Origin of the sequence: Frankia casuarinae, from assembly GCF_000013345.1 — a bacterium.
In the GTDB taxonomy this organism is placed as follows: Bacteria; Actinomycetota; Actinomycetes; order Frankiales; family Frankiaceae; genus Frankia; species Frankia casuarinae.
Window position 1 is genome coordinate 4,877,930 of the sequence record NC_007777.1, and the last position, 461,373, is coordinate 5,339,302.

375 protein-coding genes, 7 tRNA genes, 25 pseudogenes and 4 riboswitches (1 of these 411 running past the window's edge) are annotated in these 461,373 nt (G+C 69.8%); of the genes and pseudogenes, 228 read left to right on the forward strand and 179 right to left on the reverse strand.

Features of this window, described 5'->3' with window-relative positions:
• The first annotated feature begins 407 nt into the window (after positions 1–407).
• Entirely contained in the window at positions 408–3,077 is a 2,670-nt protein-coding gene (locus FRANCCI3_RS20580; protein WP_011438441.1) for an FUSC family protein, read from the forward strand.
• A 76-nt stretch (positions 3,078–3,153) separates the two neighbouring features.
• On the opposite strand, the gene FRANCCI3_RS20585 is transcribed toward FRANCCI3_RS20580, so the two are convergent.
• Entirely contained in the window at positions 3,154–3,807 is a 654-nt protein-coding gene (locus FRANCCI3_RS20585) for a hypothetical protein (protein WP_235608997.1), read from the reverse strand.
• Positions 3,808–4,211: 404 nt separating this feature from the next.
• Positions 4,212–4,424 carry a hypothetical protein gene (locus FRANCCI3_RS28430; RefSeq protein WP_011438443.1) on the reverse strand — a complete coding sequence of 71 codons (213 nt, stop codon included), beginning with the start codon at positions 4,422–4,424 and terminating at the stop codon, positions 4,212–4,214.
• 196 nt (positions 4,425–4,620) lie between these two features.
• Here FRANCCI3_RS28430 and FRANCCI3_RS20590 point away from each other — a divergent pair, with 196 nt between their 5' ends.
• Positions 4,621–5,436: an SAM-dependent methyltransferase gene (locus FRANCCI3_RS20590; RefSeq protein WP_011438444.1), complete on the forward strand. Its 816-nt coding sequence runs from the start codon at positions 4,621–4,623 to the stop codon at positions 5,434–5,436.
• Between the two features lie 85 nt (positions 5,437–5,521).
• Here FRANCCI3_RS20590 and FRANCCI3_RS20595 read toward each other — a convergent pair whose 3' ends face one another.
• Positions 5,522–7,771: an MMPL family transporter gene (locus FRANCCI3_RS20595; protein ID WP_011438445.1), complete on the reverse strand. Its 2,250-nt coding sequence runs from the start codon at positions 7,769–7,771 to the stop codon at positions 5,522–5,524.
• A gap of 514 nt (positions 7,772–8,285) precedes the next feature.
• On the opposite strand from FRANCCI3_RS20595, the gene FRANCCI3_RS20600 reads away from it, so the two are divergent.
• A tRNA-Thr gene (locus tag FRANCCI3_RS20600) sits at positions 8,286–8,361 on the forward strand.
• Between the two features lie 440 nt (positions 8,362–8,801).
• Here the strand turns inward: FRANCCI3_RS20600 and FRANCCI3_RS27185 are convergent.
• The 3 genes and pseudogenes from FRANCCI3_RS27185 to FRANCCI3_RS20610 all read right to left on the reverse strand — a co-directional run bounded on the left by FRANCCI3_RS27185 (position 8,802) and on the right by FRANCCI3_RS20610 (position 10,195).
• Positions 8,802–8,948, reverse strand: a complete 147-nt coding sequence (locus FRANCCI3_RS27185; protein ID WP_011438446.1) for a hypothetical protein — start codon at positions 8,946–8,948, stop codon at positions 8,802–8,804.
• An 87-nt stretch (positions 8,949–9,035) separates the two neighbouring features.
• On the reverse strand, positions 9,036–9,443 hold the full coding sequence (locus FRANCCI3_RS20605; RefSeq protein ID WP_011438447.1) for a hypothetical protein: 408 nt from the start codon (positions 9,441–9,443) through the stop codon (positions 9,036–9,038).
• Positions 9,444–9,485: 42 nt separating this feature from the next.
• Positions 9,486–10,195: pseudogene (locus FRANCCI3_RS20610) on the reverse strand (IS6 family transposase).
• Between the two features lie 278 nt (positions 10,196–10,473).
• Here FRANCCI3_RS20610 and dnaE (FRANCCI3_RS20615) point away from each other — a divergent pair.
• Positions 10,474–14,025: a DNA polymerase III subunit alpha gene (gene dnaE, locus FRANCCI3_RS20615; protein ID WP_011438449.1), complete on the forward strand. Its 3,552-nt coding sequence runs from the start codon at positions 10,474–10,476 to the stop codon at positions 14,023–14,025.
• A gap of 195 nt (positions 14,026–14,220) precedes the next feature.
• Here the strand turns inward: dnaE (FRANCCI3_RS20615) and FRANCCI3_RS20620 are convergent, their stop codons facing one another.
• The gene (locus tag FRANCCI3_RS20620; RefSeq protein WP_011438450.1) at positions 14,221–14,931 is read right to left on the reverse strand and encodes an IS6 family transposase; all 711 of its coding nucleotides are present in this window, start codon (positions 14,929–14,931) and stop codon (positions 14,221–14,223) included.
• 270 nt (positions 14,932–15,201) lie between these two features.
• Between FRANCCI3_RS20620 and FRANCCI3_RS20625 the strand changes: the two genes are divergently transcribed.
• The 5 genes and pseudogenes from FRANCCI3_RS20625 to FRANCCI3_RS20640 all read left to right on the forward strand — a co-directional run bounded on the left by FRANCCI3_RS20625 (position 15,202) and on the right by FRANCCI3_RS20640 (position 17,626).
• A complete protein-coding gene (locus FRANCCI3_RS20625; protein ID WP_023842258.1) occupies positions 15,202–15,429 on the forward strand; it encodes a DUF433 domain-containing protein in 228 nt (75 codons plus the stop codon).
• Entirely contained in the window at positions 15,426–15,794 is a 369-nt protein-coding gene (locus FRANCCI3_RS20630) for a DUF5615 family PIN-like protein (protein WP_011438451.1), read from the forward strand. The genes FRANCCI3_RS20625 and FRANCCI3_RS20630 overlap by 4 nt, the downstream gene beginning before the upstream one ends.
• A gap of 111 nt (positions 15,795–15,905) precedes the next feature.
• A pseudogene (locus FRANCCI3_RS25730) lies at positions 15,906–16,097 on the forward strand (IS6 family transposase); the annotation flags it as partial.
• Positions 16,098–16,119: 22 nt separating this feature from the next.
• Complete coding sequence (locus FRANCCI3_RS20635) at positions 16,120–16,437, forward strand: recombinase family protein (protein WP_035912346.1); 318 nt, start codon at positions 16,120–16,122, stop codon at positions 16,435–16,437.
• A gap of 181 nt (positions 16,438–16,618) precedes the next feature.
• On the forward strand, positions 16,619–17,626 hold the full coding sequence (locus tag FRANCCI3_RS20640) for a recombinase family protein (protein WP_011438453.1): 1,008 nt from the start codon (positions 16,619–16,621) through the stop codon (positions 17,624–17,626).
• Here the strand turns inward: FRANCCI3_RS20640 and FRANCCI3_RS20645 are convergent.
• The 4 genes from FRANCCI3_RS20645 to FRANCCI3_RS20660 all read right to left on the reverse strand — a co-directional run bounded on the left by FRANCCI3_RS20645 (position 17,623) and on the right by FRANCCI3_RS20660 (position 21,854).
• Positions 17,623–18,000, reverse strand: a complete 378-nt coding sequence (locus tag FRANCCI3_RS20645; RefSeq protein ID WP_011438454.1) for a hypothetical protein — start codon at positions 17,998–18,000, stop codon at positions 17,623–17,625. The genes FRANCCI3_RS20640 and FRANCCI3_RS20645 overlap by 4 nt on opposite strands.
• Complete coding sequence (locus FRANCCI3_RS20650; RefSeq protein WP_023841925.1) at positions 17,997–19,415, reverse strand: replication initiator; 1,419 nt, start codon at positions 19,413–19,415, stop codon at positions 17,997–17,999. Before FRANCCI3_RS20650 ends, FRANCCI3_RS20645 begins: the two co-directional genes overlap by 4 nt.
• Before the next feature lie 588 nt (positions 19,416–20,003).
• Positions 20,004–20,327, reverse strand: a complete 324-nt coding sequence (locus FRANCCI3_RS20655; protein WP_011438456.1) for a 4a-hydroxytetrahydrobiopterin dehydratase — start codon at positions 20,325–20,327, stop codon at positions 20,004–20,006.
• Between the two features lie 15 nt (positions 20,328–20,342).
• Positions 20,343–21,854 carry a helix-turn-helix domain-containing protein gene (locus FRANCCI3_RS20660; protein ID WP_011438457.1) on the reverse strand — a complete coding sequence of 504 codons (1,512 nt, stop codon included), beginning with the start codon at positions 21,852–21,854 and terminating at the stop codon, positions 20,343–20,345.
• Positions 21,855–22,179: 325 nt separating this feature from the next.
• Between FRANCCI3_RS20660 and FRANCCI3_RS27190 the strand changes: the two genes are divergently transcribed.
• From FRANCCI3_RS27190 to FRANCCI3_RS20675, 4 genes are read left to right on the forward strand one after another with little or no spacing between them, the layout of a single operon-like run.
• On the forward strand, positions 22,180–22,377 hold the full coding sequence (locus tag FRANCCI3_RS27190; RefSeq protein WP_162492186.1) for a hypothetical protein: 198 nt from the start codon (positions 22,180–22,182) through the stop codon (positions 22,375–22,377).
• Positions 22,374–22,658 carry a hypothetical protein gene (locus tag FRANCCI3_RS20665; protein ID WP_235463305.1) on the forward strand — a complete coding sequence of 95 codons (285 nt, stop codon included), beginning with the start codon at positions 22,374–22,376 and terminating at the stop codon, positions 22,656–22,658. Before FRANCCI3_RS27190 ends, FRANCCI3_RS20665 begins: the two co-directional genes overlap by 4 nt.
• A gap of 52 nt (positions 22,659–22,710) precedes the next feature.
• Positions 22,711–23,895: an adenosylhomocysteinase gene (locus FRANCCI3_RS20670; protein WP_011438459.1), complete on the forward strand. Its 1,185-nt coding sequence runs from the start codon at positions 22,711–22,713 to the stop codon at positions 23,893–23,895.
• A 6-nt stretch (positions 23,896–23,901) separates the two neighbouring features.
• A complete protein-coding gene (locus FRANCCI3_RS20675; RefSeq protein ID WP_011438460.1) occupies positions 23,902–24,465 on the forward strand; it encodes an NUDIX hydrolase in 564 nt (187 codons plus the stop codon).
• Positions 24,466–25,413: 948 nt separating this feature from the next.
• Here FRANCCI3_RS20675 and FRANCCI3_RS28625 read toward each other — a convergent pair.
• The gene (locus tag FRANCCI3_RS28625) at positions 25,414–25,542 is read right to left on the reverse strand and encodes a hypothetical protein (RefSeq protein ID WP_255353912.1); all 129 of its coding nucleotides are present in this window, start codon (positions 25,540–25,542) and stop codon (positions 25,414–25,416) included.
• A 74-nt stretch (positions 25,543–25,616) separates the two neighbouring features.
• A complete protein-coding gene (locus FRANCCI3_RS20685) occupies positions 25,617–25,883 on the reverse strand; it encodes a hypothetical protein (protein ID WP_011438461.1) in 267 nt (88 codons plus the stop codon).
• A gap of 580 nt (positions 25,884–26,463) precedes the next feature.
• On the opposite strand from FRANCCI3_RS20685, the pseudogene FRANCCI3_RS20695 reads away from it, so the two are divergent.
• A pseudogene (locus FRANCCI3_RS20695) lies at positions 26,464–26,991 on the forward strand (IS6 family transposase); the annotation flags it as partial.
• 88 nt (positions 26,992–27,079) lie between these two features.
• On the opposite strand, the gene FRANCCI3_RS20700 reads toward FRANCCI3_RS20695, so the two are convergent.
• The 7 genes from FRANCCI3_RS20700 to FRANCCI3_RS20730 all read right to left on the reverse strand — a co-directional run bounded on the left by FRANCCI3_RS20700 (position 27,080) and on the right by FRANCCI3_RS20730 (position 33,779).
• Entirely contained in the window at positions 27,080–28,012 is a 933-nt protein-coding gene (locus tag FRANCCI3_RS20700; RefSeq protein ID WP_011438464.1) for an MBL fold metallo-hydrolase, read from the reverse strand.
• A complete protein-coding gene (locus FRANCCI3_RS20705; protein WP_308726833.1) occupies positions 28,009–28,986 on the reverse strand; it encodes an aromatase/cyclase in 978 nt (325 codons plus the stop codon). Before FRANCCI3_RS20705 ends, FRANCCI3_RS20700 begins: the two co-directional genes overlap by 4 nt.
• Positions 28,983–29,246, reverse strand: coding sequence for an acyl carrier protein (locus FRANCCI3_RS20710; protein WP_011438466.1), 264 nt, complete (start codon positions 29,244–29,246; stop codon positions 28,983–28,985). Before FRANCCI3_RS20710 ends, FRANCCI3_RS20705 begins: the two co-directional genes overlap by 4 nt.
• A gap of 75 nt (positions 29,247–29,321) precedes the next feature.
• A complete protein-coding gene (locus FRANCCI3_RS20715; protein WP_011438467.1) occupies positions 29,322–30,524 on the reverse strand; it encodes a ketosynthase chain-length factor in 1,203 nt (400 codons plus the stop codon).
• Positions 30,521–31,795 carry a beta-ketoacyl-[acyl-carrier-protein] synthase family protein gene (locus FRANCCI3_RS20720; protein ID WP_011438468.1) on the reverse strand — a complete coding sequence of 425 codons (1,275 nt, stop codon included), beginning with the start codon at positions 31,793–31,795 and terminating at the stop codon, positions 30,521–30,523. The genes FRANCCI3_RS20715 and FRANCCI3_RS20720 overlap by 4 nt, the downstream gene beginning before the upstream one ends.
• A 23-nt stretch (positions 31,796–31,818) precedes the next feature.
• A complete protein-coding gene (locus tag FRANCCI3_RS20725) occupies positions 31,819–32,964 on the reverse strand; it encodes an acyl-CoA dehydrogenase family protein (protein WP_011438469.1) in 1,146 nt (381 codons plus the stop codon).
• 29 nt (positions 32,965–32,993) lie between these two features.
• Positions 32,994–33,779 carry an SDR family NAD(P)-dependent oxidoreductase gene (locus FRANCCI3_RS20730; RefSeq protein WP_023841932.1) on the reverse strand — a complete coding sequence of 262 codons (786 nt, stop codon included), beginning with the start codon at positions 33,777–33,779 and terminating at the stop codon, positions 32,994–32,996.
• A 192-nt stretch (positions 33,780–33,971) separates the two neighbouring features.
• Here FRANCCI3_RS20730 and FRANCCI3_RS20735 point away from each other — a divergent pair, with 192 nt between their 5' ends.
• From FRANCCI3_RS20735 to FRANCCI3_RS20760, 6 genes are all read left to right on the forward strand, one after another.
• Positions 33,972–34,421, forward strand: coding sequence for a nuclear transport factor 2 family protein (locus FRANCCI3_RS20735; RefSeq protein WP_011438471.1), 450 nt, complete (start codon positions 33,972–33,974; stop codon positions 34,419–34,421).
• A 68-nt stretch (positions 34,422–34,489) separates the two neighbouring features.
• On the forward strand, positions 34,490–35,404 hold the full coding sequence (locus tag FRANCCI3_RS20740; RefSeq protein ID WP_011438472.1) for an NADP-dependent oxidoreductase: 915 nt from the start codon (positions 34,490–34,492) through the stop codon (positions 35,402–35,404).
• A 5-nt stretch (positions 35,405–35,409) separates the two neighbouring features.
• Positions 35,410–36,099 (forward strand): DsbA family oxidoreductase, encoded by a 690-nt coding sequence (locus tag FRANCCI3_RS20745; RefSeq protein WP_011438473.1) that lies wholly within the window; start codon positions 35,410–35,412, stop codon positions 36,097–36,099.
• A gap of 32 nt (positions 36,100–36,131) precedes the next feature.
• Complete coding sequence (locus FRANCCI3_RS20750) at positions 36,132–36,809, forward strand: IS6 family transposase (protein WP_035912354.1); 678 nt, start codon at positions 36,132–36,134, stop codon at positions 36,807–36,809.
• Positions 36,810–36,942: 133 nt separating this feature from the next.
• Entirely contained in the window at positions 36,943–37,191 is a 249-nt protein-coding gene (locus FRANCCI3_RS20755; protein ID WP_011438475.1) for a type II toxin-antitoxin system Phd/YefM family antitoxin, read from the forward strand.
• Positions 37,188–37,571 (forward strand): type II toxin-antitoxin system VapC family toxin, encoded by a 384-nt coding sequence (locus tag FRANCCI3_RS20760; RefSeq protein WP_011438476.1) that lies wholly within the window; start codon positions 37,188–37,190, stop codon positions 37,569–37,571. The genes FRANCCI3_RS20755 and FRANCCI3_RS20760 overlap by 4 nt, the downstream gene beginning before the upstream one ends.
• Before the next feature lie 58 nt (positions 37,572–37,629).
• Here the strand turns inward: FRANCCI3_RS20760 and FRANCCI3_RS20765 are convergent, their stop codons facing one another.
• Positions 37,630–38,307, reverse strand: a complete 678-nt coding sequence (locus FRANCCI3_RS20765; RefSeq protein ID WP_023841936.1) for an IS6 family transposase — start codon at positions 38,305–38,307, stop codon at positions 37,630–37,632.
• Positions 38,308–38,387: 80 nt separating this feature from the next.
• Here FRANCCI3_RS20765 and FRANCCI3_RS20770 point away from each other — a divergent pair, with 80 nt between their 5' ends.
• Positions 38,388–38,915: a cytochrome P450 gene (locus FRANCCI3_RS20770; protein ID WP_011438478.1), complete on the forward strand. Its 528-nt coding sequence runs from the start codon at positions 38,388–38,390 to the stop codon at positions 38,913–38,915.
• A gap of 15 nt (positions 38,916–38,930) precedes the next feature.
• On the opposite strand, the gene FRANCCI3_RS20775 is transcribed toward FRANCCI3_RS20770, so the two are convergent.
• Together FRANCCI3_RS20775 and FRANCCI3_RS20780 are read right to left on the reverse strand one after the other, a co-directional pair.
• Positions 38,931–39,554: an IS630 family transposase gene (locus FRANCCI3_RS20775; protein ID WP_011434592.1), complete on the reverse strand. Its 624-nt coding sequence runs from the start codon at positions 39,552–39,554 to the stop codon at positions 38,931–38,933.
• Complete coding sequence (locus FRANCCI3_RS20780; RefSeq protein ID WP_049761030.1) at positions 39,518–40,006, reverse strand: winged helix-turn-helix domain-containing protein; 489 nt, start codon at positions 40,004–40,006, stop codon at positions 39,518–39,520. Before FRANCCI3_RS20780 ends, FRANCCI3_RS20775 begins: the two co-directional genes overlap by 37 nt.
• Before the next feature lie 50 nt (positions 40,007–40,056).
• On the opposite strand from FRANCCI3_RS20780, the gene FRANCCI3_RS20785 reads away from it, so the two are divergent.
• Positions 40,057–40,251 (forward strand): hypothetical protein, encoded by a 195-nt coding sequence (locus tag FRANCCI3_RS20785; protein ID WP_041258026.1) that lies wholly within the window; start codon positions 40,057–40,059, stop codon positions 40,249–40,251.
• 36 nt (positions 40,252–40,287) lie between these two features.
• Here the strand turns inward: FRANCCI3_RS20785 and FRANCCI3_RS23700 are convergent, their stop codons facing one another.
• Positions 40,288–40,563 carry a hypothetical protein gene (locus tag FRANCCI3_RS23700; protein WP_049761007.1) on the reverse strand — a complete coding sequence of 92 codons (276 nt, stop codon included), beginning with the start codon at positions 40,561–40,563 and terminating at the stop codon, positions 40,288–40,290.
• 353 nt (positions 40,564–40,916) lie between these two features.
• Here FRANCCI3_RS23700 and FRANCCI3_RS20795 point away from each other — a divergent pair, with 353 nt between their 5' ends.
• From FRANCCI3_RS20795 to FRANCCI3_RS20805, 3 genes are all read left to right on the forward strand, one after another.
• The gene (locus tag FRANCCI3_RS20795; protein WP_049760812.1) at positions 40,917–42,200 is read left to right on the forward strand and encodes an ISAs1 family transposase; all 1,284 of its coding nucleotides are present in this window, start codon (positions 40,917–40,919) and stop codon (positions 42,198–42,200) included.
• Positions 42,201–42,539: 339 nt separating this feature from the next.
• Positions 42,540–42,968 (forward strand): 50S ribosomal protein L11, encoded by a 429-nt coding sequence (locus tag FRANCCI3_RS20800; protein WP_023842267.1) that lies wholly within the window; start codon positions 42,540–42,542, stop codon positions 42,966–42,968.
• A 39-nt stretch (positions 42,969–43,007) separates the two neighbouring features.
• Complete coding sequence (locus tag FRANCCI3_RS20805; protein WP_011438481.1) at positions 43,008–43,268, forward strand: hypothetical protein; 261 nt, start codon at positions 43,008–43,010, stop codon at positions 43,266–43,268.
• A gap of 31 nt (positions 43,269–43,299) precedes the next feature.
• Here the strand turns inward: FRANCCI3_RS20805 and FRANCCI3_RS20810 are convergent, their stop codons facing one another.
• The gene (locus FRANCCI3_RS20810; RefSeq protein ID WP_011438482.1) at positions 43,300–43,821 is read right to left on the reverse strand and encodes a DUF5946 family protein; all 522 of its coding nucleotides are present in this window, start codon (positions 43,819–43,821) and stop codon (positions 43,300–43,302) included.
• 7 nt (positions 43,822–43,828) lie between these two features.
• The gene (locus FRANCCI3_RS20815) at positions 43,829–44,341 is read right to left on the reverse strand and encodes a DUF5946 family protein (RefSeq protein WP_011438483.1); all 513 of its coding nucleotides are present in this window, start codon (positions 44,339–44,341) and stop codon (positions 43,829–43,831) included.
• 435 nt (positions 44,342–44,776) lie between these two features.
• On the opposite strand from FRANCCI3_RS20815, the gene FRANCCI3_RS20820 reads away from it, so the two are divergent.
• Positions 44,777–46,051: an ISAs1 family transposase gene (locus tag FRANCCI3_RS20820; protein ID WP_232235313.1), complete on the forward strand. Its 1,275-nt coding sequence runs from the start codon at positions 44,777–44,779 to the stop codon at positions 46,049–46,051.
• On the opposite strand, the pseudogene FRANCCI3_RS25095 reads toward FRANCCI3_RS20820, so the two are convergent.
• Positions 46,040–46,333 (reverse strand): annotated as a pseudogene (locus FRANCCI3_RS25095) (transposase); the annotation flags it as partial. The gene FRANCCI3_RS20820 and the pseudogene FRANCCI3_RS25095 overlap by 12 nt on opposite strands.
• A 297-nt stretch (positions 46,334–46,630) precedes the next feature.
• Positions 46,631–47,869, reverse strand: coding sequence for an IS110 family transposase (locus tag FRANCCI3_RS20830; protein ID WP_011437816.1), 1,239 nt, complete (start codon positions 47,867–47,869; stop codon positions 46,631–46,633).
• Between the two features lie 308 nt (positions 47,870–48,177).
• On the opposite strand from FRANCCI3_RS20830, the gene FRANCCI3_RS20835 reads away from it, so the two are divergent.
• Entirely contained in the window at positions 48,178–49,476 is a 1,299-nt protein-coding gene (locus FRANCCI3_RS20835; RefSeq protein WP_011438487.1) for a recombinase family protein, read from the forward strand.
• On the opposite strand, the gene FRANCCI3_RS20840 is transcribed toward FRANCCI3_RS20835, so the two are convergent.
• From FRANCCI3_RS20840 to FRANCCI3_RS20885, 10 genes are all read right to left on the reverse strand, one after another.
• Positions 49,473–49,847: a hypothetical protein gene (locus FRANCCI3_RS20840; protein WP_011438488.1), complete on the reverse strand. Its 375-nt coding sequence runs from the start codon at positions 49,845–49,847 to the stop codon at positions 49,473–49,475. The genes FRANCCI3_RS20835 and FRANCCI3_RS20840 overlap by 4 nt on opposite strands.
• Positions 49,844–51,289 carry a replication initiator gene (locus tag FRANCCI3_RS20845; RefSeq protein WP_011438489.1) on the reverse strand — a complete coding sequence of 482 codons (1,446 nt, stop codon included), beginning with the start codon at positions 51,287–51,289 and terminating at the stop codon, positions 49,844–49,846. Before FRANCCI3_RS20845 ends, FRANCCI3_RS20840 begins: the two co-directional genes overlap by 4 nt.
• 493 nt (positions 51,290–51,782) lie before the next feature.
• Positions 51,783–52,274, reverse strand: a complete 492-nt coding sequence (locus tag FRANCCI3_RS20850) for a hypothetical protein (protein WP_232235243.1) — start codon at positions 52,272–52,274, stop codon at positions 51,783–51,785.
• 43 nt (positions 52,275–52,317) lie between these two features.
• Positions 52,318–52,566, reverse strand: a complete 249-nt coding sequence (locus tag FRANCCI3_RS20855; RefSeq protein ID WP_011438491.1) for a hypothetical protein — start codon at positions 52,564–52,566, stop codon at positions 52,318–52,320.
• A gap of 155 nt (positions 52,567–52,721) precedes the next feature.
• Positions 52,722–53,291 carry a hypothetical protein gene (locus FRANCCI3_RS20860; RefSeq protein ID WP_131728954.1) on the reverse strand — a complete coding sequence of 190 codons (570 nt, stop codon included), beginning with the start codon at positions 53,289–53,291 and terminating at the stop codon, positions 52,722–52,724.
• Between the two features lie 230 nt (positions 53,292–53,521).
• Positions 53,522–54,358 carry a hypothetical protein gene (locus FRANCCI3_RS26470; RefSeq protein WP_131728953.1) on the reverse strand — a complete coding sequence of 279 codons (837 nt, stop codon included), beginning with the start codon at positions 54,356–54,358 and terminating at the stop codon, positions 53,522–53,524.
• 50 nt (positions 54,359–54,408) lie between these two features.
• Complete coding sequence (locus FRANCCI3_RS20870) at positions 54,409–54,744, reverse strand: hypothetical protein (protein ID WP_131728952.1); 336 nt, start codon at positions 54,742–54,744, stop codon at positions 54,409–54,411.
• 324 nt (positions 54,745–55,068) lie between these two features.
• On the reverse strand, positions 55,069–56,319 hold the full coding sequence (locus FRANCCI3_RS20875; RefSeq protein WP_011438495.1) for a helix-turn-helix domain-containing protein: 1,251 nt from the start codon (positions 56,317–56,319) through the stop codon (positions 55,069–55,071).
• An 816-nt stretch (positions 56,320–57,135) separates the two neighbouring features.
• On the reverse strand, positions 57,136–57,552 hold the full coding sequence (locus tag FRANCCI3_RS20880) for a flavin reductase family protein (RefSeq protein WP_023842034.1): 417 nt from the start codon (positions 57,550–57,552) through the stop codon (positions 57,136–57,138).
• The gene (locus FRANCCI3_RS20885; protein WP_011438497.1) at positions 57,549–58,862 is read right to left on the reverse strand and encodes an NDP-hexose 2,3-dehydratase family protein; all 1,314 of its coding nucleotides are present in this window, start codon (positions 58,860–58,862) and stop codon (positions 57,549–57,551) included. Before FRANCCI3_RS20885 ends, FRANCCI3_RS20880 begins: the two co-directional genes overlap by 4 nt.
• Before the next feature lie 294 nt (positions 58,863–59,156).
• On the opposite strand from FRANCCI3_RS20885, the gene FRANCCI3_RS20890 reads away from it, so the two are divergent.
• From FRANCCI3_RS20890 to FRANCCI3_RS20905, 4 genes are all read left to right on the forward strand, one after another.
• Positions 59,157–59,888, forward strand: coding sequence for a class I SAM-dependent DNA methyltransferase (locus FRANCCI3_RS20890; protein ID WP_011438498.1), 732 nt, complete (start codon positions 59,157–59,159; stop codon positions 59,886–59,888).
• Positions 59,889–59,936: 48 nt separating this feature from the next.
• Positions 59,937–60,389: a nuclear transport factor 2 family protein gene (locus tag FRANCCI3_RS20895; protein ID WP_051569490.1), complete on the forward strand. Its 453-nt coding sequence runs from the start codon at positions 59,937–59,939 to the stop codon at positions 60,387–60,389.
• Positions 60,390–60,582: 193 nt separating this feature from the next.
• Positions 60,583–61,290, forward strand: coding sequence for a TetR/AcrR family transcriptional regulator (locus FRANCCI3_RS20900; protein ID WP_011438500.1), 708 nt, complete (start codon positions 60,583–60,585; stop codon positions 61,288–61,290).
• Between the two features lie 238 nt (positions 61,291–61,528).
• Positions 61,529–62,440, forward strand: coding sequence for an SDR family oxidoreductase (locus FRANCCI3_RS20905; RefSeq protein ID WP_011438501.1), 912 nt, complete (start codon positions 61,529–61,531; stop codon positions 62,438–62,440).
• A gap of 109 nt (positions 62,441–62,549) precedes the next feature.
• Here FRANCCI3_RS20905 and FRANCCI3_RS20910 read toward each other — a convergent pair whose 3' ends face one another.
• From FRANCCI3_RS20910 to FRANCCI3_RS20935, 6 genes and pseudogenes are all read right to left on the reverse strand, one after another.
• Positions 62,550–63,521: a 3-hydroxyacyl-CoA dehydrogenase NAD-binding domain-containing protein gene (locus tag FRANCCI3_RS20910; RefSeq protein ID WP_011438502.1), complete on the reverse strand. Its 972-nt coding sequence runs from the start codon at positions 63,519–63,521 to the stop codon at positions 62,550–62,552.
• A gap of 88 nt (positions 63,522–63,609) precedes the next feature.
• Positions 63,610–64,674, reverse strand: coding sequence for an LLM class flavin-dependent oxidoreductase (locus FRANCCI3_RS20915; RefSeq protein WP_011438503.1), 1,065 nt, complete (start codon positions 64,672–64,674; stop codon positions 63,610–63,612).
• 49 nt (positions 64,675–64,723) lie between these two features.
• Positions 64,724–65,176, reverse strand: coding sequence for a nuclear transport factor 2 family protein (locus tag FRANCCI3_RS20920; RefSeq protein ID WP_011438504.1), 453 nt, complete (start codon positions 65,174–65,176; stop codon positions 64,724–64,726).
• Between the two features lie 44 nt (positions 65,177–65,220).
• Positions 65,221–66,354: an acyl-CoA dehydrogenase gene (locus tag FRANCCI3_RS20925; protein ID WP_011438505.1), complete on the reverse strand. Its 1,134-nt coding sequence runs from the start codon at positions 66,352–66,354 to the stop codon at positions 65,221–65,223.
• A 67-nt stretch (positions 66,355–66,421) separates the two neighbouring features.
• Entirely contained in the window at positions 66,422–67,378 is a 957-nt protein-coding gene (locus tag FRANCCI3_RS20930; protein WP_011438506.1) for an aromatase/cyclase, read from the reverse strand.
• Between the two features lie 52 nt (positions 67,379–67,430).
• Positions 67,431–67,682, reverse strand: a pseudogene (locus FRANCCI3_RS20935) (SDR family oxidoreductase); the annotation flags it as partial.
• Positions 67,683–67,818: 136 nt separating this feature from the next.
• Here FRANCCI3_RS20935 and FRANCCI3_RS20940 point away from each other — a divergent pair.
• Positions 67,819–69,273, forward strand: coding sequence for an IS66-like element ISFsp10 family transposase (locus tag FRANCCI3_RS20940; RefSeq protein WP_011438508.1), 1,455 nt, complete (start codon positions 67,819–67,821; stop codon positions 69,271–69,273).
• A gap of 121 nt (positions 69,274–69,394) precedes the next feature.
• Here FRANCCI3_RS20940 and FRANCCI3_RS20945 read toward each other — a convergent pair.
• The 7 genes and pseudogenes from FRANCCI3_RS20945 to FRANCCI3_RS20975 all read right to left on the reverse strand — a co-directional run.
• A pseudogene (locus FRANCCI3_RS20945) lies at positions 69,395–69,952 on the reverse strand (SDR family NAD(P)-dependent oxidoreductase); the annotation flags it as partial.
• A gap of 89 nt (positions 69,953–70,041) precedes the next feature.
• Complete coding sequence (locus tag FRANCCI3_RS20950; protein WP_011438510.1) at positions 70,042–70,338, reverse strand: acyl carrier protein; 297 nt, start codon at positions 70,336–70,338, stop codon at positions 70,042–70,044.
• 24 nt (positions 70,339–70,362) lie between these two features.
• Positions 70,363–71,253, reverse strand: a pseudogene (locus tag FRANCCI3_RS20955) (beta-ketoacyl synthase N-terminal-like domain-containing protein); the annotation flags it as partial.
• Between the two features lie 47 nt (positions 71,254–71,300).
• On the reverse strand, positions 71,301–72,011 hold the full coding sequence (locus FRANCCI3_RS20960) for an IS6 family transposase (protein ID WP_041258031.1): 711 nt from the start codon (positions 72,009–72,011) through the stop codon (positions 71,301–71,303).
• Positions 71,939–72,562, reverse strand: a complete 624-nt coding sequence (locus FRANCCI3_RS20965; RefSeq protein WP_035942187.1) for a nucleotide disphospho-sugar-binding domain-containing protein — start codon at positions 72,560–72,562, stop codon at positions 71,939–71,941. Before FRANCCI3_RS20965 ends, FRANCCI3_RS20960 begins: the two co-directional genes overlap by 73 nt.
• 115 nt (positions 72,563–72,677) lie before the next feature.
• Positions 72,678–73,625 carry an aromatase/cyclase gene (locus FRANCCI3_RS20970; RefSeq protein WP_011438514.1) on the reverse strand — a complete coding sequence of 316 codons (948 nt, stop codon included), beginning with the start codon at positions 73,623–73,625 and terminating at the stop codon, positions 72,678–72,680.
• An 84-nt stretch (positions 73,626–73,709) separates the two neighbouring features.
• Positions 73,710–74,801, reverse strand: a complete 1,092-nt coding sequence (locus tag FRANCCI3_RS20975) for a hypothetical protein (RefSeq protein WP_011438515.1) — start codon at positions 74,799–74,801, stop codon at positions 73,710–73,712.
• A 628-nt stretch (positions 74,802–75,429) separates the two neighbouring features.
• Here FRANCCI3_RS20975 and FRANCCI3_RS20980 point away from each other — a divergent pair.
• Positions 75,430–76,380 carry a zinc-binding dehydrogenase gene (locus tag FRANCCI3_RS20980; protein WP_011438516.1) on the forward strand — a complete coding sequence of 317 codons (951 nt, stop codon included), beginning with the start codon at positions 75,430–75,432 and terminating at the stop codon, positions 76,378–76,380.
• Complete coding sequence (locus FRANCCI3_RS20985; RefSeq protein ID WP_011438517.1) at positions 76,377–77,828, forward strand: DHA2 family efflux MFS transporter permease subunit; 1,452 nt, start codon at positions 76,377–76,379, stop codon at positions 77,826–77,828. Before FRANCCI3_RS20980 ends, FRANCCI3_RS20985 begins: the two co-directional genes overlap by 4 nt.
• A gap of 249 nt (positions 77,829–78,077) precedes the next feature.
• On the opposite strand, the gene FRANCCI3_RS20990 is transcribed toward FRANCCI3_RS20985, so the two are convergent.
• Positions 78,078–79,268, reverse strand: coding sequence for an ISAs1 family transposase (locus FRANCCI3_RS20990; protein WP_011434597.1), 1,191 nt, complete (start codon positions 79,266–79,268; stop codon positions 78,078–78,080).
• A gap of 266 nt (positions 79,269–79,534) precedes the next feature.
• Here FRANCCI3_RS20990 and FRANCCI3_RS29230 point away from each other — a divergent pair.
• The 3 genes and pseudogenes from FRANCCI3_RS29230 to FRANCCI3_RS21005 all read left to right on the forward strand — a co-directional run.
• Positions 79,535–79,774 (forward strand): annotated as a pseudogene (locus tag FRANCCI3_RS29230) (NADPH-dependent FMN reductase); the annotation flags it as partial.
• Positions 79,775–80,353: 579 nt separating this feature from the next.
• Positions 80,354–80,560 (forward strand): hypothetical protein, encoded by a 207-nt coding sequence (locus FRANCCI3_RS21000; RefSeq protein WP_237704550.1) that lies wholly within the window; start codon positions 80,354–80,356, stop codon positions 80,558–80,560.
• On the forward strand, positions 80,560–80,952 hold the full coding sequence (locus FRANCCI3_RS21005; protein WP_011438519.1) for a hypothetical protein: 393 nt from the start codon (positions 80,560–80,562) through the stop codon (positions 80,950–80,952). Before FRANCCI3_RS21000 ends, FRANCCI3_RS21005 begins: the two co-directional genes overlap by 1 nt.
• Positions 80,953–81,653: 701 nt before the next feature.
• Here the strand turns inward: FRANCCI3_RS21005 and FRANCCI3_RS21010 are convergent.
• Positions 81,654–82,865: a helix-turn-helix domain-containing protein gene (locus FRANCCI3_RS21010; RefSeq protein WP_011438520.1), complete on the reverse strand. Its 1,212-nt coding sequence runs from the start codon at positions 82,863–82,865 to the stop codon at positions 81,654–81,656.
• 185 nt (positions 82,866–83,050) lie between these two features.
• Between FRANCCI3_RS21010 and FRANCCI3_RS21015 the strand changes: the two genes are divergently transcribed.
• The 7 genes from FRANCCI3_RS21015 (at position 83,051) to FRANCCI3_RS21045 (ending at position 87,652) form a co-directional block, all read left to right on the forward strand.
• Positions 83,051–83,470: a DUF397 domain-containing protein gene (locus tag FRANCCI3_RS21015; protein WP_236701561.1), complete on the forward strand. Its 420-nt coding sequence runs from the start codon at positions 83,051–83,053 to the stop codon at positions 83,468–83,470.
• Positions 83,463–83,735, forward strand: coding sequence for a hypothetical protein (locus FRANCCI3_RS21020; protein ID WP_167534321.1), 273 nt, complete (start codon positions 83,463–83,465; stop codon positions 83,733–83,735). Before FRANCCI3_RS21015 ends, FRANCCI3_RS21020 begins: the two co-directional genes overlap by 8 nt.
• Positions 83,732–84,013 carry a hypothetical protein gene (locus FRANCCI3_RS28435; protein WP_041258037.1) on the forward strand — a complete coding sequence of 94 codons (282 nt, stop codon included), beginning with the start codon at positions 83,732–83,734 and terminating at the stop codon, positions 84,011–84,013. Before FRANCCI3_RS21020 ends, FRANCCI3_RS28435 begins: the two co-directional genes overlap by 4 nt.
• A complete protein-coding gene (locus FRANCCI3_RS21030) occupies positions 84,010–84,483 on the forward strand; it encodes a hypothetical protein (protein WP_041258039.1) in 474 nt (157 codons plus the stop codon). The genes FRANCCI3_RS28435 and FRANCCI3_RS21030 overlap by 4 nt, the downstream gene beginning before the upstream one ends.
• Positions 84,480–85,007: a hypothetical protein gene (locus FRANCCI3_RS21035; RefSeq protein WP_011438523.1), complete on the forward strand. Its 528-nt coding sequence runs from the start codon at positions 84,480–84,482 to the stop codon at positions 85,005–85,007. The genes FRANCCI3_RS21030 and FRANCCI3_RS21035 overlap by 4 nt, the downstream gene beginning before the upstream one ends.
• Positions 85,008–85,670: 663 nt before the next feature.
• Positions 85,671–87,149, forward strand: a complete 1,479-nt coding sequence (locus tag FRANCCI3_RS21040) for a replication initiator (protein ID WP_011438524.1) — start codon at positions 85,671–85,673, stop codon at positions 87,147–87,149.
• On the forward strand, positions 87,146–87,652 hold the full coding sequence (locus tag FRANCCI3_RS21045) for a hypothetical protein (protein ID WP_011438525.1): 507 nt from the start codon (positions 87,146–87,148) through the stop codon (positions 87,650–87,652). The genes FRANCCI3_RS21040 and FRANCCI3_RS21045 overlap by 4 nt, the downstream gene beginning before the upstream one ends.
• Here FRANCCI3_RS21045 and FRANCCI3_RS21050 read toward each other — a convergent pair.
• A complete protein-coding gene (locus FRANCCI3_RS21050; protein WP_011438526.1) occupies positions 87,649–89,154 on the reverse strand; it encodes a recombinase family protein in 1,506 nt (501 codons plus the stop codon). The two genes, FRANCCI3_RS21045 and FRANCCI3_RS21050, sit on opposite strands and share 4 nt — an antisense overlap.
• A 28-nt stretch (positions 89,155–89,182) precedes the next feature.
• Here FRANCCI3_RS21050 and FRANCCI3_RS21055 point away from each other — a divergent pair.
• Positions 89,183–89,527, forward strand: a pseudogene (locus FRANCCI3_RS21055) (NADPH-dependent FMN reductase); the annotation flags it as partial.
• A 166-nt stretch (positions 89,528–89,693) separates the two neighbouring features.
• A pseudogene (locus tag FRANCCI3_RS21060) lies at positions 89,694–89,867 on the forward strand (IS6 family transposase); the annotation flags it as partial.
• Positions 89,868–89,921: 54 nt separating this feature from the next.
• On the opposite strand, the pseudogene FRANCCI3_RS21065 reads toward FRANCCI3_RS21060, so the two are convergent.
• Positions 89,922–90,467: pseudogene (locus tag FRANCCI3_RS21065) on the reverse strand (IS6 family transposase); the annotation flags it as partial.
• Positions 90,468–90,705: 238 nt separating this feature from the next.
• Here FRANCCI3_RS21065 and FRANCCI3_RS21070 point away from each other — a divergent pair.
• Positions 90,706–91,416, forward strand: coding sequence for an IS6 family transposase (locus FRANCCI3_RS21070; protein ID WP_041258044.1), 711 nt, complete (start codon positions 90,706–90,708; stop codon positions 91,414–91,416).
• 54 nt (positions 91,417–91,470) lie between these two features.
• On the opposite strand, the pseudogene dnaE (FRANCCI3_RS21075) reads toward FRANCCI3_RS21070, so the two are convergent.
• Positions 91,471–95,001: pseudogene (gene dnaE / locus FRANCCI3_RS21075) on the reverse strand (DNA polymerase III subunit alpha); the annotation flags it as partial.
• Between the two features lie 222 nt (positions 95,002–95,223).
• Here dnaE (FRANCCI3_RS21075) and FRANCCI3_RS25105 point away from each other — a divergent pair.
• Positions 95,224–95,658: pseudogene (locus tag FRANCCI3_RS25105) on the forward strand (DDE-type integrase/transposase/recombinase); the annotation flags it as partial.
• Between the two features lie 104 nt (positions 95,659–95,762).
• On the opposite strand, the gene FRANCCI3_RS21080 reads toward FRANCCI3_RS25105, so the two are convergent.
• The 8 genes from FRANCCI3_RS21080 to FRANCCI3_RS21115 all read right to left on the reverse strand — a co-directional run bounded on the left by FRANCCI3_RS21080 (position 95,763) and on the right by FRANCCI3_RS21115 (position 103,116).
• Entirely contained in the window at positions 95,763–96,701 is a 939-nt protein-coding gene (locus FRANCCI3_RS21080) for an acyl-ACP desaturase (RefSeq protein ID WP_011438532.1), read from the reverse strand.
• Between the two features lie 16 nt (positions 96,702–96,717).
• Positions 96,718–96,975 carry an acyl carrier protein gene (locus FRANCCI3_RS21085; protein ID WP_011438533.1) on the reverse strand — a complete coding sequence of 86 codons (258 nt, stop codon included), beginning with the start codon at positions 96,973–96,975 and terminating at the stop codon, positions 96,718–96,720.
• 53 nt (positions 96,976–97,028) lie between these two features.
• Positions 97,029–97,709, reverse strand: a complete 681-nt coding sequence (locus tag FRANCCI3_RS21090; protein ID WP_011438534.1) for a PaaI family thioesterase — start codon at positions 97,707–97,709, stop codon at positions 97,029–97,031.
• Positions 97,710–97,815: 106 nt separating this feature from the next.
• Positions 97,816–98,628, reverse strand: a complete 813-nt coding sequence (locus FRANCCI3_RS21095) for a ferritin-like domain-containing protein (protein ID WP_011438535.1) — start codon at positions 98,626–98,628, stop codon at positions 97,816–97,818.
• A 219-nt stretch (positions 98,629–98,847) separates the two neighbouring features.
• A complete protein-coding gene (locus tag FRANCCI3_RS21100; RefSeq protein WP_108913837.1) occupies positions 98,848–100,488 on the reverse strand; it encodes a CopD family protein in 1,641 nt (546 codons plus the stop codon).
• Between the two features lie 44 nt (positions 100,489–100,532).
• Positions 100,533–101,219 carry a YcnI family copper-binding membrane protein gene (locus tag FRANCCI3_RS21105; protein WP_236701525.1) on the reverse strand — a complete coding sequence of 229 codons (687 nt, stop codon included), beginning with the start codon at positions 101,217–101,219 and terminating at the stop codon, positions 100,533–100,535.
• Positions 101,220–101,352: 133 nt separating this feature from the next.
• Positions 101,353–101,958 carry a hypothetical protein gene (locus FRANCCI3_RS21110; RefSeq protein ID WP_148214925.1) on the reverse strand — a complete coding sequence of 202 codons (606 nt, stop codon included), beginning with the start codon at positions 101,956–101,958 and terminating at the stop codon, positions 101,353–101,355.
• 261 nt (positions 101,959–102,219) lie between these two features.
• Positions 102,220–103,116: a COG4705 family protein gene (locus FRANCCI3_RS21115; protein ID WP_035734193.1), complete on the reverse strand. Its 897-nt coding sequence runs from the start codon at positions 103,114–103,116 to the stop codon at positions 102,220–102,222.
• Positions 103,117–103,601: 485 nt separating this feature from the next.
• Here FRANCCI3_RS21115 and FRANCCI3_RS23705 point away from each other — a divergent pair, with 485 nt between their 5' ends.
• Complete coding sequence (locus tag FRANCCI3_RS23705; protein ID WP_011438540.1) at positions 103,602–105,278, forward strand: FAD-dependent oxidoreductase; 1,677 nt, start codon at positions 103,602–103,604, stop codon at positions 105,276–105,278.
• On the opposite strand, the gene FRANCCI3_RS28815 is transcribed toward FRANCCI3_RS23705, so the two are convergent.
• Together FRANCCI3_RS28815 and FRANCCI3_RS21130 are read right to left on the reverse strand one after the other, a co-directional pair.
• Positions 105,196–105,684 (reverse strand): hypothetical protein, encoded by a 489-nt coding sequence (locus FRANCCI3_RS28815; protein ID WP_193359373.1) that lies wholly within the window; start codon positions 105,682–105,684, stop codon positions 105,196–105,198. The two genes, FRANCCI3_RS23705 and FRANCCI3_RS28815, sit on opposite strands and share 83 nt — an antisense overlap.
• 207 nt (positions 105,685–105,891) lie before the next feature.
• The gene (locus tag FRANCCI3_RS21130; RefSeq protein WP_011438542.1) at positions 105,892–107,865 is read right to left on the reverse strand and encodes a hybrid sensor histidine kinase/response regulator; all 1,974 of its coding nucleotides are present in this window, start codon (positions 107,863–107,865) and stop codon (positions 105,892–105,894) included.
• Between the two features lie 455 nt (positions 107,866–108,320).
• On the opposite strand from FRANCCI3_RS21130, the gene FRANCCI3_RS27590 reads away from it, so the two are divergent.
• Entirely contained in the window at positions 108,321–108,551 is a 231-nt protein-coding gene (locus FRANCCI3_RS27590; RefSeq protein ID WP_023841564.1) for a hypothetical protein, read from the forward strand.
• A gap of 104 nt (positions 108,552–108,655) precedes the next feature.
• Here FRANCCI3_RS27590 and FRANCCI3_RS21145 read toward each other — a convergent pair whose 3' ends face one another.
• Positions 108,656–109,621, reverse strand: a complete 966-nt coding sequence (locus tag FRANCCI3_RS21145) for a hypothetical protein (RefSeq protein WP_011438544.1) — start codon at positions 109,619–109,621, stop codon at positions 108,656–108,658.
• A gap of 87 nt (positions 109,622–109,708) precedes the next feature.
• A complete protein-coding gene (locus tag FRANCCI3_RS21150) occupies positions 109,709–110,299 on the reverse strand; it encodes an RNA polymerase sigma factor (protein WP_035734204.1) in 591 nt (196 codons plus the stop codon).
• 517 nt (positions 110,300–110,816) lie between these two features.
• Here FRANCCI3_RS21150 and FRANCCI3_RS21155 point away from each other — a divergent pair.
• Positions 110,817–115,484: an AAA family ATPase gene (locus FRANCCI3_RS21155; protein WP_049761011.1), complete on the forward strand. Its 4,668-nt coding sequence runs from the start codon at positions 110,817–110,819 to the stop codon at positions 115,482–115,484.
• Positions 115,475–117,634 carry a serine/threonine-protein kinase gene (locus tag FRANCCI3_RS21160; protein WP_011438547.1) on the forward strand — a complete coding sequence of 720 codons (2,160 nt, stop codon included), beginning with the start codon at positions 115,475–115,477 and terminating at the stop codon, positions 117,632–117,634. The genes FRANCCI3_RS21155 and FRANCCI3_RS21160 overlap by 10 nt, the downstream gene beginning before the upstream one ends.
• A 39-nt stretch (positions 117,635–117,673) precedes the next feature.
• Here FRANCCI3_RS21160 and FRANCCI3_RS21165 read toward each other — a convergent pair whose 3' ends face one another.
• Together FRANCCI3_RS21165 and bioB are read right to left on the reverse strand one after the other, a co-directional pair.
• Positions 117,674–120,565 (reverse strand): tetratricopeptide repeat protein, encoded by a 2,892-nt coding sequence (locus tag FRANCCI3_RS21165; RefSeq protein ID WP_011438548.1) that lies wholly within the window; start codon positions 120,563–120,565, stop codon positions 117,674–117,676.
• A gap of 47 nt (positions 120,566–120,612) precedes the next feature.
• Positions 120,613–121,695: a biotin synthase BioB gene (bioB, locus tag FRANCCI3_RS21170; protein ID WP_035734200.1), complete on the reverse strand. Its 1,083-nt coding sequence runs from the start codon at positions 121,693–121,695 to the stop codon at positions 120,613–120,615.
• A 417-nt stretch (positions 121,696–122,112) separates the two neighbouring features.
• On the opposite strand from bioB, the gene idi reads away from it, so the two are divergent.
• Positions 122,113–122,706, forward strand: coding sequence for an isopentenyl-diphosphate Delta-isomerase (idi, locus tag FRANCCI3_RS21175; protein ID WP_035734199.1), 594 nt, complete (start codon positions 122,113–122,115; stop codon positions 122,704–122,706).
• Between the two features lie 375 nt (positions 122,707–123,081).
• Here idi and FRANCCI3_RS25110 read toward each other — a convergent pair.
• A pseudogene (locus FRANCCI3_RS25110) lies at positions 123,082–124,071 on the reverse strand (IS5 family transposase).
• Between the two features lie 1,154 nt (positions 124,072–125,225).
• On the opposite strand from FRANCCI3_RS25110, the gene FRANCCI3_RS27595 reads away from it, so the two are divergent.
• The 3 genes from FRANCCI3_RS27595 to FRANCCI3_RS27605 are packed head-to-tail and all read left to right on the forward strand — an operon-like array spanning position 125,226 to position 126,688.
• Positions 125,226–125,708, forward strand: a complete 483-nt coding sequence (locus tag FRANCCI3_RS27595; RefSeq protein WP_023841534.1) for an ISL3 family transposase — start codon at positions 125,226–125,228, stop codon at positions 125,706–125,708.
• Positions 125,705–126,301 carry an ISL3 family transposase gene (locus FRANCCI3_RS27600; protein ID WP_011438554.1) on the forward strand — a complete coding sequence of 199 codons (597 nt, stop codon included), beginning with the start codon at positions 125,705–125,707 and terminating at the stop codon, positions 126,299–126,301. The genes FRANCCI3_RS27595 and FRANCCI3_RS27600 overlap by 4 nt, the downstream gene beginning before the upstream one ends.
• A gap of 18 nt (positions 126,302–126,319) precedes the next feature.
• Positions 126,320–126,688, forward strand: a complete 369-nt coding sequence (locus tag FRANCCI3_RS27605) for an ISL3 family transposase (protein WP_011438555.1) — start codon at positions 126,320–126,322, stop codon at positions 126,686–126,688.
• A gap of 240 nt (positions 126,689–126,928) precedes the next feature.
• Here FRANCCI3_RS27605 and FRANCCI3_RS21205 read toward each other — a convergent pair whose 3' ends face one another.
• Positions 126,929–127,564 (reverse strand): class I SAM-dependent methyltransferase, encoded by a 636-nt coding sequence (locus FRANCCI3_RS21205; protein WP_011438556.1) that lies wholly within the window; start codon positions 127,562–127,564, stop codon positions 126,929–126,931.
• Positions 127,565–127,819: 255 nt separating this feature from the next.
• On the opposite strand from FRANCCI3_RS21205, the gene FRANCCI3_RS21210 reads away from it, so the two are divergent.
• Genes FRANCCI3_RS21210 through FRANCCI3_RS21245 form a run of 8 tightly spaced genes read left to right on the forward strand, consistent with a single transcriptional unit; the run spans position 127,820 to position 139,447 of the window.
• On the forward strand, positions 127,820–128,944 hold the full coding sequence (locus tag FRANCCI3_RS21210) for a hypothetical protein (RefSeq protein ID WP_011438557.1): 1,125 nt from the start codon (positions 127,820–127,822) through the stop codon (positions 128,942–128,944).
• Positions 128,941–131,502, forward strand: coding sequence for a lantibiotic dehydratase (locus tag FRANCCI3_RS21215; protein ID WP_011438558.1), 2,562 nt, complete (start codon positions 128,941–128,943; stop codon positions 131,500–131,502). Before FRANCCI3_RS21210 ends, FRANCCI3_RS21215 begins: the two co-directional genes overlap by 4 nt.
• Positions 131,499–133,238, forward strand: coding sequence for a hypothetical protein (locus tag FRANCCI3_RS21220; protein ID WP_011438559.1), 1,740 nt, complete (start codon positions 131,499–131,501; stop codon positions 133,236–133,238). Before FRANCCI3_RS21215 ends, FRANCCI3_RS21220 begins: the two co-directional genes overlap by 4 nt.
• Positions 133,231–135,165 (forward strand): TOMM precursor leader peptide-binding protein, encoded by a 1,935-nt coding sequence (locus FRANCCI3_RS21225; protein WP_011438560.1) that lies wholly within the window; start codon positions 133,231–133,233, stop codon positions 135,163–135,165. The genes FRANCCI3_RS21220 and FRANCCI3_RS21225 overlap by 8 nt, the downstream gene beginning before the upstream one ends.
• A 16-nt stretch (positions 135,166–135,181) precedes the next feature.
• Entirely contained in the window at positions 135,182–136,717 is a 1,536-nt protein-coding gene (locus FRANCCI3_RS21230) for a hypothetical protein (protein WP_035958941.1), read from the forward strand.
• 11 nt (positions 136,718–136,728) lie between these two features.
• Positions 136,729–137,739 carry a thiopeptide-type bacteriocin biosynthesis protein gene (locus tag FRANCCI3_RS21235; protein ID WP_011438562.1) on the forward strand — a complete coding sequence of 337 codons (1,011 nt, stop codon included), beginning with the start codon at positions 136,729–136,731 and terminating at the stop codon, positions 137,737–137,739.
• Positions 137,740–137,741: 2 nt separating this feature from the next.
• Entirely contained in the window at positions 137,742–138,659 is a 918-nt protein-coding gene (locus FRANCCI3_RS21240) for an ABC transporter ATP-binding protein (protein WP_011438563.1), read from the forward strand.
• A gap of 50 nt (positions 138,660–138,709) precedes the next feature.
• Positions 138,710–139,447, forward strand: a complete 738-nt coding sequence (locus FRANCCI3_RS21245) for an ABC transporter permease (protein ID WP_011438564.1) — start codon at positions 138,710–138,712, stop codon at positions 139,445–139,447.
• A gap of 69 nt (positions 139,448–139,516) precedes the next feature.
• Here the strand turns inward: FRANCCI3_RS21245 and FRANCCI3_RS21250 are convergent, their stop codons facing one another.
• A complete protein-coding gene (locus FRANCCI3_RS21250) occupies positions 139,517–141,184 on the reverse strand; it encodes a bifunctional 3-(3-hydroxy-phenyl)propionate/3-hydroxycinnamic acid hydroxylase (RefSeq protein WP_011438565.1) in 1,668 nt (555 codons plus the stop codon).
• Positions 141,185–141,417: 233 nt separating this feature from the next.
• On the opposite strand from FRANCCI3_RS21250, the gene FRANCCI3_RS21255 reads away from it, so the two are divergent.
• The 6 genes and pseudogenes from FRANCCI3_RS21255 to FRANCCI3_RS26480 all read left to right on the forward strand — a co-directional run.
• Positions 141,418–141,597, forward strand: a complete 180-nt coding sequence (locus FRANCCI3_RS21255; protein WP_023841539.1) for a thiazolylpeptide-type bacteriocin — start codon at positions 141,418–141,420, stop codon at positions 141,595–141,597.
• 80 nt (positions 141,598–141,677) lie between these two features.
• Positions 141,678–143,303 (forward strand): class I adenylate-forming enzyme family protein, encoded by a 1,626-nt coding sequence (locus FRANCCI3_RS21260; protein WP_011438566.1) that lies wholly within the window; start codon positions 141,678–141,680, stop codon positions 143,301–143,303.
• Positions 143,300–144,136 carry a 2-amino-3,7-dideoxy-D-threo-hept-6-ulosonate synthase gene (locus tag FRANCCI3_RS21265; protein WP_011438567.1) on the forward strand — a complete coding sequence of 279 codons (837 nt, stop codon included), beginning with the start codon at positions 143,300–143,302 and terminating at the stop codon, positions 144,134–144,136. The genes FRANCCI3_RS21260 and FRANCCI3_RS21265 overlap by 4 nt, the downstream gene beginning before the upstream one ends.
• Complete coding sequence (locus FRANCCI3_RS21270; RefSeq protein ID WP_011438568.1) at positions 144,108–145,229, forward strand: 3-dehydroquinate synthase II; 1,122 nt, start codon at positions 144,108–144,110, stop codon at positions 145,227–145,229. The genes FRANCCI3_RS21265 and FRANCCI3_RS21270 overlap by 29 nt, the downstream gene beginning before the upstream one ends.
• 22 nt (positions 145,230–145,251) lie before the next feature.
• A complete protein-coding gene (locus tag FRANCCI3_RS21275) occupies positions 145,252–146,472 on the forward strand; it encodes an FAD-dependent monooxygenase (protein ID WP_011438569.1) in 1,221 nt (406 codons plus the stop codon).
• Positions 146,473–146,503: 31 nt separating this feature from the next.
• Positions 146,504–147,516 (forward strand): annotated as a pseudogene (locus FRANCCI3_RS26480) (ISKra4 family transposase); the annotation flags it as partial.
• Between the two features lie 110 nt (positions 147,517–147,626).
• Here FRANCCI3_RS26480 and FRANCCI3_RS25115 read toward each other — a convergent pair.
• From FRANCCI3_RS25115 to FRANCCI3_RS21290, 3 genes are all read right to left on the reverse strand, one after another.
• Positions 147,627–148,232, reverse strand: a complete 606-nt coding sequence (locus FRANCCI3_RS25115; RefSeq protein WP_011438570.1) for a response regulator transcription factor — start codon at positions 148,230–148,232, stop codon at positions 147,627–147,629.
• Positions 148,233–148,754: 522 nt separating this feature from the next.
• Positions 148,755–149,753 (reverse strand): IS30 family transposase, encoded by a 999-nt coding sequence (locus tag FRANCCI3_RS21285; protein ID WP_035958930.1) that lies wholly within the window; start codon positions 149,751–149,753, stop codon positions 148,755–148,757.
• Between the two features lie 315 nt (positions 149,754–150,068).
• Positions 150,069–150,896 carry an ISAs1 family transposase gene (locus FRANCCI3_RS21290; protein WP_049761017.1) on the reverse strand — a complete coding sequence of 276 codons (828 nt, stop codon included), beginning with the start codon at positions 150,894–150,896 and terminating at the stop codon, positions 150,069–150,071.
• 103 nt (positions 150,897–150,999) lie between these two features.
• On the opposite strand from FRANCCI3_RS21290, the pseudogene FRANCCI3_RS21295 reads away from it, so the two are divergent.
• A pseudogene (locus FRANCCI3_RS21295) lies at positions 151,000–151,725 on the forward strand (ISL3 family transposase); the annotation flags it as partial.
• Between the two features lie 156 nt (positions 151,726–151,881).
• On the opposite strand, the pseudogene FRANCCI3_RS21300 reads toward FRANCCI3_RS21295, so the two are convergent.
• Positions 151,882–152,705, reverse strand: a pseudogene (locus FRANCCI3_RS21300) (IS5 family transposase).
• Positions 152,706–152,842: 137 nt separating this feature from the next.
• On the opposite strand from FRANCCI3_RS21300, the gene FRANCCI3_RS21305 reads away from it, so the two are divergent.
• The 4 genes and pseudogenes from FRANCCI3_RS21305 to FRANCCI3_RS21320 all read left to right on the forward strand — a co-directional run.
• Positions 152,843–154,090, forward strand: coding sequence for an IS4 family transposase (locus FRANCCI3_RS21305; protein WP_011438575.1), 1,248 nt, complete (start codon positions 152,843–152,845; stop codon positions 154,088–154,090).
• Positions 154,091–154,421: 331 nt separating this feature from the next.
• Positions 154,422–154,721: pseudogene (locus FRANCCI3_RS21310) on the forward strand (IS5/IS1182 family transposase); the annotation flags it as partial.
• A 206-nt stretch (positions 154,722–154,927) separates the two neighbouring features.
• A complete protein-coding gene (locus tag FRANCCI3_RS21315) occupies positions 154,928–156,151 on the forward strand; it encodes an IS110 family transposase (RefSeq protein WP_011435467.1) in 1,224 nt (407 codons plus the stop codon).
• 22 nt (positions 156,152–156,173) lie between these two features.
• Positions 156,174–156,734, forward strand: a pseudogene (locus FRANCCI3_RS21320) (transposase family protein); the annotation flags it as partial.
• A 136-nt stretch (positions 156,735–156,870) separates the two neighbouring features.
• Here FRANCCI3_RS21320 and FRANCCI3_RS21325 read toward each other — a convergent pair.
• Together FRANCCI3_RS21325 and FRANCCI3_RS28445 are read right to left on the reverse strand one after the other, a co-directional pair.
• Positions 156,871–158,154 (reverse strand): ISAs1 family transposase, encoded by a 1,284-nt coding sequence (locus FRANCCI3_RS21325; RefSeq protein WP_049760812.1) that lies wholly within the window; start codon positions 158,152–158,154, stop codon positions 156,871–156,873.
• Positions 158,155–158,374: 220 nt separating this feature from the next.
• The gene (locus FRANCCI3_RS28445; RefSeq protein WP_041258047.1) at positions 158,375–158,608 is read right to left on the reverse strand and encodes a hypothetical protein; all 234 of its coding nucleotides are present in this window, start codon (positions 158,606–158,608) and stop codon (positions 158,375–158,377) included.
• 425 nt (positions 158,609–159,033) lie between these two features.
• Between FRANCCI3_RS28445 and FRANCCI3_RS21335 the strand changes: the two genes are divergently transcribed.
• From FRANCCI3_RS21335 to FRANCCI3_RS25120, 3 genes and pseudogenes are all read left to right on the forward strand, one after another.
• Entirely contained in the window at positions 159,034–159,486 is a 453-nt protein-coding gene (locus FRANCCI3_RS21335) for a group II intron maturase-specific domain-containing protein (protein ID WP_011438578.1), read from the forward strand.
• A gap of 220 nt (positions 159,487–159,706) precedes the next feature.
• Positions 159,707–160,990, forward strand: a complete 1,284-nt coding sequence (locus tag FRANCCI3_RS21340) for an ISAs1 family transposase (protein ID WP_049760812.1) — start codon at positions 159,707–159,709, stop codon at positions 160,988–160,990.
• A gap of 382 nt (positions 160,991–161,372) precedes the next feature.
• Positions 161,373–162,194: pseudogene (locus FRANCCI3_RS25120) on the forward strand (transposase); the annotation flags it as partial.
• A gap of 12 nt (positions 162,195–162,206) precedes the next feature.
• On the opposite strand, the gene FRANCCI3_RS28820 reads toward FRANCCI3_RS25120, so the two are convergent.
• The 4 genes and pseudogenes from FRANCCI3_RS28820 to FRANCCI3_RS21390 all read right to left on the reverse strand — a co-directional run bounded on the left by FRANCCI3_RS28820 (position 162,207) and on the right by FRANCCI3_RS21390 (position 166,146).
• Positions 162,207–162,545, reverse strand: a complete 339-nt coding sequence (locus FRANCCI3_RS28820) for a transposase family protein (protein WP_083503475.1) — start codon at positions 162,543–162,545, stop codon at positions 162,207–162,209.
• 174 nt (positions 162,546–162,719) lie between these two features.
• Positions 162,720–163,709 (reverse strand): annotated as a pseudogene (locus tag FRANCCI3_RS25125) (IS5 family transposase).
• 229 nt (positions 163,710–163,938) lie between these two features.
• Entirely contained in the window at positions 163,939–165,192 is a 1,254-nt protein-coding gene (locus FRANCCI3_RS21385; RefSeq protein WP_041258262.1) for an IS701 family transposase, read from the reverse strand.
• A 363-nt stretch (positions 165,193–165,555) separates the two neighbouring features.
• Entirely contained in the window at positions 165,556–166,146 is a 591-nt protein-coding gene (locus FRANCCI3_RS21390) for a hemerythrin domain-containing protein (protein ID WP_011438583.1), read from the reverse strand.
• A 1,717-nt stretch (positions 166,147–167,863) separates the two neighbouring features.
• On the opposite strand from FRANCCI3_RS21390, the gene FRANCCI3_RS21395 reads away from it, so the two are divergent.
• Both FRANCCI3_RS21395 and FRANCCI3_RS21400 read left to right on the forward strand, forming a co-directional pair.
• Positions 167,864–169,267 carry a family 2B encapsulin nanocompartment shell protein gene (locus FRANCCI3_RS21395; RefSeq protein WP_011438585.1) on the forward strand — a complete coding sequence of 468 codons (1,404 nt, stop codon included), beginning with the start codon at positions 167,864–167,866 and terminating at the stop codon, positions 169,265–169,267.
• A 329-nt stretch (positions 169,268–169,596) separates the two neighbouring features.
• On the forward strand, positions 169,597–171,852 hold the full coding sequence (locus tag FRANCCI3_RS21400; RefSeq protein ID WP_011438586.1) for a family 2 encapsulin nanocompartment cargo protein terpene cyclase: 2,256 nt from the start codon (positions 169,597–169,599) through the stop codon (positions 171,850–171,852).
• Here FRANCCI3_RS21400 and FRANCCI3_RS21405 read toward each other — a convergent pair whose 3' ends face one another.
• The 11 genes from FRANCCI3_RS21405 to FRANCCI3_RS21450 all read right to left on the reverse strand — a co-directional run bounded on the left by FRANCCI3_RS21405 (position 171,853) and on the right by FRANCCI3_RS21450 (position 184,839).
• The gene (locus tag FRANCCI3_RS21405; RefSeq protein WP_011438587.1) at positions 171,853–172,605 is read right to left on the reverse strand and encodes a SagB/ThcOx family dehydrogenase; all 753 of its coding nucleotides are present in this window, start codon (positions 172,603–172,605) and stop codon (positions 171,853–171,855) included.
• Between the two features lie 30 nt (positions 172,606–172,635).
• Complete coding sequence (locus tag FRANCCI3_RS21410; RefSeq protein WP_011438588.1) at positions 172,636–173,973, reverse strand: YcaO-like family protein; 1,338 nt, start codon at positions 173,971–173,973, stop codon at positions 172,636–172,638.
• Between the two features lie 9 nt (positions 173,974–173,982).
• Positions 173,983–175,383 (reverse strand): YcaO-like family protein, encoded by a 1,401-nt coding sequence (locus FRANCCI3_RS21415; RefSeq protein ID WP_011438589.1) that lies wholly within the window; start codon positions 175,381–175,383, stop codon positions 173,983–173,985.
• Positions 175,380–176,993, reverse strand: a complete 1,614-nt coding sequence (locus FRANCCI3_RS21420) for a CocE/NonD family hydrolase (RefSeq protein WP_011438590.1) — start codon at positions 176,991–176,993, stop codon at positions 175,380–175,382. Before FRANCCI3_RS21420 ends, FRANCCI3_RS21415 begins: the two co-directional genes overlap by 4 nt.
• A 10-nt stretch (positions 176,994–177,003) precedes the next feature.
• On the reverse strand, positions 177,004–177,813 hold the full coding sequence (locus FRANCCI3_RS21425; protein ID WP_011438591.1) for a TOMM precursor leader peptide-binding protein: 810 nt from the start codon (positions 177,811–177,813) through the stop codon (positions 177,004–177,006).
• Positions 177,814–178,062: 249 nt separating this feature from the next.
• Positions 178,063–178,176: a streptamidine-related RiPP repeat protein gene (locus tag FRANCCI3_RS28630; protein WP_023840694.1), complete on the reverse strand. Its 114-nt coding sequence runs from the start codon at positions 178,174–178,176 to the stop codon at positions 178,063–178,065.
• 111 nt (positions 178,177–178,287) lie between these two features.
• On the reverse strand, positions 178,288–179,616 hold the full coding sequence (locus FRANCCI3_RS21430) for an MFS transporter (RefSeq protein ID WP_083282201.1): 1,329 nt from the start codon (positions 179,614–179,616) through the stop codon (positions 178,288–178,290).
• Positions 179,617–179,672: 56 nt separating this feature from the next.
• A complete protein-coding gene (locus tag FRANCCI3_RS21435; RefSeq protein WP_011438594.1) occupies positions 179,673–180,674 on the reverse strand; it encodes an ABC transporter substrate-binding protein in 1,002 nt (333 codons plus the stop codon).
• Positions 180,675–180,706: 32 nt separating this feature from the next.
• Positions 180,707–181,564, reverse strand: coding sequence for an ABC transporter ATP-binding protein (locus FRANCCI3_RS21440; RefSeq protein ID WP_011438595.1), 858 nt, complete (start codon positions 181,562–181,564; stop codon positions 180,707–180,709).
• Entirely contained in the window at positions 181,561–182,706 is a 1,146-nt protein-coding gene (locus FRANCCI3_RS21445) for a FecCD family ABC transporter permease (RefSeq protein ID WP_011438596.1), read from the reverse strand. The genes FRANCCI3_RS21440 and FRANCCI3_RS21445 overlap by 4 nt, the downstream gene beginning before the upstream one ends.
• 198 nt (positions 182,707–182,904) lie before the next feature.
• Positions 182,905–184,839, reverse strand: a complete 1,935-nt coding sequence (locus FRANCCI3_RS21450) for an ABC transporter ATP-binding protein (protein ID WP_011438597.1) — start codon at positions 184,837–184,839, stop codon at positions 182,905–182,907.
• Between the two features lie 257 nt (positions 184,840–185,096).
• Between FRANCCI3_RS21450 and FRANCCI3_RS21455 the strand changes: the two genes are divergently transcribed.
• The 3 genes from FRANCCI3_RS21455 (at position 185,097) to FRANCCI3_RS21465 (ending at position 190,063) form a co-directional block, all read left to right on the forward strand.
• Positions 185,097–186,470, forward strand: coding sequence for a lipase (locus tag FRANCCI3_RS21455; protein ID WP_035941453.1), 1,374 nt, complete (start codon positions 185,097–185,099; stop codon positions 186,468–186,470).
• A gap of 887 nt (positions 186,471–187,357) precedes the next feature.
• Entirely contained in the window at positions 187,358–189,007 is a 1,650-nt protein-coding gene (locus tag FRANCCI3_RS21460) for a peptide deformylase (RefSeq protein WP_011438599.1), read from the forward strand.
• A gap of 497 nt (positions 189,008–189,504) precedes the next feature.
• Positions 189,505–189,680, forward strand: a riboswitch (cyclic di-AMP (ydaO/yuaA leader).
• 2 nt (positions 189,681–189,682) lie between these two features.
• Positions 189,683–190,063 carry a transglycosylase family protein gene (locus FRANCCI3_RS21465; protein WP_011438600.1) on the forward strand — a complete coding sequence of 127 codons (381 nt, stop codon included), beginning with the start codon at positions 189,683–189,685 and terminating at the stop codon, positions 190,061–190,063.
• A gap of 205 nt (positions 190,064–190,268) precedes the next feature.
• Here FRANCCI3_RS21465 and rlmB read toward each other — a convergent pair whose 3' ends face one another.
• Positions 190,269–191,360: a 23S rRNA (guanosine(2251)-2'-O)-methyltransferase RlmB gene (gene rlmB, locus FRANCCI3_RS21470; RefSeq protein WP_011438601.1), complete on the reverse strand. Its 1,092-nt coding sequence runs from the start codon at positions 191,358–191,360 to the stop codon at positions 190,269–190,271.
• 242 nt (positions 191,361–191,602) lie between these two features.
• On the opposite strand from rlmB, the gene FRANCCI3_RS21475 reads away from it, so the two are divergent.
• The 4 genes and pseudogenes from FRANCCI3_RS21475 to FRANCCI3_RS21490 all read left to right on the forward strand — a co-directional run bounded on the left by FRANCCI3_RS21475 (position 191,603) and on the right by FRANCCI3_RS21490 (position 195,650).
• Positions 191,603–191,926: a hypothetical protein gene (locus FRANCCI3_RS21475; protein ID WP_011438602.1), complete on the forward strand. Its 324-nt coding sequence runs from the start codon at positions 191,603–191,605 to the stop codon at positions 191,924–191,926.
• Between the two features lie 424 nt (positions 191,927–192,350).
• The gene (locus FRANCCI3_RS21480) at positions 192,351–193,466 is read left to right on the forward strand and encodes a PP2C family protein-serine/threonine phosphatase (protein ID WP_023840700.1); all 1,116 of its coding nucleotides are present in this window, start codon (positions 192,351–192,353) and stop codon (positions 193,464–193,466) included.
• Positions 193,467–193,511: 45 nt separating this feature from the next.
• A pseudogene (locus FRANCCI3_RS21485) lies at positions 193,512–193,991 on the forward strand (hypothetical protein); the annotation flags it as partial.
• 75 nt (positions 193,992–194,066) lie between these two features.
• A complete protein-coding gene (locus tag FRANCCI3_RS21490; protein ID WP_235608249.1) occupies positions 194,067–195,650 on the forward strand; it encodes an FHA domain-containing protein in 1,584 nt (527 codons plus the stop codon).
• Positions 195,651–195,702: 52 nt separating this feature from the next.
• Here FRANCCI3_RS21490 and FRANCCI3_RS21495 read toward each other — a convergent pair whose 3' ends face one another.
• The 5 genes from FRANCCI3_RS21495 to FRANCCI3_RS21515 all read right to left on the reverse strand — a co-directional run bounded on the left by FRANCCI3_RS21495 (position 195,703) and on the right by FRANCCI3_RS21515 (position 199,907).
• Positions 195,703–197,277, reverse strand: a complete 1,575-nt coding sequence (locus FRANCCI3_RS21495) for a cysteine--tRNA ligase (protein ID WP_011438606.1) — start codon at positions 197,275–197,277, stop codon at positions 195,703–195,705.
• A gap of 48 nt (positions 197,278–197,325) precedes the next feature.
• Positions 197,326–197,718, reverse strand: coding sequence for a PPOX class F420-dependent oxidoreductase (locus FRANCCI3_RS21500; protein WP_011438607.1), 393 nt, complete (start codon positions 197,716–197,718; stop codon positions 197,326–197,328).
• Between the two features lie 105 nt (positions 197,719–197,823).
• On the reverse strand, positions 197,824–198,306 hold the full coding sequence (ispF, locus tag FRANCCI3_RS21505) for a 2-C-methyl-D-erythritol 2,4-cyclodiphosphate synthase (RefSeq protein WP_035729408.1): 483 nt from the start codon (positions 198,304–198,306) through the stop codon (positions 197,824–197,826).
• A gap of 74 nt (positions 198,307–198,380) precedes the next feature.
• Positions 198,381–199,181 (reverse strand): 2-C-methyl-D-erythritol 4-phosphate cytidylyltransferase, encoded by an 801-nt coding sequence (gene ispD, locus FRANCCI3_RS21510; RefSeq protein WP_011438609.1) that lies wholly within the window; start codon positions 199,179–199,181, stop codon positions 198,381–198,383.
• A 243-nt stretch (positions 199,182–199,424) separates the two neighbouring features.
• Entirely contained in the window at positions 199,425–199,907 is a 483-nt protein-coding gene (locus FRANCCI3_RS21515) for a CarD family transcriptional regulator (protein ID WP_006545253.1), read from the reverse strand.
• A gap of 822 nt (positions 199,908–200,729) precedes the next feature.
• Here FRANCCI3_RS21515 and FRANCCI3_RS21520 point away from each other — a divergent pair.
• From FRANCCI3_RS21520 to FRANCCI3_RS21535, 4 genes are all read left to right on the forward strand, one after another.
• Positions 200,730–201,479, forward strand: a complete 750-nt coding sequence (locus FRANCCI3_RS21520; protein ID WP_011438611.1) for a hypothetical protein — start codon at positions 200,730–200,732, stop codon at positions 201,477–201,479.
• A 101-nt stretch (positions 201,480–201,580) separates the two neighbouring features.
• Complete coding sequence (gene radA / locus FRANCCI3_RS21525; protein WP_011438612.1) at positions 201,581–203,038, forward strand: DNA repair protein RadA; 1,458 nt, start codon at positions 201,581–201,583, stop codon at positions 203,036–203,038.
• Positions 203,039–203,169: 131 nt separating this feature from the next.
• The gene (gene disA / locus FRANCCI3_RS21530; protein WP_011438613.1) at positions 203,170–204,249 is read left to right on the forward strand and encodes a DNA integrity scanning diadenylate cyclase DisA; all 1,080 of its coding nucleotides are present in this window, start codon (positions 203,170–203,172) and stop codon (positions 204,247–204,249) included.
• A gap of 88 nt (positions 204,250–204,337) precedes the next feature.
• Positions 204,338–205,300 carry an A/G-specific adenine glycosylase gene (locus tag FRANCCI3_RS21535; RefSeq protein ID WP_011438614.1) on the forward strand — a complete coding sequence of 321 codons (963 nt, stop codon included), beginning with the start codon at positions 204,338–204,340 and terminating at the stop codon, positions 205,298–205,300.
• A 17-nt stretch (positions 205,301–205,317) separates the two neighbouring features.
• Here FRANCCI3_RS21535 and FRANCCI3_RS21540 read toward each other — a convergent pair whose 3' ends face one another.
• From FRANCCI3_RS21540 to pstS, 5 genes are all read right to left on the reverse strand, one after another.
• Complete coding sequence (locus FRANCCI3_RS21540) at positions 205,318–206,010, reverse strand: response regulator transcription factor (protein WP_308726834.1); 693 nt, start codon at positions 206,008–206,010, stop codon at positions 205,318–205,320.
• A gap of 227 nt (positions 206,011–206,237) precedes the next feature.
• Complete coding sequence (pstB, locus tag FRANCCI3_RS21545; protein ID WP_011438616.1) at positions 206,238–207,014, reverse strand: phosphate ABC transporter ATP-binding protein PstB; 777 nt, start codon at positions 207,012–207,014, stop codon at positions 206,238–206,240.
• Between the two features lie 124 nt (positions 207,015–207,138).
• A complete protein-coding gene (gene pstA / locus FRANCCI3_RS21550) occupies positions 207,139–208,203 on the reverse strand; it encodes a phosphate ABC transporter permease PstA (protein WP_011438617.1) in 1,065 nt (354 codons plus the stop codon).
• Positions 208,200–209,243 carry a phosphate ABC transporter permease subunit PstC gene (gene pstC / locus FRANCCI3_RS21555; RefSeq protein ID WP_011438618.1) on the reverse strand — a complete coding sequence of 348 codons (1,044 nt, stop codon included), beginning with the start codon at positions 209,241–209,243 and terminating at the stop codon, positions 208,200–208,202. Before pstC ends, pstA begins: the two co-directional genes overlap by 4 nt.
• A 232-nt stretch (positions 209,244–209,475) precedes the next feature.
• On the reverse strand, positions 209,476–210,585 hold the full coding sequence (pstS, locus tag FRANCCI3_RS21560) for a phosphate ABC transporter substrate-binding protein PstS (protein WP_011438619.1): 1,110 nt from the start codon (positions 210,583–210,585) through the stop codon (positions 209,476–209,478).
• 1,049 nt (positions 210,586–211,634) lie between these two features.
• Here pstS and FRANCCI3_RS21565 point away from each other — a divergent pair.
• Both FRANCCI3_RS21565 and proS read left to right on the forward strand, forming a co-directional pair.
• The gene (locus tag FRANCCI3_RS21565; RefSeq protein ID WP_023840709.1) at positions 211,635–211,943 is read left to right on the forward strand and encodes a hypothetical protein; all 309 of its coding nucleotides are present in this window, start codon (positions 211,635–211,637) and stop codon (positions 211,941–211,943) included.
• 162 nt (positions 211,944–212,105) lie between these two features.
• Positions 212,106–213,512, forward strand: a complete 1,407-nt coding sequence (gene proS, locus FRANCCI3_RS21570) for a proline--tRNA ligase (RefSeq protein ID WP_011438621.1) — start codon at positions 212,106–212,108, stop codon at positions 213,510–213,512.
• A 321-nt stretch (positions 213,513–213,833) separates the two neighbouring features.
• Here the strand turns inward: proS and pyrH are convergent, their stop codons facing one another.
• Positions 213,834–214,637, reverse strand: a complete 804-nt coding sequence (gene pyrH, locus FRANCCI3_RS21575) for a UMP kinase (RefSeq protein ID WP_023840711.1) — start codon at positions 214,635–214,637, stop codon at positions 213,834–213,836.
• A 425-nt stretch (positions 214,638–215,062) separates the two neighbouring features.
• Between pyrH and FRANCCI3_RS21580 the strand changes: the two genes are divergently transcribed.
• Positions 215,063–216,379 carry an ABC transporter substrate-binding protein gene (locus FRANCCI3_RS21580; protein ID WP_011438623.1) on the forward strand — a complete coding sequence of 439 codons (1,317 nt, stop codon included), beginning with the start codon at positions 215,063–215,065 and terminating at the stop codon, positions 216,377–216,379.
• A gap of 649 nt (positions 216,380–217,028) precedes the next feature.
• On the opposite strand, the gene FRANCCI3_RS21585 is transcribed toward FRANCCI3_RS21580, so the two are convergent.
• On the reverse strand, positions 217,029–217,793 hold the full coding sequence (locus tag FRANCCI3_RS21585) for a GntR family transcriptional regulator (protein ID WP_011438624.1): 765 nt from the start codon (positions 217,791–217,793) through the stop codon (positions 217,029–217,031).
• A gap of 179 nt (positions 217,794–217,972) precedes the next feature.
• On the opposite strand from FRANCCI3_RS21585, the gene FRANCCI3_RS21590 reads away from it, so the two are divergent.
• The 6 genes from FRANCCI3_RS21590 (at position 217,973) to xerC (ending at position 226,092) form a co-directional block, all read left to right on the forward strand.
• Entirely contained in the window at positions 217,973–218,389 is a 417-nt protein-coding gene (locus FRANCCI3_RS21590) for a hypothetical protein (RefSeq protein ID WP_011438625.1), read from the forward strand.
• 893 nt (positions 218,390–219,282) lie between these two features.
• Complete coding sequence (locus FRANCCI3_RS27195) at positions 219,283–219,450, forward strand: hypothetical protein (protein WP_157858547.1); 168 nt, start codon at positions 219,283–219,285, stop codon at positions 219,448–219,450.
• Positions 219,451–220,837: 1,387 nt separating this feature from the next.
• Positions 220,838–222,361, forward strand: coding sequence for an FtsK/SpoIIIE domain-containing protein (locus tag FRANCCI3_RS21595; RefSeq protein ID WP_148214926.1), 1,524 nt, complete (start codon positions 220,838–220,840; stop codon positions 222,359–222,361).
• Positions 222,362–223,138: 777 nt separating this feature from the next.
• Positions 223,139–224,659 carry a replication initiator gene (locus FRANCCI3_RS21600; protein ID WP_011438627.1) on the forward strand — a complete coding sequence of 507 codons (1,521 nt, stop codon included), beginning with the start codon at positions 223,139–223,141 and terminating at the stop codon, positions 224,657–224,659.
• Positions 224,660–224,689: 30 nt separating this feature from the next.
• Positions 224,690–224,872: an excisionase family DNA-binding protein gene (locus FRANCCI3_RS21605; RefSeq protein ID WP_368671092.1), complete on the forward strand. Its 183-nt coding sequence runs from the start codon at positions 224,690–224,692 to the stop codon at positions 224,870–224,872.
• Positions 224,869–226,092 carry a site-specific integrase gene (gene xerC / locus FRANCCI3_RS21610; RefSeq protein ID WP_011438628.1) on the forward strand — a complete coding sequence of 408 codons (1,224 nt, stop codon included), beginning with the start codon at positions 224,869–224,871 and terminating at the stop codon, positions 226,090–226,092. The genes FRANCCI3_RS21605 and xerC overlap by 4 nt, the downstream gene beginning before the upstream one ends.
• Positions 226,093–226,168: 76 nt before the next feature.
• On the opposite strand, the gene FRANCCI3_RS21615 is transcribed toward xerC, so the two are convergent.
• Positions 226,169–226,242: transfer RNA gene (locus FRANCCI3_RS21615), tRNA-Pro, on the reverse strand.
• Positions 226,243–226,269: 27 nt separating this feature from the next.
• Entirely contained in the window at positions 226,270–227,202 is a 933-nt protein-coding gene (locus tag FRANCCI3_RS21620) for a metallophosphoesterase (RefSeq protein WP_011438629.1), read from the reverse strand.
• Between the two features lie 155 nt (positions 227,203–227,357).
• Here FRANCCI3_RS21620 and FRANCCI3_RS21625 point away from each other — a divergent pair, with 155 nt between their 5' ends.
• A complete protein-coding gene (locus tag FRANCCI3_RS21625; RefSeq protein ID WP_011438630.1) occupies positions 227,358–227,816 on the forward strand; it encodes a GatB/YqeY domain-containing protein in 459 nt (152 codons plus the stop codon).
• Positions 227,817–227,843: 27 nt separating this feature from the next.
• Here FRANCCI3_RS21625 and FRANCCI3_RS21630 read toward each other — a convergent pair whose 3' ends face one another.
• Entirely contained in the window at positions 227,844–230,477 is a 2,634-nt protein-coding gene (locus tag FRANCCI3_RS21630) for a penicillin-binding protein (protein ID WP_011438631.1), read from the reverse strand.
• Between the two features lie 553 nt (positions 230,478–231,030).
• Between FRANCCI3_RS21630 and FRANCCI3_RS21635 the strand changes: the two genes are divergently transcribed.
• Complete coding sequence (locus tag FRANCCI3_RS21635; protein ID WP_011438632.1) at positions 231,031–231,387, forward strand: WhiB family transcriptional regulator; 357 nt, start codon at positions 231,031–231,033, stop codon at positions 231,385–231,387.
• A gap of 153 nt (positions 231,388–231,540) precedes the next feature.
• Here FRANCCI3_RS21635 and FRANCCI3_RS21640 read toward each other — a convergent pair whose 3' ends face one another.
• Both FRANCCI3_RS21640 and FRANCCI3_RS21645 read right to left on the reverse strand, forming a co-directional pair.
• Positions 231,541–232,833: an ArsA family ATPase gene (locus tag FRANCCI3_RS21640; RefSeq protein WP_011438633.1), complete on the reverse strand. Its 1,293-nt coding sequence runs from the start codon at positions 232,831–232,833 to the stop codon at positions 231,541–231,543.
• Positions 232,830–233,861, reverse strand: a complete 1,032-nt coding sequence (locus FRANCCI3_RS21645; protein WP_369807779.1) for an ArsA-related P-loop ATPase — start codon at positions 233,859–233,861, stop codon at positions 232,830–232,832. Before FRANCCI3_RS21645 ends, FRANCCI3_RS21640 begins: the two co-directional genes overlap by 4 nt.
• A 232-nt stretch (positions 233,862–234,093) precedes the next feature.
• On the opposite strand from FRANCCI3_RS21645, the gene FRANCCI3_RS25440 reads away from it, so the two are divergent.
• The 5 genes from FRANCCI3_RS25440 (at position 234,094) to FRANCCI3_RS21665 (ending at position 240,574) form a co-directional block, all read left to right on the forward strand.
• Entirely contained in the window at positions 234,094–234,258 is a 165-nt protein-coding gene (locus FRANCCI3_RS25440) for a DUF4177 domain-containing protein (RefSeq protein WP_023840716.1), read from the forward strand.
• Position 234,259: 1 nt separating this feature from the next.
• Positions 234,260–234,724, forward strand: a complete 465-nt coding sequence (locus FRANCCI3_RS21650) for a RidA family protein (protein ID WP_011438636.1) — start codon at positions 234,260–234,262, stop codon at positions 234,722–234,724.
• A gap of 100 nt (positions 234,725–234,824) precedes the next feature.
• Positions 234,825–235,772 carry an NUDIX hydrolase gene (locus FRANCCI3_RS21655; protein WP_011438637.1) on the forward strand — a complete coding sequence of 316 codons (948 nt, stop codon included), beginning with the start codon at positions 234,825–234,827 and terminating at the stop codon, positions 235,770–235,772.
• Positions 235,773–235,774: 2 nt separating this feature from the next.
• Positions 235,775–236,644 carry an MBL fold metallo-hydrolase gene (locus FRANCCI3_RS21660; RefSeq protein ID WP_011438638.1) on the forward strand — a complete coding sequence of 290 codons (870 nt, stop codon included), beginning with the start codon at positions 235,775–235,777 and terminating at the stop codon, positions 236,642–236,644.
• Positions 236,645–237,082: 438 nt separating this feature from the next.
• Positions 237,083–240,574 carry a tetratricopeptide repeat protein gene (locus FRANCCI3_RS21665; protein WP_373420607.1) on the forward strand — a complete coding sequence of 1,164 codons (3,492 nt, stop codon included), beginning with the start codon at positions 237,083–237,085 and terminating at the stop codon, positions 240,572–240,574.
• Between the two features lie 104 nt (positions 240,575–240,678).
• Here the strand turns inward: FRANCCI3_RS21665 and FRANCCI3_RS21670 are convergent, their stop codons facing one another.
• Positions 240,679–241,368 (reverse strand): Crp/Fnr family transcriptional regulator, encoded by a 690-nt coding sequence (locus tag FRANCCI3_RS21670; RefSeq protein WP_035729396.1) that lies wholly within the window; start codon positions 241,366–241,368, stop codon positions 240,679–240,681.
• Positions 241,369–241,518: 150 nt separating this feature from the next.
• Complete coding sequence (locus tag FRANCCI3_RS21675) at positions 241,519–241,755, reverse strand: hypothetical protein (RefSeq protein ID WP_023840719.1); 237 nt, start codon at positions 241,753–241,755, stop codon at positions 241,519–241,521.
• A gap of 144 nt (positions 241,756–241,899) precedes the next feature.
• Between FRANCCI3_RS21675 and nth the strand changes: the two are divergent.
• From nth to FRANCCI3_RS21695, 4 genes and pseudogenes are all read left to right on the forward strand, one after another.
• Positions 241,900–242,634, forward strand: a pseudogene (nth, locus tag FRANCCI3_RS21680) (endonuclease III).
• Positions 242,631–243,533 (forward strand): NUDIX hydrolase, encoded by a 903-nt coding sequence (locus FRANCCI3_RS23720; protein WP_011438644.1) that lies wholly within the window; start codon positions 242,631–242,633, stop codon positions 243,531–243,533. Before nth ends, FRANCCI3_RS23720 begins: the two are co-directional and overlap by 4 nt.
• Entirely contained in the window at positions 243,533–244,084 is a 552-nt protein-coding gene (locus FRANCCI3_RS21690; RefSeq protein WP_023840722.1) for a hypothetical protein, read from the forward strand. Before FRANCCI3_RS23720 ends, FRANCCI3_RS21690 begins: the two co-directional genes overlap by 1 nt.
• Positions 244,085–244,102: 18 nt before the next feature.
• Positions 244,103–245,287: a MarP family serine protease gene (locus FRANCCI3_RS21695; RefSeq protein WP_011438646.1), complete on the forward strand. Its 1,185-nt coding sequence runs from the start codon at positions 244,103–244,105 to the stop codon at positions 245,285–245,287.
• A gap of 35 nt (positions 245,288–245,322) precedes the next feature.
• Here the strand turns inward: FRANCCI3_RS21695 and FRANCCI3_RS21700 are convergent, their stop codons facing one another.
• Together FRANCCI3_RS21700 and FRANCCI3_RS21705 are read right to left on the reverse strand one after the other, a co-directional pair.
• The gene (locus tag FRANCCI3_RS21700) at positions 245,323–246,237 is read right to left on the reverse strand and encodes an alpha/beta fold hydrolase (protein WP_011438647.1); all 915 of its coding nucleotides are present in this window, start codon (positions 246,235–246,237) and stop codon (positions 245,323–245,325) included.
• Positions 246,238–246,404: 167 nt separating this feature from the next.
• Positions 246,405–246,902, reverse strand: coding sequence for a phage holin family protein (locus FRANCCI3_RS21705; RefSeq protein ID WP_023840723.1), 498 nt, complete (start codon positions 246,900–246,902; stop codon positions 246,405–246,407).
• Positions 246,903–247,333: 431 nt separating this feature from the next.
• Between FRANCCI3_RS21705 and FRANCCI3_RS21710 the strand changes: the two genes are divergently transcribed.
• The 7 genes and pseudogenes from FRANCCI3_RS21710 to FRANCCI3_RS28460 all read left to right on the forward strand — a co-directional run.
• Entirely contained in the window at positions 247,334–248,392 is a 1,059-nt protein-coding gene (locus FRANCCI3_RS21710; protein WP_035729189.1) for a hypothetical protein, read from the forward strand.
• Positions 248,393–248,680: 288 nt separating this feature from the next.
• The gene (gene ssd / locus FRANCCI3_RS21715) at positions 248,681–249,889 is read left to right on the forward strand and encodes a septum site-determining protein Ssd (RefSeq protein ID WP_011438650.1); all 1,209 of its coding nucleotides are present in this window, start codon (positions 248,681–248,683) and stop codon (positions 249,887–249,889) included.
• Positions 249,886–251,154, forward strand: coding sequence for a TadA family conjugal transfer-associated ATPase (locus FRANCCI3_RS21720; RefSeq protein ID WP_011438651.1), 1,269 nt, complete (start codon positions 249,886–249,888; stop codon positions 251,152–251,154). The genes ssd and FRANCCI3_RS21720 overlap by 4 nt, the downstream gene beginning before the upstream one ends.
• Before the next feature lie 65 nt (positions 251,155–251,219).
• On the forward strand, positions 251,220–252,497 hold the full coding sequence (locus FRANCCI3_RS21725; protein ID WP_236701450.1) for a type II secretion system F family protein: 1,278 nt from the start codon (positions 251,220–251,222) through the stop codon (positions 252,495–252,497).
• A gap of 93 nt (positions 252,498–252,590) precedes the next feature.
• The gene (locus tag FRANCCI3_RS21730) at positions 252,591–252,833 is read left to right on the forward strand and encodes a DUF4244 domain-containing protein (protein ID WP_023840725.1); all 243 of its coding nucleotides are present in this window, start codon (positions 252,591–252,593) and stop codon (positions 252,831–252,833) included.
• 11 nt (positions 252,834–252,844) lie between these two features.
• On the forward strand, positions 252,845–253,306 hold the full coding sequence (locus FRANCCI3_RS21735) for a TadE family protein (protein ID WP_023840726.1): 462 nt from the start codon (positions 252,845–252,847) through the stop codon (positions 253,304–253,306).
• Positions 253,282–253,689 (forward strand): annotated as a pseudogene (locus FRANCCI3_RS28460) (Rv3654c family TadE-like protein); the annotation flags it as partial. The gene FRANCCI3_RS21735 and the pseudogene FRANCCI3_RS28460, both read left to right, overlap by 25 nt.
• 32 nt (positions 253,690–253,721) lie before the next feature.
• Here the strand turns inward: FRANCCI3_RS28460 and FRANCCI3_RS28465 are convergent.
• Positions 253,722–254,318 (reverse strand): hypothetical protein, encoded by a 597-nt coding sequence (locus FRANCCI3_RS28465; protein ID WP_035908651.1) that lies wholly within the window; start codon positions 254,316–254,318, stop codon positions 253,722–253,724.
• A gap of 94 nt (positions 254,319–254,412) precedes the next feature.
• The gene (locus FRANCCI3_RS21745; protein WP_011438655.1) at positions 254,413–256,827 is read right to left on the reverse strand and encodes a DEAD/DEAH box helicase; all 2,415 of its coding nucleotides are present in this window, start codon (positions 256,825–256,827) and stop codon (positions 254,413–254,415) included.
• A gap of 327 nt (positions 256,828–257,154) precedes the next feature.
• Between FRANCCI3_RS21745 and FRANCCI3_RS21750 the strand changes: the two genes are divergently transcribed.
• The 7 genes from FRANCCI3_RS21750 to FRANCCI3_RS21780 all read left to right on the forward strand — a co-directional run bounded on the left by FRANCCI3_RS21750 (position 257,155) and on the right by FRANCCI3_RS21780 (position 269,285).
• Positions 257,155–257,496, forward strand: a complete 342-nt coding sequence (locus FRANCCI3_RS21750; RefSeq protein ID WP_011438656.1) for an STAS domain-containing protein — start codon at positions 257,155–257,157, stop codon at positions 257,494–257,496.
• 38 nt (positions 257,497–257,534) lie between these two features.
• Entirely contained in the window at positions 257,535–258,065 is a 531-nt protein-coding gene (locus tag FRANCCI3_RS21755) for an ATP-binding protein (protein WP_011438657.1), read from the forward strand.
• 517 nt (positions 258,066–258,582) lie between these two features.
• Positions 258,583–260,922, forward strand: coding sequence for a sodium-translocating pyrophosphatase (locus FRANCCI3_RS21760; RefSeq protein ID WP_011438658.1), 2,340 nt, complete (start codon positions 258,583–258,585; stop codon positions 260,920–260,922).
• A gap of 457 nt (positions 260,923–261,379) precedes the next feature.
• Positions 261,380–264,529, forward strand: coding sequence for a type I DNA topoisomerase (gene topA / locus FRANCCI3_RS21765; RefSeq protein WP_011438659.1), 3,150 nt, complete (start codon positions 261,380–261,382; stop codon positions 264,527–264,529).
• A 299-nt stretch (positions 264,530–264,828) separates the two neighbouring features.
• Positions 264,829–266,898, forward strand: coding sequence for a dTMP kinase (gene tmk / locus FRANCCI3_RS21770; RefSeq protein ID WP_308726856.1), 2,070 nt, complete (start codon positions 264,829–264,831; stop codon positions 266,896–266,898).
• 42 nt (positions 266,899–266,940) lie between these two features.
• Positions 266,941–268,185 carry a DNA polymerase III subunit delta' gene (locus FRANCCI3_RS21775; RefSeq protein WP_011438661.1) on the forward strand — a complete coding sequence of 415 codons (1,245 nt, stop codon included), beginning with the start codon at positions 266,941–266,943 and terminating at the stop codon, positions 268,183–268,185.
• A gap of 152 nt (positions 268,186–268,337) precedes the next feature.
• Positions 268,338–269,285, forward strand: a complete 948-nt coding sequence (locus tag FRANCCI3_RS21780) for a PSP1 domain-containing protein (protein ID WP_011438662.1) — start codon at positions 268,338–268,340, stop codon at positions 269,283–269,285.
• Here FRANCCI3_RS21780 and FRANCCI3_RS21785 read toward each other — a convergent pair.
• Entirely contained in the window at positions 269,267–270,001 is a 735-nt protein-coding gene (locus FRANCCI3_RS21785; RefSeq protein WP_011438663.1) for a response regulator transcription factor, read from the reverse strand. The genes FRANCCI3_RS21780 and FRANCCI3_RS21785 overlap by 19 nt on opposite strands.
• A gap of 331 nt (positions 270,002–270,332) precedes the next feature.
• On the opposite strand from FRANCCI3_RS21785, the gene FRANCCI3_RS21790 reads away from it, so the two are divergent.
• Positions 270,333–270,404: transfer RNA gene (locus tag FRANCCI3_RS21790), tRNA-Thr, on the forward strand.
• Positions 270,405–270,582: 178 nt separating this feature from the next.
• Here FRANCCI3_RS21790 and FRANCCI3_RS21795 read toward each other — a convergent pair.
• Positions 270,583–271,122 carry an inorganic diphosphatase gene (locus FRANCCI3_RS21795; RefSeq protein ID WP_011438664.1) on the reverse strand — a complete coding sequence of 180 codons (540 nt, stop codon included), beginning with the start codon at positions 271,120–271,122 and terminating at the stop codon, positions 270,583–270,585.
• An 83-nt stretch (positions 271,123–271,205) separates the two neighbouring features.
• Between FRANCCI3_RS21795 and FRANCCI3_RS25445 the strand changes: the two genes are divergently transcribed.
• From FRANCCI3_RS25445 to folE, 6 genes are all read left to right on the forward strand, one after another.
• Entirely contained in the window at positions 271,206–271,658 is a 453-nt protein-coding gene (locus FRANCCI3_RS25445) for a hypothetical protein (RefSeq protein WP_023840733.1), read from the forward strand.
• A gap of 9 nt (positions 271,659–271,667) precedes the next feature.
• Complete coding sequence (gene dacB / locus FRANCCI3_RS21805; RefSeq protein ID WP_011438665.1) at positions 271,668–273,119, forward strand: D-alanyl-D-alanine carboxypeptidase/D-alanyl-D-alanine endopeptidase; 1,452 nt, start codon at positions 271,668–271,670, stop codon at positions 273,117–273,119.
• 94 nt (positions 273,120–273,213) lie between these two features.
• Positions 273,214–274,335 carry a zinc-dependent metalloprotease gene (locus tag FRANCCI3_RS21810; RefSeq protein ID WP_011438666.1) on the forward strand — a complete coding sequence of 374 codons (1,122 nt, stop codon included), beginning with the start codon at positions 273,214–273,216 and terminating at the stop codon, positions 274,333–274,335.
• Positions 274,336–274,417: 82 nt separating this feature from the next.
• Positions 274,418–276,205 carry a hypoxanthine phosphoribosyltransferase gene (hpt, locus tag FRANCCI3_RS21815; protein ID WP_011438667.1) on the forward strand — a complete coding sequence of 596 codons (1,788 nt, stop codon included), beginning with the start codon at positions 274,418–274,420 and terminating at the stop codon, positions 276,203–276,205.
• 235 nt (positions 276,206–276,440) lie between these two features.
• Positions 276,441–278,702, forward strand: coding sequence for an ATP-dependent zinc metalloprotease FtsH (gene ftsH, locus FRANCCI3_RS21820; RefSeq protein ID WP_011438668.1), 2,262 nt, complete (start codon positions 276,441–276,443; stop codon positions 278,700–278,702).
• On the forward strand, positions 278,699–279,433 hold the full coding sequence (folE, locus tag FRANCCI3_RS21825) for a GTP cyclohydrolase I FolE (RefSeq protein WP_035729386.1): 735 nt from the start codon (positions 278,699–278,701) through the stop codon (positions 279,431–279,433). Before ftsH ends, folE begins: the two co-directional genes overlap by 4 nt.
• Before the next feature lie 16 nt (positions 279,434–279,449).
• Here the strand turns inward: folE and hisG are convergent, their stop codons facing one another.
• Together hisG and FRANCCI3_RS21835 are read right to left on the reverse strand one after the other, a co-directional pair.
• A complete protein-coding gene (hisG, locus tag FRANCCI3_RS21830) occupies positions 279,450–280,298 on the reverse strand; it encodes an ATP phosphoribosyltransferase (RefSeq protein ID WP_035729385.1) in 849 nt (282 codons plus the stop codon).
• Positions 280,299–280,338: 40 nt separating this feature from the next.
• A complete protein-coding gene (locus tag FRANCCI3_RS21835) occupies positions 280,339–280,668 on the reverse strand; it encodes a phosphoribosyl-ATP diphosphatase (RefSeq protein ID WP_241882770.1) in 330 nt (109 codons plus the stop codon).
• A 170-nt stretch (positions 280,669–280,838) separates the two neighbouring features.
• On the opposite strand from FRANCCI3_RS21835, the gene FRANCCI3_RS21840 reads away from it, so the two are divergent.
• The 3 genes from FRANCCI3_RS21840 to FRANCCI3_RS21850 all read left to right on the forward strand — a co-directional run bounded on the left by FRANCCI3_RS21840 (position 280,839) and on the right by FRANCCI3_RS21850 (position 285,026).
• Positions 280,839–281,633 carry a Cof-type HAD-IIB family hydrolase gene (locus tag FRANCCI3_RS21840; protein WP_011438672.1) on the forward strand — a complete coding sequence of 265 codons (795 nt, stop codon included), beginning with the start codon at positions 280,839–280,841 and terminating at the stop codon, positions 281,631–281,633.
• A 292-nt stretch (positions 281,634–281,925) separates the two neighbouring features.
• A complete protein-coding gene (locus FRANCCI3_RS21845) occupies positions 281,926–283,494 on the forward strand; it encodes a TldD/PmbA family protein (RefSeq protein WP_011438673.1) in 1,569 nt (522 codons plus the stop codon).
• Complete coding sequence (locus FRANCCI3_RS21850) at positions 283,491–285,026, forward strand: metallopeptidase TldD-related protein (protein WP_011438674.1); 1,536 nt, start codon at positions 283,491–283,493, stop codon at positions 285,024–285,026. Before FRANCCI3_RS21845 ends, FRANCCI3_RS21850 begins: the two co-directional genes overlap by 4 nt.
• Positions 285,027–285,154: 128 nt before the next feature.
• On the opposite strand, the gene FRANCCI3_RS21855 is transcribed toward FRANCCI3_RS21850, so the two are convergent.
• Both FRANCCI3_RS21855 and FRANCCI3_RS21860 read right to left on the reverse strand, forming a co-directional pair.
• Positions 285,155–285,727, reverse strand: a complete 573-nt coding sequence (locus FRANCCI3_RS21855; protein ID WP_011438675.1) for a bacterial proteasome activator family protein — start codon at positions 285,725–285,727, stop codon at positions 285,155–285,157.
• A gap of 81 nt (positions 285,728–285,808) precedes the next feature.
• A complete protein-coding gene (locus FRANCCI3_RS21860; protein WP_082456674.1) occupies positions 285,809–286,801 on the reverse strand; it encodes an NAD(P)H-quinone oxidoreductase in 993 nt (330 codons plus the stop codon).
• Between the two features lie 914 nt (positions 286,802–287,715).
• On the opposite strand from FRANCCI3_RS21860, the gene FRANCCI3_RS21870 reads away from it, so the two are divergent.
• The 4 genes from FRANCCI3_RS21870 to FRANCCI3_RS21885 all read left to right on the forward strand — a co-directional run bounded on the left by FRANCCI3_RS21870 (position 287,716) and on the right by FRANCCI3_RS21885 (position 291,345).
• A complete protein-coding gene (locus FRANCCI3_RS21870; protein ID WP_235463006.1) occupies positions 287,716–288,495 on the forward strand; it encodes a SigE family RNA polymerase sigma factor in 780 nt (259 codons plus the stop codon).
• Positions 288,496–289,153: 658 nt separating this feature from the next.
• Positions 289,154–290,086: a hypothetical protein gene (locus FRANCCI3_RS21875; protein WP_023840741.1), complete on the forward strand. Its 933-nt coding sequence runs from the start codon at positions 289,154–289,156 to the stop codon at positions 290,084–290,086.
• 333 nt (positions 290,087–290,419) lie between these two features.
• Positions 290,420–290,923: a hypothetical protein gene (locus FRANCCI3_RS21880; RefSeq protein WP_232234822.1), complete on the forward strand. Its 504-nt coding sequence runs from the start codon at positions 290,420–290,422 to the stop codon at positions 290,921–290,923.
• Positions 290,923–291,345 carry a DUF3817 domain-containing protein gene (locus FRANCCI3_RS21885; RefSeq protein WP_011438681.1) on the forward strand — a complete coding sequence of 141 codons (423 nt, stop codon included), beginning with the start codon at positions 290,923–290,925 and terminating at the stop codon, positions 291,343–291,345. The genes FRANCCI3_RS21880 and FRANCCI3_RS21885 overlap by 1 nt, the downstream gene beginning before the upstream one ends.
• 46 nt (positions 291,346–291,391) lie before the next feature.
• On the opposite strand, the gene FRANCCI3_RS21890 is transcribed toward FRANCCI3_RS21885, so the two are convergent.
• Both FRANCCI3_RS21890 and FRANCCI3_RS21895 read right to left on the reverse strand, forming a co-directional pair.
• A complete protein-coding gene (locus FRANCCI3_RS21890; protein ID WP_023840742.1) occupies positions 291,392–291,982 on the reverse strand; it encodes a hypothetical protein in 591 nt (196 codons plus the stop codon).
• Positions 291,983–293,684: 1,702 nt separating this feature from the next.
• Positions 293,685–293,773: transfer RNA gene (locus FRANCCI3_RS21895), tRNA-Ser, on the reverse strand.
• A gap of 560 nt (positions 293,774–294,333) precedes the next feature.
• Between FRANCCI3_RS21895 and FRANCCI3_RS21900 the strand changes: the two genes are divergently transcribed.
• The 5 genes from FRANCCI3_RS21900 to FRANCCI3_RS21920 are packed head-to-tail and all read left to right on the forward strand — an operon-like array spanning position 294,334 to position 298,751.
• The gene (locus FRANCCI3_RS21900) at positions 294,334–295,884 is read left to right on the forward strand and encodes an ATP-binding protein (RefSeq protein ID WP_011438684.1); all 1,551 of its coding nucleotides are present in this window, start codon (positions 294,334–294,336) and stop codon (positions 295,882–295,884) included.
• A 3-nt stretch (positions 295,885–295,887) separates the two neighbouring features.
• Positions 295,888–296,298, forward strand: coding sequence for a roadblock/LC7 domain-containing protein (locus tag FRANCCI3_RS21905; protein ID WP_023840687.1), 411 nt, complete (start codon positions 295,888–295,890; stop codon positions 296,296–296,298).
• Entirely contained in the window at positions 296,295–296,669 is a 375-nt protein-coding gene (locus tag FRANCCI3_RS21910) for a DUF742 domain-containing protein (protein WP_011438686.1), read from the forward strand. Before FRANCCI3_RS21905 ends, FRANCCI3_RS21910 begins: the two co-directional genes overlap by 4 nt.
• Complete coding sequence (locus FRANCCI3_RS21915) at positions 296,650–297,294, forward strand: GTP-binding protein (protein WP_011438687.1); 645 nt, start codon at positions 296,650–296,652, stop codon at positions 297,292–297,294. The genes FRANCCI3_RS21910 and FRANCCI3_RS21915 overlap by 20 nt, the downstream gene beginning before the upstream one ends.
• A 2-nt stretch (positions 297,295–297,296) precedes the next feature.
• Positions 297,297–298,751: a cytochrome P450 gene (locus tag FRANCCI3_RS21920; protein ID WP_011438688.1), complete on the forward strand. Its 1,455-nt coding sequence runs from the start codon at positions 297,297–297,299 to the stop codon at positions 298,749–298,751.
• A gap of 81 nt (positions 298,752–298,832) precedes the next feature.
• On the opposite strand, the gene FRANCCI3_RS21925 is transcribed toward FRANCCI3_RS21920, so the two are convergent.
• The 3 genes from FRANCCI3_RS21925 to FRANCCI3_RS21935 form a co-directional block, all read right to left on the reverse strand.
• The gene (locus FRANCCI3_RS21925) at positions 298,833–299,789 is read right to left on the reverse strand and encodes a terpene synthase family protein (protein WP_235463004.1); all 957 of its coding nucleotides are present in this window, start codon (positions 299,787–299,789) and stop codon (positions 298,833–298,835) included.
• 322 nt (positions 299,790–300,111) lie between these two features.
• Positions 300,112–300,537, reverse strand: coding sequence for a type II toxin-antitoxin system VapC family toxin (locus FRANCCI3_RS21930; RefSeq protein WP_011438690.1), 426 nt, complete (start codon positions 300,535–300,537; stop codon positions 300,112–300,114).
• Complete coding sequence (locus tag FRANCCI3_RS21935) at positions 300,534–300,767, reverse strand: type II toxin-antitoxin system Phd/YefM family antitoxin (protein ID WP_011438691.1); 234 nt, start codon at positions 300,765–300,767, stop codon at positions 300,534–300,536. Before FRANCCI3_RS21935 ends, FRANCCI3_RS21930 begins: the two co-directional genes overlap by 4 nt.
• 298 nt (positions 300,768–301,065) lie before the next feature.
• Between FRANCCI3_RS21935 and FRANCCI3_RS21940 the strand changes: the two genes are divergently transcribed.
• From FRANCCI3_RS21940 to FRANCCI3_RS21955, 4 genes are all read left to right on the forward strand, one after another.
• Positions 301,066–301,275 carry a hypothetical protein gene (locus FRANCCI3_RS21940; protein WP_035958299.1) on the forward strand — a complete coding sequence of 70 codons (210 nt, stop codon included), beginning with the start codon at positions 301,066–301,068 and terminating at the stop codon, positions 301,273–301,275.
• 505 nt (positions 301,276–301,780) lie between these two features.
• Entirely contained in the window at positions 301,781–301,912 is a 132-nt protein-coding gene (locus FRANCCI3_RS28635) for a hypothetical protein (RefSeq protein WP_023840682.1), read from the forward strand.
• 160 nt (positions 301,913–302,072) lie between these two features.
• Positions 302,073–302,145, forward strand: a tRNA-Lys gene (locus FRANCCI3_RS21950).
• Positions 302,146–302,527: 382 nt separating this feature from the next.
• Entirely contained in the window at positions 302,528–302,974 is a 447-nt protein-coding gene (locus tag FRANCCI3_RS21955; RefSeq protein ID WP_023840681.1) for a hypothetical protein, read from the forward strand.
• A 159-nt stretch (positions 302,975–303,133) separates the two neighbouring features.
• Here the strand turns inward: FRANCCI3_RS21955 and FRANCCI3_RS21960 are convergent, their stop codons facing one another.
• The 4 genes from FRANCCI3_RS21960 to FRANCCI3_RS21980 form a co-directional block, all read right to left on the reverse strand.
• The gene (locus FRANCCI3_RS21960) at positions 303,134–303,895 is read right to left on the reverse strand and encodes an ABC transporter permease (RefSeq protein WP_011438694.1); all 762 of its coding nucleotides are present in this window, start codon (positions 303,893–303,895) and stop codon (positions 303,134–303,136) included.
• Positions 303,892–304,998, reverse strand: a complete 1,107-nt coding sequence (locus FRANCCI3_RS21965) for an ABC transporter ATP-binding protein (protein ID WP_011438695.1) — start codon at positions 304,996–304,998, stop codon at positions 303,892–303,894. Before FRANCCI3_RS21965 ends, FRANCCI3_RS21960 begins: the two co-directional genes overlap by 4 nt.
• Before the next feature lie 439 nt (positions 304,999–305,437).
• Positions 305,438–306,304: an LLM class F420-dependent oxidoreductase gene (locus FRANCCI3_RS21975; protein ID WP_011438697.1), complete on the reverse strand. Its 867-nt coding sequence runs from the start codon at positions 306,302–306,304 to the stop codon at positions 305,438–305,440.
• Between the two features lie 167 nt (positions 306,305–306,471).
• Complete coding sequence (locus FRANCCI3_RS21980; RefSeq protein WP_011438698.1) at positions 306,472–307,362, reverse strand: class II glutamine amidotransferase; 891 nt, start codon at positions 307,360–307,362, stop codon at positions 306,472–306,474.
• Between the two features lie 746 nt (positions 307,363–308,108).
• Here FRANCCI3_RS21980 and FRANCCI3_RS21985 point away from each other — a divergent pair.
• On the forward strand, positions 308,109–309,452 hold the full coding sequence (locus tag FRANCCI3_RS21985; protein WP_011438699.1) for a glycosyltransferase family 4 protein: 1,344 nt from the start codon (positions 308,109–308,111) through the stop codon (positions 309,450–309,452).
• A 37-nt stretch (positions 309,453–309,489) separates the two neighbouring features.
• Here the strand turns inward: FRANCCI3_RS21985 and FRANCCI3_RS21990 are convergent, their stop codons facing one another.
• The 4 genes from FRANCCI3_RS21990 to FRANCCI3_RS22005 form a co-directional block, all read right to left on the reverse strand.
• Positions 309,490–310,473 (reverse strand): PIG-L deacetylase family protein, encoded by a 984-nt coding sequence (locus FRANCCI3_RS21990; protein ID WP_237704551.1) that lies wholly within the window; start codon positions 310,471–310,473, stop codon positions 309,490–309,492.
• Positions 310,474–310,641: 168 nt separating this feature from the next.
• A tRNA-Gly gene (locus FRANCCI3_RS21995) sits at positions 310,642–310,715 on the reverse strand.
• An 87-nt stretch (positions 310,716–310,802) separates the two neighbouring features.
• The gene (locus FRANCCI3_RS22000; RefSeq protein WP_011438701.1) at positions 310,803–313,217 is read right to left on the reverse strand and encodes a glycoside hydrolase family 65 protein; all 2,415 of its coding nucleotides are present in this window, start codon (positions 313,215–313,217) and stop codon (positions 310,803–310,805) included.
• A complete protein-coding gene (locus FRANCCI3_RS22005) occupies positions 313,214–313,975 on the reverse strand; it encodes a beta-phosphoglucomutase family hydrolase (RefSeq protein ID WP_011438702.1) in 762 nt (253 codons plus the stop codon). Before FRANCCI3_RS22005 ends, FRANCCI3_RS22000 begins: the two co-directional genes overlap by 4 nt.
• A gap of 177 nt (positions 313,976–314,152) precedes the next feature.
• On the opposite strand from FRANCCI3_RS22005, the gene dcd reads away from it, so the two are divergent.
• A complete protein-coding gene (gene dcd, locus FRANCCI3_RS22010) occupies positions 314,153–314,752 on the forward strand; it encodes a dCTP deaminase (RefSeq protein ID WP_011438703.1) in 600 nt (199 codons plus the stop codon).
• Between the two features lie 79 nt (positions 314,753–314,831).
• On the opposite strand, the gene FRANCCI3_RS22015 is transcribed toward dcd, so the two are convergent.
• A complete protein-coding gene (locus tag FRANCCI3_RS22015; protein WP_023840678.1) occupies positions 314,832–317,051 on the reverse strand; it encodes a (Fe-S)-binding protein in 2,220 nt (739 codons plus the stop codon).
• Between the two features lie 660 nt (positions 317,052–317,711).
• Here FRANCCI3_RS22015 and FRANCCI3_RS22020 point away from each other — a divergent pair.
• From FRANCCI3_RS22020 to FRANCCI3_RS22055, 8 genes are all read left to right on the forward strand, one after another.
• Positions 317,712–318,941 (forward strand): nuclease-related domain-containing protein, encoded by a 1,230-nt coding sequence (locus tag FRANCCI3_RS22020; RefSeq protein WP_035729369.1) that lies wholly within the window; start codon positions 317,712–317,714, stop codon positions 318,939–318,941.
• Between the two features lie 318 nt (positions 318,942–319,259).
• Positions 319,260–321,089: a molecular chaperone DnaK gene (gene dnaK / locus FRANCCI3_RS22025; RefSeq protein ID WP_023840676.1), complete on the forward strand. Its 1,830-nt coding sequence runs from the start codon at positions 319,260–319,262 to the stop codon at positions 321,087–321,089.
• Positions 321,086–321,901, forward strand: a complete 816-nt coding sequence (gene grpE, locus FRANCCI3_RS22030) for a nucleotide exchange factor GrpE (RefSeq protein ID WP_011438707.1) — start codon at positions 321,086–321,088, stop codon at positions 321,899–321,901. Before dnaK ends, grpE begins: the two co-directional genes overlap by 4 nt.
• Positions 321,902–322,003: 102 nt before the next feature.
• Positions 322,004–323,194, forward strand: a complete 1,191-nt coding sequence (gene dnaJ, locus FRANCCI3_RS22035) for a molecular chaperone DnaJ (protein ID WP_011438708.1) — start codon at positions 322,004–322,006, stop codon at positions 323,192–323,194.
• Positions 323,191–323,796: a heat shock protein transcriptional repressor HspR gene (locus tag FRANCCI3_RS22040; protein ID WP_011438709.1), complete on the forward strand. Its 606-nt coding sequence runs from the start codon at positions 323,191–323,193 to the stop codon at positions 323,794–323,796. Before dnaJ ends, FRANCCI3_RS22040 begins: the two co-directional genes overlap by 4 nt.
• Positions 323,797–323,931: 135 nt before the next feature.
• On the forward strand, positions 323,932–326,541 hold the full coding sequence (gene clpB, locus FRANCCI3_RS22045; RefSeq protein WP_011438710.1) for an ATP-dependent chaperone ClpB: 2,610 nt from the start codon (positions 323,932–323,934) through the stop codon (positions 326,539–326,541).
• Between the two features lie 116 nt (positions 326,542–326,657).
• Positions 326,658–327,143: a PH domain-containing protein gene (locus tag FRANCCI3_RS22050; RefSeq protein WP_011438711.1), complete on the forward strand. Its 486-nt coding sequence runs from the start codon at positions 326,658–326,660 to the stop codon at positions 327,141–327,143.
• On the forward strand, positions 327,140–328,471 hold the full coding sequence (locus FRANCCI3_RS22055; protein ID WP_011438712.1) for a PH domain-containing protein: 1,332 nt from the start codon (positions 327,140–327,142) through the stop codon (positions 328,469–328,471). The genes FRANCCI3_RS22050 and FRANCCI3_RS22055 overlap by 4 nt, the downstream gene beginning before the upstream one ends.
• A 32-nt stretch (positions 328,472–328,503) precedes the next feature.
• On the opposite strand, the gene FRANCCI3_RS22060 is transcribed toward FRANCCI3_RS22055, so the two are convergent.
• The 5 genes from FRANCCI3_RS22060 to FRANCCI3_RS22080 form a co-directional block, all read right to left on the reverse strand.
• Positions 328,504–329,601 (reverse strand): nucleotidyltransferase domain-containing protein, encoded by a 1,098-nt coding sequence (locus tag FRANCCI3_RS22060; RefSeq protein WP_011438713.1) that lies wholly within the window; start codon positions 329,599–329,601, stop codon positions 328,504–328,506.
• 438 nt (positions 329,602–330,039) lie between these two features.
• Positions 330,040–330,639 (reverse strand): hypothetical protein, encoded by a 600-nt coding sequence (locus tag FRANCCI3_RS22065; RefSeq protein ID WP_011438714.1) that lies wholly within the window; start codon positions 330,637–330,639, stop codon positions 330,040–330,042.
• Positions 330,632–331,927, reverse strand: a complete 1,296-nt coding sequence (locus tag FRANCCI3_RS22070) for an NAD-dependent epimerase/dehydratase family protein (protein ID WP_011438715.1) — start codon at positions 331,925–331,927, stop codon at positions 330,632–330,634. Before FRANCCI3_RS22070 ends, FRANCCI3_RS22065 begins: the two co-directional genes overlap by 8 nt.
• A gap of 258 nt (positions 331,928–332,185) precedes the next feature.
• A complete protein-coding gene (locus FRANCCI3_RS23730; RefSeq protein WP_049761024.1) occupies positions 332,186–332,905 on the reverse strand; it encodes a CAP domain-containing protein in 720 nt (239 codons plus the stop codon).
• Positions 332,906–333,214: 309 nt separating this feature from the next.
• The gene (locus tag FRANCCI3_RS22080) at positions 333,215–333,814 is read right to left on the reverse strand and encodes a DedA family protein (RefSeq protein ID WP_023840672.1); all 600 of its coding nucleotides are present in this window, start codon (positions 333,812–333,814) and stop codon (positions 333,215–333,217) included.
• A 233-nt stretch (positions 333,815–334,047) separates the two neighbouring features.
• On the opposite strand from FRANCCI3_RS22080, the gene fbaA reads away from it, so the two are divergent.
• The 22 genes from fbaA (at position 334,048) to FRANCCI3_RS22195 (ending at position 364,943) form a co-directional block, all read left to right on the forward strand.
• Positions 334,048–335,085, forward strand: coding sequence for a class II fructose-bisphosphate aldolase (gene fbaA / locus FRANCCI3_RS22085; RefSeq protein WP_011438718.1), 1,038 nt, complete (start codon positions 334,048–334,050; stop codon positions 335,083–335,085).
• 905 nt (positions 335,086–335,990) lie between these two features.
• A riboswitch (cyclic di-AMP (ydaO/yuaA leader) is annotated at positions 335,991–336,225 on the forward strand.
• A gap of 6 nt (positions 336,226–336,231) precedes the next feature.
• The gene (locus tag FRANCCI3_RS22090; RefSeq protein WP_011438719.1) at positions 336,232–336,909 is read left to right on the forward strand and encodes a transglycosylase family protein; all 678 of its coding nucleotides are present in this window, start codon (positions 336,232–336,234) and stop codon (positions 336,907–336,909) included.
• Between the two features lie 473 nt (positions 336,910–337,382).
• Positions 337,383–337,572: riboswitch (cyclic di-AMP (ydaO/yuaA leader) on the forward strand.
• A gap of 2 nt (positions 337,573–337,574) precedes the next feature.
• Positions 337,575–338,294, forward strand: a complete 720-nt coding sequence (locus FRANCCI3_RS22095) for a transglycosylase family protein (RefSeq protein ID WP_011438720.1) — start codon at positions 337,575–337,577, stop codon at positions 338,292–338,294.
• A gap of 85 nt (positions 338,295–338,379) precedes the next feature.
• The gene (locus tag FRANCCI3_RS22100; RefSeq protein WP_023840671.1) at positions 338,380–338,814 is read left to right on the forward strand and encodes a DUF3151 domain-containing protein; all 435 of its coding nucleotides are present in this window, start codon (positions 338,380–338,382) and stop codon (positions 338,812–338,814) included.
• 91 nt (positions 338,815–338,905) lie between these two features.
• On the forward strand, positions 338,906–340,189 hold the full coding sequence (locus FRANCCI3_RS22105; RefSeq protein WP_011438722.1) for an adenylosuccinate synthase: 1,284 nt from the start codon (positions 338,906–338,908) through the stop codon (positions 340,187–340,189).
• Positions 340,190–340,368: 179 nt separating this feature from the next.
• Positions 340,369–341,208 (forward strand): hypothetical protein, encoded by an 840-nt coding sequence (locus tag FRANCCI3_RS22110; RefSeq protein WP_369808115.1) that lies wholly within the window; start codon positions 340,369–340,371, stop codon positions 341,206–341,208.
• Between the two features lie 338 nt (positions 341,209–341,546).
• Positions 341,547–342,857, forward strand: coding sequence for a phosphoribosylamine--glycine ligase (gene purD, locus FRANCCI3_RS22120; RefSeq protein WP_011438724.1), 1,311 nt, complete (start codon positions 341,547–341,549; stop codon positions 342,855–342,857).
• A gap of 3 nt (positions 342,858–342,860) precedes the next feature.
• Positions 342,861–343,385, forward strand: coding sequence for a 5-(carboxyamino)imidazole ribonucleotide mutase (purE, locus tag FRANCCI3_RS22125; RefSeq protein ID WP_011438725.1), 525 nt, complete (start codon positions 342,861–342,863; stop codon positions 343,383–343,385).
• A complete protein-coding gene (gene purB / locus FRANCCI3_RS22130; RefSeq protein WP_011438726.1) occupies positions 343,382–344,689 on the forward strand; it encodes an adenylosuccinate lyase in 1,308 nt (435 codons plus the stop codon). The genes purE and purB overlap by 4 nt, the downstream gene beginning before the upstream one ends.
• Before the next feature lie 97 nt (positions 344,690–344,786).
• Positions 344,787–345,698 carry a phosphoribosylaminoimidazolesuccinocarboxamide synthase gene (locus FRANCCI3_RS22135; RefSeq protein WP_011438727.1) on the forward strand — a complete coding sequence of 304 codons (912 nt, stop codon included), beginning with the start codon at positions 344,787–344,789 and terminating at the stop codon, positions 345,696–345,698.
• A gap of 302 nt (positions 345,699–346,000) precedes the next feature.
• On the forward strand, positions 346,001–346,207 hold the full coding sequence (locus tag FRANCCI3_RS28470; protein ID WP_133056995.1) for a hypothetical protein: 207 nt from the start codon (positions 346,001–346,003) through the stop codon (positions 346,205–346,207).
• Between the two features lie 200 nt (positions 346,208–346,407).
• Positions 346,408–347,553 (forward strand): pantoate--beta-alanine ligase, encoded by a 1,146-nt coding sequence (gene panC, locus FRANCCI3_RS22145; protein ID WP_011438729.1) that lies wholly within the window; start codon positions 346,408–346,410, stop codon positions 347,551–347,553.
• A gap of 2 nt (positions 347,554–347,555) precedes the next feature.
• Positions 347,556–348,038 (forward strand): aspartate 1-decarboxylase, encoded by a 483-nt coding sequence (gene panD / locus FRANCCI3_RS22150; protein ID WP_011438730.1) that lies wholly within the window; start codon positions 347,556–347,558, stop codon positions 348,036–348,038.
• A complete protein-coding gene (locus FRANCCI3_RS22155) occupies positions 348,035–349,735 on the forward strand; it encodes an L-aspartate oxidase (protein ID WP_011438731.1) in 1,701 nt (566 codons plus the stop codon). Before panD ends, FRANCCI3_RS22155 begins: the two co-directional genes overlap by 4 nt.
• On the forward strand, positions 349,732–350,775 hold the full coding sequence (nadC, locus tag FRANCCI3_RS22160) for a carboxylating nicotinate-nucleotide diphosphorylase (RefSeq protein ID WP_011438732.1): 1,044 nt from the start codon (positions 349,732–349,734) through the stop codon (positions 350,773–350,775). The genes FRANCCI3_RS22155 and nadC overlap by 4 nt, the downstream gene beginning before the upstream one ends.
• Positions 350,775–351,527, forward strand: a complete 753-nt coding sequence (locus FRANCCI3_RS22165; protein WP_011438733.1) for a type III pantothenate kinase — start codon at positions 350,775–350,777, stop codon at positions 351,525–351,527. The genes nadC and FRANCCI3_RS22165 overlap by 1 nt, the downstream gene beginning before the upstream one ends.
• A 289-nt stretch (positions 351,528–351,816) precedes the next feature.
• On the forward strand, positions 351,817–352,647 hold the full coding sequence (locus FRANCCI3_RS22170; protein WP_023840667.1) for an SGNH/GDSL hydrolase family protein: 831 nt from the start codon (positions 351,817–351,819) through the stop codon (positions 352,645–352,647).
• A gap of 235 nt (positions 352,648–352,882) precedes the next feature.
• On the forward strand, positions 352,883–353,830 hold the full coding sequence (locus FRANCCI3_RS22175) for a (2Fe-2S)-binding protein (protein WP_011438735.1): 948 nt from the start codon (positions 352,883–352,885) through the stop codon (positions 353,828–353,830).
• Positions 353,831–354,379: 549 nt separating this feature from the next.
• A complete protein-coding gene (locus FRANCCI3_RS22180; protein WP_011438737.1) occupies positions 354,380–356,884 on the forward strand; it encodes an ATP-dependent Clp protease ATP-binding subunit in 2,505 nt (834 codons plus the stop codon).
• A 68-nt stretch (positions 356,885–356,952) separates the two neighbouring features.
• Positions 356,953–358,713, forward strand: a complete 1,761-nt coding sequence (locus tag FRANCCI3_RS22185; RefSeq protein WP_011438738.1) for a purple acid phosphatase family protein — start codon at positions 356,953–356,955, stop codon at positions 358,711–358,713.
• A gap of 914 nt (positions 358,714–359,627) precedes the next feature.
• Complete coding sequence (locus FRANCCI3_RS22190; RefSeq protein WP_131728906.1) at positions 359,628–363,314, forward strand: hypothetical protein; 3,687 nt, start codon at positions 359,628–359,630, stop codon at positions 363,312–363,314.
• 270 nt (positions 363,315–363,584) lie between these two features.
• On the forward strand, positions 363,585–364,943 hold the full coding sequence (locus FRANCCI3_RS22195) for a PP2C family protein-serine/threonine phosphatase (RefSeq protein ID WP_011438740.1): 1,359 nt from the start codon (positions 363,585–363,587) through the stop codon (positions 364,941–364,943).
• 94 nt (positions 364,944–365,037) lie between these two features.
• Here the strand turns inward: FRANCCI3_RS22195 and FRANCCI3_RS22200 are convergent, their stop codons facing one another.
• Positions 365,038–366,687, reverse strand: a complete 1,650-nt coding sequence (locus tag FRANCCI3_RS22200) for a hypothetical protein (RefSeq protein ID WP_011438741.1) — start codon at positions 366,685–366,687, stop codon at positions 365,038–365,040.
• A 176-nt stretch (positions 366,688–366,863) separates the two neighbouring features.
• Here FRANCCI3_RS22200 and mptB point away from each other — a divergent pair, with 176 nt between their 5' ends.
• Positions 366,864–368,642 (forward strand): polyprenol phosphomannose-dependent alpha 1,6 mannosyltransferase MptB, encoded by a 1,779-nt coding sequence (gene mptB, locus FRANCCI3_RS22205; protein ID WP_011438742.1) that lies wholly within the window; start codon positions 366,864–366,866, stop codon positions 368,640–368,642.
• On the opposite strand, the gene FRANCCI3_RS22210 is transcribed toward mptB, so the two are convergent.
• Positions 368,590–370,125 (reverse strand): glycosyltransferase 87 family protein, encoded by a 1,536-nt coding sequence (locus tag FRANCCI3_RS22210; RefSeq protein ID WP_236701441.1) that lies wholly within the window; start codon positions 370,123–370,125, stop codon positions 368,590–368,592. The two genes, mptB and FRANCCI3_RS22210, sit on opposite strands and share 53 nt — an antisense overlap.
• Positions 370,126–370,244: 119 nt before the next feature.
• Between FRANCCI3_RS22210 and FRANCCI3_RS22215 the strand changes: the two genes are divergently transcribed.
• Positions 370,245–371,501 carry a Glu/Leu/Phe/Val family dehydrogenase gene (locus FRANCCI3_RS22215; RefSeq protein ID WP_011438744.1) on the forward strand — a complete coding sequence of 419 codons (1,257 nt, stop codon included), beginning with the start codon at positions 370,245–370,247 and terminating at the stop codon, positions 371,499–371,501.
• A 20-nt stretch (positions 371,502–371,521) separates the two neighbouring features.
• On the opposite strand, the gene FRANCCI3_RS22220 is transcribed toward FRANCCI3_RS22215, so the two are convergent.
• Positions 371,522–371,920: an RNHCP domain-containing protein gene (locus FRANCCI3_RS22220; protein WP_011438745.1), complete on the reverse strand. Its 399-nt coding sequence runs from the start codon at positions 371,918–371,920 to the stop codon at positions 371,522–371,524.
• A 287-nt stretch (positions 371,921–372,207) separates the two neighbouring features.
• Between FRANCCI3_RS22220 and FRANCCI3_RS22225 the strand changes: the two genes are divergently transcribed.
• The 3 genes from FRANCCI3_RS22225 to otsB all read left to right on the forward strand — a co-directional run bounded on the left by FRANCCI3_RS22225 (position 372,208) and on the right by otsB (position 374,153).
• Entirely contained in the window at positions 372,208–372,561 is a 354-nt protein-coding gene (locus FRANCCI3_RS22225; RefSeq protein ID WP_011438746.1) for a DUF3263 domain-containing protein, read from the forward strand.
• A gap of 8 nt (positions 372,562–372,569) precedes the next feature.
• Entirely contained in the window at positions 372,570–373,235 is a 666-nt protein-coding gene (locus FRANCCI3_RS22230) for a LytR C-terminal domain-containing protein (RefSeq protein ID WP_011438747.1), read from the forward strand.
• A gap of 69 nt (positions 373,236–373,304) precedes the next feature.
• The gene (gene otsB / locus FRANCCI3_RS22235; protein ID WP_011438748.1) at positions 373,305–374,153 is read left to right on the forward strand and encodes a trehalose-phosphatase; all 849 of its coding nucleotides are present in this window, start codon (positions 373,305–373,307) and stop codon (positions 374,151–374,153) included.
• A gap of 54 nt (positions 374,154–374,207) precedes the next feature.
• Here otsB and FRANCCI3_RS27210 read toward each other — a convergent pair whose 3' ends face one another.
• Positions 374,208–374,369 carry a hypothetical protein gene (locus FRANCCI3_RS27210; RefSeq protein WP_023840657.1) on the reverse strand — a complete coding sequence of 54 codons (162 nt, stop codon included), beginning with the start codon at positions 374,367–374,369 and terminating at the stop codon, positions 374,208–374,210.
• A 173-nt stretch (positions 374,370–374,542) separates the two neighbouring features.
• On the opposite strand from FRANCCI3_RS27210, the gene FRANCCI3_RS25455 reads away from it, so the two are divergent.
• Positions 374,543–376,174 carry an alpha,alpha-trehalose-phosphate synthase (UDP-forming) gene (locus FRANCCI3_RS25455; protein ID WP_085949884.1) on the forward strand — a complete coding sequence of 544 codons (1,632 nt, stop codon included), beginning with the start codon at positions 374,543–374,545 and terminating at the stop codon, positions 376,172–376,174.
• Positions 376,175–376,236: 62 nt separating this feature from the next.
• On the opposite strand, the gene FRANCCI3_RS22245 is transcribed toward FRANCCI3_RS25455, so the two are convergent.
• Positions 376,237–377,034, reverse strand: coding sequence for an HAD family hydrolase (locus tag FRANCCI3_RS22245; protein WP_011438750.1), 798 nt, complete (start codon positions 377,032–377,034; stop codon positions 376,237–376,239).
• Positions 377,035–377,241: 207 nt separating this feature from the next.
• Positions 377,242–377,358: riboswitch (SAM riboswitch) on the forward strand.
• Between the two features lie 8 nt (positions 377,359–377,366).
• Here FRANCCI3_RS22245 and thrC point away from each other — a divergent pair.
• The 3 genes from thrC to FRANCCI3_RS22260 all read left to right on the forward strand — a co-directional run bounded on the left by thrC (position 377,367) and on the right by FRANCCI3_RS22260 (position 381,611).
• On the forward strand, positions 377,367–378,644 hold the full coding sequence (gene thrC / locus FRANCCI3_RS22250) for a threonine synthase (RefSeq protein WP_011438751.1): 1,278 nt from the start codon (positions 377,367–377,369) through the stop codon (positions 378,642–378,644).
• A 328-nt stretch (positions 378,645–378,972) separates the two neighbouring features.
• A complete protein-coding gene (gene groL / locus FRANCCI3_RS22255) occupies positions 378,973–380,595 on the forward strand; it encodes a chaperonin GroEL (RefSeq protein WP_011438752.1) in 1,623 nt (540 codons plus the stop codon).
• Positions 380,596–381,062: 467 nt separating this feature from the next.
• Positions 381,063–381,611, forward strand: a complete 549-nt coding sequence (locus tag FRANCCI3_RS22260; protein ID WP_011438753.1) for a Uma2 family endonuclease — start codon at positions 381,063–381,065, stop codon at positions 381,609–381,611.
• A gap of 52 nt (positions 381,612–381,663) precedes the next feature.
• Here the strand turns inward: FRANCCI3_RS22260 and FRANCCI3_RS22265 are convergent, their stop codons facing one another.
• The 9 genes from FRANCCI3_RS22265 to FRANCCI3_RS22300 form a co-directional block, all read right to left on the reverse strand.
• Positions 381,664–383,301 (reverse strand): DNA repair helicase XPB, encoded by a 1,638-nt coding sequence (locus FRANCCI3_RS22265; RefSeq protein WP_011438754.1) that lies wholly within the window; start codon positions 383,299–383,301, stop codon positions 381,664–381,666.
• A 297-nt stretch (positions 383,302–383,598) separates the two neighbouring features.
• The gene (locus tag FRANCCI3_RS22270) at positions 383,599–386,112 is read right to left on the reverse strand and encodes a helicase-associated domain-containing protein (protein WP_011438755.1); all 2,514 of its coding nucleotides are present in this window, start codon (positions 386,110–386,112) and stop codon (positions 383,599–383,601) included.
• Positions 386,113–386,198: 86 nt separating this feature from the next.
• Positions 386,199–386,714: a hypothetical protein gene (locus FRANCCI3_RS22275; protein WP_011438756.1), complete on the reverse strand. Its 516-nt coding sequence runs from the start codon at positions 386,712–386,714 to the stop codon at positions 386,199–386,201.
• A gap of 421 nt (positions 386,715–387,135) precedes the next feature.
• On the reverse strand, positions 387,136–387,282 hold the full coding sequence (locus tag FRANCCI3_RS28475; protein WP_023840655.1) for a hypothetical protein: 147 nt from the start codon (positions 387,280–387,282) through the stop codon (positions 387,136–387,138).
• A 1,300-nt stretch (positions 387,283–388,582) separates the two neighbouring features.
• Positions 388,583–389,020 carry a DUF3180 domain-containing protein gene (locus FRANCCI3_RS22280; RefSeq protein ID WP_011438758.1) on the reverse strand — a complete coding sequence of 146 codons (438 nt, stop codon included), beginning with the start codon at positions 389,018–389,020 and terminating at the stop codon, positions 388,583–388,585.
• On the reverse strand, positions 389,017–389,622 hold the full coding sequence (gene folK, locus FRANCCI3_RS22285) for a 2-amino-4-hydroxy-6-hydroxymethyldihydropteridine diphosphokinase (protein WP_011438759.1): 606 nt from the start codon (positions 389,620–389,622) through the stop codon (positions 389,017–389,019). The genes FRANCCI3_RS22280 and folK overlap by 4 nt, the downstream gene beginning before the upstream one ends.
• The gene (folB, locus tag FRANCCI3_RS22290) at positions 389,612–390,079 is read right to left on the reverse strand and encodes a dihydroneopterin aldolase (protein WP_011438760.1); all 468 of its coding nucleotides are present in this window, start codon (positions 390,077–390,079) and stop codon (positions 389,612–389,614) included. Before folB ends, folK begins: the two co-directional genes overlap by 11 nt.
• 11 nt (positions 390,080–390,090) lie before the next feature.
• Positions 390,091–391,026 (reverse strand): dihydropteroate synthase, encoded by a 936-nt coding sequence (gene folP, locus FRANCCI3_RS22295; RefSeq protein ID WP_011438761.1) that lies wholly within the window; start codon positions 391,024–391,026, stop codon positions 390,091–390,093.
• Positions 391,023–391,889 (reverse strand): GNAT family N-acetyltransferase, encoded by an 867-nt coding sequence (locus tag FRANCCI3_RS22300; protein WP_035729351.1) that lies wholly within the window; start codon positions 391,887–391,889, stop codon positions 391,023–391,025. The genes folP and FRANCCI3_RS22300 overlap by 4 nt, the downstream gene beginning before the upstream one ends.
• A gap of 845 nt (positions 391,890–392,734) precedes the next feature.
• Between FRANCCI3_RS22300 and FRANCCI3_RS22305 the strand changes: the two genes are divergently transcribed.
• The 3 genes from FRANCCI3_RS22305 to FRANCCI3_RS25155 all read left to right on the forward strand — a co-directional run bounded on the left by FRANCCI3_RS22305 (position 392,735) and on the right by FRANCCI3_RS25155 (position 397,756).
• Positions 392,735–394,156 carry a hypothetical protein gene (locus FRANCCI3_RS22305; protein ID WP_011438763.1) on the forward strand — a complete coding sequence of 474 codons (1,422 nt, stop codon included), beginning with the start codon at positions 392,735–392,737 and terminating at the stop codon, positions 394,154–394,156.
• A gap of 35 nt (positions 394,157–394,191) precedes the next feature.
• Positions 394,192–395,136: an aminoglycoside phosphotransferase family protein gene (locus tag FRANCCI3_RS22310; RefSeq protein WP_011438764.1), complete on the forward strand. Its 945-nt coding sequence runs from the start codon at positions 394,192–394,194 to the stop codon at positions 395,134–395,136.
• A 340-nt stretch (positions 395,137–395,476) separates the two neighbouring features.
• On the forward strand, positions 395,477–397,756 hold the full coding sequence (locus tag FRANCCI3_RS25155) for a MinD/ParA family ATP-binding protein (protein WP_011438765.1): 2,280 nt from the start codon (positions 395,477–395,479) through the stop codon (positions 397,754–397,756).
• Between the two features lie 71 nt (positions 397,757–397,827).
• Here FRANCCI3_RS25155 and FRANCCI3_RS22320 read toward each other — a convergent pair whose 3' ends face one another.
• Positions 397,828–399,108: a geranylgeranyl reductase family protein gene (locus tag FRANCCI3_RS22320; RefSeq protein ID WP_011438766.1), complete on the reverse strand. Its 1,281-nt coding sequence runs from the start codon at positions 399,106–399,108 to the stop codon at positions 397,828–397,830.
• A 95-nt stretch (positions 399,109–399,203) separates the two neighbouring features.
• On the reverse strand, positions 399,204–400,376 hold the full coding sequence (locus tag FRANCCI3_RS22325; RefSeq protein WP_011438767.1) for a DUF5926 family protein: 1,173 nt from the start codon (positions 400,374–400,376) through the stop codon (positions 399,204–399,206).
• 509 nt (positions 400,377–400,885) lie between these two features.
• On the opposite strand from FRANCCI3_RS22325, the gene FRANCCI3_RS22330 reads away from it, so the two are divergent.
• From FRANCCI3_RS22330 to purL, 4 genes are all read left to right on the forward strand, one after another.
• Positions 400,886–401,845: an NAD(P)/FAD-dependent oxidoreductase gene (locus FRANCCI3_RS22330; protein ID WP_023840646.1), complete on the forward strand. Its 960-nt coding sequence runs from the start codon at positions 400,886–400,888 to the stop codon at positions 401,843–401,845.
• Between the two features lie 120 nt (positions 401,846–401,965).
• Positions 401,966–402,493 (forward strand): ATP-binding protein, encoded by a 528-nt coding sequence (locus FRANCCI3_RS22335; protein ID WP_011438769.1) that lies wholly within the window; start codon positions 401,966–401,968, stop codon positions 402,491–402,493.
• 105 nt (positions 402,494–402,598) lie between these two features.
• Positions 402,599–403,312, forward strand: coding sequence for a phosphoribosylformylglycinamidine synthase subunit PurQ (purQ, locus tag FRANCCI3_RS22340; protein WP_011438770.1), 714 nt, complete (start codon positions 402,599–402,601; stop codon positions 403,310–403,312).
• Positions 403,313–403,390: 78 nt separating this feature from the next.
• Positions 403,391–405,676, forward strand: coding sequence for a phosphoribosylformylglycinamidine synthase subunit PurL (gene purL / locus FRANCCI3_RS22345; protein ID WP_011438771.1), 2,286 nt, complete (start codon positions 403,391–403,393; stop codon positions 405,674–405,676).
• A 50-nt stretch (positions 405,677–405,726) separates the two neighbouring features.
• On the opposite strand, the gene FRANCCI3_RS22350 is transcribed toward purL, so the two are convergent.
• A complete protein-coding gene (locus FRANCCI3_RS22350; protein ID WP_023840643.1) occupies positions 405,727–406,716 on the reverse strand; it encodes a DUF3027 domain-containing protein in 990 nt (329 codons plus the stop codon).
• Positions 406,717–406,724: 8 nt separating this feature from the next.
• On the opposite strand from FRANCCI3_RS22350, the gene FRANCCI3_RS22355 reads away from it, so the two are divergent.
• From FRANCCI3_RS22355 to FRANCCI3_RS22375, 5 genes are all read left to right on the forward strand, one after another.
• Positions 406,725–408,326 (forward strand): MFS transporter, encoded by a 1,602-nt coding sequence (locus FRANCCI3_RS22355; protein WP_011438773.1) that lies wholly within the window; start codon positions 406,725–406,727, stop codon positions 408,324–408,326.
• Between the two features lie 105 nt (positions 408,327–408,431).
• Positions 408,432–408,881: a hypothetical protein gene (locus FRANCCI3_RS22360; RefSeq protein ID WP_011438774.1), complete on the forward strand. Its 450-nt coding sequence runs from the start codon at positions 408,432–408,434 to the stop codon at positions 408,879–408,881.
• Between the two features lie 276 nt (positions 408,882–409,157).
• Complete coding sequence (gene mqnB, locus FRANCCI3_RS22365) at positions 409,158–410,171, forward strand: futalosine hydrolase (protein WP_023840640.1); 1,014 nt, start codon at positions 409,158–409,160, stop codon at positions 410,169–410,171.
• 1 nt (position 410,172) lies between these two features.
• On the forward strand, positions 410,173–411,018 hold the full coding sequence (locus FRANCCI3_RS22370; RefSeq protein ID WP_011438776.1) for a 1,4-dihydroxy-6-naphthoate synthase: 846 nt from the start codon (positions 410,173–410,175) through the stop codon (positions 411,016–411,018).
• A gap of 42 nt (positions 411,019–411,060) precedes the next feature.
• Positions 411,061–411,411 carry a rhodanese-like domain-containing protein gene (locus FRANCCI3_RS22375; RefSeq protein WP_011438777.1) on the forward strand — a complete coding sequence of 117 codons (351 nt, stop codon included), beginning with the start codon at positions 411,061–411,063 and terminating at the stop codon, positions 411,409–411,411.
• 86 nt (positions 411,412–411,497) lie between these two features.
• On the opposite strand, the gene FRANCCI3_RS22380 is transcribed toward FRANCCI3_RS22375, so the two are convergent.
• Complete coding sequence (locus tag FRANCCI3_RS22380; protein WP_011438778.1) at positions 411,498–412,256, reverse strand: HNH endonuclease family protein; 759 nt, start codon at positions 412,254–412,256, stop codon at positions 411,498–411,500.
• 116 nt (positions 412,257–412,372) lie between these two features.
• The gene (locus FRANCCI3_RS22385; protein WP_049761147.1) at positions 412,373–414,154 is read right to left on the reverse strand and encodes a protein kinase domain-containing protein; all 1,782 of its coding nucleotides are present in this window, start codon (positions 414,152–414,154) and stop codon (positions 412,373–412,375) included.
• 367 nt (positions 414,155–414,521) lie between these two features.
• Here FRANCCI3_RS22385 and FRANCCI3_RS27220 point away from each other — a divergent pair, with 367 nt between their 5' ends.
• The gene (locus FRANCCI3_RS27220) at positions 414,522–414,677 is read left to right on the forward strand and encodes a hypothetical protein (RefSeq protein ID WP_237704552.1); all 156 of its coding nucleotides are present in this window, start codon (positions 414,522–414,524) and stop codon (positions 414,675–414,677) included.
• A gap of 172 nt (positions 414,678–414,849) precedes the next feature.
• Here FRANCCI3_RS27220 and FRANCCI3_RS22395 read toward each other — a convergent pair whose 3' ends face one another.
• The gene (locus tag FRANCCI3_RS22395; RefSeq protein ID WP_011438780.1) at positions 414,850–415,245 is read right to left on the reverse strand and encodes a cold-shock protein; all 396 of its coding nucleotides are present in this window, start codon (positions 415,243–415,245) and stop codon (positions 414,850–414,852) included.
• 181 nt (positions 415,246–415,426) lie between these two features.
• Here FRANCCI3_RS22395 and FRANCCI3_RS27370 point away from each other — a divergent pair, with 181 nt between their 5' ends.
• A complete protein-coding gene (locus FRANCCI3_RS27370; protein WP_023840636.1) occupies positions 415,427–415,864 on the forward strand; it encodes a hypothetical protein in 438 nt (145 codons plus the stop codon).
• 57 nt (positions 415,865–415,921) lie between these two features.
• Here the strand turns inward: FRANCCI3_RS27370 and FRANCCI3_RS22405 are convergent, their stop codons facing one another.
• Positions 415,922–416,563: an HAD family hydrolase gene (locus tag FRANCCI3_RS22405; protein ID WP_011438782.1), complete on the reverse strand. Its 642-nt coding sequence runs from the start codon at positions 416,561–416,563 to the stop codon at positions 415,922–415,924.
• A gap of 134 nt (positions 416,564–416,697) precedes the next feature.
• Between FRANCCI3_RS22405 and purS the strand changes: the two genes are divergently transcribed.
• Positions 416,698–416,982, forward strand: a complete 285-nt coding sequence (gene purS / locus FRANCCI3_RS22410) for a phosphoribosylformylglycinamidine synthase subunit PurS (protein WP_011438783.1) — start codon at positions 416,698–416,700, stop codon at positions 416,980–416,982.
• A 222-nt stretch (positions 416,983–417,204) separates the two neighbouring features.
• On the opposite strand, the gene FRANCCI3_RS22415 is transcribed toward purS, so the two are convergent.
• Positions 417,205–417,287, reverse strand: a tRNA-Leu gene (locus FRANCCI3_RS22415).
• A 159-nt stretch (positions 417,288–417,446) separates the two neighbouring features.
• Between FRANCCI3_RS22415 and FRANCCI3_RS22420 the strand changes: the two genes are divergently transcribed.
• The 8 genes from FRANCCI3_RS22420 to FRANCCI3_RS22455 all read left to right on the forward strand — a co-directional run bounded on the left by FRANCCI3_RS22420 (position 417,447) and on the right by FRANCCI3_RS22455 (position 428,074).
• A complete protein-coding gene (locus FRANCCI3_RS22420) occupies positions 417,447–418,769 on the forward strand; it encodes an FhaA domain-containing protein (protein WP_011438784.1) in 1,323 nt (440 codons plus the stop codon).
• 6 nt (positions 418,770–418,775) lie between these two features.
• A complete protein-coding gene (locus FRANCCI3_RS22425; RefSeq protein ID WP_011438785.1) occupies positions 418,776–419,273 on the forward strand; it encodes an FHA domain-containing protein FhaB/FipA in 498 nt (165 codons plus the stop codon).
• Positions 419,270–420,679, forward strand: a complete 1,410-nt coding sequence (locus tag FRANCCI3_RS22430; protein ID WP_011438786.1) for a PP2C family protein-serine/threonine phosphatase — start codon at positions 419,270–419,272, stop codon at positions 420,677–420,679. The genes FRANCCI3_RS22425 and FRANCCI3_RS22430 overlap by 4 nt, the downstream gene beginning before the upstream one ends.
• Positions 420,680–420,692: 13 nt before the next feature.
• Positions 420,693–422,189, forward strand: a complete 1,497-nt coding sequence (locus FRANCCI3_RS22435; RefSeq protein ID WP_011438787.1) for an FtsW/RodA/SpoVE family cell cycle protein — start codon at positions 420,693–420,695, stop codon at positions 422,187–422,189.
• Positions 422,186–423,628 carry a peptidoglycan D,D-transpeptidase FtsI family protein gene (locus FRANCCI3_RS22440; protein WP_011438788.1) on the forward strand — a complete coding sequence of 481 codons (1,443 nt, stop codon included), beginning with the start codon at positions 422,186–422,188 and terminating at the stop codon, positions 423,626–423,628. Before FRANCCI3_RS22435 ends, FRANCCI3_RS22440 begins: the two co-directional genes overlap by 4 nt.
• The gene (locus FRANCCI3_RS22445) at positions 423,625–425,253 is read left to right on the forward strand and encodes a serine/threonine-protein kinase (RefSeq protein ID WP_011438789.1); all 1,629 of its coding nucleotides are present in this window, start codon (positions 423,625–423,627) and stop codon (positions 425,251–425,253) included. Before FRANCCI3_RS22440 ends, FRANCCI3_RS22445 begins: the two co-directional genes overlap by 4 nt.
• On the forward strand, positions 425,250–427,325 hold the full coding sequence (pknB, locus tag FRANCCI3_RS22450) for a Stk1 family PASTA domain-containing Ser/Thr kinase (RefSeq protein ID WP_011438790.1): 2,076 nt from the start codon (positions 425,250–425,252) through the stop codon (positions 427,323–427,325). Before FRANCCI3_RS22445 ends, pknB begins: the two co-directional genes overlap by 4 nt.
• A 98-nt stretch (positions 427,326–427,423) precedes the next feature.
• On the forward strand, positions 427,424–428,074 hold the full coding sequence (locus tag FRANCCI3_RS22455; RefSeq protein WP_011438791.1) for an aminodeoxychorismate/anthranilate synthase component II: 651 nt from the start codon (positions 427,424–427,426) through the stop codon (positions 428,072–428,074).
• Here FRANCCI3_RS22455 and FRANCCI3_RS22460 read toward each other — a convergent pair.
• Positions 428,071–428,925 (reverse strand): DUF881 domain-containing protein, encoded by an 855-nt coding sequence (locus FRANCCI3_RS22460; protein ID WP_235462856.1) that lies wholly within the window; start codon positions 428,923–428,925, stop codon positions 428,071–428,073. The genes FRANCCI3_RS22455 and FRANCCI3_RS22460 overlap by 4 nt on opposite strands.
• Before the next feature lie 338 nt (positions 428,926–429,263).
• Between FRANCCI3_RS22460 and FRANCCI3_RS22465 the strand changes: the two genes are divergently transcribed.
• Both FRANCCI3_RS22465 and FRANCCI3_RS22470 read left to right on the forward strand, forming a co-directional pair.
• Entirely contained in the window at positions 429,264–429,527 is a 264-nt protein-coding gene (locus tag FRANCCI3_RS22465) for a cell division protein CrgA (RefSeq protein WP_011438793.1), read from the forward strand.
• A 135-nt stretch (positions 429,528–429,662) separates the two neighbouring features.
• Positions 429,663–430,091, forward strand: a complete 429-nt coding sequence (locus FRANCCI3_RS22470; protein WP_011438794.1) for a RidA family protein — start codon at positions 429,663–429,665, stop codon at positions 430,089–430,091.
• Between the two features lie 36 nt (positions 430,092–430,127).
• Here FRANCCI3_RS22470 and FRANCCI3_RS22475 read toward each other — a convergent pair whose 3' ends face one another.
• The 4 genes from FRANCCI3_RS22475 to FRANCCI3_RS22490 form a co-directional block, all read right to left on the reverse strand.
• A complete protein-coding gene (locus tag FRANCCI3_RS22475) occupies positions 430,128–430,487 on the reverse strand; it encodes a hypothetical protein (RefSeq protein WP_023840019.1) in 360 nt (119 codons plus the stop codon).
• A 78-nt stretch (positions 430,488–430,565) separates the two neighbouring features.
• Complete coding sequence (locus FRANCCI3_RS22480; RefSeq protein WP_011438796.1) at positions 430,566–432,473, reverse strand: glycoside hydrolase family 15 protein; 1,908 nt, start codon at positions 432,471–432,473, stop codon at positions 430,566–430,568.
• A 173-nt stretch (positions 432,474–432,646) separates the two neighbouring features.
• Positions 432,647–433,726 carry a rhomboid family intramembrane serine protease gene (locus tag FRANCCI3_RS22485; protein WP_235186869.1) on the reverse strand — a complete coding sequence of 360 codons (1,080 nt, stop codon included), beginning with the start codon at positions 433,724–433,726 and terminating at the stop codon, positions 432,647–432,649.
• A gap of 156 nt (positions 433,727–433,882) precedes the next feature.
• Positions 433,883–434,410 carry a peptidylprolyl isomerase gene (locus tag FRANCCI3_RS22490; protein WP_011438798.1) on the reverse strand — a complete coding sequence of 176 codons (528 nt, stop codon included), beginning with the start codon at positions 434,408–434,410 and terminating at the stop codon, positions 433,883–433,885.
• Positions 434,411–434,719: 309 nt separating this feature from the next.
• On the opposite strand from FRANCCI3_RS22490, the gene FRANCCI3_RS22495 reads away from it, so the two are divergent.
• On the forward strand, positions 434,720–435,514 hold the full coding sequence (locus FRANCCI3_RS22495) for a hypothetical protein (protein ID WP_011438799.1): 795 nt from the start codon (positions 434,720–434,722) through the stop codon (positions 435,512–435,514).
• Between the two features lie 106 nt (positions 435,515–435,620).
• On the opposite strand, the gene FRANCCI3_RS22500 is transcribed toward FRANCCI3_RS22495, so the two are convergent.
• Complete coding sequence (locus tag FRANCCI3_RS22500) at positions 435,621–437,372, reverse strand: FAD-dependent oxidoreductase (protein ID WP_011438800.1); 1,752 nt, start codon at positions 437,370–437,372, stop codon at positions 435,621–435,623.
• A gap of 142 nt (positions 437,373–437,514) precedes the next feature.
• Positions 437,515–439,005, reverse strand: coding sequence for a hypothetical protein (locus tag FRANCCI3_RS25460; protein WP_023840017.1), 1,491 nt, complete (start codon positions 439,003–439,005; stop codon positions 437,515–437,517).
• 1,120 nt (positions 439,006–440,125) lie between these two features.
• Here FRANCCI3_RS25460 and FRANCCI3_RS22515 point away from each other — a divergent pair.
• Complete coding sequence (locus tag FRANCCI3_RS22515) at positions 440,126–441,061, forward strand: universal stress protein (RefSeq protein WP_011438803.1); 936 nt, start codon at positions 440,126–440,128, stop codon at positions 441,059–441,061.
• Positions 441,062–441,082: 21 nt separating this feature from the next.
• On the opposite strand, the gene FRANCCI3_RS22520 is transcribed toward FRANCCI3_RS22515, so the two are convergent.
• On the reverse strand, positions 441,083–443,032 hold the full coding sequence (locus tag FRANCCI3_RS22520; protein WP_023840015.1) for a C2 family cysteine protease: 1,950 nt from the start codon (positions 443,030–443,032) through the stop codon (positions 441,083–441,085).
• A gap of 214 nt (positions 443,033–443,246) precedes the next feature.
• On the opposite strand from FRANCCI3_RS22520, the gene FRANCCI3_RS22530 reads away from it, so the two are divergent.
• The 4 genes from FRANCCI3_RS22530 (at position 443,247) to ahcY (ending at position 449,182) form a co-directional block, all read left to right on the forward strand.
• Positions 443,247–444,467, forward strand: a complete 1,221-nt coding sequence (locus FRANCCI3_RS22530; protein WP_011438805.1) for an acetyl-CoA C-acetyltransferase — start codon at positions 443,247–443,249, stop codon at positions 444,465–444,467.
• A gap of 144 nt (positions 444,468–444,611) precedes the next feature.
• Complete coding sequence (locus tag FRANCCI3_RS22535; protein WP_035729341.1) at positions 444,612–444,818, forward strand: DUF1918 domain-containing protein; 207 nt, start codon at positions 444,612–444,614, stop codon at positions 444,816–444,818.
• Positions 444,819–445,185: 367 nt separating this feature from the next.
• On the forward strand, positions 445,186–447,711 hold the full coding sequence (locus FRANCCI3_RS22540) for an efflux RND transporter permease subunit (protein WP_108913675.1): 2,526 nt from the start codon (positions 445,186–445,188) through the stop codon (positions 447,709–447,711).
• A gap of 34 nt (positions 447,712–447,745) precedes the next feature.
• Entirely contained in the window at positions 447,746–449,182 is a 1,437-nt protein-coding gene (ahcY, locus tag FRANCCI3_RS22545; protein WP_011438808.1) for an adenosylhomocysteinase, read from the forward strand.
• Between the two features lie 100 nt (positions 449,183–449,282).
• Here ahcY and FRANCCI3_RS22550 read toward each other — a convergent pair whose 3' ends face one another.
• Entirely contained in the window at positions 449,283–449,720 is a 438-nt protein-coding gene (locus tag FRANCCI3_RS22550) for a hypothetical protein (protein WP_232234815.1), read from the reverse strand.
• A gap of 685 nt (positions 449,721–450,405) precedes the next feature.
• Here FRANCCI3_RS22550 and FRANCCI3_RS22555 point away from each other — a divergent pair.
• Complete coding sequence (locus tag FRANCCI3_RS22555; protein ID WP_011438810.1) at positions 450,406–451,206, forward strand: peptidoglycan recognition protein family protein; 801 nt, start codon at positions 450,406–450,408, stop codon at positions 451,204–451,206.
• Between the two features lie 45 nt (positions 451,207–451,251).
• On the opposite strand, the gene FRANCCI3_RS22560 is transcribed toward FRANCCI3_RS22555, so the two are convergent.
• From FRANCCI3_RS22560 to FRANCCI3_RS22575, 4 genes are all read right to left on the reverse strand, one after another.
• Positions 451,252–452,379, reverse strand: a complete 1,128-nt coding sequence (locus FRANCCI3_RS22560) for a glycerate kinase (protein ID WP_011438811.1) — start codon at positions 452,377–452,379, stop codon at positions 451,252–451,254.
• Between the two features lie 43 nt (positions 452,380–452,422).
• Positions 452,423–453,424, reverse strand: coding sequence for an adenosine deaminase (gene add, locus FRANCCI3_RS22565; RefSeq protein ID WP_011438812.1), 1,002 nt, complete (start codon positions 453,422–453,424; stop codon positions 452,423–452,425).
• A gap of 148 nt (positions 453,425–453,572) precedes the next feature.
• Positions 453,573–454,409 carry an undecaprenyl-diphosphate phosphatase gene (locus tag FRANCCI3_RS22570; protein ID WP_011438813.1) on the reverse strand — a complete coding sequence of 279 codons (837 nt, stop codon included), beginning with the start codon at positions 454,407–454,409 and terminating at the stop codon, positions 453,573–453,575.
• Between the two features lie 255 nt (positions 454,410–454,664).
• Positions 454,665–455,633, reverse strand: coding sequence for an extracellular catalytic domain type 1 short-chain-length polyhydroxyalkanoate depolymerase (locus tag FRANCCI3_RS22575; protein ID WP_011438814.1), 969 nt, complete (start codon positions 455,631–455,633; stop codon positions 454,665–454,667).
• 393 nt (positions 455,634–456,026) lie between these two features.
• Between FRANCCI3_RS22575 and FRANCCI3_RS29235 the strand changes: the two are divergent.
• The 5 genes and pseudogenes from FRANCCI3_RS29235 to FRANCCI3_RS22590 form a co-directional block, all read left to right on the forward strand.
• Positions 456,027–456,260, forward strand: a pseudogene (locus tag FRANCCI3_RS29235) (HAMP domain-containing protein); the annotation flags it as partial.
• A 41-nt stretch (positions 456,261–456,301) separates the two neighbouring features.
• On the forward strand, positions 456,302–456,448 hold the full coding sequence (locus tag FRANCCI3_RS29240; protein ID WP_083503372.1) for a hypothetical protein: 147 nt from the start codon (positions 456,302–456,304) through the stop codon (positions 456,446–456,448).
• 266 nt (positions 456,449–456,714) lie between these two features.
• Complete coding sequence (locus FRANCCI3_RS22580; protein ID WP_011438816.1) at positions 456,715–457,287, forward strand: hypothetical protein; 573 nt, start codon at positions 456,715–456,717, stop codon at positions 457,285–457,287.
• A 36-nt stretch (positions 457,288–457,323) separates the two neighbouring features.
• Complete coding sequence (locus FRANCCI3_RS22585) at positions 457,324–457,872, forward strand: hypothetical protein (RefSeq protein ID WP_011438817.1); 549 nt, start codon at positions 457,324–457,326, stop codon at positions 457,870–457,872.
• Positions 457,873–457,965: 93 nt separating this feature from the next.
• Positions 457,966–459,435, forward strand: a complete 1,470-nt coding sequence (locus FRANCCI3_RS22590) for a cytochrome P450 (protein WP_011438818.1) — start codon at positions 457,966–457,968, stop codon at positions 459,433–459,435.
• A gap of 9 nt (positions 459,436–459,444) precedes the next feature.
• Here the strand turns inward: FRANCCI3_RS22590 and FRANCCI3_RS22595 are convergent, their stop codons facing one another.
• Positions 459,445–460,161: an OsmC family protein gene (locus FRANCCI3_RS22595; protein WP_023840006.1), complete on the reverse strand. Its 717-nt coding sequence runs from the start codon at positions 460,159–460,161 to the stop codon at positions 459,445–459,447.
• 314 nt (positions 460,162–460,475) lie between these two features.
• On the opposite strand from FRANCCI3_RS22595, the gene FRANCCI3_RS22600 reads away from it, so the two are divergent.
• Both FRANCCI3_RS22600 and fxlM read left to right on the forward strand, forming a co-directional pair.
• Positions 460,476–461,258, forward strand: a complete 783-nt coding sequence (locus FRANCCI3_RS22600; protein WP_011438820.1) for a thiopeptide-type bacteriocin biosynthesis protein — start codon at positions 460,476–460,478, stop codon at positions 461,256–461,258.
• 5 nt (positions 461,259–461,263) lie between these two features.
• On the forward strand, positions 461,264–461,373 hold the start of the coding sequence (gene fxlM / locus FRANCCI3_RS22605) for a methyltransferase, FxLD system (protein ID WP_011438821.1). Its footprint extends 1,093 nt past the window's final position; only the first 110 of its 1,203 coding nucleotides appear in the window; the start codon lies at positions 461,264–461,266; its stop codon lies beyond the right edge, outside the window.

Here is a 461,373-nt window from a genome sequence, read left to right on the forward strand (position 1 = left end):
GATTCTCATCGACGGAGGCAATGACGTCGACCGGTGCCGCCGCGCGGACCGGAGATCCTCCACATAGATCAGGAGGACTATTCAGAACCCTTCAATCAAGATCCTTAGCGGCGCCCTGCCCTACGACAATGCATGATCTAGATCATCTGAGCTGAGAGGCCTGGATAAGCCTCCTCGTAGGTGCCCCTGATCGAGGACAGCACGGCCGGCGAGCGCGGTGACCACCAACGTTCACGAGGTCGGATCCGCATGATCGCGCAGCGGCCGAACTGTGGGAAGCCAGGCACGGTTCAGGGACCGCAGACCGTACTCAGGTCCCCCAAATTCACCGGCCGTCGGCTAGGACAGTTCGGCTAGGACGGTTTAAGTAGGTACGGCGATGGTCCAGGGCAGAGGTGGAGGGGCCGATGCAGGACGGATGGCTGGGACGGCTCACCAGAGCGTTCCCCGACGACCCCGGGCTGATCAACCTCAAGGCGGCCGTCCGGGTTGCCTTCATCGCCCCCACGCTGCTGGCCGTCACCTATCTGGCTGGTGGGGACGTGCGGCTGAGCCTGTTCGCCTGGTTCGGCGCCTACACCCTGCTGGAGTTCATCGACTTCACCGGGCCGACCAAGACCAGGCTGTTGGCCTACGTCGCGTTCGTGCTTATCACCGTCTCGCTCATCGTCATCGGCGCGTTGTGCTCCCGGACACCTTGGCTGGCGGCACCGGTGACCGCGCTGGTCGCCCTGGTCGTGCTGTTTTCCGGGGTCCTCAACGCGTATTTCGCCGCCGCCGGACGGGCCACGCTGATGGCCTTCGTCCTGTCGGTGATGACGCCTGGCCCGGTGTCCGCCATTCCGGAACGGCTCGCCGGCTGGGGGGCCGCCATGGTGGTGGCCGTCACCGCGGCCATGGTGCTGTGGACGGAGCGGCCCCCAACACGGCTGCGTGCCGCGCTGGCCCAGGCGTGTCGGTCGATGGCCGCCGGGGTGGCGTGGACGACCATGCCTTTTCCGCAGTCTGACGGGACCGGGGCGGACGGGACCGGGGCGGACGAAGTTCCCCGGATCTGGACCGACGTGTTCCACCTGCGCCGCAGGTTCGCCGAGACCGCGCACCGGCCCAGCGGTGTCGGCGGGCGCACCGCGGCGCTGGGGTATCTCGTCGTGGACGTCAACTGGCTGGTCCCGTTCGCCGAACCGCGTGCGGACCGGAATCGGATCGCGGCGGCATGCTTCCCCCGCGAAGCTGCCGAGATCCACACCGCCGCCGCTGCCACGCTCGCCGCCGCGGCCGATCGACTCGACCGCGGTCCACGGCCGAGCGAGAGGCTCGGCCTGGACCGTTTGGAGCGGGCTGAGCGGAGGATGCGCACGGCCCTGCTGGACTACCTGGAGGGGCAAGTCAGCCGGCCGGCGCCGGACGCTGACGGGTGGAGCGCCCGATCGGCCCAGAAGATGGATGATCTCGTGGTCGCCGAGTCGGAGCAGCCGCCGGCGGACCTCGCGATCGCCGAGGCGTTCCGGCTGCGCAGGCTGGCCCGGGGGACCCGGGAGCTGGCGACGAACGTGCTGCAGGTGACCGCGCCGGCACCGGCGCTGCGCTCCTGGGTGCGGCCGCGTGGCTGGCCCGCCAGGCTAAGGCGGCTCACCCGGCGAGGCGCCGCCGCCACCGATCTGGCCGCCGGATATGCCAGCATCCGGTCGGTGTGGTTCCGCAACAGCGTCCGCGGCGCCGTGGGGCTCGCCCTCGCTGTCGCCCTGGCCCAGAACACCGAGGTGCAGCACGGCTTCTGGGTCGTGCTGGGTACCCTGTCGGTGCTGCGGTCGAACGTGGTGGCGACCAGCTCGACGATCCTGCGGGACCTGCTGGGCACCGGGATCGGCATTGTGGTGGGTGGCCTGTTCGTCGCCCTGATCGGTACCCACACCGTAGTATCGTGGCCGCTGCTGCCGCTGGCTGTGTTCGTCGCCGGCTACATGCGACGGAAGTCGTTCTTCGCGCTGGGCCAGGCAGGCTTCACCGTTGCCATCCTCATCCTTTTCAACATCGTTGAACCATTAGGCTGGCGGGTGGGGCTGGTCCGCATTCAGGACGTTATGATCGGCTTCGGGGTTAGCCTGGCCGTGGGAGCGCTGCTGTGGCCGCGAGGAGCGGCGGCGGTAATCCGGCACCGTGCCGCCGCGGCCTATCGGATGGGCGCGGCTTTCCTCGCCCTGGTCGTCATGCGGGCACCCGGTGATGACGATCCGCCCAGCGCCCGGCCGCGAACCTCGCCCTGGCTGGACCCGGCCTATACCGACATGTCGGGCCATCCGGACGGCCCCGCGGACACCATCGGTGTGCTCGTGAGCCGGGTCGGCGCCTCCCGAACAGCCGGCGCATCCCAAACAGCCGGCGCATCCCGAACAGAGGACGCCGACACCGCGGGCTCGGACGATGCGGCCCTCCGCCGTCCCAGCCGGGACCAGCAGGTGGCCGCCGCGGCCCGCGATGCCATCCGCGCCGGGCGGCTGCTCGACGACGCGGTCCGTCAGTACCTGTCGGAGCAGCCTGACGGCCGGCTCGACGTCGACGCGCTCATGACCGTCGTCGGCGGGGCGCTGCGGCTGCGCCGGACCGCGCAGCTGCTGCACGCCGGCGACGTGCCCTGGCCGGCCGACATCCTGCGGGCCGGGGGCGGCGTCAACATGATCGCCTCGACCATAGAGATCTCCGCCGCGCTGCCCGATCTGGCCGCAGCCCAGGAAGCGGTCACGGTGGAGACGACCGAGCTGTGCGACTGGTATCTGCGGTTCGCCGAGGCACTCGGCGGCGGCAAGCCTCCGCCGCCGGCAGACCCGAACCCCACTCCTGGCCCGGCCAGCATGGCGGCGCTGGCCGTGGTGCGCCATGGCGCCGCCGCGCACCGACGCCCGGAACTACGCGCCGGCGTGGCGCTCGCAGCACGCGCGACCTATCTCGACATCCTGCGTGGTCTGCAACCGATGCTCACTGACGCGGGCCTGGCGCTCGTTCACCAGGGCCCCGCTGGACGCCGCGGCTGGGCGGCCGACGTACGACCCCGGCGGACTCGCCGGATGCCACGCTGATGAACCCATCCGTTCGCTGACTTCGTTACGGTCGCCCGTCGTGGCGCAGGTGCCCCACCTGCGCCACGACGGCCGATCAGTTCACCTGGGCGTGCCGCCGGCCATCGGGCGCCGGGACGAGCCGGCCGCAGGCCGCCGGGTCGGTCGCCTCCTCGGGCAGGGCCGGATTGAGCTCGCTGCGGCCGGGGCCGTCGTAGCGGCCGTTGTGGCTGAAGTCGACACCGTGCTGTTCGATCACGCCCTCACCGGCCCGCAACTGCGCGGCGACCGCCGGGGTGACCGTGAACGTGCGGTGGTAGGTCGCATTCCCAACCGGGAACCTCGCCACCGCCAGCTCGCTGGCCGGGCTGGTGTCGCCGGACGTGGTCAGCGACACCGCGACCGGGCCACGCCACGGGTTGCCGTCAACGGTCCGGAAGTGGCCGTGGACGCCGGTGCCGGTCACGTTCGGCGGTGGACAGACGTGGCGGCCACCGATATGGATGTGCTGCGCGTGCGGCAGAGCCGGCGCCAGCCCGCGACTGAAGATCGAGATGGTGAGTTGGTCGCCCCGCAGGATCGCGGTAGCGGTGCTGCGGGCGCCGGAATGGTTCAACGGCATGAGTGTCGCTTGAAGGAAGGTCTCCGCGGCGCCGGAGCCGGGCGTCGGCCCGCCGCGGCCACCGTCGGCGGCCGCGGGTGTCGCGGCAAGCGCCGACAAGACCCCCAGCCCGACGGCAGGCAGCAGCACCTTTCGAATCAACTGACTACTCACAGTCATGAAGTCATAGAAGGACGTGGGCCCGGACGCGTCAAATCGACCGACCGAAACCTGCGGGGTGCCAGAACTGGGTCATCGGCGTTGATCTAGGCTTTTAGGCGGCCCGTTCGTATTCGTTGATCAAGCCGCCGAGGGCGGGGCGACGTGTGGTCCTTTTCTTGGTCAGATCAGCAACGGGCTGGTCGGGCCGTGGTGGCTGAAGATCGCGGCTACGGTGGGGCGTCGTTCGCTGTAGCGGGCCGCGTAGGCGTCCGCCTGGGAGTTCGGGGCGGGATCGCGACCGCGGTGATGCCGGCGTCGGCGAGGACCGCGTCGGCGAGGACCGCGTCGAACGATGCGGTGAGTCGAACGATGCGGTGAACTGTCCCGCCCGGTCACGGATCAGGAACGGACTTCGGGTGGATGCGGCGCAGCACTGCGACCTCGTGCCGCAGCACGAGCAACTCGATGTCCTTGGATGCCGACGACCGGCCGAGCAGCACCAGCCAGCCCCACACACCCGAACGAAGATCAGACAGAACAGATAGAACAGATAGAACAGCCACACCGACGCAGGTGACCATGATGCCGGCAGCCGCGCCGCACATCGTCCCAGCTCACAGGCCCAAGCCGACTTCTGGCGCCCCACAGGCCGGCCGAGAGTACATGTCCCAGCAGTTGATCCGCCGCTATTTGCGATGATATACCCTAAAATCGGTAGCCGAGGTTGGCCCACAGGCCACACTCCGACTGGATCTTCCTGCTTCGCCGGGTTCGCCCGGCCGAGCCAGCGTAAGGAGAGACGTGGCTGAGCAGCACAATGGCACCGGGAACCCGACGGGCCATTCGAAGATCGACACGACGACGCCGCATTCAGCTCGGATCTGGAACTACTGGATGGGCGGCAAGGACAACTACCCGGTGGACCGCGAGGCCGGCGACGCCTACATCAAGGTGTTCCCGGGGATCGTCACCCTGGCCAAGGAGTCCCGGCGGTTCCTCATCCGGGCTGTGGCCCACCTCGCCGGCGAGAGGGGCGTCCACCAGTTCCTCGACATCGGCACTGGCCTGCCGACGATGCAGAACACCCATGAAGTCGCCCAGCGCATCGCACCCGATTCCCGCATCGTGTACGTCGACAATGACCCGCTGGTACTAGTACACGCCCGCGCCCTGCTGGTCAACACCACACCGGAAGGTGTGACAACCTATCTCGACGCTGATCTCCACGATCCGGACCGGATCATTGCTGGTGCCAAGAACGTACTGAACTTCAACGAGCCGATCGTCGTCATGTTCATGGGGATCCTGGGGCACGTCGCCGACTTTGATGAGGCACGGGCGATCGTGGCGCGGGTGGTGGCCGCCGTCCCGTCCGGCAGCTATCTACTGCTGTGGGACAGCACCAACACCAGCGAGGGCTTCGACGAAGCCCAGCAGGGCTATGACGACACGGGCGCGGTCCCCTACATCCTGCGCAGTCCGGATCAGGTTGCCCGTTTCTTCGACGGTCTGGACCTTCTAGAGCCGGGTGTGGTGTCGATCTCGCAGTGGCAGCCGGACGGCGCCGAGGGCTTTGCCGCAGTGGATGGATACGGCGCCGTGGCCCGTAAGCCGTAGAATTGGATGATCTAACTTTTGAAGGTTTCGCGCGGCCCTACCTACCGATAACGGGGAAGTAACGCAACACGCCCGGGCCCCATCCCTATGTACTCCTCCGGGAGAAACGGCCGCCGCGCGTGCCGTTGCCCGCGTGGGATGGCGCCGACGGCGGGTCGTACGACCTCGTGGCCGCCCTCGCCGGCCGGCGCTGCGCGGGTACGCCGCCAGCGGTTTCACGGCGCCGATCCAGGTGCACCAGCGCAGGGAGGACGACCGCTCGCACCACGAATGCGTCGAGCGCCACACCGACCGCCAGACCCACCCCGAGCAGCTTCAGCGTGCGGGACGGCTGCGCCACGACCACCGACAACGCCAGGATCATGATGAGGTTCATGGTGAGGACGACGTGCCCCACGTCGGCGTGGCCGCGGCTGACCGCGTCGCCTTCGAGCGCCCGCCAGCCTGGCGCATCGGTTTCGCGCAGTCTGCTCAGCAGGCTCAGGTTCATGCCCGGGGATAGGCCGAACCCGACGACCAGCACGAAGACCAGGATGAACGGTTCGATCGGACCGGCCTGGAGGCCCAGTTTCCCGGCGAAACGGTCCTGCTGGAAGACCGTCGCCAGGACACCGACCGTCGCAAGGCCGCACGACAGCTCCGAAACGGCGAGCACGGCGGCGGTGACGCGCGAGGACGCCGTGAGGAAGGTCAGCGCGCCCACCGCGAGCAGGACCACGAACGCGAACATCGGCAGCGCGTCGCGGAAGTCCGCGGCCATGTCGGCGAACAACGCCGCCTGCCCGCCCACGTAAGCGCGGCTCACGGTGGGCCGCAGTACCGCCGGCAGGACGTCGTTGCGCAGTCGGTGCACCAGATCGTAGGAGTCCGTCGACCGGGGCCCCGCCTGCGGCAGTACCTGGATCAGGGCCAGGCCCGACTCGGGACTGTCGAACGAAACGTATGCGTGTTTGACCCCCGGCGTCGTGTTGAGGGCGGCGACGACGTCGGTCACGGCGACGGTCCGGCTGCCCTCCCCCCGGTCGACGACGACGAGCATCGGCCCGTTGAGACCGCTGAAGAAGTCGCGGCTGACCACGTCATACGCGCGTCGCGCGGTGGCCGACGTGGGCTCCGCGCCCGCGTCGGCGCCACCGAGCCGCAGGGTTACCACCGGTGCCGCCATGGCGACAAGCAGCACACACGCCACGGCCACGGCGACAGCCGGGTGGCGCCCCACCTGCCTGGCCCACCACGATCGCACGCCCGGCCGGTGCGGTAGGCCACGACCCGTCGTGGTCAGGGAATGCCGTCCGACCCAGCCCAGCATCCGGGTGCCGCCGAGGACGAGCAGCGCTGGCAACAGCGTGAGGGTGACCAGGGCGCTGAGCACCCCGGCCACCCCGGCCGCGAGGGCGACTCCCGTGAATGGGCCCAGGTCCAGCAGGAGCACGCCGGTCATCGCCACGCTCAGGCACACGCCACCGGAGGCCAGGGCGGCGACCGACTTCACCATCGCCTCGGTGGCCGCGTCGACCGGGCCCACACCCCGTGCCAACGCGGTCTGCGCCCGGTACACGACCAGGACGGACCCGCCCAGGCTGACCCCGAGGGCGATCATGCCGCCAAGCAGAGCGGCGAAGGGAGTAGTCAGGACATGGTGGGACAGTACTGTCGTGACGGCCACGGTGGTGACGGTGGCCATGGCCGCGACGACAGCGGCGATCATGGCGGCCACCCTCGAACGCAGGGTCAGGCACAAGACCGCCAGCGCGACGGCGAGAGCGGCCAGCAGCGGTCGGATCGGGACGCCGGCCGAGGTGAGCGCGGTCGCGCCCGGTCCGCCCAGCTCCACCTGAAGCTCGGGACCGCCGTAGGACCGGGCCGTGGCCGAGACCCGTTTGATCGCGCCGAGGTCGAGTTCGAGCGCCGACGCTTTCATGATTACCGGAGCCACCGCCGTGCGCCCGTCGGCACTGACCGGTGACACACCCAGCACCATCCTGCCTAGTGGTCCGAACGGGTCGGCGACGGTGAGTACCCCCGGCAGCTTCCCGACATCGGCGAGCAGCTCCTCGACCTGTCGGTGCACCAGCGGGTCCGCCAGCGTGCCGCGCCTGGCGTGCAGCACGATCTGTTCGGTGTCCGGCAGGACGCCGCCCGGAATCACCTTGCGCGCCAGATTCATTGCCCGCTGCGACTCGGAACCGGGAACCGTCACATCGTGGCTGTATTGCGCGTGACCCGCGATCACGAAGAACACCGCGGGCAGGAGGAGCACCGCCCACATGCCGACCGCGATCCAGCGACGGCGGGCACACAGACGTGCGACGCCTGTCAACGCAACGATCAGCATGGTTGGCCCTTCGCTATTTTGGACAACCTATCTCGCGGACAAGCAACGTCAATCACTCTTTGGTGGGGCTCTTTGGTGGAGCTCGTCGTCCGATAATTCTGGAGACGATTCACGGGAGACGGCACTTTACGGCGTTCCCGCACGCCTGGCCTCGTGCTCGACCGTACCGCCACGAACTGCCCGACAACCGCTGTGACAAAATTTGTTCACCGATTCCGGCACCACATTTTTCGGTGGCAAGAATGTGGACGGCGGTATCGGTGCCGCTCGGGGTACCCCGATGGCGGCGCTGACCGGGTCGACTGGGTCGACCGGGCCGAGCTGGAGCTCCTCGCCCGCTTCACGATCGAGGAGCGGGTGCCGACACGTCGACCGGTTGTAGGTGCTCGCCGGGTTCGCGCCGGGCAACCGGCGGGGCACGCCACGGGTACCCTTTTGATCTTGCCGGGCCGGCGGCGAACCGGCCGGTGGCCTCAGCGTCTCAGTGCGGCGGTCGGGTATCGTGAGATCGCCCGCCGGCGTGGCGCAATTGGTAGCGCACTCGACTTGTAATCGAGCGGTTAGGGGTTCGAGTCCCCTCGCCGGCTCCAGACAGATGGTCTCTGACCTGCGGTTTTGCGAAATCGAAGATCATCTATTCAAGATCGAAATGGGTTTGTGTGCGCATTGTGTGCGCATTCGGCAATTGTGTGCAGGGAACGATCATGAACGGGGTGTCCTCTCCGGGCGCCTGGGCCGGGACCTGCGGTCGCGACACCGCCCCGACGACGGTTACGTTCCGTTATCGCCTGCCGTTCTGAGGGCGGGTGGGATCGGCGAGAACGATGCGTGGCGGCTGACGGTAGCCGGTCCGCCATCCCACCCCACGCCACCGCGGCACGGGGATCGGACGTTCACGGCGCCGCCAGGGTCGATGGCGGCGCCGTGGACGTGAACATGGCGACGGAGCAAGCAACCCGGTGTTAGCACCGGGGATCGCCGCAGCGTGGAACGGGATCCGCCGTGCCCCCACGGGTCCGCCCCGGTCAGGTCACCCCCGACCCGCACCGGCGACATCGACGCCATGGCCGACGCTATGGGCCTCGACGCGGGTCGCGGCCAGGTACGCCAGATCCGGATAGTCGAGATTCTTCGCGGTGAACGCCGCCGCGACGCATGCTTCGACGAGCGTGTCCAACGCCAGCCGGTGGGCCTGCTCGTCGGCCGCCAGACGGGGCCAGGCGGCGCAGGTGGTGAGCTGAGCTGACCGAGATCCAGCAGGCGGCTACCTCGGCTTACGGCGGCGCCGGTCAAGGGCCGCTATGCCGACCGCGGCCACGGCGACGACGAGCAGGCTGCCACCAAGCTGGACCTCCTGCCAGAGGCGGTCATGCAGCGATGCGCTGGCGCTCACCTTCCGCAGCTCTCTGACCAAGATCAGTGCGATGACGGCGAAAAGACCCGCCTGCTGGGCCAGCATGGACAGCGGCGGACGCACGAGCCGGCGCAACTCCTGGTTTGTTGCTTCCTGGGCGTCCCACCGTTTCTGCTCCGCGGCGGCTCGCTCCGCTTCCCCGATACCGTCGATGATCAGGTTTCGTTCCCGTAGATACTGGTCCTGCAACAGGCCGTGGCTGCCACGGCTGCCGGTCGCGGGCAGGAGCCGCAGCGCGTTGTCGAGGCGCTGTTGCATTGGGCAGAGGCGGGGCGTGGTGGAGCCGTCTCGGGCGGGCGGTCAGATGGCCAGGGTAAGCTCGGTGAAGGCAGCCGTCAGCCGGTTCCGGGGTCGGCATCGACGCCCAGTTCGTAGTGGCCGCGGCGGATGTTCTGCACGAACGCGTGCCCGGAGCCGATGATCTGTACGTAGCGGAGGCGTTTCAGGCCGCGCATCGGCCGTAGTCGTGCCGTGAACCGGCCGTGGTCGGCCTCGAGCGGATTGTTCGCGTACTGGTCGTCGACGTGATGAGCGGCGGGGAGCTGTTCGTCGAGGACTCGTGGGTAGAAGGCTGCCCGGTCGGTGGTCACCTCGACGGGCCGCCGGCCGTGGGACAGGGCGCGGGTGAAGAACCGGCGGGCTGCGGCGAGGTCCCGCTTCTCGGAGGCCAGCACGTCGATGACCTGGCCGGACTGGTCGACGGCCCGGTACAGATAGGTCCATCGTCCAGCGACCTTCACATACGTTTCGTCAACGAACCAACGATCACCCGGTGTGTGCCGGTATGGCCGGGCCGCGTCGACCAGCAAGGGCGTGAAGCGCCGCACCCACCGGTAGACCGTGACGTGGTCGACCTCAAGGCCGCGGTCGGCGAGCGGCTCCTCGACGTCCCGGTACGACAGGGCGTACCGCAGGTACCAGCGGACAGCGAGGACGATCACCTCGGGTGGGAACCGGAACCCCGCGAACTCCGATGTCGGGACCGGTGGACAGGCACGACGTCGACGCATCACACGATCATGACCGGTCGGGAACTGCGAGACAACGGGCTCTGCCGATGCAACAGACCCGGCGCGCTCGCGCGGCACGTGGCTGACCACGACGCAGGGCGCGCCTCATCGCGTCGCTGCGTTCTCGGGTATGTCGACGGGTCCACCATTGATCTCAACGAATTGTCTTTGGAGGATCAACGCGCTTAGGGGCTGTTGTGTCGCGTGCCTCTCCGGTGGCTCTGGGTGGCGGGGTTAGACTCCGACCGGCGGGCCGTTGTGGGCGAGAGGGGACTGGGATGCCGACGGATTCTTTTGTTCACCTCCATGTGCACACTGAGTATTCGATGCTGGACGGTGCGGCGAAAACGGGCCTGCTTTTCAAGGAAGCGGCGAAGTTGGGGATGCCGGCTGTCGGGATGACCGACCACGGTAACATGTTCGGTGCCTACGAATTTTATCAGGGTGCGAAGTCCGCGGGTGTCAAGCCGATCATCGGGATCGAGGCGTACCTGGCGCCCGAGTCGCGCCACCACAAGCGGCCTGTCCTGTGGGGGGAACGCTCGCAGCGCGACGTCGACCCTGCGGGTGAGGGCGGTGACGTGTCCGGTGGCGGCGCCTACACCCACATGACGATGCTCGCAGCCAACGCCGCCGGGCTGCGCAACCTGTTCCGGCTGTCGTCGATCGCGTCGATCGAGGGCTACTACCGCAAGCCGCGGATGGACCACGAGCTGGTCTCCCAGTACTCCGAAGGGATCATCGCGACCACGGGCTGTCCGTCAGGTGAGGTGCAGACCCGGCTTCGTCTGGGCCAGTTCGACAAGGCGCTCGCGGCAGCGGCCACCTACCAGGAGGTCTTCGGCGCGGACAACTTCTTCCTGGAGTTGATGGATCACGGTTTGCCGATCGAGCGCAGCGTCCGCCAGGGGCTGCTCGACATCGGCGACAAGCTGGGGCTTCGCCCGCTGGCCACGAACGATTCGCACTATGTGACCCAGGATCAGGCGGGAAGCCACGAGGTGCTGCTGTGCGTCGGCACCGGTAAAAAACTCGACGATCCGACCCGTTTCAAATTCGACGGATCGGGATATTATCTCAAGTCTTCGGAGGAAATGCGCAACTTGTGGGACAGTGAGGTCCCCGGGGCCTGCGACAGCTCTCTGCTTATCGCCGAGCGCGTCGAGTCCTACGACGATGTTTTCAAGTTTGTGGACCGGATGCCGCGGTACCCTGTCCCCGCGGGTGAGACGCAGCTGTCCTGGCTGCGCAAGGAAATCGACCGCGGACTGACGTGGCGCTTCCCTGCGGGCGTGCCCGCCGATGTGGTCGAGCGCGTCGACTACGAGGTCGGCGTGATCGACAAGATGGGTTTCCCGGCTTACTTCCTGGTCGTCGCCGACATCTGCAAGTTCGCGAGAGATCGGGGCATCGGGCTGGGTCCGGGGCGTGGATCGGCGACCGGGTCGATGATCGCCTACATCCTGGGTATAACCGAGCTGAACCCGATCGAGCACGCGCTGATCTTCGAGCGGTTCCTCAACCCGGAGCGGATCAGCCCGCCGGATATCGACCTGGACTTCGACGAACGTCGACGCGGTGAGGTGATCCGCTACATCACCGAGCAGTACGGCGAGGACCGCGTCGCGCAGATCAACACCTTCGGCACGATCAAGGCCAAGGCCGCGATCAAGGACTCGTGCCGGGTGCTGGGTTACGACTACGCCCTCGGCGACAAGATCTCGAAGGCGATGCCGCCGGATGTGATGGGCCAGGGCATCCCGCTGGCCGGGATCTTCGACCCGAACCATGAGCGGTACGGTGAGGCCGCCGAGGTCCGGGCCCAGTACGAGACCGACACCAAGGTTCGGAAGGTCATCGACACCGCGCGGGGGCTGGAGGGGCTCACCCGCGGCACTGGTGTCCACGCCGCCGGGGTCATCCTGTGCTCGGAGCCGCTGCTGGATGTCCTGCCGATCCATCGCCGCGACAATGACGGCGCGATCATCACCGGGTTCCCGTTTCCTCAGTGCGAGGAGATGGGCCTGCTCAAGATGGACTGCCTCGGGCTGCGGAACCTCACCGTCATCGGTGACGCGATCGAGGCCGTCAAGCGTAACCGCAACGTCGACATCGACCTGTCCACCCTCCCCTTGGAGGACGCCAAGGCCTTCGAGTTGCTCGCCCGCGGCGACACGCTCGGGGTGTTCCAGCTCGACGGCGGACCGATGCGTAACCTGCTGCGCCTGATGGCACCGACGAAGTTCGGCGACATCGCCGCCGTGCTCGCGCTCTACCGGCCCGGCCCGATGGCGGCCAACAGCCACATCGAGTACGCAGACCGCAAGAACGGCCGCAAGGAGATCCTCCCGATCCATCCCGAGCTCGCCGAGGCGCTGGAGCCCATCCTCGGCGAGACCTACCACCTGGTGGTCTACCAGGAGCAGGTCATGGCCATCGCCCGGGAGCTGGCCGGCTACAGCCTCGGCGGCGCCGACCTGCTGCGCCGCGCGATGGGTAAGAAGAAGAAGGAGATCCTGGACAAGGAGTTCGCTCGGTTCTCCGCCGGGATGAAGGAGAGGGGCTACACCGACGCGGCGGTCCAGGCGCTGTGGGACGTGCTTGTCCCGTTCTCCGGCTACGGGTTCAACAAGTCCCACACCGCTGGGTACGGTGTCGTGTCGTTCTGGACGGCCTACCTCAAGGCCAACTACCCGGCCGAGTTCATGGCGGCGCTGCTGACGTCCGTCGGTGACGACAAGGACAAGATGGCGGTGTACCTGGCGGAGACCCGCCGGATGGGTATCCAGGTCCTGCCCCCCGACGTCAACGAGTCGGACCTGCGGTTCGGTGCGGTCGGGGACTCGATCCGCTTCGGCCTGGGGGCCGTCCGTAATGTGGGGGAGAACGTCGTCGCCTCGATAGCCGCCGCCCGGCGGAGGAAGGGCGCGTATGAGTCGTTCGCCGACTTCCTGCAGAAGGTCGACATCGGGGTGTGCAACAAGCGCACCATCGACTCGCTGATCAAGGCCGGGGCGTTCGACTCGCTGGGCCATCACCGCCGGGTGCTGGTCAACGTACACGAGAACGCGATCGACGCGGTGATCATCACGAAGCGGGCCGAGGCCATCGGCCAGTTCGACCTGTTCGGCGACGGGGGCGCCGGCGAGGAGGAGGAGAGCCCGGGGCTAGGACTCGACCTGGACCTGTCCGGCCCCGAATGGCCGAAGAAGGAGCTGCTGGCTCAGGAACGCGACATGCTCGGCCTGTACGTGTCCTCGCATCCGCTCGAAGGCGCCGAGCGGGCGCTGGATCGCCACCGCGACACCCGGATCGTCGACCTCGCCGAGGCCAACGACGGGACGACCGTACAGATCGCCGGTATCATCAGCAAGATCGACCGGCGGATCAACAAGAACACCGCCAAGGCGTGGGCGATCGTGACCGTCGAGGATCTCGATGCCTCCGTCGAGGTGCTGTTCTTCCCCCAGTCCTACGAGGTCCATTCGTACGCGCTCGCGACCGACGCGGTCATCTCGGTGCGGGGCAGGATCAACGAGCGGGAGGGGTCGGTCTCGCTGTTCGCCCAGGACCTGACGGTGGTCGATGTCGCGACGCACGTGAACGGGCCGCCGGTCGTCATCACTCTGCCGTCACACAAGATCACACCACCGCTGGTCGATGACCTCAAACTCGTCCTGACGACCCATCCCGGGACAACTCCGGTGCACCTGCGTCTCGAAGGCCCGCAGAACACGCATCTGCTCCTGCTCGAACTCCAGGTGCAGGCGAGTAGTTCGCTGCTCGGGGACCTCAAGGCCCTGCTGGGTGCCCGAGCGGTCACCGTATGAGCGACCCGTCGCCGGAGGCGGGACAGCCTGCCGAGGTTGTGGGGTGCCAGAAGTCGGCTTGGGCCCGTGAGCTGGGCTGACGCGCTGACGCGCTGACGCGGTGGAGCGGGCTGCCGGCATGATGGTCAGCTGTGTCCATCGGCGCTGTTGCATTGGGCGGAGGCGGGGCGTGGTGGAGCCGTCTCGGGTGGGCGGTCAGATGGCCAGGGTGAGTTCGGTGAAGGCAGCCGTCAGCCGGTTCCGGAGGTCGGCATCGACGCCCAGTTCGTAGTGGCCGCGGCGGATGTTCTGCACGAACGTGTGCCCGGAGCCGATGGTCTGTGCGGAGCGGAGGCGTTTCAGGCCGCGCATCGGCCGTAGTCGTGCCGTGAACCGGCCGTGGTCGGCTTCGATCGGATTGTTCGCGTACTGGTCGTCGACGTGATGAGCGGCGGGGAGCTGTTCGTCGAGGACTCGTGGGTAGAAGGCTGCCCGGTCGGTGGTCACCTCGACGGGCCGCCGGCCGTGGGACAGGGCGCGGGTGAAGAACCGGCGGGCCGCGGCGAGGTCCCGCTTCTCGGAGGCCAGCACGTCGATGACCTGGCCGGACTGGTCGACGGCCCGGTACAGATAGGTCCATCGTCCAGCGACCTTCACATACGTTTCGTCGACGAACCAACGATCACCCGGTGTGTGCCGGCATGGCCGGGCCGCGTCGATAAGCAGCGGGGTGAACCGGCGCACCCACCGGTAGACCGTGACGTGGTCAACGTCGATGCCGCGTTCGGCGAGGAGTTCCTCGACGTCACGGTACGACAAGGCGTACCGCAGGTACCAGCGGACTGCCAGGATGATCACCTCGGGTGGGAACCGGAACCCGGCGAACTCCGATGTCGGGACCGGTGGACAGGCACGACGTCGACGCATCACTCGATCATGACCGGTCGGGAGCTGCGGGACAACGGACTCTGCTGATGCGACAGAGCCGTCCCGGCTGCGTCGGGTGCCCTGGAGTTCGGACTGCGTGAGAAGCCGGATGCGGAGAGCACTGATCGGGTATCCTGACGGCGGTTCCGGCGACTTTCCTCGGCCGATGTGTCTGGCCACATGCTGCGGGAGGCGCGGTGCCCAACCCTGGGGGAGCCTCCGCCGGACGCAACAGCGTCCCTGTTGAGGGTCCGCCGTAGACTCGTGGTTATGACCACCGCCAGCCGCATCACGGCTGACCCGGCCATCATGGCGGGCGCGCCGGCGATTCGCGGTACCCGGGTTACTGTGTCCGCGGTGCTGGGCCAGCTTGCGGCTGGCTCGACGGTCGAGGAACTGCTCGCCGACTACCCGTCGCTCACCCGCGACGACGTGCTCGCAGCTCTCGCGTTCGCCGCGGAGACGATGCCGCAAGAGCGCCCGTTCATCGCCGCATGAGGTTTCTCGTCGACGAGAACCTCTCGCCGCGGGTCGCCGAACTGCTGTGCGACAAAGGCATCGACACGACACACGTCCTCGATCACGGGCTCGGTGGTTCCCCTGACACCGAGGTCAGCACGTTCGCCGTCACCGAGAGACGTTCGATCATCTCCGCCGACAGCGACTTCACTACTTTGCTCGCGCTCAGCCGCGGCACCGCTCCCTCGCTCGTCCTGCTCCGCTCCGGCGACCAGCTCAAGCCCGACGCGCAAGCCGCCCTGTTGCTGGCAAACCTGCCCGCGCTGGAAGACGATCTCGAACAGGGCGTGGTCGTTTCGCTCAGCACCACCCACGTGCGGGTCCGTCGACTCCCGCTCCGCTGAGCACTGCTGCGCCCGATCCGGCCCGTAGTCTGCCTGCAGATCCCGCACCAGGGGTCTGTTGCATCGGCGGAGTCCGCTGTCCCGCGGCCGCCGATCGGTCATGATCGAGTGATGCGTCGACGTCGTGCCTGTCCACCGGTCCCAGTGTCGGAGTTCGCCGGCTTCCGGTTCCCACCCGAGGTGATCGTCCTCGCCGTCCGCTGGTATCTGCGGTACGCGCTGTCCTACCGGGATGTCGAGGAGCTTCTGGCTGAGCGCGGCATCGACGTTGACCACGTCACGGTGTACCGGTGGGTGCAACGATCGCACGAACTACACTTTTTGTATGGCAAAGTTGAACGGTTTGCGACTTGGTCTGTACACCCGGTACTCGGAACTGGTCGGTGGGGATGACGCGCTAGAACGCCAGGACGAAGACGGGTACGAGTTCGCCGAGGAGAACGGCGCGACGATCGAGAAGGTCTACCAGGAGAAGAAGTCCGCCTGGAAGAAGAAGACGATCGTGTTGGAAGACGGCACGATGATCTCTCGTGTGATCCGCCCGGACTACGCTGAATTGTTGGCCGATCTGCGGTCCGGGTTTCTGGACGGGGCGATCGTGTGGGACCTGGACCGTCTCACCCGGGACCTACGCGATCTGTGAAGACGCGATCGAAGTCGTCGAGCTGTACGGCCGCCCGATCGTCGGGCCCGGAGTCGATCTGACCACCGAGTACGGGAAGGCGAACGCCCGCGCGCAGGCGGTCGCGGCGAACAAGGCCAGCGCGGACACCTCCCGCCGGGTCCGCCGGTCCCACAAGCAGCGCGCCGAACGAGGAGTGCCGGTGGGGGGCAGCCGTCCGTTCGGCTGGAAGGACGACAAACGCACGTTGGATCTCACCGAGGCCAGGATTCTGCGGGAAGGGGCCCGCAGAATCCTGGCCGGGGTGCCGGTCATTGACCTGGTGAACGAGTGGAACGCCGCCGGTGTCCGCGGGACCCGGGGGAAGAAGTGGACCAAGAGCAGCGTGTTGAAGGTCTACCGCAACCCCCGGATCTGCGGCCTACGCGGCCGGGGGGTCGAGGAACCCAACGTCAACGGCCATGTTGCGAAGTACATGCAGGTCGTCACCCGCAAGGAACGCACCCCGGACGGGCGGACCATCGAAGTCCCGGTGAAGGGCCAGTGGAAAGCGATCATCGGTGTACGCCGGTGGGAACAGGTGATCGCCAAGATCGGGGGCCGGACCTATGCCCAGCAGGGGCATAACTCCCGCCGCTACCTGCTCAGCGGCGTGGTGGCGTGCGGCCGGTGTGGCCGGTCGATGTTCGGGTCACCGCCGTACCGGGAACGCAAGCACGCGATCTACCGGTGCCCCGCGCCGACGCAGGGAGGGTGCGGGAAGGTCTCCCGCCACGGCCCCCACACCGATGATCATATTCTGGCGGCGCTGTTCAACAAGATCGAGTTGGAGACCGCGAGCGCCGTGGTGGAGGTTGCCCCGTGGGAGGGGGAAGCCGCGCTGGCCGAGGTGCAGGAGAGCATCACCGCGACCCGGGCCGCGTGGACGTCGGTGCCCCGGCGGATCTCCCCGAAGGACTACTTCCCGACCATGGAAGAGCTCAGGGAGCAGGAAGAAGCCCTTCTCAAGGGACGGAACGATCATTTGGTGGCCACGGCGAACGCGCACGCCCGCCCCGCCGATGTCCGCGCCGAGTGGGACACCTACTCGCTTGCCCGCCAACGCGCGATCATCAAAGAGCATCTGATCGCCGTGGTCGTTCACCCCGCCGGCAGGGGCCGCAGGTTCGACCCCGACCTGTTGGACCCGGTCTGGCGAGAAGAGACCTAACCGCCGGGATCGTCGGCCAGGACCAGCCCGAGCAGCGCCGCGACCCGGCGCCGTTTCTCCCGCGACCACACCGGAGCCGCCAACGCCTGACGCCGCCCCCATTCCTCCGCCGCATCGGAGAACACCCGCCGAGACCGCGCCGAACCCGGCACCGGTACCGGTCGGGTGCCGGCCCGCCCACCCACCCGCACCGTGGTCACGTTCCGCGGCGCACCCCCGGTAGCCATCGGGGCAGAAACAGTCGAGGAGCTACCGGAACCTTCGGTGCTCGCCTGCTGGCCAGCCACGGCAGAGGCCGCCTCATCGGCGCCGGTGTCGGCATCGTCGGGGGTGTCGTCGAACAGCGAGAGCTGAACAGAAGCTTCGCTGCTCATAGCCCGGCCAGCCACACGTCGGAACCCGATCCAGCCGCCGGCACCGACATCCCGTCAGGTGGATCATCACCGTGATCCCCGGCATATAGACCACGCCCCGCGTAGGTCCATGCCCCGAGGGCCAACGTGTCGGGATCGCCGTCCGGACGGCCGAACGCATCCACCGGCACCCGGCCCGACATCGCCGCACCGATCGTGCGCGACCAGACTCGCCGCACCGTCCGCAGCGCACCAAACGTGGTCGAGTACCGCCGCGACTTTGACAGCCAGTGACCACCAAAGCCCATTTGGTGAGACCAGCGGACCAGTCGCGGGACATCGCCGGAGTCCCGGCCGAGTGCCGCATCCAACGCCGCCGTGAACGTGGCGTCGTGGCCGAGCCGCCAGCAGGTCTCCACCAACCGGCGCACATGCGGAACCAGGACCAGCCGGCCGAGTGCGGCCAGCGACCGCACCGGATGATCCAACGCCCCACCGGCCGCCGCAGACTTCGTGATGTACTTCGCCAGGTAGTTACTGACCCGCCCGACGTCGGTGGGCCCATCCAGCGCGATACGCCGGATATCGACCTGCACACCCCAGCGCACCGCCCACCCATCCCCGGCACCAGCGCCGGCGTCGAGGGTGGCCGCGTCCGGATCGGGAGCAGGCACCGAAACCGACCCGACCACGCCCCGCAGAGCGTCCGCGACCAGCTCACCAGCCGCCCACGCCGGAGGAGCCGAGCCGGGACCGTCCGGACCGTCCACCCGGACCACCACATGCAGATGCACGACCCCGCGTTGTTGCATTTCCGCGACCTTGACGAAGCTCAACCGCGCCGCACGGCGCAGCCCCGCCACCGTCAGACCGGCCGCCGCCGCCACCGCCGATTCCGTCGCGTCCCGCGTGGCCTTCCACAACCGGGGAACAAGCGCGTTCCAGACCACCGACCGGCCGTAGCCGTAGCAGTCCGGGCAGATCGGGGAACCGAGCCGGGAATCATCCTCGCGGTGCCGCTCATGACAACCCGCCGGTTTCCCGTGCGGGCACAGTCCCCGCCGGGGGTGACATGCCTGCACTGGACCGGTTTTCCCGCCGTACTGGCGGCGGGAATGCACCGGCCCGAACGACGGCGCGGTCAGGGTGACGAACCACGCCGGATGCCCGGTCACCGTCTCCGGCACGCCCTTGCCGCCCGCGAGCCCAGCCAGGACCAGCCGCCAGGCGTCCCGCTTGTAGACCGCCGAGCACGCCGGGCACGCCGACTCACGCCGGTTGTTGCACCGCACATGCAACACGCCGCCCGGCTCACCCGCCGAGGTGAACGCGCGGCGGACCTCACCGGTACCAACATCCACATGATCGACATGGCCGGAGAGGCGGATCGGCCGGGAACAGCCACCCGCGACCGGCCGGTTTTCGGGCAAGCTCACGCCCACGTCCACGGAAATTCACCGCGTCCTTTCACCGCACAGGCGCAGCCCGACCCGGACGAACCCACAGGCCGGCCGCAGCGCCACACGGAAACGAGAACGAGACAGAAAAAGACCGGAAGATCAACAGCGGCGGACCTCAGCCGCCAGCCGGAGCTACCCGGTCAACCCGTGAACGAGAGAGAACCTGATCACCGACAGGACACGCCACATGCGGCACATCTGCACCCCAGACGGAACGTCAACACGACTGGACGCGAACCACGAGGACACGTGGCCCACGGTGCAGCAGCCCGAGCCCGGTCCTGCCGCTCCCAGGCGGCTCAACGCGGACAGCTCGTCTATGTGGCGTACTGCCTTACATGGCGCAGGGACCGGAGCCCCTCGAATGCCTACATCTACTATACCTATGTCCGTACGAAGATTCTACCTTTTTGAATGAATCGGCGAGCCGTCGAACCTATCCCGGAGGATCAAGATCTGTCCCTACGGCCCCGGCGACCGATCAGGCAGACGCCCAGGCCAACGGGTGCTGTAGGGGAGCCCAGCGGGCCGGAGAGTCTCGGCCCGCTGGGTCGGCCTCTTCGGCTATCCCGCCGCTTCCGCCTGGACGTAGCGGGCCAGCACGGCTTCGATGCGGTCGACTAGCCGGAAGTCCAGGTCGGTGATCCGCTGTCCGGCGCTGTAGGTGGTGAGACTGAACGTCAGTTCTCCCCAGTGCAGTTCGACGTCCGGGTGGTGCTCCAGTTCCTTCGCGGCCTCGGCCACCGTGCCCAGAGCCTCGATCGCGGCGTAGTACTCCACGGGGAACGTCTTGTGGATCTCCTCGCGGTCGGTGGCCTTCACCCATCCGTCCAGCGCGGCCAGACGTCGAGTGACTTCCTCGGCCGGTAGCGGGTCGCGTAGTCCCATGCCCGTTGTTCCTTCCTACAGCGTCGCCAGTTGAGCTTTGACCTGTCGTCCGGTCTCATGGTCATGCCACGGCGTGAGGTGGTGCCAAACTCCGTGGAGCTCCTGCCGTAGCCGCGCCGAACTGGTCTCCCGGGCGACGGTGACCGCGTGCGTCACGGCGTCGGCGGCGGCCTCCGGGTTCCCGGCCTGAGCATGCGAGGTGGCTTGCCGTGCCTGGTACACGCCCTTGTCCCGGCGGGCCGTGGCGGGCAGGGCGGAGATGACCTGCTCCCACAGTGGCAGGGCCTCGCGGCCGAGGCCGAGACGGTTGTAGCAGGTGGCCCGCTGCACCTCGATGTAGCCGGGGGTGCGCCGGCAGGCGTTGAACCACGGGTAGTCGTCATCGACGCGGACCAGCAGGGCCGCGGCCTTGTCCAGGGCGTAGTCTGCGCCGCGCCGGTCGCCGATGAGGGCGTAGCCGTGGGCGGTCTGCTGCATCGCCTGTACCCGGACCTTTGCGCACAGGCCGTTCCCGTCCGTCAGGGCCGCGCTGGTCAGATCGAGGGTGCCGGGTCCATCCTGCTGGTCGGTACAGATCATCGCCTTGTTCGTCAGGGCGTGTCGGACGAGTTGGGTGTCTCCCACCCGGTGGGCGAGTTCGAGAGCCTGGTTCGCCCAGTGCGACGCGCTCACGAGGTCCCCGGCATCCTGGTAGAGCCAGGTCATCAGGCCCGCGTAGGCGACGCTCGTGCGCAACAGGGCGTGCCGTTCGGGGCCCCGGGCCACACGCAGGAACTGCCGGATGAGTTCCTGCTGCACCAGCACCGACGGAATCACGGTGTGCGGCCCCAACGCGGCCTCGGCCCGGTAGTAGCCGTCAAGCTGAGCCGCCAGATACTCGATGGCCTCAGGTGCAACCTGCTGATACGACGCCAAGGGCATGACCGCGCCCCCGACCAGGAACCCGGCACCGCTTCCCGCGAGAAACGTGCGCCGGTCGATGGCCACGATGACCACCTCCCCTACGTGTGCGATCACCCGGTACGGGTCAGCCGGCGGACCCGCGCTGTCTGTGAGCGGTACCCCGAGGATGCCGGGAACCGCCGATGCGGTGGGAGAGCCAACCGGGGCAGGGGGTGCCTCGCTGGGGCGCGGCCGTGGGAGCTTGAACCACAGCAGGTCTTCCGGGATGCACAGGACCTCGGCCCACCGGATGAGCTTCGTAAGGTCGGTCACCGGCTCACCCGACTCGATGCGGCTCAACTGGGTCTGAGTGATGCCCATCCACCCGGCCACCATCTCCTGAGACAGGAGAACAGTGTGATGAGGGTGGTTGCGGTAGGCCGCGATCACCCGGCCCATGTGCCGCTCATCAAGGGCGTCCCGAAGCTGATCGGAGGCGGTCCAGAACCCGGCCGGCACCTCCGGCGCAGCCGTGCCCCGTTCCCGAGCCCGGCGCTGGCAGGGCCCACACGATCCCCGGTCGTTGTCCCGGGCAAGGCGCGTGCCACACCGGCAGTAGCGAGAATCGTCTACCTGGTCACTCATCGCAGTGACGCCCCTTCGTGACCTCCCAGGCCCGGATCGTGCTTACGCAGTCTATCCAGCGCCGCGGGCCGCTCATACCTACGACGCATGGCGCCTATGCGTGCCACGTCTAGTGATCACGAATCGTTGATTTCACACTTGCCCCAGGCCCCGGGGCCGGGTCGAGGAAAGCCGTTCTTCAGATGACGGCGGTGGGCTCCTCGGCCTCGGGTGCCGCTCCAGGCGGAACGTCGAACGAGGGAGAAGACGGACAGTGGAAAGGATGAGTGGAGGCTGGCCGGGTATCCCGCAACTGTCGGGCGATCTTCCTTTAAGGATTCTGCGATTGCAGAGCGATGTTGCCGTCACCGCGATAGAAGAGCTGGAAAGCAAGCTCATCGACTACGAGAGCCGTGCCCCAGTCGACCCCCTTGAATACGCCGCGCTACTGGAACGAATCGAGAACATCACGGAGGAGGCTCAATGGATCAAGAACCAAATAATCAAGATCACGGATGGAGGGGGATCCAGCTCGGGGAGGTGATCGCCCGGCACATCCGGCCCTACGCCGTCCTGAACGGCTACGGTGTGCAGATCGCCACCTTCGCCACCTGGAACGACGCACACGTCTGGGCACACAAGAAAATACAGGACCCCGACGTCATTCTCCCCTTGGAGGTGGAGGACCGGACGCAGCGGATCACGCGGCGCATCACGCGAGAGACGTGTGAACTCATCGCTTGGACGATCTTCACGAAGGTCGGTGGCTGCGAGCCGATGAACGGGGAGGACGGCCCATCGCCTCGCACCCTCGACGAGAGTTAGCGCTACAGCAACCCCCTGTGTAATTCCCTCCTGATCTGGGAGTCGACCGAACGTGGACGAGATGGACGGCAGTCTGACCCTCGACCGGGCCGCGCCCGCGACGATCGTCGCCGAGCCTTCGGCGAGGAGACGCATTGAGCAGTACTTCCTGGCAGTCAACAACGCATTCCCATCGGTGCACGAAGTGGCGACCATCGTCATCACTCACATGCTGCCCGACCGGCCCTTCTTCCTGGACGCGGTGGCGCGAGGGAACGATCTTATATCGATTCTTCCCAAGCCGAAGTCCTGTGACCCGACGACGCGGGCCGCCATCAGCGGCCGGTACCACTGCGATGACCTGGACCGCGACCGCTTCACCCATCCTGCGAAAGTTCTCGCGTACATCGAAGAGCGGGCCGCAGGTCGAGACCTTGTCCTGCTGGATATCGGCGGCTACTTCGCGCCCGCGCTAACCTCCCTGTGTCGACAGTTCAGCGGGCGAATCGTGGGAGTCGTCGAGGACACGGAGAACGGGTACCGCAAGTACCTTTCGTGTGGGAAACCACCCTGCCCGGTTTTCTCGGTAGCCCGCAGTCCGCTGAAGCAGCCGGAAGACTATCTGGTGGGTCAGTCCATCGTGTTCTCCACCGAATCGCTTCTCCGAGAGCACGGGAACATCCTGCACGGCCGCGAGACCTGCGTCATCGGCTACGGCAAGATAGGCCGAAGCGTGGCGAACACCCTCCGAGCCAAATCGGTCCGCACCACCGTGTACGAGACAGACCCGGTGCGCGCCGTCGAAGCCATGTCGCACGGATTCGCAGTGAAATGGTCAAAGTCCGAGGCGCTGGGCCGCGCCGATGTCATCGTGTGCGCCACCGGCAACCGGGCGCTGGAGGGTGAAGACTTCACTTACCTACGGCCCGGCTCCTACGTGGCGTCCGTGACATCGTCGGACGACGAACTGAACCTCGCCTCGCTCCGCGGAACCTACCGCGTCGACCGGCTCGGCCCACACCTCAGCCGCATGACCTCATGGAACCATCATTTCTATCTGCTCAACGATGGAAATGCGGTCAACTTCGTCCACGGCGCTGCGGTCGGCCCGTTCATCTTCCTTGTCCAAGGCGAGATCCTCGCGGCCCTCGCGCTGCTGTCGTCGGGACAGACCATGGAGCCGGGCCTACACGAGGTCGGCAACCGGGAGCGTGAAATCATCGCCCGGTCCTGGCTGCGATGCTTCAACGAGGAGTGAACCCCCATGCCCGTCACGAACGACGACATCGCCAAGACCATCCGTGCGCATCTCGACGCACACCCGGAGGACGCCGAGTCTCTGGCCCCTCTGCTGGAAGCGGCCCGAGGAAGCGACGCGCCCCTGGCCTCCAGGACGACCACACCCGGCCACGTGACCTGCGGAGTGGTCGCAGTCACCTCTGATCGCCAAGTCCTCCAGATCCGCCACCGCAGCCTGAACCGATGGCTCCTTCCCGGCGGGCACATCGAGCCGGACGACGCCTCGCTCCTGGACGCAGCCCTACGTGAGCTGGCCGAAGAGACAGGGATTCCCCGGGCCTGGGCGAACCCTGCCCTCGAACGGCCCGTGGACGTGGACGCACACGTGATCCCACCGAACCCCGCAAAGCGGGAGCCGGAGCACATCCACTACGATCTTCGCTTCCTCCTGGCCATCGATCCGCCAGCCGGCAACGCCAATGTGGCGCTGCAACTGGAGGAGGTCGCTGACTACCGCTGGGCCCCGTTGACCGAACTGCCCGGCCGTCTGAGCGACCGTACCCGAGCTAACCTCCTCGCTCGACCCTGAATTGATCATCCGGGACCGACTTCTTAGGAACACAGAGATCAAAACGGCGGCCACGACGTCCCCTGATGCAGAGGGCATGATCGCCATCGCTAATGTTCTGTACGGTTTCAAGGCCGCCCCTTCGGGGCGGCAACCCCAGTTGGCCAGCCAGAACGAGGCAGGGGCGCCGCACGCGCCGCGCCGAACAGGACCCCGTCCGCCCCGCCGCGCGCCCGGGGCGGGGCCCCGCCTCCCTCCGGTCGGCACCCCACCCCGGGCGCGTCGGACCGGCCGCCCGTTCGGCGCGTCGGAGCGTCGTTGCGTTCCTGTGCTGTGCCATGCGCCTTGAGAGGGACAGGCGAGATGCGTGTCGGGATGTGACGGGGCTCTGCCCCGAACCCCGGCCCTTTCTCCGGAGGAGGGAGACCGCCGGCGGTGCCGGAGGGCAGCGGCGCGGCACGTCCGCTGGTTCCCCCGCCGGACGGACACCACAGGCAACCCCAGAACCCTCCGACCGCGCAAGGGCACACGCCTTCCGGTGGGGTCGAGCGCCGTCGGTGCCCTTGCACGGCCGAAGGAACCTGGGGTAGGGCTACGCCTGCCCGCCCGACGGAGGACCAGCTCAAGCCCCCGGCATGTCGAGGGTCGACGACCACCCAACCGGAGCGCCGCAAGGCCGACGAGCGGCCCTGTGCCCGTCGGATCGCCTGCCCCCACGGGTGTATGGTCCTGAGACCGGCCGATAGACACCGGAACGATCACGCTTCCTATCCTTCCGTTTCGTCTCGATTAGGATGGATGAAACGGAACGATACGTTATGTGTCCGGTGGGGTTCGTGTCCGTGGCCGCCGCCGAGCGCAGCCGTTCCGGTGCTCTTGGCCGCCGAGTCAGCCCCGCCGCCCAGTGGGAGCAGGCACGCCGCACAGCGCAGCCCTCAAGAACGCCGAAGTGCTCTCAGAGCGCCGCAGCTACACCCGCACCGGCCGACGGTCGCGGACCATGTCCGCCAACGCCACGACGCTTCGAGGATCGAGCCGAACCAGCTCACCACGCAGCCGCACGCCAGTCGGACCCACCGGAGCAGCCAACAGCAGCACGTGAAGCGCCTCTTGGTAGGGAGTCCACGCCGCCGGACCCACCTGGACGCACGGCGGTACCCATCCGGCCGCCATCAGAGGCCGCCGAGCAGGGAACCAAGGTCCGGCAAGGTCCGGAACCGCAGGATCACCGCAGAATCGCCGGGACTCACCCGCCAATGATCGATAAAGAGAACCGGCGGAAGCGTCGCCGTAACGTCCACCAAGTCGCGCAGGCTCGCGCCCGGCGTCATCGCCAGGTCGTACAGACCGTGATCGTCATGCGGATTGATCGTGACGAACGGACGCCCTTCGTACGGGTTGCGCCAGCCACCCCGACCGGACGGCGGAATACTAGACACGGGTCACCCCTGTTCACCCAGGTTGTGATCAAGGTTCCGGTGGGTGGTGCAACACCCGCCGGAACCGCCAACATCACCAACTATAGGGCATGGCGTCCCATAGTTCCGAAGAACAGGTAGGTACGTGGCGGAAGACCCGTTGATCGGTTACCGCGAGATGGCGGAACGGGCCGGCATTAGACCGGGCACGCTGCGTAACTATCGCGCCAAAGGACTACTTCCTGAGCCAGACGACATCTCGGTACCCGACCGACCCAGGTGGAAGACGTCCACCTTCGATGCATGGATGGCCAGCCGCCCCGGAAGGGGTGCGCGTACGGACCTCCGGCCGCCGGACGCTGCCGACTAATCGATCATCCCGCGAAGCGGCGAGCGGCACGGCCACGTCGGTAGAGCTGGACTACTTGCGGTAGCAAGCAACCGAGTGTGGGCAGGTCAAGCGTTGCTGCGACTACTTGCGTACCTGATTCCGTGTGTTGGAAGTGACGGACATCACGGTGTAATTTCGGTTCCTAGACGACCCGCGCCGCTTCTGCCTCGTCCACCGCCGCGCAAAAAGTGAAGTTCGCCAACCTGTTGCGTGCAGCGCTTCACGCCCCTGCTCGTCGACGCGGCGAGGCCGTGCCGGCACCTGCCCGGGGACAGGTGGTTCGTCGACGAGACGTATGTCAAGGTCGCCGGCCGGTGGACGTACCTGTACAGGGCGGTTGACCAGCACGGGCAGGTCATCGACGTCCTCGCCAGCGCACGACGCGACCAGGCTGCGGCACGCCGGTTCTTCACCGCGGCGCTGTCTCACGGCCGCCGGCCGGTCGAGGTCACCACCGACAAGGCCGCCGTTTACCCGCGGATCCTCGACGAGCTGGTACCCGAGGCCTGTCACGTGGATGCCGCGCGGGAGAACAACCGGATCGAATCCGATCACAGCCGGTTGAAAGCCAGGCTCCGCCCGATGCGCGGACTGAAACGGCTGCGCTCTGTCCAGACGATCAGCGCAGGGCATGCCTTCGTCCAGAACATCCGCCGCGGCCACTACGAACTCGGGATCGACACCGACTCGCACGCACGGCTGACAGCCGCGTTCACCGAGCTCACCCTCGCGATCTGATCACCCGTTCGGCAGGGTCAACCATGCCCTGCCTTCCCCCAATGCAACAGACCCGCTGCGGTCGGTCGAGGACCTTCTGGCACGCCGGTCAGGCGTGGCACTCCGGGAGGTGCCCACCGTTGAATTCCACCATTTCCGCGAAGAGCGGCTCGACCGGCAGCGCGGCTGCCGGCGGTGCCCCCTGATGCTCGGCGATCGCGCGGTGCAGGTTGGGGACCAGCCGCTCCGGGTCCTTCCAGCCGGCGAATCGGCCTGCCGAGCATTGGCGGGCCGCCTGGATCGGTGTCAGCCCCTTACGCATCGCGTCTCCGGCGGCGTCCCGCAGCCACAGTAGGTACGCCTCCGTCTCGTCGAAGGCCTCGGGGCCGGCGATCGTTCCGTGCCCGCCGACCACGACTTGGGCACCCGTCTCGCGCATCCGGCGGACAGCGGTCAGCGACCCCGCGACCGTGCCCATCAACAGGAAGGGCGTACACCCCGGCAGCACCACGTCGCCGGTGAACAGCACCTTCTCGCCGGGGAGCCACACCACGGTGTCGTGCCCGGTGTGCGCGGGCCCCACGTTGAAAAGCTCGGCCCGGCAGCGGCCCAGGTGCAGCGTCAGTGCGTCGTGGTAGGTCACCGTCGGTAGCACCGGATCGACATTGCCCCAATTCACCTCCGGCCAGAGGCCGGTCAGTGCCAGCCCCGTCTCCGCCATCTCGGCCCGGGTGCCGTGCTGGGCGATGATCGTCGCCGTGTCGGCGAAAAGGTGATTGCCGAAGGTGTGGTCGCCATGGAAATGAGTGTTGACCAAGTACTTCACCCCGCCACGACTGAGGCCGTCCACTGCGGTGCGCAGCAAGGTCGCGCGCCGCTCGGTGGCCGCGGTGTCGACGAGCAGGATGCCGTCGTCACCCACCACCACGCCAGCGTTGTTGAGACACCAGCCTCCGTCCGGCTGGACATAGGCGAACACGCCGTCCGCCACCTCCGTCATACGTGCCGCCACCGCGCTGGCGGCGGCGCGAGTCGCTGTCACCGGACTTCCCGCTCCTCGGTGGAGGATACGGGCGCCGCCGCGCCGGCCAGCGTCCGGCGGCTATTGGCCCCCAACGCGTCCCGGAGGTAGCGGCGTCCCTCGGCGAGAGAACTGCTCGGGCCGAGCACCGTGCGCAGCGCGTCCGGGTCCAACACGACGGTGTGTCTCGCCGTGACCGAGTCGGGCCCGTCCGGCACCCGATGGAAGATCCACACCCCGCTGTGCCCGAGAAGCGTCGAGGGTGGCCGGGTCTGCTTGTAGGCGATTCTGTCGTTCGCCAGGCACACCCGCACCGACCGGGTGGTGTGCGTCGACCCGTCATCGCCGCTGACCGTGTCCATCTCCAACTGTTGGATGCCCGGCATCTCCTCGGTGAGCACCACACGGCGAACGTGCGGGAGCTGATCCGGCCAGCGGTCCGCCCGGTCGATGAAGTCGTACGCCTCCTCGGCCGACCCGGTGAGCTCGACGGTGTCCTCGAAGGTGAAGACGACTTCCGCGACCGGATGACCGAGCTCCGCCACCCGGCGCAACGCCGCCAACTCTTCGACGCTGTTGCGTTCCAGGGCCGCACTGATCCACTGGACGGCAGCGGCGTCGTCGTCCACCGCGGTGAACTCGTGGTCCAGGATCACCTCGGTGCGGCCACCGGGCAAGGGCAGGACCTGCCAGCGTCCGCTCATCGCCGCCACCGGTGGCTGGCTCCGTTCCTGGCGGAAGCCGATCGTCCGCAGGTGCCGGTCGACCTCACGCCGCGACGTCCACGTCTTGACCTCGCCGCCGACCAGGGCCCAGAGCTGGAAGTGTTCCTCGCTCTCCGTACGCTCGAGGTAGCGCAAGAAGATGTTCGGACCGAAGATCGCCGGCCACCGTTCAGCCTCGGTGAGCAGTTCGAAGACCAGGTCCGCCGGGGCCGCCACCACTTCTCGATGCGATGTCCGGTGCTTCGTAGGCACAGTAGGCGCACCCTTCACGACGTCTGCCGCAGCCGCTCGGCGCTGTTGACGGCGGCGAGCACGGCCTCCGGCGTACGCAGCTCCATGACCTGCTCGTCCGGCAACACGATGCCGTAGCGGCGCTGGATCTCGGCGGCGAGCTCCAGCAGGGCGAGCGAGTCGTAGCCGAGTTCGGTGAACTCCTGGACGGCGAAGTCGCCGTCCAGGGTTCCGCTGTCGTCGGCGCCGGAGTTCTCGACCAGAATCTTTTTCAGGTCCTCGAGGGTTATCAGAGACATGTCTTTCCCTTCGTGAGAGTGCGCGCGCTTGACCTGATCGGTGACTGGCGTGTGCCGGTGTCCGCGAGGATCTGGTCAGGCACGGACGACGACGGCGGAATTGAAGCCCCACCGGCCACGGGCCAGCACCAGCGCGACGGTCATGTTCCGCTCGCGCGGGGCGTTCTGAACGAGATCGATCCGATGTCCAGCGGCGACCTGCGCGTCGTGTGGGGTCGGCGGGATCACGCCCTCGCGCAGGGCCAGACAGGCGGTGACGACGTCGAGGGGGCCGCCGCCCGAGAAGAGCCGCCCGGTCCCGGCCTTGGGGGCGGTAACGGGCACCCCGTAGGGGCCGAACAGCCCGGTCACCGCCTCGGCCTCCGCACGGTCGAGCTCGGCGGTGCCGGCGGCGTCGGCGAAGACGACCCCCACGTCGGCGGTCGTGACCCCGGCGTCCTCGAGGGCCAGTTCCGCGGTCCTGCGCAAGCCCGGCGGTCGGCCCGACCCCGGGGCGGGGTCGAAGGTCGCCGCATACCCGGCGATCTCGCCGTACCGGGAGCGGTCCCCGCGCCCGTCCAGGCTCTCGCCGCCCTCCAGGACGAGGATCGCACCGCCCTCACCCGGGACGTGCCCGGAGGCCGCCGCGGCGAACGGCAGATACGCCTGCCCCGGATCATCCGTGGTGCTCACCGTGCCGCTGGAGAGATGCGCGCCCCGGCCCCACGGGCCGAGTGCGGAGTCGACGCCGCCGGAGATCACCAGGGGCGTGCCCCGTCGGATCGCCCGGCGGGCGTAGCCGATGGCGTCCAGCCCGCCTGCCTGCTCGCCGACGAGCGCCGTGCCCGGTCCGCGCAGGCCGTGCCGAATGGACACCTGTCCCGTCGTCACGGCGTAGAACCAGGCGAACGACTCGTAGACGCTGACGTGCTGGGGTCCGTCGTGCCACAACTTGTCGAACTCGCGGTGGGTGAAGTCGAAGCCGCCGCAGGCATTCGACGTCATGACGCCCATGTCGTACTCGTCCCGATCGTCGGGGCGCACACCCGCGTCGTTGATTGCCCAGTCGGCCGCGGTGAGCGCCAGCCGGGTAGAGACGTCGGTCTGGGGCAGCAACCGGCCCGGAAGGTGCCGGGCGGCATCGAAGCCGGTGATCCGGCCGGCGAGCGCCCCGACATGCCGGTCGTCGAATCTCGAGATGCCGGAGCGCCCCGCTAGCGTCGCCGCCCAGTACTCCGCGATACCCAGCCCGGTCGGCGCGACCACGCCGACTCCGGTGACGAAGACCCGCTGCGTCATGCTGCCCGTCCTCCGGGCTGACGAAGCACCATTGCGCTCTGAAACCCGCCGAACCCGCTGCCGATCGTCAGCACCGTGTCGAGGGTGGCCTCCCGGGCCACGCGCGGCACGTAGTCTAGGTCGCATTGGGGGTCCGGCAGCCGTAGGTTCGCGGTCGGGGGGATGACGCTGTACCGCAAGGCGAGAGCGCAGGCGGCCACCTCGATGGACCCGATCGCGCCCAGGGAATGGCCCACCATCGACTTGATCGAGCTGATCGGCACCCGACGCGCGTGCTCACCGAGGCTGGCCTTGACCGCCGCTGTCTCGTGTAGATCGTTCTGTCTGGTACCCGAGCCGTGCGCGTTGACGTAGTCCACGTCCGACGGATCGAGCCGGGACTGGGCGAGCGCGGTGCGGATCGCCTCGGCCATCTCCCTGCCGTCCGGCTTCAGACCGGTCATGTGGAAGGCGTTCAACCGGGTGGCGTACCCGGTGACCTCAGCGTAGATCTCGGCGTTGCGACGCCGGGCGTGCTCGTACTCCTCGAGCACGAACATGGCGCAGCCCTCGGCGAGGACAAAGCCGTTGCGCGATCGGTCGAACGGGCGCGAGGCCGTCGCCGGTTCGTCGTTGTACGACGTGGTGGCTTTGATGGCGTCGAAGCACGCCAGCACGATGGGTGAGATCGGAGTGTCTGTCGCGCCCGCTGCCATCACATCCACTACGCCGTCCTCGATGAGGTGCAGCGCGTGGCCGATCGCGTCCAATCCGGAGGTGCACCCGTCGGAGACCATGGTGACCGGGCCCTCCGCGCCGACGGTCCAGGCCACCTCGGCCGCCATCACGCTGGGCACCATGTGATCGAACATGTGCGGCGTCAGGTGCCGGGTGTCCATCTCGCGGGTTCGGCCGCTGTCGAACAGCACGAGGTACTCGGCTTCCAGAGAGGTAGCCGCCGCGACAGCGCTGCCGAGGCTCACCCCGATCCGGTGGGGTTCCACCCGGTCCAGCTCCAGACCGCTGTCCTCGACCGCGTCGCGGGTGCAGACCACCGCGAACTGGGCCGCCCGGTCCATCCGGCGGATCTGCCGTGGGGTCAGCCCTTCGGCCTGGGCATCGAAGTCGACCTCACCGGCCACCTGGCTGCGGAACGGCCCCGCATCGAAGAAGGAAATCCGCCGGGTCGCGGTCCGGCCGGCCGTCAGAAGGTTCCAGAAGTTCTTGGCTCCTCCGCCACCGGGTGCGCGTACTCCGATCCCGGTGATCACCACGCGCCGGTTCGGTTTCATGAATTCCTTTCCCCGTGGAGTAGTCACCTGTCGTTCACCGCCTCCGCCGCATGGCGGGCGAAGCCACCCGCCCGCGCGGCGAACTGGAGACCGCTGTGGCCCGCCCCGCAGACGACGTCCCGCCAGAACCGTCCGAGATCCTCGCCGTCGGCCTGCCCTCGGCTACCCGAGCCACGCATCAGCCGGTCCACCGCAGCGGAGAGATACTCCGCGGCCAGCGCGCAGTCCCGACCGTTACGGGACTCCTCGTAGGGCGTCACCGCGCCCTCGTCGAGCACCTGCGCCACCCGTTCCAGGAGCAGGCCCGCCGTGTCGATCTCCCCGCCGGAACGGGCCAGCACCATGTCGTACGCCAGCCGGTCCACCGGGCCGGATATGGCCGGGCCGGGCCGCTGCAACTTCGGTCCGATCAGCGACCACCACCGGTGCAGGGCGCCGCGGGCCGCCCCGAGCAGTGGACCGGTGAGAGTAAGGCCGTTGGCCGCCTTCATCGGTACCTGATGGCAGGGCGCGTCCTCCCCGGGAGCTGGCCCGTCGGCGAGCACCCGCAGGGACACCGAGTGGGACGCCGGAACCCGCACGTCGTCAAGAACGAGCGTGTTGCTGCCGGTGGCACGCATGCCCACGTTGAACCACGTCGGTTCGATCCGGTACGCCGGCCGCGGCACCGCGAAGAACCGGTACTCGTCCCGGCCGTCACGGACCGCCCGGGCGCACACCAGGGCCCAGTCCGAGTGGTCGACGCCGCTCACGTACGGCCACTGCCCGTTGAGCCGCCACGAGTCGCCCCCCGCAGCCGCCTCTCCCCCGGGCATCAGCCCCGCGACGATCAAGGCGTCCGGGCCGCCGGCCCAGACGGCAGCGCGGCCCGCTTCCGGAAGATAGGCTGCCATCCGGGCGGCCGCGGCGATCAGTGACGCCACCCAGGCCGTCGAGGCGCAGGACGCGCCGATGGTGGCCACGGCGGGCAGCAGAGCACCGAAGGTGCCACTGTCCCCCCCGTACCGCGTGGGCACGAAGTGCCGGGCGAACCCCGCGGCGAGCACGGAGTCGATCGACGCACGCGGGAGTCGCCGGTCGGTCTCCGCCTCACGCACGTGCTTGGCGGCCGACACCGCCGCCACCTCCGCCGCCGCCTGCAGAGTGGAACCGGCCGTGGTCAGCTTCATGTCTGCCTCCGGTGGTACGGCACTGGACCTCAGTAGTTGCCGAGACCGCCGCAGACGTTGATTGCCTGGGCGGTCACGGCGGCAGCCTCGTCACTGACGAGGTACTCGACCATCGCGGCGACCTCGTCCGGCCGGACATAGCGGCCGATCGGGACACGCGCGGTCACCCGGTCGTGCGCCTCGGCCTCGGTGACGCCCCAGAGCTTGGCGTAGGTCCCACGGACGGTCTGTGCCATGGGCGTCTCGACGAAGCCGGGGCAGACCGCGTTCATGGTGACGCCGGTCTTGGCCAGTTCCAGGCCCCATGCCTTGGTCAGGCCCACCACACCGTGCTTCGCGGCCGAATATGGTGCGCCGTTCTGCACTCCCTGCTTGCCCCCTGTGGAGGCGATGTTGATGATTCGCCCGCCCGCCCGGCCGGCCAGGCCACCGGCGCGCAGCGCTTCCCGGGTGACGATGAAGACGCTGTTGAGGTTGGTGTTGATGACGTCAAGCCACAGCTCGTCGGCGATCTCCGCGGTGACGCCGCCGCCGCTGCGTCCGGCATTGTTGACCAGAATGTCCAGCGGCCCGAACCGGTCGACGACCGCGCAGATCAGATCGGTGACCTGCGTCCCGTCCGTGACGTCGCAGGCCCGGCCGTCCACGGCGAGGTTCTGTTCCTGTAGTGACTTCACCGTCGCGGCCACATTGTCAGCCGATCGCGCGCAGAGGTACACCCGGGCGCCGCGACGCGCGAGCCGGGTGGCAATCTCCAGTCCGATACCGCTGGTGGCACCGGTGACCAATGCCACCGGCTGGCTCTGCTGGCTCATGTTTCCTCCGATGACTCCGCCATGGTCGGCCGACCCCGACATTGCGGCAGCCCTCTCGAAACGCGGTCGAGCCGTCGTGGAGCACCGGATGGGCCGCCGGGCGGCCGTTTCGAGTGCCTCTCAACCCACTCGCATTAGTTTCGCCGCAGCCCGGACCGCGGCCCGGCCGCGGGTCATCAGGAGAGGAAGCCAATGTCCGCCACCGCGATCAGCACCGATGTCTACACGCAGGTCCAGCAGTTCTACGCCCGGCAGATGCACGCGCTCGATGCCTGCCGCTTCGACGAGTACGCGGCCACCTTCACCGAGGACGGCGAGTTCAGCCACACGCCGGGGCGGCCCGCGGCCCACACCCGGGACGGCATCGCACGCGAGCTGCGGGCTTTCCACGAGGAGCGTTTCGCCACCGAGCCGGTGCAGCGCCGCCACTGGTTCAACATGATCCACCTGATCGAGGCCCCGGACGGGAGCCTGCGGTCCACCTTCTACGTGCTCGTGGTGACCAGCCGTCCCGGTGAGCGCCAGCCCGAGATCGCGCCCAGTTGCGTTGTCCACGACGTGCTGATCCGCGCGGACGGGGGGCTACTCAACCGGTCCCGGCGGGTCGAGCACGACTACCTGCTTGACCTCAAGCGCACTTGAGATTGCAGGCTGTTTCTGACGTCCCCGGCCCTGATGGGCCGGCGTCGGAACATCCGGAGAGGAGATCCATGCGGGCCGCGGCATTCTACACCTTCGGTGGTCCGGAGGTGCTACAGGTGGTCGAGGTTGCCACACCCGAAGCTGGGCCGGGAGAGGTTCGGGTCCGAGTCGAGGCGGCGGGCGTGCAAGCGTACGACTCGTCGGTACGGTCCGGCTGGACACCGCCGGGGCAGACCCTGCGGTTCCCGCAGATAGTCGGCAACGACTTCGCCGGTGTCGTCGACGAGATCGGCACCGGCGTCACAGACTTCCGGATCGGCGACGAGGTGCTCGGCTGGGCCATGCTCGCCAGCTGCGCCGAGTACGTCGTCGTCCCTCCAGAGCAGGTCGTCTCCAAGCCGTCCGGGATGACCTGGCCGCAGGCGGGCACCCTGTCGGCGTCGGCGCAGACCGCACACACCGCGCTGGACGAACTGAAGGTCAGCGTCGGCGACACTCTGCTGATCCACGGCGCCTCCGGCGGCGTCGGAACGGTCGCGGTGCAGCTGGCCCTGGCCGCGGGCGCGACGGTGATCGGAACGGCCGGCCCGGCGAACCAGGACTACCTGCGCTCGCTGGGGGCCACACCGACCACCTACGGCGACGGACTGGTCGACCGCGTGCGAGCCCTGGCACCCGGTGGTGTCGACGTCGCCCTGGACGCCGCGGGCGGCGCGGCCCTGGATGCCTGCCTCGAGGTGGTCGCCGACCGGAGCCGGATCGGCACCCTGGTGGATTTCGCCCGGGCGGACGAGCTCGGCGTACGATTCCTGCGCAGCCAGCGCTCGGGTCAGCGGCTACGGGCGATCACCGACCTGTACCGCGCCGGGCGACTGACGCTGACCGTGTCGGAGGTCTTCCCACTGGACCGGATCGCCGACGCGCACCGTCGGATCGACACCGGCCATGCCCGCGGCAAGACCGCCGTCCTGCTCCGGGGGTGAGCGGCGTGCTGATCGAGGTCTTCTACGACGTGCTGTGCCCCTGGTGCTACATCGGTAAGCACCGGCTGCGGCGGGTCCTGACGGATTTTCCCGGCCGCGACGAGGTTCGACTGCGGTGGCGCAGCTATCAGTTGTCACCGGACGAGGGGCGCATCCCTGGCCCGACCGCCGCCGAGGCGATGGCCACATGGACCGCACCGGACCAGCTGCCCGTGCGGCTGGCCCTGATCGAGCAGCTCGGCACGGACCTGGGCTTGGCTATCGACCTCGACAAAGCGCGTCCCGTCAACACTTTCGACGCGCATCGGCTGACCCATTTCGCGGCCGACCATGAGCGGGCCGATGCGCTCGTCGAGGCGCTGCTGCGGGCCTACCAGGCGGAGGGGCGGAACGTCGCCGACCACCTCGTCCTGCTGGAGTTGGCGCACGAGGTGGGCCTGCCCGAGGAGGAGACGGGCGCGGTGCTCGCCGGTGACCGCTACGCCGACGCCGTCATCGCCGATCAGCGCCGCGCCGCCGAGTTGCGGGTGAGCGGCGTGCCGACGCTCGTCGTCGACGGCGGCCGGCCGTTCTCGGGCATGCAGCCGCCGGAGATGGTCCGCGCCGAGTTGGACCGTGCCGCAGCGGCCTCCAGGGCACTGTTGCATCGGCGGAGTCCGTTGTCCCACGGCCGCCGTCCGGTCATGATCGAGTGATGCGTCGGCGTCGTGCCTGTCCACCGGTCCCAGTGTCGGAGTTCGCCGGCTTCCGGTTCCCACCCGAGGTGATCGTCCTCGCCGTCCGCTGGTATCTGCGGTACGCGCTGTCCTACCGGGATGTCGAGGAGCTCCTCGCGGAACGCGGCCTCGAGGTTGATCACGTCACGGTGTACCGGTGGGTGCGGCGCTTCACGCCCCTGCTGGTCGACGCGGCCCGGCCGTGCCGGCACCGGCCCGGTGACAGGTGGTTCGTGGATGAAACCTACGTCAAGGTCTCCGGCCGGTGGACGTACGTGTACCGGGCTGTTGACCAGCACGGGCAGGTCATCGACGTCCTGGCCAGCACCCACCGCGACCAGGCCGCCGCCCGACGCTTCTTCGCCCGGGCGCTGACGCACGGGCGCCGCCCGGTCGAGGTCACTACGGACAAGGCCGCGGTCTACCCGCGGGTCCTCGACGAGCTACTCCCTGGGGCCTGTCATGTCGACGCCGCCCGGGAGAACAACCGGATCGAAACCGACCACGGCCGGTTGAAAGCACGGATCCGGCCGATGCGCGGACTGAAACGCCTCCGCTCCGTCCAGACCGTCAGCGCCGGACACGCCTTGGTCCAGAACATCCGCCGCGGCCACTACGAACTCGGAATCGACAGCAGCCCGCACCTGAGGTTGGCAGCCGCGTTCACCGAACTCGCCGCAGCCCTCTGACCAGCAGACATCCGGCCCGTTGGCATACCCAGCTTCCCCATAATGCAACAGCGCCTGTAACAGTGCCGATGCCGCGCCGTACCGGAGCATCCGCGCACCGACACGCAGGTAGCACAAGTGCTACCCTCGGAGGGTGGACGAGATAGGGCTTCGAGAGGTCCGGCAGAACGCCAGCGACCTGGTGCGCCGCGCCCAGGCCGGTGAACGGCTCACCATCACCGTGGCCGGCCGGCCAGCAGCCGTCCTCGGCCCGGTGAGTCCGCGTACGTGGCGGCGCTGGGACGATCTGGCTGATCTCTTCGCGCAGCCGGAGGACACCGACTGGCCGCAGGACCGCACCCTCGTCGACAATTCCCTCACGGATCCCTGGGGGCGCCGATGACGCGCGGCGTCCTCGACACCAGTGTCCTGGTCGCCACAGACGTCACCCCCCTCCCCGGCGAGCTGGCCGTCAGCGTCATCAGCATCGCCGAACTCCAGTTCGGCATCCTCGTCGCCAGGACGCCCCAGGCCCGCGCGACCCGGCTCGCCCGCCTCAGCGCGATCCAACGACGGTTCGACCCGCTGCCCGTCGACGACGCCGTCGCCGACAGCTACGGACGTCTCGCCGCCCGTGTCGTCGAAGTCGGGCGCCAGCCACGCGCACGCACCATGGACCTGCTGATTGCGGCCACCGCCCACGCCCACGGAGCCAGCATCTACACCCGCAACGCCGCCGACCTCGCCGGCCTGGAAGACCTCCTGAGGATCGTCACGATCTAGGCTGGCGCTGTTGCATTATGGGGAAGCTGGGCATGCCAGCGGCCGGGACGACCGTCGGTCAGACAGCGGCGGCGAGTTCGGTGAACGCGGCTGCCAGCCGTATCTGCGGCCTGGTGTCGATCCCGAGTTCGTAGTGGCCGCGGCGGATGTTCTGGACCAGCGCGTGGCCGGCGCTGATCGTCTGGACGGACCGCAGTCGTTTCAGTCCGCGCATCGGTCGGAGCCGTGCTGTCAACCGGCCGTGGTCGGCTTCGATCCGGTTGTTCTCCCGGGCGGCGTCGATGTGGCAGGCCTCGGGTACCAGCTCGTCGAGGACCCGCGGGTAGACCGCGGCCTTGTCGGTGGTGACCTCGTCCGGGCGGCGCCCATACGTCAGCGCTCGAACGAAGAATCGCCGGGCGGTTGCCTGGTCGCGCCGTGTGCTGGCGAGGACGTCGATGACCTGCCCGTATTGGTCGACCGCCCGGTACACGTAGGTCCAGCGGCCGGAGACCTTGACGTAGGTCTCGTCGACGAACCACCTTCCGCCAGGACGGTGCCGGCACGGCCGGGCCGCCTCCACCAGCAAGGGCGTGAAGCGCTGCACCCACCGATAGACCGTGACGTGGTCGACCTCGAGGCCGCGTTCAGCGAGCAGCTCCTCGACGTCCCGGTAGGACAGTACGTACCGCAGGTACCAGCGGACAGCGAGGACAATCACCTCAGGTGGGAACCGGAACCCCGCGAACTCCGACACCGGAACCGGTGGACAGGCACGACGTCGACGCATCACTCGATCATGACTGATCGACAGCCGCAGGACAGCGGACTCCGCCGATGCAACAGTGCCTCGGCGAGGCGATGCGTTCGCTGCACGACTGCGCGGTGGAGATGGTCCTCCGTGAGCGTGAGGAGCCGGGCAACGGCGCTCTGGGTGCCCTGACCGTGGTTCGGGACGAGGACGGCACAGGGTTCTCCGACGAGGAACTGGTGTCGACCGTCCTGCTGACCGCGATCGCCGGTTACGAGAGCACGGTCGTCCAGATCGGCAACGGGTTCCTGGCGATGTTCCGGCATCCGGAGCAGATGGAGCATCTGAAGCGGGGCAGGACGGACATCGCGGCGGCGGTCGAGGAGATCCTCCGTTATGCCCAGTCCAGCACTGGCTTCGCCGGCATGACGTACGCGATGGCCGACGTGGAACTGGGCTCGGTCACCGTCCCCGCGGGTGCCACGGTGTTCGTCTCGCTGGACTCCGCTGCCAGGGACGAGGCCCATGTCGACAGCCCGCAGCGGTTCGAGCTCTCCCGCGGTTCGGCCCGGCATCATGTGACGTTCGGCAGCGGACACCACTACAGAGCTTGAATGGTCAGGGTCTGGCTACGGCGGTTCCGGGTCGATGATCAGTTCGGTCTGGCCGAGGAAGCCGGCGATCAGGTCGGGCCGGTACTGGACGCGTTTGAGCAGGGTCTTGATCGTGGCGGTGAGCTGGTCGACGGTGACCCGGACGTGGTTGCCCAGGTCGCGTTTGACGTGGGCCCACACGCCTTCGACGGGGTTGAGGTCGGGGGCGTAGGCGGGCAGGGGGATCACGGTCAGCCAGTGGGCGTGGCGGGTGAGGAACCTGCGCATCGCGGCGCTGCGGTGGGTGTTGAGGTTGTCCCAACACAGGATGATCGGAGCACGGGGCTGGTGGTGCGCGGCGACGAGCAGGGTGGCGTAGTCGTCCTCGGAGAAGCTACGACGCTCGCCCTTACGGCCGTGGTGGGTCAGGACCCGGTAGAACAGCCGGGGCCGCTGGCCGGGCCGGTAGCAGACCAGGGCTGCCATCGAGACCCGCCCGGAGCCCTTCCCGGACACTCGCACGGTCGGGGTGTGTCCCCGTGGGGCCCAGGTCCGGGCCTTCGGGGGTCGCAGGCTCTGCCCGGCTTCGTCCTCGAAGACGATCCACGCGCCGGTCGTCGCCGCTAGCCTCGTACCTTCGCCCAGGTCTCGGCCCGCCACGCGGTGATCTTCTCCTCGTCGCGTTCGGTGGCCCGGCGGGCGGGGACCTGAGGGCTGTAACCCATGCGGTGCAGCAGGTACGACGTACCGCGCAGGGTGTAGCGGGTGCGGAACAGCCGGCCGATCAGCAGGGTCACCCGGGCCAGGGTCCAGCGCTGGTCGGGCCAGCCGTGCGCGGCCGGACCGCGGTCCAGTTCGACCCGTAGCCGGTCACGCTGACTGTCCGACAGGCGGCATGACGCACCACTGGGTCCTCGTGAGGCCAGCGCCGCCGTGCCACCGGCCTGCCAGAGCCGTTTCCACTGGTAGGCCGACTTCGTACTCACCCGCAGCCGCCCGGCGACCTCGACCGGATCGACCCCGGCGGCGAACAGGTCCGCCGCCTGCACCCGGACCACTTCCCGACGGGCACGACCCTGCGCGGTAAGCCCGCCACCATCCGCATACCTCATGCCCGATACAAGCGTCGGACACGGCCGGGTCATACCCGGACAGACCGGATGTGATCAAACAGACCCCGACCATTCAAGATCTGTACTGCCTCGGGGCCTCGCTGGCCCGTGTGGAGCTCCAAGAGGGAATCAGCCGGCTGCTGCGGCGATTCCCCGGGCTACAACTGGTGGGGGCGCCCGAGGAAGTGGTGATGACCCGTAACCTTCTCCACCATTATCCGCGCGAACTGACGGTCACCTGGTGAAGCGGCCGGGATGACGCCGGGGGTGGCCGATGATCGTCATTCAGTCACCGGTCGCGCCGGCGGCGGGCCTACGACGAACTTTCCCGCCCCGGGCGGTATGAATTCCGTCGGACGCCGCATCGGCTCGGCGAGCGGATTCTCGTAGGCCAGCCCGAGACCTGCGGCCAGCGCTCCCACCCGGCTGAGTCCTTCGGTCGCAGCCTCCACGGTGAAGTAGGTGCGACTGGTCGGCGGATAGCCGATCAGCGCCACCACCTTCGACACCCCGGGCGGACGGCCGTAGGCCGAGTCCTTGTCCTCCCAGAGGTACACCGCGCCCCAGGACTCTCCCCAGGGTGACCCGCAAAGTCTGTTTGTGCAGGTAGACGGTGTGAGACGGGGTGCGGGGGGCTGGGGCCGGTGGTGGTGTGAGGATCCGGGCCCGGCTGCTGTTTCGTCGCTGTGAGTAGCGCGTGTGAGGGTGGGTTCCGGCGCCGGCGGAAACGCCACCGATGACGTTCTGTGACAGCCGGTGGGGTGGGTGGGGCGGTGGGGCCGTGGGGTCCGGGGGAACAACGGCGGGCCACCACGGTGAGGGTGGCTGCGGTGAGGCAACGGGGTCCCGGTAGGACGGGGATTGCCTAGATCACCAGCCGTAGGGAGCCCCGTTGCCGGTCCAGTCTCGCATGCCCGTCACTCCCACCGATCTCGGACAGGCCGGGTCGGGGCAGCTGGTCCGGATGCGGCGGTCGCTGCGGGTCCTGGGGGCGCACGGCGGTGAGGTGCAGGGGCTCGCCGACGTACTCGCCGGGGTGCCTGACCCGCGGGACCCGCGAGGGATACGTCACCGGCTCCCGGTGATCCTGGGACTGTCCGCCGCAGCGGTCGCCGCGGGGGAGAAGTCGGTGGAGGAGATCGCGGCCTGGGCTGCGCACGCCCCGACGCAGGTCCTGACCGCTCTCGGGGCGCGGGTCCATCCGGTGACCGGGCAGCCGCAGGCACCGTCGGTGGACACGATGATCCGGGTCCTGTCCGCGGTGGACAGCTCGGCGCTGGCGAGGGCGGTCGGGATGTTCGCCGCGGCCCGCGCCCGCCAGGCCCGTGGTGGTGGGCGGCGGGTGGTCGCGGTCGACGGGAAGACCCTGCGTGGCGCGGCTGGGCCTGAGGGGCGGGCACCGCACCTGCTCGCGGTCGCCGAACACGGCACGGGTGTGGTGCTCGCCGAGCATGAGGTCGGCGCGAAGACGAACGAGGTCACCGCGTTCGCACCGCTGCTCCGCGAACTGCATTCCCATGATCCGCTGGATGGGGTGGTGGTGACCGCTGATGCGTTGCACACGACCCGCGCCCACGCCGACCTGATCGTCACCGAGCTGGGAGCGCACTTCGTGTTCACGGTGAAGGCGAACACCCCGGCGTTGTCGGTCGACTGCCACCAGGCGACCGACTGGACGAAGATCCCGATCGGGCACAGCGCCGAGGGCAGGGCCCATGGACGGTTCGAACGACGCACCATCCAGCTGGCCCAGGCCAGCGAGGCGATCCGTGCCCGCTATCCCCACGCCCGCACCGTGGCGCGGATCCGCCGTCATGTCCGGCGGACCGTGACCACCGGCACGGGCCGGGCCCGGGTCACCCGGACGATCCCGAGCACTGTCACGGTCCACGTCCTGACGAGCCTCACCCTCGACGCGGTCACACCCGCTGATCTCGCGGGCTACGCCCGAGGGCATTGGACGATCGAGAACAAGGTCCACTGGGTGCGCGATGTGACGTTCCGTGAGGATGCCTCGCGGGTTCGGACCGGCCCACTGCCCCGCATCATGACCACACTCCGTAACCTGATCATCGGGCTGATTCGCCTCGCTGGCCATAACCGCATCGCCCCGACCATCCGCAGAATCCGACACGACAACGCCCTGCTCCTGGCCATCCTCACTCTCGACAACCCCGCTGACCTGCATCAATGACTTTGCGGGTCACCCTGGGACTCTCCCTCCGGACCCGTGTTGGAGATCCACAACTTCTGACGCAGCCCCTTGACCTGGGAATACGCCTCAACGGCATAGTCGCGGAGGTAGTCCCGGAGGGAAGCAACCGTCTGATCGGATCTGGACAGGTCCCACAGAATAATCGAACAGTACATCTGACTCCTTGGTGGAACGGCTTTTCTTCACTCTTTCCTCAGACACTTTCAAGTGATCCTTGAGTTGAACTCGACTTCCTTGCGCACGGCCGGGATGAGTCATATAGTCCCCGATGGATCGCCATTAGTTTACGATAAGAGACTCGCCGAGAAGGAACTTGGGATGCCCGCTAAGAAGAAACTCTCCGCCGTCGTGCGAATCCAGCAGGAGGGTGGAAACGCCAACGTCGCCAAGATTGGCCAGGCTCTCGGTACCTATGGCGTCAACATCGTCGGGGTGATGAAGGAGTTCAACGAAGCCTCGGCGATCCACCACGGGCTGCAGGTCTCGGCAGATGTTTCGATCTTCGAGGACCGCTCCTTCGAGCTCTCCGTCAAGTCGCCCGCCACGACCAGTCTGCTGCTCCAGGCCGCGGGTGTCCGCAAGGGCAGTCCGAGGCCGCATGCCGAGCACGCTGGTGCGGTCACCGTCAGCCAGCTCCGTGAAATCGCCAAGGTCAAACTGCCCGACCTCAACGTCGATTCGATGGAAGCGGCGGAAAAGATAGTGGCTGGAACGGCGCGCTCCATGGGAATAAAGGTCACCGGTTGAAGTGGGCCGCGGCCGGCGGAACCAACGCGGGGAGACAGGATGGCATTGGGTATCGAAGACCGGCTCGAGCGCAATCGACTCGCGACTCAGCTGGCTGGCGCGGCCCTGACGCATTTTCTGGCGGATGACGAGAAAAGCGTGGCGGCGTGCATCCGGCAGATACCGGATCCGCCCGGACCCTGGGTCGGCATGCTGCGCTTCGCGGCCTTGGCGGTCGCGGTCATCGCCGAGGACAGTGGCGTGGAGCAGCGGGACGTCGCCCAGCAGCTCCTACTCAGGGTCGCTGAGCTCCAGGAGTGAGTGGTACGGGGGGGTCGAGGACTCGTTGTCTTCAGGGGAGGGCCTCCTCGATCCAGCCCCTGATTGTGGTGTGGTGGGCAGCCCAGGCGCCCCACACCTGCGCCGCCCAAGCTCTGAGCAGGGTCTCGTACTCGCCGGCATCATCGGCGGGGGCGAGGTCGGCGATTGTCATCCGGCCGTGGAGCAGTACGGGGTCGAGGTCCAAGGGGTGGAACACCGGTCGGGCGACCATGCGCCGGTGCAGGCGCGGTCCTTCCCTCGGGTCGGCCCCGTCCTCCAGGAACAGACACAGCGTCATCAGGCAGATGGACAGGCCCTGCACCCGACGCGGCTGCGACCAGTCGACGTGCTGCGCGGTGTAACTGTCGACCAGCAGCTGGTGGGAGGAGTAGCGGGCGGGGTCGTTGTAGGACCGGCCGAGCATCTCCGTGTACAGCAACCAGCACCCGGCCGAAGCCGCCGCCGCCTGGCCGGGTATCTGCTCCGGTGGCTCCGGCAACATGAGCCCGCAGCCGGGGCAGTCCCGCGCCGGCCCCGCCGAAAAGCCCATCATTCGGCTTTCACCTGCCTTTCAGTGCCAGTCGCGCCCAGCCACGCACTGTCTCGTGTTGGGCCGACCAGGACCGCCACACGGCCTCGGCCCAGTCGCCGAGGCAGGCGGCGCGCTGTTCAGGGGCCACGGAACGGACATCGGCTACGGTCATGTCGCCCATTCGCTCCGGCGGAGGCAGATAGGGCCAGGCACTCGCGCCCAGAAGCGGCAGGACAGTACGGCTCATCCTGTTTAACCGCGTCATCAGCTGCGCCGCCGGCAGCCGCTCCTCGATATGCAGACACAGCGACGTCAGGTGCACTGCCACGGACTGGCGCTGCCGCAGCTCGTGCTCCGCCCCTCCGGGGTGCTGTGCCGCATAGCAGTCCAAGGCCAGCCTCAGCTCCGCTTGGGCCAGGTTCTGAGCGGTCACCTCGCCGTACAGCTGCCAGCACCCCGGGGAGGAACACATGTAGGCATGGACAGGCCCGGATACGTCCGACACTTCGGCGCCGCATCCGACGCAGACCACCGTCGGCATGTCGCTGACCGCCCGTTCTCTTCGACCGAAGACTGACAGCCCCTCCGTGGACCTTATGCCAAGCCGGGCGGCACGCCCGCTCGTTCCGGGTCTGTAAAGTTACCGGTGCAACTGTGGCGAATCGGACTACCTGCGGCCTGCGGTGAGCCGGCCGTCGAACGCGACGTCGAAGGCGTTGAGCGCGCCCTTCCAGCGGATCACCCAGCGCTTACGGCCAGGGCTCCGGCGAGGTAGCGCAGCGTCATAGTTGGTAGCTGTTGGTAGCCTGCCTGGTGATCACTTCTGGGCATCCGATGGGCGATTGATTGTCGCTAAAGCTCGTCGTGGATTCGTGCCATAGCAACTTGACCTGGCGCCGACCGTGATTCGACGGCGCATTTGGCGTCACTGGGCACGCGATTATCTGGAAATGCTTGACGGGATGCAGGCTCCCCGTTGAGAAAGAAGTGGCCTTCCGCTTGGGACAATGTAAGTACCACCAAACAAACCCCCAAGACAGAAGGCCACCACGTGACATCATGCCAGCCTGACCCCTGCATGTCCAACGAGCCTGTCGATTGCGAGCAGCTCGACATCTCCAGCCTGCTCGCGATGCTCGGCGAAATTCCCGACCCACGTAAGGCGAAGGGAGCGATCTACAGCCTGCGGTACATCCTGTCGACCTCGCTTGTCTCGACGATGACCGGCGCAAAGCGCCTCAGTGAGATCGGCCGCTGGGCGGCGAGAATCCCTCAGCCCCTACTGGCCCGGCTGGGAGCACCTTACGATCACTTCCTCGGACGGTACCGAGTACCCAGCGAGAAGACGATCCGCAGGGTCCTCCAGGTCATCGACGTCGCGGCACTGGACGCCCGCATCGGTTGCTGGCTGTTCGCGCAGACCACCTGGGAGAACGGGGAGCATATCACCATCGCGGTCGATGGCAAGGTCATGCGTGGCGCCTGGGTAGATGAGAAGACACAGGTCAAGCTACTCGCCGCGATGATCCACGGCAGGGGTCTCGTCATCGGACAGATCCGTATCCCCGACGACACCAACGAGATCACCCAGGTCGAAAATCTGCTCGACCAGCTTCCGGAAATGCCAGGACATCCGACCGTGACCCTCGACGCGGCGCATACGCAGGACGACACCGCAAAGGACATCGTCAAGCACGGAATGGACTACGTGATGACGGTGAAGGGGAATCGCCCGACCCTCAAAAGGCAGACATTCGAACGGGTCCTTCCGCTTCTCCAGGAACCAGCCCACCACGAGGTCCAGGAACGCGGACACGGCCGGATCAAAAACTGGCAGACCTGGACTACGAAAGCCGACGGCATCGAGTTCCCACATGTCAACAAGGCGGCCATCATCCGGCGAGACGAGTTCGACCTCACCGGAGTTCGCCTCACCCGCGAATACGCCCTCGCCCTCACCAGCGCTACGGGCACGCACGCCACAGCGTCATACTTCCACTCCCACGTCCGCGGCCAATGGGGCATCGAGAACGAGATCCACTACATTCGCGACACTGCCTGGCGTGAGGACGACGATCCGATCTATACCGGGAACACGAATCAGGCTTTCGCGAGCCTCCGGAACCTGACCATCGGAATCCTCCGCCTCAACGGCAGGAGGAAAATCAAGGAAACCCTGGAGGACGTCGCCGCCGATCGCCACGCGGCACTCGACCTGCTCGTCACAGCCTGTAGCGGATCAAAGCGGTGAGCTACCTCGCCGGAGCCCTGGCTTACGGCCCTGACCAGTCGGGTCGAGGCTCATGACCGCCATGTAGATGCACTTCAGCGCGGCGGTCTCGTTCGGGAAGTGCCCACGGGCCCGGACCGCGCGGCGGCGGATCCGGGCGTTGACGCTCTCGATCGCGTTGGTCGAGCAGAACACCCTGCGGATCTCCGCGTCGAAGGCCAGAAACGGCGTGAACTCGGCCCAGGCGTTCTCTCACAACCTGACGATCGCCGGATAACGGGCGCCCCAGGCCTCGGCGAACTCCGCCGGGTAGCCCGGGGGGATCTCACCCCCGGGCCCCCACAGAACGCAGCGTGACAGTCTCCCGTCACTGCGCTCGTCTCATCCAGTCCGTCAGAAACTGGTGATCCACGCCCAGTGGGCGAACAGGCGGGGCTTCCTGCGTAGGAGCCCCTTCCACCATCTGAGGAGTGAATTGCTGGACCGCGGAGGGGCTGGTTCCGGGCATGCGGGAAGGCGCTGGGAGCCGGGCTTCCAACGCTGGTCTTATCGGTATTCGGTGCGCGTGCTGCGGGTGTTCCTTTCTGTCTGGGGTAGCGGCTATGCCGCTGGTGTGATGGTGACGGTGTAGCCGAGTTTCTCCAGTTCGCCGACGAGGTTCTTCCGGCGGCGTTCAGGGTCCCGGCGTCGGCGGGCATGCCAGTCTCCGCCGAGGTCCTGGTAGACGGTCTTGTTCGCGATGATGTGCCAGTAGGCGATGAGAATGTCGTGGCGGGTCGCGCCGATCGCTTTCAGGACACCGCGGCGGCCACGGACCTGGGCGTGGTGGGACGCCAGGTAGGTGTCCTTGCTCCGGGCGGCGGCGTGCGCGGCCTCGGTCAACGCGGTACGTAACCACTTGTTACCGTGTCGGGTCCGCCCGGACAGGCGTTTCCCTCCCGAGGTGTTGTTCCCCGGACAGATACCCGCCCAGGACGCGAGATGGCCGGCGGTGGGGAACCGGCTCATGTCCAGGCCGACCTCGGCGAGCAGCACGGTCGCGGTGACCTCACCGACCCCGGTGATCGTGCGGATCCGGTCGACCGTCTCCCGAAAAGGGGCGATCATCACCTCGATCCGGTGGTCGAGCTCGTCGATCTGCTCGTCACACAGGTCGATCCGGGCCAGGAGCTGCGCGGCGAGGAACCCGTGATGCCCGGAGCGGAACGTTCCCGCGCGTGCCTCCTGCAACTGTGGGATCTTGCTGCGGAGTCGGCCACGGGCCTGATCAGCGAGATATTCCAGGGACTGCTCTCCCTCGATCATCTTCTCCAGGATCGCACGGCCCGAGACCCCGAGTAGCTTGGAGGCGACGCTGGTGAGTTTCACGCCGGCGTCCTGCATCAGTTTCTCCAGCCGCTGGATCTCCCGGGTCTTCTCCTCGACCACGATCCGCCGGGCCCGGGTCAGGTCACGCAGGTCCCGCTGGGGTTTCGGCGGCACGAACGAGGCGCGTACCAGGCCGTGCGCGACGAGGTCCGAGATCCACGCCGCGTCCGCGACGTCTGTTTTTCGGCCTGGTACGTTGCGGACGTGGGTGGCGTTGAGGAGCCAGCACTCGAACCGGTCTTCCAGCAGGTGGAACACCGGCTTCCAGTAGACGCCTGTCGATTCCATCCCGACGATCGTCACCCGGCACTCGGTGAGCCAGTCCGCGAGTAGTCCGAGCGAGCCCCCGGTCGTGGTGAACGTCCGGACCTCGGTGACGGCTTTACCCGAACCGGTTTGGATGCGCACCGCCGCGGCGACCGTGTCCCGGTGCACGTCAAGGCCCGCGCACCGTGGGAATAACACCTGCATCTGCCAGCCCTCCATGGTCAGCAACCTGTAGGTGCTGTCCGGAGAGGCCCTGACCACAGGAAACTGAGGAACGCGCTCGTAGCAGCAGGAAAGAGTACCCCAGGACCTCCACCGCCATACTCTTGGACGGGCTCTGAGCACCAGAGAACGCCGACGTCGATCCGGACAGCATCGGAGATGCTGCACGGGACTCGGCGATACCGGGCCGAAACGGCCCACCGGCCAACATCAGGACCACAGGCGTCCCGCGGCCGGACTCAAATTCTCATACGAAAGGGTGGCGGCCACGCCGCCCTGGCTGCTCTCGGGTGATCCGCCCGGACTACGCGGAACTGTTGGCGGACCTGCGGTCAGGGTTTCTGGACGGGGCGATCGTGTGGGACCTGGACCGTCTCACCCGGGACCTCCGCGACCTGGAAGACGCCATCGAAGTCGTCGAGCTGTACGGCCGCCCGATCGTCGGGCCCGGTGTCGACCTGACCACCGAGTACGGGAAGGCGAACGCCCGCGCGCAGGCGGTCGCGGCGAACAAGGCCAGCGCGGACACCTCCCGCCGGGTCCGCCGGTCCCACAAGCAGCGCGCCGAACGCGGGGTGCCGGTCGGGGGCAGCCGTCCGTTCGGCTGGAAGGACGACAAGCGGACGTTGGATCTCACCGAGGCCGCGATCCTGCGGGAAGGGGCCCGCCGGATCCTCGCCGGGGTGCCGGTCGTCGATCTGGTGAACGAGTGGAACGCCGCCGGTGTCCGGGGGACCCGGGGGAAGAAGTGGACCAAGAGCAGTGTGTTGAAGGTCTACCGCAACCCGCGGATCTGCGGCCTCCGCAGCCGGGGTGTGGAGGAACCGAACATCAACGGCCAGGTCGCGAAGTACATGCAGGTCGTCACCCGCAAGGAACGCACCCCGGACGGGCGGACGATCGAGGTGCCGGTGAAGGGCCAGTGGAAAGCGATCATCGGTGTGCGCCGGTGGGACCAGGTGATCGCGAAGATCGGGGACCGGACCTATGCCCAGCAGGGGCATAACTCTCGCCGCTACCTGCTCAGCGGTGTGGTGGCGTGTGGCCGGTGTGGCCGGTCAATGTTCGGGTCACCGCCGTACCGGGAACGTAAGCACGCGATCTACCGGTGTCCCGCTCCGACACAGGGCGGATGCGGGAAAGTCTCCCGCCACGGACCCCACACCGATGATCATATTCTGGCGGCGTTGTTCCACAAGATCGAGCTGGAGACCGCGAGCGCTGTCGTCGACGTCGCCCCCTGGACGGGAGAAGCCGCGTTGGCCGAGGTCCAGGAGAGCATCACCGAGACACGCGCCGCGTGGACGTCGGTGCCCCGGCGGATTTCCCCGAAGGACTACTTCCCGACCATGGAAGACCTCCGAGCCCAGGAAGAAATCCTGCTGAGGGAACGCAACGATCATCTGGTGGCCACGGCGAACGCGCACGCCCGCCCCGCCGACGTCCGCGCCGAGTGGGACGGCTACTCGTTGGCCCGCCAGCGCGCGATCATCAAAGAGCATCTGATTGCCGTGGTCGTTCACCCTGCCGGCCGGGGCCGCCGGTTCGACCCCGACCTGTTGGACCCGGTCTGGCGGGAGGAGACCTAACCACCCCGATCGTCGGCCAGGACCAGCCCGAGCAGCGCCGCGACCCGGCGCCGTTTCTCCCGCGACCACACCGGAGCCGCCAACGCCTGACGTCGCCCCCATTCCTCCGCCGTAGCGGAGAACACCCGCCGAGACCGCGCCGCACCCGGCACCGGTACCGGTCGGGTGCCAGCCCGCCCACCCGCCCGCACCGTGGTCGGTTTCCCCGGCAGACCCCCGGCAGCGACCGGGGTGGGAACAGTCGAGGAGCTTACGGAACCTGCGGTGCCCATCTGCTGGCCGGCCGTGACCGGAGCCGCCTTGCGGGTGCCCGTGACAGGGTCGTGGAGATCGTCGAACAGCGATGGCTGCACAGCAGCGTCGGTGCTCACCGTTCGGCCCGCCAGGGGCCCACCGGGCTCCCAGCCGCCCGCGACGCTGGCAGATCAGGCGGACCCGAGCCCCCACCATGGCCCCCGAGGTGCAGCCCCCGGCCGGCATAGGACCACGTACCCAGGACGATCGTGTTTGGGTCGCCGTCAGCTCGGCCGAACGCATCCACCGGTGCCCGGCCTGCCATGGCCGCGCCGATCGTGCGGGACCAGACCCGCCGTACCGTCCGCAGCGCGGTGAACGTCGTCGAGTACGCCCGACTTTTCGTCAACCAGTGGCCGCCGAACCCAAAGGTGTGGGCCCAGCGGATCAGCCGGGGGACGTCGCCGGAGTCCCGGCCCAGCGTCGCATCCAACGCCGTCGTGAATACCGGGTCGTGGCCGAGGCGCCAGCAGGTCTCCACCAGCCGGCGCACATGCGGGGGCAGCGTCAGCCGGCCGAGTGCGGCCAGCGACCGCACCGGATGATCCAACTCACCACCCGCCGCCGCGGACTTGGTGATGTACTTCGCCAGGTAGTTACTGACCCGGGACACATCCGCCGGCCCCTCCAACGCGATCCGGCGGATATCGACCTGTGCGCCCCAGCGCACCGCCCAGCCGTCATCCGCAACGGCGGTGGTGTCAAGGGTGAGCGCGTCCGGATCCGGAGCCGGTACTGCCACCACGCTCAGGACCCCGCGCAGCGCGTCTGCGACCAGCTCACCGGCCGCCCAGGCCGGAGGAGCCGAGCCCGGCCCGTCGGGACCGTCCACCCGGATCACTACGTGCAGGTGGACGACGCCCCGCGCCTGCATCTCCGCGACTTTCACGAACGACAGCCGCGCCGCGCGGCGCAGCCCTGCCACGGTCAGCCCGGCTGCCGCCGCCACCGCCGATTCCGTGCCGTCGCGGGTGGCCTTCCACAACCGGGGGACGAGCGCGTTCCAGACCACCGACCGGCCGTAGGCGTAACAGTCCGCGCACAACGGCGACCCGAGCCGGGAATCCGCCTCATGGTGCCGCTCATGACAGCCCGCCGGTTTCCCATGCGGACACAGACCGCGCCGGGGATGACACGCCCGCACCGGACCCGTCTTCCCGCCCCGCTGGCGCCGTGAGTGCACCGGCCCGAAGCTCGGCGCGGTCAACGTCACGAACCACGCCGGATGATCCGACACCGATGCCGGCACACCCTTGCCACCCGCCAGCCCGGCCAGGACCAGCCGCCGCGCGTCCCGCTTGTACACCGCCGAACAGGCAGGACACGCCGACTCCCGCCGGTTCCCGCACCGCACATGCAGCACCCCGCCCGGCTCACCGGCACTGGTAAACGCCCGCCGGACCTCACCAGTACCGACATCCACATGATCAATATGGCCGGACAGGCGGATCGGGCGGGAACACCCACCCGCGACCGGCCGGTTTTCGGGCAGGCTCACGCCCACATCCACGGAAACCACCGCGTCCTTTCACCGCACAGGCCCAGCCCGACCCGGAAAAACCCACAGGACGGCCGCAGCCCACACGGACAACGAGAACGGGAACAGAAAAAGACCGGAAGATCAGCAGCGGCGGACCTCAACCGCCAGCCGGACCTACCCGGTCAACCCGTGAACGCACGAAAACCTGAACATCGACAGGACACGCCACATGCGGCACATCTGCACCCCAGACGGAAACGTCAACACGACTGGACACAGACCACAGTCGCGGTCTGTGGTGCAGCAGCCCGAGCCCGGTCCTGCCGCTCCCAGGCGGCTCTACGTGGACAGCCCGTCTATATGGCGTACTGCCTTACATGGCGCAGGGACCGTAGCCCCTCGAATGCCAATACCTACTATACCCGACCTGTCCGGGCTGAAACCAGCAAACACGACAACGGCGACCCCGAACGTCGGCCACGAGGGGAAGGGCCGGACACGTTCAGGGCCGCCAGCTCGACACGGTCACCGCCTACAGCAGCACGGAGTCCTCTCCCGCCGCCAGGACCAGCGCGGGAAAGTGCACCTCCCACACCTCGATCAGCGAGACCACCTCATGGTCACACACCCGCACCCGATGCAGCGTGAACGTCACCCCATCCGGAGTCACATCCGGGTTCGGCTTCGACCCCGCCATCACGACCCGAGGCGACTCGCCGGCGGCAAGCCTCGCCCGCCGAAGCCGGATGCCCACCGCCCACGCGACCCGCGACGCCATCAGCGACGTGAACCGGCGATGCAGCACCACCAGCCCCACCGGGCCGAGCTGTGCAATCCCGATGCTCGCCCCCACCATGATGTCCTCGTCCACCGCCATCTGATCGGACAGCAGCATCTGCTGAGCCTCGCTGTCCGCCTCCACCGCCTCCGGGAAGGAACCAACGATCAGACCGTCACACGGCAGGAGCAGGAACTCCGGAAGTTGCCCGGTGTGAAACTCCCACCCCGCGGCCCCTACCGCCACCGACCCTCTCACGACTCCTCCCAGCCCGGACGACCCAGGCCGGTCACAGGACCGCCACCACCCGGCGTCCCAGAAACGGCAGAGCCCAATACTCCGTCGCCGGAATCCCCCGCATCCGTGCGTAGTCCGCCATCCAACGCAGATCCACGAACGGCGCCACCACCTGAACCCCCGGCACCACCAACGCCCACGCCCCCAACGGGGTCACCAGGCCACCAGGGCCGATCACGCTCCCTGGCCCCGGACCGATACCCGTCGTCGTCATCCCACCCCCAGCCGTCATCATCGTCATCTACCAAGTCCTCCCTGCCCTCGTCCCTCATCGCCACCTCCCGAATTTGTCAGTCGTCGAACTCCCCGACATGGGCACCGGCGACGAAAACCCGCCACTCGACGCCCGAAAAAAGCAACGCCGGACCAAAACACGAAAATTCGTGCGTGGATCCGTCAGTTGGTGAGGGTCGGCAAAATCCCGTCAATCAGCTTGCGGAGTGGATCGCCGAGATCACCGTGATCGGCGTGACGGAGAAGCTGAACTGCGACACAGAGCTGAGAAAGGCGACCGTCACGGCTCGTCAGTACGTCGCCGAACTGGTCGTATACCTGATCTGCGACCGTCGGGACTAGGAGGCTTGTGCAGTACAGGGTGGCCGCATCCGCCCCCGCAGGCGCAGCGCCCCAGAACTCCCAATCGAGCAGGTAAGGAGTCCGCCGAGTGATGTTGGACCACCGCAGGTCACCATGCGCGGTGACCCAGGTTCCCACCGTGGGATCGATCGAGGGGCCGAACAGCCGGACGAGGACACGGCGCAACTGCTCTTGAGTTCGCGGAACACGCTCGGTCGGCTGTGCGGCGAGAGCGTCCAGGGATGCACGCAGAGAACGCCACCAGCCCGCCGTCAGATCGAGTTCGGTACGAAGGACCTCGGTATCAGAGCAGACCTTTTCCTCGATATAGTCGATGACCTCAGCGCGGATTCGTGTCCCGCCCGTATACCATTCGGTTCCCCCCTGCATGGCTGGACGCCGCACACTCCGAGGAAGGGCGTGAGCGGTCGCGGTGCCCGTCCAGACCAGCGGATGTACGTCAGATTCGGGTACAGCCACCACCCGAAGCCAGCGGCGTACGCCGTCGACGTCGGCCACACATCCGATAGAACGGCCACCGATCCCGAGGCGGATGGGCCCGGCCGGGGCAGCGCGGAGACGTCGCGCCGCCTCATCGAGATGGTCAGTCGCGTTGCCCATCACGGCTCCGCCCCCGCGTGGATCGTCAGGTGTTCGTAACGTAGGACTATACGGTGTGGCACACCATCGAAGTGGACCGTGGGAAGCGGAGCTGCCGAGATTCGGTCACCAGGCTTGAGGAGTGCGCAGTGACCGAGCCGGTAGCTCAGCAACACGGAGCCGTCTTCGAGTTGGTACCGCGCCGGATAGTAGAAGGCGTCGCGAGCCGCAGTCACCGCGAGACGATCCAGGGCTGCACCGGGACTGATCATAGATCGTGCGCGGACGAGGGCAACGGTATCGGCATCAGAGCGGATAAGACGCGGATCAAGGTAGACCGAGCCGTCCAAATGCGGAAAATGCAGATGATAAGGTCTTCCGGCTTTACGTCGGGGCACCGGGGGGAGCCTTGACTGAATCCTCTCCCACGCCTGCCGCCCTTGCTCTTCTCCGTAGACCACGAAATCGATATCGCCACGTTCCGTGGCCGGCTTGTACATCGCGGACCCGTAAATTCCCAGCGCGGCAGTGGAAACGCCAAGAATAGCTGCCAGATATTCTAATGTCTCCCGGTGCTCGTCGATCAACTGTGGATCCCGAGTGGAGAGCACACCCATAATCGCCCCCGATTCCACCCGTACCATTTTACCCAAGTTCGGCTGAAGTACTTCCGGTGCGATCCGTCCGACGATGTCGTCATGCTCTTTCCCGGGCAGGCTCAGAACGCGGCTCCACCGTCTACCCCAGAGGCTGAACCCGGTGCCATAGCCGACTTCGGCGGCATAAGCGACGAGGCCGTAGAGGTCCTTATCGATGCTGGCGATCTTCGCGATGAGTAAACCAGCGTCGGTGACCACGATCGAGCAGGCCGGAAGGGTCCGATGATCTATCGGAGCGCGAAGCGGTATCACCGTGTCTCAACCGACGAGAGGATCGGTCGGGTTGGTCGCCGCCATCCCGCCAGCCAGCTCGACACCTGATCAGCCTCAATGACCTGGTAGACGATCTCGCAGAGAACGTCACCGTCGGTCTCTACCCGCACCTCATGCGGGACCCCGACCTTGCCGACCCCCAACGTCGGGCGTGCCGCGCACGTCACCACCGCAGCCGGCGGCGTGCACCGCTCCCGCAGCAGTCCCGCCACCACGAACGCCAACGCCATACGACCCGGCGGCGCTCCCGGCGGGCAGACCACCACAGAACCCACACGCGGCAGGCCGGCCATGCCCAGCGCAACCCGCACCAGTTCTGCCCGGGGCCTTTCGACGAACTCCACGTCCGCCCGAAGCCCGCCGCCCGCCACTGGCCGAGGCCGGGATCCGACCAACACCCCTGCCACACCCGGCAGCGGTACGCGAGGGAACTCCACCATCACTGAGCGGTCAGGACTCGCTTCGCCGTCCGAGTCGACGGTCACAGCCGTGACGATCCCCCCAGGGCCAGCGGCCAACGTGACTGCCGCACCTGGCAACCGGACCGGCCTACAGGGTCGCGCCGCCTGAACGGCGCCGGTCGTATCTGCCATGCAGTGAAGGTAGAGCCACGGAGCGCATCCGGAGGGTACTGTCTATACCCCCAACAGACCCACCTTCCGGGCCAGCTCGCTTGCCTGCTCCCGACGCCGTCCATCCCGCGCGTCCAGCTCTTCCAGAATGATCCGCCGCGCGTGGCCGTTGTACCGGATCGTCTCCGGCGCCGAGTCGTAGGCGTGATCGAGGAGACGAAGCGCTTCGTCGTACTTCCTGTCGATCTGGTAAGCCCGTGCTTGCTCGATCCAATGCCGCGCCTGCCGCGGATGGGACGGGATCACCGCCGCGCGCCACCGTTCCGCCTGTCGTACGCCCTCACCACTCTGTCGCAGCTCGACCGCAACCGTCACGGCGTGCGCGTGCATGACCGTCTGCGAAAACGACGTGACAGGATGAAAGTAGTCGTCCGGCAGTCGCCGCGCGACGGCGTCCGCCGCGTCCCAGTACCTCCAAGCGTTCCCGATCTCGCCACGCCGCGCCGCCGTGTAGCCGCTCTCGAACTGCAACGCTCCCCACAGCGCCGCCACGTCGTCAGTGGCGTCATCGCTGGACAGGCTGTCCCGCAGTAGCGCCGTCGCCTGACTGGCCACGACGTCCGCTGCATCCCAGTCCCCGGCCTCACGATGCGCCTGTGTCATCAGCCAGGCTGCCACCCCGACCGCATGCAGGTCGTCCGAGTCCAGCGCGGTCGAGACACCACGTTCCGCCACCCGCCAGACTAGATCCTGTGCGGGCTGGTAGGACACGAAAAACTGCGTCAGCGCGTACACCTCCGCCAACACGGCCAGCGCCGCACGGCGCTGCGGACCGTCCGCCTCCGCGCGGGCAGTGCGTTGCGCGTCATCCAGAAGCCCGGGCAACAGCCCCCCGAGAACCTCCCGATGATTCGGCGCCGCATGCCTCGCCCTCCAGGCCCAGGTCACCCGCCCCCGTAGATCTGCAACCGAGGGCGCAGGCTGATCGGCGGCTGAGACCGGCAACCTGTTGACAGCAGCCCGCACAGCAGTGAGCCGATCATGCCCTGGGCCGGAGAACAACACCACCGGGATCGACTGACCACCCGTCAGTTCCGCAAGGTCACGCACCCTGAGTGCTTCCGCCAACCGAAGCAACATCGACAACTTCGGAGCAGCCAACCGACCCGTCTCCACCGCCTTCACCCACGACGCCGAGCGACCGACCAGCCCGCCCAGAACCTCCCGCGTCATCCCCCGCCGCGTGCGCAGAACCTTCAGCCGTCGACCGACGGACAGCGCGTCATCCGAACCCGTCCCGCCAACGATCGCCATACCAACTCCCTTCGCACGCAGCGAAAAACCCTTTGATGATGATCCTCGCTAATTATCTCTACGGTTTCAAGGCCGCCCCTCCGGGGCGGCAACCCCCACATCCTGACCAAGCCGGACGTCGAGGCCGAGGGCGCCGCACACGCCACGCCGAACAGGACCCCGGCCGGCCCGGCCGCGCACCGGGATGGGGCCCCGCCTCCCTCCGGTCGGCACCCCACCCGGGCGCGTCGGACCGGCCGCCCGTTCGTCGCGTCGGAGCGTCGCGGGTCCATTACCCCCGCGAGCGTGGGGACGAAAATACGCAACAGAGCGTGCGAATTTCAGGCTTTTTTTGAAGGGCGCCAGCGGCCGGCAGATCCACAGCCGCCGCACCAGTAAACGCAGCAGCCAGCACAAGACAGATCGCTTGAAAGATCGTCGGAGGCGCATCGTAGCCCGCGCATCCGGCCATAAGCGTGGCCAGAACGGCTAGAAAGCACCTTGCGACCGCACTTCGCGGAACGCGATCCCAAGGGCGCCGATACACCGGCTCATACTACAAGGCGCGAGCATCTGTCAGGCAAGAGCAACGGGGCGCCGCCCCGGACCCCGGCCCTTCCTCTGGAGGAGGGGGAGCCGCCGCCGGTCACCAGGAGCCGGGCGCGCGGGACCGCTGATCTCCTCCGCCGGGCGGACACCCGAGGGGTTACCCCAGAACCTCCCGACCGTGCAAGAGCGCACGGCACCCAGCAGGCACGGCCGGAACGTCGGCGCTCTTGCACAGCCAGGAGAACCCGGGGTAAGGCGCAGCCTGCCCGCCCGACGGAGGAGATCAGCTCAGCCAGAAGTCCGTGAAAAATGAAGTTCGCCAGCCTGTTGCGTGCACCGGAACGATCCGTCCTCGAACTTGTCGCCGGTACTGCGCGCGAACCGCCTCGCCAGTTCGACGTGCCCTGGCCGGAGCATGTTGACGGTGAACCGGTCGCCGCCGCCGAACGCCGGATGGCAGCGTGCCGCCCGGGCCAGGCACACCGACACCAGCGGCGGCTCCAGGGACACCGCGCAGAACGAGCTCGCGGTGAACCCGTGCGGCGTGCGGGTTTCGCTCCGGGTGGTGACGATGACGACTCCGCTGGGGAAATGGGCCAGCGCCTCCCGGAGCTGGTCGGGGTCGGGGCCGGCGCCCCGAGCCACCGTCCCTGTCGCCGTGCGGGTGAGCGCTGGCATGCCTGTGCCGCCACCCGGGACGGTCACGCCGCCTCCTCCAGGTCCGGGCGCCGCGTGATGCAGGTCAGCAGGGAACGCGCGCCGACGTTGACATGGTTGCCGTACGGCACGAAGCTCGTGAGCTGCGACACCGTCATCCAGACGAAGTCCGGCGGTACCTCGAGCGGGAAGTCCTCGTCGGCCTCGACGAGCTGGTACCGGTTCTCGGCGTGGTAGAAGCGTCCGCCCTCCTCCGAGTGCACCACGTCGACGAGGATCCGCTCGGGTGGCGCGGCGAGCACGAAGTCGAGGAACGGCGGCTGCTGGTCGCGACCGAGGCCGCGGTAGTTTTCTGGTGAGCAGTTGACGGTGGGCGACATCTCCACGACGTCGCCCGTTCCGGGCTCAGTCCGGGCGTGCACCAGCAGGTGCCGGACGCCCTTGATCCACCTGGTCACGAAGGCGATGACGCCCTGGCAGGTCGGCTGGAACATCGGCTGCGACCAGCTCATGACCTCACGGTTGCTGGCGCGGACGCTGACGCCGATGACGTTGAAGAACAGCTCCAGCTCGTGGGAGATCCGATCACTCGACCGGATCCAGTCCTTGACCTCCGACAGCCGGATGACCTGACGGTCGAGCCGATACCGCGCCTTGACCTCCGTGAACCAGCTCAGCAGCTCGTGGGTGGTGTGCAACGCCTCGCCCCCACCGGTGTCGCCGGTGAGGAATGACATGCCGGACAGCACCGTCCGGGAGTCCATGTTGACGATGTTCTCCGCGTGCACCAGCTCCCGCAGCTGGGGTACGCTCAGCCAGCAGAAGTCGTCACGGACCTCGACATCGTCGTCCACCGCGACGATCATGTTCCGGTTTCGCTTGTTGAGGAACCACGAGCCCTGCTCGGACTGCAGGGAGTCGAAGACGACCCGTCCGGCCCGCGGCGCGAGGAAGTGCTCCAGGTAGGGCACCGAGCTTCCGCCGTGCACCCGGGTGTAATTGCTGCGGGTGGCCTGGACGGTGGGTGAGATCTGCAGCCCGTTGATGTTGCCCGGCTCCATCTTCGCCTGCATCAGGCAGTGCGGCACCCCGGCGAAGCTCTTGACCAGGATTCCGAGTATGCCGATCTCTGGCTGCAGGATGATCGGCTGGCTCCAGGTCGGCACCTCGCGGTGGTCCGTGGCGACCTCTATCCCCTCGATCGAGAAGAACTTCCCCGAACGATGCGAGAGATTCCCTGAATCACCGTCGAAGCCCCATCCGTCAAGCTGGTCGAGCGCGACGACGGATATCTGGTAGGTGTTCGCTTCAGCTCTCTGCTTGAACCATTCGTGGAAATCTGACAGCTGCTGGAACACGGGTCTTTCTCCCATCGTCGACTTGATGCCTACGGATGGCAGGGCACATGTCGGGCGCTCGTCAGTCGAGGCCCAGTCTGGCCGGAGCGGCTTGAAGAGCCGCGGAGACCCGCTCAAGAACCACTAAACCCGGTGCGTCGGGTGGCTGCGTGCGCCGGTGCGCGGCGGTGGGTGATGCCGCCGCGGGGCCGTCCCGGTGGTTCCGGCGTGCTGCCCAATCAAACGTCAAGCGTTCCTCCAGCGGTGTTTCGCAGAATACGGCAGAGCGGGCCGCGCCAGGAGCGGCCGGCGCCTGTGAATCCAGCGGATGGGGTCGCCGTGTACGAGGACAACCGAGCTGTCGAGATGTATGACGTCCTTTACCGCAGCCGGAAGGACTACGCGGCGGAGGCCCGGCGGGTCGCCGAGCTGGTCCGGACCCGCACGCCCGACGCACGCAGCCTGCTCGATGTGGCCTGCGGCACCGGAAACCACCTGGAGCACTTCGCGACGCTCTTCGCCGACGTAGCGGGGACCGACCTGTCGAAGCCGATGCTCTCGGTCGCCGGCCGGCGGCTCCCCGGCCGGCCGCTGCTGCAGGCCGACATGCGTAGCCTGTGGGTTGGCCGGACCTTCGACGCGGTCGTCTGCATGTTCAGCTCCATCGGCTATCTGCGCACTTTCGAGGACCTGGCGGCCGCGCTGCGCTGCATGGCCTCGCACCTGTCGCCGGACGGCACCGTCGTCATCGAGCCGTGGTATTTTCCGGACACGTTTCTGGATGGTTATGTCGCGGCGCACGCGGTGTCCGAGGGAAACCGGGCGATAACCCGTGTCTCCCACTCGACCCGCGTGGGTGACCAGACCCGCATGGAACTGCACTACCTGCTGGCCGGCGCCGACGGTGTCAGCCATATCAAGGAGATCGACCTGCTGACCCTGTTCACCCGGGGCCAGTACGAGGAGGCGTTCGCCCAGGCGGACCTCAAGGCGGAGCTCATCGCCGTCGACGGTGGACCCGGGCTGTTCGTCGGCATTAGGGTCTGACTGATTCGACGCGGACGATAGCACTGATAGAAAGGCGAGAAGATGACGGTGTCCTCGGAGCTCCTCACCTCCGTTCCTTCGGCCGAGATCTATCACGAGATCCTGCAGTTCTACGCGGCGCAGATGAGCCTGCTGGACGGCGCCGACCCTGACCCGGACGGCTGGGTGCGCACGTTCACGGCCGACGCCGTCCTGGACTCGAACCTGCAGGACGCGCCGGATATAGGGCATGTGGCCATCCTTGGCTCGCTTCGGGATGGCGTAGCGCGTATCCATGCCGCCGGTCCGCTCGATATCCGGCACTGGCTCGGGATGCTCGACGTGCGGTGGCAGCCGGACGGCAGCGTACGCGCGCGCAGCTACGCTTTTCCGACCGTCACTCCGTATGGCGGCCCCTTGGCATTGCGCGGCCACGTGCGTTGCTTCGATCACCTCGTGCGCGGAGTGGACGGCTGGCGGGTCTGTCATCGCTATCTGGCGGCGGATAGTGAACCCCGGTGAGGTCCGCCGCCGGCCCTGGCCTGATGTCGGCGGCCGGACGGGGTCCACCTCCGGTGGGCGTCGTCCCGGAGCGGCCGTGCGCACATCCTTCCCGAGGTGCCGGGGGCGCTCCCGGCGGGTTTTCAAACGGAGCAAATCGCTCCGTCGGAGCCTATAACGGAGCGGATTACTCCGCAAGGGATAGGATGCCGACATGGCCGGGCGCCCGACGCGTGCCCCGCGGCATGCGGAGGCGGAGCGCAACGACAGGGCGCTGCTCGATGCGGCTCGCCAGGTTCTGGCGGCTGACGGAGCCCATGCGTCGGTCGCCGCGATCGCTGCCCGCGCCGGCGTCGGGATCGGCAGTCTCTACCGGCGTTACCGCACCAAGGAAGAGCTGTTCCAACGGCTGTCGATGCTGTCGCTCGAAAGCTGGAACGCGGCCGCCGAGAGCGCCCTCGCCATCGACGACCCCTGGACGGGGCTGGCGGAGTTCGTCCGTGGCCGTATCGAGTTCGGCCAGGGCTCGCTCGCGCCGATCGCCGGCACCATCGAGGTGACCGAGCAGATGCAGGCCGCGGCGGACCTCGGCGACGAGCTGCTCGGTGCGCTGGTGGAGCGTGCCCGTCAGGCCGGGGTCCTACGGGGCGACGTATCCCATTTCGACGTCTCGCTGCTGATCGAGCAGCTCGGCCGGTCGCACCTGCTGGAGCAGGTCCGCGGGCTCGCCCGTGACGATCTGTTCGCGGCGGCGGCCCAGGCCCGGGCCCGCATCATCGCGATCGCGCTGGACGGGCTGCGTGCCGAGAACGGTCCGGCCCGAGCATCGCTGCCCGGTAGCCCGCCGACCAGCCTGCTCTTCGACGAGCGCTGGGTACGCCGGCCGGCGTCCGGCGATGACGGTGACGATGCTCTCGACTGACCCACCAGCTCGTTCTCCGCATCGTCCGCCCGCGCTCGACCGAGCTTTCATCGGATCCCCAGCGAACCCTGGGCTGTCCGCGGCCGGACGTCCGGCGGCGCTGTAACCCCGCCTGTCAGCATTCCGGTCCGGGGGGAATCCGGTCCCGGTCGGATCCGCGAATTCTCCGCCTAACGCGATACCGCCGGTCACTGCCGCTGCCCGGCGCCGCCATGACCGCATCGGGAATGGAGCGATCATGTCAGACACGGAATCTGGTCACAGCCCTCAGCCGGCTTCGGCGCTCGGCCGGGGCGATGCCGCACCACCGGGCCCCGTCCGCCGCACCTGGCTGGTCACCGGGGCTTCGCGGGGACTGGGCCGCGCCACCAGCGAGGTTCTGCTGGCCGCGGGCGACCGGGTCGTCGCGACGGCCCGCGACCGTGACACGCTCAAGGAGCTGGCTGAACGGTATCCCGACCAGCTTCTCCGGTTCGCCCTGGACGTGACCGACCGGTCAATGGTGTTCGACGTCGTGGACCGAGCGGTCGCCGCTGCGGGAAGCATCGACGTACTGCTGAACAACGCTGGCTACGGGCTTTCGGGTGCAGTCGAGGAAGTCACCGAGAAGCAGGCCCGCGCACAGCTGGACGTCAACTTCTTCGGTGCATTGTGGTGCACTCAGGCGGTGCTGCCTGTTATGCGCAGGCAGGGTGGCGGCCACATTCTTCAGATGTCCAGCATCGCCGGCGTGGCGACCTATCCTAACATCGGCATGTACCACGCCAGCAAGTGGGCGCTCGAAGGCATGAGCGAGACTCTGGCACACGAGGTCGCCGATTTCGGCATCCGTGTGACGATCGTCGAGCCGGGCGAGTTCCGGACCGACTGGAGCGCCTCCAGCATGGAGCGGGCGACGCCGATGACCGAGTACGACGACGTGCTCGCCCGGCGTCGGCACGGCATGTCCGGGGTGTACGCGCACGTCCAGCCTGGTGATCCCCACAGGCTGGGCAAGGCGCTGCGGACCGTCGTCGACGCCGCGCAGCCACCGCTGCGGATCCTGCTCGGCAACAGCGCGGCCGACCTCGCGCCGCAGGTGTACCGCGAGCGGCTCGCGGAATGGGAGCGGTGGGATGCGCTGGCGCGGACGACGGATTTCGCCAGCTGACAGGCCCGGAGCGGTGAGACCGCCCCGGGCACGGTGCCGGCGGCTCCTCGCGGCCGGGGCGGCATCGCGGCGGCCGGGGAAGCGCCGCGGGGAGCCGCGGACGCTCGGCTCAGGAGCCAGACCGGGGCGGTGGCGCGTCGTCGGCACTGGCGACCGCAGCCAGCACCGCCTTCTGCAGCCGGTCCCGACGCGCGGCGAGTTCCTCGTAGGCGATCCCGCCGAATGCCTGGTCCGTCTGGTCCAGCACCAGATCCAGGGTGTCCTCGTCCAGCACCGGCCGTCCCAGCGCCGCCCAGCCCTGCTGCAGGCCGCTGCCGAGTGTGCCCAGCCAGTTCCGCAGGCCCCCCGGCCCGCCGCCGAGGTGGAACGACTGGAAGGGACCAACCGTCGCCCAGCGTGGGCCGAGGGAGCCGGTCACGATGTCGTCGAGCTCGGCCACCGTCACCACCCCCTCGCGGACGAGGTGAATACTTTCCTGCAGGAGGGCTGACTGAAGCCGGTTCGCGGCGAAGGCGGCGATCGGCCGGCGCAGGACCACCGGAGTCTTCCCGACCGAGCGATAGAACTCGGCAGCCGCGCTGACCGCGTCCGGGTCCGAGGTTGTGTCTCCCACCACCTCCACCAGCGGTATCACGTGTGGTGGGTTGAACGGATGACCGACGATGAGGTGGCTCGGGTTGTCCATGCGGGCGCCCAGGTCGGCCGGCAGCATCGTCGAGGTCGACGACAGCAGCAGCGTTCCGGCCGCGGCGTGTTTCTCCAGCCGGGCGAACAGATCCTGCTTGATCTCCAGGTTCTCGGGTGTGTTCTCCTGGACGACCGCCACGTCCGCGACCGCCCGCTCCAGGTCCGGCTCGATCTCCAGCCGTCCGGCGAGGTCCGCGGGGTCCCGCGATGCGCCGGGCAGCCCCGGGGTGAACAGCCGCAGCGCATCGTGGATGACCGTCTCGATGTTGCTGCGGGTGCTGTTGACCCGCACCCGATACCCGTGGGCCAGAAACAGAGTGATCCATCCAAGCCCGATCGAGCCGGCGCCGATCACGGCGACCCGGCCCCGCTCGGCGCCCACGTCCGTGGTCATGGCTTCCTCCTTGTCGCGCTGTCTCCCAGGCACCAGAGCGGCGCCAGGCCGGAGGGCTGTCGTCGGCCCGCCGCCTTCGCACCAGTGGTCAGCCGGATGTCAGCAGCTTCGGGAACACCTGCTCGGCGAGCAGGCGCATTGTCGTGTCGGCGTCACGCACCGACAGATGTCCGGAATGGACACCCAGGCTGATGACGATGTCGTCACCGCAGCGCGCGGCGACGCGTTCAAGCTGGCCCAGCACCTCGTCCGGTGAGCCGACCAGAAGCTTGTCGTCGGCGAGCTTGTCATCGAAGGCGTCACGACCGCCGATGTTCGCGAGGCTCTCGTAGCCGGGATAGGCACTGCTCGACGTCGACTGCCAGGATCGAACCGCCGCACTGATCGCGGCGGTGTTCCGCTGTTCGTCGAGCCTCCCCTTCCGCCGCGCCTCGTCCGGTGAATCGCTCACCACGCAGGGGAAGGAAAGCTGGATCTGTGGTGCGGCACGATGGCCGGCGGCCGACCAGGTGGAGCGGAACAGCCCGATCCGCTCGCCGAGCTCCGCCACCGACATCGCGTTGGGGACGGTCTGCAGATGGTGCCCGGACCTCGCCGCCGCGGCGACGGAGTCGAGGCTGCGTGCCGAGGCGACAAAGACCGGTGGGTGCGGCTGCTGCACGGGCCGGGGCAGCAGCGTCACCGGTCCAAAGCGGTGGAACGCGCCGTTCCACTCGGCGTTCTCGGTGGTCCACAGCAACTTCACGGCCTCGACGCCCTCGGTGAACCGGGACCGGCTCTCGTCGAGGGAGATACCGAAGGCCCGGAACTCGTCTGGCAGGAACGCCCGCCCGAAGGCGGCGTCCAGGCGCCCGTGGGAGATGTTGTCGAGCATCGCGAGCTTCCCGGCGAGCTTTACCGGATGGACGAATGCCGGGATCGTCGCACTGGTTCCCAGCCGCACCCGACGGGTGCGGCCCGCCGCCGCCGCGAGAAAGGTCACCGGGTCGGGACTGTAACCGCCGTACGGAAAGAAGTAGTGCTCCACCATCTTGACGTGGTCGAAGCCGAGATCCTCGGCGAGGTCCACCAGGTGGAGGGCCTCGTCAAAGTAGTCCTGGGCACTTTTGTCTCGCGGGCCGACGGTGGGAAAGAAGACGATTCCGATCTTCACGGTCTCTCACTCTCGCCTGGCCGCGTCGTTCGTCGCCGCTCCGCTCGGTTCAGGCTGGCGCGAATCCGTCATGGGTCAGGTCGCGATGGCGCACCATCCAGCCACCGCGGGTCGGAACAAGATGGTCCGCGCAGACGACACTGGCGAACAGCTCCAGCTCGCCGCCCTTGGGCGTGCGCATCGCCAGCGCGTAGCAGCGGGTGTCGACGGTTCCGTTCGGGCCGGGACGCACCTGGAGCATGCCGATCCAGTGCCGCACCTGCAGACCGCTCGCGGCGGCCCGCTCGACGCTGGCACGTGCCGAGGCTCGGATGGCCGGCCGGCCGAGCAGCGGATCCATACGTGCGGCCTCCTGGAAGACCGCGTCCTCGGCGAAGGTGTCCGCCCAGCTGTCCGCCTGCCGCTCGTCGAGGAGGCCCATCTGGTGGGCGTAGAATTGAAGAACCTGCGTGTACAGCTCCGCCGGCGCGAACGAGGCGGTAGGCGAGGCCTGCTGGGTCATGAAGAGCCCCCTCGGGTCGAAGGTGTTCGGGACCGGTGGCCAGGTCAGGCCGGCAGGCCACCGTCGAGCAGGAATTCCCCGTATGCTCCGGCGCTCGGTTCGAGCTGCAGCGCCACGTGGCTGGCGAGACTGTGGACATCCCGCCAGAACCGCTGGAGCGCGCTGTTCATCAGCTGGCCGCGCGACCCCGCCGTGCGGAACAGGGTCTCCACCGCCCCGACCAGCCGATCCGCCGCCAGCGCGCAGTCATGCGCGTTGCGCAGCGTCTCCGCCGGGTGCACCGGGCCGCTGTCACACACCGCCGCCGCGCGCCGTAGCAGGAGTTCGGCGATGTCGATCTCCCCGGCGACCCGGGCGGCAGTCAGGTGCGCCGCCGCCCGCCGCGTCGGGGATCCGCCGGGCCACCCGCCCCCCTCAGTGATCCGCCGCGCCCACGAGCGGTGGGCACCACGCGCCGCGCCGAGTGCCGGGCTGGCGAACAGCACACCGCTGATCGCGCGGTGCGGCACCCGGTGGCAGGCCGCGGCGGACCCCACCGGTCGGCCGCGCATCAGTTCCGCGCGGTCGAATGCCCGGTGTGGGGGGACGAACACGCCGTCCAGGACGAGCGTGTTGCTGCCCGTGCCACGCATGCCGGTGCTGAACCAGGTGTCCGTGATGGTGAAGTCGGCGCGCGGCACGGCGAAGAACCACGGCTGCGGTTCCGCCTGGCCGCCGATGTCCGCCGCGACCAGGGCCCAGTCGGCGAAGTCCACCCCGCTGGTGAAGGCCCACTCGCCGCGCAGCAGCCAGCCGCGGTGGTCGAGCCGGGCCGTGCCGGCCGGCTGGAGCGCGCCCACCACGAACGCGTCCGGCCCGTCGGACCACAGCTCGGCCTGGCCCTGTTCGGGCAGGTAGGCGCCCATGCGGGCGGCACCGGCGGTCACCGCCGCGCACCACGCCGCCGCGGCGCAGCCGGCGCCGACCAGCGCGAGCGCGTCGAGGAGCTCCAGCACCGCCCCGTCGCAACCGCCCCACCGGGTCGGCACGAGATGCCGCGCGAAACCGGCGGCGACCAACGACTTCACCACGTCCGGATGCAGAACCCGGCGCTCGTCCGCCTCCTCGGCGTGGCGTGCCGCCGTCGATGCGGCTTCGACGGCGCCGGCGCGCAGGAAAGCCGCCGATGCCCCTGCCATCAGGCACCTCCTAAAGGGTCGAACCCCGACCTGCGGGCCTGCGAGAGGTCGGCCGTGACGGGCCCGCTCAGCGTCGTGCGCGCTCCGCGTACTCCTTCGCGTGCGCGAGGGTCGCCGAGCTGTTGGTGCTCAACGCGGTGCGCACGAAGTCCCGGGCGTCCGACACCGTCGCGTCTCCTCCGAGGACCGCGCCGATGCCCGCCTCGTTGATCGCGACCGTGTGCCGTGAGGTCGCCCGCACGCCATCCGCGCCGGGCTCCAGGAGCCACTGCCCCGTGTGCATCGTCATGAGGGCCGGCAGCACGGTCTGCTTGTAGACGATCTTCCGGTGGGGCAGGCACACCCGCACCGATCTGGTGGTGTGCGACGACCCGTCCTTCGAGCGGGTGTCCATCTCCAGAACCTGGATGCCGGCGACGTCCTCCGTCAGCGTGACCCGCGCGACATGCGGCAGGCGGCCCTCCCACAGCTGCGCCTCGTTGAGGAAGTCGTAGACGTCCGCGGCGGCCCCGTTGATCTGCACCGTGTCGTCGATGTCGAGGAGCAGATCGGAGCGGGCCGCGGCCAGCTCCGCGTTCTGCTTCAGCGCCGCCAGCTCCGACCGGCTGTTGCGGTCAACCGCCTGCTCGATCCACTCCAGGGCCGCCGGATCGTCGTTGACGGCCCGGTAGTCGTGCAGGAGACGGACCCGTGACCGGTCCAACGCCAGCGGCTCGATCATCCAGGCGCCGCCCATCGACGCTACCGGCGGCGCGGACACCTCCTGGCGGAACTCCACCCGCAGCCCGATCGGATCCAGCGAGCGCCGTGACGTCCACGTCTTGACCTCGTCGTTCGCGAGGGCCCAGAGCTGGATGCGCTCGGTCCCCCGACCCGTCTCCCGCTGCTCGACGTGCACGGTGGGCGGGAACATCAGCGGCCACCGCGTGACGTCCGCGATGAATCCGTAGATCGTCGTGGCCTCGGCGTCGATCTCCACCTCGTGCTCGACCTCGCGAGCGGCGGTGTTCGTTGTCTGTCCCACTTCTCTCCCTCTCCGGGCCGCGCCGGAACCGGCCGGCGAGCCGGCCCGACAGTCAGAAGTTCCCGAGGCCACCGCAGACGTTGATGGCCTGAGCTGTGATCGACGCGGCCGAGTCCGAGACCAGATAGCCGACCATGCCGGCCACCTCGTCAGGCGTCGAATAGCGGCCGAGCGGGATCTTCGCCTCGAAACGGTCCAGTACCTCCTGCTCGGAGATCTGCCATGCGTCCGCATACCCCTGTCGGAGCCGCTGCGCCATCGGGGTCTCGACATAGCCGGGGCAGACCGCGTTCACCGTGATCCCGTAGCTGTTCACGTCGGTTGGGTGGCGGCCTTGTAGATCTTGTTCGGTGATCGTGTGGCGTTCGCGGGCTGGTGGGTGATGATCGGATAGCGTCCGGGACGTGGAGTCAGGCGGCCGTCCGACGTACGAGGAACTCGTGCGTCTGCTTGCGGACCGGGACGCCACCATCGCCGCCCAGGCGGCCACGATCGCGGAGCAGGCGCGGCTGGTCGAGCGGCTGGTCGGGCAGGTGGAGCAGCTCACCGACAGGGTCCGCGAACTGGACCGCCAACTCGGCAGGGACAGTACGAACTCGTCGTGGCCGTCGTCGTCGGACAGCCCGTATACGAAGAAGAAGGCCAAGCCCCGGTCGTCGCGGACGTCGATGGGCCGGCCGAGGGGTAAGCAGCCCGGCGCGACGGGCGCGACCCGTCAGATGGTCGACGACCCGGACGAGATCCACACGATCGACCCGTCGTTATGCGCGGACTGCGGGTTCCCGCTGGCCGGAGCGGCGAGGCTCACGACGCGGCGCCACCAGATCTTCGACCCGCCGCCCCCGCCGCGCCCGTATGTCATCGAGTACCGGATCGTGACGCGGGTCTGTCCGTGCTGCGCGGCGACGACCGAGGGGCTGACACCCGTCCCGCTGGCGGGCCGGCTTGTCTGGGGCCCGCGGATGCTCGCGCGAGCGGTGTGGCTCGTGTGCGCGCACCACCTCCCGATCCGCCGCGCCGCGGCGGTCCTGACGGTGATGGTCGGCGCGACGGTCTCCGCCGGCTGGGCCGGCGGCGTGCGAGCCCGCGCCGCGCGTCTGTTGGAGAACACCTTCCTCCCGCACGTGCGGGCGTTGATCGCCGCCGCGCCGGTCGCGCACGCCGACGAGACGACCGCCCGCGCCGACGGCGCGCTGCGCTACGTCCACGTCGCCGCCACCGACTACCTGACCGCGCTGCACACCGGTGACCGGACCGCCGAGACGATCGACGCCGGCGGGATCTGGCCGGCGTTCACCGGCGTGCTGATGCGGGACGGCTACCAGGGCTACACCCACCTCACCCGGGCGCTGCACGCCTGGTGCGGCGCGCACACCCTGCGCGACCTGCGGTCCATCCATGACGGCGACCGTGGCGGGCAGGTCTGGGCCGACGCGATGGCGACCACCCTGCTCGACGCCCACCACGCCGCGTGCGACGCCCGCGACGCCGGGGCGAACGCGCTCGCGCCCGAGGCCGTCGCCCTCATCCGCAACCACTACCGCGGCGCGCTCGCCCGCGGCGAGACCGACAACCACGGGGACCGCTCGTCACTCGCCCACGACGCTCGCACACTGATCCGCCGGATGCGCCGCGAGGAGGACATGATCCTCCGCTTCGTCGTCGACCTGACCGTGCCCTTCTCGAACAATCAAGCAGAAAGGGACGTCAGGCCGGTCAAGGTCCAGCAACGCACCTCCGGTGGTTGCTGGCGGACCCTGGCCGGCCTCGTCGACTTCGCGGTCGTGCAGTCCTACCTGTCGACCGCGACCAAGTGGGGCCTCGACACCCTCGACGTTCTCGAACGACTCTTCACGACCGGCCCCTGGCTACCGCCCGCCGCTGAACCCGGCTGACGCGGCCAGCCTGCCATACCGTCAAACGACGAACCCCGTGCGCATCGCGCACGGGGCGCTCCGCCTGCCCTGACGCCGATAAGCGCCAAGCGCACCGCCTACCACCCGAGCTGAACAGCTACGTGATCCCCGTCTTTCCCAGCTCGTTGCCGAGGGCCTTGGTAAAACCGACCACGCCGTGCTTCGACGCCGAGTACGGCGCCCCGAGTACGACGCCCTGTTTTCCGGCGGTGGACGCGATGTTCACGATCCGTCCCCACGGGCGGCCGCGCATGCCGCCGCGGCTGAGCACATCCCGGGTCATGAAGAAGACGCTGTTCAGATTTGTGTTTATAACGTCGAGCCACAGGTCGTCCGTGATGTCTGCGGTGGTTCCCCCGCCGCTTCGGCCCGCGTTGTTCACCAGGATGTCGATCGGTCCCCACCGGTCGGCGACCGTCGTGACGAAGGCCGCGACCTGCGTGGCGGAGCGCACGTCGCAGACGAGCCCGTTGACGTCGAGGCCTTCCCCGCGCAGTTGTTTGACCGTGAGCTCCACGTTCGCGACGTCGCGTGCACAGAGGAAGACCCGGTTGCCGCCACGGGCCAGGGCTCGGGTGACGGCCAGTCCGATCCCGCTGGTGGCTCCGGTGACCACTGCCACCCGTGGCTGGGCGCCCGGCGGCTGGTTTGCTGGCATGGTTCCTCCCTTGGTGGTGGGGCCGGCGCGGCCGCAGCCTGACAGGCCCGACTCGGATCGTGTGGACGCGTGCCGCCGTGGACGCCGTCTCAGAGCAGGCGGTCCGCGTCCGCGCCGCCGCCGACCACGACGCCGCCGCTGCCGACATTGACAAGCTCGAGCAGCTCCCGGGGCGTCCGCGCGCTCGTCGCGGCGTCGTCGGAAAGCTTCACCCCGTACTCGTTGGCAATCCGGGACGTCGTTTCCAGAAGGGCCAGAGAGTCGTATCCGAGGCTTTCGAACGACGTGTCCAGGATGTCGCCGTCGAGATCGATCCCCTCCTCGGCGCCGGCACCCTCGCGAAGAACACGTCGCAGATCATCGATAGTCATTGGCCGGGAATTCATGGTCGCCTCCGCACAGATCGTCGGTCATTCCGGTACCGGGCCGCGGGAGTCGGCTCGGGTGAGGTCGGTGCCACCCGCGCTGTGGACGGAGCGGGCGACCAGCGCCGAGTTGAAGCCGCCGTGCCCCCTGGCGAGCACGAGCGCCGTGCCGACCGGGCCGGGTCGGGGCGTGGTCACCAGGTCGATCCCGTGCTCCGGGTCGACGGTCACGTTCACAGTCGGCGGGATGACGGAGTCCCGCATGGCCAGCAGCGCACCGACCACGTCAAGCGCCCCCGCACCGGAGTACAACCGCCCGGTCATCGTCTTCGGCGCGGTGACCGCGACACCCCGTCGCCCGAACACCCCTCGGATGGCTTCCGCCTCGGCCCGGTCGAGCTCGGGTACCGCGGCCGCGTCGGCAAACACCACGTCGACGTCGGCCGCCGACACCCGCGCGTCCGCCAGGGCCAGCTCGATGGCGCGCGCGAGGCCGGGGACGCGCATGGTGCCGGGCCGTGGGTCGAAGGTGGCCGCGTACCCGGTGATCTCGCCGTAGATACCACTGACGCCCCGATCCCGGGCAGAGCGGGCGTCTTCCAGGACGAGGAGCGCCCCGCCTTCGCCCGGAACGTGCCCGCGGGCCCGCCGGTCGAACGGCACGAACGCGGACACCGGATCGTCATCGGTGCTGAGCCGGCCGCTGGTCAGCTGGGCAACCCAGCCCCAGGGGCAGATCGAGCTGTCCACCCCGCCGGAGACGATCACCCTGGCGCCTCTCCGGATCTGGCGCCTGGCCTGAGCGATTGCGTCCAGACCCCCGGCCTGGTCGCTGACGATCACGCCGCCGGGGCCGCGCAGGCGGTGCCGGATCGATATCTGGCCGGTGTTGACCGCATAGAACCAGGCGAAGGACTGGTAGGCGCTGAGGGTCTGTTGCATTGCGGGATGGCAGGGCATGGTTGACCCTGTCGAGTGTGTGATCAGATCGCGAGGGTGAGCTCGGTGAACGCGGCTGTCAGCCGTGCGTGCGGGTCGGTGTCGGTCCCGAGTTCGTAGTGGCCGCGGCGGATGTTCTGGACCAACGCATGACCTGCGCTGATCGTCTGGGCGGAACGCAGCCGTTTCAGTCCGCGCATCGGGCGGAGCCCGGCTTTCAACCGGCTGTGATCGGATTCGATCCGATTGTTCTCCCGCGCGGCATCCACGTGGCAGGCCTCGGGTACCAACTCGTCAAGGATCCGCGGGTAGACCGGGGCCTTGTCGGTGGTGACCTCGACCGGCCGGCGCCCGTGGGACAGCGCGCTGGTGAAGAACCGGCGTGCCGCAGCCTGATCACGGCGGGTGCTGGCCAGGACGTCGATGACCTGCCCATGCTGGTCAACTGCCCGGTACAGGTACGTCCACCGGCCGGCGACCTTGACGTAGGTCTCGTCGACGAACCACCTGTCCCCAGGACGGTGCCGACACGGCCGGGCCGCGTCCACGAGCAGGGGCGTGAAGCGTTGGACCCACCGATAGATCGTGACGTGATCGACCTCGAGGCTGCGTTCAGCGAGAAGCTCCTCGACGTCCCGGTACGACAGCGCATACCGCAGGTACCACCGCACCGCCAGCACGATCACCTCGGGAGGGAACCGGAACCCAGCGAACTCCGATGGCGGAGCCAGCGGACGGACACGACGTCGACGCATGACTCGATCATGACTGATCGGTGGCCGCGATGGCGGACTTCGCCGATGCAACAGTGCCCGACCTCGACCTGTGCCGCGGCGAACCGTTCGACCAGCTCGCGCAGCCAGCGCAGCTCGCGGGTGGCGTCCGCGACAGTGCCCGGGGTGATGCACACCCGCGGTCCCGCCGCCGGGCGCCGCAACCACTCCGGAGCCAGTCCCCCACCGTTGTACGGCAGGTACCGGATGCGGATACCCAGCCGGCTGCCGACCAGCGGCGCGGCCAGCGCGAGCGGATCATGCACCAAAAGGTCGGGCTCCCAGTCCCTGCAGAGATCGACGACCCCGTCGGCCATCCCTGCCGCGACCGCCGCGAACCAGGTGGTCGCCTGGACGAGGCGGGGACCAGGCCGCGCACTCGGGTCGGATGGCGGCGCGGCAGGCTGGATCAGGCCGGGAGGCGGACTGGGACCGACCGGCGAGACCGACAGGCCGCACGCCGCGAAGTCGGGAGCGACCGCGACCCGCACCTCATGGCCGGCGAGCTGTATCGCCCATGCGGTGGGCACCATCGGAAGAAGATGCCTGGAAAGCGGGCATGACACGAAAAGGATACGCACGTCGTCCCCTCTGATTCGCGCGCTGACGCGGTGTCAGCCCGCGCACTCGTCGTCCGGCGACGTCCGTTTATCCGGCGGCGTCCGCCACGTGTTGCCCAGCCTGGTCCAGGATCAGCCGGACCTTTGAGCCGAGCTCGGTGCGGATGAACGAACGGGCCTGCTCCAGGCTGGTGCTCGCGCCGAGGAGCTCCGCGATCCCAGGGCCGTTGATCACCACGGTCTGGATCGAGCGGACCACAGTGTGATCGCCGCCGTCCTCGATGTCCCACCGCACGTGATGGCTGCTGGCCAGTGGCGGCAGTCGTAGCTGCTTGTAGACGATCCCGCGGGGTGGTCGGCCCACCCGCGCGGTCCGTGTCGTCAGCACACCACCCCGGCGCTCCGCGGTGTCGATCTCCACGAGCTGGACGTCCGGCTCGTCCTGCTGGACGTCCACCCGCGTCACGTGGGGCAGCCGGTCGGGCCACCGGTCGACCGCATACAGGAAGTCGTAGACACGATCGGCCGGCCCGTCAACACGCACGTCGTCGTGCAGCGTAAGCAGGAAGTCGGGTGCACTCACCGCCCGCTCCGCGGCGGCCCGCACCGCGGCCGTCTCCGCCTCGGCCACCACGTCGACCTGCCGGACCACCGCACCGATGTCCGCCGATACGCCCGCCGTCACGCGCAGCTCATGCGCCAGCCTGAGCAGGCATTCCCCGTCGGAAACCGGGACGACGGTCCAGGCACGCTCCATCGACTCCAGCGGCGGCGGTGGCTGCTCCACGCGGAACCAGATCCGTAGATCCTCCTGCTGACACCGACGGAACGCGACCCAGCGCTCGACCCGGGTGCCGGATGTGGTCCACATCCCCACCCGTTCAAGTTCGCCGTCCGTTCCCAGCCTCTCGGCGTGAACAAACGGGGCGAAGATGCTCGGCCAGTGCTCGAGCCCGGCCAGCAGCCGGTAGACGAAACCGGCTGGAGCGCCCACCCGAATCTCGTGTTCCCTGCGCAGGAATGGGGCCAGCGTCATCGGAGACGATCCCTTCGGTGGAGACGGTGCGGAGCGAGCGGACAGCGGCGGCCCGGACAGGGCGGACTGGGCAGACCGGCAGGGTCAGGCCAGCCAGAGTGTTGCGTGAGCCGATCCGTCGGCCGCGGTGGAGGACCCCGCGACCGCGCCTCGGTCGTTCACGCCGTACGCCTCCGCCGGCCCGGCGGTGGCGGTCGGCAGCCGGGTGACCTGGCCGCTCGGACTCCACGCCACCGCGCTGCGGGTGCCGTCGCTCGCGCTTAAGAAGCCGATGACGATCCCCCGCTCGTTGACGCCATAGGCACCGGCACCGGTGTCGCCGGGCAGCGGCGGCAGCTCGGTGATCCCACCGGCGTGGTCCCAGCGGACCGCGTGCGACCTCGCACCCGTGGTGGCGAGACCGACGATGATGCCGGTGTCGCTGACGGCGCTCGCCTCACTGGAGTCGCTGCCCGGCAGGTCGGCGAGTCTGGAGACGGTTCCGTCAGGGTTCCACCGGACGGCCCGCGCAACGCCGGCTGCAGTCTTCGAATAGCCGACGATCACACCCCTGTTGTTGATCCATCCCGCGGAGCTGGCGGTATCCCCCGGTAGCTGGGGCAGGGCCACGGGCGTGCTGGCCGAGGTCCACCGCAGCGCGTGGTACAACCGGTCCGGCCCACTCCAGAAGCCGATGACCGTGCCCTGGTTGTTGACCGCATAGGCCCGGCTCAGAATGCTCCCGGCAGGCGTCGTCAGCGCGGTGATCTGGCCAGCCGCGTCCCATTCCACCGGATGGGTGGGGCCACCGGGAATCAGGGAGGCGCCAACCGTCACGGTGCCAGCGTCGTTGATGGTGAAGGCGACGCTCGCCTCGTCCCCGGGCAGGGTGCCGAGGTCGGTCGGTACACCCAGGCTGTTCCACCGGACGGCGTGGTTGCGGCCGCTGGCACTCGCCGAGTAGCCGACGACGACCGCGCTGTTGTTCACGTCGTAGGCGCCGCTGCTGCTGCCGCCGGGCAGGGTACCGAGGTCGATCACCGACCCGCCGGTGCCGGCCGACGAGGGTCCGGCGCTGACCAGCGGGAGGGCCAGCGCCACCACCGCAGCACCGATCGCGCGAAAACCGCGGACGCGGCGGGTTCGCCGTCGCCGCGTCGTCCCGGCAACTCGGGGTGACGTGCTTGTTCCGGTCATGCGCTTCCTTTCACAAGGGAATGACAACGGCGCCTGCCGACGTGGTGCGCAGCGGCGCGCGGAACGGTTCGCGCCTGCCCGCACAGCATTCGCGCGTGGCGGTCCTTCGTCGGCGGTGGCGGAGCGGGGCGCCGGAAGCCTCGGGCCTGCTTTGCGTGAGCCGTTGCCGGACGGTGTGCGTCAGGTTTCCCCGGCCGGCGGGAGTTCTTCGGCGGCCGGGTGATGATCCTCCAGGGATCGTCGCGGTCTCCTTGTCTCGGCGGGGCGCCGGACTCCGCGTGCGGGACCTGGACCGCAACGCGCCGTGCCTCGCGGAAAAGATCTCAGATCGCTCTCGAGCGTCACCAGCGCCGCGCTCCGGAGTCGACCGAGGCCCGTTCGCGGCCTGGTCGAGATGCGCTGGAGATCCACTCGGCACCTGCTGGAGGTCCCGTCGAGGCAGCTGGGGTGAGTCGGTCCGGTCCTGGTGTCCGGCACCGGGCGCCCCGGGGGCGAGGCTGTCGGCAGCGCCGTCCCGTGGCCCTCGCGGCGCGACGACCCGGCACCCAGCAGCTTGCGGAGTGATTCACTCCGTTATAAGATCTCCAAATCGGAGTGAATCGCTCCGATTGACGAAGAGGGCGGGATTGTGCGCGCTGTGGTGATGGACCGGTTCGGCGGCCCGGAAGTACTCACGGTCCGCGACGTCGCGGATCCGGTTCCAGGACGCGGCCAGGTGCTGGTAGCGGTCGAGTACGCCGGCATCACCTTCGTCGAGACGCAGGTCAGGGCTGGCCGTGGCCCTGCGCTGCGAAACCCTCCGCCGCTGCCCCGGGTCCCGGGTAACGGCGTCGGCGGACAGGTCGTCGCCGTCGGAGCGGACGTCGACCCGGCCCTCGCCGGAGTGGTGGTCGTCACGACGACGGGAGGCACCGGCGGCTACGCCGAGCTCGCCGTCGCGGATGCGGACGACCTGATCCCGGTGCCCTCCACCGTCCCGGTGCGGGACGCGGTGGCGCTGCTGGCGGACGGCCGCACCGCGGTCCTCCTGCATGGCCAGGCGGAGGTGAAGCCCGCCGAGTCGGTGCTGGTCGAGGCAGCCGGCGGCGGCCTCGGCAGTCTGCTGGTCCAGCTCTCGGCGGCCGCCGGCGCCACGGTGATCGGTGCCGCGCGCGGCACCGCCAAACGTGAGCTGGTGATGTCCCTGGGCGCGGCGGCCTACGTCGACTACTCCCGGCCGGGCTGGACGTTGGAGGTCGTCGAGGCCACCCGCGGGACGGGTGTCGACCTGGTCTACGACGGTGTCGGGGGTGACATCGGCGCCCACGCCCTGACCACCCTGCGGGCCGGCGGACGGATCAGCATCCACGGAATGGCCAGTGGCAGCTGGACCGAGCCGCCCGCCGGCGTGACGGTGATCAGCGGTGATACGCCGACACCGGAGCAGATGCGTGCGCTCGCCGCGGAGGCGCTCGCGCAGGCGGCGGCCGGCAGGCTACGCCCGATCATCGGTCAGACCTACCCGCTGGGCGAGGCGGCCGCAGCCCACCAGGCGATCGAGGACCGGGAGACGGCCGGCAAGACCCTGCTGGTCCCATGACCCGGCCCGAGGCCCACTCCGGCTCCGCGGATGGACCGAACCCGTCGAACGATCTGGAGCAGGCCGGTCCGAGTCTCGTGCCGCTGGCCACGACCCTGATCGTCGGGGCGTTCGCGGCCCTGCTCGACACCACTGTCGTGGCGGTCGCGATCGACACGCTGGGGCGCGACCTGCAAGCGGACATCACGGTGATCCAGTGGGTCACGACGTCCTACCTGCTGGCGATGGCTGCCGTCATCCCGGTGGTCGGCTGGCTGGTCGACCGGTTCGGCGCCCGCGCGATCTGGTCGGGTGCCCTCGGGCTGTTCCTGGCCGGATCGGTGCTGTCAGGCCTGGCCTGGTCCGCTGGCGCGCTAATCGCCTTCCGGGTGCTGCAGGGCCTGGGTGGCGGCATGATCCTTCCGCTGACCCAGCTGGTACTCGCCCGGGCCGCCGGCCCGCAGCACTTCGGGCGGGTCATGGGCGTCGTCGGCCTGGTCGGCCAACTGGCGCCGATCTCCGGCCCGGTGCTGGGCGGCCTGCTGATCGACACCTGGGGCTGGCGGTGGATCTTCTTCGTCAACGTGCCGATCGTCGTGGTCTCGCTGCTCATGACAACACGGTGGTTCCCCCGCGAAGACCCGCGCACGGAGCGTTCCCTGGACGTGGTGGGCCTGGTCCTGCTGCCCACCGGCATCGTGGCGATGATCTACGCGCTGTCGAACGTCGAGTCCGGAAGCACGGTGGTGTCCGCACAGGTGCTCGTCGCCGCGCTGGTCGGCGTCGCGCTGCTGGCCGCCTTCGTCCTGCGGCCGACGACACCAGGCCGGCCGTCGCTCATCGATCTACGCCTGTTCGGCGACCGTTCCTTCCGCGGCGGCTCGGTGATGCTGTTCGTCTTCGGCGTGACGAGCTGGGGCCCGATGTTCGTGCTCCCCCTCTACTACCAGCAACTGCGGGGGCTGTCCGCACTTGACGCCGGGTTCGCCCTCGCACCGCAGAGCGTCGGCCTGGGGCTTGCGTACCTCGCAACCGGCCGGTACGCCGACCGGCTCGCGCCACGCCCGCTCGTGGCAGGGGGTCTGGTGGTCGCGAGCGCGGGCACTCTGCCGTTCGTCTTCGCCACCGCCGACAGCAACCTGACCCTGCTTGGCATCTCGCTGTTTGTCCGCGGGATCGGGTTCGGGGCCGCGAGCCTGCCTGCCAGCGCCGCCGTGTACCGGACGCTACGAACGGCTGACATTCCGGGCGCGACCAGCGCGAGCAACGTCATCCAGCGCGTCGGCGCGGCGACCGGCACGGCCGTGATGGCTCTCATTCTCCAGGCGGACGGGTTCACCCCTGCACTCACCTGGATGTTCGTCCTCACCTCGGGCGCGCTCGCCGGGACCGTGTTTCTGCCAGGGCAGAAGCCGGCACCGGCGCCGCGGGACACGGTGCCCACGACGACGGCCACCGGCGCCCAGTAGGTGCGAGCAGGGCATCGGCGGCCCTCGCGGTGTCGCCGGTACTGACGATGTCCGCTGGCCGAGGGAAGTCAGCGGGTCACGGGGCGTCGGAGCGTCTCGTCAAAATCGAGAGAGGGGTCGACACACTCATGATCAACGTTGCGATCGTGATCGGCAGCACGCGCCCGGGGCGGCGCGCAGGGCTCCGGCACGTTCGCGTTATGACCGGCTCGTCCGCGCGCCGACGGGACGGCCTGGATGTCCGTATCGTCAGGGAAAGCCGTGCAGGTCGAGCGCGGCGGTGGCGGTCTTGCAGGCCCGGCGCCCGGCCGGAACGTAGCGGTGGCCCGCGGCGCGGACCGCGTGCGCGACAGTGGCGCGGAAGATCGCGAGGTTGGCCGGGCCGCGGCGGGTCCGGCTCCGGCTCGCGTCCTCACCGAAAGTGACGTCACGGACGTGGTGCTGACGGTTCTCGATGATCCACTGGCCGCGGGCGGCGTCGGCGAGGAACCCGGCCGAGGCCTGCTCGAAGGCCAGATCCGTGATGCCGTAGACCGTCTCCCGGCTGGGTTTCCTGCCCTTCTCCCGGCGCCAGCGCTGGATCCGGACGGCCTGGCGGGCGTGCGGGAACTCGGCGTGCTCGACGGTCGCGGCCTTCAGCGTGCGGGTCTCGTCACGGCCGTGGCCATGGTCGTGGGTGGTGTCGGCGACCGGGACGTCCGCCCACGGCAACGCGGCCAGGAACGCGCGCAGCGTTGGCTGGTTGCCCTTCACGACCGCAAGGTAATGGGCCTTCTTGTCGGTGACCAGCCAGTCGAGATGGTCGCGCACGGTATGCAGAGCGTCGAAGGTCAACAGGTCGCAGGCAAGGTCGAGGGGCTCGAGGACAGGGCGGAACGCCTTCGTCTCATTGCTCTTCGAGTCCACCTCGTGCTGGTTGACCAGCCGGCCGGTCGCCTGGTCGGCGACCCCGACCAGTTGGACCTGCCGCCCGTCGGCGCGCTTCGCGCCGCGGCTGGTCTTCCCATCCAGTGCGTAGACCGCCCGCACCGCTTCTCCCGCCGCCTCGGGTGACGCCGGCTTCGGCGGGGCCGGGTCGGCCAGCGGCGGATCGAGCAGTGCGCGGGCGAGCCGCGCGTCGTCGGTGTCGTTGAGGAACCGGCGGATCGTCGACTCGCTCGGCAGCCGGTAGCCGTCAAACGGGTCGTACGGCAGCCGCAGCCGGCGCCGTTCCTCCTCCGTGGTGCCGGCGAGCCATTCGATCACGGCGGTGACCCGGTCATGGCCCGCCGCGGTCAGCGCGCACAGCCACACCGCCGCCAGCACCGCCAGCGGGTAGACCCGCCCACGTCGGCCCCGGTGCTCGCCCATCGCGTGCAGCCGCTGCCAGATTCCCTCACGCGACACCGCGCCGGCTCCCACCACACCGGCCGCGTCACGCGACAATGCCCCCACAGGCACGTGCGCTCCCGGACCACGAAGACGTTAGACACCTCCGTGATCTACAGGCGCCGTGCCTGTCTTCTTCTCAGCGACGCGTGACCTGGCCGTGTCCGCCCGCCGACCCCCGCGCCCGCCCGATCAGGGCATACCGGGACCCCACCAGCCAACTCCGGGCGGACCGGGACCTCAGCTGACAGAACCGGCCAGGGCACCGCCCAGCAGGCCAGAACAACGAACACCTGGATCGATCACGCGATCAGCGCCACCCAGGACGCACGGCCACGATCACACCAAAGCGCGAACGTGCCGGAGCCCTGGGGCGGCGCGGCGAGGCCGTCGCGCGCTGGGTTCACGACATCGCGGTCAAGCGGGCAGACGCCCGTTTCGGGCTACTCGACCTCAGGGATTTCAACCTGCCGCATCTCGACGAGGAGATGCCGCCGGCGATGGGCCAGTACCAGCATCCGCACACGAAGGCGTGGGCCGAGGCAGTGGCGGCGTTCGACGCGTACGCAAGTAGTACGTCGTAGCAACGCCTGATCTGCACGTTCATCCCGCTTGCACCTGCAAGCAGGCTTCCGCGTCAGCCTGGGGCGAGGGAGACGTGTGCCTTTTCTCCACCGGAGAACAGTGATCTGCACCACAAAAGGTGGGTGGGGTGCGCCGTCTCCTTGCCGGGCGGCCAGCGTCGCGCGGGGCCGCGCTCCGGTCCGGCTCGTCCTGGCCGTCCCGGCGGGCGTTCCGCTCCGGGAAGCGGGGCCAACGCGGACGGCGGTCGTATTCTTTACTACTCCCCGGAAAACCTGGCCCACGCTCGCAGGAAATAGACGTGACTGTTTCTCGTGAAACATTCCGGCTCGTACGAAATGCCGGCATGGCGTGGATCGACGGGGTATTATGGGCGGTGGAAGGTAAGTGAATAGGGCGGCCCGGAGTGGTGTTACCAGCACCATCCCCGGGCCTTGATCCCAAATCCTGCTACGAACAGGAGTGTGGAACCCATGGCCATGGTGCCATATGGGCCGGCCGGTGCCGGTAGCCGGTCGGTGACGAGTGTGGATCTCCAGGTGCATCCGGCGGAGTCGGCGGATGTGCATCTTCCGATGCCGGGACCTCGGTTCTCGGTGATGCGTCCGACCCTGCTGCTTCCGGCCGGGGTGCGGGTGAGCGTGGCCAGTGACATGCCGTACGACGTGGCGGCGCGCTGGTGGGACTCGCTGACGGTCGCGGGGTCGGCGGCGAGCCAGTGGTACACCGCCCAGGTCAACGGCTGGCCCGGTGGCAAGGATCGTCGGGACGGGGGCCGGTGATGGCGGGCTCGCTGCGGGCGTTGCACTTCATCCGCCAGGATGCCGGCAGCTACGGCGACCTGGCAGACCAGCGGGCGGTGTTCGCGGTGGCATGTACGGCGCGCGGCTGGCAGGCCGGAGGTGCGGTCCGTCAGATCGGGTCGGGTCCGCACGCCTGGTCGGCGGTCGTCCGGCTCGTCGGGTCGGGGGCGTACGGCGTGGTCGTGGTCGACACGGTGGAACGGCTCGCGGCCACCGAAACCGGGCGGATGGCGGTCCTGGGCCTGCTGCGCCGGACGGGGGTGCGGCTGCTGGTCGCACGCGAACCCCTCGACACCGGCGATGCGATCGGCCGTGCCCTCGCCGATTCCCTGCTCGACCCGGAGGAACAGCGGACACCGCTCGCGGCATGACCTGACCCACGGCTGATCAAACCCGGGTTCGGGGGCTTCCACGCCACCCGACCCGGGTTTTGATCTTTCACAGAGTTCGGGCTGAGCTGATCTCCTCCGTCGGTCGGGCGGCGTAGCCCTACCCCGGGTTCTCCTGGCCGGGCAAGGGCGCCGACGGCCCGTACCATGCTGGGTGCGGTGCGTCCCTTGCGCGGGTGGGAGGTTCCGGGGTAGCCCTTCAGGGGTCCGGGCGGCGGAGGCGATCAGCGGACGTACGCGGCCTCTCCCCCTCCTCCAGAGTGAGGGCCGGGGTTTGGGGCGGAGCCCCAACAACCAGCAGCGGCACCGTCCTCGCGGACGTCGCGCGGCTCCTGGAGCACCGGCGTGGACCAGCGGCATCAGCATCGCCGATCGTCACGGTCGTCACGGACCCTCTGGCGGGGGGCCTGACGCTCCGACACGCCGACGGGCCGACGCGCCCACGGGGCGACGCTCCGGCCGGGGTGCCGACCGGAGGGAGGCGGGGCCCCGGCCGGGTGCGGCGATCCCGTAGGCGCGGCGCGCACGGGGCGACGCGCGGCGCGTGCGGCAGGCCCCCCGCGGCGGCCGAAGGCCGCCCTTGAGGCGGTACAGAACATTGGCGACGATCTTTTGGCATTGGCGGATGCGGGTTAGCGGCCTGGGTTAGGTGAACCACTCCATCGGTAGGGCGCTGGGCACATCTACGGCTTGATGCCCACAAATGTAGCCAGGTCGGCTAGACCGGTCTTTCGGGCTCTTCGGACGCTCGTAGCGTCTAGTAGGTCGCGTATTAGTCTGCTGGCTAGGCGCTGCTCCCGTAGCCATTCCGGGGTGAGAGTGTAGACATCTTGAACTGTCTGAATGGCACTCGCGTAGTCTCTTGTGGCCGTTTGTGCCTCGGCCACAGCGAGAAGGTGACGTGTCCAGTTGCTCAGTGGCATGTTCTCAGTCCGACGGACCCTCCGGGCCAGAGTCAATGCACGGGGCGCATCGCCTTGCGTCATGGCATTTTCGACCTCGATTGCGTCGACTTGACTCGGTCCGAACGCCGCCCAGTACTTAGCGTAGTCCATTTTTCCGTCGGCTACACGCGCGGCTGAGCTACGGGCATACGAAAGTAGGTCTTTCGCTGTTTCCGGACGGTTGTTCCGAGCTGCGGCGGCAGAGGCGCCGGTCAGCAGTCTCCCCCATACTGCAAGGTGTTCGGGGGTTGCTGACATGATGCTTGGCTCGATCTCGGTGGCCATGTCGACGGCCACCTTTTCGGCATCGTCGAATCGGCCTTGGCGGATGAATGCCCACCGGTAGTACACCACTCCGCTTGCACGGAGAATCGGGTCTCCGGCTTGCTCCGCCGCTTCCATGCTCCGGCGTATGGCCTCGCAAGCCAAGTCCTCCCCGCTAAGCTGGATGAGAATCGAGGCAGCCATAATGTAGGCGTGCGCCAGCAGGCGATATATACTCTTCTGGTCCTCCTCCTGGTGTATGCCCGTGGCGGCAGTGATGTCCTCGATCAGTTCTGGAGCGGTCCGAACGGCCTGCGGATACCGCGCATAATGGTAGTCCTGGGTCAGCGCCACCAGACGTTGCCGCAACGGTTGGAGCGATAGGGCCGGTTCGTCGGTTTGCCCGCTGGAAGGTCCAGGGAGCAACAGTTTCCGAAGCGGTATGAAGGCCTCATTATCGCTCACCGTCTCCTCCTGCTCCACCTCAAAGAACGTAGCGGTAGGAACGTCCAAGGCCCTAGCAAGGCTGTGCAACGTAGAGATGCGTATGCCGTCACGCTGGCCCTGCTCCAGCTTCGTAACCAGGTCGGTAGACACGCCTGCACGCTCGGCAAGCTCGGTCTGTGTCATCGAACGGCGTACACGTACTTGAGCGACCCGGTCGCCCAGAGCCCGGATCTCCGTCACGCCGTGACTCCTCCCTAGGACGCTGCGTCCTACCTTTCACGTTCCGTAGCTCAATCCTACGTCTTCCCGTCGGTTCATCTGGTCCGCTCTTGCCGGAAGGATCACAGCAAGACATCCGGAGTTAGGACGAGCGCCGGGAGCAGACCGACGGGTCTCCCTGGCTTCGGATGCTGCGGCGGTCTCGGGTGGGGCTTCGTCAGGGCCACACCCCCTGTGCTCTGCCCGGGCTGCTGTGCCGTGATGACGTCGAAGGGGGAGCCGTGGGCCGCTGGGAGGACGAGCATTTTGCCCGGTTGGAGTGTGAGGTGCCGGTGCGGGGGCGGGATCGTCTGGCCTGGTGGCGGACGGCGCGGGCTGGCCTGGGGGCGGTGGAGGTGGCCGCGGTGCCGGTCGGCGTGCTCGGGCTGCTCGACACCCCGGGGATAGCGGTGCGGCATGGCCGGCTGCCGGTGACGGGAGCGGGGTTGCTGTTCGAAGCCGGGGAGTGGGCGCTGTTCCTGGCCGGGGTGGGTCGCGGTGAGTTCGGGTTCGCCCGGTTGGCGACGTTGACGGTTCCCCCGTTGCCGGTTCCCCCGGCTGCCGGTGCGGGGGCCGGTGATGGGTGAGCGTGCCCGCGTCGGGGATGGGACGGGGTCGGGCTGGTCGGAGGCGTGGTCACGGATCCTGGCCAGCACGGGGGCGGATCAGGCGGCCACGGTGTGGGTGGTGGCGGTGGTCGACGGGCCGGAGCGGGACGTGGACGGGGTGGTGGGCTACTTCGCCACCCCCCGGGACGCGGACCGGCATGCCCGTGCCCACGGATACGGGGAGTGGCTGGTGGTGCCGGCGCTGGTGCTGCACCGGCCGGATGATCCGGTGGTGATCCTGTGACCGGATGGCCGTTGCTGGTCCTGGACGGCGACGGCGTACTGATCACCAGCTTTCCGCGGGCGGAGTTCGACCGGGCGCACCGGTGGGCGCATGCCCGGGCCGGGGAACCGGTGGTGGAACTGCCCATTCTGGTGGAAGACCTGCTGGTACGGGTGACGTGGACGATCGGGCGGACCTCGTGCACGGCGACCCGCTGGGGGGTGCTGCCGGACGGGCCGGCACCACGGCTGGGCTGTCTGCTCCACGGTGGCGCCCGGTCGGGACGGGAGACACGGTGACCCGGCTGTGGGAGGTGCAGGCCGGCAACGTTCCGGACGTGGAGCTCCCCGGTGGCGACGGGCTGCTTCTGGCCGGGCCGGTGCTGGACGTGGACTGTAACCGCGCTGTGCAGGTGAGGGTCCGGCCGGTGGAGGACGGGCCGTTGCTGCCCGCGGCGGTGGCGGCCACGGCACAGGACGGGGTGGCCACGGTGACGGCGCACCCCCGGACCTGCCCGCCGGGGAACACCCGGCTGGCGTTTCTGCTCGGCCGGTACATCCACGGGGACCGGGTGGCGGCCGGGGTGGACATGCCGGTGGTCACGGTCGGCTGTGCGCTGCGACCCGAAGAGTTCGGGGGGGTCGGCATCATGCCGGTGTCGCATCGGGTTCGCCTGCTGGACGGCGGTGGCCGGTGGGTGGAACACACGATGTGGGAAGTGATGTCCCTGCCCCGGTACGCGGCCTTGGCCAGAGAGAACCGGCTATGAGCCCAGACGCGAGGAACGGCGATCCGCCAGGCCGGATGTGGACGATCAAGCAGGACAGGATTCCCCGGTGGGGCCGCTATCTCGGCGGCCGGACGGGCGACGGGTTTCTCATCGCCCGGCCGGTCCGTAGCTCTGCGGCGGGCAGCCGGCTGCGCATGGCGTTCTACCCGGCGGGATTGAAGCCGCTGGCGATGGAAGCGCTCGGGGCTGCGATCGCGGCGCCGGATGTGCGGGGCACGGTGACCATCCATACCCGGGGGTGTGCGGTAGAGGCCACGGGGTTGGCGGTGGTGACCGGTCTGCGGCTACGGGCACAGCACCCCAAGGATGATCTTGGGGTGATCACGATGGGGGGTGAGGTTCCCGACCGGTACGACGGGATGCCGGGCGAGTGGGTGCCGCATCGGGTCCGGGTGGTGGGCACGGAGGGCCGGGCGCGGCTGCGCACCGGGTGGGAACTCGTCCCCACCCGGAAGATCCGGGATCTTGCCGCCCGGGTGCGAAGGGACGGCATCCGCCTGTGAGCCCGTGACGGGTAGAGGTCCGCCTGCCTGTCACTGCGGGGAGGACCCTGCCCTGCCCCCAACCACCGGGCGGGGTCCTCCCATCCTTCAAGCGACCCCGGGCCGCGCGCCGTCGTCCCCAACTGCCGCCGGTCCGGGGTCTTTCCCCGCCCCGATCGGGAACATGTGTTCGATCCTGGTCGTTGGGACGGGTGGATGATCCGAGATGTTCCTTCGCCGGACCCGGGATGCGTCGCTTTGGTGCCGCGTGGTGTCGCCATCCCGACGACGGCGAAACCGACGATCATCTACCGTGGATTGTTGTCCATCCGATGTGATTGGTTCTGGTTTCCGGGGCTGGGGGTCGGGGCAGAATACGGTTAACCAGTGTACGAGATGGTTGAAAGTATACTTTCCCATCTGACGAGTAGTTACGCCACTTTTCGGGCCGCCCTTAGGCTGCTGGCTGCTTGGGTTAACAAGGTCCGCGGCGTCTTCGTATGTGCCATGCTGGCGCGTGGCTGAAGACTGCCGCTGCCCTTCTACGGAAGGGTGAGGACCAACCGCAGGAGTTCTGTAGTCGGGTGGCGGCGGTCTTTGTTCGACGGCTGATTGCTGTCGTGGGTCACGTGCCGGTTTTCTCCGTTGCTGTCGCGTGGCTGGCCGTCCCGGCGGGGTGTGGGGATGGCGGGCTGTGCGCTTTCGGAAGAAAGCGGGCTTCCCGTGAACCAGGAAACTCTTCCTCTGCCAGCGCCGTCCGCGAAGGTCGCCGGTGGCTGTTCCCGGCCGATCCGTCTCAAGGGCCATACGGATCATGTGGATGTCGGTACGGGTGAGATCCGCCGGGCGTTCACCAGCGCGGATCAACCGGGCGGGGTGTTGCATGTGCGGTGCAACAACCGGCGGGAGAGCGCGTGCCCTGCCTGCTCGGCGGTGTACAAGCGCGACGCCCGGCGGCTGGTCCTGGCCGGGCTTGCCGGTGGCAAGGGCGTGCCGGAGACGGTGACCGGGCATCCGGCCTGGTTCGTCACGCTGACCGCGCCGTCGTTCGGTCCGGTGCACTCGCGGCGCCAACACGGCGGGAAAACAGGTCCGGTCCGGGCGTGTCATCCCCGGCGGGGGCTGTGCCCGCATGGGAAACCGGCGGGTTGCCATGAGCGGCACCGCGAGGATGATTCCCGGCTCGGCTCGCCGCTGTGTCCGGACTGCTATGCCTACGGCCGGTCGGTGGTCTGGAACGCGCTGGTGCCCCGGTTGTGGAAGGCCACGCGGGACGCGGCGGAATCGGCGGTGGCGGCGGCGGCCGGGTTGACGGTGGCGGGGCTGCGCCGGGCGGCGCGGCTGTCGTTCGTCAAGGTCGCGGAGATGCAGGCACGGGGAGTGGTGCATCTGCATGTGGTGGTCCGGGTGGACGGTCCGGACGGTCCCGGCTCGGCTCCTCCGGGGTGGGCGGCTGGTGAACTGGTCGCGGACGCGCTGCGGGGCGTGGTCGGGTCGGTGGCGGTCCCTGCTCCCGACCCGGACGCGAGCACCCTCGACACCGGCACCGTTGCCGAGGACGGGTGGGCGGTGCGCTGGGGTGTGCAGGTCGATATCCGGCGTATCGCGCTCGACGGGCCCACCGATGTCGGGCGGGTCAGCAACTACCTGGCGAAGTACATCACGAAGTCGGCGGCGGCCGGCGGGGCGTTGGATCATCCGGTGCGGTCGCTGGCGGCGCTGGGCCGGCTGGTCCTGGCCCCGCATGCGCGCCGGTTGGTGGAGACCTGCTGGCGGCTCGGCCAGGATGCGGCGTTCACCGTGGCGTTGGATGCGGCGCTCGGCCGTGACTCCGGCGATGTCCCTCGGCTGCTGCGGTGGGCACACCAAATGGGGTTTGGTGGTCACTGGCTGTCAAAATCGCGGGCGTACTCGACGACGTTCACCGCGTTGCGGACGGTACGGCGGGTGTGGTCGCGCACGATCGGCGCGGCGATGGCGGGGCGGCTGCCGACCGATGCGTTCGGCCGGGTCGACGGAGACGAGAACACGATCGTGCTCGGCACCTGGACCTATACCGGCCGTGGGCTGTATCTCGGGACCGGGTACGGTGCTGACCCGCCCGGCCTTCCGCCGTCTCGGGCGGCTGGTAGCCCGGTGGGCACCTGGCGGGCCGGACGATGAGCACCGGAGGTTCTGTTCAGCCGTCGCTGTTCGATGACCTCGACGATGCCGATTCGGGCGCGGTGGTGGTGGGTGGGCTGGTGGCTGGCCAGATGATGAGCACCGTAGGTTCCGATGTTCCTTCATCGGTGGTGGTGGCCACGATTCCGGCGGATACCGGGAAGACGGGACGCGCGGCGGTGTGGGTGGGTGGGCGGGCCGCCCGTCGACCGGCGTCGGCGCGGGGCGCTCGGCGTGGTCTCGGGGTGGATGCGGGGGCGGCCGGTGAGCGTGGGACGGGTGGGGATCCTGGGCCTGGTCGGCAGCGTGGCCGGTCGGCGGGGCGTTCTGCCGCTGCCTCGTCGGCCGGTGAGCCTGCCGTGTCAGACGTGGACGGTGAGGCGGCGGCGGACGCGCGGTGGATCGCCGCTCAGCTCACGCGGGCGCCGGAACCCTCGGCGTTGATGGCGGCGGCGATCGTGACCGCGCTCGCGCCGAAACCCACGCGGAACGGCGGTGGCTAGGCAGGGCTGGGATTGCGCCACTGGGGGTCCAACCGGTCACGCAACGGAAGATCCTTCCCGGGGATCGCGATGATCCGTTCAATGATCGTCGATAGGACGCGGCGTTTCTCCGTCAGGGTGCCGTTACGCCATAGCCGTAGTGCCTCCTGGCCGTCCAGGACGGTCACGAGACGCGCCCGGCGGGCCAACTCGGCGTCGATCTCCCGTAGCCGGGCCTCGATCTGGGCTTCGACCTGGCCACCCAACCGCAGACTGATCTCTTTGGCCGTGATGGCGCGGGGGAGGTCGGCAAGCTCCTGTTCCTTCTCGGTCCGTTCGGCCTTCAACTCCTCGGCGTCGGCGACCTCACCCGCCTTCTCCCAGTCCCGGCGCACAAGGTAGGCGTCAACCAGGCGGGTCATCAGGTCGTCGGCATCGGCGGCGTTGATGTGGAACGACTGGTCACACTCGACATGCTCACGGCTCTTACCGAGACGATGCCGCCACAGCGCGTACGCGCGGGGAGAGTTCCTGATCAATGATCGCTTGCACTTGTGGCACACATAGTAGCCGGCGAACACGTGTTTGACGGCCGTTCCGGTGCCTTTGCGGGTTTTCACGGCTTCCAACGCCGCACAGGTCTCCCGCCACTCCTCCTCCGTGAGGATGGCAGGGAAGTTCGCCATCGGACCGACCACGGTCCACCCGCGGTGGACGTTTCCCGTTGCGAACAGTCCAGCGATGCGCGGGTTACGCAGCATCGCTGTCAGACTGGCCCGTGTCAGGGTGCCGGTCTTCATGGTGTCGTCGGGCCTGGTCCGCCGGTGCGGAATGCGTAGACCACGGTCATAGAAGTCGTCCGCGACCTTGAGTACGGCTTCACCTTCCCGGATCCGCTGCGATGCCTCGCGTAGCCAACGGGCCTGCTCCTCGTTGACCGACCACTCGGTCACGATCTTCTTGCCCTTCCGGCTGATCGTCTGAGACCAGCCGAAGCCGACCGGGCCACCAAGGAACTCCCGGGCCTCCCGCTTGGCATCCAACTTCCGCTTTACCAGCTCCGACTTCAGCCCGGAATCGCTGACCGACTTCCCGACCGCGCCATGCCAGGCATCGCGGTCCCGCTGCCTGCGGAAGTCGTAGGTCGTGGCCTTCTCACCATCAGTGACGATTAGTCGGCCGCTGACCCGCTGCATGATCTTGCCGAACTCCGCGCCGACCACTGGGTCACGGGTAATCCGGCTCTCCTCCCACGCCACCACGACCCGGTGCTTCCCCGTTCGTAGCGTCGTAAGGAATCCTTCGAACTCCGGCCGGACCACATCCTCACGCCAGGCGGAAATCCCGTCATCGGCCCACGCCCGGGCTATCCAGTACTCACCCGTCAGCCGCGCGTAACGCTGACCTCGGGCGAACTGGTCCGGGATACGTGCGTCATTGTCGACATCGGACATCCGGCCGTACCACAGGGCCGGCTCGGCATCGGGCCATTCGGGCAAGGGGAGCAACGAAGGAAATTCCATACGATGATGCTACGACGTACTACACACGTACGTGTTCGTCACCCCGGAGTACAACCATTCGACGTCGGGGGCGCTGAAGAACGCCATCGACTTCCTGTACGCCGAATGGCACAACAAGGCAGCGGGGTTCGTGAGCTACGGTGCGGCCGGCGGGACCCGCGCGGTCGAGCACCTGCGCCTCGTGCTGGGTGAGCTCCAGGTCGCCGATGTCCGCGACCAGGTCGCCCTGTCCCTGTCGACAGATTTTGAGGGCTTCGTCGCGCTCAGGCCTGCGGCGCACCAGGAGGCAACGGTCACCGCGATGCTGGACCAGGTCATCGCCTGGGGCGGGGCGCTACGGCGACTACGGCTGGAGGCTGCACCGCAGCAGTAGGCGTGCACAGATACCACGCGGCCCAGGTAAGGCGGGCCGCTGGCCTGGGTCGAGCGCCAGCTCGGCCGGTGACCGCGTTGATCATCGGCCGAGCGAGGTGTCCCCCTCGGCACTGTTGCATCGGCGAAGTCCGCCATCGCGGCCACCGATCAGTCATGATCGAGTCATGCGTCGACGTCGTGTCCGTCCGCTGGCTCCGCCATCGGAGTTCGCTGGGTTCCGGTTCCCTCCCGAGGTGATCGTGCTGGCGGTGCGGTGGTACCTGCGGTATGCGCTGTCGTACCGGGACGTCGAGGAGCTTCTCGCTGAACGCAGCCTCGAGGTCGATCACGTCACGATCGGGTCTGTTGCATTGCGGGATGGCAGGGCATGGTTGACCCTGTCGAGTGTGTGATCAGATCGCGAGGGTGAGCTCGGTGAACGCGGCTGTCAGCCGTGCGTGCGGGTCGGTGTCGGTCCCGAGTTCGTAGTGGCCGCGGCGGATGTTCTGGACCAACGCATGACCTGCGCTGATCGTCTGGGCGGAACGCAGCCGTTTCAGTCCGCGCATCGGGCGGAGCCGGGCTTTCAACCGGCTGTGATCGGATTCGATCCGATTGTTCTCCCGCGCGGCATCCACGTGGCAGGCCTCGGGTACCAACTCGTCAAGGATCCGCGGGTAGACCGGGGCCTTGTCGGTGGTGACCTCGACCGGCCGGCGCCCGTGGGACAGCGCGCTGGTGAAGAACCGGCGTGCCGCAGCCTGATCACGGCGGGTGCTGGCCAGGACGTCGATGACCTGCCCATGCTGGTCAACTGCCCGGTACAGGTACGTCCACCGGCCGGCGACCTTGACGTAGGTCTCGTCGACGAACCACCTGTCCCCAGGACGGTGCCGACACGGCCGGGCCGCGTCCACGAGCAGGGGCGTGAAGCGTTGGACCCACCGATAGATCGTGAGACGCTGTTGCGTCCGGCGGAGGCTCCCCCAGGGTTGGGCACCGCGCCTCCCGCAGCATGTGGCCAGACACATCGGCCGAGGAAAGTCGCCGGAACCGCCGTCAGGATACCCGATCAGTGCTCTCCGCATCCGGCTTCTCACGCAGTCCGAACTCCAGGGCACCCGACGCAGCCGGGACGGCTCTGTCGCATCAGCAGAGTCCGTTGTCCCGCAGCTCCCGACCGGTCATGATCGAGTGATGCGTCGACGTCGTGTCCGTCCACCGGTCCCGACATCGGAGTTCGCCGGGTTCCGGTTCCCACCCGAGGTGATCATCCTGGCAGTCCGCTGGTACCTGCGGTACGCCTTGTCGTACCGTGACGTCGAGGAACTCCTCGCCGAACGCGGCATCGACGTTGACCACGTCACGGTCTACCGGTGGGTGCGCCGGTTCACCCCGCTGCTTATCGACGCGGCCCGGCCATGCCGGCACACACCGGGTGATCGTTGGTTCGTCGACGAAACGTATGTGAAGGTCGCTGGACGATGGACCTATCTGTACCGGGCCGTCGACCAGTCCGGCCAGGTCATCGACGTGCTGGCCTCCGAGAAGCGGGATCTCGCCGCGGCCCGCCGGTTCTTTACCCGCGCCCTGTCCCACGGCCGGCGGCCCGTCGAGGTGACCACCGACCGGGCAGCCTTCTACCCACGAGTCCTCGACGAACAGCTCCCCGCCGCTCATCACGTCGACGACCAGTACGCGAACAATCCGATCGAAGCCGACCACGGCCGGTTCAAGGCACGACTACGGCCGATGCGCGGCCTGAAACGCCTCCGCTCCGCACAGATCATCGGCTCCGGGCACGCGTTCGTGCAGAACATCCGCCGCGGCCACTACGAACTGGGCGTCGATGCCGACCTCCGGAACCGGCTGACGGCTGCCTTCACCGAACTCACCCTGGCCATCTGACCGCCCACCCGAGACGGCTCCACCACGCCCCGCCTCCGCCCAATGCAACAGCGCCCCCAGCAGGGCCTTGAGGTCCCCGAGCAGCGAACTACTCGCCTGCACCTGGAGTTCGAGCAGGAGCAGATGCGTGTTCTGCGGGCCTTCGAGACGCAGGTGCACCGGAGTTGTCCCGGGATGGGTCGTCAGGACGAGTTTGAGGTCATCGACCAGCGGTGGTGTGATCTTGTGTGACGGCAGAGTGATGACGACCGGCGGCCCGTTCACGTGCGTCGCGACATCGACCACCGTCAGGTCCTGGGCGAACAGCGAGACCGACCCCTCCCGCTCGTTGATCCTGCCCCGCACCGAGATGACCGCGTCGGTCGCGAGCGCGTACGAATGGACCTCGTAGGACTGGGGGAAGAACAGCACCTCGACGGAGGCATCGAGATCCTCGACGGTCACGATCGCCCACGCCTTGGCGGTGTTCTTGTTGATCCGCCGGTCGATCTTGCTGATGATACCGGCGATCTGTACGGTCGTCCCGTCGTTGGCCTCGGCGAGGTCGACGATCCGGGTGTCGCGGTGGCGATCCAGCGCCCGCTCGGCGCCTTCGAGCGGATGCGAGGACACGTACAGGCCGAGCATGTCGCGTTCCTGAGCCAGCAGCTCCTTCTTCGGCCATTCGGGGCCGGACAGGTCCAGGTCGAGTCCTAGCCCCGGGCTCTCCTCCTCCTCGCCGGCGCCCCCGTCGCCGAACAGGTCGAACTGGCCGATGGCCTCGGCCCGCTTCGTGATGATCACCGCGTCGATCGCGTTCTCGTGTACGTTGACCAGCACCCGGCGGTGATGGCCCAGCGAGTCGAACGCCCCGGCCTTGATCAGCGAGTCGATGGTGCGCTTGTTGCACACCCCGATGTCGACCTTCTGCAGGAAGTCGGCGAACGACTCATACGCGCCCTTCCTCCGCCGGGCGGCGGCTATCGAGGCGACGACGTTCTCCCCCACATTACGGACGGCCCCCAGGCCGAAGCGGATCGAGTCCCCGACCGCACCGAACCGCAGGTCCGACTCGTTGACGTCGGGGGGCAGGACCTGGATACCCATCCGGCGGGTCTCCGCCAGGTACACCGCCATCTTGTCCTTGTCGTCACCGACGGACGTCAGCAGCGCCGCCATGAACTCGGCCGGGTAGTTGGCCTTGAGGTAGGCCGTCCAGAACGACACGACACCGTACCCAGCGGTGTGGGACTTGTTGAACCCGTAGCCGGAGAACGGGACAAGCACGTCCCACAGCGCCTGGACCGCCGCGTCGGTGTAGCCCCTCTCCTTCATCCCGGCGGAGAACCGAGCGAACTCCTTGTCCAGGATCTCCTTCTTCTTCTTACCCATCGCGCGGCGCAGCAGGTCGGCGCCGCCGAGGCTGTAGCCGGCCAGCTCCCGGGCGATGGCCATGACCTGCTCCTGGTAGACCACCAGGTGGTAGGTCTCGCCGAGGATGGGCTCCAGCGCCTCGGCGAGCTCGGGATGGATCGGGAGGATCTCCTTGCGGCCGTTCTTGCGGTCTGCGTACTCGATGTGGCTGTTGGCCGCCATCGGGCCGGGCCGGTAGAGCGCGAGCACGGCGGCGATGTCGCCGAACTTCGTCGGTGCCATCAGGCGCAGCAGGTTACGCATCGGTCCGCCGTCGAGCTGGAACACCCCGAGCGTGTCGCCGCGGGCGAGCAACTCGAAGGCCTTGGCGTCCTCCAAGGGGAGGGTGGACAGGTCGATGTCGACGTTGCGGTTACGCTTGACGGCCTCGATCGCGTCACCGATGACGGTGAGGTTCCGCAGCCCGAGGCAGTCCATCTTGAGCAGGCCCATCTCCTCGCACTGAGGAAACGGGAACCCGGTGATGATCGCGCCGTCATTGTCGCGGCGATGGATCGGCAGGACATCCAGCAGCGGCTCCGAGCACAGGATGACCCCGGCGGCGTGGACACCAGTGCCGCGGGTGAGCCCCTCCAGCCCCCGCGCGGTGTCGATGACCTTCCGAACCTTGGTGTCGGTCTCGTACTGGGCCCGGACCTCGGCGGCCTCACCGTACCGCTCATGGTTCGGGTCGAAGATCCCGGCCAGCGGGATGCCCTGGCCCATCACATCCGGCGGCATCGCCTTCGAGATCTTGTCGCCGAGGGCGTAGTCGTAACCCAGCACCCGGCACGAGTCCTTGATCGCGGCCTTGGCCTTGATCGTGCCGAAGGTGTTGATCTGCGCGACGCGGTCCTCGCCGTACTGCTCGGTGATGTAGCGGATCACCTCACCGCGTCGACGTTCGTCGAAGTCCAGGTCGATATCCGGCGGGCTGATCCGCTCCGGGTTGAGGAACCGCTCGAAGATCAGCGCGTGCTCGATCGGGTTCAGCTCGGTTATACCCAGGATGTAGGCGATCATCGACCCGGTCGCCGATCCACGCCCCGGACCCAGCCCGATGCCCCGATCTCTCGCGAACTTGCAGATGTCGGCGACGACCAGGAAGTAAGCCGGGAAACCCATCTTGTCGATCACGCCGACCTCGTAGTCGACGCGCTCGACCACATCGGCGGGCACGCCCGCAGGGAAGCGCCACGTCAGTCCGCGGTCGATTTCCTTGCGCAGCCAGGACAGCTGCGTCTCACCCGCGGGGACAGGGTACCGCGGCATCCGGTCCACAAACTTGAAAACATCGTCGTAGGACTCGACGCGCTCGGCGATAAGCAGAGAGCTGTCGCAGGCCCCGGGGACCTCACTGTCCCACAAGTTGCGCATTTCCTCCGAAGACTTGAGATAATATCCCGATCCGTCGAATTTGAAACGGGTCGGATCGTCGAGTTTTTTACCGGTGCCGACGCACAGCAGCACCTCGTGGCTTCCCGCCTGATCCTGGGTCACATAGTGCGAATCGTTCGTGGCCAGCGGGCGAAGCCCCAGCTTGTCGCCGATGTCGAGCAGCCCCTGGCGGACGCTGCGCTCGATCGGCAAACCGTGATCCATCAACTCCAGGAAGAAGTTGTCCGCGCCGAAGACCTCCTGGTAGGTGGCCGCTGCCGCGAGCGCCTTGTCGAACTGGCCCAGACGAAGCCGGGTCTGCACCTCACCTGACGGACAGCCCGTGGTCGCGATGATCCCTTCGGAGTACTGGGAGACCAGCTCGTGGTCCATCCGCGGCTTGCGGTAGTAGCCCTCGATCGACGCGATCGACGACAGCCGGAACAGGTTGCGCAGCCCGGCGGCGTTGGCTGCGAGCATCGTCATGTGGGTGTAGGCGCCGCCACCGGACACGTCACCGCCCTCACCCGCAGGGTCGACGTCGCGCTGCGAGCGTTCCCCCCACAGGACAGGCCGCTTGTGGTGGCGCGACTCGGGCGCCAGGTACGCCTCGATCCCGATGATCGGCTTGACACCCGCGGACTTCGCACCCTGATAAAATTCGTAGGCACCGAACATGTTACCGTGGTCGGTCATCCCGACAGCCGGCATCCCCAACTTCGCCGCTTCCTTGAAAAGCAGGCCCGTTTTCGCCGCACCGTCCAGCATCGAATACTCAGTGTGCACATGGAGGTGAACAAAAGAATCCGTCGGCATCCCAGTCCCCTCTCGCCCACAACGGCCCGCCGGTCGGAGTCTAACCCCGCCACCCAGAGCCACCGGAGAGGCACGCGACACAACAGCCCCTAAGCGCGTTGATCCTCCAAAGACAATTCGTTGAGATCAATGGTGGACCCGTCGACATACCCGAGAACGCAGCGACGCGATGAGGCGCGCCCTGCGTCGTGGTCAGCCACGTGCCGCGCGAGTACACCTCCTCGCTTTACGCCCTTGCTCGCCGACGCGGCCCGGCCCTGCCGGCACCAACCGGGCGACAGGTGGTATGTCGACGACACCCACGTCAAGATCGCCAGCCGATGGACCTACCTGTACCGGGCGGTCGACCAGCACGGGCGGGTCATCGATGTTCTCACCAGTACCCCAGTACCCGCCGCGACCAGACGACTGCCCGCCGGTTCTTCGACCGGGCGCCGGCGTATGGGCGCCGGCGTATGGGCGCCGCCCGGTCGAGGTCACTACCGACAAAACCCCGGTCTACCCGCGGACCCTCGACGAGCCGCTCCCGAGGCCTGCCATTCCGGCGCCGAAAACGCCGCGACCTCGGATTTTGCGGCGCTGCGCGACATATCCCGGAACGGGCCGATACGTAACGTTTCGTCTGGTAATCGAGCGGTTAGGGGGCCGATCCGCCGTCCCACCCCGCGGACACCGCGGCGAACCGGCGATCTCGCCGTCTGCCCGCTCCGCCGCATCAGCCCAGGTCACAGGCCCAGGACGACTTCTGGCATCCCACAGGCTCAGGCCGGGACGGGAGCGGTCCGGCATGCGTCGATAAAGGTGACCAGTTCATTCACCCGGTCGGACCGGGCGTTGACGGCGCGGTTCACGACCCGGATGAGGTGAGCGTAGGCATCTGTGTGGTCGTAGTGGGCGACTTCCCGGATCCGCAGTGCCCATCGCCAGTAGCCGCGGATGGTGTCGGCCAGTGGCATCCGGAAGGTCGCAATGACCTCGCGGATTGGCTCCACCACGGCGTCGCCCTCCCGGCGCAGGTACCGCTCGACTACATCCGCCATGAACGCGAAGTGGCGCGACTCGTCGCGGGCGAGTCGGGTGAGGACGTCGGCCAGGACCGGATCGCCGGCCACGGTGCGTAGCTGCTGATAATAGAGCTGCGTCGCCTTCTCCTGCACGAGTGCGTAGGCGAACAACGAGACCGCGTGGTCAAGTGGCAGATCGAATTTCTTACGGCCCTCAGCCGCCAGTTCCCGACGCAGTTCCTCCGGTTCGGCGATACCGGCGGCGACCTGGTAACGGAACAGGGCCCGGGCGTGGCTGTCCTCTTCCTGGGCCCACCGTACCGTGAAATGGTAGAGCTCACGGTTATGGATAAAGGTTTCCAGGTCAACGTCGGAGTTGAGCGGGAACGCACGCTCGTAGAGGTCGAAATAGCCGGGGAGATGGTCCTCGATCAGGGTGATGAAGCGGACCGCTGAGCGCTGGCCTTCGGTGAGCCGGTCGGCCTCGGCCTCGTCCCACCGGAAGGCCGATTCGACGTCCCAGCGGCGGGCGGCGGACCCGGCAGAGTGAAACGCGGTGACCGCCGCCGCCAGGTCGGAGGCGGGCAGCAGCGGCGGCAGCACCGGACGGGCAAAAGAGCGGTCGGACCGGGCAGGACGGCGTTGCCCCGCTTCCTGATCAGAGGTAGCTGACGTAACGGTGTTCGATACGGTCACGATGATTCTCCTGTTGTCAGACCGCCGTCTCGAGCGCCGCGAGCACGATACGGACGACGTCGTTGATGGAGCTCAGGGCGAAGACGTCCTCATCCTCGATCTCGATATCGTACGTGCGCTCTATGCGGGAGATCATGACCAGAACCTTCACCGAGTCCGCGCCTTCGACGGCCCGCAGGTCGAGGTCGGGAGTGAGCGCGTCGGCTGACATCCCGAGCTCGCGAGCGAGGATGGCGGTGACAGTACTGACAATCTCGGCGCGGGAGGGTGTCATCATGACTCCTTCGGTCATTCGCCGTGTCGGTTGAGGCGCGTGAGAGGGACTATTCAGCCCTGACCGCCGACGGCCTGGGCCGCGTTAGCAGCCTGGACAGCGTTAGCAGCCTGGGCGGCCTGGGCCGCGGTGATGGCTTCCGCGACACGGTCGAACTCGTCCGGTCGCAGGTCCAGGCGTTGCCGCGCGATGTTCATCGATGTCGGACGGTAGGTCGCGCTCGCCGCAGCCACCAGACTGCCCGCGGCGTCGAGGATCTCGGCCTCGGCACGCACCAGGCCGCCCGCGCCCGTCGGACCGCCCGTCGGACCGCCCGTCGGGTTGGAGACCGGCTCAGCCGTGCCGGCCTGTAGGCGGGCGACGCACTGGTAGTCGGTGTTCACCCGCATCGCGGTGACGTACCGCAGCCGCATCCCGGTGGTGAAGGAGGTGAGGCCTGTTCGCAGAACGATCAGGTTTCCCATGGTTTCGTCGCAGATGACTCCGATGAGACCGCCGTGCACGACCCCCGGGTACGACTCGTGAGTGCGGTCCAGCCTGAAGCGGGTGGCGATCCCGTCGGGACGGAAGGCGAAGCGGAGGCGCAGGCCGTTTGCGTTGTGCGGTGAGCAGCCGAAGCAGCGGTAGCTCTCCAGGACCGCCCAAGGCACCGGCAGGTATTCCTCGTCGGCCGAGGATTGGGAGGGAGCGGTCGGGTGAATGTGCATCGGTTCCTCCGGCAGAGAATTGGTCACGGCGCGCCCTGCCGACGGCGTCGCACGTGATCCGGGGCGCCGCCGTCGTCGCGCGTCGCCCCCGCATCCGATCGGGTCTGGGAACGACGTTCTCAGATTCGATGCCTCAGGCCACTATTTCGGCCATCGCGTGGCGGATGCCGGAGTTTCGGCTCAAGTCCCGGCCGACCGCCGTTCCGAGCATGCGCCGGAGCTTGGCCTGGAGCTTTTCCAGCGCATCCGGCGGAGAGAACTGGAGATAGACATCGATCACGTCGTCGACGGTCTCGTGCCCCTGCATCTCCTCGACGCGCTGATGCTTGTAGACACCGACCGGGTGGTTGAGCCGCGGGCTCGTAACGTAGAAATGAATCCTTTCCAGGACTGACCTCAGCTCGTGCGGGTGGAGTTCCAGACGACGCTTCAAGTAGAAGAGGAACTCGCGGGCGTGCCCTGCTTCGTCGCGGCTTGCGCGGAGAAACAGGTCGGCCAGCACGGGCTCCTCCACCCACTCCGACATCGCCCGGTAGACCGTGTTGACGATGATCTCAGAGATCACGTTCGTGGTCAGGGTCGCACTCGGCGTGATACCGGCTTCGTACGGCTCACGCAGAGCCTCGATCTTGTCCTGGTCGATGTGGACACCCACCGCCTTGAGCCAGGCCCGGAAGGCGTAGTGATGCTGAAGCTCCTGGTAGGCCCAGATGGCCACGAAGGCCGAGCAGTCGTAGTCGTCGTGGAACTCGCTGAGAAAACCGTGCAGCCCGGGGAGAGACGTCGCCTCGCCCATGACAACGCCCTTGACAAGCGAGATGTAGACGGGATGAACGAGGTCACTCCGGACGTTTTCCAGCCCGAGGTCGGAAACCTTCCACTGGAGGCGCTCGTAGTGCTGGAAAACATCGAAGCTATGGGACTTGTCAGCGGTGGCGGTCGGCATGGATGGACTCCTTCTGAGCTTCCCTCGCAGGCCTTTGCCGCTCTACCATGGGTTGCCTGGCCGATCATTACAACCCTGATATCACACGCCAATCGAACCATTCCGATCAGCTATCACGGAAGCGCTTACCGCCTCCGTGCGGGACGGTCCACGCACCGGGCGGACGATCCACGTACCGCCGCCCAGCGTTCACCAGCCCTTCATCGTTCACGAGTCCCTTCATCGGACCTGGTAGAACACGGTTGTCACGTACTGGTCGAAGTCGTTCACTCGGAGCGTGAGCCGAAGTTGCCATTCACCGGGCAACGGCGCCCGGATCCCGTCGCTCCGCGCATGGCCCGGCGCGGCCAGGCTCAGCGGAACAGTGAAGGGGCCGAGATCGGCGGCCGGCAACGACAACGCCACACTGGCCTCCACCAGTTTCTGCGGTTTGCCGCTCGGGTCCGTGGCCTGGACGTCCAGGGTCTGGGCGCCCACCCGCGTCGGCGAGACCCTCACCTTCACCGTCATCGGACCCGCGAAGGTGGTGTCGGAGAACGGCGGTGAATAGCTGGTACGTCCCGGTACCATGTTCACCAACCCAGCCGTGATCCCCAGCACGACAGCCCCGAGCACGATTTCCGCCATGACACCCCGGCGCAGCCCGGCAAGCAGAACGGCATGCGACGAGCGGTCCGGCCGGCCGGCCGGCTGATTTCTGTTCGTTCTGTACTGCCGGCGGACCCACCGCCGCGCCAGAGCGCCGAGAGCGATCATTCCAAGGACCAACCACACCTTGTACACCAGCAGTCGACCATAGCTGGTATCAATCAGGGCCCGTGGCGGGCCGACCTCACGCCAGCCCTGGAAGACCCCGCTGACCATCACGGCGACAACGGCCACAACCGCGATCTTCGACCACCGGGGAAGGATCTCCGCCAGCTCGGTGGCCGATGCGCGGCGCACCAGGAAACCGGCAATCATCACCAGACCACCGATCCACACCGACATGGCGATCACATGCACCGTCGTGCTGGTGGTAGCCAGCCAAGCCAGATCGCCGACGCTGGCATGACCGATCATGGCAAGCGTCACGGCCACCACGACACCGAGACCGGCGAGCTCCCCGTTTCCCCGCGGATCCACCGACCCGGTTCGCAACAGCCGCCGCACGAGAGGCACCATCAAAGCCAGAGCGAGCAGACGGATCAGCAGCAGGTGACCGAACCGATCCGCCAGGGTGGTCGACAGAACCGACCACTGCCCGAGTCCCCCGAGGCCGAGCCCGGCAGCGTAGGGGCCCTGCAGCAGCAGCTGCGCGAATGCCGCAAAAACGGATAATCCCCACGCTGCCATCAACAGCCGGCCGGGACCGGCCGCACGAAGACCTGTCGGCCAGAGCACGATCAGAAAGAAACAGACGCCCAGCAACAGGGCCGTCGCGGCGTATCCGAGAAATCTCGCCATGGCGAAGACGACGCCCACCGTCGAGGAGCCCGATGTGCCGGAGGCCGCCGCGGCGGCGGCATCCGGCGGCCCGCCCACACCGAAGGCGAGCGCACCGGAAACAGGATGACTATCCGCCGAGATGACACGCCAGCTCGCCACGTACGTGCCGTTCGGCAGCCCCGGCCGGAGCGCGACCGTCGCCTGCGACGCCTTGGGACCAGATCCGGCACGACCATCATCGACCCGCCTACCCGCGGAATCGAGCACCCGGATCGAATCGCGCGAGACCCGTACTGACTCGCTGTAGTCAAGGGTTACCCGTGTGGGTGCGACGTCAAGTGCCGCGCCGTCCACGGGGTCGCTACCCGTCAAAAGGGCATGCGCCGACGCCGGCGGGACCCCGAGGCCAAAACCGATGGAGGTGGTGGCCATGACCAGGAACGTCACGGCCACCACCAGGATGCGGCGCACGACGGTTAGGCGCGCCGTCGCAAAGAGATCAGCGCGAATCCACCGGCCAACAACCCGAGTGCGCCAAGGACAAGGCCAGCAATCCCCAGGCCACGCGCCGTCCCGTCGGAATCGTCGGAGGCCGATGCGGCTTCGTCCGACCGCGCCGCGGCCGCGCCAGGCCCACCGGACCCCGGGGAGGATGCCGTCAGCGTGAGGACCGGCGCCGGCTTCTCAGGCTCCTGGGCGCCTGGGGCGGCGACATCGACCCACCGCACGACCGAACCATCGGAGTAGGTCTGCAATGCCTTGAACACAATGTGGTCGGTGTTTTCGGGCAGCGGCCCGGCGGAGACGGTGAAGGTGTCGAACTCCCCGGGCTTGATCCCGCCATCCCCCTGCGCCGTCCAGGCAATCCTGGTAACGATCTCCTTGACCTCTCCGTCGTCCGTCATGAGCGGCTTCGACGGGGCCGCTTTGGTGATCTTGTATGTCCACCCCGCCTTGGGCTGGACCGACACGGACGCGATCGGGGTGTCGGTAGGAAGCTGGACGTCCAACCCGGTCGTGGACGCGGTGTCCTTCTCCGTGGGGACCTTGAACGACAAGGTGGCGTAGCTGCCCGCGGCAGCCGTCGGCGGCTGCACCGTGACATGGGCGGACGCCGGTCCAGCTAGGAGGAACATCGCTGCCGCGGCAGTGCCGGCAAGCATGCCGGCACGCCGAACGTTGCGGTACATAAGATCCCTTCGAACGTCCCACGGCGCGTGGGACCACCTGAAGATGCCTTGCCTTGCTCGCGCCGGGGTCGTTCGTCGGGCAGATGAGCCCGCCAGCGGAACTCGTCTACCAGGCTCGCCGTGACATCAACGCTCGCCGTGACGTCAACCCCGGAAAAGGGGAAGCGGGTGGTCCCCGGCGCCGTGCGCCACGGCCAAGGGGGCGAGCGTGCGGTCTCGGCACCCGCTTCCGAAGGTTGATCTTCACGGTGGGTGGGACAGGCGGAACGACGGCGACGGTCACCGGATACAGCAACAGGGCCACGACGGTGCGCGGCCTCAGTCCGGCCGCGCACCACACAGCCCGCTCGGAGTGACGAAGCATCAACCCCACACAGCCCACGGCAATGCCATGGGCCGCCGTCATCGGAACATCCAGGCTCGGACCGCTGGCCAGGTGGGTGTGCGGATGCGCAAGTACGAAGGTGACATGGAGGGCGATCTGCGTCGCCCCCAGACCCGCGAGCAGCGCAGCGACTCCTCGCTCGCGGTCCGCGAGCCCGAACGCCACCCGGGTGAGGAGGAGGACCGCAACCAGCATGATCCCAGCGGCTGGCCGCGGCGCCCCGCCAGAGACGTGCGCGGCCCAGGCCAGACACACCGAGGACGAGGCGAACACGACGGCTCGGCCCAACCGGGCCGTCCCGCTGTCCACCTCGCACTCTGCTGCCACAGCGAGCAAGCTTGCCATGCCCGCCGCGGTCATGGCCACACCCCCCGGAACCGTGCGATTGGGGTTGATGATCTGGCTGGCGGTCCTGGGCGTCTCGTGGGCAGGGTGACCATGAACTTCGCCCCGGGGGTACGCCGCGGGTCGTAATAGGCCTTATGGAGAGCTCGCTCAGTCGCTTCTCGGCGCCAGCCATGGCCGGCCGAGAGCGGAGACGCCGATCGCTTCGATCAATGACGGTCGGGCCGGGGTGGTCGGGCCGGGTTAGTCGACCTGGGCCTGCTGGCCCGGCGGACGGGCAGGGCCTGGGATCGTCGCGGACCGGGCGTTGCCGCTCGCGGTATTACTTCCGGTGTTGCTTCGCTGCATACCAGGAACGAGGAGGTCGGCGGACCGAATTGTATTGGGCTGGACGTCCCTGCGGGTAACGGCCAGGTAGGCGACCAATATAACGATCATGATAGTGGCGCCACCACTGACCGGTCCGTCGCCGAAGCCGACACCGCTGTGCGAGTGAGGCTTACCGAGCCAGTCGGCGAAGGACGCACCGAGCGGCCGCGTGACGATGTAGGCGAGCCAGAAGGCGACGACCTCGTTCAACCCGAACCGCCACCAGGCAACCGCGGGCACCGCGATGATCGCCGTGAACACGATGCCCGAGGCCAGAAAGCCCAGGTGCATGGTGGTCGCGGTCACATCGCCGGCCGCGGTGCCCAGGGCGAAGGTCGCGAGCACCGCCAGCCAGTAGTAAGTCTCCCGGCGGCGGGTCACGATGCTGTGAATCGACAGCGTTCCCTCAGCGCGACGCCAGAGAAAGAAGACGGTTGCGAGGAGCATGGTATAGAAGATCGCCGAGCCGACATGGCCGATGGGCGGGCCGTCGGCGGCCATGGTGCCGAAGACCGCCACCATCATCACGGCGAACCAGTAGACGGGGGCGAAATAGCGCCGGGCGCGGAACTGCAGCCATAGCGCGACCGTGAACCCGACGGTACCGATGACAGCTGCGAGTACCAAGTTGACATGCGCAAGGTAGTCTGCGGTCGCCTCACCCATGCCGGTGGTCAGAATCTTCACCACCCAGAACAGAGCCGTGATTTCCGGCACTTTAGGCGCAAGGGGCTCCCGCGCGCGGGTCCGACTGTGCGATGAAGGCGGCATCGATATGCTTTCTGACTCGATGGGTGCCGGATCGAGGAAGTTTAGAGCAGGCACGGTGGACACGGGGCTCCCGGCTACACGTCGGGGACCTGCGTCGAGCCCACGCTGCCATCCCGCCGATGTGAAGAGGGTGTGAGGCAGTGTCCCGACGTCGAGCGGCCTCACTTAGCACAGAAAAAGCCACTATATCCCGCCAGGAACCCGCCACCGGCACACGGGATCGATCCCACTGCTCCAACCAGACCCGCCCGGCTGGACAGGGGCCGGCCGGCCCGGGTCCATGATCATCTTCATGGTTACCGGCAGACGGAGATGACCCGCTTCTGCGCGTGCCGCTGCGAGTGGTGGAGGGCTTCCTCAACTCCGACGTCGCGGAACCGGCAATGCCGTGGACGCGCATCTTTCCTGCCGGGGCGGCATTCCACGCCCGGGACCTCCCTCGCCTGTTACGATTCCTAATCGAAAGATCGGGAGTGGAGGTAGGAATGCCTGTACAGCGGGACCATGCCGTCATCGTCGGCGGAGGTATTGCGGGACTCACCGCGGCGCGCGTGCTGAGCGAACACTTCGCCGCGGTCACCATTCTCGACCGAGACGCCCTGCCGACAACCGTCGAAGAACGGCGCAACGTCCCGCAGGCGCCTCATCTGCACGGCCTGCTGTTCGGCGGCGCATCGGCGCTCGACGAACTCTACGGCGGCTTCACGGTCGCGATGACCGACCAGGGCGCGCCGCCGTATGACCCGCAACGCGACGTCGCCTACTTCTTTCCCGAAGGCTGGATCCGGCGTGCGCCATCCGACATGCGGTCCGTGTTCGGCACGCGGGCCCTGACCGAGCACACCATCCGGACGCTGACCCGCCGGCTACCGAACGTCCGGTTCCGCCACGCCGAGACCATCGGCCTGCGCAGGGCCGGCGGCGACCGGGTAGACGCGGTCGTGTGCGACGACCTCGACGGTCTGGGCGGACTGATCGAGGCCGAGCTTGTGGTGGACGCCGGCGGCCGCGCATCTCGCTCCCCGCACTGGCTCGCCGACGCCGGGTTCGACGCCCCGCCGGAGTCGACGGTGCAACCGTTCCTCGGTTACGCCACCGTGCACTGCCACTTGCCCGAGGATGCCCTACCGGGAGACCTACGGGCAGTGTGCGCGCCACCGGCACCGCACAACACCAGAGGTGCGTTCCTCCTGCCGGAGGAGAACAACCTCTATGGCCTCATGGCCGTCGGGACCAGCCGTGACTTCCCGCCCGGCGACCCGGCGGGCTTCGACGAGTTTCTCCGGACCGCCGTCACCCCCGTCCTGCACGAGATGTGGCAACGTGCCGAGCCCGTCACCGACATCAGGACGACGAGGATGTCAGTGAATCGGCTCCGCCGCTGGAACGAGCTGGCTCGGCGGCCACAGGGGTTCATCGCGGTCGGCGACGCGGTGGCCGTATACAACCCGGTGTACGGCCAAGGCATGACCGCGGCCGTCCTGCAGGCGGTGGCCTTGCGCGACCGCCTGCGTCAGGCGGACGATCTGGACACGGCCGTCGAGCGTCTCCACGACGACGTCATGGCCGTCACCTCGTTCGCCTGGCAGGCCGCGACCGCATCCGACCTGGTCTTTCCCGTGACGGAAAGCCGTAATATGCCCGCCCCGACACCCGAAGAGCGGGCGGGCGCACAATACCTGGGCATGGTGCGCGCCACCGCCGTCGACGACGCTTACGTCGCGGGCGAATTCTACCGGGCGCTGGGCTTGATCCGGCCCGAGTTCCTCCTCGCTGACGAGGTCCGCACCCGAGTCGAACGGTGGGTGGCGGACCCGCCGGCTCCGACCGACGACCTGTCGCGCCCGCCTGCGTGGGCCGATGCCGATCCACCGACACGGAGTCGGCCGCCGTCGGGCACTGCCGCCGTCGGGCACTGCCGCCGTCGGGCACTGAGGAATGACGGGCGGCGGATCCCGGGTAGGAAAGCACCCCCAGCCACTCGAAGGCGCCTTCGAGTACTCCTCTACCGCGGACATCCCGAGGGTGGGGTGCTTTCCATCGTTGGACGGCGCCCCACCCTCCGGTCTGCCTCGGCGGCTACGCCCCGGCGAACGGCTGCTGCCCGCCGAACCGCTGCCCGGCCTGCTCCGCCCCGGCCTGCTCCGCTTGGCCCGCGGTAAACGGCTGCTGCCCGCCGAACCGCTGCCCGGCCTGCTCCGCCCCGGCCTGCTCCGCCCCGGCCTGCTCGGCCACGGACTGCTCCGCTTGGCCCCCGGCCCCCGGCTGCTCGGCCGCGGCTGGCGCTGGGGCCTGCTCGGCTGTGGCCGCCGCCGCGGCGGTGGGTTGCGCCGCCGGACCGGTGCCGGCGCCCGCCGCAACACCCACCAGCTCGCGTATCCTGCTTTCTACATACCTGTCGCTGTAGTGCGACCTGTCGGCGATGCGCTGAACAAGGTCGTCAACGCTCGAGGCTGCGTCCAGGTCCGACGAGTTTACCTCGGCGAACTGGTCAAGGATCTGGTATCGGATCTGCTGCCAGTTCTGCCGCAGCACGCGCTCCACCTGCTGCGCTTCCTGCTGATTCATTATCATCACTCTACCCCGGTCGGGCATCCGTCCCACGGCTGAGCCTATGACGCGGGCAGAGACTGTCAACCGCAGAAACCACCATCCGCGGCCAGGGCCACGCGGCAGGACAAGCGACGACGAAAGCGCCGGCTGACGGATATTTCTTATCAACGGGGAAGAAAGGAAATATCCCGGCCGTTGAGGTGGGTCCTGGTTGATTCTTGGTCAGGTCGAAGAGTTGAGGGCATCTCGGACTTTGGCGAGCAGGACCCGTTCGGAGAAGGGCTTTTCGAGCAGGATGACACCGGGATCAAGTTTCCCCTGGGTGGCGAGGACCGGGTGGGCGTAGCCGGACATGTAGAGCACCCGGATTTCGGGGCGGGTGGAGCGGATCCGGCTGGCGAGTTCCTTGCCCTGCAGGCGCGGCATGATGACGTCGGTCAGCAGCAGGTGGATGGGGCCGGGGTGGTCGGCTGCGAGGGGGAGGGCCTCGTCGGCGGAGGTAGCGGTGAGGACCTGGTAGCCGTTGCGGGCAAGCAGGCGGCGGGTGACCTCGAGGATGGCGGGCTGGTCCTCGACGAGCAGGACGGTCTCGCCCGCGTGTGCTGGAGTGCCGGTCGTGGTGTCCGGCTGACCGGCGGCGTCCGTGGTGATGGCGGCGGTGGCGGGGAGCAGGCAGCGAATGGTGGTGCCAACCCCGGGTTCGGAGTAGATGTCGGTGTTTCCGCCGGCCTGGCTGATGATCCCGTAGACGGTGGCGAGGCCGAGGCCGGAGCCTTCCCCCTTGGGTTTCGTGGTGAAGAACGGTTCGAAGACCCGGGCAAGGACCTCCGGGGGCATGCCGGTGCCGCTGTCGGAGACGCGGATCCGGGCATGCGGGCCGGCTTTCACGCCCGGGCGTTCGCCCGCGTAGTCCGGATCGATCGTGATGTTGGCGGTGTCGATGGTCAGCACGCCGCCGTCGGGCATGGCGTCGCGGGCGTTGACGGCAAGGTTGGTCAGGACCTGTTCGATCTGGCCGGGGTCGGCCAGGATGGGCCACAGCTCGGGTTGCAGATGAATGTGCAGCTCGATGTGTTCGCCCAGGGTGCGGTGCAGCAGGTTCTCCAGGTCGGTGACGACCTGGTTGAGGTCGAGTACCCGGGGCTGCACGGTTTCGCGGCGGCCGAAGGTGAGGAGCTGGTGGGTGAGGGCGGTGGCGCGGTCGGCGGCGCGTTGGATCTGTTCGATGTCGCGCAGCACGTCGCTCCACCGTCCGCCCGCGGTCTGTGTGGCGGCAGCCTGGGCGACCTCCTCGGCGACGAACGAGGCATAGTTGATGACGACGCCGAGGAGGTTGTTGAAGTCGTGCGCCACCCCGCCGGCGAGCTGGCCGAGGCTTTCCAACCGCTGGGACTGGTGGAGCTGGGCCTCGAAGTTGCGGCGTTGCGCCTCGACGCGCAACCGTTCCCCCTCGGCCTGGGCTTCGAGGCGGTCGGTGACGTCCCGGACCGCCGCGGAGACGAGTATTCCCTCCTCGGTCTCCAGCGGGCTGAGACTGATTTCCACGGGGAACTCGCTGCCGTTGCGGCGGCGGGCGGCGAGCTGGAGGCCGGCACCCATCGGCCGGGGGCGGGGGGCGGCGAAGTAGCGGTTCCGATGATCAGGATGGACGGCGCGGACACCGACCGGGATGAGGATCTCGACCGGTTGGCCGACCAGCTCGTCGCGGGTGTAGCCGAACAGCCGCTCGGCCTGCGCGTTGACCAGGACGATCTGTCCATCGGGGCGGACTCCGATGATCGCGTCGGGCGCGGCTTCCAGCAGGCCGCGGAACTTCGCCTCCGCCCGTTTGCGGTCGGTCACGTCACGCACGGCCGCGGAGACAATCGTTCCCTCCTCGGTCTCCAACGGGCTGAGACTGATCTCGGCGGGGAACTCGCTGCCGTCGCGGCGGCGCCCGGCCAGTTCCATGCCGGCACCCATCGGGCGCGGCCGGGGATCGGCGAAGTAGCGGTTCCGATGATCAGGATGGACGGCGCGGACACCGACCGGGATGAGGATCTCGACCGGTTGGCCGACCAGCTCGTCGCGGGTGTAGCCGAACAGCCGCTCGGCCTGCGTATTGACCAGGACGATGGCCCCGTCGTCCCGGACGGCGACGATCGCGTCCGGTGCCGCCTCCAACAGACCGCTGGCCAGGTCTGAGGAACCCTTCACCACATCACCACGATCGGTAATCGGACCGACTCTTTAAGTGAGGCGGAGTGGACCGTAGCACAGATGCCGACCCCCCGTGCCGACCCGTGCCAACCCGCCACCGTGGTTCACCGCTTATGCGTGCCTTCTCCCGGAGGACCGACCTGATCGGCTTGGTGGGATCCCGGCGGGTGGTTTTGAGGCTCAGGTGGGTGGTTTTGAGGCGCCGGTGGATCGGGAAGCCATCTGATGGCGTAACACTCGGCCTCGGCGGCACGTTCTCGGCGGCGGCGCCCCGGGCCGATCCCGGGCGCCGACCAGGAAGCCGAGGTCAGCGTGGCAGTGCCGCCGAGGCCGACCGACCGGGAGCGGGCGCTGTTCGGAGAACTGGCGGCCACCTGGACCTTCGACCCGAGGAACTCCGACCTGAGGAACTCCGACCCCAGAAAGTCCGATCCGAGCAAGGGATCCCGGCGATGACCACTCCATTCCCGTCGCGGCAGCGGACGGCGCCGTCGACCACCCGGCCGCGTTACCCGCTGGCACCAGCCCGGAAGCTGACCGTGGAGACGGTCGCCAGCCGCGGCGGGCTGCATCCCGACCTGGTCCACCGGTTCGTGGCACTCGGCCTGCTGGAGGCCTCCCGCGACGCCGAACTGGTCGTCAGCTGTCAGGCAGCGGACGCACGGCACGGGCTCGCCGCCTGAACCCCGACCCCGGGGGCCGGCCGGCCCCCTCCAGGCCGGCCGGCCCCCTCCAGGCCGGCCGGGGCCCTCCTGGCCTGCCGGGGCCCTCCTGGGACACCTACCGGTCAGCGACGAACCGACGGCGCCACGCTAGCGCCGAGACCGGTGCCGCCCGGCCCGGCGGCCGCACCCACACCCGCGCTCGGCCCCACCCCGACGCCAAGACCCGCACCACCCGGCCCCGCGGTCGTACCCACGCCCGCACCCGGAACCTGCGCGCCGGCACCCGTGCCGCCCGGCCCGGCGGCCGCACCCACACCCGCACTCGGCCCCACCCCGACGCCAAGACCCGCACCACCCGGCCCCGCGGCCGCACCCACACCCGCACTCGGCCCCACCCCGACGCCAAGACCCGCACCACCCGGCCCGGCACCCACACCCACGCCCGCACCCGGAACCCGCGCGCCGGCACCCGTGCCGCCCGGCCCGGCGGCCGCACCCACCCCGGCGCTGGCCTCGGCCCGCAGGGCCTTCGCGCAGAAGGCGCCGACCTGGTCACTGCCGCCAGCGGCAGTGACCAGCGCGTTCAGGTCCGGGGAACTGAGAGCCGCGCCGGCGTCGGCCGTGTAGGTATGGCACAGCGCGAGCAGGGACGCCGAGACGGACGCACCGGCGCTCGGCACTGAGACCCGCGGCGCGGTCACCTCGGCGGAGGGCGTAGCCACCGGGGACACAGCGGCGCTGCCACCTACACCGGGGACGGGCAGTACTCCTGTGCCGGCGGCGGCGGCGACGCCTCCGACGGCCGTGGCCGCGACCGCCACGGCGGCGACCTTCGCGGTCAGGAACTTCGCGAGCAACAACTTGGACATGGGCTCTCTCCGCGGCTGGGTGACGTGAGCGAGACGCGCCTCCCGGAAAGCGGCCACAGCCGCTTCCTCACCGTCGAGCTCGCCCTCGCGGGCCGGAGCGGCCACGGCGGCGAGCAGATCGGCAAGGGGATCCGCACCGGCCCCCGCATTGACCGGGCCGCCGCGAAGCATCCGCTCCGCGGCGCCCCGGCCGATCCGACGGGGTCGGTGTGTGCTCATCTCACGTCCTTCAGCGTCGAAGCCCTCACCGGTGTTACACCTGGCCGTGTTACACCTGGCCGTGTTGCACTTGGCCGGAGCCCATGGTCATCGCCGCGCGCCGCCACCCCGACCATGTTCACCTGGTTCACCTGCCTCCGGTCGACCAACCCCGGTGCCCCCACCATCACCGAGCTGTTCGGCAAGCCTGCGTAGCCCCCGGTGCGCCGCGGTGCGGACCGCGCCGGCGCGCTTGCCCAGAACCCGCCCCGCGGTCTTCGCGTCCAGCCCCATGACCACCCGCAGGAGCACCGCCTCCGCCTGGTCCAACGGCAGGCCCGCGATCAGGCGCATGGCGGCCTCGGTGGACATCGCCTCCAACGCCTCGCCGGCGGTGTCATCGGGCGCGGCCATCTCCGTCATCACCGTCTCGACCGGTACGTCACCGCGCGGGCGGCGAGATCGCCGGCGCAGCTGGTCGAGCGCGCGATGACGCGCGATCGTGGCTACCCAGCCGCGAAACCCGTCGAAGTCCCCACGGAACGACGGCAGGTCCCGGGCTATCTGCAGCCATGCCTCGGACGCGACATCCTCGGCCTCGTCACCGACGAGTACCCGCAGGTACCGCAACAGACCCGGCTGGATCGTCCGGTAGAGCAGCCTGAAGGCCGCCTCGTCACCGCGGCGTGCCCCGCTCACCGCCGAGGAAAGATCCGACTCCTCGACGGACGGTTCCTTGACGGACGGCTCCTTGGGGGACGGCTCCCCAACGGACGGCCTGCCGACCCCGGCGCGGGTTTGGTGGCCGGCCGCCGGCGCCGGCACCAGCGCCGCCGGGCCGCCAGGCGCGGAGGCCGGCCCCGCCGAGGCCGGCCTCACCGAGGAAGATGATCGTCGCGGGATGCCCTCAGTGGCGACCGCATCTGCGCTCAGCTCCGCGCTCTCGCTCACCGCGCAGATGATGCGACCTCGCCCGGAACGGCCGGACATGGGGGGCTTGCTCATAGCACAGCGACAACGCACTGGCACGGTCAGACTCAGCCGCGCCCCGAGGATAACGTTCGGGTTCCGCGGCATTCCGCCCGGGCGCCGTCGGATTGATCTATGGTTGATGCGCCAGCTGGATGACCTGGTCGGGGGCATCTGGCCGCTTATGTCGGGCACGGGGGGCAGGGCGAGAGCTGTGGCTCGTTCATCGACGTCGCGGACGTCGCGGTTGGTTCTGGGATCCGCCGGTGCGCGGGTTCTCGTCGTCGGCACGGGCGGGCTCGGTGGGCCCGGCGTCGACCGGGCGGGCGAGGTCGGCGCCGTGGTAGCGCGGGCCGTGGCCGCGGTCGGCGGCGTGTTCGTGGAGCGCTGCGGGCTGGCCGAGGAAAGCCTGCGCACGGTCGTCGACCCGGCGACCCCGCTCGATCTCGGCGAGGCTCTCGCGGCGGCCGTCGAGCAGGCCACCGAGGCTCTCCTCGTCTACTACGCCGGCATCGTCCTCGTCGACGCCGACGGGATGATCCATCTGGCGACGGCCGTGTCGGACAGCCGTCCCCATCGCCTGGCCTACACGGCCCTGCCGTTGTCGTCGGTCCTGGCGACGATGGCGACGAGCCGGGCCGCCACCCGGCTCATCGCCGTCGACGGTCTGTGGGTGCGGACCACGGTCGCCAACTCCACCGTCCCGCCGGTGCCACCTCGCGTTCCCGGTCTTCGCGAGGATGTTCCCGGTCCTCGTGAAGATGCGGGGGGCGGCGTCAACGCGGCCGGCGACGGCGTGGAGCTGCTCGTGCTGACCTCGCCGCTGGCCGCGCACACCGGGCCGGCCGCGGATGACGGACCGCCGCTGTCCGCCGGCCTGGTCCGGCTCCTCGTCAACGGCGACCCGGACGGCCCGGTCGAGCTGAGCGTCGGGCAGGTGACCCGGCGGCTCGCCCAACGTCTCACCGCGGCCGGGAACGCAGTGCTGCATTCCGCCGCCGCCTGGTCGGATGGGGTGATCCTCGCCGGCAACGCCGCGCACACCCCGCCGATCGCCGACCTGGAGCCGGCGCCGACCACCGTGCTCACCGACGGCCCCGGCCCGGTGGTGACTCCAACCCCGCGACAGCCGGCGGGGCTTCCCAGCGCACCGGACGGCGGGGGGACCACCGGTGAGGCCGCCTGCCCCTATCCCGGTCTCGCCTCGTTCGACGCCGGCACGCAGCGCTGGTTCTTCGGGCGGGAGCGAGCGACGGCCGAGGCGCTGTCGCGGCTGGAGGAACGGCTGGACGGCGCGGGTCCGCTGGTGCTCGTCGGTGCCTCCGGCTCGGGAAAGTCGTCGCTGCTGGGCGCCGGGCTGCTCCCGGCGCTCGCCCGGGGCGCAGTGGCGGGCGCCCGCGGTTGGCCGCAGGTCCTGATGACACCCACGGATCACCCGGCCCGCGAGCTGGCCCGCACGGTGGCGCAGGCGGCCGGGCTGTCCGTGCTCGCGGCGGCACGGCTCGACGTCGTCTCGCAACCCGCCCGTTTCGTCGGGGCGCTGTCGGATCTGCTCGCCCTGGGTCCGGCCGCCGCCGGCGGCGGGACCACCCCGCCGACCCGGCGGGTGGTGATCGTCGTCGACCAGTTCGAGGAGACGTTCACCCTGTGCGCGGATGAGGAGGAGCGCGGCGCGTTCATCCGCGCGCTGGTCGCCGCGTGCCGCGGGGACGGGGCCACCCGTCCACCGGCGGTCGTCGTCATCGGCGTCCGCGCCGACTTCTATGGCTGGTGCGCGGCCTATCCGGAGCTGGTGGACGCGCTCCAGACGGGGCAGGTCGTGGTCGGGCCGATGACCGCGGCGGAGGTGCGCGACGCCATCGTGAAGCCGGCCGAGGCGGTAGGGCTCACGGTGGAGCCGGGCCTGGTCGATCTGATGCTGCACGACATCGGCGCCGACGAGCACGGCGTCGTCGCCGACCCCGGATCGTTGCCCCTGCTCGCGCACGCGCTGCGCGCCACCTGGCGGGAACGCGAGAACGGCACTCTGACGGTGGCCGGTTACCTGCGGGCCGGGGGTCTACGGGGGGCCATCGCCCGGACGGCGGAGGAGACCTTCGGCACGCTGGACGCGGCCGGCCAGGATGCGGCCTGGCAGATCCTGCTACAGATGATCCAGTTCGGGGATGGGACGGACGACACCCGCCGCCGCGTCTCACGCACCGAGCTGCTGTCCACGTCGGCGTCAGCCCAGAACTCGGCGTCAGCCCAGAACTCGGCGTCAGCCCAGAACTCGGCGTCAGCCCAGAACTCGGCGTCAGCCCAGAACGTCTCCGCCGTCCTCGACGCGCTGGTCGCCGCCCGACTCGTCACCGTGGACGCCGACACCGTCGAGATCTCCCACGAGGCGCTGCTGCGCTCGTGGCCGCGGCTGCGCGAGTGGATCGAGGTCGATCGTGCCGCGGCGGTGACCCGACAGCGGCTCACCGACGCCGCGGCCACCTGGGACGACGGCGGGCGGGACCCGTCCTACCTGTTCGCCGGCAGTCGGCTGGCGACCGTCCGGGAGTGGGCGCAGGCCGGGCAGCGGCAGACGGCACTGAGCCCGGTCGCGCGGGACTTTCTGGCGGCCTCCCTCGCGGCCGAGCAGGCGGCGCGGCGGGCCGAGGTCCGGCGGACCAGGCGGCTGCACCAGCTCGTCGCCGCTCTCACGGTGCTGACCCTGATCGCCGGTGGAGCGATGGCGTTCGCCTTCCGGCAACGGGCCCAGATCGCCGGCGAGCGGGACCGGGCGCTGTCGGTGGCGATCGGCCGGCAGGCCGACCAGCTACGCAGGTCCGACCCGCTGGCCGCCGCCCAGCTCGGCGCCGTCGCCTACCGCCTGGCGCCGACGGCGGAGGCGCGCAGCGCCGTGCTGTCGACGTTCGCGAGCGACTACGGCTTCGCCACCCGTCACCTCGGCACGCAGACCCGTCCGATCGGCGCGGTCGCCTACAGCCGGGACGGCAGGCTGGTGGCGACGGCGAGCGACGACTGGACGGTCGCCCTGTGGTCCGCGTCAGACCCCACCCGCCGCACCCCGCTCAGCACGATCAGGGGCCACCGGCTGGCGGTGAAATCCGTGGCGTTCAGCCCGGACGGCCGGTTCGTCGCCACCGGGAGCGACGACCGGACGGTCCGGCTGTGGACCATCACCGATCCCACTCACCCGGTGCTCGCGGCGACGTTACCCGGCGCCTCCGACTCGATCCACGGGCTGGCCTTCCGCTCCGACAGCCGGGTCCTTGCCACCGGCGGGTACGGATCACAGGTGCGGCTGTGGGACGTCTCCGACGTGAGCGCGATCCGGCCGGCCGGCGCGATCACCGCCCACACCGCGAACGTCCGTGCCGTCGCGTTCAGTCCCGACGGCACCGAGCTGCTGACCGGTGGCGACGACGGCCGGGCCCTGCTGTGGGACGTGCGGGACCTCGCCGCCCCGGCGGAGCTGAGCGAGCTGAAGGGCGAGGCGGGCCCGAATGTCGTGCTCAGCGCGAACACGGCCGTCCGTGCGGTCGCCATCAGCCCGGACGGGAAGACGGCGGTGACCGGCAGCGACGACACCACCGCGCGGGTCTTCGATCTCACCGACCCGCGACGGCCGACCACCCTCCAGGTCATCGACGAGGTGCGATCGGTCGAGGCGGTGGCGGTCAACGTGGACGGCCTCGTGGCCGTGGGGGTGAACAGCGCGGTCGAGATCTACGATCCGTCCCGCCATTTCGACGCCATCGCGGTCCTGCCGCACGCGTCGAAGCCGTGGGCGTTGGCCTTCAGCCCGGACGGGCGAACCCTCGCCTCCGGTGCCGACGACCGCACCCTGCGCCTGTGGGACGTGCCGGGGCCGGTGCTGGTCGGGCACCACCGCTTCCTGTGGTCGACGGCGGTCCATCCGAACGGGCGGGTCCTAGCCACCGGGGACTACGGGCAGACCGTCCGGCTGTGGGATGCGCATGACCCCGATCGGCCGCTACCGGCCGCCACGTTGACCGGATTCAACGCCGCGGTCGGCAGCGTCCGGTTCACCCCGAACGGCAGGGTCCTCATCGCCGGCAGCCTCGACTACGCCACCGACTTCGACGGCATGGTCACGCTGTGGGACGTCGCCGACATCCACCGTCCCAGGCTGCTGTCCACCATCCATCCCGGCATCGGCGGGATCAAGGACCTGGAGGTCAGCCCGGACGGCCGGACCCTCGCGCTGGCCGGCACGAGCGCCCGGCTGGCCCTGGTGGACATCTCCGCCCCGGCCACGCCCCGGGGGCGGTCCGTCCTCGCAGGGCACCGCTACGACGTCGCCACCGTCAGTTTCAGCCCGGACGGGCGCACCCTGGCGTCCGGAAGCAGCGACCGGACCATCCGGTTGTGGGACATCACGACACCGGACCGACCGGCGGGCATCAGCACGATCACGGGCTTCACCAGCGCCCTGATCACCATCGCCTTCAGCCGGGACGGAAGGACCCTCGCCGTCGGCAGCTTCGACACGAAGGTCGCCCTGTGGGACGTCACGGACCGCCGGGCCCCCCGCGCGCTGCCCTCGATCATCGGGTTGGGGGCCGGCGTCAACTCCATCGAATTCAGCTCCGACGGCCGGCTCATGGCGGCGGGCGTCGGCGGCGCGAACGGCGTGGTGCGGCTGTGGGACATGTCCGATCCGGCCGACCCGGTGCCGTACGCCACCTTCAGCGGCCGCTACAACGGCTTCGCTGCGGTCGCCTTCGCCCCGGACACCGCCTTCATCGTCGGAGCGCCCTACCAGGTGATCGGATTCGTCTGGGACCTCGACCCGGCGAGCGTCGTCACGCGGCTGTGCGCGCGGGCCGGCGACCCGCTCACCCGCGAGGAATGGAAACAGTACCTGCCGGGCCTCGACTACGATCCGCCGTGCGGCTGACCGGACCGGAGCCGGAACGGTTCATCACCGACCGGGTGGCCGAGGCGCTCCCCGCCTATGAGGTGACCGCCATGCTCGGGCACGGCGGTCACGCCGTCGTCCTCGCGGGTCGCCACCGCCGGCTCGGTCGAACCGTTGCGATCAAGGTCCTGTCGACCAGCGCGGCGGACGGCGGCGCCCACGGTCGGTTCCTGGCGGAGGCGCGCCTGCTGGCCGGACTCGACCATCCCCACGTAGTCCGCATCTACGACTACGTCGAATCCGGGGACCTGTGCCTGCTCGTCATGGAACGACTGGCGGGCGGCACCGTGCGGGCCCGCGCGGCGAACGGGCTGACCGTCGACGTCGTCTGCGCGATCGGGTTGGCGACCGCCGCCGCGCTGGAATGCGCGCACGCGGGCGGGATCCTGCACCGCGACATCAAACCGGACAACATTCTCTTCAGCGCCGACGGCCTGCTGAAGGTCACCGACTTCGGGATCGCCAAGCTCATCGGCGCTTCCGGCGCGGCCCCGAGCACGCTCGTCGGTACCCCCGTCTACATGGCGCCGGAACAGTTCGACGGCCGGCCGCCGGGACCGGCGTGCGACCTGTACGCACTCGGGATCGTCCTCTACGAACTGCTCAGCGGCCGCCCACCGTTCGTCCGGGCGCTATCGATGGCGCAGCTGATGGACCATCATCTGCGCGTCGCGCCGCAACCACTGGACGCCGCGCCGCCGGCAATCGCCGCGGTGGTGGACCGGGCGCTGCGCAAGGAGCCCGGTGCACGCCCGCCGTCGGCCCGCGCGTTCGCCCTGGATCTCGCCGCCGCGACGGCCCATGCGCTCGGTGCGGGCTGGCTCACCCGCTGCCCGCTGCCGCTGCGGCTCGACGACGATGTGCGCGACGCGGCGCGCGGCAGTCCACCAGCCCGCACACCACCAGCCCGCACACCACCAGCCCGCACACCACCAGCCCGCACACCACCAGCCCGCACACCACCAGCCCGCACACCACCAGCCCGCACACCACCAGCCCGCACACCACCAGCCCGCACACCACCAGCCCGCACACCACCAGCCCGCACACCACCAGCCCGCACACCACCAGCCCGCACACCGCCGGACACTCCGCCGTCAGCCGTCCCGCCACCAGCCACCGCCTCACCACGCCGATGGTCAGCCGGCGTGATCCGGCGCCGGTCCCTGAACCGGACCGCGCGGCGCGACCTCCGCCCGGCCGACATCACGTCCGCGCCGTTGCGGGTGGACTACCCGTACAGCGTGGTCGCCGCGCCGGATGGTGCGGTATACGTGTCCCAACGGCTACGCCACCGGGTGCTCCGGATCGAACGCGACGGCCGGACGGTTCACGTGGCCGGCTCCGGCAAGAGCGGCCCGCACGGTGACGGGGGGCCGGCCGTCAACGCCGAGCTGGACAACCCGTGCGGGCTGGCCCTGGGCCCCGACGGTTCCCTGTTCATCGCGGACAGCTTCAATAATCGGATCCGCCGGGTCGCGCCGGACGGTCGGATCGTCACCGTCGCCGGCTCCGGCCGTCACGGCCCGCCGGCCGGCCCCGCCGCCCGGCACGCCGCCTCGCTCAACCTGGCGCATCCGCACGGCGTCTACGTCGACGCGGCGGGCCTGGTGTACGTCGCGAACACCGGCGGCCACCAGGTGATCCGGATCGACCCGGATCTGCGGGCGGCACCGCTGGCGGGGGCGGGTGTCCCCGGCCTGTCCGGAGATCACGGACCCGCCCAGTTCGCCCAGCTCCGGCGCCCGCACGACGTCACGGCCCCGCCCGGACGGAATGTCTACCTCGCCGACACCGACAATCACCTGCTGCGGGCTGTCGACGCCGACGGGATCATCTCCACGGCCGCCGGGATGTTCTACGGCGCGTCCCCCGACGACGGAGCCCCGGCCCGGATCGCGGACGTCGGTCGACCCCACTCGCTGGCGCCCACCCCCTCGGGCGGTCTGCTGGTCACCGACCCCGATCGGGGACGGGTCCGCCTCGTCACCCACGATCGACTCGTCCGCATCTTCGCGGATGCCCGAACAGGTCTGCGGCGGCCGCTCGGTGTCACCGTCCACAGCGACGGCACCGCCTTCGTCGTCGACACCGCCCAGCACCTCATCCACCGTCTCCCGGTCGCATAGACCGGTCACCCGGCAAAGCATAGAAGACCCGGACGATGGTCAGTCCCCGGCACCATCAGCGGCGTCGGCACCATCAGCGGCGTCGGCATTCGTGCGTCCGGCGGCCCGGTAGGCGTTGGCGAGGTTTCCCTGCGAGGTCAGGGTGTCGCGGTGATCCGGTCCGAGGACACGCCGCTGGTCGGCCAGTACCCGCTCGTACAGGTCGATCGCCTCCGCGAGGCGCCCCGCGGCCGCAACGGCGCAGGCCAGGTTGTTCCAGGTGATCAGGATGTGTGGATGGTCAGCGCCGAGAACACCGCGGGCATCGGAGAGAACCCGCTCGTACAGATCGATCGCCTCGGGCAGACGTCCGAGCGCCTGGTAGGCGTCGGCGAGATTGCTGCGGGAGAGCAGGGTGTCGGGATGGTTGTCGCCGAGAACGCCTTCCCGGCCGGTCAGTACCTGCTCGTACAGGTCGAGGGCCTCAGTCGTCCGTCCGCTGGCCTGATAGGAGCTGGCGAGATTGTTGCGCACGAGGAAGGTCGTGAGATGCTCCTGGCCGAGAACCCGGACGACGTCGACGAGAACCTCTTCGTGCAGCCTGATCGCCTCCGCCAAGCGCCCCGCCGTCTGGTATGCGTTGGCCAGGTTGCTCCGGGCCAGCAGGGTGTCGCGATGGTCCGGGCCACGGATCCGTCCAGCGTCGTCGACAACCTGCTCGAGCAGTTCGACGGCCTCCGCGATGCGTCCGGCGGCCCAATAGGCGCTGGCGAGATTGTTACGGCTGATCCCCAGATTGGGATCATCGGATTCGAGGATGCGGCTGGCCCGCGCCAGGATCCGCTCGTACAACCCGATGGCCTCGGAAATGCGTCCGGCCTTCTGCAGGGCGAGGGCGAGGTTGTTCCGGAGAACCAGGGTGTTGGGGTGGTCGGTTCCCACGACCTGCTCGGTTCGAGCCAGCACCCAGGTGTGCAGGTCCACGGCGGCGGCGAGCTGTCCGGTTTCCTGGAGATAGAGCGCCGCCAGATTGCCCAGCCCCAGCATGCCCGCCGCGTTCGCGTCCGCCGGGGACGGCTCGGCTTCGATCTGGGCCTGAAGGTGTGGGAGCAGCGCGGCCCAGCGCGGCCAGGCCGCCGGATTACCCTGGATCGCGGTGGGCAGGGCCCTGATCATCAACCAGCCGACGGTGGCCCGGAACTCCAGGTGCCGCGACGTCGGAACCCGGTCCCGCAGCACCGCCTGCACCAGCCGATGCAAGGTGATGGTTCCCTGTTCGACCTTGCCCAGCCCGAGAGCACGGAGGCGGGCGACCACGTCCCCCCAGCGCAGCGGGGAGGAACAGGCCGCGCTCAGCGCCGACCAGAGCGTCCCCTCCCCGTTGCTCTCCCCCAGCTCCCCGTTGCTCTCCCCCAGCACCACCAGCGCGGGAAACAGGTCGAGCGGGATGGGCTCCGGGCCGAAGAATCCGGCCAGCTGCAGCAGCTCGACGACGGCCGGTTCGTCCGGTCCGATCTCGTCCAGGGCCAGGTTCCACGCCGCGGCGACAATGAACGGATAGCGGTCCGGTTTTCCGCGGGTAAGGAGTTCCCGAGTCTCCACGCGCAACGCAGCCAGGTAGTCCGAAACGGTCATGCCGCTGGCGGCGAGCCAGGCTCCGGCCTGTTCCGCCGCCAGCGGCAGGTCCCCGACCGCGGCCGCGAGCCGCTCAGCCTCGGCGTCCTCCAGCGCGGCTCGGTGCCTCCTCAGCAGATCGATCGTGTCCCTCCGGGGCAGCACCGCGACCTCGGTTGCGGTAGCCCGACCGGCCCAGTCGGGGTTGCGCGAGGTAATCACGAGATGTCCGAACTCGGCGGTCTCCGCGGCCTGCAGAAGCCTGGACAGGTAGGGGTTGGTGGCGGTAGCACCGGCGTTGTTGCCCATGACGGCATTGCCAATAACGGCATTGCCAATAACGGCATTGCCAATAACGGCATTGTCGACGACCAACAGCCACCGGCGATGAGGTCGACCGGCGCGCAACGCCTCGGCCGCCGCGGCGGCCGCTGCCTCGTCCCCCTCCACGTGGGCGAGTCCCAGCTGGGCCGCGAGGGCGGCGAGGCCGGCGACGACCTCCGTCATCTTGTCGCCGCGGATCCACCAGACCAGGTCGTAGGCGTGGCTGTACCGGTAGGCGAACTCCACGACGAGCTCCGTCTTGCCGACCCCGCCCAGGCCATGCACCACCTGGGCCCGCACCCCCGGCACAGGGGAACCGGGGCCGGGCACGGCCCGGTCGAAGCCCGTCAGTCGCGCGCGCAGCTCGGCGAGTTCGGATGCACGCCCGACAAAGCGGGGGTTACGCACCAGTTCCGGCGGCAGCCCCCACACGAGCGGGGGCCGACCCGGATACCGCGCTGCCCGTTCGGACTCGTCCGCCGCCGCGGGCACGTCGCGGGTGTCGCGGGTGGGGAGCGGCGTGGGATTGACCGACCGCACCTGCCCTGTCACGGCGGCACGTATCCCGTCCAGCAGCCGGGCGCGAGCGGCTGCGGCGGCGCCCGGCCCGGCCAGGTCGGTCAGGTCGGTCAGGTCGATCCAGGTGAGGCTGCCGAGCAGGCCGAGCGTGTCGGGCTCGCACGGCTCGACCTGCACCGGAATCAGCCGGCGTCCCCGCCCGCCCATGTCCGCCGCCCAGATCGCCTGCCACTGCGCCGCCGCGCCGACCGAGGCGAGATAGGCCGGGGTCAGCACCGCCAGGAGCCGGCCTGCGGTGGTCAGTCCCGCCTGGACGAGCGCAGGCCAGTTCGACCCGGGGACGAAGTCCCATGCCTCGAGCAGCACGCGGCGGCCAGCCCTCTCCAGGGTGTCCGCGATCCACTCCGCCCACGCCTGGTCGACGCCGGCGTAGGAGACGAAGAAGTCCACCGTCTTCCCGGCGTCGTGGGTGGTATCCGTGCCAGCCGGGTTCATCGGCTGGCCACCCGGACGCCCCGCCAGTCGAGAGGTGAAGGCCGGGATCAGGCGTTGGGCGGCAGGTCGGTGCCGGCACCGCGCTGACGTAGCGCGACCCGCTCCAGGCCCGCGCCCATGGCCAGCGCCGCCTCGGCGTCGGTGTTGAGGCCTTCCACCGTGAATCCCGCCTCGGCGATCATCTTCAGGTCCTGGTGGCCCTCCTGACCCTCACTGGTCAGGTAGTCACCAAGGAAGATGGAGTTCACCACCGAGAGGGCGAGGGGCTGCATCGAGCCGAGATGAATCTCCCGGCCGCCCGAGAGCCGCACCTCGGCCGTGGGGTTGACGAACCGGACCATGGCGAGAATGCGCAGGCACTGCCGGGGGTTGAGGTTCCATTCCGCCCCCAGGGGCGTGCCCTCGAATGGCATGAGGAAGTTGACCGGGATGGAGTCCGGGGCGAGCTCGCGCAGCGCGAAGGCGACGTCGACGAGGTCCTCGTCGCTCTCCCCCATGCCGGCGATGATACCCGAGCAGGGTGAGAGGCCGGCGTGCCTGGCTTCCTGCACCGTGTCGACCCGGTCGTTGTAGGTGTGCGTCGTGCAGATGTCTGCGTACTTCTCACCGGCCGTGTTCAGGTTGTGGTTGTAGGCGTCCGCACCGGCCGCCCGCAGCTGTGCGGCCTGCCCGTCGGACAGCAGGCCGAGGCACGCGCACACCTCCACGTCCGGATGCGCGGTCTTGATCGCGCCGATCGTGTCCGCCACGCGGTCGACGTCCCGGTCCGTCGGCCCGCGGCCGCTCGCGACCAGGCACACCCGGCGGGCACCGCCCGAGATGCCGGCGCCGGCCGTCGCGGCGGCCTCCTCGGGCTTGAGCCAGGTGTACTTCAGGATTCCCGTGTTCGAACCGAGCCGCTGCGAGCAATAGGAACAGTCCTCCGGACAGAGTCCGCTCTTGAGGTTCACCAGAAAGTTCAGCTTGACACGCCTGCCGAAGTACCTCCGCCGGAGCCGGTAGGCGGCGGCGACGACGTCCAAGAGATCGTCGTCGTCACTGCGCAGGACGGCCAGGGCCTCGTCCCGGGTCGGAGCCTGACCACTCACCCCCTTGCTGACAAGGCTGTTCAGAGTGGCTGACAGGTCCATGTCCGTCATCCTCGATCCTCTGCTGGCACGGCGGGCACTGGCGGGCGGCGGAAACCTGCGGGTGATCGTCCTTCCGCCGCGTCCACACTCTCATCGTTGCCTTGATCGGAACCAGCGATCGCCCACGTCGGGGCGGGGGTACGGCCGGGGTTGCCCGGACGTGGACGTGGCCAACCGGCGCCGGCGGGCAGGAAGGGGAGGATGGGTATGTGGCGACTGGATCCCGGGTGGAGGAGAACGACGCGTGCGTGTCGGGCGACAGCGTCGCCGGCGCCCACCCCACACCGACCGAACCAGCGACTGGACCTTCGAGTGGAAACTGGACCTTCGACCGGAAAGTGAGGCCCACGAGTGAGCCCGCAAGGATCCGACTCCGACGTCGTGACGGTGCCGCGTGACGCGGCGTCACCACAGACGGTGTCGCGTGACACCGCGTCGGTCCCGCCCGCCGACGAGGTCGTGCTCCTCGACGCCGAACGCCGCCCCTGCGGGACGGCGCCGCGGATCGCCGTGCACGGCCTCGACACCCCCCTGCACCTGGCGTTCTCGTCCTACCTTTTCGACCCGTCCGGCAGGCTGCTCGTCACCCGCCGGGCGCTCGACAAGCGGACCTGGCCGGGGGTGTGGACGAACAGCTGCTGTGGGCATCCCCGCCCAGGCGAGGATCTGGCGCGGGCCGTCGAGCGCCGGGTAGGCCAGGAACTCCGCCTGGAGTTGACCGACCTGCACTGCGCGCTGCCGGACTTCGCCTACCGCGCCACCGCCGCCGACGGTCTCGTGGAGAACGAGGTCTGCCCGGTCTACGTGGCGCGGGCGCTCGGGGACCCGGATCCGGACCCGGCCGAGGTGGTCGAGTGGCGCTGGGTCGAGTGGGACGACTACCGCCGGGTGGCCGCCGCCGCGCCCTGGGCGCTAAGCCCCTGGTCGGTCGACCAGATGGCGGCGTTCAGCGCGGCGGCCCATCCGCTGACCGCCGCGCTCTCCCTCGTCTCCGGCGGAACCCACGCCTGAGCCGGCCATCCGGCGAGCCGACCCTCCGTCCTGTTCCGGAGGGCATCCTGTTCCGGAGGGCATCCTGTTCCGGAGGGCATCCTGTTCCGGAGGGGTTGCCGTGCCGGCGCTGACGCCCGGGGCCACCGAACCGCGGATGGTCCCGGACGCCGCGCGACCGTCCGCCGCCGGCCCCGACCCGGGGGTCCGTGGCGACGACGACACCGCGACGCGGGTGGCAGGAGCACGGCGTCAGTCCACGGCACCCCGCCGCGTCACGGCATCCCGGACATGGTCGATGACCGAGGCGATCGGACCTACCGTCCACTGCTTGGCGGTCGAACCGGCGGCTGACGGGTGCACCCAACCAGCACTAGGGCCTGTTCTGGGTTCGGATCATGGGGTCGGGAGGCTGCGTAGCCAGAGGATGGATCCGCGTAGGTGGAGTCCCGCGGCGTAGCTTTCGGGTGTCTTGTCGTAGCGGGTGGCCAGACCCCGCCATTCCTTGATCTTGTTGATGCTGCGCTCCACGGTGTTGCGGTCCTTGTAAAGCGTGGCGTCGTGGCTGACCGGGCGGCCACCGAGGCTGCCGCGTTTCTTGCGGTTGGCCTTCTGGTCGGCCTTCTCCGGGATCACCGCCTGGATCTTCCGGGCGCGCAGGTGGGCGCGGTTGGCGCGGGAGGAGTACGCCTTGTCGCCGGCGACCGCGTCCGGCCGGGTCCTGGGGCGCCCGACCGGGCACCTTGATTTTCTTCAGGACCAGGAGGAAACGCGGGCTGTCCGCGGCCTGTCCGGGGGTCAGGACGATGGACAGCGGGCGGCAGCGCCGGTCGGTCGCGAGGTGCACCTTGCTGGTCAGCCCGCCCCGGAAACGTCCCAGCTCGGCGGCGGTCAGCCGAGCCCTGCGGCGTCGGCGTACCGCGCGGCGCCGTGCCCGTTCGGCTTCCTCACCACCCTCGGGCGCCTCGGTCACACAGTCGTTTTGCCCGGTTTCTGAAGCCCCTTTTCCTCCGTCAGGGCCTTCTCCAGGTCGACCAGGAGATCCGGGTCGACCACCATGCCCGCCGCGTGGTGATGCGCGCGGGCGACGGTGGAGTCCACGCTGGCCAGGCTGAGATCGACATCGTCGCGCGCCGCCGCCTCGGTGATCATCGCGTCCATGAGGGTCTGGAAGACCCCGTCCTGCGCCCACAGCCGGAACCGGTCGTAGATCGTCGACCAGGAGCCGTAGCGTTCGGGCACGTCCCGCCAGGGACTGCCGGTCCGGAACCTCCACATCACCGCGTTGACGTAGCTGCGCAGGTCAGGGATCAGCCCGGAGGCCCCCAGCGGGAGGTACGGCTCGATCAGCTCCCACTCACCGTCGGTCAGGTCGCCACGAGTCATACAACCGTGCTACCAGCCGGAGCACCCGAACACGAAAGGCGATCATCCCGCCTGTGATCCGAACCCGGAACAGGCTCTAGGTCCAGGCCGGGGTTTCTCTTTGCCCGGACAAGGTGGGGGCGGCGCGCGCGACCAGGCGGCGCGCGGCGGGCACGCAGTGGATCGCGACCTGCGGTTTCGTCGGGAACCGGTAGTTCTTGGACGGTGCCGCCAACGAGGATCAGATCGGGACTGGATGCCGCCCACGCTCGGCACCTGGTCGGTCCACCGTCGCCGGGTAGCGGCCGGCGTGAGCAACCAGGCTGGCGAGTCGCCGATCCGGGCGTCAGCCGAGCGAAACACCCAGAGCAGCCGGCCGGTTTGGACGCCGGATCAGGTTGGTAACCCGTAGATCGCGATCAGCGACGGGCGAACCAGCAGCCGCGGACGAACACTGCCGAGCCAGCAGCCGTCTGCCTCCGTCGTCGCACCGCGGTCGGCCGCCGTCCGGATCAGCCGGCGGAACGGGCCCGCTCCGGACCGGTCAACGGGAGCCTCTACTCCGGATCAGCAGTGGAGAGGATCTGCGTCCTCCCGGCCCGGCCATCCGGCCACCCATACGAGCAAGGCGTCGAAACAGTGGCTGGCAATTGTCCAAATCACACATTCCCAATTCACAAGGTGAGGAAAGTTCAGTGGGAACTTTCACGACCCGAGCGTTCAGCGGAAGCACCTTACTCGCCAGACGAGGGCGACGCCCAAGGTTGACGCCGACCGAAGGCAGAGCCCTTCGAACTTCATTGCTTACTACTGGTGACATCACAGGTCCCCGGAGCCCGCAGGCAGCTACAGGAAGCTCTCATCTATACGCCATCGATGAGAGGGGGCGCGACGATCAGACCTAGATCCGCCAGTAGCTGGTGATGTTGGGAGTTCGTAGATCGTTGGAACGTGAGCGGGTGCCTGCCGTGCAGGAAGAATCGGGGTTACCACCACCAACCGATGACGTCCTGACGAGAGGCACCCACCGGGTGAAGAGACTACGCAGATCTGACCTTGGGGTTGTCCTTCCGCACCTGGCGGGTCTCGTTGTCGATCGGGTGGACCGGTCTGGTGATCGGCTGCGGTTACGGGCTCGTGTTCGAGGAGCTGCTGCTGCGTGCCCCGGGTGCGGAGTGCTCTCGGAGCGGGTCCACGGGCGGTATCGCCGCCGGTTGGTCGACGCGGCGATCGCGGGTGCTCACGTCGAGATCGACCTGCTGATCCGGCGGTTCCGCTGCCTGGCGGTGAGCTGTCCACGGGTGACGTTCGCGGAGCAGGTCGTGGGCCTGACACATCCGCATGCCCGGTTCACCCCGCTCGCCGACCGGTTGATCGAAGCGATCGGGTTGGCGTTGGCGGGCAGAGCCGGAGCACGCCTGGCCGGCAGGATGGGGCTTCCGGCTGGTCGGAACACGCTGCTGCGCCGGGTCCGGGCACTGCCCGACCCGCAGGTCGGGGCGGTGACGGTCCTCGGGGTGGACGACTTCGCGTTGCGCCGGGGTCGGGTTTACGGGACGGTCCTGGTCGATCTCGACAGCCGCTGGCCGGTGGACCTGCTGCCTGACCGGGAAGCGGCGACGTTCGCCGGCTGGCTGGGCATCCCGGTGCGCGGGTGATCTGCCGGGACCGGGCCGGTGCCTACGCCGATGGCGCCCGTACCAGCGCTCCGGACGCGGTGCAGGTGGCGGACCGCTTCCACCTGTGGAGCAACCTCGCCGGATATGTCGAGACGACGGTGGCCCGGCACCGTTCCTGCCTGGCGGAACCGCCGTCCACCGAGCAGGCTGTGGACGGCCCGCGGGCGGACCTCGACGGCGCGGTGGCCGCGGCGCGGGACGCGCAGTTCGAGCAGCGGGCGTTCGTGCGACATGCCCGTGAGCGGTACGCCGCCGTCCAGGAGCTCAAGGCCGCGGGCGTGGGCATCAAACCGATCGCCGCCCGACTCGGTCTGGCCCGAGGAACGGTCCGTAAGTACTACCGCGCGACCAGCGTTGACGACGTTCTGGCGAAGGCCCGCGACGAGCGCGGCTCGATTCTGCGGCCGTGGGAGCCTTACCTCACCGGGCGGGTCAACGCCGGGATCACCAACGGCAGCCAGCTGTTCGGGGAGATCCGAGCCCAGGGCTACCCCGGGAGCAGAGCCGTCGTTCTGGCCTACCTGCGCCCACTACGCGCCGGCGGTGGCACCGCCGCACCCGCGGCACGGTAGGCTCCCAAGGTCCGCACCGTGACCCGGTGGATCCTCACCCACCCCGAGCACCTCAACGAGGACGAGACTCTGGCGTCGAAGACGATTCTCACGCGCTGCCCGGACCTCCAGAAGACCGCCGACCGCGTCACGGCGTTCGCGCAGATGCTCACCGGTCGTCACGGGGACCGGCTCAATGGTTGGGTCGACGCCGACGACCTGTCCGAACTGCACCGTTTCACCCGCGGTCTCCTGCGTGACCACGACGCCGTCCTCAACGGGCTTACCCTGCCGCACAGTTCCGGTCAGGTCGAAGGAGCCGTGAACCGCATCAAAATGATCAAGAGGCAGATGTACGGCCGCGCGAGCTTCGACCTCCTCCGCAAACGAGTCCTCCTCGCGACCTGACAGCGCCCGGGTCTACTTCGATCACAAGATCAGGGACAGATCCCGTTTTCGGAGACCGTTGACATCGGCGTTGGTGATCTTCCAAATCTCCGGCCTTCCGAGCCTGGGTCGGATGTCGATCCGGTCCATGTCGAAGGATTTGCCGTTGATGAGTTGCTGACCCGTGGCAGGGTGGAATTTATGCTGATGCTCCGTTGACGGCCCGCAGGCCATGTGATCGGGACGGCGGGTTGCGCAGCTTCACAGCCTCGTCAAAGCCGCCAGCCATGCCTGGGCGGCCCCCGGATTGAATGTCACGGCGATGCGCGAAGGAGCGAGTAGGTCGATGCGCCAGCCACCGGCGAAGCTCTCCCGCAACTCCCGCTCCGAGACCCGGTGCGGACCCCAGGTGCCTTGCTGCCGGTCGCTGAAGCACATCAGGAAGCAGCGTCCACCCGGACGCAGGGCCGCGCCGAGAGAGGCCACCAGCGCCACACGGTCCTGCGGTGCGAAGCAATGGAACAGCCCGCAGTCGAGCAGCGTGTCGAACTGCTCGCCGAGGCCTTCGAGCTCGAGGACGTCCTGGACCAGGAACCGAGCCTCCAAGCCGCGTTCTGCCGCCTTCTGCCGCGCCAGCGCGATACCGCTGGGAGCGGCGTCCACACCCGTGGTGTCCAGCCCGAGCTCGGCCGTCATGAGGGCGTTATCGCCACTGCCGCAGCCGACATCCAGCACCCGGCCCGTGAAGGCTCCTCGATGGGCGAGTTCCACGAACACGGGCTGAGGCCGCCCGATCTCCCAGCCGGCTCCCGGGGCTCCGGCATAGTGGGCCTCGAAGACATCGACACCGCTGTCCGGGCGTGTGCGCGCCGTGCCGGGCTCCTGTGTGGCTGACATCTCGGCTCCTGTCCGCTGCTGTCTCGTCCGCTACTTCACTCGGTGCGCCGCGGGAGCAGCCAGAGCCTTCTGATCCATGTCACGCACATCGTGACTCTTGTCAGGGCTGGGCGATGACGCGTTGTCGCAGGCCCTGGGGATCCGCAGGATCGTCGGTAGGTGGCTCGGAGGTCGGAGTTCCGGCTGGAGGCCGCAGCCGTTCGAGCCGGTCGGTGACGACCGCGCAGCCCTACAAGTCCGAACAGGTGTCGCAGCGTGACTGTCAAGACAGCAGAACCCAAGGTCCCGCCGTCGGACGACACGGTGACCGGTCTACGCCTCTTCACCCGCGGAACGGTCAACCCGCGATGGCTGGTGCGGACGGTCGTGCCGGCTGCACGAGAGCTGCGGGAGACCCACGGTGCCTCAATGGTCTATCTCCGACGCGGCTGGCTACACGGCCCGCATGTCGACCTCGTGGCGCGCGTGGACCAGGGCGGCAGCCCCCCGCCGTGGGACGAAATGGCCCACCGTCTCGATGCCGGCCCGCTCGACCCGTCAAGCGCGATCAGCGAGGAAACCTACCTGGAAAAGGCACGTGAGTTCGGCCGCCTGGAGCGGGTCCCCCCTCCCTACCTGCCGATGCGAGCGCACGGCACGGTCGAACGGCTCGGCCCAAGCGACACCGCGCGCTGGCCCGTGGCCCTCAACGCGCTCCGCGAGGTCGCCCTCGGCCGCCTGGACCTCCCCCTGATCGACACACTGGAGGACGTCGCCGAGCATGGGGCGCAGGCCGAAACCCGCGTACTGGAAGCCTTCGTGGCCCTCGCCGATGCGCACCACGCCGGCGTCGCCTACGGTGTGTTCTCGCTGCGCTCGCACGTGGAGGCTTTCCTGAGCTGGGCATCGGCCCGCAAGGATCCGCGTCCCGCCTTCCGGGCCAGGCTGGCGTCGGACGCGCCGCGGCTGCGCTCGCTGGTCGAGTCCGCCCTCAAAGGCGACATGAATCGCCACTACACCGCCTGGCAGACGGCGTTCGCCTACACGATGGGCGTCTTCGATCACGCCGTGCTCACCGGAGCACTGACCCTGGACGGGCTTGACGAACTCGACGGCGGCTTCGACCCCGCCACCATGGGCCCACCGGGACGGCCGTCGATGGCTGATACCGGGCCCAGCGACTTCCACCGGGTCATGAACGACTCAGGTGTGATCGCCGAGCCGCCGCAGTGGTTCGCCTCGTACCGCCTGCTCGTGAATCTCTTCTACCAGCAGCTGCCCCTGCTGAGCGTCTCCCCGCTGCACCGCTACTACGTCTGCTACGCCGTCGCCGAGACGGTCGACGAGGTGCTGGGGGAGTCCTGGCAGGAGCGGTTGGAGCGGAGGGCCAGCCGGGCATGACCGTACAGCAGGCGGAGTCGACCGCCACGTCCCCTGCCACACCCGCGGCAGGAGCCCTCGAGCCCCTGTGGGTGCTGCGCGTCAACCTGCTGCGCCGCACCCGGCTGAGCGACCCCGCGCTGGCCGCAGTGCTTGGTGACCTCCTTACCGCCGAAGCGACACTCGCGGCAGCGGCGCAGAAGTGCTCCGACGAGCTGCACGAGCTGATTGGCGCCACTACCGACCGCGAGGCACGCGGCCGGCTCATCGCATTGCGCCGAGACGTTCACAACGACCGCCGGCCGCGTAGCGGCACGGCCGTTACGCCAGCGGTGGACCAGTGGGCGGCGGCGCGGGACCGGCGCGACGCACTGCGGGCACGGATCGCGGACACCTATCCACAGGCCATCGCCCGGGAGCGGGAGGGGCTGGGTGCCCTGCTCGCCGACGACGACCTGCGCCGCGCACTGGCCCTGGTGGCGCCCGAGGTGTCGGACGGCGCCGATCGGTATCGCGCCGCACTGGCGGATTCACGTCCGCTGCCCGCGCGACTGCGCAAGTCGGAGCGTGGTCTGGTGCAGTACGTCACCCGGGCCATGATTCGCACCAGCCCGCTCTCCCGCTTTACCGCCGTAGGCGTGGCGGTGCCCGATGACCGGGGTCGGGCCCCCGACGAGATCCGCTTCGCGAGCGCCGTCCCCTTCATGGGGCTGGACCGGGTGATGCTCGGGTATGTTGCTGCCGGGCTGACCGCCCCGAGGGACGGCGTCGGGCTGGACCACTGGGTCCAGCTCCCACCGACGGCCGAGGTCGACGAGTCCTCCGCCCGGCTGTACTTCATGCGCCCCACGGCGAAGGGCATCCAGCGGCTGTCCACACCGGTGACAGGCCTTGTGCAGTCGGTCCTGGAAGCCACGGCCATGGGCCCCCGCCGTGTCGGCGCCATCGCCGGCCACATCGCAGAGCGGACGGAAGTCCACTACGACCAGGCGGTGCGAGCCATAGCACAGGCCGTGGGCGCGGGTATCCTGTGCACGTGCGACGGGCCGGAGGACGGGGACGCGCCCTACTCAGCGCTTCTCCACCGGCCCGACAGCCCGGTCGTCCGTCTTGACGATGTGGCCCGGCGGTTGAAAGTCATCGCCGACGCCCCGCCGGAGGACCGCGTGGCCGAACTGAGCCGACTGAGGAGCGCGCTGGCGGACGTCAGCCGTCATGCGGGTCGACCCGCGCAGATCCTCGTCGAGGAGGACTACGTCCTGCCGCCCCGGACAGTGGCCACCGTTGCCTGGCGCGACCGGCTCAATGACCTTGCCGCCGGCGTCGAACTGCTGTCAGTCTTCGACCGGCTCCACGATGTCCGTGCCCTGTTGTCCGCCGTGTTCGTGGAACGGTTCGGCCGCGGAGCCGTCGTTCCTCTGGCGGAGCACGCGGCGTACCTGGTCGCCGAGGTCTACCGGCACAACGGAGCCGTCGACGGCAAGGTACCCCCTGGTATCGGCCCGGCCGACGGCTCGCTCGACGAACTCCAGGTTCTGCGTCGACACGTCCTGGACAAGCTCTACGCTGACATCTCCCGAAGCGATACCGAGGAGGTGGTCTGGAGCCCCGGGCACGTGCGTGCACTGGCCACCGGACTGCCCGCACGGTTCCGTGCCGCACCACTGGCGCACAGCGTGCTCGTGCAATCCTGGAACGGGCACTTGGTGTTCAACGACGCATACGCCGGGCACGGCATGCTCTATGGCCGGTTCCTCGGCCCGGACCGGGACCTGGGCGGTGCCGCACTGCCCCATCTTGCCGAGCGGCTGCGACGGCAGTACGGCACGGACGGCCACCGGCTCGTTGAGGACCTCGGTCTGCACCGTCTCAACGTCAACGCCCACGCACCCGTCCTGTCCGACGGCCTGGTCCCGGACGACTGGTTCACCTTCCGGCTCGCCCATGACCCGGACACCGACGGTCTCACCGTGCTCGACGCGGAAGAACGGCCCACCCGTGTCCTCACCCTCGGCGCCGGGCACCCCGAACTGTTCCCGCCACCCGTACGGGTGGCTACCTGGCTCGTCAGCGGTGGACGGCTGATGGAGGACCTAATCGGTGGCTGGCACTCGACGACCGGATGGGACGGCGACTCGAGCCGGCCCTGTCCCCGGCTGCGCGTCGGTTCCGCCGTACTCTCCCGGCGCCGGTGGTACGGCGGCCGGGAAATGGCTGATGCCGTCGCGGCCGGGCCCGCCGAACATGACCGCCTGCTGGCCCTCACCAAGTGGCGTGCCCGCCACTGCATTCCGGCGGAGATCGTCCTGAAGACCCCCCTGGACGACGGCTACCGCCGCGAGGCCATCGCCTCGGGCGAGGACGCCCAGGCCCACCGGCAACGGCAGAAGCCGCAGTACGTGGACTTGCAGAGCGCCCTGAGCGTGCGGGTGCTGCCCAGGCTCATGGAACGGCGCAGCCCCGGATACCTGGAGGAGGCCCTGCCGGGCGTCGGGGACGGCCCGCACGCCGCCGAGTGGGTCATCGAGATCGGGCGCCCAGCGGGCGGAACGTTCCAGTACGGAGGAATGCCGGAATGAAGATAAAGTCGCGTACCTACCTGCATTACGCACCGGTCCCCGGCGGCGTGTACTTCAGTGGCCCGACAAGCCAGTTCGTCATGCGCGGGCCGGAGTTACTGTTCACCATCGCCGACCTCTGCGTTCCGCTGTTGGAGGAGGGCACAACCGAGGACGATCTCGTGCGTGCCCTGGGCACCGAGAAGGCCCGACCGGCGGTACGCAAGGTAGTCGACGGGTTGCTCAGCCACGACATGCTCCTGGACACCGCAGGGTTCACTGTGGCTGAAACCGGTATCGCCGAACGGGATCGCTTCCCCGAGGCGCTCGCCCACCTGGAGGCGTTTACTGACGATCCCTACGCGGCCTTCGCCGCCCTGCGGACCGCACATGTGGTGCTCTATGGCCCGGCGGCCGTGGTGTCCCCAGCCGCCCGGGGACTGGCCCGGGCAGGCGCCGGGCACCTGGCTTTGGCTACTCCCGATGGGGACCTCGACCCCGTGCGGGCGGTGGGGGAGCGCCTGGGAGCGCGGCTCCTCAGTGACCAGGAAGAACTCAAAGAAGCACTTGCCGAAGCCGACGCGGTGCTCTGGTGTCCCGGGGAAGACGGCGAGCCCGCCCCCCGGGTCTCCCTGCGGCCGGCCGGATGGCTGGTACCGGTGAGCCTGGGCGAGGCCACGGTCGTCGGACCAGTTCTCGACGCGACGGCAGCATCCGGGCAGTGGCCCGCGTCGGCGGAAAGAGCGCTGTCGTGGGCCCACAGGCACTCCGGCGGACCAGTCGCCCGGCCGGGGGCGGACAGGCTCGCGGGAGCGCTCGCTGGTCAGCTGTTGTTTGATGCCCTCACTAATTGTGCCGCTTCCGCCGAAGCGCATGTCGTCCATGGCGACGACCTAGCCGCCGACCGCGTCACCGTGCCCGGCGCCCAGTCCTCGGCTGGCCCAGCCACCTGGTGCTCTCTCGACTCTGTCGCGCAGCAGCCCGCCCCCGACGAGGAGGAGGCCCTGGAGCGGATCTACCAGGTCACCGCCCCGTGGACCGGGCTGTTCCAGCTCGTCACGGACGACGCCCTGCCTCAGATGCCCTTGGCCCTGCGGCAGATCGAGTACCGGCTCGGGCGAACCGGCTCCGTCGTCGGGTGGGGGGCCGGACAGCGGGCGGCAACCGTCGCCGTCGTACTGGACGCACTGCGCGCTCTGCGCGCGGACGAGGGAGTGGGTGCCGCCGGATTCACGCCGCAGCAGTGGCTGCTGGACGGCGCACTGCGGCTGCTCGTGGAGCGGGCACGGACTGGTGGTGCCGTCAACAGGGCAGAACTGCCCGCCGACGACCGCATGGTGCTCCGGCTGCTGACGGACGAATCGGCGCAGCTCGTCGTTCTGCTCGATCTGGAGGTGGCGGGCCTGGACTGGCGGTTGGCCCGCGTCGAGGGCGAGCACGGCAAGGTCCTCGGTGTTGGCTGGGGCCGCGACCAGGCCGAGGCCCGGCACGCCGCGCTGGGCACCGCACTCGCCCACGAGCAGGCCCGGCGGCTCCTGCCGGACGTGGGGATCGCACATGTGAACACCGCTGCCCTCCTCGTCGCGTCCGCCGCCGAACTCGCCGCCCTGAGCGCCGACGTCGTCGGGCAGGGGACCGCCGAGGGGATCGGCTACCTCGGGCTGGCGCACCGCTCGGACCCGGTGCTCGGCGATCTTCCGTACTGGTCCGGGACGGTCGAAGCGCGGCGCAGGGACCCGGAGGACGGCAATGCCTGAGCCCTCCAAGGTCGCCTTCGCCCTTCCCATACCGGCTCTTGTGCGGGTGCGCGGAGCGATCGACGAGGCCTGGCACGAGGCGCTCGCCGACCTTCCGGACGCTGTGGGCAGCACCGTGTCCCTGGGCATCGGGTGGGACCTCGCCTGGGAGCGCGAGCAGTGGCGATCGGCTGTCGAGGACAGGCGCAGCCACCTCTCCGTGCGCCTGTACGCGGACGAGACTCTGATCGGCCCCCTGTGGGCGCCCGCGACCGATGCCGGATGCAGCGGATGCGCCGAGGTCCGCTCCCGGGTGGTTCGCGCCCACCCGATGGTCGAGGCACTGCAAGTGCCCACCGAGGTCCCGCTTCCTCGGTCTCCCCTGCTGCCAGAGCTGCTGGCGGCCGCCGTACAACACCTCACCGCCCAGCCTCTCGGGCCCGGTGAGCTCTACGCGGTCGGCACCGGGTCAACCCGCCGCCACCGGGTTCCACGCAGCTCCGGCTGCCCTCTGTGCGGCGCCCGCACCACTGGCACCGCAACCGCTCCCCCGCCCGGCAGGCTGGTGCTGCACGACCACCCGGCGGACCCTCACGACCCCACCCGGGGCCTCACGGGCCGCCGGTTGCTCGCCCCCGGCGCCCTGCGCCGTCGTACCGTCGACCCGCGGTTCGGCCCAGTACGGGAAGTCGTCCGCGAGTCGCGCGCCCCCTACGCGATGAGCATGGCGGCACTGCCCAACGCACCCGCCATGGGATACGCGCGGGCCGTCGACTTCGAAACGGCCGAACCGGTCGCGGTCCTGGAGGCTTACGAGCGGCTGGGAGGCTTTCCGTACGAGGCTTCGGTGATCGAGGACGTGGCCTACCAGGAGGTCGCAGAACACGCCGTGGATCCCGCCTCACTCGGCGGGTACACCGCGCAGCAACTGGCCCATCCGAGCACTCGCGTGACCCCGAGCTTCCCGTCCACGCCCATGGACTGGGTCTGGGGCCACGACCTCGCCACCGGCAGACCCCTGCTTGTCCCCGCGGACATCGGCTTCTACCAGTACGACCACCGCTTCAAACGCTCGCACCATGCCGCGCAGCGAGCCGCCCCGCACGACCGTCGCCGCTATTTCCACGACTCGTCGAGTGGCTGCGCGCTGGGCGGAAGCCTGGAAGAGGCGGCACTGCACTCACTGTTCGAACTGGCCGAACGCGATGCCTTCCTCATTGCCTGGCACTGTGCCGTCCCGCTGCCCGCCATCGACCCGGCCTCCATCACCGACCCGGCCAGCCGTCGGTTGCTCGACCTGATCGACTCGCGGGGGTTCGACGCCCATCTGCTGGTCGCCACCCAGGACATCGACCTACCCGTGGTGTGGGCGCTCGCCATGAACCGTGAGCGGCACTTCCCGGCCACCTTCTCGGCCGCCGGGTCTGGCTGCAATCCGGCGTCCGTGGTGCGCAGTGCCCTGTGGGAGCTCGGCCAGATCGTCACCGACCCGGTCACCTGGACCAGAGCCGACATCGAGCCCATGCTCGCAGACCCCTGGCTGGTCGAGGAACTCGACGACCACCTGCGGCTCTACACCCTTCCTCAGACGCTCGGACGGGTCACCCCGGTGCTTGGTGGTCTGCGGGTCCCTCTCGACGAAGCGTTTCCCGGATGGCCCGACCGGCTGCGCGAGGAGGCGAAGGGCAGCGTGCTCAGGGCGCTGCGAGCCATGCAAGAACGTTTCGCCCGCGCCGGTCTGGACCGGATCGTGCTGGTCGACCAGTCCACCCGGGAACACCGGGACCTTCAGGTCGCCGTCGCCAAGGCGGTGGTGCCGGGAATCATCCCCATGTGCTTCGGCCACGCGCAGCAGCGGCTGCTGGGCCTGCCCCGGCTGACCGCAGCGCTCGCGGGCACGCCAACGGCCGACCGGCCCTGCCCTTATGACCCTCATCCGTTCCCGTGAGGTGTGGGAGACGCACATGGACCCTCATCCCGACCAGCTCCTGCGCGACCGTGCGGGCGGACCGATACCGGACGACGTCGAGACCATGGCCCGCGATGTCATGTGGTACGCCTACGCGCTGGGTGACGACCGGCCGGCGGTGCCAGGCGTTTACGGCGAGCAGGCAGGCTTCGCGGCCCCCGACGCCCCCGAGGAGGTCGCACCGCGGCTGCCGGTCACCGAGCCCGGCGCACCGGCCACCCCGCTTCCCCTGGGCACGGTGGAACTGCTGGAGCGCATGCCCTACCCGTGCGGCAGGGCACCCGAGGCCGGCACATCCGCCGAAGCCCTCGGGCACGCCTTGGTCACCGCCTTCGGCCCGCACCGGCGCGAGCCGGAGAATCCGATCAACGACCACCGCGGCTATGCGTCCGTGCGCAGCAAGTTCCCCGTGCACGCCTTCGTAGCCGACCGCGAACGACGGCAGGTCCTGGATGTCCACCGCAACGCGCTGGTGGACCTCGCCGGCGCCAACCCCCCGCAGGACCCCTCGGCCGACGGCTGCGAGATCCTTCTGATCGGGCGGTACACGCGGCTGCCCGCGAGCTACCGGTGGTTCCGCGGCGCGCTGGTCCACCTGGAGATGGGCATCGCACTGCGGTCCCTGTGCCTGGCGTTGGAGTTGTTCGGCCTGTCCGGCCGGCTCCGGCTGCCGAACAGCGGCCAGGGGCGGCTGCGCGAGTTCGGCCTGCGCCCTGCCTGGGAGTGGACGCTGCCGCTGACCGTCGAACTGGCCGAACGACCGGCACCGGTGCAGACCACCGGGCGGGGCGCCGATACCGTTCCCGACCCCGTGCTCGCCGACGTCCTCGCCATGAACCGGGCCCAGACCTTCACCGAAGCGCCGGCCACCCTGGGACCCGCGGCGCCCAGCCAGGATGACGTGACCGCGGCAGCGGAACGGTCCTGGGCCGAACTGCTGTGGTCACGCACGTCCGGACGTATGCCCCGAGGCCTGTATGGCATGAACGGTCGGCGGCGGGTACTCCCGGCTGCCGTGCTCCAGGACGCGGTGCGCTGGCTGGGCGTGCCCCCGCCCGGAGACGTCCTGCGGGGCGTGTCCAACGCGATCAGAACGACCGTCGTGATCCAGGGCATCGAGGGCCACCGCGACGGGGTGTACGAGGTCGCGGACGGCCACACCGTGCTGAAAGCGGCGGACACGACGGCTGCGGCCCGTCTCGAAGAGGTCTACGGCTACACTCTGGCACCGGGCAACGGTTGCGACGTTCGGCACGCCTCGATGATCTGGTTTCTCACGGTCGACCCCCGAGTCGTGGTCGACCGCTACGGTCCGGGCGGCTGGACCACGATCCAGTACGTGTGCGGCTGGGCGGCCCACGGACTGACGCTCGCGGCAGCCGGGTCGGGCCTGTACGCCAGGCCCGTACGGGCCTTTTATGAGGCAGCGGCACGGCGCGTCCTGGGTCTCGGTTCCGAGGAGATGGTCGTGCTGGCGGTGATCGGCGGAACTCCCGGATACCGGGGCCTGATGCTCGACCTGCGAAGCTGAGGGAGACACACGTGAACCGTACGATCGCTCCCGGCAGCCCTGTCCGAGCCGGAGACGTCCCGACAACCTGGCGGTCGTGGCATCTGCACCTGGGGTCCGTGGCCGGATCCCTTCATGACCGCGTACTCGGCGAGGTGATCGGCCCCACCGTCGACGACGTACCTGGCAAACCGTGGTTCTTCATCCGCTACTGGCAGGCTGGTCCACATCTCCGGTTCAGAGTCGGCGACTTGGACGACGACGAGGCGCAACAGGTCGAACAGTCCCTGCGGGAGCGGCTCGCGCGTGCCGGGACGCTGCGCGATGGCGAGGAGCCTCTCGACGCGGAGAGCCACCGGACCGCCGCTCGGCGTCTGGCTGCCACCGGCGGCGAGGCTGAGGACACGGCTGGGGGGCCGCTGCCGCCGGGAGTCCACCGCGCGGTGTTCGTGCCCGAGACCGAGCGGTACGGCGGGGCAGCGCTGATGCCTGGTGCGGAACGGCTCTTCCAGGTCTCCAGCGAGCTGGTCAGAACACATCTGCCGAGCCTGCCAGGCACCCGGGAGCGGTCGGCCGTCGCACTCCGGGCCACGGTGTCGGCGGGCGCTGCGCTGGGCGGACGTGGCGAGCAGGCCGACTACTACCACCAGGCGCTGCACGCCTGGCGCGGCATGGTGGCGGCCGGATTCGGCTACTCCGAGCAGCAGTTGGATCGACTCACCGGTGCGGACCGCCCGGCGCTGTCCACGGCGGGGGCATCGCGACGCGGGAGCATCGACCCCGAGCGCCACGGTGCTTTCGCCCTGTGGCACCGCCTCCTGACCGAACTCGCCGACACGGTACGCGCAACCGGCACGACCCACCCGGGCCGCATCGTGCTCTCCCACGTCCACATGTTCCACAACCGTCTCGGCCTGAGTCTGGTCGACGAACTGCAGACGTACGCGCGGCTCGTCCGGCTCTTCCCCCTGGACGCTCCCGTCGGCGGCCCGTCCGGCACGCCTGCCGCCCCCGACCCGCATCGCAGCGCACACGAGGGGTGATCATGGTCAACCAGCCGCTGGCTGTGCCAGCGCGGACCCCCGCGCCGCAGGCCGCCGAGGTGGTCGCTCGGGCCGTTGGCGTCACCCGGTGCTACGGCGGCACGACGGCCCTCGACGGCCTCGACCTCGAGGTGCGGGCCGGCGAGCTGGTGGGCCTTCTGGGGCCCAACGGAGCGGGCAAGTCCACCCTGATCCACGTCCTCACCGGTCTGCGTCGCCCGAACCGGGGTCGTTGTGAACTGTTCGGGCGGGATCCTCGGACCCCGGCGGGCCGGCGGTACATCGGAGTCACCCCGCAGGAGACCGGACTGCCCGAGACACTGCGCGCGCGCGAGGTGGTCGACTTTGTCGCGGCCCACTACCCGGCTCCGGAGGACCGCGATGCGCTGCTCGACCGCTTCGGGCTGACCGATCTGGCGCACCGTCAGACCGGTGGTCTCTCCGGCGGTCAGAAGCGCCGACTGGCCGTGGCCCTCGCCTTCGTCGGCCGGCCCCGCCTCGTCTTCCTCGACGAACCGACGACCGGCCTCGACGTGGAGGCCCGCCGGGTGCTGTGGGACCACATCCGCGCGTTCCACCAGGAAGGCGGCACGGTGGTGCTGACCAGTCACTACCTCGACGAGGTGGAGGCGCTCGCAGAACGGATCGTGGTCGTCTCCGGCGGGCGGGTGCTCGCCGACGGCTCCGTCACCGCGATCCGCGGGATGGTCGACGTCCAGCGCGTCAGCCTGGTGACCGCTTCGTTGCCGTCGCTTCCGGGCGTCATCAAGGTCGAGGAGATCGACGGACGCACCCACGTGCTGACCAGGGACGCTGACCAGTTCGTACGCGACCTGGTGGGCAGCGGCGCGCCCTTTTCGGGGCTGGAGATCCGGCCGACGACGCTCGAGGAGGCCTTCATGGCCATCTCGTCCGCCTGACGCCCCCGGCACCGCCGCGCCGTCCACCGTACGCGGAAGGAAAAGACTCCGTGTCCATGACCCTCCTGCATGCCCGTTACCAGATCCTTCAGACCATCCGCATCCCCATCGCGGTGATCGGCTCCGCGTTCTTCCCTGCGGCCTCGATGCTCTTCTTCGTGGTTCCGGCGACCGGCGACGACCCGGCAGGTGCGACCTACGCGACCGCTTCGATGGTCGTCTTTGCCGTCATGATCAGCAATCTCTTCGGGCACGGCGTCGGCGTTGCCGAGGACCGCGCCCAGCCCTGGGACCCTTACACCCGGACTCTTCCCGTCGGCCCGTGGCCGAAGTTCGGGGGCAGACTGATCTCCGGCCTGGTGATGATGCTGGTCTCTCTTGCCCCGGTGGTCGTCATCGCTGCCGTGGCCACGCCGGCCCGCATCTCGGCGGTCGGGTTCGCCGCGGCTGTGGGTGTCGTCGTCCTGGTCTCGCTGCCCTTCAGCCTGATGGGACTGGCCATCGGCTACCTGCTGCCTACCAAAGCGGCCCTCGCCGTAGTGCAGGTCGTCTTCTTCCCAATCGCCTTCGCCGGAGGCCTGCTCTCCGCCCCCGGCAAGGCTCCCGGCTTCATCGAGACCATCGCTCCGTACGTGCCGAGCCGTGGCGCGGTCGAACTCATGTGGGCGGCCGTCGGCGACTTCAGGCCGAGTACCACATCCCTCATCGTGTTCGTCCTGTGGTCGGTGGTCCTCGCGGCCCTCGCGGTCTTCGCGTATCGCAGGGACGAGGGCAGGCGGTTCCGCTGACCGGGCAGATCGAGGGGCGTCCACCCAAAGGCGGACGCCCCTTCGCGTACCGGATCCAACCAGCCGCCGTCAGAGGGCGCCGGCGTGCGGGACTCGGACACGCTCCAGCAGTTCACGGACGACCTCCGAGGTCTCCGCTCGGTCACTGCCGACGCCGAACACCTGGAAGTCGGGGCGGATCAGCGCGGCCCGCGCGCCCATGCCGTCCAGCCAGGCCCGCAGGAATCCTCCGGCGTCGGCGACGGACTCCCACTCCTTGCTGACGGTTGGGGCCGCGCCCGCCGGCAGGACCTGTACCAGGCGGACACTCCGGTCCCGAAGTCGCTCGGCCAGCCCCGCCTCCAGCAGTGCCTCCGGCACGCCGAGGGCCAGCAGGACGAAGTCCTGGCCCAGGATTTCCATGCGCGGCTCCGGAGAGCCGACAGCGCCCAGCCGCACCTCGGGGACACGTCGTCCGGTGCCTCGCCCCGGAGCGCCGTCGGACAGGTGGTGCGCGAACCGTCCGTCCATAGCCTGGCCTGGCACAGCGTCGGTGCCGTGTCCCGACGTCGACTTCCCGGATGTCGCCGGCGTCGCGCGGGCCAGCAGTGCGCGGTCCCGTTCGGCGGCCGCCGCCGGATCGGTCACGCAGATGATCCGGCCCAGCTGGGTGGACATCTCGACGGTCTGCCGGGCCTGCGGCGCGCGCTCCGCCTCGTAACTGTCCATCAGGTTCTCGTCCGCGCAGCCCGCCAGGATCAGGTCGAGTTTCCATGCGAGATTGGCCGCGTCACCGATGCCCGAGCACATGCCCTGCCCTGCGAACGGCGGCATCTGGTGGGCAGCGTCGCCGGCGAGCAGGACGCGCCCGCGACGCCAGCGGTTCGCGACACGCGCCGCAAACGTGTACACGGCATGCCGCACGAGCGTGGCGTTGGCAGGCGTGACACCGAAGAGGGACAGCAGGTCCCACGCCTTCGCCACCCCGGCGAACTCCTCGGCGGACTCGCCGGCCAGCCGCATGAACTCCCAGCGCCTGCGGCCAGGGCCCGCCGAGACGGCGACGCGCGGCCGGGCTGGATCGGCGTACTGGACGTTGCACGCGGGGAACTCCTCCGGATGGTGCGGTACGACGTCGCAGGCCATCCAGTCGTGCGAGAAGCCGTAGTCGGTCAGCGACGCGCCCATGGCCGTACGGACGAAGCTGCCGGCACCGTCGCACCCCACGACCCAGCGCGCCCGAACCGTACGGCCGGCACCGGACCCGGTGTCCCGCAGCCCTACTTCGACGTGGGACGCGCGCGCCACGAGCCGGAGGGCCTCCTGTCCCCGCAGCACTCGCAAGGAGGCACACCGCTCCCCGTGTTCGGTCAACGCCGCCTCCAGCCGCGGCTGGTACATCGATGTCGAGTCCGGCCAGCGATGCTCGTCTCCGGGGCTTAGGCCGATGCGCAGGAGTGTCCGACCGGTGCCGTTCACAACCATGTAGTCCGGTGACGGCTCTCCGATGGCACCGAGTTCCGCGCGCAGTCCGGCCGCTGCCAGAACGCGGGCCGCCTGTGCGTCGAAGGCCACGGCGCGTGGGAGGGGGTAGGGGTGCGGCTGCCTCTCGGTCACCGTGACCCGCCAGCCTCGCCGGGCCAGCAACAGGGACAGAAACTGGCCGACGGGCCCGTAGCCGACCACGAGCACGTGGCAGTCGTCGGCGGATCCGCCGGACTCCATACCTGTTCGGGTGGACGGCAGTGCGCCGTTCATCTATCGGTCCTCCGTATCTGGCCCACGATCGCACACCGAAGGCAGGCCAGATTCATGCTAACTACCTGGACTTCTCTCTGCCCTTTTCTGCGACACGACAAGTGATCGGCGTAAGGTCAGGAGTGACAAATGTCAGCACCCCATACGGCTGCGGTTGCGTTCCGTACCGATCAGACCGCAGAATCACATTGTCGGCCTACAGGCTGACGCAATCCATGATGAAGGAGAGAACAATGAGCGCTCTCGCCAGCGAGAAGCCCATGGACGACAAGCTGTTCGCCGGCTTCGACATCGAGGAGCTGGAGGTGCTGGAGGTCTCCGACAGCGTCGCGCTACCGGAGATGGGTGCGTCGTCTGGCTCAGGCATACTCTGCTGCTCCTCGTCGTCGTCGTCGTCATCCTCCTGCTGCTGACCTCAGTAGTGAGCGGTGCGCCTGTCCGGACCATCTGCCCGGACAGGCGCACCGTCGTCAAGACCCGGACGGGTGGAACCATGACCAGTTACACCGGCGCCTTCTCTTTGGAAATCCCGGATTTATGGAAAAACCATGAGAACTGCGCTTTCCGTATTCTTTACGGACTGGTCCAGAGGCCGAACTCGCTCGTGGTGCGCTGGCGTGACAGAGAAATCACGGCCGAGCTTCTCGCCGAGCTGATCCTGAATGCTGCAGAAACCTTCCTGCAATGCGGTGCCGGCCCACGCGAAGCCATTGCCGTCCTTGCATCGTCCAATCATCCGGCGATGCTCGTCTGCCGATATGCGGCACACCTCATCGGGGCATCCGTCGTCTACGTCCGGGCCGCCAACCCCCGCACCGACGCCGAAATGCTGTCGCGCCAGGTGCAGTCCCGGATCCTCGAGGAGGTCGGGGCCCGCGTCCTGGTCGTCGACGCATCACACATCGACCGGGGACGAGCTCTCGTGGCGTCCGCCACGACGCTGCTCACCCTCGTGACGGAAACGTACCCCGCGGTGCCGCTCGACACAGGTCGTACGCCCCGGCTGCCTGATCTTCCCCCGTACGACGGCGACGCGCGTGCTCTGGTCACGTTCACCAGCGGAAGCACGGGACAACCCAAGAGCTTGTCTCAGTCGTACCGCACCTGGAACGCGACCGTCCGCGGGTTCTCCGGCCGGACCGATACCCACCTACCGTCGCGGATCCTGGCCGTGACGCCGGTCAGCCACACTGTCGGCTTCATGGTCGACTCCGTCCTCGCCGCCGGTGGCAGCGCGGTCCTGCATGAAGGCTTTGACGCCGGCACCGTGCTCAGCGATGTCGCCAGGCACCGGATCACCGATACCTATCTGGCCGTTCCGCACCTGTACCGCCTGGTTGAGCATGAGGACCTTCCCCGCACCGATGTGTCGTCCCTGCGTCGGCTCATCTACAGCGGCACCCCGGCCGCGCCACGTCGGATCGCGCAGGCGGTCCCCTGCTTCCGCGACGCCATCGTCCAGCTCTACGGCACGACGGAAGCGGGCGGCATCTCCAGCCTCACGCCGCTGGACCACCAGGAGCCCGAACTCCTGCCGACGGTCGGGCGGCCCTTCCCCTGGGTGCAGGTCCGCATGTGTGACCCGGACACCGGCGCTGAGGTGGAGCGAGGCCACGTGGGGGAGGTGTGGACGTACTCGACAACAGTGATGGACGGCTACCTGGAGACCGGCGTCCCCACGCACAGCACTCTGCGAGACGGCTGGCTGCGCACGGGTGACCTCGGCTACTGGGACCAGTACGGCTATCTGCGGCTGGTCGGCCGGGTCGGCCAGGTGATCAAGGCCGGCGGACAGAAGGTTTACCCGACGGCCGTCGAGTCGGCGCTCCAGGAGCATCCCGACGTGCGGCATGCCGTTGTCTTCGGCGTCCACGACCGGGACCGGATCGAGCACGTGCACGCCGCAGTCGTCCTGGCACCCGGTTCCTCGGTCACAGACGAGGAGCTGAGTCGCCATGTGGCCGCCACGCTCGACTCGGCCCATGCACCTGCGCACTTCAGCCGATGGGCCGAGATCCCGCTCACCGCGTACGGGAAACCGGACCGAGCGTCACTGCGTTCCCGAGCGGAGCGGGAAGCGCTGGGCGGCGGGACAGTGCAGAGAGGAAGGGCACTGTGACAGAACAGCACTTCGCCCGTGCGCTGAGGATGGCCCGGCTCCACCGCTGGCACCCCGCCAGGCTGGCGATCACACCGCTCGACCACTCGATCAGCGACGGACCCGTGGTGCCGCGCGGCACCACCATCGACGGCCTCGCAGGTCAGCTGGTGGAGGCCGGCGTGGACGCCATCGTCGTCCACAAGGGCAGCCTCCGGCACCTTCGTCCCGCCCGTCTCACCGGCATGTCGGTGATCGTCCATCTCAACGCAAGCACCGCTCACGCACCCGATCCGGATGCCAAGTACCTGGTCACCGGAGTGGAGGAAGCGCTCAGGCTGGGTGCGGACGCAGTCAGTCTGCACGTCAACCTCGGCTCCCTCGACGAACGCCAGCAGATCGGGGACCTCGGCCGGGTCGCGGAGCGCTGCGAGCAGTGGAACCTGCCGCTGCTCGCGATGATGTACCCGCGCGGGCCGCGGATCAGCGACCCGCATGATCCGGAGCTGATCGCGCACGCGGTCACACTCGCCGTGGACCTGGGCGCGGACCTGGTCAAGGCCCCCTTCCCCGGGTCCGTCCCGGCCCTGCGCGACCTGACGGACGCCTGCCCCGTCCCCCTGCTGTGCGCCGGCGGACCCCGCCGCAGTGAGGACGACGTTCTGGCGTACGTACGCGACGTGCTGCACGGCGGGGCCGCCGGCGTGGCCATGGGCCGCAGCATCTTCCAGGCCGACGACCCGCGGCGGATGGCTGCGGCGGTGGCCCAACTGGTCCATGCGGAATCCGAGCCTCGTCTCGAACCGACTGCAGAAGGGCAGCGAAGTGAACGCAAGGAAGCTGTGCTGGCTTGACATCCGCGAGGCCGGCGAAGCCCGGGCCGCAGTCCTCGATGAGGCTGTGCACCAGCGGATCGACGGCATCGTGAGCGACGATCCGGCGGACCTCGGCGGGCTGCCGCCCACGGTCCGCAAGATACTTCTCTATGACGGCCCCACAGCCGAAGCACCAGAGACTCCTGACCTCTCGGCGGCGGACATCGTGATCCTGCCGTCCGGTCTCACGGGGCGCCGCGCACTGGAGGAGCGCCATCCCGCCGTCCAGTTCGGGCGCCGCGTCGAGATCGTTGACGCCCCGAGTCTGGAGGAGGCGTGCGACGCGGCCCATACCGAGCCGTGGAGCCTGCTCGACTTCCGGGACCCGACCAAGATACCGCTGGAGATTGTGATCGCTGCAGCCGTGGGAGCCGAGGGTTCCATTGTCACTCGCGCCGACGACGCGGTGGAGGCGCAGATCGTCTTCGGGGTCCTGGAACTGGGATCCGACGGAGTCATGATGCCGGGACGGGCAGTGGGGGACGCGACTGCCCTGAAACGCGCCACGGAGGCCGCCACCGGCGAACTGGAGCTGGTCGAACTGGAGATCACGGCCACCACCCACATCGGCATCGGTGAACGGGCGTGTGTGGACACCTGCGCCTACCTGCGCGAGGACGAAGGAATCCTCGTCGGCTCGTACTCCAAGGGCATGATTCTCTGCGTCAGCGAAACCCATCCCCTGCCCTACATGCCGACCCGTCCGTTCCGCGTGAACGCCGGCGCGATCCACTCCTACACGGTTTCGGCCGGCGGCAGGACCCAGTACCTCAGCGAACTCCACTCGGGCAGCAAGGTCCTGGCCGTCGACGTGAAGGGCCGGACGCGGATCGTCCCGGTCGGCCGGGTCAAGATCGAGAAGCGCCCGCTCATCTCCGTGGACGCCGTGGCCGGAAACGGCCGAGAAGTCAATCTGATTCTTCAGGACGACTGGCATGTCCGTGTTCTCGGCCCCGGAGGCGCCGTGCTCAACAGCACCGAACTCAAGCCCGGCGACCGGGTGCTGGGGCATCTACCGACGGCGGACCGGCACGTCGGCTACCCGATCGACGAGTTCTGCCGCGAGCAGTGACGGGCGGGTCTGGAGGCAGAAGATGGTCCAGGGAAGAAACACGCCCGCTGTCGCGGTGATCGGGGCCGGCATCGGCGGCCTGACCCTGGCGCTGGCCCTGGCGAGGGCCGGCGTTCCGTGCCGGGTGTACGAACAGGCGGAGAACCTCTCGGAGGTCGGGGCCGGGATCCAGCTCGCGCCGAACGCGGTGCGGCTGCTGAACCGGCTCGGCCTGACGGACAGCCTGCGCGTGATTGCGGTCGCGCCCCAGGCCATAGAAATCCGGCGCTGGCACGACGACCAGTTGCTGTCCCTGACCAGTCTGGGATCCCTGTGCCAGGAGTTGTACCGCGCGCCCTACTACACGCTGCACCGCGCCCATCTGCACGATGTGCTGAAGCGGGCCGTCGGCATGGAAAGGGTGTCGCTGGGGAGTCGGCTTGTCCGCGTGGTTGAACAGGAGCACGGTGTCGAGCTTCACTTCGCGGACAGTACCGTCCGAACGGCCGACCTGGTGATCGGCGCGGACGGAATCCATTCGGCGGTACGAGACGCGTTGATCCGCGATGAGCAGGTGTACTCGGGTAACGTGGTCTACCGTGGCCTGATACCAGCGGAGCGGCTCTCCGGACTGGGCCGAATCCCCAAGGTGCGCATATGGATCGGACCGGGCAAGCACTGCGTGTCCTACCCCGTGGCAGGCGGGCGACTGATCAGCTTCGCTGCGACCGCACCGCGTCCCCACGTGTCGGAATCATGGTCAGCCGACGGGGATCAAGAAGAACTGCTCGCTGAGTATGCGGGCTGGAACGGCACCACACGACGGATCCTGGAGGCTGGGGACAGCGTTCGGTGCTGGGCACTGCATGACCGGGATCCGCTACGTACCTGGTGTTCGCAGCGGATCGCCGTCCTGGGTGATGCGGCCCATTCCATGCTGCCGTTCCTGGCGCAGGGTGCCAATCAGGCCATCGAGGACGCAGCGGCTCTTGCGGTCTGCCTGGCCCAGGCCGACGACATCCCGGATGCGCTGGGCCGGTACCAGCAACTACGCGTTCCACGCACCACGCTCATCCAGCGCGAATCCCGGCACAACGCACGCGTCATGCATCTGGCTGACGGCCCGGAGCAGCACCGAAGGGACCCCGCGTGGCTGGGCAACGTCCAACTGCGGCGGATGGCCTGGCTCTACGGCTACGACGTCCTGCAAGAAGCCCGTCAGGCCGGTGGACCAAGGATCAACGGGACCCCGGCCTCCGCCTGAGACCGGCGCACACACCAAAGACAACGGCCGGGGAGTGGCGAACCTCCACCCCGTTGACGCCGAGCTGAACCTGCCCGCCGGGTTGCACTCGCACGGGCTGGCCCGTCTCGTGCCCGCGGGTCGTTCGACGACACCGTGGCCGCGGTGGAGCAGGCGACCGGGGTCCGGGTCGGTAAGCGGCAACTGGTCGAGGTCGCCCGCCGCCACGGCGGTCGACGTGGACGCCTACTACGCCCAGGACCGGCCCGGCGCCGCCGAGGAGAAGCGGCTGCTGGTGTTGCAGTTCGATGGCAAGGGCATCGTGATGCGGCCCGAAACGCTGCGCCCGGCGACCGCGAAGGCCGCCGCCGCGAGCCGGAAGCTGGCGACGAGGCTGTCGCCCGGCAAGAAGAACGGCCGGAAACGGATCGCGGAGCTCGCGGCCGTCCGTGACACCGTCCCGGTCGCGCGCACCCCGGCGGATGTGCTGCTCCTGCCCGGGGCGGAGGGGAAGGACGGGCCGGAAGCGACCGGGACGTGGCCTGGCCGGCTCGGTCGTCGACGACCTGGCGACCGTCGTTGCCCAGGGGTTTCGACGAGGCGGCGTGACCCGCACCACCTGCGCACCTGGGTTGTGCTCGTCGACGGCAGCACCTGCCAGCTCGACGCGGTGACCGCCGAGGCGGAGGGCCGTGGCGTCACGGTCCACATCCTGATCGACTTCATCCATGTCCTCGAATACCTCTGGAAGGCCGCCTGGTCGTTCTTTGACACCGGCGACCCCGACTCCGAGACCTGGACGACTGACAAGGCCCGTAAGGTCCTCGCGGGGAAAGCCGCCGACGTCGCCAACCGGCATCCACCGCCGCGCCACCTACAACAGCTACAACCAGGCCGAACGCAAAGGCGCCGACACCGCCGCCGACTACCTCGATGTCAAGGCTCCCTACCTCGGCTACGCCACCGCCCTCGCGAAAGGCTGGCCGATCGCCACCGGCGTCATCGAGGGCGCCTGCCGCCACCTCGTCAATCAAGGACAGAATGGACCTCACCGGCGCCCGCTGGGACTCGACGGCGAGGACAGCCCGCAGGGTCCGCGCCGGTAGGCCCCGGCCCGTGATCGCTTGTGTCGCCCGGACCGGCGAGCGGCACCGACTTCACAGTCGCACAGCTGATCAGATCAAACATCGTTCACTTGCTATCCGTGCGGCATCGAAGCGATTACGTGCGTTGAGTTTCTTGATAGCCGCGGATGTGAGATTCCGTACCGTCCCCGCGGCGAGATGCATATCGTGCGCTATCTCTTTCACAGAAGCACCTGATGCCGTCAGGCGCAGGATCTCCGCCTCCCTTTCGGATAAGGGCCCGCACTTCGTCGGCGGGGCCCAAAGCAGTGTTGGATTGATGATCATGTAGCCGGCTGCGGCGCCACTGATGGCGTCGATGAGGTGTCGTAGCCCGGTTTGTTTGGACACGATACCCAGCACGCCTCCCTTGAGGGCCTTGTCGACAAGACCGCGCGAGGGCAGCGTTGCCATGAGGATGACACCGAGCCTCGGGCTCACTCGTCGCGTCCCGGCGGCCCGGGGAAGAGATTCCCACGCGAATCCCTCAGCATCCACCACCACGACCTCCGGCCGCACCTGGAGTGTGGTGGGTACGAGGTATTTGGGTTCGGCTACTTTGCCAACGATGTTGAAATTTGCCACTTTTTCCAAAGACTCGACAATTGCCTCCAGTATCAGAAGATGTTGGACGGCGACAACTATGCGAATGCTCATTTCGTCCCCCGACTTGAGCTATTCTACCTAAACTGCGTAAACACGATGAATCCTCGGTGAGGTGAACGCTCTCGGCTGGAGGCGGCGTCATGCAGGGCATTGGAGTGCTGTACTCGGACAGGGCTCGCGGCCCCGACCGTGCACGACCTGTGGGCTTCGTCTGATATATCAATACTGTCGCATTGAGCGACGACAGTCTCCATTTTGGAGAGGACAAATGCGTCGGCTCGATGAAGTCGGCCGATGTGCGAATAAGCCAGTGCTTGATAACTTGCCTTGAAGTGCCGCAGGATGTCAAGCGGAGATCGAGTTCGACGCAGCCCTAGCATTACACTCTGCAATGTGTCCCTATGTCGGCCCGTACCGGTCGCCGAATTCGGGCACAGTACCCCGCTACAGTGCGTGAGTGCAGAATCGGACCGGGCCCGACGATGGGCCCGTGGCCGGAAGACAATCAAGGGTGGTGACGCGTTAATCACCTGCCTAGGATTCGGAATGAAATAACTTGGCGGAATCAAGTGATCATAGCGACGCATGATTTGCCAGCAGATCATTGAAGACTTCGACTGGCTTCGCCCATCCCAGCGTCTGCCGCGGTCGCCCATTCAACTGCTCAGCCAGCTTATCAAGCTCGGCCTGGGTATGCAACGACAGGTCGGTGCCCTTCGGGAAATACTGGCGCAGCAGTCCGTTGGTGTTCTCGTTCGAGCCGCGCTGCCACGGCGAGTGCGGATCGCAGAAGTAGACGGGCATGCCGGTGGCGACGGTGAACTTCGCGTGCCGGGCCATTTCCTTGCCCTGGTCCCAGGTGACGGACTTCTTCATGAAGTCGGGCAGGGTTTCCATCTTCCGGGCCAGCAGGTAGGCGACCTTCTCGGCATTACGGTCGTAGGGAATACGTACGAGCATGACGAACCGCGTGGTACGCTCGACCAGCGTCGCGATCTGGGACTTATTCCCCTTGCCCAGAATGAGATCACCTTCCCAGAACCCGGGCACGGCGCGGTCCTCGGCCTCCTTCGGCCGCTCGCTGATGTTGACTATGTCGACGATCCGCCCGCGGGCCACAGCTGTCCGGGATCGGTTCACCCGCCTGGCCCGCCCCTTGCGCAGCGCGATCGTCAGCTGGGTCCGCAGCTCGCCGCGGGCCTGCAGATAGAGGCACTCGTAGATCGTCTCGTGCGACACGCGCATACTCTCGTCATCGGGAAAGTCCTTTTCCAGTCTCTCACTGATCTGTTTCGGTGACCATTTCTCGACCAGGGCCGCGTTGACCGCGTCATGTAGGGCCGCCGACGCGACGAGTTTGCGTTCCTTCGGACGTTTTCGCATCGCGTCACACCGCGCCTGCGCGTCCACCGCCCGGTAGGCGCTCTCGCCGCCGTTACGCTCGATCTCCCGCGAGATCGTCGAATGATGTCGGCCGAGAGCCTTCGCGATGAAGCGCGCCGACCGGTTCCTGCTCAGCTCCCGGGAAATCAGCTCCCGATCCTCGACTGTCAACTGCTCCCGCCGACCCATCCACCATCCAGCCGCTCGACGCCGTCACGATCATCCTATCGGGGCGTCGCTACGACCGTTTGACCCCGCCCTTATCCACTTTGGGGCCCTCGCGAGCCCGTGACCTGCGGAGACGCATGTTGGCCTGCATTACTTACTTCATTACGGATCCTTACGTGACCGGCGAAGCCTTCGGCGCTCCCCTACCTGCATCCGGAGTGAGAACGCGCGCACGTCAGATCCCGCGGAACACTATAGCGATTTTTTTGCCCGCGGCCACGTCTCCCGCCGCCACACCCCCACCGCCAAGGCGTGCCGCAAAGTCGTTGATGCTGGTCAGGCCGGGTTTTCGAGGCCGAGGATGGCTGTGAGCAGGGCTGGGTCGTGGCGGAGGCGGCGCGGGGTGGGGCTGATCCGGGGGTGTCCGGCCTGGCGGAGCAGGCCGATGGCAAGGTTACGGAACGTGGCCAGTACGCGGGGCGGGGGGCCGGTCCGGACGCGGGAGGCGTCCTCACGGAACGTCACATCGCGGACCCGGTGGACGCGGTTCTCCACAGTCCAGTGGTCCCGGACGTAGGTGGCGAGTTCGGCGGCGGTGACCTCGCCGGGGGCGAGGCTGGTGATGACGTGGACGGTGGTTGTGGTGGTGGTCCTGCGGGTGACGCGGCGCCGGGGGGTGCCGCGGGTGACGGTGCGGGTGGTCCGGCGGCGGATCCGGGCGACGGTGCGGGCGTGCGGGTGGCGGGCGCGGATCGCCTCGCTGGCCTCGGCGAGCTGGATGGTGCGCTTCTCGAGCCGGCCGTGGGCCTTTCCCTCGGTGGTGTGGCCGATCGGGGCCTTCGTCCAGTCGGTCACCTGGTGGCAGTCGACGGCCAGGGCGGGGGTGTTGTTCTTGACGGTGAACACGAAGTGCGCGCCGAGCTCGGTGACGATCGCCTCGGCGTGGGCGCGGTTGGTGTGGGCGGCATCAGCGGTGATCACGTGGCCGGTCGGCGGGTGGTAGGTGTGCAGCTCGCGCAGCAGCGGGACGAACGCGGGAACCTCGTTGGTCTTCGCGCCGATCTGGTGCTCGGCGAGCACCGCGCCGGTGGCGTGGGTGACCGCTGCGAGCAGGTGCGGGGTCTTCCCGTCCGGGCCGGCGGCGCCGCGCAGGAGCCTGTCCAATGGTCGGCTCTGTCGCAGATTCGGTGGTGACGGAGCGTGGTCTCTGCTGAGGCTTGATCCCGAATGTCCGTGATCCGCTGGGTACGAGTCGACACGATGTGTCATGTGTGGAGCGGATCGTCTGGTGAAGGTGGCGTTTTCGGGGCTGTCGCCGCTGGTCGTGGAGGAGGTGGTCGACGACGGTGAGCTGGTCCGGCTGCGAGCGCGGACGCCGGACGCGACGGCGAGCGGTCCAAGCTGCGGTGCCGAGACGTCGCGGGTGCACGGATACCACCTGCGGACGGTAGCCGACCTGCCCCTCGACGAGCGTCGGGTGGTCGTGGTGGTGCGGGTGCGCCGGCTGGTGTGTCCGACCCGGGGCTGCCGGCAGACGTTCCGCGAGCAGCTTCCCGGAGTCCTTGATCGCTACCAGCGCCGCACGTCCCGCCTTGCGCGCCAGGTCGGTGTGGTGGTGCGGGAGTTAGCGGGCCGCGCGGGTGCGCGTGTGTTGTCCGCGCTGGGCGTGGTTGTCTCCCGGCACACCGCTCTGCGGGCGCTGCTGCGGCTGCCGCTGCCCGCGCGGCGGGTGCCCCGCGTGCTCGGCGTCGACTTCGCCCTGCGCCGCCGCCGCTACGCCACCGTGCTCATCGACGCCGAGACCCGGCAGCGGGTCGACATCCTGCCCGGCCGCTTGGCCGGCTCCTTCGAGGCGTGGCTGCGGGCTCACCCCGGTGTCGAGATCGTCTGCCGCGACGGCTCCGGCGCCTACGCCGAAGCCGTCCGCCGCGTCCTGCCCGACGCGGTCCAGGTCGGCGACCGCTGGCACGTCTGGCGCGTGCGCCGTGAGGCGCTGGTGCGCCGTGAGGCGCTGAGGATCGAGGGAGGTGCGAGACCTCCTCGCTGGGCTGTCGCAGCAGTCCGGTGGGAGCTGAGCGCAGTCCGACCCGGGAGACGCCGGGGAGGGCGGGAAGCAGCGCTGAGAGCCTGTCCTGGATCTTGAGTGATGTTAACGCTCTGTAGTGTCGCGGGGTTGCCGGCGTGGGACGGGATTCCCGCGAACGAGACGGCGGACCATGGTGCGGATCATCGCCCAGTGGATGAACGATGCGGAGGTGGCGGGGTGGCGTTCGTAGTCGCGGGCAAGCCGCCGGTGGGCGGTGAGCCAGACAAGGGTACGTTCGACCACCCATCGTTTCGGCAGGGCCTCGAAGGTTTTCTGACCGGGTTTCTTCCGAACGATCTCGACGGTGGTCCTCATGATGGTCCGCGCCCATGCAACAGGCTGGCCAGCGAAACCGCCGTCGGCGAACAGATGACGGCAGCGATGATGGGTGAAGTAGTGGTCTATCAGGAGGCGCCGGCCGCCGTCGCGGTCCTGGACGTTGGCAGGGACGACGAGGACGGTCAGCAGGAGACCCAGCGTGTCGACGATCACGAACCGCTTGCGGCCGTTGACCTTCTTGCCGGCATCGTAGCCGCGGGAGTCGGCGCCGACCGTCTGGGCGCCCTTGACCGACTGGGAGTCCACCACCCCCGCGGTCGGCTCCGCGCGAGCCGGACCCTGCCCCGCAGCGCGTCATGGATCCCGGCGGTCACGCCTTTTTTCTTCCACCGGTCAAAGAAGCCGTAGACCGTCTGCCACGGCGGGAAGCCCGCCGGCAGCGCGCGCCACACGATCCCGTTGTGTGTCACGTACAGGATGGCGTCCACGATGTCCCGGCGAGAGTGCGCCTCGGGCCGGCCGTCCTTCGATACCGGCGGCAACACAGCTTCGACAAGCGCCCACTCGGCGTCGGTCAGATCCGATGGATACCGGTGTGTACGTACCATGACCAGCCCCTGCCGCCATCACCCCCGTCCAAACCCCACCAGCAACATCCCAATGCCACTTCCACTATTTGGATCTTGGCTGGCTGTGGTGTGTCGGTTCGGGTGGATCTGCCGGGTTGACGGCATGATCCTGGGCTGTGACGGACACGGGTAGCCAGCTGACGGACTGGATCTCGTTGGGGGTCCTGACGTCGTTCGTCTCGCGGGACGCGGTTGATGGGGCGATCGAGGCGACCGGGAGAGGTGCCCGGCGTTCCGACACGACGATCCCGCCGCGGGTCGCGGTCTACTTCGTGATGGCGCTCGCGTTGTTCGCGGACGACGACTACGAGGCGGTCGCGTGCCGGCTCGCCGCCACCCTGGACGATCTCGATGTGGTGGGGCCGCGGTGGGAACCGACCTCGGGCGGGTTGACGAAAGCCCGCCAGCGGCTCGGTTCAGCGCCGCTGGCGGAACTGTTCTGCCAGGTCGCCGGGCCGGTCGCGGACCTCGACACGGTCGGGGCGTTCCTCGGCCCGTGGCGGCTGATGAGTATCGACGGACTGGAGTGGGACGTGCCCGCGTCCAGGGAGAACGTCGCCGCGTTCGGCCTGCCCGCGGGCCGTGACGGCGCGCCGGGGGCGCTCCCGAAGGTCCGCGCGGTCACCGTGTCCGAGTGCGCCTCGCACGCGCCGGTGCTGGCCGCGTTCGGCCCGGCCGGTGGGGCGAAGTCCGCCAGCGAGCAGGCCCTGGCCCGCACCCTGTACCCGCGGCTGGCTGAACGCTGGCTTCTGCTCGCGGACCGCAACTTCTACTCCTGGACGGACTGGTGCACCGCCGCGGACACCGGCGCGGCGTTGCTGTGGCGGGTCAAGGCCAGCCTGCGGCTACCGCCGCTACGCGCGTTGTCCGACGGCTCGTACCTGACGGTCCTAGTCAACCCGAAGATCGGTGGGAAGGCGCGGGACGCACTCGTCGCCGCGGCCCGGGCCGGTGAGGTACTCGATCCGGCGAAGGCCCGCTACGCCCGTCTCGTCGAGTACGACGTGCCCGACCGCGACGGCGACGGGAAACACGAGATCATCGGCCTGCTCACCACGATCTGTGACCCGCGGGAGGCGACCGCGACCGCCCTGGCCGGGGCGTATCGGCACAGATGGGAACACGAGATCGGCAACAAGCAGCTCAAGACCTACCTACGCGGCCCGGGGAAGGTCCTGCGCTCGAAGCACCCCGACACCGTCTACCAGGAGATCTACGGCTACCTGCTCACCCACCACGCGATCAGTGCGCTGACCTGCCAGGCCGCGACCGCCGCCGGGATCGACCCCGACCGGATCAAGTTCAAACGCGCTGTGAGGATCATCCGGGACCGGGTCGTCACCGACCCGGCTTTTTCCCCCTGACCAGCGGGCACGCACTCAGGGTGAGACCGCCACCGACATCACCCGACCGACCCGGCTCAACACCCGCCGCGAACGCACCTACCCCCGCGTCGTCCACCGGGCGCGCCACAACCAGTATCCGGTCAAGAAACCCGGCCAGCGCGGCCTCCGCCACCACGCCCCGCCCACGATCAGACTCGCCAACCCCACGAAACCCCAGGTAGCAGCTTGATCGACTTAGTGGAAGTGGCATTGAGCAACATCCACACCAACTTTCCGTCACGCTCCGCATATGCAAAAAGATCCAGGACAGGCTCTTACAGACCGACTTCCAAGAGGCCCCGCGTCGTCCATGAGTGTCACATACACCGCCGAGCTGCCCCTCGGCGCGCATACCGTTGCCCGACGGGCCGTACTGCTCGTGGCGGAACGGAAACGCAGGGGTACCAGGGCGGGTACACGGCGGCTGTCGTGCTGGGATCAGGCCGTGTTCGTCCTGCGCTGGTTCTGCGACGGCACGAGAATGCGCCAGCTCTGCAAGGATCATCGGGTAAGCCGGTCGGCGGGCTACCGCTACCTGCACGAGGGCATCGCCGTGCTCGCCTGGCAGGCCCCTAATGGGACATACCGGGCAGCCGTGAGGCAGGCTCGGTTCCGGTAGCCGCCAGCAGGTGAGCACTCGAGGCCCCTGGACGCAGGACGAGTCCTAAGGTCAGACCGTGCCCCTGCCGGTGGTCGGGAGAGCGGACCACAGATGGGATGTCGTGCCCGCTGATCGTGGCGTGAGCACTTGACCATTAGGGTGTGGTGGATCTCCTGGAGGCTGCCGGACCTGGTGCCGAGAGACGGGAGACCCGGATGCTGTTCGTCGGTGACGACTGGGCGCAGGACCACCACGATGTGGAGGTGCAGGACGAGACGGGTCGGCGACTGGCGAAGGGCCGGCTGCCGGAGGGCGTGGCCGGGATCGCCCGGCTGCACGCGCTGATCGGGCGGCACCTGGCCGAGGACGCCGGCCCGGAGCAGGTCGTGGTCGGGATCGAGACCGACCGCGGCCCGTGGGTGCGGGCGCTCGTCGCGGCGGGCTACCAGGTGATCGCGGTGAACCCGTTGCAGGCGGCGCGGTACCGGGAGCGGTACTCGACGTCGGGTGCCAAGAGCGACGCCGGCGACGCGCACAGCCTGGCGGACATGGTCCGTACGGACCGTCACCAGCTGCGGCCGGTCGCTGGGGACAGTGACACCGCCGAGGCGGTGAAGATCGTGGCGCGGGCGCATCAGAACCTGATCTGGGACCGGACCCGCCAGACCCAGCGGCTGCGCTCGGCGCTCCTGGAGTTCTTCCCGGCCGCGCTGGCCGCGTTCGACGACCTCGATACCCCTGACGCGCTGGAGCTTCTCGCGAAGGCGCCGTCGCCGGCCGAGGCCGCGAGGCTGACCGTTGCGCAGATCAGCGCCGCGCTCAGGCACGCCCGCCGGCGGAAGATCCCCGAGAGGGCGGCCGCGATCCGGGCGGCGCTGCGGGCCGAGCAGCTGCCCGTCACGCCGGCGGCGACCACCGCCTACGCCGCGGTCGTGCGCGCCCAGGCCGGGCTGCTCGCAGCCCTCAACGGCGAGATCGCCCGGCTCGAGGAGCAGGTCGCGGACCATTTTGACCAGCACCCGGACGCGAAGATCCTGCTGTCCCAGCCCGGCCTGGGACCGGTCCTCGCGGCCCGGGTGCTCGCCGAGTTCGGTGACGACCCGACGCGCTACGCCGACGCGAAGGCACGGAAGAACTACGCCGGCACGAGCCCGATCACCCGCGCCTCCGGGAAGAAGAAGACGGTCCTGGCCCGCTACGCACGCAACAACCGGCTCGCCGACGCGCTACATCAGCAGGCGCTCTCGGCCCTGAGCGCATCCCCGGGCGCCCGGTCGTACTACGACGCGATCCGCGCGCGCGGCACGTCGCACCACGCCGCGCTGCGCCAGCTCGGCAACCGGCTCGTCGGAATCCTGCACGGCTGCCTCAAGACCCACACCCCCTACAGTGAGGCAACCGCATGGACACAGAAAGCAACACTCGACGTCGCCGCTTGACAACGAAAACCATGGGATGTCTGACCTGCCAGGCGCGCTGCTCGCGGCGAAGGCCGCCGGCTACGACCATGTGATCGTCGACGGCACGGTCATCGAGACCGACCGGGTCCGCCTGCCCGGCCCGACCCCGGGCGTGGACCTGTGGTGGTCGGCCAAAGCCCACAACCACGGCGGCAACATCCAGGTCGTCTCCGCACCCGACGACGGCTGGCCGCTGTGGACCTCCGACGTCCGCCCCGGCCGTGAACACGACTCCACCGCCCTGCGCGCCTCCGGCGCCCTACCGGTCCCGGCGGACTGGACCACCGAGGTCGGTGAGATCCTCACCGACCTCGGCTACGAAGGGCTACGAGACCAGGTCACCATCCCTGCCAAGCGAGCCAAGGGCGGCGGGCTCACCCTCGACCAGCAGAACCACAACAGGACCCACAACCCGCTACGCGCCGTCGGTGAACGCGCGAACGCCCTGCTCAAGGTCACCTTTCGCGCGCTGCGGAACGTCACCCTCGACCCCTGGAAGATCGGCCAGATCACGAAGGCCGCCCTCGTCATCCTCCACACCGAACACGGCCGCACCACCTGACAGCCACCACACAAACATCCCACCGCTGCTACACAGCGCAACAGGCGGTTACCGGGAAAGGCTCACTGAGGCGCTTTGCGCCGGTCATCGTCGAGACAAGCGAGGTCGACAGGATGTACCAGGGTGACCCGCAAAGTCATTGATGCAGGTCAGCGGGGTTGTCGAGAGTGAGGATGGCCAGGAGCAGGGCGTTGTCGTGTCGGATTCTGCGGATGGTCGGGGCGATGCGGTTATGGCCAGCGAGGCGAATCAGCCCGATGATCAGGTTACGGAGTGTGGTCATGATGCGGGGCAGTGGGCCGGTCCGAACCCGCGAGGCATCCTCACGGAACGTCACATCGCGCACCCAGTGGACCTTGTTCTCGATCGTCCAATGCCCTCGGGCGTAGCCCGCGAGATCAGCGGGTGTGACCGCGTCGAGGGTGAGGCTCGTCAGGACGTGGACCGTGACAGTGCTCGGGATCGTCCGGGTGACCCGGGCCCGGCCCGTGCCGGTGGTCACGGTCCGCCGGACATGACGGCGGATCCGCGCCACGGTGCGGGCGTGGGGATAGCGGGCACGGATCGCCTCGCTGGCCTGGGCCAGCTGGATGGTGCGTCGTTCGAACCGTCCATGGGCCCTGCCCTCGGCGCTGTGCCCGATCGGGATCTTCGTCCAGTCGGTCGCCTGGTGGCAGTCGACCGACAACGCCGGGGTGTTCGCCTTCACCGTGAACACGAAGTGCGCTCCCAGCTCGGTGACGATCAGGTCGGCGTGGGCGCGGGTCGTGTGCAACGCATCAGCGGTTACCACCACCCCATCCAGCGGATCATGGGAATGCAGTTCGCGGAGCAGCGGTGCGAACGCGGTGACCTCGTTCGTCTTCGCGCCGACCTCATGCTCGGCGAGCACCACACCCGTGCCGTGTTCGGCGACCGCGAGCAGGTGCGGTGCCCGCCCCTCAGGCCCAGCCGCGCCACGCAGGGTCTTCCCGTCGACCGCGACCACCCGCCGCCCACCACCACGGGCCTGGCGGGCGCGGGCCGCGGCGAACATCCCGACCGCCCTCGCCAGCGCCGAGCTGTCCACCGCGGACAGGACCCGGATCATCGTGTCCACCGACGGTGCCTGCGGCTGCCCGGTCACCGGATGGACCCGCGCCCCGAGAGCGGTCAGGACCTGCGTCGGGGCGTGCGCAGCCCAGGCCGCGATCTCCTCCACCGACTTCTCCCCCGCGGCGACCGCTGCGGCGGACAGTCCCAGGATCACCGGGAGCCGGTGACGTATCCCTCGCGGGTCCCGCGGGTCAGGCACCCCGGCGAGTACGTCGGCGAGCCCCTGCACCTCACCGCCGTGCGCCCCCAGGACCCGCAGCGACCGCCGCATCCGGACCAGCTGCCCCGACCCGGCCTGTCCGAGATCGGTGGGAGTGACGGGCATGCGAGACTGGACCGGCAACGGGGCTCCCTACGGCTGGTGATCTAGGCAATCCCCGTCCTACCGGGACCCCGTTGCCTCACCGCAGCCACCCTCACCGTGGTGGCCCGCCGTTGTTCCCCCGGACCCCACGGCCCCACCGCCCCACCCACCCCACCGGCTGTCACAGAACGTCATCGGTGGCGTTTCCGCCGGCGCCGGAACCCACCCTCACACGCGCTACTCACAGCGACGAAACAGCAGCCGGGCCCGGATCCTCACACCACCACCGGCCCCAGCCCCCCGCACCCCGTCTCACACCGTCTACCTGCACAAACAGACTTTGCGGGTCACCCTGCAGGATGTACCGCAGGCTGTAGATCGCTCCCTTCGCCTTACGTGGGTCGGGAATTTCGCCGAGCATCGCGAGCAGGCTGGAGATGTCGAGCTGCTCGCAATCGACAGGCTCGTTGGACATGCAGGGGTCAGGCTGGCATGATGTCACGTGGTGGCCTTCTGTCTTGGGGGTTTGTTTGGTGGTACTTACATTGTCCCAAGCGGAAGGCCACTTCTTTCTCAACGGGGAGCCTGCATCCCGTCAAGCATTTCCAGATAATCGCGTGCCCAGTGACGCCAAATGCGCCGTCGAATCACGGTCGGCGCCAGGTCAAGTTGCTATGGCACGAATCCACGACGAGCTTTAGCGACAATCAATCGCCCATCGGATGCCCAGAAGTGATCACCAGGCAGGCTACCAACAGCTACCAACTATGACGCTGCGCTACCTCGCCGGAGCCCTGGGGTTATGCCGAGATCAGGTAGCCGTTCACCGCCCTGACCAGGCAAATCACAGCCAGAGCCGGCATAACCCGGACCTCGGCATAAGCGGACGACTTCGTCGTCATGGTCCACGGCACCCGGGAACACGTCGACGCCCTGCACGGCCAGGTGAGCAGAGTCCTGGCGGGAATGGGGCTCGCCCTGTCCCCGGCCAAGACCCGGATCGTCCACCTCGCGGACGGGTTCGACTTCCTCGGCTTCCGCATCGTCTGGAAGCGGAAGCGAGGAACGGACAACTGGCACGTCTACCCCTTCATCGCCGACGAACCTGTCGCGTCGCTGAAACGGAAGATCAGATCACTGACCCGGAAGTTGTCGCATCTCGACTACAGAATCGCACTGATCCGGATCAACCAGATCCCGCGCGGGTGGGCCGCTTACTTCCAGCACGCGGTCGCCAAGCAGGGTGACCCGCAAAGTCTGTTTGTGCAGGTAGACGGTGTGAGACGGGGTGCGGGGGGCTGGGGCCGGTGGTGGTGTGAGGATCCGGGCCCGGCTGCTGTTTCGTCGCTGTGAGTAGCGCGTGTGAGGGTGGGTTCCGGCGCCGGCGGAAACGCCACCGATGACGTTCTGTGACAGCCGGTGGGGTGGGTGGGGCGGTGGGGCCGTGGGGTCCGGGGGAACAACGGCGGGCCACCACGGTGAGGGTGGCTGCGGTGAGGCAACGGGGTCCCGGTAGGACGGGGATTGCCTAGATCACCAGCCGTAGGGAGCCCCGTTGCCGGTCCAGTCTCGCATGCCCGTCACTCCCACCGATCTCGGACAGGCCGGGTCGGGGCAGCTGGTCCGGATGCGGCGGTCGCTGCGGGTCCTGGGGGCGCACGGCGGTGAGGTGCAGGGGCTCGCCGACGTACTCGCCGGGGTGCCTGACCCGCGGGACCCGCGAGGGATACGTCACCGGCTCCCGGTGATCCTGGGACTGTCCGCCGCAGCGGTCGCCGCGGGGGAGAAGTCGGTGGAGGAGATCGCGGCCTGGGCTGCGCACGCCCCGACGCAGGTCCTGACCGCTCTCGGGGCGCGGGTCCATCCGGTGACCGGGCAGCCGCAGGCACCGTCGGTGGACACGATGATCCGGGTCCTGTCCGCGGTGGACAGCTCGGCGCTGGCGAGGGCGGTCGGGATGTTCGCCGCGGCCCGCGCCCGCCAGGCCCGTGGTGGTGGGCGGCGGGTGGTCGCGGTCGACGGGAAGACCCTGCGTGGCGCGGCTGGGCCTGAGGGGCGGGCACCGCACCTGCTCGCGGTCGCCGAACACGGCACGGGTGTGGTGCTCGCCGAGCATGAGGTCGGCGCGAAGACGAACGAGGTCACCGCGTTCGCACCGCTGCTCCGCGAACTGCATTCCCATGATCCGCTGGATGGGGTGGTGGTGACCGCTGATGCGTTGCACACGACCCGCGCCCACGCCGACCTGATCGTCACCGAGCTGGGAGCGCACTTCGTGTTCACGGTGAAGGCGAACACCCCGGCGTTGTCGGTCGACTGCCACCAGGCGACCGACTGGACGAAGATCCCGATCGGGCACAGCGCCGAGGGCAGGGCCCATGGACGGTTCGAACGACGCACCATCCAGCTGGCCCAGGCCAGCGAGGCGATCCGTGCCCGCTATCCCCATGCCCGCACCGTGGCGCGGATCCGCCGTCATGTCCGGCGGACCGTGACCACCGGCACGGGCCGGGCCCGGGTCACCCGGACGATCCCGAGCACTGTCACGGTCCACGTCCTGACGAGCCTCACCCTCGACGCGGTCACACCCGCTGATCTCGCGGGCTACGCCCGAGGGCATTGGACGATCGAGAACAAGGTCCACTGGGTGCGCGATGTGACGTTCCGTGAGGATGCCTCGCGGGTTCGGACCGGCCCACTGCCCCGCATCATGACCACACTCCGTAACCTGATCATCGGGCTGATTCGCCTCGCTGGCCATAACCGCATCGCCCCGACCATCCGCAGAATCCGACACGACAACGCCCTGCTCCTGGCCATCCTCACTCTCGACAACCCCGCTGACCTGCATCAATGACTTTGCGGGTCACCCTGGGTCGCCAAGCACACCCTGGCCCGTCTGCACACCTTCGTCTGGTGGCGGATGATCCGCTGGGTGATGCACCGGCACCGCCGGAGCTGGACGGCCATCCGGCGATGGCTCCGGACTCCGCACGGAGGACGGAAAGACATCGAACTGGACGGGATGACGCTGTTCCACCTCGGCCAGGTGCCGATCACCCGCTACCGATACCGAGGCGGCAACATCCCCACCCCCTGGCCGGATGCCCTGACAGGCCCAACCCCGACGGCATGATCGAGTGGAGAGCCCGGTGCCCGGAGACGGGCACGCCGGGTTCGGCGGGCGGACCGGGGAAACCCACCGGGAGCAACCCCGGCAGGGCGCCCCGGTCCGACCCAACAACCTCGCCGAGGCCGTCCGCCAGAAGGTCGCCGCGCACAGCACCTGCCGGGCCAAGGCCGCACCACCGCCGATCCGCGAGGGCGCCCGGGCGATAACCACCCGCGAACGCTGGGCGCAGGTCCACAACCTGCTCGACAAGGGCGTCGGCCTGCTGGAGTGCTCCCGCCGCCTCGGCCTCACCCTGAACACGGTCACACGCTACGCGCGGATCAGTGAGCCCGAGCGTCTCATCCGGGCACCGCAGTACCGTCCTACCCTCGTCGACCCCTAGCGCGACCACCTACGCCAGCGGCGTGAGCAGGACCCAGCAGTCCCCGTTCTCCGCCTGTTCGCCGAGATCAAGGATCTCGGCTACACCGGTAACCTCAACCTGCTCTACCGGTACATCACCCAAGGCCGGGTCGAGTCGGACCGGCCGGCGATCTCGCCACGACGCCTTACCCGCCACCTGCTCACCGCCCCCGACCAGCTCAAAGACCACCAGCGGGAGCTGCTCGACACCCTCATGGCCGCCTGCCCGGAAATGACCGCACTCGCTGGGCTCGTACGGTCCTTCGCGGCCATGCTCACCCCCGCCGACGGCAACGCCGAACGGCTGACCGCCTGGATCAGCCAGGCACGGACTGAAGACCTGCCCCACCTGCACGCCTTCACCCGCGGACTCGAGCTGGACCGCGACGCCGTCAACGCCGCCCTGACCTGCGCCTACCACAACGGCGGGACCGAAGGCGTCAACACCAAAACCAAACTGATCAAGCGTCAGATGTACGGACGAGCAGGGTTCGCGCTCCTCCGACATCGGATCTTGCTCGGCTAACGTTGCCCTCCGTCACCACCGAATCTGCGACAGAGCCGAGAACTTGACAGCACCGTCGACCGCGATCCCCGGCCTCGGCCACCGACAGCCCTCACCCGTCGGGTCGCCGGGGCCCTCGGCGGCGACCCAGGCCGCGACCCCGGCCAGGCCGCTCTCCCCACACAGCACCGCCGCGCACAGCGACAGCACCACCGGCAGCCGGTGACGTACCCCGCGCGGGTCCCGCGGGTCCGGGATCTGCTCGAAACATTCCGCCACCGGCCCGCCCGCCGTGGCCAGCACCGCCAGCGCCTCCTGCGCTTCCCCGGCCGGGTGGGACACCTCTGCTGGCTTGCGAGACTGGACGGGCAACGGGGCCTCCCGGGGGTGAGATCTAGGCAATCCCGTCCCTACCGGGCCCCGTTGCCTCCATCCCCGGGAACACGCCCACAGGCCGCCCAGCGCCTCACCCCGGGACACCCAACCCCACCACGATCACCATCAGCCACCGGGGCGGCGTCACCTAGGGCCTGTTCTGGGTTCGGATCATGGGGTCGGGAGGCTGCGTAGCCAGAGGATGGATCCGCGTAGGTGGAGTCCCGCGGCGTAGCTTTCGGGTGTCTTGTCGTAGCGGGTGGCCAGACCCCGCCATTCCTTGATCTTGTTGATGCTGCGCTCCACGGTGTTGCGGTCCTTGTAAAGCGTGGCGTCGTGGCTGACCGGGCGGCCACCGAGGCTGCCGCGTTTCTTGCGGTTGGCCTTCTGGTCGGCCTTCTCCGGGATCACCGCCTGGATCTTCCGGGCGCGCAGGTGGGCGCGGTTGGCGCGGGAGGAGTACGCCTTGTCGCCGGCGACCGCGTCCGGCCGGGTCCTGGGGCGCCCGACCGGGCACCTTGATTTTCTTCAGGACCAGGAGGAAACGCGGGCTGTCCGCGGCCTGTCCGGGGGTCAGGACGATGGACAGCGGGCGGCAGCGCCGGTCGGTCGCGAGGTGCACCTTGCTGGTCAGCCCGCCCCGGAAACGTCCCAGCTCGGCGGCGGTCAGCCGAGCCCTGCGGCGTCGGCGTACCGCGCGGCGCCGTGCCCGTTCGGCTTCCTCACCACCCTCGGGCGCCTCGGTCACACAGTCGTTTTGCCCGGTTTCTGAAGCCCCTTTTCCTCCGTCAGGGCCTTCTCCAGGTCGACCAGGAGATCCGGGTCGACCACCATGCCCGCCGCGTGGTGATGCGCGCGGGCGACGGTGGAGTCCACGCTGGCCAGGCTGAGATCGACATCGTCGCGCGCCGCCGCCTCGGTGATCATCGCGTCCATGAGGGTCTGGAAGACCCCGTCCTGCGCCCACAGCCGGAACCGGTCGTAGATCGTCGACCAGGAGCCGTAGCGTTCGGGCACGTCCCGCCAGGGACTGCCGGTCCGGAACCTCCACATCACCGCGTTGACGTAGCTGCGCAGGTCAGGGATCAGCCCGGAGGCCCCCAGCGGGAGGTACGGCTCGATCAGCTCCCACTCACCGTCGGTCAGGTCGCCACGAGTCATACAACCGTGCTACCAGCCGGAGCACCCGAACACGAAAGGCGATCATCCCGCCTGTGATCCGAACCCGGAACAGGCTCTAGCAGGACTTCGTTAGGTGACTCCGGATAGGTGACTCCGGATAGGTGTTGTGTGACGGTGGGTGTGTGGGTGAAGGGTCGTTGGCAGGTGGGGCAGGCGCCGGTCCAGACGGCGAGCAGGGCCTGGAGGGTGCGGAGGACTCCGTAGAGGGTCAGGCCGGCGCAGGGACTTTTGGGGTTCGTCTCAGCTGGGTGCAGAGGGCTTGGGCGACCCTGACGAGGGTGACGTGACGGTGCCAGCCGGCGAAGGTTCGGCCCTCGAAGTGGTCGAGGCCGAGGCCGTCTTTCAACTCGCGGTAGTCGTGTTCGATCCGCCAGCGGATCTTCGCGAGACGAACAAGATCGCGCAGGGGGATGCCGGTGGGCAGGGTGGACAGCCAGTAATCGGTGGGTTCGGGCTGGCCGACTGGCCATTCGGCGAGCAGCCAGCAGACGGGCAGGCTCCGGTCGGGGTTACGGGTGATGTTCCGGCCCGCGGGGCGGACCCGGAGCGCGAGGAAGCGGGACCGCATCCCCGCGGTCGGGTTGGCCGGGGTCCGGTGGGTGCCGTGACGCCAGGTCACAGACCGGCCCGTGCGGCGGCCGGCGGCCATGACCAGGGATTTCAGATCGCGGGGCGGGTCGGGGTAGGCGGGTGTGGGCCGCCGGCTGTTTCCCGGGTAGGGGGCGGTGACCGGCACCGCGTCGGCCGGGTAGGCGGTCGCGGTCGGCTTCACCGCCAGCACGTAGGGGATGTTCCGGTCGGTCAGCCCCTGGCGGAAGGCAGCGGCGTCGCCGTAGCCGGCGTCCGCCACGACCGGCCGCACAGGCATGCCCCAGCCGGCCAGTTCGTCGATCATGTCCAGGACGAGCCGCCATTTCTCCCGGTGCCGCGCCTTGTCGGGGATCGCGGCCCGTTCCCGGGCCCGGGCGGCGGCGACCTCGGTCGGGTCGGTCAGGGTGGTGTCGTCCCAGCAGGTCGGGAGGAACAGCCGCCAGGCCACCGCGGCCGACGCCCAGTCGGTGACCGCGTGCACGGACACCCCGATCTGACAGTTCCCGACCTTGCCCAGGGTGCCGGAGTACATCCGGGCCACCCCGGGGGAGGCGGCCCGTCCTTCGGGAAAGCCGGTGTCGTCCACGACCAGCGCGACCGGGTCGCAGAACCCGGCCGCCCAGCCCGTCAGCCGCCGCCGGACCTGGCGGTAGTCCCAGGTCGAGCTGGTGACGAACTGCTGCAGCTGCTGAGGGTCCACACCGAGGCGGGCGGCCATCGGGACCATGCTCTTGCGCTTGCCGTCGGTCAGCAGCCGTTGCACGTACAGCTCACCCTTACCCCGCTGGTCCCGCCGGGGCAGGTCCGCGAACATCTCACCCGCAAACCGCTCGATCACCGGACGTACCCGGCCCATCTCACCCAGTTCCATACCAACCACCGCCACACGCATGAAGACGACAGTCAGTACAACCACAGACAGACCTAATCAAGTCCTACTAGGTACCTGGTCGGTCGACCAGATGGCGGCGTTCAGCGCGGCGGCCCATCCGCTGACCGCCGCGCTCTCCCTCGTCTCCGGCGGAACCCACGCCTGAGCCGGCCATCCGGCGAGCCGACCCTCCGTCCTGTTCCGGAGGGCATCCTGTTCCGGAGGGGTTGCCGTGCCGGCGCTGACGCCCGGGGCCACCGAACCGCGGATGGTCCCGGACGCCGCGCGACCGTCCGCCGCCGGCCCCGACCCGGGGGTCCGTGGCGACGACGACACCGCGACGCGGGTGGCAGGAGCACGGCGTCAGTCCACGGCACCCCGCCGCGTCACGGCATCCCGGACATGGTCGATGACCGAGGCGATCGGACCTACCGTCCACTGCTTGGCGGTCGAACCGGCGGCTGACGGGTGCGGATGGGTGGGAGCGAACTTCTCCGCCGTCCGAAGCCGACGGCCCATGCTTTCCAGCTGCCTGGCGTCGCGGGCCGCGTGCACCCGGGGGAACTCCTCGTTTTCCTCATGCTCGGCATGGTCGACAACGGCCCGTTCGAAGTCCGCCAGCTTCGCATCGAACTCGGCGCTACCGACATCCATCTTCTCCAGCGCCAGCAGCACGCGGGTGGCCTCGTCCTCCTCGTGGTTGCGCGCCTCGGCCACCCGGCTGTCGATCTTCTTCGTAACCGGCCGCACGACCATCTCCTCGGCGGTCTCGTGCGCGGCGAGCAACGCCCGCAGCTCGTCGAACGCCCGGCGCTTGTGCTCGCCCGCCGCCGACTTCACGTCCGCGAACAGCTCGCGGATGCGGGCGTGCTGTTCGAGCAGGACTCCCACGACGTCGTCGTGGGAGAACTGCGCCGCTCGGCCGCCGTCGAACCCAGCGTCATTGATCGGCATGATGTCCTCCTCATCACGGTCCGCCCATCGAGACCTCGATGTCGGCGTGCCCCGAGACGGCACTCGAAATCGCGCGGCATCGAGGACGCCCGACCGGCGGGGCCCAACCGGCACGTTGGGCTCGTCAACCTGCCCCGGCCGGATCGGGGTACCGAGAGTGCCCCGATCCGGCCGGGGCAGCTCGCCGCCTACCGACGTCCCCAATCAGGGCCAGTACGAAGTAGCCACCTAAACGGCCCCATGAGTAGCTCATAATTCCTAGTAACCCGTCGGCGCGATGACGGTGAGTTGATGCCTGGGAGCACCTGCGCCGTCCGGTCACGCCGCACCGGTCACGCCGACCGGCGCGTACGACGGAATAACGCCGATACCCTCCCAAAGACACGTATAGTGATAATTCCTGGCGTCCAGGCTTGAGTCGAAGCTTGAACCGAAGGCGACCGGCCGAGGCATGCCCCTCGCATCGCGGGATTCGGCCGGCGCCGTTGCCGGGAGGCAATGGCTCCCTCGGTCGGCAGGACCGGCTCGATACGATGCGCCTCGGGTCGATCATCCGACCAGCCGTGCCGGGCGGACGGATACCCCTTTTCGGCCATAGCCACAGGTCCCGCAATGGCCACAGGTCCCGCAATCTCCAGGCCTTTGGCCCCGCCGGGGCCGCTGGGCCGCTGGGCCGCCGCATCCGGCGGATGATCGGACCAGGCCGCGGTTGCGGGCCCGGGACGGGCACTCGGGCCGAGGCCCTGACCAGGAGAAGCGGTCAGCGTCTACGGCGTGTCGTGAGAAGTCCGCAACCGGTCCGGATCTGCCGCGGACGGGCCGGCGCGGCAGGTCTGGACCGGGTGGGACGCCACGCGCCGTCTCCGTCCCCGTCGCCGTGACGTTTCCGGCCCACCGCAGGGGGTGAAGAAATACCCGCACGCCGCACTCGAGGGAGACGACGGCGCTCCCACCCGGGTTCCCCGGAAATTGGCTATGTTCCGCGGCGCGAACGAATATCACCGAAGGAATTTTGCGCGCGGACTCCGCGAACGCTCCGACCGCCAGCCGGACCAGATTTCGACCCGATATCACCACGGTCGGGACACGGGCGCCGATCGGCGCTTGATCCACCGGCGGACTGGATCAACCAGCGGAAAAGGAGGACGGTACTCCTGTCCGCCGCGTACCGACAGTTCGTCCGGGACACCGGGAAAACGATCGAGAAAACGCCTGGCCGCCCTTTACGGTGCGTGGTCGCCGGGCCGGGCCGAGGACTAGAGCAGGCCGGTCTGCCCGGACCAGATCTGATTGGTTCCGCAAAGTGCTTGCCGCCCGTGGGATCGATGCGGGAGGCTTCCCATGCGCGGCGAGACGACGCGCGTTCCGTTCGAGACAAGCGCAGGTCTCCTGTTGACTCGACGCCATGGGGGGGGTTACACCAACGGAGCGCCCATAGATGTCATCGCTACTCAGGGAAGGCGGGACTCACCCAGCGCAGCATCGGAACTTCGACGTCCCGCATTTCGTGTCGGTTCGATGTACCTGCGGTCGGCGGCCAGCCGCCGGGATCCGTCACGCCCGCACATTCCTATGACCGTGCACAGGCCGCGCCTTCTACATGTGCGTCGGGTCAATAGAAACCGCACTCCGGGAAAACCCCCATACCCCCAGTGTAAACCCCCACTCCCAGTGGGAAAACTGCCCCTGCGAAAACCAGAGATAGGTGGAGTCTGTCATGACCGAACCCGTGCAGGCCGGTACGGATGCCGGCGGCGAAGAGCCCCGGCTGAGTCTGAGCACGGCGGCCGCGCGCAATCTCGCGACGACCACCAAGTCCGTTCCGCAGATGCAGGAGATCACCTCCCGGTGGCTGCTGCGGATACTGCCATGGGTCCAGGCGTCCGGCGGCGTGTACCGGGTCAACCGCCGTCTGACCTACGTACTCGGGGACGGACTCCTCACGTTCACGACCACCGGATCCGAGGTCCGGGTCGTTCCGCGCGAACTCGGCGAGCTGCCCGCCCTGCGGGGCTTCGACGGCGAGGTGCTCGATGCGCTCGCGGACCGCTTCGCCCAACGGGAATTCGCTGCCGGAGACGTGCTGGTGGAGAGCGGTCAGGCCGCCGACCAGGTGTTCCTGATCGCGCACGGTAAGGTCGGCAGGTTCGGCCTCGGAGAGTACGGCGACGAGCGGGAACTCGGCGTACTCGCCGACGGCGAGTACTTCGGTGACGAGGCGCTGGTCGAGGAGGACCTGACCTGGGAGTTCACGGCCCGCGCACTCACCGGTACGACGGCCCTCGTCCTGTCGCGCCAGCAGTTCTCCGAACTCGCCGACTCCTCCGACGAGCTGCGGCGTCACCTCGACGAGTACCGGACCCGGCTCCAGCCCCCGAGCAACCGCCTGGGCGAAGCGGAGATCGCGATCGCCGCCGGGCACACCGGGGAACCGGACCTGCCGGGGACGTTCGTCGACTACGAACTGGCCCCCCGCGAGTACGAGCTCAGCGTCGCCCAGACCGTGCTACGCATCCACAGCCGGGTGGCGGACCTCTACAACGAACCGCACAACCAGCTGGAGCACCAGATCCGGCTCACCGTCGAGGCCCTGCGCGAACGCCAGGAGCACGAACTGGTGAACAACCCCGACTTCGGGCTGCTGCACAACGCCGACCTCCGTCAGCGTATTCACACCCGGAGCGGTCCGCCTACCCCGGATGATCTCGACGACCTGCTGAGCCGCCGACGCAGCACACATTTCCTGCTCGCCCACCCGCGGACCATCGCCGCGTTCGGCCGGGAATGCACCGCCCGTGGCATCTACCCGGCCACCGTCCTCCTCCACGACCAGCACGTGCCGGCCTGGCGTGGCGTTCCCCTGCTCCCGTTGAACAAGATTCCGATCAGCGGGACCGGTACCACGTCCATCCTCGCGCTGCGCACCGGTGAGGAGAACCAGGGGGTGATCGGCCTGCACCACGCCGGCCTGCCGGACGAATACGAGCCCGGCCTGTCCGTGAGATTCGCGGGTATCAGCGACAAGGCCATCATCTCGTACCTGGTGACCACGTACTACTCCGCGGCGGTGCTCGTCCCCGACGCGCTCGGTATCCTGGAGAACGTCGAGATCGGTCGGTGACACCCGGCCGCGCGAGCCGCTGGGACCACCCGGAACCCGCGGAATTACGCGGAATTACGCGAGATCACATGAGATCACATGAGATCACGCTGGGTTCCGGAAGGGTTCCGCGGGGCTCCGCGGGGCTCCGCGGCATCCCGGCCCGATCTCTCCCGGCCGCCCCGAACGTTCACTTCTCCGCTGCCACCTCGGCAGACCCGGTGCACCTTCCCCGGGGCCGGTTCCCCGGGGAAGGTGCACCGGTGCCGGATACGGATAAGGATCCGTATCCGGCCGACTTTCGGGGCCGGCCGTCCAGCCCGTGACCGAGAAGGGTTCACCAGCGGGTCATGCAGCCTTTCACGCTACCGGAGTTCTACGTGCCCTATCCGGCACGGCTCAATCCGAACCTGGAACAGGCCCGCGTGCACAGCAGGGCTTGGGCCGACGAGATGGAGATGATCGACTCTCCGCAGCACGGAACCGCGATCTGGACCGAGGCCGACTTCGACGCACACGACTACGCCCTGCTCTGTGCATACACCCATCCGGACTCCGTCAGCCGAAAACTCGATCTGGTCACCGACTGGTATGTCTGGGTTTTCTACTTCGACGACCACTTCCTGGAGCTGTACAAGCGGTCCCACGACATGGCCGGCGCCCGGGCCTACCTCGACCGCCTGCCCGCCTTCATGCCCGTCGACGGTGAGATCACCGAGACGCCGACCAACCCGGTGGAACGCGGACTCGCCGACCTGTGGACCCGGACCGTCCCGGAGCGTTCCGCCGACTGGCGGCGGCGGTTCGCGGTCAGCACCAAGAACCTGCTGGACGAGTCCCTGTGGGAACTAGCCAACATCAACGCCGGCAGGCTCGCCAACCCGATCGAATACGTCGAGATGCGGCGCAAGGTCGGCGGCGCGCCCTGGTCGGCGAACCTCGTCGAGCACGCCGCCGACGCCGAGGTGCCGGCCCAGGTCGCGGCGACCCGGCCGCTGCAGGTACTGCGGGACACCTTCGCCGACGCCGTGCATCTGCGCAACGACCTGTTCTCCTACCAGCGCGAGGTCGAAGAGGAGGGCGAGCTCAGCAACGGCGTGCTCGTCATCGAACGTTTCCTCGGCTGTGGAACCCAGGAGGCCGCCGACACGGTCAACGACCTGCTCACCTCGCGGCTGCACCAGTTCGAGCACACCGCGGTCACCGAACTGCCGGCGGTCCTCGAGGAGCACGGTGTCGACCCGGGGAGCCGGCTGGAGGTCCTGGCGTACGTGAAGGGTCTGCAGGACTGGCAGTCAGGGGGCCACGAATGGCACCTGCGCTCGAGCCGGTACATGAACCGGGCCGTGGCGCCTGAGAGCGGCGAGCTCAGCGGACTCCTCGGACTCACCGGTCTCGGTACCTCGGCGGCCCGGATTGTGCCGTCCCTCGTCACCACCACACCGCGCCGGATCCGCTCCTTCACGCACATCCCGCACCAGATCGTCGGGCCGCTGCGCCATCCCGACTTCTGCATGCCCTTCTCGACCGGGCAGAGCCCACATCTGGACGCCTCCCGCCGGGAAAACATCATCTGGGCCCGGGCGGTAGGGATGCTGGACCCGATTCCGGGCATCTGGGACGAACACAAACTGCGGGCGTTCGACTTCGCGCTGTGCTCGGCCGGAATCCATCCGGACGCGACCCTGCCGGAACTGAATCTGACGACGGACTGGCTCACCTGGGGGACCTACGCCGACGACTACTACCCGGTAATCTTCGGCCGCACCCGGGACATCCTCGGGGCCAAGGTGTGCAACGCCCGGCTGTCGGAGTTCATGCCGCTGGACTCCCCCGTCACCGCGGTGCCGGCCAACGCGTTGGAACGCGGTCTGGCCGACCTGTGGACGCGCACCACCGAGACCATGGCGCCAGGCGCGCGCGAGACGTTCCGCGGCACCGTCGAGGTTATGATCGACAGCTGGCTGTGGGAGCTGGCAAACCAGGCCCAGAATCGCATTCCCGACCCGATCGACTACATTGAGATGCGCCGGGCGACCTTCGGTTCGGATCTGACGATGAGCCTGGCCCGGCTGGCCCGGCTGGCCCAGGAACAGACCGTGCCACCCGAGATCTACCGCACCCGGCCGATCCAGGCCTTGGAGAACGCGGCCGCGGACTACGCCTGTCTCCTCAACGACGTCTTCTCCTATCAGAAGGAGATCCAGTTCGAGGGTGAGATCCACAACTGTGTCCTCGTCGTCGAGAACTTCCTCGACTGCGACCGGGAGCGTGCCCTCGCGGTGGTCAACGATCTGATGACCTCCCGGATACGCCAGTTCGAGCACATCGTGGCGCACGAGCTTCCGGCGCTGTTCGACAGCTTCGCCCTGGACGCGTCGGCGCGGCAGGCGCTGCTGGGCTACGCGCGGGAACTCCAGAACTGGCTGGCCGGGATCCTCCGCTGGCATGAGGGCACGCATCGGTACGAGGAGTCCGAACTGCGGTACCACCCAGCGGCGGGAGTACGGCCCTTCGGCGGCCCCACGGGCCTGGGCACCTCGTCCGCCCACGTCCGCCCACGTCCGGCCGCGGCGGCCGGCGCGGCCGGCGATAGTGAAATGTAGTCAGCTCGCATGCCTGGTTGGCGGTCGGACCGGCTGGCGGCCGACGGGGAACACGACGGTCGGGAACATCGTGTCGGGCAGACGCAGCAACTCGGCGAGGGCCTGGTCGTCGAAGGCCGTCACGGCGCATCCGGCCAGCCCGAGTGCGGCCGCGACCAGGTAGAGGTTCTGCACGGCGATTCCCGCGTCGAGGTGCAGGGTGCGGTAATGGCGTGCCGGGTACTTCACGAGAGTCGTGTCGAGCCGGGCGACTACGACGACCGCCATGGGCGCCCGTTCGGCGAACTCGGGTTGGACCAGCACCGAACGCAACGCCGCCGTCGGCTCGCCGGACCGCAACGTCTGCAGGCAGTGGTCCTCGGCGTCGTACCGGAACACGCCGCCGGGCAGCTGCGCACCGCGCGCAATGACGAGATAGATGGACAGTGAATGCAGGCCACCTGCCGACGGCGCCATCCACATCCGGTGCTGACTGCCGTCGGGCAGTCGGACATCCCGCTGCGGACCCACCGCCCAGCGTAGGAGCGAGGAGACATTCTCGGCGGTCGGCGCCTCGGCATCGAACCGGTACCAGGACCTGCGTGCCGCGAGCACCTGGCCGAACTCGACCGGCAGGTCCGCGCGCGGTGCCGGCAGCGGAATCCGGCAGGTGGCGGCGCGCAGTCCGTCGAGCATCACCTGCCGGGTCGGCGGACCATTGAGGACCTGTTGGACCCGCCGGATACGCTCCAGCGCGGTGACGTCCTCGGCCACACTCGTCCCTTCGGTTACGTCGCTAATGCGCTAATGCGGCAGCGGGAGGTCGCGCCGGGTGGTGCCCGCCGCGGCGAGTTGCCTGGCCAGCCGGGCGCCGCCGAGGAACGGAAGGCCGACAGAGGTGTTCGAGTACAGGCCGGGGGCCAAGGTGTGCACGACCCGCATGCCGGTGGGGCGCACGTCTTCGGTGGTGACGTCGACCGATGTCACCGGGTGGCCGGCGTCGGCGAGCGTGCGCGCGAGCACCGTCGGGTCGTCGACTCCGGCGTGCCGGGCGTCCCGGTCGAGGGTCTCCCAGCCGATCGTGCCGGTGAGGGCCTCGGCGAGTTCGGCCTCCAGCCGGTCCTGCAGGCGAGAGTCGAGGAAGAGCTGGAGGTGGGTGCAGTACTCGACGACGTCCGCCAGGTCGTCTCGGCAGTCGTCGAGGTACCGTCGGTCAGCTCGCCACGGCTTGAGGGGGCTGTGCGGGTTGCGTGCGGCGCGCATGTAGGGGCCGTCGGAGTCGTCGAGGTCGGCGACGAACATCTGCAGCTGGAAGGCTTCGGCAAGGGCCTTGCGCAGCGCCGGCGTGGTGGTGGTCCGGCACGCTGCTCCCATGGTCAGGTAGCCGGTCGCCGTGTCGTGCACCAGGGCGCCGACGACGACGAGGCCGAACTCGTTCGGGAATTCGACGAACCGGGTCGTCATGCTTCCGTACGCGCCCATGGCAAGCTGCGCGATCCAGGGGGGCGGGGTGATGGCCCGCAGCGGCCGGCGGCCGTGCCAGGCCATGGTCAGCGTGTCACGTTCGATCATCTGGCAGATCGCCGACCATTGCGCCGAGCGCTGGTCCATACCGGCGGCCAGGCCGGCGCTGAGGACCGGGCTGAGGTAGGGGAACCCGCGGGCCTGGGCCTGGTGGGCGTAGGACACCCAGACGAGCTGCGCGGGTACCCAGACGGGGGTGCCAGCAAGCAGGTCGGTGCCGGACGTCCATTCCAGCTCGAGATCCTCGCGGTACTCGGTGAACGGGAAGTAGGGCCCGGCGTACTGGGCGGGTGAGTACAGCACCACCGAGCGCGGGTCAAGCACGGTGGCGCGGTCCGCCGTGAGCTCTTTGTGGGTGGCGCGGCGCAGTCCGGCGGGGACGAGGTTCCCGCAGTAGCGTTCGACGGCCTCGCCGACGGCGGGCCCGAGGGCGGCGTCGTCGTCGAGCAGGGCGTAGCCGGCTCCGGCGAAGTCACTGGCCCAGGCGGAGAACCTGGTGGTGTCGGAGAGAACGGCGGTGTACATGGTGAATTCGGGCGGCAGGGTGGCGGGAATGGCGTTGCGTTCGATCCGGCGGATGATCCCGGTTCGGGGGGCGAGGATCGCGGCGAGGTCCATGGGTGCTCCTCAGACGTGCGGGATCGGGTACGGATAAAGGGCGTCTTCGGTGATCTTTCCGGCAGCCAGGCCCAGCTGGGCGGGTACGTCGTAGAGCCGCTCGCCGCCGAGGAACGGGAAGGCCGCGGGCGGGTTGCCGTAGAGCCCGGGGACGATGACCCGCACGACGGTGAGGCCGGCCGCCCGCACGTCCGGAGTGGTGACGTCCACTGACACGGCGGACAGGCCCTGCGTCGCGAGCATGTCGAGGTAGCGTCGATGGGCTGTGCCCCCGTTGGCGTCCCCGTCGGCCCGGGGGATGTCGGCGAGCCGGGTGGTGCGGGTGTCGTCGCGGAGCCGGTCGAGGGGCCGGCCCTGCATTCGTGGATCCAGATAGAGCTGGGCGACCGCGGGCAGGTCGACGAGGTCGCGGAAATCCGGCCGGATGTCATCCGCGTACCGCCGGTCGGCGCGGTAGGGCAGGTACGTGTGCGGGGGTATCTCGCCGCGGGCGACGGCTCGCCAGTGCGCGCTGTCACCGTCCGCGAGCTCGGCGGTCAGTTCCAGCATGGCGAAGGCTTCGACGAGCGCCTTCGTCGCCGCTTCCCGCGGATCCGCCCGGCATGCCGTGCCGTACGCGATCAACCCCCGTCCCGGTTCTTCAAGGAAGGCGGCGAGCACCGGAACCGGGAACTGGCTTGGCACCTGGAACAACCGGATGGTGCGACCGGTGCCCTCTCCGTGGGCGATGTCGTACCGGTCGAGGAGCTCAGCCGCATCGGCGACGGCCCAGCCGGCGGCGCCGCTGGCCCACCAGATGGTGTTCGCGTCGCGTTCGAAGAGCTCTTCCAACGCAAAACGCTCGGCGTGCTCACGGTTCTCGCCAGTGGCGATGCCGGCGTACAGCATGGCGTGGGTGGCCACCTCGTCGGCGTGCGCGCCGCGGAAGTAGTTCAGGTAGGCCATCGACGCGGGCACCAGCACCGGACCCCCGGCGTACAGGTCGCGGCCGGGCACCCAGGCCACCGGTGTCTGGCGGGTGAAGGGCCGGAAGGGGAACCCGCGGGCGCGGTACTGCCGGTCGGAATAGAGCGCCAGGGTCGCCGGGTCGAGAGCCGGCCGCCCGGCCCTGGCGAGATCGTCGTAGCAGGCGATCTCCAGGGCGTCGGGAACGGCGTTGCCGCAGTACCGTTCCACGGCCTCCCCGACCGCGGCACGGCGCGCCCGGTCGTGATCGCCCAGGGCGGCACCGAAGCCAAACCGCTCGGCCGACCAGGTGGCGAACGCACGGGTGTCGGCGGCACGGGCGCTCCAGCCGACCCAGCAACGCGGCATGGCGGGGCTCGGCTGGTAGGGAACGATCTGGGTGAGGACGCCGAGTCGGCGGTCGACGAGACGCCGTTCGGCCGGCGCGGGGGTGGTTGATCTCACGGGTGCTCCAGCACGGGCAGGTCGACCCGGCAGCCGCGGGTTGGACCGGTGTGGATGGTCTGGGTGGCGATCCGGGTGGCGCTGGTGGTGTACCGGTCCTGGCCGGTGTTGGGGGTGCGGGCCAGCCGCGGGAAGTCGCTGCTGGTGACCTGCAGCTCCAGCCGGCTGCCGGGGTGGAGCAGCAGGGCCGTGGCGCCGAGCGGGATCGACACCGTGGCCGCGCCGGGCCCGACGGCAGCGGCGCCGCTGGTGACCTCCAAGGCCCGGCCGTCACCGAGCCGCTCCACCAGCCGGACTATCCAGTCGGTGCCGGGGCCCGTGGTGTCTGCGGCCATCGTGACGGTGGGTGCGCCGACGATGGCAGTCGGCGTCGTCAGTGGCGGGGTCCGGAATGCCACGGCGTCGGCGCGGGCGTCCAGGGGGGCACGGTCGCAGTCCCGCGGGAGGCTGGGGAAGGGGTCGAGCGGGTCGTAGGTGAACCGGTGCTCGGCGGGCCGCTCGGGCGGGTTCGGCAGGAGTGACCCGTCAGCGCTGGCCTGCAGGCCCAGGGTGGCGGTGGACGCCGGCCACCGATCCAGCCAGCGTCCGCCCTCGACGAGGAACACCTTGGTGATCGACGCATCCCGGCCGGCCAGCACGTCAAAGATCCACGCGACCTGGAGGCGTCCCAGCGGCAGTTGCGAGGCGGGCCCGTGCTCCCGCCCACCCGCCGAGCTGGAAGCGGGGGTCGACAGCTCGTGCCCCCACGGCCCGATCACCAGGCCCCGGGCGGGCCTGTTCGGAGCGCGGTCGCGGCCCGCGGTTTCCCACTGCCACAGCGTCTGTGGCAGGAAGAGATCGTACCAGCCGCCGATGTGCAGGGACGGCAGCGAGCAGCGGGCCAGTTCCTGCGTGCTGATGCCCTCCCCGAGGTCGTCGCCAGTACGGTCATGCGGTGCCGGGCTGTCGCCGGTCGTCAACGGAGCCGGGGCTGACAGAGCCGGGGCTGACAGAGCCGGGGCTATGGCGCTCCACCAGCGTGGCACCCGTGCCCAGAGGTGCCGGCCGAGGTCAGCTACCGGCAGGTGCCGCAGCAGGTCCGGCTCACAGCCCAGCATCTGCGCGGACAGCCCGTTCCTGCTGGTGCGGCTCTCGGCGTGCTCGGCCCACCAGCCGGCGTACTCGGCCAGCCGCAGGATCCCCGACGGGTCCACGTTGGCGGGCCGCAGACCCGCGGCGGGTACCTCGCTGATCACTGCGCGCACGAGCTCGGGAACGGTGACGGCGGCTGCCCACGCGGTGAACGAGCCGTAGGAGGCTCCGGCGAGGATCACGTTCCCATCGCACCAGGGCTGGCGGTGGACCCATTCGACCAACGCCCGGCCATCGGCGCGCTCCCCTTGATACGGGGTCCAGGTTCCGCCCGACCCATAGCGCCCCCGCACGTCCTGGGCAACGTAGGCCAGTCCGTTCCGCGCCCACCCGACGCCGTTTGCCAGCAGCGAACCGCGACCGTACGGGGTGCGAGTGACCACCGCCGGGGCGGGTAGCCGGTCGGGACGGTAGACGTCGGTCGCCAGCAGGACGCCGTCCGCCGCCGGTACGGCCTGGTTCGCGTCGATGGCGTGCATGCCCCGGCGCCTAGACCGGGTTGACCGCGAGGTTGGGAAGAGGAAGCACCGGATGCCGGCTGATCGACGCCGTGGTCGGATCGACGACGAGCTGGTGCCCCTCGCTGGGCACGGTGCTTCCCGCCGCCAGCGCCCGCAGGTCGGCGGCGAGCAGCCCCGCCAGCACCGCGGTGGCTGCCGGGGTGAACGGTGCCGGCGGCTTGACCGCGTCGGAATCGAGGTAAGCCCAGTGGGCGATCAGCTCGTCGGGGAGAGCGGCCGCGGCGAGCCGACGTCCTCTGGTGTCCCGGTAGCACGCCGTACGGCCCGGCATCGACAGGGGTCCCACGACGAACGTGTCGCCCTCGGCGTAGCAGCCGTGCCATGGCGTGTGGTGCGCCGCGCACCACTGATCGAGCCGGCACCAGTGCGAGTCCGGCAGCCACCGGGCGCAGCTGACGACGGCGTCCGAGCCGGCTACCGCGGCCTCGTCCGCCGGGCCCACGGTGCACTCGACGTCATCGATGATGTCGCCCAGGAGTTCGGTGAGCTTCCCGACGACCGGACTGTCGCCGTCGAGGTGCACCTTCCAGCCAGCCGGAACGGTCCCCGCACGCCCCGGGCCGACGAACACGCCGCGATCGGTGAGCGCGGCGGTCATGCGCTCGACGGCGGGTCGGTCCGCATCGGGCAGGGGCAGCTGGGTGGCCCCGGCCGCGACGTTCCGCACGAGGGCGAGCAGGCGGTCCTCGCCGCCAATTCGGACGAAGACGTCCCCGGGGGCGCTGTAACGCCAACTCCCGTCGGCGGCCCGGTAGAGATGGTGGCCAGGAGAGAACACGTCGGCTTTCCTCATCGGGTGTGTCGCGGTCGTGATGGGCTGGTCGTGATGGGCTGGTCGTGATGGGCTGGTCGTGATGGGCTGGTTGCGGCCGGCAGGGGTCATGGCCGGCACGGGTCGCGCGCGGGCCGGGATGAACCCGGTAGAGACCGTGACCGTCGAGGACGTCCGAGAAACTGACGGCACCGACGGTCACGGCTTGCACTGGCTCACCAAGGTGCGCTCGGCGCCTTCAGTGAACCGGCGGCACTACTCCTCGTCGTCCCACGCGAACGGGCTCTGGACGAGCGCGTGCGTGGTCGGGTCCTGCGGGGCAGCGAGGACCGGCGCCTCGGCCAGCTCCTCGAACGAGATCTCCGCCATGCTTCACCTCCTTCGCAATAAAACGGTTTTCGTTTTCAAAAGGAACGCTAGCACGAGCGACGTGGGGATGGGCTGATATCCACACATCCGCCGGGCGGCTCGTTCGGGGGCTCATTCGGCGGCTGTCACCGCCCGGACCGCGGCGTCCGGCCCACCGGGCCCGGCCTGCGGCGGGTTGGCCGGTGCCTCGTCGGCCCTGATCAGGTCCTGAAGCCTGCCGGTGTGGCCGAGGCCTGCCATCAGGCCCGCTACCAGCGCCAGGCCGACGCCGGCCGAGGCGGTCAGCAGAGCGGCCCGGGTGCCCCAGGCATCGGCGAGGATGCCGGCGAGCACGGCACCCAGCGGCGTTCCGCCCCAGGCGATCATCCTCGCGGTGGTGTTGACCCGGGCCTGCAGGCGTAGGGGGGTGACGGCTTGCCGGACGACGATGCCGTTTAGGATGACCAGGGAGGTGCTGGCCTGCCAGAGCAGCAGGATGCCCATCCCTGGCAGCCACGCCGTGTTCAGAGACCAGCCGATCAGGGCGAGCGTGCTGGCTCCGAGCGCACCGAGTGTGATCGTTCCGGTGGGGACGTGTCGGTGCACGCGGCTGAGCAGCTGGCTGACGATCAGCGTTCCGAGCGCGGCGGCGACGTAGAGGAGACCGATCCGCGGGTCGTCGTCGGGAAGGCCGAACTGCCGTACCGCGACGACGACGACCAGGCCGGTGACCGCGCCCCCGGACAGGCTGCTGCCGGCCCCGAGCAGGGTCAGAGTCCGGATGAGGCGATGCCCCCGGATGTAACCCAGGCCCTCGGCGATGTCGCGACGGGTCCGGCTCACCCGGCTGCCAGCCGGCCCGCTCCGGTCGGCCCTGCTCCGGTCGGCTGCGGCCGGCACGGCCCAGCGCGCCCGGGAGAGCAGGATGGCACCGACCAGGTAGCTGAGCGCATCGAGGGCGAGCACACTGGCTGCGCCCACCGTGGCCGCGGCCACCCCGCCGACGGCCGGCCCGACCAGGTTGACAACGGTGCTCACCGACACCATCGCCCCGGTCGCCGCGGCCACCGCGTCCCGTCCCACGATCGCCGGGACTGCGCCGAAGCTGGCCGCATCGAAGAACACGAAGACCGATGCGACAAGCACCGCGGAGATCAGCAGATGGGGTGTGGTGAGGACACCCGCCCAGTTGGCCACGGGGATGCTGGCCATCGTCAGGCCGCTGAGGCAACTGGTGACCACCATCGTGCGCCGGTGATCCCAGCGGTCGACCAGGGCACCAGCGGGCAGTCCGAGCACGAGGTAGGGCACCGCTTCGAGACCGACCAGCACGCCCGCGAGCGTGCCGCTCCCGGTGCGCTGGAAAAGCAGCACCGGGAGCGCGACGAGCGTCATCGCCGAACCCGCCCAGGAGACAGCCCGGCTCGCCAGGAAAAGCCGGAAGGCGGGTACCGTACTCATCTCAGGTTGTTACTCATCTCAGGTCGTCCCACATTCCACATTTTTGGGTCTGCGGCTCAGGCGTGCAGCGCGGCGGCCAGCTTTGTCACGCCTTCCACGCCGGCGAGGTTGGCCGAGTCCGACTGCGGGAGGAAGAACACACGGTTGTTGCGGACTGCCGCCACGGTCGGGAGCCGGGAGGTGAGGAACTTGCGGGCCTCGGCCTCGGTTTCGCTGCCGCTGAGCAGATAGACGAGGGTGCCGGGATTCTTGCTGATGAGGTCCTCCACCGACAGCTCACTGAAGTATTTGCCCTTGGGCAGGGTGCCCGCGTAGATGTTCCGCGCCCCGGCGAGCCGCGCGATGTCGGTGTAGACGCCGTCGTAGGTGTAGACGGTTCCCTGGTAGGTGGCGACCACCGCGACCGGGACGGGGTCCCTGCCCTGGATCTTCGTCGCGACCTGGCGGAGCCGTTCGTTGATGTCGGCCTGGACCTGCCTGGCCCGGCCCGGAATGCCGAAGATCATGCCGAGCGCGGTCAGGTCGGTATCGACGTCACGGACCGTCGCCTTGGTGGCGTCGTCGGTGCAGAACCCGCTGAGAATCATCACCTGGGTGCCCTGGGCGGCCAGCTCGGCGATCGTGGGGAGCTGCCGGCCGTCAAACAGATAGCTGCCATCCGCCCAGATCAGGTCGGGCCGGGCGGCGAGCAGCGCCTCCCGGGTCGGTGCGCCGGTACCGAGGGCGGGTAGCTTCGCCTCCACACTGGCGTACTTCGCCGCCGGTGTGCCGCTGCTGGTGTTGTACTGGCCAACAATCCGGTCCGTCAGGCCCAGTTCGATGAGGAGCTCGGTACTGGTGGTCCACCCGGAGACGACCCGCGCCGGGGCCTCGTCGAAGTGCAGGGTCCGGCCGCAGTTCGCCACCTCAACGGGATAGCGGGTACCGGCCGGGGCCGACCGGGCATCGGCCGCGCTCGCACTGCCCGCGCCGGTGGTCGAACCGGACCCGCAGCCGGTGAGACCGGCGGTAACAACGAGCAGGGCAGCGACCGCGACGCCGGCGCCGAGTTTCTTCATCGGGTTCTGTCTCCTTCCATTGCTTCATCGGGTCATTGCTTTATCGGGATTTCCGCGCCAGCTACCACCGGGGCCGGCTCGTCTGTTCCGGGCAGGCTGGAAGAAGGCAGGCTGGGGAAGGGAAGACTGGAGAAAGCGAGCTGGAGGCGGCCGGTCACCGGGTGGACGCTCCGGTCGGCGCGCACCCCGAACACGCGGCCGATGAGGTCGGCGGTCAGGACGTCCTCCGGTTTGCCCGAACAGATCACCGCGCCGTCGTGCAGGACATAGAGCCGGTCACAGAAGGCCGTCGCGAGGTTGAGGTCATGTAACGCGGCGAGCACGGTGATCCCGAGTGAGCGCACCAACTCCAGCAGGCTCAGCTGGGTGCTGATATCCAGATGGTTGGTCGGCTCGTCCAGGATCAGCACCGACGGTGCCTGCACGAGGGCGCGCGCCAGCAGGACCCGCTGCTTCTCGCCGCCGGACAGCGACGCGAACGCCCGCCCGGCGTGCGCGGCCATGCCCACGGTGTCGAGCGCGGCCGAGATGATCTCATGATCCCCGGTCGAGGTCGGGCTCCACGCGCTCTGGTGGGGGGTCCGCCCGGTCGCGACCACCTCAAGGACGGTGAAGTCAAAGCCATCGGGGCTTTCCTGCGCCAGGGCCGCGACCCGCCGCGCCGACTGGCGCGGGGTGAGGTCCCTGACCAGGTCAGTTCCGTCGAGCAGCACCGCACCGGACGTCGGCCGCACCACCCGGTAGACCGTCTTCAGCACGGTCGACTTCCCGCTGCCGTTCGGACCGACCAGGCCGACGAAGGCGCCGGGGGGACAGCCGACCGTCAGGTCGCGCACGATCTGTACCCCGTCGGCGACGACACCCAGACCTTCCAGGCGAAGGCCCGTCACGAGGCACCACTCGCCCGTCCCGACCGGCGCAGCAGCACGAGGAAGAAGGGCACCCCGGCGACCGCGGTGATAATGCTCAACGGCAGCTCCAACGGCCGGGCCACGACCCGGCCGAGGAGATCGGCCAGCACGAGGAACGTTCCGCCCAGCAGCGCCGTTACCGGGAGCAGCCGCCGGTGGTCCGACCCGATAAGCATCCGCACGCAGTGCGGCGCAATGAGGCCGACGAACGCGACACCGCCGGCGACGGAGATGACGGACGCTGTCAGAGCGGCGGTGACGATCAGCAGCTGGGTCCGCAGCCGGCTGACCGGGATCCCCAGCGAGGCGGCGGCCTCATCACCGAGCAGCAAGGCATTCAACGACCGGGCCTGCGCCAGCAGCCACAGCGTCGCGGCCACGACGATGCACGCGGGCAGCCCCAGTGTGTCCCACTCGGCCCCCGACACCGTTCCCAGCAGCCAGAACAGCACCGCGGCGAGTTGGTTCGAGCCGACCCGCAACTGCAGGTAGCTGGTGCCAGCCTGGAACAGATAGGTCAGCGCCACCCCCGCGAGCAGCAGCCGTTGCGGGTCCAGGTAACCGCGCCTACGCCCTAACGCGATCACGAGAGCCAGGGTGAGAACGGCACCGATGAACGCCGCCCCCGACACCCCCACCGCCGCGGCAAGCCCCGACGACGAGACCCCTCCCAGGGTGAGGACAGCGACCGCGGCGACGGAGGCACCCGAGGACACGCCCAGCACATACGGATCGGCGAGGGGGTTACGCACCACCGCCTGCAGCACGGCTCCGGCCACGGCCAGGCCCGCACCCACCACGAACGCCAGCAACACCCGCGGCGTCCGCACCTGCCAGATAATCTGATCGTTGATCATCGAGGACTGAGCACCGTTGCCGGTCAGATGAGCCACGACGCTGGACCACACCTCACCGGGAGGCACCGATACCGAACCCACGCCGATCGCTGCCCCAACAACGATCGGTGTCGCCAGCACCAGGGCGAGCAGAGTGATCAAGAATCTGCCGCGCGCGCCGCGCGCCGTGCGCGGCAGCACGGCGCAGGCAGTGACCGCGGGCATCCCGCGGGCGGGTCGAAGCGCCGCCACCGCCCGCAGCCGTACCGCGTCCGCGGCACCCACGGATGGCGTCGGCGTGGCACGTACCGACGTAGGTTGATCGATGGACAGCGGATGCCCCCGTTGACTCAAACGAAACGAAAACGATTTTCGTTTCGTTTGGGCAAGCTAACAGCCCTGCGCGGGCTCCGTCAACGGTTCTGTAGGGGGCAGGAGAGGATACCCGCTCGTCGTGGTCGGGTGGTCACCATCATCCGGCGACTACTCGACCGGGATCATTCCTCCGCTCTGCCGCTGCCACAGCCGGTGGTAGCGCCCCCGCCGCTCGAGCAGCTCGCGATGGGACCCCTGCTCCACGACGCGGCCGTCGTCGAGGACGACGATGCGGTCCATGTGCAGCAGGGTCGACAGCCGGTGCGCGACGGCGATCACCGTCTTGTCTCGCCACAGGTTCTCGAGTGCGTTCTGGACGAGTACCTCGCTCTCGCTGTCCAGCGCGCTCGTCGCCTCGTCCAGAATGAGGATGGGTTTGTCGTCCAGGAAGGCGCGGGCAATGGCGATCCGCTGCCGTTGCCCGGTCGAGAGTTTGATGCCACGTTCCCCGACGACGGTGTCGTAACCGTCGGGCGCCCGCGAGATGAAGCTGTGCGCGTGGGCCCGCAGCGCCGCCGCCTCCACCTGCGCCTGGGTCACCGGGCCCGCGGTCCCGTAGACGATGTTGTCCCGGATGGACCGGTGGAAGAGGGTGGTGTCCTGCGGAACGTAGGAGATACCCCGAGCGAGCTGGCGGTTGGACACCGGAACACCGTCCACGGCGACCATGCCCGGTGGGAGCGGGTAGTAGCCTAGCAACAGCTTGATGAACGTCGTCTTGCCGCTTCCGCTGCGACCCACGATGCCGATCTTTTCGCCCCGCTCGATGGCCAGGTCGATGCCCGCGAGCACGAGGTTCCGGTCGTTCTCGGGATAGGCGAACGACAGGCCCTGGAACTGCAGCCGACCGGAAACCGCGGGAAGAACCGCAGGACGGCCTGAACCAGCTGAACCGGCTGAATTATCCGGACTGGCCGAATTATCCGGACCGGCTGACAGGATGTTCCGACCGGCGAAGAGGTAGTGGTAGGCCTCCTCGATGCGGGCGAGTCGGAGATTGAGCTGCGCAATCTCCCACACCGTCCCCCAGATAAAGTCGGAGAAGAGGACCAGCGCGGAGAGAAAGGTCGTGAACTGGGCCAGGCTCATCTCACCGTGGAGGAATAGATACAGGTTGAGGACGATCGACACCGGCCAGACGAGGTACCGGACCACGAGGCTCATCGAGGTCCAGAACACAATGCTCCAGAAGGACGAGCGATACGCGGCGGCGATGACCTGGCGACGACGCCGGCGGACCCGCTCGTACTCGGCCTCCTCCTGGAGGAACGACTTCACGCTCACGAAGTTCGAGATGACGTCGATCACGTAACCGTCCATCTCCGAGACCTCGTCCGCGAGCCGCTTCTCCGCGCGGGCCGAACGACGGACGGTGTGCCTGCCAACAAGAAGCATGATCGCGACGGAACCCAGGAAGGTCAGGCCCGAGTAAAGGTTAACCGAAAACATGATCATTAGGATCGCCGGAACCTTGACCAGCTGTTCAACGTACGTGAAGCACGCCGTCTCGAGGATCTCTCGGAACTCGCGGCCGAGCGTGCTCACATAGCTGCTGATCTTTCCGGTGAACTTGCCGACGAAGTATGGATATCGCTCGTTTATGACATTTCCAAAGAGAATGTTCTCGTATTCGTAGCCCCGGTGGTTGAGTAGCCGGAGATACAGCACCTCGGCACCACGCCAGGTCAGGTCATGGCCGATGTTGCACGCGAGAAGGACGCCGGCGTACAGGTACGCGTCGTGGGTCTGTACCGGGGCGCTGGCGAGAGCCTGCACGAGAAGGCCGATGAGGACCGGTATCACGGCGAGCAGGCTGTTGGACAGGACGAAGACACCGACGACCAGGAGAGCCGGCCCCTTGAAGGTCGCGACGAAACGCAGATAGGAACGCAGGGCGGCATGCCGCTCCACCCGGCGGGAAACGAGGTTGTCCACGGCGGTGCCGACATCGTCCAGGCCGGTGCCGTTTTGACCGGCGCCACGGGAACCGATGCCAGGCGACCGTATCTCCTGATGCGGAACCCCGCCGGCCACGCTGTCCATGCCGAGATGATGACAGGCGACCGGCCGGGCCCGCACCTTGTTTTTGACCAGGGGAACGGCCGCGTCCGCACCGAAGCTCACGAGGGCCTGGCCGTCACATGCGCCGGCCCGATGTACTGTGCTCTGGCACGAGACGTGTCGGACGCGCAGAACGTCCGATCCAGTGGTGCGCCGCTACCGAGGTGTAACCGACAGGAGAAATGCTGACGGTGGCCCGGTGCGTGGCCGTCGGATATCCCGAGGGAAAGGGACGTCGAGTGGCTCGCCGCCGTTACTTCCACCTGCTGAGCGCGCTTGCCATCGCCGGACTGGCGGTCGCCTGTTCCGGCGCTGGTGGCACGGAGTCCGGCGCGGGACGCTCCCCGGCGCTCGCGCGGGAGCTGGCGGAGGCCGCGGTCGCCGCCCCGGACGCCTCTCGCCTCCCGATCCTGTTCGTGCACGGCAGCCTTGGGTCGGGCAGCCTCTTCGAGACACCGGCGCAACGATTCACCGCAAACGGCTATCCCGTCGACTACGTCGAGGCCTTCGACTACGATGCGTCGTCCTCGGCCAACTCCGTCGAGGAGGTCCTTCCGGACCTCGATGCGAAGATCGCTAGTATCCTCAAGGCAACCGGGGCGAAGAAGCTCGATCTGGTGGCACATCTCGAGGGCGCCGCGCTAAGCGAGCGGTACCTGACCAGCTCATCCGACCGGGCGAACCGGGTCGCGCACTACGTCACCGTCGGAGGCTCGCTCGCGGGTAGACCCCCGGCCGGAGTGCCCACCCTGGCGGTCTGGGGCGAGAACGATCCGACCCGGCGCGTCGAGGGGGCCGTCAACGTGCGGTTCGTCGACCAGGACCGCGCCCAGCTCCTGACCTCGACGGCCACCTTCAGGGAGATGTACCGGTTTCTCACCGGAACCACTCCGCACACGACCGACGTGGTGCCGAAGCAGGGCCCGATCGAGATCTCCGGCCGGGCCCTGCGCTATCCGATGAATGTCGGTGTGCGGGACGCCAGGCTGGAGGTTCACCGGGTCGACCCACGGACGGGTCGGCGGGGGGCGAACAGCCTCAAAGGTTATTTCCACCTCTCCGGCGACGGATCCTGGGGTCCGTTCCGAGGTGACGGCGCCTCCACCTACGAGTTCGTGATCGTACGCGGCGGGGAACCCGACCACCACTTCTACTACCAGCCGTTCCGCCGCGACGATCACCTCGTACGTCTGCTGACGAGCCAGCCGGGCCAGGAGATCGGCGGCGGGATGGAGACCGGTCCCGGGCACACCGATCTGGTCGTCGAACGCCCGCTCGAATGGTGGGGGGACCAGGGGAACGCCGACGACGTCCTCAGCATCGACGGGAAGAACGTGCTGAACGCCGCCGACGCGCCCCGGTCCAAACTGGCCCTGGGCGTCTACCTGTTCGACCGGAATTCCGACGGCGTCACCCACCTCACAATGCCGATTCCGGCGTATTTCGGGATCGGCTTCATCACCGGCGTAGATGTGTTCATCCCGGCGGGTGAGCGCTCGGTCGAAGTCGCGATGACGCCGCGGGGAAAGACAGCCCACCGGAGCGTTCTCCAGGTGCCCGCCTGGCCGTCGGACCGGCATCGCGTCACTCTGCACTTCACCGGCGAGGGCTGAACGGAGGCCGAGGGTGGCCCTGCTTGGGCAGGGCAGGGCCACCTGTCCATAGCCCCCCGACGGAGGTCTTGGGCGTCGCGCCCGGCCGCGGCTCGGCATCACGCCGGCCCCGCCCGGCGGAGGTCGCGGCTCGACGCGGGGCGGGACCGGCCTGCCACCAAGACTGACGCAGGCGACCGGGATCCGGAAACGTCAGTCAGGCATGCCTTTCTCGTATGGGCCACGAGTCTCGGAAACTTGACCCCCCACATCTGGTTGATCAGTTGTGGTTGGGTCGCTCCCTGACTACCGCTGGACCCCGTTGACCGAACTACCCGGCCGTCTCGGCGGTCGCATCCGCACGGCCTTGGCCGAGGATGTCCCGGCGCGAAACGCCGAAGATCGCGAATAGATGGCCGAAAGCGAAGATATTGGGAGGCGAACCGGTTTACGGCCGCCAAACCGTGCCTAACCCTCCACAGTTGTCCGCCGCGACGGGCCGTCGGACATCGAGGAGCGAGGCGGCATCGGTGGGCATCAGGCCCGGATCGCGCCGCTAGGGCAGCCCGGATCGCCACGGGACGAAGACCTAGTTCCTTGGGTGGAACGAGCTCTTTCCAGGCGGCGGGTGCGCCTCCTGTCACCCCGGCCGGCGGCGACAGCACGCCACCAGCAGCCGTCGCTGTCCGCAAGGAGTCAGACACGACATCCGCCTTACCACAAAAACCCGGAAAGATCGGGGAAACCGCCGATCCCGCGCTGTCGGATACCCGACAGTCGAGCATTCAGCCGGACATCTGTGCCCGTTTGACATGGCGTCGTTATCCTGATGTGTCGACTGACGGAGGACTGATCGCCCGATTTCACTCCGGCCTTCACCGACCGTACCGACATGGAAGGCCGTTTCGATGTCGTACGAATCTGGACCTTACCGGGTATCGCCCAGGCTGCTGGCCCGGGAGGACTTCCGGGCGGCGTGCGCGACGCGGGACTTCCGCACGGTGTTCCGGCTGATGAAGAAGTACGACGGTGCCAGCCAGAATCGCATCGCATCTCCGGTGGAAGGGCTCAGCCAGAGCAGGGTCAGCCGGATCATGCAGGGCGAGGACCACATCGCCCGGCTCTCCCTGATCGAACGCATCACCGACGCGCTGCGCATCCCGGGCAGTTATTTCCACCTGGCCGCACGGCCGTGGGAGGCGGCACGGGACGTGCGCGAGCCGCCCGGGCCGCCAACGGTTCCGGCCGGATCCGGCCCGACGCCGGTAGCCCACGTCGCGACCCCCTCCGTCGACCCGGCCCCGGCCCCCGGCCCCGTCGTCGCCGAGAGCCCGGGCCGGCTCCCCCCCGGACCGGGGGGCCTGGTCGTCGAGGAGGACCGGGCCGAACTCCGCTACGACGACAGCATGTACGTCGCCCACCAGCGAAGACGTCTTCTCAACGCCGGCAGCGAACCGGTAACCCGGTATCTGATGCGGATATCGGTCGACCGGTTCCCGGGAGATCCGGAACGCTCCGCGCGGTTGTACCGATCCGATCCGCTGCGCTGGGAGGACCTCCAGCTCAGCGCGCACTGTGGCGGCGAGCAGATGGCCTGGCAGGTCAAGACCGACTGGGACGCGCTCAAGGAGGTCTGGCTGCTCTTCGAGAACAGCCGAGGACGATTTCCGCTCTATCCCGGCGAATCGGCGTGGATCAACTACAGCTACCAGGTAAGCAGGGAGAAGTGGGGGCCGTGGTTCCAGCGTGCCGTGCGGGTACCGACGAGTTTCCTCTCGGTGCGGCTGGACTTTCCGGCCGAGCTGGATCCCGTGGTCTGGGGCATGGAGACGTCGATGACCGCCGATGCCTTCCCGTTGCGGACCGCAGTCGCCCGCACCGACTCCGGCGACCGGCGGATCTTCACCTGGTCGACCACCGAGCCGCCGCTGCACGCCCGCTACCGGCTGGAATGGAACTTCCGGGCCACCGTGCCGGAACGTGATCCGGCCACGGAGACCGGAACACGTCCCAGCGATCAGATGGCGGCCGTCGGCATCGTGCAGGAGGGTGAGGCGATCCTGCGGCAGCCGGCCCGCCCGTTCGCTCTGCCCAACGAGGCCGAAGACGCGCGCCGGGTCGTCGCCGAACTGTCCTCCGCCCTCGAACGGGTGTCCGCCCTGCACACCTTCGGCAAGGGCCTGGGCATCGCCGCGCCGCAGGTCGGCATCAACCGCGCCGCGGCGATCGTGCGTACCGCGGGCGGCGACACGCTCACGCTGCTCAACCCCAGCGTCATCGAGACCTCCCGAGAGACCGACGAGCAGTACGAGGGCTGCCTGAGCTTCTTCGACGTCCGTGGCCTCGTCCCCCGGCCGCTGGAGCTGCACGTCGAACACACCGATATCGATGGCAACCGGCACATCACCGTCTATCGGCAGGGGCTGGCGCGGCTCGTCGCTCACGAGATCGATCACCTGCACGGTCAGCTCTACACGGATCGGATGCGGGCCGGAACCACACCGATCCCGGTGGAGCAGTACCGGGGTACCGGCTCGGCCTGGTCCTACAACCGCTGACCAACCCGAACGCACCCGCCCCGCGGGCGGCACGTCGGCATGCCGACGTGCCCACGTGCCGACGTGCCGACGGCGCAGCGCCGGGACCGGGTGTCCGACACGGACTGTTAGATCCGACATATGACATGGTTCCCTCGTGCCGTATAGTCCGGAAAGCAGGCGATAGGTGCGGGTCCGCCGGAACGTCGACACAGATTTTTTCGGAACCTGGTTAGAGACTGCCGGCAGCGGGTAGTGGAGGCTCGATCGCCACGCGGCGGAACAGATTCCCCACGCATCGCGTATTGTTTACCGTCAGCGTGACGACCCAGCCACGAACTGGGGATTTTCAGCCCACTGAACAACCTCTAGGATCGGGCGCGCACGCGGGCGCGAAACACCATTAAAAAGATCGGGACAAGTAAGTGGGGTGCACTGTGTGCATCCTCACGTACTCTTGTTTTTCCCGGGTCACTCTCAGCTATGTTCGTTGCCGTGCCGTCACCTGATGGCATGCGTCGGGCGGCACGCCGAATCCTGCCCCCGCTCGACGAGAATCAAACCTTTGGCAGGAGCGGGGGAACCAATTCCGGGCGCCGATAAAAGACGTCCTCGGGGTGAAGCCGCGATGCGCGGCCGGGCATTCCCAGCCCGAACCCGACAGCTCACCTCGCAGGCGTGGGGAAGGGCAACTCAATGTCCAACGCTCGTTCGCTCGCTCGTGGTCTCAACCGCATCAGGCTCGGTTCCCGGGCCTTGATCGCCGCCACCACTCTCGCGGCCTCGATCGGCGGTGGCCTCGCGCTGTCCCAACCGGCCAGCGCGTCGACGAACGCCGACCACTTCCTCTCCAAGGTGATCCCTTGTGAGTCCGGGGGGAACCCCCGCGCGGTCAACTCCATCGGCGCCGGCGGGTTGTTCCAGTTTCTGCCCAGCACCTGGCACGGGGTCGGCGGCAAGGGTCTGCCGCAGCACGCCAGCGTCGCCGAGCAGTGGCAGCGCGCCCGCATCCTGTACGCCCAGCAGGGGACGAGCCCCTGGTACGCCTCGAAGCCGTGCTGGGGTCACAAGATCTGAGCTGCCCGACTTCCCGCGCCAGCCTTCACCGTCCGCGCCCGGCCGGTACTGATCGGCGCGCGGTCAGCAGCCCCGTGTCCCGTCCGGGACACGGGGCTGCGCGCTACGTTTCCCGGTCACGGTTTCCCGGTCACGGCGACGTCGGCCAGCTCAACTTCCGCGGCCCCGCCCGGCGGAGACCCGGCGGACCCACCGATCGGCAGGCTCAGCCGATCCGACGGCGGCGGGCGATCTCGGCCAGCGTGATCCCGGCGGCCACCCCCGCGTTGAGGGACTCCACCGCACCCGCCATGGGGATCCGGACCCTCACGTCGCAGCGCTGCTCGACCAGCCTGGACAACCCGCGTCCCTCGGAACCGATCACCAGGACGAGGGGGTCGGTCGCCATCGTGAGCTCGTCGATGCTCACTTCACTGTCCGCGGCCAGACCGACAACGAACTGGCCGCCCGCCGCGTAGGAGACGAGCGTGCGGGCGAGGTTGGTGGCGCGCGCCACCGGCAGCCGGGCGGCAGCCCCCGCCGAGGTCTTCCAGGCCGCGGCGGTCACGCCGGCGGCCCTACGCTCCGGAACGACGACGCCGTGGGCACCGAAGGCGGCGGCCGAGCGCACCACGGCCCCGAGGTTGCGAGGATCGGTGACCCCGTCCAACGCCACCAGCAGACCCGGAGGGGACGAGCGCGCGCGGGCGAGGAGATCATCCGGATGGGCATACCGGAACGGCGGTACCACGAGGGCGAGACCCTGATGCGGAGCGGTGCCACACATCCGGTCGAGATCCGTGCGGCCGACGTCGGCCACGGCGATCCCGGCCCGCCCGGCGAGCCGGCGGGCGTCGGCGAGCCGCTCGTCGAAGTCCAGCCCGCCGGCGATGAAAAGGGTCGACGACGGTACCCCGGCCCGCAGCGCCTCGACCACCGCGTTGCGCCCGACCACCAGCTCGTCGCCCTCGGTCCGCCGTGGGCGCCCGGCCCCCGCGGAACCCCCCACGGCGCTCGGCCCGGTGGTGGCCGCAGCTGCGACGGCGCGGCCACCATCCCCGCGCCGGCCGGCGGCCGCTCGACCCCGCTCGGCTCCGGCCGAGGCGGAACGGGCCGCCGCAGCCGCCGCCGCACGACGCTGGGCGGGATGGCCGGGGCGCAGCTGCGCGGGCGGAGTGGCCCCACGGCCCTCCAGCGCCTTGCGGCCGTGACCGCCGCTGCCCGTGGAGGCCCCCTTGCGGTGGGAACCGGCCTTGGCGGCCCGACCGCCCTGACCGCCGCGGGCGATCCCGCTGTCCCGGCGAGCGGCGCCGGCCATCAGGACCACCGACCAGTACACGCCCGGGGAATGACCATGTGACCACGGTATACGGCGGACGACACCGGCGTGTCGGGGCGCGCTCGGCGAGAGCTCGGCGGGAACTCGGCGGAGGAGCTCTGCCATGGGCATACCTCGACATGGCCGTTTCCGGGGACCCGGCGCCCTATCCTGAGGGCCGGCAGGCCCACGGCCCGACCTGATGTGGTCCGGCCGCTCCTCACCGGCGTCAGGAGGGTCAGGTGCGCATCGTTCTTCCACCCGCCGCCGGGTGGTCGCGGGCCGAAGACCGCTGGTGCCCCATGGCGAAGGCGGGGAGCCACCTGATCAACATCGACGATCTCGATGCCAGTCTCACCACGCTCGGCGGAGTGGAGGCCTACGGTACCGCGCTCGTCACGGCTGCCGGGCCGCGCGGCACGCCGTCGCGGGCGTTCGGCGGGTGTGCTCCCCGACCTGGCGGTGTCACCGCCGCGGCGGTGACATTCCTGGAGAATGCCCGGCATAGAACGTTGAGCGCCACCTCCCGGCCCGGCGGCCCAGGCGGACCCGGGGAGACGACGTGACGACGCGAGCGGAGGTGCGGGTCATGAGCGGCGGCCGCGTGACCACGCCGATCGGCAGGCCCGGGGTTCCCCGGGATGCGGGGGCCCTGCCACCATCCACCCCCGGCCTTTACGCTCTTTTAGGGTCGCCCGCCGACGATGGCGGGCGCGTCGGATCAGGTCGCCGGCACGGCGATTTACACCCTCGACGTGCCGTGGGGGAAGCTGGGAGAATACATCTCCATGAATGTGTGATGACCAGCTCGACGAGTGCGACCACTTCGGTCGATCATCGGGCGCGCGCCGTCGGTGTCCCGAGACGGCCACGGCGAGCATCGACGACCCGATCGTCAGGGGCAGGAGGCACCCAGCACATGGCTCTGCGCACACCGCCCGCATGCGTTCTCCCGGCTGTTTCCGGCCGCGTCCGATTTCTCCCGGCGGCATGACGGTGGACCTCAACCCGCATGACGACGCCCCCACGGTCGCCTACCAGATCACCGGGAGCGGGCCGTTCGAACTCGACGACGACCTGGGTCGCTGCCCGGTGTGCGCGGCACCGGTGTATGCCGACGACCGGTACTGCGAGGTCTGTGGTCACGGGCTGGAGGGTCCGCACCCCGGCCACGGCGACGCCGACCACAGCGAGGTCGACCTCGGCCAGCTCGCCGGCGTGTGCGACCGCGGCGTCCGGCACACCACCAACGAGGACGCCATGGGCCTGGCCGTCGTGTACGGCACGCTGATCGCGGTGGTGTGTGACGGCGTATCGACCACTCCGGGCTCCGGGCAGGCCTCGGCCGCCGCGGCGGCCGCGGCCATGGCCGTCCTCGCGGATGCGGTGCGTGCCCACGGCCCGGGGCGCCCCGTCCACCACGGCACCCGCCCGTCGCGCGGCGTCAGCCGGGCCGAGGAGATGCTCGACATCCTCGAACCGTCGTATGCCGACTACAAGAAGCCGCGAACATCGCCCCGCGCGGTTGTCGGCGGGTTCTCCCCGGAGGACGCCGAGGCCGCGCTGCACGCCGCCGTCGACGCGGCCCAGGCGACCATCGCCCAACTCAGCGCGGCCGAGGGGCGGATGGCGCCGTCGTGCACGTTCGCCGCGGCCATCGTCACCCCGCCGACCCCGGACGGGCCGGGCATGGTCACAGTCGGCTGGGTCGGCGACAGCCGGGTCTACCTGCTCGGTCCGCGCTGGTGCGAGCGGCTGACCGCCGACGACACCTGGGCGGCCGAGGCCGCGCGCGCGGGGCTCATCCCGGCCAACGAGGCCGAGACGCACCGGCGGGCGCACACCCTCACCCGCTGGCTGGGCGGCGACGTCGAGGACGTCGCGCCGCACACCGAGATGTTCCCGATCGAGGCGCCGGCCACGGTACTGGTTTGCAGCGACGGGCTGTGGAACTACGCGTCCCGGCCAGACGTGATGGCCGCGCTCGTCAACCAGCTCCCACCCCACTGCGAGGCCATCGACGTCGCCCGCCACCTCGTCGACTTCGCCATCAACTCCGGGGGACACGACAACATCACGGTGGTGGCCGCCCGGGTGGAGGACTGATGAGCGCCTTCGCCGCGGAGGTCTACCAGAACGAGTACCTTCCGGTACCGTACCGGCGCGTGGGGAATCGAGTCGCGCGACTACCATTTGAATGTCCAGGTGCCCGCCCGCGCGCTGGGAACCGAGGCGCTGGCGGCGCGGGTCAGCCTCGTCGTCGACGGCCGGGTGACGTCAAAGGCGCTGGTCCGAGCGGTTTGGACGGACGATGAGACCCAGTGGAGCCGGATCAACGACCCGGTCGCCCACTACACCGACCAGGCGGAACTCGCGGCCGCGGTGCTACGGGGTCTGGAGGCGCGTCGGGCCGACGACGAGGCGACTGCGACACTGTTGCTCGGACGCGGCGCTCAGCTGGCGCTCGCCTCCGGCAACGGAGACACCTACCGCCTCCTACAGAAGGTGGTTCACGTCGACAATGCCACAACAGGTACGGTTCGGTTGAAGAAGAACGTCAAGAAGATCGATGAGATCGATGAGATGGTCCTTGACACACGGTCGACGAGGACCCTCCGGGTGAACCGGTGATCAGGTGAGGGCACGATGCCCTACGGGGCACCTGTCTCACGACCCGACTACTGCGATCGGTGCGGAATTGGGATCATGAGTGGTCAGGAGAGGTACGAATACCGTCCGGAGGACGGCGGGCGAGCTCCCTACGGAGCAGATGCCCCCGGCCGCTCGGCTGACGGGAACCGCCGGCGTGGGCCAGCCGAGCAGACCGGCCCGGATGCGGACGGTCCAGATGGCTACGACCCGTTGGGCATCCGCCGTTCGCCAGCCGACCTGCCCGGGGTGACGGACCCGCCGCGCGGCGGCGACCCGCGCGGCGGCGACGCGTATGGCGGGTATGGCCGCGACGGCTACCCCGACCAGTCCCGGGGGGGCCGCGGTTATCAGGAGGACCCCTACGGCCCGCCCGGTGGCTATGATCGTGCCCCCTACCCACGCGGGCGTGACGAGCGGCCGGCCCCCGACGACCGGATCGACCACGGGCGCGATCCCTACGGCCGGGACTGGGGCACGCCGGAGAACCGTGGCGGTTACCCCGTCGGCCGCGACAGCCGCGAGGAGCGCGTCCCGGGCGGCTACCCCGACCTCGATCCCCGCGATGATCCCCGCGATCCCTACGACCGCGACCCCTACAGCCGCGGCCATGACGACCGGGCCGACCGCGGCGGCTACCCCACCGGCCGCGACAGCCGCGAGGAGCGCGTCCCGGGCGGCTACCCCGACCTCGATCCCCGCGATCCCCGCGATCCCTACGACCGCGACCCCTACAGCCGCGGCCATGACGACCGGGCCGACCGCGGCGGCTACCCCACCGGCCGCGACAGCCGGACGCCGGGTGGATATCCGGATCCGCGGGGCGACCTTGATCGCGAGTCGGACACGCACCGCCGGAGCCGGCGCGACGCCGAGTACGGCTACGGTGCGGACCCGCTGGGCATGGACGCCTCCGCCCCGCCCGCGCCAGCCGGCGACCGGGTCACCCAGAGCCGGGGCGGCAACCCGCGGCACACAACCGACCCGCGGCACACGACCGACCCGCGGCACGCTCGGCCCGGCGCCGACCCGCGGCTGAGTGATCCGCGACTGAGTGATCCGCGGCTGAGTGATCCGCGGCTGGGCGATCCGCGACTGGGCGATCCGCGACTGGGCGATCCGCGACTGGGCGATCCGGAACTCGGCGGCACCCGCGGCGGCCACGTCGACCCCCGTGACGCGGTCCTCGACGACCCGCGGGCCGGCGCCGGGCGTGGTGCCGGATGGGACCGGGACCGCGCGTCGGCGGGCAGCACCGTCTGGGAGGCCATCGTCGAGGCGGAGCGCGAGTACTACGACAGCGGCGACGACCACCGGGTCCCGTTCCCGACCTTCTACCCTCGTCGGGTCTTCGCCCTGGCCGGCTCTCAGATGCTCGTGGGACGGCGCAGCGAGTCCCGTGGCATCCATCCCGACATCGACCTGTCCGGAGCGCCGGAGGACCCAGGGATCTCCCGCAGCCACGCCCTGTTCGAACTGCTGCCCGACGGCGGTTACGCGGTCCGCGACCCGGGCTCCACCAACGGCACCCGACTGAACGACGAACCGGACCCCATCGAGCCCGGCCAGCCCGTTCCGCTTCGTGACGGGGACCGGGTCTACCTGGGCGCCTGGACGCGCATCACATTGCGCGCCCGCTGATCTACCAGGTCGCCTGCCGCTGTCCGGGGCGGCAGGCGACCCGCCGATCGGATCAGGCCAGATGCCAGCGCTGGCCCTCTGGAGTGTCCTCCACGATCAGGCCGGCGGCTGCCAGTCTCGACCGGATGGCGTCGGCTTCCGCGTAGTCCCGTCGGGCCCGGGCCGCGGACCTCAGATCCAGCACGACCTGCATCGCGCCGTCCAGCGCCGGCCTGAACTCGGCACCTGCGGTGGGCCACTGCTCATGCGGGTCGAGACCGAAGATGTTCAGCATCCGGCGGGTCACGTCCACCCACCCGGCCAGCTCCCGGCTGTGGGCCTTCGACAGCACCTGGTTTCCCTGACTCACCGCGCCGAACAGGGCCGCCAGCGCACGCCCGACGGCGAGATCATCGTCCATGGCGATGGTGAAATCGGACCAGGCCCGCCGCGGAGTGAGCCTCGACTCACCACCCGGCCCGGGAACCGGCACCGGCCGGGCTCCGGCCACCGTCGGCTGCGCCCCTGCCACCGACGAGACGACCTCGTCGGCCGCCAGTGCCGCCGCCTCCCCGGGCCCGCCGAGGATGTCCAACGCGTTGCGGACAAAGGTCTCCACCCGGTCGTGGGCCGCGGTGGATTCCGCCAGTGCCTCGGCGCTGTACTCGAGCGTGGACCGGTAGTGCGCGGAAAGCAGGTGATAACGCAGAACCTGCGGACGGACCGCGTCGAGGGCGTCGGCCACCAGGACGGAATTTCCCAACGACTTCGACATCTTCGTCCCGCCGGTCGTCAGCAGGCCGACGTGCATCCAGTAGCGCGCCATCTCGCCGCTACTGGGCTCGCCACCACCGGGCTCGCCACCACCGGGGCCGGGCGAATCGGCCGAAGCCGCGTTCGACGCCGGGCGGGCCGTGGCGGCGCAGACCGTCTGGGCCCGTTCGTTCTCGTGGTGCGGGAAAACCAGGTCGAGTCCGCCGCCGTGGATGTCGAAGACCGGGCCGAGGTATTTTCCGGCCATCGCAGAGCATTCCAGATGCCAGCCCGGCCGGCCGTCACCCCAGGGGGACGACCAGAACGGTTCACCGGGCCTGGCTGCCTTCCACAACGCGAAGTCGCGGGGGTCGGCCTTGCCGGGCTCGGCTTCCACGGACGGTTGCATCGCGTCGGGTCGCTGGTGGGACAGTGCTCCGTAGTCGGCGAACGCACCCACCCGGAACCAGACCGAACCGCCGCTGGCGTACGCGTAGCCCCCCTCCACGAGGGCCGACACCAGCGCGATCATCTCGGGGATGTGACCGGTGGCGCGCGGCTGGATCGTCGGGGGCAGGATCCCGAGAGTGCGGTAGGCGTCGTCGAACGCGCGGGTCTGCCGGGTGGCGAGCTCCCAGACCGAGGTGCCGTCCCGATCCGCGTTGATGATGATTTTGTCGTCGATGTCGGTGACGTTCTGCACGAAGGTCACCGAACGGCCGGACTGCACCAGCCACCGGCGCAGCAGGTCGAAGGGCAGCGCCGTGCGGATGTGGCCCACGTGCGGGGCCGCCTGCACGGTGGGCCCACACACGTAGACGCCCACGTGACCGGGGCGTAGCGGCTCGAATGGCCGCACACGCCGCCTGCGCGTGTCGTAGAGGTGGAGACCCATCTGTCAAGGGTACGGCCCCCGCTCGATCGACGGGACCCAAGGGGAGGGTCAGCCGACCGTCAGTACCCGGTCCGCCACGACCCGGACGACCACCCTGACCTCATCCGGATCATCCCACCGGTACACGTCTCCGGTGTACTTCACCGACAGCCGGTCGATCAGTTCCCGGCCGCCCTCCTCGGTCAGGGTCGCGGTCCCGCGGACCTCGACGTAACCGTAGGGATCGCCCTGGTCGAGGAACATCAGTCCGACCCGCGGATCCCTTGCGATGTCGCGTTCCTTCGCACGTCCCCGCACCGTGGACAGCAGCAGTTCGTCCTCGTCGCGGTCCACCCACAGCACGGTCATCCGCGGCGAGCCGTCGGGCTGGATCGTCGCCAGAACGACGTAGGTCCGGGCGTCGGCAAGGGCCCTCACCGGCTCGGGAAGGCGGTCAGCCATCAGACTCCTCGGGGAGGGGCCAGGGTCGGCCCACCCTCTCATCTCCGCGCCGGCACGCAGTCAGTCGATGACAAAACGGCATATCACCGCCTGACGGGCCCGCCGTCAGGCGCGGATGACGAGCGCGGTCGCGATGGCGGCCAAGCCTTCGCCCCGCCCGGTGAGGCCGAGTCCGTCGGTGGTGGTGGCCGACAGGCTCACCGATGCGCCCAAGGCCACGGACATCGCCTTCTGCGCATCCTCGCGACGCCCGGCCATCCTGGGCCGGTTCCCGATGACCTGGACCGAGACGTTGCCGATCGCCCAACCGGCGGCACCGAGAAGCCGAGCCGTCTCAGCCAGCAGGACCGCGCCCGACGCACCCGCGTACTCCGGTCGGTCCGTGCCGAACACCCGACCCAGATCACCGAGGCACGAGGCGGTGAGAAGTGCGTCACAGGCCGCGTGTGCGGCGACGTCCCCGTCGGAGTGTCCGGCGAGCCCGGTCTCCCCCGGCCATTCCAGGCAGGCCACCCAGCACGGCCGGCCGGCGGCGAACGGATGCACATCGACCCCGACGCCGACCCGGGGCAGGATCACCGTGTTCACCAAGCTGGACGCGGGGGCCTGCCGGCTGATGGGCGCGGCGTCCACGACGGGCTCGTCCCACCGCGGGCCGCCGGTCATCCGCCACTCCGGGCGTCCGTGGACCGGGCACCCGCGAACTGAGGCTCCTCGGACCGGGCCTCCGCGGACCGGGCCTCCGCGGACCGGGCGTCGTCCGCGGGGTCGCAGCGGGCGAGTAGCGCCTCGGCGAGCACGAGATCCGCCGGTCGAGTCACCTTGAATGCCTCCTGCGCGCCGGGAATGGTCGTCACCGGCACTCCCAGAGCCTCCACCAGGCCCGCATCGTCGGTCACAGCGATGTCCTCGAGCGCATACGCGGCGCTCAGCACGTCGCGGCGGAATCCCTGCGGGGTCTGCACGGCTCGCAAACCGTCCCGCGGCGGGGTACGCACCACCCGCCCGTCGGCGTCCACCTCCTTGACCGTGTCGGCCAGCGGCACGACGGGAATCACCGCGGGATGTCCGTCGAGCACCGCAGCCGCCACCGCGTCGACCAGCTCGGGGGGCGTCAGCGGCCGGGCGGCGTCGTGGACCAGTACCACGGAGACGTCGTCGTCCACGGCTCGCAGGGCGCGGCGGACCGAATCCACCCGCTCGGCGCCTCCGGCGATCACATACACGTCCCCGCCAAGCAACTGGGCCACGGCATCGACCAGCGTCGGTGGCGCCGCGACGACAATCTGCGTCACCAGCCTGGAGCGACGCAACGATTCCACCGTGCGCACCAGCATGGGCCTGCCCCCGAGGGCTCGCAGCGCCTTGGGAGTACCTCCCCCCAGCCGCTCACCCCGGCCGGCAGCCGGCACGATCGCCGCCACCCGGGGGCTCGCCACCGGCAACCGGTGACCTTCGCCCACCACAGGACCTCCCGTGTGCCATCCGCCACGAGGGCCTGGCCGATCCAGCCGGCTCGGCGCGAGCCGCCGGTGGGCGCAACACCGCCCACCACCGTCTCGACGCCCACTCAGCCGGAACCTGAGTCGGCAACGCGCTCGGGACGGCGGTCTCCCGGAAAGAGAATGCCTTTCCGGATTATCATGCCGTGCCGAATAGATCGCCTGTCGGCCGGACGAATTACGCCTGCGCCAACGAGCCTACGATCATCCGGCGAGAACCTCGTCGAGCATGGCCTCCGCCTTGTCCTCGTTGGTGCCCTCGGCGAGCGCAAGCTCGCTGACGAGGATTTGCCGGGCCTTGCTCAACATTCGCTTCTCGCCCGCGGAAAGACCGCGTTCGCGATCGCGTCGCCACAGGTCACGGACGACTTCAGCCACCTTGTTCACATCGCCGGAGGCGAGCTTCTCAAGATTTGCCTTGTACCGTCGTGACCAGTTGGTGGGCTCCTCGGTGTGCGGGGCGCGGAGCACCTCGAACACCCGTTCCAGCCCGTCCTGCCCGACGACGTCACGCACCCCGACCATGCCGACGTTGTCGGCCGGAACTCGGACAGTCAGATCGCCCTGAGCGACCTTCAGCACGAGATAGAGTTTTTCCTCGCCCTTGATGACGCGAGTTTCAATCGCGTCAATCAGAGCAGCACCATGATGCGGGTAAACAACGGTCTCGCCGACTTGGAACGCCATGTGTCACGTGCCCCTTCCGCCTCTACCAGCGTAACACGCACGCATCGCCGCAGGTCAGACGCACGCTGCAGGTACTCAAGACCAGCAACGCCAGGGTGAGGGACCCGGCGCCGCCTTCCGGCCACCCGCTCCGGAGGACGGACACCCAGGGACTACAGATCCGCCCAGCCACCCGTCAGATCGCCGCGCACCGACATCGAAGATGTCCTACCAGGTAAAATGGGTGACGATCCGGCGGATGTTGGCTGTACGTTGAGCGCGGGCCGCATGGCGAACCCCCGGCGCGGGCCGGCACGGGGTCCCGCCCGGGCCCCGGCCCACCCGATCCACCCGACCGGTCCCGCCGCGGCACACCGGACACATCGCGACACATCGCTATGTAACGGTCATCTCGTCATGAAAATGGGCTATCGCCACGGAACGGACGGCGCTCGCCGGGTCGCCCGACAGGTCGTGACTCCCCCCACGCCGTGATGCTGCCCACGTCCGGGGTCGCTCGGACCGATCGCCCAGGCCAGCCGGCCCGGATAGGGCGCCGAAATCCGGCCCGAGCGTGCTCCTGGGCCGGATCCGCGGCTCTCGTACCGCCCACAGCCGCCGCACGTGATGCCGGGGGATGGCTAGTGTTAGCCCCGCACGGGTGAGTCGGGAGACGGACCGTCTTAGACCGAATCATCCGGGCACCGGGGGTGACCCCTCCGCACCGGTTACGACGGCCGGCGGTGGAGGCGGCGCCACCGGTGGTCGCTCCCCGGGGCGACCGTCAACCAGCACCGGTGCGCACCCGAGGCACCGGTCTCGCGCAGGAGGAGCCACCGAGCTGTGAGCCGCCGTCTGGGTGCCCGTTTCACGTCAGCCACACCCGCCGTCGGCGGGGCGTCCGCCGCCCCGGAGTCGGGCCACGACGCCGGCCGACAGTCCACCTTCAGGCGGCGCATCGCCTCCCACCGGATCGGTGTCGCGCTCCTGGCCTCGGTGGTCGGGTCCGCTGGCCTGGCAAGCTGCGCTTCCGGCAACGACGCGGTGACAAACCTCGCCCGGACCACGACCAACAGCGTCTCGAGCGCCGTCGGCAGCATCACGCTACGCAATGTCTATGTGGCAGGCCCGCTGTCCCGGGGAGACTCCGCACAGATCGTCTCGGCGTTCTTCAACGCGGGCACCGAGCCTGACACCATCATCGGTGTGTCCTCCCCCCTGGCGGCGGGCGGCAGGGTCCCGAGCCCCGCCGAGCTGCCACCCGGTTCCGGAAAGATCTTCATTGCCGACGGCTCCGCGCCGACCCTGCAGAACGTCCAGCAGAACCTGTTGATCGGGTCCCAGGTGCCCGTCACCATCACCTTCGCCAAGGCCGGCAGCATCACCCTGGACGTCCCGGTAGAGCAGCCCGCGCCCGGCGCCTCGGCGGCTCCGGGCGCGGTCACCGGGACGCCGCGGGCAGGGCAGTCCGCCTCGCCGTCGGCCGGCGCCACGCCGGCCTCGACGGTCGGCACGACCTCGTCGACTGCCGCTTCCCGGGTCACGTCGGCCCCCGCCGCGAGCCCTGCGGCCGGCGCCACCACCGCGGGCTGACCCGCCGCTGGGCTGACCCGCCCAGCGGGATCCGGCCGGGGTATCCCCATTCGCGGGTACCCGACGCCCGGGAACCCATTCCGCGCGCCGCTGTCGCCGACATGTCGGACCAGCGGACTAACGTTGCGTCCATGGCATCCACTCGCCCGTCGGCCGGCGGTCGCCCGTCGAGTCGTGCGGCCTCAGGCGGGTTCCGGTGTAACAGCTGCGGCTCGGAGTCCGTGCGGTGGGCGGGACGATGCTCGCGCTGCCAGGAGTGGGGCACGCTGGAGGCCCAGGCCCCCGCCCCACGCCGGGGGGCCGGCCTGGTCGCGGGGGGTCGTTCCGCCTCGTCCGCCGCAGTGACGGCACCGGCTCTGCCGGTCATGTCCGTTGACGTGACCGCGACGCGGCGTCGTCCGACCGGGATCGACGAACTCGACCGCGTGCTGGGCGGCGGCCTCGTTCCCGGCGCCGTGATCCTGCTCGCCGGGGAACCGGGGGTCGGCAAGTCCACCCTATTACTGGAGGTCGCGGCCCGCAGCGCCGCCGCCGGTGCCCGCGCCCTGGTCGTCACCGGGGAGGAATCCGCGGCGCAGGTCAGGCTGCGGGCGGGTCGGACGGGTGCGCTGCACGAGGACCTGTGGATCGCCGCCGAGACGGACCTCGGCGCCGTCCTGCGTCACGTCGAGGAGGTCTCACCGGCCCTGCTGGTGGTCGATTCGGTGCAGACCATCTCCGCGGCCGGGGTGGACGGAGCCGCGGGCGGGGTCACCCAGGTCCGTGAGGTCACCGCGGCCCTGATCCGGACGGCCAAGGCGCTGGGACTCGTGACGGTGCTTGTCGGCCATGTCACGAAGGATGGCCTGGTCGCCGGACCACGCCTCCTGGAACATCTGGTCGACGTGGTGCTGCACTTCGAGGGCGAGCGGCACTCCGCACTGCGCCTGGTCCGCGCGGGCAAGAATCGGTACGGACCAGCCGACGAGGTCGGCTGTTTCGAGATGGACGATTCCGGTATCCATGGCATCGCCGACCCGAGCGGGCTGTTCCTGTCCCGGTCCAGCGGCGCGGGGCTGGAGGCGGTGCCGGGAACCTGTGTCACCGTAACGGTTGAGGGCCGACGGCCACTCGTCGCCGAGGTTCAGGCCCTGGTGGCGGAAACCTCGGCGCAGATCCCCCGGCGCGCCGTGTCCGGGCTCGATCCGGCCCGGGTGGCGATGATTCTCGCCGTGGTCGAGCGCCGGGCGAAGGTGCGCTTCGGCCGGGCCGACGTGTACGCCGCGACCGTCGGCGGGGTTCGGTTGGCCGAGCCCGCGGCGGACCTCGCGACGGCCTTGGCGATCGTCAGCGCGGCCAGGGACCGTCCGTTGCCGGCCGATCTCGTCGCCATCGGCGAGGTCGGCCTGGCCGGGGAGGTCCGCGCGGTGGGCTCGGTACGCCAACGGCTCGCCGCCGCGGCCCGGCTCGGCTTTCGCCGGGCGCTCGTTCCGGCGGACCCCGGCCCGGCTCCGGACGGCATGAAAGTCACCGAGGTACCCGACCTGATCGGCGCGATCAGCAAAATGCATGAAACATAGAAAGTGTGTATTTTTCTAACCATATCGGTACTTCACGATGAGGTGGACCCCACCGGCTCCCGTCGCCCCGATAGCATCACGACAGTGGTAATGGGAGACGGTGGGGGAAGCCAAGGAGCTGAGGGAGCCTGATGGCAGGACCACCCGGAGACGACATCTTCCGGGCGACACTGGCCGCGGTCGCGCCCGGAACCCCCTTTCGCGACGGCCTGGAACGCATCCTGCGCGGGCACACCGGCGCACTGATCGTCCTCGGCCACGACAAGGTCGTCGAGGGTCTGTGCACCGGCGGCTTCGAGCTCGACGTGGAGTTCTCGGCGACCCGGCTACGCGAGCTGGCCAAGATGGACGGCGCGATCGTGCTGTCGTCCGACCTGCAGCGCATCGTCCGCGCGGCGGTGCATCTGGTGCCGGATCCGACGGTGCCGACAGAGGAGTCCGGCACGCGGCACCGAACCGCCGAGCGGGTCGCCAAGCAGGCCGAGTTCCCCGTCATCTCGGTCAGCCAGTCGATGCACATCATCGCGCTGTACGTCGCCGGGCGGCGGTACGTGCTGGACGGCTCGGCCGCCATCCTGTCCCGGGCGAACCAGGCCCTGGCTACCCTCGAGCGTTACAAGCTGCGGCTAGACGAGGTCGCGGGCACCCTGTCCGCGCTGGAGATCGAGGACCTCGTCACGGTCCGCGACGCGATCTCGGTGAGCCAGCGGCTGGAGATGGTGCGCCGCATAGCCGACGAGATCGAAGGCTACGTCGTCGAACTCGGCACCGACGGCCGGCTGCTGTCCCTGCAGCTCGAGGAGCTGATGGCCGGGGTCGAGACCGAGCGTGAACTCACCGTCCGCGACTATCTGCCGATCGGGTCGAAGGCGGGGACGCCCGCGCAGGTCCTGGGTGAGCTGTCCGCGATGTCTCCGACCGACCTGCTCGATCTCACCGTCCTCGCCCGGGTGATCGGATTCTCCGGCGGGGCGGACATCCTGGACCGGCAGATCAGTCCACGCGGCTACCGCATGCTGGCGAAGGTGCCCCGGCTGCCACGGATGGTGGTCGACCGGCTCGTCGACCATTTCGGCACCCTGCAGAAACTGCTCGCCGCCGGGGTCGACGATCTGCAGGCCGTTGACGGCGTCGGGGAGACCCGCGCCCGAGCGGTCCGCGAGGGCCTCTCCCGGCTCGCCGAGTCAAGCATTCTCGAACGCTACGTATAGTAACGCTACACACGGTAATGCTACGTGTGGTAGCCGAAGGCGACGGGAGGCCGCCTGCCGCCTCCGGCCGGCCTGGTCGCCTGGCACGATGGCGGGAATGACCAGCACAGCCAGCACAGCCAGCACAGCCGGCCCAGCCAGCCCAGCCGGCCCAGCCAGCCCAGCCGGAATCAGCAGCGCGTCCGGACCACTGGCCGATCTCGTCCTGGGCTGGTTCGCCGTCTGTGGCCGAGACCTACCGTGGCGCCGTCCCCTGACGAGCCCCTGGGCAATCATGGTCAGCGAGGTGATGCTGCAGCAGACCCCGGTCAGCCGGGTGCTGCCGGTCTGGGAGGCGTGGCTGGACCGGTGGCCGACGCCCGCCGCGCTCGCCGCCGAGCCGGCCGGGGAGGCCGTCCGGGCGTGGGGCCGGTTGGGCTACCCCCGGCGCGCCCTGCGGCTGCACCAGGCGGCGACCGTCGTCGTCGAACGGCACGACGGCGAGATCCCCCAACACCTCGACGATCTCCTCGCGCTGCCCGGCATCGGGACGTACACCGCGCGGGCGGTTGCCGCCTTCGCCTTCCGCCAGCGTCATCCGGTCGTTGACGTCAACGTGCGCCGGCTGTTCGCCCGGGCCGTCGAGGGAAGAGCCGACCCGCCGGCCACGGTCAGCCGCCGCGACCTGGTCGAGATCGCGGAGCTGCTGCCGCCGGACACCGAGACGGCCGCCCGGGCCAGCGCCGCGTTCATGGAGCTCGGCGCGCTGGTCTGCGTTGCCCGGGCGCCTCGCTGCGCCGCCTGCCCCCTGCTGGGACGGTGTGCGTGGGTGTCCGCGGGCAGCCCGCCGAGCGCGGGACCCGCACGCCGGCCCCAGGGGTACGCCGGCACCGACCGCCAGGTCCGCGGCCGGCTGCTCGCCGTCCTGCGTGACGCCAGTCCGGCGGTGGGTCAGGAGATCCTTGACCAGGTCTGGGACGATCCGGTGCAGCGGACCCGCGCCCTCGCCGGGCTGATCGACGACGGTCTCGTGGTACGGGTGGCGCCGGGCGTCTACGCGCTGCCCAGCTGACGTCCCTGCGGAAGGGCTCAACCCGGATCGGGAACGGCGCGGAAGCGGTAGCCGACCCCGCGGATGCTCTCGATGACCGTCGGCTGGCCGGCCGTCTCGCCCAGCCGCCGCCGCAGCCGCCGCACGTGCACGGCGAGCGTGTTCGTCTCCGTCTGCGCCGAACCCCAGACCTCCCGCAGCAGCGTCTCGCGCGGGACGACCCGGCCCGCCTGTTCCAGGAGCAGCGCGAGCAGCCGGAACTCCCGCGGCGGGACCGGGACCACGGCCCCGTCGAGGCGGACCTCGTGTGCCGCGCGGTCCAGCTGCACCCGTCCGCCGCGCAGCACCTCCGGCTCGCGCATCCGAGGCGGATACGTTCCGGCCCGTCCGATTCCGATGAACCCCACCATCGCGAGGACCTCGGGAACCCGGTACGGCTTGCCGACGCAGGCGCTGGCCCCCGCGTCGAGTCCGGCGGCGGCTCGCGGCCGGTCATCGGGGCCGACCGCGAGGAGAATCGGCACGTCGTCGTGACCGGGCACGCTACGCACCGTCCGCACGACGGTCACCCCGTCCACCACGGGCAGCCGGGCACTGATCAGCAGCGCGGCCGGATGTCGCAGACCGATCTCCAACAGGGCCAGCGCCCCGTCGGCCACCACGCTGACCTCGACACCGTTCTCGACGAAGGCGTCGAGCATGCCGTCGTCGACGTCCTCGTCCGCGATCAACAGCGCCGGGCAGCTCCCCGGCCCGGTGCCCGTCGTCCGTCTCCGCGGCCCACCGGACGGGCCGCGGTACCGACGTCCGTCGGCTGACGGGTCTACCGCCGCGACCGCCGGGCCTACCGAAACCGCCGGGTCCTCGTCTGCCGAGCCACGGTCTTGCCCCCCCGGTTGACCGGCCCCACGCGGTACCGGGAGCATCCGCGCGTCCTGTCCGCCAATCCCGCCGGCCGTCAGCCGAACCGTCCGGAGATGTAGTCCTCGGTCCGCTTTTCCTTGGGGTTGCTGAAGATCTGCGAGGTCTTGTCGTACTCGACGAGGCGGCCGGGGTCGCCGGTCTTCTCCAACGAGAAGAAGGCGGTCGAGTCGCTGACCCGCGACGCCTGCTGCATGTTGTGGGTGACGATGACGATGGTGAAGCTCGACTTCAACTTCGCGATCAGATCCTCGATCGCAAGAGTGGAGATCGGGTCGAGCGCGGAGCACGGCTCGTCCATCAGCAGGACCTGCGGCTCCACCGCGATCGCCCGGGCAATGCAGAGCCGCTGCTGCTGCCCGCCGGACAGGCCCGCGCCCGGCCGGCCCAGCCGGTCCTTGACCTCCTCCCAGAGGTTCGCGCCCCGCAGTGACTCCTCGACCCGCTCGTCGAGGAGCGCCTTCTTGCGGACCCCGTTCAGCTTGAGCCCGGCGATGACGTTCTCGTAGATGGACATGGTCGGGAACGGGTTCGGTCGCTGGAAGACCATCCCGACGGTGCGGCGGACGGCCACCGGGTCCATCCCGGGCCCGTACAGATCCTCACCGTCGAGGAGTACCTGCCCCTCGACCCGGGCCCCCGGAAGCACCTCGTGCATCCGGTTGAGCGTGCGCAGCACCGTCGACTTTCCGCATCCGGACGGCCCGATGAATGCGGTGACGTTCTTCGGCTCGATGGTCAGGTTCACGTCGGCTACGGCTTTGAACTTCCCATAGTACGCCGTCAGCCCGGAAACGTCGATGCGGGTGGCCATGGCTACCTCGACTCACGATCTTCCTGGATGCTGTTTCAGATGATCGGATCAGATGGGATGGGATAGGACGTGAGAATGGAATAGGGCGTGATCTGTGCCATGCCGCCGTCCCGAGCCAGGGTCATCACAGCCGCGAGCGTCCGGCGATCAGACGAGCGATGAAGTTGAGCAGCATGATGATGACGATGAGTACCAGGGCGGCGGCCCAGGCCCGGTCCACCGCCGCCTGCTGCGGCTGGCCGGCCTGCGAGTAGATGTACAGCGGCAGTGCGGACTGCTCCCCGGAGAACGGGTTGGCGTTGATGAGGTTCGTGCCGAAGACGGTCAGCAGCAGCGGCGCGATCTCGCCGGCAACGCGGGCGACCGCGAGCATGACGCCGGTCACGATCCCGGGCAACGCGGTGGGGACGACCACCTTGAGGATGGTCCGCCAACGCGCCACCCCGAGGGCGTAGCTGGCCTCCCGCAGCTCGTCCGGAACGAGCTTCAGCATTTCCTCGGCGGAGCGCACCACGATCGGAATCATGAGCACCGTGAGGGCCAGGGCACCCGCGAATCCGGAGAAGCCCTGGTGAAGGGCGAGGATCCAGAACGCCAGGATGAACAGACCCGCGATGATCGAGGGAAGACCGGTGAGCACGTCGACAAAGAAACTGATCACCCGGCTGACCCGGCCGCGGCCATATTCCACCAGGTAGATGGCCACCAGCAGACCGAACGGCACGGCCAGCAGGCTCGCCAACGCGACCTGCTCCACTGTGCCGATGATCGCGTGGTAGATGCCACCGCCGACGTCACGGGCACCGATGCCGTTCATCGAGTGAGTGAAGAATCCGGGGCGCAGCCGCCTCGCACCCTTCTCGATCACATTCACGAGCACCGCGAGCAGGGGGATGACCGCTAGCAGGAAGGCGGCGTAGACCAGGTTCGTCGCGAACCGGTCCCGGGCCCGGCGGGCGCCCTCGACCAGCGTCGAGGGCACGGTCATCGCGAGGATGAAGAAGACGGCGACCAGCAGGAGGAACTGGATCCTGCTGGAGATCGAGGTCACCAGATAGATCAGGACCGTCAGGACGACGGCACCGGCAGCGGCGGCGAGCGGTACCCAGCGGGGCAGGACCCGGCCCCGCAGCTGCAGCCGGTCCTCACCGCCCGCGACGGCGCTGCCGGGAACGGTCGCGGTTTTCATGCGGCACTCCCCAAGAACTCACGCCGCCGCGCGATGATGGCGCGAGCGATGATGTTGACCAGCATGGTGACGATGAAGAGCACGAGACCGGACGCGATAAGCGCACCGCGGCCGATGTCGTTGGCCTCGCCCCATCCGTTCGCCACGTTCGCGGCGATGGTGTTACCGGCCGGCGCGAGGATCTGCCAGGAGATGTTGAACGACGCCGGCAGGACCAGGGCAACCGCGATGGTCTCGCCCATCGCCCGCCCGAGGCCCAGCATCGAGGCGCTGATGACGCCCGGCTTGCCGTAGGGCAGGACGGCGGTTCTGATCATCTCCCAGCGGGTCGCGCCCAGCGCCATCGCCGCCTCCCGATGCGCACTGGGCACCTGCAGGAACACCTCGCGGGACAGCGCGGCGACGATCGGCAGAATCATGATCGCGAGGACGACACTGGCAACGAAGATCGACCGACCGACCCCGCGATCGGTCTCGAACAGCGGAATCCACCCGAAGTAGTCGGTCAGCCAGCTCTGGATGCCCTTCATGTGCGGCGCGAGCACGAGCAGTCCCCACAGGCCGTAGACGACGCTCGGCACGGCCGCCAGCAGATCGACGATGTAGCCGAGGGCGGAGGCCATCCGGCGCGGCGCGTACACCGTGATGAACAGAGCGATACCCACCGCGACCGGAACAGCGATAATCATTGCGATGGCAGCGGTGATCATCGTGCCGAACAGCAGTGCGGCGATGCCGAAAACCGGCGGCGTGGCGTTGGGGAACCACTCCTCCGTGGTGAAGAAGTTCCCGGTATTGGCGCCGAGGGCATCGGTGGCGCGCAATACCAGGAAGGCCGCGATCGCGGCGATCAGTACCAGCAGCCCGACCCCGGCCGTGCGGGTGGCATTCTTGAAGATCAGGTCAGCGACGCCGACCTTGGCCTTGCCTGTCGAGGTGTCCGCCAGCCCGCCGGCCGGCCGATCACCTCCCGATGGGGCCGTCGCCGAAGCGGCACCCCGAGACTCGGCGTCCGCCGAGCTGTCCGGCTCCGTCGTCATGGGTCCTCTTCCCCTGGTGCTCCGAACTCGACTTCCCGCTCGTGAAATGCCCTGGCCGTCACCGTCTTGGCTGGTCTGGTGCTGCTGGTCTGGTGCTGCTGGTCTGGTCTGAATGCGCTGGCCGTTCCCGGCTGCTCTCACCGTCGTCGTCAACGAACGACGGGCCCGCGATGGGGCTGTTCACCCCACCGCGGGCACCGGCTAGTCCGATCGGAGCTGCGTCAGATCGACGTCAGGACAGCTTGTCAACCACCGCGCGGACCCGAGTCGCTACCGAGTCCGGCAGCGGCGCGTAACCAAGGTCGGCGATCGAGGACTGGCCCGCGTCCGACGCGGTGTAAGTCAGGAAGGACTTGACCAGCTTGGCCTGGTCGGCCGGGAGACCCGTGGTGCAGGCGATCTCGTAGGTGACCAAGTAGATCGGGTAGGCCCCCTTGGTCGCCGCGGTGTAGTCGAAGGTGAGCTTCAGATCGTCACCGCTGGCAACCTTCGCGGTGCTCAGGCCGAGGGAGGCACCATCCGTGCTCGCCTTGACGTACTCTCCGGCACCGTTCTTGACCGCGACCGTGGACAGCCCGGCGTTCTCCGCGTAGGAGAGCTCCGTATAACCGATCGAGTTCTCGGTGGACTTCACGGTCGCAGTCACCCCGTCGCTGCCCTTGGCACCCTGGCCGCCCGGGGCCTTCCAGTCCGAGCCGGAGTCGAAGGTCCAAGCGGCGCCGGCCGCGCCCTTCAGGAACTTGGTGAAGTTGTCGGTGGTGCCGGAACCGTCGGACCGGTGCACCGAGGCAATCGGCGCGTCAGGCAGAGTAACCCCGCTGTTCTCCGCGGTGATCGCCGGGTCGTTCCACTTGGTGATGGCGCCGGAGAAGATCTTCGCTATCGTCGGGGCAGACAGCTGGAGCTTGTCGACACCCGAGAGGTGGTATATAAGCGCCACCGGGCCGACCACCATCGGCAGGTCGACAGCCGTACCGGGGGTACAGCGCTTGTCCGCGTCGGTCTTCTGCTGGTCCTTCAGCGCCGAGTCGGAACCGGCGAAGGAAACCTGCTTGGCGACGAACTGCTGCCGACCGGTCGAGGACCCCGTCGACTGATAGTTGATCTTTGCTCCGTCGCAGGCGTTCTGGTACGCCTTGACCCATTCGTCCATCGCGTTCTTCTGCGCGGAGGAACCCGATCCGGTAATGGAGCCCTTCTCGCAGGCGATCGCGCTCGCCCCGTTCGACGGCTTCGCCGCGGTGCCGCCGGAGTCACTGTTGTCGTCGGTGCCACACGCCGCCACAGTGAGCAGTGCCACCATTGCAGCCCCGATGGCGGCCTGACGCTTGCCTCGGTTCACGAGCAGCCCTTCGTTCTCGCGCGCTACGGCGCCGAATCGTCCGCCCCCTGGACTGGGGCGCCGACGAGAATCGAAGCCACCTCGAATGAACGCAAGGTGAACGTCCGCGAACGCGGACCCATCACCAACCGGAACACATCCATATCACCGGCTTCGCGGTTGGTTAGCCAGCCAATGGCCAATCCGATCATGACTGTGCGCATCAAATGATCGGCAGATAGTCACTCTCGCCCATCGTCCCGAACATCACGCCACGCCCGGAACACCGTGGACAAGTGACCCTCGGTCACGGACGGGAGCGTTACGAGAACGGATGGAAGCGGACAAGAACGGACGGGAGCCTAATGAGAACGGACAGGAACAGGCGAGAGTCCGACAGGAAGAACGCCGAGCCGCCCGGAACTTGATCATTCACGGTCATCGAGCGGCATCGTCGCTGTCAACCTTCCGACGCAGCAAGCATCGAAAGTTCACCGACGCGCGTCATGTCCGGCCCGGGGGGCCGCGCCCTGCGACGCAGTGGGACGGAGCCGGCGAAGCGGCCAACCCGCGCGCCGCGCTACGCAGCTGATCAGGACCTTCGTCCTCTGTTACCAGACGTCCACTCTGAGCACAGATCGCCGGTAGCCAACCCCGCGTTCTCGTGCTTTGCTGTAAAGCAACATCGATGTGGCTGACAGCATCAACGGCGTAGCCGAAGCAACGGCGTAGCCGAAGCAACGGCGTAGCCGAAGAGCACCACGACCCGTCCGTTCCACCCGACCAGTCCACCCGACCAGCGCATCCGCCTGCGCCCGCCCACCGGGAGCCGTCCCGCCCGGCGATGAAGCGCGCCACGGCCAGCCACCGCCGCGTGGCGGGACGACGATGTCCCGTCACGCGGCGGATCGGCGGGGTCCGGCAAGCCGCAGACCGCATGGCGCGGGGCCCGCGGGTACCGCCGCGTCCGGTTGGCCGGACGACCCGGGGCCGGCGCTGCGCACCCCGTGCCGGCGGCACCAACCAGACGCGGCACGACATGCGACACGACAACGGAGGACGACCAGAACATGAACACCGTCGATAACGACGATCTTCTACCAGAACCCCGTCCGGTCATCGGGGGACGGCCACGGTCACTGGCCGAGGTGGTCACCGTCAACGATGGCTTACTCGTCCAACACGAGCTGCTCCTCGCCCCGGGAGCCACCGCTGCCGACCTGACCACCGCGATGATCCTCGTCCCCCCCACGGCCGCGCTGGTCAGCCATCACGGCGACGTGGACGTCTCACTGGTATTCCAGGAGGTTTCGCGGGATGCTCGGCGCGGGGTCGACGGGCAGCCAGTCGGACGCGGCGGCGATCCGGGCCGGACCTGAACCGTCCACTCTGGCGACCGTCCCCTCAGCGACCGTCCACTCTGGCGACGGGCCGTCAGCCGAGACGACCGCGACCGGCGCGAGGCGCCCGCCGGGGCGGCGGACCCAACAGGTGCCGGTCCCCGGGGCCACGAGCCGTGGTCGAGGCAATATCGTGGCGGGGTGGCTGTACTCACCTCCCGCTCGACCGACTTTCCGCGCTGGTATCAGGACGTGCTCGCCAAGGCCGAGCTGGCCGACAACGGCCCCGTCCGCGGGACGATGGTCATCCGACCGTACGGCTACGCGATCTGGGAACGCATGCAGGCCGAGGTGGACTCCCGAATCAAGGCCGCCGGGGCCGTCAATGCCTACTTCCCCCTGTTCATCCCCGAAAGCTACCTGCGCCGGGAGGCCGAGCACGTCGAGGGCTTCAGCCCGGAGCTGGCGGTGGTCACCATCGGTGGCGGCAAGGAGCTGGAGGAGCCCGTAGTCGTCCGGCCCACCAGCGAGACCGTGATCGGCGAATACCTGGCGAAGTGGACCCAGAGCTACCGTGACCTGCCCCTGCTGCTCAACCAGTGGGCGAACGTGGTCCGGTGGGAGCTGCGTCCCCGGCTGTTCCTGCGCAGCAGCGAGTTCCTCTGGCAGGAGGGCCACACCGCGCACGCCGACGAGGCCGATGCCGCGGCCTACGCCCGTCGGATCGCGCTCGAGGTCTACCGCGACTTTATGACGCAGGTGCTGGCGGTCCCGGTGTTCGTCGGAGTGAAGACGCGCCGGGAACGGTTCGCCGGCGCGACCAACACCATGACCTGCGAGGGCATGATGGGCGACGGCAAGGCTCTGCAGATGGCGACCAGTCACGAGCTCGGCCAGAACTTCGCCCGTGCCTTCGACATCGACTTCCTCGGCGCCGACGGAGCCCGGCATCTGGCGTGGACGACGTCGTGGGGCTGCTCGACCCGGATGGTCGGCGGGCTGATCATGGCACATGGCGACGACAACGGCCTGCGTGTCCCGCCCCGGTTGGCGCCGACGCAGGTCGTGGTCCTGCCGGTGCGCGACGAGGAGACCGTCGTCGCGAAGGCCCGCCAGATCGCCGCCGCCCTGACCGACGCCGGTCTTCGGGTGCAGGTCGACGCCCGTCCCGGGTTGTCCTTCGGCCGGCGGGTCACCGACGCGGAGATCAAGGGCATCCCGGTACGGGTTGAGGTGGGTCCGCGGGACCTGGCCGCGGGCAACGTCACCCTGGTGCGCCGGGACACCTCCGAGAAGGTGCCGGTGCCGCTGGCCGAGGTCGCCACGCGGGTGCCGGTGCTGCTGGGCGAGGTGCAGGCCGACCTGTACGCCGAGGCGCTGGCCCTACGCGAGAGCCGGACGACGGACGTCGCCACCGTTGCCGAGGCCGCCCGGGCCGCCCAGGCCGGCTTCGCCCGGATCCCCTGGCGCCTTGTCGGCGAGGAGGGCGAGGCCGAGCTCGCCGAGGAGGCGCTCACCGTGCGGTGCATCCAGACACCGGACGGCGGGATCCCCGAGGCCGGCAGCGACGCCGACGACCTCGTCTGCCTGATCGCCCGCTCCTACTGACGTCCAAGATCCCTGGCGTGGTAGCCGTCCGGGGCAGAGACGATCAGCCGCGCAGACGGGGACCGGTCGGCGGCGACCGTGGAAACCCAGGTCGGTCGTATCTTCACGAACGTATCTTCACGAAGCTTGAATGATGGGACCGGGTTAGGGGTCGTCGTCTTCGTCCACGAAACGTGGCGTAATGCGTACCGCGGTGAGTCCGCCGCCGCGCGGACAAACCGCGCCCGTCCTTCGAGAAGCGGGTTCGATCTCCCTCGACGTGCCCCTCAGAGGCAGATCGGGACCGACGTCGAGATCGATTGTATGGCCGGCGCCTCGGGATCAGGCCGTCGATTCGGCGGGGCTGGCCAGCACCTCGTTCCCGAACTCTTCGGACTTCTCCGGCGAGGAGGAGATAACCGTCCCCCGGTGCTCACCACGGCAGATCGCCGTCATCGCGCCCCGCTGTTCGATATCGAAGATATGCAGCGGCATACCGAAGTCACGGGCCAGGATGAAGGCCGACTGATCCATCACCCGGAGCCCGCGGCTGATCACCTCGTCATAACTGAGGTGCGAGAAGAGCCTGGCCCCTGGATTGATCTTCGGATCGCTGTCGTAGACGCCGTCCACGCCGTCCTTGGCGGCCAGCACCGCGTCGGCATTGAGCTCCAGCGCCCGCTGCACCGCCGGGTAGTCGGTGGTGAGGAAGGGCTGGCCATTGCCGCAGGCGAGGATGACCGTCGCCCCCTTCTCCAGCAGGTGCACCGCCCGCAGCCGGATGTAGGGCTCGGCCACCGCTGGAACGGGCACCGCCGTCATCACCCGCAGATTGTCCTCACCCAGCGCGGTGAGCTTCCCCCGGAGCAGCAGACTGTTGATGACCGTACTCAGCATGCCGATATTGTCGGCTTCGACCCGGTCAATACCCCACCGGTCCGACTGGTTACCACGGAAGAGGTTCCCGCCGCCGACGACGATCGCCACCTCCACGCCGGACTGGCGGACCGCGATGATTTCTCGGGCGAGGTGCTCCAGCGCGTTGGAATCGAAGCCGAATTCGGCGGAACCGGCGATCGCGCGACCGCTCAGTTTGACGACCACTCGGCGGTATCTCGTCACTGTCTCCCGCTTCCCCTTTTCCATGGTGCGATCTTAACGTAGGCGGGCAATGATCGATCATGAGCCCATGACCCCTCGGGTACACGGTAGAGCACCCGGCTCCCGGGCACGTCGCACGACGGGCGCGCCCGAGAGATTCCGCCGACGGCGGACCGTACCCGCAGCACCTTTCGCCGGCCGGGCACCGACGACCGCCGTCGCGATCCACCGTTATCCGACTCCGGGCAGCCGGAGGTCGGGCCCGGCGGTGCGTGGACGCCGGCGGCGGGGACCAGGCGGCGGGGACGAGGCGGCGGCGATGGATCAGCATCCCGCGCCCGGCCGGCACCATCAACATCGCCCAAGGACTACGCCGCCACTCCCGCCGACCCGAACGACCGCTCCACGCGATCACGAATCTGGATTACCGACAGACAACTTTGCCGGAGCCCGGCAGGAGAATACTGGATATGCTCGAGCCGAGGCCGTCGACGGTGAGTGGCGCGACGGATCCGATACCGCAGAGGAGCACTGTTGCGATGTTCTTACCCGGAAGGCCGTCGTTATTACGGTCGACTGCACTGATCTCTATCCTGATTAGCCTGATCGGACTGGTTGCGTGCACCGCTTCGGAGGATTCCACCGGACGCACCGGAACAGCTGCCTGCGCCACACCGGGCATAACTGAGACCGAGATCAAGGCCGGCGTTCTTTTCCCTGACACCGGGCCGTTCGCGCACAGTATGCGCGCGTTCCGGGCCGGAATCGATGCACGTTTCGGCGAAGCCAACGCCGCAGGCGGCGTCAACGGGCGGAAGATTGTCTACAGCTGGCGGGATGATGTCTCCGACCCCCAGTTGAACCTCGCCGCGGCCCGCGAGCTCGTCCAGAAGGAAGAGGTCTTCGGCATCATAGAAGGACTGGGTGCGGTCTCCGGCTCAGCCCAGTACCTCGCGGATCTGAACGTGCCGATCGTCGGACTGGGAGCCGAACCCGTCTGGGCCGCGCACGAGAACATGGTCTCGTGGCATCACTATACAGTCCCGGCCGGGTCGTCCACCGTCTGGGGGGATTTCATTCGCGGTGAGGGGGGAACCCGGAGCGCCATGGTCGACGTAGCGTTGAACGCTGCCGTGCACGACTATCATCGGCAGCTCGTTGACAGCCTGCAAGCGGCCGGTGTCAGCGTGGACATAAACTTCGAGGTGACCGCGGAGACGACCAGCTTCGAGGCGTTGGCCAGGCAAATGAAGGCGGCTAACATCGACACCCTTACCGGCGTCATCACCCCGGACGTCCTCACTCAGATCCTCCCCGCGGCCCGTGCCGCCGGCGTGAACCTCAAGACGGTGCTCCTCTCGCTCGGCTACGATCGGGCCCTGCTGACCGATCTCGGCCCGGCCCTGGCCGGCACCAACATCTACATCAGCTTCGTCCCGTTCGAGCTGAACACCCCCGCGCATCAGCGGCTGCTCGCCGCGATGACCCGCTACTCTCCGCAGACCCAGCCGCCGGAGCAGGAAAGCGCGGTCTTCGGTTGGTTGTCCGCCGATCTGTTCCTGCACGGCCTGCAAGCCGCCGGCGCCTGCCCGACCCACCAGTCGTTCCTACAGGGTCTGCACTCCGTGCACGACTACGACGGCACTGGCCTGCTCCCCAAGCCGGTTGATCTCGCGAAAAACCGCGGCCAACTCGGCAACTGCTATTATTTCATGCGCATCAGCGGCGACGGCAGTCATTTCGTACCGCTGCAGTCCACGGCCCGTTGCGGTAATTTGATCAACTGAACAATGCGCCTTCCGTGGGGAGCCTTTCGGCCTTCGCCTCGATCAGACCGCCGAATCCTAGCCGCGCAACGCGGCAGGGCGGCGATCGACCGAAGACGGCAGGCCGATCGGTGCCCTGCCAGCGCCCGGCTGCCGGCTCGGTGCCCGCGGCCGAGGAAGATACGCGGGTAAGGGAGAGCGGCCGTGGGGTGGACGGGCAACCGGGTAGGACGTTCAGGAACGGCCGACCCCCTGGGCGGCAAAAACCCCGCCTCCCTGCTGGGGAGACGGGGCTGCAACGCGTCATCTGGTCGGGGTGGCGGGATTCGAACCCACGACCTCTTCGTCCCGAACTACCCGCATACGGGTCATAAGCGGGTGAATAGGGCATCGCCTCGCTGGTCGTGGCCAGCCTGAGGTGATCGCGGTCGGTCGGGTTGCTGTACTTCCGTGCTGTACTCCGGTGGTCTCGTTCCTGGGCGGCCTGCGACGCTCCGACACGCCGAATGGGGCGGCGGCCGACGCGCCATGGGGTGCCGACCGGAGGGAGGCGGGGCCCCATGCCGCGCGGCGGGATCGCCGGGGGCCCTGTTCGGCGTGGCGTGCGCGGCGCGAGGCTCTGCGGGGGGCGAAGCCCCCCGCCTTGAACAAGTAAAGAAAGTTGGCACGCCTACCCGTCGAAGTCGTAGCGGAGCACGTAGCGGTCAGCGGCAAGGGTCATGTGGGTGATCTCGACTACGTGGTCCGCATGGTCGTAGGCGAGTCGCTCGATCCTGATGACGGGGCTGCCCTCGCCTAGGCGGAGTAGGCGGGCCACTTCGGGGTTGGGCATGCTGGCCGTGAGGGTCTCGGTGAACCTGACCGGTCCGCGTCCAAGATCGGCAAGGCGGGCGTGGACTCCGCCGGGACCGGTGTCCTTCTGCTCGATAGCGGTGCCCTTGACCAGCGCGTAGTTGTAGATGGAGATCGCAAGCTGTACGGGCTCGCCGTCGGCGTACATCGTGCGGTCACGAGTCAGGACGTCGTCTTCGGGTGCGATATGGAAGAGGTCGCCTGCTGGCTGCCCTGCGGTCTCGATCGCGATCTCGACTTCGACGTGGGGGGTGTATCCGGTGTTCAGCGTGTCACCGGTGAAAGCGCTCCGGTTGGCGTCGCGGGCTGCGCGGGATAGACGGCTTGGGGCAGTTCGTTCGATGCGTCGGCGGCGCTTCACGTAGATGCCCTTGCCGTGCTCCGGAGCAACTAGTCCTTCCGACCGGAGAACGGCGATCGCCTGGCGCACCGTGACTCGGGACGTGTCGTATCGCTCGGCCAGGTCGCGTTCAGATGGGAGTTTGGCACCTTCCGCTAGGCGTCCTGCGTCGATGTCGTAGCGAAGCTCGTCCGCGATCTGCTGATAGGCGGGTCGGTCGCTGGTTCTGTCGATGGGTGCCATCCGGTGTCACCCTCCCTCCGCTAGTTGACCTGCGGTGACGTGACTCGATCGTGCGCCCCTCACCGTAACTGGTATCTACCACCGATCGGGACACGGCTAACTGGTTGACATGTCTTAACCACTCCTGCTACAGTGTTCCTACTGGTTAAGACATGTTGTCCACAGGAGGGTTCTCGATCATGGCTGTGCCGATGAGGATTCCCGTGAGCTTCGGGGATGTGTTCCCGCACGGGGCGTTTGTGCTGGGCGTGGAGGCTGACCGTGACTTCGATGCGGTGAAGGCGGGTCTGTCCGATCCACAGGTGCGGGACAAGGAGACAGGACTGAAGGTGTGGCTGGTGCGGGTGCTGGACGCGGCGCCGGATCTGCGGGCCGGTCAGGCTGAGGTGAAGGTGAAGCTTGCGGCTGAGGTGCAGCCGGTCCCACCGGACACGCTCGCGGGTACGCCGTTTCGTCCGGTGGAGTTCGACGGGCTGACGGTCACCGCGTATGTAGACCAGTCGCGGAAGACGCCCCGGGTGGGTTACAGCCTGCGTGCTCGGGGGATGCGCGCCCCGATGGTGGCGAGCGCGCGGTCCGGGAAGGCGGCGGCGTAGCCATGCCGTTCAATTCTTGGAGGGTTAATTCCGAGGTTATGAATCCGGGTGGACAGAATACATCCCGGTCGGAGATGCGCCGTGACGCGATCGCTGATTGGAGCTCGGATGATGCTCCGGCTGTTCTGCGGGACATGAGCGCCGATGATCTGGTTGCGGTTGAGCGGGTAGCGCGGCGGCGTGGCGACCGTGCGGGGGATTGTGGGGATTACGCTCTTGAGGAGTGGTACGACGATATTGCCACTGATGTCAGGGCTGAGCGGCGGCGTCGCGGTCTCTGACGTTCTCGTTCTGGGCGCGTGCTCTGATCTGCCCGTTCCTACGCGCGCCTGAGCTGTTCTGCATTTCTCGCGACAGAAAGGTGTATTTCGCATGCGTCCGAATAAGAGTTTCCCTTCCGGTGGCTGTCCGGTGAGAGGCTGACATGGCCACATGCGGGCAGTGCAACGGAACTCGGACTCAGCCGGACGGCCGGTGGTGCCGTAGTTGTGTCGGTCTCTTGGCCCGGCTCGTGCAAACCTCTCCCCATGATATGGCGGTCGCGCTGAGAGATCAGCAGAAGGTACGTGAGAGAAATCGGCAGAACCGCGATCGCCGTGCTGCTCGCCGTGCTGAGGATCGTGCGGCACGGACTCTCACTCCGGGTGGCACCACTGCCCGCGCATCGATGCCGAAATGCGAAAGGTGCGGACGGGAACAGCCTCTCACGGTCAAACGCGGCAAAGCCGTGTGCATCGGCGGATGCGACTGATGGGCTGGCTTCTTCGCTGGATTGCGGCGGAGTTCACCTGGGATGCGGCTTGCGGTGAGCCTGTTAACGGGCCGGTGGGCGGCCCGTTAATGCAACGGCGCCGCATGCCTCGGCGGTGACCTGCAACGAAAGGAGTAGCCCCATGGCTAAGAAGAAGTCCGGTGGCAACAACCGGGTCGGATCCGGGAATATCCCTGTCGTCTCCAACGGCGGGAACTGCGCCCACTGCGGTGAGCACACCACCGCACACGCCGACGGCGTGTGGCTGCACGAGGAATGCGTCGCTCCTTATCTGAACTCTCGTAGGTAGATCCAACTGATCATTCGTATTTCCGGCGTCCCGGCGGAACTGGAGTGGCGTCGGCAGGCTCGTTTTATTCTTCATTTCGATGGCCTACTTTAGGCCGGGTTTTCTGTAACTCCTGCGATAGGAAGGTGTATTTCGCATGCATTCGAATAGGGATATTCAGCGGGCGGCGGCGTTGGCCCGGTCGAATCGGGCTCGCGCGGACGCGGACGCGCGTCGTCGGAAGGGCTGCGCTGAGGCGGGGGTCCGTGTCGCTCGGGATGTGGAGCATGCGGCGTGGTCTGAGTACCGGCGTCTTTCCTAGCTGGTACGGGTCGACGTACCCGGGGTGCGGGTCTGAGTTTGCCCGCTCCTCCCGCACCCCGGGTATGTCTGTTGTCCATCTCCCTGCGACAGGAATGGGACACTCTCATGTCTACCACACGATCGCTTCGTGGAACCCTGTCCGTGGACGACTTGTGCCGGGCGGAGGATCGGGCGTGGCTCGTGTACGCGGCTGCCCGTGATCGTGCGGCTGAGGCGTTCGATGAGTATCAGCGTCTGGCTGCTGCCGCGCACGCCCGGTACGCGGACTATGAGGCGGCTTACGATGCCTGCCGGTCCGCTCTTAACGCTGATTCCTAGCCGACTATCCGGCTGTTGCAACCGGCCGGTGCGCTGGTTGCTTTCGGAAGGGTGCATGTCCGATGGCTTCTCGTACCTGTTCTTCTTGCCACCGTATGTTCATCTGCCCGTGTGGGCCGATGATGGCGTGTCGGCATTCTCGTTGCCCGTCGTGCGCGGTGCCGGCTCGTCGGGTGCAGCGTCCTGTCTATCGGAAGGGTTCCCGGTGATGACCGAGTTGTATTCCTACACGTGTGAGGTGTGCGGGCTGAGCTCGCGGCCGACTCGTTCTCGGGCGGACATGCGCGGGCAGAAGGAAACGCATGATCGGGTGGCGCATGGCCATGTCACCCGGAATGGAAGCGTGCGTGCCGCGCGCCGTGAGCGGGGTGGTAGCTGATGGCCCGGCGGTCTCGTCGGCAGTCGTCTGATCAGATGCCGTTACCGTTCGGTGGGGAGGTTCCGCCGGTTCCGCCGGTTCCTGGGCCGTTCTCGATTCCGCTGGTGCGTGCCCGGGAAGCGGCTGACCCTATCCCGCTTGAGCCGCGTCGGCGTCGACGTCGGGGCTGATGCCGCTTTTGGATTGGGGAACGGGTAGGTATTTCCCTCGCGGTGATGTGGGGGATCCGGAGCCGTGTGTGCTGTGCCGGCGTCCGGCTCTGTGCCGTTCTCCGGATGGTGTCGCTGTTCACAAGGTGTGCTGGGAGGGAGGTGGATCATGAGGGTACGGCTCGGGGACTTGTCGCGGTCCGTTCCGGTGAACCGGGACACGCGTAGGCATCCGCTGGTGCGTCCGGGTGATACGGCCGGGCGGGTTGGTCTGCGTCTGGTGGGCCGGGTGGGGGTCACGGTCGCCCGGGTGATCGCCCGTTTCCCTCGTACGTCGTTCAGTCTGTTTGCCGCGCTGCTGCTGGTCGATCGGGTGGGCTGGGTGCTGCCCGCGCTGGCGCTGGCGGTGCTGACCGTGGCCGCGCTGGTCTGGCGGCTGGCCTGCCCGTCTAGCTACGCCCGATGGTTGGGGCGTCCGCTGCGCTCGTGGTGGGCGCGTTGGGTTCGCTACGCTCCGCGCTGGCGGGGGCTCATGACCCGTCACGACCTGGCCGTGGTGGATGGGGATGTGCTGGTCTGGCCTGGTCTGCGGAAAGTCCGATCAAGCGACTACCGTGATGCGCTGCTGGTCAAGCTGCGCGCTGGCCAGAAACCGGATCATCTGGCGGATGCCTCCGAGTCGCTGGCGCACGCGCTGGGAAGTCAGGCCGTGCGGGTACGGACCCACAGGCCGGGTTACGTGTGGTTGGACGTGACCCGCCGGGATCCGTTCACCCGGCCGATGTCGAGGTTGCCGGTTCCTGCCTCGGCTGGCGCGGTGGACCTGACCGCGTTGCCGATTGGCCGGCGGGAGGACGGCGCGCTGTGGCTGCTGCGTCTGCTCGGCACGCACGTGTTCGTCGCGGGTGCGACCGGTGCGGGGAAGGGGTCGGTCATCTGGTCGACCCTGCTCCGGCTGGGTCCGGCTATCGCTGCCGGTCTGGTGCAGGTGTGGGCGATCGACCCGAAGGGCGGGATGGAACTGTTCCCGGGGCGTGCGCTGTTCACCCGCTACGAGGACAGTCACCTGGGCGCGATGGTTCAGCTTCTGGAGGATGCGGCGGAGTTCACCCGGGATCGTGCTGCCCGGTTGAAAGGCGTGACCCGCCGGTTGACTCCGACGGTGGACATGCCGTTTGTGCTGGTCCTCGTCGACGAATTCGCGTTCATCACAGCGTATGTGACAGACAAGAAACTCCAGGGACGGGCGGATAACGCGGTGCAGATCCTCGCTTCTCAGGGACGGGCTCCGGGTGTGGGTCTGATGGTCGCGTTGCAAGATCCATCCAAGGAGGTGGTTCCTTACCGGAATCTGTTCCCGAGCCGCATCGCGATGCGGCTCGATGAACCGCAGCAGGTCGATATGGTCCTCGGGGACAAGATGCGTACCCGGGGCGCCTACTGTGACCTGATCCCGGAAAGCCTTCCCGGGGTCGGCTACGTCAAACTGGAAGGCACTCGAGACCCGTTTCGGGTCCGCGCGGAATACATCGACGATGATGTGATCGACGGGCTTGCCCGTGACTACCCGGCTCCGGCTGGCATGCCGGTCCCGCTACTCGGTCAACACACCGAATCCGGCCTTGACATTGCAGCCGACATTCCCACCCCCGCCCGTCTGGGCGACGGGGAGCTATCCCCGGAATGGGCGGTGTTTTCCGCTGACTATCAGCGTCGCCATGCCACCAACGGAACCTCGGGTATCCCAATGGGGCTCGATTAGGAAGGGAACCACCATGCCTCGCCGTAACATCAACTCCGGGAACACCTACCGGCAGTGCCGTGCCTGCATGGGTGAGCGTCCACGGAACTGCTCGTCCTGCCATGGTCTCGGCACCACCCTGGCTGTCCGGCGCCACCGGACCCGATGAGAGGACCCTCGGCCGCGCTCACAGCGATACGCCGGTGGCCTCCAACCCCCTCCATTGCGCGCTGGCCGTGGCGCTGGGCGAGAGATGACACGATCCGGGGTGGACTCGACGTCGTTGCCACTGGAACACACGGCGGACGGCGGACGGTACGCCACGGACATGCCAGAGATCGTTTTTTACGGCGACTGAGCGGCGCGCGACGCTCCGTGTGGGTATGCGGTCGGGCGGGGCTCCCCCTCCGACCTGACCGCGCCACCCCGGGGACCACGCCGAACGGTTGTTCGCCTGTTGTGTGCATCCTGGAACGCTCGGGGTGCCCTGCCCGTTGCGGTGGGTGAGGCTCGGCAACTCCTCACGTCCGTACCTGGTGCGGCGCCCCTCATGCGCGGCGGCTGACGCTCTATCTCGCCACTACACGCGCGGGCATTCCTAGCCGATGGGCCTTTGCCTTCCCCTACCATTTTTTTCTCCGTTCCGGGCGCTTTTAGAAACTGTCGAATGGTGGTTCTGTCAAGGGCGTTCACGTAGTGCCCTTGACAGGTTCTCCATTCGATAGACAATGCCGCGCCCCCGGAATGGGGAAATGAGGTGTGGCGCCGCTGCGGCCGTCCGTGAAAGGAGAGTCTCGGATGACAGTCCCTGTGCTGGATTCGGAGTTCCTGCGCGCGGCGATGCCTCGCGCTGCGGACGGCTCCCTGTCCGGGTTTCTCGCGCAACTCGACCGGGTGTCCGGCTGCGCGCACCCTGTCCGCCTGTTCGGCCACATCGACCATGTGGATACGGCTACCGGTGAGGTGCGCCGCGTGCTGGACACGGCGGACATGCCGGACGGGCTGCTCCTCGTGCCCTGCGGGAACCGGCGGGCCTCGGTGTGCCCGTCCTGCTCCTACTTGTACGCGGGTGACGCCTGGCAGATCGTCCACTCCGGTCTGACCGGTGGCCATGATGTTCCCGCGACGGTGGCGGAGCATCCGGGGCTGTTCGTCACGGTGACCGCACCCTCGTTCGGCCCGGTGCATTCCCGCCGGGCGAACCACGGTCCCGCTCAGGTCTGCAACCGGCGCCAAGGACGATGCCCGCATGGCCGTGCGCGCGGCTGCGGCTTCGTCCACGGCGAGGATGACTGGCGGCTCGGCACCCCGCTGTGCCCGGACTGCCACGACGACGGCGCGCTGATCGTCTGGAACCGCACCTCGGGCAGGCTATGGAAGCGCACCGTGGACGCGACCTACCGGCGCATGGCCACCGTCACGGGCATGACCGAACGGGGCTTGCGGCGTGCGGTCCGCATCTCCTACGTCAAGGTCGGGGAAGCCCAACGGCGCGGCGCGGTCCACTTCCATGCCCTGCTGCGCCTGGACGCGGGCAGCGACTCGGACGTCTGGCAGGCTCCTCCCGCCTGGGCAACCGGGGACCTGCTGGCGTCCTGCTGGCGCTGGGCGGTCACCCACACCGAGGAACCCTGCCCGGACCCGCACGCCTATGACCTTCCCTCCGAAGCGGACGCGCTCGCCACCCTGGCGGCTGCGGGCCTGCTCGCCTCCGCGGACATCCCCCCACCTGCGCCACGCCCGGCACCCATGCGGGCGGCTCGCTGGGGTGAGCAGCATGATGTGAAAAAGGTGTTGGTGGACGGCGGGGACCTGACCCCGCAAGCGGTCGGGAACTACCTCGCCAAGTACATCACCAAGTCCGTCGTGGACTCCGGCCTCCTCGACCGGCGTATCCGCGACGCTGACGACTTGGAGGCACGCCTTCCGTTCCTGGGAGAGTTCCACGCCCGGCTGGTCCATACCGCGTGGCGTCTCGGTCCGCACCCGGAGTTTCAGGATCTACGGCTGCGCCAATGGGCGCACCAACTCGGCTTCAACGGCCATTGGCTCACCAAATCACGCGGCTACTCCACCACCTTCGCGGCACGCCGGACGGCCCGGCGTACCTGGCGGCGCACCCACGTGAACGGCGAGGAACGCCCGGCCCTCGACGCCTTCGGCCGACCCGACGACACCGACGAAACAGTGATCATCCCCACCTGGCGGTACCACTCCTCCGGCTACACCAACAACGGCGACCGATGGCTCGCATCCATGGCCGCAGACCAAGCCCGGTCACGGAGAGAGGTTACCCGTGATCATCGTTCGGCGGCGTGAGAGGAGGGGATCGGAGTGCGTGATGGTGAGATTTCCGTGGCATGGTACACGGTCCGTCAGGTGGCGGACATGCTCGGGTTCGGGCTGAGCAAGACAAAAATGCTGGTCAAGACGGGTGAGCTGCGTTCTCTGAAGGATGGAGGGCATCGGCGCATCCTCCCCGAGTGGGTGGATGAATACGTGGCGCGTCGGGTGGAGGAGGCCGCTGTATGAACGAGTCGAAACAAAAGCGGACTCGCGCGAACGGTGAGGGATCGATTTACCCGTACCGGAATGGCTTCGCCGCGTACGTGTGGGTGACCACACCTGATGGGAAGTCACGGCGGAAGTACGTGTACGGGCAGACCAGGGAGATCGTTCACGAAAAGTGGATCAAACTACACTCGACGGCTCGACAGGGACCCATGCCGACACGATCGGTGACGGTGGCGGTATTCGTTGCTCGGTGGCTGAGTGAGGTGGTGGAGCCGAACCTTGCTCCGCTGACGTACTCGACATACGAGACGCTGGCGAGGCTGTACATCGTTCCGGGTCTGGGTGCCAAGCGGCTCGACCGGCTGACGGTCCGGGACGTACAGAAGTGGGTCAACGGGCTTCAGCGGGCCTGCCAGTGCTGCGCACAGGGCAAGGATGCTCGGCGGCCGGAGAGGCGGCGTCGGTGCTGTGCGCTCGGCCGGTGCTGTGGGCAGACCATCTCCGCCCGGACACTGAAGGACGTTCGGGGCGTGCTGCGGTCCGCGTTGACGCACGCTGGTCGCGAGGAGTTGGTGTCCAAGAACGTTGCCGGCCTGGTCAAGGTTCCGAAGGTCAGGGCGCGACGTCGGAAGGCGTGGACCACGGATGAGGCGCGGATCTTTCTGGAGTCGGCCCGTGGTGATCGGTACTACGCCGCGTACGTCCTGATCGTCGTTCTCGGCTTCCGTAAGGGGGAGGCGCTGGGGCTGCCGGACGTGACCGATGACGGGCCGGAGGAGTTGGCGGTGGAGTGGCAGCTTCAACGGGTCCGGGGGCAGCTTCTGCATCGAGAGACGAAGACGGCGGGATCGGACGCCACGCTGCCCCTGCCGCAGATCTGCCGTACGGCGATCGCTGAGAGGCGGAGGCTGCGGGCGGAGGATCGGAAGGCTGCGGGGGCTGCCTGGCAAGAGTCAGGACTGTTCACCACGGGACGCTTCGGCACCGCGGTGGAGCCTCGGACGTTCGACCGGGCGTTCGCTCTGCGGGTACAGAAGGCGGGGGTGCCTCGGATCACAGTGCACGACGCCCGGCGGACCTGTGCGTCGCTGCTGGTGGATCTCGACGTGCACCCACGGGTGATCATGCGCATCCTGCGGCACGCGAACATCGACGTGACGATGGAGATCTACGCGCAAGCGTCGTCCACGGCCACGCGGGAGGCGTTGAACCGGCTAGGCGAAAGTCTTGATCGGTAGGGCCGTTGCTGTACTTCGCTGCTGTACACGCGTCAGGGGTATGATCCAAACTTGCGGATCATGACCCTGACCTGGGTCGGGGTGGCGGGATTCGAACCCACGACCTCTTCGTCCCGAACGAAGCGCGCTACCAAGCTGCGCCACACCCCGCGACCGAGATGAAGCATACCCGACGGCTCAGTGGTCCGACGGGGTGGGGTCGCCGGCCGGCACCAGGGTGAGCAGGGTCGCCTCCGGCCGGCAGCCGAGGCGCAGCGGCGCGAACGGGGACGTGCCCAGCCCGGACGACACGTGCAGCCAGGACGACCGCCCGTCGACCTCGTGACGGGACAGCCCGCGAACCCGGGCCCGGTCCAGCCCGCAGTTGGTCACGAGCGCCCCGACCCGGGGCAGCCGGATCTGACCCCCGTGCGTGTGCCCCGAAAGGGTGAGCCCCACCCCGTCCGCTGTGAACGCGTCGAGGACCCGCGGTTCCGGGGTGTGCGACAGTCCCAACGCGAGCTCAACGCCGGGCTCCGGGGGGCCGGTCACGACCGCGAGCTGGTCGCGGCGCAGCCGGGCGTCGTCCACGCCACGCAGGTCGATCCGGCGACCGCCGACCTCGATGACCGCCCGCACGTTGGTCAGCTCGGTCCACCCGCTGGCGGCGGCGAGACCACCGGCGAAAGCCGCCCAGTCCAGCGGAGCGCCCCTGGGATGGGCCTCGTCGCCCCGCCGGAGGTAGCGGTGCGGGCTCTTCAGGGTCGGGACGAAGTAGTCGTTGTTCCCCGGTACGAAGACCCCGGGAAACGAGTAGAGCGGCTCCAGCGCGGCGAGCAGGGGATCCCGGGCATCGGCCGCAGACAGCACGTCACCGGTCAGGGCGACCAGGTCGGGGACGAGCCGGGCCAGGTCCCCCAACCAGGCGAGCTTGCCGTACTGACGGGGGGTGACGTGCAGGTCGGAGATGTGCAGCACGCGCAGGGGGCGCGCGCCGGCCAACAGCACCGGGATCCGCACCCTCCGCAGGGTGTACGCCGTGCGCTCGTACAACCCGCCGTAGGCCGACACGAGCGCCCCCACCGCCGCGACACCCACGAGAGTCCTCGCCGCTGTGTGACGTGCGTTCATCGTCCCAGTCTCACCCACCGCGGGCGGGGACCTGCCGCCACCCGGCCCGGTTCCGCGCGCCGCGCCGCGCACCACCGGGCGCCGCGCACCACCGGGCGCCCCGCCGACGGAACCGGCGTGACCACCCTGCCCGCAGACCATAGGCTCCGGTGGTTATGAGCACCCTCAAGGAACGTCTGCGCGCCGATTTGACCGTCGCGATGAAGTCCCGTGACGAGCTGCGGACGTCCACTCTGCGGCTGGCCCTGGCCGCGGTGAAGGATGCGGAGGTGGCCGGCAGCTCCGCGCGGGTCCTCGACGACCCGGAGGTCTCGAAGGTCCTGACCCGCGAGGTGAAGAAGCGCCGGGAGGCGGCCGACGCCTACGCCGCGGCCGGTCGCGGCGACCAGGCGGACCGAGAGCGGGCCGAGGGCGAGGTGCTCGAGGAGTACCTGCCGAAGCAGCTCGGCGACGACGAACTGGCCACGATCATCGACCAGGTACTCGCGGGTCTGGATGTCAGCGGTCCACGAGCGATCGGTCCCGCCATGAAGTCCGTGCAGGCCGCGGTCGGCGGCCGGGCCGACGGCGGCCGGGTCGCCGCACTCGTGAAGGCCCGGTTGGCGGGCGGCTGAACGAGCCGCGTGGCCCGCGTGGGCCGGTCAGCGCCGCCGGCGCCCGCCCTGGCCCCGGCCATCCGTCCCGTCCAACGGCCCCGAGCCGCCTGAAGCGTTCAGCTGCCGACGCAGATCCGTGCCCGGCTGGCCGCCCCCGGCCGGTTGGCCGTCATTCGGCTGGGCGAGCGCTCCGAAGCCGGGTAGCGTCGATCCACCCGGCAGGACGGCCGTGCCGGTCAGCCCCCCGGAGATCTGCAGGGTGACCTCGGTGTTGAGCGAGACCTCGCTGCCCGGGGCGGGCGACATCGCCACGACGGTGCCGGGGGGCGCCGGATGCGGGACCGGCTGCGACCTGACATGGAAGCCCAGCTGGACGAGCGTCTGCTCGGCGACCTGCTGCGGCTGCCCGACCACGTCCGGCAGTGCCTTCGTCGGCACCTCGGGTTGGGTGTCGTCCGGGGTCGGCAGCGGTTCGACCGGTAGTCCGAGACCGGCGATCGTCCGGATCATCGTGCGGGACCACACCTGGGCGGGATATCCGCCACCGAAGACGTTGCGACCCTTCACATTAATCAGGGGATGCGACGTCGGTCCGCGCGGGTCCGCGAGGGTCACCGCCGCGGCGAGCTGGGGGATGTAACCCGCGAAGGAGGCGGTGCTGAACCCCTCCGCGGTGCCGGTCTTGCCGGCGGCCGGCCGGCCGATCTGCCCGTTCCCGCTGGCCGTCCCGTGGTTGATAACCCCCTGCAGCACGGCGCTGACCTTGTCCGCAATCTTCGGGTCGAGCGCCTGCTGGCAGGGAGCGCCGGTGTCGAAGGGAAGCGGCCGGTCCGTCCCGCCCACCCGCTGGGTGATCGCGAGCACGGCCCGCGCGTCGCACTTCCTGCCCCGCGCGGCCAACGTCGCGTAGGCGGTCGCCAGATCGAGGGTGCTGATCTCGTTGGATCCGAGGATGGAGGAGCCGTCGACCCGGGTGATCCCGTCCACCCCCCTGCATTCGGGATCGTTGTTGTTGTGCTGCCGGATCCGGCACGAGGTGACGCCCATACGGCGGGCCACCTCGGCCGTCTTCAGCACGCCCAGCTTCTCGGCGAGCTGGATGTAGTAGGTGTTGACCGATGACCAGGTTGCGGTCGTCAACGAGTAGAAACCGTCCTCGCTGGGATCGGCGTTTCCGTAGCAGTTCTTGCCCTGGGGATCCGGGTTCGGGAAGACGTTCGAGTGGTAGCAGAGGGGGGCGTGCAGCGTCGTGGAAAGCGGTAGTCCCGATTCGAGCGCGGAGATCAGAGTGAACACCTTGTAGGTCGATCCCGGGGAGAACGAGTCCTCGTCGACGGGATAAATCTCCTTGGTGTGGACGAAGTCCGTGGACAGGGCGGCGGGCTGTCCGTCCGCCGTCGGTCCGTAGACCCGGTTGATCGCCAGGGCGAGCACCTGGCCGGTGTTCGGCTGCACCATCGCGACGCTCGCCGCCACCCGGTTCCCGATCGGGATGACCTCGGTCGCGGCCGACTGCGCCGCCTGTTGCGCCACCGGGTCCAGCGTCGTTCTGATCGTGAGGCCGCCCTCGAACAGTAGTCTGCGCGCGTCCTCCTCCGTCGGGGCGAAGGATCTGTCGTTCAGCAGCCGCTGGCGCACGAGGGCGCAGAAGAACGGCGCGGTCGAGTCGGCGCAGGGATCGGCCGAGTGGGGCTGCCGGTTGAGCACCACCTCGCCATCGTGCGCCTGATGAAAGGCCGCCGCGTCGATGTGATGAAGTTCGAACATGCGGTCGAGGACTACGTTGCGCCGTTCCCGTGCCGCCTGCGGATGTATCGCCGGGTTGAAGGCGTTCGGGTTTTTCACCAGGCCGGCCAGCAGCGCGGCCTGCGGCAGGGTGAGCTTGTCGACGTCGACGTTGAAGTAGTGCCGCGCGGCTACCTGGACCCCGTACGCACCATCGCCGAAGTAGGCGATGTTGAGATAACGCTCGAGAATCTCGTCCTTGCTCAGATGGGCTTCGAGGTACAGCGCATAACGCGCCTCCCGAAGCTTGCGCTGGACGGTCTGCTCGGTCGCGGCCTTCTTCGCCTCAGCCGTCGTCGCGGACATCAGAAGAACGTTCTTGACGTACTGCTGGGTCAGGGTCGAGCCGCCCTGGGTGACCTCGCCGTTCTCCCGGTTGGTGAGATACGCCCGGACGAGACCCTTGTAATCCAGCCCGTCGTGCTCGTAGAACCGGGAATCCTCGATGTCGATGATCGCCTGACGCATCACCGGCGGAACCCGGCCCAAGGACACGACCTCACGGTCCTGCTCCCCGCGCAGCACGGCGAGGACGTTCCCCCGCGCGTCGAGGACGCGCGACGCCTGGGCCAGCGGGGGGACCGTCAGGTTGGCCGGCAGGTCGAGGAAGTCGTCCGCGCCGCCCTTGACGGTCAGTCCGGCCGCTCCCACCACCGGCAGGGCCAGCATGCCGACGAGCACCCCCGCCACCACGCTGATCACGCCGGCGCCGAGCAGCCGCGTGGCCACGAACCCCAGCCGGCGGGCCGATGATGCGATGGGACGAGGCTCAGGCCGGTCGACGTCGCCGAAGCGGAGTTCGTCAGGCCCGTACGGGCGCCCCGGTACACGGTCGCGGGCGGAATCCTCGAACCGCCCACGACCGGGCGTGGGGTGCCCAGGGGGCGTGGTCATCCAGGGACCTCCGTCCAGCCAGGCTGGGACACCCGTCGGAGCATACGGGCCAACATTTGATCAACAAGCGCCACCCCCGCCGCCCCGATTTCCACGAACGCCACAAGGCGGCGGCCCATCGCAGCCGATAATGCCGTGAGCTGGGACGCCGCAGTTCCAGCCCCGGCCGGCGACCCTGCCGGTCCCGGGCGCGCCCCGGACGACCGTGACAACCTCCACACCCGCTGCCCCGCCGCCCACGCTCCATACCTCCACTTTCGGGCGTCATCTCAATTCCGGCCCCACATTAGGGCAATCTCGTCAAAACGGAAACGAAGCGATGAAAAACCTACATTATCTCTGAGTCGATACCTCATTGTCACGCAACAGACATACGGAGGTCACAGACCGCACTACCATGGCGATCCGGATCAATGGCCCGGACTAGTCATTTGGACAACCACCCGTGTGGGGTCTGTGCCGTGGCCACGCCACTCCGTACGGTTTCGGGTCAACGCCACGTCACCACCCGCACGGGCCCCCTGACCCGGACTCGAGAAGAAAGGCAGGTGGCATGACCAGAAGCCTGACCTCCACCGTCAGCACGCCACGCCGTGCCAACACGACCCATCTCGTGGGTTCCGCCGTCGACGGCGACTGGACGGCTCACGCCGCCTGTCGCGACCTCGACCCGGATGAGCTGTTCGTCCAGGGCGCCGCCCAGAACCGGGTGAAGACCCGGTGCTTCGGCTGCGCTGTCCGCACCGAGTGCCTCGCGGACGCTCTCGACAACCACGTCGAGTTCGGCGTCTGGGGGGGCATGACCGAACGGGAACGTCGCGCGCTGCTACGTCGCCGCCCAGACGTCACGTCCTGGCGGAAGCTGCTCACGGACGCCCAGGCCGACCACAGATCGGCCTCCGCCGGCTGATTCAGCGGTGGTCCGACCAGTCCCCAAGGCCGATCGGATCCTTCGCCGGCTATCCCCCGCCCGAGGACAACGTCGTCCCGGTCCGGGATCACGCACATCCGCTGTCGACCGCGTTCTCTCACCCGGATGAACCGGGCTCGCCGATCAAGCTGATCAAGCGGTCCGATCCAGCCGTTCGTCACGCGCGAGCGCATCGCCGATCTCCCGCAGTCCGACGAGATCGTGCACGTCTTCCGACAACGCCTCCACCTCCACTATCGGGGTGTCGGGGTGGGCGCTGGTGAACCGCTCCCGCAGCCGCGCCTCCCGGCTCGCCAACCGGACCCGATCGGCGTGGATGCGCAGCACCGCGGCGGCAAGCGGATGCTCCCCGTGCTCCTCGAGGTTCTCGGCGGCGGCAAGGCTGCGCTCGATGTTGAGCGCCTCGGCATCGCTGTGGTGCATCCGGTTCACGACCAGTCCGGCGAGGGGCATCCCCTCCGCATCGAGCCGATCGACGAAGTAGGACGCCTCCCGTAGCGCCGCGGCCTCGGGTGCGGCGACCACGATGAACGAGGTGCCGGGATCGCCGAGCAGGCGGTAGGTCTCCTCCGCCCGCGCCCGGAAGCCACCGAACATCGTCTCCAGCGCCGCCACGAACTGGCTGACGTCGGTCAGCAGCTGGGCGCCGAGCACCTTGGTGAGGACTCGGGTGAACACGCCGAGGCCGGCGCCGAGCACCTTCACGTACGCCCGCCCGCCGGCCTTCGCCGGCGCGAGCAACAGTCGTAGCAGCCTTCCATCGAGGAAGGCCCCGAGCCTCGTCGGAGCATCGAGGAAGTCCAGCGCCGACCGGGTCGGGGGCGTATCGACCACGATCAGATCCCACGTGCCGGTGGCGTCGAGCTGGCCGAGCTTCTCCATCGCCATGTACTCCTGGGTGCCGGCGAAGGAGGACGACAGCGACTGGTAGAAGGGGTTGGCAAGGAGGGCCTCGGCCCGCTCGGAGGTGCTGTGCGCCAGGACGATCTCGTCGAACGTCCGCTTCATGTCCAGCATCATCGCGTCGAGACGACCACCGGCGGCACCGTCGACCCCGGCCACCTCGCGTGGGGTGTTGTCGAGCGCGGTCAGGCCCAGGGCCTGGGCGAGTCGCCGCGCCGGGTCGATCGTCAGGACGACGACGTTGCGCCCGCGCTCGGCCGCCCGCAGCGCGAGCGCCGCGGCCATGGTCGTCTTGCCGACCCCACCCGAGCCACAGCAGACCACGATCCGTTCCGTGTCGAGCATCGCGTCGACGTCGAGCAGTGGCACGCCGGCCGGATGCGGACGCGTCCGGCGCGCTCCCGGCCCGCCGCGACGCGCCGCCGACTGCCGGACGCTCCCCGCTGCCGGCCTTCGCCGCCCGGCGGACGGTGCCCCGGGTTCCCGCCGTGGTGCACCGGGTGACGGGCGCGCGGGGCTCATGCCACCATCTGCTGCGCCCGCAGCATCTCCGCGAACCGGTAGACGGTGCCGAGGTCGACGCCATCCGCGACCAGCGGCACCTCATACACGGGACGACCCAGCCCGGCAATCTCCGCACGCTCAGCCGCCTCCAGCGCGACGCGATCGGCGTGCTGGGCCGCCTCCCAGGCCAGCGCCTCGACCAGCTCAGGGGTGGGCTCCATCCCAGCCTCCTTGATCCCGGCGGCAATCTCCTCCCGGTCCAGCTCCCCGCGCCGGGCCAGACGGGACTCCTTCGCGCGCAGCAGGGGTGGGCGGGTCATGTTGACCACCACACCGCCGAGCGGCAGGCCGGCGCGGGTCAGCTCGGCCACGCCGTCCACCGTCTCCTGCACCGGCATCTCCTCGAGGAGGGTGACCAGATGCACGGCGGCCCGATCGGGCGCCAGCACGGCCATCACGCTGTCGGCCTGGGCCCGGATCGGCCCGACCTTGGCCAGCCCCGCCACCTCCGCGGTGACATTGAGAAACCGGGTGATCCGGCCGGTGGGCGGCGCGTCGAGCACCACCGCGTCGTAGGCCAGCCCTCCCGGGCGGGTGGCGTCGGGCCGGTTGACCGCCTCCTTGACCTTGCCGGTGAGCAGCACGTCGCGAACCCCGGGAGCGATGGTCGTGGCGAAGTCCACCGCGCCGATCCTGTCCAGGGCCCTCCCGGCCCGCCGCAGGTTGTAGAACATCTCCAGATACTCCAGCAGGGCCTCATCCGCGTCGATCGCCAACGCGAACACCTCCCCGCCGCCGGGGGCGCTGGCCACCTTGCGCTCCCGGTAGGGCAACGGAGGGGTGTCGAACAGCTGCGCGATCTGCTGCCGACCCTCGACCTCGGTGAGCAGGACTCGACGACCACCGCTCGCAAGCGCCACGGCCAGCGCGCCGGCCACGGTCGTCTTGCCGGTCCCGCCCTTGCCGGTGACGATGTGCAACCGCCGGTCCCACGGACCGGCCACCTCGCCGCTCGCTTCCTTGATCACGGTGTTCTCGCTGTCGATCACAGCGTTCTCGCTGTCGGTCACGGTGTTCTCGCCGTTCACAAGCTTGACCGTACCCGCGTGCACGGTCCCCACCACGGTGGTGAGCCGGGAGAAAACCCGCGGCGCACCGCGGGGCGAGCCAAGGTAGGGGATGTGGGGAGAGGTGACCGGAACGATGCGGCGGCGAAGGCTCGGGCCCGGTGACACGGGTGTCCGGAACCGTCGGCGCGATGCTCTAAGGTCCGGTGTCATGCAGACGAAGTGGGAGTACGTGACGGCGCCGGTACTGATCCACGCCACCAAGCAGATTCTCGACAACTGGGGTGAGGACGGCTGGGAGCTGGTCCAGATCGTTCCCGGTCCCAACCCCGAGAGCCTCGTCGCCTACTTCAAGCGTCCCAGGAGTCAGTCCTGACATGGCCGCACCGAGCGAACGCCTGGCGGCGCTGGGCCTGACGCTGCCGCCGGTCCCGACCCCGGCCGGCGCCTACCTCCCCGCGGTCCGGGCGGGCAGCCTGATCTGGACGGCCGGTCAGCTTCCGCTGGTGGACGGCCGGCTGGCCCGAACCGGCCTGGTGGGCGCGGGCGCCGAGGTAACCGTCGAGCAGGCCGCGGAGCTCGCCCGGACGGCCGCGCTCAACGCGCTGGCGGCGGCGTCGTCGGTGGCCGGCGGACTCGACGGGATCACCCGGATCATCAAGGTGGTTGGATTCGTCGCGAGCGCCCCCGGCTTCACTGGCCAGCCAACGGTCGTCAACGGGGCGAGTGAGCTGCTCGCAGCGGTCTTCGGCGAGGCCGGTCAGCATGCCCGCTCGGCCGTCGGCGTCTCGGCGCTGCCGCTGGGCGCACCGGTCGAGATCGAACTGGTGCTCGGGGGGTAGGCCAGTCCCGCCGGTGCCGGCCTCGGGGTTGCGGCGGCGCGCCGCGGCCAACAGGACAAACAAACCCCGCCTCGCCACCAACGGCTCTAGCATCTGGGCAATGGTCGACCACAAGGCTGCCCTGATCGCTCGGCTGCGCTGGTCCCCGGCCGACGGAGGCCGCCGCGACGGGGTGACGGCGCGCCATCCGTCCGCGCCGCCCGCAGCGGTGCGCGACGCCTCGACGGTCGTGCTGCTGCGCGACGCGCCGGGTAACCAGGGGATCGAGGCCTACCTGCTGCGCCGGGCGGCGACCATGGCATTCGCCGGTGGGATGTACGCATTCCCAGGTGGACGAGTAGATCCGGCCGATATGGGGCCAGACGTGCCCTGGGCGGGCCCATCGGTCGCCGAGGTCATGCACGCGCTCGACGCCGATCCCGCACTCGCCCGCGCGCTCGTCTGTGCGGCCGTACGGGAGACCTTCGAGGAGTGCGGGATCCTGCTGGCCGGCGCGGTGGCGGGCGAGGACGGCAGGCTCGGCGGCGGCCCGGAGGCGCTCAGCGATCAGGTCCGGGCCGCCGAGCGCCTCGCACTGGAACGGCACGAGCTCGGCCTGAGCGCCCTGCTCCGCAAATACTCCCTCGTGCTGCGGGCCGATCTCCTCGCGCCCTGGGCCAGATGGGTGACGCCCGAGATCGAGCCGCAACGGTACGACACCAGGTTCTTCGTCGCGGCACTTCCCACCGGCCAGCATCCCGGCCAACCCTCCAGCGAGGCGGACCGGATGCAGTGGATACGCCCTGCGGACGCCCTCGAACGCCATAGGGCCGGGACCATGGACATGCTGCCACCCACCGCGTTCACCCTCGCCGAACTATCCGAATACGCCGACGTCGCGGCGGTGCTGGCCGCCGCCCACGCCCGCGACCTGTCGCCGATCATGCCGAGGATTCTGGTCAGCGGCGGCGAAGCACGCCTCCTGCTGCCGCATGACGAGGCGTACGACGACCCGGGAAACCATGACGACCTGCGGGATGCGGGCCCCGCCGACCCGGCGTGGCAATAGCCATGGCCGTGCCCCGACAGATCACTCCCCTGGCCGCCGTGCTTCTCGCTCCGAATCCGGGCCCGATGACGCTCGACGGCACCAACACCTGGATCCTGCGCGCCGCCGGCGAGGAGGGGTGTGTGGTCGTGGACCCCGGCCCGGACCACGCCGGACATCTGGCGACGGTCGCGGCGGCCGGCCGCGTCGATCTGATTCTGCTGACCCACGGCCATGTCGACCACAGTGCCGGCGCGGCCACGTTGCACGATCTCACCGGCGCCCCGGTCCGGGCGCTCGACCCCGTCTTCCGGCTGGGATCGGAGGGGCTCACGGCCGGCGATGTGATCGCCACGGCCGGCGTCGAGCTCCGGGTCCTCCCCACCCCGGGGCACACCGCCGACTCGTTGTCGTTCCTTCTACTCGGGGAAGACAAGCCGCTCGGGGAAGACAAGCACTCCGCGGATTGCCGGGACCGGGCGGAGTCGGGCCCGACCTCCGGCGACCTCCCGCCCGGTCCGGCGGTGCTGACCGGAGACACGATTCTCGGGCGTGGCAGTACCGTGGTCGCTCACCCGGACGGCCGTCTCGGTGACTACCTGGACAGCCTGCGGCTGCTGCGGGAACTCGGCGAGACCACCGTGCTGCCCGGCCACGGCCCCGAACTGCCCGCGGCTGGCCGCGCGGCCGAGCGCTATCTGGCTCACCGCCACAACCGGCTCGACCAGGTGCGGCGTGCTCTGGTGGACGCCGGGGTCGACGCCGCGGAGGCGGACGCGGCCGACGTGGTCCGCCGGGTCTACGCGGACGTCGACCGCGCCCTGTGGTTCGCGGCGGAACTGTCGGTCCGCGCCCAGCTGACCTATCTGCGGGAGCATCCCGACGGCGCCTGATCAGCCCAGTCGACCAGCCGATGGCGAGCGGCACGTCCGTGGCAGCGGTAGCCGGACGGCCGCCTCACGCCACCGAGAGGTTCCGGGAGGCCACTAAGAGATACCGGGCCGATATCACGCAGCGGTATCGCAGCAGCATCGACGCGGCTGCGGTCGGTCATCCGACAAGACGGGATTCGAGGAAGGAGACCCAGGCCACTAAACTCTGGCACGGAGGGAACCGCCCGTGCGCAGGATGACGATTTCGACCAGCCGAAAACCGGGCGACCGGTCCGGCCCCCTACCCACCGGCCACCCGGACGGGAGGCCCCAGCCATGGTGATCACAGCTCCGCACACGGGCCCGCTACGGTGCCCCCGGTGCAGCTCGGCGGCCGTTCCGGGCGGACGATTCTGCTACCACTGCGGCTTGGAGTTCACCTCGGTCGAGAGTCCCGCGGTGGATGCTTCCGAGCGCCGGGTCGTCACCGTTCTGTTCGGTGATCTGTCCGACTTCACCGCCTGGGCGGAGGATCGCGATCCGGAACGCGTCGGGGAGATGACCGATCGGGTCCTCGCCGCCCTCGCCCACGAGATCGACGAGGTCGGCGGCCGCGTCGACAACCTTACCGGTGACGGCATCATGGCCGTCTTCGGGGCTCCCACCGCCCATGAGGACGACCCTGAACGTGCCGTTCGGGCCGCCGCCGCGATGCAGGAGACCGTTCGTCGGCTGGTGCTCACCTCCACGGGGGGTGACGATGACGGCCGGCTCGGCCTGCGGGTGGGCGTCAACACCGGCGAGGTCCTCGCGGGGGTGCAGGCCGCGCTCTCCTACACCGTGATCGGCGATACCGTGAACACCGCCGCCCGATTGTCGGCCGCGGCCACGATCGGCACCGTCTACGCCGGTCGGGAGACCGCGCTCGCCACCCGGTCCGTGGCCACCTGGCGAGAGCTGCCCGACCTGGTCCTCAAGGGCAAGCGGGAGCCCGTCCCAGCCTATGAGCTGGTGAGCCTGCGCCCGTCGAACGTCGCCCGCCCCGGACTCGCCGACGACGCCATGTTCCTCGGCCGGGACGCCGAGCTCGCCTCGCTGACCGATCTGTTCGACCTGGTCGTCGCCAACCAGTCACCCGAGGTGGCACTGATCACCGGGGAGGCCGGGATCGGCAAGACCCGCTTGGCCATCGAGCTCGCCTGTCGGGCGGAGCGGACCCCCGGCACGACGGTGCTCTGGGGACGGACGGTCCGGCACGGTGACGGCCGCGGGCTGGCGCCCCTGGTCGACGTCGTTCGCAACGCGTGCGGGGTGACCGACGGTGACTCTCTCGACCGGGTGGCCAACCGCGTCCGGCGAACTGTGGCGGGGCTGGCGCATCCGCACAGCGGTGCCCGGCTGCCACCCGGCATCGCCGACCGGCTGCTGCTGCTGCTCGGCGTTCCGCTCGACCGGCGGCCCGCCGTCGCCACCGCGGCGGCTCCGGGGGATCCGGCAGCCCGGGCCTCGCACATCGCGGAGGCCGAACAGCGGTCCGTCGACGCGACGGTGGACGCGGTCGCCCTGCTCCTCGGCGCGCTCGCGTCCTCCGGGCCCATCCTGGTCATGATCGACGATCTGGAATGGGCGACCAGCCAGCTCAGCGACGCGATGAGCCGGCTGGCCTCGGCGTTGTCCGGGCCGATTCTGCTTGTGCTGCTGGACCGGACGGGTCCACGGCTCGCCGGACTGCCCCACATCCATCGCATCGCCCTGCGACCGCTGAGCCTCGAGGCCTCCAGCCGCCTGTTGCAGGATCATCTCGGCGGGGTGCAGCTGGAGCCCCGCGGCCGGGCCGATCTGCTCTCCCGGGTGCATGGCAACCCCTTCTTCCTGGTGGAGCTGCTCAACCTGCTGATCGACCGCGGAATGCTGCACCAGTCGGCCGAGACGACCAATGGGGAGTGGCCGGGCTGGGTCCTCGAGGGCTCCCTGACGGAGGCGACTCTTCCCGCCGGGGTGCAGTCGGTGTTGGCCGCCCGCATCGACGATCTCGACCCGGTGGCCAAGGCGGTACTGCGCGCGGCGGCGGTGCTCGGCCCGCGGTTTCCCGCCGAGGCGCTGCCGGTGGTCGACGAACGGCCCGCCGAGGAGGTCACCCGCGCGCTGCGGGTACTGACCGAGCGCCAGCTCGTCCGGCCGCCCCGGGCGACGGAGACGAGGTGGCGGTTCGTCCATCCCATGGCCCGCGACGCCGCCTACGCCGGGCTACCCAAGGTCGAGCGGGCCCGTCGGCATGCCACGGCGGCGCGCTGGGGGGTGACAGCGATGGTCGGCAGCTCGCGGGCCGTCTCCACCTTCGTTGCGAACCACGCCCTGCGGGCCTATGACCTGGCCGCATCGATGAACCTTCCCATCACCGATCCAGCCTGGTCATCCCGGATGTCCGGGTTCCACGCACATGTCCGGCTGGCGCGCGAGGCGCTAGCCCGAGACGATCATCGAGCTGCCGCCGACCTGCTGGCCAACGCGCGCCGTCTGGGCCGCGGCATCATCGACACGAACGAGGACAACGTCGTGCGGGTGCTGCACGCCGAGGCCCTGGTCGCGCTGCGCCAGCTCGATGAGGCCGAACGCACGCTACGCCCCGCGCTACGCGCCGACGCACCCGTCCGGCGGGCCGCCGCCTTCTCCGTGCTCGGCGAGCTGCGCCAGAAGCAGGGACGCGCCGAGGAGGCGGCGCAGTGCCTGCTCACCGCCCTGGAATCGGCCCAACAGGCCGGTGACGACCGTGCGGAGGCCGCCGCGTTGCGCCGGCTGGGCATGCTCGAATACAACGCTGGCCGTATCGACGCGGCGGAGGAGCGCTACCGCGAGGCCCTCGCGATCGCCCGCCAGGTCGACGATCCCCGCGGGGTCGGTTGGGCGTTGCAGCACCTGGCCTGGAGCGCCACCACCCGGGGGGACTATCCCCGCGCCGAGCGGACGCTGCGCGAGGCGTCCGCGGTGTTCGACCGGCTCGAGGACACCGGCGGCCTCGGCTGGTGCCGGGGCACGGAGGCGCTGGTGCTGCTGCTGTCCGGGCAGCTCACCCGGGCCCGCAAACTCACCCGCGAACTGATCGAGCTAGCCAGTTCCGTGGGCGAGCAGTGGGGGATGGCCGTCTGCCTCACCATCGACGCGATAGCGGCCGCCGAGCTGGGCGACATCGCCACCGCCGAGACCCACGCGGAGCGGGCCGCTGAGCTGTTCACCAGCATCGGCGACGCGTGGGGAACAATGCTGACCCTGGTCGCCCGTGGGCTGGCGGCCCGTGGCACCGGCGAATCGGCCCGCGGGGCGGAGTACCTGGAACAGGCGTGTGCCGAGGCGGCCGCCCGCGGGCACGTCGTCGTCGGCGCGCTGGCCCGGGTGCTGCTCGGGCTGACCTGGCTCGACGCCGGCGAAGTGGACAAGGCTGGGCAGGCCGCCGAGATCGCGCAGGCGGACCTCGCGCAGCTGGAGCTGCGCCCGCATGCCCAGCTCGGGGCAAAGGTACTGGTCGCGCAGATCGCCCGGGCCCGCGGGCGGCTCGATGAGGCGACCGAGCTGTTGCGGGAGGCGTTGTCGGCAAGCGAACCGGCAACCCTGATGTTCCCCCGCCGGCAGGCGTACGCCCATCTCGCCGGCATCCTGTTGGATGCCGGGCAGCCCACCCAGGCTCTCACCGTGGCCCGGCGCGCGGTCAACGTGGATGCCGAGGACGTACGCGCCCAGGTGCTCGGTTACCGCGCGCTCGGCACCGCGCTGGTGGCCAACGGCGATCTGGAAGGCGGTCGTGCCGCCTATCTGCGGGCGCTGGCGGCCGCGACCGCCACGGGGGCTGTCAGCGAGGCGCCGCAGACCCGCAGGCTGCTGGCGAGACTGCCGGTCAGCGGGGCCGCCGACGGCGCGACCATCACTCCCGCGGGCCTGGCCGGGACGGCCGGATGAACCGCTGGAGCGGTCACCTCCCGTGGCCGGGCCTTGCGCGCGTCAACCGGCGCTCGAGGCCCCGGCGGGACCTCGAGCCGGTCGCCGGTCGCCGGTCGCCGGTCTCAGCGTGCGCGGCGGGAGAGGCGTTCGCGATCGAGCAGCACGACCGCGCGGGAGTCCAGGCGCAGCCAGCCCCGGGTGGCGAAGTCGGCGAGCGCCTTGTTCACCGTCTCCCGGGACGCGCCCACCAGCTGGGCCAGTTCCTCCTGCGTGAGTCCGTGCTCGACACGGACACCGGCGGCCTCGTTGCCGGGCTGTGCCGGCTCGCCGAAGCGTTCCGCCAAGTCGAGGAGGGCTTTCGCCACTCGCCCCGGCACATCCGTGAACACCATGTCGGCAACGTTGTCGTTGGTACGCCGCAACCGGCGGGCCAGCTCCCGCAGGAGCATCGCGCCCGCCTCCGGGCGTGATCGCAGCCAGGGACGCAACGCGGTATGTTCCAGCAACAGCAACGATGCATCCGTGACTGCCGTAGCGGTAGCCGTGCGTGGGCCGGGGTCGAACAACGACAGCTCCCCGAACAAGTCTCCGGGACCCATCACGGACAGCAGGTTCTCCCGGCCGTCGGCCGACTGACGTCCTATCTTCACCTTTCCGGACAGGACGATGAAGACCCGGTCCCCGACATCTCCTTCACGGAACAGCACGTCCCCACGGGTGACATCCTGCCGATCAAGATGGTCGGAGAGGGCCATTCGGTCCTGCTCGGACAGCCCTACGAACAGTGGTACACGGGCAAGCAGATCCTCCACGGTCCTGAGCATGCCAGGACTATCGGCAGAGAGCACGGCCAGGGACCCCCAGATGGCCCCGACAGGCCGATCGACAGGGCTCCGACGGGCCGATCGACACGGCCCGACCCGGACCCGACGGGCCGATCGACACGGCCTAGCCCCGCGCGGTCAGGCGGCTCGATGCTTGCCCGGCGGCGGTCGGCGCAGGCGCCGCCGGTAGCGCTCCAACGCGGCGGGGAGGCCCTGATTGACGAAGGTGCTGACCTCGTCCGGCCGGGCGTTGTCGAGGAAGCCCTCGAGGCCCTTACCGGTGTCGGCGGCATTCAACGGACGTTCCACCCGTTCCATCGCCAGCAGAAGGCCGAGAAGCAGCAGGGGAAAGGTGACCGCGGCAATGACAAACATGACCTCTCCATGGTGGCCGACCGGCGACCATCGCATGCGACCGGGGGTGGGTGTGTCGCGCATTGGCCACCTGGCCGGGGCCCGTTCGGACCACCCGGCCGCGGCGCCGGACGGGCGGATCGACCGGCAGATACGCTGCCAGACATGCCCGCAACCGTCGACGCCGCGGCCGAGACCCCGCTCGCGAAGACCCGGCGGGCTCGCCGGATAGTGCGTCTGCTGGGCGATATCCATCCCGACGCCCGCATCGCGTTGCACTTCGACAACGCTCTCGAACTGCTGGTTGCCACCGTCTTGTCGGCCTAGTGCACCGACAAGAAGGTCAACGAGGTCACTCCCGGAGTGTTCGCCCGTTATCGGACCGCAGCTGGCTATGCGGGCGCGGACCGCGCCGAACTCGAGGACATGCTGCGGCCGACCGGGTTCTTCCGTGCCAAGGCGAACTCGCTGATCGGCATCGGCGCGGCCCTGACCGAACGCTTCGACGGTGAGGTTCCACGGTCGCTGGCGGCCCTGGTGACCTTGCCGGGCGTCGGTCGCAAGACGGCGAACGTCGTGCTCGGGCATGCGTTCGACATGCCCGGAATCACCGTCGACACCCACGTCGGGCGGCTGTCCCGCCGCTTTGGGCTGACCACTCAGACCGACCCCGTCAAGGTCGAGTCGGACCTGGCGGCGCTCATCGAACAGCGGGACTGGACCATCGCCTCCGATCGCATGATCTTTCATGGGCGACGGATCTGTCACTCGCGCCGCCCGGCCTGCGGCGCCTGCGGGCTGGCCCGGCTGTGCCCGTCCTTCGGGCTCGGCCCCACCGAGCCTGCCGAGGCGGCCCGGCTGGTCCGGGGAACACGCAGCGACGTCGAAACCCTGCGATGACCGAGCTGCCAGCCAACGCCGACGGCGCCTTCGACACCGACGGGACTACCGTCCCCCCGCCCCCGGCCTGGCTGCGCGCTCTGGCGGAGAAGGCCGGGCAGGCCCTCGTGACCAGCCGGACCCATCCGGGTCATGCAGGCGCGGATGCTCGACCGGCCGCCGTACTCATCCTGTTCGGCGATGATGGCCCGGAGGGGCCGGACATCCTCCTGCTCGAACGGGCGGCCGAGCTGCGCAGCCATGCCAGCCAGCCCGCGTTCCCCGGTGGCGCCACCGACGCGACAGACGAGTCGCGGGTGCACACGGCGCTACGCGAAGCCGAGGAGGAGGTAGGGCTCGACCCCGCGGGGGTCGAGGTGCTCGCCGTCGCATCCCCGCTCTACCTGCACGCCAGTCGTTATCTCGTGACCCCGGTGATCGGCTGGTGGCATACTCCGTGCGCGGTCGTACCCGTCGATCCCGCCGAGACGTCGTCGGTCGCCCGGGTGCCACTCGCGGAGCTGGCCGACCCGGCCAACCGGGTCATGCTGCGCCACCGCACCGGCCTCGCCGGACCCGCCTTCCGGGTCCGCGGCATGCTGGTGTGGGGCTTCACCGCGGGCATCCTCGATGTTCTTCTCCGTCTCGGCGAGTGGGAACGGCCGTGGAACGACACCGAGCTCATCGACTACCCGGTCGCGCGGGCCACGACCAGCGGGACCCCGGTCGTGCCCGCACAGACGACCAGCCCACCGGCACCGTCCCACCCACCGGCACCGTCCCACCCACCGGCACCGTCCCACCCACCGGCACCGTCCCACCCACCGCTACAGTCCGGTCCACTGGACAAGTCCCCGCCACTGGACAAGTCCAGCCCGCCGGCGGCACCGGCATCGCCCTGCGACGAGAGGCACAGCTGATGACCAGCACCGCGGACCGTGACCATGCGGGACCGCGACCGTCCATCCACTCCTCCCGGCAGGGGCGGTCACGACGGCCGGATGGTATCCAGCACCCGCCCGCTCGGGTGGCCTGGATGGACCGGACGGGCTGGACCAGGCGGACAACCCGGCTGGGCCGGCTCACGGTAGCCCTCGGGCTGGCACTCGGTCTGTTCCTGGGCGCCGCGGGTTGCGGAGGCTCGGGCAAGGACGGCACGTCGACGGGGCCCTCCCTCACTCCCACCGAGGGAGCGGGCGGCCTGCAGATCTTCGCCGTCACGGGCCTGCCGAACCTGCACTTCTCCGCGATGGAACTGGTGGCCAGGCCGGGGCGGATCCGCGTCGACTTCTCGGTCGCGCCGCAGTCCCCGCCGCACAACTTCGTCATTCCGCGGATTCCCGAGGCACACACGCGCATCGTCTCCGCGGGAGAGTCACAGAGCATCACCTTCTCCGTGACGGAACCGGGTAGCTACCCGGTGGTCTGCACTCTGCATCCCAACATGACAGCCACACTGAAGATCCTCTGAGTCGAACCGACGCCCGCCGTGCTCAACGTCCTGGACATCGTTCTTCTCCTGCTCGTCGTACTCTTCGCGATCTCCGGGTACCGGCAGGGCTTCCTGGTGGGCGCGCTGTCGTTCGTCGGCTTCCTCGGCGGTGGTGTGCTCGGTGCCAAGGTTGCGAAGCCCTTCGCCGAACTGATCGGCCAGGAGAGCCACGGCGCCATGGTCGGTCTCCTGGCCGTGCTCGGTCTCGCCCTGGTCGGGCAGGTCGCGGGCACCGCGATCGGGGTCGCCAGCCGGGACCGGGTGACCTGGCGCCCCGGCAGGGCCGTCGATGCCGCCGCGGGTGCGGTGCTCTCCGGCTTATCGGTGCTTCTTGTCGCCTGGCTGCTGGCGACGGCCGTCGATCGATCGCCCTTCGAGTCCCTCGCCCACTCGGTCCGGGAATCGCGGATCCTCGCCACCGTGGACGCCGGGATGCCCAACGAGGTCCGCAGTGCATTCGCCGACCTGCGCCAACTGGCTGACGACAACGGCTTCCCCGAGGTCTTCGCCGGGCTCGGCGGCGGGCGCATCGTCGCTGCCGATCCGCCCGATCCCGCTTCCACCCGGACTGCCGGGGTCCGCAACGCGGCGGCGAGCATCGTGAAGATCCGTGGCGTCGCCAGCTCCTGCGATAAACGGGTCGAGGGATCCGGGTTCGTCATCGCCCCGCAGCGCGTGATGACCAACGCGCACGTCGTAGCCGGAGTGCACCGTCCGGTGGTCGTGCTGGCCTCGCGCACCCTGCCTGCCGAGGTCGTCCTGTTCGACCCCGACCGGGACGTCGCCGTGCTCCGCGTGCCGGACCTGCAACGGCCGCCGCTGCGGTTCCGGACAAACCCACCGGCCGCGGCCGAAGACGCCGCAGTGATCGCCGGTTATCCCCAGGACGGGCCATACACCACTGTGGCGGCGCGCGTCCGCAACCATCAGACCGCCCAGGCCCCGGACATCTACTCGCACGGCCTCGTCCTGCGCGACATCTACGCGGTCCGTGGACGGGTGTTGCCGGGAAACTCCGGTGGACCCCTGTTGTCCGAAAGCGGAGACGTCCTGGGCGTCGTGTTCGCCGCGGCCGTCAACGACAGCGACACCGGTTACGCCCTGAGCGCCGCCGAAGTGGCCAGGCCTGCCGCCGCCGGGGTGATCGCCACGGCGGAGGTGAGCACTCAGGGGTGCGACTGACCTCCCGTACTCCCGCACCGGTGGCCGGGCGACGCTCAGGGACGAAGCCAGCCGAGCAGTTCGGCGTTGACGAGGTCGGGGGCCTCCTCATGCGGGAAGTGCCCGATCTCACCGAGCAGACGCCAGGTGTAGGGGCCGCTGACGTAACGCCCGGAGCCCTGGGCGGTGGACGGCAGGAAACAACGGTCCATTTCCCCGTGTATCTGCAGGGTCTCCATCCGCAGCGACCGACGGAGGACACTACCGAAACGCGCCCCATCGGGCCGGAATAACGACCGGAAGATCCACCGGTGGTACTCCAGGGAGCTGTGCGCCACCCCGGGAACGCGCATCGCCGATCGATATCGCCGCTCGGCCTCGGCATCCGGATACCCAGGTCCTCCCCAGCCGCGTAGCAGCGTTGCGACGTGGGCGGCGTCCTCGGCCACCAGGACCCGTTCGGGCCGCCACGGCAGCTGAAAACCGAGCATGTACCGGCTGGCGACACCCTGACCACGAGGATCCGCCGCGATCTGGTGCCGCAGCCGCAACGGATGGGGCATGGCCAGGATCGCGAGTCGACGCACCACCATCGGATGACGGACCGCAGTGGTCCAGCCAAGCAGCCCACCCCAGTCGTGGCCCACGACCGCGGCGTCCGGTTCCCCTAATGCTCTGACCAGACCGGCCACGTCATCGGAGAGGGTGAAGGCGTCATAGCCCCGAGGCGGCTTGTCACTCGCTCCGTAGCCGCGCAGGTCCGGCGCGACGACGCGGTAGCCCGCCGCCGCCAGCGCGGTGAGTTGGTGACGCCAGGCCCACCAGAACTGCGGGAAGCCATGCAGCAGCAGGACGAGCGGGCCGCTCCCCAACTCCGCCACGTGCAGCCGGGTACCGTTGGCAGACACGTCACGGTGCCGCCACGGCCCGTCGACCAGGACGGTGGCGGGCTCGGGAACGGTGTCCTCCATCGCCTGCCAGGATGGCAGACCAGCCCCCGGCCCCGGACCGGCGGTGCTCGTGACGAGCCGGTCGTGGGGTCCGCCGCCGGCCCTCGAACGTCCGCCGCCGGCTCCCTCGCCAGACCCTGTGCCGACCGCGCCTGCAGCTTGGGTACCGGCGAACACCGAACAGGACGTCAGTGCCCGCGCTGGCCCGGGTGGGCGGCCGCACCCGCCGACTCGACCGCGTCTCCCGGTCCGACCGGACCCGCTGACCTGGCTGGGGCGGTCGTCGGATTACGTAGCCAGGTGATGTCGTCGCGCACGGTCTGGATGGTCCGCTCGGGCGGGGAGAGCTTGCGCAACCGCGCCATCGCGAACAGGGCCAGCAGCCCCGCGACGACGAGGTAGAGACCGGCCGTCAGCAGATAGGACCAGAAACGCTCGATGCCGGCCCAGGTGAACAGCTCTCCCAGAAAGATCGTGACGGCGATCAGAGCGCAGAACCCGAGGCCGGCCGCCACCGCCAGAAAACCGATTCCGAGCGCAGCCGACACCGCCTGCTGGGCAAGCTCGGCCTTGGCCAGGTTGATCTCCTGACGAACCAACAACGAGACATCGCGAGTGGCCAGAGCCACCAGCTCACCCAGCGTCGGCTCACGGCCGTCCCGAGCCTTCCCGGCTGCGATCGACACTTCTGGTCCTCCCTCTGGCGGCGACCCGCCCGTGCTGGACGGCGGGACAGTTCGCGCTACCGCCCTGATCCGACATGCACCCTGATCCGACATGCACCCTGATCCGACATGCACCCTGATCCGACATGCACCCTGATCCGACAGGGTCCGAACCGGCGGCGGACCGGGAGGCCCCACCGGAGGCCATCCGCCCCGGCCCCCTCCGGTCCATACCGTCAATACCCTCCCGGCCGACCGTCCCCCCATCATGACGCGGTCCGCCGCCCCGGTCCCGCTACGCAGTCTCCCCCGCGCGGAGCCGCCTGGGGGCCCAACGACGCGGCTCAGACCTGTGACTCCTCCTACGGGTCTCACCGTCTTCCCGCTTGGCCCGGCCCGCCTGGCCTGGACGGTCCGACCCCGCACGGCCCAGCCCGCATGGCCCAGCCCGCATGGCGCGGACGGGTAGCGTGCGAGCTGTGAGTCTCCGCCCGTCTGGAACAATCCTCGCCGCCGATCCACTCGCCCGTGTTGCCGCTCTGCCCGGGGTGCGTGAAGCCGCGGACAGCGCCCGATCCGCGGTGGACACGCTTCTGCGCCACCGCGTTCTGCGCCGCCAGAGCGCCGAGGTGACCGCGGAGGCATCGTTGCGGGCCGCCCGCGCCTGCGCCGCCCTCGAGGGATACGAGATCAGCCTGGACGAGTTGCGGGCGCACCTGGCCCGGTCCGGGCCCGAAGGCGTGCTCCCCGGCCCGGAGGAAACGGACGCGTCGAAGGCCGGAGCGGTCACCGACCGCGGTACACGGAACGACGCCGCCATGACCGGATCCGGCCATCCGTTACCTGTCGTCCTCGGCACGGTTCGGCTCTACGCCGAACTGGGCATCCTGGTTCCGGCCTGGGAGCGGGCACCGCGACAGGCCCTGGCCCGCATGCACGTGCTGCTGGGCCGGGGTTTCGTCCCGGACGACGAGCTCGGTCGTCCGCGGGCCGATGCCGGCACCCGGGCGATCCTCGACCCGTTGCGGTTGGGCCCGCCTCCCCACTCGGTGGAGACCTCGGTTCGGCTGGATGGCCTGACCGGACTCCTCGTCGCGCCCACGAGCGCGCCGGCGATCGTGGTGGCCGCCGTGGTGCACGGGGAGCTGCTGGCCCTACGACCGTTCGGCGCCCTCGACGGGGTCATCGCCCGGGCCGCCGCCCGTCTGGTCCTGATCGGCCGGGGCCTCGATCCCAAGGCACTCACGGCGACCGACGTCGGACATCTCGAGATGGGACAGAACCCGGCGAGCATCCTGCGGGTGGACCGCGCGGGGGACGCCCACGCCGGAGAGGCCTACGCCGGAGAGGCCTACGCCGGGGACGCCTACGCCGGGTACCGCGAGGCCGCCGCGGCCTATGTCGGTGGCGGCGCCGACGGCGTGGCCATCTGGGTACGGCACTGCGCGAAGGCCCTGGAACTCGCCGCGCGGGAGTCCCTCGCCGTCTGCGAGGCGCTCGCCCGAACCTGATCCACACTTACGGAGCGATTGACGCACCTGACGGATCCGCTGCAGGGATGGACCACAACGAACCTGCCCGTATGAACCACTCGGTGCGGACCCCTGCGTGGGCTGCCGCCCCCTCCTGCCACGTGGGCGGCAGCCACGCGTTCCCGGCCTGCGGCCTCGGCAGGTCTCGGCAGGTCGAAACCTCCATCAGAACATCTTCAGGCCCTGTGGAGGGCGGTCATCCACAGGGCCTGTCCCGGCGCATGGTGAGACCACGTCTTCCCCGACCCCGATGGGAACGAGGCCGCCATGTCCCCTGCTCCGCCCCTGCTGACCGCCGCGGAGAACCACGGTCCGGTCGTACGCCCGCTCATCGTCACCGCCATTCCCGACCTGCTCGACGATCTGTTGCGGCTTGCGGCGGCCGCCGGTGTGTCGATGACGGTCGCCGCCGAGATGAGCGCGGTGCGCCGCAACTGGACGTCGGCTCCCCTGGTCATCGTCGGAATGGACGAGGTCGAGCCGTGCATCGCGGCCACGCTGCCCGATCGACGGCATGTAGTCCTGGTCGGGGGACACGTCGACGACGGCCGGGTGTGGGACGCCTCCGTGCGCATCGGCGCCGATCACGTGGTCTTCCTTCCCGAAGCCGAGCCCTGGCTGGTCGACCTCCTCAGCGATCTCGACGGCCTCGATCGGCATCGTTCGGTGACGCTGGGCATCATCGGCGGCCGCGGCGGGACGGGAGCCTCCACCTTGGCCGTCTCGCTGGCCCTGGCCGGGCTGAGGCACGACCTGCGCACGATGCTGATCGACGCGGATCCGCACGGTGGCGGGCTCGCCCCCGCCTTCACCCGCCTCGTGCCGTCCATGTCCGGTGCCTTCCCTGGCGGGGAGACCTCCAGTCTGGCGCCGCTGTTTCCCACGCGCCACGACCAGCATGACCAGATGGACGGGAGCGGCCCGGTCGGACCGATCGCCTGGTCCGACCGGCTGCCCCGCCGGGGTGACCTCTCCGTGGTGTCCTGGGATCCCGCCGTCAGCCCAGCCGTTCCCCCGGCGACGATGGCCACCCTGCTCGCGACCGCTCGTTGCACGTCCGACCTGGTGATCCTGGATCTCCCCGGCCGAGGGAATCCGGCGGCCACCGCAGTCGACGCGGGCACCACCGTGGCCCTGCGGACCTGCCAGACGGTGCTGATCGTCACGCCCGCGGACCTGCCGTCGATCGTGGCGGCCGAACGTGTCTGCTCGGCCGCCATCCGCCGGTCCGCCGATGTGCGCGCCGTCGTCCGGCTGCACCCGTCCGACCGCCTCACCCCGGAGGCAATCGCCACGATGCTCGGCGTGCCACTGGCCGGGGTGATCAGCAGCCGACGGCACCGTTCGGTTCCCACTCGCGACCGCTACGGCGGCTCAGCCGACAGGAACACCATCGATCGCCTCAGCGAGGAGCTGCTGACCCGCCTCTGCGTTCTCGGGCCACGGGTGTGGCCCGATCCGGAGGCCTGGTCATGACCGGGCTCGGCGAGCGACGCAGGTCCCCATTCCCCGCCACAGGTCACACGGCCTCACCGGCTGCCCGAGCGGCCGCGAGGCCCGCGGTCTCCACACGATCTTCACCGCCGTCCGCAATTCCATCGGAACCGCTCGAACCGTCAGAACCGCTCGAACCGTCAGAACCGGTGACCGCACCCGCGGAGCCGCCCGGAGCCGGCCCGCTGGATCCCCTCCTCGCTGATCCGCACGTCACCGATGTCCTGGTCAACGGGCCCGGTGAGGTCTGGGTGGAACGCCGGGGCCGGCTCATCCGTACCTCGGTCGCGTTCGCGGACGAGGAAGCGGTGCGGCGCCTGGCCGTTCGTCTCGCCGCGACGGCCGGGCGGCGCCTGGACGCCGCGATGCCCTTCGCTGACGTGCAACTGCGCGACGGAACCCGGTTGCACGCGGTTCTGGCACCGATCGCGGTGCAGGGTACGTGCCTGTCGCTGCGACGGACCCGGCGTCGCCCCTTCACCTTCGACGAACTCGTGCTCGCCGGAACAATGAGCCCGGCGGTGGCGGGCGTGCTGCACGCGGTCCTGAGCGCCCGACTTGCGATCGTGGTGACCGGGGGCACCGGCTCGGGCAAGAGCACACTGCTTGCCGCACTACTGGGAGCGGTGCGCCCCGACGAACGGATCGTGCTGGTGGAGGACACCGCCGAGCTCGTCATGGACCGTCCGGGGATGGTGCGGCTCGAGGCCCGCCCGCCGAACATCGAGGGCGCTGGCGAGGTGACCCAGCGCGATCTGGTCCGCCAGGCGCTGCGCATGCGCCCGGATCGGCTGGTGCTCGGCGAGGTCCGCGGCCCCGAGGTGCTCGATCTCCTCGTCGCCCTCAACACCGGTCACGAGGGCGGGCTGAGCACCGTGCACGCCAACGACACCAGTGCGCTGCCCACCCGCCTGGAGGCTCTCGCCGCCCTTGCCGGGCTGTCCCGCCCCGCGGTCCACAGCCATATCGCGGCAGCGCTCCACACCGCCGTTCATCTTTGCCGGGAGGCCGACGGCCGCCGTCGGGTCTGCGCGATCGGGGTGTTCCGCCAGACGGACAGCGGACTGGTTCAGGTCGTGCCGGCCCTGGTCGTTCCTGCCGCACCTTCCCGGAACGGGCCAGCCCTGCGCGCCTGCGACCCGACGCCGGCGGAGGGCCTGCCGATCCTGCGTGACCTGCTGGACGTGCGCGGTGTCTCGCTTCCAGCCCTGGTTGACGCCGGGTCGCAGGTGCGGAGGCGAGCATGACCGTACTCGAGCGCGTGGGGACCGTCCCGGCAACCATCGCAGTCACCCGGCCGAGGACCGGAACCATGATCGGTTCAGGAATCGGCCTGGTCCTCGGTGCCGTCCTGCTCACGCTGACCTCCGGACCGGTGGCTGCGGGCGTCATGGCCGTGCTGCTCTGCTGTCTCGCCCGGGCGCGACGGCGGTCACTGGAGCGGCGCAGGCAGGTGGCGGTCCGCCAGTCCGCGGAAGACCTCCTCGCCGCGTTCGCGGCCGAGCTCGACGCCGGCGCACCCCAGCTCGAGGCCCTACGCCGGGCGGCGGGCGGCATCGACGAACTCGTTGCGGCACCGGCGGGACGATCGGCGTGGCTGCCCATCGACCAGCTCGGTGCCGCGCTCGACCGGACGGAGGAGCCCGGTGCGTTGTTGTGCCGCAGTGAGGCGTCATCACTGCGGCAGCTCGGAGTCGCCTACCAGGTCTGCGCGGCCGTCGGCGCAAGGCTGGCGCCCGTCGCGACGATGCTCGCGGCGGTCGCCCGCGCCGACGCGGTGCGGGCGGGCGAGCTGACCTCGGCACTGGCCGGGCCCCGGTCATCCGGACGGCTGGTGGCCTCGCTTCCGCTGGCCGGAATCGTCCTGGGGTCGCTCGCGGGAGCAGCGCCGATTGCGGTGCTGCTGGGCACGCCGGCGGGGATCGGATGCCTGCTCGTGGGCGGGCTCGCCGACCTGGTCGGAGTCCGCTGGCTTCGCCGCTTGGCGGACGGCGTGGAGCGACGGGGAGAGCCGGTGGCCGTGGATGCAACGGGCCTCGCGCCCCCGACCTCCGCCGTGGCGGGGCACAACCGGTTCCTCGCCGACTTTCCCCTGGCCCTGGACCTGATCGCGGCGTGTCTACGCAGCGGGGAAACCATTATGTCGGCGGCGCGGGCCGTCGGCGCCGCCACCGGTGGCGTGTTGGGCGCGGAACTGTGCTCCGTGGGCGATGCACTCGCGGCGGGCGCCACGGTGGGCGCCGCATGCGAGCGACTGGTGGCCGCGAGTCATGCTCCCCGACTCACCGACCGGTTGCCCGGATGGGCTCGCCGCGGCCGCGTGACGCCGCCGTCCCGGCGGGCCAGGATGGTGCGGGCAGCGATCATGGCGCTCGATCGCGCGGAGATGTCCGGGGCGAAGCTCGCCGCCACTCTCACCCGACTGGCCGATCGTGCCAGGGACGAAGCCCACGCGGAGAGCATCGCCGCGGCTCGTCGGGCAGGTGTCCTGGCGGTCGCGCCCCTGGGCCTGTGCTTCCTTCCCGCCTTTCTCCTGCTCGGAGTGGTCCCCATGGTCCTCGGATCCGTCCCCGCGCTGTTGCCGGCCTGAAGTCCCGATCATCCAGCTGCCACCGCGGCGCCAAGCGCCCAGGTCTGACCCATCGCTCGATCCCGATCCTCCCCCGTCCCGGAGGTAGTTCTCATGTTCCTGGCAGCCCGCTCCTCGTGCCGACGCCTGTCGCGATGGCCGGTGTCCCGGCGGCTTCTCAGCGTGTGGCGCCCGGCCGTCCAGGCCCGCGACCACGGCATGTCCACCGCCGAGTACGCGGTCGGCACGCTTGCGGCCGTGGCGTTCGCCGGCGTCCTCTACGCGGTGGTATCGAGCTCCGCGACCCGGTCGCTGGTCTCCTCGGTGGTGCAGCGCGCGCTGACCGTGGCGTTCTGAGCGCGGCCGTGATGCCTGTGCGCTCCTCCCAGCGGCCGCCGCGGCCGGTGACCCACCGACGTGGGAGATCCGTCCGCGGGTCGGACCGCGGCCAGGCCACCGCCGAGCTCGCGATTGGCCTGCCCTCACTGTTCGTCGTCTTCTTCCTGGCTGCCTGGATGCTCGGTGCCGTCGCGGCCCAGACCCGATGCGCCGACGCGGCACGCATCGGCGCCCGCCTGGCCGCCAGGGGGGAGCCGGATTCGGCCGTGCACACCATGGTGATCCAGGCGGCACCCGTCGGCTCCACCGTGACGCTGCACCGCGGCGCGGGTCGGCTCGAGGTACAGGTGTCGGTGCACGTCGGTGGCATCGGCGTCAGCCGGCTGGTTCCCGGCATCGAGGTGGCGGCGCGGGCCGTCACCCCCGTCGAGGCGACGGTCGATCTTCCGTCCGATGCCCCCACCGGATGCCCGGCCCGGATGGTGCCGTGAGCGGGGCGCGCCGGCTGAGGACGCTGCCGACCGTCAAGCCGGGGGTAGCGCCGTCCGTCGCGGCCCCCGATGCGGGGTCCGCGACGGTATGGCTGCTGGCCGTCCTGTTCGCGCTGCTCTCGCTGGTGAGCGTCGCGTTCACCGTGACGGTGATCAGCGCGGTCCGGCAGCGGGCCGCTGGAGCGGCGGATCTCGCCGCCCTCGCGGCCGCTGCGATGCCGCCCGCCGACCAGCGGACGGTGTGCGCGCGGGCCGACGAGGTCAGCGCAGCCAACGGGGCGCGGCTGGCAGCCTGCCGGGTCGACGGCAACGCCGTCGAGGTGACGGTCCTCGCGCGCCTACCGGCGGTACTCGGCCCGCTCCCGGAGCTGTCCGCCCGCGCCCGTGCCGGGCCGTGGGGAGGAGCGGAGGGTGTCTACTTCCCGGTCGGCGTGGACGACCCGGTTCCGGAACGGACGCCCTCGCGAGGTTGGGCGGCGCCGCTCGCCGCATCACCGCCACTGTCACGGCGCCGCAGATCAGCGACGCGGGCGACGATCCGGTCGCCCCGGTGGGGATGGGTGATGATCTGGCCCGAGGACGCCGCGGTGGGGACGGCCGCGGGCATCGGAGCGGCCGCCGGGCGCGCCTCGGGCGGGGCCGTCCGGGTTCGCGCCCCGCCGGTGGCGGCTTCGACGGACCGGGGGCCGCCGGTGGCGGGCGCGGGCGGAGCGGCCGGCGCGGCCGGCGCGGAACGCACCAGCGCCTCCATCTCCCGGGCGCGCTGGCGTTCCATCCGGTGGCGGCGGCGATCCCGCGCGAGGCCCTGCAGGAAGAGCTGCACGCCGGCCGCTACCAGCACTCCCGTGGCCAGGCCGAGGACGAACAGGCCCCAGGTGTCGAACGAGAGTATCTGTCCCATGATCAGGACTTCGGTGTGACCGCTGTTCTCCAACACGAGATCCGCGGTGAGAACTCCAGCCACCAGCAACAGCACGACACCGACGGTTACCACCGAGACCTCCAGAACCATGGACGTTGGTATAAACGACGGAGAAAAGCCGATCTGGTCGACATACCCGGGTCCGGTCGCGGGGGAACCACGCCGCGGCGAAGTGGTCACGGGGCTAGCCGATCATGGCGGTCACCGCGGCGAGGAGCCGCCAGGCAGCCGCCTTGTCGAGCGGCTCATTGCCATTTCCGCATTTGGGCGACTGGACGCACGACGGGCAGCCCGCCGGGCACTCACACGCTTCGATCGCGTCCCGGGTCGCAGCCAGCCAGGCACCGATTCGGAGGAATCCCCGTTCAGCGAAACCCGCCCCGCCGGCGTGTCCGTCGTAGACGAAGACGCTGGTGCGTTCGGTGTCCGGATGGAGCGCGGTCGAGACACCGCCGATATCCCAACGGTCACAGGTCGCGAACAGCGGGAGCAGACCGATCGCCGCGTGTTCGGCGGCGTGGACGGCACCGGGGACATCCGCAGGCTCGATCGCGGCTCGGGCAAGCAGGTCGTCGGACAGCGTGTACCAGACGGCCCGGGTCCGCAGCTGACGCGGCGGCAGATCGAGAGGCTCCTGCCCGAGTACCTCGCCCGTCGCGATCAGCCGCCGCTGGTATCCGACGACCTGGCTGGTGACCTCGACCACGCCGAGGTGCACCTCCACGTCGGGCAGCACCCGGGATCGCGACGACTCCACCACCCTGATGTCGGTGTGGTCACGCGCGGTGGTCGTCCATTCCGGCGCCGACTCGCATACGAACGCGACGGATTCCTCGAGGTCGAGGTCCTCGACCACGAAGCTCGATCCCTGGTGGAGATAGACCGCGCCAGCGTGCACCGTCGTGTGCGAGGTCGCGGCGTCCACGGTGCCCAGAAGCCGACCGGTCCGCGCTTCGACGATGCGAACCGGTGGTCCTCCCGCCCCTCGGATGTCCACATCCGGCCGGGCCCGTTGCGTCCAGAACCAGCCCGTGGGCCGGCGGCGCAGCCGGCCTCGGCGAACCAGGTCGTTGACGGCGAACGCAGCGGTCGGTCCGAACAACGCCAGATCCGCCTCGGTCAGCGCCAGCTCGGCCGCGGCGCACTCCAGGTGCGGAGCGAGCACGTAGGGATTGTCGGGGTCGAAGACGCTGGCCTCCACCGGCCGTCCGAAGACGGCTTCGGGATGATGCACCAGGTAGGTGTCAAGCGGATCGTCCCGGGCGACCAGCACGGCCAGCGATCGCCGGCCATCCCGCCCGGCGCGTCCGGCCTGCTGCCAGAGCGAGGCGAGCGTGCCGGGAAAACCGGCGGTGACGGTGGCGTCCAGCCCGCTGATGTCCACCCCGAGCTCGAGTGCCGACGTCGCGGCCGCCCCGAGCAGGGCGCCCGAGCGGAGATCCTCCTCCAGGGCCCGTCGCTCCTCCGGCAGGTAGCCGGCCCGATACGCCGCCACCCGGTCGGCGAGGTCTGCGGCGATCCGACCGAGTTCGCGGCGGGCGGTCACCGCCACCACCTCGGCGGCCCGTCGCGAGCGGACAAAGACCAGGGTGCGCACACCGTCCGCGACGAGGTCCGTCAGCAGGTCCGCGGACTCGGCGGTCACCGACCGGCGGACGGGGGCGCCGTTCTCGCCCGGGCCGGGCGCGGAGGTCGGGTCCTCCCGGTCCGGCGAGCTCTGCCCGGTCGTGAGCAGCGGAGGTTCGTAGAGCACGAAGTCCAGTGGCCCCCGCGGAGATCCGTCAACGTCGACCACCTCGACCTCCACGCCGGTGAGCCGTGCGGCCGAGACCCCGGGATCGGCGACGGTCGCGGACGCGAGCAGGAACACCGGATCGGTCCCGTAGCGCGCGCAGATCCGCCGCAGCCGGCGGATCACCGCGGCCACGTGTGCGCCGAACACCCCTCGGTAGCCGTGGCACTCGTCGACGACGACGTAACGCAGGCCGCGCAGGAACTGGGTCCACCGCCGGTGGAAGGGCAGGATGCCACGGTGGAGCATGTCGGGGTTGGTCAGGACCAGGCCGGCATGCGCCCGGACCCAGTCCCGTTCGGCCGCCGGCGTGTCCCCGTCGAACGCGGCGGCCCGGATACCGGTGAGCCGCAGCGACCGCACGGCTCTGAGCTGGTCGTGGGCCAGCGCCTTCGTGGGCGCCAGGTAGAGTGCCCGGGCACCGGGCTCGGCGAGCAGCCGGGACAGCACCGGCATCAGATAGCCAAGCGACTTACCCGAGGCCGTGCCGGTCGCCAGCACCACGCTGCGCCCGGCGTATGCGGCCTCGGCGGCAGCCGCCTGGTGGCTCCAGGGGCTCGCGATCCCGGCGGCCGTCCACCGTCCCCGCAGGACCGGATCGATCCAGTCCGGCCATGGCGCCGGGCAGCCGTCCCGAGCCGGGACACGCTCGATGTGCGTCATGCACCGCGCTCGTCGCACGTCGCGGCGCAGCCCGGCAAGGACCGTGTCCGCGCCGTCGACATCCACCGGCGAGCCCACGACGATCGAGGATATGCGTCTCGACGCGGTCACGGCGCCCCTCAGCCGGACGAACCCCCCGAACATCGCCCTCTCGGGCCCCCGGGCCCCCGGGCCGGGGATCATCTCGGCGTGGCTACGGACAGCGAGGCCGATGACAAGACGACAGGCGGACCACGGAGTGTCCCCGCGGGACCAGCTGCGCCGAAACCGCCGATGCAGTCGGTCGACCCCCACACGAGCGCCAAGATCGGGGATACATTTCATCAGACGTCATCAGCCGGCGATGCCGCAACACCGGACCCGCGATCTGTGTCGCGGCACACCGGATTGATCCTCCTCGTGGGAGGGTAATGGCGCCGTGATGTCGGTCGCCCGAAGCACGGGACGGCCGGAGGCACACAAGGAGGATCCGTGGACCTGTCCCTCACGACACGCCAGGAAGGCAACCACACGGTCGTGGTGGTGGGCGGCGAGATCGACGTCTACACCGCGCCGAAGCTTCGCGAGCAGCTCATCGATCTCGTGTCCGGGGGGTCATACCACCTCGTCGTCGACATGGAAGGCGTCGAGTTCCTCGATTCGACGGGCCTCGGGGTCCTCGTCGGCGGGCTCAAGCGGGTGCGTGCGCACGAGGGTTCGCTGCGTCTGGTCTGCACTCAGGAGCGCATCCTGAAGATTTTCCGGATCACCGGCCTGACCAAGGTCTTCCCCATCCACTCCTCCATCGAGGAAGCCCTTGCCGCCAGCGACTGAGCCGGACATCACTCTTTCGCGAAAGGCAGGCCCGCCGTATGCCCACCGTTGAGCTGCGGTTCGCTGCACTGAACGGGCACGTTCGTACCGCCAGGATGATCGCGACGGCGGTCAGCCGGCGCGCGGGAGTTCCGGTCAGCGCGGCCGACGAGATCAAACTTGCGGTGACGGAGGCATGCACCCGAGCGGTGCGCGTCAACCGCAGGCATGCGCCGCAGGCCCCGGTGCATGTCGCGCTCACCGATGGCGCCGATTCCTTCACCATCACGGTGGCCGACTGCGGCCGGACCGGAGACGAGGTCGCCCCCGGTCCGGACGGTGGCCTCGTCACCGCGACCACCCTGCTCGAACTCGGATCCGAGTCGACTCAGCCGCCGGGTTGGGCGGAACCGGCGGACGACGATCCCTCGGCGGACAACTCTGGTTTCCCACCGGGGCTCGGACTCGCCCTCATCGAGGGACTCGTCGACGAGATCGAGATCAGGCGTGGCCCCGACGGCGTGGGTACGGTTGTCGCGATGACCTGGCACACCGGCGCCACATCGGACCCCTGCGAATCCGCGGTGTAGGACCTCTCCGGTCTCCCTGCCTGGGCCCGGCGACTGTTCCAGCCTCCGACCGTGCCGCCATGTGCCCCGCGCCAGGTTCCGAAGGTGGGGCACATGGAACCTGACATGGAGGTGGAGCCACGGCGCCAGTCTGCCATGTCAGTAACAGCACGAGCGATCTTTTTATGCCGAATATTCCTGAATCGATCCGTTTCCGGATTATCGCCGGGGCGGTGAGAGGTACCCGAGAGCACGCGACCCGGGCCGCCGCTGCTGAAAAACGAGCGCACGTCACAGACGTGTGGATAGACTCCGCCGCATCTCATGGACGGCTGATCCAACCATCCGTGATTCCCTTGGTGCTCCCCGTGAGACCGGTCAGATGCTTGGAAATGGGAAGAACCGACCGATCTCGCCCAAAGCGCCGCCGGATGCGGCGCGTGGCCGTGACCGTCTCGATGCCGTGGCGACCGCCGAAAGGGCGCCCGAGAGCACCGGCACCCTCACGGAGGGCGCACAGAGCAGACCGGGAGGAGCCATGTCCTCGATCCAAGCCCTACAGGCCGAGGGCTCTGGAATTGACCTTAGCGGCAGAGCCCTCGGCCTGGTCGCCGGTGTGGCGATAGTCGCAGCCCTCGCATTGCTTGTTGCCGGTTATCTGGTTCGTGAGGTATTGGCGGCGAGTCCAGGCACCCCGAGGATGGTGGAGGTCGGCCGGGCGGTCCAGGAGGGCGCCGCCGCCTATCTCAGACGGCAGTTCACCACACTCGCGGGATTCGTCGTCGTCATCCCCTTCGTACTGCTGCTCCTGCCAGCCGAGAACACTGGAGCGAAGATCGGTCGGTCGATCTTCTTCGTGGTCGGTGCGATCTTCTCCGCGTTGGTCGGATTCGTCGGGATGTCGCTGGCGACCCGGGCCAACACCCGCACTGCCGCCGCCGCCATGACCCGAGGGGAACGAGCCGCCGTCCGCATCGCCTTCCGCACCGGGGGGGTGGTGGGGATGTTCACCGTCGGTCTCGGACTCCTGGGGGCGGCGGCCGTGGTCCTCGTCTTCCGGGACACCGCCCCCCAGGTCCTGGAGGGATTCGGATTCGGCGCCGCTCTGCTCGCGATGTTCATGCGAGTAGGCGGAGGGATCTTCACCAAGGCCGCCGATGTCGGGGCGGACCTGGTCGGCAAGGTGGAACAGGGGATTCCCGAGGATGATCCCCGCAACGCCGCGACGATCGCCGACAACGTCGGCGACAACGTCGGCGACTGCGCCGGCATGGCCGCCGACCTGTTCGAATCCTATGCGGTGACGCTCGTCGCGGCGCTGATTCTCGGGGTCGAGGCGTTCGGCGAACGCGGCCTGGTGTTCCCCCTGCTCATCCCGGCGGTCGGGGTTGTGACCGCGGTCATCGGAATCTTCGCGGTGTCGCCGCGGGCCGGTGACCGCACCGGAATGTCCGCCATCAACCGGGGTTTCTTCATCTCCGCGGTGGTGTCCGCGATCGGCGTCGTCGCCGTCTCACTGCTCTACCTCCCGACGAGCTTCGCCGATTTCCCCGGGATGCAGGGAAGCACCCAGTCCGGTAATCCACGAGTGATCGCGATCGGCGCGGTCCTGATCGGGATCGTGCTCGCCGCCGCCATTCAGCTGCTAACCGGGTATTTCACCGAGACCGGCCGCCGGCCGGTGCGGGACATCGCAAAGGCGTCGCTCACCGGACCAGCCACCAACATCCTCGCCGGAATCGGGGTGGGTCTGGAGTCGGCGGTCTATTCTTCGCTGCTCATCGGTGCCGCGATCTTTGGCGCCTACCTGCTCGGCTCCGGCAGCGTCACGATCGCGCTGTTCGCGGTGGCGCTGGCGGGGACCGGTCTGCTGACGACGGTGGGTGTCATCGTCTCGATGGACACCTTCGGGCCGGTGAGCGATAACGCACAGGGCATCGCCGAGATGTCCGGCGACATGGACGAGGCGGGTGCGGCCATCCTCACCTCGCTCGACGCCGTCGGCAACACCACCAAGGCGATCACGAAGGGCATCGCGATCGCCACCGCGGTGCTCGCCGCCTCGGCGCTGTTCGGCTCGTTCACCGACACCGTCACGACGGCTCTCCGCGACGCCGGAGCGCTGCCCGAGGCGGGTCGGGGCATCGTTGGCGGCCTGAACATCGCCTACCCCGACGCGCTGGTCGGGCTCACCATAGGTGCGTCCGTGGTCTTCCTGTTCTCCGGGCTCGCGATCAATGCGGTGGGCCGCGCGGCCGGGCGGGTCGTCCTGGAGGTACGCAACCAGTTCCGGTCCAGGCCTGGAATCATGACCGGCGACGAGAAGCCGGATTACAGTGCGGTCGTCGACATCTGCACCCGCGATTCGCTCCGCGAACTGATTACACCGGGAACGCTGGCGGTTCTCGCCCCAATCGCGGTCGGTTTCGGCCTGGGATACCCGCCACTCGGTGCGTTCCTCGGCGGCGCCATCGCCGGCGGCGTGCTGATGGCCGTGTTCCTCGCGAACTCCGGCGGGGCCTGGGATAACGCGAAGAAGATGGTCGAGGACGGCCACCACGGCGGAAAAGGCTCGGAGGTCCACGCGGCCACGGTGATCGGCGATACCGTGGGAGATCCATTCAAGGACACCGCCGGCCCTTCGATCAACCCGCTGCTCAAGGTGATGAATCTGGTCAGCCTGCTGATCGCTCCGACGGTCGTAAAGTACTCGGTGGGCGCGGACGAGAACACGGGGCTGCGCATCGGTGTCGCCCTCGCCGCCCTCGCCGCCATCGCAGCCGTGATCATCATCTCCAGACGACGGAGCTCAATGATCAACGATGTGCCCGATATGACACAACCGACACCGGCTCCCAGCGAGAAGATCAACGCCTGACCCACATCGCTCCGCCACCGCCGACCCCCGCGGCTCGCACGAGGCCACGCGGGTCGGCGGCGCTGTTTCACACCGATGGAACCTCGAGAACCGATGGAACCTCGGAATCGGGATCGGGTACCGCCCGTGGGCCGGGTGATGCGCCAGCGGACCATCCGCGCCACCCACGTCGGATCGGGGAAGCAGTGGGTGAGCGTCGGGCTACGGTCGCCATACCCGGACGGGAGGATCCGCGAGACGGAATGGCGGCGTACGGTGCTGCGAGGCACCGCTCTCACTCCGACGGCCGCCGCCCGCACGACCACCGTCCGCCGGACACCCGCGCCGCCCCCGCCAGATCCAGTAACGCGCTCCGCCTCCGCAACATCCGCCATGTTCGAGACCTACGCTCCGTAGAAGCAACCTACGCTTTCGCCCCACAGAGCACTAAAACGAGCACGTCGCACCGAGGAGAGAAGTGCCAGCGCGCACGAAGACGACGACACGGGCGACCGCGCGGTCATCCGCACCGGTCGCCGAGCCCACCGAGGCCGGGCTCCCGCCGGAGACCGGCTCGAGCGAGGCATCGGCCGACGTACCCGCCGGCGCCACCAGCCGGACGGCGAACGGGCGAACGGAGGCTGGCCATTCGGCGAACGGCTCAGGCGGAGCCACCGGCGCCCACGGCAGCCGCGCCACCGGCTCCGGCCCGGGCAACCGCCTGGTGATCGTGGAATCGCCGGCGAAGGCGAAGACGATCGCCGGCTATCTCGGTCCGGGGTGGCAGGTCGAATCCAGTATCGGGCACATCCGTGACCTCCCGCGCAGTGCCGCCGATGTCCCGGCCGCGCACAAGGGCAAGCCGTGGGCTCGGCTCGGCGTCGACGTCGACAACGACTTCGAACCGCTCTACATCGTGACGCCGGACAAGAAACCGCAGGTCAGCAAGCTCAAGGCGCTCGTGAAAGACGCCAGCGAGCTCTACCTCGCGACGGACGAGGACCGCGAGGGCGAGGCCATCGCCTGGCATCTGCTCCAGACACTGAAGCCGACGGTGCCGGTCAAGCGGATGGTGTTCCACGAGATCACCCCCCAGGCGATCCAGCGGGCCGTCGACAATCCGCGCGATATCGACAAGAACCTGGTCAACGCTCAGGAAACGCGTCGCATCCTGGACCGTCTCTACGGCTACGAGGTCTCTCCCGTGCTGTGGAAGAAGGTCATGCCGAGGCTGTCGGCGGGCCGGGTCCAGAGCGTGGCGACCCGCATCCTGGTGGAGCGGGAACGTGCCCGGATGCGGTTCCACTCGGCGGAGTACTGGAACATCGAGGGCCTGTTCGGGGCGACCGTCGCCCGCCAGGCGTGGTCGGGCGCGGACGGCACACCGGGATCCGGGCCGGATGGACCCGGCGCCGGGTCCATCCGCGGCGACGGGGTCGAGAAGACCCCGCTCCCGGCAACCCTGATCGCCCTGAACGGCAACCGGATCGCGACGGGTCGTGACTTCTCCCCGACGGGGCAGCTCGTCTCCTCCGGGGTGACGCGGCTGGACGAGGCCACCGCCCGGTCGCTGGCCGAGCGGCTCGCCGACGCCGCATTCACGGTGCGCTCGGTGGAGACCAAGCCCTACCGCCGTTCGCCGTACCCACCGTTCATGACCTCGACGTTGCAGCAGGAGGCCGGCCGCAAACTGCGCTTCTCCAGCCAGCGCACGATGCAGGTGGCGCAGCGGCTGTACGAGAACGGCTACATCACCTACATGCGGACGGACTCGACGAACCTGTCCAAGACCGCCCTGACCGCGGCCCGCGCGCAGGCGGCGAGCCTGTACGGGCCGGAGTACGTGCCGGCACGCCCCCGCACGTACGCCAAGAAGGTCAAGAACGCGCAGGAGGCCCACGAGGCCATCCGACCCGCCGGGGACCACTTCCGGACCCCGGGTGAGGTTCGTGGCGAGCTCGACGTCGACTCCTACCGGCTCTACGAGCTGATCTGGCAGCGGACGGTGGCCAGCCAGATGGCGGACGCCCGCGGCACGAGCGCCACGATCCGGCTCGGCGCGACCTCGTCCGCTGGGGAGGACGCCGAGTTCTCGGCATCGGGGAAGGTCATCACCTTTCCCGGTTTCCTGCGCGCCTACGTCGAGGGCGCCGACGATCCAGACGCGGAACTGGAGGACCGGGAGCGGCGGCTGCCGGACGTACGGCAGGGCGACCCACTGACCACCCGCTCGCTGACCCCCCGCGGGCACACCACCAGTCCGCCGGCGCGCTTCACCGAGGCCAGCCTGGTCAAGACGCTCGAGGAGCTCGGGATCGGTCGGCCGTCCACCTACGCCTCGATCATCGGCACCATCCAGGACCGCGGCTACGTGTGGAAGAAGGGCTCGGCCCTGGTGCCGAGCTTCGTCGCGTTCGCCGTCGTCGGCCTGTTGGAGGACCACTTCACCCGGCTGGTCGACTACCGGTTCACCGCGACGATGGAGGACGACCTCGACGACATCGCCGCCGGCACGGCCGCCTCGACCGACTGGCTGACCCGCTTCTACTTCGGAACCGGCGACGGCACCGACCCGGCCGCCGACGGACTGAAGCACCTGGTCAATGAGCGGCTCGGAGAGATCGACGCCCGCGAGGTGAACTCGATCCCCCTCGGCGAGACCGACGACGGCACCCTGCTGGTCGTCCGGGTGGGCCGCTACGGCCCCTACGTCCAGCACGGGGAGCGCCGTGCCAGCGTGCCGGACGATCTCGCACCGGACGAACTCACCGTCGACAAAGCGCTGGGGCTGCTGGCCGCGCCCAGTGGCGACCGGATGCTGGGAATCGACCCGGCGTCGGGGGCGACCATCACGGCGAAGGCGGGTCGCTTCGGCCCCTACGTCACCACCGACACTGACCCGCCGCGCACGTCCAGTCTGCTGCGTGGCATGTCGTTGGAGACGCTGACCCTCGACGACGCCGTGCGGTTGCTCACCCTTCCGCGCATTCTGGGTGCGGGGGATGACGGGGAGGAGGTCACCGCCCAGAATGGCCGCTATGGCCCATACGTGAAGAAGGGTGCCGAAAGTCGGTCGTTGGAATCTGAGGATCAGTTGTTCACCGTGACCCTGGACGAGGCCTTGGCGCTGCTCTCCCAGCCCAAGGCCCGCGGTCGGCGCCAGGCCGCGCAGAGCCCGCCGCTGCGCGAGCTCGGGACCGACCCGGCCAGCGGCAAACCGATGGTGGTGCGGGAGGGCCGGTTCGGCCCCTACGTCACCGACGGTGAGACCAACGCCAGTCTGCGCAAGGGCGACACGGTCGAAACGATCACCGATGAGCGTGCCGCGGAGCTGCTGGCAGACCGTCGGGCCCGCGGACCGGCCACCGCGAAGCGTCCTGCCCGGGGCACCGCGAAAGCCGGCACCGCCAAGACCGGCCCGAAAACCACCAAGGCCAAGCCGGATACGGCGAAGTCCGGCACCGCGAAGTCCGGCACCGCGAAGACCGGCACCGCGAAGACCGGCACCGCGAAGACCGGCACCGCCAGGTCCAAGACCGCCCGGACGGTGACGGACGACGGCGGCGGCTCCGATGGCTCCGATGACTCCGGTAGCTCGTCGTCCAGTGGCACCCGCCGGACGGACTGATGGCGCTGCCGATCGGTAGGAGCCCTGGAGAACCTGGAGAAGCGGACGCGCCCCGGGTGGTTTCCGAGGTTACGGCGTTCACCATCGGCGACACGGAGACCACATCTGGTAACGCAGAGTCGTCCAATGTGACCGGCAGGTCCACCACCCCGGTCGAGACGTCCGGAGGAGACCCTGTGGCCACCGACCATGCAGCCGGATCTCGGGACGCCGGGCGGCGCCCACCCTGGCCCGTCCGGCGACCGCGGGTCCGCCGCTCGCCGAGCAGGCATCCGGTGACGACGGTTCCCTCGCCGCCAATGCCGTCCACCATCGCCGCCGGAGGCGACAGCGACATCCGGGCCGTCCTGCGGATCCCCGCGTTCCGCCGGATGTGGATTCAGCTCAGCCTGTCCAGCCTGGGTGACTGGATGGGTCTGCTGGCAACCACCGCACTGGTGACCCAGCTCCAGGAGAGCTTCTCCGGGCAGGCGTACGCCATCGGCTCGCTGCTGATCGTCCGGTTGATGCCGGCCCTGATCCTGGGCCCACTCGCCGGTGCCCTCGCCGACAGGCTGGACCGCCGGCTGACCATGGTCGTGACGGACGTCATGCGGTTCGGGCTGTTCATGTCGATCCCGATCATCGGGACGCTCAAGTGGCTGCTCATCGCATCGTTCCTGGTGGAGGCGGTCACCCTGGTGTGGGCGCCGGCGAAGGACGCGAGCGTCCCGCACCTGGTGCCCAAGGAGCGGCTCGCGGCCGCCAACACCCTCAGCCTGATCATGACCTACGGCACGGCCCCGATCGCCGCGACGATCTTCACGATGCTTGCGACGATCTCACGGACGCTCGGCTCCAGCGTGTCGTTCTTCCATGACTCCTCGGTCGACCTCGCGTTGTACTTCAACGCGGCGACGTTCCTCGGCTCGGCAATCGTGATCTGGGGACTGAAGGGCATCGGACGGGCCGCGCGGCCGGAGACCGGCCCCGAGCCCGGGTTCTTGGCCTCCATCACCGAGGGATGGCGCTACGTCGGCCAGGACAAACTGGTCCGCGGACTCGTCGTGGGCATCCTGGGCGGGTTCGCCGGCGCCGGCTGCGTCATCGCCCTCGGCCGGCTCTACGTCGAGATCCTGGGCGGCGGCGACTCCGCGTACGGGGTGCTCTTCGGCGCGGTGTTCGTCGGCCTCGCCGCCGGCATGGCCGCCGGTCCCAAGCTGCTCGGCGACTACAGTCGGACCCGCCTGTTCGGCGTCTGCGTGACCGGGGCGGGTATCACCCTGGTGATCGTCGCGATCATCCCGAACCTGGTCATCGCCTGCATCCTCGTGGTCGCGGTGGGGGCGTTCGCCGGCGTGGCCTGGGTGACCGGATACACCCTGCTCCAGGCCGAGGTCTCCGACGAGCTGCGGGGGCGCACCTTCGCCCTGGTGCAGTCGCTGGTCCGCATCGACCTGCTGCTCGTGCTCGCCGCCGCGCCCGGCCTGGTTGGCCTCATCGGCTCGCACAGGATCCATCTGTGGGGCGACATCAACGTCCGCGCGGACGGCGTCACCGCGGTCCTGCTCGCCGGCGGTCTGCTCGCCGTCGCGGTCGGCCTGTTCTCCTATCGGCAGATGGACGACCCGACCGGAGCCGCGGTCTGGCCCGAGCTGTGGAACGCGCTGCGCGGCCGGCGGCCGGCGGCCACACGTCCCCGCCGCACCGGCCTGTTCATCGCGATCGAGGGCATCGATGGCGCCGGCAAGAGCACACAGGTGGAGCTGCTACGAACGTGGCTCGCCTCCTCCGGCCGGGAGGTGGTGGTGACCTCCGAATCCGGCGGCACCGCACTGGGAACGGGCCTGCGAGAACTGCTCCTCGACCCGACGGTACGGCTGCACCCCCGGACCGAGGCGCTGCTGACCGCGGCGGACCGCGCCGAACACGTCGCGCAGGTGATCGAACCCGCGCTGGCCCGGGGAGCGATCGTCATCACCGATCGTTACGTCGACTCGTTCATCGCCTTCCAGAGCGTGAGCCAGGCCCTCAGCACCGACGAGCTGTCCGTCCTCACCCAGTGGGCGACGCACGCGCTGCTTCCCGACGTCACGGTCCTGTTGGATCTGCCGGCCGAGATCGTCCTGCGCCGCGCGCGGATGACCGCGTATCCTGATCCGCCGCCGGGGCCGCCGGGGCCGCCGGACGGCCCGGCCGAGGCGGACGACGCCGGGAAGTTGACCTTCCAGGGCCGGGTACGCGACACGTTCCGTCGGCTGGCGCAGAAGGAGCCCGATCGTTACCTTCCGCTAGACGCGACGCGGTCACCGGAGGAGATCCACGCCGAGATCCGCTCGTTCATGGCCAGCCGCATCGATCGGCCAGCCGTCCTGCTCGGTGTGCTCTGACCGACGCGCTCCGGACCGGCGTGGCTCGGGGATGATGGCCCGGTGACGGTCTGGGAGACGCTTGTCGGGCAGGACGCGGTGGTCGCGGCGCTGAGCGCCGCGGCGTCCGCCGCGAGTGCCGGGCTCGCGAGTGGAGGCGGCGCGCCGGCTGCCGCCCGTGCCGGGATGACGCACTCGTGGCTGTTCACCGGACCCGCCGGGGCAGGTCACCAGGACGCGGCGCGCGCCTTCGCCGCAAGCCTCACCTGCGAGAACGAGCCGCCGGGCTGCGGCGAGTGCACCGGCTGCCACACCGTGCTCACCGACACGGCCACCGATCTGCGAACCGTGCAACCGGAGGGGCTCTCGCTCGGTGTGAAGGACGTGCGCGCGCTGGTACGCGACGCCGCCAGCGCCCCGACGGCCGGCCGCTGGCGCATCCTGCTGATCACCGATGCGGACCGGCTCACCGAGGCCGCGGCGAACGCCCTGCTGAAGGCCCTCGAGGAGCCGGCGGATCGGGCGGTGTTCCTGCTCTGCGCCCCCTCCGTGGAGGACGTGCTGCCCACCATCCGTTCCCGCTGCCGGACGGTCGCGCTACGGCTGCCCTCGGCCACGGACGTCCGCGACGCGCTGGTTCGCGAGGGAGTCAACGAGCAGGTCGCCGAGACGGCGGCGCGGGCTTCCCAGGGTCATCTGGCCCTGGCGCGCCGGCTCGCCTCGGATGAGCGGGTCCGGGCCAACCGGGCGGCGGTGTTGCGTATCCCGGCCCGGCTCGGCCGGGTCGGTGACTGCCTGGCCGCGGCGGCCGATCTGGTGAGCGCGGCGAACGCCGACGCGGAGGCCGCGAATGCGGAACGCGACGAGGTGGAGACCGAGGCGCTGAAAACCGCGCTCGGCGTCGGTGCCACGGCGGTCGGCGGGAAGTCCAGGTCCGCGCGGGCCCCGAAGGCGGGGGCCAAGGGCCGGACGATGGTGGTGCGGGGTGCCGCGGGGGCGCTCAAGGAGCTGGAGCGGACCCAGAAGAGCCGAGGTCGCCGCACCGTCCTCGATGCGCTGGATCGGGCCCTGGTGGACCTCGCGGGGCTGTACCGGGATGTCCTGGTCCAACAGCTCGGCGCCGGTGTCGACGCGATTCATCCTGATCACTGCGTCGAGGCCGCCGGATACGCCGCGGCCTGCACTCCGGAACAGACACTGCGCCGGCTGGAGGCTGTCCTCGCGACCCGGGCGTCACTGGCCAGAAATCCCGGCCTCGTCCCACTGCTCGCGGTGGAGTCGCTCACCCTCGCGCTGCGCGACACCTGACAACCGGCGACCGGCGACCGGCGGTGGGGACGAACCGGCGTAATGGCCTGTCTGGGCGGAAGGCCGGGCATATCCTGATCGCGACGCGGACATGCCCTTCGACCAGGTCCGCCCGGGCGGGACCCGGCGGGCGCAGGGAGGTGACCGGTCGGATGCCGATGATGTGCGCGGTGGCGTTCTCCCCACGGGGCAAGCTCTACTATGCCGATCCTGGTTCCTGCAGCCCCCGGGTCGGCGACCGGGTGCTCGTCCCCACCGAGGAGGGCCCCGAGGTCGCCACCTGCATGTGGGCGCCCCAGTGGGTCAGCGACGACATCGGCGACCTGCCGGTGCTCGTCGGGATGGCCGACGCGTCCGACATCCAGCGCGAGCAGGTCTCCCGGCGCCGACGCGCCCGGGCGCGTGTCGCGGCCCGCCGCCTGGCCCGTGAGCATGACCTGCCGATGAAGATCGTCGGTGTTGACCACGTGATGGCCACCGGCGGCTACACGGTCTACTTCAGCGCGGAAGGCCGCGTCGACTTCCGTGAACTGGTGCGGGATCTCAACCGGACGCTGGTGGCGCGGGTCCAGCTGCGGCAACTGTCCGCCCGCGACAGCGCCCGGGTCCAGGGCGGGATCGGTTCCTGCGGCCGCGACCTGTGCTGCGCCACTTTTCTCAACGACTTTGAGCCGGTGAGCCTGCGGATGGCCAAGGAGCAGAACCTCGCCCTCAATCCGATGCGCATCAGCGGGGCATGCGGCCGGCTGATGTGCTGCCTGCGTTACGAACATCCCCTCTACGAGGAGTTCGCCGAAGCCGTGCCCGCGGTCGGAGACCGGGCGACGACCCCACACGGTGCGGGCCGGGTCGTGCGGCACGATGTTCCGCGTCAGCAGGTGGTCGTGGTTCTCGACGGCGGGGGCCGGACCTCGTGCGACCGCGCGGATGTCTGCGCCTCCCGGCGGGTCCACGACACCGCCCACCCCGGTGGCTTGGCGGGATGCTCCCCCCCGGGCAGCACCTCTACAGCCGGCGGGGAAACGACGACAGGAGGGGAAACGACGACAGGAGGGGAAACGACGGCCCTGCGGGAAGGACGTCACGGGTCGAAGCGGTAGCCCATCCCGCGCAGGGTCGTGACCAGCCGGCGCTGCGGTGGACGACCCTCGACCTTGGTTCGTACCCGCCGGACGTGCTCGGTGACGGTGGCGGGGTCCTGGAACCGCGTGCCCCACACCTGCTCGAGGAGTTCCTCCCGGCTGAAGACCCGCCGAGGATGCCGGGCGAGGAAGGCCAGCAGCTCGTACTCGCGCGCGGTCAGATCGATGCGCTCCCCGGCGACGGCGACCTCGCGGGCCCGCAGGTCGATGGAGACGTCTCCGTAGACGAGCGGGTCGCTGCCGTCCCCGGTGCGCTGCGGCGGCGGTTCCGCCGGCCGTCGGCGAAGCCGGGCGCGCACCCTGGCCACCAGTTCTCGCAGCGAGTAGGGCTTCACGACGTAGTCGTCCGCGCCCAACTCGAGGCCGACCACCCGGTCGACCTCCTCGGCCCGCCCGGTGAGCATGATCACCGGAACCTCGCTGGTCTGGCGGAGGCGGCTCAGGACGGCGAAGCCGTCCATCCTGGGCATCGCGACATCCAGCACCACCAGATCGATCTCGGTGGTCTGGAAGAGCCGAAGAGCGGCCTCGCCGTCCGCGGCCTCCAGCACCCGATAACCGAATCTCTCCAGGCTGCGCGCAAGTGCTATGCGAGATGCCTCATCGTCCTCAGCGACGAGGAGCGAGGCTCCTCGCGTCGTCGCTGCTGGTGCAGCGTCTCCGGCCCCGGTCATGGTGCGAAACCCTACGCATCCTCATCGGAACCACTGCGACCGGGGGTGGCGATTTACGGTGTTGCAGCACCCAAAACTAACTAAATGTGACATAAAGAAGATAATTTGCCGACTCAGGGCCATTTTGACGACATAGCACATCCCTCGCCATGACAGCCTGAGACGGAGGCATTCCAGACCGTGCCCGCCACTGGTGGCATCACCGTGGACGGCTGGGATCCGGGGCGACGGCGGGCATCTCGGCCCGCGAACAGCCACCGAACCACCGCCGGGTCGAGCCCGCCCACGCATCTGGCATACTCGACCCGGGCCAGTGCGGTCCTGGCCGTTCGCCGGAGTAGCTCAGTGGCAGAGCAATCGCCTCGTAAGCGATAGGTCGCGGGTTCAATCCCCGCCTCCGGCTCACTCCCCGATTCCGCTCGCACGATCATTACGCGCCAGGTAACCGTCATAGCCGGCACGTCCGGCCCGGCGGCGGGCCGGCTCCCGCCCCGGGCCCATCCCGTGGGTTCCTGAACCTGTCCCACCCCGCTTGGGACGTGGGACAGGTCGTCACGGATACCACAAGCCGGACGGAGGGATCAGGCCGACCTGGGTTCGGCCTCCTGGTCGTGCCCGTCCGCCTCCGCGGCCTCCGCCTCGCGCAGCCGCTTGATGGACGCCAGGATCTCCCGCTCAGCCTCCTTGCGGTCCACCCAGGATGCGCCCTCCACCGACTTACCGGGCTCGAGGTCCTTGTAGACCTCGAAGAAGTGCTGGATCTCCAACCGGTCGAACTCCGGCAGGTGCCGCAGATCCCGCAGGTGCTCCTGCCGGACGTCGGCCACCGGCACGCAGAGAACCTTGTCGTCCGGCCCCTTCTCGTCGGTCATCTCGAACATGCCGATCGTCCGGCACCGCACCAGGCAGCCCGGGAACGTCGGCTCCTCCAGCAGGACGAGGGCGTCCAGCGGATCACCGTCGCGCCCGAGGGTTCCCTCGATGAACCCGTAGTCCGACGGGTAGTGGGTGGAGGTGAACAGCATCCGGTCAAGCCGGATACGGCCGGTGTGGTGATCCATCTCGTACTTGTTGCGCTGCCCCTTGGGGATCTCGATGGTCACATCGAACTCAAGGTCCACTCCGCTCCCTGTCTCCTTCGTCTTCGCCCGGTCCGCACCGGAGCGATCGCCGTTTGTCACATGGTGCTCGTTCGAGCCGTACCGTGCTCGTGGCGCAGTACGTCGTGCTCGTGCCGTACGTCGTGCTCGTGGCGCAGTACGTCGTGCTCGTGCCGTACGTCGTGCTCTGCCAGGCGGTGGACGTGCTCCGCCCGGGGCGCGGGCCACCCACCCCAGTGACCACAACGAGGCGTCACACCCACGACGGCGCACCTAGTGTCGCGGACGCCGCCTCCCACCCGAACCACTCCCACCCGAACCGCACCGGCACCACCACGTTTCCACCGCCGGATCTCCCGGGCACCGAAACCATGCTGGGCACCGGCGACACGCCCGGTGGGGCCTTCTTCGTACCAGTGCCGCCCGCCGACACGACACCTCCGGTGTCCCGTCGCACCCCCGGTGTCCCGTCGCGGCGGGACACCGCCGGGCAGGCCGGCGGCGACGGATCCGGGTTCACCCGCCGCGCCGTCGCCGACCGCCCGCTGGTTGCGTAGTGTCGGTGAGTGACGTCAGCCGCACCGGTCGCCCGGGTAGGGGGGCTCACCGCCCTGGCCGGCGCGCTGCTCGCCGGGTCCCTGTCCGTCGGTCCCACCACCGGATCAGCCGCGGAACTCGCCGGCAGCGGGTCCGACCGCGCGGGCGCTGCGGTGCTCGGCGGTCTCGATTCGGCCGCGCCGATCCCGCAGCCCGCGGCGGTGGCGGCCCGCCTCGCCGGCCCGCTGGGTGATCCCGTTCTGGCGCGGCCCGCGGCCTTCGTCATAGACGCACAGTCGGGTCGGGTGCTCCTCGACGTCCGGTCCCGCATCCCCGTGGCACCGGCCTCCACGTTGAAAACCGCGGTCGCCACGGCCGCGTTGACCACCTTCCCCGACGACCGGCTGCGGACCACCGTGGTCTACAGCCCGCCCGCGGGCGGGAACGCCCGCACATCAGGCGGAACACTGTGGCTCGTCGGCGGCGGAGATCCGACCCTGACCGCCTCCACCGCGCCCGGCGGCTATCCGGCTCTGGCCCGGCTGAGCGATCTCGCCGCTCAGGTCCGGGCCGCGGGTATCACCTCGGCGGCTCGGGTGATCGGCGATGGAGGGCTGTTCGTCGGTCCGGACCGGGCACCGGGATGGCGCGACAACTACGTGACCGACGGGGACGTCGCCCCGGTCTCGGCGCTGGAGGTCGACGCCGGACGGTCGGCACCGGAAGCCGTCGGACCGCGCAGCCCCACCCCGGCCGCCGCCGCGACCACGGCCTTCGCCGCGGCGCTCATGACCGCCGGAGTATCCGTCGGATCGGTGGCCACCGGCCCGGCGGACCCGGCCGCACAACGGGTCGCGGCGGTCTACAGCCCGCCGGTGCGGGTCTTGGTCGAACGCATGCTCACCCAGTCAGACAACGATCTCGCCGAGAGCCTGGGACGGCTCGTCGCCCATCGGAGGGGCCTGCCCGCCTCGTTCACCGGCGCCACCCGCGCGGTGAGGGACGTCCTCGCCGAGGCGGGCCTCCCCGTCGCAGGGATGGCACTGGCCGACGTGAGCGGCCTGTCCATCGCAAACCTGATCATGCCCATGACCCTTGTGGCCATCCTGCGCGCCGCCGTCCTCCCCGGTCGGCCGGCGCTGCGCACCATTCTCACGGGGCTGCCGGTAGCCGGGTTCTCCGGTACGCTAGGTGACCGCTACACCACTGGCGACACCGCCATCGGAGCGGGTGACGTCCGGGCGAAGACCGGCACTCTGCACAACGTCAGCAGCCTCGCGGGCCAGCTCGTCGACGCGGACGGCAGGCTGCTCCTCTTCGCGTTCCTCTCGCCCGCCGAGGAGGCGGGCAGCACCAAGGCCGCCCTCGACCGGGCAGCCGCGGCGCTCACCGGCTGCGGATGCACCCCGGCCCGGTCGACGACCGTGGCGATCCCACCGGCAGCATCGCGCCCACCGGCAGCATCGCGCCCACCGACCTGAGCAGGACCGTCGGCGCCCCGGCGCGTCCCATCCCGTTCTCGGCACGGTTCATGATCGGACCCAGACGACGGGCGAGCCCGGTACGCTCGGATTCGTGGACGCCGAGCTGGTCGACTGGGAACTCGCCGTGACGACGGCGAGGAAACTGGTTCGCCCCGGCCCGCAGATCTCGCGGGAGCAGGCCGGCGAGGTCGTCTCGGAGCTGCGGCGACTGGCCGTCGAGGCCGAGCGGCACGTCGAGGACTACACCCGGCTCACTCCCGCCGGGCCGGCCACCCCCATCACCGTGGTGGACCGGCTGGAGTGGGTCCGCTCCAACGTCGCCGGTCTGCGGGTGCTGACCTCCCCGTTGCTGGGCAAACTGTCCGAACAGCAGCGCGGCAACCTCGCCGCGGCGGTCGGTCGGCGGGTCACCGGGGTCCAGATCGGCACAGCCTTGGCCTATCTGGCCGGCAAGGTGCTGGGCCAGTACGAGGTCTTCCTCCCGCCGGAGGAGTACCAGGCCGGGAGGGACGATCCGGGTCCGCCCGACGTGCCGGGGTCGGTCGGGCGCCTCAGCCTGGTCGCGCCGAACATCGCGCACGCCGAGGCGGCCATGGGGGTCGTGCCGCGAGACTTCCGGATGTGGGTATGCCTGCACGAGCAGACCCATCGCAGTCAGTTCACCGCCGTGCCGTGGCTGCGGACCCACCTGGAGTCCGAGATCACCGCGTTCATTGAGGCCACGGACCTCGATCCGGACGTCCTCGCGGACCGCGTCCGCTCGGCGATGAGCGCGCTGCGCGGGGCGGTGTTCGACCGGGAGGCCGACAGCCCGAGCGTCGTGGAGGCGCTGCAGACCCCGGCCCAGCGAGCGGTTCTCGACCGCCTCCAGGCCATCATGACGTTGTTGGAGGGCCACGCCGACCAGGTGATGGACGCGGTGGGGCCGAAGATCGTACCCACCGTCGCCGACATCCGGACGAAGTTCGAGGGTCGCCGCGGCGGGGGATCGCCGATCGACCGGTTCGTCCGCCGGCTCCTCGGTCTCGATCTCAAGCTGCAGCAGTACCGCCAGGGCGGGGCGTTCGTGCGTGCGGTGGTCGCGCAGGCCGGGGTGACGGGTTTCAACACCGTCTGGGAGTCACCGGCGGCGCTGCCGACCCGCGCCGAGCTGGTCGATCCCACCGCCTGGATGCAACGGGTCCTGGGCAGCCGCCCGCCGATCTCGGCGTGAGCACCATGGTCGTCGGGGCCGCGGGGGTCGTCGGGGCCGCCGACTCCCCGGGCTGTTCCACATCCGCCTTCCGGCCGACGCTGTGACCCCACCGATCGCCGGTGAGGACCACACCGGCCATGCCGGCGACGTCCGACCGGGCGATCCGGCTCCGCGCACGGTTCTCTCGTCGAGATCTCCCACTCCCGCGGTCGCGGCAGTCAGGCTGGCGGTTCGCCGCGCGGTCACCGACCTGCCACCCGGCGGACTAGTGCTGGTCGCCTGCTCCGGCGGCCCGGACTCCCTGGCGCTCGCCGCGGCCCTCGCGTTCGTCGCCCCCCGCCGCGCCCTGCGGGCCGGCATGGTCACGGTCGATCATGGCTGGGACACCGGCTCGACCGAACGGGCGGAGCGCGTCGCCCGCCAGGGTCGGGCCCTCGGCCTGGATCCGGTGGAGGTCCTGACCGAGCACACCGCTCGCTCCGAGGGGATCGCCCGACAGGCACGGCGGGCCGCGATCGCGGCGGCCGCCGACCGGCTCGGCGCCCGGGCGGTGCTTCTCGGCCACACGCTGGACGACCAGGCCGAGACGGTGCTGCTGAGGCTCGCGCGGGGCGCGGGCGCCCGCTCCCTCGGGGGGATGTCGGCTGACGACGGCCTGCTTAGCCGGCCACTGCTCGGGATCCGCCGCGCGGACACCAGGGCCGCTTGCCTCGCCGAGGGGCTCGAGGTGTGGGATGACCCGACGAACCGGGACCCAGCGTTCACCCGGTCCCGGGTGCGTCACACGGTCCTGCCAGTGATGGAGACGGAGCTCGGCCCGGGCATCGCCGAGTCGCTGGCGCGCAGTGCCGATCTGCTGCGGGCCGACGCGGACGCCTTGGACGCCATGGCCGCCGAGGTCTACGGCAAGGTCGTCAGGGCTCGTGGCCGGCCGTGCACCGGCGAGGTCGCCTTCGACGTCGCCGCGCTGGCCGGGCTCACCGCGGCGGTCCGCGGTCGGCTGCTGCGCCGGGCGGCCATCGACGTCGGAGCGTCGGCCTCCGCGCTGCGCGCGGAGCACATCTGGGCGGTGGAGGAGCTGGTGACGCGGTGGCGCGGGCAGAAGCCGGTACCGCTTCCCACCGGCGTGCTTGCCCGGCGATGGGAGAACAGGGTCACGCTGACCGGGCCGGTGGTTCCTCCACCGCCGCCAGCCGGCCCCGCCGCCCGACGGTCGGATGCCGCCCGACGGTCGGATGCCGTCACCGCGCCACACATCAAGGAGGACGACCAGGTGAGTCAGACCGCGACGACGACCCCCGACACCGGAGGCGCCCATGACGGCCCCCGGCACAGCCCGCATCCCGACATCGCCGAGGTCCTGGTCAGCTCGGACGAGATCGCCGCGAAGATCGTTGAGCTCGCGGCCAGGGTGGACGCCGACTACGCCGGCCGGGAGATCCTGCTCGTGGGCGTGCTCAAGGGCGCCGTCATGGTCATGGCGGACCTGTCCCGCGCGCTGACGGTCCCGCTGACCATGGAGTTCATGGCGGTCTCCTCGTACGGGTCGTCAACCTCCTCGTCTGGGGTGGTGCGCATCCTCAAGGATCTGGACCGGTCGATCGAGGGCCGGGACGTCCTGGTGGTCGAGGACATCATCGACTCCGGGCTGACCCTGTCCTGGCTGCTGAAGAACCTGCGCTCACGCGGCCCCGCCTCGCTTGAGGTCCTGGCGCTCTTCCGTAAGCCCGAGGCTGTCACCGTGGATGTGGATGTCCGATATGTCGGCTTCGATCTTCCCGGCGCGTTCGTCGTCGGGTACGGCCTTGACTACTCGGAGTACTATCGAACCCTGCCGTTTGTCGGGACCCTCACGCCCGCGGCGATCGAGAGGGGCGCCCCGGCCTGAGCCCGCTGGCCTTCCGCCCGCTCGGATACGCCCTCGGTCACCGCATCCGCCACGAGCGAAACACCGAACACCATCAGACCGCCACGATCGGAACAGCGCGGGCCGCCGATCCGTTGGTCGGATGTACGCGCGGTGAGATGCGCGCACCGGCGGTACCCTCGGCACAAGGGAATCCCGATCGAGGGCAGCACACACGTCAGGAGGGTGGAGCGCTCGTGTCCGGTGCTCCAGACAGATGACTCCAAGAAGAATCTTCCGCGGCTGGGTGCCACTGCTGCTCCTGGTCCTGTTCGTGATCATTCTCACGACGGGCGTCCTCTCGGGTCCCAGTGAGTACGGCAAGCGAGACCTGAACTTCGTCCAGCAGCAGATCGACGAAGGCCAGGTGGCGAAGGCCAAGATCCAGGATTCGAAGCAGCTCATCCAGATCCAGACGAAGGACGGCCAGAAGTTCGAGTCGTCCTATGTCACCGAACAGGGTGTCGTCCTGGCGAACGAGCTCCGCAACAAGCGGGTCGCCTACGACGTCTCGGTCGACCGTGGAAACATCCTGGTCTCGCTCCTGCTGAACCTGCTGCCCGTACTGCTGGTCGTCCTTCTGCTGTTCTTTTTCATGAACCAGATGCAGGGCGGCGGTAACCGGGTCATGAACTTCGGCAAGTCCAAGGCGAAGCTGGTGAGCAAGGACACGCCGAAGACGACGTTCGCCGACGTGGCCGGTGCGGACGAGGCCATCGAGGAGCTCGAGGAGATCAAGGAGTTCCTCGAAAACCCGGGCAAGTTCCAGGCGATCGGAGCCAAGATTCCCAAGGGGGTCCTGCTCTACGGCCCGCCGGGAACCGGCAAGACGCTGCTGGCCCGGGCCGTCGCGGGTGAGGCCGGGGTGCCCTTCTACTCCATCTCGGGTTCCGACTTCGTCGAGATGTTCGTCGGTGTCGGCGCCAGCCGGGTTCGCGACCTGTTCGAACAGGCCAAGGCCAACGCGCCCGCCATCATCTTCGTTGACGAGATCGACGCCGTGGGCCGCCACCGCGGAGCGGGACTCGGCGGTGGCCACGACGAGCGGGAGCAGACGCTCAACCAGCTCCTGGTCGAGATGGACGGGTTCGACGTCAAGGGCGGGGTCATCCTCATCGCCGCGACGAACCGGCCCGACATCCTCGACCCGGCCCTGCTGCGGCCCGGCCGCTTCGACCGGCAGATCGTCGTGGATCGGCCGGACCTGCTCGGCCGCGAGGCCATCCTGCGGGTGCACGCCAAGGGCAAGCCGATCGGCCCGGACGCCGACATGATGGTCATCGCCCGGCGGACCCCCGGGTTCACCGGTGCCGATCTGGCCAACGTACTGAACGAGGCAGCCCTGCTGGCCGCCCGCTCCAACCTGAAATTCATCTCGTCGGCGCTGCTCGAGGAGTCCATCGACCGCGTGATGGCGGGACCGGAGCGCAAGACCCGCGCGATGAGCGACAAGGAGAAGAAGCGCATCGCTTACCACGAGGGCGGCCACGCCCTCGTGGCGCACGCGCTGCCCAACTCCGACCCGGTGCACAAGGTGACCATCCTGCCCCGGGGGCGCGCGCTCGGGTACACGATGCAGCTTCCCCTGGAGGACAAGTACCTCTCGACCCGCTCGGAGATGCTCGACCGCCTCGCCGTCCTGCTCGGCGGGCGCACCGCCGAGGAGCTGGTGTTCCACGACCCGACCACGGGGGCGAGCGACGACATCGAGAAGGCCACCCAGATCTCGCGAGCAATGATCACCCAGTACGGGATGAGCGACAAGCTCGGCGCGATCAAGTTCGGCACCGAGAACAGCGAGGTCTTCCTCGGCAAGGAGGTCGGCCACCAACGCGACTACTCCGAAGAGGTCGCCAGTGAGATCGACATCGAGGTGCGCCGGCTGATCGAGGCCGCACACGACGAGGCCTGGGAGATCCTGGTGACCTACCGGGACGTACTGGACAACCTCGTGTTGCGGCTGATGGACACCGAGACGCTGAGCAAGGACGAGGTCGCCGAGGTCTTCGCGACGGTCCAGAAACGCCCCGTGCGTGGCATCTACACCGGGGTGGGGCGTCGCGTCCCCTCCGACCGGCCACCGGTGCAGACCCCGGCCGAGCTCGGCCTGCTGACGGCGGATGTCGCCGACCTGGTGAACGACCCGGGCCACGGTAATGGTGCCGCCGGACGCGGACCGGGCGGCAACGGAACCGGGGGCAACAGGGCCGGCGGTCACGGTCAGCCCGCCGGCGTGCCGGGGGCACCAGCGGGCTCGGGCCCCGGGGTCGACCCGTCCGGTCCGGGCGGGGGCGTACCGCACGGCACGGATGTCGGTGGTCCGGGTGGGAATGGCAGCCCCGGGGGGCACGGTTATCCCCAGGGCCAGGGCACGCCGGCGCCCCCCGGAGGCGAGGGTCCGGCCCATGACGGGCCGAGGATCGCCAACCCGTGGGCCCCGCCAAGCTGGCCGAGCGACGACGAGAGGAGACGCCGTTGACGTCTTATTCCGACGAGGCGTCCACTGCCGCGGGCGAACGACGAAGTGAATCATCTCCCGCGGCGGAGGCCCCAGGAATGGACGGTTTCGGCATCCCGGACCCCGACGGCGACGGACCGGCTGCGTCAACCCTGGCGCCGGGCAATGGCAGGCCGCGGCAGGTCCGTCCCTTCGACCACGACCGAGTCGCACGCGCGGTTCGTGAGCTACTGATCGGGATCGGCGAGGACCCGGACCGCGAGGGTCTTCGCAAGACCCCGGACCGGGTCGCGCGGGCGTACCGGGAAGCCGTCGAGGGTCTTGGCCGGGATCCCTCCGAGGTCCTGACCACCGTCTTCGATGAGGGTCACGACGAGATGGTGCTGGTCCGCGACATCGATTTCTCATCGCTGTGCGAACATCATCTGGTCGTGTTCTCCGGCAAGGCGCACGTCGCCTACATCCCCAACAGCAAGGGCCAGATCACGGGCCTGTCGAAGCTTGCCCGGCTGGTCGACCTCTACTCCCGTCGTCCGCAGGTCCAGGAACGGCTGACCTCGCAGATCGCGGACGCCCTCGTCGAGGTGCTCGACCCGCGCGGAGTGATGGTCGTCATCGAGGCGGAGCACCTGTGCATGTCGATGCGCGGTGTGCGCAAGCCCGGGGCCACCACGGTGACATCCGCGGTGCGTGGCCAGTTCCTCAGCACCGCTACCCGCAACGAGGGCATGTCGCTCATCCTGCACAGGTAGCTCCGGGTGGCAGGGATTACAGGCGGCAGGCCTGAATCCCGGAGACGAGGATGCCCCGGGCACCCAGCTCCCAGAGGTCGTCCATCATGCGGTTGACCTCGGCGCGCAGCACCATCGCCCGCACCGCGACCCAGTCCTCGCGCTGCAACGGAGAGATCGTCGGGGACTCGTAGCCCGGCGTGATCTCGCATGCCTTGTCGAGCACGGCCGTCGGAACGTCGTAGTCCATCATCACGTACCGCCGGGCGACCAGAACCCCCTGGATCCGGCGCAGCAGACGCTCATGCGAAGGGGACAGGTCCGCGCCTCTCTTGGCGATCACGATGGCCTCCGAGCGCAGGACCGGCTCGCCGAGCAGCTCCAGACCCGCGGCCTTGAGCGTACGGCCGGTCTCGACCACGTCGGCGACCGCGTCCGCGACACCGAGCCGCACCGCCGTCTCGACCGCACCATCCAGAGTCACGATGTCACCCGGGGTGACCCCCCGGCCGGCAAGGTCGGCTCGGACCAGCGCGGGGAACGACGTCGCGATCCGCTTGCCGGCGAGCTCCGTGATGTCCGCGAGCGTCCCCTCCGGAGAGGCGTAACGAAACGTGGCGAACCCGTATCCAAGCGGAACGAGCTCCTCGGCGGCGGCACTGCTGTCGAGGAGGAGATCACGCCCGGTGATGCCAAGATCGAGACGACCCGACCCGACGTAGACAGCGATATCCCGAGGGCGCAGGAAGAAGAACTCGATGTCGTTCTCGACGTCGGCGATCACCAGCTCGCTCCCCTCGCGCCGCGCGAGGTAGCCGGCATCGGAGAGCAACTGACCGGAGGCGGCCGACAACGCCCCCTTGTTCGGAACCGCGATACGAAGCATCATCACTACTCAGCGTCTACGAGAAAGGGCAGGACATCGATCACAGATGGGAGTATACGTCGTCCAGCGAAAGGCCTAGAGAAATCATCAGCAGCTGACTCCAGTAGAGCAACTGGGAGATCTCCTCGGCGGCCCTTCCCCGGCCTTCGTGCTCGGCCGCCATCCACGCTTCAGCGGCCTCCTCGACCAGTTTCTTGCCCAGATGGTGGACGCCCTGATCGAGCGCGGCGACAGTTCCCGAGCCGGGTGTCCGACGCCGCCATTTCTCGGCAAGCTCGACGAAGAGTTCGTCGAATGTTTTCAGGTTGGATACATTCGACGAATCGGATGCGCCGACGGATGGCACGGCGGACCGATCGGCAGGGAGCATGCTCGGCATGCTACCCGTCACCGGGCGGACAACCTCCGCGCCGCGGGCCCGCGGTGCGGAGCGGCACACGACGACCACAGACACGCGCTCCGCGGCCAGCCGGCAAGCCGATGCGACGGAGTCCCTGCACCGGAGTCCCTGCACCGGCCGCCATGTTGCTGGTTGACTTGATGACTGTGCTTCCGCCCGCGATCGTCGCCACCGACCTGGACGGGACGCTGATCCGCAGCGACGGCACGGTGTCCGAACGCACCCGCGGGGCGTTGCGCCGGGTGGAACGCGCCGGGGCGACCGTGGTGTTCGTGACGGGACGACCCAGTCGGGTGATGGCCGGCGTCGTCGCCCAGACCGAGGTCTCCGGGCTCGCGATCTGCGCGAACGGCGCGCTGGTCTTCGATCTCGACTCCGGCGAGCCGGTCAGCCAGCGCTGTCTGGAATCGGCCACGGCCCTGCGGCTGGCGGCGGCGATCCGCGCCGCGGTTCCCGACGCGGTGTTCGCGGTCGAGAGCGGCGTGCGCTTCGGCCGGGAACCCGCCTTCGAGGCGATGTGGCCGGATCCCAAGGAGATCGTCGCGGAGTTCTCGGAGCTGCTGGGCGTCCTGCCGGCGACGAAACTGCTTGTCCGGCGGGGGGGCGCTCCGTTCACGGAAGTGTACGACGCCATCGTCGAACTCGCCGGGGTGGACGCCGTCGTCACAACCTCCAGCGCGGACCTTCTCGAGATCGCGGGGCCGGGGGTGTCGAAGGCGGTGGCACTGGCTGAACTCGCCGCCGGGCGGGGGGTGGTCGCCGCCGACGTCATCGCGTTCGGAGATATGCCGAACGATCTACCGATGTTCGCCTGGGCCGGATACGCGGTCGCCGTCGCGAATGCCCATCCCGAAGTACTGGCCGCCGCCGACGAGATCACCGTGTCGAATGATGAGGACGGGGTCGCGATCGTCCTGGAGCGGCTTTTCCCATAACCACGATGATCTTCCTGGGCATTCCGGTCCGTCCCGATCACGATCGGGCCGCATACCGGGCCGGATACTCTCCACGAATACCCTCCGGACGGTTCCCGGTCGACGACGGGGATTCCCGGTGGACCGCCGCGTTGATACCTGCCCGGCCGGATCCGGACACGCATCGCCTCCCGGTCTCGCGCTCCCAGCGCGTCCGCATGCACAGCGTCCGCATGCACAGCGTCCGCATGCCGCCCCGACACCCGGGCATGCCGCCCCGACACCCGTCGCACAGACGGGCCAGGATAGGGACATGGCACCCCTCGTCCAGGACTCGGCCTCATCCGGGCTGCCGGCTCACGAGATCGACGGCGAGTTCCTCGCGCTGCCGCGCACCGCACTCGCCGACGCGGCTCTGCAGACCGCACGTGATCTCGGCGCGACGCACGCCGACATCCGCGTCGAACGGCTCAAGGACTCCTCGCTGTCGTTCCGCGACGCCTCGCTGGAAAGTCGCCATGAAGGCGCGACGCTGGGCTTGGCTGTCCGGGTGGTGCACGGCGGCACCTGGGGTTTCGCCGCCGGCGTCGACCTGACGACGGACGAGGCGGCGCGGCTGGCCCGCGAAGCCGTCGAGATGGCCCGAGTCGCCGCCCCGCTCAACTCCGAACCAGTCGAACTCGCCGCGGAACCGACCCACACCGACGCGGTCTGGGTCTCGGCCTACGCGACCGATCCGTTCGCGGTCGACGCCCGGGACCGGGTCGAACGGGTCGGCGGCCTGTGTCGGACGCTGTTCGCGGCGCACGATGTCGACCATGTCGACGGCCGGTTCAGCGCGGTGATGGAGAACAAGTACTACGCCGACCTGACCGGGACCACGACGACACAGCAACGGGTGCGGGTGATCTGCCAGATCGAGGCGACCCGGGTCGATCCCGCGGGCGGCTTCGAGTCGATGCGCACGATCGCCCCGCCCGTCGGTCGAGGCTGGGAGTGGCTGGTGGCGGGCCCCGCGGCCGGCTGCTGGGACTGGGAGAGCGAGATCGATCTGATCCCGGGTCTGCTCGCCGAGAAGTCCAGGGCCTCCTCAGTCGAACCAGGGCCGTACGACCTGGTCATCGACCCGTCGAACCTGTGGCTGACGATCCACGAGTCGATCGGGCACGCCACCGAGCTCGACCGGGCGCTCGGCTACGAGGCCGCCTACGCCGGTACCTCCTTCGTCACCCTCGACCAGCTGGGCACGCTGCGGTACGGCTCCCCGGCGATGACCGTCACCGGGGACCGCACCGCCCTGCACGGGCTCGCGACCATCGGCTACGACGACGAGGGCGTGCAGACCCGCCGGTTCGACATCGTCCGCGACGGCCAGTTCGTCGGCTATCAGCTCGACCGGGCGATGGCGGCCCGCAATGCCGCCGTGCTCGGGGGCGACCGCTCCAATGGCTGCGCGTTCGCCGACTCCCCCGCCCATGTGCCGATCCAGCGGATGGCGAACGTCTCCCTGCTCCCGGCGCCCGGCGGCCCGTCGACCGAGGAGCTGATCAGCCGGGTCGACCGCGGCATCTACGTCGTCGGGGACAAGAGCTGGTCGATCGACATGCAGCGGTACAACTTCCAGTTCACCGGCCAGCGGTTTTACGAGATCCGCGCTGGTCGCATCGTCGGCCAGCTCCGCGACGTCGCCTACCAGGCGACGACGACCGACTTCTGGGGATCCCTGGAGGCCGTGGGAGGCCCCGAGACCTACGTGCTGGGCGGTGCGTTCAACTGCGGCAAGGGCCAACCCGGCCAGGTCGCGGCCGTCAGCCACGGCTGCCCGTCGGCTCTGTTCCGCGCCACCAACATTCTCAATGCTCGCCGAGAGGCCGGTCGATGAGCCGGCCGGCCGGACCGCAACCAGCCTCAGCCGACGGAGGAAGCACGGTGCGCGAGACCGCCCATGAGATCGTCGAACGCGCCCTGGGCCTGTCGAAGGCGGACGGCTGCGTAGTGATCGCCACCGAGTCCAGCGCGGTGAACCTGCGCTGGGCCAACAACACGTTGACGACCAACGGCGCCAGCCGGGATCGGTCGATCACCGTCATCAGCGTCATCGGCCGCTCGTTCGGGGTGCGGACGGCCTCCACCATCGACTCCCCCGGTTCCGGCGGCCACCCCACCGCGCGTCCCACCGACCTGCCGCATCCCACCGATGCCGACGGCCTCGCGGAACTCGTCCGCGCCGCCGAGGACGCGGCCCGGGACGCCGAGGATGCCGAGGACTACACGGACCTGCTCGGGCTGGACACGACGGACGTCGGCGCGGGTGCGGGGTCGGCGGGTGCGGGGTCGGCGGGTGACGCGGCCGAGGCCTTCACCGATCCGGCCGCCCGGACCAGCACCACGGTGTTCGCCTCCTTCGCCCGGGACCTCGCGGAGGCGTTCGCCGCGGCGCGGGCGGGCGGGCGGCGGTTGTTCGGCTTCGCCGAGCACAATCTGACCACCACGTGGCTCGGGACGTCGACGGGGCTGCGGCTGCGGTACAGCCAGCCGACCGGCAGCGTGGAGTGGAACGCCAAGAGCGGCGTTCCCGGCGGCTCGGTCTGGCACGGCCAGTCGACCCGTGACTTCACCGACGTCGACGTCGCGGGTACCGACGCGGCGCTGCGCGACCGGCTGGCCTGGTGCGAACGGTCGCTGGAACTGCCGGCCGGCCGGTACGAGACGCTGCTGCCGCCCTCCGCGGTGGCGGATTTGATGATCTACATGTACTGGACGGCTGCCGGTCGGGACGCGGCCGAGGGCCGGACGGTCTTCAGCCGGGCCGGCGGCGGCACGCGTCTCGGCGAGGCGATCGGACCGGCGGGACTGCGGCTGGCCAGCGATCCGCACGACCCGGAACTCGCGACGACCACCTTCGTGACCGCGCAGTCCTCCTCGTCGATGTCCAGCGTCTTCGACAACGGACTGGCGCTGAGGCCCACCGACTGGATCTCGGATGGCACCCTCGCCGCCCTCGTGGAGACCCGTGCGTCCGCCCGTGCCACCGGGGTCCCGACCACCCCGATGATCGACAATCTGATCCTGGACGGCGGAGGCTCCGCGTCGTTGCAGGAGATGATCGCCTCGACGAAACGCGGGCTCCTGCTCACCAGCCTGTGGTATATCCGCGAAGTCGATCCCGAGGTGCTCCTGCTCACCGGCCTCACCCGGGACGGGGTCTACCTGGTGGAGAACGGTGAGGTCACCGGGGCCGTCAACAACTTCCGCTTCAACGAGTCACCGGTCGACCTGCTCGGCCGCCTGGCCGAGATCGGCGCCACCACCCGCACCATGGCGCGGGAATGGGCGGACTGGTTCACGCTCACCCGCATGCCCGCGGTACGGATCCCCGACTTCAACATGTCCTCGGTCAGCCCGGCGAACTGACCGCCGGCCGGGCCGGGGGCATCGAACCATCGATGGTGAACCGCGAGCAGCCATGGCTCCCGGTTCACCATCGCGGGTCGATTCGGGGACGGGTCGATTCGGGGACGGGTCAATGAAAAACGGGTCAGTCAGAGGTAGGCCCCGCGGCCGAACGTCTCGCTGCCGGGCTGCTGCCCGCTCGGCAGGGCCCGTCGGCGCATCTCCTCGAGTTGAGCCTTGGCGGCCATCTGTTGGGCGAACAGCGCGGTCTGCAGGCCGTGGAACAGACCCTCGAGCCAGCCGACCAGTTGTGCCTGGGCGATTCGCAGCTCGGCGTCCGACGGCGTGCGCTCCTCGTCGAACGGCAGCGACAGCCGATCGAGTTCCGAGCGCAGGTCCGGGGCAAGCCCGTCGGAGAGCTCCTGGATGGAACTGCGGTGGATCTCGCGCAGCCGGACTCGGCTCGCGTCGTCCAGCGGGGCGGCCCGGACCTCCTCGAGCAGCTGTTTGATCATGGTACCGATGCGCATCACCTTGTCGGGCTGGGAGACCAGCGCGGCGATGGGGTTGCCGCCGTCCAGCTCCTCCGCGGCCTGCGGCGCCTGGCCACCGTCCGGGGCCAGCGGCCGCACCGGCCGGTCGGGTACCCCCGAGTCCGCGGTCTCGTGCAGCGCGCCGTCAGGCCCGACGACCACGACGCGGGGTTCCGGTTGATCCGTCATGCCCCCTATCCTGCCCCGTGATCCGCCTCCCACGGCACTGGCTTCGCCTCCACGGTCACGCCGGGTGTCACCCATCGAGGGTCATTCCGGGATCGTGAGTACCACCTTTCCGACATGTCCGAAATCAGCCACATGCTGGTGCGCCCGCGCGACCTCGGTGATCGACAGCACCCGATCGATGACCGGCCGGATCGCCCCCGCCTCGATCGCCGGCCAGAAGTCGCCGCGGACACCGGTCACGATGTCGGCCTTCTCCTCGACCGGCCGCCCGCGCAGCGACGCGGCGTGGACCGCCGCCCGCTTGGTGAGCAGGGCGCCGAGGTTGAGCTCCCCTTTCACCCCGCCCTGCAGGCCGATGACGACCAGACGGCCTCCCACGGCCAGCACGGCGACGTTGCGGGCGAGATACGCCGCACCCATGTTGTCGAGGATGACGTCCGCCCCATGGCCGTCGGTGGCCTCGCGGATCCTGGCGACGAAGTCGTCGTCACGGTAGGAGACCGCGATGTGGGCGCCGAGCTCCCGCACCCTGGCCAGTTTGGCCGCGGTGCCGGCGGTGGTCGCGACCAGCGCGTTCGGACGCAGCGCGCGGACCGCCTGGAGCGCGAAGGTCCCGATGCCGGACGCCCCGCCGTGCACGAGGAAGACCTCGCGGTCACGCAGACCGGCGATGCCGAACACCGTGGAGTACACCGTGCAGGCGACCTCGGGCAGAGCGGCCGCCGTGATGAGGTCGACCCCGGCCGGGACCGGCAGCACCTGGCCGACCGGCACGTTCACCCGACTCGCGTAGCCGCCCCCACTGAGCAGCGCGCACACCTCGGCCCCGACCTCAACCCGGTCCACGCCGGCGCCGAGAACCGCCACCCGCCCGGAGCACTCCATCCCGATGATCTCAGAGGCACCGGGCGGCGGCGGGTAGAAACCTTGCCGCTGGAGCAGGTCCGCGCGGTTCACCGCCGTCGCGACCACCTCCAGGGTAACCTCGCCCGGCCCCGGGGCAGGAGGGTCCGCCACCGTCGACCACGTCATGACCTCGGGCCCACCGGGCGCTTTCACCGTCACAGCATGCATCCGTCACACGCTACGGCTCCTCGGCACGCGATGCCGCGGCATCATCCGGCGTGCGGGCATGTTCATGCCGCGGCCGTACGGATGTTCCGGTGGGGTGGACGGACGCCGGCTCGGGCCTCAGACCGGCTCGGGCTCCGGTTGGGGTGCGCCGGGAACCGGCTCGGTGTACGGGGAGGGCTCGTGCGGAGCCGGCGGCAGGTCAGGAGCGTCGGGCAGGAGCGGGCCGGGATCATCCGGGATCGGGGTGTCCGGATCGAGCGGGGGCGGGGGACTCGGGCGATGGGGACGGACGGCCTCGGGCATCACGACAGACGGGGCAACCAGACCAGACCGGGTAAACAGACCAGACCGGGCGGACAGGGCAGCCGGACCAGACAGGGCAGACATAGATTTCGCCGTACCCGGCGGGCGTCGCGGCGGAAACATCGTCCTAGCATCCCATGTCGGCGGCTCGTCCCTCGCCGCGGCCTGGTCGCCGGTCACCCCGCTGGACCGGCGTCGCGCATCCGTGCGCCGCCCCGTCATCGCGGCTGTCCCGTCCGGATCTCGGTTCATCGGCTCGCATCTCCGATCCTATGCCGTCAAGTCCTATGCCCCTATGTCCTATAATGTGGCTGCCTCGGCCGGTCCGAGACGGGTTTGCCCCCGTGGCCGATGTCAACGCGCGCCAGGACCATCACCATGTGTGGCCAGCCCGACATCATCGGACCGAGGGTAAAGCCACTGCTTCGAGCGTATTAACAGTGACCGCCCCACTCGGCATCCAGGTACCACGACGCATACCCGATCGAGTCGCTACCGTCATATGCATATCGCCCTGAACTCATGGTTCTCTGCAACCAGTGACAGACGACCACAGCATCGGCTGTCCGGCCGGCGCCGCGGACGCGCCGGCCTCGACGGGCCCGGGGAGCGTGCCAGTGGAAGCGGTCGCGGCCGACGACGAGCCCGAACATCCCCATACCCAGGCGGAGTTTCATGCCTTCTTCGAGAGACATCACCGCGAGCTGAGCCGGTTTGCGTATCTCCTGACCGGCGATCACGACGTCGCGGACGACATCACCGCGGACGCCCTGACGGCCGCCTGGTCCGCCTGGGACCGGGTCCGCTCCGCGGACCTTCCACTGGCGTATGTCCGGCGGATCGTCGCCAACCTGGCGGCCGACCGGGTCCGGAAGGTCGTCCGCGAGCGACGCGGGCTGCTCTTCCTTGGTCAGCGAGCCGACCAGTCGGCGCGGATACCCGATCTCCCCGCGGTCATGGATCTGCGCTCCGCGCTGATGACACTGCCGCCAGGCAAACGTGCCTGTGTCGTGCTCCGCTACGCCTTCGACCTGTCGGAGATCGAGACGGCTCGCACGCTGGGTATCTCTGTCGGCACGGTGAAGAGCCAGACCGCCAAGGGAGTCGCCGAACTGGAGCGGATTCTCCAGAACACCGAGCTGCCGCCGGCCGGTGCCGCGGAGGTGGCGAGGCCACAGGTATCGTCCGGTCGGCCGGGCACATCACGCGGCGCCACATCCCGATCGGGCAGTTCCCGGATGAATGGCTCCCGGTCGGGCTCGGGTCGCCTGGGACGGCGGCGGGGCAGTGGTCAGTCCGGCAAACCGGCGGGTCCGAGCCCGTCGGCGTTCGCCCGCCTCGGCCGCGTCAAGCTATGGCCCTGGTGGCAGCAGCGAGTCGGCGAGGCATAGATGACGCAGAAGGCGCCCGGGGTTCCAGGAGCTCGATCATGATGCGCAGGGTGGCGCGGCAGCGCGGCGCGGCGAGCCTCCGGCCGATTGCCGTCCCTCCACTCCGGAGACGGGTGACCGCGTGATCAGCGACCACGGAACAGGCGACCGCGAAACCAGCAGCCCGAGCGCGGATGGTCGAGGGTCAGCCGATCGCGTCGGCGAGTTCCGCGGCGGCGACGGTCATGGCGGCGGCCTGGGGGAGCTTCCGTTCCCCGACCGACTCCGCGGCATGCTGAGCGCCGAGATGGGCCGGCACCACCCCGACTCCGATCGCATCCGCGGACGTGTCGCGGCGGCGGTCGATGCTCCCCTGAGCAGCACGATCATCCGCCCCCTCGGCCCGATCGGACCTGTCGGCCCGAGCGGTCCACTCAGCGCTAACGGACCACTCAGACCGCTTGGTTCGATCGGCTCCGGCACCCGGACCGGGGATGGGCGGATCATCACCCGGCAGCACCGCCTGGGCCGTACCGTCGCGAAGACCCCATCGAGCCGACGGCGCCGATCCAGCCGGTCCACCAGCCCCGACCGGCTCCCCCGGTCCCACCACTGGCCCCGTTCCCGGCGGCGCTCGGTCGCCCGACGCGGCACGATCACGGGGGCACTACTCGCCATCATGAGCATCACGGCCCTGACGGCCCTGGCCCTGCTGGGGCCGTCGGGATCGAACTCCCCGGCTCCGCCCACAACGACCGTCACGGCAAAGCCGCGGCCGTCCGCCACGCTGGTCACGACGTCTCCGGTCGTACGGACGCCGGTCACGTCGCCCCAGGCCACTGCGGCGGTTCCACCGGAACCGGCCAGGTCGAGCCCCGCCGGAACATCCGGGGTCAGCGCCGCCGTCCCGGACGCGACGAGCGATGCGAGCGCCGCACGGAGGTCCGCCGGCCCGGACCCGGCGGACCCGGGGTCCGCGAGCGGTGGCGGCGGCGCACCGTCACCGTCCGCGGGACCGTCCACAGGACCGTCCGCGAACCATGGTGACAGCAGATCCTCCCTGCCCGGCGGAACGTTCGCGGGCCTCGGCGGCGGGATCTACACCAGCACCGTCGCCCCCTTCCCCAGTGGATCACGGGTACGGCTTCCGGGCCCCGGCACTCTCGACTGGGTGCTGTTCGGGGGCTCGTGGGACGGTGTGCAGAACCGGGCCGCCATCGTGATGCCGCTGATCGACACCGGCACCCTGCTGGGCACGTCCGTGCCGTCATCCTCGGGATTCGACTGGACGGAGGGCACACCGGTCGCGACCGGTGTGGATGACACCGACCGGCTGTCCCTGCAGGGCTCGGCCCGGCTGACGGTCTTCGTCTCGCAGTCTCCGCTCACCCTGGACGTCCTCCTCGGATCCGGTTCCGGGCGGGTGCAGATCATCGTCACCTCCATCGGCGGCACGCAGACCTTCACCCAGACCCTGCCTTCACCGATCGCCGACGGCTCGGCCGATGGAGTGGTGAGCATCGGGCTGCCTGCCGGAATCGGCACGACGTCGGTCACCATCTCCAGCGGGGGCACATCGGGTTGGACGCTGGCGGCCGCAGTCCTGCGCTGACGGCGCGGGTCTGCGCCGGTTACGGGGGTCTGCACTTGACCATGCGGAACCACAGGCAACCATGCGGAAGAAAAATCTTCACAACGACGGCAACCAATCAACCTCCGTCGGACGACTGACAGATGAACGCCATACCGGCCCCCCGCGCCAGGAGGTCCGGCGGTGTTTCGGCCCGTTCGCTCCCCGGCTAACCCCCCCAGCCCGGCGGACGGGTCGCCAAGCGGCCGTCGACGGCGGCACGCGGGCTGGCCGGCCCGGCCAAGGTCGGCCAGCCCCTCGCGACCTCTCCCACGCCACCCGGCGCCCCGGTCCGAGTGTGAGTCCGGTCCGAGTGTGAGTCCGGTCGCGGGAAGGTGCCACGCGCCCTACGCCGACCGGCCGGGGAGAGGTAGCGTCAACCTCGTGCGTCGGCTGCTGTTGTCACCCTCGTGGATCGCGCGTCATCTCCTCGCGCTCCTCTTGATCGCATTCTTCATCCGCATGGGCATCTGGCAGCTGACGAAGGGCGAATCCCCGCAGGGATCGCTGCAAAACCTCTTCTACGGGGTCGAGTGGCCTGTCTTCGCCGCCTTCGTCGTGTACTGGTGGGTGAAGATGATGAAGGAGGATCTGGCACCCAAGGACACCACCGGGCCGCGGTGGGGTGCCCACGGCCGGATCGCCCCCGAGGCGCCCTGGCGACCGGATCTCGACAGGGGCCCCAAAATGCTGACGACCGGCGGCGCCGAGCAGTCCGCCGAGGACGACGAACTCGACGCCTACAACCGCTATCTCGCCTCACTGTACGAGCGTGACGCCCTTCGGGACGCCCTCAAGCACATCAACGGAGCCCGCTGATGACGGCATTGCCCGACCCCACCCGTACGGCCACCACAGGACGTGCCTCCGCGACAGCGATTCGCGCGTCCCTGCTGCGGTACCGGGCCATCGCCTACATCGTCGGCGTAGGGCTAATCGTGCTGGTGTGCATCGGTATGCCGGTGAAGTACATCGGCGGCAGCGACACGATCGTCGCGGCCGTCGGCCCGATCCACGGTGTGCTGTACATGGTGTACCTTGCCGCTTCCTTCGATCTGGCGAACCGTTGCCGGCTGTCCTCGACCCGGACAATCCTGATCATGCTTGCCGGCACCATCCCGTTCCTGTCGTTCTTCGCCGAGCGGCGGGTCACGTTCCTTGTGCGGGAGAGCCAGCTGTCCGCCGCCGCGGCTCCGGTCGGCCCGGCCACCGGGCCCACGAAGTCCGCGAAGCCCGCGTAGCACGCGCAGTCCACGCAGCACGCGCAGAGCGCCGGGAGACGTCGCCTCAGGACACGTCCGAGTCGACTCCGGCCAGGCGGAGCGCCGCCGGTGCGGGTCGGCGGAGACGGGCGGGCACGGCGATCGTCAGGACCTCACCGGCGGTGAGCCGCCGGAGCCGGGCCAACCGGGAGGGCGGAGCGAGTATCTCCGCGGACAGCACCTGGTCAGCCTCGGTACCGAAGGCAAACAGGCGCCCGTCCGACCAGGTGATCAGTTCGTCGGCCGTACTGGCGGGTCGCACGAGGACCAGCTGGGCGCGCCGCGGGTCCCAGACGATCGTCACCGTCCGCGTGGTGGACCGGAGCAACGCCCACTTGCCGCCGCTGCGGTAGGCGGCCGCCAGCATCCGGGCCGTCTCGTTTCCCTCGGGACGGCGAGGTGGACGATCCGCGATCACCACGAGCCCCGCGTCGTCGACCGCGATCGGCGGAGTCGGGTCCGCCCGCAGGTCCGCGGCGGTCACCGCCCCGAATGCTCTGTCGAGGTGGACACCGCGTGCGGCGGGCAGCCCAAACGACGATGAGGCCAGCATGGCGGTCAGGGACGCCCGCCGGACCTCCGCCCCGTCCAGCCGGACCAATCCGCAGACCGTCATCCGTTCCTCCGTCCTCAGCCCGCGATCCGCGATCCGCGATCCGCGATCCGCGATCCGATGACGCACGGCACGGACGGACTCCCGGCCGGATGATCGACACGGTGCGGCGGCGTTCACGGGTACTCCAGCGCTGGAACGTAGCAGTTTCTCGCCCGCCTCACCGGTCCGTTGCACGGAATCGCCGAGTGGTTCCGACCTTCGGTGCCGGGCCTCACCGTCATGATCCGGGCTCGGCCGGGACGGCGGCTCGAAAACACCTCGGCCGCCTACCGGCCGCCGATCGCCCGTGACCAAGACGTCCGGCGGAAACCGGCCGCATGCGGAGGAAGACCGCGGTCACGGGGGAGGACGGACTTAGGCCACGTTGGCGCCCGACGGCTCACGCTCCCGCTTGACCCGACGAGTCGCGATCACCGGATGAGCCGGGCAATCAACCAGATGCTCATCGAAGCCCTGCACCGTCGGCCAGGACTGGTGGCAGGACCCGCAATGGGTCGTGGCCGGATCGGTCCACCGCTCTTCGCAGCCGGCACAACTGGCCGTGACCGGGATATGCGCTGTCTTGTCGGGCTGCCGGCGACGAGAGACCTGGATCGGCAACGCCTGCTGGATGGCTTGTTCATCTGGGGAACGGAGTGTGACGGAAACCGCGCGTGGACGCCGAGGTGGGGTGATGGCGGCCGGGATCGCGCGAGGGGATGTCGACCGACGGGGAGGCACCCGGCCATCCTGTCGCAGACCTGCACAAGCGTCACGCAACCGGCTGTCGAGTGTTCAGGGTGATTGTCCTGCGGCAACGCTTCCGGAGCTCGCGAACCAGAGCGTTCCGCCCGGACGGGTCGTCATCGGCGAAGGCCGACCGCCGGCAGGAACCCGCGCCGGAAACAACCGTGCCGGGCCGAGCGACACCTGGAACATCGCCGGACAGGCAAAAAATAACTACTGACACACAGTAATATCACTAGACTGGCTATGGTCGAACGCAGGACGGACGCCATCGCCAGGGCCGGCGGTGAGGGGATCCCGGGCGTGAGTGCCGGCGCACTGCTGCGAGGGTGGCGGGAGCGACGCCGGATCAGTCAGCTCGGACTGGCGTTGCGAGCCGACAGTTCCGCCTGACGCATCAGTTTCATCGAGACCGGCCGCTCCATTCCGAGTCGCCCGATGGTGCTGCGCGGGCCACGTGCCCGTCGGTGCGGAACCGGATGAGCAGTTCCTGCCTGTCGCCGAGGCCGATGGTGCAGGATCCGTACATCGGATCGGAGTCGACCAGGCCCAGTCCCGCGAAGCAGGCCCAGTCCCGCTCAGAAGGGTTCGGCCTGCGGGCGACTGCGGCCCCCGCGCGACGAGCTTCTCCTGGAGAGAGATTCCCGCTCCTACACGCCCACCCACAAAGTGCGCTTCGTGAGGCGGCTGAAGCGTGGAGGGTCAGTCACGGTTCACGGTCTCCACACCGTCGCTCACCCTCCACATTTCCCGCCGGGCCCGCATCCGCCGGGCCCGCATCCGCCGGGCCCGCTCGACAGCCATTACAGGGACGCTATATGTCCACCTGCTGCGCTCAGCGAGGCAGAAGGCAGCGGGGACGGTGGCTGTGATCCCCGGTCACGTCCCAGCGTGCCCATTTCGTGCCCACAAGGATCTTCAGGTGTTCCAGGCTGATCGTCGCCAGCTGTCTCCGGCGACAAAAAGCCTGGCAAAGCGGAGGGCGTGGGATTCGAACCCACGACGAGGATCACTCCCCGTAGCGGTTTTCAAGACCGCCGCCATCGGCCACTAGGCGAGCCCTCCCAGCCTGCGACTTTAACCTTATCGTAACATTTTTCCTCCGGCTCGATACAGGCACGGTACAGAAACGCCGAAGGACGCCCGGTAGGCGCCCTCACGCCTCCCATTCTAGCCGTCCGCCCGCCGTGCGGCAGCGAGCCGACTGCACCGCATCCTGCTCCCCTCCGTCGAGCAACCGCGCATACGTCCGCCAGATCACGGCAGGGCTGTTACCCGCCCGCTCCGCAGCCTGCTGCACGCTGACCCCGTCCATCAGCCAGCCCGAGATGCAGCTGTGACACAGGGAACTGTCTTACCTCATGCTGTCAGACAGGGTGGCCGGCTACTCAAGGTCACTGATAGCGGCGCGGTGCGATCTCGCCGAAGCCCTGGATATAACGTCAGACCTATCCGGAGAGACATCAGAACCGTGAACACTGAGCAAGGTAGCCGCGTGCCCAGTCAGAACATCGCCGTCGGGCCCTCGTCGGCGCGCGAGTCTCTCCGCGGGCCGCGCCCGTGACTGTTCTCCCCGTCCCCGTCGGTCACCGACACACGCCCACAATCAGACCAAGGTTCTGCGAATGAAGCGCAAGCGACCGTCACCTCGTGGCTCGGAAGGCGACTTCTCCGTCGTCTACAGTGCTCTGGTAGCGGCAGCCCTGACCGCACTCTGTACAGTGGCCGCCATCCTTCTCGTCGCCCCGCACGCCCGGCGCGCTGTTGCCGTGTGCGGCCTCGTCGCGGCGGTCACGGTCGGCCTGGCCTGCGCCGAGATCCGCCGCCGCGGGCACGAGATCGTCCATCTGCGCCGTCGGCAGGCCGCCACCGAGCAGGAACTCATGCACCGCCTGGAGATACAGGAGGCCGAGACCAGCCGCCTCGCCGTCGAGGTGCTGCCCGCCGCGATCAGTCGGCTGCACCGCGGCGACTCGGTCGAGGAGGCGCTGTCCGGCTCGAGCCAGTCGCCCGCCCTCGGCGCCGCGTTCATCAAGGCGCACGACGACGTGGTCCGCTCGGTCCTCGAAGCGGTCAAGGCGGAAGAGGACCTGCGCGACTCCTCGCAGCGCGCGTTCGTCAACGTCGCCCGTCGCGTCCAGGCCATCGTGCACCAGCAGTTCCAGGATCTGCGCGAGATGGAGGAGCGGCACGGCGGGAACCCCGATGTCTTCGACGACCTGCTCCGCCTCGACCACGGCACCGCGCTGATCGGCCGGCTCGCCGACTCGCTCGCCGTGCTCGGCGGATCCCGCCCCGGCCGGCAGTGGCAGCATCCGGTGCCGCTGTTCAACGTGCTGCGCGGCGCGATGTCCCGGATCATCGGCTACCAACGCGTCGAACTGCACTCGGTGGTCGAGGTCGCCATCTCAGGACCCACCGTCGAACCGCTCATCCACGCGCTCGCCGAGCTGCTGGACAACGCCACCCGGTACTCGCCGCCGCAGACCCGCGTGCACATGACCGCGGTCGAGGTGCAGTCCGGGATCGCGGTCGAGATCGAAGACGGCGGCGTCGGCCTCGGCGAGGAGGCCCGGCTGCGCGCCGAGCGGGTGCTCGCCGAGGTCAAGTCGGGCCTCGACCTCGCTGACCTCGGCGGGAACCCGCGCCTCGGCCTGTCCGTGGTCGGTCGGCTCGCGCAGACCCACCGCTTTCAGGTCTCGCTGCGGCCCTCGGCGTACGGCGGCGTGCGCGCCGTGCTGATCATCCCACGTGACCTGGCCACCGCCGTGCCGCTGTCCGCGGCCAGCCCGGGCGCCGCGGTCCGGCCGAACCCGAACACGCCGATGCCCGCCATCGCCCTGGAGTCGGAGGAGCCGCAGCGCATAAAGATCAACAACAACGGCCTGCCGCAGCGCAGGCGCGGCGTCACCGCCCCGCTCAACGGGAGCGGCAGCCAGCGGAGCCTGACCGCGCCGCGCGGGCCGCAGTCCGCCGCCCCGCCCCCGCCTGTGTCGAGTAACGCATCCGCTCCCGCCGCCCCGCCCCCGCCCGTGTCGAGTAACGCATCCGCTCCCGCCGCCCCGCCCCCGCCGCCCGGGCTGTGGCTTGCCGCGTTCCAGAACGCGGTCTCCGGCGAAAGCACGAGCACCCAGCACGCTTTGACTGACGATGCGTCGAGTAAGGAAAGCGAGTAGCCGATGGACCACCTGCGGCCCAGCATGGACTGGATGCTCAAGGACCTTGCGGAGAGCGTGCCAGGCACCCGGCATATCATCGTCCTGACCGCGGACGGCCTGCGCATGGCCCAGTACAACACGGATGTGGACACCGCCGACCGCCTCGCGGCCGCGTGCGCCGGACTGCAGAGCCTGTCCGCCGCCGTCGGCGCCGAGTTCCCGCAGGGGGACAAGCGGATGCGGCTCGTGGTGATCGAGGTGGGCGGGGGATTCTTCTACCTCATGGCGGCCGGCGCGCGCGCATACCTCGCGGTGCTGGCCGACGAAGGGGTGGACGCGGGGTTGATGGGACAGCAGATGCGCAACCTGGTCGCACGTATCGGTGAGCATCTCACCAGTCCGCCGCGGATGGAGGAGAGGACGGCCGGGTGACCCCGTCCCCGATCAACGACGCGTCCTGCGCCTGGGAGCAGGGCGGTCCCGAGCGCCTGTACGTCCTCACCGGCGGGCGCGGCGCCTCGGGCCGCCGGGCCGACATCGACCTGGTCACCCTCGTGGTGGCGCGGGCCGCGGGCCGGCCCGAGATGCAGCCGGAACACGCGTCCATCCTGCGCATGTGTTACTGGCCCCTGTCCATGGCGGAGATCTCGGCCTACCTCAAGCTGCCGTTCAGCGTGGTCGCCATCCTGGTCTCCGACCTGCTCAGGGACTCGCTCGTCGAGGTGCGCGCCTCGGTGCGCATGGAAGGAATCGGCGATCCTGAACTGCTCAAGGCGGTGATGAATGGACTCCAGAGGCTCTGAGTTGGCCGTCGGACCGGCGCGCGAGGACGCGCTGCCCGCCTCGGCCGCCACCGCGGTCAAGATTGTCGTGGTCGGCGGGTTCGGCGTCGGCAAGACGACCCTGGTCGGCTCCGTCAGCGAGATCAGACCGCTGACGACCGAGGAGACGATGACCGAGGTCAGCATCGGGGTAGACGACGTCCGCGGGGTCGAGCAGAAGGATGCGACCACCGTGGCCATGGACTTCGGCCGGATCACCATCAACGAGCAACTGGTGCTCTACCTGTTCGGCACGCCCGGACAGCAGCGCTTCTGGTTTCTGTGGACAGGCCTGTTCGAGGGAGCCCTTGGCGCGGTCGTGCTGGTCGACACCCGGCGGCTCGAGGCCAGCTTCGACGTCATCGGGCGGCTCGAGGACGGCGGCGTGCCGTTCATCGTGGCCGTCAACGTCTTCCCGGACGCCCCGAACCACCCGCTGGACGAGGTCCGTGCCGCGTTGGATCTGCCGGCCGCCGTGCCGATCGTCGCGTGCGACGCGCGCAGCCGGGCCTCGAGCCGGGACACCCTGCTGGCCCTCATGCGCTACCTGTACTGGCTGTCCACCCAACCCGCGGCCCCGGTGGCCGCCTCGGCCGCCACGGAGTAAGTGTGTCAACACCCATTCCCGAAGCAGGCGCGGAATCAGGCGCTGCGATCCCGCCTCCGGGGTGTCCGGCGCACGCGGCCTTCGCGCAGGATGCCGTACGGACCGCGCTCTACGGCCCGGAAGCGCAGCACGATCCCGGCGCGGTCTACGAGAAGCTCCGCGCGGAACACGGCGGGATCGCCCCGGTGGAACTCGAGGGTGGCGTCCCGGCCTGGCTGGTGCTCGGCTACCGGGAGAACATGGAGGTCGCTCGCACCCCGAGCCGGTTCACCCGGGACGCCCGGCTCTGGCGGGACTGGAACGAGGGCAGGATCGCCGCGGACGACCCGCTGCTCCCGCTCATCGGATGGCGTCCCGACGTCGTGTCCTACGATGGCGAGGAACATGCGCGGCTGCGCGCCGCGGTCAACGAGTGCCTGACCAGGTTCGACCGGCACGGCACCCGGCGGCACGTCCAGCGCTACGCGAACCAGCTGATCGACGGCTTTGTCGAGGACGGCCGCGCGGACCTGGTGACCCAGTTCGCCGTTTACCTTCCGATGCTCGTGCTGAGCCGGCTGGTCGGCCTGAGCGAGGGGTACGGCCGGAAACTGGTCGAGGCCATCGTCGGCATGGTCAGCGGCGGCGAGGATGCATACGCGCACAACCAGTACATCATCGGCACCCTGCGGTCGCTGACCGAGGAGCGGCGCAGGGCCCCTGCGCACGACCTGGCGTCCTGGTTCGTTCAGCACCCCTCGGGGCTGAACGACGAGGAGGTACTCAACCACCTGCGCCTCGTGATCGTGCTGGGCTACGAGGCCACGGCGAACCTGGTCTCGAACACGCTGCGGATGGTGCTGACCGACCCCCGCTTCCGCGCGTCGCTCGCTGGCGGGCTCATGACGCTGCCGGACGCGGTCGAGCAGATGCTGTGGGACGATCCGCCGCTACTGGTCTGCCCGGCGCGGTTCGCCACGCACGACATGCATTTCGCCGACAAGGAGATCCGCGAGGGCGACATGCTGCTGCTCGGCATCGCGGCAGGCAACGCGGATCCGGAGATCCGTCCGGATCTCGGCGCGCCGATGCACGGCAACCGCTCGCACCTGGCGTTCAGCCGGGGCCCGCACGAGTGCTCGGGACAGGAGATCGCCCGCGCCATCACCGACACCGGCGTCGACGTGCTGCTCAACCGGCTACCCGACCTGCACCTCACGGTGCCGGAGGAGCAGCTGACCTGGACCGCCTCGACCTGGTCCCGGCACCTTGACGCGCTCCCGGTCAAGTTCGCCCCGCAGTGCCGCCCCGTCCCGCAGTCTGCGCCAGCCGCCCCGGCGTTCTCCGCCCCGGTGGTCGAGCCGAGCGCCGCGAAGGACGCGCTGGCGGCGGTGGCCGAGGCCGACGCACAGGCCAGAGCGGACACCCGCCGCGGCTTCTGGGCTTCGCTGGGCGGCATGTTCCGCGGTCGACGCTAAGGGTTCACGGTCGGCTGACGTACCGCCGAGTGGCGCCCGGGAATCGCTCCCGGGCGCCGCTCTTTTGTTTCCGACACGCCGTCAGACCGCCTGCGGCGAGGTCAGCATGCGAGAGATCTCCTCGCGCGGCGGATCCGTGTCCATCAACAGTTCGTTGACCGCCGCCCACGCCTGGTAACCCCAGTTCCAGTCGTCGACGATCCTCGCACCCATCCGGGCCTGGGCGCGTTCTGTGTCGGTGAAATGCAGCACGTCGAAGGCCGTGTCAAGGCGCTGCTTTGTGGTGTGTATCGACTGGTCGAGCGTCCGCATCTCCTGCTCGCAACGGGCTCTTGCCTCCTGCCAATCGCAGCCGTCCTGGTCTCGGATGATCGAGATCAGATTGCGCGGGTCGTCGCGCTTCGCGTCGCGGACCGAGGAGTAGACGTCGTTGCAGTACACGATGATGTCGCTGGCTAACCTGCGCAGCAGTCGCAGCTGGGTACAGTGGTGGATGTGCGGCGCCAGATAGGTGAAATTCATCTTCTCGCCGAACACCAGGCACAGCGGCACCGCGCCGTTTCCCAGGCGTAGTTCCAAGTACTCTTCGACCGTCGTGTCCATCCGCCGGTCCCGCATCGCCGCGTAAGTGGCCTGCGTGTTGAAGTACCATTCCCAGTGCTCGCTGACCCGAGCCACCCACTGGTCCGGCGAGCTGACGATCTGCCGCGCCCACAGGTCATGGAAGATCATCCCCATGAGGGACTTCGCGGGTCTCCCGTAGAGAATCCCGGTGAGCTCCGCGCTGATGACGTTGATGCGGCTGATGTCCGCCGCAAGGTCGTCGGTGAAGTCGTCGTAGATCCGGAAGAAGGCGTGGATGTCGTAAGCGAGTTCCAGCTCCGGCAGCGGGGCCAGAGGGTACACCCAGGCCGAAAGCGTGGCGTACCTCTCGGCCCGGGGCGTGCAGACCTGGAAGCGGGTGAGCCATTCGACGGTGTGCGCCAGGGCTTCGGCAGCGTTCTCGTTCGGCTGCCAGGAGCGCGCAGCTTCGTGCACTGTGAGGATCTGCTCGCCATTCATCGCGTCTCGGCCTGTCTCCTGGCAAAGATGGTGATCATGGATCGCGAGCATCTGGCAGTTTCGGACACTTCTGCGCCTCCAGGTCAGGGGAACCACGTCCTATCAGATCCAGGTACCACGATGATCCCAGAAGTGCGAAGTATCATGTCGCGGATTCGGGCCGTTATGGAGGGCACCTCGGTCGTGGTCCGTTGGAGGGTCCTCAGGTGGTGCCGTTGCGACCGATCACGCTGCCGAAGACATGAGTGTGCCCGATCCTACCGCCAGAGGTTCTGTGCCGCCCAGCTTCGGGACCTGCTTACAGCTGGGAGGTCCAAGGGTTGACGAGTGGGACGTCCATGGCGGCGAAGTCGGCCTCGTTGCGGGTGACGAGCGTGAGGCTGTGCACCTGGGCCGTGGCGGCGATGAGCGCATCGTGGGCTGGGCGCCGGTCGGGCACGTGAAGTCGCGCCGCCGAGCCGGCGACGATCTGATCGACGTCGAGCAGCCGGCCTGCGTATGCCGGGAGCACGTTCTGATCGAGCCATGAGTCCAGGACGGCCGCCTGGCGGGCATCGCGCCATCGCTTGTTCTCAATGCCAGCCCGCAGCTCTAGCAGGGTGATGACGGAGAGGAAGGTATCCGATGGTGACAGGCTCGCGGCCCAGCCGTTGAAGCGGTCATCGCGGCGTTTCGCGGGCTTACGGAGCTCGGAGATGACGTTGGTGTCGAGTAGGAAGCTCACAGGTCGACCTCGCGCAGCGAGTCCCGCGGCCGTAGGGGCTCGAAGTCGATCTCCTCCTCCAGAACGAACGCGTCTCCCAGGCTGCCCGCGGTTCCGGTGAGCCGCTGGTAGTCGGCGAACGACAGCAGGACGTGTGACGGCCGACCGTGATCCGTGATGATCACCGGACCGCTGGCGGCGGCCCGCTTGACCGCGCTCACGTCACGGTTGAACTCTCGCGATGAGACCATGGTCACCACGACCACCCCCCTGGTAGGTACGTACCTACAATATGCGCCGAACGTCGTTCGCGCGGCCAACCGCTGAAGCCAGCTCGCGCCCTTCGATGTGGCCAGGGTCGCGTGGCCAGGGTCGCGTGGCCGGGCGACCGGCTTGCTCACCAGACCTGGTGACCATCCAGGATGAACCCTCGTCGCCGGCAAGGTCGGCCTGAGCAGTCGTCCCTTGAATTTCTCACTCCAGATATCACAGACTTCAAGTGGTACCGTATTTGAAGGCTGGAGCCAGGCATGGCCCCTGGAGTCAGGCATGGCCCCGCGGATCGAGATCGACGACGAGGTCTTCAAGTGCCTGCAGGATCAGACTGCGCCCTTCGTCGACACCCCGAATGATGTCCTGCGTCGCGTCTTGGGGCTCTCCGCTCCAGCGGTGGCCAAAGAGCCGGGCGCGGCCCGTCCGCCTGGCAATCTCGCGAAGCTTGTGAACGCCGGGCTCGTGAAGCCCGGGGGGACGGACTGACGCATGTCCGCAAGTGAAGCGGCGCGACCTACCAGGGGCTCCGACGCGGTGCATCCGTCGCCGTCCACCTGGACGACATCGACTTCACCAACGCAACTCTCACCCTCCGCTGGCAGTTCGTCCAGATCGGCTACGCCACCCAACTCGCCAAGCCGAAATCCGACGCCGGGGACCGTGTCATCTCCCTCGGCCCCGACACCCTCGCCGTCCTGAAAGCCTGCCGCACCCGCCAACACGCCAACCGGCTCGCCGCCGGAACCACCCGGCCGAACAACGGCCTCGCGTTCACCCACCCCGACGGCACTCCCATCCACCCCGAACACCTCACCAACCGCTTCCACACCCTCATCCAGGAAGCCGACCTACCCCCATCACCATCCGCGGCCTCCGCCACGGCGCCGCCACCCTCGCCCTCGCCGCCACCCTCGCCCTCGCCGCCACCCTCGCCCTCGCCGCCGGCGCCGACCTCAAAGCAGTCCAAGAACTCCTCGGCCACTCCACGATCATGATCACCGCCGACACCTACACCCACATCCTCCCCGACCTCGCCGCCGAGATCGCCCGCAACACCGCCCGCCTCATCCCCCGCACCCGCAGCCCCCAGGAGTACCCCCGACACACCACCACGATCGACTAACCCGGCACCGCCCCTCCGCCCCATCGGGGCGGAGGGGCAGCCACGAGCCACCACAACCCGCCCACCCCACCAGCCGACGCTCCATCCACACCCCCACAAACCGCACCGACACCCCGACCACCACCCCGAGGACACACAGTTCGGTATCATGACTCTCGCAGGGCCGTTAGCTCAATTGGCAGAGCAGCCGGCTTTTAACCGGCGAGTTCAGGGTTCGAGTCCCTGACGGCCCACACTGGTGGATTTTTCGTACATTTCTGAAGAGCTTATCAGACTCACATTGTCGAGCTTTTGAAGCTCCGGTAATTCGTGGATCCTGTACCAGCTCGATCTCTGGATGTATCCATTCAGGGTACAGGTTCCAGCACCCCTGAATGGATACCTGCCCGTCAGAGTCACGGAGGCGGCCCGGTGGTTCTCGTGGTCGTTCCCGGCGTGCGCGCGCACGCCTGTCGTGGTCGTTCCCGGCGCGAGGCGGCAGGTCGGTGTGACCCGACACCGCCGGGGCATCCCGTCAGGGTGAGCAGACACACCCGCCGGGGTCGAACCGACAGCAGTCAAACCGACGGCAGTCGGGCTGACGGCAGTCGGGCTGACGGCAGTCGAACTGACCGGATGAGCGGGAATCGTCCGGCCGGGGGCCGCCGAGAGGACGACCGCACGCAGCCCGACCTCGACGACACGACCGCTGACGCGGTTGGCAAGCTCAGCGAGGCGCTGGAGTGGGTTGAACGGGCCCGCGGGGCGCTCTACGAATTCCATCAACTCTCCGGACGGGCCGATCTGATCCTCGCGGAGGCGATTAGCGGTCTGGAAGACGCCGGCCACCCCCAGCTGGCCGCCTATGTGCGCCGGGAGCTGCACGGACGCAACGTCCTCGACGGGCGGTGGACCTTCCAGATCATCGAGGAGTACGACGACATCTACTACCGCCCCTTCGTTGCCGTGGACGAACAGGTCCGGCTGCGGCTCACCGGTGGGAGGCGCCACGTCCACGAGGCTCGCATGAAGGCTCAGGAGCGGGCCCGCGCCGGTCGGGACCTGTGGGGCCCGGGCGCCTGACCTACGGTCCACCGAGCGTCCACATCAGGACGACCGGTGGACCGCGGCTCCGGGCCTGAAGGCAACCTGCCGGTGAGTTCAGGCATTCCGATGATCACAGATAGTCAGATGATCACGGCTTCAGAGCTCACGCCGACGGAGATCGCACCGCCGGCGGGCTCAGGCGTCCCGACGCTTGGCCAGGACGAGCCCGATGGCGAACAGGCCGAGGCAGATCGCGGCGAAGTACACCAGGGAGCCCCAGGGGCCGAAGGGCATCCCCTTCACCACGGGCGGCCCGTCGGAATGCTCCACCTGCCCGGCGACGATGAAGTTGTCGCCGTTGACAAACGGCAGCCAGTGCTGGATGTGGCGACCGACCCGGGGGATCGCCGGCAACAGGCTCTCCGCCAGGAACAGGTAGACGAGCATGATCACGATCGCGCCCGCCGACTGCCGGATGATCAGACCCAGAGCCAAGGCAAAGATCGCCGCGAACAGGTAGACCAGACCGACACCGAAGACGTTGCGGTACTCCTGCGCCGTGTCCAGGGCCAGGGGGGCATCCGGCCTGATCAGCTTGGCGACGCCCCAGGAAGCGAAGGCGGTGAGCTCGCCGACGGTCCCCGCGAGCAGGGCGACGACGACGGCCTTCGCGAGCAGTGCCGGCGTCCGGGTGGGCACCGCGAGGAACGTGGACCGGATCGTGCTGAAGCGGTACTCGGTGGTGACCGCCAGCGCGGCCATCACCATCATCACCACGAGGCCGAAGTTGTAGGCGAACTGGGTGACGTTCGGGGTGAGGTCGGCGAGGTCGTTATCGCTGGTCGCCGCCGCGAAGATCGAGGTCAGCCCCACGGTGAGCGCGGTCGCCAGGATCATGCACCACCACGGTGAGCGGGTCGAGAACAGCTTGATCCGCTCGACGGTGAGCAGTGTCATCGTCCAGTCCCTCCTCGTGCCGCCTCGGCCGAGGCCGACGAACCGCCCCCGACACCCACGCCACCGGCATCCACGCCACCGTCAACCGACTGGCGGGGTGTCCCGGCCAGTGGACCGGCGGCAGTTCCCGCCGGCACGGGCCCCGGCGGAGCACCTGTCGCCGACCGGCTGTCGCCAGGCCCCGGCGTCCCGGCGTGGTACTCCACCTCGCCGCCGGTCAGTTGGATGAACGCCTGCTCCAACGAGCCGCGCTGCGCCGCCAGCTCGTGCAGGACGAGCCCGATCCGACCGGCCAGCTCGCCGACCTGCTCGGTGCTGCTGTTCGACACGAGGAACGCCGCCGGACCACCGTCGCCGGCGGCGACGTCTCGAACCGCGAGGCCCTGACCGGTCAGCACGCCACGCAGCCGCTCCATCTCCGGCCCGCGGACCCGGACCGCCGACTCGGACGCCATGTCGATGAACGCATGGGTACTGGTCTGGGCGATCAGCCGCCCGCGACCGATGACGACGAGCTCCTGGGCGGTCAGCGCCATCTCGGACAGCAGATGACTAGAGACGAAGATCGTCCGCCCCTCGTCCGCAAGTCGATGCATGAACTGACGAATCCAGAGGATTCCTTCCGGGTCCAGCCCATTCACGGGCTCGTCGAAGAGAAGGACCTGCGGGTCACCCAGCAGGGCCGTCGCGATCCCGAGACGCTGTGCCATCCCGAGCGAGAAGCCACCCGCCCGCTTGCCGGCGACCGAGGTGAGCCCGACGATCTCCAGGACCTCGTCGACCCGCTTCCCGGGAATTCGGTTCGCCGCGGCCATCCACCGCAGGTGCGAGCGGGCGGAGCGGTTGGGATGCACCCATTTCGCTTCCAGCAGCGCTCCGACCTGGCGGAGTGGTTCCTTCAGCTCGGCATATCGCTTACCGTCGATACGGACCTGGCCTGCGCTCGGATTGTCGAGCCCCAGGATCATCCGCATTGTAGTGGACTTTCCCGCACCATTCGGCCCCAGGAAACCGGTCACCTTGCCTGGCTGCACCGTGAAGGACAGGTCGTTGACGGCGACCGTACGTCCGTACCGCTTGGTGAGCCCTTGCGCCTCGATCATTCCCCTCCTTTCCGTGGAACATCACTATGTCGGGATGACGGACCGGACCCGGGCTGCTGCCCGCTCGGTAGGACCCGCCGACGGCAGGACCCGCCGACGGCAGGTAGGTAGGTAGGTAGGTAGGTAGTTGCACCGACCGGCCGCGCCTCCCCCGGTTGGCATCATCGTCGCGGAGCACCCACCATCGAGCCAGCCGCTATCGGCCAGCGGAGTGTCATCCTGCCGACAGGAAACAGGCCGTGAACCCGCAGCAGATTTTCCAGCACCGCGCCGAAATGCACGGTGACGTCACGCTCACCGTCGGTCCAGGCCCGCGGCTTGCCCGAGGCGACGTTCAGTATGCTAACCGATCGCCCAGGGCGGACCGTCGGCGATGGACCGGCTACCAGCCGAGGTGGCACCCGCTCGGCTCGCCGGCGGATCAGCCGGATCAGCCGGATCAGCCGACGATGACCGGCGCCAGCCGGGCCCACTGCTCGCGCGGGAGCCGGGTGGGAGTGGAGGTCAGCACCTGGATGGCCACGTGATCGGCACCGGCCTCATGGTGCTCGGCGACCCTGGCTAGCACGGAGTCCACATCGCCCCAGGCCACCACGGCATCGACGAGGCGCTGCGAGCCGGCACCCGTCAGATCGTCCTCGGTGAAGCCGAGACGGCGCAGGTTGTTCACGTAGTTCGGCAGCTTCAGGTAGAACGCGAGGGTGTCGTGCGCGACCGCCCGGGCCTGAGCCGGATCGGTGTCGAGGATGACCATCTGCTCGGGCGCGAGTAGTGCGTCCGGGCCAAGCAGCTCCCGGGCGCGCCGGGTGTGCTCGGGGGTGGTGAGGTAGGGCAGGGCACCCGCGGTGCGCTGCGCGGCGATCCCCAGCACGCGGGGACCGAGAGCGGCCAGCGCCCGGCCGGCCCGCGGGACGCCCAGCTCGTCGAGGGTGTCGAGATAGTCGACGAGGACGTCAACGGGACGCTCGTAGCGACGGTCGATCCTCTTCTCCACCAGCTCCTTGTGGCCGGCACCGAGCCCGAGCAGGATCCGGTCGGGGTGCGCCTTCGCCAGCATGGCGTAATGATCGGCGACGACGTCCGCCGGTTCGGTCCAGATGTTGAGGATGCTGGTACCGACCACCAACCGATCCGTGTTGTCCAGGATCGCGGCCGCGAGCTCAAGATCGCCACTGGCCGCGCCGATCCATACCGTCGGGACGCCAAGGGCCTCCACCTCGGCCGCGATCTCCGCCCGGGCCGGGACATCCTTCGGCCACTGCCGCTCGGTTGCCCACAACCCGATCCTGCCGACCTCTGCTACCACGACGAGCCCCTTCCGCGCAGGGAACTGCCACTGTCCGTGCCATTACCCCATCACGTCTGCTACCCCGTACGCACGCCCGGCATGTCGGCCGGTTCGTTGAATCTGTGGATCGGTAGTTCAGTGGATGGGCGGATCAGGGGATACAGGGGATTCAGGAACCGGAATGATCACGCGGACAGAGGGAGGTCGGGCACCGCGGTGGTCTGCGACACGGCGGCCTGCGGCCGCAGCTCGTCGAGGGACAGCTGGTGAACCGGCGGCCCGTCCAACACGATCCGAGAGGTCACGGTGAGATCGGCGGCCACATGCAGCAGCTCCCCGCTCTCCATCAACCGCCACCGAGGGTCCTCGTCCATCCGCTCGCTCTCGACCACGACCGCGGGCTTGGTGAGCAGGTCGAGAGAGCGGACCCGGATCTCGCTGAACGGACTCGCGTGATCAAGGTGGCGTTCGTTGCGCCCACCCGGGCCACGCCGAAGGACGTACAGGCCATTGGTGTCCGGATACCGCAGAGCCCAGAGGTCCCGCTCCGTGATGAGAATCATGTTGATGGAGTACAGCGGCAGGTTCTCGGCGGCCCAACGAGCGGCGGATGCGATTCCCTCGCCGACGTCCCCGTCACAGGCGTCGATCTCGCGGGTGACGAGGGCGAAGAAGCGTTCCGAGTCGGTGTCACCGAGGACCGGGAGACCGCCCGTGCCGAGCTCGGCGTCCAGCTTGTCCAGCCCCTCGATCACGCCGTTGTGCGCGAAGATCCGCCCGTTTCGAACGAACGGATGGGTGTTGTCCTCGCAGGCCCGGCCGGTGGAGGCGTGCCGGACATGCGCGACGAACGTCGAGGAGGTGACGTGCTGCGGCTCCTGGGCGAATGCCGTGTCGGCCCGGTTCCGAATGGCCTGTTTGACCACCCACGCGGTGCCATCGGCGTCGAATCCGCCGAGACCAGCCCCCTCCGGGGTCCGCAACGTCGCCGCCCGGGGACTGTCCGGCGCATCCAACAGCCAGAAAGTCGCCTGCACCCTCGTCGGCCCGCTGCTCATCGCGAACAGATGACACATCTACGCCCTCCCTCGCCGATCTCAACGGCTCCGGTACTGTGCCGGCCAGGACGCTACTGGTTCCCGCGTCCCAGACGCGGGTCCACCGAGCGGTGGCCGGGTCGATTCCCCGAAGCGAAAGGGGCAACGTTACCCCCGCCCCGGCGCCCGCGACATGCCGACGAATCTGCACGCGAATCCGCTTTCGTCAACCCGTCAAGGGCCTGCTGGCGCATCGGTCCCGCCGTGAGGGCTGCCGTGAGGGCTGCCGAGCAGAGGTCGCACGGCACCCGGACCCCGTCCGGGCACTGGCCGGGTGCCCGCCGGGACGCTGCATGGTGCCGACGGGCAAGGCGGTGTTCCCCGCGCCCCGCCGGCCCCGCCGTGATCAACCTTCCGAGTCGTCACCCGACAACCGCCTGGGACCACTAACGGTGACACATCCGGATCGAAGCGACCATTGCATCCCGTTTTTTCCGTAAATTTGCATCACATCACGTGATCAGAAGGGCTGTCAGACCGCACGATGATCAACCCTTACCTGACCGTCGGATCCTGCTCGGGCGACAACCGCAACCGTGTCCGGCCACCCGTACGACCGCCGCCCCGGGCACCGACCGGGATGCCCGTACCAATTCGTTACCTTAAGTTTCCCTCGATCCCCCCGGAACCGCGGGACCATGAAGACGTCACTCCCCCTCCCTGGAGTAACGTATTTACGCTATTAGTCTTACTCTCCCGTTACGGCACGGCAGAATCGGGGACACGTGGCGGAGTCATTGGGATCTTTCCAGGCGCTGTGCATTCTCTTCTTCTGCGAGCAGTACCCGCCCGTCGTCTGGGACGGCGCGGGCACCTACACCGCGGCGCTGGCCACGGCACTCGCGAAGCTCGGCCACGACGTCCACGTCCTGTGCGCCCAAGGGCGTCATGTCGTCGACTCGGTGGAGGACGGGGTGCACGTCCACCGGCGCCCGTTACTACGGGTGCCGGTCAGCCGCGGGCTGGGAAAGCTCGGCGCCCAACTCCGGGGACCCCTGTACCCGCGTGACTCGCTGGCGCTGCGGGCCAGCCTCCCGCTGTCCTATAGCTTGTGGATGCGTCAACTCGGACTCAGACCAGACGTGATCGAGACCCAGGACGGGGAAACCCGCGGCCTGATCCAGGCCATACGTCGCTCCACGCCGCTCGCCATCCACCTCCACTGCCCGACCATGCTCACGGTCAGGCTTTCCGGCCAGCCGGTCGGGTTGAAGGGCCTGGTCGCCGACCGGCTGGACCGGACATCGGCGAGCCTGGCCGCCGTGGTCACCTCACCGTCGCAGCTGCTCGTCGACACGCTGCGGGAGCAAGGCTGGTTGGGTGACCGTGAGGTGGAGGTGATTCCCAATCCGTTCGACGCCGAGCCGTGGCTCGACATACCCGACGTCGCCGACACCACGCCGACAGTCGCCGTCGTGGGTCGACTCGAGGCCTACAAGGGCGTGGACGTGCTGCTCGACGCGTCGGCCCGCCTTCGTGGCGCGGGGGTGGCGCACCGGCTGGTGCTCGCGGGACGCTCGGCGGGTGAGATCAACGGGGTGCCCTCGGGCGAGTGGCTGGCCCGCCGGGCCCGCCAGCTTGAGCTGGACGTCGAGTTCACCGGGCACCTGTCCGGTTCTCAGATCCGCGACGTCTACCGGCGGGCCCGTGTCGTCGCCGTGCCGAGCCGCTTCGAGAGCTTCTCGATCGCGGCCGTCGAGGCGATGGCGGCCGGCCGGCCGGTGGTGACCACGACCCGGGCCGGAGTCGCGCCCTTCGTCGAGCGGTGGGAGGCCGGATCCTCGGTACCGGCCGGCGATCCGGTGGCGCTGGCGGATGCGCTGGCGCCGTTCCTGCTTGACCCCGCGCGGGCGAGCGCGTTCGGGGCACGGGGTCGCCTCGGCGTGGTCGAGATCGAGCCCTCGGCCATCGCTCGCCGCAAGGTCGAGGCGTACCAGCGCGGCATCGCCCACTTCGACACCCGCAACCGGCAGCAACACCCCCGGCCGAGCCACGCGGCCGCCGATTTATACCCCGACCTGTCCCGGGAACGGCGCCGCCACCGGCACTGGCCCGCAGCCCGGCCCTGAGGTGGCACCCGGCCCTGAGGTGGCGCTCGCAGGCTGACTACCGGCTGCCCCGTACCTGGTGACCGGCCCGCCACGGCCGCTCGAAGTCGAGGTGCCGCAGCGCCCCCGCGGCGACGTAGACCTCGTACGGACTCCCCAGGGTCGCGAGCAGGGAGCCGGTCACCGGGGTGGCGGCGTCGGACGCCGCGTCGTCCTCCCCCACCTGGGTGGCGTGCTCCGCGAGGGCCCTGCGCTGCCGCGCCCGGAAACCGCGGGCGTCCACGAGCAGCGGGCGGCGTTCCCGCAACCGGCGGACCGGCTGGACGAACAGACGCTCAGCCGACCAGCCCGCCGTCCCGTAACCCAAGGTCCAGGGCCAGTGCGTCCAGAACCAGACGGTGTATTCGAGCACCTGGCCGCGATAACCGGTGGTGGCGACCGCTCGGCGCACCGCCTCGTTGGTCGCGTCGTGGTCCGGGTGCCCCTCGCACGAGGTCGGCGCCAAGATCTGCTCGGGCGCGAGGGTCTCGATGAGCTCGGTGAGCCGCGCGGCGATGGCGTCGATCCGGTCGGAGAGCTCGGCGTCGGGGAAACCAAGAAAGCGCACGTCGGACTCGTCAACGTCCAGCAGGGTGCAGGCCCGGCGAGTCTCCGCCTTGCGCACCTCGATCAACTCCGCTGGCGGGAGCGTCACCGGCTCCGCGCGGGAGCCGTCGCTGACAATCACCACCGTGACCGGGGTGCCGGCGGCCCGCTTACGCATGATGGCCACCGCGCAGCCCAGCGTCTCGTCGTCGGGGTGTGGTGCGACGACGAGACACGACCTCGTCGTCATGGACGAGGTGATGTCGATGCCTCGCCGGGTCCAGGCCCGGCGCCACAGCGACCGCGCCGGCACCATCACCCGGTCGCGCACCGTCTCCGGATCACCCGGGATCACCCGCCGGACCACCTTCGCCACGTTCATCCCGTCGACCTCCCGTATGGCGGCGAACACCGGCCAGCGGACGCGATCCGAGATCGACGCCGTGGCCGCGCTCACTGTAGCGACCGCCACCGACATTCCGCCCTCGGGTGGTGTTCCCGCAGGTCCTCGCCATGTTCGTTCACGAGACGCCGATGGGCGCAGGGCAGTTCTTCGCCGGGTTCGGCCCCAGCAGACATGGCGAAAAGACCTGGTCAGACCCCGTCTGACACACGTCTCCCAGAGTGGAGCGGGCGACGGGAATCGAACCCGCGTTGCAAGCTTGGGAAGCTCGTGTTCTGCCTCTGAACTACGCCCGCGTAGCGCATTCGCATCGTACCGGACGGACCGGGTCGGGTGGGGCCCCGGGCTGTCCGGCGCGTCCGGCGCGTCCGGCGCGTCCGGAGTCAGCCGTCGATGCTGTTGACGGAACCGCTAGGGCCGGTAGGACCGATACGGCCGCCGGTCCCGGGCAGGCGCAGGAAGCGCAGCGGCTCCCGGCCCGAGGGCTGCTTCGGCCGTTCCAGGACGGGCGTCGGCGGGACCTCCATGCTGACCGGCTGGCCGGGAACCACCCGGACGGTCTTGCCGTGGTGCAGCAACGTCATCGCCGGCCCCGCGGGGACGGTGTAGACGGCCGTCGAGTCGGAGACCTCCACCCGCAGGTGCCGCCCGCGGACACAGAGCCCGAAGGCCAGCCTGGTCAGTCCCTCGGGCAACCGCGGCGCGAACGAGATCACCTCACCGCCGTCACGCAGCCCACCGAAGCCCTCGACGAGGGCGATCCAGCTTCCCGCGAGGGAGGCCATGTGCAGCCCATCTCCGGTGTTGTGCTCGATGTCATGCAGATCCATCAGGGCGGCTTCGCGCAGGTAGTCATGGGCGAGCGACAGGTGCCCACACTCAGCGGCCAGCACCGCCTGGGAGCATGCCGACAGTGACGAGTCCCGAACCGTCAGAGCTTCGTAGTAGGCGAAGTTGCGGATCTTCTCGTCCATCGTGAAGGCGTCACCCCGGCGCTGCATCGCCAGGACCAGGTCCGCCTGCTTGATGACCTGCTTGCGGTAGAGGTCGAAGTACGGGAAGTGCAGCAGCAGAGGGTACTGCTCGGGCGCGGTGTTCGCGAAGTCCCAGACCTGGTGTTCGGTGAATCCCTCGGACTGCGGATGGACGCCGAGATGGGGGTCGTAGGGGATGAACATGTTCTCGGCCGCGTCCCGCCAGGACGCCGTGACCTCGGCGTCCACGCCCAGCTCGGCGGCCCGGTCGGGATGGCGGCGGGCGGCGTCCGCCGCGGCCACGAGGTTCCGCTGCGCCATCAGGTTCGTGTAGACGTTGTTGTCGGCGATGGCCGAGTACTCGTCCGGGCCCGTGACACCGTCGATCCGGAAGCGGCCGTCGAGGTCGTGATGTCCCAGCGACCGCCACAGCCGGGCGGTCTCGATCAGGATCTCCAGCCCCACCGTGCGCTCGAACCGCTCGTCCCCGGTGATGGTGACGTAGCGGGCGACCGCGTCGGCGATGTCGGCGTTGACGTGGAAGGCGGCCGTCCCGGCTGGCCAGTATCCGGAGCACTCCTCTCCGTGGATGGTGCGCCAGGGGAAGACGGCGCCCTTCAGATTGAGCAGATCGGCTCGTTCCCTGGCCAGCGGCAGAGTCGCGTACCGCCAGCGCAGCGCGTCGGCGGCCGCGTCGGGCGCGGTGTACGTCAGGACGGGGAGCACGTACGACTCGGAGTCCCAGAAGGCGTGCCCGTCGTAGCCGGGGCCGGTCAGGCCCTTGGCCGGGATCGCCCGCCGCTCGGCCCGCGATCCGGCCTGCAGGACGTGGAACAGCGCGAAGCGAACGGCCTGCTGCACCTCCGGATCGCCGTCGACCTCGACGTCGGCCCGCTTCCAGAAGGCATCCAGGTACTGCCGCTGCTCGGCGACGAGACCGGGCCACCCGGTCTGCCGCGCTGCGACCAGCGCCGCGGCCGCTTGGTCTCTGAGGGCCGGCAGGGACCGTTGCTCCGACCAGCCGTAGGCGATGAACTTGACCATCCGCAGCTTCTCGCCCGGGGCGAGTACCGCCGTGGCCGTCACCCGGCCGGCGTCCGGCTCGCTCTCCGAGGAGACACCCAGCGAGTCCGGCCCGGCAAACTCGTGGTCCATGGCCGCGGCGACACGGATCTCGCTGCGGTGGGTGATGTGGACGAGCTCAACCATCGTGCCGCTCGCCCGATGGCGCTCGGATCGCAGCGGCGACTCCAGCGCGGACGCGGCCCGCGGGTCACCGTGCCAGGCCGGCAGCTGCTCGTTGGCCACCAGCTCCGACTGGATGACGACCCGCGCCGGGTCGCCCACCGGCTCGATCTCGTAGTACACGGCCGCGATGGAACGCTGCGAGAACGACACCAGCCGCTCGGAGTGCACCCGGATAGTCTGCCCCGCCGGCGAGACCCATTCCACGTCCCGCCGGAGCACGCCCTCCCGGAAGTCGATCGCCCGCTGATGCGACCGCAGATCGCCATAGCGGATGTCAAACGGCTCGTCGTCGACAAGTAGACGGATCACCTTGCCGTTGGTGACGTTGATGACCGTCTGGCCGGACTCTGGATATCCGTAGCCGGCCTCGGCATAGGGCAGGGGCCGCAGCTCGTGGACCGAGTTCAGGTAGGTGCCCGGCAGGCCGTGCGGATCGCCCTCGTCGAGGTTTCCCCGGAGCCCGATATGGCCGTTGGACAGGGCGAACAATGACTCGGAGCGGCCCAGATCGGAGATGTCGAGACCGGACTCCTGGATGGACCACGACTCGATCAGATAGGACGCTTTGTCGATCATTCGGGGCCGGGCCCGGAGCCGTGGCCGAGCAGGTCCGCCAGGTCGTTCACCACGATGTCGGCCCCGTGGGCGCGCAACGCGGCGGCGTGCCCCACCCGGTCGATCCCCACGACCCAGCCGAACCCGCCGGCCCGCCCCGCCTCGACGCCGGCCAGGGCGTCCTCGAACACCGCCGCCCGCCGCGGCGGCACCCCGAGCAGCCGGGCGCCGGCGAGGAAGGTGTCGGGCGCGGGCTTTCCGGCGAGGTGGTCACGGGCGGCAACGAGGCCGTCCACCGCTCCGTCAACGAGGGCGTCAAGCCCAGTCGCCTTCAACACCTCGGCGCAGTTGGCGCTGGAGGAGACGACCACGCGGGGGATCCCCCGCGTGGCCAGTTCCCGCAGATACGTCACCGAGCCGGGATAGATGTCCACGCTGTCCCTCCGAATCCGTTCCAGCAGGAGGAAGTTCTTCCGGTTGGACAGCCCATGCACGGTGAGCGCGGACGGCGGGTCGTCCGGTGTTCCGTCGGGAAGCCTGATGTGACGGGCGTCGAGAAAGGCTCGCACACCGTCGATCCTGGGCCGGCCGTCAACGTACTCGACATAGTCATGCTCGAGGTCGAAGGGGACGAACGGCTCTCCCGACCGCTTGGCCCAGTTCTCCAGGAAATCGTCGAACGTCTCTTTCCACGCGGCCGCGTGGATCGTCGCGGTGTTCGTCAGCACGCCATCCAGGTCGAACAGACATGCCTCGATGTGATCGGGTAGCCCGAGCATCCGTCCCGCCTGTCCCTTCCGCCCCAGCCTTCCCCGGGGGCACCCGTCCGACCGGGTATTCATCGACCGGCCACGTGCCTCCTACCCGGGTCACGCTCCGTCTCACTCTTCCACGCGGCCCCATCCTCCTCCGGGTGGACGGTGAAGATCGACCGCTCATGCTCTAACGTCCGGGACGTGCTGTTGTCCGACCGGGACATCCGGACCGAGATCGCCACGGGCCGGATCCGTCTCGACCCCCACGACCCTGGCCTCATCCAGCCGTCCAGCATCGATCTACGGCTGGACCGCTGGTTCCGGGTCTTCGCCAACCACCGGTACAGCCACATTGATCCCTCTCTTGAGCAGGAGGATCTCACCGAGCTCATCGCCCCGGAGGGCGACGAGCCGTTCGTCCTGCATCCGGGCGAGTTCGTCCTCGGCTCGACGCTGGAGATCGTCACCCTGCCCGACGATCTCGCCGGCCGGCTGGAAGGGAAGTCGAGTCTCGGCCGGCTCGGGCTGCTCACGCACTCGACGGCGGGCTTCATCGACCCCGGCTTCTCCGGGCACGTCACGCTGGAACTGTCGAACGTGGCGACGCTGCCGATCAAACTCTGGCCCGGCATGAAGATCGGCCAGCTCTGCCTGTTCCGGCTGTCCTCGCCGGCCGAGCACTCGTACGGCTCGACCATCTACGGTTCGCGCTACCAGGGTCAGCGCGGCCCGACCCCGTCGAGGGCCTACCGGGACTTCACCCGCGCACCGGTCCCGAACGGGGAGATCCCCCCAGGCTGACTTCCTTGTCTTTCAGCTTCCTCGCCTTTCCAGAGGGTTTTATGTCCGATTTATCCCTCTGGAAAGGCAGGGACGCAATTTAGCCGACAGGCTCGGCGGACGCCTCGGTCGGAGCCGCTGGCGCCGACGGCGCCAGCGAACGGGCCAGGAGCTGGGAGACGTCGAGTACCTCGACACCGTCCTTCGCCTCGCCGCTCAGCTTCTTCTCGGTGACGGCATCGGTGAGCATCACGATGCAGAACGGGCAGGCGGTGGACACGACGTCCGGGTCGAGGCCGAGGGCCTCCTCCATCCGGTCCACGTTGACCCGCTTACCGATCTTCTCCTCCATCCACATCCGCGCGCCGCCGGCACCGCAGCAGAAGCCGCGGTCCTTGCAGCGGTGCATCTCCTGGCCCCGGATGCCCGGAATCGCCGCCAGGATCTCCCGCGGCGGGGTGTAGACCTTGTTGTGCCGCCCGAGGAAGCAGGGGTCGTGGTAGGTGACCGACGACTCCACCCGGGTCACCGGTACCAGCTTGCGCTCCTCGACCAGTTTGCCGAGCAGCTGGGTGTGGTGGACGACCTCGTACTGACCGCCGAGGGCCGAGTATTCCCGGGCGAGGCTGTTGAAGCAGTGCGGGCAGGTGGCAACGATCTTCTTGACGCCCGTGGCGTTCAGCAGCTCGATGTTCGCCTTGGCCATCTCCTGGTACAGGTACTCGTTGCCGAGCCGGCGCGCCGGGTCCCCGGTGCAGGACTCGTTCGTACCGAGGATCGCGAACTCGACCCCGGCAGTGTGCAGGAGCTCCGCGAAGGCCCGCGCGACCTTTTTGGCGCGGTCCTCGATCGCCCCGGCGCAGCCGACCCAGTACAGGTACTCGACGTCGTCGGGGATCTGCTCACCGTCGCCGAGGACACGCACCTCGAAGGGCAGGCCCTCGGTCCACTCGGTGCGGGTCCGCGGCGAGACGCCCCACGGGTTGCCGTTGTTCTCAAGGTTGCGCAGCATGACGCCGGCCTCGGACGGGAACGCCGACTCGATCATCACCTGGTAGCGACGCATGTCGACGATGTGGTCGACATGCTCGATGTCCACCGGACACTGTTCGACGCACGCGCCGCAGTTGGTGCACGACCACAGGACGTCGGGATCGATGACCCCGCCCTCCTCCTCGGTGCCGACCAGCGGCCGGTCGACCTGCGGCTGACCGGGCTGCGGCACCCGGCCGAAGCCGGACTCGGGCACGTGGTGCACGGTGTGGGAGGCGGAGGCGTCCTCGGCGATCCCGGTGACCGCCTTCGGCGCCTCCTCACCCTCCGCCGCGCCTTCGGTGGACAGCAGGTAGGGCGCCTTGGCGAAGAGGTGGTCACGCAGATCCATGATCAACAACTTCGGCGACAGCGGCTTGCCTGTGTTCCACGCCGGGCACTGGCTCTGGCACCGCCCGCACTCGGTGCAGGTGGCGAAGTCGAGCATGGCCTTCCAGGAGAAGTCCTCGACCTTGCCGACGCCGACGACCGGCTCGTCCTCCTCCATCAGCTTCTCGATGTCGGGAGTGGTGGCCAGCGGGCCGAGGGCCACCGGCTGGCGCTTGAGCACGACGTTGATCGGGGCCAGGCCGATGTGCAGGTGCTTCGAGTAGACCACCAGCACCGAGAAGCCCATGATCACCGCGATGTTGAGCAGCAGGAAGGCCGTCTCGATGCCCTCGTTCACATCGTGGGAGAGACCGGAGAAGATGCGGCTCACAGCGTAGGACGCGAAGGCCCACTTCGTCTGGCCCTGCGGGAGGTTGCCGGTGTTGTACTGGGCACCACGGTAGAGCAGCAGCGTCACGATAACGGCGGTGATCAGGCCGAGGATGACCCAGGCCGGCCCGGTGTGCGAGCCGTAGAATCGCGACTTGCGCTCCAGCCGCGCCGGGGCGTTCTTCAACCGGATGATCGTGAAGGCGACCAGGCCGGCGAGGACCGCCACGGCGAAGAAGTCCTCGAGGAAGCCGATGGCCGCCCAGTGCCCGAATCCCGGGATGTGGAAGTCGTCGTCGAACAGGCCGCCGTAGGCCTCGATGACGGTCAGCAGCAGGATCGTGAAGCCCCAGAAGGTGAAGAAGTGGGCCGCCCCGGGCACCGACCACTTCAGCAGCTTGCGCTGCCCCCCGACCTCGCTGATCTCCGTCCAGACGCGGGTCGGCAGGTCGTCGAGCCGGCCCTCGGCCGGCTGGCCGGACCCGATCAGCCGGAACAGCCAGAAAACCCGACGCCCGGCAACCGCGAGAGCAATCAGCGTGATCGCTCCACCGATCGCAATTCTCACAGCATCCTCCATCTGGCACCCACTATCGCGGGCGAGCCTGCTCGTACCGACCAGCAACGTATGGGACGAGTGGCTCACGCCACCCGGACAAGTGGCCCGCGCCACCGTATGGGCGGGTCCGGTCCCAACCTCCCGGCCAACCCGTCTGTCCGGGTCCCCACCCCGGACGTAGGGGCACTATGAGGCCGACAGCGAACCCGCTCACCGTCGACCCTGCCACGACGTGGTCCGAGCGGCCCGATATAGGGGGTCCGAAGGCCCGATCGTCCGCGCGAGGTGCACGGGACTGCTACGTTCAGCGGCAGATGCCCAACCGACACGCAACGCCTCGCACCGTCACGACTACCACGGCGCCCCGGATCCCGCCATCCCGGAACGTCGCTCCCCCGCCGGGAGCCTCCCGGGCCGACGAGGTCAACCCTTGTGCCGGCAGGTGCTTCGACGCACCATAAGGACAGCCTTCGCCCACGGTGACCGGGCGATCGTGTGTCCCGCGGTGCTCGCCACCTTCACGTTGTGCCTGGGCCCGGTGCCAGCGCTGCCGCGACGACGCCCGGCGTGCTCCGGCGGACGGGCCCTACCGACGTTGACGACCCCGCGAACGACAACTCCGCGAACGACAACTCCGCGAACGACGACCCTGCGAACATGGTGGGCACGATGGCGACGATCACCCGGCCGACGATGACCCGAGTCGGCCGCCCTGGACACTCCCTGCAGACGGAGTACCTCCGGGCCAGGGAAAACCAGGCACTCGTGCGGCGGGACAAGCTGAGCCGCGAGGTACCCCGCACCGCGGTGCGCTCGGCCCTGGTAGGACTCGCTCTCGCCCTCGTCATCGGCTTCGGCCTAGGGCTGCCCACGGTCGCGGTCGTCGTGTTCCTGCTGGTCTTCATCGCCTGGCCGGCCGGGATCGTGATCGCCTCGTTCGGGACCGCCCCCGACGTCGAGTCGCTGCGCGAGGGGGCCGAGGCGGAGCGCAGGACCGCGCGCGCCATCGCCCGGCTGCGCCGCCAAGGGTACGTCATCCTGCACGACCGGGCCGTCCCCTACTCCGAGGCGACCATCGGTCACCTCCTGGTCGGGCCCGGCGGGGTGATGGTGCTCAGCAGCGACAACAACAAGGGCACCGTGCGGTACAAGAAGGGTGGGGCGACCTGTGACGGAGAGTCACTCAAACCCCCGATCGACCGCACCGCCTGGTTGGGTGGCGAGGTCCGCAACCAGATCCGCGCGGCACTGCCGATGCTTAAGATCCCGATAAGTCCGATCCTGGTGATGGTCGAGGCCAACGTCCTGTGGAGCGACGGCGCCCTCGACGGAGTGACGATCATCAGCATCAAGGACGTCGTCAACTACATCCGGCGCAAGCCCGGCCGACTCAACCCCGGTGAGGTCCAGCAGATCGTCGCCGCCACGGAACGGCTGTTTCCGGCCTACTCGGCCAACCGCCTCGCCGAACAGATCACCGTCGGTCGGGACCAGTGGCTGACCCTGATGGATGCGCTGCGCACGATCCGTGAGCGCGACGGGGACGCTTCCGAGATGCTCGACCGGCTCGCCCAGATCGAGTCCGACCTGGGCCGGCAGGCCGACCTCATCAACCGGACCGGAATGCCACTCGCGGTTCCCGGCCGGGCGGGCGCCGGCGAGGCCACGAGCGGCGGGCCGGACGGTCCGTCGGCTGCCGGCATGGGGCCGGTTCCCCGGCTCGGATCACGCGCGGGCGGACGGCCACGCCCGGGGGCCCGCCGCGGGCGCATCCTGGCCGCCGTCCGACCGCCCCGGGAGACGACGGACCCCGACGCCGGCCAGGCGCCCGGCGACGGTGCCGCGGGTGGCGACGATGCCGCGGGTGGCTCGGCCCCGCAGCCACCCGCCGGAAGCTGACGCTCTCCCGTTCCACCTCCCATTCCACGCCCTGCCGGCTCCTCCCGCCGGCTCCCCTTCCGGTCCCGCCCGGCGACGCTGGCGGGAATTTCCCGGCCACACATAAAGTTGAGCGTGTCAGGCTCACCTCTGTCGGGCTATGATGGGAGCCGTCATCATGAGTCAGAGCGACTCAATACACCGACCTGACTTAACGTTGGCGGAACCGAGGCTTCCCGGAGTGATCCTCAAGCCTCGGTTCACCGACAGGTTCCATCCCCACGAGGTCGGTGCGCCCGTCTGATCGGCGCCACCGACATGATCGAAAGGCACACAGACATGGCACGAGCGGTCGGTATCGACCTCGGCACCACGAACTCCGTCGTGAGCGTGCTCGAGGGCGGCGAACCCACGGTGATCGCCAACGCCGAGGGCTCCCGGACGACCCCGTCGGTCGTGGCTTTCGCGAAGAACGGCGAGGTCCTGGTCGGCGAGGTCGCCAAGCGTCAGGCGGTGACGAACGTCGAGCGCACCATCCGGTCGGTCAAACGCCACATGGGCACCGACTGGAAGATGAAGGTCGACGCGAAGGATCTCACGCCCCAGGAGATCAGCGCGTTCATCCTGCAGAAGCTGAAGCGGGACGCCGAGTCCTACCTCGGTGAGACGGTTACGGACGCGGTCATCACCGTCCCGGCGTACTTCGACGACGCCCAGCGTCAGGCCACCACCGAGGCGGGCACGATCGCCGGGCTCAACGTCCTGCGGATTGTCAACGAGCCGACCGCCGCGGCCCTCGCCTACGGGTTGGACAAGGGCGAGAAGGAGCAGACCATCCTGGTCTTCGACCTCGGTGGCGGCACCTTCGACGTCTCCCTGCTGGAGATCGGCGACGGTGTCGTCGAGGTGAAGTCCACCTCCGGTGACACCCACCTCGGTGGTGACGACTGGGATCAGCGCATCACCGACCACCTGATCAAGACCTTCAACGGCCAGCACGGGGTCGACCTCGGCAAGGACAAGATGGCCCTGCAGCGGCTGCGGGAGGCCGCCGAGAAGGCGAAGATCGAGCTTTCGCAGTCCACCCAGACCGCGATCAACCTGCCCTACATCACCGCGTCGGCCGAGGGTCCCCTGCACCTCGACGTCTCGCTGTCGCGCGCCGAGTTCCAGCGGATGACCTCCGACCTCATCGACCGCTGCAGGCACCCCTTCCAGCAGGCGGTGAAGGACGCGGGGATCAAGGTCAGCGACATTGACCACGTCGTCCTCGTCGGTGGTTCCACCCGGATGCCCGCCGTCGTCGAGCTGGTCCGCGAGCTGACCGGGGGCAAGGAGCCGAACAAGGGCGTCAACCCGGACGAGGTCGTCGCCGTCGGCGCCTCGCTGCAGGCCGGCGTGCTCAAGGGCGAAGTCAAGGACGTCCTGCTCCTCGACGTCACCCCGCTCTCGCTCGGCATCGAGACGAAGGGGGGGATCATGACCAAGCTCATCGAGCGCAACACCACGATCCCCACCAAGCGCTCGGAGATCTTCACCACCGCCGAGGACAGCCAGCCCTCCGTGCAGATCCAGGTCTTCCAGGGCGAGCGCGAGATGGCCGCCTACAACAAGAAGCTCGGCATGTTCGAGCTGACCGGCCTGCCGCCCGCCCCGCGGGGCATGCCCCAGATCGAGGTCACCTTCGACATCGACGCGAACGGCATCGTGCACGTGTCCGCGAAGGACCTGGGCACCGGCAAGGAGCAGTCGATGACCATCACCGGCGGCTCGGCGCTGCCGAAGGACGACATCGACCGCATGGTCCGCGACGCCGAGCAGTACGCCGAGGAGGACCGCAGGCGCCGGGAGGAGGCCGAGACCCGCAACAAGGCCGAGACGCTCGTCTACTCGACCGAGCGGTTCCTCGCCGAGAACGGCGAAAAGATCGACGCCGCGGTGAAGAGCGACGTGGAGGAGAAGCTCGGCACGCTGCGGGGCGCCGTCGCCGGCACCGACACGGCGGCGATCCGCGAGGCGGCCGACGCGCTGGCCGCGGCGAGCCAGGCGATGGGCCAGGCCATGTACGCGCAGGCCGCCCAGGAGGGCGCGGGTGCCTCCGGCGGCGCCGGAGCAGCCGACGACGACGTGGTCGACGCGGAGATCGTGGATGAGGAGGACAAGAAGTGACCTCAGGCCAGGCCGCGGACTGGTGGGGTTCGTCTCGGCCCGACGGCCGGGACGAGGCCGAAGAGCCCCCGGTGGTGGTGCGGGACCGGCGCCGGATCGATCCGGAGAGCGGCGAGGTCCGGCCGGAGGCGGCCGCGCCTCCCGGCCCGACGGCCACGGAGGTTCCACCCGCCGGAGTCCCGGCGGGTGAGGGTGACGGTGAGCTCGTGGCGTCGCTGCGCCAGCAGGTCACCGAGCGGACCGCGGACCTGCAGCGCCTGAAGGCCGAGTTCGACAACTACCGTCGGCGGGTCGAGCGAGACCGTCAGCAGATCGGCGAGCAGGCGACGGCGAAACTGCTGGCGAGTCTGCTGTCGACCCTCGACGACATCGGCCGGGCTCGTGACCACGGCGATCTGGAAGGCCCGTTCAAGGCGATCGCGGAGGCCCTGGAGGCGGCCCTGGAGGCGACCGGGCTGGAGCGCTACGGGGCGAAGGGCGACGAGTTCGACCCGTCGGTCCACGAGGCCCTGATGCACTCCTACCGGTCGGACGTGAGCGGGCCGACCTGCGTGGACGTCTTCCGGGCGGGTTACCTGCACGCGGGCAAGGTGTTGCGGCCCGCGCAGGTGTCGGTCGCGGAACCGTCGGGCGAGGTGGACGAGATCGTCGATCAGCCGGTCGAGGCGGAGGTCGTCGCCGGGGCCGGCGAGGTGCCGGGGAGCGGCCCGGGCCAGGCAGGCGGACCGCCGGATCGGCCGACATCGGTCCCCGATGACACGGGCAGTGTGCCCGGCCCGGACAACGGCGGGCCCACTGTCAGCGCCGGCTGAAAAGGGGAGCCAGGTCCGTCCGGCCGTCCGCGAGCCGGGGTCTGACGGACACGGCGGGCCACCGCCTCGCGCGGACGACATCATGAGGGAAGGAGGGGCGCCGTGAGTGTTCGCGACATGGTCGAGAAGGACTATTACGCCGCTCTCGGCGTTCCAAAGGACGCCTCGGCGACCGACATCAAGAAGGCGTACCGCGGGCTGGCCCGTGAGCTGCACCCCGACAAGAACCCGGGGGACGCCAAGGCCGAGGCGCGCTTCAAGGAGGTCTCCGAGGCCTACGACGTTCTCTCGGACGAGGGCCGTCGACGGGAGTACGACGAGGCCCGCGCGCTGTTCGCGGCCGGCGGTCGTCCCGGCGGCGGCTTCGGCGGGCCTGGCCGAGCCGGGGGTTACGGCGGGTTCGGCGCGCCCGGCACGGGCTACGGCAGCGGGCCGAACCTCAACCTCGACGACCTTCTCGGGGGGGCGAACGGCGGCCTCGGCGGCATCTTCGACAACCTGTTCCAGCGGTCGTCACCCGGACGCGGTCCGCGTCGGGGTGCCGACATCGAGGCCGAGGTCACGATCCCCTTCGAGAAGTCGCTGACCGGCCTGGAGGCGTCGGTCCGGCTTCCCGGGGCCGCGACCTGTACCACCTGCACCGGCAGCGGGGCGCGTCCCGGCACGACGCCGCGCACCTGCCCGACCTGCCGTGGGCTAGGTGTGGTCTCCCGCTCCCAGGGTGGCTTCGCGCTCTCCGAGCCCTGCCGCGACTGCCTGGGCAAGGGCACCCTGATCGACCATCCCTGCCCGGACTGCCGGGGCACCGGCCGGCGTGAGCGTGAGCAGCGCATCCGCATCCCAGCCGGGGTGAGCGACGGACAGCGGCTGCGGGTCCGGGGGCGTGGTATACCCGGCGAACGGGGCGGACCGGCCGGCGACCTCGAGGTGACGGTGCACGTGCTGCGCCATCCGGTGTTCGAGCGGGAGGGGAGCAACCTGGCGATTACTCTCCCCGTGACGATCACCGAGGCCGCGCTCGGCGCATCGATACGGGTGCCGACCCTGGACGGTGCTCCGCTCACGATGAAGGTGCCGGCGGGGACCTCCAGCGGTCGACGCCTGCGGGCCCGCGGGCGGGGTGTCCCCACAGCCGGAGGCGGGAACGGGGACCTCATCGTCACCCTCGAGGTGACGGTACCGAAGCCGAGTGATCTCTCGCCACGGGCACGTACGGCGTTGCTGGAGTTCGCCCAGGCCCATCCCGAGGACCCACGGGCGCCGTTGATGGAACGGATGGAGGCAGGCGGATGACCGGGCGGCCGAACCGCACATCCGACCCGCCGCCCGCCCGGCGTGGGCGAGCGACGGGAACAGGGCGAACAATGGGGGCAGGGCGAACAGGGGAACGGCAGCTCCAGCGGGGGCCGGCGGCGTCCCCCACCGAGGTTCGGCCGGACACCGAGGTTCGACCGGAGGGCTACTACCCCGCCGGCCCGCTGCCGGGTCCGGCCCACGACGAGGACGCACCGGTCTACGTCATCTCGATCGCCGCGCAGCTCGCCGGGATGCATCCCCAGACCCTGCGGTCCTACGACCGGCTCGGGCTGGTCACGCCTGGGCGCACGGCCGGGCGGGGGCGTCGTTACTCCGCCCGGGATGTGGCGTTGCTGCGCGAGGTGCAGCGACTGTCCCAGGAGGAAGGCGTCAACCTGGAGGGGGTCAAGCAGATCCTCCGGTTGAGCGCCCAGGTGATGGCGCTGCAGGCGCAGGTGCGTCAGCTCACCGAGGAGCTCGCCCGGTCCCGCGCCGACGCGGACCGCGCGGTGGCCGAGGCGCATGCCAGTCACCGGCGTGACCTCGTCCCGGTGGATCGCGGCGCGCTCGTGGTCTGGCGGCCGCTGCCCCGCCGCTGACCGGCCGGGGCGGAGCCGGCGAACGGATGCGGGAGGTTCATCGCGGCGCGCCCGCAGGGTTGAGTGGGAACGACTCAGGTATGCTGAGCGTTGAAAAAGCGACGGTGCACGCCATCCGACCATCTGGGATCCGCCATGAACGCTGAACGCCTCACCGCCCGGTCGCAGGAGGCACTCTCCGCAGCGATCAGTCGAGCCACCGCCGACGGGTCACCCCTCGTCGACCCCCTCCACCTGCTCAACGCCCTGCTCGAAGCGTCCGACGGGGTCGGCGCGGCACTGCTGGCGTCCGCGGGCACCTCGGTCGACACGGTGCGCTCCCGAGCCGAGGCCGCGGTGACGCGGCTGCCCCGCGCGACGGGCCTGAGCGTGTCCCCGCCGCAGCTGTCCCGCCAGCTCATCGCGGTGCTGAACAACGCCGAGCGGCAGGCCGGTCAGCTGGGTGACGAATACACTTCGGTCGAGCATCTGGTCGTGGCACTCGCCGAGGAGGGGGGCGAGGCCGGGCGGATCCTCACCTCCGCCGGCGCCACGCCCGACGCGCTGCGCGGCGCCTTCGAGAAGGTGCGCGGCGGCGCCCGGCGGGTGACCAGCCGGGACCCGGAGGGCTCCTACCGCGCGTTGGAGAAGTACTCCATCGACCTCACCGAGCGTGCGCAGCAGGGCAAGCTGGACCCGGTGATCGGCCGCGACGCCGAGATCCGCCGCGTCATCCAGGTGCTGTCGCGGCGGACGAAGAACAACCCGGTCCTCATCGGCGAGCCCGGGGTCGGCAAGACGGCCATCGTCGAAGGGCTCGCGCTGCGGGTCGTCGCGGGTGACGTGCCCGAGTCGCTGCGCGGCCGGCGCATCGTCTCGCTCGACCTCGGTTCGATGGTTGCCGGCTCCAAGCTGCGCGGCGAGTTCGAGGAGCGGCTGACCTCTGTCCTCAACGAGATCCGCGAGGCCGAGGGTCAGATCATCACCTTCATCGACGAGCTGCACACCGTCGTCGGCGCCGGTGCGGCGGAAGGAGCGATGGACGCCGGCAACATGCTCAAGCCGATGCTCGCCCGCGGCGAGCTGCGCATGATCGGCGCCACCACCCTGGAGGAGTACCGCACCCGGATCGAGAAGGACCCGGCGCTGGAGCGTCGCTTCCAGCCGGTCCTCGTCGGCGAGCCGACGGTCGAGGACACCATCGGCATCCTGCGCGGGCTCAAGGAACGCTACGAGGTGCACCACGGCGTGCGCATCACCGACACCGCGCTGGTCGCCGCGGCCACCCTGTCCGACCGCTACGTCACCGCGCGCTTCCTGCCGGACAAGGCGATCGACCTGGTCGACGAGGCCGCGTCCCGGCTCCGCATGGAGATCGACAGCCGGCCGGTGGCGATCGACGAACTCGAACGCGCCGTGCGCCGCCTGGAGATCGAGGACATGGCGCTGTCCAAGGAGAACGACGAGGCCTCCCGCGAGCGGCGGGGGCGCCTGCAGCGCGAGCTCGCCGACCGGCGTGAGGAGCTGTCGAGCCTGACGGCCCGCTGGCACCGGGAGAAGGATTCGATCTCCGAGGTTCAGAAGATCAAGGAGGAGCTGGAGAACGCGCGGCGCGCCGTGGAGCTCGCCGAGCGCGACCTCGACCTCGCCAAGGCCGGGGAGCTGCGGTACGGCACCATCCCGACGTTGGAGAAGCGGCTGTCGGCGGCAACCGACGCGCTGGCCGGCGCGGACTCCCCCGGTGGGGCGATGCTCAACGAGGAGGTCGGCCCGGACGACGTCGCCGAGGTCGTCGCCGCCTGGACCGGGATCCCGGCCGGTCGCCTCCTCGAAGGCGAGACGGCGAAGCTGCTGCGTATGGAGTCCGCGCTGCACGCGCGGGTCATCGGCCAGGACGACGCGGTGCGGGCCGTCTCCGACGCGGTCCGCCGGGCCAGGGCCGGGATCGCCGACCCGGACCGGCCGACCGGCTCCTTCCTCTTCCTCGGGCCCACCGGGGTCGGGAAGACCGAGCTCGCGAAGGCGCTCGCCGATTTCCTCTTCGACGACGAGCGGGCGATCGTGCGCATCGACATGAGCGAGTATGCCGAGAAGCACTCGGTGGCCCGTCTGATCGGCGCCCCACCCGGGTACGTCGGGTTCGAGTCCGGCGGTCAGCTCACCGAGGCGATCCGCCGCCGGCCATACAGTGTCATCCTGTTGGACGAGGTCGAGAAGGCCCATCCGGACGTCTTTGACGTCCTGCTGCAGGTTCTCGACGACGGGCGGCTCACCGACGGCCAGGGCCGCACGGTGGACTTCCGCAACACGATCCTCATCCTGACCTCGAACCTCGGGTCGCAGTTCATCGCGGACCCCACGCTCAGCCCGCAGGTGCGCCGCGAGTCGGTGATGGTCGCCGTGCGCGACGCCTTCAAGCCGGAGTTCCTCAACCGCCTCGACGACGTCCTCGTCTTCGACCAGCTGGGCCGGGACGAGCTGACCCGCATCGTCGATCTCCAGCTCGATCGGCTGCGGGCCCGGCTGCTCGACCGGAGGATCACCCTCAACGTCACCGACGCCGCCAAGGGATGGCTCTCCGACGTCGGCTACGACCCGGTGTTCGGGGCCCGTCCGCTGCGGCGGCTGGTCCAGACGGCGATCGGCGACCAGCTCGCCAAGGAACTGCTCGGCGGGCAGATCCGGGACGGCGACGAGGTGCTCGTCAACACCGCGCCGGACCGCTCGGGTCTGACGGTCAAGGCCGCCACCGTCAAGTCCCTCTGACGGGCCTCCCGGCGAATCGCCGCAGACCGGGCGAGGACCATCGTGGGGACGGCACGCCGTCGGTTCCTCGACCGATTCGGGCCGGACGTAGCGGATGTGCGACTTATCGTTGCGGAATGCACGACGCTCTTCTGCCGGATCCCGCGCAGTGGCGGGTCCTGCCACCGGGCCTACGGCGGCTTCGACGGGCGCTCCTGATCGTGGGAGCCGTCCCGGTGGTGGCGCTCACCCTGCTGATCACGGCGGCGTTCGGCGGCTGGCCCTGGATACTGATCACGGTGGCGCCAATCCTCGTGACGGGCTGGCTCTGGCGCTCGATCGGCCTCCGCTGGCAGGCCTGGCGCTATGCCGAGCGGGAGGACGATCTCCTGATCAGCCGCGGGGTGCTGACGCGTCGCCTGATCGTGGTGCCGTATGGCCGGATGCAGCTCGTCGACGTCACCGCCGGACCACTGGCGCGCCGCTTCGGCATCGCCAAGGTGCAGCTGCACACCGCGGCCGCGGACAGCGATGCCATCATCCCCGGCCTGGCCCCGGACGAGGCCGCGCGGCTGCGTGACGCGCTCACCGAACGCGGTGAAGCCCGGTCGGCCGGGCTGTGACGATCGAGCGGGGGTCCACCACCGGCGAAGCGCCGGCTCGGGCGACACGCCCCGGCCAGGACGGGTTTCACCGGCTGCATCCGCTCACCCCGTTCCTGCGCGGCTGGGTAATCGTCGTGGCGTTCATGGCGACGGTCGGCAGAAACCTCGCCGACGACGTCACCCCCCGCATCATCGGGCTCACCCTGATCTTCCTGATTCCCGCCGCCGGCACCTACGGATACTGCGCCTGGCGATTCACCCGCTACCGGGTCGAACGCGACAATCTTCGGCTCGATACCGGGCTCTTGGTCCGACGGACCCGCCATGTCCGGCTGGATCGGTTACAGTCGGTGGACATCGCTCAACCACTTCTCGCCCGGGTCACGGGGCTCGCCATCCTCCGGATCGATCTCGCCGGTAGGGAACGCTCCGAACTGGACACCGACTCCGGGTCCGACCTGCGGTACCTGTCGGTGGGTCACGCCCAGCGGCTGCGGGCCGAGCTGCTGGCCACCGCCGCGGGACTCGCGCCGGACGTGGGCGAGGCACCGCAGCGCCCACTCGCCGAGGTGCCGCCACGGCGGTTGGTGGCCGCGATCGCGCTGTCCCCCGCGCCGTGGGTGGCGTTGTTCGGCGTGGCCGCGATCGCCACGCCCGCCCTGCTGACCGGTACCCTCACCGGCGCCCTCGGCGCCGTTCCGATGCTCGGCAGCCTCTGGCACACGACGTTTCGCCGGTTCGCGGCCGGCTACCCCTACACCGTCTCCGAGTCACCCGACGGGCTGCGCATCAACAGCGGTCTGCTCAACCGCACCCACGCCACGGTCCCGCCGGGACGGGTCCAGGCGATCAGCATCGGCGAACCGGCGCTGTGGCGCTGGTCGGGCTGGGTGACGCTCCGGATGAACGTGGCCGGCGGCGGGCCCTCCGTGCTGCTACCGGTGGCTCGCCGGGCGGATGCGCTGGCCCTGATCGGCCGGCTACTGCCCGGAGTGGATGTCGCGGCGGTGGCGATGACCCGGCCGCCACGCCGGGCCGCCTGGCTCGCCCCGCTCCACTGGCGGCGGCTGTCCTGCGGAGCGGACGACACGGTCTTCGTCGTACGCCGGGGAATCGTCCGGCGGCACACCGATCTCATCCCCCACGGTAAGGTGCAGAGCATCCGGATCGTGCAGAATCCGCTGGCCAGACTGCTACGGTTGGCCGACATGCACCTCGATACCACCGGCGGCCCGGTGACGGTGCGGGCCGGCCTGCGCGACGCCGACGAGGCGGTCTCGCTCGCCGCCGCACAGGCCGAACGATCCCGGATCGGTCGGCGCCACGCCGTACGGACCGCTGGATGAGCCGGGGCGCCGGGTAAACGGAGCCCCCGCCCTCAGCCGAACGTGGGGAACTCCGGCCCGAAGAGGGAACCCCACAGATTCACGGCCTCCTCGTGATCGCCGGCCTGTTCCGCGTCCACCGCCTTCGCCGAGTAGATCCGGGCGAGCCGGACACTCTCGGCCAACGCCTCGATGTCCTCGGCGCGTAGATACGACGACAGGTCCCCGCCGACGTCGGCCGGGTCGGCCACGGTGAGGCCGACATCGTCCAGATGCCGGAAGACCTCGGCGAGCCCCTGCCGGGTGTTGAGCCCGCGGCCGGCGAGGACCTGCCCGGCGAGCGCCTCGATGTGGAAGGAGCGCAGGTGGCTGCCGCGCACCCGGTTCCACGCCTTGAGCAGGCGGACCGCCGAGATCACCCGGGGGCCGAGGTCCGCCGTCCAGCTCGTGTGCCGCTCCGGCCGGGTCGGCAGCCAGCCACCGACCCGATCGGGTATGACGTACCCGGCACGCGGATGATCGAAGGCCGGCACCAGATGGACGTCCGGAGGGGCGTCGTAGACGATGCGCAGCGCCTGGCCGCGGCTACCGATCGTCTGGATTCGATCTCCGCCGATGGCGTTGCGCACGCAGAGCAGCAGGTCGCGGGAGTCCCAGCGGAAACGCTTCCAGGCGCTGTTGGCCGCCGAGAAGACCGCGAAGATGTCCACCTCGTCGAGCGGACGGATCATGGTGTCCCGACCCGCCGAGCCGATCGTGGCGACCCCGACCAGCGGCAGCGCGCAACGAGGCGGGAAGATCGCGCGCAGCGCCCGCTCCGCCTCGTCGCGGCGAGCCGCGACGACGGCACGGTCCTCGGCACCGAGACGGATCAGGTCGTCGAGTTTCGCGAAGGCACGCGCCGTGGTGCCGACCAGCAGCGGGCCCGTCAACGGACCCGTCAACGGACCGGTTGTCGGGTTGATCGGCGACGTCGAGCCGGCCGCGGCAGGCTCGGCGCGGGGGCCTCCCTCGGAGGGGAACAGAGCGTTGAGCGTCCCCGGCGCCGACTCCTTCGGCCGACGCCAGTCCGGCGGAATGATCAGATGATCGTACGTGACCTCGCTCGGCCGGACTCCGGCCGGTGTTCCCCGAGGGGTATCCACACTCATGGTGCTGACCTCCCAGGCGCAGGTGGCGCCGGACCGTTCGGGCTCCCCTCCCCGGGCACGCGACGGCCCTCCCACGGACCCCCACGGACGCCCCGCCCAGCTTCGGCCCGTCGGCCATTGGTCGCGACATCGCCTTACATGGTGCCCCAGGGCATCACAGTCTGAACAGGGGGCTGTCTGCGCGGCGTGTTCACCACTCTCCTCGTGACGGCGAAAAAATGAGCCGGGAGCTGTCACCCAGCCGACAACACAGCATGGTAACGGTACCGTCACAATGACCTTCCGCCACACCGCGAAAGGCGGCTGGACATGGGTTTTGCCCGTTCGGGCCGGATGACGGCCGAATCCGGACGGTACCGGAACGGTCGGCGGTGACTCGCGACGTCAGGCCCAGGCGAAGCCCGACGCCCGATAACGTTGCGTGACAAACCTCAATGGTCAACTTGGCGGCGGACGCAGCCAGATCCGCCACCAATCGGCGACCAACACACTCGTTGGCACGAACGAGGTCGCCTGCGCGAGACGCTTCCCCACGCTGTCCCCGCGCCGGATCCGCGTCTCCACCAGAGCGCCGCGGTATTCGAACCATCCCGCGACCGCGCGGATCGCCTCGGTGGCGTAGCCGCTGCGCCGGCAGCCGAGCGCGATCGACACCCCGACCACCACCCGCCGGCCGTGGGTCTCCGCCGCGAGCAGGCCCACCGCCGCCGATCCTGGCTGGCGACCCGGCTGGCGACCCGGCTGGCGACGCAGCACCCAGGTCAGGACCATGTGGCCGGCGCTCGCCCGACGGCGTAGTTCGCGCCGCAGCGCCCCCGCCGGATCGTCGGGATCGGGCGCCCCCGCGGCAGGATCGGTCCCGACGATTCCGCCGAAGGGGCCGGATCCGTCACCGGAGGCGCCACGCGTGCCTGATCGCGGGGGGATGACCGTGAACGCCAGCGAGGGCGCGAGCTCCTCGGCGACGTATCCCGCGTTCCAAATGGTGAGCGGGAGTGCGAGTAGTCGGGAGGTGGTGAGTGTAGGGCCCTCACCCACGACGGGACGGCTCCCGGACCCCGAGCAGACCCCGTTCCCGGAGCCAGGACTCGGTGCGGTTCATGCCCTCGGGCAGCCGCACGACCGGCGACCATCCCGTCCGGGCCCGGATCTTCTCGATGGAGAGGCCCGCGTCGCGGGTCAGGGCGCGCACGGTGAGCGGACCGAGGTCCACCCGGGCGCGGGGATCGACTCCGGCCACCAGACGGGCACCTACACCGCGGATCAGGCCCGGTCCCCGCCGCGACGTCGCCGAGTTCACCGGAACGGCCGGGGCCGCCGGGGCCGCCGAGCCCGCTGGCCGCACCGAGGTCGTCGAGACCGCCGGGACCGGGTGGGTGGGGAGGGGTGGCGTCTCGGCCGCGGAATCGTCCACACCTCGCCTTCGGTAACCCTCCGCGAACGAACAGACACGATCAATCGCGTCGACCGCTCCGAAGACCCTGGCCGGTACGGAGCGGGGCGCCGCGATCGCGAGCATCTGACAGTAAAAGGTGAAGAAGTCGGCGGCAGACACCGACTCCCCCCCGGTCACGTGCAGCACCTCACCGGCGACCGCCGACCGGTCCGCACCGGCGACGGTGGTCACCGCCGTGACCACGTCGTCGACATGCACGGGGCTGAGCACACCCCAGCCGCCGTCGACGAGGACGAACCGCCCGGCCCGCATCAGCAGCACCGGCCAGAGGGTCCAGCGACCGGCCCGGGGACCGTAGGCATCCCCGATCCGTAGGACGGTCGCGCCGAGTCCGTGCGCAGCGGCCGACCCGACCGCCTGTTCCGCGGCGGCCATGGCGTCGGCGCGGACGTCGCCGGTCAGTCCGATCGGCGTGGTCTCGTCCAATGATCGGCCGACGGCTCGCGCGGGCCTGCGGTCCCCGGTCCCGCCGGGGACCGGGCCACTCGTCCGGGCAAGCACGTCCACGCAGGAGAGATGGACGAAGCGGTCGACCCCGGCCCGACCCGCGGCGTCGAGCAACGCCGCCGTGGCGCCGAGGGTCACCCGCCGGATCTCGGCGTCGGACACCCGTACCGGCGCTCCGGCTCGGCCGGGACGCACCGGGGTCAGTTCCGCGACGCCACCGGTCCCGATGGCGGCGGCATGGATCACCAGCTCCGTGCCGTAAAAGGCCTTCTCCCACTCACCGGGACGGCTGACGTCGGCCTGCATGACACCCGGCGCGCGCCGGATGTCGATGGCGACAACGTCGTCACCGCGCCGCCGCAGCGCGTGGGCCAGCGCTCCGCCGAGGAAGCCGGCCGCGCCGGTGACCACCGCCCGAACCAAGGTCGCTCCTCCTGCCAGGATCACCCTCGCCGACGGCGCTGCCGCGCGGCCCGCCGGCCCGTCCACCGGCTGGGTCCGCGGGTTTTACCACGCTTGCTGCCGTGCTCGCTGCCGTGCTCGCTGCCGTCGGCGACGACCCGACCCTACGGGATCGACTACTGATCAGGACCGGGACATCCCCGCGAGTCGGGAGGATCGAGGTCGGGTGCACCTCCCGGGATGCCACGGGCCGGTCGCGCCCGGCAGGTGGGCCGGCCCTCACGGCGTCCCGAAGTCCTGGGTCCAGTAGGTGCCGTACCTGCCGCCCGTCGCGTAGCCCACGCCGATCCGGGTCAGCGAGCAGGTGAGGATGTTCGATCGGTGCTCCGGGCTGTTCATCCATCCGCGCATCACCTCGGCCACGGTGCGCTGACCGGCGGCGATGTTCTCGGCGGCGATGGAGAAGGAGAAGCCGGCGGCGGCGATCCGGTCGAAGGGCGAGCGACCGTCCGGGCTGCCGTGGCCGAAATAGCCGACCGTGGCCATGTCGACGCTGTGTGCCTGGGCCGCGGCGGCCAACCGCAAGTCGACGATCAACGGAGGACAACCGGCCGCCCGGCGCTCGAAGTTGGTCGAGGTCGCGACCTGACCGACCAGGCTCATCCAGGAGGCCGGCAGGTACGGCGGGTGGGGGGATGCGACGGCCGGGGCCGACGCGGACGGAGCAGTCACCGGCGCGGCCAGGGCCAGAGCCGCCGCCCGCGCGGCGGCCAGCTGATCCGGACCGGCCAGGCGAGCGGTGGGCGGAGGCTCGGCCCCGGGTCCGGTCGGCGCACCCCGATCCGCGATCCGACCCGCGATCGACGTGGGGGGGACCCCGGCCGCCACCCCGACCACGCCCCGATCCGGCTGCGTGCCGGCGCGGCCGGCCAGGCGGTCACCGTCACGCGGTGCCGAATGACCACCCGCGAGCAGCACGACCGTCAGAACCGCGGTCAAGGCCCCTGCCGCGCTGCAGAGGACGGGGCCGGCGCGACGCCGTCCCGCATGGTGCCGCCCGTGCTGTCGAAGCATCGAATCCTTCGGTGGTCGGACCCCCGACCGCGTACCTGGATCGATCAAGGTTAGCCGGCCATAGCCAGAAATTGCCATAGGAAAGGGAATTGATCGTCCAATGTGATCTGGTCGTAACGTCGTGGAGACTACCGGTCCACGGATCTCCCGGCATGATCCGGCGCCGCGGGGCACTGACGGACAACATCCCTGCGCTCCTCGCCCGCCCCCTCGGCGCTCCTCGCCCGACGCGGACTACCGCGGCCCCTGGTCGGGGAGCCGGCCCGATCGCCGGCGCAGCAGCTCGCCGGCGATCCCGGCGATGACGGAGATGACGATCACTACGAGCGCGATCCACACCGCCGCGTCCCGCAGCCCAGGAATGGCGGCCGCCGTATAGCCCAGAAGGATCAATCCGGTCCCCCAGACGAGCGCCCCGAGCACGACCGCGATCAGAAAGCGGGACCATGACATCGCCACGGTCCCGGCGAGTACCGGCGCGAACGTCCTCGCCCACGGCACGAAGCGGGCCGCGACCAGGGTGATCGGCCCGAACCGCCGGTAGAATTCCTCCGTACGGGCCAGCACCGTGGCGTGCCTGCGTTCCAGGTACGGCCGGCCGAGACGATGCCCGGTGTAGTAGCCCGCCGCCGCCCCGACGGTGGCTGCCGCCGCGACCCCGATCGAGAGGACCGCGACGGACACGTTCGACGCCGCGTCCGCCGCCATCAGCCCGGCCGCGAAGAGAATGGTGTCACCCGGAAGCCAGAACCCGATCAGGATCCCGCTCTCGACGAAGATGACCGCGAAGAGGACGACGTACAGCGTCATCCCGGACAGGCTGCCGACGTCCACTCGACCAGTGTGCCGGCCCCTGGTCGGCACCCGCCGACCAAGTCGGCGGGGACCACATCGCGCGGATCCGCACCGCGCCGGCGACGTCAGCCGCATCCGACCCCGGGACGGGGCAAGGCGTCATACCCTTCGCCCATCAGGAGTCCACGGCGGGCTTCGGCCCGATCCGGCTGCCCTGCACCGCGGGTGCATGGCTGATCGGCGCCCCTACAGGTTCGTAAGGAGCCCCACCGATGCCCATCGCCACGCCAGACGTATATGCCGAGATGCTCGACCGGGCGAAGGCCCAGTCCTTCGCCTACCCCGCGATCAACGTGACCTCGTCGCAGTCCCTGAACGCCGCGCTGCGGGGCTTCACCGAAGCCGGCAGTGACGGCATCGTGCAGGTGTCCACCGGCGGTGCCGAGTACCTGTCCGGCTCGACGGTGAAGAACATGGTCCTCGGCGCGGAGGCACTGGCCGAGTTCGCCCACCACGTCGCGAAGGCGTATCCGGTCAACATCGCCCTGCACACCGACCACTGCCCGGCCGACAAGCTTGACACCTACATCCGCCCCTTGATCGCGATCTCGAAGAATCGGGTGGCCCAGGGACGCGAGCCGCTCTTCCAGTCGCACATGTGGGACGGCTCGGCGGTCCCCCTCGAGGAGAACCTCAAGATCGCCGAAGAACTACTCGCGGACGCCGCCGCCGCGAAGATCGTTCTCGAGGTCGAGATCGGGGTCGTCGGCGGCGAGGAGGACGGCGTCGTCGGCGCGATCGACGAGAAGCTCTACACGACGCCGGAGGACATGTGGCGGACGGCCGAGGTGCTCGGCACCGGCGCGAAGGGGCGCTACCTGCTCGCCGCCACCTTCGGCAACGTGCACGGTGTGTACAAGCCCGGAAACGTCAAGCTACGCCCGACGATTCTGCACGAAGGACAGGAGTACGTCGCCAGGAAGCTCGGGCTGCCAGCCGGCGCGAAGCCGTTCAACCTCGTCTTTCACGGCGGTAGCGGGTCGGCTCTCACCGAAATCCGCGAGACCCTCGACTACGGGGTGGTCAAGATGAACGTGGACACGGACACCCAGTACGCATTCACCCGCCCCATCGTGGACCACGTGTTCAAAAACTATGACGGCGTTCTCAAGGTGGACGGTGAGGTCGGCGTGAAGAAGGCGTACGACCCGCGTACCTACGGAAAGCTCGCGGAGAGCAGCATGGCGGCCCGCGTCGCCCAGGCGTGTGAGGACCTCCGTTCCGCCGGCACCAGCCTCGGGCGGGCATAGTCGGGCCCAGGAGCGCACGCCGGCTGGCGGGATCGGTTCGTCGGATACCGGCCGCTTGTCCGCCGGCCGGCGGACAAGCGGACAGATAGCCGCCGGCCGCGAACGGGCAACCGAGCAACCGCCGCCGCTCGTCCGAGGACATTCTCCGGACCCCTCGGTCCGACCCTCTCCATCATTTCCGGCGGACGGAACGACCGGCACGCGGCGGACATCCGACCCGCCCCGGTCCGATGCACGACCCGCCGATTTCCCGTACTATGCCGGCCCGCGCGGTCCCCCGGTCGCTCCGACGGCTGGGGGACCACTGTTTAGCGGGCGCGGCATCCCGCTCCTCGCGTAACGCCGCCCCCGCCGGCAACCAGCAGGTTTCGGCCAAATGAGCGGACACGCACCGGACCTTCGGTAACCGTTCACCTACCGCCCCACCCCCAGGGAACCCCTTCGCCCACTGTGGTGATCCGACGGGCGCTTTTCACAGTCGGTGTCCGATTGAATCCGCCGTGTGCAAAAATCACAACGCCGCAAGTTACCGCCCGATTTCCGTTGTTTTTCTCACAAAAACAGGCTTCAATGGACGAAGCGTAGTATCAGGCCGATCACTCGCGTCGATCTCGTAGCAGGGCCGTCACGCCTTTGTCGACATGTCACGCATCTGGCCTGATGTGGGACTCTCCGCTCATCGTCGACCATCGGCAAACAGGGTGATCGGCCGAGCACAAATGCCTCCGCACGCCGTACCGCCAGGTTGATGAGCGGGCGCGCACGCGCGATACCAGGCCGCCAGTTCCTACTCAAGCAGGCGCGCCGAGTGTGCTCTTTTTCACGCACCCTATTCAATGCTTGGCGACTCGCCGGGCGGCGTGGTTATGGTTTTCGCCGTGCCCGGCAACAACGTCGGGCATTCGTCGGGCGGCACGCCGAATCCTGCCCCTGGCCGACGATTTCTCGAACCGGGCGGCAGGAACGGGGGACCCATCTCCGAGTATCGAAAGGATTCGATGCTCTCGGGGTGAAGCCATGTGCGACGACCACCCGGAAAGGTATTTCCGGTGCGGCTTCCGTCTCCAGGGATCCCTGGCACGGCCGGGCAGTTCCCAGCCCGAATCCGACAGCTCACCTCGCAGGCGTGGGGAAGGACCACAAGACATGTCCGACGCACGTATCAGTGGCCGACAATGCCGCGCCGGTACCCGCAGCCGGGCCCGGGCCCTCGTGGTCGCACCAGTACTCGCGGCGGCGGTGGGCGGCACCTTCGCGCTCAGCCAGCCGGCCGATGCGGCCACCACCTGGACGGGCCTGCGGCAGTGCGAGTCCGGCGGTGACTACACGACCAACACCGGCAACGCGTACTACGGCGCTTACCAGTTCTCCGCCAGCACTTGGCACAGCCTCGGCTACGGCGGTCTGCCGCACCAGGCTTCCCCGGCCGTCCAGGACGAGGCCGCGCTCAAGCTCGCCCGACGGTCCGGCTTCGGCCAGTGGCCGGCCTGTGGCCGCGGGATGGGCGCCGACCAGCTCGCGGGCGGCTCGTCGAGCTCCTCGGGCCAGGCCTCGCGCACGACGGAACGCCGCGAGCTGACGGTCAGCCCCATCTCCATGAGCACCCCCGTATTCACCCGTAACCTGACGACCGCACTGGCCAGGCAGGTACGTGACGACGTGCGGGCCTGGCAGGCCCGCGTCAACCATCTGGGCTATCCGATCACGATCGACGGCCGCTACGGACCACGCTCCGCCGCAGTCGCCCGCGCCCTGCAGGCCGCCAAGGGACTCGCCGTCGACGGCATCGTCGGCCCGGCGACCTGGCGGGCCACCTTCCGCTGATCCTCCCCATCAGCCCCATCAGCTCCATCAGCTGATCCATTCGCTCCGCCCCCGTGGCGGAGGGACGACCGCCGCGGGAACCGGACATCCCACCCCGGCGACACCGGTCAGGGGATCTCACCTCGACGACGGGCTGGCCCGACCTGTCTCCGGACGATCTCCGGTTGACGGCCCGTACGGGCCGGCCCGTACAACCCACCACCAGCATCACCAGGACCGCACCCTGACCGGCCTCCGGCAGGGCCGATCTTCGGCAGAGCCGATCTTCGGCAAGGCCGACGAGGAACAGCAGGACCAGCGAGCCACCTGCGGAACCTGTATGGAAGTGGCACGATTCGCGCGATCCTCACTGGTTACTCCGGACCACCCCGGTTTGCGCTCCATGAGCGGTTCTCGCTAGAGTGCCGCTCACTCGCCTCGTCGGCGAGGCCGCCCGGACGGACGCCGAGTCCTGCCCCCGTACGAGCGGCCGGAACGAACATCGACCGCAGCGGGCAGGAGTGGGGGACCCACATTTCGGGCGCCGCAAGCGGCGTCCTTGGGGTAAAGCCGGTGCGTCCCGGCCCATGGTGGAGAGCGGTTCCCACCCGGGGTCGGATCCTCCGGCCGGGCCATCCCAGCCCGCACCCGACAGCTCACCCCGCAGGCGACGGGATTGGACTGACATGCCCTCTGGGCGTCGTGGCGGCAGACATCGAGCACCGCAGGCCCCATCGCCCGCCGGTCGCATCCTGCGCACCACCGGCGCGGTCACGGCCATCGTCGGCAGCGGCCTCGCGGTCACCGCGGCTCCGGCGGGCGCGGCCACCTCCGACGACTTCGCCAAGCTCCGCCAATGCGAGTCCGGCGGCAACTACGCGGTCAACACCGGCAACGGCTTCTCCGGTGCCTACCAGTTCGACGACCAGACCTGGCACGGGCTCGGGTACTCCGGCCGCCCGTACCAGGCATCGCCCGCCACGCAGGACGAGGCGGCCGCGAAGCTCTACAACCAGCGGGGCTGGCAGCCATGGCCGTCCTGCTCGGTCAAGATGGGCCTGACCAACAACGGCCCGGCCAGTGTCCCGGGCGGCTCCGGTGACGTCATCCAGCAGGCCATCACCCCGGTGGAACCCCCCATGACGCTGGACCGGGCCCGCCGGGAGATGGGGGACGGCTCGTTCAGGGGCACGGTCCTCGACGCGTCCCTCAGCGACGACGTTCGCCCGGACGCCTTCGTCTGGCAGGACAGGATGCGTCAGAAGGGCTTCGTACTCACCGTCGACGGCAAGTTCGGACCGCAGTCGCAGGGCATCGCCGCGCTGTACTCGTACCTCACCCGGGTGAGCGACGGTCAACCCGGGGTCGTCGGCCAGAATCTGTGGAACGTCAGCGTCAGGGCCTGACCGACCGGTCACCGTGCGCGCAGGGCAAGCGCGTCCGGGGTGACCTCCATGACGTGTGCGGCCGGTCGTCGGGCAGGATGCACTCATGACGACGCCGTCCACCTCGGGAAAGCCCAACCTGCTCTCCGGTCCGCCGCCGACGCTCCTGCCCTCCGACGCGGCCGCGACCGATGCGCTGGTCGCCGGTGATCCGCCGGATGCCGTCGCCGCCCGGCTGCCCGCGTTCAGCGTGCCTTGGGCCGCGCTCGCCGAGCTCGCGCTCACCGGCGGACGACCCGTCGAGGCCTATGCCTACGCCCGCACGGGCTATCACCGCGGCCTCGACGCCCTGCGCCGCTCGGGCTGGAAGGGCAACGGGCCGATCCCCTGGTCACACGAACCCAACCGCGGGTTCCTGCGTTCGCTCGCCGCTCTCGGTCGGGCGGCCGCGGCCATCGGGGAGGCCGAGGAGGCCACCCGCTGCCGGACGTTCCTGGCCGACAGCGATTCCGTCGCTGCCAGTGAGCTCGGCTTCACCTGACAGTGAGTTCATCAGGCCGCGTCGGTGGTGGAGACCAGCGAGGATGCCGCAGCCGGCCCCACGACCCCGCCATCCCTAGTAACCTCGCCCGGTGCCTGCTCTTGTCCTCATCGGTGCCCAGTGGGGCGACGAGGGAAAAGGAAAGGCGACCGACCTCCTGGGCGGCGCCGTCGATTACGTCGTCCGGTACCAGGGTGGCAACAACGCCGGCCACACCGTGGTCATCGGGGCGGAGAGTTACGCGCTCCACCTGATTCCCAGTGGCATGCTGCGGGCCGACTGCGTTCCCGTGATCGGCAACGGGGTCGTCATCGACCCGGGCGTGCTGCTGGCCGAGATGGACGGGCTCACCGCCCGCGGCATCGACGTCTCCCGGCTCCTGATCAGCGCGAACGCCCATCTGATCATGCCCCATCACCGGGCGCTGGACCGGGTCATCGAGCGTTACCTGGGCAAGGCGCGGATCGGTACCACCGGTCGCGGCATCGGTCCCACCTACGGCGACAAGGTTGCCCGTACGGGCATCAGAGTGCAGGATCTCCTCGACCCGGGCATCTTCCACAAGAAGCTCGAACTGGTGCTACGGGAGAAGAACCAGGTCCTGGCCAAGGTCTACAACCGGCGCCGGATCGAGCTCGACGAGGTGGTCGAGGAGTACGCCGACTACGCGAAACGCCTGCAACCCCACATCGCCGACACCGGTCTGATCCTCGACCGGGCGCTGCGCGCGGGCAAGGTCGTGCTGCTCGAAGGCTCCCAGGGCACCCTCCTCGACGTCGACCACGGCACCTACCCGTTCGTCACGTCATCGAACCCGACCGCCGGCTACGCGGCCACCGGCGCCGGCATCGGCCCGACGAGGATCAGTCGGGTGATCGGCATCATCAAGGCCTACACGACCCGGGTCGGCGCCGGCCCCTTCCCCACCGAACTGGACGACAAGGTCGGAGAGGAGCTGCGCCGCATCGGCGGGGAGTTCGGCGTGACGACCGGCCGGGCGCGGCGCACCGGCTGGTTCGACGCCGTAATCGCCCGCTACGCGGTGCGGGTCAACGGCCTGACCGACCTTTTCCTCACCAAACTGGACGTCCTGTCGGGCTTCGACCGGGTGCCCATCTGCGTCGGCTACGACCTCGGCGGCGAACGGGTTGACGAGATGCCCATGACCCAGACCGAGTTCCACCACGCCAAGCCGATCTACACCGACCTGCCCGGCTGGCACGAGGACATCTCCGACGTCCGGTCGTTCGCCGACCTGCCCGGCGCCGCGAAGGACTACATCAGGGCGTTGGAGGAGTTCTCCGGCGCCCCGGTGTCGGCGGTCGGCGTCGGTCCCGGGCGGGACCAGACGCTCGTCATCAATGACCTGGTCTGAAACGACTGGTCCGGAACGGACCTGATCTGATCCCGCCCGGCGCGGGCCGAGATCCGGTCGGTTCCGGTTGCACCCGGAAGCATTACCGTCGACGCTTGGGCGGTCACGCAAAGCAATGACGTCCGGGGGTGGTGGCGGTGGCCGTTGTCAGGTCCCGGCCGTCGGATGACGATCCTTCCATCCCCGGGCGGACACCGCTGTCGCTGCCGGAACCGGCCGAAGCCCCGCAACCGGCCCGTTGGCCACCAGCCGTGAGACGCGGTTACCTGCACCCGACCGACTCCGACGCCTGGCCGGTCGGGTTCTCCCCCACCGGCGAGGCTCTGCCGCAGACCCTGACCGACGTGCTGCTGCGGGGCAGCCACGCCATCCGGAGCTCGAAGCGGGCCGAGGCACAGCGGCTCGAACGCGCCGCGGCCGTCGCCAGTCACGTCGACGCCCAGATCCGTGACTTCCTGGACTTCTGCGCGGCCGAACACCTGGTACCACCGGTCACGGTGCGGGCGACCCGCACCGCGCCGCACCGCGCGCCGGCGCGGTACCGTGCCGGGCGGCCGCTGCCCGCGCTGGACCTGAGCGAGGGCGGGGCGACACGGGCGACACGGGCGGTCACGGACCCGGCGGCCCGGGCCGACCCGGCGGATCGGGCGGACCGGGCGGATCGGGCGGACCGGGCGGACCGGGCGGACGCGGGTGAGGCGGCCGTTGACCCCGGTCGCCGCCGGCGTTGGCCGGGACGGCGGGAACGGCTGCAGGCGTGGCCGCTGCTGTACTGGCGCTGCGAGAACTTCCCGGCTGCGGGGCGGTCGCTGCACCTGTTCGTCGAACCGGGTGGGCGCGCCTTCGAAGGCCGCGACGATCCCGCCCCGCTGACCGTGCTCGGCCGGGAGGTCCGGGTCTGGCCGGTCGACGCCGCCGCCATCGTCGCGGGCATGGCCGAGGTGGACGCACGCCGCTGCGCGCTGCACCTGGTGCACGGCATGGCCCACCTGCTCTGGCGGTCGGGTGTCGGGCTGTAGTCGCTCAGCGCGGATCGTCCCAGGTGATCGGCCGGGAGTCACCGGCACCGACCGGGCACGACGCGCACGATGATCAGCACACCCGCTACTGTGGAACCGTGACCCGACCGAACTGCGACGACGCGATGCCCCAGACGGGGTTCGCCGGTTCGCGATGGCACCCGCGCCCGGTCCGGATCTCCGTCCCGGCGCCGCGCGCCAGGGACAACCGGTGACGGCCGCCACCGACCCTCGCGTCCCCCGCGCACGGCCGTGGCGGCGACGCGGCCCGCTCCGCCGGCATTACCGGGAATTCGCCGCCGCGCACCGGGCCGCTGCTTGCGTCGCGAGGTGAACTGATGAAGATTCTTGTTGTCGGCTCCGGCGGCCGTGAACACGCGCTGTGCCGGGCGCTCGCCCGCGATCCCCGGGTCGGCTCGCTGGTCTGCGCGCCCGGAAACGCCGGAACCGCCGAGCTCGCCGAGCCCCGCCCGCTCGACGTCGCTGACCCGGACGCCGTCGCCGACCTTGCTGAGGCGGTCGGCGCGGACCTCACCGTCATCGGTCCGGAGATGCCGTTGGTAACCGGGGCCGCCGACGAGATACGCGCCCGCGGTCTCGCGGTCTTCGGCCCGAGCGCGGCCGCGGCCCGGCTGGAGGGCAGCAAGGCGTTCGCCAAGGAGGTCATGCGCGCCGCCGGGGTGCCCACGGCGGCCTCTCGCGACCACACCGAGATCGAGCCCGCCCTGGCCGACCTGGACGTCTTCGGGCCACCGTACGTGGTGAAGTACGACGGGCTCGCCGCCGGCAAGGGCGTCACGGTGACCGAGGATCGCGACGCGGCCGTCGCCGCGGTCCGCGCGAGCCTGCGCGGACCGGACGACCGGGTTGTCCTCGAGGAGTACCTCGACGGGCCCGAGGTCTCCCTGTTCGCCGTGGTGACCGAGTCCGGCGCGGTCCTCCCGATGCTGCCGGCGCAGGATCACAAACGGGTCGGCGACGGCGACACCGGCCCGAACACCGGGGGGATGGGCGCGTACACCCCGCTGCCCTGGGCCTCGCATGGCCTGCCGGCGAAGATCGTCACCACGGTGATCCGGCCGACGGTGGCCGAGATGGCCCGGCGCGGCACCCCGTTCACCGGTCTGCTCTACGCCGGGCTCGCGCTGACCACCCGCGGGCCGCGGGTGGTGGAGTTCAACGTGCGCTTCGGTGACCCCGAGGTGCAGGCCATCCTCGCCCTGCTCACGACGCCGTTGACGGACGTGCTCTCCGGCCGGCGGGCACCGGTGTGGCGCTCCGGCGCGGCGATCAGCGTCGTCGTCGCCGCGCACGGCTATCCGGCGGCCCCCAGGCTCGGCGACCCGATCCGCGGGCTCGCCGCCGCCGGCGCGCTGGCCGGCGTCGACATCCTGCACGCCGGTACCCGCAGGGAGCCGGATGGTCGGGTCGTCTCGGCCGGCGGCCGTGTGCTGTCCGTCACGGCCATCGGCTCCAACCTGGAGTCCGCGCGAGGATCGGCCTACGAGGCCGTCAGCCGCATCTCGCTGCCCGGCGCCCATTACCGCACCGACATCGGAGATCCGTCCCGGATGCGCCACGCGGCCGACGTCCGTCGAACGGACGTCGCGTCCGGCGAGGATCCCGCAGGACATAGAAAGAAGGAGTAGACCGTGTCGCAGAGCACCCCCGGGCCGGATCATCCCCAGGTGGCGATCGTCTTCGGATCACCGTCGGACACCCAGACCATGAGCAAGGCCGGCGCCACTCTGGAACGCTTCGGTGTGCCCTACGAGCAGGTGTCGCTGTCGGCGCACCGCGCGCCGCGCACCCTCGCCGACTACGTGGGTCAGCTACGGGCCCGCGACATCTCGGTGGTCATCGCCGGGGCAGGCCTGGCCGCCGCGCTGCCCGGCACCATTGCGGCCCTCACCACGCTGCCGGTAATCGGCGTGCCGATCTCCGGCGGGGCGCTGGACGGCATGGACTCGCTGCTCGCCATCGCGCAGATGCCGCCGGGCGTCCCGGTCGCGACCGTGGGTCTGAACAACTCGACGAACGCGGCGATCCTGGCGATCCAGATCCTGGCGCTGGCCGATCCCGATCTGGGGCTGAAGCTGGCCGCGTTCAAGGACGAGTTCGAGCAGGCCGCGGCGGACGGGCTGAGCGCGGCGGCCGCGGCCGGCAGCCAGCCATGATCGGCCGGTACACCCTGGCGGAGATGGGCCGGGTGTGGTCGGAGGCGCACAAGTACGAGCTGTGGTGTCGCGTCGAGGTGCTGGTCATGGAGGCGCACGCCGCCGCGGGCCGCATCCCCGCCGATTCCATCGAGCCGGTCCGGGCCGCCCCCGCTCCGACGCCCGAAGCCGTCGCCGAGGTGGAGGCCGTCACCCAGCATGACGTCATCGCCTTCCTGACCGCCTGGGCCGACCGCACCGAACCCCGGTCCGCCGCCGCCTACGTGCACTTCGGCATGACCTCCTCCGACCTGCTCGACACGGCGCTCGCGCTGCAGCTGGTCGAGTCGACCGACCTGCTGCTCGCCCGGGCGGACATTCTCGTCGCCGCGCTGCGCGACCTCGGCCTGGCCCACCGGAACACCCTGCGGGTCGGCCGGACGCACGGCATCCACGGCGAGCCGACGGTGTTCGGGCACCGCGTCGCGGACCTGGCGTTCGGGCTCGCCCGCTGCCGCGACCGGCTGCGCGCGGCCCGCGCGGACGTGGCCGTCGCCAAGATCTCCGGCGCGGTCGGGACGTACTCCAACATCGACCCCGACGTCGAGGCCTACGTGGCCGACAAGCTGGGCCTCACCGCGGCCCCGGTGGCCACCCAGGTCGTGCTGCGCGACGGCATCGCCTCCTGGGTCGCGGCGCTGGCCGGGCTCGCGACCGTCTGCGAGGCGGTCGCCCTGGAGGTCCGGCACGGCCAGCGCACGGAGGTCCGGGAGCTGTCCGAGCCGTTCGGCTCCGGGCAGAAGGGCTCCTCCGCGATGCCCCACAAGAAGAACCCGATCATGTCGGAGCGCATCGCCGGGCTCGCCCGGATCGTCCGGGCGCAGTACGTCCCGGTGCTGGAGGGCGTGCCGCTGTGGCACGAGCGCGACATCTCCCACTCCTCCACCGAGCGCATCGCGCTGCCGGATGCCGCCACCGGCGTCGACTACCTGCTGCACCTGACGACCCGGCTGGTCACCGGGCTGGTCGTGGACACCGCACGGATGCGGGCGAACCTCGATGCCACGGGCGGGCTGGTCTACACCTCGGCGGTGCTGCTCGAACTCGTCGAGACGGGGCTGTCCCGCGAGGACGCCTACGCTGTCACCCAGGCGGCGGCGATGGAGACCTGGCAGACCGGCGTGCCGTTTTGGGAAACGCTGCGCAAGCACGCCGGCGACCGCGGCCTGCCCCTGGACGAGGCCAGGCTCAACGAGGTGAGCCGGCCCGAGCGCTACACCGAGCGCCTCGGCTCGGTCTTCGACGCCCTGGCGGCCCTCACCTGACCCGCACCCCCGCACCTGACCCGCCGCGCAGCCGCGCAGGCATGGCGCGGTGCCCCGGCCGGCAGGTGCTGTTGTTCTCCCTGGGTACGGTCTGTCTATGCCGCTGACACATGAGGAATTCGCCGGACTCACCCACCTGGGTTCGGGCAAGGTCCGGGAGCTGTTCGCGGTCGGGGACGACGCCGTGCTGCTGGTCGCCAGCGACCGCATCTCGGCGTTCGACGTGGTCCTACCGACCGAGATTCCCGACAAGGGAGCCGTTCTCACCGGGCTTTCGCTGTGGTGGTTCGACCAGCTCGCCGACCTGGTCCCGTCCCACGTCGTCAGTTCGAACGTCGACGAGTACCCGGCCGAGCTCACTCCGTACACGGAGCAGCTGCGTGGCCGGTCGATGCTGTGCCGACGCCTGAACATGGTGCAGATCGAGTGCGTCGCCCGTGGTTATCTGACCGGCAGCGGGCTGAAGGACTACCAGCGCACCGGCGCGGTCAGCGGGCATCCCCTACCCACCGGGCTGGTGGACGGCAGCAAGCTGCCGGCACCGATCTACACGCCGTCCACGAAGGCGCCGATCGGTGAGCACGACGAGAACATCAGCCGGGCCGACGCGGCCGGCCGGATCGGCACCGAGCTTGCCGCCGAGCTCGAGCGGCTGACCCTGCAGATCTTCGGCCGGGCCAGTGTCCTCGCAGCCGAGCGCGGCATCCTGCTCGCTGACACCAAGTTCGAGTTCGGTCATGACACCCAGGGCACGCTGCGGCTCGCCGACGAGGTCCTGACCCCTGACTCGTCCCGGTTCTGGCCGGAGGACACCTGGCGGCCCGGGGCCTCCCAGCCGTCCTTCGACAAGCAGTACATCCGTGACTATCTGACGAGTACCGGCTGGGACAGGACCGCGCCGGGGCCGGAGCTGCCCGCGGACGTTGTCGAGGCGACCCGGGTCCGTTACGTGGAGGCCTACGAGCGGCTGACCGGCATCTCCTTCAAGGACTACCTGTCCACCGTCTGACCGCGCTCGCACCGCGAACAACACGAGAAGTTATCTTCTGGGTACTATAAGTTCATCTTAGGTTCTCTCCTAGAAGGAGATCGAGATATCGAGAGAGGTGAGCTGCCATGGCCACGAAGACGGACACCCCGCCACGGGCACGGCCACAGCCGCACCGGGAGGACACGGACACCTCTGCCCCTGAGCGGGACCAGCGGCAGCCGGCCGCGCCCACGGGCCCCGAGCGGTCGTCTGGCACACGCACCTTCACGGTCCGGGCACCGCTACTCACGTCGCGGTTCGAGGTTGGACGAGGTACGAGCATGCAGTGGCCGTCACTGGGCAAGAGCGCCTACTACCTGGGACTCGGCGGGCTCGCCGCGGCCTCAATCATCGAATGGCCGGTCGCGGCGGCGATCGCCGCCGGCACCTACGTCGCGCAGCACACCCGCCCAGGAGCCCCCACGCCCTCCTCCCCCGAGGAGGCCGAGGCCCCTGAGCGGGCTGAGCCCACGCACGCCGGGGCCTGAACTCCGGTGGACTCGCCGCCCCCACGAAGTGGCGCATAACGTCATAAAGCAACAAATTGCACCTTCCGGCGTGAGCAGAGGGCTTCGTTCGGGACGATCGCCCGAACGAAGCCCAGCTCACAGGGGAGGGCGGCAACCATTGCAGCCGAGTTACAGTTGCCAACGACGTCCGGTACCCCATCCGAGGACTGGAACGGATCATGACTACTGTTTCCTCCACCACGCCCGGCCGCCCATCGACGGAATCCCGCGATCAGGCGGCCACCGCCACGGTCCCCTCCGCAAGGAGCATTGCCCCCTCCGCCCGGCCCAGCACGCTCCCCGGCTCGTCCCGTCCCGTCCTGGCCAGAGACCGGGCCGAGCTGCGCGCCGGGCTCGCCGCGCTCGACCGGCAGGCCAACATCGCCCGGCGGGGTGAGGGCGGTCCGCCCGCGCCGGACGACGCGCCCACTCGGGCGGCAGCCGGGCACCCGCGCCCGACCAGGGCCGTCGTCATGACAATGGGAGCGCTGCACGAGGGCCACGCCTCGCTGTTGCGCGCCGCCCGGGCCCAGGCGGACCAGGTGGTTGCCACGATCTACGTTAATCCGCTGCAGTTCGGCGCGGGTGAGGATCTCGACCGGTACCCGCGCACCCTGGCCGCCGATCTCGACGTGTGCGCGGGGGAGGGGGTCGATCTCGTCTTCGTCCCCCGGGCGATCCACGACCCGCCGCCGCTCGTCCGGTTGCAGGCCGGGCCGCTCGGTGAGCTGCTTGAAGGCGCCGCCCGTCCGGGCCATTTCGATGGGATGCTGACCCTGGTGGGGACCATGCTCCACCTGGTCCGTCCGGACCTGGCGTTCTTCGGGCGCAAGGACGCCCAGCAGCTGGTCTGCATCCGCCGGATGGTCGCGGACCTCGCCTTCGACGTCACCGTGATCGGCGTGGAGACCGTGCGCGAGCCCGACGGCCTCGCGATGTCGAGCCGGAACGTCTACCTGACCCCCGACCAGCGGCGCAGCGCGCTCGCGCTGTCCCGAGCGCTCGCCGCCGGGGCACGGGCCCAGGCGGGCGGGCGGGACACCGTGCTCGCGACCGCGCGGGAGGTTCTGGCCGCCGCGGACGGGGTGGACGTGGACTACCTCGCCCTGGCCAGCCCCGACGATCTACGTCCGGTCCGGAGCGGTCCCGCCCTGCTACTCGTCGCCGCCCGGGTGGGCACCACCCGCCTGATCGACAACATCGATCTCGTCCTGCCTCCGGAATCCCCGGCGCCGGCCCCCACCGGAACTCCGGCATCAGCCGGATCCCCCGCCGTCACCCCCCGACCGGACCGTCCCGCCGACCGCGATCACCCGGGAGCCTGACCGTGTTGCGCACCATGCTCACCGCCAAGATCCACCGTGCCACGGTCACCCAGGCCGATCTGCACTACGTGGGCTCCGTGACGATCGACGCGGACCTGCTGGCCGCCGCCGACCTGCTGCCTGGCGAGCAGGTCACGATCGTCGACATCAACAACGGCGCCCGGCTGGAGACGTACGCCATCGCGGGACCGGCGGGAAGCGGGATCATCGGTATTAACGGTGCCGCGGCGCGCCTGGTCCAGCCGGGCGACCTAGTGATCATCATTGCGTACGGGCTCATGGACGACGCCGAGGCGCGCCGGCACGTCCCGAAGGTGCTGTTCGTCGACGCGGCAAACCGGATCATCGGGCACGGCGACGACCCGGCCGAACCGCTCCCCGGCGACCCGTCGAGCCTGCGTGGCGACATCCCGGTCGACATCCCGGTCGACATCCCGGTACCCACAGCCGCGGCGGCGGTCCGATCGGCCATGGCTACGCAGTGACCGTGCTACCTTGCCGGCTCGGCGCGCCCCGCCCGGGATGGATGCGCGCCGCGGACGTCGTCGTCATCGGTTCGGGCATCGCCGGGCTCACGACGGTCCTGCACCTGCGCCGGGCGCTGCCCGCCGCCCGGGTGCTGCTGGTGACCAAGGCGCACCTCGACGCCGGGTCGACCCGGTGGGCGCAGGGTGGGATCGCCGCCGCGCTCGCCGCGGAGGACTCGCCCGATGATCATCTTGCCGACACCCTGGTCGCCGGCGTCGGGCTGTGCGACGAGGACGCAGCCCGAGTGCTGGTCCGCGACGGACCGGCGCGGGTGCGTGAGCTCGCCGAGCTCGGCGCCCGGTTCGATCGGACCACCGACGGCTCGTTCGCCCTCACTCGGGAGGGCGGCCATCTGCGCAACCGCATCATCCATGCGGGTGGGGACGCCACCGGCCTGGAGGTGGAACGCGCCCTGATCACCGCCGTCCGGGCCGATGAGAGCATCGAGGTCATCGAACACGCCCTGGTCCTCGACCTGCTGCTCGACTCCGACGGCCGGGCCGCCGGCGCTACCCTGCACGTGCTGGGGGAGGGCAGCCGGGACGGCGTCGGCGCGGTGACGGCGGGCGCGGTGGTCCTGGCGACCGGCGGGATGGGGCAGATCTTCGCGTCGACGACCAATCCCGGCGTCTCCACCGGGGACGGGGTGGCGCTGGCTCTGCGCGCGGGCGCCGTCGTCGCGGACCTGGAGTTCGTCCAGTTCCACCCGACCGCCCTGTGGCTACCCCCGTCCAGGCCGGGCGCCGTCGCCGAACTGCTCGGGGGCCAGCAGCCACTGGTCAGCGAGGCCATGCGGGGGGAGGGTGCCGTTCTCGTCGACGCGGCCGGCGAACGGGTGATGGCGGGCGTCCATCGGCTGGCCGACCTCGCGCCGCGCGACGTCGTCGCCAAGCAGATGTCGCGGGTCATGGCGGCCCAGGGGGTCGATCACCTGTTCCTGGACGCCCGGGGGCTGGGCGCGGCGACCATCGAGCGGCGGTTTCCCTCGATCACCGCGCGCTGCCGGTCCGCCGGCATCGATCCGGTCGCCAGGCCGATCCCCGTCGCGCCGGCCGCCCACTACGCCAGCGGCGGGGTGCGCACGGATCTGTGGGGCCGCACGAGCGTGGCCGGCCTGTACGCCTGCGGGGAGGTGGCCTGCACCGGGGTGCACGGCGCCAACCGGCTCGCGTCGAACAGCCTGCTGGAGGGGCTGGTCTTCGCCGCACGCATCGCGGAGCACCTGGCCGGCACAGCGCCCGGCGGCCGGCACCGCGTCGCCATCCCCGCCGCGCCGGTGGTCGGTCGCGGCAGTGGTCTGACCGACCCCGCCGAACGCGCGGAGCTCGCGCGCGCGATGACCGACGGTGCCGGGGTGCTGCGCAGCGCGGACAGCCTGCGGGCGACGGCGAAGGTACTGGCCGGTCTCGGGGACCTGCGGGTCAGCGGGGCGACGGTCACGGCCGGGCCGCCGGCCTGGGAGATGACCAACCTGCGCACGGTTGCGACGGCCCTCGCCGCCGCCGCCGCCAGCCGGACGGAGACCCGCGGGTCCCATTGGCGAGAGGACTTCGGTGAGCGGGACGACGAACACTGGCTCGGCCGGATCCTCACCCGGCTCAATCCAGAAGGGGAACTGATCGTGGACGTCGAGCCCATGCGCGGCTCGCGGTGAGCGGTTCCGCGCCCGGCTCCGTCTGCGGGCCCGGTTCCGCCGGTGTGCCCGGCGGACGGCTCTCGCCCGCCACCCGCAGTGCCCTCGCCTCGGCCGGCCTCGACCCGGACGGGGTGGTGGCCCTGGTCGGCCGCGCGCTCGTGGAGGACCTCCCGGTCTGGGAGGAGAACGAGGTGACCGGCCAGATCGGCGCGGTCGACGCGACCTCCGAGGCGACGGTCGACCCCGCTCTCGTCGGGCACGGCGCCATCGTCTCGCGGGCCGCGGGCGTCGTCGCCGGCCTGCCGGTCGCCGCCGCCGTCTTCGAGAGCCTGCTCGGGCCGGCCGCGACCGTCACCCTGACCGCTCGCGACGGCGACCCTGTCCCGCCGGGTACCACGGTGGCCTACGTCAACGGGCCGGTCCGCGGCCTGCTCACCGCCGAACGTACCGCGCTGAACCTGCTGTGCCACCTGTCCGGGATCGCCACCCTGACGCGGGCCTGGGTCGACGCGGTCGCCGGCACCGGCGCGATGATCCGCGACACCCGCAAGACGCTACCCGGCCTGCGCGCGCTGGAGAAGTACGCGGTGCGCTGCGGGGGCGGGGTGAACCACCGCATGTCGTTGACGGACGCAGCCCTGATCAAGGACAACCACGTGGTCGCGGCGGGCGGCGTGGCGGCGGCGTTCGCCGCGGTGCGGGCACGGTTCCCCGGGCTGCCCGTCGAGGTCGAATGCGACACCGTCGACCAGGTCGCGGAGGCCGTCGATGCCGGATGTGATCTCATCCTCTGCGACAATATGTCGCTGGCGGACCTGCGAGCCGCGGTCCAGCTCGCCCGTCCGGCCGGGGTGCGGCTCGAGGCGAGCGGCGGCCTGACCCTGCGAACGGCGGCGGCGGTGGCAGCCGTCGGCGTCGACTATCTCGCCGTCGGCGCCCTGACCCATTCGGCGCCCGCTCTCGACCTCGGCCTCGATCTCGCCCTGGACCCCGATCATCGCCCGGGATCGGCCACCGCGGGCCCACCGATCGAGGATCTGATCGTGGAGGAATCCTGATGCTGCTCGCCATCGACGTCGGTAACACCAACACCGTCGTCGGCGTGTTCGAGGGTGAACACCTCGCCGACTCCTGGCGGGTGCGCACCGACCCGCAGGCGACCGCGGACGAACTGGTGCTTCTCTACCGCGGCCTGCTCGGCGAGTACCAGGTCACCGGTGTCTCGATCTGCTCAACCGTTCCCGCCGCGCTTCGAGCGCTGCGCCGGATGGTGGTCCGGGCCTTCCACGACATCCCGGTCGTCATCGTCGAACCGGGGACGCGGACCGGGGTTCCCATCCTCATCGACAATCCGAAGGAAGCCGGCGCGGACCGCATCATGAACACACTCGCCGCGCACCACCTCTACGGCGGGCCGGCGATCGTCGTCGACTTCGGCACCTCGACGAACCTGGACATCGTCTCGGCACGCGGCGAGTTCATCGGCGGAATCTTCGCACCGGGCATCGAGATCGCGCTGGACGCACTCGCGTCCCGGGCGGCCCAGCTCCGTAAGGTGGAACTGGTCGCGCCACGTTCCGTCATCGGCAAGAGCACGGTCGAGGCACTCCAGTCTGGCATGATCTACGGCGTCGCCGGCCAGGTGGACGGCCTGGTACGCCGCATCCGGGCCGAGCTGGACACGGATGCGGTGGCGATCGCCACCGGGGGTCTCGCGTCCGTGGTCATCAAGGAAAGTGAGACCCTTGACCGTCACGAGCCCCATCTGACACTCATCGGCCTGCGTCTCGTCTTCGAGAAGAATATCTGATCCGGTCCCGACCGATCCCGACCGATCCCGACCGGGCTCGTTCGGGCTCGTTCGGGCTGCCTTACGGCGACCAGGCTAATTACGACGATCGTGCATCTCCGGGGCTTCGGCCGGTCCAGCGGATTAGGCAACCGACTCTGCCGAGCGACAGCCACCGGGTTCGACGGACCGCCCTCCCGCGACTCGGTTACGATTCCGTGCCATGCGGGACCGAATCTCGGGAACACAACCCGGCGTATCGTCACATCCCGGCAGCGGATACTTCACTCATCCCTTTCTTGTCACCGCGATGGCAGCATTCTTGTTCGCCGCGGTTCCGATTACATACGGTTGGAATGATCCGGCTTCGGCCGGTCCGCAGCCCCGTACCCTGGCCGTGCTGGGCGACTCCTACTCCTCGGGAGAGGGCAATCCCCCCTTCGACTCGCTGGCCCCCCGGTGCCGGCGGAGCAGCCAGGCCTGGCCACGACTACTGGGCGGTATGGGATCGGGGGTCACCGTCTCGCTGTTCGCCGCGTGTTCCGGAGCCACCACCGGCGCCCTACACGAGTCATTCAAGGGCGAGAAACCCCAGCTGGCCCAGCTACGTGCACTGGGCCGGGCCCCGGACGTCGTCACCATCACCATCGGCGGCAACGATGCCGGATTCGGCAGAGTCATCTTCAGTTGTTATGCGTGGAGATGCTTCTGGGATGGCAACGACCGCCGCGAGCGCGATCTTGTCACCAAGGAACTCCCGGGTGTCCTGAGCGCCAACTACACGGCGGTGAAGGCCGCCGCCCCGCATTCGCGGATCATCGTGGTCGGCTATCCCTACATATTTCCGGACAACCAACTCAACAACATCTGTACCTGGCTGACCAACAGGGAACGTCGACAGCTGACGAGGCTGAACAGACAGCTCGACCGGGTCATCAGAAAAGCCGCGTCGGATGCGGGAGTGGAGTTCGTCTCGACGGATCGGGTGCTACGCGGTCACGAAATCTGCACACCGGACCCGTGGGTGGCTCCGGTCAATCTGTTCGGACCGACACGTGATCTGAGCGCGCACCCCACCATGCACGGGCAGCAGGCCATCGCCGAGGCCGTCCAGCGCCATCTCGCCATGGACAGCTGGTGACGCGGGCCGACCATCCCGGCAACCGCGCGATGTCGAACCACTCATGATGCCGACCCGATGACTCGTGGGCATAGCACTGATGGCGACTCCAGTTGACGCCAGACATGAAGTTAGGCTTACTTAAAGTTATGCTCATGCTCACGCTCACGCCACTCCGCGGGAGATCCCGCACCCTGGCACAGCTACGCCCGGCCCAGCCGCGACACACCTCCCGGTCCCGGCAGTGAAGCAGTCGGTGAACGAACGCCGCACCGGCTCGGCGGCGTCCCCGGCGGCGCCTTCCAGGGAGGTGGCCCCCGAGGGGACGGCGCCGGAATTCTCCGGGGGTACCGTTCAGTGCGCCGAACCGCCGTTCGAGGCGAGCCTGCGGGACCTCGCCGAGGTGCTGGAGCCACGCGGTGTGCAGTTCGGGATGCCGGACGGCCCGGGCTGGGCCGACTGTGCCTTCCTGACCGGGCCAGCAGGCGTGGCCGAGGCCTTGGCCCGGGTGGGCGACACGCACGGCGCCAGCCCGGAGGTCGCCGCGAGCTACCTGGCGAACTGGTACTCGGCGAACGTCGCCGCCCCGGCCATCGCCTGTTTCGTCCTCCTGCACCGGGTGCCGGCCCTGACCCCGGCGACGATGTCCCTGCGCGTCCTCGACGGCGGCTGGTTCGACCAGACCGCGTTCCACCGACCGGCCATGACCGTCCTGGCGGATGACCCGATCGCGGGGGGCGCCACCGCCGGAGACGGGATGAATGCCCGGATCGGCGTGGTCGGGGACGTCGCCGCGTTGCGCGGTCGCCTGGTCGAGGAGGTGCTCGCGCATCTCCAACCGTTCGTCGAGGAGCTGCGGGGACGGGTCCGGCTCGGCCTTCCGGCGCTGTGGGGTGCGGTGGCCGCGCAGTGCGCCCGCGCCTTCCTGCTGACCGAGCGCGCGACCGGCGATCCCCACCTCGGCCGAGTGGAGGCCGACGCCTTCTTCTCCCGGGCCACGCCCACCATCCGGGCCCGGCCCCGTTGGCACGAGTTCGTCCACCACGGCCGACGGTACACCGGCATACGCCGTGGGTCGTGCTGCCTGGCCTACCGGCTTGGTGACGACTACTGCACCTCGTGTCCCTTTACTGGTGACCAGGATCGCGAGGAACGGCTGCGCGCCTGGATCGACACGCAGGGCAATGGAGGCCTTGCGGTCTGAGAGCCACCCGAAGTACAGCCCGAGTATGCGCACGTAAAGTAGTTACTCGCGAGATGCAAGCAAGATCCGTCGCCGAAACTCCCCAGGGCGACGACAATGAGTAACATTGACAACGCAAAACGATATACATGTGAGTTGAATCACAACAAGATGCACCTCCTCATCCACTACCGTCGGTAGCATCGGTGAGGAGGCTCACCGAGGTGGGACGCACCGCCTGGCGCGTCCCGCCGCACCGTACGTCCGACCGGAGACGTCGCGAAGCGGGTGGCGTCGCGAAGCGGGTGGCGTCGCGAAGCGGGTGGCGTCGCGAAGCGGGTGGCGTCGTTCTGCTCTTGGCGGAACGACGTGACGGAGTCATGGCTGGTCGGCCACGGTTGCATTAGACGTCTCCGCTGGACGGCCGGCACTTGCGCCGGTCCGCCGCCCACGACGATGTGGGCGGTGCCGGCGGGTAGGTTTCTGTTCGATGCGTGAGGACATGCCTCGGCGGAGCTAGCATGCGGATACCGGCTGTCGTGTGGTCGGTCGCAGCTCGAAGGAGCGCACATGTTCGAGAGATTCACCGACCGGGCACGTCGGGTCGTCGTCCTGGCCCAAGAAGAGGCCAGGATGCTCAACCACAACTACATCGGGACCGAGCACATCCTGCTCGGCCTGATCCACGAGGGCGAGGGCGTCGCCGCCAAGGCTCTCGAGTCCCTCGGCATCTCCCTTGAGGGTGTGCGGTCACAGGTCGAAGAGATCATCGGCCAGGGGCAGCAGGCACCGAGCGGGCACATCCCGTTCACGCCGCGCGCGAAGAAGGTCCTGGAGCTGTCGCTTCGGGAGGCGCTGCAGCTCGGTCACAACTACATCGGCACCGAGCACATCCTGTTGGGCCTGATCCGCGAGGGCGAGGGTGTCGCCGCTCAGGTGCTCGTCAAGCTGGGTGCGGACCTCAACCGGGTGCGGCAGCAGGTCATCCAGCTGCTGTCCGGTTACCAGGGCAAGGGCGAGACCGCCACGTCCGGCGCGCCCGCCGAGGGGACCCCGTCCACCTCCCTGGTGCTCGACCAGTTCGGCCGCAACCTCACCGCGGCGGCGCGCGAGTCCAAGCTCGACCCGGTCATCGGGCGCGAGAAGGAGATCGAGCGCGTCATGCAGGTGCTGTCGCGCCGCACCAAGAACAACCCCGTCCTCATCGGCGAGCCCGGCGTCGGCAAGACCGCCGTGGTCGAGGGGCTGGCGCAGGCGATCATCAAGGGCGAGGTGCCCGAGACCCTGAAGGACAAGCAGCTCTACACCCTCGACCTCGGCGCTCTGGTCGCCGGTTCCCGCTACCGCGGTGACTTCGAGGAGCGGCTGAAGAAGGTCCTCAAGGAGATCCGGACCCGCGGCGACATCATCCTGTTCATCGACGAGCTGCACACGTTGGTCGGCGCGGGCGCGGCCGAGGGTGCCATCGACGCGGCGTCGATCCTCAAGCCCATGCTCGCCCGGGGTGAGTTGCAGACCATCGGCGCGACCACGCTCGACGAGTACCGCAAGCACCTGGAGAAGGACGCCGCTCTTGAGCGGCGGTTCCAGCCGATCCAGGTCGCGGAGCCGTCGGTGGCGCACACGATCGAGATCCTCAAGGGGCTGCGGGACCGGTACGAGGCGCATCACCGCGTCTCGATCACCGATGCCGCCCTGGTGGCGGCGGCCTCCCTGGCCGACCGTTACATCTCCGACCGGTTCCTGCCGGACAAGGCGATCGACCTGATCGACGAGGCGGGTTCGCGGATGCGCATCCGTCGGATGACCGCCCCGCCGGACCTGCGCGAGTTCGACGAGCGCATCGCCGCCGTCCGCCGGGACAAGGAGTCCGCGATCGACGCGCAGGACTTCGAGAAGGCTGCGTCCCTGCGGGACAAGGAGAAGACCCTCCTCTCCGAGAAGGCCAAGCGGGAGAAGGAGTGGAAGGCCGGCGACATGGACGTCGTCGCCGAGGTGGGCGACGAGGAGATCGCCGAGGTGCTCGCGATCTGGACGGGCATCCCGGTCTTCAAGCTCACCGAGGAGGAGACCGCGCGCCTCCTGCGCATGGAGGACGAGCTGCACAAGCGCGTCATCGGCCAGCAGCAGGCCATCAAGGCCGTCTCCCAGGCGATCCGGCGCACCCGCGCCGGGCTGAAGGACCCGAAGCGCCCCGGCGGCTCGTTCATCTTCGCCGGCCCGTCCGGTGTCGGTAAGACCGAGCTGTCCAAGACGCTCGCCGAGTTCCTCTTCGGCGACGAGGACGCGCTCATCCAGCTCGACATGTCCGAGTACATGGAGAAGCACACCGTCTCGCGGCTGGTGGGTTCCCCGCCCGGCTACGTCGGCTACGAGGAGGGCGGCCAGCTCACCGAACGGGTCCGGCGCAAGCCGTTCTCGGTGGTCCTGTTCGACGAGGTCGAGAAGGCCCACCCCGACGTCTTCAACACGCTGCTGCAGATCCTGGAGGATGGTCGCCTGACCGACTCCCAGGGCCGGCTGGTCGACTTCAAGAACACCGTCCTGATCATGACGTCGAACCTGGGCACCCGGGACATCTCCAAGGGCCCCGGCATCGGCTTCGCCACCGGCCAAGGCGCCGTCGACTACGAGCGGATGAAGGCGAAGGTCCAGGACGAGCTCAAGCAGCACTTCCGGCCCGAGTTCCTCAACCGGATCGACGACATCATCGTCTTCCACCAGCTGTCCGAGGCCGAAATCATCCAGATCGTCGATCTCATGCTGGCCCGGGTGGACGCCCAGCTCAAGAACAAGGACATGGCTCTCGAGTTGACGTCGGCCGCCAAGGCGCTTCTGGCGAAGAAGGGGTACGACCCGGTGCTGGGTGCCCGGCCACTGCGCCGGACGATCCAGCGGGAGATCGAGGACGTCCTGTCCGAGAAGATCCTCTACGGCACGCTCAAGCCGGGCGAGATCGTCGTCGGGGATGTCGAAGGCGACGGTGACGAGGCGAAGTTCGTCTTCCGCGGCGAGGCGAAGCCGAACCAGGTGCCCGATGCCCCGCCGGTCGATCTGGCCAAGTCCAGCGAGTAGGCGGTCGGGAATTCCGTGCCGCCTCCCGGGAGGCGGCCAGTCCGGTGACCCGGCGAGGGCCGGACGCGATGGCCGGAGTAGCCCCGCGGCTGCTCCGGCCATCGCAGTCTCGGCCGCGTAGCCGGGCTGGTCGCTCCAGAGCTGGAACACGTTCGTTCTCTCACACATCGCTCGGTCGCACCGCTCGATCGGCGACCGGTAACAGAATATGGGAAAATGTCAGCCACCGGGTAACCACCTTGCCGGCCGGGGCATCCGGCGAGATCGGGTCCGGTTGCCGGCGCAGGCACGAGCACAGGCACAACTTCATCGCCCCGAGGACGATTCGGACTGCTGGTTCGGCGAACGGGAGAGCTCCGCTGGTGACTGGTAGTCCCGACGTCGCGCTCGGCGTTCACCTGACCTTCGGCTCCGATCCCGCCACGTCCATGGTCGTCTCGTGGCTGACCCGAACGGCCGTCCCTCGGCCCCAGGTACGGTTCGGTCCGGCGGCTGGCGGATCTACCGGCTCGGTGACCGCGCTCACCCGTTCCTACACGGACGCCCTGACAAACGAGGTGGTCTTCGCCCACCATGCGCACCTGTCCGGGCTCCTGCCGGCTGCCGACTACCGCTATGACGTGGGTCATGACGGGCGCTGGGGCTTGGCCCACGGGTCGTTCCGCACGGCTCCGCGGCATCGGGCCGCCTTCAGCTTCACCTGCTTCGGCGACCAGGGCACCGACGAGCCGCACGATCCGTACGGCTCGGCTGCGTCACGCCACGTGATAACCGGAGTGGAACGCCTCGCGCCACTGTTCAACCTCGCGAACGGTGACCTGTCGTACGCCAACCAGCGCACGGATCCGGTTCGCGCCTGGTTCGACTGGTTCGCGATGATCAGCGCCTCCGCCCGGTTCCGGCCGTGGATGCCCTGCAACGGCAACCATGAGACCGAGCGGGGCAACGGAGCTCTGGGGCTCGCCGCCTACCAGACCTACTTCGCCCTTCCCCAGCACGACGAGGAGGCCTACCTCGCCGGGCTCTGGTACGCGTTCACCGTCGGCGGCGTGCGGTTCGTCATGCTCAGCGCCGCCGACGTCTGCTATCAGGACAGCGGGCGGGTCTACCTCCATGGGTACAGCGCCGGCCGGCAGACCTCCTGGTTGAGACAGACCCTCAAACAGGCCCGCGCCGATCCCGGTATCGACTGGATCGTCGTCGGCATGCACCACGCCGCGGTGTCGACCGCGGTGGAGCACAACGGCGCCGACCTCGGTATCCGGGAAGAATGGCTGCCGTTGTTCGACACCTACGAGGTGGATCTGGTGCTCTGCGGCCACGAGCACCACTACGAGCGCACTCATCCGCTGCGCGGGGTCGTGCCGGACAGCGCGACCCGGACTCCCCGCCCGGTCCCCGGCGCGACGACGCCCGCCCGGAAGACCGCTGACGGAGCGGGCGCCGCGGCCGGTGACGGGGCCGGTGACCTGCTCGACACCTCGGCGGGCACCGTCCACCTGCTCGTGGGCACCGGAGGATCCTCGTCGCCGTCCGCGCACGCACTGTTCGATCCACCCGCCTGCTGGGTCATCGTCGGCGTGCACGAACAGGATCCCGGCCGGTGGCATCGCCAATCGGTCCGGGCGAGAGAGGACGCGCCCTGGCTCGCCTTCCGGGCACCGGAGCATCCATACGCCTTCGCGGCTTTCGAGGTGGATCCAGGTGAACCGGGCGGCTCGACGAGCATCCGGGTGACCGTGTACGACTCCAGTGCACCGACGCCGGTCCCGTTCGACCGGTTCACCCTCGTCCGGCCACGCGCCGACGCGGCCGTGCCCACCACCTGACCGGCCACCCGACCGAGAAGCCGTCGGACGGTGCGAAGCGGGCCGGTTCTGATCGCCCTTCCGGCGGGAGCTCAGGAATCGTGCCACGACCATGACAACCTCGATCTCGACCGAAGACCGTTCACCGCTCGCATCGTGTGACGGTATTCAACGTCAGATCCGCCCCCGGGATAGCGTCACTCGCTGTGAGATCCGTCGGATTATTGGCGCCGGAACCACCGCCGCTGCACCGATCAGCTCGATGGATCCCGCCAATTCCGCGAACAAACCGCGCCCGCGCGGTGGCGGGCACATCCGGGACGACGAACGAGCCGAATAACATCATGTCAACATCATGGATACAACGGCGACCCACCATGCGACGAAAGGACGACCGCGGAAGTTCACCGGCGCACGCGTATACCGGCGGCGCGGCAGCGGGCACTACAGAACTTCGTCGGGGGTACGACCCTGGGCCCGGTTGCCGATCCTTCCTCGGGCGGGAGCGACGGCACACCCCACGGAAGGATCGCAACCGACGGGCCGGCAGCGATCGCAAGGCCGATTTTTCAGGACTCCTCTGGACATCCACCAGGCGCCAGGAATATTTTTCCGCCAGCACGCCACAATTCACCGGGATAGCACGATCAATGCCCGGCTGAGGGACCGCCGTCTGGGGGGCGACCATTGGCTGAGAAGCAGCGAGCGGCCAGGGGGCTCCTGCCCTCAGGCCCACCCGCTATGACCAGGATTTTCGGACGGGACCAGCATTACGCGGCCCGGTATTACGGTCCCCGGAAGAAAGTATCACCGGCGGGTGCGAGCGGATTTGAAGACGCCCGGGAAGGCGTCGCCGCCGGATCCGTCGTCCTCGGCGCTTGTCGCGGCTGGCACGTTCAGCGACGCCGCCGGGTCCGGCGGAACGGGTGTCTACCGTGATCGATCACCTGGGGACGTCGATGGCGCGGTCCGGCCGGGCGGCGGAGGCAACGCGGCTCGACCAGATGATCTATGCCTGGCCGCGCCGAAGCAGGACGGGTGGCGAGGGTCACCTCCCGGCGGCGAGCTCCCTGGGCTCCACGGTGACCAGGTCCTGGAGCGGGCTTCTCGCCGGCGAGGTCGAGCTCGACGAGAGCCGGGTCCCCCACCCACCGTCGGCGCTCGCCTACCTCATCCGATCTCCGGATCATCCCGAGGCGCCGGATCATCTCACGGCGAGGGATCCGCACCGCATCCCGGAGGCGGCGCTCGTGCACCGGATCCGGATCCCGGAACGCGGCGGCGACAGCCGGGCTCGGCTGCGTGCCCACATCCTGATCGGCCGGGCGGACTATCTGACCGAACGGGTGGGGCTCGCGTTGTACGCGGCGGGTGGGGTCGTGGTGGGGAACTCCCGCACCATCCCGCGGCTGGCTCCCCTGCACCTGCGCGACCTCACCGCACGCCGGCGGACGGGCGAGCGGACCCTGCGCCAGTCGGCGCGCGCGGGGGTGCGGCGCGATCGGCTCGTCACGCTCATCGCGACGGTATTGGCATGGTCGCGGGCCGAGCGTCCCTTCGTGGTGGCCCACACCGGTTCGGATGAGGCGCTCATGCTGATGTGGGCCCTGGTGGAGATCCTCGAAGGCGTTCTGCCCTACCGGCTGACCTTCTCCACGCATGCGACCACCGTCCCTTCAGGCGCCACCCCCTCGGGCGCGCGGCACACCGACGAGCCAGGCCCGCGGTTCCTGTTTGTCCCGTTCGAACCAGAGTGTGCCGGCAACGGGGAGCCTGCCGCGATCCACGTGGATCCGCGGGTCGGGCCGGACGCTCCACCGATCATGACCGCCGCCGCCCGGCTGCTCGTGGACCTCCACGGCCGCGGTGGGATGCGGGGAATCGGCGACCTGCTGGCCCTGGTCGGTGACGAGATGTTCGACCCGAGCCGGCCGGAAGCCTGGTGCCGGCGGGTGATGGAGAACGGGGTCGAGAGGACCACCGCGCCGCCGCCCGGCGGCGACCTGGCCACCCTCGCGGATACCGCGGGTGCTCCGCGTACGGGCGTCCCGGGTACCGCGAGTGGTTCGGGTACGTCGGGTCCCCCGGATCCGGCACCCCTCTCGACCACGACCGATGCCGTCGGCCTGGGACACTCGACGGCCCCGGCCGCGCCGGGCGATCCGGCACCGGCAGCGACGACAGGCGCCGGAGCGCTCGCCGTCCGCGAACACCTCCGCGAACGGTACGAACGCCTGCGGGCTTCGAACTGGTCGAGCTCCGCCGAACAGGGCACGGCCGCGGACCCCGTGCGCCGTCTTTTCACCGCCCTCATCGAACCGGTAGGTCTGCCGGCGGACCTGGCGAGCGTGGAGCGGCTGCGCGGTCAGTTGCGCCGGGTCGCGGGGCTGCTGGCCGGCCCCGTCGCCGGCCCGGGCGGCGGGCTCGTGCCAGCGGCCCGGGCAGCGGGCCCCGGGCCCCGGGAACGGTTGCGCGAGGAGATCGTCGGCGTCATTCTGGGCCGGCTGCGGGAGGAGGAGCCGGCCGGCCGGATGATCGACAAAATCTCCAACGCGGTCGCCAACGCGGTCTCCGAGGAGCAGCGCCAGGTCGAAGGAACAATCTCCGCCCTCGCGGACGAACTCGCCGCGTTGCGGGTTCCTTCGCCCGCACAGGTCCACGACGAGCCACCGCGCCGGGACGAGCCACCGCGCCGGGACGAGCCACTGCGCCAGGCAGTCCCGCTGCTCGCGGTCGCCCTGGAGTCGATCTTCTCGGGATACCGGATGACCTCCGCGCGCGACAACGCGATCCGGCTGGCCACGGAGACCGTCGAGGCGCTGCGCGCCGCCCGACCGGACCACCTGTCGGCGTCGCCTACCGGTGCTTCCCGACCCGCCCGACTCCCCGTCACCGTGCGCCGCGTCCCCCGACCTGCCACGCCGCCGCCCGCCACCCCGGAATCGGCCACCGCGCAGCCAACCGATCCGGGCCCAGGGGAACGGCGGCACCTGGAACGGCTGGAACGGGACGCGGGGAACGCCGTCATCCGACACGTCGCGGAGGCGTATCGGCAGGAGTGGTCGTACTGGGACGATCGTCTGCACCCGATCGACCGGCTGCTCGCCGCGTTGGGCGTCCCGCTGGGTATCTCCCTCAGCGACGCGGCGTACGACCCTCTCGTCGATCCGCTCGAGTCACCCACCGAACTCCGCGAGCTCGCCGCGCTACGTGACCTGCTGCACTGCACCCTGCCGCAGCGCGGCGAGCCCGCCCGGTCTCCTCTCGGAACGGTCTCTCAACGCCCACCCGGCCACCGTACCGATGTCCTGGCCCGCGCCGCGAGCGACGTCACTCAGGCCATCACTCGACGGCTGGCCCCGGACGCCTACCAGAGCGACCACGACCGCGCCGCCTACATCGACGCGGTGCACCGCGCGGTGACGACGATGCAGCGCGAAGTCGTGGAGATGTTGACCCGGCTGGTCGCGGGGCTCGCCGCGCTCGCGATCCCGGCGGCCGCGGTAGACCCCGCCGTCTGGGCCGGGCGCCGCATCGATCTGATCCATCAGACGCTGCGGGCCCTCTTCGACCTGTTCGGCCTGCCCGAGGGTTTCGAATTCGCCAGAGCCCTGGCAGACGAGGTGGTGACAGGCGCCGCACCGACGGGTGGCGGGTCGCGGTGGCCCCCGGAGTCGGCCGCGGCGAAAGTCGTGCGTCTGCTGCGCGAAACCCATGCCCGGGGAGCTGATGCGTTCCGGCTGCTCGTTCTCTACGCCCCGGGATGGCATACCGCCGAGGACATCCGCGATGACATCGCCTACGCGGGGGCCTCCCCGGTCGGGCCACCCGGCCGGCCCACGTCGCGGGCACATGAGGCGGAGGTACTCGGAGCCGGTGCGCGCCCGTATTTCGAGCGGTTGGTCGCGGTCGAGGCCGCGTCGGGACGAGGCGACGGGCCGCTGATGCAGACCGTGCGGCGCATCGCCGGCCTCTACCTGCCCGGCGCGTCCCACGAACCCGGTCCGCCAGGAGCACCAGGAGCACTCGAGAACGATCTACGTGTCCTGGGTGCGGAGCTCACCGCCCGCATTCCGCCGACCTGGCCGGATGGTCCCGATCCGGCGATCGCCTTCCTCCGAGCCTGCCAGCTTGGCCAGCCGAACGCGGCCCGCATCTTCGGGCTGTTGGTCCGACACGTTCCGAACTGGGACGACGCCTGGGATCTGCACGAGGTTATCCGCCGGGACGGTGCCCCGGGCCAGGAAACCGCCCATCCGGAGGAGGGGCCGTTGACGGGTCCGGAGTTGGCCAGAGCGGCGGAGAGGTACTTCCGCCGAACAGTGCGGGGATCGGAGGCAGATCACCCCTTCCCCGCCGACCTGGAACGCGTCGTGCGCCGGCTGGTGGCGCTCTACCTCCCCGACGACCCGCGGCTGCGGGCCGCGAGCGAGCTGCCCGGCTTCGTCGAGAGCCAGGTGATCGCCGCGATCGGCCGACCCGCACCGCTCAGGCGCCGCCGCCTGCTCCCGTGGCGCGCCACGACCGCCATGACCACCAGAGTCGCCGTGACCGCCGTGACCGCCGTGACCGCCGTGACGTTGTGCCTGACCCTGATGATCTTCATCACCGTGACGCGTTGATGCGGCGGCGAACAATCACCGTCTCGCGCCCCCCGATACGGGCCGTCACCGTTCATCGGAGGCATCCTTCGTGGCGCCCGCCTCTCGGCGGGGCCGCCCGGGCGTCGGCCCTACTCGGCCGCGCCCAAGTCTGGAACAATGCTCAGCACTTGTGTCAGTGTCGCGACACATACCCGGTCTCTTCTGAGTTGATGCCTTTAGGTATGAAGGAAGACGGCTGGCGACACGTCCTACAGCGTGATCGTAATTGCTACGGCGAGGACGGAGGCCATGGGTAGCCCGCTGGTACCGATCATGCTCATTGTGATGCTGCTGGTGGGTGGGCTGGTCTTCGTCATCCTCAACAACCGGCCCGTCCGGCCCGGGGAGAACCAGCGACGCTCTCGTGGCCTCGACCATCAGCGCCACCGATACGGTACGGTGCCGATCCGTGACAGCTCTGACGCCACCCCGCCCGACGGGATCGTGCCCGGCTTCGCCGAGCCGGCGCCGGTCTCCTCGGCAACCGGTGCGACGGGCAACACGGCGGACAGGTCAGCGGACAGCGCGAGCGGCGTCCCGGACGCAGGCGCGGCATGGGGAGGGGATGTGACCTCGCAGGTTTCCGTCGGCGGCGGTGAAGGCGACCGCGATCCCGACTCCACCGGCTGGACGCCACCGCCCGCCGGTCAGCCGCACCTCGGGCCCGGTGCCTTCGGTGACGAACGGGCGGATGCCACCCGCTACTACGACCCGGCGACCGGCGACTATCCCCTCCCGCCACCCGGGGAACACGCGCCGGCTCCGCGCGGCGCCGAGTCAACCCGAACGGTTGAGGACACGCCGTGGGAGAGCTCCCCCACGGCGACGACCATCCCCGTGGCTCCGCCCGCTCCCCCGAGGGGGCAGACGGGCGATCTCATGGCGATCGAGCCGGAGCAGACGACGGCCGCCGCGCTGCGACTCGCCGCCGCGGGGCGCACCCGCCGGGGCAAACGCGGCGGTCCCAACGAGGACGCGTTCGTCGTCGTCGACGGGCTGCTGGCGGTGTCGGACGGGGTCGGTGGCGAGGCTGCCGGCCAGATCGCGTCCACGCTGACGGTCACCACGGTGGCGGGTTTCCGCCCGCAGTACGCCGAGGATCCGCTCGAGGGCCTGCGCAAGGCCGTGGAACGGGCGAACTGGGTGGTCCGGACCCGGGCTCGAGAGGAGCCGGCCTGGCTCGGCATGGCCTGCACGCTGGACGTCGTCATCCTCGGGCGTCAGCAGAGCACCGGCGAGTACCTCACCGTCGCACACGTGGGCGACAGCTCGGTGTGGTTGCAGCCCGGCAAGGGACGGCCGCGGGCACTGACCACGCCGCACGCGATCCGTAACGGTCCGTTGCTCAACGCCGTCGGGCTCGCTGACGAGATCGAGGCGGACATCTTCAGCGAGCCGGTCCGCGCCGGTGACCGGGTCGTTCTCGCCAGCGACGGCATCACCAAGGTGATGAGCCCGGAACAGCTCGACGGCCTGCTGAGCGCGCTGGGGCCCGAGCCGCCCGAGCGGGCCGCGGACGCGCTCGTCGAAGCGGCCCTGCTGGCCGGTGCCCGGGACGACACCACCATCGTCGTCGCGGATCTGGTGTCCGAACCCGCCGCCCGGTGAGTTCGTCCGGACACCCGGACACCCGGTCGTCCGGCCCGGTGTCCGGACGTCCTAGATAGACGGGCTGAGACCCGCCGACAGCCGCCCCGAGAAGTCAGGAGACGCGCTGACCGACCGGGCAGTCCAGGGCGCTGGCGCGGGTCAGGCCGTCGACGGACAGCCGGGCGGACAGGCGCACCGGTCCGGACGACTCGGTGAGAATGCCCGTCCAGCCCCCGGCCGCCCGGAAGACGCACGCCGTGCCCCCCGACAGCTGCCAGTAGGGGGTGTAGTGCACGAGCACCGTGGCGACCCCGGGCGCGTGGAAGTCGACCGCGACCGAACTCACCCCCAGTTCGGTGAGCGAGGCCGGTCCCTGCACCAGGCCCGGGGAGTCGGTGACGAGCCACACCTTCCAGTGCGCGTTCTGCCAGGCGAGATCGAGATAAGGCAGACCGGCTCGCAGCAGCCTGGCCTCGGCGACCGCGGAGGGATCCAGCTCGACGTCGGGGAGGGCGACGTAGCGGATGCCGCGGGCGAGCAGCCACTCGTGGTAGGTCTCGGCGTTCAGTGTCCCGTCGTAGAACAGCGCGTTGTACTTGCTGTCGAGCTGGCGCAGCCAGCCGCGGGCCATGGGTACGGACGGGGCGACGAAGCGCGCCTCCCAGTGGGCCCGGGTGAAGGGGATCTCCACCCGCCCGGCCGACACCGGTGCGCCGCGGTCGAGGTAGTCGAGGAGCTCGGTGTAATAGGCCTTCGACCCGGACGGATCGCCGTGGACAAGCAGCGCCCCGTGCACCGGCCCGATCTGCCAGCCGATCAGCGGGATCGCCACGACCGCGAGGACGCGGCGGCGTTCGGCGAGCAACAACGCCGCGGTAGGGCCGGCGAGCAGCGTCGCCGGTCGGGTGATGTTTCCGCCGATCTGGGTGGGCACGAAAAAGAAGACCACTGCCGCGGCCGCCCAGAGCAACAGGCCGTGCCGGATGGGCCGGATGAGCCGGGCGTGCCCGGGCACGACGAGCAGGCCGACCGCGATGAGGGTCAGCAGCGACAGGAAGGTGAGCGCGGGAAAGGGCTGGTACCCGTCCTCGGGAAACGCGAGCGCGACGATGATGCCGGATCCGGCGCCGGCGAACGGGAGCGCCCGGCGCCATCCGATCGTCGGCAGCAACGCGAGGCCGACGAGCAGCACGAAGCCGCCGGCCAACGGAGACGCCAGCGACGACAGGACCGCGCCGATCCAGGTCAGCTTCGTGTGCCGTTCCCGCGCGCCGACCAGCGCCAGAGCACCGAAGGTCATCCCGAGCGCGAACGGCATGCGGCCCACGACGAGGTTCGCCACCGTCGAGACCGCGAACCAGACGAGGACCAGATCATGCCCGGTCCGCCGGCCAGGACCGCGGAGCAACCGGGTCACGATCATCGTCGAGGCGACGCAGGAGATCGCGCCGAGCGGCTGTACCCCGACAAGCGCACCGAGCGGGGGGAACAGCACACTGTAGCCGGGGATGGTGTGACCGCCGTACCACTGATCATCCCAGAGCACCACTCCGCCGTGCCGGAACAGCCAGACCCGGTACTCCTGGGCGGGGGTGTCCGGACCGGTGATGCCAAGACCGACGCACAGCAGGCAGAGCGCGGCGGTCAGAATCCAGGGCCAGCGGCGAACCGCCACGACGACAGCGAGAACACCCCGCACGAGCGGTCCGCGGTGCCGCGGCGGCTCGAGGGCGATGGAAGGGGTCTGGGGCAGTGTGGCCACGCGAGGCTCCGACCCGGGGTGCCCGGGCCCACCCGTCGCCGGGGCGGTCGACGCCGTCCGCCCCCCCGAGATGGCGTCAGGCGGGGAACCCGGGGTCGCGAGCGTTGTCACCCGCGACCCCCCCACACACCGACGACAGTCCATCCGCCGTCTCCGACCGGTCATCACCCGACAGCTTGCCCCGCGGGCGGCGTCAGGCCGCGCCCGTCCCGTCCGGACCGGGCAGCGGCAGGCCCCGACCGGCCGGCATCCTGGCCCCGACCAGGGTGACCCTGCTGGTCCTCGCCGGTGGCGGCGCCGCGGTCGTGGCCATGATGAGCGAGGGTCGGCTCGGTTCGCGCGATCCGCACACGACCGACCCTTCCTCCTGGTGGGGCATTCTCCCATCGGCGGCCTCGTCGGATACCGCAAGGGGCGTCCTGGCCGGCCTGGCGGCCCTGGGCATCATCACTCTGTGTCTGTGCTGGGGCGGACTTGTGCGCGCGACGATCGCCGGCCGCACCTCCCCGCGGGCCGCCCTCGCGGCGTGGATCGTCTGGAGCCTCCCGTTCGCGGTGGGCCCACCACTGTTCAGCCGGGACATCTACGCCTACGCCGCTCAGGGTGAGCTGGCGAGGCTCGGCCTGGATCCGGCGACACACGGCGTCTCCGCCCTGCTGACCGCCGAGGGCTCGGGCTCGGCGTTCGTCCGGGCCGTTGACCCCCGGTGGTGGAACACCCATGCGCCCTATGGCGGTGCCGCGGTCGCCGTGGAGAAGAGCGCCGCGGCCCTCGGCGGCGGGCCGGCCGGGACGGTCGCGCTGCTCAAGATAGTCGCGATCCTCGCAACGATCGCGATGGTCGTCCTGACGCTACGGCTCGCCGGACCGGAGCCGGGCCGACGGGCCCTGGTCATGGTGCTCGTCGCGGCCAATCCGGTCGTCGTCGTGCACCTGATCGGCGGAGCCCACCTCGACGCAACGGCCGCGGCGCTGCTCGTGGCGGCGCTGGTGGTGGACCGCCGACGGCTCGCCTCGGCACCGGCGCCCGGCCCGGAGGGAAGGAGCACGCCGACGGCTCGGCAGGCCGCGCTCGGCGCCGCGGCGACGGCGCTGGTCAGCGTGGCCGGAAGCGTCAAGGCGACCGCCCTCCTCGGCGTCGCCTGGCTGGTGCTGGCGCATCTGCGGGCCGCCCGGTCGGCGCGGCGTCCGATCCGCGCCGGCGCCGTGCTGCTCGCGGCCGATGCCGCCGCGGTCGCGCTCGCCGCGGGGCTGAGCATGGTGGCTGGCGGCTTCGGCCCGACCTGGATCCACGCGTTGTCCACGTCGGGCACCCTGACCACGGGGGCCGCACCGGCCTCGATTCTCGCCGCGGCGGTCGACGGGGTCGACGGCATGCTTGGTCCGGTCGGCCGCCATCCGTCCGGCGCCGAAACGCAGCGGGCGACTCGGGCCCTGTGCCTGGCCGGCGCGGCGCTGGTGGTGGCCTGGCTCGCCCTGCGCGCCTGGCGGGACCGGGACGGGTACACCGGCCGTCGGCACGACCTGATCGTGCTCGGCTACGGCGGGCTGGCGGTGGCGCTCGGCAGCCCGGTGCTCTACCCCTGGTACCTCGCGCTGTGCCTGCCGGCACTCGCGGTCGTCGTGGCCCTCGCCCGGTCAACCCCGCCGACGCCCCACCCTGGAACGGCCCGTCCCAGGACGCCGGGGATGCAACCACGCCGCATGAGGCGTCTCGGGGCGGCCGTCGAGCGGATCGTCGGGGGGGTCGGGGGGTGGACCATCGCCCTGGTGGTCGTCACGTCGGCCTGGCTGTGCCTGACGACCCTCGCGCCGCTCGCCGCGACCTGGCGGCTGCTCGGGCGCGTCGAGACGTCCCTGGCCGTCATCGGCTGCGCCGGCCTTGCGGCCGCGGGAACGGTCATCACGCTGGTCGCGATCCGGCGGCGGCACGCCACGCCCACCCGCAGACGGTGACCAGTCCGACGTTGCGGACCACCAGGACCAGGCTCATCATGATCCGTCCCTGGACGACGTCGTTGTACCGCCACGGATAGACGACCTGGGAGAGCACAACGCAGATCAGCAGCAGCGCCACCCACCGCCACGACGGTCCACCGGCCGGGACGGGGGCAGCCGGTCCACCAGCCGGGACGGTCAGGCCGCCGGAGCCGGCGGGCCGGGCCATCGCGATCCAGACCGCGACGAGCGCCATGATCCACACGAGGTACTGCGGGCTGAGCACGCGGGCGGTCACGACCACGACAAGCAGCAGCGCGAGCGTGCGCCCCACGAGCACACCGGCCCGGCCCGCGCCGTCCGCCGCCGCGGGCGGACGCGCCCACCCCCACCACCACAGGGCCGAAATGGCGATCACTACGATCTCGGTCAACGAGCATGCGGTGGCCACGCCGCGGGCCAGCGGGGTGTCGAACTGGAGCGAACCGTAGGAATAGCCGGGTGCCGTTCCATGGCCGAGCATGTGGGCGACGACGAACGGCGTCGCGGCCACCGCCTCCACCTGTAGTCCGCGGGCCTGCTGCGCGCCGAGAAACCCGAACGCGTCCCGCCACCACCCGGTGAGCGCGAACAGCGCCGCGAGCCCCCCGACGGCGCACAGGACGCCGGCGGCAAGACGCAACCAGTCCGGCGAGGGCGCCGGGAATCGACCGGTGGGCCGGCCGGGGGGCGGATCGGGGGGCGGATCGATGGACGCCGACCGACCCGGGGACCGGAGCGGCGGACGGGACAGGGCGATCAGCAGCAGGACCGGCCAGATCTTGAGCAGCGCACCCGCGGCGAGATGAAATCCCGCCCGGCCGAACCGGCCCGCGGCGAGCGCGAGCACGGCCGCGACCGCCGCCGCGGCCGGCAGCAGATCGAAACGGGCCAGCGCCACCGGTCCCAACGCGGTGAGACCCGCCACCCAGAACCCCGCCGCCGGGATCGAGCGACGCACCAGCGCGGCGGTCAGGACGGCGTCGACGGCCACCATCATCCCGACGAACACCGCTCGATAGGGCAATCCCAGATAGGCGTGAGTTACGTCGGGCAACACGAACACAACTGCCGCGCCCGGCGGATACTGCCAACGGTCGTCACCGGTGGGCATCCCCTCGCCGCGACTGAGCCCGCGGCCCCACTCCGCATAGATGTGTAGATCGCCGAGCACGCTCTGCTGCATGCCGAACGCCTGGTCGGTCACCACCAGGGTGACGAGGACGGCACGGCTGACCAGCCACCATGCCCAGAGGCGCCGGGCTGACCGGTCGGGGGTGCCGGCTCCGGGACGAGCGAGCGCGGCCGGCCGTCCGGGTGCGGACAAAGCCGGCCCCCCGGCGCGCCGCGGCACCGGGAGGCGGCTCGACGGGTCCGCGCGCACGCTCGCGACCGTACCCGCAGGTGCCTGGTGGGCGATGGCGCGCCCTGCGCGCACCTGACGGACGGCATCTCCCGTCACCTATTGTTTGCGCCATATCGAGTCACCACCGCGGCGCGCAACGGAGCGCGCCGTGGCCGGCGGACCGGGCGGCGCGTTCGGCGGCGAAGGGTGGCTCGAAACGCGCCGCGGAGGTGCCTGTGATCCTCGGATCCGGCTCAGCATGGGACACGGCCTGCGTTCAACTGGCGAACGCGGCTCGTCATCTGGGCCTTGACGACGGTATGCACGACCTGCTCCGCACGCCCCGCCGGGCGATCACCGTCAGCGTTCCGCTACAGCGCGACGACGGTCAGCTGACCGTGCTGACCGGCTATCGCGTCCAGCACAACCTCGCCCGTGGCCCGGGCAAGGGAGGGATCCGCTTCCACCCAACCACCGACCTCGACGAGGTCAAGGCGCTGGCGATGTGGATGACCTGGAAGTGCGCGCTGATGGGGATCCCCTACGGCGGGGCCAAGGGCGGCATCGCGGTGGAACCGGCGATGCTCTCCCTGCCGGAACGCGAACGCCTGACCCGGCGCTACGCCGCCGAACTCGTCCCGTTGATCGGACCGGAGAAGGACATCCCGGCACCGGATGTGGGCACCGACGAGCAGACCATGGCCTGGATCATGGATACCTACTCGGCGCACACCGGGTACACCACCACCGGTGTGGTAACCGGCAAACCGCTGTCCATCGGCGGTTCCGCCGGTCGGGCCGGGGCGACCAGCCTGGGGGTGCAGCTTTCGGTGTTCGCCGCGCTGCGCGAGACCGGGCGCGACCCGCACGCGATGACGATCGCGGTCCAGGGCTTCGGCAAGGTGGGGGCGCTCGCGGCCCAGTACCTGCACGACGCCGGTTGCACTGTGGTCGCGGTCTCGGACGTGAAGGGCGGGATCTACAACCCGCAGGGACTCAACCCGGCCGCCCTCATCCGCCATCTCGCCGGCGGCGCGGAGACGGTCGTCGGCTACCCGGGAACCGACACGATCACCAACGACGAGCTCCTGGAGCTCGACGTCGACGTGCTCGTCCCCGCGGCGTTGGAGGGCGTCATCACGGTCGAGAACGTCGACCGGGTCCGCGCGCCGATCATCGTCGAGGGTGCCAACGGCCCGGTGACCGCCGAGGCCGACCAGGTCCTGGACGACCGGGGCGTCCTGGTGGTGCCGGACATCCTCGCCAACGGCGGCGGGGTGGCGGTCTCGTACTTCGAATGGGTGCAGGACATCCAGGCGTATTTCTGGTCCGAGGACGAGGTCAGCGACCGGCTCCGGGCGCTGATGGACCGCGCGTACCGCGAGGTCTCCCTGCTGGCCACGACCCAGAAGATCAGCATGCGCAACGCCGCGCACGTCATCGGGGTCGGCCGGGTGGCCGACGCCCACCGGACCCGGGGTCTGTATCCCTGACCGGCATCCCTGACCGGCGGTCATGACCGCCGCGCGCGCCCCGGGCGGCGCGGCGGTCGTGCCCCTGGGGCCGGCAGCCCTGGGGCCGTCGCAGCCTGCGCGGCCGCGGCGGCGACCGCCAGCAGCGTGTCGTGATCGTCCGCCGGGACGGACCGGTTGCGGCGCCGATGCCCGCACCGCTCGCAGACGTGCGTGATGACCAGATCGTGCGTACGGCTCTCCACCGCGACCGGCCGCATCACAGCGCCGCACCGCGCCGCCCGGTCGCCGGGGTTGACGTCGACGTGCCGCGACGACAGACAGGACGGGCAGTGGTTGGTGTACCCGTCACCACGCACGGCCGTCGCGCAGACCAGGCAGACGAAGTCCTCGGTGGTGCGGGTGAAGCGCCGGCTCACCGGCCAAGGGTAGGCCACCACACGGCGTGCCCCGCCTGCCCGGAAGTCAATCAGCGCCAACGGTAGCCAATCGGGGCCCTCGGAGCTGGCCGGAACTCGGAGCTGGCCGGAACCGGGTGGGGGCCTCCCGCGAACATCTCATCGTATCCGCGCCGGGCGGCCGGGCCGTGGGCGGGACGTGTGTCGCCGGAGACGCCGAAGATGTCGGACCCACGGGGTGAAATAGTGGGCGGCGCACCATACCGGGCGTGGTACGTCGGCGCACCATCGCGCCCATCGTCCCGGATGCGTCCCGAGGAGGTCCCGCTGTGGAGGCAGCACATCCTCTGCCGCCCGAGAGACTGCCGCCCGAGAAACCGGCGCCCGAGAAACCGGCGCCCGAGAAACCGGCGCGGGCGGACGTCCCGCCGAACGAACTGTCCGATCGCGATCGTCGCATGTTGCGCTTCGAGCAGGGTTGGTGGCGTCACCCGGGAGCCAAGGAGGAGGCGATCCGGGTCGAGTTCGGACTGTCATCAACACGCTACTACCAGTTGTTGAACCGGCTGATCGATTCGGAAGCCGCGCTGATAGCCGATCCGATGCTGGTCCGCCGGCTGCGCCGGCTGCGGGAGCAACGCCGGGCGGCCCGATCCGGCCGACATGACCGGGCCGAGAGGTAAGACCACGCATGACACATGCCACGAACGCACCGCAGCGGCGTCCCCACCGGTGGCGCCCGGACCGGCTCCACACCCTCGGCGCGGGCGTCGTCGCGGTTCTCGCCGTACTCGCGGGCATCCTGGTGGTCAATCTGCTGAACGGCTCGTCCAACACGGACGGCTCCACCACCCAGGTCGCGGCCCCGACGCGCTCGGCGCGGCCGGGCACGGACCAAGCCGGCGGCGGCCGGACCACTCCGGCCCCGCCGCCGCACCGCGCGGCGGCCCCGGCCCCCGGCCCGAGGGCCACGAAGACGGCATCGGCGTCCCCGAAACCGACGCCGGCGCCGTCCGCGTCCACCGCGACGAAGCCGCCGGCCCCGCCGGGACCAAAGGCCACAGCCCCGGTGGTCGTCCTGAACAACTCGCGGATCGCCGGACTCGCCGAGGTGGCCGCCAAGCAGGTCGAGTCGGCCGGGTTCCGGGTCGAGCGGGTGGGCAACTACCAGTCGATCTACAACGTCCCGGTGACGACGGTCTTCTACGACGACGCCGACGCCGACGCCGCCCGCGCCCTGAAGGAGGCGATGCCGGGCATCGAGAGCATCGTGCCCCGGTCGAAGACCAGAATCGTCTCCACCGACACACTGATCCTGGTGATCACCCGCGACTTCCCCGCCCATCCGGAAAAATGATCACTTGACCGCCGCGCCGCGCTCCTCACCGGCGCCCGACCACCTCGACCCGTGACCGAGGAAGGCCCAGTGACCGAATCCGCGCCGAACAGCCCACCCGCCCCCCGCACACCCGCCGGGGGCGCTGGACTCGCCGCCCTGCTCACCGCGCCCGAACGCGCCCTGATCGCCCTCGACTACGACGGCACCCTCGCGCCGATCGTCCCGCGGCCGTCGGACGCCGTCCCGGCGCCGGGGGCGATGGATGCGCTGCGCCGGATCTCCCATGAGATCGGCACCCTCGCCATCATCACCGGACGGCCGGTGGACTCTCTGCTGGAACTGACCGGGCTGGAGAAGATCCCCGACTTCGGGAACCTGATCATCCTTGGCCAGTACGGACTGCAACGCTGGGACTCGGGCAGCCGCGCGATCAGCAGTCCCGAGCCGCTGCCCGGTGTCGCCGCGGTCCGCGCGGCGCTGCCCGAACTGCTCCGCGACGCCCCGGTCGGCACCGCCGTCGAGGACAAGCACCAGGCGCTGGTGGTACACGTGCGGCGCACCGCCGATCCGGACTCGGCGCTCGCCGCGCTCACGCCGGCGTTGACGGCCCTCGCCGAAGACCATGGGATGGAGGCGGCACCGGGCAAGCGAGTGCTGGAGCTGCGTCCGCCCGGGCACGACAAGGGCGGTGCGCTGCGCAGGCTCATCGCGGCCTGCCAGGCGCGCTCGGTGCTGGTCGCCGGGGACGACTACGGCGATCTGCCGGCATTCGAGGCCGTCGACGAGCTACGGGCGGGCGGGCTGCCCGGTATCACCGTGTGCAGCGACAGCCCGGAGGTCCCGGACGTGATCCGCGAACGCGCCGACCTGGTCGTGGGCGGGCCCCCCGGGATGGTCGCCCTGCTGGAGGTGCTGGTCGAGCGGCTCAGCGGCTGACCGCCCGCGCCCTGTTCGCTCATCCCCGCAGAGCGCGCTCAGCCCGCCCGGGGCTCATCCCACCCGCATCAGCCGGTTCGTGTCCGGCGGGTGGTCGTCCTCCCGCAGGCGGATCCACGCCGTCAGGGTGGGCTCGGCGCCACCGCCGTACGGCCGGTTCGGGCCGACCAGCATCTCAATGCCGACGACCCGCCGGTGCGTGTTCGTCAGCGCCACCAACTCGATGATTCATTACTGTACGTGATCTCTCTGGATGGAAAACCTGAGCCAGGGGCATTTCCGTGAGACATCTGTCGCCGATTCGTGAGCCTCCGCCGCCCAAAAATACGATCTTGATGGACCGGCGTACAGGGCTGAGCGGATGGCCTACTCTCCGCAGTGTGCGTCGGATGCCGGGAGCCGAGGAAGACACCCTGCCGCGGCTGTGGCCGACCGGCACCGCGCGGGTGCTGGTCGCCTCCAACCGGGGGCCGGTGGCGTTCGCCGTCGGGGACGACGGGAGGCTGCGGATCCGGCGGGGCGCCGGCGGCCTCGTCAGTGGCCTCAGCCGGGTGGCGGCCGACAACGGTGACGGTCCGATGGCGTGGGTGTGTGCCGCCCTCAGTGACGCCGATCGCCGGGCGGCGCGTTCCGCGCCTGCCGGCCGCCTCGATCTCGCCGGCCACGACACCGACGGCACCGCCGTCCGGATGCTCGACGTCGACCAGGTCGTTTTCGACCGCGCTTACAACGCGGTCGCGAACCGCACGCTCTGGTTCATCCACCACCTGCTCTACGCGCCGGCGTCGCAGCCGGTCTTCGGCCCGGCGTTCCGCCGCGACTGGCAGGCGTACGAGACCTACAACGAGATGTTCGCCCAGGCTCTCGCGCACGAGGCCGCCCCGGGCGCCTCGGTGCTGATCCAGGACTACCACCTGACCCTGGTCGCGGCCCGGCTGCGGGCGCTGCGGGCGGATCTGCGGATCGCCCACTTCAGCCACACTCCCTGGGCACCGCCGGAGTACTTCCGGATTCTCCCGGACGACGTCAGCGAACAGATCCTGCGCGGCATGCTCGGCGCCGACCGGCTCGGGTTCCTCACCGACGCCTGGGCCGACGCGTTCCAGGAATGCTGCCGCGACCTCCTCGGACTGCGGATCGACCGGCGGGCGGTGACCATCGGGACGGCCGGGTCGGGACGGGGAGCCGGGTCGGGACGGGGAGCCGGGTCGGGACGGGGAGCCGGGTCGGGACGGGAGGCCGGGTCGGGACGGGAGGCCGGGTCGGGACGGGAGGCCGGGTCGGGACGGGAGGCCGGGCGGCACCGAACGGTGCGGATCGGGGTGCATCCGCTCGGCGTCAGCGCGGACGAGCTGCTTGGCCGGGCCGCCGCCACCGACGTGGCCGCCCGGGCCGCCGAGCTGGTCGACTTGGCCGGCGGGCGGCGGCTCATCGTCCGGGTCGACCGCACCGAGCTGTCCAAGAACATCGTCCGCGGTCTCGACGCCTACCGGGAGCTGCTGCGCACCCGTCCGGAATGGCGCGGCAAGGTGATGCACCTGGTCTGCGCCTACCCGTCACGGCACGATCTGCCGGAGTACCGGGAGTACACCGCCGCGGTGCAGCGCCTGGCCGCGGAGATCGAGGACGAGTTCGCCACGGACACCTGGCTGCCGCTGCGGCTGGAGATCACCGACGACTACCCCCGGTCGATCGCGGCCCTCTCACTCGCGGAGGTGCTCGTCGTCAACCCGATCCGGGACGGCATGAACCTCGTCGCCAAGGAGGGGCCGATCGTCTCGACCAGGGATGCCGTCCTCGTGCTCTCCCGGGAGGCCGGAGCCTGCGCGGAGATGGGCACGGCGGCGCTGGTCGTCAACCCGTTCGACATCCAGGCGACCGCGCGGGCCCTGCACGCCGCCCTGACGATGCCCGCCCCCGAACGGCGTCGGCGCGCCGAGGAGCTGGCCGCCGTCGCCGGGCGGCTACCGCCCCAGCGCTGGTTCGCCGACCAACTGCACGCCCTCGCCGCCGACCGGTGACCGTCCGGTCTGCCCTGCCGGGGCCGAACGTCGACGCGCGGACCGCGTTCAGACGGCGGCGTTCAGACGGCGGCGGCCGCTCGCACCGCGCTGGCCCAGCCGGCGCCGACCGGGCCCGCCTCGACCGTGACGTTGTCGTACCGCGTCAGCAGGGCGGCGATGTCCGGGTGCCGCACCGCGTTCGCGACCAGGTGCATCCGCCCGACATGGGGAGCCATGGCCAGGTCGCTGGCGGAATCGCCGATGGCGATCGCCTCGGCCGGTGACACCCCGCGCCGCTTGAGGTCGTAGGCGACCGCGTCCCCCTTACCCACACCGTCCGGGACCAGATGGTAGACGTGCGGATTCACCCCAAGATCAGGCATGTGGACCGGCGAGATCAGCCCGTTGTCACGCATGCTCAACCAGGAGAATCCGGTCTCGGTGAGCCAGCCGTCGACCTCCGACACGTCGATCTTCCCGCGAAGCATGACGTCGACCTCCCGGCCGGAGTGCCAGGGGGTGTGCAGCTCCAGCCGCCCGGGGTAGCGCTCGACCATCCGGTCGAGCAGGTACTCCGGTACCTGGTCGAAGTCGGGCGGCATCGCGCCGCGCAGGATCTCGCTGTCGCGCCCCTCGTTCCAGCCGACGATCGCGCCGAGCTCCCCGATGAACCCGTCCGCACCGAAGATCGCCGCGGCCTCGAGAAGCTGCGGACGGGTACGCCCGCTGACCAGAACCAGCGCAATGCCGGCGTCGTGCAGCTCGGCGAGCGCGCGAGCCGGCTCCAGCGTGATCGCTCCCCCCTCCGCCCGGAAGAAACAACCCTTGGGACCGACCATCGTGCCGTCAAGATCGGTATAGACGACGCGGATACTCACTGTTACAGACTCCCTGGCTCTGGCATGATCGGGTCGATCTCCGGGCATGGGGGCACGCGCGGCCGGTAGGAGCGGGCAGGCCCCGCCCGCACCGGTGGGACCACACCGAGAAACCTCCGACCGACCCATATCATGTCCACAACCAGAGGCAACACCGGTGCACGACCACCCGCGCACGGTCTACAGTACGGACAGACAACTTCATCTGGCTCATCCAGAGGGGCAGAGGGAACGGCCCAGCGAAGCCCCGGCAACCACCCGCATCCCGTGCGCGGCAGGTGCTAATTCCGGCCTGGTGGCAGACTGCCCCGGGAAAGATGAGGAGCTTCTTCATGACACTCGCGCCCGAGCGTGCCACCAGTCCCACCCTCGAGGTCGCGAACCCCGCGGTCTCGCTGTCCTGTCGGCACTGCGGCGCCACCTACCCGCTGTCCCCTACGCATGTGTGCGTGGAATGCTTCGCTCCTCTGGAAATCGCCTACGACCCGGACCTGCTGGCTCGTGTGACCCGAGAGTCCATCGAACGTGGTCCGGCGAACCTGTGGCGTTACGTCGGGCTGCTGCCCGCCGGGCATGACCCGGCGCGGCGGGTCTCCCTCGGGGCCGGCTGGACGCCACTGCGCCCGGCCCCGAGGCTCGCCGCGGAGCTGGGGATGAAGACGCTCTATATCAAGGACGACAGCGCCAACCCCACCCACTCCTTCAAGGACCGGGTCGTCTCCGTGGCGCTCACCGCCGCCCGTGAGCTGGGCTTCACCACGGTCGCCTGCGCCTCGACGGGCAACCTCGCGCAGTCGGTGGCGGCGCACGCGGCCGGTGCCGGGCTGCGCTCGGTGGTGCTCGTACCGCACGACCTCGAGGCTGGCAAGACGGTCTCCACCGGGGTGTACGGCGGGACGCTGGTCGCCATCCAGGGCAACTACGACGACGTGAACCGGTTGTGCAGCGAGCTGGCCGGAGAGTACGAATGGGCGTTCGTCAACGTCAACGTCCGCCCCTTCTACGCCGAGGGATCCAAGACGCTCGGCTACGAGGTCGCCGAGCAGCTCGGCTGGCGGCTGCCCGAGCAGGTCGTCGTGCCGATCGCCTCCGGTTCACTGCTAACAAAGATCGACAAGGCCTTCGGTGAGCTCGGCCGGCTCGGCCTGGTCGAGCCGACGCCGTACAGGGTGTTCGGTGCGCAGGCGGCCGGCTGCAACCCGGTGGCCGCCGCGTTCGCCCGCGGCGTCGAGACGGTCGCCCCGGTCCGGCCCGCCACAATCGCCAAGTCGCTGTCGATCGGCAACCCGGCCGACGGCCCCTACGCCCTCGACGTGGCTCGGCGGACCGGCGGGGCTATCACGGACGTGACCGACGAGGAGATCATCGACGGGATCCGGCTGCTCGCCCGCGCCGAGGGCGTCTTCGGCGAGACGGCCGGTGGCGTCACCGTGGCCACCCTGCGCAGGCTGCTGCGCGAGGGGCTGCTCGACCCGGCCGCCGAAACCGTCCTTTACAACACCGGCGATGGGCTGAAGACGCTCGACCCCCTCGTCGAGACGGGCGGACCGACCGCGACGATCAAGCCGTCGCTGCGCGCCTTCGAGGCCGCCGGCCTCGGCGACGACTGACTCGGGCCCGGCACGGCACAGCGCATTCGACGAACTTCGTGGACCACGCCGGACCAACGGAAGGGCCGCGGACGACGGCGGGGTGCCGCGGGGGATCGGCGTCGGGCACGCGGAACCATGGGCCAGCTTGCACTCACCCAGGCCGAGTGCTAAACAAGACCTGGCACTCTCGCCTAGGGAGTGCCAAGGCTGAAACGGCGAGGCTGCCCGATCCGCGCTGTGTCCGAGGTGCATCACCCGGGTCCGGAGCAGGCGGGAGCCGTCCGTCGCGGGCGTCGTTAGGGCCAGGCCATCGAACCTGCCATCCCACTGGGAGGACCCAGAAACCATGCCGAAGATCATTGCCTTCGACGAGGAGGCTCGGCGCGGCCTGGAGCGCGGCATGAACCAGCTGGCCGATGCGGTCAAGGTCACGCTCGGGCCGAAGGGCCGCAACGTCGTGCTGGAGAAGAAGTGGGGCGTCCCCACGATCACCAACGATGGTGTGAGCATCGCCAAGGAGATCGAGCTCGAGGACCCGTACGAGAAGATCGGCGCGGAACTCGTCAAGGAAGTCGCGAAGAAGACCAACGACGTCGCGGGTGACGGCACCACCACCGCCACCATCCTGGCCCAGGCCCTGGTGCGCGAGGGTCTGCGCAACGTGGCCGCCGGCGCCAACCCCCTCGGGCTGAAGAAGGGCATCGAGGTCGCGGTCGAGCGCGTCTCCGAGGAGCTGTCCAAGCAGGCCAAGGAGGTCGAGACCAAGGAGCAGATCGCCTCCACGGCGTCCATCTCCGCGGGTGACTCGGCCATCGGCGGCCTCATCGCCGAGGCGCTCGACAAGGTCGGCAAGGAAGGCGTCGTCACCGTCGAGGAGAGCAACACCTTCGGCCTCGAGCTCGAGCTCACCGAGGGTATGCGCTTCGACAAGGGCTACATCTCGCCGTACTTCGTCACGGACGCGGACCGTCAGGAAGCCGTCCTGGACGACCCGTACATCCTGATCGTCAACAGCAAGATCTCCGCGGTCAAGGACCTGCTCCCGCTGCTGGAGAAGGTCATGCAGACCGGTAAGCCGCTGGCGATCATCGCCGAAGATGTCGAGGGCGAGGCGCTGGCCACCCTGGTCGTCAACAAGATCCGCGGCACCTTCAAGAGCGCCGCGGTGAAGGCCCCCGGCTTCGGTGACCGCCGCAAGGCGATCCTGGGCGACATCGCCATCCTGACCGGTGGTCAGGTCATCTCCGAGGACGTCGGCCTCAAGCTCGAGAGCACCTCGCTCGACCTGCTCGGCCGTGCCCGGAAGATTGTCGTTACCAAGGACGAGACGACCGTCGTCGAGGGTGCCGGCGACCCCGACCAGATCGCCGGTCGGGTCAGCCAGATCCGCAACGAGATCGAGAAGTCGGACTCGGACTACGACCGCGAGAAGCTCCAGGAGCGGCTCGCGAAGCTGGCTGGCGGCGTCGCCGTCATCAAGGTCGGCGCGGCCACCGAGGTCGAGCTCAAGGAGAAGAAGCACCGCATCGAGGACGCGGTGTCCAACGCGAAGGCCGCTGTCGAGGAGGGCATCGTCGCCGGTGGCGGCGTCGCGCTGCTCCAGGCGTCGATCACTGCCTTCGAGAAGTTGGACCTGTCCGGCGACGAGGCGACCGGTGCCAACATCGTCCGGCTCGCGCTCGAGGCGCCCATCAAGCAGATCGCCTTCAACAGCGGTCTCGAGGGCGGCGTCGTGGTCGAGAAGGTCCGCAACCTGCCGACCGGCCACGGCCTGAACGCGGCCACCGGCGAGTACGTCGACCTGATCGGCACCGGCATCATCGACCCGGCCAAGGTCACCCGCTCCGCCCTGCAGAACGCCGCGTCGATCGCCGGCCTGTTCCTCACCACCGAGGCCGTCATCGCCGACAAGCCGGAGAAGAACCCGGCCCCGGCAGTCCCGGGCGGCGGCGGCGACATGGACTTCTAGTCCAGCTCGTCACCCGCTGTACCCTGCACCACCGTCTGGACGAGGGCGGCTCCGGTTCTCCCGGGGCCGCCCTCGTGCGTTCGCCCGTGCATCACGGCCGAAGGCTCCGTGCGGGGAAAGGCTTGCCCCCGCGGACGGGAGGTTCCGCGGGGGCAAGCTCTCTGGCGTGGGAGCCGGGCGCCACTCGGGACGGAGCGAACGCCGGAAGGCACTCCCAAAGACGATCTTTCCAAGAACGCTCTTCTCGGCCGCCATCGACGGCGACCAAATTATCATCGGGTAATCCAAGAGACAAGAGCTTTATATCACTCCTTTTGAACAATTCGAAGGTCGTCTTCGTTAGACTTCGACCTTTTGTCGCGACACGGACAATTAACGCATGCCAGCTTTAGACAGCGGCCACGGCAACAGGCACGATAGCCATCGTGGTTCAGGCCCCCGCACAGCCGCGCTCCCATCGCCCCTCGATGACCGTTCCCACCCCCCCGGTCACCGTGGAAGATCTCGACACGGGCGGGCATGACGACGCTCGGTTCGAACTCCTGGACGGCTTGTGCGTCCTGCGACCATGGCCGACACCGCTGCGGGCCCGCGTCACGGCGCGCCTGGTCCGGATCCTGGCGGACACGGCCACCTCCGGAGCTCATATCCTGCCGGCCGGGATCGGGGTGGAGCTGTCCCCCCGCAGTCTGCTCGTGCCGGACGTCGTGGTGGCGGCGGCGAGTGGTGACACCGGCCGTCGGTTCCGGGACACCCCGTCCCTCGTCATCGAAGTGGCCGACGCCAGCACCCGGCGCTACAACCGCACCCTCAAACTCGATCTCTACCGGCAACGCGGCGTGCCGTCCTGCTGGCTGATCGACCCGGACACCGCCACCATCGAGGCGTACGACCTGGTCGCCGACGCGTACCTCGCCACCCGCACGGTCAGCGGGAAGGAGACCTTCACCGCCACCCAGCCCTTTCCGGTGGCGATCCAGCCGGCCGAGCTGATCGACCCGCCCGACTCGGAGTGATGGCGCGACGCCGACCGCTACCCCGGGAAGCCCGCCGAAGGCCCGTGCGGGGCTAGCAGACGTCGTCGGCGTCGACGATGGTGTAGGCGTAGCCCTGCTCGGCGAGGAATCGCTGGCGGTGCGCCGCGTACTCCTGGTCAAGGGTGTCGCGGGCCACCACCGTGTAGAAGTGCGCCGTGCGGCCGTCGGCCTTGGGCCGCAGCACCCGACCGAGCCGCTGGGCCTCCTCCTGGCGGGAACCGAACGTGCCCGAGACCTGCACGGCCACCCCGGCCTCCGGCAGGTCGATGGAGACATTCGCGACCTTGGAAACGACCAGTGTGGTGATCTCCCCGGTCCGGAACGCCTCGAACAGTCGCTCCCGCTCCCGGTTACGGGTGGAACCCTGGATGACCGGGGCGTCCAACAGTTCCCCGAGCTCGTCGAGCTGGTCGAGATACGCGCCGATCACCAGCACCCGGTCATCGGAGTGCTGGCGGACGAGACGCTCCACCACCGCCCGCTTGCTGCGGGCGGTGGCACACATCCGGTACCGCTCCTCCGGCTCGGCGACGGCGTAGGCCATCCGCTCGTCCTCGGTGAGCGTGACGCGCACCTCGGTGCACTGCGCCGGCGCGATCCAGCCCTGTGCCTCGATCTCCCGCCACGGGGCGTCATACCGCTTCGGCCCGATCAACGAGAAGACGTCGCCCTCCCGGCCGTCCTCCCGGACGAGGGTCGCGGTCAGGCCGAGCCGACGACGGGACTGGATGTCGGCGGTCATCCGGAAGACCGGCGCCGGGAGCAGATGCACCTCGTCGTAGACGATCAGACCCCAGTCCCGGGCCCCGAACAACTCCAGGTGCAGGTATTCGCCCTTACGCCGGGCCGTCATCACCTGGTAGGTGGCGATGGTGACCGGCCGGATCTCCTTGCGCTCCCCGGAGTACTCGCCGATCTCCTCCTCGGTCAGCGAGGTGCGGCGCAGCAGCTCGTGCCGCCACTGCCGGCCGGCGACCGTGTTCGTAACCAGGATCAGCGTGGTCGCCCCGGCCTGGGCCATGGCCGCGGCGCCGACGATGGTCTTCCCGGCGCCCGCAGGCAGCACGACGACCCCCGACCCGCCCTCCCAGAACCCGGCTACCGCGCCCTTCTGGTAGTCGCGCAGCTCCCAGCCGTCCTGGCGCAGGTCGATCCGGTGCGCCTCGCCGTCGACGTAGCCGGCGAGATCCTCCGCCGGCCACCCGAGTTTGAGCAGCACCTGCTTGAGCCGGCCGCGCTCGGAGGGGTGCACGGCGATCGTGTCGTCGTCGATGCGGGAGCCGAGCATCGGCACGACCTTCTTGGCCCGGGCCACCTCGACGAGCACCACCCGGTCGAGAGCACGCAACACCAACCCGTGGGCCGGGTCATTTTCCAGGCGCAGCCGACCGTAGCGATCCATCGTGTCGGCGATGTCGACGAGCAGGGCGTGCGGCACGGCGTAACGGGAGAAGCGAACCAGCGCATCGACAACCTGCTCGGCGTCATGACCGGCGGCCCGGGCGTTCCACAGCGCCAGCGGCGTCACCCGATAGGTGTGCACGTGCTCCGGAGACCGTTCGAGCTCGGCGAACGGAGCGATGGCCGACCGCGCCTCGACAGCACTGGGATGCTCGACCTCGAGCAGCAACGTCTTGTCCGACTGGACGATCAACGGGCCGTCCGTCACCCGCCACCGCCCTTTCCGTCCGCCGTAGGTTCCGCCGTGGGTATCGACCCATCAGTGAACCACCAACACGAGCCGCCCTGCACCGATCGGTGCGGTGCGGGCCACCGGCGTAGCACCGGCACGATCACACCGGCGGCGCGCTGCTCGTTCACCGGCGCCCTTCGACGGTACAGCCGACCACCGACACGGTAACCAGAGGGGCCGAAGCCCGACCGAAACCACCGCGGGTCCCGCGGGCAAGCGGGCACACCGGTACCGGTACAGGTACCGGCCCACCGGCCCACCGGCCCGCCCGGCTCATGGCGGATCGGCGAGATCCTCCGCGGCGGCCGACCAGTCCGCCGCCACCGGCGGTCCGCCGAACGCGTCGTCGATGTCAGCGACGCCGGTCACCCGGTGCAGGACGAAACGACGCGGGCCGGCGCTGAGTTCGTCCCACGCGGTGAGCCAGCCGCCCTCGACGACGGTGGGCCGCACGATCCGGTCGCTCGGCGCACCCTGCTGGTCAACGTAGCCCAGCAGCACCCGGCGCCGGTCCCGGACGGCTCCCTGCAGCAGCACCAGGATCAACGGCGCGGACCGGGTGAGCCCGACCTCGATGCCGGGAACCTCGCCGGCCGCCCGGACCGCCCGCGCGCTGTCGTCGCCCCGGCGGACCAGCCGGACCACGTCGCGCAGCTGGTTGATCCGGGTGTCGGCCACGTCGACCGACGCCGCGCGGGGACGCGCCGGCGTCCGATGGGCGGCGGGCCGGCGCAGCACCACCCGCCCGTCCGGGGCCTCCGCGACCGGGGCGAACCCGGCGTTGCGCAGGCCGGCGAGCATCTCCGCGGTCGGCAGTGGGGAGATGACGATCGTCGGCGCGATCCGGCGCAGCCCCAACGCCTGGGTACGCCGGTTGGCGACCACCTCGGCGAGCAGCGCCGTGTCCTCGCAGCGCAGGTAGCTCGCGGCGGGACCGGCCCGCAACCGGCCGTGCCGCCGGGCGGTGTCGTCGATCAGATAGGTGAGGGCCTGCGGCACCCCGCCTCGACCGAGACGGACGAGCATCGCGTGGATGTCCTCCGCTACCAGGCCCGAGTCCAGGCCGCGACGCAGCGAGGCCTCGGAGAACCGATAGACGGTGGCCGCGCCCGCGGACTCGACATCCGCCATCCGCGCCAGCTCCGCAGCCACCCGGGGTACCAGCGGGCCCGGGGCAACCGCGGTGAGATCCCCCTGCAGCAGCAGCTCCTCGACCGGCTCGGGCAGCAGCGGCGCAAGCGCGTCGGCGAGCCTGACGCACAGCCCTGGATCACCAGCCGCCGATCGGCTCGGCACGCCCACGTTCCGCGTCGGATCGGCGTTCTCCGCGTCGAGCTGGGCGGCGAGTAACCGACCGACCGTGCTCGGCGCGCCCCGGCCGGTCAGCCCGAGCAGCTCGGCCTCGACGATCGTTCCGTCGATCATCCCGGCGAGCAGCATTCCGCCGCGCCGGGGCGCTCGCCAGGTCAGCAGGGCACGCAACGACTCCGCGGTCGGCACCACCCCTGCGGGCGCCGCGGCCAGCGCCCGCAGGACCTGGGCACGCAGGTCCTGCACGGCCGGCCGCCGCACGTCCAGCGACAGGGGAGCGATCTGCCGGCCCCGTTCGTCCCGCTCGCCGACCAGCCAGGCGGCGGTCGGCGAGCGCAGCCAGCCCTCGACCAGTACGGCCCACCGGGCCGCCACCAGGTCGGTGCCCCAGCGGTCGTAGGCCGTGGTCGGCACGTACTGGACGTCAACCCCCGCGGTCGCGTCAACCAGGCCGGCCGCCGCGGCCAGCTCCACCACGAAGGCCGCGGTCCGCTCGTCAACGTCGAGCAGTTTCGCGGCGGCCCGCAGGTCCCGCACGCTCAACCCGCCGGTGCGCAGCGGAGTGACCGGGCTCGCGCCCCAAGCGTCCAGCAGGGTGGTGACCCACCGGACGAGGGTGTCCGCCGCCAGGGCCGCCACGGCGTCAACCGCCGCCACCCCGACGACCTCTCCCTCGACGGCGGGCGGATGCGGGTGCAGGACCCCGGCCGGATGCTCGCCGCGCACGACCAGCCCAACCTCGCGCGGCAGCTCGACGGTCTCCTCGTCCAATCCGACGAGCAGGCCGCGGGCGAGTAGTTCCTCCACCGGGGTTCGGGCCGCGGACACCCCCAGCAACCGGCCCGCCTCCGTGGTGGCGCCGAGCGCCGGACCCGCGGCCAGCCGGTCCAGCAGCTGCCGCGCCCGGGAGGAGCAGGTCTCGATCCACTCCCGCACCCGATCCGCGTCCGCGAAGGCGTCGCTCAACGCGTCGATCATCGCTTCCCGGACGGCGACCCCGGTCGTCGTCTCGTCGACCGCGCCCCGGGGCACCGGCAGGCCGGCCGCGGTCAGGAGCCGGGCGAGCTGGGACTGCCGGTACGTCGTCAGGCAGGCTCGCACGGGACGGCCGAGCCCCAGCGGGCGCACGCCGAGGAGGTCGACGACCATCCCGGTGACCCGCAGCTCGGCATCGTCGCCCCAGATGAGCCCGAGGTCACGAAGCCGGCCCACCGGCTCGGACACCTCCGAATGCCCGCAGAACCTTGTCAGCTCCGCCAGGGACACCGGCCGGGGAAGGATCGTCAACGCCTCCAGGAGCTCGCAGGCGCCCGTGTCGAGACGTTCCAACGCGCGGGCCACGCTGACCCGGATCTCCAGGCGGGCCGCAAGCACCTCGAAGTCCGGTGGGGGCGGCGTCGCCAGGTCCGGCCGTAGGAGGAAGAGCCGGGTCAACGCCTGATCCGGAAGCGCACGCAACCAGTCCACAAGGGTCACGGGCGCTGTCCTGAGGCCTCGGCGGCCGGCATCGACACCCTCACGACGGTAGCTGGCGCGACGCCAGGCCGACAGGGCGCCGTCGCTCAGCCGGGCCGTGCCGCGTCACCTGGGCGGATGCCGGATTCGCAACCGCGGCGGACACCGGCACCGCGGCGACGGGTGATGGCCCCGCGCGGCAGGTCGTCGTGCCGTCCAGCCGCTCCACCGCCGATCCCGACCCGGGCCGTCCCCACCTGATCGAGCACCCATCCGCAGCTGGTGTCCCACCGCAGTACCGCGATCGCCGGATCGGTACCGCCCAGCGGAGACAACACCGCAAACGCCCAGTCGGGTGCGCCGGTCGAGGTGCGGATGCCGGTGATGCGCAGACCATCCGGCGACACCCTGGACACCAGCGGGCTGTCGAAGACCGCCGCCGTGATCGCGGCGGCCTCGGCCTCGGTGGGCAGCCGGCCGGGTCCGTCGGAGGCGTCCGGGAGCTGCCCGGCCCGGCCGTTGCCGGCATGGCCCTGCCCGGCCCGGTCCTGGCCCACCCGCCCCTGGCCGCCACTGTTCACGGTCAGGGGTGCCGCAGGAGAAGGTGCGGGTCTTGGACGCACGTGGCCTCCCTGGATGCTTTGGCAGGCCAGGACGCGCGCTCGGCCGAACATCGGCGACCAGGATGCCCGAGACGGGCCTCTTCGCGGCGAGGTCGACGGAATGCGACAGACCTACCGATACCGATTTCACACGCCCGGGGCCATCGGATGCAAGAGGATTCGGCAAACTGGGCGCAACCAATTTCGCCGGGACCGCTTCTCCTGCTCCGCCGGCCCGGATGGTCCGCGTGGCCGAGGATCCACAGGTTACCTGGACATTGCTTCGATCATACTCAATGGAGACCATAAAGCGACAAGTACGGCAACGGTGACAACAATCGCTCTCTGGTCGACAAACCTCTGCGTTGTATGCCATCTTTGCGAACTTTTTACGGGCCTGAGCCGCGAAGCCCAATCTCCGCCGACGGCGCCGGTCCAAGCCCTAACGACGCCGGTCGAACTGATCCACGAGGAAGGACAGATGGTTCACCCGTCCCCAGTCCGCGACCCGGGACATCGTCCCGGCGTCACCGGGCAGGGCCAGTGTCCGGCCGAGCGAGACGCCGACGACGAGGACCGCCGCGAGCACCGCCGCCTGAATCGCGCTGAGTACCGGGTTACGCGGCTGGCGGCCCCCTCCAGCCGGGACTCGGGTACCGGCTCGGGTACGGGCTCGGCTACCGGCCACGCGGCCGTGCGGGCGGGCCGGCTCCGAGACGGCGGCAGCGTCGCCGGCATCCGGCCCGTCGACTTCAGGACTCCCCCGCCGACCCTGTCCCGGCGGGTCCGCTCGTGGCCGGCCGGAGGCAGCGCCCGGTGACATCCGATCCGGGGCGCGCCGGGGTTCCCCGGCGGTCCGTGGGCCGTCGTCCCTGATCGCGTGCTGGTACCCGGTGAAGCTGACCTCGTCCAGTAGCCCGGAACCCGGCCGAAGTCCGGAACCCGGCCGACCGCCGCCCCGGGAGAAGCCGTCCGGGTCCGGAGGAGATCCCCGGTCCAGCCCGGACGGCGCGCGCGGGTCCGGGGGAGACGAGGAATACGCGGGTCGGTGCCGGGGGGCATCGACCCCACCCGGCGGGGAGACACCCGCGCCGCGTGGGTCGGGCCAACCGCCGCGATGGTCGGATCGCTGCGCCGGCTCGGATCGCTGCGCCGGCTCGGGCCGCTCCCCGGGCGGGACCGGCCCGCCCGGGGGCCGCCAAGCCGAGGCCGGCCGATCAACCTGCGCTGGCGTCACTGTATGAGATTGTACGATATCGTACGGTGTTGGATTGTCACCGTACGCCGGTCCGTCGAACGTCGGCGCGGCGGCTCGCGGCGAGTGGCGGGGCTCGGGCCTCCTGGCGGATCTCGTCGCCAGCGTGCTGAACGCGACGATCCGGCCCTCGGACGGCTGGCGGCGCCGGGGCGCGGCGGTTCCCTCAGCTGCCGGACCCGACCGGGGAGCGGCCCGAGCCGCGTTGGCAGGGAGATCACGCACGGGGTCCGAGAAGTTCCGCGCCGGGTCGCGAACCGGACCGGCGGGTGGGCCGGGATCGGCGCCATCGCCCACCCGACCATGGTCCACCCGACCATGGTTCAGTCGCGGCTGCGCGCGCGTGCCACCGTGCGAGTTCCTGCCCTCAGCGACCATCACCCGCCCCTTCCCGCCCCCGGCGCCTGGGCGCCACGTCACCGCACCATCCACCGACGACGCGAACAACGCCGACAATCACCACCCTACGGAGGTGGCCCAGGACAACCCCGACACCGACCACGGTCATATATCGCAATCTACCCCAGAGTAGTCCTACCAATACGAATCGGAACAGGCGGCCCATCGGTGATCACACCACTTTTCGGTGTTCCATCAGGACATTCCTCCCGGAGCCGGGCCGGGCCGGGCCGGGCTAACGCTTCTTGACCCGGCACACCCGTTCGAGGATGAGGCCCCCGGTTAACAGCACCATCGCCGCAGCCAACCCGAGACCCGCGGTGAGCGCGTCGCCGCCCGCGGTCGGGAACTCCCCCGTGCGGGGCATGGTGTAGCCGAACACACCCGCCCAGATGCCGGCGAGCGCCGCTCCGACGACGGAGCTCGCCTTGGCCAACGCGGCGAGCCGGGCGACCGTGAGCGGGAGGATCGGCCGCGTTCCCGGCCGCCCCTCCAGCCGGCGACGGGTCAGGGATGCGACCTGGAGCTCGATGGCACCGATCATGAGAACCGACACCGACGCCGTTCGCGGCAGCGTGGGAATCGATCGGTACGCCCACCACAGCAGCAGGTACCCGAGTACCCCGAACGCCACCGCGACCGCGATGAGATCACGTGCCCGGGTCGGTCTCACCTGGCCGCCTCTTCGGCGTCACTGCCGCCGACGGCGGGATCGGTGACGGCATCGGCCCCCGGATCCGCCTCGACCACGGGATCCGACAGCGACCACGGGATCCGGCGCAGACCGGCCGGGTGCTTCCCCGCGGCCATCCGGGCGACCAGATCGGCGACCCGCCCGTGCCCGGGCAGCGTCGCCTCGGGATCAACGTCCAGCCAGGGCACGCAGACGAAGGCCCGCAGATGTGCTCGGGGATGCGGCACGAGGATCTCGGGGTCGTCACTGCGCAGGTCACCGATCGCGATGACATCGACGTCGAGCGTTCGCGGGCCCCACCGGACGGCCCGGACCCGCGCGGCCCGTTCCTCCACCTCGCGGACGACCTCGAGCAGATCACGCGGGGGTGCCGGGCGCACCAGGACGACGGCGTTCAGGTAGTCGTCCTGCTCGGGTCCACCGACGGGTGCCGTCTCGTACACCGGTGAGCCGGCGAGCACCCCCAGCGCGCGGTCGAGCCGATGGACGGCGGCGGACAGCCGGCCCAGACGATCGCCGAGGTTGGACCCGAGCGACAGCACCGCATGCTCCGGCCGGGTCATCATCCGGTCACCCGCCATCGGTGACGACCCCCGCGGCCGCGGCCGGCGCGGTCACCGACTCGACGCCGTCGACCCGGTTGCGGACGATCGTCACCGCGACATCGGCGAACGGAACCGCGATCGGGGCCGCGGGCTTGTGGACAGTCACCTCGGCCCGCATCACCCGACCGTCCCGCAGACAGGCGCGGACGAGTCGATCGGCGAGGGTCTCAATCAGATTCACGGGTTCTCCGGTGACGATCCCGGCAAGGGTCTCGGCAAGCTCGCCGTAGTGCACGGTGCGGGTCACGTCGTCGTGGAACGCCGCCGAAGAGAGGTCGAGCCACAGCGTGGCATCGACGACGAACTCCTGGCCAAGATCCCGTTCCGCCGCCAGAACCCCGTGGTAGCCGCGAGCCCGCAGCCCCGACAGGGTGATCCGGTCGAGCGACGTGGCCCTCGATTGGGAGGCGACCTCCGCTGCGGAGCCCGTCACCGCGGAGCCCGTCACCGCGGAGCCCACGGAACCTCCCGATCTTCCACGCGGCCGGGATCCACGGCCCGGCCGGGATCGGCCTCGGGTCCGTCCCCGCGCCGGTCACTATCGTCCCGCCAGGCGCGCACGACCCGCACGGCGTCGGCGGCCGGCCGGACGGCGTGCACCCGCACGCCCCACACCCCGGCCGCGGCCAGCAACGCGGTGGTCGCCTGGGTGGCGTCGTCCCGGTCGGCGACCGGCCGGGCCGGGCCGTTCGCGTCCGCCAGTACCGAGCCGAGAAACGACTTGCGGGACGTGCCGACGAGCAGCGGCCGGCCGAGCGCGACGAAGGCGTCGATGTGGCGCAGAAGCGTCCAGTTGTGCCGGGCGGTCTTGGCGAAGCCGATGCCGGGGTCGAGGATGACCCGATCCTCGGCGATCCCGGCGGCCAGCACGGCCCCGAGCCGGTCCACGAGCTCCGCGACCACCTCCGCGACCACGTCGCGGTACACCGCCCGGGACGCCATGTCCGCACTGGTCCCCCGCCCATGCATCAGCACGTAGTGCACGCCACGGTCGGCGACGAGACCGAGCAGATCGGGATCGGCGCCGCCGGACACGTCGTTGACGAGCACCGCCCCGGCGTCGACCGCGGCGGCGGCCACAGCGGCACGGCTGGTGTCGACGCTGACCCGGACGCCCGCGGCGGCGAGCTCGGCCACCACCGGAAGCACGCGACGCATCTCCTCGGCGGCGATGACCCGAGACGCGCCCGGTCGGGTCGACTCACCACCGACGTCGACGAGATCCGCCCCGTCGTCGGCCATCCGCAGCCCGGCCCGGACCGCGTCCAGCGGATCGAGGTAGGTACCGCCGTCCGAGAACGAGTCCGGCGTGACGTTGACGACGCCCATCACCCTGGTCAGGCCGCCCGGCAGGAGGAGTTCCTCGACGGTCCCGCTCATGGGAGACCTCCACCGGACGTCGCGTCCAGCGGCGCACGGCGGTAGGTGTAGCGGTAGACCGGCCGGAAACCAAGATCGGCGTACAGGCCCCGCGCCGCGGCGCTGACCTCTTCGACCTGCAGATACGCATGAGTGGCGCCTCTGCCCGCCGCCCACTCGGCGAGTGCCGCGATAACCCGGCGGGCCGCGCCCCGGCCACGGGCCACGGGCAGGGTGGCCATGCTGTAGACACCCAGCCAACGGTCGTCCGCGATGCCGCGTCCGACCGCCGCCGGCATGCCGTCCACGGTCAGGGTGATGTAGATGGTGGGCAGCCGCAGCGCCGAGAGCACCGCGAGCGTGCCGGGCCGCTGCGCGTTGAACGTCGTCAGCACCTGGCCGGCGACATCCAGCCACTCATCCGCCGGCGTGGTGGTGACGGTCATCCCCACCGAGCCGGCAGCCGCCGGTGCCCGGTCGGCACCACTCACAAGGCCGGCGAGAGGCGCCGTGCAGACGTCGGTAGGACCGGTGTCGTCGTACCCGGCGGCGTCGAGGACCGCGCCGAGCCCGGTCGGCCGGGAGAAGGGTGTCAGCTGGAAGGTCGGCGGCAGACCGGCGGCGGTGTAGAAATCCCGCACCGTGGCAAGCGCCGCGGCGAGGTCGGGCACGTCGCCGCGGGCCCAGACCGAGTTGCCTCGCCGGGACGACCCGGCGGACTCGCGCAGCACCCACCCGGCCCGTTCGACCTGGCGCAACGGCGGCCAGGCCCGGTGCGCCAGGTCATCGAGCTCACGGGCCAGGGACGCGTCGGCGGACGGCAGGTTCGTCCGCGGCCCGACCAGCGGATCGGCGGGACACCGCGCCACACGGTCATCAGGCACGGCGCGCCGACCACGGCCGGCCTGGTCGACACCAGCTGCGCGACCTGCCGGCCGGAAAGCACGTCGGGGGGCCATCGACCACGATACCGAGGCTACCGATCCGAACGCGGGGATGGACGACCCGAACGCGGGGATGGACGACCCGAGCGCGGGGATGGACGCCGGCGCCGATCGGACCAACATCGGGTCCCCCAGCTTCACCTTTTCGGTAATCATGACAAGGTGTCATGATTACAAAGCTATTGCCGCCTCGTTCCCGTTCTGGAGCGAACCGGCGGCGGGCCGCATCCCGGCCTCCCTCGGCTCGTCGCCCGGGACCCTCCCGGGCCGGGGCGATGATCCACAAGCCTGCGCCGCGCGATCCTGTCGGTCCTGCCAGCGCCCCCCTTCCTCATCCCGCCACCGCCGACCGGCGAGCTCCACCGCCGCATCGCACCGCCGCCGGCTTGCCCGCCAAACATGATCGGCAGAGGAAACCTCCGGGTAACACCACGCAGAGCCACGATGACAGGAACTTTGCGCACCAATAATCATCACCCTCCGGCGCAGCCTCCCTCCTACTATTGACAAAGCGAGACACAGGCCAGATCCGGTCGGACCAACCAGAGCGACCGGAACGACCGGCCGGCGGCAGCGAGGCCGTCGTACGACCGCCGGGAGACTTCGGCCGTTGATCGCTGGATCCGGCCGGACCGCCGTCAGGGAGGATGGCGGTCGCGGCACCGATGCGGGCGCGTGGTCTCACTGTGCGCCCCCGGTCGGTCGCTTCTCGCGGTGGGCTCTACCCCCACTACCTTGTCGTCACGGTCACGACCGTGGTGCTGTCTGAAGGAAGGACGCGCGGCATGCCGCAGTCGAGCGGATCTTCACCGACGCGCGGGCCCGACCCCGGGGCCTGGGTCCCGGCGAGCCGGGCGGCCCCTCTCCCACCCTGGTGGGCGACCACCGAGTCGATCGTCATCCCGCCGGCGCGCATCCCTCCGGACGACCACCCCGAGGACTACGAGCCGGCGCCACCGCCCCAGCCTTCGATGACGAAAGCCGCAACGAGCCCCACCGATGTGTCGCCGGCACCCGCGGGCACGCCATCCTTCGGCACTGTGAGCGAAGCACCATTCGGCGCTGTGAGCGGAGCGATCCCGGCGCAGCCGACACCGTCGTCGGCCCCCCACACCACACGCCTCGGCGCCCCGGCCCCCGGTGCCTCGGACCGCAGGCAGTTCCATCGCTATGCGGGAGCGGCGGTCATGACCGCGATCCTCGCCGAGGGACAGATCATGGAGGTCTCGGACGTCCTCGCGGCCAGTCCGATCCAGCTCGCCCTGGAACGCGCCGACGATCTGCTCGACGACCTCCTCGACGCGCACGAGGCGACCCCACCCGCGCACATCCTGGCCCAGACCGAGCGGTTGCGCCGCGGCCTGGAGCGACTCAGCCGGCGGTCCATCCCCGCCGGCGACGCCCACCGGCGCGACGTGCTGCGGGGGCGGGTCGCCGTGCTGGGTGCGGATGCGGCCTTCAAACTCGGTGACATCGAGACCGCGCGGTCGCTGACGTCGCTCGGGTTCCAGGCGGGGCGCTCGGTGGGTGAGGGTGCGCTTCGCGGTTCGGCCCGGGAAGTCGCGGCCGTCAACGAGTTCTACGCCGGCCGGCCCGACGAGGCGCTCCGCCTTGCCCGGGACGGGCTGACCCACGTCAGTGGCGGTGCCGTGCGGGCCCGACTTGTCTGCCAGGAGGCGCGTGCCCTCGCCGCCCTCGGTGACGTGCGGGGCGCGGCCCAGGCCCTGGACCGGGCGTACGACCTGGCGGACGCCATCCCGGCGGACCAGTGGGGCCGTCCCGGTCCGAGTTTCGACCAGTTCAATCCGGTCGAGGTGCCCTACAACGCCACGACGGCCCTGTGTCTACTCGGCCGACCACAGGCCGCCCAGGAACACGCGGATCTCGCCCTGCCGAAGCTGGACGGGATGAACGCCCCGGGATTCCGGTCGGTGATCCGCCTCGATCTCGCCCTGGCGCTGGCCCGGCAGGGTCGCCTGGAACTCGACCAGGTCTGCGCCCTGGCCACCGAGGCGATCCAGATCTCCTGGGGGCGAACCGTGGCCTCCGTCTCGGGACGCGCGGATCAGCTGCTCGCGGCCACCCGGCCGCACAGCGAGGTGCGCCAGGTGCGGGACCTCGCGGTACTCATCCGGGAGTGGCAACGCTCCGCGGCGCGGCAGCGGCCCGGCGGGCGCGCGGTTCCCGTGCCGAGCTCGCCGGTCTGACGCCGGCCACCGTACGAGGACCGTGCGAGGGCGCAGTGGCCGACGGCGGGCACCCTCCGGCGGGCTCGCCGGACCACGCGCGGTTCACCGCGGAGCGGACCCGCCGCGCCCTCGGTGCGATCTGCGCCGAGGCCGGCCTGGACGACTCGGATGCCATGCTGATCAAGAGAACCGTGAACGCGGTGTACCGGCTGCCACGGGCCGGCGCGGTTGTCCGGATCATCGGATCGGCCGCGATGGCGCATCGGGTGAACAAGGTGGTCCGGGTGGCCCGCTGGCTGGCGGAGAACCACGTCCCGGCCGTCCGGCTGCTCCCCGGCGTGCCGGCCCCGGTCACGGCGGCCGGCTTCCTCGCGACGGTCTGGGCCGACGCGACGCCACCCGGCACCCCGCCCGGCGGTCCGGCACCGGACACCGCGGAGCTGGCCGGCGCGCTGCGCGGTCTGCACACCCTGGCGCCGCCGGAACCGCCGCTGCCATGCTGGGATCCCCTCGACGACGTCCGCCGGCGATTATCCGACGCCGAGGCGCTCCCCGGGCCCGACCGCCGTTTCCTGGAGAAGATGACCGGCCGGATCGCGGCGGCTCTGCCCACCATCCGCTACGCGCTGCCGCGGGTCGTCATACATGGGGACGCGCATCTGGCGAACCTCGTGCGGGCCGCGGACGGCCGCGCGCTGCTCTGCGACTTCGACGCCACCTGCCTGGGGCCGGCGGAATGGGACCTGATTCCTGTGGCGGTCGGCCGGCTACGCTTCGGTCATGATCCTCAGGCCCACCTCGATCTGGCCCGGGGCTACGACTTCGACGTCACCACCTGGGACGGGTTCGCCGTCCTGCGGGCGGTCCGGGAACTGAAGCTGGTGACGAGCGTGGTGCCGATCCTGGGGAGCAGCGCGACGGTGGCCGCCCAGTTCCGGGTCAGGATGGACAGCCTGCGCTCCGGCGACACCGGCGTCCGCTGGTCCCCCTACCGTTGACGCCTCCCTCATCACCCTCGCTGTCAGGGCCCCCGGGGAGGAGACGCCCCCGGGGCCGGCACCACACGAGGCACACCGTTTCCACCGGCCGGGCCGTGCGGTCCACGGAACCACATGTCATTCTGGTCAGACCTGTCGGGCCGGTCCGGCGGGTCACGTCTACGTGCCGGACGCTCGGCTCCGAACGCGGGCTACCGGGGACCGCTGTCCTGGGCGTGGTCGTCAGATCACCCCGGCCTCATGGCTTGGGTCGCCCAAACGGAGGGGAGGCCCTTGAACACGACGGAGGGAATGCCCGCCCCGGGGATCAACCAGGTGGTGTGCTGCCCGGAGAACAATCATGAACGATGATCCCCGGGAGATCGGCGCCATCCGGGTCGGCGATGCCGGAGATCGGGACCCCGCGAATCCCGGGCCGCGGGAGCGTGGCGGGCGCGTCGGGTCCCCGCCGCCGACCACCGAGCAGCCGTCCCGTTCGGCGAGCCGACTGCCGGCAGTGACGGACACCGACCGGTCGTCCCCCGACCGGTCGTCCCCCGACCGAGCCGACCCGGATCACTGGCAGACCGGTCCGGCGCAGCCGCGCTCCGCCGGTGCCGCCGGTTGGACGGTCGACGGCCCCTACCGCCCCGAGCCGGCGGCATCCGTCTTCCGGCCGAGCACCGCCGCCCCGGCGGCGTCCCCTGCCGTCTCCGACACCTGGCCGTCGATGCGCCGCGTTGATCCGATGTCGGCCACGGGCTCCGAGGCAGCGGGTTCCTACCCGGCTGGCCCGGCTGGCTGGACCGATCGGGGCACGCCCGGGTCCGCGGCCATGAACCGTCGAGGCACGGAGAGTGCCAACGGCAACGGCAGGATGCTGCCGATCGAGACCCGCACCTTCGATCCGCTGCTCGACCAGTTCCCACCGAATCCGGGCGGAGCGTTCGGTCAGGCGTACCCGCCGCCCCCGCCGGGGGAGACCCGGGCCTGGCGGGGCGATCCGCTGAACCCGCCACCGCTGAACCCGCCACCGTCCGACCCGTACGCCCAGTCCCCGCCACCGGGCCCGCCGCTGAACCCGCCACCGTCCGACCCGTACGCCCAGTCCCCGCCACCGGCCCCGCCGCTGAACCCGCCACCGTCCGACCCGTACGCCCAGTCCCCGCCACCGGCCCCGCGGGACGAGCGCCATGATCCGTGGCGGAGCACGCCGCCGGTGGCGGCGGCGAACTCGTCCGCGCTGGAGGAGACCGCCGCGATGAGACGAGCGGACTTCGACTCCGCCGCTCCCCGGCCGTACGGCGAGATGGATGGGCGATACGAGACCTATCGACCGTCAACCGAGTATCCCGCGCCGCCGCCGCCCGACCGGTCGAGAACCGGAAGTAAGGCGGCCGGCGGCCCGTACACCGGCCCGGCCCGCACGCCCACCGAAGCCGGCCGCATCCCCTCCTGGCTACGCGATCCCGAGCCGGCCGGGTCGCCCGGCGGACCGGCCGGGACCGGGCGGCACCGCGATCCGAACCGCGGCGATCAGGCCCACGACGGCCGGGCCCACGACGGCCGGGCCCACGACGGCCGGGCCCACGACGAATCGTTCCGGACGGAGCACGACCCATCGGCCGCGGCCGGCCGGCGTCGGGCCGGTGGCCCGGTGGGACCGGGTTCCCGGGAGACGGGTTCCCGGGAGACGGGAAACGGCCGGGCGGGGCTCGCCACCAGCGCACTGCTGCCCGCTCCCCCGGAGACGGCGTCCCGCGGCTGGCGCAGGCTCGTTTACCAGGTCTCGGCGGGCGCGGTGAACCCCGGTCCGTCCCCCGACGAGGTTCGCGACCGCCGGCTCCTCGCGCGCATCCGGAACCCGCTGCACGACTGTCACCGCATCGCGGTGATGTCCCTCAAGGGCGGCGTCGGCAAGACCACGACGACGGTGGCGGTCGGTTCCACGCTGGCCAGCCTGCGCGATGACCGGGTGGTGGCGATCGACGCGAATCCGGACCGTGGCACCTTGGGTTCCAGGGTGCCACGCACCTCCGCCCACACGGTGCGCGAACTGCTGGAGGACGCTCCGCGTCTGCACCGGTACGTGGACGTCCGCAGGTACCTGTCACAGGCCGACTCGAGGCTGGAGGTGCTGGCGTCGGCCAACGATCCGGAGCTGTCGGACACCTTCGGGGACGCCGACTACCGGGCAGCCGACGATCTGCTGCAACGGCACTACTCGATCCTGTTGACCGATTGTGGGACGGGCATCCTGCACAGTGCGATGCATGGGGTGCTGGAGCTAGCCGACACGCTGGTGATCGTGAGCAGCGCCAGCGCCGACGGCGGGTCCAGCGCGAGCGCCACCCTCGACTGGTTGGACGCGCACGGCTACTCCGACCATGTCCGCGAGGCGGTCGCCGTGATCTCGATGTTCCCCGTCCAGGGCGAGCGGGTCGACGTCGACACGCTGGAACGGCATTTTGAAGCCCGGACGCGACGGGTGGTCCGGGTCCCGTTCGACCCGCATCTGGCCGACGGGGGACGGATCGTGCTGTCGAACCTGAAACGGGAGACGCGGGCGGCCTATCGGGAGATCGCCGGCGCGGTAGCCGAACGCTTCGGCGAGGAACGCCGCGGCTACCCGGGCGGCTGACGCCGCTGACACCGCCGGCTGCCTCAGCAGCTCAGTGCCTCAGTGGCTCAGTGCCTCAGTGCCTCAGTGCCTCAGTGGCTCAGTGCCGCCACCGCCGCCCGCACGCCGGGACGACGCAGTTGCCGGGCGATGGTGGTCCGTCCCTCGATGAGCCGGGTGAACAGCCCGAAGGTGCCCGGAGCCGCCATGACCGTGTGCATCGCGCCCGGCCGGCGGGTGAACGCGGCCAGGACCTCTCGTCCCGCCGCCATCTCGGGGCCCAGGATCGCCTCGACGCGCGCGGGATAGGCCGCCAAGGCGTCGAGCGCCGTGGCGCCCGGGCCAGTGGGCCTTGTATCCGTTACCCCCCCGGCCCGGGTCACGCCCGCCCTCGCGCGACCGACGCCCACACTCGCCGCGGCGGCCGCCTCCCCGGCGAGCCGACCCGACCGTAATGCGAACGAGATGCCTTCGCGTGTCCACGGATCCAGGAGCCCGGCCGCGTCCCCCGCGACCAACACCCGGCCCCGCCGCAGCGGGGAGGCGACGGCCCGCACCCGGGTGAGATGTCCGGAGTCATGCTGGCGCGGCAGGTCGGTGAGCCCGAGACGGTCGACGAACCGGGTGTAATAGGCGCGCAGCGCGGCGCCCTCGGCACGATCACCGATCACGCCGACCGTGAGCACCCGTCCCTTGGGGAACACCCACCCGTAGGAACCCGGCACCGGCCCCCAGTCGATGAGCATGCGTCCGGCCCATCGCGCGGCACGCGCCGGGTCGGCGACAAACTCGCCCTCCAGGCCGACGTCGACCTGGTCACAGCGGACACCGACATAGGTGCCGCAACGACCCGAGGTGCCGTCCGCACCCACCACCACCCGAGCGCGCAGGTCCGCCCCCGCACGCAGACGCACGGTCACCCAACCGTCGTCCTGATCCCCGGCGTCCTCGGCGATCCCGGTCCCGCCCGGCCCGCTCTCGGTCAGCCCCACCACGTGCGCACCGGTCCGCACGGTCGCGCCGGCCGCGGCCGCCGCGGCCAGGAGAGCGGCGTCCAGATCGGATCGCATCACCATCGACATCCAGGGACGGCCGCCGGACCGGCCGCGGGTGACCTCGAAGCGGCCGTCCCAGGTCATCGTCAGGGAGCTGACGCTGGCTCGAACCAGACCGGCCAGTTCGATGCCGAGATGATCCGCCGAAAGGCCGACCAGGCCGCCACCGCAGGTCTTGTAACGAGGTACCGCCGAGCGTTCGAGCACGCACACCCGGGCCCCGGCGTTCGCCGCCGCCCGCGCCGCGCTGCCACCGGCCGGACCCGCCCCGACGACAATGACGTCAAAGGTGTTCTCCGGGTCGTCAACCCTGCTCACAGCGCTCCATCCTCCCGACACCGCACCCCGCCCAGGCAGCGCACCCCGCCCAGGCAGCGCACCCCGCCCAGGCAGCGCGGTCTGCGCCGATGCCGTCAGCGCAGGGTGAGGCTGCGTCCAACAAGACCCGCCCGCACCCGGCGTTCGTGCGCGGTCAGTGCCGTGGTGTCGGCCAGTGCCCTCTGGTAGGCCACCCGCAGCGCGGCGGCCGGCTCCTCACAGCTACCCGCCTCGCTTCCGGGCGCGAGATCCCAGACGGGCACGACGAGCCCGGCGGCGCGGAAGAACCCGATGAACCTGGAGCCCTCCCCCACCGTGAGACGTTCGGCCGCGGCCAGGCGAGCCAGCGCATCCAGCAACGCCTCCTCGGTGGGGGCGACGTCGGCGCCCGCGCCGATGGGAGCGACCGCCTCGGCCTCGGAGTCGGTGCCCGCCGCAGCACCCGCCGCACCCGGCCAGGCCAGCGGAAGCGCCCACCGCAGGTGCCAGCGGTCACCGGGATGGCACCAGTAGGCGGCCGGCACCGAGGTGAGCCGTACGGTGGGCACCACGGTGGCGTTGGCGCGCTCCAGCATCACCGCCACCTCCGGGTTCGGACCGCTCTCCTCGTCGGACGGTGGCAGCCACCATCCGAATCCGGAATGAACGGTGATGTCCAGGGGCGCCGGGTCCAGCAGGTCGGTGAGCCGGGGCAACCCGGCGAGTCCCGCGGGCAGTTGTTCCACGAGGCGCGGCGCGGAGGCGGGCGGGATGTCGATCGCACTCCCCGGCTCGGCGGCGAGTGCGGCGAGCAGGGCACCGGCGACGTCCCGCGATACGTCCAGACCCGGAAGGGCGATCTGCAGGGCGACCAGGATTTCGCCGTCCTCGCGTACCAGGGCGGGGGCGGCCTGCGGCAGCATCGTGCAGAGCGTGATGCGCCGGTCGGCGTGCTCGGGATGGTCGGCGAGGTAGGCCGCCGCCAGGGCCAGCGGCGCGGTGGCGCTGGGCACCAGCTCCCGCAGGGCGACCAGGTCCGGCTCGTCGCGGCGGCCCGCGAACGGGCGCAGCACGGGAGCCGGCCGGTTCCGCTCGCCGTGGCACGCCTTGTAACGACGGCCCGACCCGCAGGGACAGGGTTCCCGCGGTCCGACGGCGGGGATGGCACCATCGGATCCGTGGACGGACGGGCGGCGACGGCTCCGTGCGGCTCCCCCGCCAGAGCCGGGCGTGGCGACTCGTGCCGGGCGGGTGCCGGGACGCTGGGGTGCGGGTCGGCGAGCGATCACGACCTCCTGAGGTAGAGACCGTCACGCGCGGTCATGGACTTCCTGCGGGTAAGGCTAAGCCATGCTCGGCGGATGACGAGGGTACCGGGTGGCGGCCGTGGCCGTGGCAAACACCACCGATCCCGTCGCGGGAGCGGGCTGACGGAGGGCCGACAGCCGACAGATCCGGTCAACGACAGACCCGGTCGACGACAGACCCGGTCAACGACAGATGCATCCCCGGTATCTCGGGCGCCCGTTCAGGGATAACCCTCTTCCGCGGCAGGGACTATCCCGTCGCTGCGAAAGCATCACCACGGATACCGCACGCGGACCCCTCCTCAATGGGCACGATGAACACAGCCGTTCGGCGGACGGGCACTGGCGGGACTGATGGCGAGCATCATCAACGCTCGTCCGCAAGCCACCGTCACCGTGGCGACACATCCAGGAGGGCGACGCCGCGGGAACCGGTGAAAGGCCAATCGGCATGCGGCGCCCGCGGCATTCATCTCGATATAGGGGGATCGGTGGCGAAGGTCGTCGTCGCCGGCGGGGGCATTGCTGGGATCGCCTGCGCCAGCGCACTGCTAGCCGAGGGAATCACCGTGGATGTCCGTGACCGGGGCCGCGTGATCGGCGGACGGATGGCCTCACGGTGGATAGACGGGCGCATCGTGGACTCCGGCGCGTCGTACTTCACCGCCACCTCGCCGGAGTTCCGCGAAGTCGTGGACGATTGGTTCATCCGTGGCCTGGTACGCCCCTGGACGCACCGAATGTCGGTAATCAGTGGGCCGACCGCCACCCTGGCCGAGCCGCGTTCCGGCCCGCTGCGGTACGCCGCCCCGCGCGGGCTGCGTTCCCTGGTCGCCGACCTCGCCTCCCGAGCCGGGGTGCAGGTCACGCAGTCCACACCGATCCGCCGGGTCACCCCGGGTCCCCGCGTTGACGACGAGGCCGCCGACGCGGTGGTCCTCGCGATGCCCGACCCGCAGGCGCTGCGCCATCTCGACCCGGCCTGCACCGAGGAGCGGGCGCAGCTCGCCGGCCGACCCTGGTCGCCGGTGCTGGCGCTGCTCGCCGGCTGGCCCTACCGGTGCTGGGCACCGATCGACGGAGCCTTCGTCCACGACGACGATACGATTGCCTGGATCGCCGACGACGGTCGTCGCCGGGGTGACAATGCCGCCGTCCTGGTCGCCCACTCGACGCCGGATTTCGCGCGGCCGCGGCTGGCCGACCCCGCGGCGGCCGGGCCCGATCTCGTCGCGGCGCTACGGCGCCTGCTCACCATCACGATGCAACCCAGTTGGACGTATGTGCAAAAGTGGACCTTCGCTCGCCCGGACCGTCCGCACGAACAGCCGTACTACCTGTCCAGCAGTGGGATCGGGCTCGCCGGCGACGGCTGGGGAACACCGAAGATCGAGAGTGCCTGGCGCTCGGGCACCGAGCTGGGCCGGGCCCTTGCCGCCCGATTGAGATAACCGATTGCGACAACCTATCGCAATAACCGATTACGATGACCGATGACATGTGACCGGATCGAGCCTGTGTCGGCGTAGGTCGTTCGGTTGACGATGCGTGACGCGGGTACACCCTCCGACATGGAGATCAAAGTAAGCCTGTCGTTGCCCCACGATGAGATCTCCATACCCGTGATTCGACGTATCTGTACGCAGTCCCTGAAAGTCCTGGGCGTCAATAAAGAATGCATTGACGATGTTGAAATCGCCTTGACCGAAGCGTGCGACAACGTTCTTCTACATGCTCATGCCGGCGACGAGTACGAGGTTTTTGTGGGAGTGGACAACGAAGTCGCTGTCATCGAGGTGAGCGATCGCGGCGACGGTTTCGACAGCGCGGATGAGCTCGATCGGACAGCCCGCCAGAATGGCGATTCCCCCAGGCCGGATAATGTTCCCGAGCAAGGCCGCGGCATCTTTCTCATGCGCGCTCTGATGGACCGGGTGCAGTTCCACCAGGTGGACAGCCCCCATCGGGGCACCCGCGTGCATCTGGAAAAGACTCTCACCTGGGAGGAGAGCGCTCCCGGGGCGCGGCTGAGCCGGGCGCGGACGGGGCTCCGGCCCGCTTCCCGCCCGGAGGTGGCCGAGGGCATCCATCCGGTCTGACGTCTCCCGCCGTCCACCGCCGCTCCCTTCGTCGATCGGCCGCCCCACGATTCGACCGGCTACGCTGACGGGAGTGGACTCCGAGGAATCTGGGCGGGTATCGCGATGGGTGTGGTAATGACTGAGGCGGACTCGCCGGCCCGGATCGGGATCGTCACCTTCCCCGGCTCCCTCGATGACCAGGACACGGCGCTCGCGGTGCGGGCCGCCGGTGCCGAACCGGTCTCCCTCTGGCATGGCGACAGCGATCTCGCCGGCGTTGACGCCGTCATCCTGCCCGGCGGATTCTCCTACGGTGACTACCTGCGTGCCGGTGCGATAGCCCGGTTCTCGCCCATGGTGGCGGCCCTCGTCCCGGCGGCCCGCGCGGGCCTGCCGATTCTCGGCATCTGCAACGGGTTTCAGGTGCTCTGCGAGGCCGGCCTGCTCCCCGGGGCACTGACCCGCAACGTGGGACTGCACTTCGTCTGCCGCGACCAGCGGTTGCGGGTCGAGGCGCCGGGCACTGCCTGGACCCGCGGCTACCAGGACGGCGAGGAGATCGTCATCCCGGTGAAGCACGGGGATGGCCGCTATGTTGCGGCCCCGGACGTGCTCGCCGAACTCGAGGCGGCCGGGCGGGTTGTGGTGCGCTACGTCGGCGGGAATCCCAACGGGTCGGCGGCCGACATCGCCGGGATCTGTAACGAGAGCCGGACGATCGTGGGCCTGATGCCGCATCCCGAGCATGCTGTCGACGACCTCACCGGCCCCGGGGTCGACGGGCTTCGCATGTTCACCTCGGTGCTGTCCGGCTTTTTGTCGGCTTTTTCCTCTTAAAGAAGGATTTTTGGTTACGAAGGGGTCTCCTGGCCCACCCGGGCGCCCGGACCAGGGGATATCGGCGAGGATGGGAGGGTGACCGGCAACCCCGCCGCCCCCGCGGCCACCTCCGTGAGTCCCCCCGCCGAGCAGCCCTACCAGGAGCTGGGGCTCACCGACGACGAGTACGCCCGGATCATCGCGACCCTCGGTCGCCGGCCCAGCGACGCCGAACTCGCGATGTACTCGGTGATGTGGAGCGAGCACTGCTCCTACAAGTCCTCCAAGGTGCATCTGCGGCAGTTCCGGGACACCCCGTTGACGGACCGGCTGCTGGTGGGCATGGGGGAGAACGCGGGCGTCGTCGACGTCGGCGAGGGGCTGGCGGTCACCTTCAAGATCGAGTCGCACAACCACCCCAGCTTCGTCGAGCCGTACCAGGGGGCCGCGACGGGTGTAGGCGGCATCGTCCGTGACATCCTGACCATGGGGGCCCGCCCGATCGGCGTGCTCGACCCGCTGCGCTTCGGCGAGGCCGACGCGGCGGACACCGCCCGGGTCCTGCCCGGGGTCGTCGCCGGCATCGGTGGCTACGGCAACTGCCTCGGCCTGCCCACCATCGGCGGCGAGGTCGTCTTCGACCCGACCTACGCGGGTAACCCGCTGGTCAACGCCCTGTGCGTCGGGGTCATGCCGGTCGATCGGGTGCAGACGTCGGCGGCGACCGGGGTCGGCAACGCCGTCGTCCTGCTCGGCGCCAAGACCGGCCGGGACGGCATCGGCGGCGTCTCGATACTGGCGTCGGCAACCTTCGACGAGGGCGGCGGCCCGGCCCGGCGACCCTCGGTGCAGGTCGGCGACCCGTTCACCGAGAAGATCCTGATCGAGACCTGCCTGGAGCTGTTCGACCGCAAGCTCGTCACCGGCATCCAGGATCTCGGCGGCGCCGGGCTGACCTGCGCGCTGACCGAGACCACCGCCGCGGGCATCGCCACCGGCCAGCCCGGCGGCATGGAGGTCGACCTCGACCTCGTGCCCCTGCGCGAGGCGTCGATGGCGGCGCACGAGGTCCTCGCGAGCGAGTCCCAGGAGCGCATGCTGGCGATCGTCACGCCCGAGGCGCTGCCCGAGGTTCTCGCCCTCGCCGAGCGCTGGGGTGTGCTCGCGACCAGGATCGGCACCGTCACCAACAGCGGTCGGCTGACCGTACGCTGGCACGGCGAGGTCGTCGTCGACGTTCCGCCCGGATCACTCGCCGACGATGGCCCGGTCTACGAGCGCCCCCTGCGCCGCCCGGTCGACTTCGACCTGGTCCGGGCGGACGCACCCACGCCCGCCCGGCTCGCCCGGCCACGGACCGGGCCGGAGCTGCGGGAGACCCTGCTGCGGCTGGTCGCCTCCCCGAACCTGTGCTCGCGGGCCTGGGTGACCGACCAGTACGACCGGTACGTGCAGGCGGGCACCGTGCTCGCCCAGCCGGAAGATGCGGGCGTGCTTCGGCTGTCGGCGGCCACCGGCCTGGGGATCGCGCTCGCCACCGACGGCAACGGACGGTACGCACGGCTCGACCCGTTCGCCGGCACCCAGCTCGCCCTGGCGGAGGCGTGCCGCAACGTGGCCGCCGCCGGATCGGTGCCGATCGCGGTGACGAACTGCCTGAACTTCGGCTCCCCAGAGGACCCCGAGGTGATGTGGCAGTTCGCCCAGGCGTGCGCGGGCCTCGCCGAGGGCTGCCGGCGGCTCGGCCTCCCGGTGACGGGCGGCAACGTCTCGTTCTACAACCAGACCGGCTCGACGCCGATCCATCCGACCCCGGTGATCGGGGTGCTCGGCCTGTTCGACGACGTCACGCGCCGGACGCCCATCGGCTTCGCCGAGGAGGGGGACGTCCTGATCCTGCTCGGCGAGACCGCCGACGAATTCGGCGGCTCGGAGTGGGCGTGGGTGACGCATCGCCATCTCGGCGGCGAGCCGCCGGCCGTCGACTTCGCCCGGGAGAAGCTACTCGGCGAGATCCTCGTCGCCGGTTCCCGCGACGGCATGCTCACCGCCGCGCACGACCTCTCCGACGGTGGGCTCGCCCAGGCGCTCGTCGAGTCGTGCCTGCGCGGCGGGCACGGCGCCCGGATCATCCTGCCGGCCGGATCGGACCCGTTCGTCGAGCTGTTCAGCGAGTCGGCCGGCCGCGCCGTCGTCGCGGTGCCCCGCGCGGAGGAACTGCGCTTCACCGACATGTGCGAGGTGCGGGGCCTGCCGTGGCGGCGTGTCGGTGTCGTCGACGGGGACACCCTCGACGTACAGGACGCCTTCACCGTCGGCCTCGACGAGCTGCGCGCGGCGCACGAGGGAACGCTGCCGGCACTGTTCGGCCGGCTCACCTAGACACGAGTACGTCCGGATAAATCCGAGTAAGTCCCGGCGGGCGAGGCCGGTCAGGAGTGGCCGTAGGGCTCCGGTCCCGGGCCGTCCGCGGTCTCGCCCGCCCCGTTGTCGTCCACCGAACCCGGCGGATGGGCGGCCACACCCACCAGCTCGACGTCGATCGGCTCCAGGTCGGAGGGGTCCTCGTCGAACAGGACGGGTTCGGGATGCGCCGAAGGAGCCACCAGTGCCTCCGAGTGCGCCCCACAGCCGTGGTCGATCGACGTGACCCGGCCGTCGTCCGGTGCGAGCTCGTTGGCGCAGACGCCGAACATCCGGCCGAGCGCACCCGCGAGCCGCACGTGGAATCCGCAGGTCAGGCAGGATGCGGGCGCCACCTTCGCGATGGATGCGTCCGGGCCGGCGGGACCCGCGTACCAGCGTTCGACCGCCTCCTCCCGCCCGGTCACGGACAGCACCCGGGCCCGCCCCAGACCGAGCTCAAGGAAGACGTCGGTGTCGACGAACTCCTCGGCGTCCTCTGTGCGCAGCGCGAGCCGAGGATCGTCGATGGCGGTCGGCAGCAGGTCCCCGATCCCGACGTCGCCCGGCCGCAGCCGCTCCGACCAGGGGACCCACGGGGGCGCCAGCATGGCCCCGTCCCCGGGCATCAACACGACGTCGTCGACCGTCGCCTTGCGCACCCGCGCGGCCCGGGTAACGATCACTGTCCAGACCCAGCCGGGATAGGCCCGCGCCAGGCAGGCGAACCGGTGCAGGACGAGGCGGTCCCCCTCGCTCTCGACGCCGAGATGCGCACCGACCTCCGCCGCGGACCCCGCCTCCTCGACGGCCGCCTGCCGGGCCAGGTCGACGGCGGCCGCACAGGTCGGATCGGCCACGGGTTCCCGCCCGGACCGGACCGTCCTACGAACATCGGGAGCATCCACGGGAAGTATTCTCACCCACGAACCCATCCACCGCCCGACGTGGTCGTAGTGGCGCAGGTCCAGGACGGCGCCGCGCCGGTCCAGGACGGCGCCGGTCCAGGACGAGGACACTGGGCAGGGTGAACCTGGGCAGCACAGTGGTGAACAGCCTGCGCCGGCTGCGGGCGAGTGTGCGCGGCAATGACGCCGACCGGTCGGGGCTGTCGTCGCTGACGGAGCTGTCGTTCGTCAACGCCGCCGGGGACGCGCTGGTGACCGTCGCGTTGGCGGGTTCGCTGTTCTTCGCCGTCCCGTCCGGCGAGGCCCGGTCGAAGGTCGCCCTCTACCTACTGGTCACCATGGTGCCGTTCGCCCTGCTGGCGCCGGTCATCGGTCCACTGCTGGACCGGGTGGCCTACGGTCGGCGGACGGCGCTCGCCGCCATCTGCCTGGGCCGCGGGCTGCTGGCGTGGCAGCTCGCGGGGGCACTCGACGGGCTGGCCGTCTACCCCCTCGCGCTCGGCCTGCTCGTGCTCTCCCGCGGGTTCGGCGTCGCGCGCAGCGCCGTCATTCCCCGGGTGGCCCCGGCGGAACTCACGCTCGTCACGATCAACTCACGGATCTCGCTGGTAAACATCGTCGCCGGGGCGGTCGTGGCACCCGTCGGGCTGGGCATCGCCAACATCCCTTTCGTCGGCTATCCCTGGGTGTTGCGAATCTGTGCCCTCGTCTACATGGCCGGGGTCCTACTGGCGTTCAACCTGCCCGGGCACGTCGACTCCGCCGCCGGTGAGCAGCCGCTGCGCGGCCCGCTTCCCTCAAGCGTGGCCCGGCGCGGCGTCGGGGCGCGGATCCGGGCGTTCCTCGGCACGCTGCCGGTGGCGCTGCGCGCCGCCCTGGTGCTACGCAGTCTGGTCGGCTTCCTGACGTTCTATCTGGCGTTCCTCCTGCGCACCAACGGCGGGAACAACCTGTGGCTGGGCGGGCTCGCGGTCTGCGCGGGCGCCGGCAGCGGCCTGGGAGTCTTCATCGGCGGCCGGCTCGGCCGGCGCCGTCCCGAGGGCATCCTCATGCTCGCGCTGGTGTTGGCGGCAGGGGGATGCCTCGGTGCGGCGATCACCTACACCAAGTTCACCTCGCTGGTCGCCGCGCTGCTGGCGTCCATGGCGGGGTCGATGGGGAAGCTGGCGCTGGACGCGATCATCCAGCGGGACATCCCGGAGACCACCCGCAACTCCGCGTTCGCCCGCTCTGAGACCGGTCTGCAGCTGGCCTGGGTCGCCGGCGGGGGCCTCGGACTGATCGAGATGCCCGGGACGGTCGGCTTCGCGGTGGCCGCGGCGGCGATGGGGATCACGTTGTTCGTGGAGGCCGGCGCGCTGCGTCGGTCCCGGCTGGCCGCCCGCACCCAGTTCCGCGCGGACACCCGCAACCGCCCACCCGCCCACAACGATCCGGACACAACGAAACCACTCGGTCACCCAGGGGTTCCCCCGCAGGCACCCATGCCCCCGCCGATACCGATGCCCACACCGACACCCATGCCCACACCGACACCCATGCCCACACCGACACCCATGCCCCCGTCGGCCCACGCGACCGCGTCAACGCCGCTGCCACCGGCCGACCCGTGGCGGCAGGCCCCACTCCCCATTCCGGCGACGCTCCAGGATCCGACCGGTCCGACCCGGCCTGACCGCCGACGAACGGCCCGCGGCCTCCGATGGCGGCGCCGGAACTGATCCGGCACGCCAGCGACGTGACCCGGGCCACCGTGCCCACCGGCCAGCGGCTGAAGGCCCTGACGGCGAGCGACGCCACCGCACGGGCGGCGATACCCTCCGACCGTGCGCACGCCCCACCTCCTCCGCCGTCTCCCGTTCCGGCGGCTCGCCGCGGCTCTCGCCGCCGCGGTCGTCGTCGGCCTCGGCCTGAGCGGCTGCGAGCGACCGACTCCCCTGGTGACCATGGAGTCCGGGGGACACTTCGTGCGGACGAACGCCGCGCAGTACGAGCGGGACGGAACGGTGATCCAGAAATCGGTATCACCGCCGCACATCACGGTCAGGCCCGGAAGCGCCATCAACATCGACGTGCCGACGTCGGTCGCCGACCGCGGCTACTTCCTCGTCCTGGGCAGGGAGCGGGTGACCGACAAGATCAGCGAGACGCACTACCGGTACGTTCCCGCCAAGAACACGCCTGCCCTGCTCGTGGTGTTCGCGCTTCCCGAGGCGGGCAGCTCCAGCGACCAGGCGTCGGGAAGCTGGCCGTTCCTGGTCACCTTCAAGCCCTGACCCGCCGCCGGCCACTCCGCCGCCGGACCGGAACCAACGACCCGCGCACACCAGCCCCCGAACGGGGATACACCGTGCGCGCAGCGTGCCACACCTCCCCACCGGGACCACGCAGCGTCGTCCGCGATGCTAAGGTCCGGCAACAAGTCCGATTTGCACCCCATCGAAAATCCCGCGCTGTTACCCAGCCGTCCGGTGCGGTGGTGTTCGGGTGAATCGACCGACAGCATGCGACAACAGACGAGGACGTCCCCAGATCATGATCCGGACCTGATCGTGAGCCGTACCCTGATCGTGACCGCGGTGACCGCCGAAGCGGACGCGGTGTGTGCCGGCCTGATGGGCAGCTGGTCGAGCGGTCGGACCAGAACCCCCGTCGGACCGGGCAGCCTGGTGTCCCCCGAATGGGACCGCCAGCTTCTCACCACCTCCACCCTGGGCCCCTACGTGGGCCGGCGACGCGGACCGGTGACGGTGCTCGCGGCGGGCACCGGCGGCCCGGCCGCGGCGGCGGGCACCGCGGTGGCATTGTCGGTGGCGAGCGCGGCGGGGCAGCCGTTCAGCCTGGTGGTGGCGATGGGGATCGGCGGTGGGTTCCGCGGCTGGGCGGAGATCGGGGACATCGTCCTCGCCGATCGCATCGTCGCCGCCGACCTCGGCGCGGAGTCCGGCCTTGACGAGGAACCGCCCGCTCCGCCGATCGGCCGCATCAGCGAGATGGACCGCAATCTCGGGTTCCACAGCAACGGCGCGCCGGCACCCCGCGGCGGCCTCGCCCACTCGTCGAACCCCGCGGGGTCGTTCCTGAGCCTGGAGGATCTCGGGCTCGGTTCGTCCACGGTGGTCCCGGATCCGGACCTCGTCCACCGCCTGGGCACGGTGCTCGACGTCACCGGTCGGCGGATCGTCACGGGTAGCGTGATCAGCGTGTCGACGGTGACGGGCACCGAGCGTCGGGCCACGGCGCTGACCGAGCGGCTGGACCCGGTGGCGGAGTCGATGGAGGGGTACGCCGTCGGGGTGGCCGCCCGGGCCTTCGGCGTCCCGGTGGTGGAGATCCGTACCATCAGCAACACGGTCGGGCGCCGGGACCGGTCCGGCTGGAACCTGCCGGTCGCGCTGGCCAGCCTCCGCACGGCCGCCGCGGCACTCGTCACCCACCCGGACGGCCTGGTGACGGCCGCACCGGTGGCCACCGCGAACGACGTCTCCACCACGATCCCGGCCGGGCACCCGGGTGCCCGCGGCCACCACGGGAACAGCGGCCACCACGGGACGGGAGAGCACTGAGATGGGTGCTGGCCGGGCGACCACCTCGAACCTTCCGGGTCCGCTCTCGCTCGCCATCTCGCCCTGCCCCAACGACACGTTCGCCTTCCACGCCCTCGCGCACGGACTCGTCCCGGGAGCACCCGAGGTGTCGGTGACCTTCGCCGACATCGACGTCCTCAACACCCGGGCCGCCGACGGGCGGGACGACCTCGTCAAGGTGTCCTACGCCGCCCTGCCGTGGCTGCTCACCGGGTATCAGCTGCTGACGGCGGGCGGGGCCCTGGGCCGCGGCTGCGGCCCACTCGTCCTCACCGCCGGGCGGTCGGACCTGCGCGGTGCCCGGGTCGCCATCCCCGGCACCCGCACCACGGCCTACCTGCTGTTCCGGCTGTGGGCGGCCGACGAGGGCGTGACGAACGTCGACGTGCTTCCCTTCGAGAAGATCATGCCCGCCGTCCGCGATGGCGCGTATGACGCGGGGCTCGTCATCCACGAGTCCCGCTTCACCTACCCGTCCTATGGACTGACGGCGCTCGTCGACCTTGGCGACTGGTGGGAGGGCCAGACCTCGCTGCCCATTCCGCTCGGCGCGATCCTCGCCCGCCGGGGGCTGGACGGTCCGGTGCTGTCCGCCGCGGTGCGGGCGAGCGTCGCCGCGGCCTTCGCCGATCCCGCCGCCAGCGCCGACTACGTCCTCGCCCACGCCCAGGAGATGACGCCCGACGTCGTCGACGCCCACATCCAGCTGTACGTCAACGAGTTCAGCCTCGACCTCGGCGACGAAGGGTTCGCCGCCGTCGAGGCCCTGCTCTCCCGCGCCGCCGACGCCGACCTCGTCCCCGTGCTTCCGCGGCCGCTGCGCTGAACCGCGAGCCCCCTCGGAGGGTCCTGATGGCAGGATGGAGACGTGAGTACCGATCAGATACCGGCTGTCGGCGTCGCGGAGCTACCGGTCGAGCTTTCCGCGGACGGTGCCCCGCTGATGGTGGACGTGCGGGAGCCCGACGAGTGGTCCGCCGGTCACATCGCCGGCGCGCTGCACATCCCGATGAGTGAACTGGTCGCCCGGCTCGACGAGGTTCCCCGGGAACGCGAGGTCGTCGTGGTGTGCCGCTCGGGCGGTAGGTCCGCCGCCGTCACCAACTACCTCAGGCAGGGCGGCTGGCAGGTCCGCAACCTGACTGACGGGATGCTCTCCTGGCAGGCGCACGGCCGCCCGATGGTGAGCGAGAGCGGCGCCGCGCCCACCGTCCGCTGAGAACCGCCGGCCGACCCCGCCGGGTCCGGGCCGACCCCGCCGGCTGCTCCGCATTTCTCGGATGATTCAGCGCCGCGGGCTTCCGGTCAGCCGCTCGGGGTCAGCCCCAGTGCCGGCTGGTTCGGGCACTTCTGGAGAACGGCGCGCATCGCGTCCGCCTCCGCCTGGACGACCCACAGGCGGTAACGGGCCTTCAATCCCACCTGGCGCGCGACGTAGGGGCACTGCTCCCCCGGGCTCGGCGGCAACCATTCGGCGGCGTCGTGATCGCTCTTGCGCTGATTCGTGGGACCGTCGACAGCCAGCAGGTTCTCCGGATCGTTGGCGAACTGGAGCCGTTCCCGAGCGGTCCAGTTGAGCGCGCCGGTCCGCCACGCATCCGCCAAGGGGACGACGTGGTCGATCTGCACGCTGGCGGAGTTCCGTCCACGGTCGAAACGGATGATTCTGGTGGTGTACGGATCCCGGAGCTCGCCGGTCAGCACCGTGCAGCCGTCCGATCTGCGGATGGTGGTGCTGCGCAGATCTCGCCGCAGAATGTCGTTACGGGTGTCACACCCGTTGTCGTCGATGTCCGACCAGGCGGGCCCGAACTCGTCCCGGCGGTACCTGGGAGAGTTGTCCTCCGCTTTGATCGGAAGGGTGGCGAGCAGCTTCAGCGCCGAGCCGCTGGCGGTCGGGGCACCAACCTGGTTGGACGTTCCGGTCTGGTCGGAAAGGTCACTGCAACCGGTCAGGCCGCCGACGAGGACGAAAACGGCGAGGACGGCGAGGGCCGCGGCTCCGCCGGGTCGACCGGGCCGACCGGGTCCGTGACGATCTGGACCGACACCGCTTCTTCGCACCGGACTCCCCACCTCGACGGTTCGGAACCCGTGGGAAGTGCTCGCCCCGCTTCGGGTCCGTTCGGATCGAGGGTGACATTAACTGGAGATCGGCCCGCCGGGTTGGTCGGCCACCGTCAGGGGACGGGAACGCGGGCTCCCGCGCTCACCGGATTGTCGTGCAGCTCCAACTCCTGGGCCGTGGCGTCCCGTGGGATGTCGAAGACCATGGTGCCCGCTCTGAGGTCACCCGGGTTGATCGAATCCCACAGATCCTCGTTACTCAGCTGGAAGCGGGCGAGGAAATCGGCGCTGTGCCGGCCGCCGCCGCCGTCCCACAGAAACTGGGATGAGGTCACCAGCGTGCGGGTGGAGTCGCCGATGTTGCGCACGGTCACGTGGGCCAGGCAGAACTGGCCGTCCGTGTGCCGAGCGAGCAGTCCGTCACCGAGTTTGGTCTGCCCGCATCGGAAGGAATCCACGATGAACTCGAGCTGGCCATCCGTGACGGGGCGGTTCAGGCCGCTGGCCGGACCCGGTGCCGTGCTCGGACCGGTGGAGCGCGACGGGACGGTCGTGGCCGCCGACTGTTCCGCGGAACCATTTTGGCCGCTCTTTCCGGGCAGGCTGACCACGACCGCGATGGCGATCAGCGCGCCCAGGACGATGACGGCGATCCAGACGAGTCGCCTGCGATCGAGCCCGCGGGCCGGCGGCGGCTGGGCGAAGGACGGGTACGGCGCGCCGGGCTCGCCCGGTACCGGCCCGTGCCGATCGGGAGCCTGGCCGGACCACGGCCCCGGCGGCGCGCCGGGGACCTGCCCACCCATCCGCTCGCCCAGCTGGGCGGGCCGCGGGCCGGGGCGTCCCCTCGGGCTGTGCGCACCGGACTGCCCCGGTGGTGCCTGGCGTGGTTGTCCCGGTCCCTGGCCCGCCCGGGCGGCGGGAGCGCCCGCGTTCCAGTGGACCTGACGCGCGGGAGCCGAGGTCGCCGGGCCGATCCGGGTCGGGGCGGCGCGGGGCACCTCGCCGGTTCTGCTCAGGAGCTCCTCGGCCTGACCCATCGCCTCGCCGATGGCACCGGTACCGCGGGAGGGTGGCTGCGCGATGAGCCGCAGCAGCAGGTCCCGGGCGCTCGGCCGGTCGTCGGGATGCTTGGCCAGGGCCGCGCTGACCAGGCCGACCAGTGGCTGCGGCAGACCGCGCAGGTCCGGGGCGGACCCGACGATGCGCATGCCGAGGTCGATGTCCGTACCGTCGCCGAACGGGTGGCGGCCGGTACCAGCGTAGGCAATGAGGATGCCCCAGGCGAAGACGTCCGCCTCCGGACCGATGGGCTGGCCGTGCACCTGCTCGGGCGCCATCCACCCGGCGGAGCCGAAGCCCCATGCCGTGGGCTTCGCCTTCGCGCCCTCGAGGGCCTGCGCGATCCCGAAATCGATCACGCGTGGCCCGGACAGTGAGAGCATCACGTTGCTGGGCTTGAGATCCCGATGGACGAGGCCGGCGCTGTGGATCGCGGTGAGCGCCGTCGCGACCCCCACGGCCAGTCCGGTCAGGGTCGACGAGGTCAGCGGGCCCTTGTCGACCTGCATGTCCAGCCGGACGCCGTCGATGAACTCGGTGACGAGGTACGGCGCGGGCGCATTCGGATCCGCGTCCAGGACTTCGGCGGTGCAGAAGGGAGCAACCTTGCGTGCCGCTTCGACCTCGGCCCGGAACCGGCGGCGGAACTCCTCGTCGGCGGCCAGGTCCGGTCTGATGACCTTGATGGCAACCCGCCGTCCGGCCCGGTTCCTCGCCAGGTAGACCGTGCCCATGCCGCCGACCCCGAGCCGGCTGAGCAGAACGTAGGGGCCGACCGACCGGGGCTCGTGTGGATTGAGCGGATCACCTGGTTCGGAGCGGCCGGGACCCATGCGTGCGGCGTTGTCGGCCACGGTCAGCACCGCACGGCTGTGATCACGACCGCTGTCCACTGCTTGTCACACGAATGCCTCTCGAATCCCGATCCGACGCCTCGTTCCGACCGCCGATCCGTGCCCTCCGCCGATCAGCGGAGGTGGGACGGCCCTCGGCGATGCCACCGCGGCCGGCTGCGGGGCTGCTCATGGTTCGGTCTGGTCTACGTTCGCAGTCTGCCGCACTGCCAACGCTTCCAGTCGCACGCGGGCTCCCCGCCGACGGGACCGGTCGGCTCCCCGACAATGTGTTGCCGCCACGGCGCGCAGGCCGCGGCGGATGAGGCCCTAACCGAGGAGGCATCGTGAACCGATGCGTACCAGTGTGGCCAATCTGATGAAGGGCTCGATCTCGGCTCATGCCCGGATCCCGATTGATGTGGCTGGCTCGGCCGGTGTCGCTGATCTGATGGGAACAGCGGATTCGACAGCGGATTCGATGGATGCGGCTAGGGTGACCGTTGTGCTGGCGGAAACGTGACATCCGGTCCGTCCGAGCCCGGGCCACGCGGGGTGGACGGCCCCTGGCTGCTCTGCCCCTGGTGCGGTGGCCCGGTGCCACTGACCCACCTGGCGGCGTCCGACGAGGAACCGGGCGCCCAGGTCGCGGTGTGCACCGGGTGCGGCCGACGGGTCGGTTTCCTGCCGCCGGTCTAGACCTCCAACTCGTTGGCTACGGCGTGCACGACCTTGGCGACCCGCTGGGCGGTCCGCCGGTCGGGATACCGGCCGCGACGAAGGTCCCGCTGCACGTCGTCCAGCACCTTGATCATGTCTTCGACCATGCTGTGCAGCTCGTCCGGACTGCGCCGCGCGGCCTGGGCGGCCGCCTTGGCGACCGACGGCGGGGCGGTCAGCAGCCGGACCGACAGTGCCTGGTCGCCACGCCGCCCGGCGGCGACGCCGAACTCGACCCGGTCGCCGGGTTTCAGCCGGTCGACCCCGGCGGGCAGGGCGGCCTTGTGCACGAAGACGTCGCCGCCGTCGTCCCGGCTGAGAAAGCCGAAGCCCTTGTCGACGTCGAACCACTTGACTTTGCCGGTGGGCACGGGCGACCTCGTTCTGTGTAACGGCAGGACAACGCAACGGAAGATGAGTGATTCCCAGGCTATCCGTCGGCCGCACGTCGCGTGCGTCTTCGGTAGCGATCGGCTGTCGGGTGCGCCCATCTCCCTCCCGTGACAGTGGCCCGGCCCGCGTTCGGCACCACATCCTCGTAGGCTGTCGCACGTGTCGGCGAAACCCTCGTCCCGGCAGGTCGGACCCGTGGCCGGCGGTGCGGTAAGCGAGGTCATGGCTCCGGTCGCAACCCCGCCGCCGGTGACCTGGGCGGATCGGCTGGTCCGGATCGGGGCCGTGCTCTTCGGAACCGGTCTGGTCGCCACGGCGGCGGCGGTGATCCCCTTCTTCCTGGGCGCCGAGAATCTGCCGACCTGGCTGAACGCCGTCGCCGGCGGCGGACTGACCATCGGGTTCGCCGTGGCGCTGGTGGGGGTGCTCGCCGCCGCCCGATCCCGGATTCCCGAGGAGAGCGATCCCGATCTCTACGTGAACAACCCACATCCGCCCGACCACGGGGCCCGCAGGGAGGCCGATCGTCCCGGGGACGCCGACCACCCCGGGGACGGCACCGGTTCACGGGCAGATCCTGTCACCCGTTCCCGGTAGTTCCTTGATCTCACGGCCGGGGGTGCGGACCCCCGCCGGGCCCACCGCGTCGCGGCGTCAGCCCGGCTGTCGTCGGCGCCGGGCCTCGTCGACCAGCCAGGGCGGGAAGTCGGCCAGCCGGGGGAGGACGACGTCGGCGCCGGCGGAGAGCAGATCGGCGGCCGAGCAGGGCCCGGTGGCGACCCCGACGGCGAGAGCACCGCCGTCGCGGGCGCCGACCATGTCGCCGACGTGGTCACCGACGAAGACGTCCACGCGGTGGGCGCGCAGGGCCTCGCCCTTCGTCTGCGCGAACCGGGCTCCCTCCACCACGTCGGCGGTGATGCCGATCCGGTCCAGACTCGCGCGGGCCAGCGCCGTGCTCTTCGCGGTGACGACCACTACCCGGCCGGCTAGCCGCCGCACCGCGGCCACCGCGGCCACCGCGGCCGGCATCGGCAGCGACGCCGGCAGCGCGTGGACCGCGTAGAGCTCGCGGTAGCGGGCCGCCACGGCCGCGACCTCGGCCAGCGGGAACCAGTGGGCGAGCTCCGTCTCCAGCGGCGGGCCGAGCCGGGCGACGACCGTCTCGGCGTCCACCGCCACCCCGGTCTCGGCGGACAGGACGGCGAAGGTCGCCCGGATGCCGTGCCGGGCATCCAACAGGGTCAGATCGAGATCGAACCCGACGACCGGGACGGATGCCCGCCAGAACGACACCAGCCGAGCTTAAGGGCCGATGTTCCCGGGAAGCCCGCATTATCCAAGATCGCCTACCGGATCTGTACGATCTGTACGCCCCGGGCGGGCGAGATCCGGCTCACTACGCCGCTCGACCGGTAGTGTCCGCGGGTGTGACCAGGGTTGTGGTGGATGTGATGCTCAAGCCGGAGATTCTCGACCCTCAGGGGCAGGCGGTGCTCGCCGCGCTGCCGCGCCTCGGCGTGAGTGGGATCGTCGGGGTCCGCCAGGGCAAGCGTTTCGAGCTGGAGCTGGAGGAGGGCACGGACCTCGACGGCGCGGTCCTGGCCCGGGTCGAGCACCTGGCCTCGACCCTGCTGGCCAATCCGGTGATCGAGGACTACGCGGTGCGCATCGAGGACGTCTCCACGCCGTCGGTGGGCAGCCCCGCCGGCTGAGCCTCTCCGCGCAGCCAGCCAACCAAGGCAGCGCCGAAGGCGCAACGCGGGGGGCTCGGGGCGGCTCGGCCCCCCGGCCAGCATGACGAAAGCCCCTGACGGCGCAGCCAGCCAACCAAGGCAGCGCCGAAGGCGCAACGCGGGGGGCTCGGGGCGGCTCGGCCCCCCGGCCAGCATGACGAAAGCCCCTGACGGCGCAGCACGCGCCGCCAGGGGCTTGCGTGGGCGAGGGGGGAGTTGAACCCCCACGTCCGCTAGGACACACGGACCTGAACCGTGCGCGTCTGCCATTCCGCCACTCGCCCGAGTGGGACTATCTCTTGACCAGACGACACGCTACCACGCCGGAGATGTCCTTCACGGAGGGGGGTCGGGCCCGTCGCGAACATGTCAAGCTGCCGAGCCGTGGGACGTCCGCGCCCGGGGGCATACGATCTCACAGACCGGGAGAAGGGAGGTCGAGCATGGGCGTGCTACAACGCTTCGAACGGCGCCTGGGCGGCCTCGTCGAGGGTGCGTTCGCGAAGGTGTTCAAGGGCGGAGTCGAGCCCGTCGAGATCGCCAGCGCGTTGGCCCGGGAAACCGACGATCGGCGGGCGGTCAGTTCGAACCGGGTGCTGGTGCCCAACGAGTTCGCCGTCGAGCTCGCCGGCGGCGACTTCGCCCGGCTCGCCCCCTACGACCGGGCGCTGTGCGACGAGCTCGCCGAGATGGTTCGCGAGCATGCGGCCGAGCAGCGTTACACCTTCGTCGGCCCGGTGTCCGTGCGGATGTCCGAGGCCACCGATCTCGATGTCGGCGTCTTCCGGGTCCGCAGCAGCGTGGCCGCCGCGGACCCGGGAGCGGTGACTGAACGGCGCGCACGCCCTCCCCGACCGGGCGCTCCCGGCACCCCGCACCTCGTCATTACCACGAAGGCCCCGGGAGGGCCCGCGGGCGGAGGGGAACGGGAGTATCCCTTGGACGCCGAGACGACCGTGATCGGCCGCAGCGTCGAGTGCGACATCCGCCTGAACGACACCGGTGTGTCTCGTCGCCACGGCGAGATACGCCGGCTTCCCGACGGGCAGTTCCTCTACGTCGACGCCGGGTCCACCAACGGCAGCCTGGTCAACGGTCGCGCGGCGACGCAGGTCAAGTTGGTCAACGGGGACAAGATCGAGCTCGGTACCGCGACGATCGTCTTCCGTCGCGAGGACGGGCGGGGGAATGGTCCGGCGCGCGTGGGCGCCCGTGGAACACCTCCGCCGGCCCAGGCCGGGGGCCGGGAGACCATCCCGCCGGACCGCCGTCCCACGCCCGCGCCGGACGACCCGTACCGGCGCGGCTCGTCGCCACACGCCGGCCGTGTCGACCCGTACGCCGATCGTGATCGGCGCGGTGGGCCGGGGTACCGGGACGATTCATACCAGAACCGGAGGGACCCGTACCGGGACCGGACACCGGAACGGGATCACGGCTACGACCAGCCGTGCGACCACGGTGGTCGTGACCCCTATCACCGTGACCCCCGTGACGGGCGTGAGGGACGAGCCGACGCTCCTCGGCGAGCCGACGCTCCTCGGCGAACCGACGCTCCTCGGCGAGCCGACGCTCCTCGGCGAGCCGACCCCTACCGCGAGCCGAGCAACCCCGGCCGCCGGCCCGGCTCCGGTTCGCCGCCCGATGGGCTCGAACCCCTCGACGACGTGTACGACGCCGACACGGAGCTCCCCGGCCGCGCCGCCGCGGAGCCTCCCGGCGGGGATGGTCGACGTGGCCGGCCCAGATCGGCTCGAGGCTGGTAGCGCCCGATGGACCCCACTGAACCCAGCGAACTCGTACTGCTGGTTGTCAAGATCGGATTCCTTGCCCTCCTCTGGGGATTCGTTCTGGTCGCCGTGCGCGCCGTCCGGCTGGACATGTTCGGCCCCACCAAGCGTCAGCAGCGGCGCGAGCCGCCCCCCCTGGTCCGGCCGACGCCGCCGCGCACTCCACCCCAACCTCCACGCAAGCCACAGACACCTAGCAAACTCGTGGTGACCAAAGGCCCCTTGACCGGCACAACGATCCCGCTAGGAACGGCACCTGTCACCATCGGACGGGCACAGGACTCGACTCTGGTCCTCGAGGATGACTTCGCATCCGGGCGGCATGCGAGACTCGTGCCCCACGACGGGCAGTGGTTCGTGGAGGACCTGGGCTCGACCAATGGCACATTCCTCAACCGTACGAAGGTGACCAGTCCCATGCCGGTACCTCTCGGCGCGCCGGTCAGGATCGGGAAGACGGTCCTGGAGCTCCACCGGTGAGCCTCAGGCTTCACTTCGCCGTCCGCTCGGATGTCGGGCACGTACGGGAAGGAAACGAAGATTCAGCCTATGCCGGGCTCCGCCTGCTGGCGGTGGCCGACGGCATGGGTGGTCATGCCGCGGGGGAGGTCGCCAGCTCAACGGTGATCTCCCGCCTGGCGGATCTCGACGACGCGATCGACAGCGACGATCTCGTGACGGAGCTGAACGAGGCCGTCCGGGACGCCAATCGGCAGCTGCGCGAGATGTCGCTGGAGAACAGCGCGCTGGACGGCATGGGCACCACGGTGACCGCCGTGCTCTCCTCCGGTGACATGCTCGGGGTGCTGCACGTCGGCGATTCCCGGGCCTACCTGCTGCGCGACGGCGTCCTCAGCCAGGTCACCCACGATCACACCCTGGTGCAGGATCTCGTGGACCAGGGTCGGATCACCCCCGAGCAGGCGAACACCCATCCGCAGCGCTCGCTGCTGATGCGGGCGCTCGACGGTCGGGAGGTCGAGCCCGATCTCTCCGTGCGCCAGGCGATCGCGGGAGACCGCTACTTGCTGTGCACCGACGGCCTGTCGGGGGTGGTGAGCGAGGAGACAATCCTCGAGACGCTGCTGCTGCCCACCCCGCAGGAGGCGGTCGACCAGCTGGTCGACCTGGCCCTCAAGGGCGGCGGCCCGGACAACATCACCGTCGTGGTCGCCGACATCGAGGAGGACCACGGCGAGGCGGAGCCCTATCCCCTCGTAGCCGGCGCGGCGGCCGAGAAGCGGGCGGTTCCCGGCGCGTCGCCGGCCCGCAGCGGGCCGAATCCCCAGTACCCCGACCACGAGTCCGCGGCGGCGAAGGCGGCCCGTATCGGTCGGCCGGGCTTCCACCGGCGGGACCGCCAGGCGCAGGCCAGCGATCGGGGCGACGACGACGGCGACGACTCCGACCCGGAAGGATCCGGGGGACGGCGCTCCGGGCGGCGGGTCCTGTTCGTCTCCACCGTGGTGTTCGTGCTCATCGCGGCCGGTGCCGCGGCCGGGTGGACCTACGTGCGCGGGCAGTACTATGTCGGCGTCGACGACGAACACGTCGCCCTCTTCCAGGGAGTGAAGGGCATTCCGCTGTCCTCGGTGGTACTCCCCCGCCGTCAGCCACTGTCGGAGGTTGCGGAGCCCGATCAGGCGGAGCTCCGACGAGGCATCCGCGCCGGCAGCCGCGACGATGCGGAAAAGATCATCTCGCGCCTACGGACCCCGGCCACGCCCTCCGTACGCCCGAGTCCGAGTCCGACCGACCGTTCCAAGGTGCCGTCGGGCACCTCGGGCTCCTCCCTCCTGTCCACCGCCCTGTGCCAGCCGGCGACCGGTGCCGGCGTCACGGTCCCGGGATGCCCGACCACACCCGTCCCCACCCCCTCACCGTGATCTCAGGCCAGCGATGACCCGCCCGCCGATCCCCCTACCTCCGCTACGCAGGCCGAGGTCGGCGGACCTCACCGCGACCTTCGCCGGTTTCCCGCTGCCCACCGGCACCAACCTCCCGCCGTACCGGCGCCGGGAGCTCATCCTGATGATCTTCGCCGGCGTGCTCGCGACCAGCGCGCTCGCCGCGTTGACCTTCGCCGACATCGGCCAGGTCTCGCTCGGGATCTTCTCCATCGGTCTCGGCTTCTTCTGCCTGTGGGCGCTGGCCCACCTGGCGGTACGCAGGTTCGCGCCGGCCGCCGACCCGGTGCTGCTCCCGGTCGTCGTCGCGCTCAACGGCCTGGGCCTGGTCATGATCTATCGGCTCGACCTCGCCAAGGCGGATGCCGCCGAGCGGGCGGGAACCCACATTCCGCCCGGTGCCGCGCAGACGCAGCTCGTCTGGACCCTGCTGGCGGTCATCGTCTTCATCCTGGTGCTGGCGCTGGTACGCGATCATCTCTCGCTCGCCCGGTACGCCTACACGGCCGGCCTGGTCGGTCTGGTCGGTCTGGTGCTGCCGATCGCGCCGGGCATCGGCGCGACCATCAACGGCGCGCGCCTCTGGCTGCGGATCGGGCCGTTCTCCTTCCAGCCGAGCGAAGTCTCGAAGATCATTCTTCTGATCTTCTTCGCCGGCTATCTGGTCAACAAACGCGAGGTCCTCTCGGTGGCCTCCCGCTCCTTTCTCGGGATGGGGATCCCGCGCGCCCGCGACCTCGGGCCGGTACTGGTGGCGTGGCTGGCGAGCCTGGGCATCCTGATCGTGCAGAAGGACCTCGGCTCGTCCCTGCTGTTCTTCGGAATGTTCATGGTCGTCCTCTACGTCGCCACCGAGCGGGTATCGTGGCTCTTGGTCGGCTTCGTGCTGTTTCTGTTCGGTGCCGTGATCGCGCACAGCATGTTCAGCCATGTCCAGGTCCGGGTGGACGGCTGGCTGCACGCCTTCGACGGTGACAACCCGTCGAGCACGTCGTACCAGCTCGTGCAGGGCCTCTACGGCTTCGCCGCCGGTGGCATCACCGGTACGGGGCTCGGGGAGGGGCACCCGCAGAAGGTGCCGTTCGCGAACACCGACTTCATCATGGCGAGCCTCGGTGAGGAGCTCGGTCTCACCGGCGTCATGGCCATCCTGATGATGTACGCCCTGGTCGTGCTGCGCGGGATGCGCGCGGCCCTCGGCGCGAAGGACCCGTTCGGCAAACTGCTGGCGGCCGGGCTGTCCTTCACCCTGGCGCTGCAGGTGTTCGTGCAGGTGGGCGGGGTCATGCGGCTCATCCCGCTGACCGGGCTCACGCTGCCGTTCGTCTCCTACGGCGGGTCGTCCATCGTGGCCAACGCCGCGATCATCGCGTTGCTGCTGCGGGTCAGCGACGCCGCCCGCCGCGCACCCGAACCGGTGCCGGATGCCCCCCTGTTCGACCCGGGCGCGGTTGCAGAGAGTCCCACCCAGGTGGTGAAGACGACATGAACCGCACGGTGCGCAAGGTCGCCGTCGTCTGCATGGTCCTCTTCGCCGCGCTCCTGGTGAACGCGAACTGGCTCCAGGTGGGCGAGGCGGGCAGCCTCAAGTCCCAGCCGACGAACGGGCGTCAGATCACCGAGCGCCTGGAACGACAGCGGGGCGCGATCGTCGCCGGTGACGTGGAGATCGCACGTTCGGTGCCGTCGAACGACCAGTACAAGTACCAGCGGCAGTATCCGGCCGGGCAGCTCTACTCCAACGTTACCGGCTACTACACGCTGTTCACGGCGGCCGGCCTGGAGCGGTCCGAGGACGTCTTCCTGTCCGGAGACGACGACCGACTGCTCGCAAGCCGGGTGACCGGCCTGTTCACCGGCGCGGAGCGGCGCGGCGGTTCCGTGGTCACCACGATCAACCCCGCCGTCCAGAAGGCGGCGGCGGAGGCGCTCGGCAACCGCAAGGGCGCGGTGGTCGCCATCGAGCCGTCGACCGGCGCGATCCTGGCGATGGTCACCAACCCTTCCTACGACGCGAACGCGCTGGCGGCCCATGATGAGAAGGCCGCGGCCAATGCCTATGGGCTGCTGTCGGGCAATCCAGATCAACCGCTGCTGAACCGGGCAGCCCAGCAGACCTATCCGCCCGGTTCGACCTTCAAGCTCATCACCGCCGCCGCCGCGCTGTCACAAGGCAGGACGCCGGACACTCGTGTCGCGGCACCCGATGAGCTACCGCTCCCACTGAGCACCGTGCGGCTGCCGAACTTCGGCGGCGAACGCTGCGGCGACGGCGAGACCGACACCCTCATTCACGCGCTCGCCATCTCCTGCAACACCGCGTTCGCACAGCTCGGTATCGATCTCGGTGCCGACACCCTGCGCCGGCAGGCCGAGGCCTTCGGCCTGAACGCGACCTTCCCCGACTTCCCCTTGCAGCAGGCCCGTAGCGTCTTCCCCGCCAAGCTCGACGCCGCGCAGACCGCGCAGTCGGCGATCGGCCAGTACGACGTCCGGGTCACGCCCCTACAGATGGCGGAGGTGGTCGCGGCGATCGCCAACGACGGCACGGAGATGAAGCCCTATATCGTGTCCGAACTACGCAGCCCGGACCTCAAGAGGATCAGCAAAACCGAGCCGAAGAAACTCGGTGAACCGGTGAGCAGCGAGGTGGCCGCCCAGCTCACGACCATGATGGAAAGCGTGGTGACGTCGGGGACCGGTCGGCGGGCGCAGATCGGCGGCGTCACCGTCGCCGGGAAGACGGGGACCGCCGAGCACGGCACCAGCCTGCCGCACGCCTGGTTCGTGGGGTTCGCCCCGGCGGACGCTCCGAAGATCGCGGTTGCCGTCATCGTCGAGGACGGCGGCGGCGAGCTGGGTACCGGTGGTGCCGTCGCCGCCCCCGTCGCGAAACAGGTCATACAGGCCGCATTGGACAAGCCATGAACAACTCCCCGGGCAATCCCATCTCCCCGTCGCAGCCCTTCGCCGGCGCCGCGTCGCCGAACACCGTCCTCGACAACCGGTACCGCCTGAACGGGCGGATCGCCGCCGGCGGCATGGGTGAGGTCTGGCGTGGCCTGGACCTGACCCTCGGCCGCCCCGTCGCGGTGAAACTGCTGCGCCCGGAGTACGCCAGCGACGAGTCGTTCCTGGTGCGGTTCCGCGGCGAGGCCCGCCATGCCGCCCGGCTGTCACACCCGGGCGTCGCCTCGGTCTATGACTACGGCGAGGTCGCGACCGCCGACGACTACCCGACCGCCTACCTGGTCATGGAGCTGGTGGAGGGGGAGCCCCTCTCCGCCGCGCTGCACCGGGAGAAGCGGTTGTCCCCGGAACGCACGCTGGACATCCTCGGGCAGGCGGCCGACGCGTTGCAGGCCGCGCACGCCCTCGGCGTGGTCCATCGCGACGTCAAGCCCGGCAACCTGCTGCTGCGCCCGGACGGCGCGGTGAAGGTCACCGACTTCGGGATCGCCCGCGCGGTCGACGCCGCGCCGCTCACCGCCACCGGCATCATGATGGGGACGGCCTACTACGTGTCCCCCGAGCAGGCGTCCGGGCGTCCGGTGACACCGGCGAGCGACGTCTACTCGCTCGGCGTCGTCGCGTACGAGTGCCTCGCCGGTCGCCGCCCCTTCGACGACCGCAACCCCATCGTGGTCGTGATGGCCCACCAGCAGGACACCCCGCCCCCGCTGCCGACCGACATCCCCTACCAGGTACGGGCCCTGGTGGACTCGGCGATGGCCAAGGACCCCGCGCGCAGGCCCAGTTCGGCGGGGGCATTCGCGCGTTCGGCGGCCGGGATCCGGCGCAGTCTGTGGAGCCCGGAGCCGGCGCGCTGGCCCGGCGCACCGGACGCGACCGCCCGCCATCCGGGGCCGGGCGCCGTCCTCCCGCCCGCCGGTGCCGCCGCTCGCCCGCCCCGATCCACCTCGCGCACCCGGCCACCGTCCTGGGTGGCCGCACCGCCACCGTCCGGTCACACCAGTGGACCGGGGCGCACCGGCGCTTCGCCGGACAACGCCCAGGCGGTTCCCGATGGCCCGGAAGCCATGCTCGGCGGACCCGACGTACCTGCAACGGCCCTGCACAGCCCGCCCTTCGGCGGCCCCGACACGGCGTACGGTGGCCCCGAGTCGGCGTACGGCGGCTCGGCCTACGGGACGTCGGACCGTGGCGGCCCCCGCGATCCCGGCACCGCCTACCACCCGGGTCCGCCGCCGTGGGCCCGTACCCCCGGCGGCCCCCCAGGTCCGTCCGGCCCGGACAGCCCGGATGATCTGCGGCCGGGCTGGGAGGGGCGAGCCGCTCGACGGCACCGGCCGAAGGCGGCCTCCCGTCCCGCCCTGCCACTGCCACTTCTGATCATTCTGCTGATCCTCACCGTGGTGATCGTCGCATTCGCGACCAACAGGTTGTTCTCCGGCAGCAATTCCGCATCGAACTCCGCGACCACACCACCGAGGGTGGTCTACCCAACCGCAATCGGTGATGAAATCGTCAGCGGTAACGCCGGGTCGGCGATTTCCGGCGCGGGAGGGGCGACGGCAGGGGAGTATTCGTGACCGACGTGACGGAGATGTATGCCCCGGGGGCTGGGCCGCAGATCATCGGCGGGCGTTACGAGCTGGGCGAGGGCATCGGCTATGGCGGCATGGCGGAGGTCTTCCGCGGTCGTGACATCAGGCTCGGCCGTGAGGTCGCCGTCAAGACGCTGCGCCCGGACCTCGCCCGTGATCCCACCTTTCTCGCCCGGTTCCGCCGAGAGGCGCAGTCCTCGGCCGCGCTGAACCACCCCGCGATCGTCTCGGTGTACGACACGGGCGAGGACCTCATCAACGGGGCGCAGATCCCCTACATCGTGATGGAGTTCATCGAGGGACGGACCCTGCGCGACGCGCTGCAGACCGAGGGCCGGTTCACCGAACGCCGCGCTATGGAGATCACCTCCGACGTCTGTGCCGCCCTGGACTACAGCCACCGGATGGGGATCATCCACCGCGACATCAAGCCGGCGAACGTGATGCTCAGCCCGGACGGCTCGGTCAAGGTCATGGACTTTGGCATCGCCCGCGCCACCACCGCGACCTCCTCGACCATGACCGCGACGGCGGCGGTGATCGGCACCGCTCAGTACCTGTCCCCGGAGCAGGCCCGAGGAGCCCGCGTTGACGCCCGCAGCGACGTCTACACCACCGGGGTGCTGCTCTACGAACTGCTCACCGGGTCGCCGCCGTTCCGCGGGGACAACCCGGTGGCCGTGGCCTACCAGCACGTGCGGGAGGACCCGCTGCCGCCGTCCGCTCACGATCGCGACATCTCCCCCGAGGCCGACGCGATCGTCCTCAAGGCGATGGAGAAGGACGCCGACGACCGCTACGGCACTGCGGGTGAGATGCGCGACGATCTGGAACGGGCGCTGGCCGGACGGCGCGTGCACGCCATGATGGGAGGTGGTGGCGCGGGCGGGGCCGCCACCACCCTCGGCCCGGCCGCGCCCGGCACGGCGATCCTCAGCCGCGGTGACCGAGCGGGTTATCCCACCCGGGACCGCTACCGCGACGACGACTACCGCAACGACGACCAGACCACTTACCGCGACGTCCCCTACGACGACGGCCGGTTCGGCACCGGTCCGTTCGACCGCTACGACGTGACCGGGGCCATCGACCGGCGGGCCGTTCCCAATCAGGAGCGTTCCCAGACGTGGAAGTACATCCTCGCGGGTCTCGGAATCGTCATCGTCTTCGTCGCCGTCGTCCTGCTCGCCACGACCTTCCTCAGCACCGGTGACAACACCGCCTCCACGAAGAAGATCCTCGTCCCGACCGGCCTCGTCGGGCAGAACGAGCAGCAGGCCCGCGCCCGGCTGCAGAGCGCCGGCTTCGGGGGGGAGGTGGTCACGAAGCTGGTCGATTCACCGGACCTGGCCGGTCGGGTCACGGCGGTCGACCCGGCCGAGGGCAAGGAGGTCGCCGCCAAGGGGGTGATCACCCTGTCGATCGGCAAGGCCGCCGACGACGTCCAGATCCCCGCCGACCTGATCGGGAAGACCCAGGCCGAGGCCGAGGCGGCCCTGCGGGCGTTGGGGCTGGTCCCGAACCCGATGGCCTACGGCAACCCGACCAGCCAGAAGGTCGGCACGGTGGACAGCACCGATCCGCAGGCGGGTTCGGCCGTCAAGCGCGGCAGCACGGTCACGCTCAACGTGGTCAGCCCGAACGTCAACGTTCCCGACGTGCGCAACCGCACGTACGACAATGCCGCCGCCGAACTCGGCCGCTACGGGCTGAGGGCGGCCCAGCAGCCCGTCGCGAACAACAACGTGGCGCCGGGGACGGTTGTGGACCAGAGCCCGTCCGGCGGCAACGTCCCTCGGGGTTCGACCATCACGCTGTCCGTCGCCCAGCAGATCCAGACCACCGCGCCGCCGACTCCAACCGAGACGCCAACCGGGCCCACCCCGACCACGGAGCCGACCAGCACTTCGCCGAGCCCGACGGGTAATCCCACCCCTGGGACACCGGCCACGACGAAGCCGGGCGGCCTGGGGGGGCTGCTGGGCGGCCGCAACGGCGGTGGCGGTTCCGGCGGTGGCGGTTCCGGCGGTGGCGGTTCCGGCGGTGGCGGCACCTGAGGTCGTCGCGCCGACGGAGGCGGTCGTGGCTGCTCAGGCAGTATGGGACTGCGGCCGCCCACGGCAGGGTGCCTGATGCCGCGGGAGGTCACGATCTGATGCGCATCCTGGTGATCGACAACTACGATTCGTTCGTCTTCAACCTTGTCCAGTACCTGGGCCAGCTCGAGACCGAATGCATCGTGCGCCGCAACGACGAGATGACGCCGGCCGACCTCGCCGCGCTCGGCGTCGACGGGGTCCTGCTCTCCCCGGGACCGGGTACGCCCGAGGCGGCCGGCGTGAGCATTCCCATGGTGCGAGCCTGCGCGTCGGGCGGCATGCCGCTGCTCGGGGTGTGCCTGGGCCATCAGGCGATCGCGGTCGCGTTCGGCGCTACCGTCGACCGCGCCCCGGAGTTGCTGCATGGCAAGACCTCGGTCGTCCGCCATGACCGGACCGGCGTTCTCACGGACCTGCCGTCGCCGTTCGTCGCGACCCGCTACCACTCGCTGGCCGTCGAGGAGGACACCCTTCCCGAGGAAATCGAGGTGACCGGCCGGACCGAAAGCGGCGTGGTGATGTCGCTGCGCCATCGACGCCTCCCGCTCGAGGGCGTGCAGTTCCACCCGGAGTCCGTCCTCACCCAGGGCGGCCACCTGATCCTCGCCCGTTGGCTGGACCAGTGCGGCGACGGCGGCGCGGCGCGCAGGCTCGCACCGGGGCTGTCCGCCGAGGTCGAGACCCTGCGGACGGCGGCGTTCTCCTAGCCGCGCCTGGCGATGCCGGACGGGTCGATCGGCCCGTCGTAGCCGGGTAGCCGGCTGTCGGCGGCCTCCTCGACGCGGTATCCCAGCCGGTAGGCGTCGACGTACTGCCGGTAGATCGTGACCTGCGGATTGGCCTGCAGGCTGGAGCGCAGCGCGGCGACCTCCCCGATCGCCGTGATCCGGAACGGCGGGGAGAAGACCTCGCCGTGCAGCAGAAGAGTGTTCCCGACGCAGCGGACCGCCGTCAGTGCCGTCACCCGGCGGTCCATGATGCTCATCGCCTCGGCGCCGCCGGCCCACAGCGCGTTCACGACCGCCTGGACATCCTGCTGGTGCACGATGAGATCGTCGGGCCTCGGGGCGGGCACGCCGGGGGCGTACGGGCCACCCCGGCCCTCCCGCGGGGCGTCGTCCAGCTCGACGGTCAGCGCCGGCCCGCGCACCGGGGCCAACCCCGCGGGACCGGCCAGCGACTCGACCAGGGACCGGGCGGCGGCATCGGTCCCGAGCGCGAAGCCCGGTGCCCCCGACGGGACGGCCTGCGCCGTGGTCGCGCGCCGCCGCGACTCGGCGTCCAGCCCGGCGCGGCGGTCGGCCACCCGGCCCGCCTCCTCGTCTACAACCTGCGCGACTCCCGCCCGCTCCTGGGCCGCCCAAGCGGCAGTGTCCCGCGGGCCGGCCCGATCGAACGGGCCGCCGTCCAGCACCACGACGCCGGACAGCACGCCGGCCCAGAACAGCGACACCGCCCAGATCACCCGCCGCGACCGGCCCCCCGGCCAGGGCCAGGGCCGTAGCCCGCCGTGCACCGTCGTCCCCAATCTCCCTCGGTGCCCCGCTGAACGGTTCACCCATGCATGCCGATGAATCGCCGGGGGCGGCACGCGACCATGCCACAACCAGCCCGGCCGGGCGATCCGTCCGCCGCGTCGGAGGTATCGCCTCCCGCGCAGGCTACGCGGCCGATGGCGCTCTCGATGCCACATGGGTCTGATCGCCCCGGCACCGGCCGCGACGTCGGCGTCGCCCGGGCCCCGACCGGAGGTGAATCCCGCCGGCCGGTACGCAACGGCGTTTCCACGGACGCCCTGTCTACGCTGGTACCCAGCGCGAGACCGCCGATGGCCGGACGAGGACGGCGACGACGGTCGCCGCTCTCGTCCACGCACGGCCATCGAGGAGTTCCGCAGTGCCCGAGTCACGACGCCGCAAGCCCAAGAAGCCAACCCCGACCACCACCGCGGGCGCGTCGGCACGCAGGCGGAAGCCGCCGTCCCCGCCCTGGTTCGGCGGTCTGATCCTCGCGTTCTTCCTGCTCGGGATCGCCTACCTGCTCGTCTACTACTTCTCCAACGGCGGCGTCCTGGGGATGGAGGGGCTGGGCGGCTGGAACATCCTTATCGGGTTTGGTTTTGTCGTCGTCGGACTGGCCGTGTCGACCCAGTGGCGATAGCCGGCCCGCACGCCAGACGCCTGATGGCCACGCCCGGCACAACCACCAGAGCTTCCAGCCGTGTTATTCATCCACAACCGTTGTCCACAAGTGTGGATACCTCCACCTTGATCACCGATTACCCAGGGAATCCTGTTGCATCCTGAACGTCAGAAGATTTCCGGCTCCTCACCCTACGAAGCCACGATCGGGTTCTCCCGGGCGCTCCGCGTGGGCGAACGCGTGTTCGTCAGTGGGACTGGGCCGGTGTGGCCGGACGACACGGTTCCACCGGACGCTGAGCTGCAGACCCGGCGGTGCTTCGAGATCATCCGCACCGCACTGCGCGAGGCGGGCACCGATCTCGGTGACGTCACCCGTACCCGGATGTTCATCACCGATCCCGCCCACGCTCCGGCCGTCGGCGCCGTCCACGGCGAGCTGTTCGCCGCGATCCGCCCAGCCGCCACGATGGTCGTCGTTGCGGGACTACTCGACGAGCGTTGGGTCGTCGAAGTGGAAGCCGAGGCGATCCTTGGGTCCGGGGCTGGGTCCGGGGCTGGGTCCGGGGCTGGGTCCGACTGACGGCCGGCCCTGACGCCGGGTCCGGATCCGGGACCGTCAGCGCGCGATGACCGCCCTGCGCAGACGCGCCACGGCGCGTTCGGCGTCGCCGGTTGTGACGATCAGGCGCCGGAACTCGCCACCCGGGCGGACCTCCACCACGACCGCGGGCCGGCCGCGGTAGACAGCGACAAACTCCTTGCCGCCCCGCGACCGCCAGGTCCCGAGGGCCATGACGCGCGGCAGTCCGGTCCCGGGCGCCCGCCATCCGTGCACTTCCGCGAACGCATCCGCCGCCAGGCGTACGTCGAGTACCTCGTCGAGCCGCACGGAGACGTCCCCACGCACCGCGCCGATCCGTTCAAGCCCGCGCAGGACGACCTCGACCCGCTTGTCCACAACCTCCAGGCTGGCCACAGCTCCCACGTTAATGCCACGACCCGCTCGGGTTCGCCTGATCGCCGTGGCCACCTGTCCCGGGACCGGCCTGCACGATCAGGTCGAGGGGGACGGCCGGGCGTAGGCCTCGGCGTCCTCGGCCCTGATCACGTACATCACCGCGTTGATCAGGGCCAGATGGGTGAACGCCTGGGGGAAGTTTCCGAGATGGCGGCCACTGACCGGATCGATCTCCTCGGCATAGAGATCCAGCGGGCTGGCGAGGCTCAGCAGCCGTTCACACAGCTGCCGGGCACGGGTCAGCTCGCCGATCTCCACCAGGGCGGAGACCAGCCAGAACGAGCAGATCAGGAAGGCGCCCTCGGTGCCGGAGACCCCGTCGTCGGTCTCCTCCGTGCGGTAGCGCAGGACCAGCCCGTCAACGGTCAGCTCGTCGGCGATCGCGAGCACGGTGGCCTTCACGCGTTCGTCGGCCGCCGGCAGGAACCCGAGCAGCGGAATCAGGAGCAGTGAGGCGTCGAGCGCCTTCGATCCGTAGTACTGGGTAAACACACCGCGATGATCCACACCCTTCTCGCACACCTCGGCGTGGATCTCCTCCGCCACGGCCCGCCAGCGCGCCGCCGTCTTGGCGTCCCCCCGCATCTGCGCCAGCCGCCGACCCCGGTCCAGGGCAACCCAGCACATCATCTTGGACACGGTGAAGTGCTGCGGCGCCCCGCGCACCTCCCACATCCCGCGGTCCGGCTCCCGCCAGTGCGTGGCCGCCGCCTCGACGAGGCGCACGAGCACCGGCCAGAGCCGTTCGGAGAGGTAGTCACGGGACTTGGTGTGCAGGTACACGGAGTCGAGAACGACACCCCAGACGTCGTGTTGACGTTGCAGTGCCGCTGCGTTGCCGATCCGTACCGGGTAGGCTCCCTCGTAGCCGGACAGGTGACCGAGGACCTCCTCGTCGATCTTCGGCTCGCCGCTCACCCGGTACATCACCTGGATGTCGTCGTCATCGTTCTCGGCGACGTCGGCGATGAACGAGAAGAAATCGTTGGCCTCGTAGTCCAGCCCGAGGGTGTACAGGCCCCACAGCGCGAAGGTGGAATCGCGGATCCAGCTGTATCGGTAGTCCCAGTTCCGTTCGCCGCGCGGGGTCTCCGGCAACGAGGTGGTCGAGGCGGCGAGCAGAGCACCGGTCGGCGCGTAGGTCAGTCCTTTCAGCGCGAGGGCGCTGCGCTGCAGATGGCGCCGCCAGGGATGGTCGGGAAACATTCCCCGCGACAGCCACTGGCGCCAGAACTCCGTTGTCCGGTCGACGGCGACGCACGCCTGCAGGTAGGTGTCCGGAAGCAGGGGCTCCTCCGGGCGCCAGGTGAGCGCGACGAACGCGGTGTCCCCCTCCCGCAGCGTGGTGCGAGCCAGTGCCCGCCGGCCGTCGAAACCGAGCCGCAGGTCGGTACGCAGCCGCAGCGTGACGTTGGTGCCCGCATGGCTGATCACGCCGGAGGAGTAATCCTCTCCCTCGTACTGCCAGGACTCGGGCTCACGGCCGTAGTCGAAGTTCGGCTCGCACACCAGGCTGAGATCCACCGAGCCGTGCTCACAGCGAGCCAGCCGGAGCAGCACGTGGTCGGCGTCCCAGTCGCTCGGCGTCCGACGGTGCGTGTTCGAACGCTTGTGGGTGCGATGCCAGCGCCCGACCACCAGGCAATCGGTGACGATGAGCCAGCCGTTCGGCGTCTGCCAGGTGGTCTCGAGAATGTTCGTCCCGGGGAGGTAGCGCCGGCCGGCCGGGATCTGCGTACGCTCGGGACCGAAACGGAAGCCCCCGGCCGACCGGTCCAGCACCGACCCGAAGACACTCGGGGCATCGGGCCGGGGCACACACATCCACTCGACGTTGCCGCTGGGGGCAACGAGACAGGACGTCTCACAGTCGGACAGGAATCCGTACTCGGCGATCGGCGGGAAGGGACTGCCCCCGCTGCGCCGCACCGGTGAATGTGCCATCTGATCCCCCTGCCCGCGCCGTGCCACGGCATCCATCACGCTATCGCCACCACACGTAGATCGCTACTATGAGTATTGACAAGAAAGCGAATGGTAGCCGCTACTCGGCGGCGTGCAAGCGTCGCGGCCGTCCTCACCCCCGCGACCAGGGCTGTCGGGCTACAACTGCCGGGCTACACCAGTGTCGACGACTTGATGATCGCGGCGGCGAACAGCAACGCGAGCACGGCGGCGACCCCGCCCGCCTGGAGCAGCACCCGGCGGGGCGGGACGTAGGCGTAGATCAGACCGATGATGGCACCGACAGCCAGCCCACCGAGATGCCCCCATTTGTCGATGTTGCTGAACGAGAAGGTGATGGCGAGGTTGATCCCGAGCACGATGAGGATCTGCCGGGAGTCCACCCGCAGGCGGCGGGCGATGATGTAGTAGGCGGCAAAGAACGCGAAGATCGCGGTGGACGCGCCGACCGACACGGTGAACCCGTCACCGAGCACGTAACTCAGGGTGTTCCCACCGAGCGCCCCCGCCACGAACAGCGCGAGGTACCGAGCCCGCCCGAGGATCGCCTCGAGCTGAAACCCGAGCAGATACAGCGCGTACATATTGAACAGGATGTGGAGCACGCCGGCGTGCAGGAAGGCCGCGGTCAGCAGCCGATAGTACTGGTCGTCCGCCGCGATCCGGATTCCGATCATGGCGAAGTCGCCGGTGAAGCGGTTGAAGGTGCCGCGGCCGGTCAGCCCGGGCGCGCCCTGCAGGATGTAGGCGGCGACGCACAGGCCGATGAGGATCTGGGTGACCAGCCCCTGCCGGGCGACCTGAGCCGGGCCGCCGAGTGTGGTCCGCGTTCGGCGCTGCGGCGTGGAGCGGTCGCCCTCCTCCGGGCAGTGGAAGCCGACCGCCGCCGGGCGCATGCAGTCGGGGCAGATCGGCCGGCCGCAGCGCTGGCAGGAGACGTAGGTCTCCCGGTCCGGATGACGGTAGCAGTGCGGGATCATCGCGGCGCCGGGTGGCTGCGGCCGGCCGGCGGGAGGACCACCCGCGGGAAAACCGCCCGCGGGAAGACCGCCGGTGGGCGGCGGGGGACCGCCGGAACCGGAAGGTGGAGTCCACCCCGACCAGCCGGGCGCCGGGCCGACCGTGGGTCGCCACCCCGGCTCGGCCACCGGGTGCCCCGATCCGGCCGGGCGCTGCTCCGGGCCGCCCGGCTGGTCATCCGTGGGCGGTTCGACGGGCGGGTTCGCCGTCACCGCGCCGCCCCGGAGGCCAGCGTCGCCGCCGGAGGGGTACGGCTGACGTGAACACGTCCGGCCGCCCGTACGCACGCGGCGGCCGACGACCGCGCACGCCGCGCGGCTGGAGCTCTCATGCGCCGTACTCCCGGGTTCGAGGCGGTGACCGGCCGGTCAGGCGGACCGGCGGTCGATCACGATCTCCTGGATGACGATGTCGGACTTCGGCCGGTCCTGCGCCCCGGTCGGCGCCTTGGCGATCGCATCCACCACGTCGGTTCCCCGCGTGACCTCACCGAAGATGGTGTGCTTGCGGTTGAGCCAGTCGGTGGGCGCGACCGTGACGAAGAACTGCGAGCCGTTGGTCCCCGGTCCGGCGTTCGCCATCGCGAGCAGGTACGGCCGGTTGAAGGTCAGGTCCGGATGGAACTCGTCGGCGAACCGGTAGCCCGGACCACCTCGACCGGAGCCCAGCGGGTCACCGCCCTGGATCATGAAGTTCGGAATGACCCGATGAAAGATCGTTCCGCTGTACAGCGGCGTGCCGGTCTTCTTGGCACCGGTCTCCGGGTCCGTCCACTCCTGCGTGCCGGTCGCGAGGCCGACGAAGTTCCGCACCGTCTTGGGAGCGTGGTCGGGGAACAAGCGGATCTCGATGTCCCCCTGAGTCGTCCGCAGCGTCGCGTACAGCTCCTCGGCCATGAGCCTCTCTTCTCTTCAGATCGATCTCTGCGGGTGTCTGGTCAGCCGGCGTCCGGATGGGTCTCGATCGTATGCGCCGGGCGCCGCGGGGGAATTCCATCACCGAGGTTCGCACCGGGTACACCTTCCCAAGGGCACAGCCCAGACATGTCACCCAAGTATTAGTGACACGCTACGGAGGGTTAACGCGTTGGAGAAGCCCGCCGACGGGGTACGGCACACTTCACAGATCTTGACCACACCGATACCTGGGCACACCACCAGTTCGATGGTCGGACGCCTCGACCATCGGCTCAACGAGAGGGCACCATGAGTACGATATTGAAGGACAGACTGTCACATGTCGCCGACACGGTGCCGGTTAGCGGGCTGTCCGACACCGCGAAGAGCGCCGCCGACCGCGCCGGCACGGTCGCTCACAAGGCGGCGAGCAAGGCCGGGGGTACGGCCGGCTCGGCCGCGTCGGCCACCAGGGATGTGGGCGCCAGCGTGGCGCACCGGATCTCCGACGCCTCCAGCACGGCCACCAAGACCGGTGCGTCGGCCCAGAAGGCGGCCGGGAAGGCCGCGGGCCGGGCCGTCGGCAAAGCCACCGCCGTGTCCGGTCGGACCGCCAGGCGGATCGAGAAGGCCCGGGCGCATGCCGAGCTCGCCGCCGAACGCGCCCGGGCCGCCGCCGAACTGCGGGCGGAGAAGCATCGCTCCCGGCGCGCGGTGCAGCGCGAGGCCAAGGCGCGCCTGCAGGCCGACAAAGCCCAGGAGATCCTGGAAAAGCGGCTGGCGAAGGCCGAGTCCAAGCTCGCGAGGGTGCACCGCCGTCGGCGGCGGGAGTTCCTCACGCTCGCCCTCGTCGGCGCGGGTGCGGCGGGGACCGCCGCGGTGCGGCGGTACCTGGCCCAGGCGGAGGAAAGCCCGGCCACCACCGCCGAACCCGTGCCGCTTGACACCACCGCCACCGCATCCCCCGCCGGCACCACCGCATCCCCCGCCGGCACTGATACCCGGGGCGCCTTCGACGAAGGCCTGTCCGCCTCGGCGACCCCTGACTTCGAGGAGTTGCCCGGCGTCGACCCGTCGCGCGGTGCGCCCAGCCGGCGGCGCTGAGATCACGTGCCGGCGATCGACGTGCCGGCGATCGACGTGCCGGGCAAAGCGTGGCTGCCGGACGCACCCGCATCCCGGCAGCTCGTGGCCAGCATCCGGCAACCGGTCACCTCGTCCCCGCGACCGGTCCGACCGGGCCGACCGGGCCGACCACGCGGTAGGTCCCGGGAGCGCCGGCTGGGACGGCGGGGTGCGCCGGTGCTCTCGGCGCAACCGGCCGGTAGGCCGCCCCGAGAGGTGGGCGCGGGTCGGGTTCCCCCTTGTTCGGCCAGAAGGACATCGCCCGTTCGGCCTGCGCAGTGATGGTCAACGACGGGTTCGCGCCGAGGTTCGCCGAGACCGCGGCGCCGTCGACGACGTGCAGCCCCTCGTATCCGAAGACCCGGTGGTAGGGATCGATCACTCCGGTGGTGGGATCCGTGCCGATGGGGGCCCCGCCGAGGATGTGCGCGGTCAGCGGGATGTTGGCGATCTCGCCGATCGACCCGCCGGGGTAGCCGCCCATCCTGGCCGCGATCCGGCGGGCGGCATCGTTGCCCTCCGGGATCCAGGAGGGGTTCGGCTCACCGTGTCCCTGCCGACTCGTCAGCCAGCCGAGACCGAACGGCCCACGGCGCAGGGAGACGATCAACGAGTTGTCCCACGACTGCATGACCAGCGCAATGATGGTCCGCTCGGACCATCGCCAGGGCAGTGACGACGCCAGCGCCTGATGTGGGTGGAGCACGACCTGACGCAGGTATTTCAGCCAGCGCGGCACCCGCCCGCCGCCGTCGGTCATCGACGCGCTGATCAGTGCCATCAGGTTGCTCCCCCGGCCGTAGCGCACGGGTTCGATGTGGGTGTGCTCGTCGGGGTGGAAGGACGAGGTGATCGCGACTCCCCGGGCGATCCGCTGATCGGGGCGCAGCCTGGATGCGCCCAGGATCGCCTCGGAGTTCGTCCGGGTGAGATGACCGAGCCGGTCGGACAACGCCGGCAGGTCACCGCTCTGTTTCATCGCCAGCAGCAGCCGCTGGGTGCCCAGGGTGCCGGCGGCGAACACGACCTGCTCCGCGGTGAGGGTACGTCGCCGACGCCGGACGAGACCCCCCGTCCGGACCATGTCGAGCTCATACCCGCCGGTCGAGCGTGGCCGGACAGCCGTGACCGTGGTGTCCGGGACTACCCGCACACCGGCCCGCTCGGCCAGGTACAGGTAGTTACAGTCGAGGGTGTTCTTGGCCCCTCGACGGCAGCCGCTCATGCACTCCCCGCACTCTACGCATCCCGTCCGAGCCGGGCCGGCGCCGCCGAAGTACGGGTCAGGGACACGCACGCCGGGTTCCCGGCTGCCGTCGCGGCCGAAGAAGACACCGACCGGCGCCGCCGCGAAGGTGGACCCGACCCGCATCTCCTCGGCGACCGTGCGGAACACCTCGTCGGAGTACGTCGTCGTCGGGTTGGGATTCACCCCGAGCATGCGTTCGGCCTGGTCGAAGAACGGCTCCAGCTCACGGCGCCAGTCGGTGATGTCCCGCCACTGCGGGTCGGTATAGAAGGCGTCGAGCGGGCGGTACAGCGTGTTCGCGTAGACGACCGAGCCGCCACCGACCGCCGTTCCGGACAGCACCACGACCCGACCCAACCAGGTGATCTTCTGGATACCGTGGCAGCCCAACCGCGGCATCCACAGATACCGGCGAACGTGCCAGCTGTTCTTCGGCAGCGTGTCCGGGGTGAACCGGCGACCGGCCTCCAGCACGAGGACACGATGGCCCTTCTCCGCGAGCCGTAGCGCGCTGACGCTGCCGCCGAACCCGCTCCCGATCACGATCACGTCGGCGTCATAGCCGCCGTCCGACCCGGAATCAGCCACGGGTGTCGTCCACCGAAGTCACCATGACTTCCCATGATGGGCTGTCGCTGGGACTATGCAACACCATCCGCCACTGACCGTCACCATCCGCGGCACGCCGCCGCTCGCCGCGGCGAGCGACCCGGACCACAGGTCGACCGGCTCAGGCCGCGCCGTCAGCCGCCGACTGGCTCGCCATCTGGGCATGCGCACGTCCCGCGCGAGCGGCCTCCTCGATAGCCTCCAGCGGTGGCCGCGGGATCGACACGGGCGGCGCCTCGGATTCCGGGCGGGCGGCTCGGGACCCGTAGGCCTCCCATCCTGGGCGTCCGGGCGCGGGTCCCCTCTCCTTCGCGGTGCGGGTGTAGCGCCCGCGCCCCTGGTTCGGGACGGTGGAACCCGGCGTCGGTCCGGTCCTGATCCCCCGGTTCTCCAGGCAGGCGCGGCAGTTGCAGTCGGCGGACGCCCTGGGCAGGCGATCGAGTCGCCAGGACAGATTGTCGATCTCGTCGCCATCCCCGACCAGGACACCGGTCGTGATGATGTGCACTAGATGCAGGGCCAGTTCAACCGGTTCCCAGCTGTCCTCCTCCAGGATCACCCGCAGTTTCTGGTAGATAGCCAGGTAGTCGGACGTCGGGCGCCGCATCGCGTTCGCGAGGACCGTGATCACCTGGCTGGCGGCCAGGGTCATCGGCTCGGGCGGCGGAGGGGGCAACGGGACTGTCGGGGCGCCCCGCTCCGGTTCGGGAGTCGACGCGTCCGCTGCCCCAGCGGTCTCGTCCGTCAGGACGTGTGGCTCGTCCGTCACGGCCCCGCGGGTGGCGGGATCGACGGTGCCCACGGCCGGAGCCGGTTGGGGGTCGCCGTCCGCTCGGGCGTCACCCGGCTCCGGCTGGTCTGAACGGGCGGTGTCCGGATCATCCGAACGGGCGGTGTCCGGATCATCCGAACCGGCGGTGTCCGGATCATCCGAACCGGCGCTGTCCGGGCGGTCGGCGCCCCTCGAGGGGGCGAGGTTGACCGCCGGGCTGGCGGCACCAGGCGAGCCATCGCCCGCCACGGACGCCATCGCCCGGGGACGACGGCCGACCGCAGACGCCGTCCGCAGGCCGATCCGGCCACGGCGACCGCCGCGGCGCCGACGAGCGGGCGCGGCCGAGGCGGCGGTTGCCGAGCCGGCCTCCGCGGACGCCGGAGCCGCGGACGCCGGAGCCGCGGACGCCGGAGCCGCCGGCGAGGATGCGACGTCGGCCTCGACCAGGCGGACCTCGCCTGCCCGTACGGCGGCCTCGGGGATGCTCAGGGCTAACCGCGTCGTCCTGCCAGCCGCAGGCCGGGCCACCGTCGCCAACCAGCCCTGGTTGCGCAGCCTGGTGATCTGGCGCTGCACGTGGGTCCGGCTGTAACCGGTCTCCGCGACCAGGGTGACCAGGCCGGGGGCGCTCACCGCGGCACCGGCGGGCGCCGCCGGCGGAACCTCGGCGACGTGGCTCGCCAGCGTCAACGCGACCAGCTTCGCCGCCGACGGCAGGGCCGCCCGCAGCACCGCCCGCTGCCATCCCCCGCGATCGGACACCAGCGTGCCCGGCTCCTGCGCACGGACCAGAACCAGAGCACCGGGGAGGGCAAGCTGGGTCACGGCCGACGCCACATGCCTCCCTTCCTCGGCGGGGTCACTCGAAGCTGACGGACTGCGCCCGCCCGAGCGGACCGGGGCGGGTTGCCCGGGGATCATGCCGACCTGAACGGGTTCGGTGGGTCGGGGACCGGTCAACGTCTGTCCAGGCACGGTACTCCGTGCCTGGAGGGGAGGCTCCTGGGGAGGGCCACCACATTCACATGAAGAGGACATGACTTCATCACCCTCGTTGGGGACTCGTGGTGCGACAGACGCATCAAACATCGCGCGACTGACGCAAAGCAAAAGATGGGGCCGGCGGCCACGAAAAGGCCACACCGGGCCATCCGGAAAGACCTCCCGAGCAGTTCTTCTCCCTGCCTTCAACCTCATCGGGTGACACCAGAAATCGATTTTTAATCCGTCATATTCAATTCCTTATTACCGCGTCACCCGGCGGGACTGCATCCCCGGGGAGGAGGACTCGGCGGCGTGGAGGATCCCCCCGCACCTCGCCGGAGGGATGGCCGGAGGGATGGCCGCCACGGTGACCGCGCCCGAGTACATCCTGCCCACGGCACGTGCGGAGGAAAGTCCGGGCGCGCTCACCGGTTGAACCGGCCCACCGGTATCCGGAACTACGACGGGACTCGGCGCACAAGAAAAATCGCCGGGAACCGGAACACCGGGAGAAACCGGACCGCCCGGTCACGGCATTCTTCGTCCTTGCCCGGCGAGGCCGGACGGGAACAGCCACCTCGCCCGATCGACCCGCCGCCACACAACGGACGCCAACCACCGTCACCGACAACAGAGATCGTGGACCTCCATTGTCGTACCTCGTCGTCTTATCGATCGATCACGGCAGGGGAGCGGCTGGCGCCCAGTGGCTTCCGGTCCGACGACGGGGTTACCGGGGACCGGTGACCCAACCATTCACCACTTCTCACCATGGATCACGCCGACGGGTGGGAAGGATGGTCCAACGTAGGGTTCACCTGGCCCGAACACACGAAAACAACACCGGAAGCTGTTGATCGGCGGGCAGCTCCACTCCACGTTGGCCTCCCCCGCGTTGGCCTCCCCCGCGGGCGGACGGGGTTCCCGGCCGACCAGCCGGGTATCCCGGACCGGGCTTCGAAGGAGGCGGACGATGGCCGACATCGTGGTCGGGGTCGATGGTTCCGAGGGCTCCCACACGGCGCTGCGCTGGGCGTTCACCGAGGCGGAGTGGCAGGGGTGCGGCATCCAAGCCGTGATCGGCTTCGCCCGTGGTCCGGCCCAGCCCGGGATGCGTGCCGGCCTGGCGCAGGCGGCCGAGCGGACGCTGCACGAAACCGTGACGGCGGTCACGCCACCGGGATCGATCGTCTCCGTAACGGAGCAGGCCGTGGACCTGCCGGGTGCGGAGGCCCTGCTGACGGTCGGCCGCGACGCCCGCATGATCGTGGTCGGCGCCCGGGGGCAGGGGCTGCTGCACCGGCTGCGGATCGGGTCGGTCAGTGCCTCCGTCGCCGTACACGCCACGGTTCCGATCGTGATCGCCCGCGGTGACGTCGAGGCCGCGACCGCCGGCTCGGGCGCGACCGCCGCCGAAGGCACGACCCCGGCCGGCGCACCGTCCCGACCGTCCCGACCGTCCCGACCGTCCCGACCGTCCCGACCGATCGCCGTGGGTGTGGACGGCTCCCCCAACGCACTGTCGGCCCTCGCCTGGGCCGCCGGGGAGGCCGCACTGCGCGGGGTTCCGCTGATCGCCGTGCACGCCTGGCTCGCGGCGATCCCGTTGCCGTTCGCCGAGGCACCGGGGGAGATCACCCAGGCCCTGGAGGACCAGGCCCGGGCCGTGCTCGACGAGTCCATCGCGGGCGTCCGCGACCGCGGCCAGCTGCCGGCCGGACTGGACCTACGGGCCGTGGTGCTGCCCGCCTCGGCCACCCAGGCCTTGATCGTCAAGGGTCGCGAGTGCGATCTCGTCGTCGTCGGCGCCCGCGGTCACGGCGGCTTCGCCGAGCTGCTGCTGGGATCGGTCAGCCACCAGTGCATGCTTCACTGCCCCACCCCGGTGGCGATCATTCGGCAGCGGTAGCGGGGCGGCAGCCACCGACCGTTAACGGGTCGGGCCGTGCACGACCGCATGCGTATCCGGGAGGATCCCGTCCCAGGCGTACCACCGCTCGTTGTTCTGCCCGGGCGCCGGATCCCACGGATTACGCAGCAGCACCCGCCGGCGCGCCACGTCCACGGCGAGCAGGGTGTAGGCGTGCGCCGCGACGAGTCCGCCGGGCCGGGTTCGACGCCGGGTGGTCACGATCACCACCTCGCCGTCGGCGAGGAGCTCCCCGAGGGCGGGAACGGTCGCCTCGTGGGCGGCGAACACGTGCGCCGATCGCCCGGTGAGCGTCCGCAGGGCCGTCGCCGCATTTCCGAATTCGATGGCGGGATAGCCGCCGTGCAGCCGGGCGTAGGCCTTCTCGTACAGCGCCGGCCACAGCTCCGGCCGTCCCGCCGCGTCGTCGCCGTCCATCGCGACCTCCTCGTACCCAGCCGCACGCGACCGGGAGGTGCCCGGCGCCCGCGGCCCGGGTGCCTCGTCCTCCGATCGCCCGTACGGCGGCTGGACCCGACGAGCGGGCAGGCTGGCCGTGACGGTGACGCCCACGCCGGCGCCGGCCGGTCCGCGGGGGTGCATGATGATCGTGACAGTACCGTTGGGGTTGGCCCGCAGCCGCTCCGCGAGTAGTCCGGGATCCTGGCGGGCGATGCCGATCAGCGCCGCGACGAGGTAGCAGTCGGCGACGCCGCCCTGCCCCACATCGCTCGGGCTGATCCCGTCACGCACCGTCGGGTCGCCGGTGCGGTCGACCGCCACGACCTCGCCGGGGCGTCCGCGGACGACAGGGTAGCCGGGTTCGAGCCATGGGAAGGCCAGCAGGACGTCTCCGATCATGGCCGAGGAGGCCCCGGCGATCAGGGCGTCGGTGAGGTCGGCCAGCGCCGGCAGGTAACCAAGGATGCCGGGGCTCGGATTTTCGATCACCCGGGCGGCCACCGCGGCAAGGACCGCCAGAGGCCGGCCGCGCAGCCGGGAGATGACCGCCTGGCGCATCGCCGCGGACAGGCCAGCCAGCCGAACGCTGATCGCCGTCAGATCATTGACGGTCACCGTCGCCGGATCCGTGCCGATGCGGGCGACCAGCTCGGCCGCGGCGAAACGCGCCATCCGCCGGTCGATGCCGCGCGCCATGGCCGGCGCTCCGACAGCGACCGCGTGCAGTCCGAACCCGACGGGGTCGTCCCGTCCGGACGAGCCAGCCAGACCGAGCAGGCCAGCCGGAGCGGACGGTTTGCGCTCCCCGAACAGGCAGTGCGGATCGGACCAGTCCACGCCGCCGAACGGATCGGGCAGCCGGCTCAACCGTCCCCCGTCCGCGGCGACGGCTCGGGCCAGGGCGGCCGACCGGTCGCCCGCCGCCCGCAGGCGGTCGGACAGGACGCCCAGCAGGACCGGATCGAACAGAACGGTTTCGTCAATCGGGACCTTCACGGCGGGCCTGCCCCCAGCGTCGCCGGCATCGCCGGAGCCTCCGATAGCCCCGGGCAGGTCCTCCCTCCCCCCGGCATCGCCCTCGACGCCACCGGTGGCCAGTCCGTGCGCCAGCATCCACACCCGTGGGTCGTTCCCGACGCCGCCGGACGCGTCGAACCGGCGCAGCCGGGCGAGCTCGTCGGCGGATACCACGGCAGCCGCGCCTAGACCGAGGCGCAAGGCGTGGGCACGCTCGTCGTACCGCTCGGCGAGCCAGTCGAGCAGCCCGGCCCGATCGCGCAGCACCCCGGCGCCGACGTCAAGCGCCCGCTGCCAGTCGTCCAGCCGGGCGGCGCACCGGATCCGCCACGGTGACCGCCATGCCCGCGGGGTGTCGGCGGCACGCGCACCGGCCAGCACCCCGGCCACCTCCGGGACGAGTCGGCGCAGCCGGGCGGCGCACTCGCGCAGCTCGCCCGCGGCCGCGGCGAGGGCCGCGACATCACGGGGTGTACCAAGGTCTGCTCGCATCGGGCACGCCATCCGGCTCGCTGGCGACGGGATGATCAAAGCGTAACCCGACGGGTCCCCCTCGCCGCGTCGGCTCGGCCACCCGCGACCGCGGGCGCTCGTCCGCGTTAGGGTTTTGATCATTTGGCCGCAGGGACCACGGCCTCCGCGACCCTGCCGCCAAGAACACCGAGAACGCCAAGAACACCAAGAACACCGAGAACTGGGAGGGCATGTGACCGAGGCCGTTGTCGTCGCCGCAACCCGATCACCGATCGGGCGGGCGTTCAAGGGTTCGCTGCGGGGGATGCGGGCCGACGACCTCGCGGCCATCATCGTCCGGGCAGCCCTGGACCAGGTTCCGGCCCTCAACCCGGCCGACATCGACGATCTCATCCTCGGTTGCGGGCTACCCGGAGGCGAACAGGGACACAACATCAGCCGCGTCGTTGCCGTCAGCCTCGGGTTCGACACCGTTCCCGGCACGACGGTCTCCCGGTACTGCGCATCCTCCCTGCAGGCTCTGCGGATGGCTGCGCACGCCGTGCGCGCGGGAGAGGGTGACGCGTTCATCGCCGCCGGGGTGGAGGTCGTCAGCGGCTTCGTCAGGGGCAACAGCGACAGCCTGCCGGACACCCAGAACCCGCGCTACTGCGAGGCCCAGGCCCGTACGGCGGCCCGTGCCCAGGCGGGGTCCGCGCCCTGGACGAATCCCCGGGCGGCCGGCGAGCTGCCCGACGTCTACATCGCCATGGGGCAGACCGCCGAGAACGTGGCCCAGCTCGCGGGTGTGAGCCGCCTCGAACAGGACGAGTACGCCTGCCGCTCGCAGAACCTGACGGAGCGGGCCGTCGCGGACGGCTTCTTCAAGCGGGAGATCATTCCGGTGCCGCTGCCCGACGGCGGGGTGATCGACAGCGACGACAGTCCCCGGCCGGGAACCACGATGCGGGCGCTGGCCGCTCTCAGGCCGGTGTTCCGCCCGGACGGTACCGTCACGGCCGGCAACGCCTGCCCGCTCAACGACGGAGCCGCCGCGGTCATCGTCATGAGCGACACCAGGGCCCGCGAGCTCGGCATCACCCCGCTGGCCCGGATCGTCTCCACCGGCGTCAGCGCACTGTCACCGGAGATCATGGGCCTGGCCCCGGTGGAGGCGTCCCGGCGGGCCCTGGCCCGGGCGGGGATGACGATCGACGACGTCGACCTGGTAGAGCTGAACGAGGCGTTCGCGGCGCAGGTCATCCCGACCTACCGGGCGCTCGGGCTCGACGTCGCGAAGCTGAATGTGCACGGTGGCGCGATCGCGCTCGGTCACCCGTTCGGGATGACCGGCGCCCGGCTACTCACCACCCTGCTGAACGGACTACGCACCACCGACACGACCATCGGCCTGGAGACAATGTGCGTCGGCGGCGGGCAGGGCATGGCGCTGGTCGTCGAGCGGCTGTCCTGAACCGGGAGTTCGCGACCTTTCGGGCTTCGGGTCTGCCGCGACCGACGCTCCGTGCTAGGCAGAAAGAGCACGCGCATGCGATCGGTCACCGGAGCATCCAGGCAGAGCAGACCGGATCGCCCGGCAGGGAGGTCGACCATCATGATGTTCGCATCCGTCGGAGAGAGGTTCGTCGTCCACGGCCGCACGGTGGGCAGCCCGGAACGACACGGGACCGTGGTCGAGGTACGCGGCGAGGACGGAGGCCCGCCGTTCGTCGTGCGTTGGGATGACGGGCACGAGGGACTCTTCTTCCCGAGCTACGACTCGCTCGTCGAACTCCGACCGTCACGGGAGTCCGCGGGCGTCTGACCCCGGGCACGTCCGACCCCGGAGAGGATGGCGACGGTAGCCGAGCCCGGGGAGCCAGGCCCGGGGCGTGTTGATCGCCTGAAACATTTTCCGGCGAAATCGGCTGCCCCGGGGCCTTCAGGCGGTGTGACCTGCTGCGCTATACAGCAGGGACACAGCCGTCGGACCGACAGGTAACGCGCGTCGATCCGGAGGCAACGCGGATAACTCCGGAGCGTGACCGATGTCGACGCCTTCCCCCTCCACCGACGATCCAGCCGATCATCCCGGCCGGCCCGAACACCGGTCGGAGCCAGGCCGCACCTCGGAACCGGAGCACGGGTCGGGCCCGGACCGCCGGTCCGGGCCATCGGCGGCACTCGCCCGTATGGTCAGTACGGTCAGTCGGCGCTCGGGCATCGTCGCCGTCGTGGCGCTGCTCGTCACCGCCGCCCTGGGGTTCGGAACCACCCGGCTGGAATTCACCACCGGCCAGGACAACTATCTGAACCCCGACTCCCAGGTTGCCCGGGACAACGTCGCCTACCAGTCCCTCTTCGGCGGCCAGGCGATGGTCACGCTGTTCACCCTGGACAAGGGCGAACGACTCGAGGACCTATTCACCAAGCGCAACATCAGCCAGTTCCGGGAGTTGCAGGCCAGCCTCGACGCCGATGACCGGATCGAATCGGTGATCACCCCGCTCACGGCGCTGGAGTTCACGAACAACCTGGTCACGAGCCCGGACGGCAATCCCGTCAACAGCCCCGCCGGGAAGATCCTGCTCGGTGCCCAGCGCCGCGATCCGGATCCGGTCTCCGCCCAGCGGCGCCTCGCCGACTCCGTCACGACACTGCGGCGGATGCAGGCGATCCCGGTGGCCGAGCGGGTCTACGACAACCCGGCCTGGGTCTCCTTCCTGCTCCGCGACAACACGGGTGCCATCCGTAAGTCGATCAAGCCGTTCTTCCCGACCGAATCCACCAGCCAGATGGTCACCCGACTGCGGGGCAACGCCTCCCTCACGACCGAGGGCCAGGCCGCGACCCTGGCCGAGAAGGCCGCGTCCGAACGCATGTTCGATAATGCGACAACGATGTCGACCGGGGCGCCCGCGCTGCTGCGCGACCTCAACGACTACCTGCGCGGCGGGTTCGTCACCCTCGGGGGCATCTCCCTGGCACTGATGGCCGGCCTGCTGCTCGTCGCCTTCGCGGTGCGCTGGCGGCTGCTCCCGCTCGGCGTCGTCGCCGTCGGCCTCATCTGGGCGTTCGGCCTCGCCGGCTACGCGGGTGTCCCGCTGTCGGTGGTGACCATCTCCGGTCTGCCGGTGCTGCTCGGCGTCGGCATCGACTTCGCCGTCCAGCTCCACAGCCGGGTGGAGGAGGAGGCCCAACTGGCCCGGGCCGGCCATCCCGTCACCGCGGCCCTGGCCGGGCTGCTGCCCGCGCTGAGTGTCGCCACCGTCGCCGCGGTGCTGTCCTTCCTCGCGCTGGAGTTCAGCGACGTCCCGATGATCCGGGACTTCGGCACGCTGCTCGCCCTGGGCCTGCCGGTGATCGTCATCGCCACGATCCTGTTCCTCACCGCCTCGTTGGGCCTGCGGGAACGTCGCCGGCCGACCCCCCCGAAGGACTACACCCACGGCCCGCTGGGTCGGACGGTGATCACCCTGGGGTCCCTGCCACGGATCACCGCGCTCCCGCTCGTCGCCGTGTCCGTCGCGGTCTTCGCCGTCGGGATCGTCACCGACGGCACACTGAAGATCCAGACCGATCCGGAGAAATGGGTCGACCAGCAGGGTCAGGTCATCAAGAACATCAACACGCTGCGCGCGAGCACCGGATCCGCCAGCGAGCTGGGCATCTACGTCCAGTCACCGAACGTCTTCGACGACGCCACCGTCGCCTTCCTCGCCGAGTTCGCGAACACCCGGCTCGCGAAGGACCCGGCCGACCTGCTGACCGCGTCGAGCCTCGTCACGACCATCAGCTTCATGATGGAGGTGCCGAACACGACGGTCGTCCTGCCGACGGGTCAGGACGTCCGGCTCGGCTACGCCGCGGCACCGCCCGACCTCCAGCGCGCCACGGTGAACCTGGCCCACAACGCGCTCAACCTCGTCTTCCGTACCGGATCGGGCTCGTTGGAACGGCAGGCCGCAATCGTCGACGACATCCGGGACACGGTCCATCCGCCGCAAGGGGTACGCGCCACCCCGTCGGGCCTCGTCGTGGTCGGCACCGGGCTGCTGGAGAACTTCACGAAGAACCGGACCCAGCTGACCTACTTCGCGCTGGTCGGCGTCCTGCTCATGCTGCTGGTCTGGCACCGCAGCATCGTCCGGGCGGTCCTGTCGCTGGTGCCGGTGCTGATCGCGGTCGGGCTCAGCTCCATGATCGCCTGGCTGGTCGGCGTCGATCTCAGCCCGCTCACCGCGGTCGGCGGCCCGCTCGTCATCGCGCTGGGCAGCGAGTTCACCACCCTGCTCGTGCTTCGCCACCTGGAAGAGCGTCGACGCGGCCTGACGCCGAAGGAGGCCGTCGACCAGACCGCAGCCCGCACCGGACGCGCCTTCGTGGTCTCCGCGCTCGCCGCCGTGATCGGGGTCGCCGTCCTGGCCTTCAGCTCCCTACCGCTGCTGCGTGACTTCGGTCTGCTGGTCGCCCTCAACGTCGCCATCGCCCTGCTGTCCGCGCTGGTCGTCCTCCCACCCCTGTTGATCTGGGCGGACGAACGCGGCTGGGTGCACCAGCCGCGCCAGGACGACCCGGGCCCGGCGGTCGACAGAACCGGACCGGGTCTTCGTCAACACGGCGACATGTGGGACGCTCAAGAAACCCGTTCCAAGGCCGGCGCATCACGGCCGCGGCCGATGGCGGGTGGAAACCGGGACGAGACATCCGCCGTATAGGCTCGGCAGCCGCCCGAGCGTCGAAGGAGAGGGCATGAGTTTCGAGTTCAAGGTCGCGGATCTCGCACTGGCCGAGTTCGGCCGCAAGGAGATCCGGCTTGCCGAGCACGAGATGCCCGGCCTCATGGCCACCCGGGCGGAATACGCGGCCAGCCAGCCCCTCAGGGGCGCCCGCATCATGGGCTCCCTGCACATGACAATTCAGACCGCGGTGCTGATCGAGACCTTGGTAGCGCTCGGCGCCGACGTCCGTTGGGTCTCCTGCAACATCTTCTCCACCCAGGACCACGCGGCCGCCGCCGTCGTCGTCGGGCCGAACGGCAGCAAGGACGACCCGCGGGGCGTGCCGGTCTTCGCCTGGAAGGGCGAGACCCTCGAGGAGTACTGGTGGTGCACGGACCAGGCGCTGGCCTGGCCGGACGGCGGCACCCCGAACATGATCCTCGACGACGGCGGCGACGCGACCCTGCTCGTCCACAAGGGCGCCCAGTTCGAGGCGGCCGGCGCGGTCCCCGCGACGGACGCCGCGGACGGCGAGGAGTACGCGATCGTCCTGGAGACCCTGCGCCGCACCATCGCGCAGAAGCCGGGTCGGTGGGCCGAGACCGCGAAGAACATCAAGGGCGTCACCGAGGAGACCACGACCGGCGTGCACCGTCTCTATGAGATGGCGAAGGCCGGCACGCTGGCATTCCCGGCGATCAACGTCAACGACTCGGTGACGAAGTCGAAGTTCGACAACAAGTACGGCTGCCGCCACTCCGTCATCGACGGTCTCAACCGCGCCACCGACGTGCTCATCGGCGGCAAGGTCGCCGTGGTGTGCGGCTACGGTGACGTCGGCAAGGGCTGTGCGGACGCGCTGCGCGGCCAGGGAGCCCGGGTGATCGTCACCGAGATCGACCCGATCTGCGCCCTGCAGGCCGCGATGGACGGTTTCCAGGTCACCACCCTGGAGGACGTCGTCGCGACGGCGGACATCTTCGTCACCACGACCGGCAACTTCAACATCATCCATGCCGAGCACATGGCTGCGATGAAGCACCAGGCGATCGTGTCGAACATCGGGCACTTCGACAACGAGATCGACATGGCCGGCCTGGCCAGGACCCCCGGCATCGAGAAGATCAACATCAAGCCGCAGGTCGACGAGTGGGTGTTCCCGGACGGCCACTCGATCATCGTGTTGGCCGAGGGCCGGCTGATGAACCTCGGTTGCGCCACCGGACATCCGAGCTTCGTGATGTCGAACAGCTTCACCAACCAGGTGATCGCGCAGATCGAGCTGTTCACGAAGACCGAAAACTACCCCGTCGGGGTATACGTGCTGCCCAAGCACCTCGACGAGAAGGTCGCCCGGCTGCACCTCGACGCGCTGGGCGTGAGGCTCACCCAGCTGACCAAGCAGCAGGCGGACTACATCGGCGTGCCCGTCGAGGGTCCGTACAAGGCCGACCACTACCGCTACTGATCGGTCCGGTCCTCTCGCGCCGATTCCGGTTAATCCGATTAATCCGATCGACCGGATTCGGCGCTTCGACCTGAATCGGCGCTTCGCCGGCCGGGATCGGTCAGCGTCTCCTGGACGACCAGCAAACCGACGTCCACGACGGGTCGCTCAGGTCGTCCAGGCTGTACCAGCCGGCCGGCAGGTAGGTCCCCCAGGTCGCCGACGGGACGTCGGCGCTCGCCCGGTCCGGTACCGCGGGCCTGCGCACACCGAAGGTCGCGTCGCCGCCGGGGCAGCTCAGGTGCCCGAACCTGAAGATCGGCTCGCCGGCCTCCTCACCCCGGCCGGGACCGGTCCGGCACAGCGATGCCGTGGCCGGCGGCCACAACGAGGCGACATGGACGTAGAAACCGGCGTCGAGATACGTCGCGGGTCTGTTCGGCTCTCCGGCCGCCGCCGGCACACCGACCTCCGTCGCCTGCCCGCCCGGGCAGCTCGCCCAGGTCGCTCCACCGGCCTGCGCGGCGCCCGCGTTCACCAGAGCCAGGATGCCGCTCACCGCGAGGGTCGCCCCGGCGGTGGTCAGAGTGGCCAGGGTGGTCCGGGTCGCGCCGCCGCGCCGGCCCGCCCGCCGGGAACCGCGCCGCGCGGGACGACACCCTCCGGACGCAGCCGCTTCCGGTGCTCCCGGCGCTCCGGAGGATAACGGCCGTCCGACTCGTCGCGGGGAAGATACGGCATACCGCATTGAATGCCTCCTTCTCGAGCCCGGCTGCGGGTCGATCATGCGGTAGAAGGATACAGGCGCTAGAACGATACAGGCGGTAGAACCATATAGGCGGCATCGAAACACGGGCTCCGCCGCCCGGTCCGCGGTTCCCGCAAACATCTGCAAAAAACAGTCAGTATGCCCCTCGATACCGAGGGTTGACGAGGCGTCGAAGGGATGGCGGCTCGCGGCGGCGTCGGCTGTCCGTGCCTGGGGCGCACCACCGAACCGGGTCGGGCCCCTGTCAGGGATCCAGCGGGAGGGTTTCCACTCACCATATGTCCGGGCATACCGCCCCGATGCGGACCTCTCCGCAGCAGCCCGGCACTATGGCCATGCTGGTACTCCGGCTGGAAACTATGACTGTAGCGGTCAACCGACCTGATGACCCCATGAACAGGAAGCGGCCCGGAATCGTGATTTCCCAGACGAGGATCTGTCGCGGCGACACACGTGGGAAGGAGAGCCGGTAGCGATGGCACCGACCTTGTACCCGCCGGCCCGCTTCCGTCCGGTGCGGAACACGACCGGAGTGATGATCCAACCCACCCGAGGCCTCATCCCGCACGTCCAGGTGGGCGGCGGCTCCCTGTTCGGCTGGTTCGACAACCCCGCCAGCCAGGTCAGCTCACACCTGTGGCTGTCGAGGAGCGGCGACTTCGAGCAGTACGTTCCTTTCGACCGGAGGGCCTGGGCCCAGGCGGCAGGAAATCCATACTGGATCTCCTGCGAATGCGAAGGGTACGAGACCGAGGACTACACACCCCTACAAATCATCCGGCTCGGCGAGCTCTTTCAGTGGGGGATGCGGGAGTTCGGATGGCAGGAAGAGATCACCGACTCTCCCGCCGGTTACGGTATCGGTACCCACCGGATGGGCGGCCAGGCGTGGGGAGGCCACAATTGCCCGGGTGACATCCGGGCCAACCGACGCCGGGACATCCTCGCCGCCGCGCGGCATAACGGAGTCGGCGCAGCCGCCGATCCCCGGCACCGTTACGACGACCGTCCGACCCTGCGGGAGGGATCGCGTGGTCCGGACGTCGTGGAGCTCCAGAACGCCCTGAACATCATCTTTGGCCATGAGGCCCCCACCGGTGATCCCAACCGGATAACGCCGGATGGCGTGTACGGGCCACGGACCACTGCCCGGGTGGCCTCCCTACAGCGCTACGCCGCGCCGTGGTTCGGCCGCATCCCGGACGACGGGGTCTGCGGGCCCAACACCTGGCGTAAGATCGGTTACCTCCTCACCGGGATGAACCGCCGGGTCTGACCCACAGACCGGGCCCGGCCGCTCCCCCGCACCGGGCGCTCCCGCTCACCGGGCGGTCGTGACCCGGCGGGCCAGCTCGGCGCCGGCCCTCCGCAGCCACCGGAGCGGCTCGGCCATCGCCATGGCCGGCCCCCCGGCGAGATCGACGAGGGCGATCTCGGCCCGGACCCCCTCCGGTCGGGGGGCGTCAACCCGCCCAGCCACCAGGAGCACGGGCACCTCGGCGTCCCGCGCCAGCGCGAGGACTCCGCCGACCACCTTGCCGGACAACGAGGTGCGGTCGAACCTGCCCTCGCCGGTCACCACCCAGTCGGCGCCGGCAAGGGCCGCCGGCAGGCCCGCCGCCTGGATGATCGTCGGCAGGCCGGGGACCACCTCGGCTCCCCAGGCCGCGGCGAGGCCGTAGGCGGTGCCGCCGGCAGCCCCGGCTCCCGCGGCGTCGGGAGCACCACCCAACAGGTGGGCGAGCCTGCGCAGCCCCTCCTCCAGCCGGGTGATGTCCGCGGGTCCGGCACCCTTCTGCGGCCCGAATACGGCGGCGGCGCCGGCAGGGCCCAGCAGGGGCGCGTCGACGTCGACGAGACAGTACGCTCCCCCGGCCGGCGCCGGCCGCAACCCGGTCAGATCGATGTGCGCGAGCGACGTGAGGGCGCCGCCGCCGACGGCCAACGGCCGGCCGGCCGCGTCGAGGAACCGGGCACCCAACGCGGCGAGGGCACCGGTACCACCGTCGGTCGAGGCGGAACCGCCCAAAGTGATGAGAACGCGGTCGACTCCGGCGTCGATCGCGGCGGCGACCAACTCGCCGAGGCCCACGGTCTGCGCGCCCAACGGATCGAGTTCCCGCATCAGCGGCAACCCGCTCGCCCTCGCCAGTTCGATCACTGCGGTGCCATCGGGCAGCGACAGCCATTCGGCGTCGTGGCCCCGCCCGTCCGGACCAGTCACCCGTGCCGGGTGCCGCTCCGACCCGGGTACGCCGACGGCGAAGACGTCGAGGGTGCCCTCGCCACCGTCGGCGATCGGTACTCCCACGACCTGATCGCGGGGCCGCTCGGAGCGCCAGCCCGCGCCCAGCGCCGCGACCACCTCGGCCGCGGTCGCCGATCCCTTGAACGAGTCGGGTGCGAGGACCACCCGCGCGGGCCGGTGGGGGGACGGTACCCCCGTCATCGGAGCGTCACCGGCCGTCGGAGCGTCACCGGCCGTCGGAGCGTCACCGGCCGTCGAGACATCCCGCGTCGGCGAGCCACGCATCGATGCCGGCGAGGGCCGCCGTCCGCACCTCGATCGGCGCGGCTCCGGATTCCACCGAGCTGCGGGCGCAGGCGGCCAGTTCCTCGTCGGTCAGGCCCAGCGCCGATCGGCACAGCTCGTACTCCTCCAGACAGGTGGGCCCGAACAGCAGCGGGTCGTCGGCGTTGATCGAGCATCGCACCCCGGCCCGCAGCAGGGCCGGAAGCGGATGTTCGGCCATCGACGGGACGACCGAGAGCAGCAGGTTGGACGTCGGGCAGACATCGAGGCAGGTCCCTCGTTCGAGGAGGGTGTCGACGAGTCGGGGATCCTCCATGGCGCGGATACCGTGCTGGAGACGATCGGCATCCAGGGTCTCGATGGCGCCACGCACCGACGCGGGACCGTCGAGTTCCCCGGCGTGGGGGGTCGAGAGCAACCCGCCGTCGCGCGCAATCCGGAACGCCGCCATGAACGGCTCCGGCGGCCAGCCGTTCTCGTCGTTGTGCAGCCCTAGGCCGACGATGCCCCGATCGGCGTAACGCAGGGCCAACCGGGCCACGGAGACGGCCTGTTCGGGGGAGTCGAAGACCCGGTCGACGGCCGCCATCCAGCGGACGGTCACCCCGTACCGCGCGCCGACCTGATCCGATCGGGCCAGCACCGTCTCCCAGGCGGCCTCCGCGCTCCCGAAGACGCCTAGATGAACGTACGGCCAGAAGCTGGGTTCGAGGTAGGTGACGCCCTCATCCGCGGCATCGATGATCATTTCGTCGACGAGACGTTCGAAGTCCTCGGGCCGGCGGAAGACCGGCAGGATGCCGGCGATCACTTCGCTGAAGCCCCCGAACTCGGTAAACCCCGTGGTGCGGGGAGTCGGAACGCCCGCGGCGGCGGCCAGGTCGGCCAGTGTCGACGGCCGCATCCCCAGCTCGAAATGCAGATGCAGATGGCCCTTGGGCAGCGAACGCAGATCCCGCATCACAGTCCTTCCTCCGTGGCCGCGCGGCCGGCGGTCTCCCCATCCCGTGGGGACAACCACGAACCCGCAAGACGGTGGATTGAAACTTACGTGGTCGAGCCGCCCCGCGGGAGCCGGACGAAGATGGTCGCCGGCTCAGGTCGCCGGCTCAGGTCGCCGAGACGATCCCAGTGGCCACGAGGAAGAGCACGGTGGCACCGAGCGCCAGCCGGTAACCGATGAAAACGCTGTAGCTGTGTCTGGCAATGAACTTCAACAGCCAGGCGATCGCGACGTAGGCGACGGCAAAGCTGACCACGGTCGCGATGATCGTCGCCGGCCAGCCCACCCCGTCGGCGATGTCGTCGGACTTCGTGAGGACCTGCAGCGCCGCGGCCGCCATCAGGGCCGGGATGGACAGGAAGAAGGACAGCCGGGTCACCGCCACCCGGTCCAGGCCACGCAGCAACCCCGCCGACATGGTCGCCCCGGATCGCGAGATACCCGGGATCAGCGCCATGCACTGCACGATGCCGATCACCAGGGTGTCCTTCCACGTCACGTCCTCCTCGTGACGTTTCTGGGTACCGACGTGGTCCGCGTACCCCATCACCCCGCTCCAGAGGATCAGCGCACCGCCGACGAACCACAGGCTGCGTAGCGTGGTCTCGATCTGATCCTTGAAGGCCACCCCGACCAGGCCGATGGGAATCGATCCGAGAATGACGGCCCAGCCGAACCGGTAATCCGGATGCTCCCGCCAGGCGGGATCGCGCACACCGCGGCCCCACGCCGCCAGAAGGCGCCGGAAATCATGCCGGAAGTAAAGCAGGGTGGCGAAGACCGCACCGACCTGGATGATCGCGGTGAAAGCGGTGATGTCCGGGTCGTCGATGTCGTGGCCGAGCAGCTTCTCCAAAATTGTCAGATGTCCGGTGCTGGACACCGGCAGAAATTCCGTCAGCCCCTCGACCGCGCCGAGAAACACCGCTTCCAGGACGTTCACATGGACCCTTCCGCACCGGTACACGCCACCTGCTGATCGCGCAGGGCAGTGTATGACGACGAGGATCATCTGCTCCCGGTGGGGCGGGCCACGCGGCCGTCAGGCGGCCAGCGCCCGGGTCAGCGCACATCGAGCCGTCGCCCGGGCGACGGCCGCCTCGGTGCGGGTCACGACGGGCAGATCCAGCCGGGTCAGGGCCCGCCCGCCACAGCAGCGCCGCGGACGAGGAGAACGAGAGTCCCGCCGGCGTGCGGTTCACCTTGCCTGATGGGTGAAGAAGGCCCAGATGGTCGCGGTGGCATTCAGGGCGGTTGACGGCGGGTCGAGATGCAGGATTCGCTCGGCCGTCGGGTGGCGGGCACCGCCGGGCCACTGGTGGCCCGCGCCGGCAATGGTGACCAGTTCCACGGCCCGTCCCTGCGGGCAGGTGGCGATAAAGGTGGTGACGCTTTCCGTAGTGGTTGTGGCCGGGGTGGCACAATGATCGGCGGTACGCCACATCGCGTTCACGAACGGGACGGCCGGTCCGTTGATTTTTGCGACCCCGTCACCCTCGCCGCCGTAGTAGCGTACGGTGTGGTCCGCGGTGCCGTGAATGGCGATGACGGAGATTGGCCGCGGTGCGGGGCAGGTGCCGAGCAGGGTCGCCGAATCGGGTCCGATCGCGGCGAAAATGGTGGTGTCGCAGGCCAACCGGTAGTCCATCATGCCGCCGTTGGAGATTCCGGTGGCGTAGATACGGGCGGTGTCGACCGGTACGGCGGCTTGGATGGCGGCTACCATGCCAGTGATGAAGGCGACATCATCCACGCCGGTCGCACCGGGCTTTCCGCAACAACCGCCGCCGACGGACCAGGCATGGTTCTGCCCTTCGGGATAGGCGACGAGAAAATGGCCGCGGTCGGCCTCGGCGTCCCAGCCGTAGGAGTTCTCGGCCTGCTCCGCGCCACCGAAACCGCCGTGGATCATGACGACGAGCGGCGCCCGCGCGGGCAGAGTCGGCGGCCGGTACAGCCGGTAGGCGCGGGTGGCGCCGCCGACGTTGATCGACCGTACCGACGATCCGACCGGGACAGCGGCCGGCGTAGAAGCCGTCGCGGTGCTGGCGGGCTCTGCCGGGCCTGCCGCGGAGCGCCGAAGCGGCCCCGAGCAGCCGGTGAGGGCGACCGCGCCAGCGACGAACACGGCGAGCAACCAAGACGTGCGGGGGAAGCGGATGATCATCGAACCCCTCTGGTCGGCGCCCATAAGCGGGCAAGGGAATGCCCACAGCCTGGCATACCCGCCCAACCATGATTTTGATCTGCTCGCGCCATAGCGTGCCGGGAGCGGGCGGCGTGGTGCCGACCGCGCCGAGTACGAGTTCGACAGCCACCTACGCCACTACGTCTCACCACCCGCTTTCGTACGGAATTCACATCTTTCTTGTATGGAATGCGGGGTGCGACGAGCCGCTGACCTCGTAGTGGCCGGGGGTGGAGCCCGCCGGCCGGGCTGGCGAGGGCTGAAGGGCGGCGGAAAGAGGTGGGGATGCGGGAAGAGGTGGGGATGAGTGCGGGAGACCCGGCCAGGGTGCCGCCGGCGCCGGTGCTCACGTTCGCCGATGTGACCCTGGACGAGGCCGCCGCTGGTGCGGCCGTACTCACGCTGACCGGTACGGCGGCTTGGCTGTTGCTCGGCCGGGGGCTACGCCCGCTGCGGGACATCACCCGTACGGCGGCCGCCATCGCCGGCGGCGACCTGGCTCGGCGGGTCCCGCCGGGGCGTCCGCGCACCGAGACCGGTCAGCTCGCGGCGGCGCTCAACACCATGCTCGGCCAGATTCAGGCGGCCTTCGAGGACCGTCGGCGGCCGGCAGCCGCGGCGGTGGCCGGACCGGCAGCGGCCTCGGAATGGCGATCGTCGCCGCCATCGCCGCCGCCCACGACGGCACCGCCACCCTCGACAGCGCCCCCGGCGCCGGCACCACCGTCCGCATCGTCCTCCCCGCCGGCACAGGGGAGGAATTGGCCGCGGTCCGGCCCGTCAACCTCCTCTGACCGGGCCGGCCCGTTTCGACCAGTGACGCCGCGTTCACCGCCTCCGCGGGTTGCCCGGTCATAGCAAGAAAACTGCGGATCCGAATGTGCCTCACATCTTGCCGGAAAAGGGTTCTCATTCCAGGCTGATGTTCTTGCCTTGCTGGCAGGGGACACGGGCACAGCCGGTCCACGGAAACCGTGGCACCCAGCCGGCTGGCTCCCACGGTCACCCGTCGGGGCCACCTGACCATCTCCGATCTCCCGAAGGCAGGTGTCCCGTTCCCATGAACCTTCAGGCTCCGGTCCGTCGAGGTCTCGCAACGGCTACCGTTGCCGGCGCGGCGCTGCTTACCATCGCGGCCTGCCAGCCTGGCGCCCGGGTAGTGACCGCCGCGCCGGCGACGGCGACCGCCGGGCAGGCAGCCGACCAGCCAACCTCAACGACACCGGTGTCGGCGGCGGCGTCGGCTGCCGCGACATCCACGGATGCGGTCGGGAAGGGTGCCGGCGGGCCGGGCTCCCTGACCGTGGCCATCACCTCCCCGGTGGCGGTCTCCGGCCACGTCGACACGGTGGTGAGCTGCCAGACCGCGGGCGCCCGCTACGTGGCGTCGGCGAGCGGCTCGGTCCACGGCTACGCCGTCTCGGACGTCGTGCGGGTGGCCGGTTACCACGGGCCAGGGAGCTACCAGGCTTCGGTGACCGTGTCGATGACCGGCCCGGATGCCCACTACGCGGTCACCGCCGTACCGGCCACCGCGCAGGTCACCGCTACTGGTGGCGACGTCTCCTTCTCGGCGACGAGCACCGGCGGCCGAACGCTCGCCGGTTCGATCGCGTGGGCCTGCTCCGCGTAGGCGCACATGCGACCAGTGACTTTAGGAGAACATTCGGTGACCAGGCCGCTCGTCGGCCACGGGGGCACGCCGGCCCGGAGACGTCTGCGCCGTCTGCTCCTGGTGGTCGCGGCCGTGGCGGTCCTGCGCGGTGTGCAAGCCGGCGTCGCTGCGCTCACCGTGCTGACGGCAGCGGCACTGCGGCTCGAACAGCAGCTGCCGCACCTGCATGTCACCCGCCTGGCCGAGACTGGGCCCGAGCCGCTGACCCCGCTGACCGCTCTGGTCATGGTCGCCGTGTCCGCGGCCGTGTCCGCCCTTCTGCTCCGCGCTCGCCGGACGGTCACGGCCTTCGCGGCTGTCAAGGCATTCGCCCTTATCGCGGCGTCGACCATCGCCGGCGTCGTCGCTGCCGGCCCGGTGGGCCTTCGACTGGCCGTCGCGGGGTGCGGCGCGAGCCTGGCCGTCCTGCTGTGGCCGGCGGTCCGGCGCGCCGCCGTAACCCTGCTGACGGCGGTCGGCCTGCCGCACGCCACCGGCCGGACCGCCGACGTCGCCCTCGCCGTGAAGATCGGCCTTCTCGTCGCGGTGGTGCTCGTCAGCTAATCGGCTATTAGCACCGCGCGCCCTCAGCACCGCGCGCCCGCTTCCCCTGCGTCCACCCCACTCGCTCCCATCTCCGCCCGAAAGGAAGTCGTGATGAGCCGCGCTCCCCACGTCCGCTCCGTCGCCGCGCCACCATCCACAGCCAAGACCTCCGACATCAAGACCTCCGACAGGGTGCCCGGCTCGGGAGAGGGGCCGGTCGAGGCGATCCGGCGGCTGCGTGCCGACCCGCTCACCCGGCTCAACGAGCTGGCCCGCGCCCATGGGCCAGTGGTGCGCCTGGCGAGCTGGCCGGTGTCGGCCTTCCTCGTCACCGACCCGGACGCGATCGCTGACGCCCTGGTCAGCGGACACCGGGCCTACGCCAAAGGTGCCGTACGCCGCGGCGCCGGTTCCCGGCGAACGGTGGTGCAGCCGCTGGCACTGCTGCTGGGCCAGGGCCTGCTGACCAGCGCCGGGGACACCCACCGCCAGCAGCGCCGGCTGCTGCAGCCGCTGTTCCACAAGCAGCGGATCGCCGGCTACGCCGACGCCTTCGCGGCCATCGCGGACAAGACCGCCGACGGCTGGCGGGACGGGCAGCGCCTCGACGTGCACACCGAGATGACCGAGATGACCCTGGCGATCGTCGCCCGGACCCTGTTCGACGTCGACCTGGACAGCCACGTCGTCGACGTCATTCGGGCCGCTCTCGACCAGAACATGCCCGCAGCCCGCCGAGCCCAACTTCCCGGCTTCACTACCCTCGAACGGCTACCGCTCCCGGCGCCCCGGCGCCGACGAGACGCCCGGAACGCGCTCGACCGCGTCGTCCACGATCTGATCGCCGACCGCCGCGCCACCGGCGCCACCGGTAACGACCTGCTGTCCCTGCTGCTGACCGCCCGCGACGCCGACACCGGCGCGTCGATGGACGACTCCCAGGTCCGCGACGAGGCGCTCACCCTCCTGCTCGCCGGCCACGAGACCACCGCTAACGCACTGACCTGGACGTTCCACCTACTCGGCCGGGATCCGGAAGTACTGGCGACTCTGCAGGCCGAACTCGACCGGGTGCTCGGCGAGCGGCGGCCGACGATCGACGACCTGCCCCAGTTGCCCTACACCAACGCGGTCATCAGCGAGGCGATGCGGCTGTACCCGCCCGTCTGGGCCATGGGCCGCCACCTCGTCGAAGACCGCGACGTCGCCGGCTACCGCCTGCCCGCCGGCTCCACCCTGGTCTTCAGCCAATGGGTGGTGCACCGCGACGAGCGCTGGTGGCCGCGACCGGAACTCTTCGACCCCATCCGCTGGACCGGGCCCGACACCGCCGATGAGCCGGCCGACGCCGGGCCGAAGATGCGGCCTCGCTTCGCCTACTTCCCGTTCGGCGCCGGCCCCCGCCAGTGCATCGGCAACACCTTCGCCATCACCGAAGGCGTGCTCGCCCTGGCCGCTATCGCCCGCCGCTGGTCCTTCACCCCCGTACCCGGCCTGCCCGTCACACCGCAACCCCTGGTCACCCTGCGACCGAAGGACGGCCTACCCATGATCGCCCACGGTAGGTACCCGAACCGGTAGCGGCCTTTATCAGGCGATCTCTATGCCGACGTCGGGCGGCTGGTGCAGCGAGTTGTGGACGGTGCAGTGCGAGGCCACCGCTACGAGGCCGGGCCGGCGCCGTTCCGGCAGACTGGCGGGAACGGCGATTCGCAGCCGCACCGCCGCCACCCGGGCGGGTCGGTCAGTCGCCATGTCGAACTCGGCAGCAACCCGCAGACCGTCCCGGCACACGCCATGGCGGGTGAGGTACCGGCCGGCGTAGAAGGCGACGCAGGATGCGAGTGAGGCGACGAACAACTCTGTCGGCGTCGCCGCGATGTCGTCACCACCGTGCCGCAGCGGCTGGTCAACCAGCATCTCGTGTCCACGGACCCCGATCGCGTACGACTCACCCGCAAGGTAGGCCACATCGATCCGGCCCGGGTGACCGTCTCCGGACCCAGCCGTGTCCCGCCCGCGGTCAAGCGCCGAGTCTGCTGTCCCGACGGCATCCTCGCGGTCGCGTTCGGCTGCCGCGGCCTGCGCCAGCAGCCGTCCGGCCAGCTGCCGCGCCTCGGGCACGGTCAGGTGCGCCCACTCCTCGCCGCGGTCGTGCCGTTGGCAGCCGACGTTCAGAATGATCTGGCTGGCGCCCTGGCCCTCCCCATCCAGGGGAAGCCGTCCGATGATCATGTCCTGCCCATGGGCGGTCCGGATCACGTCGCGCGCGAGCGCATCGGCTGACTTCGTTCTCGGTCCGTTCATCACGCCCCCCTGACGTCTTGTACCTGCCATGCCGAGGTTAGGACGATGAACGGTATTGATCAGGGGCCATCGGTCCCGGCCAGCGGGGCCAGATGGACGCCCACCGCGCTGGGGATGAGGTCCTTTGAACGGCGTGGCGCGGACCGGCCCTGCCGCATGTCCGCCGACGAGGATCAGCCCACCGACCTTGCGCGCCGGAACCGGGAGCACACCGGCCGCGTACCAACGGCGCGCGGTCACGTACGCCACGGCCTGCGACTCGGCCCACTCCTTAAGGCTCGCGTGACCATCATAGACCGCCACAGAGCGCTACGGTGTGGTGCCAAGACTGGCGTGCCGCCGAACATCTGGGGGTTACCCAGCTGGCACCACTGCTGACCTCAGCTGAGCAGACGGACGGGATCAGCCTGTGGTGGTTCACCAGGAAGGCAGCCTCCTGGCGGATCCGCTGGCGCCCAGGCCCAAATCGGGACGGGCGCAACCCCGCGGAGTCCGGCGACGGCAGGCTCCGCGCCGTGCTCAACGGCGACGCGGTCCACCGCTGGGCACCCGCCGTCTACGAGCCTGAGATCCACGCCTTCGGTGGCCCCGCCGGCATGGACGTCGCGCATCAGCTCTTCCACCACGACAGCCGCAACGTCCTCGCCCACCTCGACCGAGCCCGCCCCGAGCATCGGGCCGAGGTCGGACTCGTGCTGGCCGCGGCGCTGCTGAGGTCAGCTGGCCAGGACTACTACGAACAGGGTGACGTCTGGACCCGCGTCGCCAGTCACCGCCGCACCCGCCAGGCCAGTGCGCGGCAGCCCGCCGCCACGGCGGCTACCCGAAACGCCGTCCGGCAACTTCTCGCCGCCCGCACCGTGCAGCCCCTCAAAGCGCTACCGGCGTGGCCGGCAGCGTTCCGGCACGCGGGTCGGTCACTCGCGAACCTCGCCAACCAGGGCCAGCTCACCCGCGGCCTCCGCGCCGTTCTTGCCCATCACATCCTGTTCGCCTGGAACCGGCTCGGCTTCCCCGCCGCCGACCAGGCGCAGCTCGCCCACACCACCGCCGCCATCATCTTCGATGACCCCGGCCCGATCCCTGACGAACGGTGACCACGATGACCACCCGCACCCCCGAACAGCTCCGCGACAACCTGGTCGCCGACATCCACCGCTGGGGCACATTCCGAACCGCCCAGGTCGAAGCCGCGTTCCGCACGGTCCCGCG

Coding starts and splice junctions, on each gene's coding strand:
- FRANCCI3_RS20580 (WP_011438441.1), top strand. CDS start 408: ATGCAGGACGGATGGCTGGGACGGCTCACCAGAGCGTTCCCCGACGAC.
- FRANCCI3_RS28430 (WP_011438443.1), bottom strand. CDS start 4,424: ATGTGCGGCGCGGCTGCCGGCATCATGGTCACCTGCGTCGGTGTGGCT.
- FRANCCI3_RS20595 (WP_011438445.1), bottom strand. CDS start 7,771: ATGCTGATCGTTGCGTTGACAGGCGTCGCACGTCTGTGTGCCCGCCGT.
- FRANCCI3_RS20605 (WP_011438447.1), bottom strand. CDS start 9,443: ATGCAACAGCGCCTCGACAACGCGCTGCGGCTCCTGCCCGCGACCGGC.
- dnaE (WP_011438449.1), top strand. CDS start 10,474: ATGCCGACGGATTCTTTTGTTCACCTCCATGTGCACACTGAGTATTCG.
- FRANCCI3_RS20620 (WP_011438450.1), bottom strand. CDS start 14,931: ATGCGTCGACGTCGTGCCTGTCCACCGGTCCCGACATCGGAGTTCGCC.
- FRANCCI3_RS20625 (WP_023842258.1), top strand. CDS start 15,202: ATGACCACCGCCAGCCGCATCACGGCTGACCCGGCCATCATGGCGGGC.
- FRANCCI3_RS20630 (WP_011438451.1), top strand. CDS start 15,426: ATGAGGTTTCTCGTCGACGAGAACCTCTCGCCGCGGGTCGCCGAACTG.
- FRANCCI3_RS20635 (WP_035912346.1), top strand. CDS start 16,120: ATGGCAAAGTTGAACGGTTTGCGACTTGGTCTGTACACCCGGTACTCG.
- FRANCCI3_RS20645 (WP_011438454.1), bottom strand. CDS start 18,000: ATGAGCAGCGAAGCTTCTGTTCAGCTCTCGCTGTTCGACGACACCCCC.
- FRANCCI3_RS20655 (WP_011438456.1), bottom strand. CDS start 20,327: ATGGGACTACGCGACCCGCTACCGGCCGAGGAAGTCACTCGACGTCTG.
- FRANCCI3_RS20660 (WP_011438457.1), bottom strand. CDS start 21,854: ATGAGTGACCAGGTAGACGATTCTCGCTACTGCCGGTGTGGCACGCGC.
- FRANCCI3_RS20675 (WP_011438460.1), top strand. CDS start 23,902: ATGCCCGTCACGAACGACGACATCGCCAAGACCATCCGTGCGCATCTC.
- FRANCCI3_RS20710 (WP_011438466.1), bottom strand. CDS start 29,246: ATGTCTCTGATAACCCTCGAGGACCTGAAAAAGATTCTGGTCGAGAAC.
- FRANCCI3_RS20715 (WP_011438467.1), bottom strand. CDS start 30,524: ATGACGCAGCGGGTCTTCGTCACCGGAGTCGGCGTGGTCGCGCCGACC.
- FRANCCI3_RS20720 (WP_011438468.1), bottom strand. CDS start 31,795: ATGAAACCGAACCGGCGCGTGGTGATCACCGGGATCGGAGTACGCGCA.
- FRANCCI3_RS20725 (WP_011438469.1), bottom strand. CDS start 32,964: ATGAAGCTGACCACGGCCGGTTCCACTCTGCAGGCGGCGGCGGAGGTG.
- FRANCCI3_RS20730 (WP_023841932.1), bottom strand. CDS start 33,779: ATGAGCCAGCAGAGCCAGCCGGTGGCATTGGTCACCGGTGCCACCAGC.
- FRANCCI3_RS20735 (WP_011438471.1), top strand. CDS start 33,972: ATGTCCGCCACCGCGATCAGCACCGATGTCTACACGCAGGTCCAGCAG.
- FRANCCI3_RS20740 (WP_011438472.1), top strand. CDS start 34,490: ATGCGGGCCGCGGCATTCTACACCTTCGGTGGTCCGGAGGTGCTACAG.
- FRANCCI3_RS20760 (WP_011438476.1), top strand. CDS start 37,188: ATGACGCGCGGCGTCCTCGACACCAGTGTCCTGGTCGCCACAGACGTC.
- FRANCCI3_RS20770 (WP_011438478.1), top strand. CDS start 38,388: ATGCAACAGTGCCTCGGCGAGGCGATGCGTTCGCTGCACGACTGCGCG.
- FRANCCI3_RS20780 (WP_049761030.1), bottom strand. CDS start 40,006: ATGAGGTATGCGGATGGTGGCGGGCTTACCGCGCAGGGTCGTGCCCGT.
- FRANCCI3_RS20795 (WP_049760812.1), top strand. CDS start 40,917: ATGCCCGTCACTCCCACCGATCTCGGACAGGCCGGGTCGGGGCAGCTG.
- FRANCCI3_RS20800 (WP_023842267.1), top strand. CDS start 42,540: ATGCCCGCTAAGAAGAAACTCTCCGCCGTCGTGCGAATCCAGCAGGAG.
- FRANCCI3_RS20805 (WP_011438481.1), top strand. CDS start 43,008: ATGGCATTGGGTATCGAAGACCGGCTCGAGCGCAATCGACTCGCGACT.
- FRANCCI3_RS20810 (WP_011438482.1), bottom strand. CDS start 43,821: ATGATGGGCTTTTCGGCGGGGCCGGCGCGGGACTGCCCCGGCTGCGGG.
- FRANCCI3_RS20815 (WP_011438483.1), bottom strand. CDS start 44,341: ATGCCGACGGTGGTCTGCGTCGGATGCGGCGCCGAAGTGTCGGACGTA.
- FRANCCI3_RS20830 (WP_011437816.1), bottom strand. CDS start 47,869: ATGCAGGTGTTATTCCCACGGTGCGCGGGCCTTGACGTGCACCGGGAC.
- FRANCCI3_RS20855 (WP_011438491.1), bottom strand. CDS start 52,566: ATGACGATGATGACGGCTGGGGGTGGGATGACGACGACGGGTATCGGT.
- FRANCCI3_RS20860 (WP_131728954.1), bottom strand. CDS start 53,291: ATGCAGGGGGGAACCGAATGGTATACGGGCGGGACACGAATCCGCGCT.
- FRANCCI3_RS20875 (WP_011438495.1), bottom strand. CDS start 56,319: ATGGCGATCGTTGGCGGGACGGGTTCGGATGACGCGCTGTCCGTCGGT.
- FRANCCI3_RS20900 (WP_011438500.1), top strand. CDS start 60,583: ATGGCCGGGCGCCCGACGCGTGCCCCGCGGCATGCGGAGGCGGAGCGC.
- FRANCCI3_RS20905 (WP_011438501.1), top strand. CDS start 61,529: ATGTCAGACACGGAATCTGGTCACAGCCCTCAGCCGGCTTCGGCGCTC.
- FRANCCI3_RS20910 (WP_011438502.1), bottom strand. CDS start 63,521: ATGACCACGGACGTGGGCGCCGAGCGGGGCCGGGTCGCCGTGATCGGC.
- FRANCCI3_RS20920 (WP_011438504.1), bottom strand. CDS start 65,176: ATGACCCAGCAGGCCTCGCCTACCGCCTCGTTCGCGCCGGCGGAGCTG.
- FRANCCI3_RS20925 (WP_011438505.1), bottom strand. CDS start 66,354: ATGGCAGGGGCATCGGCGGCTTTCCTGCGCGCCGGCGCCGTCGAAGCC.
- FRANCCI3_RS20950 (WP_011438510.1), bottom strand. CDS start 70,338: ATGAATTCCCGGCCAATGACTATCGATGATCTGCGACGTGTTCTTCGC.
- FRANCCI3_RS20960 (WP_041258031.1), bottom strand. CDS start 72,011: ATGCGTCGACGTCGTGTCCGTCCGCTGGCTCCGCCATCGGAGTTCGCT.
- FRANCCI3_RS20965 (WP_035942187.1), bottom strand. CDS start 72,562: ATGGTGCCCACCGCATGGGCGATACAGCTCGCCGGCCATGAGGTGCGG.
- FRANCCI3_RS20970 (WP_011438514.1), bottom strand. CDS start 73,625: ATGACGCTGGCCCCATTCCTGCGCAGGGAACACGAGATTCGGGTGGGC.
- FRANCCI3_RS20975 (WP_011438515.1), bottom strand. CDS start 74,801: ATGACCGGAACAAGCACGTCACCCCGAGTTGCCGGGACGACGCGGCGA.
- FRANCCI3_RS20985 (WP_011438517.1), top strand. CDS start 76,377: ATGACCCGGCCCGAGGCCCACTCCGGCTCCGCGGATGGACCGAACCCG.
- FRANCCI3_RS21000 (WP_237704550.1), top strand. CDS start 80,354: ATGCCGGGACCTCGGTTCTCGGTGATGCGTCCGACCCTGCTGCTTCCG.
- FRANCCI3_RS21005 (WP_011438519.1), top strand. CDS start 80,560: ATGGCGGGCTCGCTGCGGGCGTTGCACTTCATCCGCCAGGATGCCGGC.
- FRANCCI3_RS21020 (WP_167534321.1), top strand. CDS start 83,463: ATGGGTGAGCGTGCCCGCGTCGGGGATGGGACGGGGTCGGGCTGGTCG.
- FRANCCI3_RS21035 (WP_011438523.1), top strand. CDS start 84,480: ATGAGCCCAGACGCGAGGAACGGCGATCCGCCAGGCCGGATGTGGACG.
- FRANCCI3_RS21040 (WP_011438524.1), top strand. CDS start 85,671: ATGGCGGGCTGTGCGCTTTCGGAAGAAAGCGGGCTTCCCGTGAACCAG.
- FRANCCI3_RS21045 (WP_011438525.1), top strand. CDS start 87,146: ATGAGCACCGGAGGTTCTGTTCAGCCGTCGCTGTTCGATGACCTCGAC.
- FRANCCI3_RS21050 (WP_011438526.1), bottom strand. CDS start 89,154: ATGGAATTTCCTTCGTTGCTCCCCTTGCCCGAATGGCCCGATGCCGAG.
- FRANCCI3_RS21070 (WP_041258044.1), top strand. CDS start 90,706: ATGCGTCGACGTCGTGTCCGTCCACCGGTCCCGACATCGGAGTTCGCC.
- FRANCCI3_RS21085 (WP_011438533.1), bottom strand. CDS start 96,975: ATGACACCCTCCCGCGCCGAGATTGTCAGTACTGTCACCGCCATCCTC.
- FRANCCI3_RS21095 (WP_011438535.1), bottom strand. CDS start 98,628: ATGCCGACCGCCACCGCTGACAAGTCCCATAGCTTCGATGTTTTCCAG.
- FRANCCI3_RS21100 (WP_108913837.1), bottom strand. CDS start 100,488: ATGGCCACCACCTCCATCGGTTTTGGCCTCGGGGTCCCGCCGGCGTCG.
- FRANCCI3_RS21105 (WP_236701525.1), bottom strand. CDS start 101,219: ATGCTTGCCGGCACTGCCGCGGCAGCGATGTTCCTCCTAGCTGGACCG.
- FRANCCI3_RS21115 (WP_035734193.1), bottom strand. CDS start 103,116: ATGCCGCCTTCATCGCACAGTCGGACCCGCGCGCGGGAGCCCCTTGCG.
- FRANCCI3_RS23705 (WP_011438540.1), top strand. CDS start 103,602: ATGCCTGTACAGCGGGACCATGCCGTCATCGTCGGCGGAGGTATTGCG.
- FRANCCI3_RS28815 (WP_193359373.1), bottom strand. CDS start 105,684: ATGAATCAGCAGGAAGCGCAGCAGGTGGAGCGCGTGCTGCGGCAGAAC.
- FRANCCI3_RS27590 (WP_023841564.1), top strand. CDS start 108,321: ATGACCACTCCATTCCCGTCGCGGCAGCGGACGGCGCCGTCGACCACC.
- FRANCCI3_RS21145 (WP_011438544.1), bottom strand. CDS start 109,621: ATGAGCACACACCGACCCCGTCGGATCGGCCGGGGCGCCGCGGAGCGG.
- FRANCCI3_RS21165 (WP_011438548.1), bottom strand. CDS start 120,565: ATGAACCCGGCTGGCACGGATACCACCCACGACGCCGGGAAGACGGTG.
- bioB (WP_035734200.1), bottom strand. CDS start 121,695: ATGGACCTGTCAGCCACTCTGAACAGCCTTGTCAGCAAGGGGGTGAGT.
- FRANCCI3_RS21205 (WP_011438556.1), bottom strand. CDS start 127,564: ATGTCAGCCACACAGGAGCCCGGCACGGCGCGCACACGCCCGGACAGC.
- FRANCCI3_RS21215 (WP_011438558.1), top strand. CDS start 128,941: ATGACCGTACAGCAGGCGGAGTCGACCGCCACGTCCCCTGCCACACCC.
- FRANCCI3_RS21220 (WP_011438559.1), top strand. CDS start 131,499: ATGAAGATAAAGTCGCGTACCTACCTGCATTACGCACCGGTCCCCGGC.
- FRANCCI3_RS21225 (WP_011438560.1), top strand. CDS start 133,231: ATGCCTGAGCCCTCCAAGGTCGCCTTCGCCCTTCCCATACCGGCTCTT.
- FRANCCI3_RS21230 (WP_035958941.1), top strand. CDS start 135,182: ATGGACCCTCATCCCGACCAGCTCCTGCGCGACCGTGCGGGCGGACCG.
- FRANCCI3_RS21240 (WP_011438563.1), top strand. CDS start 137,742: ATGGTCAACCAGCCGCTGGCTGTGCCAGCGCGGACCCCCGCGCCGCAG.
- FRANCCI3_RS21250 (WP_011438565.1), bottom strand. CDS start 141,184: ATGAACGGCGCACTGCCGTCCACCCGAACAGGTATGGAGTCCGGCGGA.
- FRANCCI3_RS21255 (WP_023841539.1), top strand. CDS start 141,418: ATGAGCGCTCTCGCCAGCGAGAAGCCCATGGACGACAAGCTGTTCGCC.
- FRANCCI3_RS21260 (WP_011438566.1), top strand. CDS start 141,678: ATGACCAGTTACACCGGCGCCTTCTCTTTGGAAATCCCGGATTTATGG.
- FRANCCI3_RS21275 (WP_011438569.1), top strand. CDS start 145,252: ATGGTCCAGGGAAGAAACACGCCCGCTGTCGCGGTGATCGGGGCCGGC.
- FRANCCI3_RS25115 (WP_011438570.1), bottom strand. CDS start 148,232: ATGAGCATTCGCATAGTTGTCGCCGTCCAACATCTTCTGATACTGGAG.
- FRANCCI3_RS21285 (WP_035958930.1), bottom strand. CDS start 149,753: ATGGGTCGGCGGGAGCAGTTGACAGTCGAGGATCGGGAGCTGATTTCC.
- FRANCCI3_RS21315 (WP_011435467.1), top strand. CDS start 154,928: ATGCTGTTCGTCGGTGACGACTGGGCGCAGGACCACCACGATGTGGAG.
- FRANCCI3_RS21325 (WP_049760812.1), bottom strand. CDS start 158,154: ATGCCCGTCACTCCCACCGATCTCGGACAGGCCGGGTCGGGGCAGCTG.
- FRANCCI3_RS28445 (WP_041258047.1), bottom strand. CDS start 158,608: ATGTCCAACGAGCCTGTCGATTGCGAGCAGCTCGACATCTCCAGCCTG.
- FRANCCI3_RS21335 (WP_011438578.1), top strand. CDS start 159,034: ATGGTCCACGGCACCCGGGAACACGTCGACGCCCTGCACGGCCAGGTG.
- FRANCCI3_RS21340 (WP_049760812.1), top strand. CDS start 159,707: ATGCCCGTCACTCCCACCGATCTCGGACAGGCCGGGTCGGGGCAGCTG.
- FRANCCI3_RS21385 (WP_041258262.1), bottom strand. CDS start 165,192: ATGGAACTGGGTGAGATGGGCCGGGTACGTCCGGTGATCGAGCGGTTT.
- FRANCCI3_RS21390 (WP_011438583.1), bottom strand. CDS start 166,146: ATGCCGATCAATGACGCTGGGTTCGACGGCGGCCGAGCGGCGCAGTTC.
- FRANCCI3_RS21395 (WP_011438585.1), top strand. CDS start 167,864: ATGACCGAACCCGTGCAGGCCGGTACGGATGCCGGCGGCGAAGAGCCC.
- FRANCCI3_RS21400 (WP_011438586.1), top strand. CDS start 169,597: ATGCAGCCTTTCACGCTACCGGAGTTCTACGTGCCCTATCCGGCACGG.
- FRANCCI3_RS21410 (WP_011438588.1), bottom strand. CDS start 173,973: ATGGACCTCGCCGCGATCCTCGCCCCCCGAACCGGGATCATCCGCCGG.
- FRANCCI3_RS21420 (WP_011438590.1), bottom strand. CDS start 176,993: ATGCACGCCATCGACGCGAACCAGGCCGTACCGGCGGCGGACGGCGTC.
- FRANCCI3_RS28630 (WP_023840694.1), bottom strand. CDS start 178,176: ATGGCGGAGATCTCGTTCGAGGAGCTGGCCGAGGCGCCGGTCCTCGCT.
- FRANCCI3_RS21430 (WP_083282201.1), bottom strand. CDS start 179,616: ATGAGTACGGTACCCGCCTTCCGGCTTTTCCTGGCGAGCCGGGCTGTC.
- FRANCCI3_RS21435 (WP_011438594.1), bottom strand. CDS start 180,674: ATGAAGAAACTCGGCGCCGGCGTCGCGGTCGCTGCCCTGCTCGTTGTT.
- FRANCCI3_RS21450 (WP_011438597.1), bottom strand. CDS start 184,839: ATGGACAGCGTGGCCGGCGGGGTTCCGCATCAGGAGATACGGTCGCCT.
- FRANCCI3_RS21460 (WP_011438599.1), top strand. CDS start 187,358: ATGTCGTACGAATCTGGACCTTACCGGGTATCGCCCAGGCTGCTGGCC.
- FRANCCI3_RS21465 (WP_011438600.1), top strand. CDS start 189,683: ATGTCCAACGCTCGTTCGCTCGCTCGTGGTCTCAACCGCATCAGGCTC.
- rlmB (WP_011438601.1), bottom strand. CDS start 191,360: ATGGCCGGCGCCGCTCGCCGGGACAGCGGGATCGCCCGCGGCGGTCAG.
- FRANCCI3_RS21480 (WP_023840700.1), top strand. CDS start 192,351: ATGACGGTGGACCTCAACCCGCATGACGACGCCCCCACGGTCGCCTAC.
- FRANCCI3_RS21490 (WP_235608249.1), top strand. CDS start 194,067: ATGAGTGGTCAGGAGAGGTACGAATACCGTCCGGAGGACGGCGGGCGA.
- FRANCCI3_RS21495 (WP_011438606.1), bottom strand. CDS start 197,277: ATGGGTCTCCACCTCTACGACACGCGCAGGCGGCGTGTGCGGCCATTC.
- FRANCCI3_RS21500 (WP_011438607.1), bottom strand. CDS start 197,718: ATGGCTGACCGCCTTCCCGAGCCGGTGAGGGCCCTTGCCGACGCCCGG.
- FRANCCI3_RS21515 (WP_006545253.1), bottom strand. CDS start 199,907: ATGGCGTTCCAAGTCGGCGAGACCGTTGTTTACCCGCATCATGGTGCT.
- radA (WP_011438612.1), top strand. CDS start 201,581: ATGTCGGACCAGCGGACTAACGTTGCGTCCATGGCATCCACTCGCCCG.
- disA (WP_011438613.1), top strand. CDS start 203,170: ATGGCAGGACCACCCGGAGACGACATCTTCCGGGCGACACTGGCCGCG.
- FRANCCI3_RS21535 (WP_011438614.1), top strand. CDS start 204,338: ATGGCGGGAATGACCAGCACAGCCAGCACAGCCAGCACAGCCGGCCCA.
- pstB (WP_011438616.1), bottom strand. CDS start 207,014: ATGGCCACCCGCATCGACGTTTCCGGGCTGACGGCGTACTATGGGAAG.
- pstA (WP_011438617.1), bottom strand. CDS start 208,203: ATGAAAACCGCGACCGTTCCCGGCAGCGCCGTCGCGGGCGGTGAGGAC.
- pstC (WP_011438618.1), bottom strand. CDS start 209,243: ATGACGACGGAGCCGGACAGCTCGGCGGACGCCGAGTCTCGGGGTGCC.
- FRANCCI3_RS21565 (WP_023840709.1), top strand. CDS start 211,635: ATGAACACCGTCGATAACGACGATCTTCTACCAGAACCCCGTCCGGTC.
- pyrH (WP_023840711.1), bottom strand. CDS start 214,637: ATGGAAAAGGGGAAGCGGGAGACAGTGACGAGATACCGCCGAGTGGTC.
- FRANCCI3_RS21580 (WP_011438623.1), top strand. CDS start 215,063: ATGCTCGAGCCGAGGCCGTCGACGGTGAGTGGCGCGACGGATCCGATA.
- FRANCCI3_RS21585 (WP_011438624.1), bottom strand. CDS start 217,793: ATGGCACCCATCGACAGAACCAGCGACCGACCCGCCTATCAGCAGATC.
- FRANCCI3_RS21590 (WP_011438625.1), top strand. CDS start 217,973: ATGGCTGTGCCGATGAGGATTCCCGTGAGCTTCGGGGATGTGTTCCCG.
- FRANCCI3_RS27195 (WP_157858547.1), top strand. CDS start 219,283: ATGGCTAAGAAGAAGTCCGGTGGCAACAACCGGGTCGGATCCGGGAAT.
- FRANCCI3_RS21600 (WP_011438627.1), top strand. CDS start 223,139: ATGACAGTCCCTGTGCTGGATTCGGAGTTCCTGCGCGCGGCGATGCCT.
- xerC (WP_011438628.1), top strand. CDS start 224,869: ATGAACGAGTCGAAACAAAAGCGGACTCGCGCGAACGGTGAGGGATCG.
- FRANCCI3_RS21620 (WP_011438629.1), bottom strand. CDS start 227,202: ATGAACGCACGTCACACAGCGGCGAGGACTCTCGTGGGTGTCGCGGCG.
- FRANCCI3_RS21625 (WP_011438630.1), top strand. CDS start 227,358: ATGAGCACCCTCAAGGAACGTCTGCGCGCCGATTTGACCGTCGCGATG.
- FRANCCI3_RS21630 (WP_011438631.1), bottom strand. CDS start 230,477: ATGACCACGCCCCCTGGGCACCCCACGCCCGGTCGTGGGCGGTTCGAG.
- FRANCCI3_RS21635 (WP_011438632.1), top strand. CDS start 231,031: ATGACCAGAAGCCTGACCTCCACCGTCAGCACGCCACGCCGTGCCAAC.
- FRANCCI3_RS21640 (WP_011438633.1), bottom strand. CDS start 232,833: ATGAGCCCCGCGCGCCCGTCACCCGGTGCACCACGGCGGGAACCCGGG.
- FRANCCI3_RS25440 (WP_023840716.1), top strand. CDS start 234,094: ATGCAGACGAAGTGGGAGTACGTGACGGCGCCGGTACTGATCCACGCC.
- FRANCCI3_RS21650 (WP_011438636.1), top strand. CDS start 234,260: ATGGCCGCACCGAGCGAACGCCTGGCGGCGCTGGGCCTGACGCTGCCG.
- FRANCCI3_RS21655 (WP_011438637.1), top strand. CDS start 234,825: ATGGTCGACCACAAGGCTGCCCTGATCGCTCGGCTGCGCTGGTCCCCG.
- FRANCCI3_RS21660 (WP_011438638.1), top strand. CDS start 235,775: ATGGCCGTGCCCCGACAGATCACTCCCCTGGCCGCCGTGCTTCTCGCT.
- FRANCCI3_RS21675 (WP_023840719.1), bottom strand. CDS start 241,755: ATGTTTGTCATTGCCGCGGTCACCTTTCCCCTGCTGCTTCTCGGCCTT.
- FRANCCI3_RS23720 (WP_011438644.1), top strand. CDS start 242,631: ATGACCGAGCTGCCAGCCAACGCCGACGGCGCCTTCGACACCGACGGG.
- FRANCCI3_RS21690 (WP_023840722.1), top strand. CDS start 243,533: ATGACCAGCACCGCGGACCGTGACCATGCGGGACCGCGACCGTCCATC.
- FRANCCI3_RS21700 (WP_011438647.1), bottom strand. CDS start 246,237: ATGGAGGACACCGTTCCCGAGCCCGCCACCGTCCTGGTCGACGGGCCG.
- FRANCCI3_RS21710 (WP_035729189.1), top strand. CDS start 247,334: ATGGCGCGGACGGGTAGCGTGCGAGCTGTGAGTCTCCGCCCGTCTGGA.
- ssd (WP_011438650.1), top strand. CDS start 248,681: ATGTCCCCTGCTCCGCCCCTGCTGACCGCCGCGGAGAACCACGGTCCG.
- FRANCCI3_RS21720 (WP_011438651.1), top strand. CDS start 249,886: ATGACCGGGCTCGGCGAGCGACGCAGGTCCCCATTCCCCGCCACAGGT.
- FRANCCI3_RS21725 (WP_236701450.1), top strand. CDS start 251,220: ATGATCGGTTCAGGAATCGGCCTGGTCCTCGGTGCCGTCCTGCTCACG.
- FRANCCI3_RS21730 (WP_023840725.1), top strand. CDS start 252,591: ATGTTCCTGGCAGCCCGCTCCTCGTGCCGACGCCTGTCGCGATGGCCG.
- FRANCCI3_RS21735 (WP_023840726.1), top strand. CDS start 252,845: ATGCCTGTGCGCTCCTCCCAGCGGCCGCCGCGGCCGGTGACCCACCGA.
- FRANCCI3_RS28465 (WP_035908651.1), bottom strand. CDS start 254,318: ATGGTTCTGGAGGTCTCGGTGGTAACCGTCGGTGTCGTGCTGTTGCTG.
- FRANCCI3_RS21745 (WP_011438655.1), bottom strand. CDS start 256,827: ATGTTCGGGGGGTTCGTCCGGCTGAGGGGCGCCGTGACCGCGTCGAGA.
- FRANCCI3_RS21755 (WP_011438657.1), top strand. CDS start 257,535: ATGCCCACCGTTGAGCTGCGGTTCGCTGCACTGAACGGGCACGTTCGT.
- FRANCCI3_RS21760 (WP_011438658.1), top strand. CDS start 258,583: ATGTCCTCGATCCAAGCCCTACAGGCCGAGGGCTCTGGAATTGACCTT.
- tmk (WP_308726856.1), top strand. CDS start 264,829: ATGCCGTCCACCATCGCCGCCGGAGGCGACAGCGACATCCGGGCCGTC.
- FRANCCI3_RS21780 (WP_011438662.1), top strand. CDS start 268,338: ATGCCGATGATGTGCGCGGTGGCGTTCTCCCCACGGGGCAAGCTCTAC.
- FRANCCI3_RS21785 (WP_011438663.1), bottom strand. CDS start 270,001: ATGACCGGGGCCGGAGACGCTGCACCAGCAGCGACGACGCGAGGAGCC.
- ftsH (WP_011438668.1), top strand. CDS start 276,441: ATGACTCCAAGAAGAATCTTCCGCGGCTGGGTGCCACTGCTGCTCCTG.
- hisG (WP_035729385.1), bottom strand. CDS start 280,298: ATGCTTCGTATCGCGGTTCCGAACAAGGGGGCGTTGTCGGCCGCCTCC.
- FRANCCI3_RS21835 (WP_241882770.1), bottom strand. CDS start 280,668: ATGCTCCCTGCCGATCGGTCCGCCGTGCCATCCGTCGGCGCATCCGAT.
- FRANCCI3_RS21840 (WP_011438672.1), top strand. CDS start 280,839: ATGACTGTGCTTCCGCCCGCGATCGTCGCCACCGACCTGGACGGGACG.
- FRANCCI3_RS21845 (WP_011438673.1), top strand. CDS start 281,926: ATGGCACCCCTCGTCCAGGACTCGGCCTCATCCGGGCTGCCGGCTCAC.
- FRANCCI3_RS21850 (WP_011438674.1), top strand. CDS start 283,491: ATGAGCCGGCCGGCCGGACCGCAACCAGCCTCAGCCGACGGAGGAAGC.
- FRANCCI3_RS21855 (WP_011438675.1), bottom strand. CDS start 285,727: ATGACGGATCAACCGGAACCCCGCGTCGTGGTCGTCGGGCCTGACGGC.
- FRANCCI3_RS21860 (WP_082456674.1), bottom strand. CDS start 286,801: ATGCATGCTGTGACGGTGAAAGCGCCCGGTGGGCCCGAGGTCATGACG.
- FRANCCI3_RS21875 (WP_023840741.1), top strand. CDS start 289,154: ATGAGCATCACGGCCCTGACGGCCCTGGCCCTGCTGGGGCCGTCGGGA.
- FRANCCI3_RS21885 (WP_011438681.1), top strand. CDS start 290,923: ATGACGGCATTGCCCGACCCCACCCGTACGGCCACCACAGGACGTGCC.
- FRANCCI3_RS21890 (WP_023840742.1), bottom strand. CDS start 291,982: ATGACGGTCTGCGGATTGGTCCGGCTGGACGGGGCGGAGGTCCGGCGG.
- FRANCCI3_RS21900 (WP_011438684.1), top strand. CDS start 294,334: ATGAAGCGCAAGCGACCGTCACCTCGTGGCTCGGAAGGCGACTTCTCC.
- FRANCCI3_RS21905 (WP_023840687.1), top strand. CDS start 295,888: ATGGACCACCTGCGGCCCAGCATGGACTGGATGCTCAAGGACCTTGCG.
- FRANCCI3_RS21915 (WP_011438687.1), top strand. CDS start 296,650: ATGGACTCCAGAGGCTCTGAGTTGGCCGTCGGACCGGCGCGCGAGGAC.
- FRANCCI3_RS21935 (WP_011438691.1), bottom strand. CDS start 300,767: ATGGTCTCATCGCGAGAGTTCAACCGTGACGTGAGCGCGGTCAAGCGG.
- FRANCCI3_RS21940 (WP_035958299.1), top strand. CDS start 301,066: ATGGCCCCGCGGATCGAGATCGACGACGAGGTCTTCAAGTGCCTGCAG.
- FRANCCI3_RS28635 (WP_023840682.1), top strand. CDS start 301,781: ATGATCACCGCCGACACCTACACCCACATCCTCCCCGACCTCGCCGCC.
- FRANCCI3_RS21955 (WP_023840681.1), top strand. CDS start 302,528: ATGAGCGGGAATCGTCCGGCCGGGGGCCGCCGAGAGGACGACCGCACG.
- FRANCCI3_RS21960 (WP_011438694.1), bottom strand. CDS start 303,895: ATGACACTGCTCACCGTCGAGCGGATCAAGCTGTTCTCGACCCGCTCA.
- FRANCCI3_RS21965 (WP_011438695.1), bottom strand. CDS start 304,998: ATGATCGAGGCGCAAGGGCTCACCAAGCGGTACGGACGTACGGTCGCC.
- FRANCCI3_RS21980 (WP_011438698.1), bottom strand. CDS start 307,362: ATGTGTCATCTGTTCGCGATGAGCAGCGGGCCGACGAGGGTGCAGGCG.
- FRANCCI3_RS22000 (WP_011438701.1), bottom strand. CDS start 313,217: ATGATCGACAAAGCGTCCTATCTGATCGAGTCGTGGTCCATCCAGGAG.
- FRANCCI3_RS22005 (WP_011438702.1), bottom strand. CDS start 313,975: ATGCTCGGGCTACCCGATCACATCGAGGCATGTCTGTTCGACCTGGAT.
- FRANCCI3_RS22020 (WP_035729369.1), top strand. CDS start 317,712: ATGGCGACGATCACCCGGCCGACGATGACCCGAGTCGGCCGCCCTGGA.
- dnaK (WP_023840676.1), top strand. CDS start 319,260: ATGGCACGAGCGGTCGGTATCGACCTCGGCACCACGAACTCCGTCGTG.
- FRANCCI3_RS22040 (WP_011438709.1), top strand. CDS start 323,191: ATGACCGGGCGGCCGAACCGCACATCCGACCCGCCGCCCGCCCGGCGT.
- clpB (WP_011438710.1), top strand. CDS start 323,932: ATGAACGCTGAACGCCTCACCGCCCGGTCGCAGGAGGCACTCTCCGCA.
- FRANCCI3_RS22050 (WP_011438711.1), top strand. CDS start 326,658: ATGCACGACGCTCTTCTGCCGGATCCCGCGCAGTGGCGGGTCCTGCCA.
- FRANCCI3_RS22060 (WP_011438713.1), bottom strand. CDS start 329,601: ATGAGTGTGGATACCCCTCGGGGAACACCGGCCGGAGTCCGGCCGAGC.
- fbaA (WP_011438718.1), top strand. CDS start 334,048: ATGCCCATCGCCACGCCAGACGTATATGCCGAGATGCTCGACCGGGCG.
- FRANCCI3_RS22090 (WP_011438719.1), top strand. CDS start 336,232: ATGTCCGACGCACGTATCAGTGGCCGACAATGCCGCGCCGGTACCCGC.
- FRANCCI3_RS22095 (WP_011438720.1), top strand. CDS start 337,575: ATGCCCTCTGGGCGTCGTGGCGGCAGACATCGAGCACCGCAGGCCCCA.
- FRANCCI3_RS22100 (WP_023840671.1), top strand. CDS start 338,380: ATGACGACGCCGTCCACCTCGGGAAAGCCCAACCTGCTCTCCGGTCCG.
- purD (WP_011438724.1), top strand. CDS start 341,547: ATGAAGATTCTTGTTGTCGGCTCCGGCGGCCGTGAACACGCGCTGTGC.
- purB (WP_011438726.1), top strand. CDS start 343,382: ATGATCGGCCGGTACACCCTGGCGGAGATGGGCCGGGTGTGGTCGGAG.
- FRANCCI3_RS22135 (WP_011438727.1), top strand. CDS start 344,787: ATGCCGCTGACACATGAGGAATTCGCCGGACTCACCCACCTGGGTTCG.
- FRANCCI3_RS28470 (WP_133056995.1), top strand. CDS start 346,001: ATGCAGTGGCCGTCACTGGGCAAGAGCGCCTACTACCTGGGACTCGGC.
- panC (WP_011438729.1), top strand. CDS start 346,408: ATGACTACTGTTTCCTCCACCACGCCCGGCCGCCCATCGACGGAATCC.
- FRANCCI3_RS22165 (WP_011438733.1), top strand. CDS start 350,775: ATGCTGCTCGCCATCGACGTCGGTAACACCAACACCGTCGTCGGCGTG.
- FRANCCI3_RS22170 (WP_023840667.1), top strand. CDS start 351,817: ATGGCAGCATTCTTGTTCGCCGCGGTTCCGATTACATACGGTTGGAAT.
- FRANCCI3_RS22180 (WP_011438737.1), top strand. CDS start 354,380: ATGTTCGAGAGATTCACCGACCGGGCACGTCGGGTCGTCGTCCTGGCC.
- FRANCCI3_RS22185 (WP_011438738.1), top strand. CDS start 356,953: ATGGCCGGAGTAGCCCCGCGGCTGCTCCGGCCATCGCAGTCTCGGCCG.
- FRANCCI3_RS22195 (WP_011438740.1), top strand. CDS start 363,585: ATGGGTAGCCCGCTGGTACCGATCATGCTCATTGTGATGCTGCTGGTG.
- FRANCCI3_RS22230 (WP_011438747.1), top strand. CDS start 372,570: ATGACACATGCCACGAACGCACCGCAGCGGCGTCCCCACCGGTGGCGC.
- FRANCCI3_RS25455 (WP_085949884.1), top strand. CDS start 374,543: ATGCCGGGAGCCGAGGAAGACACCCTGCCGCGGCTGTGGCCGACCGGC.
- thrC (WP_011438751.1), top strand. CDS start 377,367: ATGACACTCGCGCCCGAGCGTGCCACCAGTCCCACCCTCGAGGTCGCG.
- groL (WP_011438752.1), top strand. CDS start 378,973: ATGCCGAAGATCATTGCCTTCGACGAGGAGGCTCGGCGCGGCCTGGAG.
- FRANCCI3_RS22260 (WP_011438753.1), top strand. CDS start 381,063: ATGACCGTTCCCACCCCCCCGGTCACCGTGGAAGATCTCGACACGGGC.
- folK (WP_011438759.1), bottom strand. CDS start 389,622: ATGGCGGGTGACCGGATGATGACCCGGCCGGAGCATGCGGTGCTGTCG.
- folP (WP_011438761.1), bottom strand. CDS start 391,026: ATGAGCGGGACCGTCGAGGAACTCCTCCTGCCGGGCGGCCTGACCAGG.
- FRANCCI3_RS22305 (WP_011438763.1), top strand. CDS start 392,735: ATGCCGCAGTCGAGCGGATCTTCACCGACGCGCGGGCCCGACCCCGGG.
- FRANCCI3_RS25155 (WP_011438765.1), top strand. CDS start 395,477: ATGAACGATGATCCCCGGGAGATCGGCGCCATCCGGGTCGGCGATGCC.
- FRANCCI3_RS22335 (WP_011438769.1), top strand. CDS start 401,966: ATGGAGATCAAAGTAAGCCTGTCGTTGCCCCACGATGAGATCTCCATA.
- purQ (WP_011438770.1), top strand. CDS start 402,599: ATGGGTGTGGTAATGACTGAGGCGGACTCGCCGGCCCGGATCGGGATC.
- FRANCCI3_RS22370 (WP_011438776.1), top strand. CDS start 410,173: ATGGGTGCTGGCCGGGCGACCACCTCGAACCTTCCGGGTCCGCTCTCG.
- FRANCCI3_RS22385 (WP_049761147.1), bottom strand. CDS start 414,154: ATGGGTCCCGGCCGCTCCGAACCAGGTGATCCGCTCAATCCACACGAG.
- FRANCCI3_RS22420 (WP_011438784.1), top strand. CDS start 417,447: ATGGGCGTGCTACAACGCTTCGAACGGCGCCTGGGCGGCCTCGTCGAG.
- FRANCCI3_RS22425 (WP_011438785.1), top strand. CDS start 418,776: ATGGACCCCACTGAACCCAGCGAACTCGTACTGCTGGTTGTCAAGATC.
- FRANCCI3_RS22435 (WP_011438787.1), top strand. CDS start 420,693: ATGACCCGCCCGCCGATCCCCCTACCTCCGCTACGCAGGCCGAGGTCG.
- FRANCCI3_RS22440 (WP_011438788.1), top strand. CDS start 422,186: ATGAACCGCACGGTGCGCAAGGTCGCCGTCGTCTGCATGGTCCTCTTC.
- FRANCCI3_RS22445 (WP_011438789.1), top strand. CDS start 423,625: ATGAACAACTCCCCGGGCAATCCCATCTCCCCGTCGCAGCCCTTCGCC.
- FRANCCI3_RS22455 (WP_011438791.1), top strand. CDS start 427,424: ATGCGCATCCTGGTGATCGACAACTACGATTCGTTCGTCTTCAACCTT.
- FRANCCI3_RS22480 (WP_011438796.1), bottom strand. CDS start 432,473: ATGGCACATTCACCGGTGCGGCGCAGCGGGGGCAGTCCCTTCCCGCCG.
- FRANCCI3_RS22490 (WP_011438798.1), bottom strand. CDS start 434,410: ATGGCCGAGGAGCTGTACGCGACGCTGCGGACGACTCAGGGGGACATC.
- FRANCCI3_RS22495 (WP_011438799.1), top strand. CDS start 434,720: ATGAGTACGATATTGAAGGACAGACTGTCACATGTCGCCGACACGGTG.
- FRANCCI3_RS22515 (WP_011438803.1), top strand. CDS start 440,126: ATGGCCGACATCGTGGTCGGGGTCGATGGTTCCGAGGGCTCCCACACG.
- FRANCCI3_RS22520 (WP_023840015.1), bottom strand. CDS start 443,032: ATGCGAGCAGACCTTGGTACACCCCGTGATGTCGCGGCCCTCGCCGCG.
- FRANCCI3_RS22535 (WP_035729341.1), top strand. CDS start 444,612: ATGTTCGCATCCGTCGGAGAGAGGTTCGTCGTCCACGGCCGCACGGTG.
- FRANCCI3_RS22540 (WP_108913675.1), top strand. CDS start 445,186: ATGGTCAGTACGGTCAGTCGGCGCTCGGGCATCGTCGCCGTCGTGGCG.
- ahcY (WP_011438808.1), top strand. CDS start 447,746: ATGAGTTTCGAGTTCAAGGTCGCGGATCTCGCACTGGCCGAGTTCGGC.
- FRANCCI3_RS22555 (WP_011438810.1), top strand. CDS start 450,406: ATGGCACCGACCTTGTACCCGCCGGCCCGCTTCCGTCCGGTGCGGAAC.
- FRANCCI3_RS22560 (WP_011438811.1), bottom strand. CDS start 452,379: ATGACGGGGGTACCGTCCCCCCACCGGCCCGCGCGGGTGGTCCTCGCA.
- add (WP_011438812.1), bottom strand. CDS start 453,424: ATGCGGGATCTGCGTTCGCTGCCCAAGGGCCATCTGCATCTGCATTTC.
- FRANCCI3_RS22575 (WP_011438814.1), bottom strand. CDS start 455,633: ATGATCATCCGCTTCCCCCGCACGTCTTGGTTGCTCGCCGTGTTCGTC.
- FRANCCI3_RS29240 (WP_083503372.1), top strand. CDS start 456,302: ATGGCGATCGTCGCCGCCATCGCCGCCGCCCACGACGGCACCGCCACC.
- FRANCCI3_RS22580 (WP_011438816.1), top strand. CDS start 456,715: ATGAACCTTCAGGCTCCGGTCCGTCGAGGTCTCGCAACGGCTACCGTT.
- FRANCCI3_RS22590 (WP_011438818.1), top strand. CDS start 457,966: ATGAGCCGCGCTCCCCACGTCCGCTCCGTCGCCGCGCCACCATCCACA.
- FRANCCI3_RS22595 (WP_023840006.1), bottom strand. CDS start 460,161: ATGAACGGACCGAGAACGAAGTCAGCCGATGCGCTCGCGCGCGACGTG.